This is a genomic window from Aestuariivirga sp. (genome assembly GCF_047600585.1).
In the GTDB taxonomy this organism is placed as follows: domain Bacteria; phylum Pseudomonadota; class Alphaproteobacteria; order Rhizobiales; family Aestuariivirgaceae; genus Aestuariivirga.
In genome coordinates this window covers 1,638,980-2,084,652 of sequence record NZ_JASGKP010000001.1, presented here as the reverse complement: position 1 = coordinate 2,084,652, position 445,673 = coordinate 1,638,980, and the positions used below count along the sequence as shown (strand labels likewise).

433 protein-coding genes, 8 tRNA genes, 7 pseudogenes and 2 riboswitches (1 of these 450 cut by a window edge) are annotated in these 445,673 nt (G+C 63.4%); of the genes and pseudogenes, 276 read left to right on the top strand and 172 right to left on the bottom strand.

The window, feature by feature from the left end:
• Window positions 1-579, top strand: the 3' portion of a protein-coding gene (locus tag QM801_RS10250) for a cytochrome c1 (protein WP_415019108.1). The gene continues 243 nt to the left of window position 1, outside the view; 579 of the gene's 822 nt are visible here — the last part of the coding sequence; its start codon lies beyond the left edge, outside the window; it ends in the stop codon at window positions 577-579.
• A gap of 91 nt (window positions 580-670) precedes the next feature.
• Complete coding sequence (locus QM801_RS10245; RefSeq protein ID WP_415019107.1) at window positions 671-1,543, top strand: S-methyl-5'-thioadenosine phosphorylase; 873 nt, start codon at window positions 671-673, stop codon at window positions 1,541-1,543.
• On the opposite strand, the gene QM801_RS10240 is transcribed toward QM801_RS10245, so the two are convergent.
• The gene (locus QM801_RS10240; protein WP_415019106.1) at window positions 1,540-2,133 is read right to left on the bottom strand and encodes a DUF922 domain-containing protein; all 594 of its coding nucleotides are present in this window, start codon (window positions 2,131-2,133) and stop codon (window positions 1,540-1,542) included. The two genes, QM801_RS10245 and QM801_RS10240, sit on opposite strands and share 4 nt — an antisense overlap.
• Before the next feature lie 117 nt (window positions 2,134-2,250).
• Between QM801_RS10240 and QM801_RS10235 the strand changes: the two genes are divergently transcribed.
• Genes QM801_RS10235 through QM801_RS10225 form a run of 3 tightly spaced genes read left to right on the top strand, consistent with a single transcriptional unit; the run spans window position 2,251 to window position 3,855 of the window.
• Complete coding sequence (locus QM801_RS10235; RefSeq protein ID WP_415019105.1) at window positions 2,251-2,463, top strand: cold-shock protein; 213 nt, start codon at window positions 2,251-2,253, stop codon at window positions 2,461-2,463.
• Between the two features lie 3 nt (window positions 2,464-2,466).
• A complete protein-coding gene (locus tag QM801_RS10230) occupies window positions 2,467-3,117 on the top strand; it encodes a ribonuclease T2 family protein (RefSeq protein ID WP_415019104.1) in 651 nt (216 codons plus the stop codon).
• A 12-nt stretch (window positions 3,118-3,129) separates the two neighbouring features.
• Window positions 3,130-3,855 (top strand): type 1 glutamine amidotransferase, encoded by a 726-nt coding sequence (locus QM801_RS10225; RefSeq protein WP_415019103.1) that lies wholly within the window; start codon window positions 3,130-3,132, stop codon window positions 3,853-3,855.
• Here the strand turns inward: QM801_RS10225 and prmB are convergent, their stop codons facing one another.
• The 3 genes from prmB to QM801_RS10210 are packed head-to-tail and all read right to left on the bottom strand — an operon-like array spanning window position 3,856 to window position 7,072.
• Window positions 3,856-4,755, bottom strand: coding sequence for a 50S ribosomal protein L3 N(5)-glutamine methyltransferase (prmB, locus tag QM801_RS10220; protein ID WP_415019102.1), 900 nt, complete (start codon window positions 4,753-4,755; stop codon window positions 3,856-3,858).
• Between the two features lie 11 nt (window positions 4,756-4,766).
• Window positions 4,767-5,912 carry an MFS transporter gene (locus QM801_RS10215; protein ID WP_415019101.1) on the bottom strand — a complete coding sequence of 382 codons (1,146 nt, stop codon included), beginning with the start codon at window positions 5,910-5,912 and terminating at the stop codon, window positions 4,767-4,769.
• A gap of 5 nt (window positions 5,913-5,917) precedes the next feature.
• Window positions 5,918-7,072: an MFS transporter gene (locus QM801_RS10210; protein ID WP_415019100.1), complete on the bottom strand. Its 1,155-nt coding sequence runs from the start codon at window positions 7,070-7,072 to the stop codon at window positions 5,918-5,920.
• An 89-nt stretch (window positions 7,073-7,161) separates the two neighbouring features.
• Between QM801_RS10210 and QM801_RS10205 the strand changes: the two genes are divergently transcribed.
• On the top strand, window positions 7,162-7,818 hold the full coding sequence (locus QM801_RS10205; protein WP_415019099.1) for an MBL fold metallo-hydrolase: 657 nt from the start codon (window positions 7,162-7,164) through the stop codon (window positions 7,816-7,818).
• A gap of 251 nt (window positions 7,819-8,069) precedes the next feature.
• On the opposite strand, the gene QM801_RS10200 is transcribed toward QM801_RS10205, so the two are convergent.
• The 3 genes from QM801_RS10200 to QM801_RS10190 are packed head-to-tail and all read right to left on the bottom strand — an operon-like array spanning window position 8,070 to window position 10,949.
• Window positions 8,070-9,293 (bottom strand): CaiB/BaiF CoA transferase family protein, encoded by a 1,224-nt coding sequence (locus QM801_RS10200; protein WP_415019098.1) that lies wholly within the window; start codon window positions 9,291-9,293, stop codon window positions 8,070-8,072.
• An 8-nt stretch (window positions 9,294-9,301) separates the two neighbouring features.
• On the bottom strand, window positions 9,302-9,769 hold the full coding sequence (locus QM801_RS10195; protein WP_415019097.1) for a hypothetical protein: 468 nt from the start codon (window positions 9,767-9,769) through the stop codon (window positions 9,302-9,304).
• A gap of 1 nt (window position 9,770) precedes the next feature.
• Window positions 9,771-10,949 carry a 2-aminoethylphosphonate--pyruvate transaminase gene (locus QM801_RS10190; protein ID WP_415019096.1) on the bottom strand — a complete coding sequence of 393 codons (1,179 nt, stop codon included), beginning with the start codon at window positions 10,947-10,949 and terminating at the stop codon, window positions 9,771-9,773.
• A 134-nt stretch (window positions 10,950-11,083) separates the two neighbouring features.
• Here QM801_RS10190 and QM801_RS10185 point away from each other — a divergent pair, with 134 nt between their 5' ends.
• Window positions 11,084-11,647 (top strand): LemA family protein, encoded by a 564-nt coding sequence (locus QM801_RS10185; RefSeq protein WP_415019095.1) that lies wholly within the window; start codon window positions 11,084-11,086, stop codon window positions 11,645-11,647.
• Between the two features lie 3 nt (window positions 11,648-11,650).
• Entirely contained in the window at window positions 11,651-13,552 is a 1,902-nt protein-coding gene (locus QM801_RS10180; protein WP_415019094.1) for a DUF2207 domain-containing protein, read from the top strand.
• Here QM801_RS10180 and QM801_RS10175 read toward each other — a convergent pair whose 3' ends face one another.
• Genes QM801_RS10175 through thiB form a run of 3 tightly spaced genes read right to left on the bottom strand, consistent with a single transcriptional unit; the run spans window position 13,553 to window position 16,754 of the window.
• The gene (locus QM801_RS10175; RefSeq protein ID WP_415019093.1) at window positions 13,553-14,257 is read right to left on the bottom strand and encodes an ATP-binding cassette domain-containing protein; all 705 of its coding nucleotides are present in this window, start codon (window positions 14,255-14,257) and stop codon (window positions 13,553-13,555) included.
• Entirely contained in the window at window positions 14,254-15,783 is a 1,530-nt protein-coding gene (locus tag QM801_RS10170; protein WP_415019092.1) for an ABC transporter permease subunit, read from the bottom strand. Before QM801_RS10170 ends, QM801_RS10175 begins: the two co-directional genes overlap by 4 nt.
• Window positions 15,759-16,754 carry a thiamine ABC transporter substrate binding subunit gene (thiB, locus tag QM801_RS10165; protein ID WP_415019091.1) on the bottom strand — a complete coding sequence of 332 codons (996 nt, stop codon included), beginning with the start codon at window positions 16,752-16,754 and terminating at the stop codon, window positions 15,759-15,761. Before thiB ends, QM801_RS10170 begins: the two co-directional genes overlap by 25 nt.
• A 46-nt stretch (window positions 16,755-16,800) precedes the next feature.
• Window positions 16,801-16,911: riboswitch (TPP riboswitch) on the bottom strand.
• 80 nt (window positions 16,912-16,991) lie between these two features.
• On the opposite strand from thiB, the gene QM801_RS10160 reads away from it, so the two are divergent.
• The gene (locus QM801_RS10160; protein ID WP_415019090.1) at window positions 16,992-17,621 is read left to right on the top strand and encodes a thiamine diphosphokinase; all 630 of its coding nucleotides are present in this window, start codon (window positions 16,992-16,994) and stop codon (window positions 17,619-17,621) included.
• Entirely contained in the window at window positions 17,618-18,823 is a 1,206-nt protein-coding gene (locus QM801_RS10155; RefSeq protein WP_415019089.1) for a class I SAM-dependent RNA methyltransferase, read from the top strand. The genes QM801_RS10160 and QM801_RS10155 overlap by 4 nt, the downstream gene beginning before the upstream one ends.
• On the opposite strand, the gene efp is transcribed toward QM801_RS10155, so the two are convergent.
• Window positions 18,824-19,396 (bottom strand): elongation factor P, encoded by a 573-nt coding sequence (efp, locus tag QM801_RS10150; protein WP_415019088.1) that lies wholly within the window; start codon window positions 19,394-19,396, stop codon window positions 18,824-18,826. It lies immediately after the preceding gene.
• A gap of 103 nt (window positions 19,397-19,499) precedes the next feature.
• Between efp and epmA the strand changes: the two genes are divergently transcribed.
• On the top strand, window positions 19,500-20,543 hold the full coding sequence (epmA, locus tag QM801_RS10145; RefSeq protein WP_415019087.1) for an EF-P lysine aminoacylase EpmA: 1,044 nt from the start codon (window positions 19,500-19,502) through the stop codon (window positions 20,541-20,543).
• 454 nt (window positions 20,544-20,997) lie between these two features.
• Here epmA and QM801_RS10140 read toward each other — a convergent pair whose 3' ends face one another.
• Window positions 20,998-21,849, bottom strand: coding sequence for a M48 family metallopeptidase (locus tag QM801_RS10140; protein ID WP_415019086.1), 852 nt, complete (start codon window positions 21,847-21,849; stop codon window positions 20,998-21,000).
• Window positions 21,850-22,047: 198 nt separating this feature from the next.
• A complete protein-coding gene (locus QM801_RS10135) occupies window positions 22,048-23,394 on the bottom strand; it encodes an aspartate aminotransferase family protein (protein WP_415019085.1) in 1,347 nt (448 codons plus the stop codon).
• A 63-nt stretch (window positions 23,395-23,457) separates the two neighbouring features.
• Here QM801_RS10135 and QM801_RS10130 point away from each other — a divergent pair, with 63 nt between their 5' ends.
• The 13 genes from QM801_RS10130 (at window position 23,458) to gmk (ending at window position 37,063) form a co-directional block, all read left to right on the top strand.
• On the top strand, window positions 23,458-24,489 hold the full coding sequence (locus tag QM801_RS10130; protein WP_415019084.1) for a histone deacetylase family protein: 1,032 nt from the start codon (window positions 23,458-23,460) through the stop codon (window positions 24,487-24,489).
• Window positions 24,486-24,962 carry a GNAT family N-acetyltransferase gene (locus QM801_RS10125; protein WP_415019083.1) on the top strand — a complete coding sequence of 159 codons (477 nt, stop codon included), beginning with the start codon at window positions 24,486-24,488 and terminating at the stop codon, window positions 24,960-24,962. Before QM801_RS10130 ends, QM801_RS10125 begins: the two co-directional genes overlap by 4 nt.
• Window positions 24,959-25,849 (top strand): NAD(P)-dependent oxidoreductase, encoded by an 891-nt coding sequence (locus QM801_RS10120; RefSeq protein ID WP_415019082.1) that lies wholly within the window; start codon window positions 24,959-24,961, stop codon window positions 25,847-25,849. Before QM801_RS10125 ends, QM801_RS10120 begins: the two co-directional genes overlap by 4 nt.
• Before the next feature lie 62 nt (window positions 25,850-25,911).
• A complete protein-coding gene (gene fabD, locus QM801_RS10115; RefSeq protein WP_415019081.1) occupies window positions 25,912-26,859 on the top strand; it encodes an ACP S-malonyltransferase in 948 nt (315 codons plus the stop codon).
• 5 nt (window positions 26,860-26,864) lie between these two features.
• Complete coding sequence (gene fabG, locus QM801_RS10110) at window positions 26,865-27,605, top strand: 3-oxoacyl-[acyl-carrier-protein] reductase (RefSeq protein WP_415019080.1); 741 nt, start codon at window positions 26,865-26,867, stop codon at window positions 27,603-27,605.
• Between the two features lie 127 nt (window positions 27,606-27,732).
• Window positions 27,733-29,049 (top strand): vanadium-dependent haloperoxidase, encoded by a 1,317-nt coding sequence (locus QM801_RS10105; RefSeq protein ID WP_415019079.1) that lies wholly within the window; start codon window positions 27,733-27,735, stop codon window positions 29,047-29,049.
• Window positions 29,004-30,638 carry a CRTAC1 family protein gene (locus QM801_RS10100; RefSeq protein WP_415019078.1) on the top strand — a complete coding sequence of 545 codons (1,635 nt, stop codon included), beginning with the start codon at window positions 29,004-29,006 and terminating at the stop codon, window positions 30,636-30,638. Before QM801_RS10105 ends, QM801_RS10100 begins: the two co-directional genes overlap by 46 nt.
• Window positions 30,639-30,670: 32 nt before the next feature.
• The gene (locus QM801_RS10095) at window positions 30,671-31,843 is read left to right on the top strand and encodes an MFS transporter (protein ID WP_415019077.1); all 1,173 of its coding nucleotides are present in this window, start codon (window positions 30,671-30,673) and stop codon (window positions 31,841-31,843) included.
• A 179-nt stretch (window positions 31,844-32,022) separates the two neighbouring features.
• On the top strand, window positions 32,023-32,259 hold the full coding sequence (locus tag QM801_RS10090) for an acyl carrier protein (protein ID WP_415019076.1): 237 nt from the start codon (window positions 32,023-32,025) through the stop codon (window positions 32,257-32,259).
• A 132-nt stretch (window positions 32,260-32,391) separates the two neighbouring features.
• Window positions 32,392-33,657 carry a beta-ketoacyl-ACP synthase II gene (gene fabF / locus QM801_RS10085; RefSeq protein ID WP_415019075.1) on the top strand — a complete coding sequence of 422 codons (1,266 nt, stop codon included), beginning with the start codon at window positions 32,392-32,394 and terminating at the stop codon, window positions 33,655-33,657.
• A gap of 26 nt (window positions 33,658-33,683) precedes the next feature.
• Window positions 33,684-35,120 (top strand): endolytic transglycosylase MltG, encoded by a 1,437-nt coding sequence (mltG, locus tag QM801_RS10080; protein ID WP_415019074.1) that lies wholly within the window; start codon window positions 33,684-33,686, stop codon window positions 35,118-35,120.
• Between the two features lie 409 nt (window positions 35,121-35,529).
• Window positions 35,530-36,417, top strand: a complete 888-nt coding sequence (locus tag QM801_RS10075; RefSeq protein ID WP_415019073.1) for a YicC/YloC family endoribonuclease — start codon at window positions 35,530-35,532, stop codon at window positions 36,415-36,417.
• Window positions 36,418-36,421: 4 nt separating this feature from the next.
• On the top strand, window positions 36,422-37,063 hold the full coding sequence (gene gmk, locus QM801_RS10070) for a guanylate kinase (protein ID WP_415019072.1): 642 nt from the start codon (window positions 36,422-36,424) through the stop codon (window positions 37,061-37,063).
• Here gmk and rsmA read toward each other — a convergent pair.
• Genes rsmA through QM801_RS10050 form a run of 4 tightly spaced genes read right to left on the bottom strand, consistent with a single transcriptional unit; the run spans window position 37,026 to window position 42,149 of the window.
• The gene (rsmA, locus tag QM801_RS10065) at window positions 37,026-37,889 is read right to left on the bottom strand and encodes a 16S rRNA (adenine(1518)-N(6)/adenine(1519)-N(6))-dimethyltransferase RsmA (protein WP_415019071.1); all 864 of its coding nucleotides are present in this window, start codon (window positions 37,887-37,889) and stop codon (window positions 37,026-37,028) included. The genes gmk and rsmA overlap by 38 nt on opposite strands.
• Window positions 37,886-38,905, bottom strand: a complete 1,020-nt coding sequence (pdxA, locus tag QM801_RS10060) for a 4-hydroxythreonine-4-phosphate dehydrogenase PdxA (RefSeq protein WP_415019070.1) — start codon at window positions 38,903-38,905, stop codon at window positions 37,886-37,888. Before pdxA ends, rsmA begins: the two co-directional genes overlap by 4 nt.
• Window positions 38,895-39,872: a hypothetical protein gene (locus QM801_RS10055; protein WP_415019069.1), complete on the bottom strand. Its 978-nt coding sequence runs from the start codon at window positions 39,870-39,872 to the stop codon at window positions 38,895-38,897. Before QM801_RS10055 ends, pdxA begins: the two co-directional genes overlap by 11 nt.
• A gap of 21 nt (window positions 39,873-39,893) precedes the next feature.
• Complete coding sequence (locus QM801_RS10050; protein ID WP_415019068.1) at window positions 39,894-42,149, bottom strand: LPS-assembly protein LptD; 2,256 nt, start codon at window positions 42,147-42,149, stop codon at window positions 39,894-39,896.
• A 258-nt stretch (window positions 42,150-42,407) separates the two neighbouring features.
• On the opposite strand from QM801_RS10050, the gene QM801_RS10045 reads away from it, so the two are divergent.
• A complete protein-coding gene (locus QM801_RS10045; protein ID WP_415019067.1) occupies window positions 42,408-43,910 on the top strand; it encodes a leucyl aminopeptidase in 1,503 nt (500 codons plus the stop codon).
• Window positions 43,910-44,362: a DNA polymerase III subunit chi gene (locus QM801_RS10040; protein ID WP_415019066.1), complete on the top strand. Its 453-nt coding sequence runs from the start codon at window positions 43,910-43,912 to the stop codon at window positions 44,360-44,362. Before QM801_RS10045 ends, QM801_RS10040 begins: the two co-directional genes overlap by 1 nt.
• Window positions 44,363-44,365: 3 nt before the next feature.
• On the opposite strand, the gene nhaA is transcribed toward QM801_RS10040, so the two are convergent.
• From nhaA to QM801_RS10025, 3 genes are read right to left on the bottom strand one after another with little or no spacing between them, the layout of a single operon-like run.
• Window positions 44,366-45,547, bottom strand: coding sequence for a Na+/H+ antiporter NhaA (gene nhaA / locus QM801_RS10035; RefSeq protein WP_415019065.1), 1,182 nt, complete (start codon window positions 45,545-45,547; stop codon window positions 44,366-44,368).
• Window positions 45,531-46,847 (bottom strand): sodium:proton antiporter NhaD, encoded by a 1,317-nt coding sequence (gene nhaD, locus QM801_RS10030; RefSeq protein ID WP_415019064.1) that lies wholly within the window; start codon window positions 46,845-46,847, stop codon window positions 45,531-45,533. The genes nhaA and nhaD overlap by 17 nt, the downstream gene beginning before the upstream one ends.
• Window positions 46,840-48,705: an ABC-F family ATP-binding cassette domain-containing protein gene (locus tag QM801_RS10025; protein WP_415019063.1), complete on the bottom strand. Its 1,866-nt coding sequence runs from the start codon at window positions 48,703-48,705 to the stop codon at window positions 46,840-46,842. Before QM801_RS10025 ends, nhaD begins: the two co-directional genes overlap by 8 nt.
• A 120-nt stretch (window positions 48,706-48,825) precedes the next feature.
• Here QM801_RS10025 and QM801_RS10020 point away from each other — a divergent pair, with 120 nt between their 5' ends.
• A complete protein-coding gene (locus tag QM801_RS10020; protein ID WP_415019062.1) occupies window positions 48,826-51,549 on the top strand; it encodes a phosphoenolpyruvate carboxylase in 2,724 nt (907 codons plus the stop codon).
• Between the two features lie 3 nt (window positions 51,550-51,552).
• Here QM801_RS10020 and QM801_RS10015 read toward each other — a convergent pair whose 3' ends face one another.
• On the bottom strand, window positions 51,553-51,948 hold the full coding sequence (locus QM801_RS10015) for a VOC family protein (RefSeq protein WP_415020913.1): 396 nt from the start codon (window positions 51,946-51,948) through the stop codon (window positions 51,553-51,555).
• Window positions 51,948-52,862, bottom strand: coding sequence for a rhodanese-related sulfurtransferase (locus QM801_RS10010; protein WP_415019061.1), 915 nt, complete (start codon window positions 52,860-52,862; stop codon window positions 51,948-51,950). Before QM801_RS10010 ends, QM801_RS10015 begins: the two co-directional genes overlap by 1 nt.
• 95 nt (window positions 52,863-52,957) lie before the next feature.
• Here QM801_RS10010 and QM801_RS10005 point away from each other — a divergent pair, with 95 nt between their 5' ends.
• The 6 genes from QM801_RS10005 (at window position 52,958) to QM801_RS09980 (ending at window position 59,140) form a co-directional block, all read left to right on the top strand.
• Window positions 52,958-53,800 carry an ABC transporter substrate-binding protein gene (locus tag QM801_RS10005; protein WP_415019060.1) on the top strand — a complete coding sequence of 281 codons (843 nt, stop codon included), beginning with the start codon at window positions 52,958-52,960 and terminating at the stop codon, window positions 53,798-53,800.
• A gap of 124 nt (window positions 53,801-53,924) precedes the next feature.
• A complete protein-coding gene (locus QM801_RS10000) occupies window positions 53,925-55,076 on the top strand; it encodes an amino acid ABC transporter permease (protein WP_415019059.1) in 1,152 nt (383 codons plus the stop codon).
• A gap of 1 nt (window position 55,077) precedes the next feature.
• Complete coding sequence (locus QM801_RS09995; RefSeq protein WP_415019058.1) at window positions 55,078-55,821, top strand: amino acid ABC transporter ATP-binding protein; 744 nt, start codon at window positions 55,078-55,080, stop codon at window positions 55,819-55,821.
• Window positions 55,822-55,979: 158 nt separating this feature from the next.
• Window positions 55,980-57,887: an OmpA family protein gene (locus tag QM801_RS09990; RefSeq protein WP_415019057.1), complete on the top strand. Its 1,908-nt coding sequence runs from the start codon at window positions 55,980-55,982 to the stop codon at window positions 57,885-57,887.
• 291 nt (window positions 57,888-58,178) lie between these two features.
• Window positions 58,179-58,601, top strand: coding sequence for a nucleoside-diphosphate kinase (ndk, locus tag QM801_RS09985; RefSeq protein WP_415019056.1), 423 nt, complete (start codon window positions 58,179-58,181; stop codon window positions 58,599-58,601).
• Window positions 58,601-59,140 (top strand): VUT family protein, encoded by a 540-nt coding sequence (locus QM801_RS09980; RefSeq protein ID WP_415019055.1) that lies wholly within the window; start codon window positions 58,601-58,603, stop codon window positions 59,138-59,140. The genes ndk and QM801_RS09980 overlap by 1 nt, the downstream gene beginning before the upstream one ends.
• 12 nt (window positions 59,141-59,152) lie before the next feature.
• On the opposite strand, the gene QM801_RS09975 is transcribed toward QM801_RS09980, so the two are convergent.
• The 3 genes from QM801_RS09975 to QM801_RS09965 form a co-directional block, all read right to left on the bottom strand.
• On the bottom strand, window positions 59,153-60,067 hold the full coding sequence (locus tag QM801_RS09975) for a DMT family transporter (protein ID WP_415019054.1): 915 nt from the start codon (window positions 60,065-60,067) through the stop codon (window positions 59,153-59,155).
• Window positions 60,068-60,075: 8 nt separating this feature from the next.
• Window positions 60,076-62,499 carry an FAD-dependent oxidoreductase gene (locus tag QM801_RS09970; protein ID WP_415019053.1) on the bottom strand — a complete coding sequence of 808 codons (2,424 nt, stop codon included), beginning with the start codon at window positions 62,497-62,499 and terminating at the stop codon, window positions 60,076-60,078.
• A gap of 97 nt (window positions 62,500-62,596) precedes the next feature.
• On the bottom strand, window positions 62,597-63,331 hold the full coding sequence (locus QM801_RS09965; RefSeq protein WP_415019052.1) for a TrmH family RNA methyltransferase: 735 nt from the start codon (window positions 63,329-63,331) through the stop codon (window positions 62,597-62,599).
• Window positions 63,332-63,479: 148 nt separating this feature from the next.
• On the opposite strand from QM801_RS09965, the gene QM801_RS09960 reads away from it, so the two are divergent.
• On the top strand, window positions 63,480-65,579 hold the full coding sequence (locus QM801_RS09960) for a molybdopterin oxidoreductase family protein (protein ID WP_415019051.1): 2,100 nt from the start codon (window positions 63,480-63,482) through the stop codon (window positions 65,577-65,579).
• A 270-nt stretch (window positions 65,580-65,849) separates the two neighbouring features.
• The gene (locus QM801_RS09955; protein ID WP_415019050.1) at window positions 65,850-65,981 is read left to right on the top strand and encodes a hypothetical protein; all 132 of its coding nucleotides are present in this window, start codon (window positions 65,850-65,852) and stop codon (window positions 65,979-65,981) included.
• Here the strand turns inward: QM801_RS09955 and QM801_RS09950 are convergent.
• Entirely contained in the window at window positions 65,978-66,919 is a 942-nt protein-coding gene (locus QM801_RS09950) for a nucleoside hydrolase (RefSeq protein WP_415019049.1), read from the bottom strand. The two genes, QM801_RS09955 and QM801_RS09950, sit on opposite strands and share 4 nt — an antisense overlap.
• Window positions 66,920-67,422: 503 nt before the next feature.
• Here QM801_RS09950 and QM801_RS09945 point away from each other — a divergent pair.
• Window positions 67,423-68,136, top strand: a complete 714-nt coding sequence (locus QM801_RS09945; protein WP_415019048.1) for a helix-turn-helix transcriptional regulator — start codon at window positions 67,423-67,425, stop codon at window positions 68,134-68,136.
• A gap of 1 nt (window position 68,137) precedes the next feature.
• Here the strand turns inward: QM801_RS09945 and purN are convergent, their stop codons facing one another.
• Together purN and purM are read right to left on the bottom strand one after the other, a co-directional pair.
• Window positions 68,138-68,713: a phosphoribosylglycinamide formyltransferase gene (purN, locus tag QM801_RS09940; RefSeq protein ID WP_415019047.1), complete on the bottom strand. Its 576-nt coding sequence runs from the start codon at window positions 68,711-68,713 to the stop codon at window positions 68,138-68,140.
• Window positions 68,710-69,804, bottom strand: a complete 1,095-nt coding sequence (purM, locus tag QM801_RS09935; protein ID WP_415019046.1) for a phosphoribosylformylglycinamidine cyclo-ligase — start codon at window positions 69,802-69,804, stop codon at window positions 68,710-68,712. Before purM ends, purN begins: the two co-directional genes overlap by 4 nt.
• Window positions 69,805-69,905: 101 nt before the next feature.
• Here purM and QM801_RS09930 point away from each other — a divergent pair, with 101 nt between their 5' ends.
• The 6 genes from QM801_RS09930 (at window position 69,906) to ppx (ending at window position 77,243) form a co-directional block, all read left to right on the top strand.
• Window positions 69,906-71,000 (top strand): DUF2066 domain-containing protein, encoded by a 1,095-nt coding sequence (locus QM801_RS09930; protein ID WP_415019045.1) that lies wholly within the window; start codon window positions 69,906-69,908, stop codon window positions 70,998-71,000.
• Between the two features lie 10 nt (window positions 71,001-71,010).
• On the top strand, window positions 71,011-71,568 hold the full coding sequence (locus tag QM801_RS09925; protein ID WP_415019044.1) for a CDP-alcohol phosphatidyltransferase family protein: 558 nt from the start codon (window positions 71,011-71,013) through the stop codon (window positions 71,566-71,568).
• Complete coding sequence (locus QM801_RS09920) at window positions 71,565-72,722, top strand: AI-2E family transporter (protein ID WP_415019043.1); 1,158 nt, start codon at window positions 71,565-71,567, stop codon at window positions 72,720-72,722. The genes QM801_RS09925 and QM801_RS09920 overlap by 4 nt, the downstream gene beginning before the upstream one ends.
• A 6-nt stretch (window positions 72,723-72,728) precedes the next feature.
• Window positions 72,729-73,424: an HdaA/DnaA family protein gene (locus tag QM801_RS09915; RefSeq protein WP_415019042.1), complete on the top strand. Its 696-nt coding sequence runs from the start codon at window positions 72,729-72,731 to the stop codon at window positions 73,422-73,424.
• 145 nt (window positions 73,425-73,569) lie between these two features.
• Entirely contained in the window at window positions 73,570-75,738 is a 2,169-nt protein-coding gene (locus QM801_RS09910) for an RNA degradosome polyphosphate kinase (RefSeq protein ID WP_415019041.1), read from the top strand.
• Entirely contained in the window at window positions 75,735-77,243 is a 1,509-nt protein-coding gene (gene ppx / locus QM801_RS09905; RefSeq protein WP_415019040.1) for an exopolyphosphatase, read from the top strand. Before QM801_RS09910 ends, ppx begins: the two co-directional genes overlap by 4 nt.
• Here ppx and rnd read toward each other — a convergent pair.
• From rnd to QM801_RS09875, 6 genes are all read right to left on the bottom strand, one after another.
• The gene (rnd, locus tag QM801_RS09900) at window positions 77,240-78,418 is read right to left on the bottom strand and encodes a ribonuclease D (protein WP_415019039.1); all 1,179 of its coding nucleotides are present in this window, start codon (window positions 78,416-78,418) and stop codon (window positions 77,240-77,242) included. The genes ppx and rnd overlap by 4 nt on opposite strands.
• Window positions 78,411-79,718, bottom strand: coding sequence for an adenylosuccinate lyase (purB, locus tag QM801_RS09895; protein WP_415019038.1), 1,308 nt, complete (start codon window positions 79,716-79,718; stop codon window positions 78,411-78,413). Before purB ends, rnd begins: the two co-directional genes overlap by 8 nt.
• A 205-nt stretch (window positions 79,719-79,923) precedes the next feature.
• Window positions 79,924-80,328: a hypothetical protein gene (locus tag QM801_RS09890; RefSeq protein WP_415019037.1), complete on the bottom strand. Its 405-nt coding sequence runs from the start codon at window positions 80,326-80,328 to the stop codon at window positions 79,924-79,926.
• Between the two features lie 114 nt (window positions 80,329-80,442).
• Window positions 80,443-81,123 carry a L,D-transpeptidase gene (locus tag QM801_RS09885; RefSeq protein ID WP_415019036.1) on the bottom strand — a complete coding sequence of 227 codons (681 nt, stop codon included), beginning with the start codon at window positions 81,121-81,123 and terminating at the stop codon, window positions 80,443-80,445.
• Between the two features lie 109 nt (window positions 81,124-81,232).
• A complete protein-coding gene (locus QM801_RS09880) occupies window positions 81,233-81,661 on the bottom strand; it encodes a DUF995 domain-containing protein (RefSeq protein ID WP_415019035.1) in 429 nt (142 codons plus the stop codon).
• 48 nt (window positions 81,662-81,709) lie between these two features.
• Complete coding sequence (locus QM801_RS09875; protein ID WP_415019034.1) at window positions 81,710-81,955, bottom strand: hypothetical protein; 246 nt, start codon at window positions 81,953-81,955, stop codon at window positions 81,710-81,712.
• A 131-nt stretch (window positions 81,956-82,086) separates the two neighbouring features.
• On the opposite strand from QM801_RS09875, the gene QM801_RS09870 reads away from it, so the two are divergent.
• Together QM801_RS09870 and QM801_RS09865 are read left to right on the top strand one after the other, a co-directional pair.
• Window positions 82,087-82,437: a DMT family protein gene (locus QM801_RS09870; RefSeq protein WP_415019033.1), complete on the top strand. Its 351-nt coding sequence runs from the start codon at window positions 82,087-82,089 to the stop codon at window positions 82,435-82,437.
• Window positions 82,434-83,285, top strand: coding sequence for a 23S rRNA (adenine(2030)-N(6))-methyltransferase RlmJ (locus tag QM801_RS09865; protein ID WP_415019032.1), 852 nt, complete (start codon window positions 82,434-82,436; stop codon window positions 83,283-83,285). The genes QM801_RS09870 and QM801_RS09865 overlap by 4 nt, the downstream gene beginning before the upstream one ends.
• Window positions 83,286-83,297: 12 nt before the next feature.
• Here the strand turns inward: QM801_RS09865 and QM801_RS09860 are convergent, their stop codons facing one another.
• Together QM801_RS09860 and QM801_RS09855 are read right to left on the bottom strand one after the other, a co-directional pair.
• Complete coding sequence (locus tag QM801_RS09860) at window positions 83,298-83,894, bottom strand: tetratricopeptide repeat protein (RefSeq protein ID WP_415019031.1); 597 nt, start codon at window positions 83,892-83,894, stop codon at window positions 83,298-83,300.
• 137 nt (window positions 83,895-84,031) lie between these two features.
• Window positions 84,032-85,162: an FAD-dependent monooxygenase gene (locus QM801_RS09855; RefSeq protein WP_415019030.1), complete on the bottom strand. Its 1,131-nt coding sequence runs from the start codon at window positions 85,160-85,162 to the stop codon at window positions 84,032-84,034.
• A gap of 95 nt (window positions 85,163-85,257) precedes the next feature.
• Between QM801_RS09855 and QM801_RS09850 the strand changes: the two genes are divergently transcribed.
• The 3 genes from QM801_RS09850 to QM801_RS09840 all read left to right on the top strand — a co-directional run bounded on the left by QM801_RS09850 (window position 85,258) and on the right by QM801_RS09840 (window position 87,523).
• Window positions 85,258-86,460 carry a pyridoxal phosphate-dependent aminotransferase gene (locus QM801_RS09850; protein ID WP_415019029.1) on the top strand — a complete coding sequence of 401 codons (1,203 nt, stop codon included), beginning with the start codon at window positions 85,258-85,260 and terminating at the stop codon, window positions 86,458-86,460.
• Window positions 86,461-86,471: 11 nt separating this feature from the next.
• Window positions 86,472-86,972 (top strand): DUF1993 domain-containing protein, encoded by a 501-nt coding sequence (locus QM801_RS09845; RefSeq protein ID WP_415019028.1) that lies wholly within the window; start codon window positions 86,472-86,474, stop codon window positions 86,970-86,972.
• A 77-nt stretch (window positions 86,973-87,049) separates the two neighbouring features.
• Window positions 87,050-87,523 (top strand): DUF992 domain-containing protein, encoded by a 474-nt coding sequence (locus QM801_RS09840; RefSeq protein WP_415019027.1) that lies wholly within the window; start codon window positions 87,050-87,052, stop codon window positions 87,521-87,523.
• A gap of 66 nt (window positions 87,524-87,589) precedes the next feature.
• Here the strand turns inward: QM801_RS09840 and QM801_RS09835 are convergent, their stop codons facing one another.
• The 9 genes from QM801_RS09835 to QM801_RS09795 form a co-directional block, all read right to left on the bottom strand.
• Complete coding sequence (locus tag QM801_RS09835; protein ID WP_415019026.1) at window positions 87,590-88,345, bottom strand: DUF2259 domain-containing protein; 756 nt, start codon at window positions 88,343-88,345, stop codon at window positions 87,590-87,592.
• On the bottom strand, window positions 88,345-88,581 hold the full coding sequence (locus tag QM801_RS09830; RefSeq protein ID WP_415019025.1) for an Lrp/AsnC ligand binding domain-containing protein: 237 nt from the start codon (window positions 88,579-88,581) through the stop codon (window positions 88,345-88,347). Before QM801_RS09830 ends, QM801_RS09835 begins: the two co-directional genes overlap by 1 nt.
• Window positions 88,582-88,590: 9 nt before the next feature.
• Complete coding sequence (locus QM801_RS09825; protein ID WP_415019024.1) at window positions 88,591-89,718, bottom strand: branched-chain amino acid ABC transporter substrate-binding protein; 1,128 nt, start codon at window positions 89,716-89,718, stop codon at window positions 88,591-88,593.
• A 72-nt stretch (window positions 89,719-89,790) separates the two neighbouring features.
• Window positions 89,791-90,912, bottom strand: a complete 1,122-nt coding sequence (locus QM801_RS09820) for a branched-chain amino acid ABC transporter substrate-binding protein (protein ID WP_415019023.1) — start codon at window positions 90,910-90,912, stop codon at window positions 89,791-89,793.
• 180 nt (window positions 90,913-91,092) lie between these two features.
• A complete protein-coding gene (locus QM801_RS09815; RefSeq protein ID WP_415019022.1) occupies window positions 91,093-91,437 on the bottom strand; it encodes a DUF6867 family protein in 345 nt (114 codons plus the stop codon).
• A gap of 11 nt (window positions 91,438-91,448) precedes the next feature.
• Entirely contained in the window at window positions 91,449-92,171 is a 723-nt protein-coding gene (locus QM801_RS09810; protein ID WP_415019021.1) for an ABC transporter ATP-binding protein, read from the bottom strand.
• On the bottom strand, window positions 92,168-93,346 hold the full coding sequence (locus QM801_RS09805; RefSeq protein WP_415019020.1) for an ABC transporter ATP-binding protein: 1,179 nt from the start codon (window positions 93,344-93,346) through the stop codon (window positions 92,168-92,170). Before QM801_RS09805 ends, QM801_RS09810 begins: the two co-directional genes overlap by 4 nt.
• A 2-nt stretch (window positions 93,347-93,348) precedes the next feature.
• Window positions 93,349-94,725, bottom strand: a complete 1,377-nt coding sequence (gene livM / locus QM801_RS09800) for a high-affinity branched-chain amino acid ABC transporter permease LivM (protein ID WP_415019019.1) — start codon at window positions 94,723-94,725, stop codon at window positions 93,349-93,351.
• Window positions 94,726-94,732: 7 nt separating this feature from the next.
• Window positions 94,733-95,638: a branched-chain amino acid ABC transporter permease gene (locus tag QM801_RS09795; RefSeq protein ID WP_415019018.1), complete on the bottom strand. Its 906-nt coding sequence runs from the start codon at window positions 95,636-95,638 to the stop codon at window positions 94,733-94,735.
• 309 nt (window positions 95,639-95,947) lie between these two features.
• On the opposite strand from QM801_RS09795, the gene QM801_RS09790 reads away from it, so the two are divergent.
• The 3 genes and pseudogenes from QM801_RS09790 to QM801_RS09780 form a co-directional block, all read left to right on the top strand.
• Window positions 95,948-96,499, top strand: coding sequence for a PadR family transcriptional regulator (locus QM801_RS09790; protein WP_415019017.1), 552 nt, complete (start codon window positions 95,948-95,950; stop codon window positions 96,497-96,499).
• Window positions 96,500-96,519: 20 nt separating this feature from the next.
• Window positions 96,520-97,662, top strand: coding sequence for an efflux RND transporter periplasmic adaptor subunit (locus QM801_RS09785; RefSeq protein WP_415019016.1), 1,143 nt, complete (start codon window positions 96,520-96,522; stop codon window positions 97,660-97,662).
• An 11-nt stretch (window positions 97,663-97,673) separates the two neighbouring features.
• Window positions 97,674-100,818, top strand: a pseudogene (locus QM801_RS09780) (efflux RND transporter permease subunit); the annotation flags it as partial.
• Between the two features lie 108 nt (window positions 100,819-100,926).
• Here the strand turns inward: QM801_RS09780 and QM801_RS09775 are convergent.
• Complete coding sequence (locus QM801_RS09775) at window positions 100,927-102,150, bottom strand: pyridoxal phosphate-dependent aminotransferase (RefSeq protein ID WP_415019015.1); 1,224 nt, start codon at window positions 102,148-102,150, stop codon at window positions 100,927-100,929.
• A 64-nt stretch (window positions 102,151-102,214) separates the two neighbouring features.
• On the opposite strand from QM801_RS09775, the gene QM801_RS09770 reads away from it, so the two are divergent.
• Both QM801_RS09770 and QM801_RS09765 read left to right on the top strand, forming a co-directional pair.
• Window positions 102,215-102,580, top strand: coding sequence for a hypothetical protein (locus QM801_RS09770; protein WP_415019014.1), 366 nt, complete (start codon window positions 102,215-102,217; stop codon window positions 102,578-102,580).
• 137 nt (window positions 102,581-102,717) lie between these two features.
• Window positions 102,718-103,968, top strand: coding sequence for a class I SAM-dependent methyltransferase (locus QM801_RS09765; RefSeq protein WP_415019013.1), 1,251 nt, complete (start codon window positions 102,718-102,720; stop codon window positions 103,966-103,968).
• On the opposite strand, the gene QM801_RS09760 is transcribed toward QM801_RS09765, so the two are convergent.
• From QM801_RS09760 to QM801_RS09730, 7 genes are read right to left on the bottom strand one after another with little or no spacing between them, the layout of a single operon-like run.
• Window positions 103,961-104,812: a hypothetical protein gene (locus QM801_RS09760; protein ID WP_415019012.1), complete on the bottom strand. Its 852-nt coding sequence runs from the start codon at window positions 104,810-104,812 to the stop codon at window positions 103,961-103,963. The genes QM801_RS09765 and QM801_RS09760 overlap by 8 nt on opposite strands.
• Entirely contained in the window at window positions 104,812-105,765 is a 954-nt protein-coding gene (locus QM801_RS09755) for a diacylglycerol/lipid kinase family protein (protein WP_415019011.1), read from the bottom strand. The genes QM801_RS09760 and QM801_RS09755 overlap by 1 nt, the downstream gene beginning before the upstream one ends.
• The gene (locus QM801_RS09750) at window positions 105,762-106,913 is read right to left on the bottom strand and encodes a CDP-alcohol phosphatidyltransferase family protein (protein ID WP_415019010.1); all 1,152 of its coding nucleotides are present in this window, start codon (window positions 106,911-106,913) and stop codon (window positions 105,762-105,764) included. The genes QM801_RS09755 and QM801_RS09750 overlap by 4 nt, the downstream gene beginning before the upstream one ends.
• Window positions 106,914-106,933: 20 nt before the next feature.
• Window positions 106,934-108,013 (bottom strand): LptF/LptG family permease, encoded by a 1,080-nt coding sequence (locus QM801_RS09745; protein ID WP_415019009.1) that lies wholly within the window; start codon window positions 108,011-108,013, stop codon window positions 106,934-106,936.
• Window positions 108,010-109,206, bottom strand: a complete 1,197-nt coding sequence (locus tag QM801_RS09740; protein WP_415019008.1) for an LptF/LptG family permease — start codon at window positions 109,204-109,206, stop codon at window positions 108,010-108,012. Before QM801_RS09740 ends, QM801_RS09745 begins: the two co-directional genes overlap by 4 nt.
• Window positions 109,207-109,242: 36 nt before the next feature.
• On the bottom strand, window positions 109,243-109,680 hold the full coding sequence (locus QM801_RS09735; RefSeq protein WP_415019007.1) for an HIT family protein: 438 nt from the start codon (window positions 109,678-109,680) through the stop codon (window positions 109,243-109,245).
• The gene (locus tag QM801_RS09730; RefSeq protein WP_415019006.1) at window positions 109,677-110,588 is read right to left on the bottom strand and encodes a metallophosphoesterase family protein; all 912 of its coding nucleotides are present in this window, start codon (window positions 110,586-110,588) and stop codon (window positions 109,677-109,679) included. The genes QM801_RS09735 and QM801_RS09730 overlap by 4 nt, the downstream gene beginning before the upstream one ends.
• 96 nt (window positions 110,589-110,684) lie before the next feature.
• On the opposite strand from QM801_RS09730, the gene QM801_RS09725 reads away from it, so the two are divergent.
• Window positions 110,685-111,416: a sugar phosphate nucleotidyltransferase gene (locus QM801_RS09725; protein WP_415019005.1), complete on the top strand. Its 732-nt coding sequence runs from the start codon at window positions 110,685-110,687 to the stop codon at window positions 111,414-111,416.
• Here the strand turns inward: QM801_RS09725 and QM801_RS09720 are convergent.
• The 3 genes from QM801_RS09720 to QM801_RS09710 are packed head-to-tail and all read right to left on the bottom strand — an operon-like array spanning window position 111,407 to window position 115,082.
• A complete protein-coding gene (locus tag QM801_RS09720; RefSeq protein ID WP_415019004.1) occupies window positions 111,407-112,198 on the bottom strand; it encodes an NTP transferase domain-containing protein in 792 nt (263 codons plus the stop codon). The genes QM801_RS09725 and QM801_RS09720 overlap by 10 nt on opposite strands.
• Window positions 112,195-113,331, bottom strand: a complete 1,137-nt coding sequence (locus QM801_RS09715) for a dATP pyrophosphohydrolase (protein ID WP_415019003.1) — start codon at window positions 113,329-113,331, stop codon at window positions 112,195-112,197. Before QM801_RS09715 ends, QM801_RS09720 begins: the two co-directional genes overlap by 4 nt.
• The gene (locus QM801_RS09710; RefSeq protein ID WP_415019002.1) at window positions 113,328-115,082 is read right to left on the bottom strand and encodes an ABC transporter ATP-binding protein; all 1,755 of its coding nucleotides are present in this window, start codon (window positions 115,080-115,082) and stop codon (window positions 113,328-113,330) included. Before QM801_RS09710 ends, QM801_RS09715 begins: the two co-directional genes overlap by 4 nt.
• A gap of 70 nt (window positions 115,083-115,152) precedes the next feature.
• On the opposite strand from QM801_RS09710, the gene QM801_RS09705 reads away from it, so the two are divergent.
• The gene (locus tag QM801_RS09705) at window positions 115,153-115,626 is read left to right on the top strand and encodes an NUDIX domain-containing protein (RefSeq protein ID WP_415019001.1); all 474 of its coding nucleotides are present in this window, start codon (window positions 115,153-115,155) and stop codon (window positions 115,624-115,626) included.
• Between the two features lie 184 nt (window positions 115,627-115,810).
• Complete coding sequence (locus QM801_RS09700) at window positions 115,811-116,353, top strand: GNAT family N-acetyltransferase (RefSeq protein WP_415019000.1); 543 nt, start codon at window positions 115,811-115,813, stop codon at window positions 116,351-116,353.
• On the opposite strand, the gene QM801_RS09695 is transcribed toward QM801_RS09700, so the two are convergent.
• The 4 genes from QM801_RS09695 to QM801_RS09680 are packed head-to-tail and all read right to left on the bottom strand — an operon-like array spanning window position 116,350 to window position 123,075.
• Entirely contained in the window at window positions 116,350-118,425 is a 2,076-nt protein-coding gene (locus QM801_RS09695) for a hypothetical protein (protein WP_415018999.1), read from the bottom strand. The genes QM801_RS09700 and QM801_RS09695 overlap by 4 nt on opposite strands.
• Complete coding sequence (locus QM801_RS09690) at window positions 118,422-121,175, bottom strand: DUF4159 domain-containing protein (protein WP_415018998.1); 2,754 nt, start codon at window positions 121,173-121,175, stop codon at window positions 118,422-118,424. Before QM801_RS09690 ends, QM801_RS09695 begins: the two co-directional genes overlap by 4 nt.
• Window positions 121,172-122,077, bottom strand: a complete 906-nt coding sequence (locus tag QM801_RS09685) for a DUF58 domain-containing protein (protein ID WP_415018997.1) — start codon at window positions 122,075-122,077, stop codon at window positions 121,172-121,174. The genes QM801_RS09690 and QM801_RS09685 overlap by 4 nt, the downstream gene beginning before the upstream one ends.
• Complete coding sequence (locus QM801_RS09680) at window positions 122,077-123,075, bottom strand: AAA family ATPase (protein WP_415018996.1); 999 nt, start codon at window positions 123,073-123,075, stop codon at window positions 122,077-122,079. The genes QM801_RS09685 and QM801_RS09680 overlap by 1 nt, the downstream gene beginning before the upstream one ends.
• A gap of 122 nt (window positions 123,076-123,197) precedes the next feature.
• Between QM801_RS09680 and QM801_RS09675 the strand changes: the two genes are divergently transcribed.
• Genes QM801_RS09675 through folB form a run of 6 tightly spaced genes read left to right on the top strand, consistent with a single transcriptional unit; the run spans window position 123,198 to window position 127,138 of the window.
• Entirely contained in the window at window positions 123,198-123,776 is a 579-nt protein-coding gene (locus tag QM801_RS09675; protein WP_415020912.1) for a DUF1285 domain-containing protein, read from the top strand.
• Window positions 123,773-124,414: an NUDIX hydrolase gene (locus QM801_RS09670; protein WP_415018995.1), complete on the top strand. Its 642-nt coding sequence runs from the start codon at window positions 123,773-123,775 to the stop codon at window positions 124,412-124,414. The genes QM801_RS09675 and QM801_RS09670 overlap by 4 nt, the downstream gene beginning before the upstream one ends.
• Complete coding sequence (locus QM801_RS09665; protein WP_415018994.1) at window positions 124,389-125,591, top strand: CCA tRNA nucleotidyltransferase; 1,203 nt, start codon at window positions 124,389-124,391, stop codon at window positions 125,589-125,591. The genes QM801_RS09670 and QM801_RS09665 overlap by 26 nt, the downstream gene beginning before the upstream one ends.
• A 17-nt stretch (window positions 125,592-125,608) precedes the next feature.
• Window positions 125,609-125,983, top strand: coding sequence for a cupin domain-containing protein (locus QM801_RS09660; protein WP_415018993.1), 375 nt, complete (start codon window positions 125,609-125,611; stop codon window positions 125,981-125,983).
• Complete coding sequence (locus QM801_RS09655) at window positions 125,980-126,735, top strand: SDR family oxidoreductase (protein WP_415018992.1); 756 nt, start codon at window positions 125,980-125,982, stop codon at window positions 126,733-126,735. The genes QM801_RS09660 and QM801_RS09655 overlap by 4 nt, the downstream gene beginning before the upstream one ends.
• A 7-nt stretch (window positions 126,736-126,742) precedes the next feature.
• Complete coding sequence (folB, locus tag QM801_RS09650; RefSeq protein ID WP_415018991.1) at window positions 126,743-127,138, top strand: dihydroneopterin aldolase; 396 nt, start codon at window positions 126,743-126,745, stop codon at window positions 127,136-127,138.
• A 10-nt stretch (window positions 127,139-127,148) separates the two neighbouring features.
• Here folB and QM801_RS09645 read toward each other — a convergent pair whose 3' ends face one another.
• Together QM801_RS09645 and QM801_RS09640 are read right to left on the bottom strand one after the other, a co-directional pair.
• Complete coding sequence (locus QM801_RS09645; RefSeq protein ID WP_415020911.1) at window positions 127,149-127,424, bottom strand: cupin domain-containing protein; 276 nt, start codon at window positions 127,422-127,424, stop codon at window positions 127,149-127,151.
• Window positions 127,425-127,543: 119 nt separating this feature from the next.
• Window positions 127,544-127,909, bottom strand: a complete 366-nt coding sequence (locus QM801_RS09640; RefSeq protein ID WP_415018990.1) for a cupin domain-containing protein — start codon at window positions 127,907-127,909, stop codon at window positions 127,544-127,546.
• 130 nt (window positions 127,910-128,039) lie between these two features.
• Here QM801_RS09640 and QM801_RS09635 point away from each other — a divergent pair, with 130 nt between their 5' ends.
• Window positions 128,040-128,237: a DUF1127 domain-containing protein gene (locus tag QM801_RS09635; RefSeq protein ID WP_415018989.1), complete on the top strand. Its 198-nt coding sequence runs from the start codon at window positions 128,040-128,042 to the stop codon at window positions 128,235-128,237.
• 16 nt (window positions 128,238-128,253) lie between these two features.
• On the opposite strand, the gene QM801_RS09630 is transcribed toward QM801_RS09635, so the two are convergent.
• Genes QM801_RS09630 through QM801_RS09615 form a run of 4 tightly spaced genes read right to left on the bottom strand, consistent with a single transcriptional unit; the run spans window position 128,254 to window position 132,365 of the window.
• Window positions 128,254-129,645, bottom strand: coding sequence for a glycosyltransferase (locus tag QM801_RS09630; protein WP_415018988.1), 1,392 nt, complete (start codon window positions 129,643-129,645; stop codon window positions 128,254-128,256).
• A gap of 26 nt (window positions 129,646-129,671) precedes the next feature.
• Window positions 129,672-130,445 carry an ABC transporter permease gene (locus QM801_RS09625; protein WP_415018987.1) on the bottom strand — a complete coding sequence of 258 codons (774 nt, stop codon included), beginning with the start codon at window positions 130,443-130,445 and terminating at the stop codon, window positions 129,672-129,674.
• The gene (locus QM801_RS09620) at window positions 130,442-131,287 is read right to left on the bottom strand and encodes an ABC transporter permease (protein WP_415018986.1); all 846 of its coding nucleotides are present in this window, start codon (window positions 131,285-131,287) and stop codon (window positions 130,442-130,444) included. Before QM801_RS09620 ends, QM801_RS09625 begins: the two co-directional genes overlap by 4 nt.
• A 28-nt stretch (window positions 131,288-131,315) precedes the next feature.
• Window positions 131,316-132,365 carry a spermidine/putrescine ABC transporter substrate-binding protein gene (locus tag QM801_RS09615; protein ID WP_415018985.1) on the bottom strand — a complete coding sequence of 350 codons (1,050 nt, stop codon included), beginning with the start codon at window positions 132,363-132,365 and terminating at the stop codon, window positions 131,316-131,318.
• A 126-nt stretch (window positions 132,366-132,491) separates the two neighbouring features.
• Between QM801_RS09615 and uvrC the strand changes: the two genes are divergently transcribed.
• The 5 genes from uvrC to QM801_RS09590 are packed head-to-tail and all read left to right on the top strand — an operon-like array spanning window position 132,492 to window position 136,580.
• Window positions 132,492-134,411 carry an excinuclease ABC subunit UvrC gene (uvrC, locus tag QM801_RS09610; RefSeq protein ID WP_415018984.1) on the top strand — a complete coding sequence of 640 codons (1,920 nt, stop codon included), beginning with the start codon at window positions 132,492-132,494 and terminating at the stop codon, window positions 134,409-134,411.
• A 39-nt stretch (window positions 134,412-134,450) separates the two neighbouring features.
• Window positions 134,451-135,080, top strand: a complete 630-nt coding sequence (pgsA, locus tag QM801_RS09605) for a CDP-diacylglycerol--glycerol-3-phosphate 3-phosphatidyltransferase (RefSeq protein WP_415018983.1) — start codon at window positions 134,451-134,453, stop codon at window positions 135,078-135,080.
• Complete coding sequence (gene moaD, locus QM801_RS09600; protein ID WP_415018982.1) at window positions 135,077-135,328, top strand: molybdopterin converting factor subunit 1; 252 nt, start codon at window positions 135,077-135,079, stop codon at window positions 135,326-135,328. Before pgsA ends, moaD begins: the two co-directional genes overlap by 4 nt.
• A complete protein-coding gene (locus tag QM801_RS09595; RefSeq protein WP_415018981.1) occupies window positions 135,328-136,092 on the top strand; it encodes a pseudouridine synthase in 765 nt (254 codons plus the stop codon). Before moaD ends, QM801_RS09595 begins: the two co-directional genes overlap by 1 nt.
• Window positions 136,089-136,580 carry an HPP family protein gene (locus QM801_RS09590; RefSeq protein ID WP_415018980.1) on the top strand — a complete coding sequence of 164 codons (492 nt, stop codon included), beginning with the start codon at window positions 136,089-136,091 and terminating at the stop codon, window positions 136,578-136,580. The genes QM801_RS09595 and QM801_RS09590 overlap by 4 nt, the downstream gene beginning before the upstream one ends.
• Here the strand turns inward: QM801_RS09590 and QM801_RS09585 are convergent.
• Genes QM801_RS09585 through QM801_RS09575 form a run of 3 tightly spaced genes read right to left on the bottom strand, consistent with a single transcriptional unit; the run spans window position 136,556 to window position 138,776 of the window.
• Window positions 136,556-137,209, bottom strand: a complete 654-nt coding sequence (locus tag QM801_RS09585; protein ID WP_415018979.1) for a DUF2161 domain-containing phosphodiesterase — start codon at window positions 137,207-137,209, stop codon at window positions 136,556-136,558. The two genes, QM801_RS09590 and QM801_RS09585, sit on opposite strands and share 25 nt — an antisense overlap.
• Before the next feature lie 31 nt (window positions 137,210-137,240).
• Window positions 137,241-137,846: a L,D-transpeptidase gene (locus QM801_RS09580; protein WP_415018978.1), complete on the bottom strand. Its 606-nt coding sequence runs from the start codon at window positions 137,844-137,846 to the stop codon at window positions 137,241-137,243.
• A 57-nt stretch (window positions 137,847-137,903) separates the two neighbouring features.
• The gene (locus tag QM801_RS09575; protein ID WP_415018977.1) at window positions 137,904-138,776 is read right to left on the bottom strand and encodes a branched-chain amino acid aminotransferase; all 873 of its coding nucleotides are present in this window, start codon (window positions 138,774-138,776) and stop codon (window positions 137,904-137,906) included.
• Between the two features lie 123 nt (window positions 138,777-138,899).
• Between QM801_RS09575 and QM801_RS09570 the strand changes: the two genes are divergently transcribed.
• The 3 genes from QM801_RS09570 to QM801_RS09560 are packed head-to-tail and all read left to right on the top strand — an operon-like array spanning window position 138,900 to window position 141,462.
• Window positions 138,900-139,400 (top strand): MarR family winged helix-turn-helix transcriptional regulator, encoded by a 501-nt coding sequence (locus tag QM801_RS09570; protein WP_415018976.1) that lies wholly within the window; start codon window positions 138,900-138,902, stop codon window positions 139,398-139,400.
• A gap of 7 nt (window positions 139,401-139,407) precedes the next feature.
• The gene (locus tag QM801_RS09565) at window positions 139,408-140,097 is read left to right on the top strand and encodes a response regulator (RefSeq protein ID WP_415018975.1); all 690 of its coding nucleotides are present in this window, start codon (window positions 139,408-139,410) and stop codon (window positions 140,095-140,097) included.
• Window positions 140,098-141,462 carry an ATP-binding protein gene (locus QM801_RS09560; RefSeq protein WP_415018974.1) on the top strand — a complete coding sequence of 455 codons (1,365 nt, stop codon included), beginning with the start codon at window positions 140,098-140,100 and terminating at the stop codon, window positions 141,460-141,462.
• Between the two features lies 1 nt (window position 141,463).
• Here QM801_RS09560 and QM801_RS09555 read toward each other — a convergent pair whose 3' ends face one another.
• From QM801_RS09555 to QM801_RS09540, 4 genes are all read right to left on the bottom strand, one after another.
• The gene (locus tag QM801_RS09555) at window positions 141,464-141,799 is read right to left on the bottom strand and encodes a tRNA-binding protein (protein ID WP_415018973.1); all 336 of its coding nucleotides are present in this window, start codon (window positions 141,797-141,799) and stop codon (window positions 141,464-141,466) included.
• Entirely contained in the window at window positions 141,799-142,620 is an 822-nt protein-coding gene (proC, locus tag QM801_RS09550) for a pyrroline-5-carboxylate reductase (RefSeq protein ID WP_415018972.1), read from the bottom strand. Before proC ends, QM801_RS09555 begins: the two co-directional genes overlap by 1 nt.
• Window positions 142,617-143,117: a YbjN domain-containing protein gene (locus QM801_RS09545; protein ID WP_415018971.1), complete on the bottom strand. Its 501-nt coding sequence runs from the start codon at window positions 143,115-143,117 to the stop codon at window positions 142,617-142,619. Before QM801_RS09545 ends, proC begins: the two co-directional genes overlap by 4 nt.
• Before the next feature lie 149 nt (window positions 143,118-143,266).
• A complete protein-coding gene (locus tag QM801_RS09540; RefSeq protein WP_415018970.1) occupies window positions 143,267-143,542 on the bottom strand; it encodes an accessory factor UbiK family protein in 276 nt (91 codons plus the stop codon).
• A 113-nt stretch (window positions 143,543-143,655) separates the two neighbouring features.
• Here QM801_RS09540 and lgt point away from each other — a divergent pair, with 113 nt between their 5' ends.
• From lgt to QM801_RS09490, 10 genes are all read left to right on the top strand, one after another.
• A complete protein-coding gene (gene lgt / locus QM801_RS09535; protein ID WP_415018969.1) occupies window positions 143,656-144,465 on the top strand; it encodes a prolipoprotein diacylglyceryl transferase in 810 nt (269 codons plus the stop codon).
• Complete coding sequence (locus QM801_RS09530) at window positions 144,462-145,511, top strand: class I SAM-dependent methyltransferase (protein ID WP_415018968.1); 1,050 nt, start codon at window positions 144,462-144,464, stop codon at window positions 145,509-145,511. The genes lgt and QM801_RS09530 overlap by 4 nt, the downstream gene beginning before the upstream one ends.
• Window positions 145,508-146,269: a peptidoglycan editing factor PgeF gene (pgeF, locus tag QM801_RS09525; protein ID WP_415018967.1), complete on the top strand. Its 762-nt coding sequence runs from the start codon at window positions 145,508-145,510 to the stop codon at window positions 146,267-146,269. Before QM801_RS09530 ends, pgeF begins: the two co-directional genes overlap by 4 nt.
• A 17-nt stretch (window positions 146,270-146,286) precedes the next feature.
• The gene (locus tag QM801_RS09520; protein ID WP_415018966.1) at window positions 146,287-147,438 is read left to right on the top strand and encodes a M24 family metallopeptidase; all 1,152 of its coding nucleotides are present in this window, start codon (window positions 146,287-146,289) and stop codon (window positions 147,436-147,438) included.
• On the top strand, window positions 147,435-148,526 hold the full coding sequence (locus QM801_RS09515; protein WP_415018965.1) for a hypothetical protein: 1,092 nt from the start codon (window positions 147,435-147,437) through the stop codon (window positions 148,524-148,526). The genes QM801_RS09520 and QM801_RS09515 overlap by 4 nt, the downstream gene beginning before the upstream one ends.
• A 135-nt stretch (window positions 148,527-148,661) precedes the next feature.
• A complete protein-coding gene (locus QM801_RS09510) occupies window positions 148,662-149,594 on the top strand; it encodes a ribose-phosphate pyrophosphokinase (protein ID WP_415020910.1) in 933 nt (310 codons plus the stop codon).
• A gap of 42 nt (window positions 149,595-149,636) precedes the next feature.
• Window positions 149,637-150,560 (top strand): ABC transporter ATP-binding protein, encoded by a 924-nt coding sequence (locus QM801_RS09505; protein ID WP_415018964.1) that lies wholly within the window; start codon window positions 149,637-149,639, stop codon window positions 150,558-150,560.
• Window positions 150,557-151,318, top strand: a complete 762-nt coding sequence (locus QM801_RS09500; RefSeq protein WP_415018963.1) for an ABC transporter permease — start codon at window positions 150,557-150,559, stop codon at window positions 151,316-151,318. The genes QM801_RS09505 and QM801_RS09500 overlap by 4 nt, the downstream gene beginning before the upstream one ends.
• Before the next feature lie 13 nt (window positions 151,319-151,331).
• Window positions 151,332-152,327, top strand: a complete 996-nt coding sequence (locus QM801_RS09495) for a DUF4424 domain-containing protein (protein WP_415018962.1) — start codon at window positions 151,332-151,334, stop codon at window positions 152,325-152,327.
• 67 nt (window positions 152,328-152,394) lie between these two features.
• The gene (locus tag QM801_RS09490; RefSeq protein WP_415018961.1) at window positions 152,395-154,209 is read left to right on the top strand and encodes an ABC-F family ATP-binding cassette domain-containing protein; all 1,815 of its coding nucleotides are present in this window, start codon (window positions 152,395-152,397) and stop codon (window positions 154,207-154,209) included.
• Between the two features lie 9 nt (window positions 154,210-154,218).
• Here the strand turns inward: QM801_RS09490 and QM801_RS09485 are convergent, their stop codons facing one another.
• The gene (locus QM801_RS09485) at window positions 154,219-155,160 is read right to left on the bottom strand and encodes a DMT family transporter (RefSeq protein ID WP_415018960.1); all 942 of its coding nucleotides are present in this window, start codon (window positions 155,158-155,160) and stop codon (window positions 154,219-154,221) included.
• Window positions 155,161-155,477: 317 nt separating this feature from the next.
• Between QM801_RS09485 and QM801_RS09480 the strand changes: the two genes are divergently transcribed.
• Window positions 155,478-156,218, top strand: coding sequence for a 50S ribosomal protein L25/general stress protein Ctc (locus QM801_RS09480; RefSeq protein ID WP_415018959.1), 741 nt, complete (start codon window positions 155,478-155,480; stop codon window positions 156,216-156,218).
• Window positions 156,219-156,229: 11 nt separating this feature from the next.
• On the opposite strand, the gene QM801_RS09475 is transcribed toward QM801_RS09480, so the two are convergent.
• Both QM801_RS09475 and QM801_RS09470 read right to left on the bottom strand, forming a co-directional pair.
• Window positions 156,230-156,904 (bottom strand): TetR/AcrR family transcriptional regulator, encoded by a 675-nt coding sequence (locus QM801_RS09475; protein ID WP_415018958.1) that lies wholly within the window; start codon window positions 156,902-156,904, stop codon window positions 156,230-156,232.
• Window positions 156,905-156,963: 59 nt separating this feature from the next.
• Window positions 156,964-157,407: a carboxymuconolactone decarboxylase family protein gene (locus QM801_RS09470; RefSeq protein WP_415018957.1), complete on the bottom strand. Its 444-nt coding sequence runs from the start codon at window positions 157,405-157,407 to the stop codon at window positions 156,964-156,966.
• Window positions 157,408-157,590: 183 nt separating this feature from the next.
• Between QM801_RS09470 and pth the strand changes: the two genes are divergently transcribed.
• Window positions 157,591-158,199 carry an aminoacyl-tRNA hydrolase gene (pth, locus tag QM801_RS09465; protein ID WP_415018956.1) on the top strand — a complete coding sequence of 203 codons (609 nt, stop codon included), beginning with the start codon at window positions 157,591-157,593 and terminating at the stop codon, window positions 158,197-158,199.
• Here pth and QM801_RS09460 read toward each other — a convergent pair whose 3' ends face one another.
• On the bottom strand, window positions 158,200-158,598 hold the full coding sequence (locus QM801_RS09460; protein WP_415018955.1) for an iron chaperone: 399 nt from the start codon (window positions 158,596-158,598) through the stop codon (window positions 158,200-158,202). It abuts the gene before it with no gap.
• A 119-nt stretch (window positions 158,599-158,717) separates the two neighbouring features.
• Between QM801_RS09460 and ychF the strand changes: the two genes are divergently transcribed.
• The 4 genes from ychF (at window position 158,718) to QM801_RS09440 (ending at window position 161,615) form a co-directional block, all read left to right on the top strand.
• Window positions 158,718-159,815, top strand: coding sequence for a redox-regulated ATPase YchF (gene ychF / locus QM801_RS09455; protein ID WP_415018954.1), 1,098 nt, complete (start codon window positions 158,718-158,720; stop codon window positions 159,813-159,815).
• A gap of 13 nt (window positions 159,816-159,828) precedes the next feature.
• Window positions 159,829-160,281 carry a MaoC family dehydratase gene (locus tag QM801_RS09450; RefSeq protein ID WP_415018953.1) on the top strand — a complete coding sequence of 151 codons (453 nt, stop codon included), beginning with the start codon at window positions 159,829-159,831 and terminating at the stop codon, window positions 160,279-160,281.
• On the top strand, window positions 160,278-160,751 hold the full coding sequence (locus QM801_RS09445) for a MaoC family dehydratase N-terminal domain-containing protein (RefSeq protein ID WP_415018952.1): 474 nt from the start codon (window positions 160,278-160,280) through the stop codon (window positions 160,749-160,751). The genes QM801_RS09450 and QM801_RS09445 overlap by 4 nt, the downstream gene beginning before the upstream one ends.
• A gap of 207 nt (window positions 160,752-160,958) precedes the next feature.
• The gene (locus tag QM801_RS09440) at window positions 160,959-161,615 is read left to right on the top strand and encodes a 5'-nucleotidase C-terminal domain-containing protein (RefSeq protein ID WP_415018951.1); all 657 of its coding nucleotides are present in this window, start codon (window positions 160,959-160,961) and stop codon (window positions 161,613-161,615) included.
• Between the two features lie 6 nt (window positions 161,616-161,621).
• On the opposite strand, the gene QM801_RS09435 is transcribed toward QM801_RS09440, so the two are convergent.
• From QM801_RS09435 to QM801_RS09425, 3 genes are read right to left on the bottom strand one after another with little or no spacing between them, the layout of a single operon-like run.
• Window positions 161,622-162,326 carry a cyclic nucleotide-binding domain-containing protein gene (locus QM801_RS09435; RefSeq protein WP_415018950.1) on the bottom strand — a complete coding sequence of 235 codons (705 nt, stop codon included), beginning with the start codon at window positions 162,324-162,326 and terminating at the stop codon, window positions 161,622-161,624.
• A 42-nt stretch (window positions 162,327-162,368) separates the two neighbouring features.
• A complete protein-coding gene (locus QM801_RS09430) occupies window positions 162,369-163,541 on the bottom strand; it encodes an NAD(P)/FAD-dependent oxidoreductase (RefSeq protein WP_415018949.1) in 1,173 nt (390 codons plus the stop codon).
• Window positions 163,492-163,680, bottom strand: coding sequence for an FAD-dependent monooxygenase (locus QM801_RS09425; protein WP_415018948.1), 189 nt, complete (start codon window positions 163,678-163,680; stop codon window positions 163,492-163,494). Before QM801_RS09425 ends, QM801_RS09430 begins: the two co-directional genes overlap by 50 nt.
• 129 nt (window positions 163,681-163,809) lie before the next feature.
• On the opposite strand from QM801_RS09425, the gene QM801_RS09420 reads away from it, so the two are divergent.
• From QM801_RS09420 to QM801_RS09405, 4 genes are all read left to right on the top strand, one after another.
• A complete protein-coding gene (locus tag QM801_RS09420) occupies window positions 163,810-164,478 on the top strand; it encodes a L,D-transpeptidase (protein ID WP_415018947.1) in 669 nt (222 codons plus the stop codon).
• 97 nt (window positions 164,479-164,575) lie between these two features.
• Window positions 164,576-166,357 carry an aspartate--tRNA ligase gene (gene aspS / locus QM801_RS09415; protein ID WP_415018946.1) on the top strand — a complete coding sequence of 594 codons (1,782 nt, stop codon included), beginning with the start codon at window positions 164,576-164,578 and terminating at the stop codon, window positions 166,355-166,357.
• 74 nt (window positions 166,358-166,431) lie between these two features.
• Window positions 166,432-167,292 (top strand): L,D-transpeptidase, encoded by an 861-nt coding sequence (locus QM801_RS09410; protein WP_415018945.1) that lies wholly within the window; start codon window positions 166,432-166,434, stop codon window positions 167,290-167,292.
• 1,093 nt (window positions 167,293-168,385) lie between these two features.
• Window positions 168,386-169,408, top strand: coding sequence for an AraC family transcriptional regulator (locus QM801_RS09405; protein ID WP_415018944.1), 1,023 nt, complete (start codon window positions 168,386-168,388; stop codon window positions 169,406-169,408).
• 381 nt (window positions 169,409-169,789) lie between these two features.
• On the opposite strand, the gene QM801_RS09400 is transcribed toward QM801_RS09405, so the two are convergent.
• Entirely contained in the window at window positions 169,790-173,467 is a 3,678-nt protein-coding gene (locus tag QM801_RS09400; protein WP_415018943.1) for a vitamin B12-dependent ribonucleotide reductase, read from the bottom strand.
• Window positions 173,468-174,181: 714 nt separating this feature from the next.
• Window positions 174,182-175,741 carry a DHA2 family efflux MFS transporter permease subunit gene (locus tag QM801_RS09395; RefSeq protein ID WP_415018942.1) on the bottom strand — a complete coding sequence of 520 codons (1,560 nt, stop codon included), beginning with the start codon at window positions 175,739-175,741 and terminating at the stop codon, window positions 174,182-174,184.
• Between QM801_RS09395 and QM801_RS09390 the strand changes: the two genes are divergently transcribed.
• The 3 genes from QM801_RS09390 to QM801_RS09380 are packed head-to-tail and all read left to right on the top strand — an operon-like array spanning window position 175,706 to window position 180,629.
• The gene (locus QM801_RS09390) at window positions 175,706-176,020 is read left to right on the top strand and encodes a hypothetical protein (RefSeq protein ID WP_415020956.1); all 315 of its coding nucleotides are present in this window, start codon (window positions 175,706-175,708) and stop codon (window positions 176,018-176,020) included. The genes QM801_RS09395 and QM801_RS09390 overlap by 36 nt on opposite strands.
• A gap of 8 nt (window positions 176,021-176,028) precedes the next feature.
• Complete coding sequence (locus QM801_RS09385; RefSeq protein ID WP_415018941.1) at window positions 176,029-178,701, top strand: hypothetical protein; 2,673 nt, start codon at window positions 176,029-176,031, stop codon at window positions 178,699-178,701.
• 56 nt (window positions 178,702-178,757) lie between these two features.
• Window positions 178,758-180,629, top strand: coding sequence for an amylosucrase (locus QM801_RS09380; RefSeq protein WP_415018940.1), 1,872 nt, complete (start codon window positions 178,758-178,760; stop codon window positions 180,627-180,629).
• A gap of 1 nt (window position 180,630) precedes the next feature.
• Here QM801_RS09380 and QM801_RS09375 read toward each other — a convergent pair whose 3' ends face one another.
• Entirely contained in the window at window positions 180,631-181,404 is a 774-nt protein-coding gene (locus QM801_RS09375) for a sulfite exporter TauE/SafE family protein (protein WP_415018939.1), read from the bottom strand.
• A gap of 53 nt (window positions 181,405-181,457) precedes the next feature.
• On the opposite strand from QM801_RS09375, the gene QM801_RS09370 reads away from it, so the two are divergent.
• The 4 genes from QM801_RS09370 (at window position 181,458) to QM801_RS09355 (ending at window position 185,035) form a co-directional block, all read left to right on the top strand.
• Window positions 181,458-183,455 carry a VTT domain-containing protein gene (locus QM801_RS09370; RefSeq protein WP_415018938.1) on the top strand — a complete coding sequence of 666 codons (1,998 nt, stop codon included), beginning with the start codon at window positions 181,458-181,460 and terminating at the stop codon, window positions 183,453-183,455.
• A 132-nt stretch (window positions 183,456-183,587) separates the two neighbouring features.
• Window positions 183,588-183,986: an NADH:ubiquinone oxidoreductase subunit NDUFA12 gene (locus tag QM801_RS09365; RefSeq protein ID WP_415018937.1), complete on the top strand. Its 399-nt coding sequence runs from the start codon at window positions 183,588-183,590 to the stop codon at window positions 183,984-183,986.
• Between the two features lie 45 nt (window positions 183,987-184,031).
• Window positions 184,032-184,574 carry an outer membrane lipid asymmetry maintenance protein MlaD gene (gene mlaD / locus QM801_RS09360; RefSeq protein WP_415018936.1) on the top strand — a complete coding sequence of 181 codons (543 nt, stop codon included), beginning with the start codon at window positions 184,032-184,034 and terminating at the stop codon, window positions 184,572-184,574.
• Window positions 184,575-184,576: 2 nt separating this feature from the next.
• Window positions 184,577-185,035 (top strand): DUF2155 domain-containing protein, encoded by a 459-nt coding sequence (locus QM801_RS09355; RefSeq protein WP_415018935.1) that lies wholly within the window; start codon window positions 184,577-184,579, stop codon window positions 185,033-185,035.
• Here QM801_RS09355 and aat read toward each other — a convergent pair.
• From aat to QM801_RS09325, 6 genes are all read right to left on the bottom strand, one after another.
• Window positions 185,032-185,694: a leucyl/phenylalanyl-tRNA--protein transferase gene (aat, locus tag QM801_RS09350; RefSeq protein ID WP_415018934.1), complete on the bottom strand. Its 663-nt coding sequence runs from the start codon at window positions 185,692-185,694 to the stop codon at window positions 185,032-185,034. The genes QM801_RS09355 and aat overlap by 4 nt on opposite strands.
• A 29-nt stretch (window positions 185,695-185,723) precedes the next feature.
• Entirely contained in the window at window positions 185,724-187,070 is a 1,347-nt protein-coding gene (gene accC, locus QM801_RS09345) for an acetyl-CoA carboxylase biotin carboxylase subunit (RefSeq protein ID WP_415018933.1), read from the bottom strand.
• A 3-nt stretch (window positions 187,071-187,073) separates the two neighbouring features.
• Window positions 187,074-187,583, bottom strand: a complete 510-nt coding sequence (accB, locus tag QM801_RS09340; protein WP_415018932.1) for an acetyl-CoA carboxylase biotin carboxyl carrier protein — start codon at window positions 187,581-187,583, stop codon at window positions 187,074-187,076.
• Between the two features lie 136 nt (window positions 187,584-187,719).
• Window positions 187,720-188,475 (bottom strand): DsbA family protein, encoded by a 756-nt coding sequence (locus tag QM801_RS09335; protein ID WP_415018931.1) that lies wholly within the window; start codon window positions 188,473-188,475, stop codon window positions 187,720-187,722.
• A gap of 71 nt (window positions 188,476-188,546) precedes the next feature.
• Entirely contained in the window at window positions 188,547-189,926 is a 1,380-nt protein-coding gene (locus tag QM801_RS09330; RefSeq protein WP_415018930.1) for a M48 family metalloprotease, read from the bottom strand.
• A gap of 93 nt (window positions 189,927-190,019) precedes the next feature.
• The gene (locus QM801_RS09325) at window positions 190,020-192,935 is read right to left on the bottom strand and encodes an Rne/Rng family ribonuclease (protein WP_415018929.1); all 2,916 of its coding nucleotides are present in this window, start codon (window positions 192,933-192,935) and stop codon (window positions 190,020-190,022) included.
• 655 nt (window positions 192,936-193,590) lie between these two features.
• On the opposite strand from QM801_RS09325, the gene QM801_RS09320 reads away from it, so the two are divergent.
• The 3 genes from QM801_RS09320 to prfB all read left to right on the top strand — a co-directional run bounded on the left by QM801_RS09320 (window position 193,591) and on the right by prfB (window position 198,732).
• Window positions 193,591-194,874 (top strand): N-acetylmuramoyl-L-alanine amidase, encoded by a 1,284-nt coding sequence (locus QM801_RS09320; protein WP_415018928.1) that lies wholly within the window; start codon window positions 193,591-193,593, stop codon window positions 194,872-194,874.
• 143 nt (window positions 194,875-195,017) lie between these two features.
• Window positions 195,018-197,558: a penicillin-binding protein 1A gene (locus QM801_RS09315; protein ID WP_415018927.1), complete on the top strand. Its 2,541-nt coding sequence runs from the start codon at window positions 195,018-195,020 to the stop codon at window positions 197,556-197,558.
• A gap of 42 nt (window positions 197,559-197,600) precedes the next feature.
• Window positions 197,601-198,732, top strand: a protein-coding gene (gene prfB, locus QM801_RS09310; protein ID WP_415018926.1) for a peptide chain release factor 2 whose coding sequence is annotated in 2 segments (ribosomal slippage) — window positions 197,601-197,669 and window positions 197,671-198,732 — 1,131 coding nt in all. Because the reading frame shifts where the segments join, the coding sequence is not laid out codon by codon here.
• Window positions 198,733-198,783: 51 nt separating this feature from the next.
• On the opposite strand, the gene QM801_RS09305 is transcribed toward prfB, so the two are convergent.
• Window positions 198,784-199,311, bottom strand: a complete 528-nt coding sequence (locus QM801_RS09305; RefSeq protein WP_415018925.1) for a bactofilin family protein — start codon at window positions 199,309-199,311, stop codon at window positions 198,784-198,786.
• 454 nt (window positions 199,312-199,765) lie between these two features.
• Between QM801_RS09305 and QM801_RS09300 the strand changes: the two genes are divergently transcribed.
• Window positions 199,766-203,131, top strand: a complete 3,366-nt coding sequence (locus tag QM801_RS09300; protein WP_415018924.1) for a DUF3971 domain-containing protein — start codon at window positions 199,766-199,768, stop codon at window positions 203,129-203,131.
• A gap of 11 nt (window positions 203,132-203,142) precedes the next feature.
• Here QM801_RS09300 and tyrS read toward each other — a convergent pair whose 3' ends face one another.
• Window positions 203,143-204,384, bottom strand: a complete 1,242-nt coding sequence (gene tyrS, locus QM801_RS09295; RefSeq protein ID WP_415018923.1) for a tyrosine--tRNA ligase — start codon at window positions 204,382-204,384, stop codon at window positions 203,143-203,145.
• 76 nt (window positions 204,385-204,460) lie between these two features.
• On the opposite strand from tyrS, the gene QM801_RS09290 reads away from it, so the two are divergent.
• Entirely contained in the window at window positions 204,461-205,543 is a 1,083-nt protein-coding gene (locus QM801_RS09290; protein WP_415020909.1) for an anhydro-N-acetylmuramic acid kinase, read from the top strand.
• Here the strand turns inward: QM801_RS09290 and QM801_RS09285 are convergent.
• Both QM801_RS09285 and QM801_RS09280 read right to left on the bottom strand, forming a co-directional pair.
• Entirely contained in the window at window positions 205,500-206,423 is a 924-nt protein-coding gene (locus QM801_RS09285) for a DMT family transporter (protein WP_415018922.1), read from the bottom strand. The two genes, QM801_RS09290 and QM801_RS09285, sit on opposite strands and share 44 nt — an antisense overlap.
• A gap of 99 nt (window positions 206,424-206,522) precedes the next feature.
• Window positions 206,523-207,170, bottom strand: a complete 648-nt coding sequence (locus QM801_RS09280; RefSeq protein WP_415018921.1) for an alpha/beta hydrolase — start codon at window positions 207,168-207,170, stop codon at window positions 206,523-206,525.
• 193 nt (window positions 207,171-207,363) lie between these two features.
• Between QM801_RS09280 and QM801_RS09275 the strand changes: the two genes are divergently transcribed.
• From QM801_RS09275 to QM801_RS09235, 9 genes are read left to right on the top strand one after another with little or no spacing between them, the layout of a single operon-like run.
• A complete protein-coding gene (locus tag QM801_RS09275) occupies window positions 207,364-207,846 on the top strand; it encodes an Rrf2 family transcriptional regulator (protein ID WP_415018920.1) in 483 nt (160 codons plus the stop codon).
• Window positions 207,843-208,928 carry a cysteine desulfurase family protein gene (locus tag QM801_RS09270; RefSeq protein WP_415018919.1) on the top strand — a complete coding sequence of 362 codons (1,086 nt, stop codon included), beginning with the start codon at window positions 207,843-207,845 and terminating at the stop codon, window positions 208,926-208,928. The genes QM801_RS09275 and QM801_RS09270 overlap by 4 nt, the downstream gene beginning before the upstream one ends.
• A gap of 9 nt (window positions 208,929-208,937) precedes the next feature.
• Window positions 208,938-210,455 carry a Fe-S cluster assembly protein SufB gene (sufB, locus tag QM801_RS09265; protein WP_415018918.1) on the top strand — a complete coding sequence of 506 codons (1,518 nt, stop codon included), beginning with the start codon at window positions 208,938-208,940 and terminating at the stop codon, window positions 210,453-210,455.
• The gene (locus QM801_RS09260) at window positions 210,452-210,640 is read left to right on the top strand and encodes a hypothetical protein (protein ID WP_415018917.1); all 189 of its coding nucleotides are present in this window, start codon (window positions 210,452-210,454) and stop codon (window positions 210,638-210,640) included. Before sufB ends, QM801_RS09260 begins: the two co-directional genes overlap by 4 nt.
• A 14-nt stretch (window positions 210,641-210,654) precedes the next feature.
• On the top strand, window positions 210,655-211,410 hold the full coding sequence (gene sufC, locus QM801_RS09255) for a Fe-S cluster assembly ATPase SufC (protein ID WP_415018916.1): 756 nt from the start codon (window positions 210,655-210,657) through the stop codon (window positions 211,408-211,410).
• The gene (gene sufD, locus QM801_RS09250) at window positions 211,407-212,567 is read left to right on the top strand and encodes a Fe-S cluster assembly protein SufD (RefSeq protein ID WP_415018915.1); all 1,161 of its coding nucleotides are present in this window, start codon (window positions 211,407-211,409) and stop codon (window positions 212,565-212,567) included. Before sufC ends, sufD begins: the two co-directional genes overlap by 4 nt.
• Entirely contained in the window at window positions 212,567-213,784 is a 1,218-nt protein-coding gene (locus tag QM801_RS09245) for a cysteine desulfurase (RefSeq protein WP_415018914.1), read from the top strand. The genes sufD and QM801_RS09245 overlap by 1 nt, the downstream gene beginning before the upstream one ends.
• A complete protein-coding gene (locus QM801_RS09240) occupies window positions 213,781-214,164 on the top strand; it encodes an SUF system Fe-S cluster assembly protein (RefSeq protein WP_415018913.1) in 384 nt (127 codons plus the stop codon). Before QM801_RS09245 ends, QM801_RS09240 begins: the two co-directional genes overlap by 4 nt.
• 34 nt (window positions 214,165-214,198) lie before the next feature.
• Entirely contained in the window at window positions 214,199-214,534 is a 336-nt protein-coding gene (locus QM801_RS09235) for a HesB/IscA family protein (RefSeq protein WP_415018912.1), read from the top strand.
• A 4-nt stretch (window positions 214,535-214,538) separates the two neighbouring features.
• Here QM801_RS09235 and QM801_RS09230 read toward each other — a convergent pair whose 3' ends face one another.
• Window positions 214,539-214,865, bottom strand: a complete 327-nt coding sequence (locus tag QM801_RS09230; RefSeq protein WP_415018911.1) for a PilZ domain-containing protein — start codon at window positions 214,863-214,865, stop codon at window positions 214,539-214,541.
• A gap of 89 nt (window positions 214,866-214,954) precedes the next feature.
• A pseudogene (locus QM801_RS09225) lies at window positions 214,955-216,503 on the bottom strand (DEAD/DEAH box helicase).
• A 544-nt stretch (window positions 216,504-217,047) separates the two neighbouring features.
• Here QM801_RS09225 and QM801_RS09220 point away from each other — a divergent pair.
• From QM801_RS09220 to QM801_RS09210, 3 genes are all read left to right on the top strand, one after another.
• Window positions 217,048-217,608, top strand: a complete 561-nt coding sequence (locus tag QM801_RS09220; protein ID WP_415018910.1) for a GNAT family N-acetyltransferase — start codon at window positions 217,048-217,050, stop codon at window positions 217,606-217,608.
• A 74-nt stretch (window positions 217,609-217,682) separates the two neighbouring features.
• Window positions 217,683-218,330: a BA14K family protein gene (locus QM801_RS09215; RefSeq protein ID WP_415018909.1), complete on the top strand. Its 648-nt coding sequence runs from the start codon at window positions 217,683-217,685 to the stop codon at window positions 218,328-218,330.
• Between the two features lie 39 nt (window positions 218,331-218,369).
• On the top strand, window positions 218,370-219,512 hold the full coding sequence (locus QM801_RS09210; RefSeq protein ID WP_415018908.1) for an NAD(P)/FAD-dependent oxidoreductase: 1,143 nt from the start codon (window positions 218,370-218,372) through the stop codon (window positions 219,510-219,512).
• A gap of 89 nt (window positions 219,513-219,601) precedes the next feature.
• Here QM801_RS09210 and cobM read toward each other — a convergent pair whose 3' ends face one another.
• Genes cobM through QM801_RS09180 form a run of 6 tightly spaced genes read right to left on the bottom strand, consistent with a single transcriptional unit; the run spans window position 219,602 to window position 225,688 of the window.
• Window positions 219,602-220,372 (bottom strand): precorrin-4 C(11)-methyltransferase, encoded by a 771-nt coding sequence (gene cobM, locus QM801_RS09205; protein ID WP_415018907.1) that lies wholly within the window; start codon window positions 220,370-220,372, stop codon window positions 219,602-219,604.
• On the bottom strand, window positions 220,369-222,075 hold the full coding sequence (gene cobJ / locus QM801_RS09200; RefSeq protein WP_415018906.1) for a precorrin-3B C(17)-methyltransferase: 1,707 nt from the start codon (window positions 222,073-222,075) through the stop codon (window positions 220,369-220,371). The genes cobM and cobJ overlap by 4 nt, the downstream gene beginning before the upstream one ends.
• 1 nt (window position 222,076) lies before the next feature.
• Complete coding sequence (gene cobI, locus QM801_RS09195; protein WP_415018905.1) at window positions 222,077-222,769, bottom strand: precorrin-2 C(20)-methyltransferase; 693 nt, start codon at window positions 222,767-222,769, stop codon at window positions 222,077-222,079.
• Entirely contained in the window at window positions 222,766-223,971 is a 1,206-nt protein-coding gene (gene cbiE, locus QM801_RS09190) for a precorrin-6y C5,15-methyltransferase (decarboxylating) subunit CbiE (protein ID WP_415018904.1), read from the bottom strand. Before cbiE ends, cobI begins: the two co-directional genes overlap by 4 nt.
• On the bottom strand, window positions 223,968-224,594 hold the full coding sequence (locus QM801_RS09185; RefSeq protein WP_415018903.1) for a precorrin-8X methylmutase: 627 nt from the start codon (window positions 224,592-224,594) through the stop codon (window positions 223,968-223,970). The genes cbiE and QM801_RS09185 overlap by 4 nt, the downstream gene beginning before the upstream one ends.
• A complete protein-coding gene (locus QM801_RS09180) occupies window positions 224,591-225,688 on the bottom strand; it encodes a sirohydrochlorin chelatase (protein WP_415018902.1) in 1,098 nt (365 codons plus the stop codon). The genes QM801_RS09185 and QM801_RS09180 overlap by 4 nt, the downstream gene beginning before the upstream one ends.
• Window positions 225,689-225,886: 198 nt before the next feature.
• On the opposite strand from QM801_RS09180, the gene QM801_RS09175 reads away from it, so the two are divergent.
• A complete protein-coding gene (locus tag QM801_RS09175) occupies window positions 225,887-226,372 on the top strand; it encodes a hypothetical protein (protein WP_415018901.1) in 486 nt (161 codons plus the stop codon).
• Window positions 226,373-226,481: 109 nt separating this feature from the next.
• On the opposite strand, the gene cobO is transcribed toward QM801_RS09175, so the two are convergent.
• From cobO to QM801_RS09150, 5 genes are read right to left on the bottom strand one after another with little or no spacing between them, the layout of a single operon-like run.
• Window positions 226,482-227,117 carry a cob(I)yrinic acid a,c-diamide adenosyltransferase gene (gene cobO / locus QM801_RS09170; protein WP_415018900.1) on the bottom strand — a complete coding sequence of 212 codons (636 nt, stop codon included), beginning with the start codon at window positions 227,115-227,117 and terminating at the stop codon, window positions 226,482-226,484.
• On the bottom strand, window positions 227,114-230,773 hold the full coding sequence (gene cobN / locus QM801_RS09165) for a cobaltochelatase subunit CobN (RefSeq protein ID WP_415018899.1): 3,660 nt from the start codon (window positions 230,771-230,773) through the stop codon (window positions 227,114-227,116). Before cobN ends, cobO begins: the two co-directional genes overlap by 4 nt.
• Window positions 230,773-231,807, bottom strand: coding sequence for a cobalamin biosynthesis protein CobW (cobW, locus tag QM801_RS09160; RefSeq protein ID WP_415018898.1), 1,035 nt, complete (start codon window positions 231,805-231,807; stop codon window positions 230,773-230,775). Before cobW ends, cobN begins: the two co-directional genes overlap by 1 nt.
• Window positions 231,804-232,550 carry a CbtA family protein gene (locus tag QM801_RS09155; RefSeq protein ID WP_415018897.1) on the bottom strand — a complete coding sequence of 249 codons (747 nt, stop codon included), beginning with the start codon at window positions 232,548-232,550 and terminating at the stop codon, window positions 231,804-231,806. The genes cobW and QM801_RS09155 overlap by 4 nt, the downstream gene beginning before the upstream one ends.
• Window positions 232,551-232,565: 15 nt before the next feature.
• Window positions 232,566-232,739: a CbtB domain-containing protein gene (locus QM801_RS09150; RefSeq protein ID WP_415018896.1), complete on the bottom strand. Its 174-nt coding sequence runs from the start codon at window positions 232,737-232,739 to the stop codon at window positions 232,566-232,568.
• A 38-nt stretch (window positions 232,740-232,777) separates the two neighbouring features.
• A riboswitch (cobalamin riboswitch) is annotated at window positions 232,778-232,988 on the bottom strand.
• Window positions 232,989-233,141: 153 nt separating this feature from the next.
• Between QM801_RS09150 and QM801_RS09145 the strand changes: the two genes are divergently transcribed.
• The 3 genes from QM801_RS09145 (at window position 233,142) to QM801_RS09135 (ending at window position 237,659) form a co-directional block, all read left to right on the top strand.
• Window positions 233,142-234,872: a type I secretion system permease/ATPase gene (locus QM801_RS09145; protein ID WP_415018895.1), complete on the top strand. Its 1,731-nt coding sequence runs from the start codon at window positions 233,142-233,144 to the stop codon at window positions 234,870-234,872.
• Between the two features lie 4 nt (window positions 234,873-234,876).
• Window positions 234,877-236,169, top strand: a complete 1,293-nt coding sequence (locus QM801_RS09140) for an HlyD family type I secretion periplasmic adaptor subunit (RefSeq protein WP_415018894.1) — start codon at window positions 234,877-234,879, stop codon at window positions 236,167-236,169.
• 104 nt (window positions 236,170-236,273) lie between these two features.
• A complete protein-coding gene (locus tag QM801_RS09135; RefSeq protein ID WP_415018893.1) occupies window positions 236,274-237,659 on the top strand; it encodes an SPOR domain-containing protein in 1,386 nt (461 codons plus the stop codon).
• Between the two features lie 57 nt (window positions 237,660-237,716).
• On the opposite strand, the gene QM801_RS09130 is transcribed toward QM801_RS09135, so the two are convergent.
• Window positions 237,717-237,923: a dodecin family protein gene (locus QM801_RS09130; protein ID WP_415018892.1), complete on the bottom strand. Its 207-nt coding sequence runs from the start codon at window positions 237,921-237,923 to the stop codon at window positions 237,717-237,719.
• 91 nt (window positions 237,924-238,014) lie between these two features.
• Here QM801_RS09130 and QM801_RS09125 point away from each other — a divergent pair, with 91 nt between their 5' ends.
• Together QM801_RS09125 and QM801_RS09120 are read left to right on the top strand one after the other, a co-directional pair.
• Window positions 238,015-238,431, top strand: coding sequence for a DUF1489 family protein (locus QM801_RS09125; RefSeq protein WP_415018891.1), 417 nt, complete (start codon window positions 238,015-238,017; stop codon window positions 238,429-238,431).
• Complete coding sequence (locus QM801_RS09120) at window positions 238,428-238,874, top strand: GNAT family N-acetyltransferase (protein WP_415018890.1); 447 nt, start codon at window positions 238,428-238,430, stop codon at window positions 238,872-238,874. Before QM801_RS09125 ends, QM801_RS09120 begins: the two co-directional genes overlap by 4 nt.
• Here QM801_RS09120 and panC read toward each other — a convergent pair.
• Window positions 238,871-239,713: a pantoate--beta-alanine ligase gene (panC, locus tag QM801_RS09115; protein ID WP_415018889.1), complete on the bottom strand. Its 843-nt coding sequence runs from the start codon at window positions 239,711-239,713 to the stop codon at window positions 238,871-238,873. The two genes, QM801_RS09120 and panC, sit on opposite strands and share 4 nt — an antisense overlap.
• On the bottom strand, window positions 239,710-240,195 hold the full coding sequence (locus QM801_RS09110) for an Lrp/AsnC ligand binding domain-containing protein (protein ID WP_415018888.1): 486 nt from the start codon (window positions 240,193-240,195) through the stop codon (window positions 239,710-239,712). Before QM801_RS09110 ends, panC begins: the two co-directional genes overlap by 4 nt.
• A gap of 128 nt (window positions 240,196-240,323) precedes the next feature.
• On the opposite strand from QM801_RS09110, the pseudogene QM801_RS09105 reads away from it, so the two are divergent.
• The 3 genes and pseudogenes from QM801_RS09105 to QM801_RS09095 all read left to right on the top strand — a co-directional run.
• Window positions 240,324-241,355: pseudogene (locus tag QM801_RS09105) on the top strand (proline dehydrogenase family protein); the annotation flags it as partial.
• Window positions 241,356-241,452: 97 nt separating this feature from the next.
• Complete coding sequence (gene putA, locus QM801_RS09100) at window positions 241,453-243,453, top strand: bifunctional proline dehydrogenase/L-glutamate gamma-semialdehyde dehydrogenase PutA (protein ID WP_415018887.1); 2,001 nt, start codon at window positions 241,453-241,455, stop codon at window positions 243,451-243,453.
• Between the two features lie 70 nt (window positions 243,454-243,523).
• Window positions 243,524-243,739, top strand: a complete 216-nt coding sequence (locus QM801_RS09095) for an alkylphosphonate utilization protein (RefSeq protein WP_415018886.1) — start codon at window positions 243,524-243,526, stop codon at window positions 243,737-243,739.
• Here QM801_RS09095 and QM801_RS09090 read toward each other — a convergent pair.
• Genes QM801_RS09090 through QM801_RS09080 form a run of 3 tightly spaced genes read right to left on the bottom strand, consistent with a single transcriptional unit; the run spans window position 243,736 to window position 246,037 of the window.
• The gene (locus tag QM801_RS09090; protein ID WP_415018885.1) at window positions 243,736-245,013 is read right to left on the bottom strand and encodes a DNA polymerase IV; all 1,278 of its coding nucleotides are present in this window, start codon (window positions 245,011-245,013) and stop codon (window positions 243,736-243,738) included. The two genes, QM801_RS09095 and QM801_RS09090, sit on opposite strands and share 4 nt — an antisense overlap.
• A gap of 41 nt (window positions 245,014-245,054) precedes the next feature.
• Window positions 245,055-245,714, bottom strand: a complete 660-nt coding sequence (locus QM801_RS09085; RefSeq protein WP_415018884.1) for a hypothetical protein — start codon at window positions 245,712-245,714, stop codon at window positions 245,055-245,057.
• A complete protein-coding gene (locus tag QM801_RS09080) occupies window positions 245,711-246,037 on the bottom strand; it encodes a DUF3572 domain-containing protein (RefSeq protein ID WP_415020908.1) in 327 nt (108 codons plus the stop codon). The genes QM801_RS09085 and QM801_RS09080 overlap by 4 nt, the downstream gene beginning before the upstream one ends.
• A 179-nt stretch (window positions 246,038-246,216) precedes the next feature.
• On the opposite strand from QM801_RS09080, the gene QM801_RS09075 reads away from it, so the two are divergent.
• The 9 genes from QM801_RS09075 (at window position 246,217) to QM801_RS09035 (ending at window position 253,496) form a co-directional block, all read left to right on the top strand.
• Window positions 246,217-246,591: a response regulator gene (locus QM801_RS09075; protein ID WP_415018883.1), complete on the top strand. Its 375-nt coding sequence runs from the start codon at window positions 246,217-246,219 to the stop codon at window positions 246,589-246,591.
• A complete protein-coding gene (locus QM801_RS09070) occupies window positions 246,588-247,961 on the top strand; it encodes a PleD family two-component system response regulator (protein WP_415018882.1) in 1,374 nt (457 codons plus the stop codon). The genes QM801_RS09075 and QM801_RS09070 overlap by 4 nt, the downstream gene beginning before the upstream one ends.
• Window positions 247,962-248,023: 62 nt before the next feature.
• Window positions 248,024-249,139, top strand: coding sequence for an ABC transporter ATP-binding protein (locus QM801_RS09065; RefSeq protein WP_415018881.1), 1,116 nt, complete (start codon window positions 248,024-248,026; stop codon window positions 249,137-249,139).
• Window positions 249,140-249,266: 127 nt separating this feature from the next.
• Window positions 249,267-249,497, top strand: a complete 231-nt coding sequence (locus QM801_RS09060; RefSeq protein WP_415018880.1) for a twin-arginine translocase TatA/TatE family subunit — start codon at window positions 249,267-249,269, stop codon at window positions 249,495-249,497.
• Between the two features lie 44 nt (window positions 249,498-249,541).
• Window positions 249,542-249,940 carry a Sec-independent protein translocase protein TatB gene (gene tatB, locus QM801_RS09055; protein WP_415018879.1) on the top strand — a complete coding sequence of 133 codons (399 nt, stop codon included), beginning with the start codon at window positions 249,542-249,544 and terminating at the stop codon, window positions 249,938-249,940.
• Window positions 249,937-250,752 (top strand): twin-arginine translocase subunit TatC, encoded by an 816-nt coding sequence (gene tatC, locus QM801_RS09050; RefSeq protein ID WP_415018878.1) that lies wholly within the window; start codon window positions 249,937-249,939, stop codon window positions 250,750-250,752. The genes tatB and tatC overlap by 4 nt, the downstream gene beginning before the upstream one ends.
• Before the next feature lie 63 nt (window positions 250,753-250,815).
• Entirely contained in the window at window positions 250,816-252,093 is a 1,278-nt protein-coding gene (serS, locus tag QM801_RS09045) for a serine--tRNA ligase (protein ID WP_415018877.1), read from the top strand.
• Window positions 252,093-252,848 (top strand): 5'/3'-nucleotidase SurE, encoded by a 756-nt coding sequence (surE, locus tag QM801_RS09040; RefSeq protein ID WP_415018876.1) that lies wholly within the window; start codon window positions 252,093-252,095, stop codon window positions 252,846-252,848. Before serS ends, surE begins: the two co-directional genes overlap by 1 nt.
• A 72-nt stretch (window positions 252,849-252,920) precedes the next feature.
• Window positions 252,921-253,496: a GNAT family N-acetyltransferase gene (locus tag QM801_RS09035; RefSeq protein ID WP_415018875.1), complete on the top strand. Its 576-nt coding sequence runs from the start codon at window positions 252,921-252,923 to the stop codon at window positions 253,494-253,496.
• A gap of 13 nt (window positions 253,497-253,509) precedes the next feature.
• On the opposite strand, the gene QM801_RS09030 is transcribed toward QM801_RS09035, so the two are convergent.
• Window positions 253,510-253,585 (bottom strand) — tRNA-Thr (locus QM801_RS09030).
• Between the two features lie 375 nt (window positions 253,586-253,960).
• Complete coding sequence (gene rlmB / locus QM801_RS09025; protein ID WP_415018874.1) at window positions 253,961-254,827, bottom strand: 23S rRNA (guanosine(2251)-2'-O)-methyltransferase RlmB; 867 nt, start codon at window positions 254,825-254,827, stop codon at window positions 253,961-253,963.
• A gap of 101 nt (window positions 254,828-254,928) precedes the next feature.
• On the opposite strand from rlmB, the pseudogene QM801_RS09020 reads away from it, so the two are divergent.
• The 6 genes and pseudogenes from QM801_RS09020 to QM801_RS08995 form a co-directional block, all read left to right on the top strand.
• Window positions 254,929-255,348, top strand: a pseudogene (locus tag QM801_RS09020) (transporter substrate-binding domain-containing protein); the annotation flags it as partial.
• Between the two features lie 127 nt (window positions 255,349-255,475).
• A complete protein-coding gene (locus tag QM801_RS09015) occupies window positions 255,476-256,078 on the top strand; it encodes a hypothetical protein (RefSeq protein WP_415018873.1) in 603 nt (200 codons plus the stop codon).
• A 130-nt stretch (window positions 256,079-256,208) separates the two neighbouring features.
• Window positions 256,209-256,294: transfer RNA gene (locus QM801_RS09010), tRNA-Tyr, on the top strand.
• Between the two features lie 48 nt (window positions 256,295-256,342).
• A tRNA-Gly gene (locus tag QM801_RS09005) sits at window positions 256,343-256,416 on the top strand.
• Between the two features lie 173 nt (window positions 256,417-256,589).
• Window positions 256,590-257,780, top strand: a complete 1,191-nt coding sequence (gene tuf / locus QM801_RS09000) for an elongation factor Tu (protein ID WP_415018856.1) — start codon at window positions 256,590-256,592, stop codon at window positions 257,778-257,780.
• 308 nt (window positions 257,781-258,088) lie between these two features.
• Window positions 258,089-258,724 (top strand): FMN-binding negative transcriptional regulator, encoded by a 636-nt coding sequence (locus QM801_RS08995; protein ID WP_415018872.1) that lies wholly within the window; start codon window positions 258,089-258,091, stop codon window positions 258,722-258,724.
• 6 nt (window positions 258,725-258,730) lie between these two features.
• On the opposite strand, the gene QM801_RS08990 is transcribed toward QM801_RS08995, so the two are convergent.
• Together QM801_RS08990 and QM801_RS08985 are read right to left on the bottom strand one after the other, a co-directional pair.
• Window positions 258,731-260,536, bottom strand: a complete 1,806-nt coding sequence (locus tag QM801_RS08990) for a methyl-accepting chemotaxis protein (RefSeq protein WP_415018871.1) — start codon at window positions 260,534-260,536, stop codon at window positions 258,731-258,733.
• A gap of 204 nt (window positions 260,537-260,740) precedes the next feature.
• Window positions 260,741-260,846: pseudogene (locus tag QM801_RS08985) on the bottom strand (type II toxin-antitoxin system prevent-host-death family antitoxin); the annotation flags it as partial.
• 169 nt (window positions 260,847-261,015) lie between these two features.
• On the opposite strand from QM801_RS08985, the gene QM801_RS08980 reads away from it, so the two are divergent.
• The 9 genes and pseudogenes from QM801_RS08980 to rpoC all read left to right on the top strand — a co-directional run bounded on the left by QM801_RS08980 (window position 261,016) and on the right by rpoC (window position 272,971).
• A tRNA-Trp gene (locus QM801_RS08980) sits at window positions 261,016-261,091 on the top strand.
• A 76-nt stretch (window positions 261,092-261,167) separates the two neighbouring features.
• A complete protein-coding gene (gene secE, locus QM801_RS08975) occupies window positions 261,168-261,362 on the top strand; it encodes a preprotein translocase subunit SecE (RefSeq protein ID WP_415018870.1) in 195 nt (64 codons plus the stop codon).
• 28 nt (window positions 261,363-261,390) lie between these two features.
• Entirely contained in the window at window positions 261,391-261,924 is a 534-nt protein-coding gene (gene nusG / locus QM801_RS08970; RefSeq protein WP_415018869.1) for a transcription termination/antitermination protein NusG, read from the top strand.
• Window positions 261,925-262,063: 139 nt separating this feature from the next.
• On the top strand, window positions 262,064-262,495 hold the full coding sequence (gene rplK / locus QM801_RS08965) for a 50S ribosomal protein L11 (protein WP_415018868.1): 432 nt from the start codon (window positions 262,064-262,066) through the stop codon (window positions 262,493-262,495).
• A 5-nt stretch (window positions 262,496-262,500) separates the two neighbouring features.
• Complete coding sequence (gene rplA, locus QM801_RS08960; RefSeq protein ID WP_415018867.1) at window positions 262,501-263,199, top strand: 50S ribosomal protein L1; 699 nt, start codon at window positions 262,501-262,503, stop codon at window positions 263,197-263,199.
• A 298-nt stretch (window positions 263,200-263,497) separates the two neighbouring features.
• Window positions 263,498-264,007 carry a 50S ribosomal protein L10 gene (rplJ, locus tag QM801_RS08955; RefSeq protein ID WP_415018866.1) on the top strand — a complete coding sequence of 170 codons (510 nt, stop codon included), beginning with the start codon at window positions 263,498-263,500 and terminating at the stop codon, window positions 264,005-264,007.
• Between the two features lie 54 nt (window positions 264,008-264,061).
• Complete coding sequence (rplL, locus tag QM801_RS08950; protein ID WP_415018865.1) at window positions 264,062-264,439, top strand: 50S ribosomal protein L7/L12; 378 nt, start codon at window positions 264,062-264,064, stop codon at window positions 264,437-264,439.
• Window positions 264,440-264,595: 156 nt separating this feature from the next.
• Window positions 264,596-268,724: pseudogene (rpoB, locus tag QM801_RS08945) on the top strand (DNA-directed RNA polymerase subunit beta).
• A 77-nt stretch (window positions 268,725-268,801) separates the two neighbouring features.
• The gene (gene rpoC, locus QM801_RS08940) at window positions 268,802-272,971 is read left to right on the top strand and encodes a DNA-directed RNA polymerase subunit beta' (protein WP_415018864.1); all 4,170 of its coding nucleotides are present in this window, start codon (window positions 268,802-268,804) and stop codon (window positions 272,969-272,971) included.
• A gap of 55 nt (window positions 272,972-273,026) precedes the next feature.
• Here the strand turns inward: rpoC and QM801_RS08935 are convergent, their stop codons facing one another.
• Window positions 273,027-273,776 (bottom strand): sulfite exporter TauE/SafE family protein, encoded by a 750-nt coding sequence (locus QM801_RS08935; RefSeq protein WP_415018863.1) that lies wholly within the window; start codon window positions 273,774-273,776, stop codon window positions 273,027-273,029.
• Between the two features lie 242 nt (window positions 273,777-274,018).
• Complete coding sequence (locus QM801_RS08930; protein ID WP_415018862.1) at window positions 274,019-274,420, bottom strand: VOC family protein; 402 nt, start codon at window positions 274,418-274,420, stop codon at window positions 274,019-274,021.
• Between the two features lie 195 nt (window positions 274,421-274,615).
• Here QM801_RS08930 and QM801_RS08925 point away from each other — a divergent pair, with 195 nt between their 5' ends.
• The 33 genes from QM801_RS08925 (at window position 274,616) to rplQ (ending at window position 294,700) form a co-directional block, all read left to right on the top strand.
• Window positions 274,616-275,431 carry a hypothetical protein gene (locus tag QM801_RS08925; protein WP_415018861.1) on the top strand — a complete coding sequence of 272 codons (816 nt, stop codon included), beginning with the start codon at window positions 274,616-274,618 and terminating at the stop codon, window positions 275,429-275,431.
• Window position 275,432: 1 nt separating this feature from the next.
• Window positions 275,433-276,047 (top strand): hypothetical protein, encoded by a 615-nt coding sequence (locus tag QM801_RS08920; RefSeq protein WP_415018860.1) that lies wholly within the window; start codon window positions 275,433-275,435, stop codon window positions 276,045-276,047.
• 390 nt (window positions 276,048-276,437) lie between these two features.
• Complete coding sequence (rpsL, locus tag QM801_RS08915; protein ID WP_415018859.1) at window positions 276,438-276,809, top strand: 30S ribosomal protein S12; 372 nt, start codon at window positions 276,438-276,440, stop codon at window positions 276,807-276,809.
• 12 nt (window positions 276,810-276,821) lie between these two features.
• Window positions 276,822-277,292: a 30S ribosomal protein S7 gene (gene rpsG / locus QM801_RS08910; RefSeq protein ID WP_415018858.1), complete on the top strand. Its 471-nt coding sequence runs from the start codon at window positions 276,822-276,824 to the stop codon at window positions 277,290-277,292.
• Window positions 277,293-277,307: 15 nt separating this feature from the next.
• Window positions 277,308-279,380, top strand: a complete 2,073-nt coding sequence (gene fusA, locus QM801_RS08905; RefSeq protein ID WP_415018857.1) for an elongation factor G — start codon at window positions 277,308-277,310, stop codon at window positions 279,378-279,380.
• 26 nt (window positions 279,381-279,406) lie between these two features.
• On the top strand, window positions 279,407-280,597 hold the full coding sequence (gene tuf / locus QM801_RS08900) for an elongation factor Tu (RefSeq protein WP_415018856.1): 1,191 nt from the start codon (window positions 279,407-279,409) through the stop codon (window positions 280,595-280,597).
• Window positions 280,598-280,611: 14 nt separating this feature from the next.
• Window positions 280,612-280,920, top strand: coding sequence for a 30S ribosomal protein S10 (gene rpsJ, locus QM801_RS08895; protein WP_415018855.1), 309 nt, complete (start codon window positions 280,612-280,614; stop codon window positions 280,918-280,920).
• A 25-nt stretch (window positions 280,921-280,945) separates the two neighbouring features.
• Window positions 280,946-281,638, top strand: coding sequence for a 50S ribosomal protein L3 (gene rplC / locus QM801_RS08890; protein WP_415018854.1), 693 nt, complete (start codon window positions 280,946-280,948; stop codon window positions 281,636-281,638).
• A 15-nt stretch (window positions 281,639-281,653) separates the two neighbouring features.
• Window positions 281,654-282,274, top strand: a complete 621-nt coding sequence (gene rplD, locus QM801_RS08885) for a 50S ribosomal protein L4 (RefSeq protein ID WP_415018853.1) — start codon at window positions 281,654-281,656, stop codon at window positions 282,272-282,274.
• Complete coding sequence (locus QM801_RS08880) at window positions 282,271-282,564, top strand: 50S ribosomal protein L23 (RefSeq protein ID WP_415018852.1); 294 nt, start codon at window positions 282,271-282,273, stop codon at window positions 282,562-282,564. The genes rplD and QM801_RS08880 overlap by 4 nt, the downstream gene beginning before the upstream one ends.
• Before the next feature lie 12 nt (window positions 282,565-282,576).
• A complete protein-coding gene (gene rplB, locus QM801_RS08875; protein ID WP_415018851.1) occupies window positions 282,577-283,404 on the top strand; it encodes a 50S ribosomal protein L2 in 828 nt (275 codons plus the stop codon).
• A gap of 13 nt (window positions 283,405-283,417) precedes the next feature.
• Window positions 283,418-283,696, top strand: a complete 279-nt coding sequence (gene rpsS, locus QM801_RS08870) for a 30S ribosomal protein S19 (protein ID WP_415018850.1) — start codon at window positions 283,418-283,420, stop codon at window positions 283,694-283,696.
• A 6-nt stretch (window positions 283,697-283,702) separates the two neighbouring features.
• Window positions 283,703-284,095: a 50S ribosomal protein L22 gene (gene rplV, locus QM801_RS08865; RefSeq protein WP_415018849.1), complete on the top strand. Its 393-nt coding sequence runs from the start codon at window positions 283,703-283,705 to the stop codon at window positions 284,093-284,095.
• The gene (gene rpsC / locus QM801_RS08860) at window positions 284,095-284,808 is read left to right on the top strand and encodes a 30S ribosomal protein S3 (RefSeq protein ID WP_415018848.1); all 714 of its coding nucleotides are present in this window, start codon (window positions 284,095-284,097) and stop codon (window positions 284,806-284,808) included. The genes rplV and rpsC overlap by 1 nt, the downstream gene beginning before the upstream one ends.
• A 16-nt stretch (window positions 284,809-284,824) precedes the next feature.
• Window positions 284,825-285,238, top strand: a complete 414-nt coding sequence (gene rplP, locus QM801_RS08855; RefSeq protein WP_415018847.1) for a 50S ribosomal protein L16 — start codon at window positions 284,825-284,827, stop codon at window positions 285,236-285,238.
• A gap of 15 nt (window positions 285,239-285,253) precedes the next feature.
• Window positions 285,254-285,448 carry a 50S ribosomal protein L29 gene (gene rpmC / locus QM801_RS08850; protein WP_415018846.1) on the top strand — a complete coding sequence of 65 codons (195 nt, stop codon included), beginning with the start codon at window positions 285,254-285,256 and terminating at the stop codon, window positions 285,446-285,448.
• Between the two features lie 15 nt (window positions 285,449-285,463).
• Window positions 285,464-285,712, top strand: a complete 249-nt coding sequence (gene rpsQ, locus QM801_RS08845) for a 30S ribosomal protein S17 (RefSeq protein WP_415018845.1) — start codon at window positions 285,464-285,466, stop codon at window positions 285,710-285,712.
• 17 nt (window positions 285,713-285,729) lie between these two features.
• On the top strand, window positions 285,730-286,098 hold the full coding sequence (gene rplN, locus QM801_RS08840; protein ID WP_415018844.1) for a 50S ribosomal protein L14: 369 nt from the start codon (window positions 285,730-285,732) through the stop codon (window positions 286,096-286,098).
• A gap of 1 nt (window position 286,099) precedes the next feature.
• Window positions 286,100-286,423 (top strand): 50S ribosomal protein L24, encoded by a 324-nt coding sequence (rplX, locus tag QM801_RS08835; RefSeq protein ID WP_415018843.1) that lies wholly within the window; start codon window positions 286,100-286,102, stop codon window positions 286,421-286,423.
• Complete coding sequence (gene rplE / locus QM801_RS08830; RefSeq protein WP_415018842.1) at window positions 286,416-287,105, top strand: 50S ribosomal protein L5; 690 nt, start codon at window positions 286,416-286,418, stop codon at window positions 287,103-287,105. The genes rplX and rplE overlap by 8 nt, the downstream gene beginning before the upstream one ends.
• 18 nt (window positions 287,106-287,123) lie before the next feature.
• On the top strand, window positions 287,124-287,429 hold the full coding sequence (gene rpsN / locus QM801_RS08825) for a 30S ribosomal protein S14 (protein WP_415018841.1): 306 nt from the start codon (window positions 287,124-287,126) through the stop codon (window positions 287,427-287,429).
• A gap of 21 nt (window positions 287,430-287,450) precedes the next feature.
• Window positions 287,451-287,846 (top strand): 30S ribosomal protein S8, encoded by a 396-nt coding sequence (rpsH, locus tag QM801_RS08820; protein ID WP_415020907.1) that lies wholly within the window; start codon window positions 287,451-287,453, stop codon window positions 287,844-287,846.
• A gap of 11 nt (window positions 287,847-287,857) precedes the next feature.
• Window positions 287,858-288,391 carry a 50S ribosomal protein L6 gene (rplF, locus tag QM801_RS08815; protein ID WP_415018840.1) on the top strand — a complete coding sequence of 178 codons (534 nt, stop codon included), beginning with the start codon at window positions 287,858-287,860 and terminating at the stop codon, window positions 288,389-288,391.
• Window positions 288,392-288,403: 12 nt separating this feature from the next.
• Complete coding sequence (gene rplR, locus QM801_RS08810; protein ID WP_415018839.1) at window positions 288,404-288,763, top strand: 50S ribosomal protein L18; 360 nt, start codon at window positions 288,404-288,406, stop codon at window positions 288,761-288,763.
• A 16-nt stretch (window positions 288,764-288,779) separates the two neighbouring features.
• Window positions 288,780-289,352: a 30S ribosomal protein S5 gene (gene rpsE / locus QM801_RS08805; protein WP_415018838.1), complete on the top strand. Its 573-nt coding sequence runs from the start codon at window positions 288,780-288,782 to the stop codon at window positions 289,350-289,352.
• 17 nt (window positions 289,353-289,369) lie between these two features.
• A complete protein-coding gene (gene rpmD, locus QM801_RS08800; RefSeq protein WP_415018837.1) occupies window positions 289,370-289,564 on the top strand; it encodes a 50S ribosomal protein L30 in 195 nt (64 codons plus the stop codon).
• 12 nt (window positions 289,565-289,576) lie between these two features.
• On the top strand, window positions 289,577-290,062 hold the full coding sequence (rplO, locus tag QM801_RS08795) for a 50S ribosomal protein L15 (protein ID WP_415018836.1): 486 nt from the start codon (window positions 289,577-289,579) through the stop codon (window positions 290,060-290,062).
• Window positions 290,063-290,119: 57 nt separating this feature from the next.
• Window positions 290,120-291,451, top strand: coding sequence for a preprotein translocase subunit SecY (secY, locus tag QM801_RS08790; RefSeq protein WP_415018835.1), 1,332 nt, complete (start codon window positions 290,120-290,122; stop codon window positions 291,449-291,451).
• Window positions 291,448-292,104 (top strand): adenylate kinase, encoded by a 657-nt coding sequence (locus QM801_RS08785; RefSeq protein ID WP_415018834.1) that lies wholly within the window; start codon window positions 291,448-291,450, stop codon window positions 292,102-292,104. Before secY ends, QM801_RS08785 begins: the two co-directional genes overlap by 4 nt.
• Before the next feature lie 206 nt (window positions 292,105-292,310).
• On the top strand, window positions 292,311-292,679 hold the full coding sequence (gene rpsM / locus QM801_RS08780) for a 30S ribosomal protein S13 (RefSeq protein ID WP_415018833.1): 369 nt from the start codon (window positions 292,311-292,313) through the stop codon (window positions 292,677-292,679).
• Window positions 292,680-292,691: 12 nt separating this feature from the next.
• On the top strand, window positions 292,692-293,090 hold the full coding sequence (gene rpsK / locus QM801_RS08775; protein WP_415018832.1) for a 30S ribosomal protein S11: 399 nt from the start codon (window positions 292,692-292,694) through the stop codon (window positions 293,088-293,090).
• A 104-nt stretch (window positions 293,091-293,194) separates the two neighbouring features.
• The gene (locus QM801_RS08770) at window positions 293,195-294,217 is read left to right on the top strand and encodes a DNA-directed RNA polymerase subunit alpha (protein WP_415018831.1); all 1,023 of its coding nucleotides are present in this window, start codon (window positions 293,195-293,197) and stop codon (window positions 294,215-294,217) included.
• A 54-nt stretch (window positions 294,218-294,271) separates the two neighbouring features.
• Window positions 294,272-294,700, top strand: a complete 429-nt coding sequence (gene rplQ, locus QM801_RS08765) for a 50S ribosomal protein L17 (RefSeq protein WP_415018830.1) — start codon at window positions 294,272-294,274, stop codon at window positions 294,698-294,700.
• Between the two features lie 82 nt (window positions 294,701-294,782).
• On the opposite strand, the gene QM801_RS08760 is transcribed toward rplQ, so the two are convergent.
• Window positions 294,783-295,973 (bottom strand): type III PLP-dependent enzyme, encoded by a 1,191-nt coding sequence (locus tag QM801_RS08760; protein WP_415018829.1) that lies wholly within the window; start codon window positions 295,971-295,973, stop codon window positions 294,783-294,785.
• A gap of 121 nt (window positions 295,974-296,094) precedes the next feature.
• On the opposite strand from QM801_RS08760, the gene QM801_RS08755 reads away from it, so the two are divergent.
• The 3 genes from QM801_RS08755 to QM801_RS08745 are packed head-to-tail and all read left to right on the top strand — an operon-like array spanning window position 296,095 to window position 299,284.
• Complete coding sequence (locus QM801_RS08755) at window positions 296,095-296,526, top strand: Lrp/AsnC family transcriptional regulator (RefSeq protein WP_415018828.1); 432 nt, start codon at window positions 296,095-296,097, stop codon at window positions 296,524-296,526.
• 53 nt (window positions 296,527-296,579) lie between these two features.
• On the top strand, window positions 296,580-297,977 hold the full coding sequence (locus tag QM801_RS08750) for a DegQ family serine endoprotease (RefSeq protein ID WP_415018827.1): 1,398 nt from the start codon (window positions 296,580-296,582) through the stop codon (window positions 297,975-297,977).
• Window positions 297,977-299,284: a replication-associated recombination protein A gene (locus QM801_RS08745; RefSeq protein ID WP_415018826.1), complete on the top strand. Its 1,308-nt coding sequence runs from the start codon at window positions 297,977-297,979 to the stop codon at window positions 299,282-299,284. Before QM801_RS08750 ends, QM801_RS08745 begins: the two co-directional genes overlap by 1 nt.
• On the opposite strand, the gene QM801_RS08740 is transcribed toward QM801_RS08745, so the two are convergent.
• Together QM801_RS08740 and trmFO are read right to left on the bottom strand one after the other, a co-directional pair.
• The gene (locus tag QM801_RS08740) at window positions 299,285-299,704 is read right to left on the bottom strand and encodes an HIT family protein (protein WP_415018825.1); all 420 of its coding nucleotides are present in this window, start codon (window positions 299,702-299,704) and stop codon (window positions 299,285-299,287) included.
• Entirely contained in the window at window positions 299,701-301,089 is a 1,389-nt protein-coding gene (trmFO, locus tag QM801_RS08735) for a methylenetetrahydrofolate--tRNA-(uracil(54)-C(5))-methyltransferase (FADH(2)-oxidizing) TrmFO (RefSeq protein ID WP_415018824.1), read from the bottom strand. The genes QM801_RS08740 and trmFO overlap by 4 nt, the downstream gene beginning before the upstream one ends.
• Window positions 301,090-301,175: 86 nt before the next feature.
• On the opposite strand from trmFO, the gene QM801_RS08730 reads away from it, so the two are divergent.
• The 10 genes from QM801_RS08730 (at window position 301,176) to QM801_RS08685 (ending at window position 309,066) form a co-directional block, all read left to right on the top strand.
• Entirely contained in the window at window positions 301,176-302,189 is a 1,014-nt protein-coding gene (locus QM801_RS08730) for a magnesium transporter CorA family protein (RefSeq protein ID WP_415018823.1), read from the top strand.
• A gap of 46 nt (window positions 302,190-302,235) precedes the next feature.
• Window positions 302,236-303,219 carry an RluA family pseudouridine synthase gene (locus QM801_RS08725; RefSeq protein ID WP_415018822.1) on the top strand — a complete coding sequence of 328 codons (984 nt, stop codon included), beginning with the start codon at window positions 302,236-302,238 and terminating at the stop codon, window positions 303,217-303,219.
• Complete coding sequence (locus QM801_RS08720; protein ID WP_415018821.1) at window positions 303,209-303,967, top strand: ATP12 family chaperone protein; 759 nt, start codon at window positions 303,209-303,211, stop codon at window positions 303,965-303,967. Before QM801_RS08725 ends, QM801_RS08720 begins: the two co-directional genes overlap by 11 nt.
• Window positions 303,968-304,054: 87 nt before the next feature.
• On the top strand, window positions 304,055-304,375 hold the full coding sequence (locus QM801_RS08715; protein ID WP_415018820.1) for a hypothetical protein: 321 nt from the start codon (window positions 304,055-304,057) through the stop codon (window positions 304,373-304,375).
• Window positions 304,376-304,428: 53 nt separating this feature from the next.
• A complete protein-coding gene (gene nthA, locus QM801_RS08710) occupies window positions 304,429-305,049 on the top strand; it encodes a nitrile hydratase subunit alpha (protein WP_415018819.1) in 621 nt (206 codons plus the stop codon).
• The gene (gene nthB / locus QM801_RS08705; protein ID WP_415018818.1) at window positions 305,046-305,699 is read left to right on the top strand and encodes a nitrile hydratase subunit beta; all 654 of its coding nucleotides are present in this window, start codon (window positions 305,046-305,048) and stop codon (window positions 305,697-305,699) included. The genes nthA and nthB overlap by 4 nt, the downstream gene beginning before the upstream one ends.
• Entirely contained in the window at window positions 305,686-306,033 is a 348-nt protein-coding gene (locus QM801_RS08700) for a nitrile hydratase accessory protein (RefSeq protein ID WP_415018817.1), read from the top strand. Before nthB ends, QM801_RS08700 begins: the two co-directional genes overlap by 14 nt.
• Window positions 306,034-306,087: 54 nt before the next feature.
• Window positions 306,088-307,620, top strand: coding sequence for an acyl-CoA carboxylase subunit beta (locus tag QM801_RS08695; protein ID WP_415020906.1), 1,533 nt, complete (start codon window positions 306,088-306,090; stop codon window positions 307,618-307,620).
• Between the two features lie 126 nt (window positions 307,621-307,746).
• The gene (locus QM801_RS08690; protein ID WP_415018816.1) at window positions 307,747-308,205 is read left to right on the top strand and encodes a hypothetical protein; all 459 of its coding nucleotides are present in this window, start codon (window positions 307,747-307,749) and stop codon (window positions 308,203-308,205) included.
• Between the two features lie 75 nt (window positions 308,206-308,280).
• Entirely contained in the window at window positions 308,281-309,066 is a 786-nt protein-coding gene (locus QM801_RS08685; RefSeq protein ID WP_415018815.1) for a hypothetical protein, read from the top strand.
• Between the two features lie 34 nt (window positions 309,067-309,100).
• On the opposite strand, the gene rimO is transcribed toward QM801_RS08685, so the two are convergent.
• Entirely contained in the window at window positions 309,101-310,426 is a 1,326-nt protein-coding gene (rimO, locus tag QM801_RS08680) for a 30S ribosomal protein S12 methylthiotransferase RimO (RefSeq protein ID WP_415018814.1), read from the bottom strand.
• 101 nt (window positions 310,427-310,527) lie between these two features.
• Between rimO and QM801_RS08675 the strand changes: the two genes are divergently transcribed.
• Together QM801_RS08675 and QM801_RS08670 are read left to right on the top strand one after the other, a co-directional pair.
• Window positions 310,528-311,715 (top strand): hypothetical protein, encoded by a 1,188-nt coding sequence (locus QM801_RS08675; protein ID WP_415018813.1) that lies wholly within the window; start codon window positions 310,528-310,530, stop codon window positions 311,713-311,715.
• Between the two features lie 106 nt (window positions 311,716-311,821).
• Window positions 311,822-313,792, top strand: coding sequence for an acetyl-CoA carboxylase biotin carboxylase subunit (locus QM801_RS08670; RefSeq protein WP_415018812.1), 1,971 nt, complete (start codon window positions 311,822-311,824; stop codon window positions 313,790-313,792).
• A 67-nt stretch (window positions 313,793-313,859) separates the two neighbouring features.
• Here the strand turns inward: QM801_RS08670 and QM801_RS08665 are convergent, their stop codons facing one another.
• Entirely contained in the window at window positions 313,860-314,255 is a 396-nt protein-coding gene (locus QM801_RS08665) for a DoxX family protein (RefSeq protein ID WP_415018811.1), read from the bottom strand.
• Between the two features lie 129 nt (window positions 314,256-314,384).
• On the opposite strand from QM801_RS08665, the gene QM801_RS08660 reads away from it, so the two are divergent.
• The 3 genes from QM801_RS08660 to clpA all read left to right on the top strand — a co-directional run bounded on the left by QM801_RS08660 (window position 314,385) and on the right by clpA (window position 318,310).
• Window positions 314,385-315,197, top strand: coding sequence for a phytanoyl-CoA dioxygenase family protein (locus tag QM801_RS08660; protein WP_415018810.1), 813 nt, complete (start codon window positions 314,385-314,387; stop codon window positions 315,195-315,197).
• Between the two features lie 245 nt (window positions 315,198-315,442).
• Window positions 315,443-315,769 carry an ATP-dependent Clp protease adapter ClpS gene (gene clpS / locus QM801_RS08655; protein ID WP_415018809.1) on the top strand — a complete coding sequence of 109 codons (327 nt, stop codon included), beginning with the start codon at window positions 315,443-315,445 and terminating at the stop codon, window positions 315,767-315,769.
• Window positions 315,770-315,895: 126 nt separating this feature from the next.
• Window positions 315,896-318,310 carry an ATP-dependent Clp protease ATP-binding subunit ClpA gene (gene clpA / locus QM801_RS08650; RefSeq protein WP_415018808.1) on the top strand — a complete coding sequence of 805 codons (2,415 nt, stop codon included), beginning with the start codon at window positions 315,896-315,898 and terminating at the stop codon, window positions 318,308-318,310.
• Window positions 318,311-318,367: 57 nt separating this feature from the next.
• Here the strand turns inward: clpA and gstA are convergent, their stop codons facing one another.
• Window positions 318,368-318,970: a glutathione transferase GstA gene (gene gstA / locus QM801_RS08645; protein ID WP_415018807.1), complete on the bottom strand. Its 603-nt coding sequence runs from the start codon at window positions 318,968-318,970 to the stop codon at window positions 318,368-318,370.
• Window positions 318,971-319,017: 47 nt separating this feature from the next.
• Window positions 319,018-319,701, bottom strand: coding sequence for a lipoyl(octanoyl) transferase LipB (gene lipB, locus QM801_RS08640; RefSeq protein ID WP_415018806.1), 684 nt, complete (start codon window positions 319,699-319,701; stop codon window positions 319,018-319,020).
• 56 nt (window positions 319,702-319,757) lie between these two features.
• On the opposite strand from lipB, the gene QM801_RS08635 reads away from it, so the two are divergent.
• From QM801_RS08635 to tsf, 8 genes are all read left to right on the top strand, one after another.
• Window positions 319,758-322,454 (top strand): DUF2339 domain-containing protein, encoded by a 2,697-nt coding sequence (locus QM801_RS08635; RefSeq protein WP_415018805.1) that lies wholly within the window; start codon window positions 319,758-319,760, stop codon window positions 322,452-322,454.
• Window positions 322,451-323,110, top strand: coding sequence for an O-methyltransferase (locus tag QM801_RS08630; protein WP_415018804.1), 660 nt, complete (start codon window positions 322,451-322,453; stop codon window positions 323,108-323,110). The genes QM801_RS08635 and QM801_RS08630 overlap by 4 nt, the downstream gene beginning before the upstream one ends.
• A gap of 148 nt (window positions 323,111-323,258) precedes the next feature.
• Window positions 323,259-323,570: a DUF2282 domain-containing protein gene (locus tag QM801_RS08625; protein WP_415018803.1), complete on the top strand. Its 312-nt coding sequence runs from the start codon at window positions 323,259-323,261 to the stop codon at window positions 323,568-323,570.
• 35 nt (window positions 323,571-323,605) lie between these two features.
• Window positions 323,606-324,520 (top strand): DUF692 domain-containing protein, encoded by a 915-nt coding sequence (locus QM801_RS08620; RefSeq protein WP_415018802.1) that lies wholly within the window; start codon window positions 323,606-323,608, stop codon window positions 324,518-324,520.
• Window positions 324,510-325,256 carry a putative DNA-binding domain-containing protein gene (locus QM801_RS08615; RefSeq protein ID WP_415018801.1) on the top strand — a complete coding sequence of 249 codons (747 nt, stop codon included), beginning with the start codon at window positions 324,510-324,512 and terminating at the stop codon, window positions 325,254-325,256. The genes QM801_RS08620 and QM801_RS08615 overlap by 11 nt, the downstream gene beginning before the upstream one ends.
• A complete protein-coding gene (locus tag QM801_RS08610) occupies window positions 325,253-325,708 on the top strand; it encodes a DoxX family protein (protein ID WP_415018800.1) in 456 nt (151 codons plus the stop codon). Before QM801_RS08615 ends, QM801_RS08610 begins: the two co-directional genes overlap by 4 nt.
• A gap of 207 nt (window positions 325,709-325,915) precedes the next feature.
• Window positions 325,916-326,674 (top strand): 30S ribosomal protein S2, encoded by a 759-nt coding sequence (gene rpsB, locus QM801_RS08605; protein ID WP_415018799.1) that lies wholly within the window; start codon window positions 325,916-325,918, stop codon window positions 326,672-326,674.
• A 78-nt stretch (window positions 326,675-326,752) separates the two neighbouring features.
• Window positions 326,753-327,676: a translation elongation factor Ts gene (gene tsf, locus QM801_RS08600; protein WP_415018798.1), complete on the top strand. Its 924-nt coding sequence runs from the start codon at window positions 326,753-326,755 to the stop codon at window positions 327,674-327,676.
• Between the two features lie 57 nt (window positions 327,677-327,733).
• Here tsf and QM801_RS08595 read toward each other — a convergent pair whose 3' ends face one another.
• Window positions 327,734-328,312: a DUF805 domain-containing protein gene (locus QM801_RS08595; RefSeq protein WP_415018797.1), complete on the bottom strand. Its 579-nt coding sequence runs from the start codon at window positions 328,310-328,312 to the stop codon at window positions 327,734-327,736.
• A 169-nt stretch (window positions 328,313-328,481) separates the two neighbouring features.
• Here QM801_RS08595 and pyrH point away from each other — a divergent pair, with 169 nt between their 5' ends.
• The 7 genes from pyrH (at window position 328,482) to fabZ (ending at window position 335,719) form a co-directional block, all read left to right on the top strand.
• Window positions 328,482-329,198 (top strand): UMP kinase, encoded by a 717-nt coding sequence (pyrH, locus tag QM801_RS08590; RefSeq protein WP_415018796.1) that lies wholly within the window; start codon window positions 328,482-328,484, stop codon window positions 329,196-329,198.
• A 15-nt stretch (window positions 329,199-329,213) separates the two neighbouring features.
• Window positions 329,214-329,780, top strand: coding sequence for a ribosome recycling factor (gene frr / locus QM801_RS08585; protein WP_415018795.1), 567 nt, complete (start codon window positions 329,214-329,216; stop codon window positions 329,778-329,780).
• Between the two features lie 10 nt (window positions 329,781-329,790).
• Window positions 329,791-330,516, top strand: coding sequence for an isoprenyl transferase (locus QM801_RS08580; protein WP_415018794.1), 726 nt, complete (start codon window positions 329,791-329,793; stop codon window positions 330,514-330,516).
• Window positions 330,513-331,367, top strand: a complete 855-nt coding sequence (locus QM801_RS08575; protein WP_415018793.1) for a phosphatidate cytidylyltransferase — start codon at window positions 330,513-330,515, stop codon at window positions 331,365-331,367. Before QM801_RS08580 ends, QM801_RS08575 begins: the two co-directional genes overlap by 4 nt.
• A 100-nt stretch (window positions 331,368-331,467) precedes the next feature.
• Window positions 331,468-332,604, top strand: a complete 1,137-nt coding sequence (gene rseP / locus QM801_RS08570) for an RIP metalloprotease RseP (RefSeq protein WP_415018792.1) — start codon at window positions 331,468-331,470, stop codon at window positions 332,602-332,604.
• Window positions 332,605-332,828: 224 nt separating this feature from the next.
• A complete protein-coding gene (gene bamA, locus QM801_RS08565; RefSeq protein ID WP_415018791.1) occupies window positions 332,829-335,171 on the top strand; it encodes an outer membrane protein assembly factor BamA in 2,343 nt (780 codons plus the stop codon).
• Between the two features lie 65 nt (window positions 335,172-335,236).
• Window positions 335,237-335,719: a 3-hydroxyacyl-ACP dehydratase FabZ gene (gene fabZ, locus QM801_RS08560; protein WP_415018790.1), complete on the top strand. Its 483-nt coding sequence runs from the start codon at window positions 335,237-335,239 to the stop codon at window positions 335,717-335,719.
• Window positions 335,720-335,756: 37 nt separating this feature from the next.
• On the opposite strand, the gene gltA is transcribed toward fabZ, so the two are convergent.
• Both gltA and gltX read right to left on the bottom strand, forming a co-directional pair.
• A complete protein-coding gene (gene gltA, locus QM801_RS08555; protein WP_415018789.1) occupies window positions 335,757-337,055 on the bottom strand; it encodes a citrate synthase in 1,299 nt (432 codons plus the stop codon).
• Between the two features lie 132 nt (window positions 337,056-337,187).
• Entirely contained in the window at window positions 337,188-338,624 is a 1,437-nt protein-coding gene (gltX, locus tag QM801_RS08550) for a glutamate--tRNA ligase (protein WP_415018788.1), read from the bottom strand.
• 152 nt (window positions 338,625-338,776) lie between these two features.
• Between gltX and QM801_RS08545 the strand changes: the two genes are divergently transcribed.
• Together QM801_RS08545 and QM801_RS08540 are read left to right on the top strand one after the other, a co-directional pair.
• Window positions 338,777-340,846, top strand: coding sequence for a ComEC/Rec2 family competence protein (locus tag QM801_RS08545; RefSeq protein WP_415018787.1), 2,070 nt, complete (start codon window positions 338,777-338,779; stop codon window positions 340,844-340,846).
• 54 nt (window positions 340,847-340,900) lie between these two features.
• Window positions 340,901-341,194: a chorismate mutase gene (locus QM801_RS08540; protein WP_415018786.1), complete on the top strand. Its 294-nt coding sequence runs from the start codon at window positions 340,901-340,903 to the stop codon at window positions 341,192-341,194.
• Here the strand turns inward: QM801_RS08540 and QM801_RS08535 are convergent.
• Complete coding sequence (locus QM801_RS08535; RefSeq protein WP_415018785.1) at window positions 341,189-342,283, bottom strand: M48 family metallopeptidase; 1,095 nt, start codon at window positions 342,281-342,283, stop codon at window positions 341,189-341,191. The two genes, QM801_RS08540 and QM801_RS08535, sit on opposite strands and share 6 nt — an antisense overlap.
• Entirely contained in the window at window positions 342,283-343,398 is a 1,116-nt protein-coding gene (locus QM801_RS08530; RefSeq protein WP_415018784.1) for a YjgN family protein, read from the bottom strand. The genes QM801_RS08535 and QM801_RS08530 overlap by 1 nt, the downstream gene beginning before the upstream one ends.
• Before the next feature lie 396 nt (window positions 343,399-343,794).
• Between QM801_RS08530 and QM801_RS08525 the strand changes: the two genes are divergently transcribed.
• Window positions 343,795-344,625 (top strand): tetratricopeptide repeat protein, encoded by an 831-nt coding sequence (locus QM801_RS08525; protein ID WP_415018783.1) that lies wholly within the window; start codon window positions 343,795-343,797, stop codon window positions 344,623-344,625.
• A gap of 18 nt (window positions 344,626-344,643) precedes the next feature.
• Here QM801_RS08525 and QM801_RS08520 read toward each other — a convergent pair whose 3' ends face one another.
• Window positions 344,644-345,024: a YbaN family protein gene (locus tag QM801_RS08520; protein WP_415018782.1), complete on the bottom strand. Its 381-nt coding sequence runs from the start codon at window positions 345,022-345,024 to the stop codon at window positions 344,644-344,646.
• Between the two features lie 46 nt (window positions 345,025-345,070).
• On the opposite strand from QM801_RS08520, the gene QM801_RS08515 reads away from it, so the two are divergent.
• Complete coding sequence (locus tag QM801_RS08515; protein ID WP_415018781.1) at window positions 345,071-345,862, top strand: DUF502 domain-containing protein; 792 nt, start codon at window positions 345,071-345,073, stop codon at window positions 345,860-345,862.
• Between the two features lies 1 nt (window position 345,863).
• Here QM801_RS08515 and recG read toward each other — a convergent pair whose 3' ends face one another.
• Window positions 345,864-347,966: an ATP-dependent DNA helicase RecG gene (recG, locus tag QM801_RS08510; protein ID WP_415018780.1), complete on the bottom strand. Its 2,103-nt coding sequence runs from the start codon at window positions 347,964-347,966 to the stop codon at window positions 345,864-345,866.
• 62 nt (window positions 347,967-348,028) lie between these two features.
• On the opposite strand from recG, the gene QM801_RS08505 reads away from it, so the two are divergent.
• A complete protein-coding gene (locus QM801_RS08505; RefSeq protein ID WP_415018779.1) occupies window positions 348,029-348,304 on the top strand; it encodes a succinate dehydrogenase assembly factor 2 in 276 nt (91 codons plus the stop codon).
• On the top strand, window positions 348,301-351,783 hold the full coding sequence (mfd, locus tag QM801_RS08500) for a transcription-repair coupling factor (RefSeq protein ID WP_415018778.1): 3,483 nt from the start codon (window positions 348,301-348,303) through the stop codon (window positions 351,781-351,783). Before QM801_RS08505 ends, mfd begins: the two co-directional genes overlap by 4 nt.
• A gap of 5 nt (window positions 351,784-351,788) precedes the next feature.
• Here mfd and QM801_RS08495 read toward each other — a convergent pair whose 3' ends face one another.
• From QM801_RS08495 to QM801_RS08485, 3 genes are all read right to left on the bottom strand, one after another.
• On the bottom strand, window positions 351,789-352,424 hold the full coding sequence (locus QM801_RS08495; RefSeq protein WP_415018777.1) for a DsbA family oxidoreductase: 636 nt from the start codon (window positions 352,422-352,424) through the stop codon (window positions 351,789-351,791).
• A gap of 7 nt (window positions 352,425-352,431) precedes the next feature.
• Window positions 352,432-354,210 carry an extracellular solute-binding protein gene (locus QM801_RS08490; protein WP_415018776.1) on the bottom strand — a complete coding sequence of 593 codons (1,779 nt, stop codon included), beginning with the start codon at window positions 354,208-354,210 and terminating at the stop codon, window positions 352,432-352,434.
• Between the two features lie 134 nt (window positions 354,211-354,344).
• Window positions 354,345-355,775, bottom strand: coding sequence for a homospermidine synthase (locus QM801_RS08485; RefSeq protein WP_415018775.1), 1,431 nt, complete (start codon window positions 355,773-355,775; stop codon window positions 354,345-354,347).
• Window positions 355,776-356,012: 237 nt separating this feature from the next.
• Between QM801_RS08485 and parE the strand changes: the two genes are divergently transcribed.
• On the top strand, window positions 356,013-358,043 hold the full coding sequence (parE, locus tag QM801_RS08480; RefSeq protein ID WP_415018774.1) for a DNA topoisomerase IV subunit B: 2,031 nt from the start codon (window positions 356,013-356,015) through the stop codon (window positions 358,041-358,043).
• Window positions 358,044-358,053: 10 nt separating this feature from the next.
• Here the strand turns inward: parE and QM801_RS08475 are convergent, their stop codons facing one another.
• Window positions 358,054-359,868 (bottom strand): PHA/PHB synthase family protein, encoded by a 1,815-nt coding sequence (locus QM801_RS08475; RefSeq protein WP_415018773.1) that lies wholly within the window; start codon window positions 359,866-359,868, stop codon window positions 358,054-358,056.
• A 127-nt stretch (window positions 359,869-359,995) separates the two neighbouring features.
• On the opposite strand from QM801_RS08475, the gene QM801_RS08470 reads away from it, so the two are divergent.
• The 5 genes from QM801_RS08470 to QM801_RS08450 all read left to right on the top strand — a co-directional run bounded on the left by QM801_RS08470 (window position 359,996) and on the right by QM801_RS08450 (window position 364,429).
• Entirely contained in the window at window positions 359,996-361,300 is a 1,305-nt protein-coding gene (locus QM801_RS08470) for a homoserine dehydrogenase (RefSeq protein WP_415018772.1), read from the top strand.
• Window positions 361,297-363,102, top strand: coding sequence for a single-stranded-DNA-specific exonuclease RecJ (gene recJ, locus QM801_RS08465; protein ID WP_415018771.1), 1,806 nt, complete (start codon window positions 361,297-361,299; stop codon window positions 363,100-363,102). The genes QM801_RS08470 and recJ overlap by 4 nt, the downstream gene beginning before the upstream one ends.
• Window positions 363,103-363,198: 96 nt before the next feature.
• A tRNA-Glu gene (locus QM801_RS08460) sits at window positions 363,199-363,273 on the top strand.
• A 32-nt stretch (window positions 363,274-363,305) separates the two neighbouring features.
• Entirely contained in the window at window positions 363,306-364,052 is a 747-nt protein-coding gene (locus QM801_RS08455; protein WP_415018770.1) for an SDR family NAD(P)-dependent oxidoreductase, read from the top strand.
• Entirely contained in the window at window positions 364,049-364,429 is a 381-nt protein-coding gene (locus QM801_RS08450) for a cupin domain-containing protein (protein ID WP_415018769.1), read from the top strand. The genes QM801_RS08455 and QM801_RS08450 overlap by 4 nt, the downstream gene beginning before the upstream one ends.
• A 3-nt stretch (window positions 364,430-364,432) precedes the next feature.
• Here the strand turns inward: QM801_RS08450 and QM801_RS08445 are convergent, their stop codons facing one another.
• A complete protein-coding gene (locus QM801_RS08445) occupies window positions 364,433-364,852 on the bottom strand; it encodes a VOC family protein (protein WP_415018768.1) in 420 nt (139 codons plus the stop codon).
• A gap of 301 nt (window positions 364,853-365,153) precedes the next feature.
• On the opposite strand from QM801_RS08445, the gene QM801_RS08440 reads away from it, so the two are divergent.
• From QM801_RS08440 to QM801_RS08420, 5 genes are all read left to right on the top strand, one after another.
• A complete protein-coding gene (locus tag QM801_RS08440; RefSeq protein WP_415018767.1) occupies window positions 365,154-365,735 on the top strand; it encodes a cold-shock protein in 582 nt (193 codons plus the stop codon).
• 61 nt (window positions 365,736-365,796) lie between these two features.
• On the top strand, window positions 365,797-366,312 hold the full coding sequence (locus tag QM801_RS08435) for a DUF192 domain-containing protein (protein ID WP_415018766.1): 516 nt from the start codon (window positions 365,797-365,799) through the stop codon (window positions 366,310-366,312).
• Between the two features lie 111 nt (window positions 366,313-366,423).
• Window positions 366,424-366,500: transfer RNA gene (locus QM801_RS08430), tRNA-Pro, on the top strand.
• A gap of 56 nt (window positions 366,501-366,556) precedes the next feature.
• Complete coding sequence (locus QM801_RS08425) at window positions 366,557-366,862, top strand: ETC complex I subunit (protein WP_415018765.1); 306 nt, start codon at window positions 366,557-366,559, stop codon at window positions 366,860-366,862.
• Window positions 366,863-366,891: 29 nt separating this feature from the next.
• Window positions 366,892-366,969, top strand: a tRNA-Arg gene (locus QM801_RS08420).
• Window positions 366,970-367,174: 205 nt separating this feature from the next.
• On the opposite strand, the gene QM801_RS08415 is transcribed toward QM801_RS08420, so the two are convergent.
• The 3 genes from QM801_RS08415 to metC form a co-directional block, all read right to left on the bottom strand.
• A complete protein-coding gene (locus QM801_RS08415) occupies window positions 367,175-367,687 on the bottom strand; it encodes a CreA family protein (RefSeq protein ID WP_415018764.1) in 513 nt (170 codons plus the stop codon).
• Between the two features lie 72 nt (window positions 367,688-367,759).
• Complete coding sequence (locus tag QM801_RS08410) at window positions 367,760-369,247, bottom strand: trimethylamine methyltransferase family protein (RefSeq protein ID WP_415018763.1); 1,488 nt, start codon at window positions 369,245-369,247, stop codon at window positions 367,760-367,762.
• 127 nt (window positions 369,248-369,374) lie between these two features.
• Window positions 369,375-370,550 (bottom strand): cystathionine beta-lyase, encoded by a 1,176-nt coding sequence (metC, locus tag QM801_RS08405; protein ID WP_415018762.1) that lies wholly within the window; start codon window positions 370,548-370,550, stop codon window positions 369,375-369,377.
• Between the two features lie 56 nt (window positions 370,551-370,606).
• Here metC and QM801_RS08400 point away from each other — a divergent pair, with 56 nt between their 5' ends.
• The 5 genes from QM801_RS08400 to QM801_RS08380 all read left to right on the top strand — a co-directional run bounded on the left by QM801_RS08400 (window position 370,607) and on the right by QM801_RS08380 (window position 374,906).
• Entirely contained in the window at window positions 370,607-370,843 is a 237-nt protein-coding gene (locus tag QM801_RS08400; RefSeq protein WP_415018761.1) for a hypothetical protein, read from the top strand.
• Between the two features lie 54 nt (window positions 370,844-370,897).
• Entirely contained in the window at window positions 370,898-372,376 is a 1,479-nt protein-coding gene (gene gatB / locus QM801_RS08395) for an Asp-tRNA(Asn)/Glu-tRNA(Gln) amidotransferase subunit GatB (protein ID WP_415018760.1), read from the top strand.
• 167 nt (window positions 372,377-372,543) lie between these two features.
• Complete coding sequence (locus tag QM801_RS08390) at window positions 372,544-373,290, top strand: glutathione S-transferase family protein (RefSeq protein ID WP_415018759.1); 747 nt, start codon at window positions 372,544-372,546, stop codon at window positions 373,288-373,290.
• 43 nt (window positions 373,291-373,333) lie between these two features.
• On the top strand, window positions 373,334-374,371 hold the full coding sequence (locus QM801_RS08385; protein ID WP_415018758.1) for an endonuclease/exonuclease/phosphatase family protein: 1,038 nt from the start codon (window positions 373,334-373,336) through the stop codon (window positions 374,369-374,371).
• A 268-nt stretch (window positions 374,372-374,639) separates the two neighbouring features.
• Window positions 374,640-374,906 (top strand): hypothetical protein, encoded by a 267-nt coding sequence (locus QM801_RS08380; RefSeq protein WP_415018757.1) that lies wholly within the window; start codon window positions 374,640-374,642, stop codon window positions 374,904-374,906.
• Between the two features lie 85 nt (window positions 374,907-374,991).
• On the opposite strand, the gene QM801_RS08375 is transcribed toward QM801_RS08380, so the two are convergent.
• The gene (locus QM801_RS08375; protein ID WP_415018756.1) at window positions 374,992-375,279 is read right to left on the bottom strand and encodes a hypothetical protein; all 288 of its coding nucleotides are present in this window, start codon (window positions 375,277-375,279) and stop codon (window positions 374,992-374,994) included.
• A gap of 107 nt (window positions 375,280-375,386) precedes the next feature.
• Window positions 375,387-376,409: a Fe(3+) ABC transporter substrate-binding protein gene (locus QM801_RS08370; RefSeq protein ID WP_415018755.1), complete on the bottom strand. Its 1,023-nt coding sequence runs from the start codon at window positions 376,407-376,409 to the stop codon at window positions 375,387-375,389.
• A 217-nt stretch (window positions 376,410-376,626) separates the two neighbouring features.
• Between QM801_RS08370 and QM801_RS08365 the strand changes: the two genes are divergently transcribed.
• The 8 genes from QM801_RS08365 to QM801_RS08330 all read left to right on the top strand — a co-directional run bounded on the left by QM801_RS08365 (window position 376,627) and on the right by QM801_RS08330 (window position 383,259).
• Window positions 376,627-376,719: transfer RNA gene (locus tag QM801_RS08365), tRNA-Ser, on the top strand.
• Window positions 376,720-377,561: 842 nt separating this feature from the next.
• Window positions 377,562-378,593, top strand: a complete 1,032-nt coding sequence (locus tag QM801_RS08360) for a hypothetical protein (protein WP_415018754.1) — start codon at window positions 377,562-377,564, stop codon at window positions 378,591-378,593.
• A gap of 118 nt (window positions 378,594-378,711) precedes the next feature.
• The gene (locus tag QM801_RS08355) at window positions 378,712-378,918 is read left to right on the top strand and encodes a hypothetical protein (RefSeq protein WP_415018753.1); all 207 of its coding nucleotides are present in this window, start codon (window positions 378,712-378,714) and stop codon (window positions 378,916-378,918) included.
• A gap of 346 nt (window positions 378,919-379,264) precedes the next feature.
• The gene (locus QM801_RS08350) at window positions 379,265-379,672 is read left to right on the top strand and encodes a hypothetical protein (protein WP_415018752.1); all 408 of its coding nucleotides are present in this window, start codon (window positions 379,265-379,267) and stop codon (window positions 379,670-379,672) included.
• Window positions 379,673-380,022: 350 nt separating this feature from the next.
• The gene (locus QM801_RS08345; protein ID WP_415018751.1) at window positions 380,023-380,850 is read left to right on the top strand and encodes a FecR domain-containing protein; all 828 of its coding nucleotides are present in this window, start codon (window positions 380,023-380,025) and stop codon (window positions 380,848-380,850) included.
• A 123-nt stretch (window positions 380,851-380,973) separates the two neighbouring features.
• The gene (locus QM801_RS08340) at window positions 380,974-382,095 is read left to right on the top strand and encodes an extensin family protein (RefSeq protein WP_415018750.1); all 1,122 of its coding nucleotides are present in this window, start codon (window positions 380,974-380,976) and stop codon (window positions 382,093-382,095) included.
• Between the two features lie 419 nt (window positions 382,096-382,514).
• Window positions 382,515-383,039 carry a hypothetical protein gene (locus QM801_RS08335; protein WP_415018749.1) on the top strand — a complete coding sequence of 175 codons (525 nt, stop codon included), beginning with the start codon at window positions 382,515-382,517 and terminating at the stop codon, window positions 383,037-383,039.
• A 52-nt stretch (window positions 383,040-383,091) separates the two neighbouring features.
• A complete protein-coding gene (locus QM801_RS08330; protein WP_415018748.1) occupies window positions 383,092-383,259 on the top strand; it encodes a hypothetical protein in 168 nt (55 codons plus the stop codon).
• 5 nt (window positions 383,260-383,264) lie between these two features.
• Here the strand turns inward: QM801_RS08330 and QM801_RS08325 are convergent, their stop codons facing one another.
• A complete protein-coding gene (locus QM801_RS08325; RefSeq protein ID WP_415018747.1) occupies window positions 383,265-384,434 on the bottom strand; it encodes an aminotransferase in 1,170 nt (389 codons plus the stop codon).
• Between the two features lie 51 nt (window positions 384,435-384,485).
• Between QM801_RS08325 and QM801_RS08320 the strand changes: the two genes are divergently transcribed.
• Genes QM801_RS08320 through QM801_RS08310 form a run of 3 tightly spaced genes read left to right on the top strand, consistent with a single transcriptional unit; the run spans window position 384,486 to window position 387,836 of the window.
• Complete coding sequence (locus QM801_RS08320) at window positions 384,486-385,259, top strand: Card1-like endonuclease domain-containing protein (RefSeq protein WP_415018746.1); 774 nt, start codon at window positions 384,486-384,488, stop codon at window positions 385,257-385,259.
• Entirely contained in the window at window positions 385,256-386,230 is a 975-nt protein-coding gene (locus tag QM801_RS08315; protein WP_415018745.1) for a quinone oxidoreductase family protein, read from the top strand. Before QM801_RS08320 ends, QM801_RS08315 begins: the two co-directional genes overlap by 4 nt.
• Window positions 386,231-386,246: 16 nt before the next feature.
• Complete coding sequence (locus QM801_RS08310) at window positions 386,247-387,836, top strand: tetratricopeptide repeat-containing sulfotransferase family protein (RefSeq protein ID WP_415018744.1); 1,590 nt, start codon at window positions 386,247-386,249, stop codon at window positions 387,834-387,836.
• Between the two features lie 9 nt (window positions 387,837-387,845).
• Here the strand turns inward: QM801_RS08310 and QM801_RS08305 are convergent, their stop codons facing one another.
• Complete coding sequence (locus tag QM801_RS08305) at window positions 387,846-388,637, bottom strand: S1 family peptidase (RefSeq protein ID WP_415018743.1); 792 nt, start codon at window positions 388,635-388,637, stop codon at window positions 387,846-387,848.
• Between the two features lie 86 nt (window positions 388,638-388,723).
• On the bottom strand, window positions 388,724-390,310 hold the full coding sequence (locus tag QM801_RS08300) for a tetratricopeptide repeat-containing sulfotransferase family protein (protein ID WP_415018742.1): 1,587 nt from the start codon (window positions 390,308-390,310) through the stop codon (window positions 388,724-388,726).
• Window positions 390,311-390,616: 306 nt separating this feature from the next.
• On the opposite strand from QM801_RS08300, the gene QM801_RS08295 reads away from it, so the two are divergent.
• From QM801_RS08295 to QM801_RS08285, 3 genes are read left to right on the top strand one after another with little or no spacing between them, the layout of a single operon-like run.
• Entirely contained in the window at window positions 390,617-392,458 is a 1,842-nt protein-coding gene (locus tag QM801_RS08295) for an OmpA family protein (RefSeq protein WP_415018741.1), read from the top strand.
• A 10-nt stretch (window positions 392,459-392,468) separates the two neighbouring features.
• Entirely contained in the window at window positions 392,469-392,600 is a 132-nt protein-coding gene (locus QM801_RS08290) for a hypothetical protein (protein ID WP_415018740.1), read from the top strand.
• Between the two features lie 17 nt (window positions 392,601-392,617).
• Entirely contained in the window at window positions 392,618-393,223 is a 606-nt protein-coding gene (locus tag QM801_RS08285) for a hypothetical protein (RefSeq protein WP_415018739.1), read from the top strand.
• On the opposite strand, the gene QM801_RS08280 is transcribed toward QM801_RS08285, so the two are convergent.
• Window positions 393,220-394,101, bottom strand: a complete 882-nt coding sequence (locus tag QM801_RS08280; protein WP_415018738.1) for an alpha/beta fold hydrolase — start codon at window positions 394,099-394,101, stop codon at window positions 393,220-393,222. The two genes, QM801_RS08285 and QM801_RS08280, sit on opposite strands and share 4 nt — an antisense overlap.
• On the bottom strand, window positions 394,101-396,182 hold the full coding sequence (locus QM801_RS08275; protein ID WP_415018737.1) for a transglycosylase SLT domain-containing protein: 2,082 nt from the start codon (window positions 396,180-396,182) through the stop codon (window positions 394,101-394,103). Before QM801_RS08275 ends, QM801_RS08280 begins: the two co-directional genes overlap by 1 nt.
• Window positions 396,183-396,399: 217 nt before the next feature.
• On the opposite strand from QM801_RS08275, the gene dapA reads away from it, so the two are divergent.
• From dapA to QM801_RS08250, 5 genes are all read left to right on the top strand, one after another.
• Window positions 396,400-397,281: a 4-hydroxy-tetrahydrodipicolinate synthase gene (gene dapA / locus QM801_RS08270; protein ID WP_415018736.1), complete on the top strand. Its 882-nt coding sequence runs from the start codon at window positions 396,400-396,402 to the stop codon at window positions 397,279-397,281.
• A 1-nt stretch (window position 397,282) separates the two neighbouring features.
• Entirely contained in the window at window positions 397,283-397,780 is a 498-nt protein-coding gene (smpB, locus tag QM801_RS08265; protein WP_415018735.1) for an SsrA-binding protein SmpB, read from the top strand.
• A 9-nt stretch (window positions 397,781-397,789) separates the two neighbouring features.
• Window positions 397,790-398,281, top strand: coding sequence for a 2-amino-4-hydroxy-6-hydroxymethyldihydropteridine diphosphokinase (gene folK, locus QM801_RS08260; RefSeq protein ID WP_415018734.1), 492 nt, complete (start codon window positions 397,790-397,792; stop codon window positions 398,279-398,281).
• A 153-nt stretch (window positions 398,282-398,434) separates the two neighbouring features.
• Window positions 398,435-398,947, top strand: a complete 513-nt coding sequence (locus QM801_RS08255; RefSeq protein WP_415018733.1) for a L,D-transpeptidase — start codon at window positions 398,435-398,437, stop codon at window positions 398,945-398,947.
• Between the two features lie 108 nt (window positions 398,948-399,055).
• Window positions 399,056-400,567 (top strand): peptidoglycan DD-metalloendopeptidase family protein, encoded by a 1,512-nt coding sequence (locus QM801_RS08250; protein WP_415018732.1) that lies wholly within the window; start codon window positions 399,056-399,058, stop codon window positions 400,565-400,567.
• A gap of 79 nt (window positions 400,568-400,646) precedes the next feature.
• Here QM801_RS08250 and QM801_RS08245 read toward each other — a convergent pair whose 3' ends face one another.
• A complete protein-coding gene (locus QM801_RS08245; protein WP_415018731.1) occupies window positions 400,647-401,525 on the bottom strand; it encodes an ATP-binding protein in 879 nt (292 codons plus the stop codon).
• A gap of 122 nt (window positions 401,526-401,647) precedes the next feature.
• On the opposite strand from QM801_RS08245, the gene yajC reads away from it, so the two are divergent.
• Genes yajC through QM801_RS08220 form a run of 5 tightly spaced genes read left to right on the top strand, consistent with a single transcriptional unit; the run spans window position 401,648 to window position 405,731 of the window.
• Window positions 401,648-401,974, top strand: a complete 327-nt coding sequence (yajC, locus tag QM801_RS08240) for a preprotein translocase subunit YajC (RefSeq protein ID WP_415018730.1) — start codon at window positions 401,648-401,650, stop codon at window positions 401,972-401,974.
• 9 nt (window positions 401,975-401,983) lie between these two features.
• The gene (secD, locus tag QM801_RS08235; protein WP_415018729.1) at window positions 401,984-403,654 is read left to right on the top strand and encodes a protein translocase subunit SecD; all 1,671 of its coding nucleotides are present in this window, start codon (window positions 401,984-401,986) and stop codon (window positions 403,652-403,654) included.
• Between the two features lie 14 nt (window positions 403,655-403,668).
• The gene (secF, locus tag QM801_RS08230) at window positions 403,669-404,598 is read left to right on the top strand and encodes a protein translocase subunit SecF (RefSeq protein WP_415018728.1); all 930 of its coding nucleotides are present in this window, start codon (window positions 403,669-403,671) and stop codon (window positions 404,596-404,598) included.
• 13 nt (window positions 404,599-404,611) lie between these two features.
• On the top strand, window positions 404,612-404,998 hold the full coding sequence (locus QM801_RS08225; protein ID WP_415018727.1) for an Mth938-like domain-containing protein: 387 nt from the start codon (window positions 404,612-404,614) through the stop codon (window positions 404,996-404,998).
• Window positions 404,991-405,731, top strand: coding sequence for a phytoene/squalene synthase family protein (locus QM801_RS08220; protein ID WP_415018726.1), 741 nt, complete (start codon window positions 404,991-404,993; stop codon window positions 405,729-405,731). The genes QM801_RS08225 and QM801_RS08220 overlap by 8 nt, the downstream gene beginning before the upstream one ends.
• 4 nt (window positions 405,732-405,735) lie before the next feature.
• Here QM801_RS08220 and hspQ read toward each other — a convergent pair whose 3' ends face one another.
• The 13 genes and pseudogenes from hspQ to QM801_RS08155 form a co-directional block, all read right to left on the bottom strand.
• A complete protein-coding gene (gene hspQ / locus QM801_RS08215) occupies window positions 405,736-406,071 on the bottom strand; it encodes a heat shock protein HspQ (protein ID WP_415018725.1) in 336 nt (111 codons plus the stop codon).
• Between the two features lie 89 nt (window positions 406,072-406,160).
• On the bottom strand, window positions 406,161-407,345 hold the full coding sequence (locus QM801_RS08210) for an FAD-dependent monooxygenase (protein ID WP_415018724.1): 1,185 nt from the start codon (window positions 407,343-407,345) through the stop codon (window positions 406,161-406,163).
• Between the two features lie 10 nt (window positions 407,346-407,355).
• A complete protein-coding gene (locus tag QM801_RS08205) occupies window positions 407,356-407,967 on the bottom strand; it encodes a glutathione S-transferase family protein (RefSeq protein ID WP_415018723.1) in 612 nt (203 codons plus the stop codon).
• Between the two features lie 122 nt (window positions 407,968-408,089).
• Window positions 408,090-408,806, bottom strand: coding sequence for a transcriptional repressor LexA (gene lexA / locus QM801_RS08200; protein WP_415018722.1), 717 nt, complete (start codon window positions 408,804-408,806; stop codon window positions 408,090-408,092).
• Window positions 408,807-408,907: 101 nt separating this feature from the next.
• On the bottom strand, window positions 408,908-409,168 hold the full coding sequence (locus tag QM801_RS08195) for a hypothetical protein (protein ID WP_415020905.1): 261 nt from the start codon (window positions 409,166-409,168) through the stop codon (window positions 408,908-408,910).
• Window positions 409,169-409,231: 63 nt separating this feature from the next.
• A pseudogene (locus tag QM801_RS08190) lies at window positions 409,232-409,468 on the bottom strand (molybdopterin-binding protein); the annotation flags it as partial.
• The gene (locus QM801_RS08185) at window positions 409,356-410,111 is read right to left on the bottom strand and encodes a molybdopterin molybdotransferase MoeA (RefSeq protein ID WP_415018721.1); all 756 of its coding nucleotides are present in this window, start codon (window positions 410,109-410,111) and stop codon (window positions 409,356-409,358) included. The pseudogene QM801_RS08190 and the gene QM801_RS08185, both read right to left, overlap by 113 nt.
• A gap of 4 nt (window positions 410,112-410,115) precedes the next feature.
• On the bottom strand, window positions 410,116-410,586 hold the full coding sequence (moaC, locus tag QM801_RS08180; RefSeq protein ID WP_415018720.1) for a cyclic pyranopterin monophosphate synthase MoaC: 471 nt from the start codon (window positions 410,584-410,586) through the stop codon (window positions 410,116-410,118).
• 1 nt (window position 410,587) lies between these two features.
• Window positions 410,588-411,391, bottom strand: coding sequence for an indole-3-glycerol phosphate synthase TrpC (gene trpC / locus QM801_RS08175; RefSeq protein WP_415018719.1), 804 nt, complete (start codon window positions 411,389-411,391; stop codon window positions 410,588-410,590).
• Window positions 411,391-412,404, bottom strand: coding sequence for an anthranilate phosphoribosyltransferase (gene trpD / locus QM801_RS08170; RefSeq protein ID WP_415018718.1), 1,014 nt, complete (start codon window positions 412,402-412,404; stop codon window positions 411,391-411,393). The genes trpC and trpD overlap by 1 nt, the downstream gene beginning before the upstream one ends.
• Window positions 412,401-412,976, bottom strand: a complete 576-nt coding sequence (locus tag QM801_RS08165) for an anthranilate synthase component II (protein WP_415018717.1) — start codon at window positions 412,974-412,976, stop codon at window positions 412,401-412,403. Before QM801_RS08165 ends, trpD begins: the two co-directional genes overlap by 4 nt.
• Entirely contained in the window at window positions 412,973-414,490 is a 1,518-nt protein-coding gene (trpE, locus tag QM801_RS08160) for an anthranilate synthase component I (protein ID WP_415018716.1), read from the bottom strand. The genes QM801_RS08165 and trpE overlap by 4 nt, the downstream gene beginning before the upstream one ends.
• A gap of 14 nt (window positions 414,491-414,504) precedes the next feature.
• Window positions 414,505-416,424, bottom strand: a complete 1,920-nt coding sequence (locus QM801_RS08155) for a SurA N-terminal domain-containing protein (RefSeq protein WP_415018715.1) — start codon at window positions 416,422-416,424, stop codon at window positions 414,505-414,507.
• Between the two features lie 137 nt (window positions 416,425-416,561).
• Between QM801_RS08155 and tpiA the strand changes: the two genes are divergently transcribed.
• From tpiA to QM801_RS08125, 6 genes are all read left to right on the top strand, one after another.
• Window positions 416,562-417,326, top strand: coding sequence for a triose-phosphate isomerase (gene tpiA, locus QM801_RS08150; protein ID WP_415018714.1), 765 nt, complete (start codon window positions 416,562-416,564; stop codon window positions 417,324-417,326).
• A gap of 15 nt (window positions 417,327-417,341) precedes the next feature.
• Window positions 417,342-417,812, top strand: coding sequence for an L-2-amino-thiazoline-4-carboxylic acid hydrolase (locus QM801_RS08145; protein ID WP_415018713.1), 471 nt, complete (start codon window positions 417,342-417,344; stop codon window positions 417,810-417,812).
• A gap of 90 nt (window positions 417,813-417,902) precedes the next feature.
• A complete protein-coding gene (gene secG / locus QM801_RS08140) occupies window positions 417,903-418,283 on the top strand; it encodes a preprotein translocase subunit SecG (RefSeq protein WP_415018712.1) in 381 nt (126 codons plus the stop codon).
• A 108-nt stretch (window positions 418,284-418,391) separates the two neighbouring features.
• Window positions 418,392-420,020 (top strand): CTP synthase, encoded by a 1,629-nt coding sequence (locus QM801_RS08135; RefSeq protein WP_415018711.1) that lies wholly within the window; start codon window positions 418,392-418,394, stop codon window positions 420,018-420,020.
• Window positions 420,017-422,392, top strand: a complete 2,376-nt coding sequence (locus QM801_RS08130; protein WP_415018710.1) for a mechanosensitive ion channel domain-containing protein — start codon at window positions 420,017-420,019, stop codon at window positions 422,390-422,392. Before QM801_RS08135 ends, QM801_RS08130 begins: the two co-directional genes overlap by 4 nt.
• Entirely contained in the window at window positions 422,389-422,847 is a 459-nt protein-coding gene (locus QM801_RS08125; protein ID WP_415018709.1) for a PaaI family thioesterase, read from the top strand. Before QM801_RS08130 ends, QM801_RS08125 begins: the two co-directional genes overlap by 4 nt.
• Window positions 422,848-422,856: 9 nt before the next feature.
• Here QM801_RS08125 and QM801_RS08120 read toward each other — a convergent pair whose 3' ends face one another.
• A complete protein-coding gene (locus QM801_RS08120) occupies window positions 422,857-424,269 on the bottom strand; it encodes a cation diffusion facilitator family transporter (protein WP_415018708.1) in 1,413 nt (470 codons plus the stop codon).
• Between the two features lie 107 nt (window positions 424,270-424,376).
• Here QM801_RS08120 and QM801_RS08115 point away from each other — a divergent pair, with 107 nt between their 5' ends.
• Window positions 424,377-424,634 carry a hypothetical protein gene (locus QM801_RS08115; RefSeq protein ID WP_415018707.1) on the top strand — a complete coding sequence of 86 codons (258 nt, stop codon included), beginning with the start codon at window positions 424,377-424,379 and terminating at the stop codon, window positions 424,632-424,634.
• A gap of 3 nt (window positions 424,635-424,637) precedes the next feature.
• Here the strand turns inward: QM801_RS08115 and QM801_RS08110 are convergent, their stop codons facing one another.
• Together QM801_RS08110 and denD are read right to left on the bottom strand one after the other, a co-directional pair.
• The gene (locus tag QM801_RS08110; RefSeq protein ID WP_415018706.1) at window positions 424,638-425,585 is read right to left on the bottom strand and encodes a DMT family transporter; all 948 of its coding nucleotides are present in this window, start codon (window positions 425,583-425,585) and stop codon (window positions 424,638-424,640) included.
• Between the two features lie 83 nt (window positions 425,586-425,668).
• Window positions 425,669-426,649 carry a D-erythronate dehydrogenase gene (gene denD / locus QM801_RS08105; RefSeq protein ID WP_415018705.1) on the bottom strand — a complete coding sequence of 327 codons (981 nt, stop codon included), beginning with the start codon at window positions 426,647-426,649 and terminating at the stop codon, window positions 425,669-425,671.
• Window positions 426,650-426,852: 203 nt separating this feature from the next.
• Here denD and QM801_RS08100 point away from each other — a divergent pair, with 203 nt between their 5' ends.
• From QM801_RS08100 to QM801_RS08075, 6 genes are all read left to right on the top strand, one after another.
• On the top strand, window positions 426,853-427,419 hold the full coding sequence (locus QM801_RS08100) for a hypothetical protein (RefSeq protein WP_415018704.1): 567 nt from the start codon (window positions 426,853-426,855) through the stop codon (window positions 427,417-427,419).
• A 342-nt stretch (window positions 427,420-427,761) separates the two neighbouring features.
• Complete coding sequence (locus tag QM801_RS08095) at window positions 427,762-427,977, top strand: hypothetical protein (RefSeq protein ID WP_415018703.1); 216 nt, start codon at window positions 427,762-427,764, stop codon at window positions 427,975-427,977.
• Window positions 427,978-428,136: 159 nt separating this feature from the next.
• Window positions 428,137-428,838, top strand: a complete 702-nt coding sequence (locus QM801_RS08090) for a hypothetical protein (RefSeq protein ID WP_415018702.1) — start codon at window positions 428,137-428,139, stop codon at window positions 428,836-428,838.
• A 197-nt stretch (window positions 428,839-429,035) separates the two neighbouring features.
• Window positions 429,036-429,497: a ferritin-like domain-containing protein gene (locus tag QM801_RS08085; RefSeq protein WP_415018701.1), complete on the top strand. Its 462-nt coding sequence runs from the start codon at window positions 429,036-429,038 to the stop codon at window positions 429,495-429,497.
• Window positions 429,498-429,549: 52 nt separating this feature from the next.
• Window positions 429,550-429,699, top strand: coding sequence for a hypothetical protein (locus QM801_RS08080; protein ID WP_415018700.1), 150 nt, complete (start codon window positions 429,550-429,552; stop codon window positions 429,697-429,699).
• A 133-nt stretch (window positions 429,700-429,832) separates the two neighbouring features.
• Window positions 429,833-430,651, top strand: coding sequence for an Lpg1974 family pore-forming outer membrane protein (locus QM801_RS08075; protein WP_415018699.1), 819 nt, complete (start codon window positions 429,833-429,835; stop codon window positions 430,649-430,651).
• A 193-nt stretch (window positions 430,652-430,844) separates the two neighbouring features.
• Here QM801_RS08075 and QM801_RS08070 read toward each other — a convergent pair whose 3' ends face one another.
• Together QM801_RS08070 and QM801_RS08065 are read right to left on the bottom strand one after the other, a co-directional pair.
• Window positions 430,845-431,837 (bottom strand): GTP pyrophosphokinase, encoded by a 993-nt coding sequence (locus tag QM801_RS08070; protein ID WP_415018698.1) that lies wholly within the window; start codon window positions 431,835-431,837, stop codon window positions 430,845-430,847.
• Window positions 431,834-433,078, bottom strand: a complete 1,245-nt coding sequence (locus QM801_RS08065; RefSeq protein WP_415018697.1) for a nucleoid-associated protein — start codon at window positions 433,076-433,078, stop codon at window positions 431,834-431,836. Before QM801_RS08065 ends, QM801_RS08070 begins: the two co-directional genes overlap by 4 nt.
• Before the next feature lie 284 nt (window positions 433,079-433,362).
• Here QM801_RS08065 and QM801_RS08060 point away from each other — a divergent pair, with 284 nt between their 5' ends.
• A complete protein-coding gene (locus QM801_RS08060; RefSeq protein ID WP_415018696.1) occupies window positions 433,363-433,758 on the top strand; it encodes a hypothetical protein in 396 nt (131 codons plus the stop codon).
• A gap of 356 nt (window positions 433,759-434,114) precedes the next feature.
• Here QM801_RS08060 and QM801_RS08055 read toward each other — a convergent pair whose 3' ends face one another.
• Complete coding sequence (locus tag QM801_RS08055; RefSeq protein WP_415018695.1) at window positions 434,115-435,329, bottom strand: DUF6161 domain-containing protein; 1,215 nt, start codon at window positions 435,327-435,329, stop codon at window positions 434,115-434,117.
• Between the two features lie 143 nt (window positions 435,330-435,472).
• On the opposite strand from QM801_RS08055, the gene QM801_RS08050 reads away from it, so the two are divergent.
• Both QM801_RS08050 and QM801_RS08045 read left to right on the top strand, forming a co-directional pair.
• The gene (locus tag QM801_RS08050; protein ID WP_415018694.1) at window positions 435,473-438,778 is read left to right on the top strand and encodes a hypothetical protein; all 3,306 of its coding nucleotides are present in this window, start codon (window positions 435,473-435,475) and stop codon (window positions 438,776-438,778) included.
• Between the two features lie 26 nt (window positions 438,779-438,804).
• Window positions 438,805-439,590: a helix-turn-helix transcriptional regulator gene (locus tag QM801_RS08045; RefSeq protein ID WP_415018693.1), complete on the top strand. Its 786-nt coding sequence runs from the start codon at window positions 438,805-438,807 to the stop codon at window positions 439,588-439,590.
• Between the two features lie 2 nt (window positions 439,591-439,592).
• Here QM801_RS08045 and QM801_RS08040 read toward each other — a convergent pair whose 3' ends face one another.
• The 5 genes from QM801_RS08040 to QM801_RS08020 all read right to left on the bottom strand — a co-directional run bounded on the left by QM801_RS08040 (window position 439,593) and on the right by QM801_RS08020 (window position 444,570).
• Window positions 439,593-440,045, bottom strand: a complete 453-nt coding sequence (locus QM801_RS08040; RefSeq protein WP_415018692.1) for a hypothetical protein — start codon at window positions 440,043-440,045, stop codon at window positions 439,593-439,595.
• A 3-nt stretch (window positions 440,046-440,048) separates the two neighbouring features.
• Window positions 440,049-440,438, bottom strand: coding sequence for a hypothetical protein (locus tag QM801_RS08035; RefSeq protein ID WP_415018691.1), 390 nt, complete (start codon window positions 440,436-440,438; stop codon window positions 440,049-440,051).
• A 633-nt stretch (window positions 440,439-441,071) separates the two neighbouring features.
• Window positions 441,072-443,288, bottom strand: a complete 2,217-nt coding sequence (locus QM801_RS08030; protein WP_415018690.1) for a bifunctional DNA primase/polymerase — start codon at window positions 443,286-443,288, stop codon at window positions 441,072-441,074.
• A 1-nt stretch (window position 443,289) separates the two neighbouring features.
• Window positions 443,290-444,204 (bottom strand): hypothetical protein, encoded by a 915-nt coding sequence (locus QM801_RS08025; RefSeq protein WP_415018689.1) that lies wholly within the window; start codon window positions 444,202-444,204, stop codon window positions 443,290-443,292.
• Window positions 444,205-444,297: 93 nt separating this feature from the next.
• On the bottom strand, window positions 444,298-444,570 hold the full coding sequence (locus tag QM801_RS08020; protein WP_415018688.1) for a helix-turn-helix domain-containing protein: 273 nt from the start codon (window positions 444,568-444,570) through the stop codon (window positions 444,298-444,300).
• 295 nt (window positions 444,571-444,865) lie between these two features.
• Here QM801_RS08020 and QM801_RS08015 point away from each other — a divergent pair, with 295 nt between their 5' ends.
• Window positions 444,866-445,591, top strand: coding sequence for an HIRAN domain-containing protein (locus tag QM801_RS08015; protein WP_415018687.1), 726 nt, complete (start codon window positions 444,866-444,868; stop codon window positions 445,589-445,591).
• The last annotated feature ends 82 nt before the right edge of the window (window positions 445,592-445,673 follow it).

The following is a 445,673-nucleotide window of genomic DNA, read 5'->3' as shown; positions in this document are numbered from 1 at the left end:
TTCACGGAAGAACAGGTGAAGGCCCTTGCCGCCACCTACACCATGAAGGACGGCCCCGACTCCAACGGTGAAATGTTCGACCGCCCGGGTCTTCCCTCCGACGCCTTCCCGTCGCCGTTCCCCAACGTGGAAGCGGCGAAGTCGGCGAACGGTGGTGCTGCTCCGCCCGACCTGTCGCTCATCACCAAGTCGCGTCCCGGCTGGTATGGCACCTTCAACCAGCTCTGGAACGGCATCGGTGGCCCGCAGTACGTCTATTCCGTGCTGACCGGCTATGAAGACCCGCCGGCCGACCTCGCAGCCGAACAGCCGGAAGGGAAGTACTACAATCCCTACTTCGGCGCCGGCCACTGGATCGGCATGCCGCCTCCGCTCTCGGATGGCCAGGTGACCTTCGATGACGGCGCGCCCAACACGCTCGACGCCATGGCCCACGACGTGGCCGCCTTCCTCGCCTTCACGGCGGAACCGAAGATGGAAGAACGCAAGCATCTTGGCTTCATGGTCATGATCTACCTCGCGCTCTTCTCCGCACTGCTCTACCTCGTGAAGAAGAAGATCTGGGCCGACGTCCACTAAGCCGGACTTGTCCTGAACCATATGAAAAGGGGTTGCCTCGGCAGCCCCTTTTCCGTTTTATCGGGCAGCATTCTCGCGGGGCACGTTCGGCATGGCACAATCCGTTCTCGGCATCATCGGCGGCTCCGGCGTCTATGACGTTCCCATGGACAAGGCGCGCTGGGAAACGGTGACGAGCCCCTGGGGCGAGCCCTCCGACCAGTTGCGCATGGGCGAGATCAACGGCCTGCAGGTGGCCTTCCTGCCGCGTCACGGGCGCGGCCACGTGCAGTCGCCGAGCAGCATCAACTATCGCGCCAACATCGACATCCTGAAGCGCGTGGGCGTGACCGACGTCGTCTCGCTCTCCGCCGTGGGCTCGCTGCGTGAGGAGCTCACGCCCGGCATGTTCGTGGTGGTGGACCAGTTCATCGACCGCACCTATGCGCGGGCAAAGAGCTTCTTCGGCGCGGGCTGCGTGGCCCACGTGCCCTTTGCCCATCCGGTGTCGCCGGAACTGGCGCGGCTCGCTGCTACCAGCCTCGCGGCAGAGGCCATTCCCCACAGCGTGGGCGGCACCTACGTGGTGATGGAGGGGCCGCAGTTCTCCACGCTGGCGGAATCCAATCTCCACCGCTCTTGGGGCGCATCCGTGATCGGCATGACCAACATGCCCGAAGCCAAGCTCGCCCGCGAGGCGGAGCTTTGCTACGTCACCGTCGCCATGGTCACGGACTTCGATGCCTGGCACCCGACCCACGATGCCGTTGATGTGGCGCAGGTGCTGAAGACCATGAAGGGCAACAGCGACATGGCCCGCCGCTTCGTGCTGCGGTTGGCGGCGGATTTCCCGCGCCAGCATCCGCCGTGCCCCATCGGCTCCGACAGGGCGCTCGACTTCGCCATCATGACGGCACCCGAGAAGCGCGACGCGGCTCTCGTGAGCAAGCTCGATGCCGTGGCGGGCCGCGTGCTGAAAGGCTAGTCTTTCACCGCGTTGGCGGGCTTGCCAAGGGCCTCCCGCATGAAGGGATGGTTCACCACCTCCTTGCGGAAGATCACGTCATAGGCCTCGTCCTGGGCGATGCAGCGGCGCTTGATGGCGGTGAACATGTCCTCGCGCTGCACGTCGAGCAGCTTGCAGTCCGCCGCCTTGAGGGTGAGGGCGGTGCGGTCATAGTCGGCAATGCACTGGCGCCACATGTCGCGGTGGCCTTCCTCATGCTTCACCAGATAGGCAACGAAGGCCTCCCAGTTCTTGGCCGTAGCCCTGGCGAGGGGTGATGCTCCGTCGCGCTTCGGCACGATGAAGTTGTAGATGACCGAGGTGCTGAAACCCTTGTAGCTGCAGCCGCTGCCGTCGACCTTGTGGGACTTCACCGTCTTCGTCGCCATGGCGGTGAAGGCGAAGGTGGCGTTGGGGGCAATGCGGGGGGCGTTCTTCTTGATGTCCTCGTAGAGGGCGCGCGCCGAATTGCCTTTGACCGGGTATGTGACGACTGCGGAGCTCTCGGCCGCAAGGGCGGTGGTGGCGGAAAGCAGCACGGCAACAAGGCAAAGGGGGACGGTTTTCATCCCCTTTCGATTGCGGTGAAGCGCGGCGTTTGTCAACGGCGGCGCGGGGAAGCGGCGGCCACGAGCCCGCTTGCACTGCCCCGCCGCTTTCCCCATAAAGACGGGCGGGGAAGCCTCATGCGACGCGCCGGGATAGTGAAATTCTTCAACAAGGACAAAGGTTTCGGCTTCATCGCGCCGGATGATGGCGGGCGCGACATTTTTGTTCACGTTTCCACCGTGCAGCGCGCTGGCATTCCCTGGCTTGAGGATGGAATGCGCCTCTCCTTCGACACCCAGGACGACACCCGCGGGCGCGGGCCCCAGGCCGTCAGTCTGCAACTGGAATAGCTCATGCGCCTTCTGCTCGCCGTTCTCCTGATGCTCGCAAGCACGCTGCCCGCAACAGCGCGCAGCAACCGCAGCGGCGATTACGACTATCTCGTGCTGGCGCTGTCGTGGTCGCCTACCTATTGCGCTTCACCTGCGGGCGCGAATGACAACAGCCAGTGTGCGCCGGGCCGCCGCTTCGCCTTCGTGGTGCATGGCCTCTGGCCGCAATACGACAAGGGCTGGCCGCAGGACTGCCCGACCGATGAAAGCTGGGTGGAGGAGAACACCATCCGCAGCATGATGGACATCATGCCGTCGAAGAAGCTGATCATCCACGAATGGAAGAAGCACGGCACCTGTGCGGGCGTCTCGCAGCTCTCCTATTTCAGTGCCATCCGCGCCATTTTCGGCAAGGTGCGCATTCCCGCCCGCTATCTCTCGCCCACCGCCGATGTGATCACCACGCCGGACCAGCTTGTCACCGATTTCGTCAAGACCAACAAGGACCTGAACTCGGACATGCTGTCGGTCCAGTGCAGCAATTCCCGCGACCGGGCGCGCCTCTCGGAACTCCGCATCTGCCTCGACAAGAGCGGCAACTTCGCCGCCTGCGGGGCCAATGAAAACCGCTCCTGCCGCGCCACCACGCTGGTGATGCCGCAGGTGCGCTGAAGAAAGCCGGTCATGAAGAAAGCCCTCGTCCTGCAACACATGAACCACGACCATCCCGGCCGTTTTCTCGACTGGTTTGCGGAAGACGGCATCGTGCCGGTGCCTGTCCGCGTCTTCGAGGGGCAGGAAATCCCGTCACTTGCGGAATTCGATTTCATGTTCGTGCTGGGGGGCGCGCAGGACACCTGGCAGGAGGCGGAATACCCCTACCTCAAGGCCGAGAAGCAGGCGATCCGCGAATGGGTGTGGGACCGGGCCAAGCCTTACTTCGGCGTCTGCCTCGGCCACCAGTTGCTGGCAACGGCGCTGGGCGGCGAAGTGGCACTGGCCGACAAGGGCGAGGTCGGCGTGTTTGATGTGACACTGACGGAGGAGGGTACGGCGTCACCCTTCATGGCGGGCGTTCCTGCCACCCAGAAGGTGATGCAGTGGCACCATGCCGAGGTGAAGCGCGTGCCGCAAAGCGGGCGGGTGCTGGCGCAATCGCCGCGTGCGAGCGTGCAGTCGCTGGCCATCGATGGCCATGCGCTCTCGACCCAGTTCCACTGCGAGTTCAGCCCGCAGACCGTTGCGGGCTGGTCGTCCATGCCGAGCTACATCGAGACGCTGGAAAAGCTGCAGGGCGCTGGCGCCTATGACCGGCTGGTGCGGGAGAGCTATCCGCTGATGCCGTCCATGCAGCGCACGACGAAAATCATGTGGGACAACTTCAAGGCCGCCTCAGGCCTCGTGAAGTGATCAGAGAATGTCGCGGGCGCGGAGGGCAAAGACCTCGCCCTCGCTTTCCTCGCTGTCGATCCAGATGAAGGGCAGCTTGGGGAAATCCGCCTCCAGCAGGTCGCGGCCCGTGCCGATCTCGCAGACGATGACGCCATCCTCACTGAGGTATTTGGGTGCTTCCTTGAGGATGCGCCGCACGATGTCGAAACCATCATCGCCGCCCAAATGTGCCATCACCGGCTCATGCTTGTACTCCGGCGGGAATGCCTTCACCTCGGCCTTGGCCACATAGGGCGGATTGGTGATGATGAGGTCGTAGCGCTTGTCCTTCAGCGGCTTGAAGAGGTCGCCCTGATGGAGGCTGATGCGCTCGCCGAGGCTGTGATCCTTGACGTTGATCTTGGCCACGGCAATTGCATCCTTTGACAGGTCAACCGCATCCACCTCGGCATTCTCGAAGGTCATGGCGGCGAGGATGGCGAGGCAACCGGACCCGGTGCAGAGATCGAGCACGCTGCCAATGGTGGCAGGTGTTTCATAGAGGCCGATGCCATCCGGCCCCAGCGTGCCCTGCATCAGCATCTCGCCGATGTAGGAGCGCGGCACGATCACGCGTTCATCCACATAGAATGGAATGCCGTGCATGTAGGTTTTCTTGAGGAGATAGGCGGCGGGCTTCCGCGTCTTCACACGCGCTGCGATGATCTTGGCGACGGCATTGCGCTCAGGCTTGGTCAGCTTCGCATCCAGCCAGGGATTGATGTCATCGACCGGCAGATGAAGCGTCTCGAGGATGATGTAGGCGGCCTCATCGATCACGCTTGATGTGCCGTGGCCATGGACCACGCCGGCGGCCCGGAAGGAACTGACGGCATAACGGAGAAAGTCGCGGATGGTGACGAGATCGGCGGTGCTCATGCCCGGCACCCTTACGCGCCCTTGGGCGGGCTTCGCAAGTTCAGAAGCATGATGCCGAAGAAGGCCGCCAGCACGAGGGCGAGGCTGTAGGGCATGCCGTCCGGGCCGAAGTGGTTGAAGGCAAGCCCGGTGCCGAGCGCCCCCATCAGTGCGCCGACACCCCAGAAGGTGGAGAAGCAGGCGGTGCCGGTGGTGAGTTCATGGCCGGAGAAGCGGTCGCCCAGTTCGCCGAGCGCCACGGTGTACATGCCGGCGGAGGCAGCGCCACCCACCAGCAGCAGGCCCCAGAAGAACACCGTGCCGAAGGCAAGGGGCAGAAGCGCGGTGCAAAGCCCGGTGAAGAGTGCGCAGGCGGCGATCACCACGCGCTTGTTCATGTGGTCGGCGACCCATCCGATGGGGAACTGCAGCACGGTGTTGCCGAGGATGAAGAAGGTGAGGGCCAGCGCCGCCGTTTCCTGGTTCAGGCCCTTCTTCACGCCGAAGACCGGCAGGAAGCTGAGGAAGGCGGCATCGACGATGGCAAAGGCCGTGACGGCGACGATCAGAATGGGGGCCTTGCGCACAAAGCCCAGAACGGTGGTGGCGCGCTCGTCCTCCTCGTCCACTTCCTCGTCCTTGACGAAGAACATGGGGATGGTGGCGGAGGCGAGGATCACCGCGCCGATGAGGAAGGGCAGTGCCCCTTCGATGCCGGTGATGGAAATCAGCGAAGGACCGGCGCCGAAGCTCAGTGCCATGATGCTGGTGTAGAGGGCAAGGATGCGCGACCGCCACGGGCCTTCGGCAAACTTCACGATCCACGCCTCGCTGATCGCGAAGAGTACGGAGACGAAAAAGCCGTGCATGATGCGAAGCCCGAACCACGCCCAGAAGATGGGCGCGAAGGGATACATGCAGATGACGGCGGCTGTCAGGAAGGCAGCCCCGATCACGGTGCGCTTGGTTCCGAAGGTGCGCACCGCAGCCGGAATGAAGAACAGCGAGAGGGAAATGCCCAGCGGCTGCATGGCGGCGTTGTAGCCGATCACGTCCGCCTTGATGCCGCGGGACTCGAGGATGAGCGCCAGCAGCGGGAACATCAGCCCCAGCGTGAAGCCGAAGACCGTGATGGCGGAGATTGCCGCAATGAGATTGACGAGACGCTGGCCGTTCATGGGTGTCAGGTGGCTTTTGCCACACGGCCTCCCTGCAGGAGGAGGCCCAGCAGCAGCAGGCCGTAGAATCCAGCCAGAACCAGCGGGAAGCTGTTGATGCCGAAGCTGTCGATGATGCGGCCGGCAATGGGGGGCCCCACGATGCCGCCCACGCCCCACATGGCGGCGGTGGTGGCCGAGGCGGCAACCATGTCCTTGCCCTTGAAGACATCGCCCATGAGAGCGAGTCCCACCACATAGACCCCGAAGGCGCCGTTGAAGATCAGCATCACCAGCGGCCAGATGAAGAGCGACTGGATGGCGGGCGTCAGCAGCAGGGCGGCCACGATGGTGGCCACGGTGCAGACGATGACGACGCCGTTCTTGCTCCAGCGGTCGGCCCAGAGGCCGATGGGATAGAAGCACACCACGCCCGAGACGATGCCCGCCGACAGCATGCTGCTCGCTTCGCCAAGGGAGAGACCGTTCCGTTGTGCGAAGATCGAGAAGAAGGAGATGATCACGCTGTCGAAGATGGTGGCGGCCCCGATGCAGGCGAAAAGCAGGGGTGCCCGGCCCAGCACGTTGAAGATGTTGCCGTGTTCACCATCCTCGCTGGCCTCGCGCACCTTGACGACGGCAAGCGGGATCAGGCCGCCGCAGACAAAGACGATGCAAATGATCCACGGCAGCAGGCCGTGGATGCCGGTGAAAGGCAGGATCGAGGGGCCGACCGCGAAAGTGACCGAAAGCACCGAGGTGTAGAGCCCCATCAGGCGGCCGCGGGTCTCGTCGGTGGCGATGGTCAGGATCCACGCCTCGCTGACGGTAAACAGCGAACCGATGGCAGCCCCCATGAAGAAGCGGAAGAAGAACCACCACCAGGGTGGCGGCAGCAGCGCCATGGCGGCGAGGCAGACGATGATGGTGAGGATCGAGAAGAAGGCGACGCGGCGCGCACCCGCCCGGGCAATGAGCCGGGGCAGGATGGGGCCCGCCAGCAGCACGCCGAGCGCGCCCGCCGCAGTGTTGATGCCGATCAGCCAGGCGGGAATGCCAAGCGCATCCATCAACAGCGGCTGAAGCTGCAGGGTGAGGCCGAAGGCGACATCGCACACGCCAACGGTTGCAAGGGCTGCAACGAGGGTGCCTGAAATGATCGCTGGTTTCGCCGTGGTCATTTATGGCTCGTAGCCCGCGGGAACCTCGGCTGGCAAGGGCAGGGCGGGTGAGTTGCGCTCACGCCAAGGGGCGGCTATGCGCCAGTGCCATGTCACAGCAAAGCACCCAGACCTTCCGCGTCGCCGTCATCCCGGTCACCGGTTTCCAGCAGAATTGTTCCCTCGTCTATGACACCGTGTCGAAGCGCGGCGCGGTCGTCGATCCGGGCGGCGATGTCGAGATGATCATGGAAGCCATCGGCAAGATGGGCCTCACCATCGAGAAGATCCTGCTCACCCATGGCCACATCGATCATGCCGGGGGTGCAGCGGAACTGCGCGAGAAGCTGGGTGTCACGATCGAAGGCCCGCACGAGGCCGACAAGTATCTGCTCGACAACCTGCCGCAATCGGGGGCGCGCTACGGCATGCTCACCGCTCGCGAGGTGACGCCCGACCGCTGGCTGAAGGACGGCGACGAGGTTGAGGTGGCGGGCTTCCGCTTCGCCATCATCCATGCGCCGGGGCACTCGCCGGGCTCGGTGGTGTTCTTCAATGCTGCGAACCGCTTTGCGCTGATGGGTGACGTGCTGTTCCAGGGCTCCATTGGCCGCACCGATCTGCCGGGCGGCAGCCACGAGACGCTGCTCGACAGCATCGAGGAGAAGGTGCTGCCGCTGGGCGATGATGTGGTGTTCCTGCCGGGGCATGGCAACGCCAGCAGCATCGGCGACGAACGCCAGAGCAATCCGTTCCTGCGGCGGTAGTTCATGCCGTCACCGCTGGCGGAGGGGGGTCCAGCTTCCTTGTGACCCGCCAAAGCTGGATTCCGGCTCGCGCGCGACATCTCGCTGTCGCTCGATCAAGGCGCGCGTCCGGAATGACGGTTTTCTCTCTCCATGCCCGGCCTTGAGCCGGGCATCCAGATCAGCGTGACGGAACGACCGGATGGCCGGGTCAAGCCCGGCCATGGAGAGTTTTTCTACCGCTAGCGAAGGGTGTGAGAGCGAAGTTCCGCTTACCCCACCACGCCCTTCGTCTTCAGGGCGGCAATCTCATCCGCAGCGAGGCCCAGCTGTTCGCGCAGCACCTTTTCCGTGCCGTCGCCCAAACGCGGCGAGGGCTTTTCGTATTGCACCGGCGTTTCCGAGAACACGATCGGGTTGGCGACACCCGGCACCTGCACGCCGTCGTCCCGCGTCAGGCCCACCTGCAGGCCGCGCGCCAGCACCTGCGGATTCTCGAACACCTGGTCGAGCGTGTTGATCGGGCCGCAGGGCACCGCTGCCGCCTCGAACGCCGCCACCCACTCCGCCGTGCTGCGCGCCTTCATGAACGGCTGGAGCAGCGGAATGAGCGTGGTGCGGTTCTCCACACGGCCACGGTTGGTCCTGAAGCGTTCGTCCGCAGCGAGATGGGCCGCACCGATGATGCTGCAGTATTCCGCATACTGACGGTCTGTACCCACCGCCATGATGATGTAGCCATCCGCGGTTTCGAAGGTCTGGTAGGGCACAATGTTGGGGTGCGCGTTGCCGAGACGCGTCGGCGCCTTGCCGCCCACCAGATAGTTCAGCGCCTGGTTGGCGAGCACCGCCACCTGTGAATCGAGCAGCGCCAGATCGAGATACTGGCCCTGTCCGGTGCGTTCGCGGTGGAACAGCGCGGCCTCGATGCCGATCACGGCGTGCAAACCGGTGAAGATGTCGGCGAAGGCCACGCCCACCTTCATGGGCTCGGCGCCGGGCGTGCCATCGGGCTGGCCCGTCACCGACATGATGCCGCCCATGCCCTGGATCATGAAGTCATAGCCGGCACGCTGGGCATAGGGGCCGTTCTGGCCGAAGCCGGTGATGGAGCAATAGATGAGGCGGGGATTGATGGCCTTCAGGCTCTCGTAGTCGAGGCCATATTTCCTGAGCCCGCCCACCTTGAAGTTTTCGATCACCACATCGGCCTTGGCGGCGAGTGCGCGGATGAGCTTCTGGCCTTCGGGCGAGGCCATGTCGATGCAGACCGACCACTTGCCCCGGTTGGCCGACTGGAAATAGGCGGCGTCGCCACGCGAGCCATCCGGGTTGGTGAGGAAGGGCGGGCCCCAGCCGCGGGTGTCGTCGCCTTCGCCGGGCTTCTCGATCTTCACAACTTCCGCGCCGAAATCCGCCAGCATCTGCGTGGCCCAGGGGCCAGCCAGAACGCGCGTGAGGTCAAGTACTCGGATGCCGGAAAGCGGGCCTGCCATGATGGGTCCTATGCGAGGGATTGCCAGAGCGCATCATCGACGATGACACCGTTCCGCGTGCTGGCGTCGAGCTTGTCGACGTAAGGGTTCTTGCTGCGCTCGCCGCCCAGCGGAAAGCCGGGGTCCACCGGGCAGCCGATGCCGTAGTTCTGCGTCACGCTGCCGGGCAGCAGATAAAGCCCGTGCCGCACGTTGCGCAGGAAGAGGCGGCCATGCTCCTTGAGAATACGCTCCACCTCCGCGCCGATGAAGACGCAGGAGACGTGCTGCAGGTCGAGGCCCATCAGGTCCTTCTCGAGCGTGGCCGATGTGGCCGGATCTTCCAGTGCCTCGGCGAGGATCTTCAATCCGGGATAGGCCACGCCTTCGAGAAAGGCGCAGGCCGGGGCGGCAAAGTCCGCGTGCTGCGAAAGCCCCTTCCGCGCCAACGCGGCGCGGGCATGGGCTTCGATCTCGGCGAGGCTGTGCGTCGTCATCTCAGGCCGTGGCCTCGAGCGGGGTGAATTCCTGCACGTCCAGTTCCTTCAGCACCTCCTCGACAGCCGAAGCGAGACCCTTGATCACCTTGTGATCGATGCCGCCCACGGAGGCGATGCGGAAGCTCTTCTGCGACGAGAGCGTGCCGCCCGCGATCAGGAAGCCGCGCTGGCGCAGGCCCTCGCGGAAGGCTTCGAAATCGAAGCGCTTGTCACGGGGCGCGAGGAAGGCCTGAACGATGGGGCCGGCCTCGGTTTCGGGCAGGAAGGGGGTGAAGCCCATGGCCTTCATGCGGGTGATCAGTTCCTCGCTGTTGCGCTGGTAGCGCGCGCGGCGCATGCCGATGCCGCCTTCCGCTTCCAGTTCGCGGAGCGATTGACGCAAGGCGGCAACCGCATGGGCCGGAGGCGGTGCATGCATCGCGCCCACACCTTCCTGTTCCTTCCAGTGGGCATGGAGGTCGAAAGCCACCGAATGGGTCTTGCCCTCGGCGCTGATCAGCAGATCGCGCTTCACCATCACGATGGCGAAGCCCGGCACGCCTTCAAGGCAGGTGTCGGGCGCGGCCACCATCACGTCGATCGAGTCACCCACCACGTCCAGGGGGAGCGCGCCGAAGCCGTTGCTGGCATCGACCATGAAGGTCTTCTGCTTGTCCTTCACCAGCTTGCCGATCTCGCCCACCATGTTGATGAGGCCGGAACCGCTTTCGCAGTGGGAGAGCCAGACGTGGCTGATGTCGTGGTCGGCATCTAGGGCGGCGGTCACGTCTTCCACCGTCACGAGGCCGTTGTCCGGCTTGCTGAGGCGGGTGACAGGGCGTTCGAGCCGGGTGAGGATGGTGGCGGCCTGCTCGCCATCCCGGCCGTTGCAGATCACCAGTGTCTTCTTGCGCTTTTGAGGACCGAGGGCGGTAAGCACCGCTTCCATGGCAAGGCCTGTGGTGCCCGGCAGCAGCAGGCATTCATGGGCTGACCCCGCACCCGCCAGGCGCTTCAGGTCGCGGCGCAGCTCGCTCAGCATGGCGCGGAATTCCACGTCTTCCGGGCTGTAGTCGACCAGCATGGCGATCTTCACCGCCCGCGAGGTGGTGACCGGGGCGAGCGAGAGCAGCCAGGGCATGTCTTCCTGTCCGGGCGGGCCCTTGAACCGCGGCGCCACAAAATAGGTCTTGATCATGAATCACTCCCGTTCCGAGTGTGCCGGAACACACCCCTTTTGCTCAAGTCAAGGCACATTTCATAGCCTCAAACACGCCCCTTGTCTGGATACAGAACACAGCCATAATGCACCTGCTTCGCGGGAGGCCTTTCATGACCCTGGGTTACATCGTTCTGGCCTTGATCGTGGTGATCGCGGCCTATTTCATCTTCGTCTACAACGGACTGGTCCGGAACAAGAACCTTGTGGCGGAAGGCTGGAGCGGCATCGACGTGCAGCTGAAGCGCCGCGCCGACCTGATCCCCAATCTGGTGGAGACGGTGAAGGGCTATGCCACCCACGAGGACAAGATTTTCCGGGACCTTGCCGAACTGCGCGCCAAGTCGATCGCGGGCGGCAGCGTCGCCGACCAGTCGGCGGTCGGGCAGGCCATGTCGGCGGCCATCGGCCGTCTCTTCGCCATCGCCGAGGCCTATCCGGAACTGAAGGCGGATGCCAATTTCCGCGACCTGCAGGACAAGCTCGCCGGCGTCGAGGATGAAATCCAGATGTCGCGCCGCTACTACAATGGCGCGGTGCGCGTGCTGAACACCATGATCGAATCCTTCCCCTCCAACTTCGTCGCCAACATGTTCCACTTCGCCAAGGCGGAGTTCTTCGAAATCGGGGATGCGGCACAGCGAGAGACCCCGAAGGTGGACTTCAAGACGCGCTGAGCCATGCTGCGCTGGCTCGCCGCCGTCCTTTGCCTCGTCGCCGCGTTCGGCCAGCCGGCCCGCGCCGAAGAGGAGATCCGCAATTTCATCTCCGACGTCACGGTGGGTGCCGATGGCACACTGACGGTGCGCGAGACCCTCACCTTCCTGGTGCAGGGCGTGGAGATCAATCACGGCATCAAGCGTGACTTCCCGCTGAGCTACCGCGACCGTTTCGGCCAGCGGGTGAACGTCGGTTTCGACGTCGTTTCGGTGGAGCGCGACGGCCAGAAGGAACCCTACAGCGAAAGCTACGTCAACAACGGCGTCGAACTGAAGATCGGCAGCGCCGATGTCTGGCTCGAGACCGGAGATCACACCTGGCAGATCATCTACCGCACCACACGGCAGATCGGCTTCTTCGAGAATTTCGACGAACTCTACTGGAACGTCACCGGCAATGGCTGGACCTTCCCCATCGAGCGGGCACAGGTGATCGTCCGCCTGCCGGAGGGCGCCAACACCGGCCAATATTCGCTTTACACCGGGCGGCAGGGCGTGGCCGGCAAGGATGCCCGCGTTGTCACCGCGGGCGGCAACCGCTTCGTTGCCGAAACCACGCGCAGGCTCGAGTCCGGCGAAGGCTTCACCATCGCCGTGAGTTGGCAGAAGGGCATCGTTGCCCCGCCAACGGACGCGCAGAAGCGCTGGTGGTGGATCGAGGACAATCTCGGCTACTTCCTGCTCGGTCTCACCTTGCTGCTGGTCGGCATTTACTACATCTGGGCCTGGAACAAGGTCGGCCGCGATCCGCCGGGCGGGCAGATCGTGCCGCTCTTCTATCCGCCCAAGGGGCTGGGCCCCGCGGCGGTGCGCTACATCTGGAAGCAGGGCTTCGACAACGACGGCTTCGCCGCAGCGATCGTCGGGCTTGCGGTGAAGAAGCGCCTGGTGATCGCCGATGACGACGGCGACTACGCCATCACCAAGGGCGGGCAGGGCACCGAACCGCTCACCCGCAGCGAACAGGAACTGCTGCGCTCGTTGCCCAGCGGCACGCTGAAGCTCAAGAAGGGCAGCCATATCGCGGTCAACAACGCCCGCAGCGCCATCCGGAGTGCGCTCGCCGACGAGTTCGATGGCAGCATGTTCCTGAAGAACCTGAAGTGGTTCGTGATCGGTGCGATCCTCTCTGGCGTGGGCTTCATCATCTCGGGCTTCATGGTGCCGGGCGGCGAGGGGGCAATCGTCGCGTTCACCTCCATCTTCTCCGCCATCTGGTGGAGCGTCATCATCGGCATCGGCTGGGCCATGTTCCAGGGCCTGCGCGCCGGCACCTTCTGGATGAAGCTGAAATCCTTCTTCGTGATGATCTTCCTTCTGCCCTTCGTGTTCGGCGGCCTTGCGGTTCCGGCGGCAACCCTGTTCGGCACCGAAGCCTCATGGCCCATGGGCATCTTCATCGCGGGCGCCGTGATACTCGGCCTCTTCAACCTCATATTCTACTGGCTGCTGAAAGCGCCCACCGTGAAAGGCCGCGCCATCCTCGACCAGATCGAGGGCTTCCGCATGTACATGACCACGGCCGAGGAAGAGCGCCTCAAAATCCTCAACCCGCCGGAAAAAACGCCCGAGCTTTTCGAACGCTATCTGCCCTATGCCATGGCGCTCGATTGCGAGAACGAGTGGAACGCGAAGTTTGCTGCGGTGTTGGCGGCTGCCGCGGCGGCAGGCGCCGTCTCGGGCTCGTCGCCCTCCTGGTATCACGGCAGCAACTGGAGCAGCGGCGGCTTCACCAGCGGGCTCGGCTCCGGACTTGCCTCCTCGATCTCGTCGGCATCGGTGGCACCAGGCTCGTCGTCGGGTTCGGGTGGCGGCGGCTTCTCGGGCGGCGGCGGCGGTGGTGGCGGCGGCTCCGGCTGGTGATCAGGTCCACGCGCCAAGATAGGCGCGGATATCCTTGTCGTGCGAGGCAAAGAACTTCTTCGTCTCGATGGGCGCATGCACCGTGCCCTTGTCCACGAAGATCACCCGCTCGGCGACACTCTGGGCATCTTCCGGCTGGTGGGTGACAAGCAGCGTGGTCAGGCCCTCACTCGCGTGCAGGGCCTTCACCAGCCGCAGCATCTCGCGGCGAAGGGCGGGGCCGAGTGCGGCGAAAGCTTCATCGAGCAGCAGGATCGGTCGCTTCCGCACCAGCACACGGGCGATGGCGATGCGCTGGCGCTCGCCGCCGGACATTTCACCGGGCAGGCGTTTTGCGAGTGAGGCAAGGCCCACGAGATCAAGCGCACGGTCCACTGCTTTCTTCTGGGCATCGGTCAGGTTCAGCGCAGGCGAAAGACCGAGCGCCACATTCGACCAGGCATCGAGATGCGCGAAACTGTTGTGATCCTGAAACACCGCCGTGACGGGCCGCTCAGCGGGCGGCGTCTTCGTGGCGTCGGCGTTGTTGAGGATGATGCGGCCACGGGCCAAGGGTTCGAAGCCCGCGATCACGTTGAGCAGTGTCGACTTGCCGGAGCCGCTGGGGCCGAGCACCGCGACGAGCGCGCTGCGCTGCACCTCGAGGTCCATGGAAAGCGTGAAGTCGCCGTGGCGGTAAAGGCCCTTGTCGATGCGGATCATCATGTCTTTCGTCCGATGCGGTTGGCGGCGAGGGTGCCTGCGAGGCAGAGCAGTGCGAGCAGCAGGGCGGTGCCTTGCGCCGCTGCGGAGCGATAGTGCCCCATCTCCGCCGAGATGAGCGAAGGCAGCGTCACCAGCCCCTGCGAGCCGAGCAGCAGGATCGCGGTGAGATCGCCGAAGGAGAGGACGAAGGCAACGAGCAGCGCCTGCAGGATGGGCCGCGTCAGCACCGGCGCGTCGATCAGCTTGAAGCGCTGCCAGCCGGAGAGGCCGAGCTGGGCGCAGAGACGGTCCTGCGGCAACAGTTGCGCGGCCATGGAAGCACCCAGAATGGTTGTCGAAAAAGGCAGCGCCATCAGGGCGTTGAGGCACGAAATCAAGATCACGCTTGAAGCGGGCGTGGTGATGAGTCCACGCAGCAGCACGAACCAGCCGGTGGCGAGTACGGCGGGCGGCAGGATCAATCCGGCGAGACTCACCGCCGTGACGAGCCAGCGTCCACGCGTGAGTCTGACCTGCAGCAGCACCAGCGGCCAGGCGAGGAGCAGGTTGATCGCAGCGCTCAGGGTGGCGATGAGCACGCTTGTGCCCAGCGCCTGGAAAAGCAGGGGACGGAGATCGATCGCTTGCACACCCGAGACCACGAGTGCGGCCAGCGGCGGAAGCACGAGGAGCGTCGCCACGATCACCATCAGCAGTCCGAGCCAGCCCATGGGACGGGGCGCAGGGTTGAGGAGGCGGAGCGCGGCCGTTGTGGGCACCGGGGCCGCCAGTTGCCCGGCGAAGATCACCAGCACGAGGCAGAGCACCGCCTGCAAGAGCGCCAGCGTCACCGCGCGGCTGACATCGAAGTCGAGGCGGAGCGACTGGTAGATCGCCACCTCAAGCGTGGTGGCCGAAGGCCCGCCGAAGGTCAGGACGACAACGAAGCTCGCCGCACAGAGCAGGAAGATGAGGGCCGCAAGGCGAGGCAGCAGCGGCTTCAGCGCCGGCCAATCCACATGCCGCCAGCGGGCGCGGGAATCGAAGCCGAGCTGGTCGGCAAGGCGGATGTTCTCCGGCGTCACATTCTCGAGTGCCTCGAGGCAGAAGCGCAGGGCAAGCGGCAGGTTGAAGAACACATGCGCCAAAAGGATTCCCGCGAGGCCATAGAGATTGACCACATCCGGCAACCAGCCCGATCGCCCGTAAAGCTGTACGAGCGCCAGCACCACCACGATGGCCGGCAGCGCCTGCGGCACGGCGAAGAGGGCGAGCAGCAATCCCCGCCCGGGGAAGCTGCGAAACGCAAGCGCGCGGGCCGCCGGGATGGCGGGCAGGATCGAAAGCACCGTGGAGAGGGCAGCCTGCAACAGCGTGAAGCCGAGGACACGCCAGATGTAAGCGTCAGGCGCAAGCTTGCCGCCCTCGGCAAAGGCAAAGGAGAGAAGCGGCACGAAGCCCGCAGCCGCCGCGGCGATGACAGCCGCGGGTGCGAGAAACGAGATCCGTGCCGCCTGTTGCATCAGCCGCCCAACGCGTTCAGCCACTCGTCAATCCAGGCGCGGCGGTTGGCGTTCACCTCCGCAGGCGTGAAGAGCAGCGTCTTCTCCGGCTTCACCAGCGTTCCGAAGGCCGCAGGCAGCGGCTTTTCCATGGTGCCCGCCGGCATCATCCAGTTGGTGGCCGGGATTTCATCCTGGAAGCCGGGGGTGAGCATGAAGGCGAGGAACTTCTGGGCCAGCGGCAGTTCGGGCGAGGAGGCAATGGCGCCTGCCACCTCGATCTGCAGGTAGTGGCCTTCCTTGAAGGCCGCCGCCTTATAGCGTTCGGTCTTCTCCACCTCGATGTGATAGGCGGGCGAGGTCACGTAGGAGAACACCATCGGCGCTTCGCCCTTGGTGAAGAGGCCATAGGCCTCCGACCAGCCGGGCGTGGTGGTGAGGATGCGCGGCTTCAGCTTCTTCCAGGCGTCGGCAGCCTTGTCGCCATAGACCTGCTTCATCCACAGCAGGAAGCCGAGGCCGGGCGTGGACGAGCGCGGGTCTTCCAGCACGATCTTCTGGCTGGCGTCGCCGTTCACCAGCTCATCGAGCGAGGCGGGCGGCGTCTTCATCTTCTCGCTGTCATAGACAACGGCGAAGTGGCCGTAGTCATAGGGCAGGAACTCCGCATCGTCCCACGCTACCGGCACGTTGAGCTTGGCATCCTTCATGCCATGGGGCGCGAAGAGGCCGAGCGCGCGGGCTTCATCGGTGAGGTTGGTATCGAGGCCCAGCACTACGTCGGCCTTGGTGTCCTTGCCCTCGAGCTTCAGGCGGTTGAGCATGGCGACGCCATCGGCAATCGAGACCCATTCCACCGTGCAGTCGCAGGTCTTTTCGAAGTTCGCCTTGATGGCGGCACCGGGCCCCCATTCGGCAACGAAGCTTTCGTAGGTGTAGACGGTCAGCGTCTCCTTCGCGAGCGCGGGTACGGCAAGGAAAAGGGACGCGGCGAGTGAAAGAATGATCTTCTTCATATGTCCTCCATTCGCCAGACTTCGAGACATGGAGGAGGGGGCAAGCGTGCCACCCGCTCGCAATCCCTACGCTGGCATGATCCAGATCAGGTTCAGCGGGTTGGTGGTTGCCACCTCTCAGCCAGTCCTTGCGGAACCAGCACCCCGTTGAGAGCGGGACGGGATTTAGGGCACGGGCCTCGCGCTGGCAAGCAAGACCTGTTACATGCCTGCCATGTTGTGGAGTTCTCGGAAAAGATGAGCAGGTTCACCATTTTGCTGGGGGGCGAGGTACGGGTGACGGACCGCCTGCGGAAGCAGGTGGCGGGAACCCGCGTCATCGCCGCCGACAGCGGCATCGCCCATGCCCATGCGCTCGGCCTCGCGCCGGAACTCTGGGTGGGGGACTTCGATTCGGCCGGCAGCGAACTGGAAAAGGTCTTCGCCCATGTGCCCCGCCACGTCTTTCCCGCCGCCAAGGATGCCACCGACGGCGAGATCGCCATCACCGAGGCGCTGAAGCGCGGCGCCACCGACCTCGTTCTGGTGGGTGGCTTCGGCGGCCAGTTCGATCATGTGCTGGCCCATGCCTTCATGCTCGTGGAACTGGCGAAGCGCGATGTGACGACGGTGCTGACCAGCGGCAACGAGGAAGCCCACGCGCTGTTGCAGATCCTGCTCTTCACCGATCTTGCGGCGGGCATGCGCCTGTCGATCATCCCGCTCACCGACCTCAAGGGCCTCACCATCACCGGCGTGCGCTGGCCGCTCTCCGAGCGTGACGTGCCGCGCGGCTCGACCCTGACGCTCTCGAACGAATGCGTGGGCGGGCGTGCCGCCGTCGGCGTGGCCAGCGGCGAGGCGCTGGTGCTGCTCTATCCGTCATGACCCGTCACGTGGTGGAACGCCTCGGGCAGCGGGGTGATGGCATAGTCGAAGCGGCAGAGGGTGTGCGCCATGTGCCCAAGGTGCTGCCGGGCGAGGTCGTCGATCTTGCCGGCACGAAGCTGCTGCGGGTGATCGAGGCATCGCCGGAACGTGTTCCGGCCTTCTGCAAACACTACGACGCATGTGGCGGCTGCAAGTTCCAGCACTGGAGCGAAGAGCACTACCGCACTTGGAAGCGCGAGCAGGTGCGCGCCGTGCTGGCGGCGAACGGCCTATCACCCGAGATCGCGCCCCTTGTCGATGCGCATGGGGCAGGGCGGCGGCGTGTCTCCTTCCATGTGCGCAAGCTGGAAGGCGCGTGGCAGGCGGGCTTCATGGAACAGAAGTCCCACGACCTGGTGCCGCTCGACCAATGTCCGGTGCTGGTGCCCGCGTTGCAGAAGAGTCCCGCACTTGCCGCCGCCTTCGGGCCGCTACTGGGCGATTGCGATGTGGCGCTCACCGCCGCGCAGAACGGCATCGATGTGTCCGTGAGGGCCGAGCGCAAGGCCACCGACAAGCGGAGCCCGGCGCTCTCGGCGCTGTTCCACGAACAATCCATCCTGCGGCTTGCGGTGAACGGCGATGTCTTCGCCATGGCGGCACCGCCCGTCGTGCGCATGGGGGCCGCCACCGTGCCTTTGCCCGTGCAGTCCTTCCTGCAGGCGACCGAGGCGGGCGAGAGCGAACTGGCGCGGCTCGTTCTCGCGTCGAAGCCGAAGAAGGCGCGCACGGTCGTTGACCTGTTCTGCGGGCTGGGCACCTTCGCGCTGCGACTTGCCGAAACCATGCCGGTGACGGGCTTCGACTCGGACCGTGCCGCAGTCGATGCGCTGGTGAAGGCGACACGCATCACCCAGGGCCTGCGCCCGGTGACGGCCACGGCGCGCAACCTCTTCAACGCGCCGCTTACCGTGCAGGAACTGAAGAGCTTCGACTGGGCGGTGCTCGATCCGCCGCGGGCGGGTGCCGAAGCCCAGTGCCGGATGCTGGCGCAATCGGCGGTGAAGCACATCACCTATGTCTCGTGCGATCCAACGAGCTTTGCCCGCGACGCAAAAATTTTGGCGGACCGAGGGTTCTCGCTCCGCCATGTGACGCCTGTGGATCAGTTCAAGTGGACGGCCCACACCGAAGTGGTGGGCGTCTTTTCGCGCAAGTAATCAGTCCTTGGCGCGCTCGATGTAGGAACCGTCAGCCGTATCGACGACGATGCGCGTGCCCGAGGTGATGTGCGGCGGCACCATGGTGCGCACGCCGTTCGACAGCACGGCAGGCTTGAACGAGGACGAAGCCGTCTGGTTCTTGATCGCCGGTTCCGTGTCGGTGATTTCGAGGGTCACGCGCTGCGGCAGTTCGATCGAGATCGGCGACTCGTTGAAGATGGCGACCTGGCATTCCATGCCTTCCTGCAGGAAGGGGGCGGATTCGCCCAGCATGTCGGCCGGCACGTTGATCTGCTCGTAGTTGGACGGGTTCATGAACACGTAGTTCTCGCCGTCCTGGTAGAGATAGGTGTGGGTGATCGTTTCGACGAAGGCGCGCTCCAGCGGATCGGTCGTCTTGTAGCGCACCACGGTCTTCACGCCGTCCGAGATGCGGCGCATGTCGATGGTGGTGGTGGGGGTGCCCTTGCCGGGGTGCATGCTTTCGGCCTTCAGCACGACATAGAGCTTGCCGTCCTCATGCTCGATCACGTTACCTTTGCGCACGCCGCTGGCGATGACTTTGACCACGGTTATTCTCTCTTTTTGCGGGATTGTGTATGATGTTGGCGCGGCTCATAGCAGGGGGCACCGGGAATGCCAACCCCCGCCGGCAAACAAGGAAAACGCCACTTTGCCAAAGGAAAAGCCTCAAGGGTCTCCGTGGTATGCGCCCGACCGCCATCAGGACAGGCGGCCCTTCCTGCTGGCCCGGAACCGCATTCTCTCAGGCGTCCGGGAATGGTTCGCGGCGCGTGATTTCCTCGAGGTCGACGTGCCGGCACTTGCCGTGTCGCCCGGCAACGAGGCCCACCTCCACGCCTTCGCGACCGAGCTCATCAACACCGACGGCTCCCGCGAAATGCGCTACCTCCACACCTCGCCGGAGTTTGCCTGCAAGAAGCTGCTGGCGGCGGGCGAGAGCCGCATCTTCTCGCTGGGGCATGTCTTCCGGAACCGCGAGCGCACGCCCACTCACGCGCCGGAATTCACCATGCTGGAATGGTATCGGGCGAAGGAAGAGTACCGCTTCATCATCGAGGACACGCTGGCGCTCGTGCGGCTTGCGGGCGATCTGACCGGGCACAGTGTCTGGCACTGGAAGGACCGCGCTTGTGAAATCCACGCCGAGGCCCAGTGGCTGAGCGTGTCGGAGGCTTTCAAGCGCTACGCGGGGGTTGATCTCCTGTCGACGCTGCGGGCAGGCGGGCCGCCAGACCGTGAGGCGCTGGCGCGCATGTCGCCCGTTCATTTTGCCGAAGGCGAAAGCTGGTCGGATATCTTCAGCCGCATCCTTGTGGAGAAGGTGGAGCCGCATCTCGGCAACGGACGCATCACGGTGCTCTTCGAGTATCCGTCCTGCGAGGCCGCATTGGCCCGCACCTGCGCCCATGACGGTCGGGTTGCCGAACGCTTCGAACTTTATGTGGCGGGGGTCGAACTGGCGAACGGCTTCGGCGAGCTCACCGATCCCGTGGAGCAGCGCCGCCGCTTCGAAGAGGAAATGGACATCAAGGCGCAGGTCTATGGCGAGCGTTATCCGCTCGACGAGGAACTGCTCGCGGCACTTGCGATCATGCCGCCCGCGTCGGGCGTGGCACTTGGTCTCGACCGGGTGATCATGCTCGCCACCGGCGCCACCCGCATCGATCAGGTGCAATGGGTGCCGGTGGGGTAGGTTACACCCTTGGGCCGTCATTCCGGACGCGCGCCTTGATCGAGCGGAGCGAGATGTCGCGCGCGAGCCGGAATCCAACTTTGGCGGATCACGGAGGCAAACGAAGAAGCTGGGCCCCCGCCTTCGCGGGGGTGACGGTTGGAAAAAATCGTACCACTACCAACCCCCGTCATTCCGGACGCGCGCCTTGATCGAGCGGAGCGAGATGTCGCGCGCGAGCCGGAATCCAGCTTAGCGGATCACATGTGACGGAAGCTAGGCCCCCGCCTTCGCGGGGGTGACGGTTGGAAAAAATCGTACCACTCCCAAAAGCCCGTCATTCCGGACGCGCGCCTTGATCGAGCGGAGCGAGATGTCGCGCGCGAGCCGGAATCCAACTTTGGCGGATCACGGAGGCAAACGAAGAAGCTGGGCCCCCGCCTTCGCGGGGGTGACGAACTAGGGTGTTGAAGGCTTACGGCTTGCCGCCAAGCTCCGAAGCCACCTTCTTCATGCGGCGTTCCTGGTAGGCCGCGATCAGCTTCTCGAACCGCGCCGAGGTCACGTCGCCGCCGATGCCGGGGTACTTCTCGCCGATCTTCTTGATCGCGGCTTCCATGCGGTCTTTCGAAAGGGGATGGCTGCCATAGAGCATGTTGGCGAGGCGCGAACCCTGTGGGGCATACTGCATGAAGACGCGCTGCACGTTCACCATCTCGTTCGGGTCGTAGCCCGCCGCCACGAGGATATCGATGGCGATGCTGTCGGCCTCGCGCTCCTGGGCGCGGATCGCCGCATTGATGGTGGCGCCGCCGCTCACGCGCAGCAGGTTGCCGATGCTCTGCTGCATGCTGTCGGGCGTGATGGCATTGGTGATGCTGCGGCCGGCCTTGCGGAAGATGCCGATCTGGCGCTGCTTCACGGGATGGTGGCGCAGCACGTGGGCGATTTCGTGGGCGAGCACGGCGGCCACCTGGCCTTCCGTGTCGCAATACATGAGCAGGCCTTCCTGCACCACGATGATGCCGCCGCCCGGCGTGAAGGCGTTGATCTGCTGTTCCTTCACCAGCACGACCTTGAAGTCGATGCCTTGCGTGTTCAGCGGCTCGATCAGCCGGTCGACGACCGACTGCAATTCCGCCTGCATGGCCTTGTCCTTGGAACGGCCAAGCTTCTTCACCCACATCTGGGTCAGCTCTTCGGCGTGGCGGCGCTCGGCATCCGGGGAGGTTTCAAAGGCGCGCTGCATCTCGCCCGGCGTGGCGCCGATCGATTTCGCCATCGAATTTCGGAAGTGCACCTTCTCCTGCTCGAGAAGATAATTCACGGAATTTCCGGACGAGCACCCGCTGAGCACCGCAGCCATCGCCACGGTAACCGCCGGAATAGTCAGCCTCGGAATCAAGCGCCATCGCCCGTGCATATTCGCCCCATGCATAGGTAGTTCGTCGCCGCGCCCAGAATTTGCCGTGATTTGCCTTGTCGTGCAAGCGCTCATTCCGGGTCGGGCAAGAATTTGCAGCGTCTATGCAAACCCTTGTTGCGTCAAGACTTGCCGGATGCTTTTGGCCATCTTGTCCACCATTTCGCCCAGTTCGCTCTCGCTGGAATTGTAGGGGGGTGCCAGAATCACAACGTCGCCGTTCACGCCGTCGACATTCCCGCCCACGGGATAGCAGATGAGGCCGTTGGCAAGGGCCTGCTGGCGGATCTTCATGTAGAGCTTGTGCTCGGCATCGAAGGGCTTCTTGGTCTTGCGGTCGGCGACAAGTTCGGTGGCGATGAAGTAGCCCCGACCACGAATGTCGCCCACGGCTTCGACGCCCGACAGCGCATCGGCGATCATCGCCTTGAGCTTCGCCTCGTTGGCGGCGACGCGCTCGACCAGCTTCTCGCGCGCCACAATCTTCTGAACCGCGATGCCGGCAGCACAGCAGGCTGTGTGGCCGGTGAAGGTATGGCCGGTCATCGGTGCGCCGTTGGCCGCGATGATGGCGTCCGAGACCTTGTCCGAATAGATCGTCACGCCGAGCGGCAGGTAGCCGGCGGCAAGACCCTTCGCGACCGTCATGATGTCGGGCTCCACGCCATCCCTGGCGAGCGCGCGCCACGTTCCGGTGCGGCCCGCGCCGCACATCACCTCGTCCGCGATCATCAGCACGCCGTGGCGGTCGCAGATCTCGCGCACGCGCTTTGCATAGCCGTCGGGTGCCGGCACACAGCCGCCCGCTGCACCCACCACCGGCTCGAAGATGAAGGCGGCGATGGTGTCGGCCCCTTCGCGCAGGATCGCCTCTTCCAGTTCCTTGGCGCAGGCGTCGCCCGTGGTCTCCGCCGTTGCACCCGCGATGGGGCGATAGATATTGGCGGGCGAGACCCGTACCGCATCGATGAAGCCGCCCTCGAAGGGCGTGCGCCGTTCGAGGAAGCCCGAGACGCCGAGGGCGCCCAGCGTATTGCCATGCCAGCTTCGTTCGCGGGCAATGAACTTGCGGCGGCTCTTGCGGCCCACCGCCGTCTGGTATTGCAGGGCAAGCTTCAGGGCGCTTTCCACCGCCTCGCTGCCACCGGTCACGAACACCATGTGGTTGAGCGTGCCGCCGCAGTTCCTGCGGATGATGTCTGAGAGTTCCTCGAGCGCATCGGTGGTGAAGTTGTAGCGGTAGCCGTGGGCGATGCGGTCAAGCTGCTGGCGGATCGCCTCGTTCACTTCCTCGTTCGCATGGCCGATGCAATAGACGGCAGGCCCACCCGAACCGTCGATATAGACCTTGCCATCCACGTCATGCAGATAGGCGCCCTTGGCCCAAGCGACTTTCGGCAACTGGCCTGTGGCGTGAATGTTCTGTGGCAGTTTTGCAGGCGCATTCATGGTGTCGGGCTGGTCCTTCGCTTCAAACTCCTGCTAGACTGCCACGCCGAAACAGCAAAATCCATGATCACACTCTACGACGACATTCAACGCAGCCACGCCCCCGAGACATTTCTTGTCGCCGGCCGCCCGCAACCCATTCCGGAAAAACCCATCCGCATCGACATGCTGATGCGCGGCGTGGGCTTCGTCGGCAGCCAGGTGGAAGTGCCGCCACCCATTGGCAACGACATTTTGGCACTGGTGCATGACCAGCGTTACCTCACCTTCCTCGAAACCCTGCGCGAGCGCTGGGCGCATGTGCCGGAGTTGAGCGACATTCCGCTCCCCAATGTCTACGCCATCCAGCGGTCGACACTGCCGCCCATCGGCTATCCGGAAGCGGTGGTGGGGCAGGCAGGCTATCATCTCGGCGATGGCGCCTGTCCGGTGACCTCAACAACGCTGGCCGCAGCCAAGGCCAGTGCCGCCTGTGCTGTCGAAGGGGCAAGACGCGTCGGTGGTGGCGAGCGGCTGATCTATGCGCTCTGCCGTCCGCCCGGCCATCATGCCGCATCCGATCTCGCGGCGGGCTTCTGCTTCTTCAACAACGCGGCCATTGCCGCCGAACTGTTGACGCGCGCCGGCCACCGCACGGCGATCCTCGATATCGACGTCCATCACGGCAACGGCACGGAAGCGATCTTTTATGACCGCGCCGACGTGCTCACCGTTTCGATCCATTGCCATCCCAAACGCTTCTATCCGTTCTTCTGGGGCTATGCGGAAGAGCGTGGGCGAGGGGCCGGAGAAGGCTTCAACCTCAACCTGCCGCTCGAACGTGGTGCGGACATCACCGTCTACATGGCAGCGCTCGAAACTGCCTTGCAGCGCGTGACGGACTTCGGTGCGACACGGCTTGTGCTCGCGTCGGGCCTCGACATCGCCATCGACGATCCCTTCAAGGGTTTTGCCATCCGCACCGAGGATTTCGCGAAAATCGGCGCCCGCATTGCCGAACTGCGCCTGCCCACACTGGTGGTGCAGGAGGGCGGCTATCCCTCGGAGTCGCTCGGTGACAATCTTGCTTCGCTGCTTAAGGGCCTCGGAGCATGAGCGTGGGCTTCCGGCCCATGCGCGACGGTCAGGAAGATGCCGTCGCCGCCATGGTCCGGCAATTGCCGAAGGACCTGGGACTTCCGATTGCGCCCAAACTCACGGGTGAGGGCCTGCGCAAGGCCAAGGGACTGGTGCACGTCACCGTGGCGGAGGATTCGGGGCTGTTGCTCGGCGCCTGCCTCTGGCTTTTCACCTTTTCCACCTGGCGCGGCTGCAAGGGGATGTATGTGGTCGATCTCTTCGTCATGGCCCACGCCCGCGGCAAGAAAATCGGCGAGCGTCTCATCCAGGCGGCGGGCCGAGAGGCGGCGGCGCAGGGGGCCGAATTCATCAAGCTCGAAGTGGACCAGTCGAACACCGGTGGTATACGCTTCTACGAGCGCCTCGGCTTCGGCAAGCACCCGGAAGACCAGCTTTTCATTCTCGAAGCAGATCCACTGAAAGCCCTCATCGAAAGGAAATGGACATGACCATCAAGACCGTCGGACTGATCGGCGCCGGACTCATGGGACACGGCATTGGCAAGAACGTGGTCGAGAAGGGCTTCGGCCTCGTCACCATGGCGCACCGCAACCGCGAGCCGGTGGAAGACCTGGTGAAGCGGGGCGCCAAGGAAGCGAAGTCGGTGGCGGAGATCGTCAAGGCGAGCGACCTCGTCATTCTCTGCGTCACGGGCACGCCGCAGGTGGAAGACAACGTCTATGGACCGAACGGCATTCTCGCCAACGGCAAGCCCGGCCTCATCGTCGCCGACTGCTCCACGGCGGTGCCGGACTCCACCAAGAAGATCGCTGCCGATTGCGCAGCGAAGGGCATCATCTTCGTCGACACGCCGATGACGCGCACGCCCAAGGAAGCGGAAGCGGGCAAGCTCGGCCTCATGGTGGGCGGCGACAAGGCGGTGCTCGAAAAGATCCGTCCGGTGCTCTCCACCTTCTCCGATCTCATCATCCACACAGGCGACGTCGGCACCGCGCATCAGGTGAAGCTGATCAACAACTTCCTCTCGCTCGGCAACGCCGCGATTGCGGCCGAGGCGATCACCGTTGCCGCCAAGGCGGGTGTCGACATGGCCGCACTCCGCGACATCGTGATGGGTGGCGGTGCTGCCTCGGTGATGTTCGGCCGCCTGATCAACGTGCCCTTGAGCGATGACGACAGCCACGCCCGCTTCGCCATTCGCAATGCCCGCAAGGACCTGCGCTATTACACCAACATGACCGAGAACATGCCGGTTGCTTCCCCCATCGCCGAGGCCATCCACCAGATCTACGTGCTGGCCGACACCCTGGGCTACGGCGAGCGCTTCGTGCCCCGCCTGATCGACATGATGATCAAGAACATGGGCGGCAAATGACGGGTTGACTTCGCCCCTCGCGGTATGGGACTTGGCCAAAAAACAGGGGTGACCGACCGATCATGAGCATTGCATTCGTCTTTCCGGGGCAGGGCAGCCAGGCCGTTGGCATGGGCAAGGCGCTGGCCGACACTTTCGCATCCGCCAGGGCCGTCTTCGCCGAGGTGGATGAGGCGCTGTCGCAGAACCTTTCGAAGATCATGTGGGAAGGTCCGGAAGCCGACTTGACGCTCACCGAAAATGCCCAGCCCGCCCTGATGGCGGTGAGCATGGCGGTGGTTCGCGTGCTCGAGAAGGAACACGGCATCACGGTGGGTGGAACGGCGGCCTGCGTTGCCGGCCATTCGCTCGGCGAGTACTCGGCCCTTGCCGCGGCCGGCACCTTCTCGATCGCCGACACGGCGCGTCTCCTGAAAATCCGTGGCAAGGCCATGCAGGCGGCAACACCCGTGGGCACCGGCGCCATGGCCGCACTCCTCGGCCTCGACTTCGCGGCGGCAGCAGCGGCTGCGGCGGAAGGGGCGCAGGGCGATGTCTGCCAGGCCGCCAACGACAACAGCGACGGCCAGGTGGTCATCTCCGGCCACAAGGCTGCGGTGGAACGCGCCTCCGACATCGCCAAGGCGAAGGGCGCCAAGCGCGCGGTGATGCTGCCCGTCTCCGCACCATTCCACTGCGCGCTGATGCAGCCTGCCGCCGATGCCATGGCCGAGGCGCTGGCCAAGGTTCAGATGCATGCGCCCGCCGTTCCGGTGATCGCCAACGTCAAGGCGGGCCCGCTTACCGATCCTGCCGCCATCCGTGACTCGCTCGTGGCACAGGTCACGGGCACGGTGCGCTGGCGCGAATGCGTGGCCCACATGGCCGCGCAGGGTGTGACGCTCTTCGTCGAACTCGGCTCCGGCAAGGTGCTCACCGGCCTTGCCAAGAAGAACGCCCCCAATGCGCAGGCCATCGCCATCGGCACGCCCGATGATTTCGCCGCCGCCCTTCCTCTCCTGAAAGGTTGATACAGATGTTCTCTCTTGCTGGCAAAACAGCTCTCGTCACCGGCGCATCGGGCGGCATCGGTGCTGCCGTCGCCAAGGCCCTGCACAGAGCAGGGGCGACTGTCGCCATATCCGGCACGCGCGCGGCGGTTCTGGAAGAGCTGAAGGCTGCACTGGGCGGTGAACGTGTCCACGTCATCACCTGCAATCTCTCGAGCGCTGAAGACGTAGAGAAGCTGATCCCCGCAGCGGAGGCGGCCATGGGCGGCCTCGACATTCTCGTGAACAACGCCGGCATCACCCGCGATGGCCTTGCCATGCGTATGAAGGACGAGGACTGGCAGCAGGTGCTGGACGTGAACCTCACTTCGTCGTTCCGTCTCGCCCGCGCCGCCATCAAGCTGATGATGAAGAAGCGCTGGGGCCGCATCATCTCTGTCACCTCCGTCGTTGGCGTCACCGGCAATCCGGGACAGGCGAACTATGTGGCGAGCAAGGCCGGCCTCATCGGCATGTCGAAGTCGCTCGCCCAGGAAGTGGCGAGCCGCAACGTGACCGTGAACTGCGTTGCCCCCGGCTTCATCGCCACGCCGATGACCGAAGTGCTGAACGACAAGCAGAAGGAAGCGATCCTCGGCCGCATCCCCTCGGGCCGCATGGGCTCGTCGGAGGACATTGCCGCCGCCGTCCTCTACCTTGCCTCGGACGAAGCCGGCTACGTGACGGGCCAGACCCTGCACGTGAACGGCGGAATGGCGATGCTTTAAGCAACCGGGGGCTGCAAGCAGTTTTCCCGCCTTGCACGCTCTTGCTGATCAGCCCCTCTCTGTGCTTATCTCGGATAAATTCGAGAACTGAAGTAATTCGGTCGCCAGCATCCTGGGGAGGATCATCATGCAGTTGTCGCGCCGCCAATTCGGCCGTGGCCTTGCCGCCGTGTCTGCTGCCGCACTGTTCGGGAGCAGGGCGCAGGCTGCCGAACCCACCCACATTCTCCGCACCTGGTACGCGCTGATCCTTGAACTGGTGCGGCAGACCGCAACCTATTCGCCGCCCGTTGCGGCGCGGGCCTTCGCCTATGTCGGCATCACCTGTTTCGAGGCGGTGGCGAGCGGCTCGAAGTCGCTCAAGTCGTTGCAAGGGCAGGCGCGCGATCTCGCCAACGTGCCGCAACGCAAGGCAGGCGCCACCTACGATGAAGCGGTGATCCTGCACGCCGCGCTTGCCGCGAGCGCGCAGACCTTCTTCGGCAACACCGGGCCCTCCGGCCTTCGCGCCATGAAGGCGCTGGAAAAGAAGTTGCACGCCGAAGCCGCGCAAAATCTTCCGCCTGCCGTGTGGGAAGAAAGTGCCGCCTACGGCAGGGCCGTTGCCGAACATATCGACACGTGGTCGCTGGGCGATGGTGGCGGCCATGTCGAGAACCTCGGCTTCCCGATGGAATACACGCTGCAGAAAGGCCCGGCCCATTGGGTGCCCACCAGCACCATCGGCCTGCAGCAGGCACCGCTTCTGCCGCATTGGGGCGAGTGCCTGCCGCTTGCCATGCCGCAGAACGGCGCGTGCCCGCTGCCGCCGCCGCCTGCCTACAGCGAGGACCCGGCATCCGAATTCTACAAGCAGGCGCTGGAAGTGCGCGATGCGGTGAAGAACCTTGATCCCGAGCGCAAGGCGATTGCCCGCTTCTGGTCTGATGACCCGATGCTTTCGCCCACACCGCCCGGCCACTGGATGTGGATCGCCATGCAGATCTTCGAGAAGGAGAACACCGATCTCGAGAAGTCGGTTGAGGTGCTGGCGCGCCTTGGCATGGCGGTTTCCGATGGCTTCATTGCCTGCTGGAAGAGCAAGTTCGAATACGATCTCGTGCGCCCCGTCACCTACATCAAGCGGGTGATCGACAAGACCTGGGAGCCGCTCCTCATCACGCCGCCCTTCCCGGAATATCCGAGCGGCCACTCCACCCAGTCGAGCGCGGCGGCCACCGTGCTGGCGCAGGACTTCGGCGACACCTACGCTTTCACCGATGCCACCCACAAGCGGGATGGCCTCGCGCCGCGGAACTACAAGAGCTTTGAAGCGGCGGCCCAGGAAGCGGCGATCTCGCGCCTCTACGGCGGCATTCACTACCGGGCAGCAATCGAATTCGGTTTGGAGCAGGGCAAATGCGTGGGCAAATTCGTGAACATGTTGAAAACGCGCGTCGCCTGACGGCGGGCGCTCTCTTCGTCGCTGCTCTTGCAGGACCGGCGCTTGCCGAGTCCACGTTGCAGTTCACCGATGAAACCAAAACCTCGGGCATCACCTCGGTCTATGGCGGTGATTACGACTTCACCGTCGGTGGCGGCGTCTCCAGCTTCGATTGCAATGGTGACGGCTTCTCCGAACTCTTCATCGCCGGTGGCGAGAACCGCGCCACGCTGTACCAGAATGAAAGCACCCAGGGCGGCGAACTGAAGTTCAAGCCGGTCCCCAGTGGCCTCGAGATGACCCGCGTGCTGGGCGGCTATCCGCTCGACATCAACGCCGACGGCATCATGGACCTTGTGCTGCTGCGCTCGGGCGAGAACGTGGTGATGAAGGGCCTCGGCAATTGCCGCTTCACCCGCGCCAACGAGGAATGGAACTTCGTCGGCGGCAATGAATGGTCCACGGCCTATGCCGCGACGTTCGAGAAGGGCGCCAACTGGCCCACCATTGCCATCGGCAACTATGTCGACCGCTTCGAGGAAATCTCGCCCTGGGGTTCCTGCACCGACAACTGGCTGCACCGCCCCGATGGCGACAAGACGCAGTTCGCGGCACCCCTGCCGCTGAAGCCGAGCTTTTGCCCGCTCTCCATCATGTTCACCGACTGGGCCCGCCGCGGCACGCCGGACCTCCGCGTCTCCAACGACCGCCAATACTATGAGGGTGGGCAGGAGCAGATGTGGAAAATGGAGCCGGGCCAGCCGCCTGTCCTCTACACCGACAAGGACGGCTGGCGTTACGTGCGTATCTGGGGCATGGGCATGACCAGCTACGATCTCGATTTTGATCAGTACCCGGAGTATTTCCTCACCTCCATGGCCGACAACCGCCTGCAGAAACTGGCGGCGGCGCCGGAGCAGGGGAAGCCCGCCAAGCCCGCCTTCAAGGAAGTGGCCTTCTCGCTGGGGTTGACGGCGCATCGCCCATTTACCGGGGAAGACAAGCGTCCATCGACGGCCTGGCATTCGCAATTCGAAGACGTCAACAACGACGGCCGGGTCGATCTCTTCATCGCCAAGGGCAATGTGGCGGAGATGCCGGACTTTGCGGCGAAGGACCCGAACAACCTTCTTGTCCAGGGCGAGGATGGCAAGTTCGTGGAGATGGCGGACAAGGCCGGCGTTGCCTCCATGAATACCGCGCGCGGCGCCTTGCTCACCGATCTCAACCTTGATGGAAAGCTCGATCTCGTCGTCGTAAACCGTTGGGTGAATGCGGAAATCTGGCGCAACACCTCCACCGGCATCGGCCACTTCATGGCGTTCCGCCTGAACCAGCCCGGCCCGAACCGTGACGGCATCGGTGCCTGGCTCGAGGTGAAGCGCGCCGATGGCAAGGTGATGCGCCGCGAGCTCTATTCCGGCGGCGGCCACGTGAGTGGCGCGCTCGACTGGTGGCATGTGGGGGTAGGCGATCTCGCCAAGACCGAAGTGCGCGTGCTCTGGCCGGATGGCGAGCAGGGGCCCTGGGAGACGCTGGACAGCGATGCCTTCTATGTGCTGGAGCGGGGGAAACCCGCACGACTCTGGACGCCCGCCTCCACCCCTTGAGTGACTCGCAAAGACCGACTGTTGCAACCTGGTTGCTTGGCCTGACGCAGATCGTCGGCTACGGCTCGCTGTACTATTGCTACTCCATCCTCGCGGACGACATCGCCCGCACCTTCGGCTGGACGGAAGCAGGCTTCTTCGGCGTCTTCTCGCTCGCACTTCTCTGTGGTGCCTTCGTTGCACCCTTCGTGGGCCGCGCCATCGACCGCTTCGGTGCGGCGCGCCTGATGAGCCTCGGCACGGTGCTGAGTTCTCTGATGCTCTCGATCACGGCACTCGCCCCCGGTCCCATCACCTTTTCTGCGGCGCTGATGGTGATGCAGGTCGTCTCCTGCTTCGTGCTCTATGACGCGGCCTTTCCCGCCCTCGTGCAGATGGCGCCGGAGAAGGGCCGCCGCCGCATCGTGCATCTCACGCTGATCGCCGGCTTCGCTTCGTCACTGTTTTGGCCGCTCACCAGCTGGATCGATCATTACGTCGGCTGGCGCATGACGCTCGCCATCTACGCCATCGTCAACATGGCGGTCTGCCTGCCCATCCATCTCACCGTGAACCGCTGGACGCGGCTCATCCTGAGCGAGGCGCGCACAAAGCCGCCCGTGGCCGAGCCTGCGCCGCAACACGCCATGGTGCCGCCAGACCAACTCGGCACCGCCATGTGGCTTGTGACGGCGGGCTTTGCCTTCTCCAGTCTCGCGCTGTCGGCGGTGCTCTCGCAGATGGTGCCGCTGCTGCAGGCGCTGGGCTTCGGCGCGGCGTCTCTCGCGGTCTCGACACTCTTCGGCCCGGCCCAGGTGGCGGTGCGCTTCGGCAGCCTCATCTTCTCGGGTCAGCGCCATCCGCTCACGGTCGGCATGTTCGCGCTGACGCTCCTGCCGCTTGGCCTTCTGGTGGCGGCGCTGGGCGCGCCTGCCTTCGCCGCTGCCGTCACCTTCGTATTGCTGGTCGGGCTCTGCTCCGGCCTAAAGAGCATCGTGCAGGGCACCGTTCCCCTCGTTCTTTTCGGAGCCAAGGGCTTCGGCTCGCGCCTCGGCCTGATGGCCGGCTTCCGTTATGCCAGCGGCGCTGTGGCGCCATTTCTGTTCTCGCTGGTGAGCGGCTCCACCAATGCCGCCGCCGCGGCAATCGTTTTCGCCGGTCTCGGGCTTCTGGGGGTGGCGGCGCTGTGGCTGGTGCGGCGCAAATTGCAACCTGTGACAGTTTGACCACTTTGGATGCCCGGGGGATGATCCTTTTCGTTTGTCAAGACGCTGGATTTCCTCCGCATTTTTCTCCCTTTTAACGCCAAGCAGAACTGTGCTAGTTACCGCCGGCGGCTTGAGGGGGACCCCAGCGAGGTGTCCGGACCGCCAGGGCGTGAGAACAGTTATTAGGACAATTGCACATGAGCGATATCGCTGAACGGGTTAAGAAGATCGTTGTCGAGCACTTGAGCGTGGACGGCGACAAGGTGAAGCCGGAAGCCAGCTTCATCGACGATCTTGGTGCCGACAGCTTGGACACCGTTGAACTCGTGATGGCCTTCGAGGAAGAATTCGGCATCGAAATTCCGGATGATGCCGCCGAAACCATCCAGACGGTCGGCGACGCTGTGAAGTTCATCGAAAAGGCCCAGGCCTGATCGGTGCCCCCGGCATGACCGTGCCGGGAAAGTCTATTCGCGGAAACGCGGGGGCAGGGCGTGAAAATCCTGTGGCCCCGCGTTTTCCTGTTGCGTCGTTCGATGTGAGAATTTCGATCAAGAGGAAATGACATGCGGCGAGTGGTCGTCACAGGTATGGGTATTGTGTCTCCCCTGGGAACGGGCGTGGAGACGACGTGGTCCAACATGCTGGCCGGCAAGTCCGGCGCGGGCACCATCACGCGCTTCGATGCGTCCGATCTGCCCTCCCGCATCGCCTTCGAAGTGAAGGAAGGCGACGGAACCAACGGCACGCTGAAGCGTGACGACTGGATCGACCCCAAGGACCAGCGCCGCTACGACGACTTCATCCAGTTCGCCCTCGTTGCCGCCAAGCAGGCGATGAAGGACTCGGGCCTCGAGCTCAAGACCGAGGACGAGCGCTACCGCGCCGGCGTGCTCGTCGGCTCCGGCATCGGCGGTCTCACCGGCATCCAGGACACGACGCTGCTCATGGCCGAGAAGGGCCCGCGCCGCGTCTCGCCGTTCTTCATTCCGGGCTCGCTGATCAATCTTGCAGGCGGCCTCATCTCCATCAACTTCGGCCTCAAGGGCCCGAACCACGCCGTGGTCACGGCCTGCGCCACCGGCACCCATGCCATCGGCGACGCGGCCCGCATCATCGCCGTGGGCGACGCCGACGTGATGGTGGCGGGTGGCGCCGAGTCGGCCATCTGCCGCATCGGCATCGCCGGCTTCATCGCCTGCAAGGCCCTGTCGTCCGCCTTCAACGATACGCCCGAAAAGGCCTCGCGCCCCTATGACAAGGACCGCGACGGTTTCGTCATGGGCGAGGGCGCGGGCATCCTCGTGCTCGAGGAATACGAACACGCCAAGGCCCGCGGCGCCAAGATCTATGCCGAAGTCATCGGCTACGGCATGTCGGGTGACGCCTATCACATCACCGCGCCGTCGGAAGACGGCGACGGCGCCTTCCGCTGCATGCAGGCCGCCATCAAGCGCGCCGGCATTTCGGCTGGCGAGATCGACTACATCAACGCCCATGGCACCTCGACGCCGCTCGGCGACGAGATCGAACTGCGCGCCGTCGAACGCCTGATCGGCAACAATGCCGCGCGCGTCGCCATGTCCTCGACCAAGTCGGCCGTCGGCCATCTGCTGGGTGCGGCAGGCGCGGTCGAAGCGGTCTTCTCCCTCCTCGCCATGCGCGACAACATCTGCCCGCCCACCCTCAACCTCGACAATCCGTCGGTTGAAACGGCGATGGACCTCGTGCCGCACACCGCGAAGAAGAAAGAGATCAACACAGTTCTGTCCAATTCCTTTGGTTTTGGTGGCACCAACGCCTCATTGATTTTCCGCCGCGTCGCGGCGTAGACTGACGGGGCGAGAGGGGCCCCGACTTGAACACATCGCCGATCAAATTGCCCGGCAAAGAGAAGCGCAAGCCGCGGGGATCCGCCGTGGGGCGCGTGCTCGGCTGGCTCTTCGCGCTGTCGATCATCTCGGCGATCGTGGTGGGCGGCCTGGGCGCCTGGCTCTATGCGCGCTACACCGCACCGGGCCCGCTGCAGCAGGCAACCATTGTCGACATTCCCCGCAACATGGACCGCATCCAGGTCGCCAACCTGCTGCATGACAAGGGCGTCGTCAGCGATCCCGTCACCATGGGGATCGGCGTCTATGCGCAGGCGGTGCGTGGCGCCGGAATTCGTGCGGGTGAATATGAATTCCCGGCCAACGCCTCCATGGCCGAGGTCTTCAACATCATGGCCTCGGGCCGTGTCGTCATGTACAAGTTCACCGTTCCCGAAGGCTGGACCAGCGAGATGGCTGTGAACCGGCTGAAGGAGCAGGAGCCGATGACGGGCGATGTCGCCGTCATTCCGCCCGAAGGTGCTGTCATCGCCAACACCTATCTCTATCCCCGCGGCAAGAGCCGGCAGGAACTCCTCGACGAGATGATCAAGGCGCAGACCGCGCTCGTCAACGAGATCTGGGCCAAGCGCCCACCCGACACCATCCTCAAGGACGAGAACCAGATGGTGACGCTCGCCTCCATCGTGGAGAAGGAAACCGGCAAGGCCGATGAGCGCCCGCGCGTGGCCGCCGTCTTCCTCAACCGCCTCAAGGCGGGCATGCGGCTGCAATCCGACCCCACCATCATCTATGGCCTCGTGGCGGGGAAGGGCAAACTCGACCGGCCGATCACGCAGTCGGACCTCGACAGCGACACGCCCTACAACACCTATCGCATCAACGGCCTGCCGCCCGGACCCATCGCCTCGCCGGGCCGTGACGCCATGGAAGCGGTGATCAATCCCGCGCCGGTGAATGACCTCTACTTCGTGGCCGATGGCACGGGCGGCCATGTCTTCGCGGCCACGCTGGAAGAGCACAACGCCAATGTGCGGAAGTGGCGCGCCATCGAGTCGGGTCAGGCCCAGCCGCCTGCCGCCCAGGCTCCTGCGACAGCCCCGGCCACAACTTCGGCCACGCCGGCACCGACGGCACCTGCCGCAGCGGCTGATACGGCAGCCCCGGCCGATGCTCCCGCCCAGCCTGCGCCGCAGCAGGCCGTTCTGCCGGATGTTCCGGAAGACCAGCCTTCCGCACCTGCGCCTGCAGCACCTGCGCCTGCTGCCCCGGCGAATGATGCGGCCGCAGTTCCGGCTGCTCCGGCTGCCGATGCCACCCAGGTGACCGGCAACACCACGCCGCCGGCACCGGCCCAGGAGGCGGAGGCTGATGCCGCCGCCACGACGCTGAAGCCCGGCACCCTCGTCAAGGTGGGCAAGACCCTCGTGCCGATCCCGGCCCTCAAGAAACCCAAGCCCTGATCTTTCAGGTGTCCGTCACCGCGAATGCGGGGGGCCCGGCTTTCCGCTTGCCAGACACCCAAAGCTGGATTCCGGCTCGCGCGCGACATCTCGCTGCCGCTCGATCAGGTGCTGCGTCCGGAATGACGGGTTAGGAGAATATCTGTTTCTGAGCCGTCACCCCCGCGAAGGCGGGGGCCCAGCTTTCCCCTTCCACAACGCCCAAAGCTGGATTCCGGCTCGCGCGCGACATCTCGCTGCCGCTCGATCAAGGCGCGCGTCCGGAATGACGGTTTGGAGGTAAGGCTGGATTCGGAGGGTGGCCCACCCCCGGTTTCCGCCCCTTTCACCACGCCTGACCCACCTCGTTCCCTTGGCGCTGCCGATGCGCTACCAGAGGTGCATCCCTACCTGATTCAAGGCGTTTTTCATGACCATCACCTCCATGACCGGCTTTGCCCGGGACTCCGGCAGTCTCGGTGACTGGTCGTGGCAATGGGAGCTGAAGAGCGTGAACGGCAAGGCGCTGGACGTGCGTCTGCGCCTGCCGCCGGGGCTCGATCATCTCGAAGGCCCGGTGCGCCAGCGCATCCAGAAGGCGATGAAGCGCGGCAATGTCCAGATCGGCCTCACGCTCCTCAACAGCAACACCCGCGAGACCGTGGCCGTGAACCAGACGCTCCTCGCCGAACTCACCGCCATCGCCCAGCGCCTGCAGAACGAGATCGGCTCGCCGCCCTTGCAGGCCGAGGCGCTACTCGGCCTCCGCGGCGTGATCGAGCCGGTCCGGAGCGAGGTGAGCGAAGAGGAATCGGCCGCCCGCGATGCGGCGCTGCTTGCAAGTTTTGACCGCGCACTTGACGCGCTGGCAGCCGCCCGCGCCGAGGAGGGCAAGCGGCTTCATGCGGTACTCACAGAACAGTTGCAGCGGATCGCAAGCCTTGCCGCAGCGGCCCGCGACAATCCCGCCCGCTCTGCAGATGCCATCCGCAAGCGGCTTGGCGAACAGGTGGCGCGCCTCATGGAAGCGGGCAACGGCTTCGACGAACAGCGGCTTCATCAGGAAGCGATCCTCGCCGCCACCCGCAGCGACATTCAGGAAGAGCTAGACCGGCTCTTCTCCCATGTGGAGGCGGCGGGCGAGCTGCTCTCGTCCCGCGAGCCCATTGGCCGCAAGTTCGATTTCCTCGCACAGGAGTTCAACCGCGAGGCCAATACCCTGTGCTCGAAATCCATCGACCGCAGCCTGACGGCGATTGGCCTTGACCTCAAGACCGTGATCGACCAGATGCGCGAGCAGGTCCAGAACATCGAGTGACGGCATGGCGACCCTGACACATATTCACCGGCGCGGACTTCTCTTCGTGATGTCCTCGCCTTCGGGCGCGGGCAAGACCACGCTCTCCCGCAAGCTTCTCGCTGCCGACAGCAACATCACCATGTCCGTGTCGGTGACGACGCGGAAGCCGCGCCCCGGCGAGGTGGATGGCAAGGACTATCACTTCATCACGCCGGACCGCTTCGACGCCATGGTGCAACAGAAGCAGCTTCTCGAATGGGCCACCGTCTTCGGCAATTCCTACGGCACCCCGCGCGCGCCCGTGGAACAGGCGCTGGAGCAGGGCCGCGACGTGCTCTTCGACATCGACTGGCAGGGCACCCAGCAGCTGGCCCAGAACATGAAGGACGATCTGGTGCGGCTCTTCATCCTGCCGCCCACTGCCGACACGCTGCGGGAACGCCTGATCAAGCGGGCGCAGGATTCCTCCGCTGTCATCGCCAAGCGCATGGCGGAGGCCAATCACGAGATCAGCCACTGGCCCGAATATGACTATGTGATCGTCAATGACGATGTGGAGCACAGCCACCGCATGGTGACGGCGATCCTGACGTCCGAGCGCCTGCGGCGCCACCGCCAGCTTGGCCTTACGGATTTCGTCCGTGAGCTGACGAAGAAGCTCTAGCCTCTACGGCCAGACGCGCAAAGTCGTTCACCGCCAGTTCCTCGGCCCGCGCCGTTGGCGGGATTGCAAGCCGCAGCAGAACCTCTTCCGGAGCCGTGAAGACCTCCTTCAGGCTTTGCCGCAGCATCTTGCGGCGCTGTCCGAAGGCCGCTGCCGTGACCCGCTCCAGCACCTTCACGTCACAGGCAATCTCCGGCGTTTTCGGCAGAAGCTGGACAATGGAGGAGGTGACCTTGGGTGGCGGCGTGAAGGCGCTGCGGTGCACGTCGAACAGCTTGTGCACGTGGCAGCGCCACTGGCACAGCACCGACAGCCTGCCGAAGTGATCGCTGCCGGGCTTCGCGGCAATGCGCTCGGCCACTTCCTTCTGGAACATCAGTGTGAGCGAGGCATACCATGGCGGCCAATCCCCCGTGGTGAGCCAGCCCGTGAGGAGCGGCGTTCCGATGTTGTAGGGCAGGTTGGCGACGATTTTTGCGGGGCCCGTCACAAGTGTCGCCCATTCCACCGCCATGGCATCTCCCGCAATCACGGTGAGGCGGCCGGGATAGGCGGCTTCGATCTCGGCCAGTGCGGCCAGCGCCCGGTCATCGCGCTCCACCGCTATGACGCGTGGCGCCCCTTCCATCAGCAGCGCGCGGGTGAGACCGCCCGGACCCGGCCCGATCTCGACGATCGTGCAATTGTCGAAGGGGGCGGCGGCGCGGGCAATGCGGCGCGTGAGGTTGAGATCAAAGAGGAAGTTCTGGCCCAGCGATTTCTTGGCGGCGAGGCCATGGCGTTCGATCACCTCGCGGAGCGGCGGCAGGCCGTCGTCAGCGCTCATGACACCGTCTTGGCGCTGTTCGTCGCCATGTCGCGCGCAAGCCGGATGGCAGCGATCAGGCTCTCCGCATGGGCTTTCCCGGTGCCTGCAAGGCCAAGCGCCGTGCCGTGATCGGGCGAGGTGCGGATGAACGGCAGGCCGAGCGTGACGTTGACGCCGCCGTGGAAATCGAGCGTCTTCACCGGGATCAGTGCCTGATCGTGATACATGCAGAGAATGGCGTCGTAAGTGGCGCGCTCCTGAGGGAAGAAGGCGGTGTCGGCGGGGAGGGGGCCCCGTACATGCAGGCCCTCGGCCTGCAGACGGCGGATCGCCGGGATGATGGTTTCGATTTCCTCCCGGCCCATGCTGCCGTTTTCGCCCGCATGGGGATTGAGGCCCGTGATCGCGATGCGCGGCACGGTGATGCCAAAGAAGGTGCGCAAAGCCTGATCGGTGACCCGCGCCTGGGCCTCGATGGCCTCGCCCGTGAGCGCGCGCGGCACATCCTTGAGCGCGATGTGGACAGTGACGGGAATGGCGCGCAGTCCGCCTCCCACCAGCATCATCACCTCCGAGACAGTGTGGCCCCGGCGTGTGGCGAGGCTGGCGAGATAGTCCGTGTGCCCCTGATGGCTGAAGCCCGCAGCGTAGAGCGCTTCCTTCTGGATTGGGCAGGTGACCATGCCGGAGGCCTGTCCGGCAAAGCAGTGGTCGACCGCCTCGTCGATCGCCGCAATCACCCACGGGGCGGTGGCGCTGTCGAAAGCGCCAGTGCGGGCGGCGGGGGTGAGTGGACGGTGGAGGACGGGGAGCGCCGTTGCGAAAGCCTGTTTCGCCTCCTGTGGCGCGGCGATGGGGCGTGCGGGAACCTCGATTCCTGCCGCCGCACAGCGGGCGGCGAGAAAGCCGGCGTCACCGATCAGATAGAAACAGGAAGAGGGATCGCCGTGCAGCGCGGCCCATGCCTTCGCCGTGATCTCCGGCCCGACACCACCGGGCTCACCGGGGGTCAGGACGAGTGGCTCAGTTGGCATAGGAAGGATCGCGATATTCGATCATCAGGTTCTTGCGCAGCAGGATGCCGTATTTCTTTTCGATCGCATCGAACTTTTCATTGAGCAGCGCCGTCTTCACCTGATCCCTCGTCGGCAAGGTTGCCTTGGGCATCTGCGGCGTCACTTTCCGCGTGCCGCAGTATCCCCACATCTGAAGCCCGTTCGGATTGCGGAAGGGGCCGATGGCCGCACCCACGCCCGCCTGCTTGAAGGCGGCTTGAAGTTGCGGCGGAATGCGGCGGCTGTCGGCTTCGATCTTCTTGCCGATCTTGACGTTGAAGATGCCGGACGCGGCCGATTTGGCAGAGGCGCAACCCTTGAACTTCGAGGCGAACTGCTGCGTGTCGGCGGCGCGCGCCGTGATGAAGTCGGGGCTGTCTACCGGGAAGTTGATTTCCAGAATCTCGTAGACGGTGACGGGCTGCATCCGCGGGTCGGCCTTGATCTTGGCCAGCTGGCTGTTGATGCTGGCCTTCACCTCATCCATCTTGGCGTCGACCTCCGCATCGCTGACTTCGACGCGCTCCTGGTACTTGCCGGACAGCAACCTGTTGAAGGCAATCTGCGCCGCCACATACTGGCGCAACGCGGAGAGGGAAATGCCCTGTGCCTTCAGCTTGGCCTTGAAGCCATTCATGTCGGTCTTCATGCCCTTGGCCAGTCGGTCGACGCGTTCGTCGATGTCCTTCTCCGTGGCCTCGGCCTTGTACTTCTTGGCTTCTTCGATCTTGGCAATGTCGCCGATGATACCGTCCAGCGCCTGCTTGCGGGTGAGCGCGACATTGCCGCCCAGCAATTTCCAAAGGTTGATGCGGGCGTTGACGTCGTAGCTGGTGATGGGCTGGTCATTCACCGTCACCAGAACCTTCAGGTCCTGAGCCTGCGCGGCAACCGGCGCTGCGAGGCAAAAGAGGACAACAGTGAGTGCCGTAAGAATACGCTTCATTTCAGGATTCCTGGGGCTTCCTCAGAAGCCGCTGGAGAAGCTGGTTCCACCCAGCGTGGCAAGGTCGATCGACATCATGATCCGGTGGTCCGTCTTGTTGGTGATGTCGTCGTCGGCGCCGGTATAGGCCAGTTTGAAGTTCATGCATTGGCAATCGAATTCAACGCCGATCGTCCGCCAATCGACATTGGACGTTTCAAGGTCGTAGCGCAGGCCGCCGAACAGGGACCAGCCGTCGGCCAATGCCAAGCTGCCGTCTGCCTGCACCCACTGTTCATCCAGCGGACGGCCGTAGGCCGGTTCCGCGTTGATGAACGCGTAGCCGAGATTGCCCGAAAAACTGTCGAAAGTGAGGCCCAGATTGGCCTGCTGCCGGTTGATGCGGGAGAGATCTTCTTCGGCCCGCACTTCATAGCTCAGGTTGAAGAGGCTGACCGGTTGCACCAGGATGGCGGCCACCAGATCCGACTGGCTGCCTTCCAGGCCCGATCCCGAAACGAAGCTGTTCTTGCCCGCAATGTGGAAGGACTCGCCCATGCTGGCGCGGGCGAAGCCGCCGTTGTCGCCAAGGAAGGTGTAGGTCAGGCCGACGTTCGCCCGGGTCCCGCCCTCGAAGCGGTCCATGCCTGTGAAGCGGTCTTCGAGGAACAGGCTGCTATGATCGAAGTTCAGGGTGATCGCGTCTTCGTTGCCGATGTTCTTTGTGTCTGTCTCGTCGCTCGCGGAAATGATCTGGAACACCGGCGAGATGATGCTCTGGCCGAAGGCGTAGTTGGCCATGAACGGATAGCGCATGTCGAAGCCGGCCGACGGCAGGATGCGGCTCACCGTATCGTTGTCATCAGTAGAGTCAGGCAGATTCTCCGTGACGGTGATGTCGCTGCGTACGCGCGCAAACGGGGTCATCACGAGGCCGGCATCGGAAATGAACTGCGACCGCCAGCGCGCTTCGCCGACGGCGCGGGTCTGCTGCGTGCCGTGATTGAAGTCCGGATCAGCGGAGTCGCGCCACAGCGCGTAGCTCGTCCACTTGAAGCTCAACTCGCCGCCCAGAACCTCTTCGTTGAGATAGGTCTCGCCACTCACATAGGGCAGGGAGGGCATGTATTGCTGGTCGATGCCGCTGGAGAGCGAGCGGAAGTTCAGCGCCTGGGCGTTGACATAGGTGCGGTCCCAGAGGCCCAGCACGTGAACATTGTTCTTGGCGATCTCGCGGCTGTCATAATCGTAGTCGTCGAGGAAGGTGCGGTCGCTTGTCAACGTACCGTCCCAGCCCCAGCTCCAGCGGTCGTTGATGTGGAAATCACCGGTGGTGCGGGCCGCACCGCGGACCTTGGATTGATCGGTCGCCTCGTCCGGGTTCATTTGATATGCGCCATAACCCGTGACGTCATACTCGCCGGAGGCCAGACGGTGGCGCCATTCAGCCTTGCCCACCGGTCCCTGCTTGCTGGTCACTCGCGGCGTGATGGTGAGGTCGCTGTTCGGCGCCGTGACAATGAAATACGGAACGTCCACACCCACGCCATAGGTCTTGCCCCGGACGAAGGACGGCGCGAGGAAGCCGGTCTTGCGCTTCACGCTGGGATCAGGGTGAGACCAGTAAGGCGCTGCCAGCACCGTGTGACCCGCGATCTTGAGGCGCGGATGGGTGTGGTGCAGCATCTTCTCGTTGGCGTCGTGGATGGTCTCATCGGACGTCAGTTCCCACAGCGGTGCGCCGCTCTTGGTGCGGCAGTCGTAGCAGGCGGTGTAACTGGTATGTTCGAAGATCGAGATGCCGTTTTCCTGGCGATGCATGTATTGGGCTGTGATCGTCGCCCGGTTGGTAAGCAGCGCCTTCACGTGGCGTGCAAACACTTCCTTGAACTTGTTGCGGAGTTCAAGGGTTGCGGACTCCATGAGGTTGCCGTTCGGCTCACGCAATTCGACGGAACCGTTTGCTTCGAAAGCCCCGGTCTTCTGGTTGTATTTCACCTTGCTGGCGTTGAGCACGTAGGGACCGTAGGTGATGCGCACGTCGCCTTCGGCGGTGGCCACATCGGTGCGCGGATCGTAGGTGACGCGTGCGGCATCGAAATCCGCGGGTGTACCCTTGTCCGGCTTCGAGGTGACCGGCGGAATGAGCGGCACTTCCTCGATGGCGAAGGCCGGAGTGGGAAGACTGACTGCGGCAAAAGCTGCTGTCGCGGCGGCCAGACACGCTGCGGCAACGCCCCGGAGCAGATACGCCCGGAGGTCCGTCAGGTCATCCTGATGGGCCAAATTCTTCCGCAACACCCACATCCCAGCCATTCACGAACAGTTACAAAACATTAAAGGATTTCCCCCCGTCAGGGAAGCGTCGAAATTAACCGTGGATAGAATTCCGCAATGGCGCCGTCGTGACCTCAATCGGGCGCCAACCTTACACGGTTAAGTTTATGTTAACGTGTGCCGGATCTGGGTCGGCCAGTTGCCGCCGCACATCCGGCACGGTAAGCGGAAATCACCATAGCAGATTCTCCTTTCCCGACCTTACCTGGAAAAACTCTCATGAATTCAAGCCTGAAAATCAGTTTCGACCGTCCGGCCCTGCCCAAGTCCGGGGTCCTCGTCGCCTTTGCCAGCGAAGGGGGCACGGGCGGCGCCGTGCTCGGCGCCCTGGCAAGCCAGCTCGACAAGGCGGCGAAAGGGCATGTGACCCGCGCCATGAAGGCGGCCGGTTTCGAAGGCAAGAAGGAACAGGTGCTGGACATTGTGGCAGCCGGCGGCGGCCTCGACCGTTTGATTCTGATGGGGCTCGGCAAGCCTGAGTCGGTTACGGCCCGCGAGATCGAATTCCTGGGCGGCGCCATTGCCGGCACGCTGCAGGCGGCGAAGGCCAAGACCGCTGCGGTTGCACCGCTCCACGGCTTGAAAGGGCTGAGCGAAGGAGAAGGCGCGGCACTGCTCGCATCCGGCGCGTCGCTCCGCACCTATTCCTTCTCCGCCTACAAGACGAAGAAGAACGGCAAGACCGCGCTCGAGAGTCTCTCGCTCATGACCGCCGAGGCCGCCGCCGCGCGCAAGGCCTTCCAGCCGTTCGAGGCGATTGCCGCCGGCAACCATCTCGCCCGCGATCTGGTGAACGAGCCCGCCAACATTCTCTCGCCCGTCGAGTTCGCGTCCCGCGCCAAGGCGCTGGCCAAGGCCGGACTGCAGGTCGAGGTTCTCACGCCTGCACAGATGAAGAAGCTCGGCATGAACGCGCTGCTTGGCGTGGCGCAGGGCTCCGAACATGAAGCGCGTCTCGTGGTGATGCGCTGGAACGGCGGCAAGAAGAACGAGGCGCCGCTCGCCTTCATCGGCAAGGGCGTCACCTTCGACACGGGCGGCGTGTCGATCAAGCCTGCTGCGGGCATGGAAGACATGAAGGGCGACATGGCAGGCGCCGCCGCCGTCACCGGCGTGATGCTGGCGCTCGCCCGCCGCAAGGCGAAGTGCAACGTGGTGGGCGCCATCGGTCTCGTCGAGAATGCCATCGACGGCAAGGCGCAGCGCCCCGGCGACATCGTGAAGTCGATGTCGGGCCAGACCATCGCCGTGCTCAACACCGATGCCGAAGGCCGCCTCGTGCTGGCGGATGTGCTCTGGTACATCCAGGACCGCTTCAAGCCGAAGTTCATGGTGAACCTCGCCACGCTCACGGGCGCCATGATGGTGGCGCTCGGCAAGGAATACGCCGGCATGTTCTCCAACAACGACGAACTCTCCACCCGCCTTGCAGCAAGCGGTGCTGCGACGGGCGAGAAGGTGTGGCGCATGCCGCTTGCACCCGAATACGACAAGCTCATCGACCACGACGTGGCCGACATGAAGAACATCGGCGGACGCTTCGGCGGCGCCATCACGGCGGCGCAGTTCCTGCAGCGCTTCGTGAACGGCGTGCCGTGGGCGCATCTCGATGTCGCGGGCACTGCGATGGATTCGGTGAAGTCGCCGATCAACCAGAGCTGGGCTTCGGGTTGGGGGGTGCGTCTCCTCAACGATCTCGTCGCGCAGAACTACGAGGGCTGATGGCCGAAGTCTGGTTCTACATGCTGGAACGCGAGCCGGTGGACGCAGTGCTGCCGGGTCTGCTGGCGCGCGGCCTGCAAAGGGGATTGCGGCTCTCGGTTCAGTCGAACGACGTGGAGGCGCTGAAGCTGCTTTCGGACAAGCTCTGGGCTTATGAGGACGTGGCCTTCCTCGCCCATGGCGATGCGTCAACGCCGATGCCGGAGAAGCAGCCCATCTATCTCACCACAGCCGAAGACAATCCGAACGGCGCCACCTTCCGCTTCTACATCGCCGGGGCAGAACCCCTGGCGATGGACGGGCTTTCCCGCGCCAGCATCATGTTCGACGGCAATGATGCGGCGGCACTCGATCACGCCCGCGCCCTGTGGCGGCGCTTCAGGGGCGAGGGCCACGAGATCAGCTACTGGAAACAGGACGAGAGCGGCCGCTGGGTGAACCAGGCGGCCTAAAATTCACCTTTCGTTGTCGACCTTGCCGGGCCACATGATGAGGAAACCGAGCAGGATCGAGAGCAGTGAACCGCCGACCACCCCCACCCGCACCTGCGCGCCGAGTTCGCTTTCGGCGAAAGCGAGCGAGCCGATGAACAGGCTCATGGTGAAGCCGATGCCGGCAAGACACGAGACCCCGAGCATGTAGCGCCAGTTCACACCCTGCGGCAGTTTCGCAAGTCCGGTCGCCACCATCAGCACCACCGCCAGCATGATGCCGCCGGGCTTGCCGAGGGTGAGGCCTGCGATAATGCCGAGCGGCACGTCCGCACCGAGGTTGGCCCAGGAGAATCCATCGAGCGGCAAACCGGCATTGGCAAAGGCGAAGAGTGGCAGAATGGCGAACTTCACGTAAGGATGGAGCGCGTGCTCGAGGTCATGGAGCGGTGAGGAGTCGTTCTTTCGCTTCAACGGAATGAGGAGTCCGAGCGCCACGCCGGCGAGCGTTGCATGCACACCCGACTTCAGCACGAAGAGCCACATCAGAAGCCCGACAAGAATGTAGATGCCGATGCTTTCGCCGCCCATGCGGTTGTAGATGACGAGGGCGGCGAGGCAGGCAAGCCCGCCGATGAGCGCGAAAAGCGAGAGCCCGCTCGTGTAGAACAACGCGATGATGATGATCGCCGCAAGGTCGTCGAACGTGGCGAGAGTCAGGAGGAAGATCTTGAGCGAGAGCGGCGCGCGGTTGCCGAGAAGTGCTAACGCACCCAGCGCGAAGGCGATGTCGGTCGCGGCCGGAATGGCCCAGCCGCCCAGTGTCGCGGCATTGTTCCAGTTCACCCAGGCGTAGATTCCTGACGGCACGATGATGCCGCCCAGCGCTGCAACGGCAGGCAATACGATCTGCGACGGCGTGGAGAGATTGCCCTCCAGCACCTCGCGCTTGATCTCGAGGCCGACGAGGAAGAAGAATACCGCCATCAGGCCGTCGTTGATGAAGTGATGCAGTGACTTGTCGAGCGTCAGGTCGCCGACGCCGATCCGCACCCGCTCTTCGAGGATGTGATGATAGGTGTCCTCCAGCCCGAAGTTGACCAGCAGGATGGCGAAGGCCGCGGCGCAGGCAAGCAGCAAGCCGCCCGTCGCCTCGTGCTCGATGAACTGGGCGATGCGCGAGAGGGACTTAGAATTTTGCCGCATTGAGCACCATGTGGGTGATGATGCTGAGAGCATAGCCAAGGGCGACGGCCCACGTCCACTTGAGATGGCTCATGAAGGTGTACTTGCCGTGGGCATGGCCCATCAGCGCCACGCCCGCTGCCGAGCCGATCGAGAGCAAGCTGCCGCCCACGCCGGCGGTGAGCGTCACCAGCAACCACTGGCCGTGCGACATCTGCGGATCCATGGTGAGGATCGCGAACATGATCGGGATGTTGTCGACGATGGCCGAGAGGATGCCCACCGTCACGTTCGCAGCCGTTGCGCCCCACTGCGTGTAAAGGTACTCGTTGGCGAGCGCGAGATAACCCATGAGGCCAAGGCCGCCCACCGCGAAGATGATGCCGAAGAAGAAGAGCAGCGTGTCCCACTCGATGCGCTCGATCTGCTTGAAGGAGTTCAGCACCATGTCGGTGTTCTCGGCGCGCTTGCCGCGCTGCTGCAGCATGTAGGCCCAGACCTGCAGGTAACCGAGCCCCAGCATCATCCCAAGTGCCGGCTGCAAGCCAAGGAAATTCTTGAAGCAAACGGCCGTCACGATGGTGAGCGCAAAGAGCACGGCAACACCGAAGGCACCGGGCTTGGCATGGATGCGTTCGGCGGGAGCAGAGGGTTTGCCGCCGGGCAGGGCGAAGTGCATGAGGAGGGCCGGCACCAGCCAGTTCACAAGCGAGGGAACGAAGAGCGCGAAGAATTCGAAGAAGGAAACCTTGCCCTTCTGCCAGACCATGAGCGTGGTGATGTCACCGAAGGGCGTGAAGGCGCCGCCTGCATTCGCCGCCACCACGACGCTGATGCAGGAGAGTGCCACGAAGCGTGGCGAAGCGACACCGACCGCCAGCACCACCGAACCCATCACGAGCGCCGTCGTGAGATTGTCGAGCACGCCCGAGAGAAAGAAGGCGAGGATGCCGGTGATCCAGAACAATTGCCGGTAGGAAAGTCCGCGCGCGGTCAACCGTGTACGGATCACTTCGAAGACGCGGCGCTCTTCGAGCGTGTTCACATAGGTGATGGCGACAAGCAAGAAGAGGAAAAGTTCGCCATATTCTCCGATGGTGTGGGCGGCAGCATCATGCGCGACCTGCGGTGCGCCTGCTGCCGTGTAGGCAAGGCCGATGAGGAACCAGATCAGCCCCGCGGCCACCAGCACGGGCTTCGATTTGCGGAGCTGTGTCGTCTCCTCGAGGATCACCAGCAGATAGGAAATCGCGAAGATGGCAAGCGCCGCATAGCCGATCCATGAGCGGGTAAGATCGATGGTGGCGCCCGCCTCAGGCATCCGCGGTATCCTCCTGCAGCATCAGCCATTCCATTTCGGCTGATTCCAGATCGCCCGCAAGCTTGGTGCGGAGCCTTGCGAAATCCGCCGCCTTTTTGGGCTCCTCGCTGTAGATGGTGTGATCGGCGAGCGCCTGGTCGAGCACCGTGATCTTGTTCTTGATGGTTTCCATCCGCTCCTCGATCTCGCGCAACTGCTTCTGCAATTGCTTCTGCGGGCGGGGCGCGGGCTTTGCGGCGGCGGCTGCAGCGGGCGGCGGTGGAGCGGCAGGCGTGGCGGCGGGCGCCACCTTGCGCTGGCTCAGCACCTGTTCGGAATAGGCATCGAGATCGCCGTCGAACACACGCACCGTTCCCTTGTCGACGAGCCAAAGCGTGTCCGCGCAGGTTTCGATGATATGACGGTCGTGGGCGATGAGGATCACCGCACCCGCATAGTCGTTGATCGCCATGATCAGGCTTTCGCGGCTGTCCATGTCGAGGTGGTTGGTGGGCTCGTCGAGGATGAGCACATGGGGCGCATGATAGGTGGCGAGCAGGAAGAGCAGCCTCGCCTTCTCGCCGCCCGAAAGCGTGGAGCACTTGCCGTCGGCCAGCGTGGCGCCGAAGCCGGCGGCACCGAGCCTTGCGCGGCGGTCGGCAACGGAGGCATCCGGCATCAGCTCGGTGATGTAGTCGTACGGCGTGCGGCCATCGGCCAGTTCGTCCATCTGGTGCTGGGCGAAGTAGCCGACACTCATGCGCGGCGCGGTCGCCATGCTGCCGCCGCTCGCCTTCAGCTTGCCGATGAGCAGCTTGGCGAAGGTCGACTTGCCGTTGCCGTTCGAGCCCAGCAGCGCAATGCGGTCATCCGGGTCGATGCGGAGCGTCAGGTTGCGCAAGATGGTCTTGCCGGGTTCGTAACCCACGGCCGCCTTGTCCATGGAGACAAGTGGCGGCGCCAGTTCGCGCTCGGGATTGGGGAAGTGGAATTCGGCGATGCGGTTGTCGATCACCTCGGCGATGGGCTCGAGCTTGGCCAGCGCCTTCAGCCGGCTTTGCGCCTGCCGCGCTTTCGAGGCCTTGTAACGGAAGCGGTCGACATAGGCCTGCATGTGGGCGCGCTGCGCTTCCTGCTTCTTGCGCAGCTTCTGGTTCAGCGCCTGCTTCTCGCGGCGCTGGCGGTCGAAGCTGTCATAGTTGCCCTGATAGAGCGTGAGCTTGCCCTGATCGAGATGCACGATGCCATCCACCACCTGGTTCAGCACGTCGCGGTCGTGGCTGATCATCAGCACGGTCGAGGGGTATGACTTGAGGAAGGTCGTGAGCCACACCGTGCCTTCGAAGTCGAGGTAGTTGGTGGGCTCGTCGAGGAGCAGCACGTCCGGATGGCCGAAGAGGGCTGCGGCCAGCGCCACGCGCATGCGCCAGCCGCCGGAAAGGGCGGAGCAGGGGCCCTGCATCGCGGCATCGGAAAAGCCGAGACCGGAAAGAATGGCCGCCGCCCGCGCCGGGGCGGAGTGGGAGCCGATGTCAGTAAGCCGGGTCTGGATCTCGGCGATGGCGTGGGCATCGGTCTCGTGCTCGGCCCGGGCCAGAAGCTCGGCGCGCTCCACATCGCCCGCCAGCACTACCGAGAGGAGCGAATCCTCGCCGCCCGGCGCTTCCTGCGCCACGGTGCCGATGCGGGCATTGCGGAGCGTGTTCACCGTGCCGGTCTCGGGCGAGAGCTCGCCCAGGATGATGCGGAAGAGGGTGGATTTGCCGGTGCCGTTGCGGCCCACGAGGCCCACACGGTGGCCGGTGGGGATGGCGACACTCGCATCCTCCAACAACACCCGCCCGCCGATCCGATAGGTTATCCCTTGCACGTTCAACATGGCCGCACGCTTTAGCGAGGCGGCACCCGGAGGGCAAATCCGCATATTGCGTTGACACCGTCCATGTTGCGGTGCACACATTCTGAGGTGCGCTCTTCAATTCTTCCCGCAGGATCTCCCGTGAACGACCGAAATTCGCCGCAAAATCTCTCGCAGCAGCCGGAAGAGGGAAGCTACATCGAGGAGATCACCTCGACCCTGCGCGACCTCCTGCGTCAGGTGATCCGGGCCCGCGAACCCGAGGTGCTGACCATCCTGGATGATCCGGCGGCGGCGAAAACCATTCCCGAACATCTGGTGGAACACGCCCTGCAGGCGATCGGTATCTGGCTGCAGCTCATGAACATCGCCGAGGAAAACGCTTCCATCCGCAACCGCCGCGACATCGAAAAGCAGGGCGGGCCGGACGAGGTGATCGGCTCCTTCTCGCACGCCGTGTCGAACGTGGCGCGGGCCGGCGTGCCGCCCGAAACCGTGGCCCGCGTGCTGGGCACGCTCAATGTCGGCCCCACCATCACTGCGCATCCGACCGAAGCGAAGCGCGTCACCGTGCTCGAAATCCACCGCCGCATCTATCTCAAGCTTTATGAACTCGAGAGCCCGCGCTGGACACCGCGCGAGCGCGACAATCTGCTGGCCGCCCTCAAGAACGAGATCGATCTGCTCTGGCTGACCGGCGAAATCCGCATCGAGAAGCCCACGGTGGAAAGCGAGATCGCCTGGGGTCTGCACTTCTTCCGCGAGGCGCTGTACGAGCGCACGCCCGTCATCTGCGAACTCTTGCAGAACGCCATCAACCGCCACTATCCGGAACTGCCGCGCGATGGCGTAAAGCCGCCGCTTCGCTATTCCTCATGGATCGGGGGCGACCGTGACGGCAACCCCTTCGTCACCGTGGCGACGACGCGCGCCGCGCTGCGCGAGAACCGCCTCGCCGCCGTCGACCGTCTCGACACGCGCCTGCAGGATGTCTCGCGTCTTGTCTCGATCAGCGCCTTCGAAATTCATGTACCGTCAGACTTCCAGCAGGTGATCGATGCCGAGCTGGATGCTTCGGGCGACAAGCAAGCCATTCTCGCGCGCAATCCGAGCGAGCCCTTCCGGCAGTTCTTCAGCGCGCTTCGCCGCCGCCTTGCCGCCACGGTTGGCCGCGAAACGAAGGCGAAGCCCTTCGCCCATCTCTCGGAACTGATCGGCCTCATCTGCAAGGCTGAAGATGCGCTCGCCGCCATGAAGGCAAGCGGCCTTGCCCTCGGCCTGCTGCGCCCCTTGCGCTGGGAGGCGGAAATCTTCGGCTTCCGCACCGCAAGCCTCGACCTCCGCCAGAACACCACGGTGATCAACCGTGTGCTCGGTGAAATCTGGCAGAAGCTCAATCCGCTCGAAACGGAAGCGCCATCGCCCGGCACGCCGGAGTGGACGGCGTGGATCGCCAGCGAGCTGGAAAAGCCTTTGGGCTTCATCCCGCAATTCATGAACGTTTCGGAGGAAGCCGCTGAACTGCTTGGTCTTTTGAAGCTCATCCGCGAGACGCTGGACGGCCCGGACCCGGCCTCCATCGGCACCTTCATCCTGTCGATGACGCAAACGGCTAACGACGTGCTCGGGCTTTATCTGCTCGCAAAATACTGTGGTCTCTTCGCCGATCCGACGGCGCGCGAGGTTTGCCGCATCCGCGTGGTGCCCCTCTTCGAAACCATCGACGACCTGCGCGCTGCACCTGCGATCATGTCCGATCTCCTGTCGAAGCCGCTGGTGCGGAGTTCCGTTGCCGCGAATGGCGGCACGCAGGAAATCATGCTCGGCTATTCCGACTCCAACAAGGATGGCGGCTTCTTCGCCGCGAGCTTCGAACTGTTCGAGGCGCAGCGCAGCCTGATCAGCGTCGGCCGCGAAAAGGGCGTGCCGGTGAGCTTCTTCCACGGCCGCGGCGGATCAGTGTCGCGCGGCGGTGCGCCCACGGGCCGCGCCATTGCCGCACAGCCGGCCGGCACCATCGCCGGCCACATGCGCGTGACGGAGCAGGGCGAGGTGGTGTCCTCCAAGTTCGCCAACCGCGGCACGGCGCTCAACAATCTCGAAGTGCTGACCTCGAGCGTTCTCCTGCACACGCTGAAGTCGGCTGATGCGCCGGAATTCCGCGTGATCCCGGAGCAGCAGGCGGCGGTCGAGGAAATCGCGCGCCTCTCCTTCAAGGCCTATCGCAAGCTCGCCGAAGACCCGGCGCTCATCACCTATTTCCAGTCGGCAAGTCCGGTCGAGGAACTGGCGCTGCTCAAGATCGGCTCGCGTCCCTCGCGCCGCTTCGGCGCCAAGGGCATCTCCGATCTGCGCGCCATTCCCTGGGTGTTCGCGTGGAGCCAGAACCGCCATCTGCTCACAGGCTGGTATGGCCTCGGCTATGCGCTTGACGATTTCCTTTCGGCGCAAGGGGACAACGGCCTGAAGCTGCTGCGCCAGATGTTTGCGAAGTCGCCGGGCTTCCGCCTTGCGGTGGAAGAAGTGGAGAAGTCACTCTTCCTCGCCGACATGGGCGTGGCCGAGCACTATGCCGAACTGGTGCCGAGCCGCAACGATGCCGAGCGTCTCTTCGCGCTCATCCGTCACGAGCACCGCCGCACCGCGAAGGTGGTTCTCGAACTCACCGGCGACAAGGTGCTCTGCGCCCGCTTCCAGGGCTTCCGCCGCCGCTTCGAGCGGGTGCGGCCGATGGTCGATCAGGCCAATCTCTGGCAGGTGAAATTGCTGCGCCAGACGCGCGAGGAGAAGGGCAAGGACGCCCTCAACATGCCGCTGCTCATGACCATGAACTGCGTCGCCGCCGGGCTCGGCTGGACGGGCTGACGACTACTCGGGCTTTTCGCACACGGCACTGAGCTTGTTGCCATCCGGATCGCGCACGTAGCAGGAATAGAAGCTGGCGTGATAGGGGCGAAGGCCCGGTGCGCCGTCATCCTGTCCGCCGTTCGCGAGCGCCGCCTCATGGAAGGCATTCACCGCCGCGCGGGACTCGGCCTTGAAGGCGACCAGCGTGCCGTTGCCCCAGGTTGCGGGATAGTTGAGGTAAGGCTTGGTGAGATAGAAACAGCGGGCGCGCTCGCCGGGCTTTGCGTTCGCAGGGCCATAACCGATCTCCGAGTCGCTCTCCGCCGATATCACGAAGCCGATTTCCTTCAGCACCGGATCGTAGAAGCGCTTTGAGCGGGCGAGGTCGTTGCTGCCGAGTGTCAGATAGAAAAACATCATCCCTCCACGGGTCCGAGGTGCTTTGTGCCGCGTGCCTTGGCGAGATCGAACTGGCGCTGGCGTTCGCGGTTCGAGGCTCTCTGTTCGGGCGTGAGCGTATCGGCGCAGGCCGGGCAGCAGACGCCTTCCTCGTATTTGGGCGAGAGGCGCTCTTCCGCCGAAACGGGCATGAGGCAGCCGTGGCATGTCGTGAAGTCGGCCTGCGCCAGGCCATGGCCCACCGCCACGCGCTCGTCGAAGACATAGCAGGCACCGTTCCACAGGCTTTGCTCCGGCGGAATCTCCTCGAGATATTTCAGGATGCCGCCCTTGAGGTGATAGACCTTCTCGAAGCCCGCATGGCGCATGAAGCTTGTCGCCTTCTCGCAGCGGATGCCGCCGGTGCAGAAGGTGGCGATCTTCTTGCCCTTCAGGTTGTGCAGGTGGCTCTCCACCCAGGCGGGGAACTGGCTGAAGACCTCGATCTTCGGATCGATGGCCTTGCGGAAGGTGCCGACGCGGACCTCGTAGTCGTTCCGCGTGTCAACCAGGATGACATCCGGGTCCGAGATGAGCGCGTTCCACTCCTGCGGCGTCACATACTCGCCCACCAGCTCGTTCGGGTTCGCCGGCACGTTGCCGATGGTGACGATCTCTTTCTTCAGCCGCACCTTCATGCGCTTGAAGGGCATTTCCTTGGCTGGCGAAAACTTCGCTTCAAGGCCGCTCACGCCCGTGACGCGGCGGATCGCCTCGACCGCATCCTCAATCCGGTCGTGCGGCGCGGCAATGGTGCCGTTCACGCCTTCGTCTGCCAGCAGCACAGAACCCTTGGCGCCCATCCCCTTCAGCGTTGCAAGGAGCGGCGCCTGCAACTCCCGGAACCGGGGCAGGGGATGAAAACGGTAAAAGCTGGCCGCAGTAAATCTCATTGAGAGGGCCTGATAATCCCGCCCCGGCAGACTTGCAACCGACCCTCGAAATGGGCTGTAGTGGGGCCCCAACAAAACAGGGAGTAAACACCATCATGACCCTCTCCAGACGCATCCTGCTGGCCGCCGCTGCTGTCGTGGCGCTCGCCGCCCCCGCCGCTGCCGCCAACATGATCGGCAATTGCGAGGTCTATGGCGAAAAGGGCTCGATCCCCATCGCCAACCCCGCCAAGCCCGGCCAGTTCACCGTGCTGACGTCGCTGCCCGCGCCGATCTGGTGGAATGGTGACGCGGTGGAGAACACCAAGGACGGCATGGAATACTGCATGGCCGCCGAAATCGCCTGGCGCGCCGGCTACGACAAGATGGAAGTGGTCAACACCTCGTGGGAAGCCTTCATCGGCAACCAGGTGCAGGGCTATGACGTGGGCTTTGCCCAGACCTCGATCACCGACGAGCGCAAGAAGGTGTTCGACTTCACCACCCCCTACTTCAACTCCGACATGGGCGTGATCGCCAAGGCCGATGCGCCGGTGGACGAGAAGTCGATCAAGACCGTGAAGGTCGGCATCCAGCAGGGCACCACCGGTGCTGCGTTCGCGCAGGACACGCTCGGCATCAAGGATGCCCAGATCTTCGCCGACCAGCCTGAAATGTTTGCCGCTCTCCGCGCCGGCCAGATCGACGCGGCGATCACCGACACCTCGATCACGCTCGCTGAGGAAAAGGCCACCGAAGGCAAGTCCAAGGTGATGGGGCAGTACAAGACCGGCGAGGTCTACGGCGGCATCATGCAGAAGGGCAATCCGAACAACGAAACGGTGAGCAAGATCATCCAGTCGATGATCGACGACGGCACGCTCGCCAAGCTCGGCGCCAAGTATCTGGCCGCCGGCTGGGGCAAGGATCCGGCCACGATCCCGTACTTCAACCCCTGATCAACATGGCCGGGGCCGTGCAGCGATGCGCGGCCCCGTCTCCTTGTCTGACGGCCTTTCAGAAAAATCTGTCTAGAAGTTCAGCGCAGGAGGCGTCCGCCTCCGCGCCGGAGTGGCACCAGGAATGACATCCCCACAGCCTCACGTTCCCAAGCCCGCGGATGGCCTCGCCATCGTGGCATTGCTCTTTGCCGCCCTGTGCGTCTTCGTTGCCATTGCCACCACATCTCTTGTCCGGGCATCGATTGCGGGCCTCGGCGCCACCAGCAGCATTCATGAAATCATCTTTGCGGCGGTGATTGCCGCCACTGCGGCGCTGTTCTGGCCCGCGATCCGTGGGCTGATGTTTGCGCGCAAGGCGGCTGCCGCGCTCAAGGCGAATGACATCGTCACCGTGAGGATCGATACCGCCGCCGCGCGTGACACGCTGGCGCTCACCTTCGGCTGGGGTGTCTTCGCGCTTCTGGTGCTGGGCTTTGCCGCCTTCATCTTCATGAACAACTCGGCGGTGGGCCGCACCTTCTTCCTGCTGCCGCTGATCGCCGACAAGTGGCCGCAGGTGTTCGCCAAGTTCGTTCTCGTCAACATCTTCGTCTTCGTGGTGGCGGAGATCATCGTGCTGGTCTGGGGCCTGTTCATGGCGCTCGCCCGAATGATGCCGGGCCCCGCCGGCCGCCCGATCCGGGCGCTGGCGACCCTCTATTGCGACGTTTTCCGCGGACTTCCGGCGATCGTCACGCTCTATCTCATCGGCTTCGGCATTCCGACAAGCGGCCTGCCCGAGATCGTCATTCCCGCCGTGTACGGACTGTTCCACGACACCAGCACCATGAGCGTGCAGGAATTGCGTGACCTCTCGCGCATCCCGGTGGTGTGGTGGTGCATTCTCGCCCTCACGCTCACCTACGGCGCCTATGTAGCCGAAGTCTATCGCGCCGGCATCGAGAGCATCCATTGGAGCCAGGTCTCGGCGGCACGCTCGCTCGGCCTCAGCTACCTGCAGACGATGCGTTACGTGGTCGTGCCGCAGGCGGTGCGCCGCGTGGTGGCGCCGCTTCTCAACGACTTCATCGGCCTCCAGAAGGATACAGCGCTCGTGCAGATCCTCGGCCTTGTCGATGCCTTCAATGCTTCGCGCGGCATCGCTGCCAATGCCTTCAACCTTTCGGCGGTGACCATCGTGGCCATCCTCTTCGTCCTCATCACCATTCCGCAGGCGCGCCTCGTCGACCATCTGGTCGAGCGCGACAACCAGCGCATGAAGGCGGGAGGCTGAGATGGCGTTTCTTGAAATGAAGAACGTCGAGAAGCACTTCGGCCCGGTGCAGGTGCTGCGTGGCATCAACCTCGATGTGAACGAGCATCAGGTCGTCTGCCTGATCGGACCCTCGGGCTGCGGCAAGTCCACGCTGCTCCGCTGCATCAACCAGCTCGAGCCGATACAGGGCGGTGAGATCCGCCTCGAAGGTGACCGCGTCTCGGGCCCCGGCGTGGATGTCAACCTGTTGCGCCAGAAGGTCGGTATCGTCTTCCAGAGCTTCAACCTATTCCCGCACATGACAGTACTGGAGAACGTGACGCTGGCGCCCACGAAGGTACTGAAGCTCGGCAGCCGCGAGGCGGAGGAGAAGGCCATGGCGCTCCTCACCCGCATCGGCATGGACCACAAGGCGAAGGAATATCCCGACCGTCTCTCGGGTGGGCAGCAGCAGCGCGTTGCCATCGTGCGCGCGCTCGCCATGGAGCCCCGCCTGATGCTGCTGGACGAAATCACCTCGGCACTAGACCCTGAACTTGTTTCGGAAGTGCTGAACATCGTCCGCGATCTCGCCACCCAGGGCATGACCATGCTGCTCGCAACCCACGAGATGGGCTTTGCCCGGGAAGTGGCCTCCAAAGTGTGTTTCCTGCACCAGGGCGTGGTGCACGAGGAGGGGCCGCCCGAGCAGATATTCGGCGCGCCGCGCGAGGAGCGGACCCGCAACTTCCTCAAGCGGATCATCGAGGCCGGCCGCCTCTGAGGCCTGGAACCTCTTGGTAAATCCGGCGTTTTTCCGTTCATCTCCGGTTCAGGCTTGTGGCGGCAAAGGCACAATCCCTTCTTAAATATGCCTAATCTCAAAGGCATATGAGTCGCCCGCCGGGGTGGCCATCGTGGTACCGGGAAATGGAGAACGGCATGTTGATCAGGATCGGGGCGGCAAGCCTCTTGGCATTGAGCCTTTATGCAGGCGGCGCGCTCGCCCAGGACGCGGAGCCGGCACCCGGCGAGCAGCCGGCTGAACAGGCGGCCCCCGCCGACCAGCCCGCCGCCGAACAGGCTGCACCCGCTGATCAGGGCCAGGAACAGACCCAGGACCAGGGTATCGTGATCCCGCCCGAGGTGCAGGCGCTCCTCGACGACACCCGTGCGGTTTCCGAAATGGATGCGAATGAATTGCGCACCCGCGCCCGCGCGGCCCGCAACTTCGCCAAGCAGCAGGGCCTGCCCGATGACGTGCGCGCCCGCCTGCAGCAGATCGCCCAGGAAGCCCGCGCCGAACTCGACAACCGCGCGAACCAGCCGCCCGCCGCTGCCGAACAGCCGGCTGAACAACCCGCCGAACAGCCGCCGGCGCAAGCTGAGCAGCCGGCAGAACAGCCGCCTGCGGCTTCCGACCAGCAGCAGACTGATCAGGCTGCTCCGGCCGATGAGCAGCAGCCGGTGCAGAAGAAGAAGCGCAAGAAGACCCAGGATCAGATGCAGACGCAGGAGCAGACTGCTCCTGCCGAGCAGCCGGCCGAACAGCCTGCACAGCAGCCAGCCGAACAGGCAGCTCCCGCCGAGCAGGCGCCGATCGTGAACGAGCCGCCGGTTGAGCAGGCCGCACCGGCCGAACAGCCGCCACCGCCGCCTGCCATCGACAAGAAGCAGGTGCAGGAACTCGACGCCAACCCGGGCAACCCGGAAGCCGAGCAGAAGGCCCGTGCCTATCTCGATGACCAGACGCCTGCCGAGAATCTCTCCGACGAGGACCTCAAGACCCGCCTCGACGGCATGCGCGACCTGATGGCCGACAACGAGCTCTCCAACAAGACTGAGCGTGCCCTGCGCAAGAAGCTGCAAGCCGAACGCGAGATCCTGCGCGCCCGCATCGCCGTGAAGGAAGAGCAGGCCCAGCAGGAGAAGCTGAAGCAGGAAGCGGCCAAGGCCGCCCAGGACGAGCAGCAGGCCGGTGGTCAGGGAACGGGCAAGGCCGACAAGGGCGGCAAGCGTCCGCGCATCATCATCAACCCGCAGATCACCATCAACACGCCCGTGCAGGAGGTCTTGCGTGACCGCCGCCGCTCGGAAGACCTCAGCGACAGCGAACTTCGCCGCCGCGTGCAGGTCTACCGCGATGCCCAGGGCCGCGATGACTGGCAGGACTTCGACGAGCAGGACCGCGAATACTGGCGCGAGTCCATGCAGCGTGACCGCGAGCAGCTCCGCCGCCGCATGGCCGAGGAACGCCGCGCCCGCGAAGAAGAAATGGCGATGAACAACTCCGATGACGAGGAACTCGACATCGAGGACAGCTACGTGCCGGGCCGCCGGGTGCCGCGCAGCGTCTTCGAGGCTGAAGCCGATGACAGCGAACTTGAGGACGTGCTGATCTCGCCGCCCCGCAAGAAGGTGCGCGAGCGCTACACGGTTGACGAGATCGCCAGCAACCGCGAGCTTCGTGACAGCATGCCGCGCATCGACATCGACACGATCCGCTTCGGCTTCAACGAGGCCTTCGTGCGCGAGGAAGAGGTGGGCAACCTCGACCGCATCGCCGGGATCATCGAGAAGGTGCTGCGCAAGCGCCCGCGCGAGGTCTTCCTGATCGAGGGCCACACCGATGCGGTGGGCTCCGATGCCTACAACCTCAAGCTCTCGCGCGCCCGCGCCGAGGCGGTGAAGAAGGCGCTCACGACCTATTACGTAATCTCGCCCCGGAACCTGCAGACGGTGGGCCTTGGTGAACGCTACCTGAAGATCCCGACCGCCGAGCCGGAACAGGAGAACCGCCGCGTCTCGATCAGCCGCGCCACGCCGCTGGTGGGGCAGCTGGAGGAGTAAGCCTCCCGGACATATTCAAGGATTGGACACGGCCCGCGCATTCGGGCCGTGTTGTTTTTCGTGCAGAGAAGCGGAACACCCTCATCCGCCCTCGGGCACCTTCTCTCGCATGCGGGAGAAGGCTGATGATCATCGCCCTCGCCCCTCCGGGGAGAGGGTCCGCGGAACGCGCGGGTGAGGGGCTGGTGCTTGCGCAAATGGCGACGGGTTAATCACCCGAATTCGCCGCACTTGCGGGCCGGGCAGGGCACTGCTAGAGGGCGGCGCATCCCCTTCAACCTGAGGACTATCATGGCTATCGAACGCACCTTCTCCATCATCAAGCCCGACGCGACCCGCCGCAACCTGACCGGCGCCATCAACGCCGTCATCGAAAAGGCCGGCCTCCGCATCGTGGCCCAGAAGCGCGTGCGCTGGGGCAACGCCCAGGCCGAAGCCTTCTACGGCGTGCACAAGGAACGCCCCTTCTTCAAGGACCTCGTGTCGTTCATGACCTCGGGCCCGATCGTCGTGCAGGTGCTGGAAGGCGAGAACGCCGTCGCCAAGTACCGCGAAGTGATGGGTGCCACCAACCCGGCCAACGCCGCCCCCGGCACCATCCGCAAGGAATTCGCTGAATCGATCGAGGCCAACTCGGTCCACGGTTCCGACAGCGTCGACAACGCCAAGATCGAAATCAGCCAGAACTTCGCTGGCTTCGAGATCGTCGGCTGATGTCGCGCGCGGCCCGCGTGACACTCTCGGTGGGGGCGTATGTCGCCTTCATCGTGCTGGTGAACTGGCTCTTCATTCCCGAGAACCTGATCGAGGGCGTGACCCAGTGGTCCACCAACAGCTGGATGGGCACGCTCTATCTGGCCAATGTCATCGTGGGCTTCGTGTTCGTGCTGCGGGACTATGCGCAGCGCGAAATCGGGCACAAGGTTCTGCTGGCAACGGCGCTCGCCGGCCTCCCCGTGTGGTGGCTGGCGGGGCCGGGCCTGGCGATTGCCAGCCTGACCGCCTTCATCCTGTCGGAAACGACCGACTGGGCCGTCTATTCCTTCACCGGCCGCCCGCTGCAGCAGCGCATTCTCGTCTCGAGCCTGCTCTCGGTGCCGGTGGATACGCTGGCCTTCCAGCATCTCGCCGGATACCTGACGCCCGCCGCCTTCGTCACCGAAGTGCTGAGCAAGGCCGTGGGCGTCGCCATCGTCTGGTGGCTGCTCAGGATGCGCGTCGGCAACGGCGAAACGCCGGCTGCGGCGCACTAAGTTTCCGAACCATCAATTGATTGACGGCTCCGTCTCCGGCGGGGCCGTTATCGTTTGGGCAAGGCCACGCTGGCGCTCGCGGAGCGAGATGTAGAGCGCGCAGGCAATCAGGATGGCGACACCGAGGAAGGTCCAGGCATCGGGGAAGTCGCCGAAGAAATACCAGCCCGCCACCACCGCCATGATCATCTCGGTGTAGTTGAAGGGCGAGAGCAGGGAGGCCTCTGCATAGTCATAGGCCCGGGTGATCAGATAGTGCCCGGCGATGGCGATGGCGCCGAGCAGCACCAGCAGCAGCCACTGGTTTGCCGTGACACCCTGCCAGAAGAAGGGCGCTGCCAAGCTCAGGGCAACGGCGCCCATCACACTCGTCTGGAAGGTGGTGACGATGGCAATCGCCTTCCCCGTGAGGAAGCGGGTGATGATGATGTAGAAGGACGAGCACAGCCCCGCCATCAGCGCGAAGACGACACCCAAGTTAAAGGCCTGGAAGCCAGGCCGGATGATGATCAGCACACCGATGAAACCGATCGCCACCGTGATCCAGCGGCGGAGGCCCACGTGCTCACGCAGCAGCAGGGGCGAGAGCGCCGTGATCAGGATGGGCTGGACGAAGTAGATGGCGAGCGTATCCGCGATGGGCAGATACTTGAGCGCGAGGAAGAAGAAGAACGTGCCCGCGATCAGGGCCGTGGCGCGGCCCGCATTGAACAGCGGGTTTACCGGCTTGAATGCGTCCTTGCCCGCCGCCTGCACGGCGAAGGGCAGGGTGAAGGCCGAGCCGAAGAAGAAGCGCGCCCAGACCATCTGCAGGATGGGCACACCCTGCTGGCCGAGGTATTTCGCGCAGACATCGATCAACGGCAGGATGGCCATGGCGCAGAGCACCAGGCCGATGCCGATCAGGGGGTTCGCCGCAGGCTTCACATGGTGTCTCAGGCCCGGATGCGGGCGTTGTCAGGGTCCCAGATGCTTTCGGGGATGATGCGGGCCTTCCGCATCTCGCCCATGACCATGATATCGAATTGGGTGCCCACCTCGGTGGCATCCGGCGGCACATAGGCGAAGGCGAGCGACTTGCCCGTGGCATGGCCAAAACCGCCGGAGGTGGTGACGCCAACGACTTTCCCGTTGTGGTAGACGGGCTCGTTGCCCACGCAGTCGCTGTCGGTGTTGTCGACGCTCATATAGACGAGCTTCATGCGCGCACCCTTCTGCTTGCGCGAGAGGCTGGCCGCCTTGCCGATGAAGTCCGGCTTGTCGGTGCGGATGAAGCGCTCCATGGAGGCTTCGAACATGTCGATCTCGGCCGTGAGTTCCGAACCCCAGCCGCGATAGCCCTTTTCCATGCGGAGCGAATTCATCGCATAGGTGCCGAAGAGCCTGAGGCCATGGGGCGCGCCCGCCTTCATCAGCGCATCGAAAACCTTCTGCATGCCGGCGCGGGGCACGTGAAGTTCCCAGCCCAGTTCGCCCACATAGGTCATGCGCAGCAGGCGGACGTTTTCGACGCCCGCGACGGTGCGCGTCTTGGCGGTGAGCCAGCGGAAGGAAGGCGAGGTGAGGTCGGTATCGGTGCAGGCCTTGAGCACGTCGCGGGACTTTGGCCCTGCGAGAATGAGCACGCCGTAGTCGTCGGTCACGTCGGTGATGGTCACCTGTTCGGTGTCCGCCCTGCGCCAGCAGAGCTGGTCCATGTCGTAGAGTTGTGCTGCGGCCGCCGAGAGGACATAGAAGTGGTCGGCGGCAAGGCGCGTGACGGTGAGTTCACTCTCGATGAAGCCGTTCTCGTTCAGGAGGTGGGTGAGGATGATGCCGCCATCTTTCTCCGGCACCTTGTTGGCGGTGATGCGGTTGAGGAAGGCATAGGCATCCTTGCCCTTCACCTCGAACTTGGCGAAGGTCGACAGGTCCATGAGGCCGACGCGCTCGCGCACCGCCAGCGCCTCGTCGCGCACTGCATTCCACCAGTTGGAGCGGCGGAAGGAGTACTTCTCGCCTTCACCCGAGCGGTCATACCAGCGGGCCCGCTCCCATCCGAAGATCTGTGCGAACTGCGCGCCGTGCTTGGCCAGCGTTTCGTGCAGCGCCGAGGTGCGGAGGTTGCGCCCCACTTGATGCTGCTCGGCGGGTTTGTAGCAGTAGTACATGTGGTGATAGTCGGCGACGGAGACCTCGGTGGTGTAGTCCTTCGTGGCCCAGGGGCCGAAGCGGCGCGGATCGAACTCGCGCATGTTGATCTCGGCCTGGCCGTGCACCATCCACTGCGCCAGATACTTGCCGGCACCGCCGCCCTGGCAGATGCCGATCGAGGCGCCGCAATGCATCCAGTAGTTCCTGGGGCCGTGGGCAGGGCCGGAGAGATAGACACCGTCCGGCGTGTGGGTGATGGCGCCCGAGATGATGGACTTGATGCCGGTCTGCCCGAAGAGCGGCAGGCGCTCTGTGGCCTTCTCCAGCCACGGCATGATGCGGTCCAGCTCGTTGGGTTCGAGTTCGCTCTCATAGTCCCAACGCGGCGGCTGGCCATCCCAGCAGGTGTGGGCGGTGGCGGTTTCATAGGGCCCGACGAGCACGCCGTTCGTCTCCTCGCGAAGATAGGCGTGGGAATAGGGATCGCGCACCACCGGCAGTTCCATCTTCAGGTCGATCAGTTCCTGCAGCGGCTCGGTGATGATGTACTGGTGCAGCATGTTGGCGATGGGGGCGAGGTGGCCGGTCCACGAGGCCACCACGTCGCAATAGGAGCCGGCACTGTTCACCACGTGCTCGCAATCGATGTTGCCCTGGTCGGTGAAGACCCGCCATTCGCCGTTGGGCAGGTGCTTGATGTCGGTGACACGGGTGCGGCGGTAGATGGTGGCGCCGAGGTTGCGCGCGCCCGTCGCCATGGCGTTGGTGACGTCGGCGGGGGCCACATGGCCGTCCGTGACGGTGCGGAAGGCGGCCTTGATGCCGAAGGTCTCGAGGAAGGGATGATACTTCTTGATCTCGGAAGGGCCGATGATCTCGCCCTCGTAGCCTGCGAGCTTCGAGATGCCGTAGACGTACTTCAGCCAGTTCACCTCCTCGTCAGTGGTGGCAAGGCGGAGGCCGCCGCAGGGGTGCCACGACACGGCCTGGCCCGTGAGCTTCTCCAGCTTGGGATAAAGCTCGGTGCCGTACATGTGCACCTTGGTCATGTTGAGCGAGCCGTTGAAGTGCGGGCACTGCCCGGCGGCATGCCAGGTGGAGCCGGAGGTGAGCTCGCCCTTCTCGATGAGCACGATGTCGGTCCAGCCTTCGAGGGCGAGGTGGTAGAGCAGCCCCACGCCCATGATGCCGCCCCCGACAATGACCACCCGCGCATGCGATTTCATGAATGAACTCCTGAATTTGCACGGCAGTTTCGGCGAACGGCCAACGGGCGGCAAGGCTCAAAACTACCGGCGCTGGTGAGCCAGACTGGTGTGGCCCTCAGCGGGCCGCCTGATAGAGCATGAGGGCGGCTGCCGTGGCGACGTTCAGGCTCTCCACGCCGGACCTCATGGGAATTCTCACCGACTGCTTGCAAGCCTTTGAAATGTCAGTGGTAAGGCCGCGTGACTCCGAGCCCAGAACGAGCAGGCAATCGGCCGCGTAGGGTCGCGTGAAATCCTGCTTCGCCTGCATCGCCGTGCCCACCACGTCGCCCGGGAAGGCGGCGGCGTAGCTCACGAAGCCCTCGGGCTTCATGCGTACCAGCGGCACGGCGAAGATCGAGCCCGTGGTGGCGCGCACGCATTCGGGCGCGAAGGGATCGCAGCAGTCGCCGATGAGGATGATTCCGGAAGCACCCGCCGCATCCGCGGTGCGGATGATCGTGCCGAGGTTGCCGGGATCGCGGATCTCTTCCAGCGCCAGCCACAGGCCGCTTTTGCCGGGGTGGGGCTGCACCTTCGACTTGAAGCAGGCCAGCACCTCATGCGGGTTGTTCTGGGCGGAAAGTTCGCCCATGAGTTTCTCCGTCACCATGAGCGGGCGCACCTCGTCCCACAGGTGGGGCGGGCGGGTGGCGATCACGTGCTCCGGCACCCAGCCCTGGTCCATGGCGCGTTCCAGCATGGCCCGGCCCTCGGCGATGAAGAGCCCGGTCTCGCGCCGGCCCTTTTTGTCGGCGAGCGAGCGGACCAGCTTGACGGTGGGATTCTGGAGGGAGGAAATCGGCTGCATGATCTGCTATTAACGCATCGTGCGAGCAAGTGGAATCCACTTGCGAAGCGAAAGATGCTTTAAAACAAATATCTGGCGCAACTGTCCTCTCTCAAATCGTTCCGATTTGATCGTCCGTTGCGCTAGCAGGGCAGGGAACCTGAACGCCATGAACATTCACGCCAAGCCGAACATCAAGACCGGCATTTCCGTCTGCCCGCATGATTGCCCCAGCGCCTGCGCGCTGGAGGTGGAACTGCTCGACGAGAACACCATCGGCCGCGTGCGGGGCGCAAAGGAAAACAGCTACACCCTCGGCGTCATCTGCGAGAAGGTGGCGCGTTATTCAGAGCGCATCCATCATCCGGAGCGACTGCTCTATCCGCTGAAGCGGGTGGGGCCCAAGGGCTCCGGCAGCTTCGCCCGCATCACCTGGGACGAGGCGATGGACGAGATCGCCCGCCGCTTCCTCGCAATCGAGCAGGAGCACGGCAGCGAAGCGGTGTGGCCCTACTGGTATGCGGGCACCATGGGCTTCGTGATGCGCGACGGCATCGACCGCCTGACGCACGTGAAGAACTATTCGCGCATGTACGGCACCTTCTGCATCGCGCTGAGCTGGCCCGGCTTTGCCGCGGGCACGGGCGCCATCCGCGGCGTTGATCCGCGCGAGATGCAGAAGTCCGACCTGATCGTGGTATGGGGTGGGAATCCTGTGAACACCCAGGTCAACGTCATGACCCATGTGGGCATTGCCCGGAAGACGCGCGGTGCCAAGCTGGCGGTGATCGACGTCTACGAGACGGGCACCATGAAGCAGGCCGACCATGGCTACATCGTGCGCCCCGGCACCGATGGCGCGCTTGCCTGCGCCGTCATGCACATCCTGTTCCGCGACGCCCATGCCGACCGGGACTACATGCACCGCTACACCGACGACCCCGCGGGGCTTGAGGCGCACCTTGCGACCAAGACGCCTGAGTGGGCCGCCGCCATCACCGGCCTTTCCGTGGAGAAGATCGAGGAACTGGCCCGCCTGATCGGCACCACCAAGCGCACCTTCTTCCGCATCGGCTACGGCTTCTCGCGCTCGCGCAACGGCTCGGCCAACATGCATGCCGTCACCTGCATTCCCGCCGTGACGGGCGCCTGGCAATACGAAGGTGGCGGTGCGCTTCATTCGAACAGCGGCATGTACAAGTGGAACAAGGCGATGATCACGGGCCGTGATGCCGCCAAGCCCGGCATCCGCACCCTCGACCAGTCGCGGATCGGCGAGGTGCTGTGCGGCAACCCGCATGACCTGCAGGGCGGGCCGCCGGTGAAGGCGCTCTTCATCCAGAACACCAATCCCGTGTCGGTGGCCCCCGACCAGAACCGGGTGAAGCAGGGCTTCGCCCGCGAGGACCTGTTCACGGTGGTGCACGAGCAGTTCCTCACCGAGACGGCGCGCTATGCCGACATCGTGCTGCCCGCCACCATGTTCCTGGAGCACGACGACATCTACCAGGGCGGCGGCCACAGCCACATCATGTTCGGGCGGAAGCTGGTCAATCCGCCGGGCGAATGCCGCAGCAATCATGATGTGCTCTGCGACCTCGCAGGCCGCCTCGGGGCCGAGCACGAGGGCTTCCGCATGAGCCCCCGCGAGTTGATCGACCGCACACTGAAGGATTCGAAGCGCCGTGGCTTCGATGAGCTGGATGCCGAGAACTGGTTCGACGTGCAGCCGGACTTTGAGACCTCGCATTTCCTCAACGGCTTTGCCCACCCTGACGGCAAGTTCCATTTCCGTGCCGACTGGAAGCGGGCGGCGAGCGTCGTCTCCACCATGGGCGCGCTGGGCCCGTGGCAGGACATGCCGGTGCTGCCCGACCACTGGGCTGTCACCGAGCCCGCCAATGCCGAGACGCCCTTCCGCATGACCACGAGTCCGGCGCGCACCTTCCTCAACTCGTCGTTCAACGAAACCCCGGGCTCGCGGAAGCGCGAGGGCGGACCGTCGCTGCTCATTCATCCGGATGATCTCTCCGCACTCGGAGCATCTGCAGGCGACAGGTTGCGCGTGGGCAATGCCCGCGGCGAGGTGATCCTCGAAGCGCGCGCGAACGCGGGCCAGCAGCGCGGCGTGGTGGTGGCGGAAGGAATCTGGAAGAACGACGATCACGAAACGGGCTGTGGAATCAACAGCTTGACCGGAGCTGATCAGCCTGCACCGGCGGGCGGCGGGGCCTTCCATGATACCGCGGTGTGGGTGAAGCGCGCCTGATTGCGGCAAACCTTCAACCTGAATCAAGGCTGAACGACCCGTTCAACCCTCACTCATCCGTAGACGGATAAATCGCGTATGAAGGATCACGATTTCGGCGCATTCCGGCCACTGCCACGGCCCGAATGTTCCGTATACGGTTGATTCGAAGCGGCAGGACACTGCCTGCATTTACGGATTGTTAAGATGTACGACGGCGCACAACCCCTTGAAAAGAATCATTTTCCGCTGCCCCAGAATCGGTCCACATCTCTCGCCATGCTTCACAACATGAAGAGCATGATGGCCGAGAAGGAACGTAGCCGCCGCCGGACGCATCTTTTCCTGCTGCTGATGGCGCTGGCCATTGCCGCCGCCACGCTGGCCCCCGTCGCCGTGCTGGCGGCGCAACTCTCCGGTTAAGCCAGGGTCGCAATTCTTTCCGTCAGAAGGTCGAAGAAGCCTTCCGCATTGATGCCGCGGCAGACCGTGGCATTGGGCTTGCGGTCCGTCACCCGCCACCAGTCCACCACCGTCATGCCCATGGTGAGGTCGCTCTCGCATTCCACCGCCACGTTCACGTCGCGCGAGGTGAAGAGCTCCGGCTTGAGCAGCCAGGCCATGACGCAGGGGTCATGCAGCGGGCCACCGTCGGTGCCGTATTTCTGTTCGTCGAAGCGCTCGAAGAATTCGAGGAGGTCGGCGCAGGCTGGGCCGGACTTGTTGGTCATGGCGCGGAAGCGGGCCACGCGCTTGGCGCTGGTCAGCGCCTGGTGGGTGCAGTCCAGCGGGATCAGCGTGAAGGGAATGTCGGAGGAGAGGCAGAGCCGGGCTGCGTGCGGGTCCACGTAGATGTTGAACTCGGCGGCAGGGGTGATGTTGCCGCCTTCGAAGAAGCCGCCGCCCATGGCGACGATGCGCTTGATGCGGGATGCAATTCGCGGCTCCCTGTCGAGGGCGAGCGCCACGTTGGTGAGGGGGCCGAGGGTGCACAGCGTCACCGTTCCGGCGGGGCGCGTCATCAGAGTCTCGACGATGAAGTCGACGCCGTGTAGCGGCTGCAGCGGCATGGTGGGCTCGGGCAGCACGGGACCGTCGAGGCCGGTGCGGCCGTGCACGTGTTCGGCGGTGACGAGGGGGCGCACCATGGGGCGCACCGCTCCGGCGAAGACCTTCGTGTCAGGCTTACCGGCCAGTTCGCAGATCTTGCGGGCGTTCTTCTCGGTCAGGGCCAGCGGCACGTTGCCCGCGACAGCAGTGATCCCCAGTACCTCGAACTCGGGCGAGGCCAAGGCCAGCAGGATGGCAAGAGCGTCGTCCTGGCCGGGGTCCGTGTCGATGATGATGGGAAGTTTCGCCATGTTCTGTTCTCGGTGTCCTTTGGATTTTTCAAGGTTCTAGCGGCTCGGGGCAGGGCCGGATAGGGCCAGAAGGGGGGAGGGTCGGTGAATGATTTTCGCTGTGGAGTGGGCGTGGAAAGCAGGTTCGAAAGGGTTAACGGGCGTGCCTTACCCCAAGCCTGACGGGGCCGCCGTCATTGGCTGTTCAACAACCGTCATTCCGGACGCGCGCCTTGATCGAGCGGAGCGAGATGTCGCGCGCGAGCCGGAATCCAGCTTTGGCAAAGGAAGCTGGGCCCCCGCCTCCGCGGGGGTGACGACATAAGAAATTGCGCCCGATCCGCGACGATCTCCCCTTTCTCCATGCCCGGCCTTGAGCCGGGCATCCAGAACTCGCGGGATGCACTGGATGGCCGGGTCAAGCCCGGCCATGGAGAAAAGTTGAAGCCGGTGTTTGCAGTATGACCCCCCCTGCTGCCATCTGCTGACAGATGCTGACAGCAGGGCTATCCTAGCCTCCGACCATGAGACGCGCCGACCGACTGCTCCGCATCATCCAGATTCTCCGCCGCCACCGCCGCCCGGTGAAGGGCCAAAGCATGGCCGAGGAGCTGGAGGTTTCGCTCCGCACCCTGTACCGCGACATCTCCGACCTGATCAGCGACGGTGTGCCCATCCGCGGCGAGGCAGGCGTCGGCTACGTGCTGGGGCAGGGCTATGACCTGCCGCCCCTCATGCTGACCACCGACGAGGTGGAGGCGGTGATGCTAGGCCTGCGCTGGGTCATGCGGCGGGGCGACCGCGACCTTGTGCGTGCGGCGCAGGATGCCGTCGCCAAGGTGGGCACGGTGCTGCCGGGCGACCTGAAGAGCGTGCTCACCGATACGGCTCTGCTGGTGCCGCCTGCCTGGAAGGTGGTGGCCGACACGGTTGATGTGGCAGCGCTGCGCCGCGCCATCCGCGAGCAGCGCAAGGTGGCGATCCGCTACCGGAACGAGGCGGGTGACGAGAGCGAGCGGGTGATCTGGCCCATCGCCATCACCTATTTCGATGCCCAGCGCCTGATCGTGGCGTGGTGCGAACTCCGCGTGGCCTTCCGCACCTTCCGCACCGACCGCATGGTGGAGGCGTCGGTGCTTCCTGACAAATACCGCGAACGCCGGGCCGTGCTGTTGAAGCGCTGGGCGGAGGAGCACGAGGCGGAAGAGGTCGTGCCCGGTGCCGGCGACGTGATCTAGGTCAGAACGAGGTGGCGAGCTTTGCCAGCGCCCGCACATAGAGCGGGTGCTCGACCGTGAGCACGCGCGCGGCCAGCGTCTCGGGCGTGTCGTCGGGCAGCACAGGCACGCGGGCCTGTTCCACCACCGGTCCGCCATCCAGCTCCGCCGTCACGATGTGCACACTGGCGCCGTGTTCCGTGGCGCTGTCGGCAAGGGCACGTTCATGCGTGTGCAGGCCCTTGTAGAGCGGCAGCAGCGAGGGATGAATGTTCAGCATCCGGCCCTGCCAGTCGTTGATGATGACCGGTGTGAGGATGCGCATGAAGCCGGCACAGCAGATGATGTCGAGCCCCTGCGCCTTCAGGTGGGCGCTCAGCGCCGCGTCATAGGCCTCGCGCGAGGGATGGTCCTTGTGGCTGAGCACGGCGGTGCTGATGCCCTGCGAGGCCGCATAGGCGAGGCCGCCCGCATCCGCCTTGTTCGAAACAACGTGGACAATCTCGGCGGGGTAGGCCGGATCACGCGCCGCCTCGATGAGGGCACGCATGTTGGAGCCGCGGCCCGAGATCAGAACGCCAACGCGCTTCCGCCTCATGCGCCCAGGGTGCCCGCGTAGGCGACCTGGTCTTCCTTGCCCTTGCGCTTGCGGATCTGGCCGAGCACGGCAACTTTTTCGCCGGCCTTCTTCAGCGCGGCGGCAACCGCCTTGGCATCCTTCGCGGCGACAACGACGATCATGCCCACGCCGCAGTTGAATGTGCGCAGCATCTCGCGTTCTGCCACGCCGCCTGTCTCCGCCAGCCAGCGAAAGACGGGCGGAAAGGGAACGGCGGAGAGATCGATCTCGGCCACGGTGTCCTTCGGCAGCACGCGCGGAATGTTCTCGGTGAAACCGCCGCCGGTGATGTGCGCGAGCGCCTTCACGGCGGTGCCTGCCTTCAGCACCTTGAGAAGCGACTTCACATAGATGCGCGTGGGCGTGAGCAGGGCTTCGGCCAGCGTCTTGCCCTCGGCGAAGGGCGCATCTGCGGTCAGCGCAAGGCCGCTCTTCTCCACGATGCGGCGGATGAGCGAATAGCCGTTCGAATGCGGACCCGTGGAGGCAAGGCCGAGGATCACATCGCCCGCCTTCACCGTTTTTGCGGGCAGGATCTTCTTGCGTTCGACGGCACCCACGGCGAAGCCTGCGAGGTCGTAATCGCCACCGTGATACATGCCAGGCATTTCCGCCGTCTCGCCGCCGATCAGGGCACAGCCCGCCTGCCTGCAGCCATCGGCGATGCCGGCGATCACTTCGCGCGCCGCAGCCACATCGAGTTTGCCCGTGGCATAGTAGTCGAGGAAGAAGAGGGGCTCGGCCCCTTGCACGACGAGATCGTTCACCGACATGGCGACGAGGTCGATGCCCACGCCGCGGTGAATGCCGGAATCGATGGCGAGCTTCAGCTTGGTGCCCACGCCATCATTGGCGGCAACCAGCACGGGATCGCGGAAGCCGCACGCCTTGAGATCAAAGAGGCCGCCGAAACCACCCAGCGCCGCATCGGCGCCCTTGCGCCGCGTGGACTTTGCAAGGGGCTTGATCGCCGTCACCAGATCATTGCCGGCGGTGATATCCACACCCGCATCGGCATAGGTCAATCCATTGGTTTTTGCCTTTGGAAACGCTTGTTTGCTGCCGCTCATGCCGCTAGTTTGCCCCAATTCTTATGCTTGGTGATTTGCCAGGTGAATTGAGTGGCCAAATAGCCCGAAACACAGGGGCGAATAAAGCCCGAATGGACGACATGGGGACAACTCTGAAACGACCGCTTCTGCTGCTGCTGGCGGCCCTGATCTGCCTTTTTGGCGTGACCCTCGCGGAAGCCGCCGGACCCGTGGAAACCAGCATTTTCGCCGTGCAGGGCGTGGACGTGGACGTGACCGACAAGGACGCCGCCACCGCCAAGGACAAGGCCCTCGTCGAAGTGCAGGTGAAGGCCTTCAAGCAGCTGGCCGAGCGACTCGGCACGCCCGAACTGGTATCTGAAATCGAGGGCATGGAGACGAAGGACATCCTGCCCTATCTGCGTTCGCTCTCCATCGAGGAGGAAAGCATCAGCCCCGGCCGCTACCAGGGCAAGCTGACGGTGCGGTTCCTGCCCGACAAGATCAAGAGTTTCTATGGCAGCCGCGGCATCCGCATCACGGCGGTGCAGGGGCCTGCCTTCCTCGTGCTGCCCATCTGGAAATCCGAGAACGGCCCGCAGCTCTGGGAGGACAATCCGTGGCGGCAGGCATGGATCAATCTCCGCGCCGAGCAGTCGCAGGTGCCGATCATCGTGCCGCTGGGCGACCTCGACGACAGCGAGATCATCTCGGCGCAGGACGTGCTTTCGGGCGACAGCGTGAAGCTGGAGGCCATGCGCCGCCGCTATGACGTGAAGTCGGTGGTGATCGCCTATGCCGAGCCGCAGCCCGATGGCGGCATCCGTGCCAGCATGAATGCCAACACGCCGCTCGGAAAGATCACCTTCGACAAGGTCTACCGCGACGACAGCGGCGACGTGCTGGCCTCGTCCACGCTCGCCACCAAGCGCTTCCACCAGGTGATGGTGGACAAGTTCCGTTCCGACTCCGCCCGCATCCTCGCAGGCGACGTGCAGCGCGAAACGCTTCAGGTGGCGGTGCCGTTCTCCGGCCCGTCGGACTGGAACCGGGTGCGCTCGCAGATCCTCTCGACGCCGGGCGTCGTCGGCCTTGATGTTTCGTCGCTGGCGGGTGACGGTGCGGTCGTCAAGCTCACCATCTCGGGCGAGATCTACACCGTGCAGGAAAGCTTCAAGGCGAGCGGATTGCAGCTCTTCCAGGCGGGAGACTCATGGGTCATCCAGCCAATCTGAGGTGCGGCCCATGCCCGTGAGCCTGCCCAACGCCATCACCATCGCCCGCATCCTGCTGGTGCCCTTCACCGTCTGGCTGATCATCAATCACCAGTTCGGCTTCGCGCTCTTCGCCTTCCTCATGGCTGGCATCAGCGATGCGGTGGATGGCCTCATCGCCCGGCGCTACAATCTGCAATCCGAGCTTGGCGCCTATCTCGACCCTATCGCCGACAAGGCGCTGCTGGTCTCGATCTACGTGGCGCTGGCCGCCATGCAGTTCCTGCCCACGTGGCTGGCCATCATCGTCGTCACCCGTGACGTGCTGATCGTGGGCGCCGTGCTGCTCGCCTGGGTGCTGGCGCGGCCGGTGGAGATGCGGCCCCTGCAGGTGAGCAAGGTCAATACCGTGGCGCAGATCCTCTTTGCCGGCGCGCTGCTCTTCACCCTTGCCACGCAGTTGCCGCTCGATGGCATCCTTGATGTGGGTGAACTGTTGGTGGCGATGCTGACGCTGGCCTCGGGCGCCATCTACATGAGGAACTGGGTCCGCCACATGAGCACGCCCGCGGGAGGGAAAACGCCATGACACTGCAACGGCAAATGGGCTTCTGGCTGGCGGCGCTGGCGCTGTTCATCCTCTTCCTGTGGGCCTTCCAGGACATCCTGCTGCCTTTCATCGCGGGCTTCGTGCTGGCCTACTTCCTCGATCCTGTGGCCGACTGGCTGGAGCGGCGCGGCCTCAACCGGGTGCTTGCGACGCTCATCATCATCATCGCCGCCGTGCTCGTTGTCGTGGTGGTGATCCTGCTGGTGGCGCCCATCCTCGCCGACCAGGCGCTGAAGCTGGCGCAGGACCTGCCGGCGCTGCTCCGCACGCTGCTTGCCAAGTTCGATGCCGCCGCTCCGCAATTCATCAAGGACATGGTGGCCAAGAGCGGGACCGACATCCAGGGTTCGGTGGGTGACATCGCCAGCAAGGCAGCAGGCTGGGTCGCCACGCTCATCTCTTCGGTGTGGTCGGGCGGCATGGCCATCGTCAACGTGGTGTCGCTCCTCGTCGTGACGCCGATCGTCGCCTTCTATCTCCTCGCCGACTGGGACCACATCGTCGCCAAGGTGGATGGCTGGCTGCCGCGCGATCACGTGGAGGAGGTGCGCGCCATTGCCCGTGACATCAACACGGCCATGGCGGGCTTCATCCGCGGGCAGGGCACGGTGTGCCTGCTGCTCGGTCTGTTCTATGCGCTCGGCCTCTCGCTCGCGGGTCTCAAGTTCGGTCTCGCCATCGGATTGGGCGCCGGGCTGCTCAGCTTCATTCCCTATATCGGCGCGTTGACGGGCGGCGTCATGGCGATCGGTGTCGGCCTCGTGCAGTTCTGGCCGGAGTGGAGCAGTGTGGCGATCATCATCGCCATTTTTGCTGCGGGCCAGTTCATCGAGGGCAACTTCCTCTCGCCCAAGCTGGTGGGTGGCTCCATCGGCCTCCATCCGGTGTGGCTGATGTTCGCGCTCTTTGCCTTCGGTTATGTCTTCGGCTTTGTCGGCCTGTTGCTCGCCGTGCCCATGGCCGCGGCGGCGGGTGTGCTGGTGCGCTATGGCCTGTCGCGCTACCTATCCTCTCGGCTCTACACCGGCACGGGTCAGGGCGCGGGGCAGGGCGCTCTGCCGCAGCCCGTGCCCACGCCCGTCAAGACGCCGGTGGCCACACCGGTCAAGACACCGGCCCGGCGCCGGACCTGAGGCGCGATGGCCGGCCGCCAGCTCACCCTCGACCTTGCCCTGCGGCCCGCCCTGGCGCGGGAGGACTTTCTTGTCTCGCCCGCCAATGCCGCCGCCGTGGCGCTGGTCGACCAATGGCCGAACTGGCCTACCCACGGTGCGGTGATCGTGGGTCAGCCGGGCAGCGGCAAGAGCCATTTGGCCTCGGTGTGGCAGCAGCGGTCGCACGCCAAGCTCCGGCCCGCGGCGGCCCTCTCGGCGGCCAGCGTGCCGGAAGATTTTGCGAGTGGCAGTCTGGTGGTCGAGGATGCCGGCGAAGCGGGGCTGGACGAGCGGGCGCTCTTCCATCTCCTGAACCTTGCCCGGCAGGAGGGCGGCTATGTGCTGCTTACCTCCTCCCGCCCCGTGGCGGCCTGGCCCATCGCCTTGCCCGACCTCCGCTCCCGCCTGCAGGCGCTGCCGGAGGCGGCCATCCTGCCGCCCGACGATGCCCTGCTGCGGGGCGTGCTGGTGAAGCATTTCGCCGACCGCCAGATCACCGTGTCTGAGGCGATCATTTCCTACATTCTCACCCGCATGCCGCGCTCCATGGCGGCGCTCCGCCAGATCGTGCAGGAGATCGACGCCCGGGCGCTGGCGGAGAAGGTGGAGATCACCCGGCCCTTCGTGGCGCGGGTGCTGGCCGAGGCGGTGTCGCCCGGCCTCTTCCCGCAGGAGGACTAGGGCGGCGGATTGCTGTTGAGGGCGGAGTAACCCCAGCGGGCGATGGCGCCCCGGCGGGCCTTCACGGCAACGTCACATATCTGCAATAATCGGCCCGCAACCGGGGGCCGAAAGCCTGACCGGCATGGCCCGCCTGGACACAGACATGAACCTTCCGCACGCCGCCCAACCGCCGCAAGACGCGCTGACACTGGACAACCCCAAGCGCTTCTTCAACCGCGAGCTTTCCTGGCTCGGGTTCAATTCGCGCGTGCTGGAGGAAGCCCGCAACCCCAATCACCCGCTCTTGGAGCGGCTGCGCTTCCTCTCGATCTCCGGAAACAACCTCGATGAATTCTTCATGGTGCGCGTGGCAGGCCTGGTGGGCCAGGTGCGCGAGCAGGTGCCCGAGATCAGCCAGGACGGCCTCACCCCGCAGGAACAGCTGGTGCTGATCCGTGAGCAGGCGCAGGCGCTGATGATCGAGCAGGACGTGCGCTGGAAGCACCTGCGCCAGGAACTGCGCGAGAACGGCATCGCCATCGTCGACGAGGGCGAGATCACCGCCGAGGATACGGTCTTTCTCAACAACCGCTTCCTCGAGCAGATCCTGCCGGTGGTGACACCCATCGCCATCGATCCGGCTCACCCGTTCCCGTTCATCCTCAACCGCGGTTTCGTGATCGCGGTGGAACTGCGCCGCAAGAGCGACGGCAACACCATGCGCGCGCTGCTGCCCATTCCGCCGCAGCTCGAGCGCTTCATCCGCCTGCCAGGCGAGGGCGTGCGCTTCATCTCGATCGAGACCATGCTCGGCCTGTTCCTGCCCCGGCTCTTCCCCGGCTACGAGGTGACGGGCCGTGGCCTCTTCCGCATCATCCGCGACAGCGACATCGAAATCGAGGAAGAAGCCGAAGACCTGGTGCGCGTGTTCGAAACCGCACTGAAGCGCCGCCGCCGCGGCTCGGTGATCCGCATGGAAGTGGACAGCACGAGTCCAGCCAACCTCACCGCCTTCATCGCCGCCGAACTGGAAGTCTCCGATGACGTGGTGGTGGTGAGCGACGGCCTCGTCGGCTATTCCGACACCTCGCAGCTCATCCTCGACGAGCGGCCCGACCTGAAGTTCAAGCCCTTCGTGGCGCGCTTCCCCGAGCGCGTGCGCGATCATGGCGGCGACATCTTCGCGGCGATCCGCCAGAAGGACTTCGTCGTCCACCATCCCTATGAATCCTTCGACGTGGTGGTGCAGTTCATCCGCCAGGCGGCGGCCGACCCGGATGTGGTGGCGATCAAGCAGACGCTCTACCGCACCTCGCGCAATTCGCCGGTCGTGGCGGCGCTTGCCAAGGCGGCGGAAGCGGGCAAGACGGTGATGGCGCTGATCGAACTCAAGGCCCGCTTCGATGAAGAGGCCAACATCCAGTGGGCCCGCGACCTGGAACGCGCCGGCGTGCAGGTCGTCTTCGGCTTCATCGAGCTCAAGACCCACGCCAAGGTCTCGATGGTGGTGCGGCGCGAGCAGGGGGCGATGCGCACGTATGTGCACTTCGGCACCGGCAACTATCATCCGATCACCGCCAAGATCTACACCGACCTCTCGTTCTTCACCTGCGATCCGGCGCTGGCCCGCGATGCCGCGCGGCTCTTCAACTTCATCTCGGGCTATGCCCAGCCGGAAGACCTTGAGCGCATCTCGCTGTCGCCCATCAACCTGAAGGCACGCCTGCTGCAGCACATCGACGAGGAGATCGCCCACGCCAAGGAAGGCCGCCCCGCGCAGATCTGGGCCAAGATGAATTCGCTTGTCGATCCGGGCATCATCGATGCGCTTTACCGCGCCAGCCAGGCAGGCGTGCAGATCGACCTCGTGGTGCGCGGCATCTCGTGCCTCCGACCCGGCGTGCCCGGCCTCTCGGACAACATCCGGGTGAAGAGCATTATCGGGCGCTTCCTCGAGCACTCGCGCATTGTCTGTTTCGGCGCCGGTCAGGCGCTGCCCCACGAGAATGCCAAGGTCTACATCGGCTCGGCCGACTGGATGCCGCGCAACCTCCACCGCCGGGTGGAGACGCTGATCCCCATCCTCAATCCCACCGTTCATGACCAGGTGCTGGACCAGATCATGGTCGCCAACCTGCAGGACAACGAACAGAGCTGGGAGCTTCAGCCGGACGGCACCTCGCGCCGCCTCGTGCCGCCGTCGCCGGAAGAAGCCTTCAATGCCCACAAGTTTTTCATGCACAATCCATCGCTCTCTGGACGGGGCCGCTCGCTCGCCGCTAGTGTGCCGCAACCCATTCCACGGAAAAAGAAATCGGCGAAGAACAAGTGACCTGGCATACCGGATTCCGCACCGAACCTCCCAGCTACAGGCCCGTGGCCGTGGTCGACATCGGCTCGAACTCGGTCCGCCTTGTCGTCTATGACGGCCTCCGCCGCTCGCCCACCCCGGTGTTCAACGAAAAGATCCTCTGCGGCCTCGGCAAGGGCGTGGCCATCACCGGCAAGCTGAACGAGGCGGCGATCGTGCGCGCTCTTGCAGCGCTCCGCCGCTTCCGCACCCTCGCCAAGCAGATCGGCTGCAAGCAAGTCTTCGCGGTCGCGACCGCAGCGGCGCGCGAAGCGACGAATGGCGAAGACTTTGTCGACAAGGCCGAGAAGGCACTGGGGGCAGGGATCTCCGTTCTCACCGGCAAGGAAGAGGCGCGCTTTGCAGCCCTCGGCGTCATCGCCGGCATTCCCGAGGCCGACGGCGTGGCAGGCGACCTTGGCGGCGGCTCTCTTGAACTCATCGACATCAAGGACGGCAAGCTAAATGAGGGCGTGACGCTGCCGTTGGGGCCGCTCCGCCTCATGGACATGTCGGGCAACGACATGGAACGGGCCCGCGGCATCGTCGATGACTATCTCACCAAGACCGACATTCTCACGCATCTCAACGGCCGCAGCTTCTATGCGGTTGGCGGCGCCTGGCGCAACATCGCCCGCATGCACATGGCCCACGCGCATTATCCGCTGCATGTGCTGCACCAATACACCATGACGCGCTCGCAAGCCGCCGCCATCTCGGAACTGGTGTCGGGACTTTCCGCAGCCGCGCTGAAGGATGTGAAGGACGTCTCCAAGTCGCGTTCGGAAACGCTGCCCTACGGAGCCATGGTGCTTGAGCGACTGCTGCATCATTCGAAGGCGCGTGATGTCGTCTGCTCGGTCTATGGCGTGCGCGAGGGCTATCTCTATGCCCGCCTGCCGCGCAAGAAGATGCGCTCGGATGCGTTGCTCTCGTCATGCTGGGATTTCGCCCGCCGCTATGCGCGCTCGCCCGAACACGAACTCGAACTCTGCGACTGGACCGACCAGATCTTCAGCAGCAAGAGCTTTGCCGAAACCGACGAAGAACAACGCCTGCGCTATGCTGCCTGCCTGCTTGCCGACATCGGCTGGCGGGCGCACCCGGATTACCGTGCGGACCGCTCGCTCAGCATGATCTCGCAGGCGGCCTTCGTGGGCGTAGATCATCCCGGCCGCGTCTTCCTCGCGCTTACGGTGTTCTACCGCTACGAGGGCGAGGTGATGAAGGACGATCTCACCCGCCTTCTGGACGAGCGCGCCATGGAACGCGCCCATCTGCTCAGCTCGATCTTCCGGCTGGCCTACATTCTCTCGGCTGCCATGCCGGGCATGTTGCCCCGCATCGGACTGAAACTCTCAGGCAGCAAGGAACTCGTGCTCACGCTGCCGAAGAAACTTGCCGACCTGATGGGCGAACGGGTGGAGAAGCGTCTCGCCAGCCTTGCCTTCGAGATGGGCCGTACGCCTAGAGTCCAAATTGGCTAGCGCTTGACGATCTGGACCCGGCCCTTTTCCAGCGTGATTGCTGCCCGGCCATACTTGAGATCAAGCGCCACCTCACCGAACACCTGCCGCCGCCAGCCCTGAAGGGCAGGGACGTTGGCGTTGTCATCGACGGCGATGGCGTCGATGTCGGCACTTGAGGCGATGAGCTTGGGAGCAATCCCGTCGCGCTCGCTTACCACCTTGAGGGCGAGCTTGAGGATTTCGGCTGCTGCTTCCTGTGCCGATGACATTTCATCGCCACGGCCCTTGGGGCTTGGAATGTGGGACGGGTCGCGGGCAAGGCCATGGGCCACGGCTTCGAGGATGCCCTTGCCGATCACCGAATCCGCCGAGCCCCGGGGCAGAAGGCGGAGCTGTTGCAGCGCCTCCCGCGTCTGTGGCACCTGGATGGCGATCTCGGCCACGGCATCATCCTTGAGGATGCGGCCGCGCGGCACGTTCTTTTCCTGCGCCTGACGTTCGCGCCAGGCAGCGACCGCGATCAATGCGGCCTGCTGCTTCTTGTTCTGGATGCGGGCCTTGATGCGCCGCCAGCTCTGCTCGGGATCGACGCGGTAGGAGTTCGGATTGGCGAGGTCTTCAAGCTCACCTTCCAGCCAGTCGCTGCGGCTTTCCTTGGCAATCTGCTCCATCAGCTTTTCATAGACGGTGCGGAGATGCGTGACGTCCGAGAGGGCATAGGCCATCTGCTTGTGGGTGAGGGGGCGGCGCGACCAGTCGGTGAACTGCGCCGACTTGTCGATCTGCGCGCCCACCAGCTTGCGCACGATGGCCTCGTAGCCCACCTGGTCGCCGAAGCCGCACACCATGGCGGCGATCTGCGTGTCGAAGATCGGTGTGGGCACGGCATCCGCGAGGTTGATCATGATTTCCACATCCTGCCTGGCGGCGTGGAAGACCTTGAGCACGCGGCTGTCGGCCATCAGCGTGAAGAAGGGCTGAAGGTCGAGGTCCTTCGACAGGGGATCAATGAGGGCGGCATTGCTGCTGCCCGCGACCTGGATGAGGCAGAGCTTCGGGTAGTAGGTCGTTTCCCGCAGGAACTCGGTATCGACCGTGATGAAGCGTTCTTCCACCAGGCTGTCGCAGAAGGCCGCGAGCGCCTCGGTGGTGGTGATGAGGGGGATTTCCTTCTGCAAGCCGCGATCAGACATGGCCGAACACTCGCGCGAAGATCGTGTCGACATGCTTGGTGTGATAGCCCAGGTCGAAGAGGCTCTCGAGTTCCTTGGGTGACAAGTGCGCCGATATCTCCTTGTCCGCTTTCAGGAGGTCAAGGAACTGGCCTTCGCCGCGCCACACCGGCATGGCGTTCCGCTGCACGGCGGCATAGCTGTCCTCGCGGCTCATGCCCTTCTGGGTGAGAGCGAGAAGCACGCGCTGCGAATGCACGAGTCCGCCGAGGCGGTCGAGGTTGCGCTGCATGTTCTCAGGGTACACCAGCAGCTTGTCGATGACACCGGCGAGACGTTTCAATGCAAAGTCGAGATGCACGGTCGCATCAGGCCCGATGCCGCGTTCAACGGAGGAGTGCGAGATATCCCGCTCGTGCCACAGCGCCACGTTCTCCATGGCGGGTGTGACGGCGGAGCGCACGAGGCGGGCGAGGCCCGTCAGGTTTTCGGTGAGCACCGGATTGCGCTTGTGCGGCATGGCCGACGAGCCCTTCTGGCCGGGCGAGAAGTATTCTTCCGCTTCCAGAACCTCGGTGCGCTGCAGGTGACGGATTTCGGTGGCGAGCCGCTCGATCGAACTCGCGATCACGCCCAGCACCGCAAAGAACATGGCGTGACGGTCGCGCGGGATGACCTGGGTGGAGACGGGTTCGACGGCAAGCCCGAGCTTCTCCGCCACGTGCACTTCCACGCTGGGGTCGATGTTGGCGAAGGTGCCGACCGCGCCCGAGATGGCGCAGGTGGCGATTTCCTTCCGCGCGAAGACAAGGCGCTCGCGGGCCCGCTGGAACTCGGCATGGGCAAAGGCAAGCTTGAGGCCGAAGGTGATGGGCTCGGCGTGGATGCCGTGGCTGCGGCCGATGCAGGGCGTAAGCTTGTGCTCGAAGGCGCGGCGCTTGAGCGCGGCCAGCACCTCGTCGATGTCCTTGAGCAGCAGGTCGGCGGCACGGGTGAGCTGGATGTTGAGGCAGGTGTCGAGCACGTCCGAGGAGGTCATGCCCTGATGCACGAAGCGGGCCTCGGGGCCCACGATTTCGGCGAGGTGGGTGAGGAAGGCGATCACGTCATGCTTGGTGACGGCCTCGATCTCGTCGATGCGGGCGGCGCTGAATTCGGCGTCCTTGCCCTTGGCCCAGATGGCCTTGGCCGCCCCCTTGGGAACAATCCCCAGTTCGGCCATGCGGTCAGCGGCATGGGCCTCGATTTCAAACCAGATCTTGTAGCGGGTCTCGGGAGCCCAGATTTGGGCCATTTCCTTGCGGGCGTAACGGGGGATCATAGCAGTCCTTGCAGATGTCCATCGGCCTTAACAAATGTGACCGGGGGCTGTCATCCGACTTGTCTTGGAAAACACCCTCACCCCCGCTTCGCGGACCCTCTCCCCACAGGGGAGAGGGCGAACGCGATCAGCCTTCTCCCGCTGGCGGGAGAAGGTGCCCGAAGGGCGGATGAGGGTGGTTTGCGAGGGGAGAAGGGGGAGAGCCCTAGACCTTCATTTCCACGAGGCGGGAATTGGCGGCAAAATATGCGTCGCCGGTGTTCTTGAAGACCCCGCATTCCATGGGCTTGTTGCCGTAGGATTCGCAGAACTGTTCGCCGTTGGCGCTCCAGCGGCCCTTGCCGCTGCCCTTCGAGTCGTCCTGGTACTCGAAGCTGCCATCGCCATTGTAGGAGATGAAACCGTTACCGTCGGGGCGGGTGTACTGGAAGGTCTTGCCGACGATCGCGGCCTGGATCTCGGGGGCGGTGAAATTGCGGATGACCGCGCCCTGCTGCTGGGGAACGGCGGAGGAACCTTCATTGACGATGCGGATGCCCTTCGGACCCGTTGCACAGGCGCCAAGGGCGAGGCAGGCAATGAGACAAAGACCGACTGACGAACGGTACATTCCGAACACTTCCATGCATGCCCCCGCCCAGCGCCATGTGCCAGATTGGAACCTTGTTCGCAAGGCCAAAGGGCCTGGCTGCTGAAAAGCGTGGCCCGCAGAAAGCGTGCAGACTCAGATGTCGGCCCCCAGCACGATCACCTTGGCGCCCTTGGGCACCCGGTCAAAGAGATCCGCCACGTCTTCGTTCAGCATGCGGATGCAACCTGACGACATGGCCTTGCCGATCGAGTTCGGCTCGTTGGTGCCGTGGATGCGGTAGAGCGTGTCCTGACCGTTCGAGAACAGGTAGAGCGCGCGTGCCCCCAGCGGATTGTTGGGTCCGCCCGGCATGCCGTTGTTCCATTCCGCTGCATGCGCATCGCGGTAGGTCATCTCTTCCGGCGGAATCCAGCGCGGCCAGCGGCGCTTCATCTGAACGACGGCTTCGCCCGACCAGGCGAAGCCCTGGCGGCCCACGCCGACGCCATAGCGAATCGCCATGTTGTTCTCGAGCACGAGGTAGAGGAAGCGCTTCGACGGATCCACGATGATCGTGCCAGGAGACTCCATGCCCTCGTAGTGGACCATCTGGCGGTGGAATTTTTCCGGAATGCTGTCGAGGTCAGCCGGCGTGATCGGAAAATCGACGGGTGATTCGGGCGGCGGAAAGAGCGACGGATCGCGCCCCATGATCTCGCCTTCCTCGCCCCCATAAAGCGGATGCTGCTGCGCCAGTGCAGCCGAGACGGGAAGGGCGGCGGCCGCCATTGCAAGCACGCCGGAAAGGAAGAAACGTCGGGAGAGAGTGGACATGTGTGTGAAAGCCATGATCCGGTTGCAGGGGATCGAATGACTCACATGTAGGTATTGCCCACGGCTTTGCCATGTTTTTTATGCGGCAAGTTTGTGGAACCATTCACACTTATGCGAGTGTGAAGGTCGCCTGTCCCACCTTGTAGGTGTTGCCGGAGCCGCTGAAGGGCTGGCAGGTCATGGGAACGCCCTTGGGCAGGAACGGTGCGGGCGCAAAGCTTTCGCAAAGTTGTCCGTCCTTCACCGACCACTTGCCGGTTGTGGTGCCCTTGCCGGTCACCTCCACAAGCGAGCTGCCGTCGTCGGCATAGAGGGTCACGCCGCTGTTCTTCGGGCTCGCCCACTTCCAGCTCTTGCCGGAGAGGATCTGCTTGATCTGTCCGGCGCTCATCATGCCGGGCGCCATGGGCTGCGGGTTCAGGTCAACCTGCGGCTCGGCGGGCGCCGGCTCGGGATTGTCCTTGAAAATGTTCATGTTGGTGCAACCCGTGAGAGCCACGAGGCTTGCAGCAGCCAGAACAACCATCGACTTCTTCATTTCAATTCCCCCAAAACACCAGCCCGGTACCCATAACCTGTGTCAGGATTAGGGAGAAACCGAACTTTTGCCCCGGATTGGGGCGGCACTCTCGGCAATCGAACAACCTTCGATTGCGCAATCAGGGTGCTTTCCCAGTTCGGCGCGAACGTCTTTCCGGCCCGGCGTTACCACAGCCTTGCCATCGGAGGCCATCTGGAATGGGACCTGATCGGCCGACCCGAACCAGGGAGAAATTTCATCCGCAGCAGCCGGGGTAACCATAGCAAGGAACATCAGGACAAAATAACGCATTACAGGCCTCCGCAACGCTGCTCACACATTACGGCATTGTCGCCCCGACATGGTTACCGGACTGTTAATACCGTATGCAGCGCTTCCAGAATCTCCCCCGAAGCAGTTTCCTGAAGCAGGTTTCACTCCGAATGACATCCATCACGCCGGCCCATGTCTATCCCATCCTGATGCTGATTGCATCCAACGTGTTCATGACCTTCGCCTGGTATGGGCATCTCGCCTACAAGCAGAAGGCGCTGTGGCTCGTCGTGCTGGCAAGCTGGATCATCGCCTTCTTCGAATACTGCCTCGCCGTGCCGGCGAACCGTATCGGCAGTGCCGTCTACAGTGCGGCTGAACTGAAGACGATCCAGGAGGTCATCACCTTCAGCGTCTTCATCGTGTTCTCGGTCTTCTGGCTGAAGGAGGCGATCACCCTGCAGCATGTCATCGGCTTCGCCGTCATCGTGGTGGGCGCAACGATCGTGTTCCGGGCATGAACTACCGTCACGCCTATCACGCCGGAAACCATGCGGACGTGCTGAAGCACGCCGTGCTGGCCCGCGTGCTCGGCTATCTCGTGCAGAAGGACAAGCCGCTCGCCGTGCTCGATGCCCATGCCGGCATTGGCCGCTACGACCTCAAGGGCGCCGAGGCCTACAAGACCGGAGAATGGAAGGATGGCATCGGCAGGCTGCTCGCCGAGCCGCTGCCGGAAGACGCGCGCGGCCTTCTTGCCACCTATCTCAACATGATCCGCGATCTCAATCCGGACGGCACCCTGCGCATCTATCCGGGCTCGCCCGAGATCATTGCCCGGCTGTTGCGACGGAGCGACCGCATCATCCTCAACGAACTTCATCCTGCCGATGCCGATACGCTGGCGGCGCGCTATGCGTCCGACAAGCGCGTGCGCATCACCCGCGTCGATGCGGCCCAGGCGGTGAAGGCGGAACTGCCCTTCACCGAGCGGCGTGGCGTGGTGCTGATCGATCCCGCTTTCGAGGTTGCGGGCGAACTTGAAAAGATGGCACGCATGCTCGGCCACATTCACGCCCGCATGCAGAACACCACCATCATTGCCTGGTATCCGCTGAAGCAAGAGGGCGCCGAGGCTGCCCTGCTGGATGCGGCCACGGCACTGCCCTGTGCGGGCACGATTGCCGCCGAACTGCGGGTGCGGGAAGGCTTTGCGGAAGGGGGCCTTGCGGGCTCGGGCGTCGTCGTCGTCAATCCGCCGCACACGCTGAAGGCGGAACTCGGCATCATCCTGCCGGTGCTGGCGGCGCGCCTTGGTGCCGCGAAGTGGGGCAGGGGCAGCGTGAGAGAACTCACGCCACCCCGGTAGGTTCGATCAGGATCAGTTGGCCGCAGCGGCGATGGCCTTCGACAGGTCGCCGTATTCCTCGCAGGTCGTGCCGCAACGCTTCTCGATTTCGGCGAGTTGCAGCTTGGCGAGATCAAGCTTGCCGGCAGCGGCATAGCCTTCACCCAGATATTCGCGGGCGCGGACGAAATCCGGGTTCATCGCCAGGGCGCGCTGGTAGAAACCGACGGCAACATCCAGGCGGCCCGCCTTGCGGTGGCTGTAGCCCTGCATGTTGAGCACGTCCGGATCCTTCTGGTCGGCCATTTCGAGCAGGTCGAGGGCCCAGTCATATTCGCCTTCCTTGGCGAGCGCATAACCCTGCTGATAGAGTTCCTGCGGCGTGAGCAGCTCAGCCGCCACGTTCACGCACTTGGCCTTCTTCTTGCCGCTGACCATCACCATCTTCACGGCTTGGCCCTTCTTGCACTTGAGCTTCTTGGGCGAAGTCGTCGGTGTGTTGGCGGGGCCGCCGCCTCCACCACCGCCACCGCCACCCCCGCCGCCGCCGGCGGCAATGCTGACTGCAGGCATGATTGCCACGCTGGCGGCAAGAACGCCTGAAAACAGGATGCGTTTGAGATGGGTCATGATCAGTTCCTCCGTATTGTAACCGGAGATGATATTAAACTTCCTGCTGCAGCGCACCGGCGGAATGGGGTGCTGATCGTCACGTTTTCGTGTGCGGAGCGTGAGAGGCGATGGACCGGCAGGCAAAAACCCCGGCCTCAGCCGTTTTTGTAGATCCACGCCAAGCGTGACAGGAACTGCTGGTCCGGCATCATGCGCAGCACGAGATTGCGCGCTGCCGCCATCGGTCCCTTTGCGCTGTAGATCTGACCCTGCCGCACGCTCGCCTGGTGAACCGTAGCGACGCGCGGCATGCGCTTGTTGAGATGGGCGAAGTTCACGGGCAGCGTGCCGGCATCGCGCAGCAAGTCCGCGAGCAGGGCCGCATCCTCGAGCGCCATGGCCGAGCCCTGGGCGAAGTAGGGCACGGTGCCGTGCGCCGAGTCGCCGAGGAGTGCCACGCGCCCCTTCACCCAGCTGGAAAGTGGCGGCACATGGCGCGCTTCCCACGGCAGCCACTTTCCGGCGCCCGCGAGAATGTCCTGCAGGCCCGCGCAGCATTGCTCGATGATCTCGTCGGTGAGTTGCCCGTCGTGGGCGACGAGCACGATGTTGAGCCGGTGCTCCTTGCCCACAGGGTAGTGCACGCAGTGGAACCCGCGGCCCATCCACAGGTTCACGCAGTCACCGTCGGCAAGTGTTGCCGGCATGTCGGTGAGGGCACGGTAGATGATCTGCCCCGCGAACACCGAAGCGCTGCCCGGCCACAGCTTCTGGCGGATGCCGGAACGCATGCCGTCGGCGGCGATCAACACATCGCCCGAATGGCTCGTGCCGTCCTGCAGGGTCAGCGACACGCCATCCACGTCTTCGCTGATGTCCTGGACGGCGCTGCCGCCGCGGATGGTGATCGACGGGTGTTCTGCGGCAGCGGCGAGAAGCGCGCCATGAAGGTGGGCCCGGTGGGCCACGCGATAGGGCGCACCGAACATTGCCTCAAAGGCGCCGGCAAGCTGCACCCGCCTGACCGTGCGGCCAGACATGGCGTCGCGGAGGATGATGGCGGGCGGTGCGGTGGCGATGGCCGCGACCTCGCTCCAGGCCCCGATTCGCTGCAGGGCCTTCACGGCGTTGGGTCCGATCTGGAGGCCGGCACCCACTTCCTCGAAGGCACCGGCGCGTTCGAACACCAGGGCCTCGCGCCCGGAGACGGCGGCTGCGAGAGCTGCTGCGACACCGGCGATTCCGCCGCCGGCAACGAGGATGGGGAGCTGTTTCACAAACGCCATTCTGCCATGCCGGGCGGCGATTTTAATGCGGCGGATTGATGCTTGCGGGGGGCCGCGCAACCCCTTATGCCGCCTCCCAAAGCAAGAGGACTGCCATGGGCTTTATTTCCGACGCACTGAACCGCATCCAGCCATCTGCCACGATTGCCATCTCCAACAAGGCCTCTGCCATGCAGGCGGAAGGCAAGGACGTGATCGGGCTCGCGGCCGGCGAACCGGATTTCGATACGCCCGACAACATCAAGGACGCGGCGATTGCTGCCATCAAGGCAGGCAAGACCAAGTACACCGCGGTGGATGGCATCGCCGAACTGAAGAAGGCGGTGGCCGCCAAGTTCAAGCGCGAGAACGGGCTTGAGTACAAGACCTCGCAGGTGTCGATCGGCACGGGCGGAAAGCAGGTGCTTTTCAACGCCTTGATGGCGACCGTGAACCCGGGAGATGAAGTCATCGTTCCGGCCCCTTACTGGGTGAGCTATCCGGATATCGTGATGCTTGCGGGCGGCACGCCGGTGATCGTCCAGGGGCCGGCCGACAAGGGCTTCAAGCTGCAGGCCGCCGACCTTGCCAAGGCGATCACGCCCAAGACCAAGTGGCTGATCCTGAACTCGCCGTCGAACCCCTCGGGTGCCGCCTACACGCGTGACGAACTGAAGGCCATCGCCGAGGTGCTGCTCAAGCATCCGCAGGTCTGGGTGCTCACCGACGACATGTACGAGCACCTCGTCTATGACACGTTCGAATTCACCACCATCGCCCAAGTGGAGCCTCGGCTCTACGACCGAACGCTCACCATGAACGGCGTCTCCAAGTCCTACTGCATGACAGGCTGGCGCATCGGCTACGGCGCAGGCCCCGAGGTGCTGATCAAGGCCATGGCCAAGCTGCAGTCGCAGTCGACCTCCAACCCGTCCTCCATCGCCCAGTGGGCGGCTGTCGAGGCGCTGAATGGTCCGCAGGATTTCATCGCCGCCAACAACAAGGTGTTCAAGGAGCGCCGTGACCTCGTGGTCTCCATGCTGAACCAGGCGAGGGGCCTCCACTGTTCGACGCCGGAAGGGGCCTTCTATGTTTATCCCTCCTGCGCCGGCCTCATCGGCAAGACCGCGCCGTCGGGCACGGTGATCGCGAACGACGAAGTGTTCGTCACCGAGCTCCTCGCGGCGGAAGGCGTTGCCGCCGTCCACGGTGCGGCCTTCGGCACCTCGCCGTTCTTCCGCATCTCCTATGCGACGGCCACCAAGACTCTCGAAACGGCCTGCGAGCGCATCCAGCGCTTCTGCGCCTCACTGCGCTAAGGACACCCTCGATGTACGACGTTTCCGTTCCGGTCCTCATCCACAGCCTCAAGGCGCTTGCTGCCATCCTGAAGAAGGCGGAGGCCCATTGCGAGGCACGCAAGATCAAGCCCGAGGCGCTGCTGACCTTCCGGCTCTTCCCGGACATGTTTCCGCTGACCTCCCAGGTGCAGCTCGCCTCCGACTTCGCCAAGGGCGCAGGTGCCCGCCTGTCCGGCACCGCCAATCCGAGCTATGCCGACGAAGAGAAGACCTTCGCCGAACTGCAGGCGCGTCTCGCCAAGACGATTGCCTTCCTGGAATCCCTCGACTCAGCTGCCTTCGCCGGAGCCGAAACGCGCATGGTCAAGGTGCGGATTTCGCGGGACATCGAAAAGGAAATGACCGGTCAGGAGTATTTCAACCGGAACGCATTGCCGAATTTTTATTTCCATATTACAACGGCTTACAACATTCTGCGTCATAACGGCCTGGAGCTCGGAAAAGGGGACTTCCTTGGCCGCAACATTTGAGGGAAAATAACCTAGCCGCCTCAATCCTGACGCACTTTGCGCCGAATTGCATCCCACTGACTTTCAAGGAGAATACTATGAAGTTGAAGTTTGCAGCACTTGCCCTTGCCGCCACCACGGTTGCCGCCGCAGCCACCGATCTTCCGGCTGAAGCGGGCTCCTATGGCGTGAAGGTGGGCGTGCTCCGCTGCCACGTCGATGGCGGCGTTGGCTTCATCATCGGCTCGTCGAAGAACGTCGAGTGCGTGTTCCGCCGTTCGGGCGGCGGCCACGAGCGTTATGAAGGCTCGATCGGCAAGCTCGGCGTCGACATCGGCGTCACCCATCAGGCAGAACTCGCCTGGATCGTTTTCGCGCCCGGCAAGATCGGCCATGACGCGCTGAAGGGCAGCTACACCGGCGCCAACGCCGAAGCGACCGTCGGCATCGGCCTCGGCGCCAACGTTCTCGTCGGTGGCTTCAAGAAGGGCATCAACCTTCAGCCGATCAGCCTTCAGGCCCAGGAAGGCCTGAACGTGGCTGCCGGCGTGGCCAGCCTCCACCTGCGCTGATCAGATCGCGCACGAACGAATTGAAAGGCGCTCCGCGAAAGCGGAGCGCCTTTTTCATGTCCGCAGTCAGTTTGAAAGTGGCGGCGGCTTGAAAGGCACGGCGATGAAGCGCCGGTCCGAGCCTTCGAAACCGCGGCTAAAAACGCCGATCAGCGCCACGAAGGTCTCTTCCTGCTGGCCATAACCCGCAGGCGCGAAGACGGCCTCGATGTCATAGGCGTGCGGGCAGAAGCGCGACTTCGGGATCGCCGTGTCGCGCGTGGCGGTGATGCTCTTGCCGGACTTCACGTCCTTCACCGTCACCTCGAGGCCAACGGGCGTTGCGATGTCGAGATCGGTGCAATCGGCAGGGGCGGGCAGGGCCACGTCCTTCACTTCGATCTCCCAGGTGCCGGTCGCGTCGTAGTTCGAGGGATTGCCCGATGAATCATAGTAGCGGGCGAAACGCACCTTGCGGCGATCCGCCTGCCCAACCTGCGTGAACGGCAGATAGGCCAGCGTATCGACGGCGCTCGTGGCCTTCACGCTGTCGATCACCGGCTTCGCCTGCTGGATCGCCTTGGCGCGGGCGGCATCGATGTTGCCGTCCTCGCTTTCGTCCTGCACCCGCACGGGCGAGCCCTTCACCCATGTATCGTTGCCAAGGTCGATGACGAAGATGTCGGAATAGGCGAAGCCCGAGCCATCCTGCACGCCATATTGCTCGAAGGCGAAGTAGCGATTGTCCGGCGAGAAGCCGATGGCGCGGGACTGCGCTCCGTCGGCGGCGTGGGCGGCACCCGCGAGCGGGAGAAGCAGCAGTGCGGCCAGTCGCAACCGCATCAGAAGGCCTTGAAGGTGACGAGCGTGTAGGTGTCGCGGATGCCCGGCACGGTCTGGATGCGGTCGGCGATGAAGCGGCCCACGTCCTGGTCTTCCTCGAGATAGAGCTTCACCAGAAGATCGAAGCCCCCGGCGGTGGAATAGATCTCGGAGGCGATTTCGGAATCGGCGATGGCCGACGCCACCTCGTAGGACTTGCCGAGTTCACATTTGATCTGAACGAAATAGGCGCGCATGGGCAATCCTCAAGGCTGCGGGTCTTCGGCAAACTGCGCCGCGCTCCAGCGATACCAGTCGAAGTGCTGGGTCACGAGATCGCCGCGGGAATCGAACTGCAGGGTGCCGAGAAGGGTGGAGATGGTGTTGCCGCCCTTGATCCAGTCCGCCATAGCGCGGCCGTTGTTGACGCCGGCGGCCTTCGCAGCGGCAGCAAAGACCTCGACTGCGGCGAAGGAGGGCAGGGTGGCGCCTTCGGTTCCTGCATCGCCGGTGAGCACCTGTTCGACCTTGAACTTGTTGGCAAGCGTCAGGGGATCAACACCAAAGGTCACGCGCGTGCCTTCTCCGGCATCTTCCGCCTTCTGCCAGTAGACTTCATTCAGCAGGAGATCGGGACCATAGAACTGCGCCGCCACGTTCTCCTCGCGGAGCGCCTTGGCGAGATTGCCGGCATCGGTGGCAGTGAGGGCGAAATAGACGACCGTGCTGCCGGCGGCCTTCACCGCCGTCACCACGTCCGTGAAATTCGTCGTGCCCGGCTTGATCACCTGCTCGACGCCATTGGAGAGGCGGCCCTTCAGGCGCTCGACGATGCTGCGCATGGAGGGCGTGCCGTCGCTGATGATCGCGACCTTGGCGGCGGCATCGTCCTTCAGGATGCGCGCCGCTGCCACATCGGCCTGGGCGTCGTCGCGCGAGGCAAGTCGTACCACGTTCCAGTTCTGCTGGTCGGTGACGGCAGGGAGCGTGGCGGAGGGCGTGATGGCGAGGATGCCGGCCTCGAGATAGGTCTTGGCGGCGGCGATGGTGGCGCCGGAACAAAAGTGCCCGACGACCACGCGCACGTCCTGGCGGGCGAGATCCTGCGAGACATCGAAGGCGCGGCGCGTATCGCAGGCATCATCGACCACGACCGAGCGCAGCGGCTCGCCGTTGATGCCGCCGCCTGCATTCACCACCGTGATTGCTGCTTCCACACCGGCTGCCATCTGCTTTCCGAAAACGGCATTGGGGCCGCTCATTGGACCCGCGACCCCGACGAGGATGTCGGCGGAGGCGGGAGACGAAACTGCCAAGACCGCAAGCAGAAGAGGAATGAAACGCAAGGCCGCGACTCCGGTGGACCGGCTCAAGCTATTGCGCGGCCAGCACATTCGCAAGTGCGAAAGAAAAAACCGCCCGGACGTGTGTCCGGGCGGCGTTCTCAGCCGAAGCTGATGAGAGAACTATTCGTTCTGGATGTAGGTGAAGGAGCCGTCGGCCTGCTTCTTCCAGGTGTAGAGAACGTAGTCCGGACGGGTGATGTCACCCTTCGCGTCGTAACCGATGTCGCCAATGGCGGTCGGCCACGGGCCGTTCTTCTTGATGGAGTCGGCGACAGCCTGAGCGTCGTCGTTCTTGCCAACCTTGCCAGCAGCGCCGGCAATGACCTGCATCGCAGCGTAGGAGTACAGCGTGTAGGCTTCGGGTTCGAAGCCGGCAGCGCGGAACTTCTCGACGATGTCCTTGGCTTCCGGACGCTTGCGCGGATCGGGAGCGAAGGTCATGAGCGTGCCTTCAACAGCCGGACCGGCGATCGAAGCGAGTTCGTTCGACACGATGCCGTCGCCGGACATGAAGGTGGCGTTCAGGCCGGCGTCAGCCGCCTGGCGCTTCAGGAGGCCGAATTCCGTGTGGAGGCCGCCCCAGTAGACGAAGTTGACGCCTGCGTCCTTCATCTTGGTGATGAGGGCCGAGAAGTCCTTGTCGCCAACGTTGACGCCTTCATAGAGGGCTTCGGTCACGCCGCCGCCGTTCATCGCCTTCTTGGTTTCGTCAGCCAGACCCTGGCCGTACGGCGTCTTGTCGTGGAGGACGGCGATCTTGCCATCCTTGAAGTTCTTCACGATGTAAGCGCCGGCAACCGCGCCCTGCTGGTCGTCACGGCCGCAGGTACGGAAGGTGTTCCACAGACCACGCTCGGTGACCTGCGGGTTGGTGGCCGAGGGAGAGATCACGAGCACGCCGTTTTCAGCGTAGACTTCCGAGGCCGGAATGGTGACGCCCGAGTTGAAGTGGCCGATGACGTACTTGACGCCGTCAGCAACGAACTTCTGCGCAACCGACACGCCCTGCTTCGGGTCCGACACGTCGTCGCCGAAGGTGAGCTTGATCTGTTCGCCGTTGATGCCGCCCTTGGCATTGATGTCGGCGGCAGCCTGTTCGGCACCCTTCTGCAGCTGAGCGCCGAAAGCGGCGTTCGGGCCGGTCAAAGGACCGGCAACGCCGATCAGGATGTCTGCCCAGGCAGCGCTCGATACGGCAACCATGGCCGCAAGCGCAAAGCCCGACATGAGGATTTTCTTCATTTCACAACTCCCTGTGTGTGATTTTGGGTCTTTCGAAGGTCCCTTTCGCGGTGCCCTGTCATCGTGATCGTCCGATGCGCGGGGGCTCCACTTGGGGTCAAGATTTGCCCATTTTCAGGCAAATGTCACGCTGATTCAGACCGGAAATACAGTGCTTTCCGGACTGTCAGGCAAATTGCGTTAACTCTTGTTGCGCCAGCCGAACGGAGAGGTCTTCTCGTAAAGCCAGTGATACTGACGCGTCATCTGGCCCGTGCGGGTGTAGCGCCAGCCCAGCCAGACGAACACGCCCAGCACCACCGCATCAACGAGATAGCGGGTGAGGCTGAGGAACGGCGCTTGGTAAAGTGCGAAGTGCAGGAAGCGCGCACCCGCTGCAAGGAGCAGGGTGACGGCGAGGAGGTTCCACACCGGCTTCCAGTCGTTGGCGATGGACCGGCCCGCCGCCCAGGCCGCACCAAGGCAGAGCGCCACGAAGGCGTATTCGCCGGCGAGTGCCGTACCTGTAAAGATGTCTTCGAGCATGATCTCTCTCCTCAATGCCCGGTTTCAAGATAAGCGGCGCGCACCTCAGGATTGGCCAGGAGTTCGCGGCCCGTGCCGGTGAGCGTGATGTTGCCGTTCACCATCACGTAGGCGCGGCTGGCAAGCTTGAGCGCGCCAAAGGCGTTCTGCTCCACGAGGAAGACGGTGAGGCCCTTCTCGCGGTTGAGCGTGCGGATGGCATCGAAGATCTGCTGCACGATGATGGGCGCAAGGCCGAGCGAGGGCTCGTCCAGCAGCAGGAGCTTCGGGCGTGCCATCAGTGCGCGGCCGATCGCCAGCATCTGCTGTTCGCCGCCCGAGAGCGTACCGGCGCGTTGCGAGATGCGCTCCTTGAGGCGGGGGAAGAGCTTGAAGATCTCCTGGGAGTCTTCGTCGAAATACTTGAGGCCGTTGATGTTGGCGCCCATCTGCAGGTTCTCGAGCACGGTCATGCGCGGGAAGATGCGGCGGCCTTCGGGAGACTGCGCGATGCCAAGACGGGCGATCTCGTGGGTCGGCATGTTGGTGATGTCGCGGCCCTCGAAGGTGATGGTGCCCTTGCGCGCGCGCGGCGTGCCGAAGATGGTCATCATCAGCGTCGACTTGCCGGCACCGTTCGAGCCAATCAGGGTCGCGATCTCGCCCTGGCGGACTTCGAAGTCGATGCCCTTCAGCGCCTGGATGTTGCCGTAGAAGGTTTCAACCCCCTTGCCGGAGAGGAGAATGTCGCTCATGCCCGGCCTCCCTTCTTGCTCTTGCTGGCCGTCTTCGCGGCGGTTTTCTTGGCGGGAGCCTTCTTTGCAGCCGTCTTCTTGGCAGCAGCCTTCTTGGCCGGAGCCTTTTTCGCGGCTGCCTTGACCGGCGCCTTTTCCGTCACGGGGGCAGGGGCGGCCACGGGAGCTGCTTCCGCCTTGGCAGGCGCCGCCTCATCCGGCAGCTTCAGGACTGGCGGCGGCGGAATGTTCACCCGCTCGCTCTTGAACTCGGGCGCAAGCTTGGGCAGCGGAGCGCGGGCCGCGGGAGCAGGCGCATCTGCCGCCTTTGCTGCAGGCTTCGCGGCACTGGCCTTGGCCTCGGCCTTGACGATGGCGTTGATCTCCTCCTCGACGTCCTCGACGCCGAGATAGGCGCGGATCACCGCCGGATCGTTCTTCACCGTGTCGGGCGTGCCGTCGGAAATCTTCTTGCCGTAGTCCAGCACCACCACGTGGTCGGAAATTCCCATCACCACGCTCATGTCGTGTTCGATGAGGAGGATCGCCATGTTGTGGTCATCGCGGATCGAGCGCAGCAGCTTGTTGAGATCGTCGGACTCGCGCGGGTTTAGGCCAGCGGCGGGTTCGTCGAGACAGAGAAGCTCAGGCCCGGTGCACATGGCGCGGGCGATCTCGAGGCGGCGCTGGGCGCCGTAGGGCAGGTCGCCCGCCGGATCGTCGGCACGGGCGAGAAGGCCGATGCGGTCGAGCCAGAAGCGCGCCTTGTCCTTCGCCTCGGCGGCGAAGGTCTTGTAGTGCGAGAGGCCGAGCAGGCCGCCGATCGTATAGTACGACGCCTTGTTGAGGGCGTTGTGCTGGGCCACCAGCAGGTTTTCCAGAAGCGTCAGGCCCGAGAACAGGCGCAGGTTCTGGAAGGTGCGGGCCACCTTCGCCTCGCGGTTCACCAGATAGTCGGGCAGCCGCTCGAGGAGGTAGGTCTCGCCGTTGTTGCGGGTCAGCTTCATCATGCCCTGGGTGGGCTTGTAGAAGCCGGTGATGCAGTTGAACACCGTGGTCTTGCCGGCGCCGTTGGGGCCGATCAGCGCGGTGATCTCGCCGCGGCGGGCCTCGAAGCTCAGATCGTTGACGGCGACGAGGCCGCCGAAGATCATCGACAGGTGTTCGACGGAAAGGATGGTCGTCTTGCTCGTCATGATCAGCCGTGGCCTTCCTTGGTGAATTTTCCGGAGATGGCCTTGCGTTCCGCGTGGAGGAAGTCGGAGGGTTCGCGTGTGCCCACGAAGCCGCGCGGCTTGTAGAGCATCACCAGCACCATGGCCAAGCCGAAGATCAGCATGCGGTAGAGTTCCGGCGTGAAGTCGGGCCCGAAGATGATCTTGAGGAAGTCCATCTGGCGCAGGAGTTCTGTACCGCCCACCATGACGATGGCTGCAACCGCGATGCCGCTGAGCGAACCCATGCCGCCGAGCACGACGATGGCGAGGATCACTGCCAACTCGAGGAAGACGAAGCTTTCCGGCGAGACGAAGCCCTGGCGCACGGCGAAGAAGGCGCCGGCGAAGCCGCCGAACATGGCGCCGATGGCGAAGGCGGTGAGCTTGGTGGTGGTGGTGTTGATGCCGAGCGAGCGGCAGGCGATCTCGTCTTCACGCAGGGCTTCCCAGGCGCGGCCGATGGGCAGGCGGCGCAGGCGGATGGTGACGAAGGCCGTGACCATGCAGAGCGCGAGGATGAGATAGTACAGGAACACCTTGTACCAGACCGACGACATCGGAAGCCCGAAGGTGGCGGCGAAGCCATCCGGCTTGGCGGTGAATTCATAGAAGCCGAAGAGCGTGGCCTTGGCGATGCCGGAGACACCGAAGGTGCCCTTGGTCACCGCCGTCCAGTTGATGAGGACGAGGCGGATGATTTCACCGAAGGCGAGGGTCACGATGGCGAGGTAGTCGCCGCGCAGGCGCAGCACCGGGAAGCCGAGGATCATGCCCCAGAAGGCCGCAAGAATGCCGGCGAGCGGCAGCAGGATCCAGAACGACAATCCGAAGTAGGACGAGAGCAGGGCGTAGGAGTAGGCGCCAACCGCGTAGAAGGCAACGTAGCCCAGGTCGAGCAGGCCCGCGAGGCCGACGACGATGTTGAGGCCCCAGGCCAGCATCACGTAGATCAGGATCTGGATGCCGAAGTTGTCGATCCACTTCAGCGAACCGTTCACACCGAACACGGTGAGCATGAGGAACGGGTAGATGAGGAGGAAGGCGAGCGCCAGCTTGTAGAAGTTCTGGCGGAACCAGCTCACCTCTTCGCTGGGCTTCTGGGCCGCCTTGGAGGCGCGGCGCGCGGCGAGGGCGGGCGAGACGAAGGCCGTCATGGCGAAGCGGATCACCATCGCGGCGGCCACCATGCTGAAGAGCAGGCCCCAGCGCTGGATGAGGATCAGTTCGTTCTTGATGTTCTGGTCGGTGCGGAAGCCGATCAGCAGGATGAAGAGGCCGAAGACGACGAGGCCGGCATATAAGGCATCGCGCGCGGCTTGCTGGAACAGGTTGCCCTGCGCTTTCGATTGATCGCTCATGATTGGCTTAGACCTTTTCCACTTCGGGGCGGCCGAGAATGCCCGACGGCATGAAGATGAGCACGATGGCGAGAATGCTGAAGGCGGCGACGTCCTTGTAGTCGATCGAGAAGTAGGCCGACCACAGGGCTTCGATGAGGCCGATCAGCAGGCCGCCCAGCACGGCGCCCGGCAGCGAGCCGATGCCGCCCAGCACCGCGGCGGTGAAGGCCTTCACGCCCGGCACGAAGCCGTCGGAGAAGACGATGACGCCATAATAGGTGAGGTAGAGCGTGCCGGCGACGGCGGCGAGTGCGGCACCCATGATGAAGGTGACGGAGATGGTCTTGTCCACGTCGATGCCGAGGAGTGCGGCCATCTTGCGGTCCTGCTCGCAGGCGCGCTGGGCGCGGCCGAGCGGCGTGCGGTGCACGAGATACCAGAAGGCGGAGAGCAGCACCACGGTGACAACCACGATCAGGATCTGCTTCCATGACACGGTGACGTTGGGCGTGATGTTGAAGCCGCCGGAGACGAGCGCCGGGATCGGCTTGTTGCGCGGGCCCTGGGCCACCTGGAGGAAGTTCGAGAGCACGATCGACATGCCGATCGCGGTGATCAGGGGCGCAAGGCGGAAGGAGCCGCGCAGCGGCTTGTAGGCCACCCGTTCGATCGTCCAGTTCCACAGGCTGGTCAACACCAGCGCCACCGCCATCATGATGAGAAGGGCGAAGGCGGCGGGGAAGCCGGCGATGAAGGAGGTGAGGATGAGATAGACGATCAGGGCCATGAAGGCCCCCACGGTGAAGATGTCGCCGTGGGCGAAGTTGATCATGCCGACAATGCCGTACACCATGGTGTAACCAATGGCGATCAGGCCGTAGATCGACCCCAGCGTGAGGCCGTTAATGAGCTGCTGGAGGAAATACTCCATGTGCCCCCCTATGAAATTGACGCGTGTCTTGTATGTCCGAAGCTCATGAGCGGCCCGGTATCGGCGCGGTTTTAGAGAAGGCGACCCATAAAGACAAGTGTAGCAACCAGCGGATTCCCGGGGTTTGCACAGCCAAGGTGGCGAAAGAAAACTGAAGAACGGCTCTGGCAAGTGAAATTCACTGATCCCATTCCAGTTCTTAATGATCAGCGTCCGGATTCATGTTCTTGCCGTTATCGGTGTTGACCGGCACGGCGAACTGGTGCAAAGGCCGATATATATCCGTTCGACATATATCGGAGTGATGCATTGAACGTCAAAACGCTGTGCCTGGGCTTTCTCGCAATGCGGGAAGCCACGGGCTATGAAATCAAGAAGGAGTTCGAAGAGGGCTTCTTCAGCCATTTCATCGAAGCGAGTTATGGCTCGATCTACCCGGCGCTGAACCAGCTGGCCGCCCAGGCGCTCGTCACCGTGCGTGAGGAAGAGCAGGCGGGGAAGCCCGACAAGAAGGTTTATGCCATCACGGATGCGGGCCGCGCCGTTTTGTCAAAGTGGATTGCAGTCGTTCCGGCCCGGGACAAATACAAGTCCGAGTTTCTGTTCGAGATGATGCTTCGGCAGTACTTGCAGCCTGAACATGTGGTATTGGCTGTCGAAACACAATTGGCGCATTTGCGCACAGACCTTGAGAATATCAGGCATTGCCGGGAAAAGTGTGTTGACCCGGGGATGCAGGCAGGTGGCCCGGACTTCGTCCTGGGCTACGGCGAAACGGTACTGACAGCGGCTGTCAGCTACCTCGAACGTAAACTGGTGGAACTGGGTGTGCCGCAGGCCCCATCCGTTGCCGCTGAATAACTGATCTGGAGACGAGCGAAATGATCCGCCGCATCATCTATTTTCTTTTGGCCACCATTGTCTTTGGCGGACTCGCCGGGGCCATTGCCTTCTATGCCTTCGACTTCAAGCCGAAGATGATCGCCAACATCATCATGAGCGCGCCCCGGCCGCCGGTGACCATTGCGGCGGAAGATGCCAAGACCGAGACGTGGCAGCCCACGATCGCGGGCATCGGCACGCTGCAGGCCGCGGACGGCATCGACATCACCCCGCAAGTGGGTGGCACGGTGCAGAAGATCTTCTTCGACTCCGGCGTGATGGTGAAGAAGGGCGATACGCTCGTCCAGCTCGACACCGCCACGGACGAGGCCGACCTTCGCAGCCTGCAGGCCCAGCTTGCCAACGCCGAGGTGGACCTGAAGCGGAAGAAGGAAGTGTTCGACAAGGGCTTTGCCGCCAAGGCGGCGGTTGATGCTGCCCAGTCGCTCCGTGACCAGCTTGCCGCCAACGCCGAGCGCGTTGAAGCGCAGATGAAGCTCAAGACCGTTGTCGCCCCCTGGGATGGCATGGTGGGTCTGCGCTCGATCTCGGTCGGCAGCTATCTCGCCGCCGGCCAGAAGATCACCTGGCTGCAGAAGACCGACACCATCTTCGCGGACTTCACCGTGACCGAAGCCGACTTCGGCAAGATCAAGCCCGGCCTCAAGGTCAAGGCACGCTTTGCCGCCTATCCTGACCAGGTGTTCGAGGGCGAAGTCGCAACCTCCGATGCGCGCGTCTCCAACGAGAGCCGCACCATCACGGTCCGCGCCAAGCTGCCGAACCCGGACAACAAGCTGTTGCCGGGCATGTATGCCAATGTCGAAGTGGAAGCGGGCGACCCCGTCGAGGTGGTGACCGTGCCGCAGACGGCGGTGACCTTCTCGCTCTACGGCGATACGATCTTCGCGGTCGTGCCAGCCACCAAGCTTGATCCCAAGGCCAAGGAGGGCGACCTCGCGGCCGAACGGCGCATCGTCAAGACCGGAACGGTCCGCGACGGGCGCATTGCCATCACGAAGGGCATTGAGGTGGGCGAGAAGATCGTCACCGCAGGCCAGAACAAGGTCGAGCAGGGGGCGCACGTTGTCATCAACAATGACATCGCGCTCAAGGAACTCGATCCCACCACAGTGCAATAAGGGCGCGCGCCATGCATTTCACCGACATCTTCGTCAAGCGGCCGGTTCTCGCCACGGTGGTGAGCCTGCTCATCCTTCTGGGTGGGCTTCAGGCCGTTCTGAAGCTGCCGATCCGCCAGTATCCGGAAGTGTCGGATACGAAGATCGAAATCACGACAGCCTATCCGGGCGCCAATGCCGACCAGATCAAGGGCTTCATCACGACGCCCCTGCAGCAGGCGGTGGCTTCGACGGAAGGTGTTGAAACCATCTCGTCGCGCTCCTCGCAGAACATCTCCACCATCACCCTGAAGCTCCGCCTCGACGCCAACGCCGACCGGGCGCTCGCCGACGTGCTCTCCAAGGTGAACGAAGTGAAGGGCGTTCTGCCGGAAGAAGCCAATGACCCGATCGTAAAGCGCACCACCGGTGCGGGCTTCGCGCTCATGTACATCAGCTTCAAGAGCACCGACATGACGCCGCCGCAGGTGAGCGACTACCTCGACCGCGTGGTGCGCCCCAAGCTGCAGGCCATCAACGGTGTTGCCTCGGCTGAAATCCTCGGCGGCTCGACCTTCGCCATGCGCGTCTGGCTCGATCCGGACAAGATGGCCTCCTTCGGCATCACGCCGCTCGATGTCTCGCAGGCCCTGCAGTCCAACAACTTCACCACCGCCGCCGGCGAAGTGAAGGGCCGCTTTACCCAGCAGAACATCAACGCCCAGACCTCGCTCGAGACGCCTGAGCAGTTTGCCCAGCTTGTCGTCGCCACCCGCGACGGCGCGGTCGTTCGCCTCGGCCAGATCGCCCAGATCAACCTCGGCCCGCAGGACTTCGCCTCCACCTCCGCCTTCGACGGCGTGAAGGCGGTGTTCATGGGCATCCAGGCGACGCCCGACGCAAACCCGCTGACGGTGATCGCCAATGTCCGCAAGGAAATCCCGGAGATCGCCCGCCAGCTTCCGACCGGCCTCGAAGTGAACATCGCCTATGACGCGACCGAGTTCATCAACGAGTCGATCTGGGAGGTGGCCAAAACCCTCGGCGAAGCCTCGGTCATCGTCATCGTCGTGATCTTCCTCTTCCTCGGCAACCTGCGCTCCACCCTCATTCCGGTGGTCACCATCCCGCTCTCGCTGATCGGTGTGGCGCTGGTGCTGGTCATGCTCGGCTACTCGATCAACCTGTTGACGCTGCTGGCCCTCGTGCTTGCCATCGGCCTCGTGGTCGACGACGCCATCGTGGTGGTGGAGAACATCCACCGACACATTGAAGAGGGGATGACACCCTTCGTCGCCGCCTTGAAGGGCGCGCGCGAAATCACCGGCCCGGTCATCGCCATGACCATCACGCTCGCTGCAGTGTACGCCCCCATCGGCTTCACCAGCGGACTTACCGGTGCGCTTTTCCGCGAATTCGCCTTCACGCTGGCAGGCGCGGTGATCGTCTCCGGCATCGTCGCCCTGACGCTGTCGCCGATGATGACCTCGAAGCTGCTCAAGTCGAACGAACATCACGGCTGGTTCAGCCGCCTTGTGGAGCGCGTCTTCGGCGCCCTGCAGCGTTTCTATCGCCGCCGTCTCGATGGCACCATCAAGCAGCGCGCCATCTTCGCGTGGATCGCGGTGCTGACCATCGTGCTCTCGGGCGTGCTCTACAACGCCATCAACCGCCAGCTTGCGCCGGCGGAAGACCAGGGCGTGCTCTTCGCCTTCGTCAACGCGCCGGACCACACCAACCTCGATTACCTCTCGAGCTATACCGACCCGCTGACCAACACCATGATGGCGATACCGGAACACAAGAACCTGTTCGCCATCAACGGTTTCCCCAACTCGCAGTCGGCCTTCATGGGCCTCATCCTGAAGCCGTGGAGCGAGCGCACGCGCTCGGATCTTTCGGTCATGGGCGAGTTGCAGCCCAAGTTCGGTGCGGTCTCGGGCGTCAACATCTTCGCCACGGCGCCGTCCGCCATTCCGGTGGGCGCTGGCGAATTGCCGATCGAGTTCGTGATCACCTATCCGGGTGACTACACCGAACTTGCGGACTCGCTCGACAAGCTCCAGGCCGAAGCCAAGAAGAGCGGCCTGTTCATCTTCACCAACGCCGACCTGCGCTTCTCGACACCGCAGGTGGAACTCATCGTCGACAAGGACCGCGCCAACAAGCTGGGCGTGACCATGCGCGACGTGGGCGCCACGCTCGCAACACTGCTGGGCGGCAACAACGTCAACCGCTTCACGGTGCAGGGCCGTTCCTACCAGGTGATCCCGCAGGTGCCCCGCACCGACCGCGAAACCGCCGAACTCGATCCTGAAGTACCGGGTGCGCGCCGCCGATGGCAGCATGGTGCCGCTCTCGTCCTTCGTGACGCTCGGCAAGTCGGTGCAGCCCAACGGCCTGCAGACCTTCCAGCAGCTGAACTCGGCCACGCTCTCGGGCGTGCCGTTCCCCGGCCGCACCATCGGTGAAGGCATCGACTTCCTGAAGGCGAAGGCCGCCGAGATCTTCCCGCGCGGCATGGCCTACGACTTCAAGGGTGAAAGCCGCCAGTTCGTGACGGAAGGCAACACGCTTGCCATCACCTTCGCGATTGCGCTCCTGCTCATCTACCTGGTGCTGGCCGCGCAGTTCGAAAGCTTCCGCGACCCGTTCGTCATCCTGATCGGCCTGCCGGCCACGGTGTTCGGCGCCTTGTTCGTTCTCTTCATCCTCGGCGAAGTGAACGGCGCGATGCAGAACAATCCGCCGATCAACCTGGGGTCAGGCACGATCAACATCTATACCCAGATCGGTCTCGTGACGCTGATCGGCCTCATCGCCAAGCACGGCATCCTGATGGTGGAGTTTGCAAACAAGCTCCAGGAAACCGAAGGGCTCGACAAGCACACGGCCATCAAGGAAGCGGCGGCGATCCGTCTCCGCCCCATCCTGATGACCACTGCCGCCATGGTGATCGGCGTGCTGCCGCTGCTGCTTGCCAATGGCGCAGGTGCCAAGAGCCGCTTTGACATCGGCATCATCATTGCCGCCGGCATGGCCATCGGCACCATGTTCACGCTGTTCATCACGCCTGCCGTCTACTCCTACGTGGCCCGTGACCGCCGCCGCTTCGTGGCGGAAGCGCACGCGCACGACGAGGAACTGGCGCATGATGGCGAGGCTCCGCACCCCGCACAGGTGGTGACGGCCCCCGCCAACGATCAGGTGAAGAGCGATGCGCCGAAGAAGCGCAAGAAGAACCGCGACGACATGGCCGAGGCGGCGGAATAACCGCCGGCCAAATTACTTCAGCAAAGCAAGCCCTGATGCGATCCGCGTCAGGGCTTTTTTGATGTCCTCTTCGCTGGCCGCGAAGGAGAGTCGGATCGAGGTCGGCGCACCGAAGGCGGTGCCGGGAACCGTCGCCACGTTGTGCTCTTCCAGCAGCCAGTCGCAAAGTTCGTCGGGCGTGGTGATGCGGGTGTTGCCCGCCGCCTTGCCGAGGAAGGCCGAGACATCGGGGAAGGCATAGAAGGTACCGGGGATCTCGCCGATGCTGAGGCCGGGAATTGCGCGCAGGCCCGCAATCACCATGTCGCGGCGGCGGCGGTAGGCCTCGCGCATCCGCACAACCTCGTCGCGCGGTCCGGCGAGGGCGGCGAGAGCTGCCCGCTGCACGAAGGTGTTGGCGCCGGCCGAGACGATGCTCTGCATCCGCGCCATGGCCTTGGCGATGGGTTCGGCAGCCGCACTGTAGCCGAGCCGCCAGCCGGTCATGGCAAAGCCCTTGGCGAAGCCGTTGAGGGTGATGGTCCGCTCCAGCATGCCGGGCAGAGCCCCGAAAGAGGTCATCTCGCCGTCGAAGAGGATGTATTCGTAGATCTCGTCCGAGAGCACCATGAGTTGCGGATGGCCCGCCACGATGGCCGCGATCTTTTCGAGTTCAGCCCGCGTCCAGACCGCGCCCGTGGGATTGCACGGCGAGTTGACGATGATCAGCTTGGAGCGCGGCGTCACGGCGGCGGCAATGCGCTCGGCAGGCACCTTGTAGCCCTCGGCGATGGTGGAGGAGAGGACGACCGGCGTGCCGCCCGCCAGCCGCACCGTGGCCTCGTAAGAGACCCAGTAGGGGGCGAGGATGATGACCTCGTCGCCGGGGCTCACCACCGAGAGGATCGCGTTGGCGATCGCCTGCTTGGTGCCGTTGGCGAGCACGATCGCGCTGGCGGGGTAGGGCAGGTGGTTCTCGGTCTTGAGCTTCCGGGCGATGGCCTCGCGCAGTTCGGGAATGCCCGCCACCGGGGAATAGTGGGTGAAGCCCTTGTCGAGGGCCTCCTTGGCTGCATCGCGGATGTTCTCGGGCGTATCGAAATCGGGTTCGCCCACGGTGAGGGCCACCACATCGCGGCCCTTGGCGCGCAGCTCCCGCGATTTCTGCGCCATCCGGATGATGGCGCCTTCGTCGGCTGAATTGGCGCGTGAGGAGAGCTGGCGGGCGGGATCGAAGGCGGTGGCGGGCTTGGTCATGATGGCTGGCGCATATGCCAGCTTCTCCTTGCCCCGTCGAGGGCGGGAGGGTACATCCCGGGGCATGAAATCACTTGCTCCCATCGCCGTGCTTCTGGCCGCCGTCCTGCCCCTTGCCGGGTGCAACAACGAGGCCAATGGGGTGCGCATCAGCACTGAAAAGGCCGCGCCCCCGCCGGTGGCCATCAATGCCCGTTCGGAGCCGGTGTTCTACAATGGCAAAACCTATCAGCTGGACCTTTCGCCTGCCGCGGAAGGGCATTTCGACATGGCGGTTGCCGGCATGACCGCCAAGCAGGAGAAGGACGCCGTGGCGGTTGCCACCTCGTCGCTGCGCTATTTCGCCTGCCCGGACGGCAAGTCCGGCCAGTTGAGCAGCAAGCCTGCCTACACCGCAGGCGCGTGGAAAATGCGGGCCCGCTGCGTTTAAGCCCGCCCCTCCAATGACTTGCACGGATGGAACCGCCGTGCTTAGTTTTGCGTTCAGTTGAAGGGTCGCTGCTTGTGCTCCTTTTGGCCGCAGGCGTCGTACCCATTGACGGGTGAACGGTGTAGCGGGAGGGGTCTATGCTTATTTTGGATACCGTGCTCAAGCGGCTGATCCGCAAGGGCGACTTGAAGATCACGGACTGGTCGGGAACAACCTATTCTTACGGCGATGGCGGCCAGCCGAAAGTTCACATCGAAATTGACTCGGCCGTGACGGCGCGCAAGCTCGCGCTCGATCCCGATCTCAATCTCGGCGAATGCTACATGGATGGCGGGCTGAAGATTCTCGAGGGAACGATCTACGATTTCCTCGCGCTCGCCATGCAGAACACGGAACGCCAGGGCAAGTCGCACTGGATCCACAACGTGGTGCACAAGGGCCGCGTGGTCACGCGCCGCATCTCGCAGCATAATCCGGTGGGCAAGGCCAAGCAGAACGTGGCGCACCACTACGACCTGTCGGGCGCGCTCTACGATCTCTTCCTCGATGTGGACCGGCAGTATTCCTGCGCCTATTTCGAAACCTCCACCTCGACGCTGGAGGAAGCGCAGCTGGCCAAGAAGCGCCATCTCGCCGCCAAGCTCGACATCAAGCCCGGCATGAAGGTGCTGGACATCGGCTCCGGATGGGGCGGTCTTGGCCTCTACCTCGCCGAGATCTGCGGCGCGGAGGTGACGGGCGTCACGCTCTCGGAAGAGCAGCACAAGCTCTCGAACGAGCGCGCCGCCCAGCGCGGCATCAGTGACCGCGTGCAGTTCCTGCTCAAGGACTACCGGCATCTCGAACAGAAGTTCGACCGCATCGTCTCGGTGGGCATGTTCGAGCATGTGGGCATCGGCCACTATCCCGAGTTCTTCTCGAAGGTGGCGACGCTGCTCAAGGATGATGGTGCCGCGGTGCTGCACTCGATCAACCGCAGCGACGGCCCTGGCGCCACCAGCGCCTGGATCAACCGCCACATCTTCCCGGGCGGCTACATTCCGGCGCTCTCGGAAGTCATTCCGCATCTCGAGCAGCAGGGGCTCTATGTCACCGACATCGAGATTCTGCGCCTGCACTATGCCGAGACGCTGCGCCACTGGGCCCGCCGCTTCGCCGACAACCGTGAACGTGCCAAGGCCCTCTACGACGAGCGCTTCTGCCGCATGTGGGAGTTCTATCTGGCGGGGTCGGAGTGCGCCTTCCGCTTTGGCGGCATGAACAACTTCCAGATCCAGTTCGGCCTGAACCAGCATGTGCTGCCGATGACGCGGGACTACATCACCGCGGCGGAAGAGAAGCTGCGCAAGATCGAGAACAAGACGCCGAAGCTGCGCAAGGTCAGCTGAGGCCCCTTCGGCGCAGAAGCTTGGGCAGGAGGATCAACCCGGCCAGAAACGGGTGCCGCCGCTGCCAAGGCGTCACTTCGATTTTCACGCCGGAATGGCGTTCGATCTTCCACGCCGCATAATCGGCCCCGCCCTGGAAGGTGAAGGCCGCCTTGGCGAGGCGGGCGATGGACCAGAGCTTGCCGAGGATGCGTTTCGCGCTCCACGACGAGGCGATGGGTGCGGTGCCCTTCAAGAGACGCGAGAGCTCCTCGTAGTAAGCCTGATCGGCGGCGACGATCTGTGCCGCCCGGCCCGCACTCTCCGGGCGGAGTTCGGTGCGGTAGGTGTTTGCGAACAGTCCCTCCCATGGTGCGCCCGGCGAGAGGAAGCGGCCATGGCCGAAGGCGGTCCGTGCTGCGGTCGAGAGCGCGGACAGCACCCGCTGGCGGGTCACGTCGTCCTTCACCCAGACAAGGCGGCTGGGCTGGGCAAAGCGGGCCCAGAGATAGGGGTTCGATGTTCCGGCACTGCTCCAGCGCATGAAGCTGTCGAGCGTCATGAGCGCGTATTTGCTGCGGAGCGTTGCGCTGGCGATGGCGCGCTCCGCATAATAGACATTGGGCGGCAGCCGTTCGCCGAGCCAGCACAGCAGCGGATTTGCGCTCAGGTGCTGGCGTTCATCCACCAGCAGGTAGAAGTCGATCAAGGTTTCGCGCGGCGAGGAGTCGCGAAGCGCCGAACCATAGGCAAGCACGGCAAGCGTGCCCGGATGGGCCTCGGCCAGTGCCGTGCCGAACCCCGCAACCTCGCCATGGACCGGGCGGGCGGTGGCACTGGCGAAGAAGGTGAGGAGATCATCCATCAGCGGATGATGTAGGAGAATTCGGGGCCTGTCTCAATGCGAAGCGGCTCGCTCACGGGCGCATCGAAGAACTCGCCGTCGATCACGAACTCGACGGTGGATTCTATGCTGGCCGTCGTCACCGCATGGCTGGCGGCGCCGGGTGGCGGGGTGCGGTCCTCGCCGCCCATGATCGCGGGCAGGAACCAGCGGAAGAGATTGGGCACAGGGTAGGGGAATGTGGTGAGGCGGATCGGGCCTGTCTTGCCGCCCCAGAAGGGCTTCGTGCCGAGGATCAGCTTGTCGAGCGTGGTGGCGAGCGCGAGGAGGTGCGTGCCCGTGGCGACGAGTTCGCCATCAGCCCGCACGGTGAGGGGGAAGGGCCGGTCGAAGCGGTCGAAGTCGTGCGGGTTGGGGGCGCTGAAAAGGCTTTTGCTGACGGCGCCTGCGAGCGCGGCGAAGGTGGCGAAGTTGCCCTTCACGCCCTTGTCGTTGAGCGACACCTGGGTGTAGCGGGTCGCTGCGCTGGCAGCGCCCGTGCCAAGGAACATACCGTGACGTACTATTCCGTCACGGGGGTTCACGGCCTTCACGGTGGCCCGGCGGCGCACGTCCTGCGCCATGGGGTTGGCGATGAAAGCGGCCTGTCCGGCGATGCTGCGCGTGGTGTAGCCGATGTCGGCGGCGGTCATGTTGGTGGTGCCGTGCGGCAGCAGGCAGATGCGCGGCAGAGCGGGGAAGATGCCGGTCTCGGCCAGAAGCGTCTGGATCGCCTGCACGGTGCCGTCGCCCGACGAAATGAAGAGATCGGTGACGCCGGCCTTGGCGAAGCCGCGCAGGGCACCCTCGAGCGCGCCGAACTCCGTGAGCAGGTGAACCTGGGTGGTGGCCTGACTCTTCAGCGCTTCGGCAAGGGCGACACCCTTGCCGTTGCCGCGGCCCGACTTCGGATTGATCAGGACCCCGGAGGTCATTTCTGTGCCATCCACGAGGTGAGCGTACCGCCCGCCTGCTTCTTGGCGGCAAGGCCCTGCATCAGTTGCAGCGCATGCAGCACGAGGCAGATCAGCGTCCAGGCGGCCACCGCGAGAAGCCCGAGGTCCGGCCGCCAGATCAGCCAGCCCAGCGTGAGCAGGATGAGGTTTGGATTGCGCCGCGCCGTGATCTGCCGGAAAAACGTGTCGATGCGCCGCCAGATGTGGATCTCGAGGCCGAGCCACTTGATGCTGATGCCTTCGAAGAGGCGCTGCACCACATAGCCGCCGAGGATGATTGCCGTCACCCACCAGAAGGCGGAGGGCGAAAGCTCTTGCCCCCAGGCTGAGAGGCCGAGCGCCCAGGCGATGTACCAGAAGGGCGGATGCACCAGATCGATGCCGTGATCGAAGACGTCGCCCCACTTGCTGGATGTGAGCGTGGTGCGGGCAAGCTTGCCATCCACCGTATCGAGGAAGGTCATCAGCCAGGCTGCGAGCAGGCCCCAGCCATACATGCCATGCAGGAAAAGGAAGAAGGCTGCCACCGTCGCAGCGGCGGCGACCGTCGTCACCATGTTGGGCGTCACGTGGCGCGCGGCAAGATATGAAGTCACATAGAAGGCGGGCCGTGGCCAGACATGCTTGGTCACGAGGTCGGTGGCGCCCTTGTAGGTGCCCATGAACATCCGCCACGCGATGGCGTCGCTGTTCTGCGGCGTGACGAGATGCGCGTAGGGTGTCTCGCGCTTGCGGAGCGCCTTCCAGAAGGCGACGTCGAGATCGGCAGGAGCACGCGCCAGCACGCCGGCGATGACGGGGATGCTGCCGCCTGCGAAGGCGTTTTCGATGGCCGGGAAATGGGACGCATCAACGTGGGCGGCAAGTGGCACGCCCGTGTCGCTGGCGAGCAGGATCAAGTCCTTCTTTGCCAGAAGCCCGGCAACGAGCGGTTGGTCGATCACCGCATCGGCCCGCACGATGATGAGCGGCCCCGCGTGGCTTCGCGCGTCGGCAGGCGTGAGCGCGCGCGTCAGGCCGGCGCGGGCAAACTGCACCGCGAGGCGCTGCGGCAGGGTCTTGCCGAACAGGGTGAGGCTGCTTTCGCCCACGATGCAAAGGGTGGCTTCGGCTTTGGCTGTGTTCATGTCCATGGGGCTGGGCTGGCTCAAACTCGTTCCGTCCGGAGCATCAGATAGGCGGCTACGGAGGCAAAGACCAGCACCGGCGCCCAGGCCGCCAGCCAGGGCGAGACGAAGCCCATTTCCCCCACAGACATGGCGATGCCATCCAGCACGAAGAAGATGAAGCCGAGCCCGATGCCGAGCCCGAAGAGTATGCCAAGCCCGCCGCCGCGGCGGAAGCGCGAAGCGAGCGGCACGCAGAGCGCCACCATCACGAGGGCGATGACGAAGGGCGTGAGGCGCTTGTGCCGCCAGGTTTCGTAGACATAAGTGGGGCGGATGCCGAAGCCCTGGTTCTCGACGAAGTAGTTGAGGTCGCCGAAGGTCATCTCCTCGGGATCGCCGGAGCGTGAACCTGCTGCGGCCGGACGCATCAGGCCGGTATACTGCATGGCCTCTGCCTTCTCCGGGGGCTTGTTGCCGCGGAAGTAGGTGATGGTGCCGGTGAGCGACCAGATGCCGTCTTTCAGGTCGGCCGTCTGCGCGAAGATCTGCTCCAGCAGAAGGCCCTGTTCGTCACGCTTGAAGATCACCACGTCCTGCAGATGGCGGCTGTCGGTGCTCGCGGTGGCGGCGCGCATGATGTCGTTGCCGGAACGGAGCCAGATCGGGTCTTTCTCGCCGACCTTGAGACGTTCCTTTCCGTAGTCGCCGATCCCCCATTCGCGAAGCGCGGGTGCCGCGGCGGGAATGGCCCTGTCCAGAAGGAGGAAGTGCAGCGTGCCAACGATGAGTGCGAGCGGCATGAGCAGCACGGCGAGCCGCATGGGCGAAACGCCGCTCGACCAGATGGCAATGAGTTCGTTGCGGTAGCTGAGTTCGGTGAGGGTGAGCAGGATCGCCATGAGCAGGCTCATGGGCAGGAAGGTGGCGAGCGTCATCGGCAGGCGGTGGAGCAGATAGGTCGTGGCTGATGACAGCGCACTGCCGCCCGGATCAATCGCGAGGATCTCCTTGGAGTAGGCCACCACCTCAAGCGTCAGCACGAAGAGCGACAGGCCGATCAGCACCGCGACGAAACGGGTGAGAACCATGCGGCTGATCATCCAGGCGACGACCCTCATGCTTCACCCCTGCGGATGCCGAAGACGGCGAGGAACCGCGTTGTCGCGCGGGAGCCGAATTCCTGCAGCGGTACGAGCCAGCGGTCGAGGCCTTCGCCGCCGAGACGGAAGCTCACGACATAGAACCGCCAGAAGGAGAAGGCCGCGAGGAGGGCCAGCGGCAGCCACTGCGTCAGCCAGGGCGAGAGACCGCTGGTGCGGGTTGCAAGCGCGCCCTGCTGGATGATCTCGTAATAGGCGACGAGCAGGCCGAGCGCGATGGCAATGCGGTAGGCGCGCGGGCTGCGGGCCCGGCCAATGGCGAAGGGCAGAGCCAGGAAGGGCAGCAGCAGCATGGACAGAATGCTGACGATGCGGCGATGCAGTTCGGAACGGAACTCGTCCGGCTTCACGTTCTTGAAGGCGCTGTGGTCGCTGCTGGCCAGTTCGGTGATGAAGAGTTCCTGTTCGTCGTTGCCACGGGGGCGGAAAAGGTCTTTCGAGACCTTGCCGAGCGGCGTGTCTGTGGTGGTGAACTCGGCCACGCCGGCCGTTTCGGGCTCTGCGCCCTTCAGGTTGTTGGGCCAGTTGTTGACCTTGAGACGGTGGCCGTTGTTGAGGCGCAGCACAGGCCGCGTCTGCCCCGGCACGGGGATGAGCACACCGTCGGACGCAGTCAGCGTCTCGGCACCTTTGTCGCCGTGATAGTCAAACAGGAAGATGCGTTTGAAGGTGTTGTTGCTGCGGTCGAGCTTGTCGAGGATGAAGGTGCGCGAGCCCGTTTCCATGAACACCCCTTCCTCGGCGAGGTAGAAGGCATCGACACTGGTGATATCGAAGATCAGCGAGCGGTAGGCATAGCGCGTCATGGGCTGCAGCCAGCCGAAGATGAAGGTGGAGGCAAGCGTGAAGACGAGCGCCAGCAGGAATACCGGCCAGGCGAGGCGGTGCAGCCCCACGCCGGAGGCCAGCATGGCATCCAGTTCATTGCTTTTGGAGAGCTTGCTGAAGCCGAAGAGGAGCCCGATGAAGAGGGCGGCGGGAACCGCCGTGCCGAGATAGTGCGGCACCAGATAGGCCAGCAGTTCGAACACGGCACCCACCGAATTGTTCTTGCCGAGCGTCTTGTCAAGAAGGCGGACGAGGCGCTCCGCCAGCAGCATGCACAGGCCAATGCCGAGGCTGGCGCCGAGCGGGGTCAGCACCTGTCTCAAGACATATCGGTCAAGAATTGTGAGCACGGGCGGGGTTTAGCCGGATGCCCGGAAGGCGTCCAGCAGGGCGCCATGGAGGGTGGACCGCTGTGGATCAGTGAGTTGGGGCGCCTGTTTCAGGTCGGGAACGCCCGGCCAGCCGGGGTCGGGAAAACTCACGCCGCCAAAGTCCTGGGCGGCGGCATAGCGGGGCAACACGTGGAAATGAACATGCGGATCCACCATCATCAGGCAGATGTAGTTGATCTTGCCATAGGGCCGGAAGCGGCCGAGGGATTGCTCGATCCGCTTCGTCACGGCTGCCAGTTCGGCAAAGGCCGCAGGCGGCAGAAGGGACATGGCGTTGGCCTCGCTCTTCGCCGCCAGAACAAGCGCCCCCAGCGTCACCTGCTGGGGCCGCATCAGCACGCACCAGTGCTCGCTTTCGTGCAACAGGGTTCCGGGATAGCCGAACTTGGCCAGGGTGGCGTTCATGGATCGATGTCCTCGCCCAGGATGCCGGACCGGACGTCGGCAAACCGTCCCGTGGCGCCGTGGAGCCGGCGGATGGTCAGCCGCGTCTGCCATTTCCCGCGGGCGCGATTGATGCTGTAGGCATGCCATTGGGCGCTTTCGTGGCCGTCTCTGTCCACCATGCTGGCGGACGGCACGCCCACCACGAAGGCCTTGCCCGAGACCGTTTCGATGCTGTTGATCTGGGTGATGTGATTGTGCCCGTGGAGGACGAGTTCGACACCATTGTCCTTGAGCACCTCGCGGAGGTCCGAGGCATCGGTGAGCGCCCGGCGCGCCGGTGTGAGGCCGGGCAGGGGCGGGTGGTGGATCATCAGGACGCGATAGAAGCCCCGTGCCCCGAGGTCGGCGAGGCGCTGGCCCAGGGCCGTGCGCTGATCCTTGCCGAGCGTGCCGCTGGCCCGGTTCAGGTTCTGCGGCTGGGCGCTACTCACCCCCACGATGGCGACATTGCGGCGGAGGCGCAGGAAGGGAAACACATGGTCCGAGGTGGAGCCATCACCCTCCATGTAGGGATTGAAAAGACCGAGGCCGGTTTCGTGTGCGGCATGCACATAGGCATCGTGATTGCCCGGCACCATGGTCAGCATGTCGGGCGCGCCGACCGTCTGGAGCCATTGCAGGCCGCGGCGGAATTCTGCCTTGGCGGCAATGTTCACGAGATCGCCCGTGAAGCAGATGTGATCCGGCTTCTGGGCATGGATATCGGCGCGGAGCGCGTCGGCGTGGGCGCGGATGTGCATGGCCCGGCGCTTCAACCCCCAGGAGAGGCCGCCGATCAGCCGCTTCAGGCGGAAATCCGCGAAGACATCCGCCACCGCCACGGGGCCCAGATGGACATCGGAAAAATGAGCCAGAGTGAAGGACATGGGCGGGGAAAGAGCTTCCGTTGACTTCGCGTGAATCGGGTGCGAATGAACCCCCTCCTTATTCCTTTCAACTCAATGGGTTCAAGTCTCGTGCGCGTGATCATTCTAGCCGCCGGCCAGGGCAAGCGGCTCCTGCCGCTGACCGCCGAAGTCCCGAAGGCTCTGCTCGACATAGGGGGCAAGGCCCTCATCGAGCGCCAGATCGAGGCCTTCGCCGCCTGTGGCATCAAGGACTTCGTGGTGGTGACGGGTTATGCCTCCGCGCTGATGGAAGACAAGCTGCACGCCATTGCGGCGCGCTATGGGGTGACGGCGAAATGCGTCTACAACCCGTTCTATCAGGTGGCCGACAACCTCGCGAGCTGCTGGTTGGCGCGGAGCGAAATGAATGGCGACTTCATCCAGGTGAACGGCGACAATGTCTTCCGCAGCGATCTGGTCGAACGGCTCCTCGCCGCCCCCGAAAAGCCGGTGAGCGTCGCCATCAACGTCAAGCAGGCCTATGACGCCGACGACATGAAGGTGATGATGGACCGCGGCCGCCTCACCGAAGTGGGCAAGACCCTGCCGGTCGATGCAGTGAATGCCGAGGCGATCGGCTTCTATGTCTTCCGCGCCGATGGCGTGAAGGCCTATCGCGAAGAGCTTGAACTCGCCTTGCGCGACCCGCAGGGGCTCAAGCGCTGGTTCCCCTCTGCAGTGGGCTCGCTGGCGAAGAAGGTGACGGTCTCGACCATTGAATGCACCGGTCTGCGCTGGGCTGAAGTGGATTTCCCTGCCGACCTCACGCACGCCCGGGCGCTGGTTGCAGGCTGGGATCAGGCCTGAACCTTCCGTGCACGGATGATCTTCTCCGCAAGGGCGTGATCTTCCGGCTTGTCGACATCAATCGCTGCCTCGGCGAAAGGCAGCAGCACCGGGGCGATTTTGATGCCGACGCGGCGCGAGGCTTCGGCGAAGGCCTTGTGCAGTGACAGCCTGCCCGCCATGAACGAGAGCAACGGCCCGATGCCGAAGGCCGCCACCAGCTTCCAAGGCTTCTTGCGGTTCTTCTCGATCTCCGACCACGTATCGAAAAGGGCAATGCCCCTGGGCGAGGAGACGGCGAAAAGATTGCAGCCCGACACCCGGTCGCGGCCAAGCGTGAAGAAGGTCCTCTTGGTATCCGGATAGGCGGCGAGAATGGTCTCGGCGGTGGCAAGGCCTACGCAGAAATCAGCACCGCTCTGCATGGCCTGGGCGCAGAAGTTCGACACCATCTCGCGGGTGAGCAGGGCATGGTCCCCCGTCGTTACCAGCACCGGATAGGAACCGGTCGCGAGAACGGCAGCCTTGGCCGAGGCCGGCGCGGAGCGTTCTGCCGGAATCATCCGCGTCTTTTGCGCATAGGGACCTGCTGCGGCAGTGCCCGCAGAGGCGTCATCGATGGCGATGCAGACGGGAAGCGCCATGCCTGCGCCCTCAAGTGCGGCCAGCACCCGTTGCAGCATGGGCACGCCCGCCACCGGCAGCCCGCACTTGTGGGCGATGCCGAAGGCCTTGGCCATGGGATCGTCCGGACCGCGGCCCGCGGCCAGAACCACCGCGTGCCATTTCGGAAGAAAGCTCACAGGTCTTTCTCGTAGACCCGGTACGTCTTGTAGGGCACGCCGCCCAGTTCCTCGATGATGTGGCGCATGCGCATGTTGTCCTCGAGGATCCACGACATCTCGGCGGACTTGGTACCCCGCGAGATGTGGTAATTGCGGATGGTGTCGATGGCGAGCACTGCCAGCGCGGAGCCGAGGATGCCATCCTGGAACTTCTGGCGCACGCCAAGGAGCGGCATGCGGATGGACTGGGGCCGCTTGGAAATGACTTCCTTGGCGAGCTTGAGCCAGTTGAAGGGCAGGAGCCGGCCGTTGAAGCCGTCGATCCATTCGTTGAGGTTGGGCAGCGTCACTGCCATGGCGGCATTCTCGCCCTTGTAGGTGACGATGGCGACGTATTCGCCATGGACCAGCATCTTCAGGTCATTGGCAAGCTTTTCCAACTCGGCCGAAGTGAAGGGCACGTAATCCCAGTTCGCCGACCAGGCATCGTTGAAGATGTCCATGACGATGTTGATGTCTCGCTTGATGTTCTTCTTGTCGAGTGGCCGGATCATGATGTCGCCGGAGGCCATGGCCCGTTTTGCCACGCGGTTGAGCAGCGGGGGCAGGGGCCCGAGGTCGTCGGTGTAATAGGCGATCAGGTCCTTCGCTTTGCGGAAGCCGCTCCCTTCCACCAGGGCGTTGTAGTAGGGAAGCGCGTGCCCCATCATCATGTTGGGCTTGCGCTCGAAGCCATTTACGAGAAGGCCGATCTCGTCGTTGATCGAGAAGTTGTAGGGGCCGCGCACCCTGCCGAAGCGGCGTGACTTCAGCCAGTTCTCCGCTGCGGTGAACAGCGCCTTTGCGACGGCCGGATCGTTCTCGCTTTCGAAGAAGCCGAACTGCCCGGTGTTGTCCTTGTGGTGTTCGAGGCGCAGGCGGTCATGCTGGGCGGAGATGCGGCCCACCGGCTTGCCGTTGCGGTAGGCTACGAAGAGCTGCACATCGGCATGCTGGAAATAGGGGTTCTTCTTCGGGTTCAGGTGCTCGAGGCGCTCGAAGTAGAGGGGCGCCACCCAGTTGGGGTCTTCGCGGTAGAGCGGGAAGGGAACATTGAGGAAATCCAGCGTGCCCGCCTTGTCCTTCACTTCCCTGACGATCAGGTCGGTCATTTTTTCGAACCTCGCGCTCCGTCCGCCTTTACCTTGGTCTCGTCCCTGGTGACGTTCGGACGGGTGGTCAGGGTGACCCTCCCGCCGAGGAAAGTGTACTGCACATCGGCAATGCGCGTCCATGCCGGCCTGTGCGTGATGGCGATGATGGTGTAGCGTCCGCGAAGTCCGGCGATATTGTCGACAATGGCCGCTTCCGTCTCGGGGTCGAGAGCGCTCGTCACCTCGTCGAGGATGAGGATTTCCGGCCGACGGACAAGGGCGCGGGCGAGCGAGATGCGCTGCCGCTGCCCGCCCGAGAGCTTGCCGCCATATTCGCCCACGTCGGTATCGAGCCCCTGCGGAAGAGATGCGATGAAGTCGCCGGCACCGGCAAGCTGCAGGGCTTCGTGGATCTGTTGGTCGGTGATGCCGGGTTCGGAGAGCGAGATATTCTCGCGGATGGTGTCGTGGAAGAGCGCCAGCTCCTGCGGCACATAGCCGATGGTGTGGCGGAAGGCGGTGATATCGGTTTCCGCAAGCGGCTGCTGGCCGATGCGGATCACACCTTTCTGTGGCGTGTGGAGGCCGATGAGAAGATCGATCAGGGTGGTCTTCCCGGCGCCTGATGGCCCCTGCAGGACCGTGATCCTGCTTTCCGGGATGGTGAGGGAAACGTCAATGAGGATCTGCTTGTCGCCGTGGTTGAAGCTCACGTGATCGAAGGTGAAATCCTGCCGCGAGGGGGGAGACAAGGTACCGGTCCGTATTTCTCGCTGGGCTTCGGCATCGCGTATCATTTCCTGGGTTCGAACGTAGGACGCCTCGACTTGGATGGCGCCCTGCATCTGCTTCAGGAACTTCGAAATGTAGCTGATGACCTGCAGAAAAAGGACTCCGACGACGATCAATTCCTGAATTGCAATGTCCGCTACCTCGACTGCGAACCAAGCTGCACCAGCGATGATAAAGACCATCAGGAGGTCGATACCGTAGTTCAGCCCGAACTTGGTCAGGAACTGGACATACAGCGCCCGGCGCAAGCGCCTGACAAGAGCGCCCAAACTCTCGATCATCTGATCATAGCGATGCATTGCCTTCAACGACTTGATGTTCTGCACCATGTCGATCATGTCGGACGTGAGCAGGGCCGTGCGGTCAGATTGTTTATAGCCCATGCGTTTGGTTATCTTGATAAGTCGCTGAGAGGCGATACCGATGATCAAGCCGCCCGCGATTGACAGTACGGCAACACGCCAGTTGATCGTGAAAGCAACAATCGCATAGACCACGATCTGAATCAGGTTTGTCGCCGCCAAGGCCGCAAGATTGTATGCGTCGCCGGAGCGCGTGGCGTCGTTGCTGATGATACTGGCGATACGGCCGCTGCTTTGTTCGGCATAGTAGCTCCAGCGTGCCTCGAAGACGGCCTTGATGAGGCGACGGCGCAGATTGTTGGCGACCTTTGCTCCGGTGATGCCTGCATAGGTCATAGCTCCGAAGAGCAGGATGGCGCGCAGGGAGAGAAGCGTGACGCTGAGAAGCAGCAGCGTCTGAAAATCGGGCGTGAGGTTAAATGCTTCGAGCACGCTTCTGAGCCCCCGCTCGAACATCGACGGGTTCTGCCCCGTCGAGTTCAGCAGCGTGCTGAGGGCCGGCAGCAAGGTGCCGATGCCCACCGCTTCGAGCGAGCCGCCGATCAGCAGGCAGAGAAGGACAAGGAACGGCTTTGTGTCGTCTGCTTTGAAGAAAATCTGAAAGATTTGCCGCATGAGGCAGGAGAATCCGGTCTGGACGATTTGTTCGGGCTCTCCCATAAGGCCATGGCAAGCGAGACTCAACATGAATGCACGGCACGTCTTTTTCGGGATTTTTCACCGCACGCTCGGGCGAAAATACCTGCGCTGGAAGCGCAGCCTGACGCTTGGCGCGCGCGTCGCCGTGATCGACGGACAGGGCCAGTTCCTGCTGGTGAAGCAGAGCTATGCGCCGGGCTGGCTCTTTCCCGGGGGCGGGGTGGAGTTCGGCGAAACCTGCGAGGAAGCGGCACTGCGTGAGCTGCATGAGGAGGCCGAGGTGACGCCCACCGGGCCGCTCAGCCTGCACGGGGTCTTTTCCAACCACAGCGCCTTTCCGGGGGATCACCTGGTGATCTACACCTTGCGGGAGTTCACCTGGAACGGCTTCCGCCCCACGAGCGAAATCCTCGAGGCCCGCTTCTTCGCCCCCCATGCCCTGCCGGAGGACACCACCGGCTCGACTAGGCGGCGCATCGCGGAAATCCGGGGCGAGGCACCCCTGTCGCTCGAATGGTAAATGTCGCTCGAATGGTAAAATCTTGACGGAGCGGCCATCCGCCGCTATGCGCGCCCCATGACATTGAGCCGGACATACGCCCGAAGCCTGCGACGAGGATCCCCGGTCCTCCCCGCCTTCCGCTGACTCCCGCCCCGTTGTGACCGGGGCAGGGCGTTCCTGCACTCCTGTTTCCGGTAATTCCATGACCACAGCTTTCACGCCTGAAGCGGCCACGCCCGCTGACCAGCTCGCCATCGAAGACCTGCTCGACCTTGCCTTCGGCCTCTCCCGGCGCACCAAGACGAGCTACCGCCTGCGCGAGGGCAACACTGCCGTCGAGGGCCTGTCCATGGTGGTCCGCGATCCGGAGCTCGGCATTGCCGGCACCATCAGTTACTGGCCGCTGCGGATCGGCGAGGCCGGCACCAAGGCGCTGCTCCTCGGCCCCATCGCCATTCATCCCCAGCGGCAGAACCAGGGGATCGGTCTTTCGCTCATGCGCACCACTCTCGCCAAGGCCGCGGCCCAAGGCCATGCGCTGGTCATTCTGGTGGGGGATGCGCCCTATTATGCGCGGGTGGGCTTCATGAAGATTCCGGATGGCCAGATGCTGCTGCCGGGTCCGGTCGATCCCAAGCGCTTCCTTTTCCTCGAACTCAGGGCAGGGGCGCTCTCGGCAGCGCATGGACTTGTCCTGCCGGAGAACCGCTACCACGAGCAGCAGCGCCTCGCGCAGACGGGTTAACGTCCTTCGCGGTACCACATGAAGGAGAGGCCGGCGAGCAGCACGGCAAGGCTCAGCAGTGTCGAGAACAGCGGCGTCTCGCGCACGGCCAGCACGCGGAACTGCTGGTTGTCGGTGAGCGCCATCCAGCCCGAGCCGCTGGCGAGCGCACCCACATTGGCCTTGCTGAGACGGGGCATGCCGTCCTCAAGCCAGGCAATGCTGCCGCCGGTGGACGCGGCCACGGGCTGCATCAACGCGCCGGTGGCGCGCACGTCGGCGAATTCCTTCTGGTCGGCGGTGCCCGTCACGGCGAAGGCGGTGAGTGTTCCGTCCTTGAGGACGTAGAGACCGGTTTCAGCGGCGGGGATGGCGGCGGTGAACACACCCGGCCGGCCCTGCTTCATCGGAACCTGCGACACCTTGCCGGAAGGCGTGGTGACCTCCACCGGGTTTGCCGCATCGGCGAGCGTCTGCCGCTCGATCACGAGATTGCGGCCATCCTGATGGGCCCGCAGCGCCTCTTCCTCGAGGTCGGGCTCTTTCATCAGCCAGTGCGAGATGCGGCGCAGCAGTTCCAGCTGCGGGCCGCCGCCTTCGAAGCCGCGGGCCCAGAGCCAGCCCTGGTCCGAGAGGAATTGCGCCACCCGCCCGTTGTCCACCCGGGCAAGGGCGAGAAGCGGCTTGCTGCCGGGCCCGGACATCAGCTCCTGCGCATTGTTCTGGGTGGAGGTGTCGATGAGGCGGAACCAGCGGCCCCATTTGGGTTCGTCTGGTGCATCGCCGGGAAGGCCGCGGCTCACGGGATGACGCTCGCCCAGCAACGTCACCTGCGGCTTGAACGGCTCCTGCGTCACCTCGCCGGTCGGGATCGCAGCCAGCACATCGGCCAGCGGCGTTGAAGCAAGGCCGTCGCCGCTCGCGAAATCCGGCCCGGATGACACCAGCACCGCGCCACCCTTCCGCACATAGTCGGCGACATTGGCGAGATAGGAGTCAGGCAGGATCGACTGGCGCTGATAGCGGTCGAAGATAACGAGGTCGAACTGGTCGAGCTTCTCGAGGAAGAGTTCGCGCGTCGGGAAGGCGATGAGCGAAAGCTCCTTGGTGGGCGTGCCGTCCTGCTTTTCGGGCGGGCGCAGAATGGTGAAGTGCACGAGATCGACCGAGGCATCGGCCTTCAGCATGTTGCGCCAGGTGCGCTCTCCCGGATGAGGCTCGCCGGAAATGAGCAGCACGCGGAGGCGGTCGCGGATGCCGTCGATCACCGCCATGGCGCGGTTGTTCACGGTGGTGATTTCGCCTGGCCGTTCGGCAGCGGAGATTTCGACGATGTTCTGCCCGGCGCGGTCGATGGGAACGACAATCGCTTGCGTTTCGTTGGGGGCGACGGCGGTGTTCTGCACGTCGCCGTTGGGCAGGCGGATGGCGATGTCGACAGGATCGGTACCCGCCGGCGTCTCGCTCACCCGGAAGCGCACCTCATGGGATTGGCCGGTGATGGCGAAGCGTGGCGCCTGCTCGATCACCACGCGGCGGTCGATCTCGGACTTGCTGCCGGAGAGCAGCGTATGGATGGGTCCCTTCAGCTTGCCGATGTCGGCAGCGCCGGGCACGTCGTGGATCTGCCCATCGCTGATGATGATGGCGCCGGCATAGCGGTCGGGCGGAATGTCGGCGGTGATGCGCGAAAGCGCGGCTAAGACGCGGGTGCCGTCCGTATCGGGCGTGGTGCCGGTGACGGTGCGGCCAACGCGAAGCTCGGTGTTGCCGAGCGCCGCCACCCGCTGGCGCAGCTCCTCGAGGGCCTTGTCGGTCTGGGCCTGGCGCTGGCCGAAGCCCTGGCTGTCGCTGTCATCGACAACGACTGCGGCGATGTCGGAAAGCTTCTCGCGCTCATCCTGCGCAAGCTGCGGATTGGCGAGCGCGCCGAGCAGCAGCACGAGCGTCAGGGCGCGCAGCAACGCACCACGCATCCGGCCATAGAGCATCGCGCCCACGGCAAGCGCACCCACGGCGGCGATGAGCCAGAACAGCGGCCACGGCACGTAGGGCAGGAACGAGAGTGTCCAGCTTCCCACTTGCAGCGTCATTGGCCCAGCCTTTCGAGAAGGGCCGGCACGTGCACCTGATCGGCCTTGTAATTGCCGGTGAGGGCATACATCACGATGTTGATGCCGGTGCGGAAGGCGAATTCACGCTGGCGGTCGGTTCCGGGAACAACGGCATAGAGCGCATCGCCATTGTCATCGAGGGCCCAGGCGGCGGCATAGTCATTGGAGCCGATGATGATCGAGGAGACACCGTCGGCGGTGCCGGGATCCATGTTGGCTTCGCCAAGTGCGGATTCCACCCACAGCGCGCCGCCCTGATAGCGGCCGGGGAATTCATTGAGCAGGTAGAAGCTGCGGGTGAGAACATGCTTGTCGGGCACCGGCTCGAGCGGTGGCACGTCCAGCTTGCTCAGGATGCGCTTCAGCGCATCGCTTGCCGTTCCGGTGTCGATGCCGCCGTTGCGGAGATCGAAGAAGATGGTGCCGCCGTTCTTCATGTAGGCGGCAAGCTTGTCGCGCTCGGCATCGGAGGGTGACTGGGCAGAGTCGAGCACCGGCCAGTAGAGCAGGGGATAGACGTTCAGTTCGTCGCTGGCGATGGAGACGGCCTGCGGCTCGGCAAGCCGCGCCGAGGTGCGGTCCGAGAGGATGAGGGTGAGGCCCTTGAGGCCCTGATCGCTGACGCGGTCGGCCTCTTCATCGCCCGTCTTCACATAGGCAAGGCGCGGCTCCAGTGCGGCCTGGATGGCGGCATCCTGCATGGCATCCTGCGCCAATGCGGGCGGCGGAGCGGGCAGGGCGAGGAGGGCAAAGGCAAGCACAAGCGGAGCGGCACGCAGGCGCGAGAGGCCGCCACCGATCCACACCGTGGCGATGCAATCGAGCAGGAACAGCAGAAGGGCCGCGAGTGCCAGCGGCGCGACGAGGCTCGTCTTCGCCTGCGGCACATAGGCCGAGACTGTGGCGCTGCCCACCTGCTGCGGGAGGGGTGCGAAGTCGGAGACGGCGAGTGTGTGGTTCAACGCCTGCTCGCGGCCACCACGGGCATAGAGGCCTGGCGGATGCTGTTCCGAGACCTTCACCTTGTCGATCTCGGCGGCGGCGATGGGCTGTGCTGTGCCATCGGGCGAAACGAGGTCGCCTTCGCCCGTCATCACCAAGCGGGGCGCGAAGGCAGCAGGCGCATCGGCGCCTGCGGCGGCGACGGCCTGTGTCGGATCGAGGCCGGCCACGCGGCTCATCATCTCGACGAAGAGACCGGAGAGCGGCAGGTTCGACCAGTTGGCGTTGGCGGTGACGTGGAAGAGCACGACGAGGCCCTTGCCCTTCGTCTCGGCCGTCACAAGCGGCGTACCGTCGGCGAGGCTGGCCCAGGTCTTTGCTGCGAGGTCGCTGTCGGGTTCGGCGAGCACCTGGCGCGTCACGGTGATGCGCGGGTCGATGGTGAGGCCGGCAAAGGGCGAGGTGCGCGGGAATTCCTGCAACGTCTGCGGCGTCTCCCAGGAGAGGGCGCTGCCCAGCGTGCGGTCGCCTTCGCGCAGGCGCACGGGGATCAAATCGTCATGGCCCGCGGCCAGGCGGGGGCCAGCGAAGCGGAGGAGAATGCCGCCCTTGTCCACCCAGTCGGTGATCTTGGGGAGGATCTCGTCAGGGATCGTTCCCACGTCGGCGAGCACAAGCATAGAAAGCCCCGCGTCGATCAGGTCGGAGATGTCGCGGGGCGAGGCGGGCGTGAAGAGTTCGGCATAGGGTTCGAGGCCGCGCGAGACATAGTGCAGCGGCGAGAGGAGCGGCTGCGCCTGCTCGCTCGACTCCGCTGCAACGAGCGCGATGGTGCGGCGGCGCCAGCGGTCGTCCAGCAGCTGTCGCGCGGCGGCGTGGGTCTCGCCCGTCAGCATGATCGACTGGATGTCGTTGCGAAGCGCCGTCGGCAGGGTGAAGCGCGCGGTCACAGCCTTGCCGGGTGCAAGCGTCACCGGTACATCAAGCAGCGTGCGGCCGTTGCTGGCCTTCACCGCCAGCGAGGCGGCCCCTGCGGGATGCGTGTCCGGCGTCAGCACGTCGATGGCGATCTCGCTCTTCTCCAGCTTGGCGGGGCCGAGCCCGACAGGAAGTTTGTTCGCTTCAGGAGCGATCACGCGGAGCGGCGCTTGCGGCAGCAGGCTGCCCAGTCCCTCGGCGAAGCTCTTGCCGCTGCCTGCATCCAGCCCGTCCGACAGCCAGAGAATACTTTTCGTGTCGGCAAGCTTGGCAGTCTTCAGCTTCTCCAGCAGCGCCATGCGATCGGTGCCGAGCGGCGAAGGCTGGAGAACGCGGGCCCGGTCCTGAACGGTACGGGCCGCCTGTGCAGCGATGTCGGTGGCCTGCGGGCGTGGCCCCGTTCCGGCGAAGACCACGGCCTCGTCCTTGTTCTGCGCATCCTCAAGCACATCGGCGAGAATGCGCCGCGTCTCGCTCCAGTTCTGCGCGCCTGCCCAGCCGTCATCGACGATGATCAGGCGCTGGCCGGCGGGCAGGCCGCCCGTGCCCGGCGGCTGCAGGAAGGGCTGCGCCACGAGGAAGATCACCAGTGCCGCAAGCAGCATGCGGAGGATCAGAAGCCAGAGCGGCGTCTTGTCCGGCGTTTCCTCCTGGCGCGGCAGATCGAGCAGAATGCGCACCGGCGGAAAGGCTTGCGGCCGCGGTCTGGGCGGCGTGAAGCGAAGGAGCCACCACAGCACCGGCAGCGCCAGCAGCCCGTAGAGGGCGAGCGGTGTCGCAAAGCCAAGGGATTGCAGCAAGGCGCTCATGCCGTGCCCCGCACGCCGTGGCGGTTCTCGGCACCGCTCACGCGGAGATGCAGCGGCAGCAGAACCGAGGCTGGGGTTTCGTCGGTGCGATGAAGCGTGAAGCTCCAGCCGAGGCCGCGCGCCAGTTGCCGCAAGCCATCACGGTGGGCGAGATAGGCGGCACGGTAATCGTCGCGGAGAGACTCGGTCTTCTTGGCGAGATACTTGAGCGGCGCATCAAGCCCGAGGAATTCGATGCGGCCGTCATAGGGCAGCGTTTCTTCTGCCGGGTCGGCGAGCTGCACGATGTGGCCGGTCACGCCCGCAGCGGCGATGGCGGAGAGCTTGCTCCGGATTTCGTCCAGCGGCTCGAGGAAATCCGAGATCAGCACCGCGGTGGCGCGGCGTTGTTGCGCTCCGGCGGAGGGCAGGCCTTCGCCATGCTCACCGCCCACCCATTCGGCAACGCGGAGCAGCGCAAGGCGGCCATAGCCCGGCGCGCGGGGAGAGCCGAGCGCACCGATCCGCTCATGGGCGCGCGACGCAAGACTTGCGAGTGCCAGCGTCAGCAAGCGCGCCCGGTCGATCTTGCTCTCGGGCGCAAGGTGCGAACGGAAGTTCATGCGCGGGCCGGTGTTGCACCAGACCCAGAGGGTGTTGGCGCTTTCCCACTCGTTCTCACGGATGAACACGCGATCCGACTGCGCCGACTTGTGCCAGTCGATGCGCTGGGTGGAGTCGCCCGAGCCATAGGGCCGGTATTGCCAGAAGGTTTCTCCCGGGCCCGCAGCACGGCGGCCATGCACACCGAGGATCACCGTGGCGGCAATCTTCTCGGCCCGCACCAGCATGGGCGGCAGGGCAAGGCTCGCACCTTCGCCCTGCTGGGCAAGGCGGTGCGTCTGGGGGGAGGCTTGCGCCATCAGGCGAGCAGACCCTTCAGGTGGGTGATGACGTCGCCCACGGTCTTGCCGTCGGCGCGGGCGCTGAAGTTGAGGGCCATGCGGTGCTTGAAGACGGGTTCGAGAAGATCGGCCACATCCTCGACCGACGGCGAGAGGCGGCCATCGATGAGGGCCTTGGCGCGGGCGCCAAGCATCAGCGCCTGGCTGGCGCGGGGCGAGGGGCCCCAGGCCATGCAGTCGTTCACCATCTGGCTCGCCTCAGGACCCGGGCGGGCGGCGCGCACCACGCGCAGGATGGCATCGGCCACCTGTTCACCCACGGGAATGGTGCGGGCGAAGCGCTGTGCCTGCATCAGTTCGGCAGCGCTCATCGCATTTGCGGGCGGGGCTTCATCGACGCCAGTGGTCGAGAACAACATGCGGCGCTCGGCTTCGAGCGGAGGATAGGTGATGTCGATCTGCATGATGAAGCGGTCAAGCTGCGCTTCGGGCAGCGGGTAGGTGCCTTCCTGTTCGATCGGGTTCTGTGTGGCGAGCACGTGGAAGGGCTGCGGCAAGTCATGGCGCATGCCGGCCACCGTCACGTGATGCTCCTGCATCGCCTGCAAGAGCGCCGACTGGGTGCGCGGCGAGGCGCGGTTGATTTCGTCCGCCATCAGCAGCTGGCAGAACACGGGACCCGGCACGAAGCGGAAGGACTTCTGGCCGCGCTCGTTCTCCTCCAGCACCTCGGAGCCGAGGATGTCGGCGGGCATCAGGTCGGGTGTGAACTGCACGCGCTTCTCGTCGAGGCCGAGCACGCGGCCGAGTGCGGACGCGAGCTTGGTCTTGGCCAGGCCGGGGGCGCCGACGATCAGGCCATGGCCGCCCGCCACGATGGTGGTGAGGCAGAGGTCGATCACCTGCTCCTGCCCGAAGATCACCTGTTTCAGGGCAGCCCGGGCTTTCCCGAGCTGGGCGCTCGCCACTTCGAGGTTCTGGATTGCTTGCTTTCCGGCGTCGTTGATGCTGGCCATGTCTTCCACTATCTCTGGTGTGAGCTTTTTTCGGCTTATCCGTCCGTCTGGATTTGTCTTTCCTGTCACAGGATGGCGCAAAAGAGGCGGGGCGGAACCGATTCTGATGATCCTGGTGAATGATGGCCGCAAGCCGTGATGCAAGCAACCCCTTGGCGGGGTTAAAAGATATACAGGCTGCGGGTTCCCGCCTGCCGCCCGTGCACCTGTGGAACCCGCCGTTCTGCGGCGATATCGACATGCGGATCGCCCGTGACGGCACGTGGTACTACATGAACTCGCCGATCGGGCGAAAACCCCTCTACACCTTGTTTTCCAGTGTCTTGCGCAAGGATGGCGAGAAGTACTTCCTGGTGACGCCGGTGGAGAAATGCGGGATCAGCGTCGAGGATGCGCCCTTCACCGCAATCCGCATGGAGGTCACGGGTGAGGGCCGATCACAGGAAATCACCTTTGAGACAAATTGCGATGACGTGGTGACGGTGAATGCCGAACACCCCTTGCGCTTTGCCGATGAAGAGGGAACGGGCGGCCTCAAGCCCTATGTGCTGGTGCGCGCCAATCTCGAGGCGCTGGTGGTGCGGTCGCTGTTCTACGATCTCGTCGCCTGCGGTGTCGAAGAGGATGGGTGGTTCGGCGTTTGGTCGTCTGGCACCTTCTTCCCGATGAAGCGCGCCAGTGAAATCGGATTGATGGAATGAGCGCGCCCTACAGCCGCAGCGACGTGCTCGACCGTGCCACGCGCAACCTGCTCACGTCGCCGCCGCCCTCGTGGGATGCAAGCGACGACGACATGAACGTGAAGGCGCGGATGATCCCCGACGGGATCAAGCCGAAGCATGCCGCGGTGCTGGTGGGCCTCATCAGCCACGGCGATGCCTTCAGCGTGCTGCTCACCCAGCGCACCGCGCATCTCTCGAAACATGCGGGACAGATCGCCTTTCCTGGCGGCAGGCTCGATGACGGCGAGACGCCGCTTGCCGCGGCGCTGCGCGAAACCTACGAGGAGACGGGAATCGAACCGTCCTTCGTGGAGCCGCTCGGCTATCTCGATGGCTACCTCACGGTGACGGGTTATCTCGTCAACCCCGTGGTGGCGCTGCTGAAGGACGGCTACACCCTGTCGCCGCACGACAAGGAGGTAGCGGACATCTTCGAGGTGCCGCTCGCCTTCCTGCTCACCGAGAAGAACCGCGAGACCCATACGCGCGAATGGCAGGGCCTGACGCGGCGCTACTATGCCTATCCCTTCGGCGAGCGGTACATCTGGGGCGCGACGGCTGGCATGATCAAGAATTTGGGAGACAGGCTCTATGGCAACGCGCCGCACAGCGCCTGAACTTCCCTCGCTGGCGAACGCCGCGTGGCTCAAGGACGAGCGCCTGCAGAGCGTGCTCGCCGTGCTGAACGCCGATGGCGGCGAAGGGCGCGTCGCAGGCGGCGCCGTGCGCAATGCGCTGCTGGGCTTGCCCGTGGCCGACATCGACATCGCCACCACACTGCCGCCCGATGAGGTGACGGCGCGCTGCAAGGCCAAGGGGCTTGCGGTTCATCCCACCGGCTTCGAGCACGGCACGGTGACGGTGGTCACGCACCGGATGCCGTTCGAGGTGACCACGCTCCGCCGCGATGTGACCACGGATGGCCGCCGCGCCACTGTCGCCTTCACCGGTGACTGGGCGGAGGACGCCTCGCGCCGCGACTTCACCATCAACGCCATGTACTGCGACGCGTCGGGTAAAGTGTATGACTTTACAGACGGTTACAAGGACATCCAGAAGCGGCGCGTGAGGTTCGTCGGACTGCCGTCGCGGCGCATCAAGGAGGACTATCTCCGCATCCTCCGCTTCTTCCGCTTTCATGCCGCCTATGGCGCGGGCGCGGCCGACCGGGACGGACTTGCCGCCTGCGTGCGTCTGCGGAAGGGTCTCACCTCGCTCTCGGCGGAACGCATCCGGCAGGAGCTGATGAAGCTTCTCGTAGCGCCGCGGGCGGTGGACGTGCTGAAGCTGATGGCGAAAGCGAAGATCCTGCCACTGATCCTCGATGCCGCGCCCAATTGGCGGGTGATCGGACGCCTGCCGCCCGATGCCGTGCTGCGGCTGGCAGCACTGGCAAAACATCCGGCCGGGCTGCGCGATCGCCTGCGCCTGTCGAACGAGGAGGCACGCCGCCTTGAGGCCATCGTCGAAGCGCCGTCGCTCTCGCCGGAGCTGCGCGATCCCGAACGTCACCGCATCCTCTATCACCTCGGACCTCAGGCCTGGCGTGATGCTGCACTCTTGTCCTTTGCCCAATCCCGGGCCGCAGCCGATGATCCGGCATGGGCGGACCTTGCCGATCTTCCCGCCCACTGGCCACTGCCCAAATTCCCGGTGACGGGGCGCGATCTCTTGGCGGTTGGCTTCACGCCCGGCCCCGCCATGGGAGAGGCCTTGCGCAAGCTCGAGGATTGGTGGATTGCCTCGGACTTCAAACCCACGCGCGAGGAGCTACTCCTCCGCGCCAAACCCTGACGAGCGGAGAGACGACGATGCCGGCACCATTCCTGATGACGACGAAAGGCAAGGGCGCGCCCAAGGTGGAAAAGGGCAAGCCTGATCCCGCCAAGCTGCTCAAGGGCAAATATCTCACCCAGACGTGGAACCACTGGGAGGGCGAGAACAACCGGCTCTATTGCGGCATCTGGGAGTCGACACCGGGCAAGGTGGAGTGCGAATACACCGAGTGGGAGTTCTGCCACATCATCTCGGGCGAGGTGATCCTCACCGAAGAAGGCAAGAAGAAGGGCCACCGCTTCAAAAAGGGCGACGGTTTCATCATTCCGCCGGGCTTCAAGGGCACCTGGGAAACCGTGAAGAAGGTGAGGAAGCACTACGTGATCCTCCTTGCCGGAAAGAACGCGTGACCGAGACCATCCTCATCACCGGTGCGGCGAAGCGGATCGGGCGGCAACTGGCGCTCGATCTCGCGGCGGCGGGCCACGACATCGTCATCCACTGCAACACCTCGCGCGATGCTGCCGAAGAGGTGGCGGGCGAAATCCGCACGCGCGGCCGCAAGGCCTTCATCGTCACGGGCGATCTCTCGCGGCCGGAAGTGCCGGAGCGTTTGATGGCCGATGCGGTTGCGGGCGCAGGGCCGATCACCGTGCTCATCAACAACGCCTCGGTGTTCGAGCCGGACGACGTGGGCGAGATCACGCTCGAGAGCTGGACCGAACACCTCGACACCAACCTCCGCGCGCCCATCATGCTGTCGCAGGCCTTCGGGCGGCAGTTGCCGAAGGACCGCCACGGCAACATCATCAACGTCATCGACCAGCGGGTGTGGAAGCTCAATCCGCGCTTCTTCTCCTACACCATGTCGAAGACGGGCCTGTGGACTGCAACCCGGACGCTCGCGCAGGCGCTGGCGCCCCGCATCCGCGTGAACGCCATCGGGCCGGGTCCGGCGCTGCCCAGCGTGCGCATGGACCAGGCGGAGTTCGACAAGCAGGCGCGGCTGACGCTTCTGGGCCGCGGCACGTCGCCCCGGGAAATCTCCGAGGCGGCAAAATTCATACTCTCTCAGCCGGCCCTCACGGGCCAGATGATCGCACTCGACGGCGGCCAGCATCTCGTCTGGCAGACGCCCGACGTGGTGGACGTTCAGGAGTAACTGCGTCATGTCCAAGAAGCCGATGATTTCGCACCATGTGGCCAGCGCCTCGGCGCGGCTGCGCCACGTATTCGTGCGCGACCTTCAGCTCGAAGCCCTGATCGGCATCTACGAAAAGGAGAAGCTCGCGCCGCAGAAGATCATCGTCAACATCGACCTCTCGGTGACGGAGGGTTCGGGCGATGACGACATCAGCCACGTCGTCTCCTACGAGATCGTGGTGAAGAAGGTGGAGGCGATCATCGCCGCCGGCCACATCAACCTCGTCGAAACGCTGTGCGAGAAGATTGCTGAAAGCTGCCTGCGCGACCACCGTGTGATGGCCGCACGGGTGCGCGTGGAAAAGCCCGACATCATTCCGAATGCCCGCAGCGTGGGCGTGGAGATCGAGCGGACGCGCTAGATCCTCGTAACTACCGGATCATGTAGACCTTGCGGATCGTCTCGTGCACGCGGCAGGTGCCCTTCCAGTCCTGAGGGAAGAAGGCGACGGTGCCGGGGACGATCTCGATCACTTCGCCGCTCTCATGCGTGTAGGTGCAGCGCCCGAGCAGGAAGTGGCAGAACTCGTCACGCGTCACGTGGCAGTTCCAGAAGCCCGGGGTGCAGATCCAGATGCCGGTTTCGCTTTCGCCATTCGGCCCCTTGTGCAGCACGAGGCCCGAGGTGCGGCTTTCGCCTTCGATCATGGTGGGGATCACGCCCCAATCCTTGAACGGGCCGGGATAGGTCTCGGGGTGGACGAGATGGGGAGCGGAAGACTTGAGCTTGAGCGTCACGGGAAATATCCTCTTGTCAGGTAAAGGTCTCAGCGCAGCATGTAGACGTTGCGCATGGTTTCATGAACGGTGCAGACACCCTTCCAGCCTGCCTTGAAGAGCACGACCGTGCCGGGCACGATCTCGATCACTTCGCCGCTGTCGTGGGTATAGGTGGCGCGGCCGGAGACGAAGTGGCACAGCTCGTCGCGCGGAATTTCCAGCGGCCAGGTGCCGGGCGTGCATTGCCACAGGCCCACTTCCGGCTCGTTGTTCGGACCCTTGAAGAGCAGGACGCCATCGGACTTGGAGTTGCCGGCAATCGGGTTCGGCTGGTGCCCCCAATCCTTCAGCGGCCCGGCATAGGTGGCCGGCCCTTCGAGGTGGGGAGCAGACGAGGTGAGGTTGGTCGGCATGGAATGGTTTCCGCGGCTCGGGTCTGGCGCTTCTATATGATCTCGCAGCCTCTTTCGCCATCGCAAAGATGCTGCCAGCAACTGTCACATTCAGATGCTTTGAAGGGCTCCGGAAACAGGAGTGATTCAGATGACCTTCAACGCCTCCGCCAAGCCCTGCGGCACACCGCGCAATTTCAATACCCTGTTCGGACGCATCGGAGAGTGGATGCGACACCGCCGCGACACCCGCCGGCTCGAGAGCCTGAGCGACGAGCAACTGAAGGACATCGGCGTTTCGCGCGCCCAGATCGAAGCCCTCGTCAGGCGGAGTGTTTCTCCGTTCTGACGGGGGACGCTTTTCCTCACGCGATCTTGCGCTTCAGCAGGCCGTCGATCACCTTGGCGGCCTTGGTGGGACCGTGCTTGGCGCGCATCGCCTTCGACGTCTTCTTCAGCTTGGCCTTCATCTTCTTGTCGGTGAGCATGGCGTTCACCTTCGCGGCCATTTCCTCGTCGGTCCAGTTGTAGCGGTCCAGCTTGAAGCCGTGGCCGGTTTCCTGCACGCGGGTGGCGTTGTCATGGCCATCCCAGACATAGGGCATGATGATCGCGGGCTTGCCGAAATAGAGGCACTCCGTGAAGCTGTTGTTGCCGCCGTGATGGATGACCGCATCCATCTTCGGAATGACCGAGGGCTGGGGGAACCACTTGTCGATGATCACGTTGGGCGGAATGTCGCTGTACTGGTCCATGTAGTCGCCGACATTGACAAGCGCGCGGACCGGCATCTTGCCGAGCACGCCGATCAGGCGCTTCAGCAGATCCGTGTCGCCGGACCCCAGCGAGCCGAAGCTCACATACAGCAGCGGCTTGTCGTTGTTGGCCTGGAAGGTGGGCACAGTGTAGGGCGCTTCCTTGCGCACGCAGCCTTCAAGATACTGGAACTGCTTGGGCGAGAGCTTGTGGCGGCGCTTGAACTTCACCGCACTCGGATAAAGCAGGATGTTCATGTGCGGGCTCGCCTCGAAGAACTGCCCGATAGGGTAGGGCTTCTCGCCCACGGACTTCAGGAAAGCGTTGAAGTTGTCGTGGATGGGCTTGATCACCTCGTTGAAATGCTTGCGATAGGCGGCGTGGCCCTTCTTGTCCTTTTCGCCGCAGCCCGAGAGGTGAGGCGGAATGTCCGGATCCTCGATCTCGTTCTCGGAACACGAGATGACGCGCACCCAGGGCTTCTTGTTCTGCTTGGCGTAGCGCTTGATCGCCGGGAAAAGGATGACGTTGTCGACGCAGACCACATCCGGCTTCACCTGGTCGAGAACGCCGGGCAGATCCTTCTCCGCCCACTTGGCGGTTTCGACGATCATCTCCCAGCAGCCCTTCACGTAGTTGTCGATCTGGTCGTAGGGGCTCTTGCGGAAATTGGGGATGTGGCCGTTTATGAAGTCGACCCAGAACTTGGCCATCTCCTCGGGCGGCAGCGGCTCGGAGAGGTTCACCGGGTGTGCCTCGAAGCCGTAACCCTTGTAGACGTCGAGGAAGCCGGGGTCGGAGAGAAACACCACCTTGTGGCCCAGCTTCTCCAGGGCCTGGCCGATACCCACGGAATTGAGGGCAGGCCCGAAGGCCGCTTCCGGGAAGAGGGCAATCACCTTCTTCTGCTTCGCCTTTGCGGACTTCTTCACGGCCTTCTTCGCCGTCTTCTTGGCGGCGGTCTTCTTGACCGCCTTCTTCTTTGCAGTGGCTTTAGCCATCGTTTGCCTCCTCGAAAATGGTGGATTTACATGCCCGGAACCTGGCCCTTGTTCAAGCGCTGGGCGGTGAACAGGGCGACGAATGCGATGCCCATGACGATCGTCGCCATGGCGTTGATCTCGGGCGTCACGCCGAAGCGGATCATGGAATAGATCTGCATCGGAAGCGTAGTGGATGATTGACCCGCACCCGCGGTGAAATAGGCAATGATGAATTCATCGACCGAAAGCGTGAAGGCGAGAAGGGCTGCGGCCACCACCGACGGCAGGATGAGCGGGAAGGTGATGTGCCAGAAGGTCTGCTGCGCCCCGGCGCCGAGATCGCGCGACACTTCGGTGAGCGACCAGTCGAAGCTCTTGAGTCGCGCCCGCACCACCGCCGTCACGAAGGCGATGTTGAAGACTACATGCGCCATGATGATCGAGTGCAGCCCGAGCGAGAACTTGAGCAGGGTGAAGAACGAGAGCAGCGCAATCGCCAGAACGATGTCGGGGATGATCATGGGCGCGAAGAGCAGGGCCTCGCGGGCGGCCGAGGGTTTGGCCCGCTCCACGCCGAGTGCGAGTGCCGTGCCGATGGCGGTGGCGATGAGGGTGGAGATCAGTGCCACCACGAGGGAGTTGAAGGCCGCCTGCTGGATCTTCGGGTTGGCGAAGAGCTTGCCGTACCATTCCAGCGAGAAGCCGCCCCAGGCCGTGGGCAGCCCCGCCTTGTTGAAGGACAGGATCATCAGCACCAGGATGGGCAGATAGAGGAAGGCATAGGTGAGGCCGAGATGCAGCCTGTGCCAGCGGCTCATGACCGTTCTCCGATGGCGCGGCGCGAGAGCAAGGCCTGCGCGAAAAGCAGCACCAGCATGATGATGATGAGCCCGGCGGAGAGCGTGGCACCGAAGGGCCAGTCGCGGGCGCTCAGGAACTGGTCATAGATGAGGTTGCCCGCCATCTGGAACTTGCCGCCGCCCAGAAGGTCGGGCGTGATGAAGTTGCCGATGGAGAGCACGAAGACGAAGACCGCGCCTGCTGCCACGCCCGGTGCCGTGAGCGGCAGCGTGATCCGCCAGTATGTGGTGGCTGCGGTGGCACCGAGGTCACGCGAGGCTTCGGCATAGCTCGGGTCAAGCCGCTGGAGGGCGGCGAAGATCGCCAGCACCACGAAGGGCGTGTAGTTGTAGACAAGCCCGAGGATCACCGCGAACTCGTTGTAGAGGAGGGGCAAGGGCCCCAGCCCCACGGAGGCGAGTGCGGTGTTCACCAGCCCCGCCGGATTGAGCAGCACGATCCAGGCATAGGTGCGGATGAGATAGTTGGTCCAGAAGGGCAGGATGGCGAGGAAGAGGAGCCCCGTCTGCCAGCGCTCCGGCGCCTTGGAGATGGCATAAGCGGCCGGATATCCTACCAGCAGCGCGATGAGCGTGGACAGCCCCGCAATGCGGAAGGAGTCCCACAGGATCACCGCATAGAGGGGATCGAAGGCGCGCCGGATGTTCTCCAGCGTCATGGCGCTCCAGTCGATGCCGCCATAGATGCCGCGCTCGAAGAAGATGAGCCCGAAGATCAACAGGCAGGGCAGCACCATGAGCGCCAGGAGCCACAGCAGGCCCGGCAGCATCAACAGGAAAGAGGCGCGTGATGGGGTCATCGACGCGCCTCACCGAGAGGTCGAGGGCTCACTTCGCCGCCATGATTTCCGAAACGGTCTTGGAGAAGGCCTTCATGCCGTCACCGAGGTCGCGGAGCTGTTCGAACTTGAGCAGGTCGGCAGGCGCAATCGCCATGTTGGGATACTGCTTCAGCATGGCGGGATCGATCGCGTCCATCGCCGCCTTGTTGGGCGACTTGTACATGATGTTCTCGACCATCCACTTGCCGTTCTCGGCATTCATGATGAAGTCGATGAACTTCGCTGCACCCTCCGGATTGGCGGCGGCCTTGGTGATCACCATGGTGTCGACCCAGAGGTCGGAGCCTTCCTTGGGGATCACGTACTTGATCTCCGGCTTCTCGGCGATGCCGTAGTTGCACCAGCCGTCCCAGGCTTCCACCATCGAGGCCTCGCCCGAAACAAGCTTGGAATAGAAAGTTGTATCATCATAGGCGAGCAGCGTCTTCTTGGTGGCGATCAGCTGGTCGCGGGCCTTGTCCAGCGCGGCCTGGTCGGTGGTGTTGACCGACTGGCCGGCAAGCAGGAAGGCGGGCGCCATCAGCCAGCGGTCGGTGGCCAGCATGGTCGTCTTGCCCTTCAGGTCATCGGCGGGCGTGAGCAGATTGGCCCAGCTGTCCGGTGCGGTCTTCACCAGATCGGAGCGGTAGCAGAGCCCTGTCGTGCCCCAGGTGTAGGGCACCGAGAAGGTGTTGCCCGGATCATGCTTGAGCTGGGTGGCTTCCGGATAGAGGTTCTTGAGATTGGGAATCTTGGCGGGATCGATGGGGGCCAGCAGGCCCATCTTGTTCAGCGCCTCGGCGAAGGGCGACGAGACGAACAGCACGTCATAACCCTGGCCGCCCGAGGCCGTGACCTTGCCCATGATCTCTTCGTTGGTGGCGTGCACCGAGACTTCGAGGTCGATTCCCGTTGCCGCCTTGAACTTCTCGGCGATGTCCTTGGGCATGTAGCCGTCCCAGTTGGACACGACGATCTTCTCGGCCAGGGCTGCAGTGGCCGAAACCGCCAGCATGGCGGCCGCTGCCAGACCCTTGACGAGCGTTGAAATGCGCATGGTTCGTTCTCCCTGAGGTTTTGTTATTGCTTGAAACCTAACAGGGTTTTTGGGCGGGCGTGAAGGGGGCATTTGATGTCGTGTTGCTGCCATTGTCCGGCGCGGGAAAGGCCCTAAATTCAAGCCATGTCCGAATCCGAAGACACCACCGGCCCGATCCTGCCCGCCGAGGGCACGGACGGGAAACTGACCGGCCCTGACCTGATCCGTGATTTCACCACCCGCCTGCCCGGCAGGCCGGGGGTGTACCGCATGTACGATGCCAAGGGGAACGTGCTCTATGTCGGCAAGGCGCGGAACCTGAAGAACCGCGTCTCCAACTATGCGCGCGGGCAGGGGCACAACAACCGCATCGCGCTGATGATCTCGCTCACCGCCCACATGGAGTTCGTGACCACCGCGAGCGAGGCAGAGGCGCTGCTGCTGGAATCGAACCTGATCAAGAAGCTGAAGCCCCGCTTCAACGTCATCCTGCGCGACGACAAGAGCTTCCCCTACATCCTCATCGCCAAGGACCATGCGGTGCCGCAACTCGCCAAGCACCGCGGCGCCCGCAACAGGAAGGGCAGCTACTTCGGCCCCTTCGCCTCGGCCAATGCCGTGAACCAGGCGATTAATACGCTGCAGAAGGCCTTCCTCATCCGCACCTGCTCGGACTCGACCTACGAGAACCGCACGCGGCCCTGCCTGCTGTTCCAGATCAAGCGCTGCTCGGCGCCCTGCGTGAATTACGTGACGCCGGAAGACTACGCGGCGCTGGTCGATCAGGCGGAGACCTTCCTCTCCAAGGGCGGCGGACCGGTGAAGGCCGAACTCGCCCAGAAGATGGAGGAGGCATCCAACATCCTCGATTTCGAAACGGCGGCGCGTTACCGCGACCGCATCCAGGCCATGAGCTTCGTCACGCAAAGCCAGGGCATCAACCCGCAAGGGGTGGACGAGGCGGATGTCTTCGCCCTCGCCCAGGAAGGCGGGCAGACCTGCGTGCAGGTGTTCTTCTTCCGCTCCGGCCAGAACTGGGGCAACCGCGCCTATTTCCCGCGCACCGACAAGTATGCCAGCGAGGGCGAGATCTTCGCCGCCTTCCTCGGCCAGTTCTACGACGACAAGCCGCTGCCGCCGCTCATCCTGCTCTCGCACGACGTGGAAGAGCGCGAGCTTCTGGAAGAGGCCTTCACCAGCCATGCCGGACACAAGGTCGAGATCCTCGTGCCGCAACGGGGTGAAAAGAAATCGCTCGTCGACCACGCCGTCACCAATGCCCGGGAGGCGAACGGCCGCAAGCTCGCCGAAACCTCCACCCAGTCGAAACTGCTGGAAGGTGTGGCCAAGGTCTTCGGGCTGGAGGCACCGCCGCGGCGCATCGAGGTCTACGACAACTCCCACATCCAGGGGGCGGAGGCGGTGGGCGGCATGATCGTGGCCGGGCCCGAGGGCTTCATGAAGTCGCAATACCGCAAGTTCAACATCCGGCAGACGGACGTGGCCGGAGACGATTTCGGAATGATGCGCGAGGTTCTCACCCGGCGGTTCGCCCGCCTGCTGAAGGAAACGGGCGAAGGCGTGGAGGACAGCGCCACCGAGACGCCGCAGTGGCCGGACCTCGTACTGATCGACGGTGGCCAGGGACAGCTTTCGGCGGCCCGAGCGGTGCTGGAGGAACTGGGCATCCACAACGTGCCACTGGCGGGTGTGGCCAAGGGCCCGGACCGGGATGCAGGCCGTGAACATTTCTACCAGAACGGGCGCCAGAGTTTCATGCTGGAAGCCCGCGACCCGGTTCTCTACTACATCCAGCGCCTGCGGGACGAAGCCCACCGCTTCGCCATCGGCACCCACCGGGCGAGACGCTCCCGGGCCATCGGCCAGAACCCCCTGGACGAGATTCCGGGCATCGGCCCCACGCGCAAGAAGGCCTTGCTCCAAAGCTTTGGATCGGCGAAAGCAGTTGGTAAGGCAAATGTGGCTGATTTGGCGGCTGTGGACGGGGTCAGCCGGCAGCTGGCCCAGGCCATCTTTGACCACTTCCACCCCGACTCGAAGTAAGGGTGGGCCGGTCCCGAACCGGCAAAGAGCGGAGAAGCGATGAACGCAAACGCAAAGCAGGGCACCACGGTCTCGAAGGTCTGGAATCTCCCGAACATCCTGACTTACGGGCGGATCGTGGCCGTACCCCTGGTTGCGGCGCTGCTGCTGTGGAACGACCGCGCGGCGGCGATCACCGGCCTCGGCGTGCTGTCGGCCCGCTGGATTGCGCTCGGCATCTTCGTCGTCGCCGCCATCACCGATTTCTTCGACGGCTACCTGGCGCGGCGCTGGCATCAGCAGTCGTCGCTCGGCCGCATGCTCGATCCCATCGCCGACAAGGTGCTCGTCGCCGTCGTGCTGCTCGTGCTCTGCGGCGACCAGATCCTGCGCGGCGGACACGTCTGGGCGGCGATCATCATCCTCGCCCGTGAAGTGCTCGTCTCGGGCCTGCGCGAATATCTGGGGCAACTCTCGGTGTCGGTGCCCGTGACGCAGATCGCCAAGTGGAAAACCACCGTGCAGATGGTGGCGATCGGCCTTCTCATCGCGGGCCCCGCGGGCGACCTCATCATCCCCGGCATCACCAAGCTCGGCGTCGCCGGGCTGTGGATCGCCGCGGCGCTCACGCTTTACACGGGCTATGACTATTTCCGTGCCGGCCTGCGGCACGTCGTGGACAATGAATGAAAGTTCTCTATTTCGCCAAGTTCAGGCAGCTCATCGGACGGAGCGCCGATGATGTTGCGCCGCCGCCCGAGGTGAAGACGGTGGGCGATCTGCTCAACTATCTCATCCGCACCGACAATGGCTGTGCTGCGGCTTTCTCCGACGCGAAGATCATCCGCGCCGCCGTCGACCAGGCGCACGTGAAGATGGACCACTCCATCGCGGGCGCCCGCGAGGTGGCCTTCTTTCCTCCCGTGACGGGCGGCTGATGCGCCTCAACGTCTATCTCCAGCAGGCGGGTGTGGGCTCGCGCCGCGAGGCCGAACGCCTTGTCGAGCAGGGCCGCATCAAGGTGAATGGCGTGGTCGCGACGGCCACCGTTCCGGTCAACGACGGCGACAAGGTTGAGCTGGACGGCAAGCCGCTCTCCCCTGCAACCCGCTCGCAGCCGCGGCTCTTCCTGCTCTACAAGCCGCTCGATGTTCTGGTCACGGCCTTCGACAAGCAGGGCCGCCCGACGATCTATGATCTTCCGAACCTGAAGCCGCCGCGCTGGGACGCCGCCAAGCCGCGCGTCATCTACGTGGGCCGCCTCGACGTGAACAGCGAAGGGTTGCTGGTGCTCTCTTCCGATGGCCCGCTGGCGCAAACCATGATGTCGCCCGCCACGGCACTGCCCCGCGTCTACCGCGTGCGCGTGCATGGCCGCCTGACCGAGCGGCAGGTGGAGCTTCTCCGCCGCGGCATCACCGTTGAGGGTGTGCGCTATCGTGGCGTCGAGGTGACCGAAGAGACCGGGCACACGGGCCGCACCAACACCTGGTACCGGGTGACGCTGACGGAAGGCAAGAACCGCGAAATCCGCCGGCTGTTCGAACACTTCGGCTGCGTGGTGAACCGGTTGATCCGCGTGCAGTACGGGCCGTTCCATTTGGGCAAGCTCGAGCGCGGCGACGTGGTGGAAGTGCCCGCCGCCGATGTGAAGCGGTTCATGAAGGAGCTTGCGGCCGAGCCCGTCAAGATCAAGGCGTGAAGGATTTCTTCTACCGGCACCAGCCGCCGATGCATGTGCGCTCGGCGGTCTTCGCCGGGGCAGGGGCAGCCCTCGCGATCATGGTGCTGGCGCTCATGGGATTGTGGCTGGGCGGTGTGTGGCTGATGGCGCCCTTCGGTGCGTCTGCCGTGCTTCTCTTCGCGGCCCCCACGGCAGTGCTCTCGCAACCAGTCAACCTTGTGGGCGGCAACATCGTCGCGTGTTGTGTCGCGCTGCCGCTCGCCGCCTTCTGGCCGGACCATGTCTGGCTCGCGGCCGTTGCCTGCGGCCTCACCATCAGCCTCACGGTGCTGTTCCGGGTCGTGCATCCGCCAGCGGGCGCAACCGCGCTCGTCATCTATCTCACCAAGGCATCGTGGATGTTCTTCTTCGTGCCGGTGCTGGCGGGAAGCCTGCTCCTCGTCTTCATCGCCTGGGGCTGGCACCGGGTGATGGGCGGCATCTATCCCTTGAAGTCGCCGCCGTAGAGGGTGAGGGCGGAACGGCCTTGCTCGGTGAGGCCATAGACGCCACGCTCCACCTTGGCGAACCAGCCATAGACATTATCGCGGAAAATGCCGGGCGCGCGGTCGACGCGGGTGGCGGCCTTCACATCCCTGATGCGGGCCGGACCTTCGGCGGCGAGATGGCCGGCGCACTTGAGTGCGTCCTGGCGGTAGGCCGTCATCAGCGGCTTCCGCGTGCTGCCGCCCAGATTGGGATCGCCGCTCCGCGCATTGAACTCCTTGAGCAGCAGGCCGCGCTTCTTCGTGTTGGTGCGGGGCGCGTACGGCACAGGGTCTGCCAAAACTTCCAGTGAACCAGCCGAGGTCACCACGATCAGGCCGAGCCCAAGCCTGCGGCAGAGCTTCAGGGCGGAGGCACCCACGCCGCGCTTTGGCCGCGCGATGGCGACGTAGACATGCTCGGCAACGGTGAGGCGTTCCACCGCCTGATAAAGCAGCTTGAGCGTCAGCGCCTCTTTCAGTTCGACGATGACGGGCGTCTCTTTTCCGCGCACCGCCACCACGTCGCAGCCCTTCACCTCGGCCTTCACCACATAGCCTTGCGACTCCAGGTGGCGCTTCACGGGAAGATAGAGATCAGTCTCAGCCATGACGGGGAAATAGCGCGATTCGGCCGCGCGATCAGAAGAAGGCGCCGCTCTTGTAGGGCAGGACCACCACCTTCGTGCCCACTTTCACCCGGTTGTAGAGATCGATCACCGCGGTGTTCAGCATACGGAAGCAGCCGGAGGTGGTGGCCTGGCCGATGGTGTAGGGCGCGGGCGTACCGTGGATGCGGTACTGGTTGTCCTTGCCGCCTTCGTTCAGGAGATAGAGCGCGCGGGCACCCAGCGGGTTGTCGAGGCCGCCTGGCATGCCGTCCTTCCACTGGTCGTAGTGCTCGTGCTTCGACATCATCTCTTCGGTGGGCGTCCACTTCGGCCACTTGGCCATGCGGGCGACCGTCGCGGTGCCGCTCCAGCGCGTGGCACTGCTGCCCACGCCGATGCCATAACGGATCGCCTTGCCGCCGGGCTGGACGAGGAAGAGGAACCGCCGCTTCATGTCGACGACTATGGTGCCCGGCGCCTCGTCTGTCTTGAAATCGACGATGCGCTTGCGGAACTTGTACTCGACCTTGTCTTCCTCATAGGGCGAGATGTGGAAGGGTTCATCGGCACGCGCGACGGCAGGCACAAGGGCAGCGGCAACGGGCGACAGCAACAGGTTACGACGGGACAAACGCATGCGGCGCAGACTATGCGCCTGCGCCGCCGCAATCAATTCACAACATTGCGCGTGAAATCAGAGTCGCACGTAGTTGGTGTAGGCGTCCATCATGGTGCGGCTGATGTTGCCGGGCTTGAAGGTGTAAGGACCGATTTCCGCAACCGGCGTCACCTCTGCGGCGGAGCCCACGATGAAGCATTCGTTGAAGGTCTTCAGCTCCTCCGGCATGATCCGGCGCTCAATCACTTCAAGGCCTTGCTGCTTGGCAAGCGCAATCACCGTCTGGCGGGTGAGGCCGTTCAGGAAGCAGTCGGCAATCGGCGTGTGCAGCGCGCCGTCGCGGGTGAAGAAGATGTTGGCGCCGGTGCATTCGGCCACGCGGCCCTGCCAGTCCAGCATCATCGCGTCGGCATAGCCCTTCTTCTCCGCCTTGTGCTTGGAAATGGTGCAGATCATGTAGAGGCCCGCGGCCTTGGCATGAACCGGTGCGCACTTCGGATCGGGGCGGGCGTAGTCGGCGATGTCGAGGCGGATGCCCTTCATCTTGGTTTCGGGATCGAACATCGAGGGCCAGGCCCAGGTGGCAATCGCCACATGGATCTTGTTGTTCTGGGCCGAGACCGCCATCATTTCCGAACCACGGAAGGCGACGGGCCGCACGTACTGGTCGCCGCCACCCATGCGGGCCACCACTTCGTCCTTGGCCTTGTTGATCTCCTCGTCGGTGAAGGGCAGGTCGAAATCCATGATGTTGGCGGACTTGCGGAAGCGCTCGGTGTGTTCCTTGCTCTTGAAAATCTTGCCATTGTAGGCGCGCTCGCCTTCGAACACGGAGGAGCCATAGTGCAGGCCGTGGGTGAGCACGTGCACCTTCGCGTCGCGCCAGGGAATGATTTTGCCGTTGAACCAGATCACGCCGTCGCGGTCGTCGAATGGGATGATGGCCATGTTCGTCTCCAAAGATTTTGCGTTGCAGCAAGCACATGCCATATTGCGAGGGGTATGACTCGCGATCAGGCATCGCTGCTGTGATTTCGGGCAGAGGGTAACAGAAGTGGAATATATGTCAATATGGCTGACATAATTTCGGGTGCGAATTTATCGGACGAGGATGCGGTGGCGCTGGTGGAGCTCATGTTCTTCGCCTACCGCGATTTTGTCGCCGATCCGGACGGCATTCTGGAGGGGCTGGGGTTCGGCCGCGCCCACCACCGGGTGCTGCACTTCGTGGGCCGCGACCCAGGCATGACCGTGGCGCAGCTTCTCGACATTCTCCGCATCACCAAGCAGTCACTGAGCCGCGTCCTGAAAGACCTGATCGAGAAGGGCTACATCTATCAGAAAGCCGGCGAGGAAGACCGCCGCCAGCGCCTGCTGCACCTCAGCGAAAAGGGCGAGGCCCTGTGGAAGGACCTTGCCGCACCCCAGATGCGCCGCTTCCGCCGGGCCATGACCGAACTGGAGCAGGGCAATGCCCAGCTCTACAGGGCGCTGCTCCTGCAGATGATCAACCCGGAAAACCGCGAGGCGGCGGACGCCTGGATTTCCCGCGCCCGCCGCAAGGCGCCGTGAGGATGGCGTGAGCGAGGCATTCCACATTCTTGTCGTCGACGACGACCGCCGCATCCGGGCTTTGCTCGATACCTATCTCGTCACCAACGGCTATCGCGTCACCACCGCCGCCAATGCGGCGGAAGCCCGCGAACGCATGCGCGGTGTCGTTTTCGACCTGATCGTGCTCGACGTGATGATGCCGGGTGAAAGCGGCGTCAGCTTCGCGGAATCGCTCCGCAGCGCCCGCCACGACGTTCCGATCCTCATGCTCTCCGCCCGCGCCGAAAGCGCCGACCGGATCAAGGGCCTGGCCGCGGGCAGCGATGACTATCTCGTGAAACCCTTCGAGCCGGAGGAACTCCTGCTGCGGGTGCGCAATCTGCTCCGCCGCAATGGCCCCACCGCGCCTGCCATCAAGGAGGCACAGTTCGGCGATTGTATCTTCGACATGCAGAAGGGTGAATTGTGGAGAGGCGGCGAGATCGTGCGCCTCACGGGGCGCGAGAAGGAATTGCTGCGCCACCTCGTGCAGGCGGGTGGCAAGCCTGTCTCGCGGGCCGCCTTGCGCGGGTCTGGGCAGGATGAGGCCGCCCGCGCCGTGGACGTGCAGATCAACCGTCTCCGCCAGAAGATCGAAACGGATCCGGCCAATCCGAGCCTGTTGCAAACCGTGCGCGGCGAAGGCTACGTGCTGTTCCTGGAGAATGCCGAGTAGATGACGCAAGACCGCACCCTCACGAACCGTTTCAACCGCTTCCTCGAGCGCCATTTGCCGGGCGGTCTCTACAAGCGCGCCCTGATCATCCTGATTGCGCCCATCGTGCTGCTTCAGACGATCATGGCCGTCATCATCCTCGACCGCCACTGGGACAACGTCACCAAGGCGCTGGGCCGTTCGCTCTCCATGGAAATCGGCATGCTGGTCGACGACTACCAGCGCTCCGACAGATCGGCTGCGGCCATCGAGGCCGTTCAGGAGCGCGCCCGCAGCAAGCTCCGCCTCGACATGGACGTGATCCGCAATGCGGATCTGCCACCTGTCGTCGATCCGCCGTTCTATGCGCTCTTCGAACGCAAGATGCAGAAGTACCTGACGCGTGACACCGGCCGGGCCTTCTGGGTTTCGAGTTCCGGTCCCGATGGGCAGGTGGAAGTGCAGGTCGAGGTCGACAAGGGCACCATCTTCCGCATCCGTACCGAAAGCGAACGCGCCCAGGCGAGCGGCACGGGCTTCCTGCTCGCCCTGATGCTGGCCGCGTCAGGCGTGCTTCTGGGTGTTGCCATGATCTTCCTGCGCAAGCAGGTGAAGCCCATCCTCGAACTGGCGGAGGCGGCGAAGAACTTCGGACTTGGCCGCGATACCTCCAACTTCCACCCCCGGGGTGCCGACGAAATCCGCGCCGCCGGCAATGCCTTCCTCGACATGCGCCGCCGCATCGCGCGGCACGTCGAACAGCGCACCGACATGCTGGCCGGCGTCTCGCACGACCTTCGCACCATCCTCACGCGCTTCAAGCTCGAACTCGCCGTGCTTGGCGACAACCCCAAGGTTCATCCGCTCAAGGAAGACGTGGATGAAATGCAGCACATGCTGGAAGACTACATGGCCTTCGTGAAGGGTGACGGTGGCGAACAGGCGACAGATGTGAACGTGCCCGATGCGGTGCGGCAGACGGTGGACAATGTGGAGCGCGACCGTCCGGACTCCGATGCCGTCGTCAGGATCGACAGCCTTCCGCAGGTGACCGTGCGACTCAAGGCCAACGCATTCCGCCGCCTCCTCGCCAACCTCATCAGCAATGCCGTGCGCTATGGCCACAAGGTGCAGATCTCGGGCGAGGTGAGGGATCACCGCCTGTGGCTCAACATCGATGACAATGGCCCCGGAATCCCGCCGCATCAGCGCGAGCAGGCCTTCCGGCCCTTCGTGCGCCTCGACAATGCCCGCAACCTTGATGAGACGGGAACGGGCCTCGGCCTCGCCATCGCCCAGGACATTGCCCATGCCCACGGCGGCGAGATCATGCTGGAGGACGGTCCGCTGGGCGGCCTCCGCGCGATCGTGAAGTTGCCCGTCTAGATCAGAAGAGTTTGCCGCCGTTCGGCACGTCCTGGTCGGGGCCGATCAGGACGACGCCGCCCTGCGGGTCAGGGAAGCCGAGGGTCAGCACCTCTGACATGAAGGGGCCGATTTGGCGTGGCGGGAAATTCACGACTGCAGCCACCTGACGGCCCAGCAGGGTCTCGATCGTATAGTGCTTGGTGATCTGGGCGGAAGAGCGCTTCACGCCGATCTCCGGGCCGAAGTCGATCCGCAGCTTGAAGGCGGGCTTGCGCGCCTCCGGGAAGGGCTCAACGCCGATCACCGTGCCGACACGGATGTCGACCTTCTCGAAATCATCAAAGGTAATCGTCATCAGCTTGCCAGCTCCCTGGAGCGGCGGGCTGCGGCCTTCACCGCCTCGATCATCAGCGGCTTCATGCCGGTGTCGGCCATCAGCACCTGCAGTGCCTCGTAGGTGGTGCCCTTGGGCGATGTCACGTTCTGGCGGAGGGTTGCCGCATCGATGCCGGAGGAGCGCATCAGCTCGCCGGAGCCCGCCACCGTGGCCCGCGCCAGCTTGACCGCAACGTCCGGCGGGAGGCCCACCGCTTCCGCTGCGGCGGCCAGGCATTCGGTGAGGTAGAAGACATAGGCCGGGCCAGAACCGGAGACGGCCGTTGCCGCGTCGATCAGGGACTCATTCTCGACGCGGACCACTTCGCCGATCGACTGGAGAAGCTGTTCCGCCAGCGCCATCTGCGCGGCGGAGACGTTCTTGTTGGCGGCCATCGCCGTGATGCCGCGCCCGACCGCAGCCGGGGTATTGGGAATGGTGCGGATCACCGCTGCGTCGCTGCCGAAGTGGCGCTCGAAGGAAGCGATGGTCTTGCCCGCGGCAATGGAGAGGATGAGGGGCTTGCTGGCCCCAAGGCTGCGCAAGGGCGTCAGCACATCCTCCATCACCTGCGGCTTCACGGCGGTAAGAAGCACTTCCGCATCGCGGATCTCGGCCAGCGGCGGGTTGTGACGGATGCCCTTGGCTTTCAGGAGGGCGGCGACTTCGGGGGGAGGTCCGGGATCAAGCGCCACGACCTGGCGCGGATCAACGCCCGCCTTTAGCCAGCCTTCCAGCATGGCTCCGCCCATCTTGCCGGCCCCGATCAGGACCAGCGTTCCTTTCAGTGAGATGCTCATGCCTCACCGTGGGTTTCCAGAAGGGCGCTGTCAAGCGCCTGCTCGGCGGTGTGTCCGGCCCAGATGACGAACTGCACGGCGGGGTAATAGCGCTGGCAGCAGTCCACGGCGATGCGGATCAGGGCCTCGCACTGGGCGTCATTGGCTTCGGCGCCACCCGCCAGGATGAGGCTGTTGCGGAAAAGGATCGAGCCATCCTTCTCCCAGAATTCGAAGTGGCCGTGCAGGAGCTGGGAATTGATGGCGGCAACGAGGCGCGCCATTTCCTCACGGCGCTTGTCCGGCACCTTCAGTTCGAAGGCGCAGGCGACGAGAAGCGACTCCAGGTCGTCGCGCCAGGAGAGCGACATGGAGAGCGCGCACCAGCCGCCTTCCACCGCCATGAGAAGTTCGTCGTTGCTCGGCCGGTTCAGAGTCCAGTCACGGCGCTCGGCAAGGCGCTCAACCCGGTCCAGCGGGTTGGAGTGAATGGGGTCGATTGTCGCCGCAAGGCCCATCAAAATCCTCCGCCAACGGAAGAATCAAGTTCGTTGGCTGAGGCTCAACATGATGATGGGAACGAGTTGGGACAAGAACGCCGCCGATTCCTCCACACAAATTTGTGCAGACCGGCGACAGCGTTGAAGCTGGTGGAAGCCGTCGAGTCTCAGACAGACTCGGCCGGCTTCGTCGTTGCGGCGAGTCGGGCTTCGAGATCGGCGATTTGCTTTGCGAGTTCTTCGTTCTCGCTGCGTGCCTTCGCAGCCATCTCCTTCACCACGTCGAATTCTTCGCGCTTCACCACATTGAGGTTGTTGAGCACACGCTCGACCTGGCCCTGCACCAGCGTATCCACTTCCTTGCGCACGCCCTGGGCCGCGGTCGCTGCGTTGCCCATAAGCTTGGCGAGTTCGTCAAAGAACTTGGAATTGGTGGTGACCATGGTGAACTCCTTTTGCTGGCTCTCAACTAGGCATTCGGCAGGCCCGATTCAAGTGCCGCCGGGCCGCACCCCGCGGGCTTGGCGGCGCGCTGCGAAACACTTAAGAGCAGGGCATGTTCGCCGTCATTAACCATCCCGGGCTGGACCCGGTCGCGCTGCAGATCGGGCCGCTGGCCATCCACTGGTATGCCCTTGCCTATGTGGCGGGGCTGCTCTTCGCGGTCTGGTACATCAAGTACCTCGCCCGCCAGCCGCGCCTGTGGGGGGCCAATCCGCCCACCCTGTCTCCGGCGGAGGCGGATGATTTCTTCATCTACGCGCTGCTCGGCGTGGTCGTGGGCGGCAGGCTCGGTTACGTGCTGTTCTACAAGCCGGGGTTCTATCTCCACAATCCGCTGCAGATCTTCCACACCTGGGATGGCGGCATGTCTTTCCACGGCGGCTTCCTCGGCGTGGTCATCGCCTGCCTGATCTATGGCCGCATGCATGACAAGACGCTGGACCGCATGCTTGATCTGGGCGCCGCCGCGGTGCCGGTCGGCCTCGGTCTCGGGCGGCTTGCCAACTTCATCAACGCGGAACTCTGGGGCCGGCCCAGCGACCTGCCGTGGGCGGTGGTCTTTCCGGGTGAAACCTTTGCCCGCCATCCGAGCCAGCTCTACGAAGCTCTGCTGGAGGGGCTGGTGCTGTTCCTCGCGGTGCGCATCGCCACGCACCGCTATGGTGCGCTGAAGCACCCGGGCCGCGCCTCGGGCATATTCGCGCTAGGATATGCGCTCTCCCGCATCTTCGTGGAGTTCTTCCGCGAGCCCGATTCCTTCCTGGGCTATTTCGGTGGCATCTTCACCATGGGCATGTTCCTGTCGTTGCCTCTTTTGCTCGTCGGCTTCTGGCTTCTCATCCGCTCGCGGCACACGGGATGACGGCGCTTGGCGAGATCATCCGCGGTATGATCCGCGACGATGGCCCGATGCCGCTCGACCGCTACATGGCGCTCTGCCTCGGGCATCCGGAACACGGCTACTACGTCACCCGCGATCCGCTCGGTGCCAAGGGCGATTTCACGACCTCGCCCGAGATATCGCAGATCTTCGGCGAGCTGATCGGTGTCTGGGTGGCGCAGGTGTGGGAAGCCTTGGGCTCGCCCCGCCGTTTCGCGCTCATCGAACTCGGGCCCGGCCGCGGTACGCTGATGGCGGACATGCTCCGCGTGCTCGCCAAGGTCGAGGCCTGCGCCAAGGCGGTCGAGGTCCACTTCGTCGAGACGAGTCCCACCTTGCGGGCAGAGCAGCAGGCGCGCGTGCCCAAGGCGACGTGGCACCACGCGCTGGCGTCACTTCCGGCGCAGCCCAGCATCATCATCGCAAATGAATTCTTCGATGCGCTTCCCATCCGCCAGTTCGAGCGCAAGGACGGCCGCGTCTTCGAACGCGTGATCGGCCTTTCGGGCGAAGCGCTCGAGGTGGGGCTTGTGCCATCCGCCATGGAACTCCGCATGCGGGGCGAGGGGATCTTCGAAGATCAATCACTCCGGGTTGCCGTGGCCCGCGAGATGGCTGATCAGATCGCGACACAGGGCGGCGCAGCGCTGGTGATCGACTACGGCCATGTGCGCACCGCTTTCGGCGACACGCTGCAGGCCATGCACAAGCACCGCTACGTACCCGTGACCGAACAGCCGGGCGAGGCCGACATCACCTCGCATGTGGACTTCGAAGCGCTGGGCCGTGCCTGCGTCGTCGAGGGCGCACAGGTAGCGGGGCTGATGACGCAGGGTGATTTCCTCAATGCCATGGGTCTTGAAGCCCGCACCGAGGTGCTGTCGCGGACGATCGAAGGCGAGGCCCGCACCAATCTGGTCGCGGCATCGGAACGGCTTGCGCATCCTGACCAGATGGGCCACCTTTTCAAAGTGATGGCGGTCACGAGTGCGGGACTGGCCCCGCCATACCCCTTTGGTGCGAGATGATTGACAGTGATGCCCTGAACCACCCCGGCGTTGCGCACGGGTTTTTCACCCGTGGCGGCGGCCATTCCACCGGTATATTCGCCTCGCTCAATTGCGGGCTGGGATCGGGCGATGATCCGGATCTTGTGCGCATGAACCGCGAGATCGTGGCCCGTGGCGTGAGCGTACTGCCGTCGAGCCTCGTGACAGCCCACCAGGTGCACAGCGCCGAGGCGATCGAGGTGACGACGCCCTGGAGCATCGGTGATCGACCCAAGGTCGATGGTCTCGTGACCAAGACAAAGGGCATCGGCATCGGCGTGCTGACGGCCGACTGCGGACCGGTGCTGTTCGCCGATGCGGAAGCGGGTGTCGTCGGTGCCTGTCATGCCGGCTGGAAGGGTGCGCTCACCGGCGTCACCGAAGCCACGCTGCAGGCGATGGAGCGCTTGGGCGCCGTCCGCACCCGCACCGTTGCGGTGCTTGGACCGACGATTTCGAAGGCCGCCTATGAAGTCGGACCGGAGTTTCCGAAGCCGTTCCTCGAACAGGATGCGGCACACGCCCAGTACTTCACCCCGAGTGTGAAGGACGGCCACCACATGTTTGATCTGCCACGCTATTTGACCGACCGCATGAGGCGGGAGGGGGTTGGCAGCGTGCATGACCTCGAGCTCTGCACCTACAGCGATGAAGCCCGCTTCTACAGCTACCGCCGCGCCACGCACCGCGGCGAACAGGATTACGGCCGCCTGATTTCGGTCATAGCTTTGGTATGAGAGCAACGGACTGAGCCATGGCCATCCACTTCACCCGCGACGAGTTCAAGGCCCGCATGGACAGGGCCACTGCAGCCATGGCGGCGCGCGGCCTCGATGGCATGCTGCTCTTCCAGCAGGAGAGCATGTACTGGCTCACCGGCTACGACACCTTTGGCTTCTGCTTCTTCCAGTGTCTCTATGTGGGTGCCGACGGCCGCATGGCCTTGCTCACCCGCTCCGCCGATCTCCGCCAGGCGCAGCACACCTCGATCATCGACGACATCCGCATCTGGACCGACGCGGCAGGGGCACAGCCCGCCGCGCAACTGAAGGACATGCTGGAAAGCCTCGGCTGCCGCGGCCACACGCTGGGCATCGAGACGAAGTCCTATGGCCTTACCCATTTCAACGGCAAGGCGGTGGACGCCGCCCTCGACGGCTTCTGCACGCTGAAGGAAGCGACTGACCTTGTCGATCGGCTTCGCCTCATCAAGTCTCCCGCCGAACTGAAATATGTGCGCAAGGCGGGCGAGCTTGGCGATGCGGCTCTCAAGGCCGCCATTCGCAAAACCAGGGCAGGGGCCGACGAAGGCGACATTCTCGCCGCCCAGCAGAGCGCCATCTTTGCCGGCGGCGGAGATTATCCCGCCAACGAGTTCATCATCGGCTCGGGCCGCGATGCGCTGCTCTGCCGCTACAAGGCGGGACGCCGCAAACTCTCGAAACGCGACCAGCTCACCCTCGAATGGGCCGGCGTCTACCGCCACTATCACGCGGCCTTCATGCGCACGCTGATCATCGGCAAGCCGTCGCGCCATCACGAGGCGATGGACACCGCCTGCCAGGCGGCGCTTGCGGCGGTGGAGGAGAAGCTCCGCCCGGGCAACACGGCGGGCGATGTTTTCGCCGCCCACGCCCGCGTGATGGACGAGCACGGCATGAAGGATCACCGCCTCAATGCCTGCGGCTATTCGCTGGGCGCAAAGTTCACGCCAAGCTGGATGGATATGCCCATGTTCTACGCCGGCAACGAAGCCGAACTGGGGGCGGGCATGGTGTTCTTCGCGCACATGATCCTGATGGATTCGAACTCGGGCAATGCCTATTGCCTTGGCCGCACGTACATCCTCACCAAGGACAAGCCCGAGCCCGTGTCGCGACATTCGCTGGAGATGATCGTCAGGTGAAGTGGCTTGCGGCCATAGCTGTGGCGTTGGCGCTGGCAGGCTGCACGGACGCCAACTCGCCCCTGCAGCAGGATCTGCGACGCCTCGCCGAACTGCCGAAGCGGATGGACACACTCGGCCGCCGGGACGTGTCCGCCACGCCGCCCGCGGTCGCGCAACCCGCCGATCCTGCTGTGACATCGAACAGATCGCTGGCGGCTGGCGCGCCCGCCACCACCGCGACGACGGCACCGGCCGTGCAAAGCCTCGCAACGCCACCTGATCAACAGGTGGCCACTCTGGCACCGCCGCCCGTCGAGCCTGTTCAGGCAGAGCAGCAGGCCGCGGCTGAAGCCCCCGCACCGCCGCCTGCGCAACAGGTTGCCGCGGCCGAAGCGTCCCCCGCGCCGGCCCCGAAGCTGACCTTGCTCGACCGTCTGCGCGCGGCCACGTCAAAGAAACAGGCGGCCCCGGTCACGCCCAATCCGCAGGACCAGATCCCCGACCCCATCCCGGTCGAGAACCCGCTGGCCCGTCCGCCCTGGGAGGTTTTCGTTGAGGCGGGTCCCAATGCCCATAACGAGCTTGATCTTGAGACCCTCTACGGCCCCGGCAACATTCCGCCGGAGCTGATGGCGGAGCAGCAGGCGGCCGAACAGCAGGCCGATGCGGCAACGCCGCCCATGGATACTGCGGCAGCGACCCCGCCTGCCGATGATCCGGCGAAGAAGCCGGCAAAGCCGGGGGCCGTCACCATCAAGGCCGTGGCGGTGCCTTCGGTGAAGGGCGCCACCGGCTCCGGCAACAAGGAACTGACCATCGCCATGCGGGACGCCCTGCAGCAGGCAGGCTGGCCGATCCTGACGGCCGCCCGGGGCGATGCCCTCACCGTGCAGGGCCGCGTCGTCATCGGCGAGGCCCATGGTGCCACCCAGAGCGTTAAGATCGTCTGGGACGTGCTCACTCCCGATGGCAAGAATTTGGGCAACCTGAAGCAGGACAATGCCGTGCCGGCCGGCTCCCTCGACAAGGAATGGGGCGACAATGCCCGCTACGCGGCGGAGGCGGCCGCCGAGGGCATTTTCAGCCTGATCCAGAAATACCGCTGATCAAGGGCGTTTTCCGGAACCCCGGAAGCCAAATTCTAACCAAATATGTGCACTGCGGCATGGAAACCCTTTTATCCGGCGTTTCCGGCGGTTATAGACCCCGCAACAGGGCGAGACGCGGGAACCTCAGGCATGATGAAGATCATTACCGGCAACAGCAACAAACCTCTCGCCGAAGCGATCTGCTCATACCTGCACATGCCCATCACCAAAGCCGTTGTCCGGCGCTTCAACGACATGGAAGTGTTCGTGGAGATCCAGGAGAACGTGCGCGGCCAGGACATGTTCGTGGTGCAGTCCACGAGCTTCCCCGCCAACGACCACCTGATGGAACTGCTGATCATCACCGACGCGCTGCGCCGTGCCTCGGCCAAGCGCATCACCGCCGTGATCCCCTATTTCGGCTATGCCCGCCAGGACCGGAAGCCTTCGGCCCGCACGCCGATCTCGGCCAAGCTGGTCGCGAACCTCATCACCCATGCAGGCGCCGACCGCGTCCTCACCATGGACCTGCACGCCGGGCAAATTCAGGGCTTCTTCGACATTCCCACCGACAACCTTTTCGCCGGTCCGGTCTTCGTGCGTGACATCAAGCAGCACAACGACGTGGCCAACACCGTTGTGGTGTCGCCTGACGTCGGCGGCGTCGTGCGTGCCCGTGCGCTGGCCAAGCGGCTCGATTGTCCGCTCGCCATCGTCGACAAGCGGCGCGAGCGCGCCGGTGAATCGGAAGTGATGAACATCATCGGTGAAGTGAAGGGCAAGTCCTGCATCCTGATCGACGACATTGTCGACTCGGGCGGCACGCTTTGCAACGCCGCCGAGGCACTGCTGGAGCAGGGGGCGAAGGACGTTTCCGCCTACATCACCCACGGCGTGCTCTCGGGGGGTGCGGTGGCCCGCATCACTTCGTCCAAGTTGAAAAACCTCGTCATCACCGACTCGATTCAACCGACGGAGGCAGTGAAGGTCGCCCGCAACATCCGGGTGATCTCGATTGCCTCGCTGATCGGCGAAGCCATCGGCCGCACCTCGCGTGAGGAAAGCGTCTCCAGCTTGTTCGAATAAGGCCTGTTTGAATAAGCGGGCGCGCCGCACTACATTGCGGCGATGCAATCCGCAGCCATTTCCATCCAGAACGTCTCCAAGACCTACGCGACGGGCCTCACCGCCCTGAAGGCGGTCAATCTCGAAATCGCCCCGGGCGAGATTTTTGCGCTCCTCGGGCCGAACGGCGCCGGCAAGACAACCCTCATCAGCATCATCTGCGGCACGGTCACGAAGTCATCGGGCACCGTGCTGGTCTCGGGCCACGACAATGCGAGCGACTTCCGCAATGCCCGCAGCCTGATCGGCCTCGTGCCGCAGGAACTGCACCTGAGCATCTTCGAGACGGTATGGGACACGGTGGCCTTTTCGCGCATGCTCTTCGGCAAGCCGCGCAACGATGCCTATCTCGAAAAGGTGCTGCGCCAGCTCTCGCTCTGGGACAAACGCGACTCCAAGATCATGGCGCTCTCGGGCGGCATGAAGCGGCGCGTGCTGATTGCCAAGGCGCTGGCCCATGAGCCCCGCATCCTCTTCCTCGATGAACCCACGGCGGGTGTGGACGTGGAACTCCGGCAGGACATGTGGCGGATCGTGCGCGACCTGCGGGAAAGCGGCGTCACCATCATCCTCACCACCCACTACATCGAGGAAGCGGAAGACCTTGCCGACCGGGTCGGCGTCATCTCCAAGGGCGAACTGATCCTCGTGGAGGAGAAGAAGGCCCTGATGCGCAAGATGGGGCAGAAGCAGCTGACCCTGGAACTCACCGCACCGCTTGCCAAACTGCCGAAGGCACTGGCGGCCCTTGGCGTCACCCTCGCCAAGGAGGGCAGGGAGCTGGTCTATGCCTATGACATGCAGAAGCCCCGGCACACCATCGCCGAGGTGCTGCAGGCGGTGACCGATGCCAAGGTGAAATTCGGCGACCTCCATACCGAGCAAAGCTCGCTCGAAGACATTTTCATGGGACTGGTGAAGCAATGAACCTGCGCGGTGTCTGGGCAATCTACCACTACGAGATGGCGCGCTTCTTCCGCACCCTGGGGCAGAGCCTGATCTCGCCCGTCATCTCCACGGTTCTTTACTTCGTGGTCTTCGGGGCGGCGATCGGCTCGCGCATCCAGAGCATCGAGGGCGTGAGCTACGGGGCCTTCATCGTGCCGGGGCTGGTGATGCTGTCGCTGCTCACGCAATCGGTGAGCAATGCTTCCTTCGGTATCTATTTTCCGCGCTTCTCCGGCACCATCTACGAATATCTCTCCGCACCCGTGTCGCCCATGGAAATGGTGCTGGGCTTTGTCGGTGCCGCCGCTTCGAAGTCGCTGCTGATCGGCCTCATCATCCTCGCCACCTCGGCCTTCTTCGTGCCGCTCAACATCGCGCATCCCGTGTGGATGATCCTCTTCCTGCTGCTCACCGCGATCACCTTCAGCCTTTTCGGCTTCCTGATCGGCCTGTGGGCGGATGGCTTCGAGAAGCTGCAGATCATCCCGCTCCTCGTGATCACGCCGCTCACCTTCCTGGGCGGGAGCTTCTACCCCATCGGCATCCTGCCGCCCTTCTGGCACGGGCTGTCGCTGTTCAATCCCGTGGTCTATCTCGTCAGCGGCTTCCGCTGGAGCTTCAACGAGGTGTCGGACGTTTCGGTGTGGGTCAGTCTTGCCATGACGGGCGTTTTCCTTGCAGTCTGTCTTGGCGCCGTCTCGTGGATGTTCCGCACGGGGTACCGGCTCAAGAACTGACAGGAGTGCCCTCATGCGGCTCGTCTTTGCACTGCTGCTGCTTGTTGCGGCGAGCAGCTTCGCCCGCGCCAATGACAGCCAGGCGGAAACGGCTCTTGGCGGCCTCGTGCTGGTGAAGTCCGAGGCGGTCAGCCTCGACAGTGAGGACCTTTTCATTTCGAAGGACGAGGTGCGGGTGAAGTATCGTTTCACCAACACGACGGACAAGGACATCGAGACGCTCGTTGCCTTTCCGCTGCCCGAGCAGGTTTATGACGAAAGCAGCCCTTACTATTTCATCGACGCGACTTCGGACATCGGCTTCAAGACCGTGGTCGAAGGCAAGCCCGTCACGTACGAGATCGTGCAGCAGGCCATCGTCAACGGCAGTGATGTCACCGCAAGGCTCAATGCGCTGGGCTGGCCGCTGAGCAGCGCCAAGGATTTCCAGGTCTTCAACAAGAAAGCGACGGAACTGGATGCCGCAACCCGCGACGCGTTGCTGAAGGATGGCGTGATCACCAATGCCGGCACGGACAGCGAACCTGCCTACATTCCGGTGTGGAACGTTCGGACCTCCATCACCCGCACGCAGGTGTTCCCGGCGGGAAAGACCATCTCGGTGGAGCACAGCTACAAGCCGCTGGTGGGTGGGAGTGTCGGCGGTGCCCTCAATGTCGATTACCGCAACGAGGACTGGGGCAAGGAGCGCACCCGCAAATATTGCATCGAGGACGGCTGGTACAAATCCTTCGACAGGGAACTGGCCAAGCGCAAGACAGAGGAGAACCCGGGTCCCTACAGCGAATGGTGGCTGGGCTATGTGCTGAAGTCCGGGGCGAACTGGAAGGGCCCGATCAAGGATTTCCACCTCGTCATCGACAAGGGCAAGCCCGGCAATCTCGTCAGCTTCTGCGCCGACGGTGTGAAGAAGATCGGACCCACGCAATTCGAAGTGCGGAAAACAAACTTCGAGCCGCAGGACGACCTCAATATCCTGATCGTGGAGTGGCTCGACACGCAGCAGTGAGGCGTTGAATGCGCCAAAGCCTTGGGCGTTTCCATTCGGCTGACGATGCGCTAGACCCCGCGCCACCATGGCCCGACTTCTTCTCAACCTGCAGGACATCCACCTGACCTTCGGCGGCAAGCCCGTGCTCGAGGGCGTCTCGCTGATGCTGTCGGAAGGGGAGCGCATTGCCCTTGTGGGCCGCAACGGCACCGGCAAGTCTACGTTGCTGAAGATCGTGGCCGGCATGATCGAGCAGGATTCCGGCGAGCGCTTCTTCCAGCCCGGCACCACGGTGCGATACCTGCCGCAGGAGCCGGATTTTGCGGGCTTCACCACTGTGCTTGCCTATGTGGAGGCCGGCCTCGGTCCCACCGACAATCCCTACCGCGCCCAGCTGCTGCTCAATGAACTGGGCCTCACGGGTGAGGAGGATCCGCAGCGCCTGTCAGGCGGCGAAGCACGGCGGGCGGCACTGGCCCGCACCCTCGCGCCCGACCCGGATGTGCTGCTCCTGGACGAGCCGACCAACCATCTCGACCTGCCCGCCATCGAATGGCTGGAAGAGACGCTGAAATCATCCCGCGCGGCCATGATCCTGATCAGCCATGACCGCCGCTTCCTCGAGAACCTCTCGAATGCCGTGGTCTGGCTTGACCGGGGCGCATCGCGCCGCATGGACCGCAGCTTTGCCCATTTCGAGGAGTGGCGCGACGAAGTGATCGATGCCGAGGAAAAGGAGCAGGCGCGCCTCGCCCAGCGGATCGCCACTGAAGAACACTGGATGCGCTATGGCGTCACCGCACGGCGCAAGCGCAACATGCGCCGCGTTGCGCTGCTTGCGTCACTCCGCACCGAACGGAAGGAACATGTGGGCCGTTTGGGCACGGTGACGCTGCAGGCCGCGGCGGGGGAAACCTCCGGCAAGCTTGTGGTCGAAGCCCAGAAGATATCGAAGAGCTTCGGCGAGCGCCGCATCGTCAGCAATCTCGATCTCCTCATCCTGCGCGGCGACAGGCTTGCCATCGTCGGCCCCAACGGCGCGGGCAAGACGACGCTGATCAAGCTCATCACCGGGCAGCTCGAGCCCGACAGTGGCATCATCAAGCGCGGCACCAACCTGCAGATCGTGGCGCTCGACCAGAGCCGCCAGAGTCTCAATCCAGCAGACACGCTTGCGGACGTGATCACCGGTGGGCGCGGCTCTTCGGTGACGATCAACGGCGAGACCAAGCACGTCATCACCTACATGCAGGATTTCCTCTTCCGCCCCGAACAGGCGCGCACGCCCGTGTCGGTGCTCTCGGGCGGCGAACGGGCACGCCTGATCCTCGCCCGCGAACTGGCCCGTCCGTCGAACTTCCTGATCCTCGACGAACCCACCAACGACCTCGATCTGGAAACCCTCGATCTGCTCCAGGAACTGCTGGCGGACTACACGGGCACGCTGCTGCTGGTCAGCCACGACCGCGATTTCGTCGACCGTATCGCCACCTCCGTGCTGATGCATGAAGGGGAGGGGCGCTGGGTGGAATATGCCGGCGGCTACTCAGACATGGTGGCACAGCGCGGGGCAGGTGTTGCCGCCCGCAAGGTGAAGGAGGCGCCGAAGCCTGCTCCCGCAAAGGAGACCGCTCCGCAGGCGCCGTCATCGGCCAGCAAACGCAAGCTCAGCTTCAAGGAGAAGCACGCGCTGGAAACCCTGCCGGCCCGCATCGAGGCGCTTTCGGCTGAACTTCTTGCGCTGGAACAGAAGCTCGCAGACAGCAACTTGTTCAGTAAGGACCCCAAGGCCTTTGCCGCAGCGACGGCACGCCATGCGGCGGCGAGTGTGGAGAAATCGGCAGCGGAAGAGCAATGGCTCGAACTCGAGATGCTGCGGGAAGAACTGGAAGGGGCCTGAGGCCGCGCCTCAGTCCTCGGCGTAGACCTCGCGCACGGCGGGCCGTACCGGCGCCATGCCGGAACGCAGCCGCCAGGCGCTGTGCACCACCAGCGTCACGATGATGATGATGCCGCCCCAGAGCACGGCGCGGCTCGGCGTTTCGCCGAAGAGCATCCAGATCCAGATCGGCGTCAGAACCGTCTCGAGCAGGAAGAACATGCTGACATCGACGGAGGGCAGGTAGCGCGGGCCGTTGGCAATGAGCGTCGACGACAGCGGAATGATCACGAGGCCGTTGAGCGCCAGCCAGAACCAGGCGGGCATGCCGAATCCGGCGGTATTCGTCAGCGTGCCGAGCTGGGCATCGAAGAAGAGGAGGGCGACCAGCGCCGAGACGAGGCTGCCGAGGCCCAGGCTGGTGGCGACGTTCTTGCCGCTGCCGCGGATGATGGTGAAGGCGGCGGCGGTGCAGCAGGCGCAGAGCAGCGCCAGCATGTCGCCCACGATCTTGCTGCTGTGCAGGCCGTCCCGGATGATGATGAAGACGCCGATGAAGGCCAGGATCGAGGCCGCCCAGGTGAAGGGATGTACCGGTTCGCCGATGAAGATGCGCGAGAAGATGGCGGTGAGGACAGGCACCAGCGCCAGGATGAAGACGAGGTTCGCCACATCGGTTTCGACCGACGCGCCGATGAAGGCGATGTTGGCGATGGTATTGGTGAAGACCACCGCGAGGCCCGCCTTGCCGGCGATGAACGGCGTCTTGCTGCCGCGGTACATGCGCAGGAACAGCCAACTCGCGCTGATCGACACGAAGAGCAGCACCCCGCGCGCCACCACCATGGCCCACTTCTCGGCTCCGGCCAGCCGCAGGAGCGGCAGGTCGAAGGTGAAGAGAAAGCCACCGAGGGTCGCGAGGATGAGTCCGTACTGCAGCAGCGCGTTGGAGGAAGGATTTCTGGACGTCAAAGTAACCGGACCTTTTGAGGGAGCAACCTACGCGAAGCAGCCTGTTTGAAGCTGTCCAAGTTCATGATCCATTGGGCAAGTTCAAGCTATCCAAGGTTTAGTTAAAACAAAGTATAACAACCGGAGGTTAAGTGAGCCGGAGCAGGGTGAAAGCTGGGGTGTATCCTCAACCCCGGATAGCGGAAGCCCCTGACAGAGGGGCAAAGAGGCGGGGTGGCTTGCGCACCGGCCCGCGATCTCCTATAGCCCGGCCCGTTCACCCGGCGTCGTTCACCCCTGGAGGAAGGCCGGGTCTTTTTTGTTGTTTGGAGAATACTATGTCGAAAATCGTGACGATCAAGGCTGCTTCGCGCAGCAAGGCAGGTAAGGGGGCCTCTCGTTCCGTTCGCCGCACCGGAGACATTCCGGGCGTTGTGTATGGTGACAAGAAGGACCCGGAGCTTATCGCGCTGACCTACAAGGCCGTGCATCCGCACGTCGAGACCGGCCGCTTCCTGTCGACCCTCGTTGACCTCGAAATCGATGGCAAGACCATCCGCGCCATTCCGCGCGACGTGCAGTTCGAGCCGGTGAAGGACCGCATCATCCATGTGGACTTCCTGCGCCTCGGCAAGGACGCCCGCATCAACGTTGAAATCCCGGTTCACTTCAAGAACCAGGAAGCCGCTCCGGGCCTCAAGGCCGGTGGCGTGCTCAACATCGTGTCGCACTCCGTCGATCTCTACTGCCCGGCCGACTTCATCCCCGACGAAATCGTGGTTGACCTCACCGGCATGCAGATCGGCCAGAACATCCACTTGTCGGACATCAAGCTTCCCGACCGCGTGACCGCTGTCTCGCGTGAAAACCCGACGCTGGTGACGCTCACCTCGCAGGCCAAGGAAGAAGAAGCTCCGGTGGAAGCCGCTCCGGCGGAAGTTCCGGCCACGGCCCAGAAGGCTCCGGCCGCTGCTGCTGCGGGTGCTGCACCCGCCGCTGGCGCCAAGGGTGCCGCTCCGGCCGCTGGTGCCAAGGGTGCTGCTCCGGCTGCTGCCGCGCCTGCACCGAAGAAGAAGTAACGCCAGCCGTCTCAGGCTTTCGATGGCGGGGCCGCCTCAGGGGCGTGTCCCGCCATTTTCATTTCGGTTGCCAGTGCCGCTTCCATGCCTGCGATCAGCGACTCAAGGCCGACGTCGAAGGTCTTTTCCCGGTGTTCGCTCGCGAACCACTTGCCGATGCTGATGATGGCTGGAAAAAGCTTCATTGCCTCTTCGGGTTCAACTGGAACCGCAGCCGACGGACCTTTTGCATAGCCGATCGCCTCGTCGAGACCCGCCCCCACGATGTAGTAGCCGAAGACGCGGAAATGGCGCGCCTGCGCTTCGAGCGAAAGGCCGCTCGCCGCGAAAATCTCCACGATGTGGTTGAGGGTGGTGAGCCCTTCGCGGAAATTGAGACGGTGCACGGCGACGATCGGAAAGAAGCCGGGATGACGCAAGGCCATGGCGCGCCAATTCCGGGCGGCAACGCGCAGGCGCTCCTGCCACGGCGCTTTCGTGTCGGCGAAGCTGACTTCGGAGAGACAGATCGCCACCATCGCGTCGATCAGATGCGCCTTGCTCGGAAAGTAGTGATAGATGCTCATGGCTTCGCAACCCAGCTTTTGGGCCAGGTTGCGGAAGCTGAGGCTTTCAATTCCGTCCGCATCGGCCAAGGCAAGGGCCGTGACGGCGATGAGGCCGGCACTGAGCGGACGGCGTTTCACGGGTTTGCGGGACATTCCTGAGAATTGGCGAAACGGCGGGATTCGCGCAACGTGTTCCGCTACTTGACGCCCATCTCGGCCTTGAAGGTTGGAAGGTCGACCTGAAGACCATGGAGAACGGTGCTCGAATAGCGGGTGAGGGCGGCCATCGAGACGGCTTCACCAATTTCCGCATCGCTTGCACCAAGGCGCTTGGCCGTGGCCGTATCGGCGGCAATGCAGTACTCGCACGGAATTTGCGCCGCGACCGCAATGGCGATGAGGGCCTTGGTCTTGGGCGGAAGCGCGGTGGTTTCGGACAGCTCGAGATCCTTCTCCAACTGCCAGTAGGAAGCAACGGTCGCATCCGGCAACTGCGTCACGAAGGTGGGCACACCACCGAAGGCGGCCTTGATATCCGCAAGTGCGGCCTGCTTGCGCGTGGCGATGTCGTCAGCCCGCGCGAGAGTACCGGCGGTCAGTGCAAGCGTGAAGACGATGGCAGCCTGTGAAAAACGAAACATGATCTTCTCCTCTGTTGACCTTACGGCGTAAGGCGCGGGAACACTGATAACCTTACAGCGTAAGAAGTCAAGGCCCCTCGGGCATCACATGGGCGTGAGTGGTGAGGAAGGCTGCCGCCATCCAGTGGCGGCGCGAGTTGATCCGGCGTGGCAAATCACCTACAGCCGACAGGCATTCCGTGGATGACGTCGATGTTTCTCTTCGTGGGGCTGGGGAATCCTGGCAGCAAATATGCCGCCAACCGGCACAATATAGGTTTCATGGCGGTGGAGGCGATCGCCGCAGCCAACCGTTTTGGCCCCTGGCGGAAGAAGTTCCAGTCCGAGATGTCGGAAGGCACGCTTGCCGGCGAGAAGGTCCTGGTGCTGAAGCCGCAAACCTACATGAACGAAAGCGGCCGCGCCGTGGGCGAGGCGGTGCGCTTCCACAACATCCCGCTGTCGCAGGTTTACGTCTTCTACGACGAGCTTGATCTTGAACCCGGCAAAGTCCGGGTGAAGACGGGTGGCGGTGCCGCGGGTCACAATGGCATCCGCTCCATTTCCGCCCATATCGGTCCCGACTTCAAGCGGGTGCGTCTGGGAATCGGCCACCCGGGCGTCAAGGAACTGGTGCAGCCTCATGTGCTTGGCGATTTCGCCAAGGCGGACCGGGAATGGCTGAAGCTGCTGCTCGAGTCGGTGGCCGACAACGCCGCGATGCTGGCCGAGGGCCTCGACGAGAAGTACCAGAGCAAGGTGCATCTGGCCGTTTATCCGCCGCGGCCCAACGCGCCGCGCAAGGCCGAGTGATCACTTCGCCATCTTGCCGGTCTTGGCCTTGGTCTTCACCTTGTCGGCGTTTGCCTTCGCCTGCCGCTTCAGCATCTCCCGCAGGATGGCGGTGGGCAGTTTCTGGCCGTACTTGATCTTCACGGTCTTGAGGCCGGTGCCATAGCCTTTCTCTTCCAGCCGCTTGCGATCGTCATCGGTCAGACGGAACGTCAGGCCGAACAGGGCATGGGCCTTGAAGGCGGAGTAACCGGCAAGGAAGCCATCCTGGCGGTAGAAGGGCACACCCCAGCTGATCCCCTCGCTGGCGCGCGGGCAGGTGGAGGTGACGAGGTCGCGCAGGGCCTCCAGCGTCTCGCGGGACTCGGGCGGGGCCGCGGCGATGTAGGCGTCTACCGTGGTGATGTCGTATTTGCGCATGGTCGGCTGCAACGTGCGATGGGACCATTGGTTCCGCAAGACGAAAAAGCACTTGCAGAACCGCGTCCGGAGTTGCAGGAACCGCCCAGATTTAGATCATCATCAAGGATTCCGGAAACATGGGTTTCAAATGTGGCATCGTGGGCCTGCCGAACGTAGGCAAATCCACCTTGTTCAATGCGCTGACGCAGACCTCTGCCGCGCAGGCCGCCAACTATCCCTTCTGCACCATCGAGCCCAATGTGGGTGACGTGGGCGTGCCCGACGAGCGGCTCGAGAAGCTGGCGGCCATTGCAGGCTCGCAGCAGATCATCCCGACTCGCCTCACCTTCGTCGACATCGCAGGGCTCGTGAAGGGCGCCTCCAAGGGTGAAGGCCTCGGCAACCAGTTCCTTGCCAACATCCGCGAGACCGACGCGATCGCCCACGTGGTGCGCTGCTTCGAGGATGGCGACATCACCCACGTCTCGGGCCGCATCGACCCCATCGCCGATATCGAGACCATCGAAACCGAGCTGATGCTCGCCGATCTCGATTCACTGGAAAAGCGCTACATCAACACCGAGAAGAAGGCGAAGCAGGGCGACAAGGAATCGAAGGAACTGGCGGAGCTGATGCACAAGGCGCTGGTGCTGCTGCGCGAGGGCAAGCCTGCCCGCCTCGTTGAGCGCTCGCATGAACAGGAGGTCATGTTCCGCGGCCTCGGTCTCCTCTCGTCGAAACCGGTTCTCTATGTCTGCAACGTCGAGGAGGCGAGCGCCGACAAGGGCAACGCCTTTTCCGACAAGGTGAAGGCCTTTGCCGAGAAGGAAGGCAACAAGGCCGTCGTCGTCTCCGCCAAGATCGAGAGCGAGATCGCCGTGCTGCCGCCCGCCGACCAGAAGGATTATCTCGATGCCGTGGGCCTGCATGAGCCCGGCCTCAATCGGGTGATCCGTGAAGGCTATGCGCTGCTCGGCCTGCTCACCTACTTCACCGTGGGTCCGAAGGAAGCCCGTGCCTGGACCATCACCAAGGGCACCAAGGCCCCGCAGGCAGCGGGCGTCATCCACACGGATTTCGAGAAGGGCTTCATCCGCTCCGAAACCATTGCCTATGACGACTACATCGCCAACGCTGGCGAAGCCGGCGCCAAGACGGCGGGCAAGTTCCGCCTCGAAGGCAAGGAATATGTGGTGGCTGATGGCGACGTGATGCACTTCCGCTTCAACACCTGAGGCCGCCCATCCCGTGAGCAGCCTCTTGCACTTTGAGGATTTTGCCGCAGGCCAGGTTCACGCGCTGGGGCCGCATCAGGTCACGGCAGAGGCAATCATCGCATTCGCCAGCGAGTTCGATCCGCAGCCCTTTCACCTAGACGAGGAGGCGGCACGGCAGTCGATCCTCGGGGGGCTTGCGGCCAGCGGCTGGCATACGACCTCCATGCTCATGCGCCTGATGTGTGACGCCTGCCTCAGCCGCTCGGCCATCCTGGGCTCGAGCGGCATGGACGAGATCAAGTGGCTGGCGCCGGTATTGGCGGGGGATGTGCTGACCGGCACCTTCACGATCACCGGCACGCGCGCATCATCCTCGCGGCCGGGCATCGGTATCGTCACCTTCACCTCGACTCTCGCCAAGGCCTCCGGCACCGCCTGCATCGAAATGACAGGCATGTTCTTCATGCGGGCGAGGGCGGCATGATCGGCCTCTACCTCAGGGAGTTCGAGATCGGCCAGGTGACGGAACTCGGCACCTACACCTTCACGGCGGAGAACATCCGCGCCTACAGCACGGCCTTCGCGCCCGTGGGCTTCCACATGAATGCGGGCGAGGCGGCGAAGGGCCTCTTCGGCAAGACCGCAGCCGCCGGCTTCCATACCTGTTCCGCCTGGATGAGCTGCTACGTCGCCACCAATACATCCCAGCGCGCGCGCCTTGCTGCCGCCGGCAAGACACTGCCGGAGATCGGCCCGTCGCCCGGGATCGCCAAGGTGCGCTGGCCGCGTCCCGTCCACGCCGGAGACGTGATCTCCTATCGCACCACCGTGACTGCCAAGCGCGAACTCGCCTCAAGGCCCGGCTGGGGCATCGTTACCTTCCTCGCCGAGGGGCATAATCCGGCGGGCGAAGAGGTGATGCGGTTCGAGGGCAAGGTGCTGGTCGCCGCCTGAGCCGGGGCTTTTCCGGCGAAAACCCCACATGCCGCCGTCTCAACCCCGCGTGGGTGGTGCGTCCCTTCTGCCCTTTATTGTCGCGCAACTTGCTGGTATGGGCGCAAAAGACAGGAAGGGCGCAACCGAGAGATACAATCCATGGTTGCGTTGGAGGTTCTCAATCAGGGCCTTTGACAGGCAAGCGGCACGAGGCGGAATTCGATCATGACACAGCTGGGACTCATTCGGGCCACCGCCCTTGCAGGCGCGCTCGCCTTATCAACGCTTCCGGCCTTCGCCGTGGCGGATTTCGTGCTGAAGCGTGATCTCGATACGACCGGCAATGTCACTTGTTCTTCGGAAACAGCCTTCGGCAATTTCGTCGCCGATGCGGTGAAGAAGGCGCAAGGCTCGGATCTCGCGGTCGTCTCCTGCGCCATCATCCGCGGCAACCGTCTTTACACGAAGGGCCAGAGCTTCGATGGCACTGCTGCATCGGCGGAAATTGCCGCCGACGCCAACAGCGTGGTGATCGAAGCCACTGGCATGCAGTTGCTGGATGCCATGGAGCAGGCACTCGGCACTGCGCCCGCCGTGTCTCCGACCTTTCCGCAGATCTCCGGCGTGCGTCTCGTGTTCGATGCCGCGAAGCCTGCAGGCCAGCGTGTCATCAAGCTCACGGTCAATGGCGCCGCTCTCGATTTCCAGAAGACCTATCGCATCGCCGCCACGGAAGATCTGGTGAAGGCGCTGGCTCCCTTCGCCGCCACGAAGCGCGTGGAAGGACAGCCCAAGCCGGTTGCCGCTGATGTCGCCGCTCTGTTGCAAGAGGTGGGCGTGCGCGACATCAAGGTTCTGGGCCGCATCAAGGCCGGAAAGTAATCCCGCTCAACCGCCGACGGAGCTGCGCCGCGGCGCTTCCGGTGCCGGCGCAATCGGAATGCTCCGCGCCACCTTGTAGGCGAGGTCGTGGTTGAAGAAGCCGCGCATGGCGATGTCGATCGCCGCATCCTTCTTCATGAGCTGCAGAAGCGCCGCCCGGTTCCAGGCAATGCATTCGGCCCCGTCGTTGAGGACGACGGTGGCGGAGGCCGGAAGCTCGCTCAGGAAGGCAATCTCGCCGAGGAAGGCGCCTGATTGCAGTGTCGCGGTCTGGCGGTTCTTGATGATCTGGGCGTCGCCGCGCAGAAGATAGTAGAGCCGGTCCGGCTTCATGCCATCGGTCAGGATCGCCGCCCCGCCACCCTTGATCCGTACGGTCTTGGCGGTGAGCCTGCGGAACTGGCCGGGTGTCAGAACCGCCATGCGTTCATAAAGGCCGCGCAGGTCTTCCGGAATGCCGAAGTCCAGACGCCCGCCGAAGACGAGCGCAATCATCATCAGGTTCGCGCCGAACGACACCACCTTCCAGAACAGCGGGTCGAACAGGGGGCCTCCGGGAATGGCGTAGTAGTAGAGGCCTTGCAGGAACAGGCTCACGCCCATGAGCAGGCGAAGCTGCAACTGGTCGCGCAGCAGGAAGGCGAGGAAAGCCATCAGGTTCGAGATGTGGAACAGCAGCACGAAGACGCTGGTGTGAAAGGGCCATTCCATCTGTGTCGTACCTCGGTGGCTGCTGCCGCGCTTGCCGGACCGTCAGTTGAATCGGCGGTCCCACCAGTCGCGCGTGCGGAACCATGCACCGACCAGCGGCAAGAACCAAGGGTTCCCGTGGTAGAGCGGGCTTGTGGGAAACTCCGGCTGGTCGAAGGCGATGGTGCGGTTCGACTTGCCCACGATCTTGCGCGCGGTTTCGCGGCCGAGGAAACTCATCATGGCGACACCCGAGCCGTTGCAACCCAGCGCATAGTGCAGGCCCTGGAATTTCCCCATGTGGGGAAGCTCGTCCATGGTGAAGGCGACATTGCCGGTCCAGGCATGGGTGATCTTCGTGCCCTTGAGCTGCGGGAAGCGGTCGAGCATGAACTGGTAGAGCATGGGTGCCGTCTCCACCGGATCGGAGAAGCCGAACTTGGCGCGTCCGCCGAAGATCATGCGCTTGCCGTCGGGCGAGAGGCGGTAATAGGTGAGCACGCGGCGTGTATCGGCAAAGCTGCGGTTGGCGGGGCTCAGCGATTTCGCGAGATCGGGCGAGAGTTCCTCGGTGGCGATGATGTAGGAACCCACCGGAACCACTCGGCGCTTGAACTGCGGGGTGACGTCGCCCGTATAGCCGTTCGTGGCGATCACCACGTGCTGCGCCTTGATCGTGCCGCGCTGCGTCTTGACCAGCCAGCTTCCGTTCGCCTCCTGGGTGAGGCCGTTGACCGAGGTGCGCGAGGCAATGGGCACGCCCGCCTTGACCACGAGGTCGAGAAGGCCCTTGTAGTAGAGGGCAGGGTGGAGATGGGCCGCGCGCCCCACCAGCATGCCGCCATGATAGTAGTCCGAACCGATGTGCGCGCGCTGCTGCTCGCGCGGAACGAGCACCGCATCCGACTGCGCCTCGGCGTTGATGAGATCGACCTTCTTCTTCATGCCGTCGTAGTGCGACTTGCACCACGCGCCGAGGAAATACCCTGTCTTGGTCCAGCCGCAGTCGATCTTGTTATCGGCGATCAGGTTCTCGATGTTGGTGAAGGCGTCAATGGCGTCGTTGAGGAAGGGCTTCGCTTCTTCCGGCGTCAGTGCCCGGTTGATCATGCGCTTGCCGACATTGACGCCGGCCGAGACAAGCCCGCCCGAGCGCGTCGATCCACCGAAGCCGGGCTCGGCCGCATCAAGGACGATCGAACTCGATCCCGTTCCGGGACAGTTCGAGGGCCGCACTCATGCCGGCATAGCCACCCCCGACGATCGCCACCGCTGTTTCCTTCGGCAGTGCCACCTCCGGCAGGGGCTTCGGCTCATAGGCCTCCCACCAAAAGGGCTTCGCCTTGAAATCAGGGTGGAAAATTGCTTGTGACATGAACAGCACTCCGGGAAGAAAAGACAATAGGGGGAGGTCTTCCGCACGTGCAAGTGAACGGTTCCCCCTCGACGGACAACCCCGCTTCGCCTATCGTGCAACCCTCACATTGACAGTTTGGGTAACGTCATGCGCTTGCGCCACTTCATCATCCCGCTTCTTTCCCTTGTTGGCTTTCTTGTCTCCGCCGAGGCGGCACTGGCCAGCAAGATCGACATCATCGTCAGCAAGGTCTCGCAGAAGATGACCGTGAAGGTGGACGGCTCGACCGAATATGTCTGGCCGGTTTCAACCGGCGCGCCGGGCTATGACACGCCGAGCGGCACCTTCCGTCCGTTCCGCATGGAGGCCGACCACTTCTCCAAGGAATGGGACGACGCGCCCATGCCGCATTCGATCTTCTTCACCCCGCAGGGCCACGCCATCCACGGCAGCTTCCATGTGAAGAGCCTGGGCCGCAAGGCCTCCCACGGCTGCGTGCGCTTGGCGCCCGACAATGCCGCCATCCTCTATGACCTCGTGCAGAAGAACGGCATGTCCAACACCACCGTCACGCTCAAGGGCGGCTTCTTCGACTTCGGCTCGGGCATGGCCTCGGCCGGGGACAAGGCCAGCAGCTGGTGGCTGAACGGCAAGCCGAAGCGCAGCTTCGCGGCCATCGGCAACGACATCGAGAAAACCATCAACGGCGACACCAAGAAGAAGCCCGCCAAGAAGGTCGCCGCCAAGTGCACCGTCAAGGACGGCAAGAAGGTCTGCAAGAAGCCCTTCGTGCTGTTTGGCGGCAACGAAGGCTGAGGTTTTCTGGTTAATCCGGGGCAATCCGGGCAAACTTGACAAATCGGGGCCTCCATGCGCTTTAGCGCGTGAATTTGAAGGTTTTCCCGAGGTTTTCATGACTCACCGTTACCGCAGCCACACCTGTGGCGGGCTCCGCGCCGAACATGCAGGCGGCGAAACCCGCCTTTCCGGCTGGGTCCACCGCGTGCGCGATCACGGCGGCGTTCTCTTCATCGACCTGCGCGACCACTACGGCATGACCCAAGTGGTGGCAGACCCCGATTCCGCCGCCTTCAAGACGGCCGAGAAGGTGCGTTCCGAATGGGTGATCCGTGTTGATGGCAAGGTGCGTCCGCGCCCGGCCGGCACCGAGAACAGCGAACTCCCCACCGGCGCCATCGAGGTCTTCGCGACCGAGATCGAAGTCCTCTCGCAGGCGGCCGAACTGCCGCTGCCGGTTTTCGGCGAGCCGGACTATCCGGAAGATACCCGCCTCAAGTACCGCTTCCTCGATCTTCGCCGCGAGACGCTGCACAAGAACATCATGACCCGCACCCGCATCATCGCGGCGCTGCGCAACAAGATGAACGGCATCGGCTTCAACGAATTCTCGACGCCGATCCTCACCGCATCTTCGCCCGAAGGCGCGCGCGACTTCCTCGTGCCGTCGCGCATCCATCCCGGCAAGTTCTTCGCCCTTCCGCAGGCGCCGCAGCAGTACAAGCAGCTCCTGATGGTGGCGGGCTTCGACCGCTACTTCCAGATCGCGCCCTGCTTCCGCGACGAGGATCCGCGCGCCGACCGTCTGCCCGGCGAGTTCTACCAACTCGACCTCGAGATGAGCTTCGTGACCCAGGACGATCTCTTCGCCACCATGGAGCCTGTGATCCTCGAGACCTTCTCGCAGTTCGCCGGCAGCAAGACGGTGCGCAAGGACGTGCCGCGCATTCCCTATGACGTGTCGATGCGCAAGTACGGCACCGACAAGCCCGACCTCCGCAACCCCGTCGAGATGCAGGCCGTGACCGAGCACTTCGCGGGCTCCGGCTTCAAGGTTTTTGCCGGCATGATCGCCAGCGACCCCAAGGTGGAAGTGTGGGCCGTGCCTGCGCCCAAGGGCGGCTCGCGCGCCTTCTGCGACCGCATGAACGGCTGGGCCCAGGGCGAAGGCCAGCCCGGCCTCGGCTATGTCTTCTGGCGCGAGGGCGAGGAGGGCGGTGCAGGCCCCATCGCCAAGAACATCGGACCCGAACGCACCGAAGCGATCCGCAAGCAGCTCGGCCTCGGCGTGGGTGACGCTGTCTTCTTCGTGGCCGGCCGCCCGGAGAAGTTCGTCAAGTTCGCAGGCGACGCCCGCACCCGCGTGGGCAAGGAACTGAACCTCACCAACGAGAACGAATACGCGCTCGCCTGGATCGTCGACTTCCCGTTCTATGAGTGGGACGAGGAAGAGAAGCAGGTCGCCTTCTGCCACAACCCGTTCTCCATGCCGCAGGGCGGCATCGAGGCGCTCACCTCGCAGGACCCGCTCACCATCAAGGCCTTCCAGTACGACATGGTGTGCAACGGCTTCGAGATCGCCTCGGGCTCCATCCGCAACCACTCGCCCGAGACCATGGTCAAGGCCTTCGAGATCGCCGGCATGGGCAAGGACGTGGTGGAAGAGAAATTCGGCGGCATGTACCGCGCCTTCCAGTATGGCGCGCCGCCCCACGGCGGCATGGCCTTCGGGGTGGACCGCATCGTGATGCTTCTGGTGGGGGCCAGCAACCTCCGCGAGATCACGCTCTTCCCGATGAACCAGCAGGCGCAGGATCTCCTCATGGGAGCCCCGTCCTCGGCCACGCCCAAACAGTTGCGCGAACTCCACATCCGGCTGAATTTGCCTGAGTCGTGACTTAACCCGGGATTAACTGCCTTGCCCGAGTCTGACAGACTCGGATAGGAAGCGGGGGCTTTCAGACGAGGTCAATGATGAAGCGCATTTTGATGGCGGCGGCCCTCGGGCTTGCCGTGTCCATGACGGCAGCAGCGCCTGCGGTTTCCGCCACCACCAGCCAGGAAGAAGCCATTCTCCTGAAAAAGAAGAAGGCGCTGGCCGCCAAGCTCGCGGCCGAGAAGGCGCTGCGTGATGCCGATGCCGAAGCGGCTGCCCTGAAGAAGGCCAAGGCCGCAAAAGCGGCCGATGCCAGCGGCAAGCGCAAGCCCTCGGTTCGCATCCAGCCCGTCGTCGATACGAGCGCGGGCTCTCCCCGCGTCTGCACCGGCTTCTTCAAGTGCCTCTTCGGCAAGCGCGACGCCCGCGTGACGCGCAACGGCGTTTTCCAGACGGCTTCATTCTCCGCGTCCGGCGGCAAGGCCGTGAAGCTCTCGAACAAGACCACCCGCGAAGTGGTGGATTGGAACGAGACCAAGTATCCGGTCGGCTCCATCATCGTGAAGACACCGGAACGCGCCCTCTATTACGTTTCGGGTGAAGGCGAGGCCATCCGCTACGCTGTCGGCGTGGGCAAGGAAGGCATGCAGTGGAGCGGCCAGTCCTCGATCGTGCGCAAGGCCGAGTGGCCCTCGTGGACGCCGCCCAAGCAGATGATCGAACGCGAGGCCGCCAAAGGTCATTACATCCCCGACTTCATGGAAGGCGGCCCGGGCAATCCGCTGGGGGCGCGCGCCATGTACATCGGCGGCAGCATCTATCGCGTCCATGGCACCAACAACGAGGCCTCGATCGGCGGCGCGGTGTCGTCGGGCTGCATCCGCATGATGAACGCCGACGTGATGGACCTCTACGAGCGCGTGAAGATCGGCGCCAAGATCTACGTCTACCAGTAATCCTGGCATCCCCGTTCAATGCAAAAGGCCGCTCCATAGGGGCGGCCTTTTTGCTTGGGACTTTGCTTGAGACATGGGGCGATCTGTTTCATTTCGAAACAGGGTCAGACAAACGTGGCTCCAGAAACAAGTCGGCTCCGGTGGCGATGCCGACCGGAGCCGATTGAAGAGAAAGCTCTTGGAAGAAGAAGGATTACTTCTTGGCCTTCTTGGCCTTCTTCGCCTTCTTCGGCGCCTTCTTCACGGCCTTCTTAGCGGCCTTCTTTGCTTTCTTCGCAGCCATAGTCATCTCCTAGAGATTTGGTTGTTAATGCCCCACAACGCAGGCTCTACAGTCGTGAACCAATCGCGATTGCATGGCGGTATGCCCTTCACGCGCTTGTCACTGTGCACTTACTGAACCCGTTTGTGTGATTCGGCAATATGCCGACCACATCTTGTGTGTCTCACGGAACTGCCTAACAACTGGTAAAAATTCAGGTCGCAGGCCGCATCCTCCGTATACGGAGGAAATGACGGAATCGGAGAAATACCCGGAGATGGCTGCTGAAACAAGCTCTCTCCGTACACGGAGAAAAAGCCGTTTTTTGCCGCCCGAAAGCGAAAAAATTTCTGAACGAGGTGTTGCCGTCATTCCGTAATCCACAGAATTTTTGCCGGAGGCTGTGCACAACTCGTCTTCATCACCCCTCCGAAGCTCTCATCGGTGCTCCTCATCAGTCCGGGAGAGGGGACTCTTGCCCTGAGAATCGGTCGCGACGGGATGCTCTTCATCGTCAGACGACGCTTCATCGCGTCTGTCACGCGCCTGTTGAGGGTGTCGTGCGGGCTTCGAGACGAGGTCGAACACCGTCTCACCCGTGAGCAATGTCCACAGCGCAGTCGCCTTCATCGTCTTCTCCTCCAGCAGCGGTGATGGAGAGCGATCGATAGGCCGCGATGCAGTGCGGAATCCTGGAGTCTCACGCCAATCGATGGGCGTTTGGTGCCGGCATGCAGCGTCAGACCCCCTGGCTTGAGCCCGAACGCCCGTTGACCTATGCTCAACGCCGCGTGGGGGGCACATGTTTCGCGTCACCATCGGGAACGTCCCATGCCAGATTTCTCCCGGCTTCTGCCGGTTTCGCCTGAGATGATGTTGTCGTCTTCGCCGCTGGCGCCGCCGCCGGTGCCGGTAAGGCTGTCTCTTGCCCATCACGGCGAGCGGGCAGGGCCATCCGTGCTCAGCGAATGCTTTGCGCGGATCGGATACCGCTACGAGATGGAGCGGCTGCCGGACATGCCCTTCGCCGCCGACCTCGCGCTCAACATCCTTTCCGATGTGCTGGTGGCGGAAGGCGCAATCCATGGCTCGCGCAACCGCCGCACCCGCAAGCTGGTGGAGGACGGAACGGACGACGCCGTGCTCATCATCAACCTCGCGGGCGAGCATCTGATCGAACAGTTCGATGAGGAGCTGGTGCTGGGCAATGGCGATGCGGTGCTGGTGTCGGGTTCCGATCCGTCCTGCTTCACCCACAAGCCGCCGGGCCGCATGCTGGGCCTCCGTCTGCCGAAGCACACGCTTCTGCCCCTGATGAAGAACAGCGATGAAGCGTGGATGCGATTGATCCCGCGGGGCTCGTCAAGCCTCCGCCACCTGATCGACTACATGGAGACGACGTGGACCGCTGATGGTGATGGGGCGCTCAGGCAGGTGATGGCGAACCATATTCGCCAGCTTGTGGCGCTCACGCTGGGTGCCACGTCCGATACGGCAGCCTGTGCTGCGGGCGAGGGGCAGCGGCTTGCCCGCCTGGCCGGGTTGAAGAAGCTGCTGCGCGAGAACCTGACGGCGGAGTTGAGCCTCGAGCAGGTCGCGGCCCTGTGGAACACCTCGCCGCGCGCGCTTCAACGCCTCTTCGCCGGCGAGAACACCAGCTTCACGGCCTGGGTGTTGCAGGAGCGGCTGGAACTGGCGCGCTTCCGGCTTATCAGCCCGGCCCATGCCCATGAGAAGATCGCCACCATCGCGCTCGATTGCGGCTTCGGGGACCTCTCGCACTTCAACCGCAGCTTCCGCCGGGCCTTCGGCCGCACGCCCAGCGATGTCCGCGCCGAGTCGCAGGCCCGCTGACGCCATCGTCTCTCTCAAAGAAAAAAGCCGGAGCGTGAGCCCCGGCGCTTAGCTAGTTTGATGACAATACCTTGTTCAGTTCTGCATCTGACATCAACTCGATCTTTGCCTCAATCTCTTGAGAGGAGATCGCTGCACTCAGTTCGGCCTTAAGTGATGCATTCTCCTGCCTGAGTTGAGCTTCAATTTGGCCGGCTCGATAACCGTCTCCAAACTGACCACTTGCGAATTCAGGGTTCTGAGGCACCAGAACTTGATTCCAAATGAATTGTATTCCTGCGCCAAGCCATCCTAACACGGCAATGATCGTTAGAATGGCCCTAGAGTTTGCCTCTTTCGATAGCCACCTCAATGGTCGCATTGGTACGTCTCCCGAGGCTGTTACGAGCAACCGCTCGTGGAGCCGCAGGTGTCGCACTTCATGCAGGTGCCGTTGCGGACCATGGTGTAGTTGCCGCATTCGGAGCAGCAATCACCTTCATAGCCCTTGAGGCGGGCCTCGGTGCGCCTGTCCATCACCGCCACGGTTGCGGGTTCGGCGAAGGTCACCTTGGCTTCCACCACTTCGGTGGCGAGTGCCAGGGCACCAACCAATTCGCTCGCCCGCATCTGCAGGGCGTGGGCCGGAGAGGTTGCCGTCACCGTGGCCGTGCCTTGCGGCATCACCACCACGTTGGAGAGGTTGGTCTTGCGCACGAAGCCGGTGGAGAGGAAGCGCTGGGCCGGAACCGGTGCCGGAGCACGGGTTTCGGACGCACCGCCTTCGCCCTTGCCCAGGCTGTCGAAGCCGAATTCCGAGGGCTCGACATGGGCGAGGTCATTGCGGCCGAGGTAGGACACGGCCAGCTCACGGAACACGTAGTCGAGGATCGACGTGGCGTTCTTGATCGAGTCGTTGCCCTGCACCATGCCGGCAGGCTCGAACTTCGTGAAGGTGAAGGCATCCACGTATTCCTCGAGCGGCACGCCGTACTGGAGGCCGACCGACACGGCGATGGCGAAGTTGTTCATCATCGCGCGGAGCGCCGCACCTTCCTTGTGCATGTCGATGAAGAGCTCGCCGAGGCGGCCGTCATCATATTCACCGGTGCGGAGGTAGACCTTGTGGCCGCCCACGACCGCCTTCTGGGTGTAACCCTTGCGGCGGGAGGGGAGCTTTTCGCGTTCGCGGATCATGACCCGCTCGACGATGCGTTCCACAACGGTTTCGACGCGGGCCGCGAGCGGCTTGGCGGCGATGGCATCCGCCACCTCGTCAGCCATGTCGTCCTCGTCGGCGATCAGCTGGGCCGAGAGCGGCTGCGACAGCTTTGAGCCGTCGCGGTAGAGCGCGTTGGCCTTGATGCCGAGCTTCCACGACAGCATGTAGGCCGCCGCGCAATCCTCGACCGCCGCATCGTTCGGCATGTTGATGGTCTTGGAGATGGCGCCCGAGATGAAGGGCTGGGACGCCGCCATCATGCGGATGTGGCTTTCCACCGACAGGTAGCGCTTGCCGATGCGGCCGCACGGATTGGCGCAGTCGAAGACCGGCAGGTGTTCGTCCTTGAGGCCGGGAGCGCCTTCCAGCGTCATAGCACCGCAGACATGGATGTTGGCCTTGTCGATGTCGGCCTTGGAGAAGCCGAGGTGGGCCAGCATGTCGAAGGAGAAGTCGTTCAGCTGCGCGTCGGTGAGCTTGAGCGCCGACTTGCAGAAGTCCTCGCCCAGCGTCCACTTGTTGAAGACGAACTTGATGTCGAAGGCCGAGGCGAGGCCCGCCTCGATCTTCTCGATCTGCGCGTCACCGAAGCCCTTGGCGCGAAGCTGGGCGTGGTTGAGGGCAGGGGCGTCGGCCAGCGTGCCGTGACCCACGGCATAGCCGATGATCTTCTCGATCTGCTCCTGGCCATAGCCGAGGGTGCGAAGCGCCTCGGGCACGGCCTGGTTGATGATCTTGAAGTAGCCGCCGCCGGCCAGCTTCTTGAACTTGACGAGTGCGAAGTCGGGTTCGATGCCGGTGGTGTCGCAGTCCATGACGAGGCCGATGGTGCCGGTGGGGGCAACCACGGTGGCCTGGGCATTGCGGTAGCCATGGGCTTCGCCCAGTTCCACGGCGAGATCCCAGGCGCGGCGCGAAGCGGCGGCAAGGGCCTTGTCCGGCAGGTCGTTTTCATCGAGCGGAACGGGCGCAACCGCCACGTCCTCATAGCCCACGGCAGCGCCATAGGCGGCGCGGCGATGGTTGCGCATCACGCGCAGCATGTGCTCGCGGTTCTTCGCAAAGCCCGGGAAGGGGCCGCGCTCCTTGGCCATTTCGGCCGAGGTGGCGTAGGCGATACCCGTCATGATGGCCGAGATGGCAGCGCAGATGGCGCGGCCTTCATGGCTGTCATAGGGAATGCCGCCGGTCATCAGCAGGCCGCCGATGTTGGCGAAGCCGAGGCCGAGGGTGCGGTATTCATAGGAGAGGCGGGCGATTTCCTTGGACGGGAACTGCGCCATCAGCACCGAGATCTCGAGCACGATGGTCCACAGGCGGACAGCGTGTTCATAGGCCGCGATGTCGAAGCTGCCATCGGCCTTGCGGAACTGGATGAGGTTCAGCGAGGCGAGGTTGCAGGCGGTGTCATCAAGGAACATGTATTCCGAGCAGGGGTTCGAGGCGCGGATTTCGCCCGAGGCCTTGCAGGTGTGCCAGTCGTTGATGGTGGTGTGGAACTGGATGCCGGGATCGGCCGACGCCCAGGCGGCATAGCCGATCTTGTCCCACAGCGCGCGCGCCTTCAGCGTCTTCACCGGCTTGCCGGTGATGCGGGCGGTGAGCTGCCAGTCCTTGTCCTGCTCCACGGCCTTGAGGAACTCGTCGGTGACGCGCACCGAGTTGTTGGAGTTCTGGCCGGATACGGTGCGATAGGCCTCGCCATCCCAGTCGGTGTCATAGGTGTCGAACTGGATGTCGGTGTAGCCCTGGCGCGCGAACTGGATCACGCGCTTGATGTAGTTGTCGGGCACCATGTTCTTGCGCGCGTCCTTCACGGCGCGCTTGAGGGCCGGGTTCTTCTCGATCTCGTAGCAGTCGTTGCCCGGGCCTTCGCAGTTCACGCAGGCCTTCATGATGGCGCTGAGGAACTTCTTGACCACCTTGGAACCGGTGACGAGCGAGGCAACCTTCTCCTCTTCCTTCACCTTCCAGTCCACATACTGCTCGATATCGGGATGGTCGACGTCAACGACGACCATCTTGGCGGCGCGGCGGGTGGTGCCGCCCGACTTGATGGCGCCCGCAGCACGGTCGCCGATCTTCAGGAAGCTCATCAGGCCGGAGGACTTGCCGCCGCCCGACAGGCGTTCGCCTTCGCCGCGCAGGTGCGAGAAGTTGGAGCCGGTACCGGAGCCGTACTTGAACAGGCGGGCTTCACGCACCCACAGGTCCATGATGCCGCCCTCGTTCACCAGGTCGTCGGAGATCGACTGGATGAAGCAGGCATGCGGCTGCGGATGCTCATACGCCGTCTTGGACTTGGTGAGCTTTCCGGTTTCGAAATCCACATAATAATGACCCTGCGACGGGCCATCGATGCCATAGGCCCAATGCAGGCCGGTATTGAACCACTGCGGGCTGTTGGGGGCGCAGATCTGGCGGGCAAGCATGGCGCAGTGCTCGTCGTAGAAGGCGCGCGCATCCTCCTCGCTGTCGAAATAGCCGCCCTTCCAGCCCCAGTAGGTCCAGGTGCCGGCCAGGCGGTTGAACACCTGCTTGGCGGAGCGTTCGCCGGTGGTGCGGTCCTTCTCCGGCACGCCCTCGAGAGCGGCCTCGTCGGCGACCGAGCGCCACAGCCACGACGGCACGGTTTCTTCCTCGAAGCGCTTCAGCGCCTTGGGCACACCGGCCTTGCGGAAATACTTCTGGGCCAGAATGTCGGTGGCGACCTGCGACCACGAGGCCGGCACCTCGATGTCCTCAAGACGGAAGACGATGCTGCCGTCCGGATTCTTGATTTCACTGACGGCCTTGCGGAAATCGATCCCGTCGTAAGAGTCCTTGCCTGCCGTTGTGAAGCGCCGCTCAATTTTCATTTTGTTCGCCCTTTTTGCCTGTATTTCTTGACCCGCGGACGCACGAAAACGCCCACGGATATGTCCCAACCCGCGTTCAACACCTGACCTGTTTGGCGATTTGTTACGCCCCCAAGCTCACGTGGCAGGACACCGCGAGTACCCTCGCAGACCCACTCGGCAGCCGCCTTTTGGCCCCGTGATCTTGGATGCTGATAGTATGCCGCCCCCAGTTACGCGTCAATACCTAGTGTGTTAACGACTGGTTAATACCAGATATTGTGTGTCCCGGTCCCAACAACCGTTCGACGAGGTGTAGATCAACCGATTCTGGCGGCAAGCTCAAGCGGCATAAGGATATAAGCCACAGGGTGGAATGCCGCGGTGGATTTGGGCCGGGTTGAGCTTGACTCCCGTCAAGAGCCCGTCACGAAAATAATTCTGGGGTGACCGGGTTGTGGAGAACGCCCCGCAACGCTTTCTGGTGGCGATTCCGGGAACTTATCCGCTGTCCGGAGCGGGGAATCGACCCCTGCGGAAGGGGCGAATCGGCCTTTCCCGCCAGCAATCCCGAAGCCCGTCATTCCGGACGCGCGCCTTGATCGAGCGCAGCGAGATGTCGCGCGCGAGCCGGAATCCAGCTTTGGATGTCGATCAGGCGGAAAGCTGGGCCCCCGCCTTCGCTAGCGGTGACGGAGGAAAAGGAGGGGGTGACGAGCGAGAGGGTGAAGGGACTCACCCCTCGGGCTTGCGCCGCCATACCGGACGCGCGCTGTCGATGGGCCCCAGGAGCCACAACACCGGCAGCGCCACCAAGGCCACCGCCGCCAGCAGCCACCAGCAATCGTTGATCGCCTGGGTCAGGCTCGCGTTCTGGATCAGGTCCATGATGCCCATCATGCTCATGGCGTCGTCGGGCGAGGGCAGGGTGTCCAGAGGAATGCCGAGCTGGGCCGCCGCCACGTCGGGCGCGGTGCTGATCTTTTCCATGATCTCGTCGGCGTGGGTTGGCCCGCGGGTGAACATCACCGTGTCCATGATGGCAATGCCGATGGCCCCGCCGATATTGCGCACCACATTGAAGAGGCCGGAGGCGTCACTCACCACCGCGATGGGCTGCAGCGCCAGCGCCATGCGGATGGGCGGCAGGATGCAGAGCGCCACAGCCCCGCCGCGGATGATCTGCGCCCAGAAGACCTCGGGCTCGCCGCTATTCACCGTGAGGTTGGCATTGAGCAGAAGCCCCGCCGCGAAGACGATGAAGCCCGCAGCGGTCAGCACGCGGGCATCGAAATAGCGATCGAGCAGCACGGTGAAGGGGGCCGCGATGATCTGCATTACGCCCATGGTGATGGTGATGAGGCCGATCTGGAGCGGCGTCATGCCCCGCACGAAGGCGAAGAAGACGGGCAAGATGTACACGGAAGCAAACAGGATGAAGCCGAGCAGGAAACTCAGCACGCAGCCATAGGCCAGCGCCCGGTCGTGCAGCAGGTGGAACATGATCGCCGCATCCTTGCGCATCACCGAATAAACGAGCGCCGCAGCCGATCCCGCGAAAAGCCCAAGCACCAGCGGCGAGAGCCAGCCCTGCGTCGGCGCTTCCTTCAGCCCCACGATGAGCAGCGCCAGTGCAACGCCGAAGGCGAGAAGCGACAGCCAATCGAGGGTGAAGATCAGCTTGCGCTCGAAGCGCCCCGGCGGCAGCGCAAACAGTCCCGTCGCCACGGCAAGAAAGCCCGGGATCACATTGATGAGGAAGAGCCAGTGCCAGGAGAAGTGTTCGGTGAGCCAGCCACCAGTGACCGGCCCCATGGTGGGGGCGAGCACGGCAAGGAAGCCGCCCGCCGTGGTCGCGAGCGTCTGCTCGAAGCTGCGCGGGAACAACAGGAAGATCGCGGAGAAGACGAGCGGGATCAGCACGCCGCCGGCAAAGCCCTGGATCACCCGCCAGACCATCAGGTCCCAGAAACCGATGCTGAGCGCACAGCCGATGGAGGCCAGCGTGAACAGGCCGAGCGCACCCACGAAGAGCCGCTTCATACCAAAGACGCGCATGAGCAGCCCGATGATCGGGATGGCGATCACTTCGGCGATGAGATAGGATGTCTGCACCCAGCTCATCCGGTCGGCGCCGATATTCAGCGCCTCCTCGATGGTCTTGAGGGAAGTGACGACCACCTGGATATCGAGGATCGCCATGAACATGCCCACGCACAAGGCGATATACCCGGCCCAGCGGCGCAGGCGTGGAAGCTCATGATGGGTGGTGATCACAACAGATTCGGTCGTCATATCAGACAGTTTGGGCGTAGCACTCTCATTCTGCCAGTGCTTTTCTCATGGTGTGGACCGGCGCTTGCGCTCAATTGGGAAGGGCATGATGACTGGTTCCACGATACGGCCCCTTTCCGGGAGTTTTATGACGGCATTCCGGCGCCGAAGACAAAACCGATGCCGGACTGCTCGGCCCGCCAGGCGGCTTATGACAAGAATCGATACGAGCAGATCCCGCTGCCGGGCGTGAACTGCCGGCCCGATCCTGTGCCCGATAACACGAAAGTGAAGGGCTGACCCCAGCCGTGGCTCTTCTCGGCGTTCATCTTCATTCCGCACCTGCCGATCTGACATCGGCGGCGCTCATGCTGATCCTGCAGCTGATGGGCGGAACGGCGGCGCGCCTCGACACGAACTGGAGCAACTATCAGTCGGCGCCGGGTGCGCAATCCTTCCGTGCCGATGCGGCAACACTCTCCGCCCCTGACTTCAAGGCCTATCTCCGCGACCGGGGCACGGGTGTCGATGGTGCCGATCTGAAAGTGCCGTTTGATGCCTTGGCCGAAGCACAGGCCAAAGGCGTGAAGCCGGTATTCAACTTCGGCGTTCCGGGCGACTGGGCAAGGCCGCCGCGCGCGGACTTCCGCGCTGGCGAGGAGGGCGACCGGCAATGGCAGAACGCGCTTGCTGATCCCGCCTTGCCCGGCCAGTTCCTCGCTGACTTCATCGCCTACATCGCGCGCCAGCAGAACGGCTTCGCCGTCCTCGGCAATGTCGCGGGCTGGCAGATGTTCAACGAGGTCAACGTCACCCACGGCGATCTCGCCGGGCAATTGCCGCGCGAGGATTATCTCGCCATGGGCGAGAAGACACTGGCGCTTGTCCATAAAGCCTATGCCACCATCGATTGGGAGAAGCGCGCGAAAGCTCCGCCGCCCCCCGTCATCATGCCAGCGCTCGGCGGGGCGCACAGCCCGCTTTTCATCGATGCCATCATCGATCATGTGGTGACCGATCCGGCGGTGGCCGGCAAGAACGGTGGTCTCGCCATCGAAGCCATGGCGATGCACCCCTATGGCAAGCGCGTGGAACCCTGGGTCGATCCGCTCACCCGCGCCAGCCTTGGCGACGCCACCAAGGGCAACTTCGCCTTTCACAAGCTGCTGAGCCCGACCGATGACCGCCTGACCTGGCATGCGCTCGTCTCGCGCGATGAGGCGCGGTCCAAGGCGCTTGGGCTTTTCCTCTTTGCCGACGAGGGCAATCCGGCGGAAGCCAACTTCGACAGCAACAGCGAGCAGGGCATCGAGCAGACCATGGCGCAGCTTGCCGAGAACGGCATGGGGGGTGTGCGCCTGCATTTCACCGAATGGGGCAACCCCACCTATCGCGGCGATGCCACGGCAGGCGCATCGTCCCTGTGGAACACGATCCTCGCCGACCCCTATAAATATGAGGTGGTGAAGCCCGGCGGCATTCTGACTGTTGCTGTCGCCGAAAACCTGCAGGCCGAAAGCGTGGTGCAGACGCTGGGGCTGATCGAAAGCTGGGACTTCGTCGACACGGCCACGGTCTACGAGATGTTCGACCAGAAGGCCGGAGAATACGAGGGCGAGTACGGCCTTGCCCGCGGGCTGCTGCCCGATGGCAAGCCCGACTGGAAGCCGGCGGGCCTTGCCTATCAGGCTTATCTCAAGGGCAGCGAATATCACCTGACCAAACTTGCCGATCCCACCGGAAAAACCGGTGTCGACATTCATATTTCAGCAGCGGGCGCGGCGGGCAGTTTCGATGCGGCGAAGCGCAGTGCCACCGCACACGAACTCGTGCTGCTGCGCGAGGGCAACGACGCCTTCGATGGTGGCGACGGTGACGACATCATCTTCGGCGGCCCGGGCGATGATGCGATCGAAGGCGGCGATGGCTACGACCGTCTCTATGGCGGGCCCGGAAACGACGTGCTGTCGGGCGGCGCGGGCGACGACAAGATCAAGGGCGATGCCGGCGATGACCTTCTGTCGGGCGGTGCTGGTGCCGATCACTTCGTCTTTGCCGCCTATGGTGACACAGGCAGCGGCTTTGCCGGGCATGACATCATCACCGACTTCAACCCGAAGCAGGACCGGCTGCTGCTCACCGGCAGCTACCGCTTCGCCGATCTCTTCAACTCCGCGCAATACCCGCAACTCGCCGTCGATGGTCCGGATGGCCTTCGCCTCACCTATGCCGACAACGGCGCCAGCATCCTGCTCAAGGGCGTGAAACGGGCCGACCTCACGCCCAACAACTTCCACATCCTGCAGAGCGACCGCGGCGTGGCCTTCGGCCTCACGCCCGACAACATCATCACCGGCACGCCCGCTGCCGATGATCTCAAAGGCACGGCGGGCGCCGATCTCATCGATGGCGGCCGCGGCAATGACGCCATGGCGGGCGGCGCGGGCGATGACGTCTATCTTGTCGATTCGGCGGGCGATGTGGTGACGGAAGCGCCCGATGGCGGGCATGACCGCATCGTGGCGCGGGTCAGCATTCCCGTTCTTCCCGCCAATGTGGAGGATGTGCTGCTCGACAGCTGGAAGGCCCTCGACGCCACTGGCAATGACTTTGCCAACGAGATCGCCGGCAACCCCAACAGCAACAGCCTCGAAGGCGGCGGCGGTGACGACGTGCTGAATGGCGGCCCCGGAGATGATGTGCTGGACGGCGGGGCAGGGAACGACATTCTCACGGGTGGCAGCGGCCGTGATGTCTTCCTGTTGGACGTGAACAAGGGTGACGACATCATCCTCGACTTCGGCAAGGGCGACACCCTGCAAGTCTCCATGAACACCGGCTTCGCCTTCGCCAAGGACGTGGTGGCGGCGGCCCGCACCGTGGGAAAGGATACGCTGATCAAATTCCCGGCGGGCGGCAGCGTCCGGCTGGTCGGTGTTTCGCCGGCTCAACTCAGTGACGCTTCAATCACCATCGAATGACGCCCGATGCAACGGGGGCTTGCGCCTGCGGTTCCGATTTGCTTTGAGCGCACTCCATGGCCGATCGGCAGGACCAACGTCTCTTTGACTTGCGCTGGCAACGCAGCGAGCGCGATCTCCTGTCCTCCCTGGGCCGCATCTACGGCGACGTGCCGGGCCTCACGGAACGTCTGAAGACGCTGCTGGCGGCGCGCTGGCAGGAGCGTCCCCGGGCCCTCAAGGACCTCGACATCGCCCGCGACATCGAGCCGGACTGGTTCCTGTCGCAGCGGAACGTGGGCTACGTTTTCTATATCGACCGCTTCTCGCAGAGCTTGCGGAAAGTCCTTGAGCATATTGATTATATTGAGGAAATGGGCGCCACCTACGTCCATTTCATGCCCTGCCTGAAGCCACGGCCCGCCCCCAATGACGGCGGCTATTCGGTGATGGACTATCGTGCCATCAATCCGGACCTCGGCACCATGGACGATCTTGAGGCGGTGGCCGCTGCCATGCGCGCCCGCGGCGTGAGCATCTGCATTGACCTCGTGCTAAATCACACTGCCAAGGAACACGAATGGGCACAAAAGGCAAAGGCCGGTGACCCGAAGTATCAGGCCTACTACTGGATGTTCGACACGGATGCCGAACCCAAGGCCTACGAGAAGACGCTGGTCGAGATTTTCCCCGCCGATGCGCCGGGCAACTTCACCTACTATCCGGACTTCAGGAAGTGGGTCTGGACCACCTTCAACGAACACCAGTGGGACCTGAACTGGTCGAACCCGGATGTCTTCCTCGAGATCGTCGATGTGATGCTCAGTCTCGCCAACCGGGGCGTGGAGGTGTTGCGCCTCGATGCCGTGGCCTTCATGTGGAAGCGGCTCGGCAGCAATTGCCAGAACCAGCCAGAAGTGCATGACCTGCTGCAGGCGCTCCGGGCCGCCACACGCATCGCAGCACCCGCCCTCATCCACAAGGCAGAGGCGATCGTGGCGCCGCGGGACCTCGTGCCGTATCTGGGACAGGGCCGCCACACCGGGCGCGAGGCCAATCTCGCCTATCACAACAATCTGATGGTGCAGTATTGGTCGTCGCTTGCGAGCCGCGACACGACACTGATGACGCACGTGCTTGGCACGCATTTCCCCGAGACCTTCCGCCACGCCTGCTGGGCCACCTACATCCGCTGCCACGACGACATCGGCTGGGCCATCACCGAAGAAGATGGCGCCGCCATTCCCGGCGTCTCCGGGGCAGGGCACCGCAACTTCCTCGCCGACTTCTACATCGGCAAATACCCTGACAGCTTCGCGCGCGGCGCCATCTTCCAGGAGAATGCCGCCACCGGCGACCGCCGCAACAGCGGCAGCTTCGCCAGCCTCGCAGGATTGGAAGCTGCACTCGACGCAAAGGACGATGCGGCCGCAGAGACTGCGGTGCAGCGCATGCTCATGGGCGTGGCGCTCATCTGTTCCTTTGGTGGCCTGCCGCTCCTCTACATGGGCGACGAGATAGGCCTGCTCAATGACTACAGCTTCACCAAGGTCACGGAACACGCCCACGACAATCGTTGGCTGCATCGCCCGAAGATGGATTGGAAGGCGGTCGCCCGCGCCCGCAAGGGCGAGGGACCACAAGGGAAACTCTTCTCCGGCGTGAAGCACATCGTCGCGAGGCGGAAAGCTGTGCCGCACATCGCCGCCGATGTGCCCACCCGCATCATCAATCTCGGCAACCCTGCGCTCTTCTGCTTTGCCCGTCCGTCGGATGACGGCACCATGCTCGGCCTCTTCAACTTCACCGAAAAGTGGACCTCGATCTCGGCCGACCAGTTGCGCGGCCTCGGCATCACGCGCTTCCGCGATCTTCTCGGCCAAGGCGATGTGCCGTCACCCAATGGGGCGGTGGCGGTTGCGCCCTATGGCCGTCTCTGGCTCGTCTGACTCACAGCCAGTAGCGATAGGCGTAGATCAGCGTCATCAGCGCTCCCATGGCGATGACGAAGCGGCGGATCCAGATCACCGGCACGATGCCGAGGAGCTTGCCGCCGAGAAAGCCACCGATCGTGGCGCCCACCAGCATGATGAGCGTCTGCGGCCAGGCGATCACGCCTTGCACGACGAAGATGATGATGGCCGTCCAGTTCACCGCCGCGCCGAGAAGGTTCTTCACCGCATTTGCCGTGCGCACCGCCCACGGACTCGTCATGCTGAAGGCGGCCATGAACATCACGCCCATCCCTGCGCCGAAATAACCGCCATAAATCGCGGTCGGGGCAAGCGCCACCTGGCGCGCCACCGGCGTGTCGTGGTGGGCCTGGTCGGCAGGCCGCAAGGCCGCCTGGATCTGCTTCGAGAAAGCGAAGATCAGCGTCGCCACGCCGATCAGCAGCGGCACCAGCGCGGTGAACACCTTGTCCGGCGTCCACAAGAGCAGGACGGCACCGATGCCGCCCCCCACCGCTGCCACGGCAATGTGCAGCCACATCGTTGCATCGAAGGCGGGCAATTGGCTTTTTTCCGATAGGACGCCCGAGAGATTACCGGGAGTTAATGCGACCGAACTGGACGCATTGGCCGCGATGGGAGAAAGACCTGCTGCCATCATGGCTGGAAATGTGAACAGCGTCGCCCCACCTGCTACGGCGTTGATCACACCACCCAGAATTCCGGCCCCGAACAAGAGCAGGGCAATGTTCCAGGTGATGTCGAAGATCATGTGAAGGCCGGCTTTGATTTGTTTAACGAATTCATGTGATGTAACTCTGAGTCATGGAACATATCCAGCCTTACCTTGATTATTTTTCAGCCCATCCGAGTTGGGCCATCCTCGTCATTTTTCTCATTGCCTTTGGCGAGGCGCTGCTGATCATCGGGCTCTTTGTTCCGTCGACCGTGGTGCTGGTGGGCGCGGGCACGCTCGTGGGCACCGGGCACCTTGATTTCTGGCCGGTCTTCATCGCCACCACCGTGGGCGCCATCGCGGGCGACCAGGTGTCCTACTGGGCCGGGCGCCTGTTCGGCGACCGCCTGAAGCTCTACTGGCCGTTGAGCCGCTATCCCGCCCTCGTCGCCAAGGGCGAGGACTTCGTGCGCAATCACGGCGGCAAGTCCATTGCCGTCGGACGCTTCGTGCCTGGCGTGAAGGCCGTGGTGCCGGGCATCGTCGGCATGCTGGGCATGAGCCAGCCGTTCTTCGTCTTCGTCAACGTCACGAGCGGCATCTTTTGGGCTGCCGCCCACGTCTTCCCCGGCATCCTGATCGGGCAGGGGCTGGCACTGGCCGGTGAATTCAGCGGCCGCCTCACCTTCCTGCTGGTGCTGCTGCTGGTGGCGCTCGGCATCCTCGGCTGGGTGATCCGTCTGCTCTCGGCGGGCGTGTTTTCGCCTGTCATCCGCAACATTCTCTCGGGCCTTTCGAAGCTCGCGAAGGCGCAGAAATCGCGTCCCTTCTACCGGCTCGGCCGCAAGCTCTCGCCTGATCATCCCAAGGCGGCGCGCATCGTCGCCATGGTCTTCTCGCTGCTGATCGCAGCGGCGATTGCCGTCTATCTCCTCGTCCGGGCCGGTACGCTCGACGTGGCCTCGAACCTCGACCAGTCGGTCTTCGGCGTGCTGAACGACCTGCGCAATGCGCCGGGTGACCTGCTGATGACGCGCATCTCGATGATGGGCGAGGCGCCGGTGCTGCTCATCCTCTGCGCTGCGATGGCGGCATGGCTGGTCATTCACCGCGCCTGGCGCACCGCCCTTGCGGTTGCACTGGCCGTGGCCGCAGAACAGGTGCTGGTGGCGGTGCTGAAGCTCGTCTTCGCCCGCCCGCGTCCCATTCCGCTGCCGGCCGATGCCTATGAGATGTCCTACAGCTTCCCCAGCGGTCACGCGGCGCTTTCCATGCTTGCCTTCGGACTTCTGGCGGTGGTGGCGGGCCATGCCATGGGCCGCTGGAGCAAGGCCCTGGTTTACTCGCTCGCCGGCATGGCGATCTTCCTCATCGGTTTCTCGCGCCTCTATCTCGGCGTGCACTGGCTGGGTGACGTGGTGGCGGGGATTGCGCTGTCGGGCGTGATCATCACCGCCTTTGGCGTCACCCTCGAAGCCTGGCCAGCACCGCGCATCCGTCCCCTCGGCATGATCGGTGTGGCGCTCACCGCCTGGCTTCTCGCCGCAGCCATCAACATCGAGGTGAACGGCGATGCGCGCGAAGCCTCCTATGCGCCGCCCCTTGCCACCCGCAGCTACACCCTGCAGCAATGGCAGCAGGCGGCCTGGATGGTCACGCCGCAGCGGCGTGTCGACCTGTCGGGCCAGTCGGGTGATCCGCTGGTCGCCCAGTGGGTGGGTTCACTCGACAACCTCGAAACACAATTGAAGGCCGCGGGCTTCGAGATCATGCCGCCGTGGTCTTGGTCGGCGGCTCTTGCCTATTCCGATCCCCACGCGGCCTTCGCAACCGTGCCGCCACGCCCCTTGCTGCATGAAGGGCTTGGCGCCCGCGTGACGGCCGTGCGCAAGAGCCCGGACAGTCCCGACAAGCGCACCGTGCTGCGCGCCTTCAAGACGGCGAGCACGGTCGAGGTCGACGGACAGAATCGCCCGGTCTTCGTCCTCAGCCTGCTGGACGAGTACAACGCGCCGCGCTTCAAGCTCTTCACCCTGCCACGCTCAACCCCGGCCGCGCCTGACGAGATCAAGGCCTTCCTCGCAGGGCTCACCGGCACGGTGCTGCCGGAAAGCCTTGAAAAACCGGTCATTCTGGCGCCGAATTGAGACTGCGGGGAAGGGCGCCCAAAGCCTGCCCGGACCTCGCGCCGCAGCGGAATCGCCCAATTTCCAACTGGATTTTGGGCAAGCCTTCCGCCATATTCCGCGCGATTTCGAGACCCATTGGAAACGATCAAAATGCAGCTCCTGAAACAGTTCTTCACCTGGTGGAACGGCGCCACCTGGAACACGCGCTTCTACACCTGGCGCAAGGGAGAATTCGTGGGCAAGGACCAGTACGGCAACCGCTACTACCGCGCCAAGTCGGCCATTCCTGATTCCATTCCGGAGCGCCGCTGGGTGATTTATTCGGGCTATTCGGAAGCCTCCCAGGTGCCGCCCGGCTGGCATGGCTGGATCCATCACCGCGTCGACACGCCGCCCCGCGACGGCGACTACCGTCCCCGGGAATGGGAAAAGCCGCATCACGAGAACTTCACCGGCACGGCCATGGCCTATCATCCGCCGGGTTCGATTGCCGTAGGCGGCAAGCCCGCAACGCCGGCGCCTGACTATCAGGCCTGGCGTCCCGAGTAAGCGCAAGCCGTCAGACACGCCGCACAGCAACAGGGGCCGCACACCGTGTCAGCAGGAACCACAACGCTCGAAACCGCCGTCGGCGCCGCCGTCGTGGCGCTGGCCGTGGCCTTCTTCGGCTACGCCTACAAGACCGCCGGCGTGGGCGGCACATCAGCCTCCGATGGCTATGTTCTGGTGGCGGAGTTCGACAATGCCGAGGGCATCAACGTCGGCACAGACGTGCGCCTCGCCGGCATCAAGGTGGGCAGCGTCACGGCGCAGTCGCTCAACACCGAAAGCTATCAGGCCCGTATCGAGATGACCGTCGAGAAGAAGGTCTCCCTCTCGGACGATTCCCAGGCCAAGATCACCAGCGAAGGCCTCCTGGGCGGCAAGTTCATCGCCCTTGAGCCCGGCGGCTCGGACGCCAAGCTCGGCCCCGGCGACCAGTTCAGCTACACACAGGGCTCCGTCGATCTGTGGGCCCTGATCGGTCAGGCCATGTCCGGCAATAAGGGTGGCGGCGCCGCAGCGCCTGCGCCGGAGTCCGCGCCTGCACCCGCACCCGCACCTGATGCCACGGCACCGGCCACGGGAAATCCCTGAGCATGCGTTTCATTGCGCCCGGGGCGTGCGTGATTGCGCTCACCCTTTTTGCCGGACCGGCTCTTGCCGACCGGATCGAGAATCCGCTGGCGCTGTTCAACGGCCTCGACAAGATCACCGGCGTCACCACCAGCTTCGAAGTGCCGATCAACCAGGAATACAAGTTCGGCGGCCTGATCGTGAAACCCTTCGTCTGCTACACGCGGCCCGTCACTGAAGAACCCAAGACCACCAGCTTCGTGCAGGTGGATGAGCTGGAAGCGAACGGCGAGCGCAAGCGCGTGTTCTCCGGCTGGATGTTTGCCGAAAGCCCGGGCCTTAACGCCGTGGAGCACCCGACCTTCGACGTGTGGCTGACCGGCTGCCGCGATCCCAATGCGCCGCCGCCGCCCAAGGAAGAAGCCCCGGCGCCTGCGACCGACGATCCGAACAACGAAGACAACGCAACGCCGGAAGACTAGGGCGACTTCGCGTCTGCGCCTGCAGCCCAGGTCAGCACCAGTTCAGGATCGTGATCGCCCTTGAAGCGCGCGAAATCGGCGTCGGCGGCAATCGCGGGCTGCAACCGCTTCAGGTACTCCGCCTTCTTGATGGAGATGGCCCCAAGGGTGGCAAGATGCGGGTTCATGAATTGGGCATCGAGCAGCTTGAAGCCACCGGCATTGAGCCGTGCCACAAGATGGACCAGCGCCACCTTGCTGGCATCGGTCTCGCGGCTGAACATGCTTTCGCCGAAGAAGGCCGCGCCCATGCGCACGCCATAGAGGCCACCCACCAGCTTGCCGTCCCGCCAGCTTTCCACCGAATGGCAATGGCCCATGCGGAACAGTTCGCCATAGAGCTTGAGGATGCGGGCGTTGATCCAGGTTTCCTTGCGCTCGCTGGTCTTTTCGGCGCAGCGCTTCATCACCTCTTCGAAGGCGGTATCGATGCGGATCTCGAAGCGCTTCTGGCGCACCACCTTGCGCAGCGAGCGCGAGATCACCAGGCCATCGAGCGGAAAGATGCCGCGCTCGTCAGGCTCGACCCAGTAGAGGGCGGAATCGGTGGCGCTTTCCGCCATCGGAAACACGCCCGCCGCATAGGCCTTGAGCAGGACGAGGGGAGTGATGTGACTCACAAAGCCGATCCGCCGAGAGGCCGGGCTGCTCAGGACGCGTTGCGCGCCAGGAACTTTTCCAGCCAGTGGATGTCATAGTTGCCGTCGATGATGTCGGTCTCGGCAAGAAGCCGCTGGAACAGCGGGATCGTTGTCTCGACGCCTTCGACGACGAATTCCGACAGGGCGCGCTTCAGGCGCATCATGCATTCGGTGCGGGTCTTGCCGAACACGATCAGCTTGCCGATCAGGCTGTCGTAGTAGGGCGGAATGCGGTAGCCCGAGTAGAGTGCGCTGTCGATGCGCACGCCGAGGCCGCCGGGGAAATGCACGGAGTCGACCCGGCCCGGAGAGGGCGTGAAGGTCTGGGCATTTTCCGCGTTGATGCGGCATTCGATGGCGTGGCCGGCAAACTGGATGTCGTCCTGCGTCATGGCGAGCGGACTGCCCGAGGCGACGCGGATCTGCTCCTGCACAAGGTCGAGGCCGGTGATCATTTCCGTCACCGGATGCTCCACCTGCAGGCGGGTGTTCATCTCGATGAAATAGAACTCGCCGTTCTCGTAGAGGAACTCGATGGTGCCCACGCCTTCGTAGCCGAGCTTCGACATGGCGCGCGCCACGCGGCCGCCGATCTCGTCGCGCTGCTGCGCGTTGAGGGCAGGGGAATGGGCCTCCTCCCAGATCTTCTGGTGGCGGCGCTGCAGCGAGCAGTCACGCTCGCCCAGATGGACGGCGTTGCCCTTGCCGTCGCCCAGCACCTGGATTTCGATGTGGCGGGGCTTTTCCAGATACTTCTCGATGTAGACATCGCCGTTGCCGAAGGCGGCTTTCGCCTCGGTCTGCGCCGTCGTCACGGCCAGTTCGAGGTCGGATTCGTTGCGCGCCACCTTCATGCCGCGGCCGCCGCCACCGGCGGTCGCCTTGATGATCACGGGATAGCCGATGTCGCGGGCGACCTTGCGGGCTTCATCCACGGTGGCAACGCCGCCTTCCGAACCCGGAACGACGGGAATGCCCAGCGCCTTGGCGGTGCGCTTGGCTTCGATCTTGTCGCCCATGGTGCGGATGTTCTCCGCCGAGGGGCCGATGAACTTGATGTCGTGCTCTGTCAGGATTTCGGCGAAGCGGGCGTTCTCCGAGAGGAAGCCGTAGCCGGGATGCACCGCTTCCGCGCCGGTGATCTCGCAGGCCGAGACAATGGCGGGAATGTTGAGATAGCTGTCCTTCGCCGCGGGCGGGCCGATGCAGACGCTTTCATCCGCCAGCTTCACGTGCATGGCGTCGGCGTCGGCGGTGGAGTGCACCGCGACCGTATGGATGCCGAGTTCGCGGCAGGCGCGGAGAACGCGCAAGGCGATTTCTCCCCGGTTGGCGATGAGGATCTTGTCGAACATGGATTACTCGATGACCAACAGGGCTTCGCCGAATTCGACGGGCTGGCCATTCTCGACGAGGATGCTGGTCACCGTGCCGGACTTGGGCGCGGGGATCTGGTTCATCGTCTTCATGGCCTCGATAATGAGCAACGTCTGGCCCTGCTTCACCTGGGCGCCGACGGTGATGAAGGGCGCAGCTCCGGGAGCGGCGGCGAGATAGGCCGTGCCGACCATGGGAGACTTCACGGCACCGGGCGAATCCGCAGCCGAAGCCGGGGCAGCTGCCGCAGGGGCGGCTACCGGAGCAGCGGCAGGCGCCGCTGCGGGTGCGGCTGCCGGGGCCGCGTAAGGAATGGAATGGGCCATCGCCGCAACGCCCTTGGAGACGCGCACCCGCACGCCCTTCTGCTCAAGCTCGATCTCGTTCAGGCCGGTATTGTTGAGAATGTCGGCAAGGCTCGAGATCAGAGAGAGTTCGGGCGAGACCGGAGCAGAGGAGGCGCTGGTCTTGGACGGCTTCTTGGCGGGCATGTCTGGCTCTTCATTCAAGGTTGTGCCGGGCAGGGTCCATGGCGGACCAGCCTGAGGGTTCCCGCCAGAAATGACGGAATCCGCCGCAATTGTAAACCGTGGCGGCAGCCCGGCGGTGGAAAAGAATCGGTGGTTTTCAGCAGTACTTGCAGCCTGCCGAACGGACCTCTTCGATCGCCTTCAGCAGTTCGGACTTGGGCACGTAGCCCGGGAAGACCTTGTCATCGACGATGAAGGCGGGCGTGCCGTTGATCTGCAACGCGGTCGCCAGCGCCTGGGTGGTGCCGATGGTCTTCACCACGCTTTCATCCTGCATGTCGGCTTCGAGCTTTTTCATGTCCATGCCGAGACCCTCGGCGATTTGCCGCGTCACGTCTTCAGTGACGGGACCATCATGCGCGAACAGCGCCTGGTGCAGCTCCCAGTACTTGCCCTGCTTGGTGGCGGCGATGGCCGCGCGCGCGGCGAATTCGGAGCCAGCACCGAAGATCGGGAATTCCTTGAACACGACGCGCACGTTCTTGTCGTGCTCGATCAGGCTGGCGATCTCGCCCACGCCCTTTTTGCACCAGCCGCAATTGTAATCCATGAACTCGACGACGGTGACGTCGCCCTTGGGATTGCCGGCCACCGGGTCGGCCCCGGTCTTGAAGATATCCTTGGCATTGTCGGTGAGCGCTGAGACTCGCGCTTCCTGTGCCGCCTGCTGTTCCTTGGCCTGCAGATTGTCGCTCATCTCGCGGAGGATTTCCGGATTGGCGAGAAGATACTCGCGCACCAGCGCTTCGATTTCCTTCTTCTGCTGGGCATCGAAGGAGGCGGCGGAGGCGGGCGTGAGCCAGAGCAGGGCGACAGCAGGCAGGAGAGCCAGGAGCGAGATGATCTTGCGCATGTGTATCCTCATGTGGGCCCCGGTTTTGACCGATTTACCGTCCGGATTCAAACGACATTTCCGTGAGGCCATCACTTCTTGGCCGCCGCGAAGGTGACGAGGTCGTTGGCCCGAAGCCATTCCGGTGTGCCCTTGGCAAAACGCTGCTGGGCAAGCTTGGCCTTCTTGAGCGCGAGGTCGCGGTCGCCGGCGGCATAATAGAATTCCGCCGTGGCAAGATCGGCCCGGGCGGCATCGCCCTTGAGGCCATAGGCGCGCGCCATGTCCTTGTAGATCTGCGGCATGTCGGGCTCGGTCTTCTTGGCGAGCCGCAGCAGCGACAGCGCCTCGTCGGCGCGCGAGGCATCCTCGGTCGAGAGCAGGATCGCGGCATGAAGCTGGGTCAACAGGCCGTTGTTGGGCAGCAGCTCCCGCGCCTTCTTGATGGCGGGAATGCCGTTGGCCGCCTGGCCGTTCTCCATGTAGGCCTGGGCCTTCAGCTCCCAGAAATAGGGATTGGCCGGCAGGTCGCGGGTGAGACTGTCGATGATCGGCATCGAATTCTTGATGTCGCCGCGGCGGAACATGGCGATGGCGCGCGCATAGCGCCCGGCGAGCGACATGTCCGTGGTGGGATAGCGCTGGAACACCCGCTGCGGCGGATCCATGAAGCCCGAGAGCTTCGCCTTGGCGAGGCTGAGGCGGAGTACGAGGCCCGGATCGTCCGCCTTGTCGTAGTAGGGCGATTTCTTCGCCTCCGCTTCCAGCGTGCGGATACGGTCGAGCGGCATGGGGTGGGAGAAGAGATAGGGGTCGGCCCGGTCCAGTGAGGCGAGGCTGTCGTTCATCAGCTTCTGGAAGAGCGAGAGCATGCCCGCGGGGCTTTCCTGGATGGCCAACAGGTATTTAAGCGCCGCCTGGTCGGCGGCCGATTCCATCGAGCGCTGGTAGGAGAGCAGGTTGCGTTGGGCGATGCCGCCCGAACCCGCCATGATGCTGGCACCCGCCTGGCCCGCACCCTGCACACCTGCGGCTGCACCACCCACGACAGCGGCGGCACCGATCAGCATGCCGATGATGCGCTCGGCGCTCGCCTGAGCCATTTCGTTGTTGAGGCGCGCCAGATGCCCGCCCGCGATATGGCCGGACTCATGGGCGATGACGCCGATGATCTCGCTTGGGGTCTTCGCCTTGGTGATGAGGCCGGTGTGGATGAAGATGCGCTGGCCACCTGCCACGAAGGCATTGATGCTGTCGTCGGCAATCACATAGACCTTCACCGCACCGGCGTTGATCCCGGCAGCCTTGAAGATGGGGCGCGAGAAATTGCGGAGAAGGCCTTCGATCTCGGCGTCACGGATCAGGTTTGGTCCCTGTCGCTGTTGCTGAGCCTGCGCAGGGGTGAAGACCGCCGTTGTCAGAATGAGATTCACTGCCGCCAGAAGGGCCGCAGCGCGTTGAAGCCATCGCATCAGGAAATCGCCTCCGGAAGCCCGCTTTTTGCGTGCAATTGGGGCGGGTTTGAGGCCCGCCCCGTAAACTTGCAAGGTGTTGTTCCGCAGGCCTTATTCGGGCGTGCGCTTGCTCCACCAGCCAGCCTTGCGCGGGGCCGCTTCGGTGGCCTGGACAGTGGGCTGCGGCGGTTGCCACTTGCGCGGCTCCGGATCGGGAATGTGGTCCGGAATCTCGATTTTCGGAGACGGCGGCGGTGCGACGAGTTCAGGACGCGAGTCGCGGCGCGGACGGTCACCCCGGTCGCCTCTGTCTCCACGATCGCTACGGTCGCGGCCACGGAAGCCGTCGCGGTCCCGGCGCTCGCGGCGTTCGCCCCGATCACCACGCTCACCACGATCGCCTCGCTCACCACGATCACTGCGTTCGCCACGCTCTGCGGCCTCGCTTACGTCCGACGGCTCCTCGGCCCCGGTGTCCGCGCTGGCTGCGATGTCTTCGCCACTGTCGCTTTCCGTGCGTTCGCTGCGTTCGGGACGGTCACCCCGTTCGCCACGGTCGCGGTCACGTCCGCGTCCACGGCCAAAGCGGCCACGGCGTCCGCGACGGCCACGGTCGCCACGCTCATCGCGGCGTTCGTCACCGTCTTCGCGCTCAGCCGTTTCGGCGGCTTCGCCGGCAAACTCGTCAGCCTCGGAGTCGGTCGAGGCCACGGCCTCCACGTCATCGGCTTCGCTGTAAGCGGCTTCATCCTCGTCGTCGGCCGGAGCGTCGCTCGCTTCGCCTTCGGACTCAGGTCCCGATGCGGCGCGGTGTTCGCCATTGCGCTCACCATTGCCATCGCGTTCGCCACGGCGTCCGCCACGGCGGCCACGGCGGCGGCGGCGGCGTCCACCCTCGCGGGGACGGTCGTCGCCATTGCGCTCGCCACGCTCCTCACCGCCCTCGGCGGCTTCGGCTTCGTCGCCGGCCTCGGTCTCTTCGATCTCGTCGGCAGCTTCCGTCTCTTCCGAAACGGGCTCGTCTTCATAAGCCGAATCCATCCGCACGGGTGCGGCAGCCGGCAGGCGGCGCGGCGCGATATCACGGTCGTGCGCCTTCTCGATGATGGCCTGCGTGCCCTTGAGTTCTTCGCCACCCGGCACCACGAAGACGGTGATGCCATGGGCCTGTTCGAGGGCCAGCACGCTGTCGCGCTTTTCGTTGAGGAGATAGAAGGCCACGTCGCGGGCGCAACGGACCGTCAGGTTCTCCGGACGCTTGAGGAGGTAGTCCTCGATCATGCGCAGCACGCCAAGGCCGCAGCTCGGCACGGAGCGCACGATGCCCTTGCCTTCGCAATGCGGGCAGGGGCGGAAGGTGCCTTCCATGATGCCGGGGCGCAGGCGCTGGCGGGACATTTCGAGAAGACCGAAGTGGCTGATGCGGCCCACCTGGATGCGGGCGCGATCATTCTTCAGGGCTTCCTTGAGGCGCCGCTCGACCGCACGGTTGTTGCGGTTCTCCTCCATGTCGATGAAGTCGATGACGATGAGGCCGGCGAGGTCGCGCAGGCGAAGCTGGCGAGCGATTTCATCGGAGGCTTCAAGGTTGGTCTTGAGCGCAGTGTCCTCGATCGAGTGTTCGCGCGTGGCCTTGCCCGAGTTGATGTCGATCGCAACCAGCGCTTCTGCCTGGTTGATGACGAGATAGCCGCCCGAGGGCAGCGTCACCGTGGGCGAGAGCAGGCCGTCGAGATGGGTCTCGACCTGATAGCGCGAGAAGAGGGGGCGCGTGTCGCGGTAGAGCTTCACGTTCTTGGCGTGGGACGGCATGAGCATCTTCATGAAGTCCTTGGCCTCGCGGTAGGCGTCTTCGCCTTCCACGATCACCTCGTCCACGTCCTTGGTGTAGAGGTCGCGGATCGACCGCTTGATCAGGCTGCCTTCCTCGTAGACGAGGCTCGGCGCCTGCGACTGCAAGGTGAGATCTCGGACGCTTTCCCACAGGCGGATGAGATAGTCGAAGTCACGCTTGATCTCCGGGCGGGTGCGCTGGGCGCCCGCGGTGCGGACGATCAGGCCCATGCCCTGCGGCACTTCCACATCGCGCGCCACTTCCTTGAGGCGGCGGCGGTCGCCGGCGTCGGTGATCTTGCGGGAGATGCCGCCGCCACGGGCGGTGTTCGGCATCAGCACGCAGTAGCGGCCGGCAAGCGAGAGATAGGTCGTGAGGGCCGCGCCCTTGTTGCCGCGCTCTTCCTTGACGACCTGCACGAGCAGGATCTGGCGGCGCTTGATCACTTCCTGGATCTTGTACTGGCGGCGGCGCGGCTGGCGGCGCGGACGGCGCTGCGGAACTTCTTCCAGCGCGTCTTCGGCGCCAATCGATTCCACCTTCTGGCTTTCGGCGTCTTCCTCGATGGAGACGACATCGCCTGCCGGGTCGGCAGAGCCTTCGGACGGCGCGGCGGTTTCCACCACGTCGGAGGAAATGCTCTCGGAAGGTTCGGCGTCGAGGGCAACCGTTGTGGGAGCCTCGTCTTCGCTTGCCGTCACGTCTTCGTCATGGGGCGCGGCTTCGTCGGCGTGTTCGTCATGATGTTCGGCGTCGTCAGAGTGCTCGGCGTCGTCACCGGCGCTTTCGACTTCGTGGGCTTCGCCCTCGATGGTTTCACCGGCGTGTTCTTCAGAGCCCTGGGACTCACCCGGCGCATCATGGGAATGGCCGTTGTCGAGATCGTCGTCGCTGTCCTCGGCGTCTTCCTCTTCCTGCTCCTTGAGCAGGGCGAGGCGGTCGGCAACCGGGATCTGGTAATAGTCGGGATGGATTTCGGCGAAGGCGAGGAAGCCATGGCGGTTGCCGCCATACTCCACGAAGGCCGCCTGCAGCGACGGCTCAACGCGCGTCACCTTTGCGAGGTAGATGTTGCCTTTGAGTGGTTTGCGCGATGCGCTTTCGAAATCGAACTCTTCAATGCGATTGCCGCGGGCCACAACGACCCGGGTTTCCTCGGGGTGGCTGGCATCGATGAGCATTTTGCTGCCCATGGTCTATGTTCCTTGCGGCGGCACGGGAACGGAAGGCATCCAGGTCTCTGTCCGGACAAGAGGTGGACGTGACCGCTCGACGCGTGCGCGCGTATGGGGGTGTGATCAAGCGCAACTGTGCCGATGCCCTCAGGCCTGTCGTTTCGGCTGTTGTGTGCGGGACGTTGATCATGACCCTCGTTGACTGTAGCCCCCGGCGTACCGGAGGCGGTTTAAACTCTTTCGGCCCACCGGATGGTTCCGTCCATCCCCGTGGTGTGAGGGCGATAACACCCTGCCAAACGCAGAGGGGAGGCTGCTTGCCAAAGCGGACCGGACGCCTACCCGTTGCGAAACTGTTGCCCGTGCAACCCTGGCGCTCAACCGCGCTGAGTCAGGATGACAGGACGCCGTCTTTCTAGGGATCATCCCTCCGGAGTGCAAGCAGCCTTTGCGGGAACCCGGCAACCGTCGGTTAACCAAGACTTTCTAACCTTGCCGGGTTCACTGCGGCGCTGAAACGAGTTTGTTAGTCGTATCAATGATTTACCTTGCCATCATCGGGGCCGTTTTCGGCCTGTGTTCGGGTCTTTGGGGGCGATTCACGCCATGGGGCAGGGTTCTGGCCACGGCTCTCGTCCTTGGCCTCCCGGTTCAGGCGGCCTTCGCAGGCCCAGTGACAACCGCTTTTGACCTCGATGGTGACAGGTCCGTGACGGAATTCACCGCCACCCTGAGCGATGACGTGGGCTACACCGCCACCATCCTGCCGGGCCCTTACCGGGTCGTCGTCGAAATGGAGGGCGTGACCTTCGACCTGCCGCCCGGCGCCGGCCGCCGCCCCAAGGGGCTGGTGAAGGGCATCCGATATGGCGTGGTGGAAGAAGGCAAGGCCCGTATCGTCATCGACACCCTCGGCCCCGTCCTCATCACCAAATCCGCCCTCGATCCCAAGACCGGCAAGAAGGGGGCCCGCATCCGGCTCGAGCTCACGGCCATCTCCAAGGATGTCTTCGACGCCGCCTTCGCCATCGATCAGGAGAAGCTTGCGGGCACCGATGACACGCAGTCCGCAAGCGCCGAAGACCAGCCCGCCGCCACACAGGATGGCGAGGCAGGCGATGTGGTGGCCTCCACGACTCCGGCCGAACAGCCGGAAGGAGCGCCCGCCACGCCCGTCATCAAGCCCAACCTGAAGCCCGATCCTGCCGCAACCGCGGCCGCTAACCAGAAGCCCGCAGTCCCCAAGCCCCTGCGTGCCGACGGCAAGAAGGTGATCGTCATCGATCCCGGCCACGGCGGAATCGATCCCGGCGCGCTCTCACCCAGCAAGGCGACGAAGGAGAAGGATGTGGTTCTCGCCTTCTCGAAAGAGCTGAAACAGATCATGGATGCGGAAGGCCGCTTCCATGTGGTTCTCACCCGTGACGACGACCGCTTCATCGCGCTCAAGGACCGCGTTGCCTTCGCCCGCAAGCAGGGGGCCGATCTCTTCATCGCCATTCACGCCGACACCCTGCGCGGCCAAACCGCAACGGGCACCACGCTGTACACACTGTCCGACAAGGCATCCGACGCTGAATCGGAAGAACTGGCCCAGCGCGAGAACCGCGCGGACGCGCTCGCCGGACTGGACCTCGGTTCGCAAAGTGAAGATGTGGCAGGCATGCTGATCGATCTCGCCCAGCGCGACAGCCGCAACCAGGCCTCGATGTTCTCGAAGAAGGCGCTCGGACATTTCAGCAAGGTGACGAAGATGACCGGCAAGCCCATCCGCTCCGCCGGCTTCACCGTCCTCAAGGCGCCCGATGTGCCGTCGATTCTCATCGAACTCGGCTTCCTGTCCAACCCTAAGGATGAAGAGAGGCTCAACTCTTCGGCCTGGCGCAAGCGACTCGCGAGCGCTCTGTCCGATGCGATCGAGGCCCAGTTCGGAGCGGCTGTCGCCGCCAGCCAATAGGGCAATGCAACCCTGAGGATTCACGTCGCCGTGAGTGCCTCTGCTGTGCCATAATCGGAGCCTAATCCCAGCATCACTTTCGGCTTGGGCAAGGGCCGAATTATGCTATTTGCAGCGCAAATGGGTTCCGGGTGGCGATTTAAATGTTGAGATTTCTGGGCTGGCTCTTTGCCGCAGGCTTCATGATCGTGATCGGCGTGGCGGCAGCCGCGATCTACATCGTCATGGATGTCTCGAAGGATCTGCCCGACTACAAGCAGCTTGCCGCCTACGAACCTCCGGTCATGACCCGCATGCATGCCGCCGACGGCTCGCTGCTCGCGGAGTATGCCGAACAGCGCCGCCTGTTCGTGCCCATCCAGAACGTGCCGAAAAAGCTGATCGAGGCTTATCTCGCGGCGGAAGACAAGACCTTCTACACCCATTCCGGTCTCGACTACCGCGGCATCTTCGCTGCAGCATTGCGCTATGTGCAGGTGAAACTCACCGGCAGGGGCCAGATCGTCGGCGCCTCCACCATCACGCAGCAGGTTGCCAAGAACTTCCTGCTCTCGAGCGAACAGACGCTGTCGCGCAAACTGAAGGAGGCGCTGATCGTGCAGCGCATCGAGGCCTCCTTCAGCAAGGACCAGATTCTCGAACTCTATCTCAACGAGATATTCCTTGGCCTCAATTCCTATGGCATCGCTGCCGCCGCGCTGAACTATTTCGGCAAGTCGCTCGATGAACTGTCGATCGACGAGATGGCTTATCTGGCTGCACTTCCAAAGGGCCCGAACAACTATCACCCCTTCCGCTACCCGAAGCGCGCCGTCGAACGCCGCAACTGGGTGCTGCTGCAGATGTACGAGAACGGCTACATCACCGAAGCCGAGATGAAGGAAGCCCAGGCAAGGCCCCTCAACGTCAATCCGCGCCCGTTCGGGGCGCAGCTCTTCGCCGCCGAAGGTTTTGCCGAAGAGGTTCGCCGTGAACTGACGACGATGTACGGCAAGGAGGGCGTCAGCAAGGGCGGCTACTCCGTGCGCACAACCATCGATCCCAAGCTGCAGATCATGGCGCGACAGGCAGTGGCCCGCGGCCTGATCGGCTTCGACCGCAAGCGCGGCTATCGCGGCCCGGTAAAGACGGTGCAGCTCACAGGCGGCGACTGGGCCGAAACACTCGCTGACTTCAAGGTGCCCGCCGACGTGGCGCCCTGGCAGATTTCCGTGGTGCTCGAAGTCTCCGACACCGAAGCGAAGATCGGCCTGCAGCCCACCCGCGGGCCCGACGGCAAGTTCACCGACGTACGCGAAACCGGAATCATTCCGCTCAACTATGTCACCTGGGCGCGCGCCTACATCGACGGCAGCAAGCTCGGGCCGGAAGTGAAGAAGGTGAGCAGCGTGCTCAACGTGGGCGATGTTGTTTACGTCGCGCCGGGCAAGGAGCAGGGCCAGTACCATCTTGTCCAGACGCCGGACGTGGAAGCGGCCCTTGTGGCCATGGACCCCCATTCGGGCCGCGTGCTCGCCATGGTGGGCGGCTTCTCCTACGGCAGCAGCCAGTTCAACCGTGCCACCCAGGCGATGCGTCAGCCCGGTTCCTCGTTCAAGCCGATCGTCTATGCCGCCGCGCTCGACAACGGCTACACGCCGGCCTCGGTGGTGCTTGACGCGCCGGTGGAATTCCATCTCTCCAACGGCAAGGTCTGGCGTCCGAAGAACTACACCGACAAGTTCTACGGCCCGTCCACGCTTCGCCGCGGCATCGAGCAGTCGCGCAACGCCATGACGGTGCGCCTCGCCGACGATCTCGGCATGACCAAGATCGCCGACCTCGCACAGCGCCTCGGCGTTTACGACCAGATGCCGCGCCACCTCGCGAATGCGCTCGGCTCCGCGGAAACAACCTTGCTGCGCATGGTCACGGCCTATTCGATCTTCGACAACGGCGGCCGCAAGGTGGAGGCGACCCTCATCGACCGCATCCAGGACCGCCGCGGCCGCACCATCTGGAAGCATGACAATCGCGACTGCACTGCCTGCGTGCAGGCGGAATACACCCCCGGCATGCCCGAGCCCGAACTGCTTGACGTCAGCGAGCAGGTGATGAGCCCCTATACGGCCTACCAGATCACCTCGATGCTGGAAGGCGTGGTGGAGCGCGGCACCGGCCACAAGATGAAGGTTCTGGGCAAGCCGGTGGCCGGCAAGACCGGCACGTCCAACGACGAGCGCGATGCCTGGTTCATCGGCTACACGCCCGACCTCGCGGTCGGCGTCTATGTCGGCTACGACAACCCGAAGCCCATGGGCAAGAAGCGCACCGGTGGCGAACTGGCCGCGCCGTTTGTTGCCGACTTCATGCAGATGGCGCTCCGCAACAAGCCGGCCGCACCCTTCCGCGTGCCGCGCGCCATCGAACTCATTCCGATCAACGCCGCAACCGGCCGCCGTGCCATCTTCGGCGAGGAGGGGACCATCCTCGAGGCCTTCAAGCCGGGTGACGAGCCGCCGGATTCGACCAGCATCATCGGCGAAACCAAGAAGACCGCCAGTGCCGAAGGCTCGGGCGTGGTGCTCGTGCCGCCCTCGCAGGACGGCGCCTATTCGGGAGGCGACGGCAACTATTCCGATGGCTCGGTGGGCACCGTGCCCGATGACACCGGGTTGACGGATGGCGGCGACGGCCTCTATTGACCGCCCACACACAATTACTCCCGGACAGGACACCAAGACTCCATGCGCGCCGAAACCGCGAAGACCGTCGATGAAATCAAGCAGTCGCTCGCACTGCTGAGGAGGCATCTTTGACTGGGACAAGTCCCAGAGAGATCTTGCCGAACTGAACGCCAGGGCCGAAGACCCGAAGCTCTGGGATGACCCCCAGAAGGCGCAAGAAGTCATGCGCCGCCGCCAGGATCTGGAGAACCGGATCAACGGCATCCTGCGCGTCGAACAGGCGATTGCCGACAATTCCGAACTGATCGAGATGGGCGAGGCCGAAGGCGACGCCGGCATCGTGAGCGATGCCGAGAAGGCCATCGCCGCGCTCAAGGCCGAAGTGGCCAAGGTCGAACTCGATACGCTGCTCTCGGGCGAGGCGGACGCGAATGATTCCTACCTGCAGATCAATGCGGGCGCGGGCGGCACCGAAAGCCAGGACTGGGCCTCGATGCTGATGCGCATGTACGTGCGCTGGGCCAACCAGAACAAGTACAAGGTCGAAGTGCTCGACGAGCATCCCGGCGAAGAAGCCGGCATCAAGTCCTGCACGCTGCAGATCAAGGGCCACAATGCCTACGGCAAGCTGAAGACCGAGAGCGGCGTTCACCGCCTCGTGCGCATCTCGCCCTATGATTCGAATGCCCGCCGCCACACCTCGTTCTGTTCGGCCTGGGCCTACCCTGTGATCGACGACAACATCGATATCCAAGTCGTGGAAAGTGACCTCAAGGTCGATACCTACCGCGCCTCGGGTGCGGGTGGACAGCACGTCAACACCACCGATTCGGCGGTGCGCATCACGCACATCCCCACAGGCATCATCGTGGCCTGTCAGGCCGAGCGCTCGCAGCACAAGAACCGCGCCACAGCCATGAAGATGCTGAAGGCCCGCCTCTACGAGCTGGAATTGCAGAAGAAGCAGGAGAAGGTCGACGCGGCCAACGCCAAGAAGACCGACATCGGCTGGGGCCACCAGATCCGCTCCTACGTGCTGCAGCCCTATCAGCTGATCAAGGACCTGCGCACCGGCCACACCAGCACGAACCCTTCGGCGGTGCTGGATGGTGACCTCGACGATTTCATCCAGGCCTCGCTCGCCCACCGAGTCTACGGCGGCGACGTCGCACCCGTGGAAGACATCGAATAAACGGAAAGGGCCGCTGATGCGGCCCTTTTTCATTTCGGATTGCCCGATAAATTAGTCGCGCGAATGCACCATGCGGAGGTTCTGGATGTCCGGCTTGTTGGTCGGTTCCAGCGTGAGCTCAGCCTTGGGCGACTCAGGGACAGGCTCAGTCATCGGCACGGCGTGGGGAGGGAAAGAGGAAGCTGCCGCCGAGGAGCCCGCGTTATGGCGGATGGTGCCGTAGACGTAGGCACCGTTCTCGATGGAGACGCTGTCCTGGAAGATATCGCCTTCCACGTGTGCGCCGGCATGGATGTAGACCTTCGATCCCTGGATCGGGCCGATCACACGCCCGCGGACGTGGATGACCTCGCCCGAAAGCTCGCCATGGATGACGCCGTGGAGATCGACCACGCAGACCCGGGCCCGGATGGTGCCGCGGAAAGAGCCGTCGATATGCAATTCGCCTTCACAGTTGATCTGGCCCTCGAGGGCCGTGTCACGGCCGATATAGGAGGGTTCGTTCGCTTCGACCTGCTGCACCGGCATGCTCGCCGATGCGGATTGCGGTCTCTGCTTCGCCGCCTTCTTGAAAAACATCGCTTACCCCTCGATTTGCGCCACGACCGATGGTGTGCGGCGCTGAGTTTCCCGTCAGTCAGTCCCGGAAACCGGAGAGCCCCCTCCGATGCCTGAAGCCTCTGCTACAAGCCCAAGACCATAGACCGTACGTGGTCTGTAGTCATGGCGGAATTGGGGCATTGGTGAATGCGCGGATAGGTTAATTGAAGATCAAAACCTTTCGAGCGCGAGGCCACGATTTTGCCAAGCTTCGCTTGTGATAACCCTGCTGTTTGAGGCTGATTTCCCTGACGGCTCATACTATTATCCGGCCGCTGTTGCCCGAGACACCAGCGCAGGCAGGGAAGGGACCGGGAAAGGGATAGCGTTGCGCGGTAAAACAGTCCGCAGACTGACGATCATTGCTCTCGTTTTCCTGGCGGTGCTGGTCATTGCCGGGGCGGGTGTCTTTTGGCGTTTGTCGCAGGGCCCCGTGTCGCTCGGATTCCTGCAAAACCGCATCGAATCCGCCATCAACAAGCAGCTTTCCGGTCTCACCATTTCGCTCAGCGACACGGTTCTCGAGCTTGATGCGGAGAGCTTCGTACCGCATGTGCGCGCCCGCAATCTCGTGCTCACCGATACTGACGGCACGGTGCTGGCGAGCGCGCCCAAGGCCGGCGTCACGGTGAAGGAATCATGGCTGCTCCTCGGGCGGGTCAGGGTTGATTCGCTCGAACTCATCGGACCGCGCATCAACGGCCGGCGCAATCTGGATGGCAGCATGCAGCTCGGCATCGTCTCGGATGCGGCCAATGCCGACGAGGTCACCGTGGTGAACGGCAACGACTTCCAGAGCACCGAAGCCGAGGCCGCGGCTGAAACTGCCCAGAAAACCACGCTGCCCGATCCGCAGGCCCAGACCGGAACGGGCGGCGCCCGCATTCTCGACATTCTCGGCGCCCGCGGCAAAGGCGGCGCGCTGGCCAATCTCGACGACATCAAGGTTACCCGCGCCGAAGTGAGCTTCTATGACGAGGGCAACGACGCCACCTGGTTCTCGCCCCGTACCGACATGACCTTCCGCCGCACGCCCTACGGCTTCGTGGTGGTGGCAAAGTCCGAAGTGGCGAGCGGTGGCGATCCCTGGCATGCGGAGGTCTCCGCCAGCTACAAGGCCGAGACGGAGACCTTCTCGATCACGGCAACGGTGGCCGACCTTGTGCCGGCGAATGTCGCCGACGAGGTTTACGCCCTGTCGCAATTCGCCAAGCTGCGCATGCCGTTCTCGGGGCACTTCGAACTGGAGATGTCGGCCAATGGCGGGCTCAACCGTGCCGACGGCGAGCTCTTTGCGGCGGCAGGCGAAATCAACCTGCCGGATTACTTTGCAAAGCCCATCCTGATTGACGAAGGTTCGCTGCGCGTCTCCTACAAGGCGGAAGAGGACGTGGTGAAGATCGTCGACTCATCGATCCTGGTTGGCGGCTCTCGCGCCGAACTGACGGGCGACGTGGTGCCGCGGCGATCGAACGGCAAGCTCACGGCGCTTGGCATCGATCTTCTCGCCCGCAACATCAGCGTCGATGCGCAGGGCACGGTGAAGGACCCGGTCGATGTCGACCGCATCGAATTCAAGGGCGAGGCCTCCATGGAGGACCAGCGGGTCGACATCTCCGACCTCGTGGTCATGGCGGGCAACACGGGCGTGCGCCTGCGCGGCATCATCAGGGGTGGGGACGAATCGCCCGGCATCCAGGTGGCTGGCCGGCTCCGCGATGTCTCGGCCGAACTCCTCAAGAAGCTGTGGCCGCCGATCATGACGCCGCGGACGCGCACCTGGATCACAGAGAACATCGTCGATGGCCGCATCAGCGAGGGAACCTTCCAGGTCAACTTCCCGGTCAACTCCCTCGCCAAGGCGCTGCGCGAGAAGGTGCTGCCGGAAAATGTGGTCGATCTCACCTTCTCCATGCAGAACGTCACCACCCGCTACTTTAAGAACCTGCCCGTGCTCACCGGTGCTGCGGGCAGCGCCACGCTGAAGGACGACCATTTCGAACTGCAGATCGATTCCGGCCAGGCCGCGCTCGATACCGGAGAAACGCTCAGCCTTGCGTCCGGGCACTTCACGGCGACCGACCTGCTGTCGAAGGAAGTGCCGGGTGTCTTCACCTTCGACATCCGCGGGCCGCTCGAGAACATGATTGCCTTCGCCCGTCATCCCGATCTGAACGTGATCACGCCCGACATGGAAATTGCCGACCGCATGCGGGGCGATGCCCAGGCCGTGCTCGATCTGCAGCTTCCGCTGATCAAGGATGTGCCCAAGGAACGCGTCAAGGCCGTCACCTCGATCGCCATTTCGAATGCCTCGCTCCAGAACGCCATGCCGGGGATCGACATCACCGAAGGCGATTTCAAGGTGGCGATGGACTCGCAGCAGATCACCGTCTCCGGCCCGGCAAAGCTGAACGGAATTGCCTCGAACCTCAACTGGCAGAAGCCGCGTGGCAAGGGCTCGCCGACGGTTGAAGTGCAGACCGTTGTCGATGCGAAGATGCGCGACAAGCTGGGGATCCGCGTGGCCGACTACATGTCGGGCAGCGTGCCGGTGAAGATCAAGGTGAAGGGCACGGATGAGACGGGCAAGACCATCGATGTTTCTGCCAATCTTGATGACGTGGCGCTGAAACTCGCCGCCGCGCGCTGGACCAGGCCCAAGACGAGCGGCACCAAGGCAACCTTCACGCTGGTGGATGGCGACAAGGGCAGCCGCGTCGTCAAGGACATCAAGCTGGATGGCCCGGGCCTGCATGTGAGGGGCAGTGTCGAAGTGAGCAAGACCGGCGACCTGCGCGCCGCCAAGCTTTCGGAAATCCGCCTCGACGAGGACGACGTCTTTGCCGTGTCGCTGGTGCCGGACCAGGACGCCATGAACCTGACCGTGAGCGGCACGACCTTCGATGCCCGGCCCTACATCAAGAACCTGATCAGCCCGGCGAAGACCGACGAAGCCGCCGCCGAAGACCAGCCGCAGGGCCAGAACTTCAACGTGACTGCCGATTTCGAAAGCGTGACGGCTCATCGCGGTGAGATCATCCGTGGGGTCAAGGCGAACTTCGTGACCCGCCGCGGCACCATCACCTCTGCCACCATCAACGGTGTCTTCGACAACGGCCTGCCGCTCTCGATCACCGTTGCCCCGGTCGACGGCGGGCGCGAACTGCGCGTCGTCAGCAACGATGGCGGCTCGACTCTGCGGGCCACCAATTTCTATTCGAAGATCGCGGGCGGCACGCTCAACTTCTATGCCCTGATCGCCAATGCGCCGGGTTCTCCCATCCGCAATGGCCAGCTGGTCCTGAAGAAATTCGAAGTTCGGAACGAAGCCACGCTCGCCGAGCTCGACCGGCGTGGCCGGCCCAAGAAATCCGGTCCCCGGGCGGAAGGTGTTGCCTTCAAGAAACTCAGCCTGCCGTTCAGCACGGATGCGCAGTTCGTGCGCATGTGCAACGTCACGCTGGAAGGCCCGGACCTCGGCGGCGTGGCGGAAGGACTGGTGCGCAAGGCAGATGGCGCCATCGACATCACCGGCACCATGGTTCCGGCCCAGGGCCTGAACGGCTTCCTCGATGACGTTCCGCTCTTCGGCCAGATCCTCACCGGCGGCAAGGGCGGTGGCGTGTTCGGCGTCACCTTTGCCATGGGCGGTTCGATTTCAAACCCGCAGACTCAGGTCAACCCCTTGTCGGTGCTGGCACCGGGCATCCTGCGCGAAATGTTTGCCTACAAGGGCACCTGCGCACCCCGCCGCACGAACATGAAGCCTGCGGGCCGCGAGGCCACGAGCAACTAGCGCTCGTCCGGTCAGGCCTGCTTGAGGAGCACGTGCTTCTTCTTGCCGTGGGAGAGCTTGATCGCGCCATCCTTGACGAGGGCAGGGGTGAGCACCAGCTTGTCGTCCTTTACGGCTTCGTCGTTGACGCGGATGCCGCCGCCCTGAATGGCGCGGCGGGCCTCGCCATTCGAAGAGGCAAGTCCTGCCTGCACCACGGCGGCCAGAATGCCGATGCCCGCATTGATGTCGGCGGTCACGGTAGGCAGGCCCTCGGCACTCGCGCCTTCCTCGAAGGTCTTGCGCGCCGTTTCCGCAGCTTCGGCGGCGGCGGCTTCACCGTGGAGGAGGGTGGTGGCGGCGTTGGCCAGCACCTTCTTGGCCTCGTTGATCTCTGATCCTGCGAGCGCTTCCAGCTTCTCCACTTCGGAGAGCGGCAGCGTGGTGAAGAGGCGGAGGAAGCGGCCCACGTCTGCATCCTCGGTGTTGCGCCAGAACTGCCAGTATTCGTAAGGGCTGCGCATGTCGGCATTGAGCCAGACGGCGCCCGAGGCGGTCTTGCCCATCTTGGCGCCGGAGGCGAGGGTGATCAGCGGCGAAGTGAGGGCATAGAGTTGCGGCGTGCCCATGCGGCGGCCGAGGTCGATGCCGTTCACGATGTTGCCCCACTGGTCCGAGCCGCCCATCTGCAGATTGCAGCCATAGCGGCGGTTCAGTTCGGTGAAGTCGTAGGCCTGCAGGATCATGTAGTTGAATTCGATGAAGGAGAGCTCATGCTCGCGCTCGAGGCGGAGTTTCACAGAATCCATGGCCAGCATGCGATTGACGCTGAAGTGCTTGCCGATGTCGCGCAGCATCTCGATGTAGTTGAGCTTGGTCAGCCACTCGGCATTGTCGACCATGCTGGCGTCGGTCTTGCCGCTGCCGAAGTTCAGGAACTTGGCGAAGACGGCCTGGATGCCCTGCTTGTTGTTGTCGATGTCCTCGATCGACAGGATCTTGCGGCTTTCGTCCCGGCCGGAAGGGTCGCCCACGCGGGTGGTGCCGCCGCCCATCAGCACGATGGGCTTGTTTCCGGTCTGCTGCAGCCAATGGAGCAACATGATCTGGACGAGCGAACCCACATGGAGCGAAGGTGCCGTGCAGTCGAATCCGATATAGGCTGTCACATCGCCCTTGGCTGCAAGGGCGTCGAGACCCGCCGCGTCGGAACACTGGTGAACGTAGCCGCGCGATGACAGAATATTGAGGAAATCGGATTTGTATGTGCTCATGATGGCGGGGCTCATAACATAGGAAACAGACGTGTCAAAACAGCCTGATCTAGGGCCTCTGGTGGCCATCGGCCTGATGTCCGGCACATCGCTGGACGGGATCGACGTGGCTCTCCTGCGCACCGATGGCGAGGGGCTGGTGGAGCGCGGCCGCTCCCGCACCTTTCCCTATGACGAGGGGCAGCGGGAGCTTCTGCGCCGGGCCCTGACGGCGGCGATTGCCGTCACCGACCGGCGGGACCGCCGGGGCATCCTTGGTGAGGCCGAGGCGGCGCTGACCCATTGGCACGGCGAAGCGGTCAAATCCTTCTGCCGGGCCATCGACCTCTCGCTGGCCGAAGTGAACATCGTGGGCTTCCACGGCCAGACCATGATCCACAGGCCGGAACGCCGCCTCACCGTGCAACTGGGTGACGGGCAAGAACTGGCCGACATGCTGCGCGTGCCCGTTGCCTACGATCTTCGGGCCGCGGACGTGGCGGCGGGCGGGCAGGGTGCACCGCTCGTTCCGGTCTATCACCGGGCACTGGCGGAAAATCTGCCGAAGCCCATCGCCTTCATCAACATCGGCGGCGTGGCCAATGTCACGTGGGTGGGCCGCAGCGGCGAGCTGGTGGCCTTCGACACCGGCCCGGGCAATGCGCTCATCGACGACTGGATGAAAGCCCACACCGGCAAGGCCCGCGACGAGAACGGCGCCATGGCGCGCCGCGGCCGCGTCGACGAGGCGACGGTGGCGCAATTCCTGGGCGACAGTTTCTTCGAGAAGCCCGGACCAAAGTCCCTCGACCGCAACAGCTTTGCCGGCATCTCGCTGGAAGGCCTGCCGCTGGCCGATGGCGCAGCCACACTCGTGGCCGTGACGGCGCGCAGCATTGCGGCCTCGGTTGTTCACATGCCGGAGCCGCCGGAAAGCTGGATCGTCTGCGGCGGCGGGCGGCACAATGCGGCGATCATGGATGCGCTCACGACCTGGCTGCCCAACGTGATGCCGGCGGAAGCATGCGGCCTCAATGGCGACAGCATGGAGGCTGAGGCCTGGGCCTATCTCGCCGTGCGCTCGCTCCGGGAATTGCCGCTCACCTTCCCGGGCACGACCGGCGTGGAAGAGGCGATCACGGGCGGGGTGATTGCGCCGCCCCGAGCCCCACGTATCTGAGCACGCGCCCGTCGATGATGAGGAGGGCAAGGCCGATCACCAGCGCGCCCACGATCTCGCGCAGCGTCAGCTTTTCGCCGATGACCACATAGCCGAGCAGGATCGCCGACACCGGAATGATCATGGTGACCAGCGAGACGAAGGACGGCCCGGCCCGCTCGATGATACGGAAGAAGAGCAGATAGGCAATCGAGGTTGAAAGGGCAGCGAGCAGGACCAGCGCCACCCAGGTCTCTTGCGAGGCCGCCGCATACAAGTGCACATCCGAGAAGATGAGCACGATCACCGCCATGATGATCGCCGAAAGGGTGAGCTGGCAGGTGGCGATGGTGAGCGGCGGAATGCCCTGCAGCTTGACCTTCGACCATGGCGCCGAGAGACCATAGGTCATGGAGGCGAAGACGACGGCGAGAATGCCGAGCGTCTGGTCTCCGAGATCGCCGAAGCCGCCACCCTTGAGGATAAGCACGCCCACGAACCCGAGTGCCAGCGCCACCGCCTTGCGGAGCGTGATGCCCTCGAGCCCGAACACCGCCATGAAGAGCGCAGCGAACATCGGCGTGGTGGCGTTGATCACCGAGGCGAGGCCGCCGGTGATGTGATGCTGACCCCAGGAAATGGCGGTGAAGGGTAGCACGTTGTTCATGATCGACATGCCGCCACAGGCAATCCACGTCTTCAGGTCGCGCGGCAGCTTGCCGATGAGCAGGAGATGCGCGGGGATGATGATGAGGGCGGCAAGACCAACCCGCGCCAGCACGATGAGAAGCGCCGGCAACTCCTTCACCGCAATCGCGATGAACAGGAACGAGCCGCCCCAGATCAGCGACAGGATCAGCAGCAGGACCCAGGATTGCGTATCGATTTTGCTGTCGCCCATGTCAGACTCTTTGGCTGGCCCCGGTTCAGTGAGGCTGCTCAAATAGCGGGCAGGGGCGGATGCGCCACCCGAAAACCGACGGCGATTACGGCGGGGCTGTTATGCTTCGCGGGTGAGGCGGCGGTCCAGGTAATCGGCGCAGATCTTGGTGAGATCGTCGATCTTGTCCTGGAAGAAGTGGTTGGCGCCGGGAATCACCTTGTGCTCGATGGTGATGCCTTTCTGCGTCTTCAACTTGGAGACGAGGCTGTGCACCGCTTCGGGCGCCGTGACCGTGTCCTTTTCGCCGTTCACGAACAGGCCGGAGGCCGGGCAAGGAGCGAGGAACGAGAAGTCATAGTGCTTGGCGAGTGGCGCGACCGAAATGAAACCGGAGATTTCAGGACGGCGCATCAGGAGCTGCATGGAGATCCAGGCACCGAAGGAGATGCCCGCGATCCAGCAGATCTTGGCTTCACGGTTGAAGGACTGGAGCCAGTCCAGCGCCGAGGCAGCATCCGAAAGCTCGCCCGCGCCGTTGTCGAACAGGCCCTGGCTGCGGCCCACGCCGCGGAAGTTGAAACGCAACACCGAGAAACCCCGGCTCTGAAACAGGCCATAGAGGCTGTGCACGATGGGGTTGTTCATGGTGCCGCCGAAGGTGGGGTGCGGGTGGAGGAGGATGGCGATGGGGGCCCCGGTCGCCTTGGCCTGGTGGTAGCGGCCCTCGATCCTGCCTGCGGGTCCGTTGAAAATCACTTCCGGCATGAAACGTCCTGTCTCCGGTCAACCACATCGCAAGCGGATGGCATGCATCCGAAACTTGACTCCCGTAGTCGGGTTATCTAAATGCTTTAGAACAATTCCAGGATTGGGCCTGTCTGTTCCCGCGAGAGGGCGCTTTAGCACGGGGGCAGGGGCAAAAAGCAAGCATTTCGTGACGGTTGAAGGGAAAACCGCGATGAAGATGAGCACAAAAGGCCGCTACGCCGTGATGGCGATGATCGACATCGGCCAGCATGGCGGGGTGCAGGGCACCAGCCGCCCGGTTTCGCTGGGCGAAATCGCCGAACGGCAGGACATCAGCCAGGAATACCTGGAGCAGTTGTTCGGCAAGTTGCGCCGGGCCGGACTTGTTGTCAGTTCCCGCGGTGCTGCCGGTGGTTACTCCTTGGCCCGCCCCTCGGGCGAGATTGCCATGTCGGACGTGATTTTGGCGGTGGACGAGCCCCTGCGGGTGACCCGCTGCGAGGGCGACGCCGTTGAAGGATGCGTCAAGGGCGAGCGCTGCTGCGCCCACGACCTGTGGTCCTCGCTGGGCCGCCAGATGATGTATTTCCTGGAGAGCGTCACGCTCGAGGATGTGATTGAAAAGCGCAACCTCGCCCTTGCCGCCTCCATCAAACAGGCCAAGGACCGCAGCCCCGCCGGATTGCAGATGTGAGGACCTATCTCGACCATAACGCAACGAGCCCGCTCCGGCCTTCGGCCCGGTCGGCGATGCTTGCGGCGCTGGATGCGGGCGGCAATGCCTCCTCGGTGCATGCCGAGGGGCGTGCGGCGCGAAAGATTCTCGACGACGCCCGCGAGACGCTGGGCTTCGCCTTCGGCTGCCTGCCGGAGATGATGGTCTTCACCAGCGGCGGAACCGAAGCCAACACCATGGCGCTGCGTGGCGTGGAAGCCGAACGCATTCTTGTTTCCGCCGTGGAGCACCCGAGCGCGCTCGCCGCGGCCCGCGCCAGCGGCAAGACGGTCGAGATCATCCCCGTTGACCGCGAAGGCCGTGTCGATCTCGCTGCCCTCGAGAAGATGATCGCCGGACCCAACGTGCTGGTGAGCGTGATGCTGGCCAACAACGAGACCGGCGTGATCCAGCCCATCGCCGATGTGGTGGCGCTGGCCCGCAAGGCGGGTGCGCTGGTGCACGTCGATGCCGTGCAGGGCTTCGGCAAGATGCCGGTGAATTTCGGAGTGCTCGGCTGTGACCTGATGACCGTGGCGGCCCACAAGGTGGGCGGCCCTGTCGGTGTGGGCGCGCTCATCATCCGCGATGGCCTCGTGGTCGAGCCCTTGCTCAACGGTGGTGGTCAGGAACTCCGCCGTCGCGCCGGTACCGAGAACCTGGCAGGCGTCGCCGGATGGGCTGCGGTCGCCAAGGAAAACGCAATCGATACCAAGGCGTTGCGCGACGAACTGGACTCATCGCTGGAAGGCGCTGTGATCCTCGGGATGGGTGCCGAGCGCCTGCCCAACACGACCTGCTTCGCCATGCCGGGCTTCCGGGCCGAGACGCTGCTGATGAACTTCGATCTTGCCGGCATCGCCGTCTCGTCCGGCTCGGCCTGCTCGTCCGGCAAGGTCGGGCGCTCGCATGTGCTGGACGCGATGGGCGTCGCCCCGGAACTCGCCGCAGCGGCGATCCGCGTGAGCCTCGGATGGACTTCAACGGCCGCCGACGTGCGGCACTTCGTGACTGTGTGGAAGCAGCTTGTGGCGCGCCAGCGCGCCCGGCAGGCGGCTTGAGGAAAGAGAATGGCTGATCAGGAAACAATCGAACTCGTCAAGGACATCGACGTCGACAAGTACAAGTACGGCTTCGAGACCGACATCGAATCCGAACTCGCGCCCAAGGGCCTGAGCGAGGACATCGTCCGCTACATCTCGGGCAAGAAGAACGAGCCCGCGTGGATGCTCGAGTGGCGTCTCGAGGCCTATCGCCGCTGGCTCGAGATGGATGAACCCACCTGGGCCAAGGTCTCCTATCCGAAGATCGATTTCCAGGGAATCCACTACTACGCGGCGCCCAACTCGACGCCCGCGCCCAAGTCGCTGGACGAGGTGGACCCCAAGCTTCTCGAAACCTATGCCAAGCTCGGCATTCCGCTGAAGGAGCAGGAAATCCTCGCGGGCGTGCGCAAGCAGGGCGAGAAGAGCGAACTCGACGGCGAGTTGGGTGGCGAATACGCCTCCGGCAAGGTGGCCGTGGATGCGGTGTTCGACTCCGTCTCCGTCGTTACCACCTTCAAGGACGAACTGAAGAAGCACGGCGTCATCTTCTGCTCGATCTCGGAAGCACTCCGCGAACACCCCGAGCTGGTGAAGCAGTATCTGGGCTCGGTCGTGCCGCAGGGTGACAACTACTATGCCGCCCTCAATGCCGCCGTTTTCTCGGATGGTTCCTTCGTTTATGTGCCGCCGGGCGTGCGCTGCCCGATGGAGCTCTCGACCTACTTCCGCATGAACGCCAAGAACACCGGGCAGTTCGAGCGCACGCTCATCATCGCCGACAAGGGCTCCTACGTTTCCTATCTCGAAGGCTGCACCGCGCCCACCCGCGACGAGAGCCAGCTTCATGCTGCCGTGGTCGAACTGATTGCGCTCGATGATGCCGAGATCAAGTATTCGACGGTGCAGAACTGGTATCCGGGCGATGCCGAGGGCAAGGGCGGCGTCTACAACTTCGTGACCAAGCGCGGCGATTGCCGCGGGGAGCATTCCAAGATTTCCTGGACGCAGGTGGAAACCGGTTCCGCCATCACCTGGAAGTATCCAAGCTGCATCCTGCGCGGCGACCATTCCCGCGGCGAGTTCTATTCCATCGCCATCTCCAACGGCCGCCAGCAGGTGGACAGCGGCACCAAGATGATCCACCTCGGCAAGAACACCTCGAGCCGCATCATCTCCAAGGGCATTGCCGCGGGCCGCAGCGACAACACCTATCGCGGTCTCGTCTCGGCACACCGGAAGGCGCTCAATGCCCGTAACTTCACCCAGTGCGACTCCCTGCTGATCGGCGACAAGTGCGGCGCCCACACGGTGCCCTACATCGAGAGCAAGACCTCGACAGCGCAGTTCGAGCACGAGGCGACGACCTCGAAGATCTCCGACGACCAGATGTTCTACTGCATGTCCCGCGGCCTCTCGGAAGAAGAGGCGGTGGCGCTGATCGTCAACGGCTTCGTGCGTGACGTGCTGCAGCAGCTGCCCATGGAGTTCATGGCGGAAACCCAGAAGCTCATCGGCATCTCGCTGGAAGGAAGCGTGGGATGACGCTCACCGCCCTCGATATTGCGCTGCCGATTGGCCTCGCGCTGGTCTTCGGACTCTACCGCTACACCGCCTATGCGCGCGCACAGTTGCCCGATGCAACGCGCCGCGCCGGCCTCGATGCCGTGAAGGGGGCCGCCGGCCTCGCCGTCATCACCCTCGGCTACAAGTATTTCTCGAACACCTGACACCCGGAATGACCATGCTTGAAATCAAAAACCTCCACGTGAAGCTCGAAGACGAGTCCCGCGAAATCCTCAAGGGCCTCACCCTCACGGTGAAGCCAGGCGAAGTGCACGCCATCATGGGGCCGAACGGCTCCGGCAAGTCGACGCTCTCCTATGTGCTCTCGGGCCGCGAAGGCTACGAAGTGACGGAAGGGTCGGTCACCTACAAGGGTGAGGACCTGCTGGCGCTCGAGCCAGACCAGCGCGCCGCCAAGGGCGTGTTTCTCGCCTTCCAGTACCCGATCGAGATTCCGGGTGTTGCCACCATGCAGTTCCTCAAGGTCGCCCTCAACGCCCAGCGCAAGGCGCGCGGCGAGAAGGAAATGTCGGCCCCCGATTTCATGCGTCACGTGAAAGAGCGCGCCGCCAAGCTCAACGTCTCGCAGGACATGCTGAAGCGCCCCGTCAACGTGGGCTTCTCGGGCGGCGAGAAGAAGCGCGCCGAGATCCTGCAGATGGCGGTGCTGGAGCCGTCGCTTTGCGTTCTCGATGAAACCGACTCCGGCCTCGACATCGACGCGCTCCGCGTGGTGGCGGAGGGCGTGAACGCGCTCCGCTCGCCGGACCGCGCCATGGTGGTGATCACCCACTACCAGCGCCTGCTCGACTACATCGTGCCGGACAAGGTGCACGTGCTCTCCGATGGCAAGATCGTCAAGACGGGTGGCAAGGAACTGGCGCTCGAGCTGGAAGAGAAGGGCTATGCCGAATTCGTGGGGAAGGCCGCATGAACGCTGTCGTTCCCAAGACTGCCGCTGAAGAGGCGCTGGGGCTTTCGCTTCCCAACCGCCGCAGCGAAGAATGGAAGTGGACGGATCTCCGCCGCCTGATCGCCGCGCCCTATGGCAAGCAGGCTGTGATCGCCGCCGAGGCCGAGGTGGACCGCCTGATTGCGGCCTCGCCGCTTGCGGCCGTGAAGGCAAAGCGCATCGTCTTCATCAATGGCCGCTATGATGCCAAGCGCTCGCAGCTGCCGCAGGGCACAGTGTCTGCGCCTGCATCGCTCGCCGATGACACCATTGTGGCTATCGGCGGCAAGCTGTCCGCCGAAGGTGCAAACCTCGTGCTCGAGGGCAACATGGACATGCCGGTGGAGATCATCCACGTGGCCACCACGGGTCCGCAGCGGGCCATGGCCCATCGCCATACCGTGACGGTGGCTGCAGGCGGCTCGGCAAGCCTGATCGAAACCTTCGTGGGCGAGGGCGACTATCTCTCCAACGCCGTCATCGAGATCAACGTGGGCGAGGGCGCCCGCCTCGACCGGGTGAAGATCGAGCATGAATCGGGCAAGGCCACCCATCTCGCCCATGCCATCGTGAACCTCGCGAAGAACGCGATCCTGCGTGACTTCACGCTCACCTCGGGCGCGCAGCTCAACCGCCAGAACGGCACCTACACGTTCCTGGGCCAGGGGGCGGATGCGCGCATCTCCGGCGCCTATCTCCTCAACGGCAAGCAGCACGCCGATACGCGCCTCGTGGTCGATCATGCGGTGCCGCACTGCATTTCGCGCGAACTCTTCCAGTGCGTGATGGACGACACCGCCCGCGGCATTTTCCAGGGCAAGGTCATCGTGCGCCCCGATGCACAGAAGACCGACGGCAAGCAGTCCTCGCACGCGCTTCTGCTCTCGGAAGCGGCCGAATTCGACGCCAAGCCGGAACTGGAAATCTACGCCGACGACGTGGTCTGCGGCCATGGTGCCACGGCGGGCGATCTCAATCCCGACCACATGTTCTATCTCAAGTCGCGCGGCATTCCGGAAGCCCAGGCGAAGTCGCTGCTCATCGCCGCCTTCGTGGGCGAGGCCTTCGACACCATCGAGCACGACGGCATCCGCGACGCGCTCACATCCTATGCGGAGGGCTGGCTCGCACGCCGCTGATGTTTGACGTTTCCACCATACGCCGCGATTTCCCCATCCTCTCCCGTGAGGTCTATGGGAAGCCGTTGGTCTATCTCGACAATGCCGCCTCCGCCCAGAAGCCGAAGGCGGTGACCGACGCCATGATGAAGAGCATGACGGAGGAATATGCCAACGTGCACCGTGGGCTTCACTTCCTCTCGAATGCGGCGACACAGGCCTTCGAGGACGCCCGCGAGAGCGTGCGCCGCTTCCTCAATGCCCCGTCGAAGGACCAGATCATCTTTACCCGCAATGCCACCGAGGCCATCAACCTCGTGGCGCAGAGCTATGGCGGACTGGTGATCGGCGAGGGCGACGAAATCGTTCTTTCGATCCTCGAACACCATTCCAATATTGTGCCTTGGCATTTCCACCGCGAGCGCCGCGGGGCCGTGCTGAAGTGGGCGCCCATCGATGACGAGGGCAACTTCCTTCTCGATGAGTTTGCGAAGCTGCTGACGGCGCGCACCAGGATCGTGGCCGTGACCATGATGTCGAATGCACTCGGCACCGTGACGCCGATCAAGGAGATCATCCGGCTCGCCCATGAGAAGGGCATTCCGGTTCTGGTCGATGCCAGCCAGGGCGCCGTGCATGGCCACGTGGACGTGCAGGCGCTCGATGCCGATTTTCTCGTCTGCACCGGCCACAAGACCTATGGGCCCACCGGCATCGGCGTGCTCTATGGCAAGGCAGACCTCCTGAAGAAGATGCCGCCCTATCAGGGTGGCGGCGAGATGATCTCGGAAGTGACGACCGACGGCATCACCTACAACGATCCGCCGCACCGCTTCGAGGCAGGCACGCCGGCGATCGTCGAGGCGATCGGCCTGGGCGCTGCCCTCGACTACATGCAGGGCAAGGGGCTTGATGCCATCGCCGCACACGAGAAGTCCCTCCACGACTATGCCATGGAGCGGCTCACCCGCATCAACAGCTTGCGCATCTACGGCCGCGCCCGGGAGAAGGGGCCTATCATCTCCTTCACGATGGATGGCGCACACGCCCACGATGTGGCGACGGTGATCGACCGCCACGGGGTTGCCGTGCGGGCCGGAACCCATTGCACCCAGCCCTTGCTCCAGCGCTTCGGCGTCACCGCCACCTGCCGTGCCAGCTTCGCCATGTACAACACCATGGACGAGGTTGATAAACTGGCAGATGCTCTTATCTCAGCCCAGAGGATCTTCGGATGATGGACGTTTCACCGACAGCAGACACCGCCCCGGCTGAAAATGCGCCGAATCCGTCGGCCATCCCGCCGGACGAACTGGCGCGGCTCACCGATGACATCATTGCCGCCCTCAAGACGGTCTATGATCCCGAGATCCCGGTAGACATTTATGAACTCGGACTGATCTACAAGGTCGATATCGATGATGACCGCAACGTCGCCATCGACATGACGCTGACGGCGCCGGGCTGCCCGGTGGCCGGCGACATGCCGGGCTGGGTGGAGAACGCCGTGGGCTCCGTCCAGGGCGTGCAGTCGGTGAAGGCGAAGATCGTGTTTGACCCGCCGTGGGACCACAGCCGCATGTCGGAAGAGGCCCGCATGGCACTGAATATGTGGTGAGGATGAAATGGCTCAGGCGATGAAACCACAGGCGATGAAGCTGACCGACGCGGCCGCAACCCGCATCCGCGATCTCATGGCCAAGGGCGAGGGCGTGGGCCTGCGCATCGGCGTCAAGAACGGCGGCTGCGCCGGCATGGAATACACCATGGAATGGGCCAAGGAAGCCAAGCCCTTCGACGAGGTCGTGGAGGACAAGGGTGCGCGCGTGCTGATTGACGGCAAGGCGCTGATGTTCCTGCTTGGCACCGAGATGGACTATCAGTCCGGCATCCTGAAGTCAGGCTTCGTCTTCAACAATCCGAACCAGACCTCAGCCTGCGGCTGCGGCGAAAGCGTGCAGCTCCAGCCGGCGGCAGCGGCCCAGTAAGCACTCACATCGTTGTCGTGAACTTCCGGAGCGGCGCCTTCTCGGCGGGCCCGGTGAAGGCCACGCCCAGTGTGTCATTGTGTTTCCACGCCACGATGACCGGCCGGATGGTGTTCTCGGAAATCATCAGCAGGCGGAACCTGTGCGGCAGCGTGTGAGCGCCGCCCACCAGCAGTTTGGCGCCCGTGTCCGAAATATCCCGCACGGTGCAGTCGATCGCGCGCCAGTCGTCGAAGACAATCTTGGCTGACTTGAGCACGCGGCGGCGCGGCGCCACACGATGCTCCTCGAACGTGTGGTCCGTTGTGGCTTGTGCCCGGTTCTGGACCATTCCTTCAACCATGGCCCGGAAAACTAGATGGTAAATCTTAAAGCCGGGAAAATTACCCTGTTGTAACCTCCTCCCCTTGGGGGAGGCGACTACGAGGCGCGGGTGGTGCGGGTCAGGAAGGCGGGCATGTTGCCCTGATCGAAACCACGGAAATCCGGGCCTTCTTCGCCCTTTTCGCGGCGGTTCTCGCGGCGTCCTTCAGAGCGTGGCTGCTCCTGGCGCGGGCGATTGCCCTGGCCCTGTGCCTGCCGGCCGTTGTCCGGGCGGGATTCGCGCGGCTCACGGCGCTCGGCCTTTACAGGCTGTTCACCCTGCTTCGCGATTTCAGGTGCAGCCTCTGCCGGCGCGGCAGCCTTTTCGGGGCGGCGCTCGTTGCGGTGCTCGCCCCGATGTTCGTTACGTCCTTCGCCACGGTGGCGTCCGCCGTCGCGCTGGTGACGGCCGCCACGGCGGTCACGTCCGCCGCGCTCGCGGTGTTCGCCCTCTTCGGACTCGCCGCTGTCCTCGAAGGTCTGGCCAAGGTCGAACCAGTCGAGCGACTTCTTGATCAGTTCTTCGATGGCCTTGAAGTGCTTCGTGTCATGCGAGGTGACAAGCATGTAGGCATGGCCTTCACGGCCGGCACGGCCGGTACGGCCGATGCGGTGCACGTAGTCTTCCGAATGGATCGGCACGTCGAAATTGAAGACGTGGCTCACCTCCGGAATGTCGAGGCCGCGGGCGGCCACGTCGGAGGCGATGAGGAAGGTGACTTCCTGGGCGCGGAAGGCGGCCAGGGTGCGAAGCCGCGAGGTCTGGTCCATGTCGCCATGCAGAGCGGCGGCATTGAAGCCGTGCTTCTTGAGCGACTTTTCGAGAACGGCAACGGTGGTCTTGCGGTTGGCGAAGACAATGGCGTTCTTGATGTCGCCCTGGCTGCGCATCAGGGCGCGGAGCGCATCGCGCTTGGCCTTGGGATCGGACGGCGCCTTCACTGCAAACTGCGAGATGGTGGCGGCGGTGGACGAGACGCGCGCGGTTTCCACCTGCACCGGATTGTGCAGGAACTGCGCGGTGAGGCGCTGGATTTCCGGCGGCATGGTGGCCGAGAAGAACAGCGTCTGGCGGGTGAAGGGCAGGAGCTTGCAGATGCGCTCGATGTCCGGAATGAAGCCCATGTCGAGCATGCGGTCGGCTTCGTCGATGACGAGAAGTTCGACGCCGGTCAGGAGCAGCTTGCCGCGCTCGAAATGGTCGAGCAGGCGGCCGGGGGTGGCGATCACCACATCTGCGCCGCGATCGATCTTGGCGGCTTGCGGTTCGAAGGCGACGCCGCCGATCAGGGTGGCAACCGAGAGGCTGTGCATGCGGCCGAGGGATTTCGAAGGCTTCCTGAACCTGCATCGCGAGTTCGCGGGTGGGTTCGAGGATCAGCGTGCGCGGCATGCGCGCCCGGGCGCGGCCCTTTTCGAGCAGCGTCAGCATGGGCAGCACGAAGGCGGCGGTCTTGCCGGAGCCGGTCTGGGCGAGGCCGAGAACGTCCCGGCGGGCGAGCGCGTGGGGGATGGCTTCCGCCTGAATGGCAGTGGGGGTGGTGTAGCCGGCGGCTGCGACGGCTTCGATAACCTTGGGGCTCAGTCCGAGCGTGGAGAAACTCATGTGGTGAGAAAATACCTGGGCGAGGAAAAAGGGATAAAAAGGGGCGGTGCGGCTCGCCGGACCAAATCGCCTGTCTGTAGGCCGCAATTAGTGATTTCGCCTGCAAGAGTCAAACAGTGCCGGGAAAGGCGGTGAACCGGTCCATGCCCGGTGAGGTAAACGGAGGCCTGACTGTCAGGCCCCCAACGGCCTCGCGGCCCATAGGTCTGGAATCTTGTCCTGAAAGTTGATTTGCCTGATGGGGAGGGTTTGATACCATCGCCCCAAGAAGCAGAGAGGTCTCGGAAAATGGAACCACCTGCACAAGGCAAGTAGGCCAGCAGACATTCCAAGAGTTTACATGATGCGCAAGCATCGTGTCATTTGGATTTGATTTGTTTCATTCAATTTTGGCCAGACGGCCATGACAGAAGCCCCGTTGGGAACGCCACCCCGGGGCTTCACCATATTGCGGTGAAACATTGGATTTACCGCGCTCTTTGCTTGACACGATTCTTTGCGCAAACGCTTTTCAAAGCAGTCCGGCATTGTCTATTCTCACCTCATGTCCGCGATTGTTGCTGTCCCCGTCATTGAAACGCCTTCCCTTCTGATGCGCGAAATGCGCACGCGTGACGCAGCCCAGCTTGCCGCCTTCCTCACCCAGCCGCGATATCAGCGGCACATCGCCCACCGCCTGCGGGACGAAACGGCGGTGATGGAATTCGTGCGCCGCCAGGTGGCGGCCCAGGGCGACCGGCACCGCCAGATCTTCCATCTCGCGGGCGAGGAGAAGCTGAGCGGCGATGTGGTGGGCGAGGGCTTCATCATCAGTCACGGTGCGGGCGACTATGAGGTGGGCTGGGGCGTTCACCCGGCCATGTGGTCCATGGGGCTGGGCACCGAAATCGGCCGGGCGCTGCTCGCCATCACCTTCGAGCACATGCGGGGCAGTTCCGTCTGGTGCAAGATCATGGCCCCCAACGGGGCCTCGTTAACCGTCGCCCGCCGGATCGGCATGACGGAACAGGGCACACAGGCTGATTACCCTGTTGGGCAAGGGCGCTTTGAGAGGGTGTCGGTCTATCGTATAACCGCCGCCAACTACTTTGACCTGCCTTATTGATTCCCGTTGATTGTCAAGGGAACGCCTTATTCGGGCAGCAAAACCTTGAACCAAGTTTAACTCAGGAGGGAGACATGGCCCGTCTGTTGCCGATCGCCGCTTTTGCTCTTCTCTCGCTCACCCCCGGCCTGTCTTCCGGGGCAGCGCTGGCGGCCCCCAAGGACTACTGTGAAGCCTATGCCCGTGACTTTGCCGACCGCGGCCCCCGGGACCAGGCGGCCTGGAAATCACATCACGATGGCGCCCTGAACGATTGCCTGCTGCAGTTCAGCAACGCCCCCGTGGCGGCCCAGGAGGAGGCACCCCAGGAGGCTGCCACCGCCAAGCCTGCCAAGAAGCCGGTCAAGGCCGCCACCGCCAAGGTGCGGCGCAAGGCGGCCCCGGTGGAGCAGGCCTCGGCCGAGCCGCTGCCTGAGCCCGCCGTGATCGTGGCGCCCGACATCGAGCCGCCGCCGAAGCCGGCCCAGCAGGCCGGAAAGCCCACCGTCGTCTCCAAGTCGAAGTCGCTCCTCGGCAAGATCTTCAAGCCCAAGGATGGCGAGACAGATACCGGTGCCGGCCAGGGCACCCAGACCGCCCAGGCGAGCCTGAAGGGCAAGCTGGTTCCGGGGTCCTCCGCATGGATGGATTACTGCGAACGCAAGTACGCCTCCTTCAACCGCGATACCGGGACCTACAAGTCCTACAAGGGCGTGGAGCGGAAGTGCCTCGTCACGGACTGAGGCTTTCCTTCACCGGCCGAAGTCTCTAAGCCCGCCGGCATGACGGCAGCAGCGAAACATGTGCGCGTGGTGGGAGCAGGGCCCGCCGGACTGATGGCGGCCGACGTGCTGTCGGCGGGCGGAGCCAGCGTCGAGATCATCGATCACCACCGCCAGCCCGCCCGCAAGTTCCTGCTGGCGGGCCGCGGTGGATTGAACCTTACTCATTCCGAAGACATCGATCTGCTGCTGTCGCGCTATGGCGCGGCACGGGCCGCACTTGAGCCTGCCATTCGCGCCTTCCCGCCCGAGGCGCTGCGGCGCTGGTGCGAGGAACTGGGCATCAAGACATTCGTGGGTTCGTCGGGCCGCGTCTTTCCGGTCGGCCTCAAGGCATCGCCACTGTTGCGGGCGTGGCTGCGGCGGCTGGAGCAGCGGGGCGTCACCCGCCGTGCGTCAACGCAATGGCAGGGCTTCGATGAGGTGCCGACGATCCTCGCCATGGGCGGGGCAAGCTGGCCCGAACTCGGCTCCGATGCGGCGTGGGTCGAGACTTTCCGCGTGGCAGGGATTGCCGTGACGCCGCTTGCGGCCTCGAACGGCCGCCAACGGGTGACATGGAGCGAACACTTCGTCAGCCGCTTCACCGGAGCGCCGCTGAAGAACGTGGCGCTCGCTGCGGGTGGCGTGCGGGTGCGGGGCGAATGCATGATCGCAGCACATGGCATCGAGGGTGGCGCCGTCTATGCCCTATCACCGCAACTGCGTGCCGCGGGCACGGTGCTGCACATCGACCTGAAGCCTGATGTGACGGAGGCCCACGTGGCCGAGCGTCTGGCGCGTCCCCGGGGCAAGGACTCACGCAGCACCTTCCTGCGCAAGGCGCTCAATCTCTCGCCGCTGGCCGTGGCCCTGATGCGCGAGGCGGGCAGCGACAACCCCAAGCAGGTGACGCTGACGCTGCAGGGACCTGCCGGCATCGCCCGCGCCATCTCGACGGCGGGTGGCGTTTCCTTCGAAGAGTTGACGGAACACCTCCGGCTCAAGAAGAAACCCAACACCTGGGTGGCGGGAGAAATGCTGGACTGGGATGCGCCGACGGGCGGCTATCTGCTGCAGGCCTGCTTCGCAACGGCGCGCTTCGCGGCAGAAGACTGCCTGCGTCAGCTCAGCGCAACGGACGATCAAATCGGAACGATTTGAGAGAGGAAAGTTGCGCAGATAATTGTTTGACGCATCTTTCGCTTCGCAAGTGGTCTCCACTTGCTCGCCCGATGCGTAGGCTCCGCTGATCAGCCCTTGGCTGTCTTGCGGTTGCGCAGGATGTGCTCATGCTCTGCGTCGTAAAGGGCCGAGTCCTTGAAGGTGCGGTGACCGAGCACGTGACCCACCAGCACCAGTGCCGTGCGCGTGAGTTTTTCGGCGCGAACCTTTTTTGCAATGTCGCCGAGCGTGCCGTGGATGAACTGCTGGTCGGGCCAGCCCACGCGGAAGGCCACCACGACCGGGCACTCCTCGCCATAGTGCGGAATGAGCGAGCGCTGGATGTGGGCGAGGTTGCGTACCGAAAGATGGATCGCCAGCGTCGCCTTCGAGGCACCGAGCTTCTCGAGTTCCTCGCCGGGCGGCATGGCCGAGGACTGCATGGAGGTGCGGGTGAGGATCACCGTCTGTGCCACTTCCGGCAGCGTGAACTCGGTCTTGAGGGCGGCCGCAGCGGCGGCGAAGGCGGGCACCCCCGGCGTCACGTCATAGGGAATGCCAAGCGCATCGAGGCGGCGCATCTGCTCCGCAATGGCGCCATAGAGTGAGGGATCGCCCGAGTGGACGCGCGCCACGTCCTTGCCCTCCTCGTGTGCTGCCTTGATATGGCCGATGATCTCGTCGAGGTGCATGGGCGCCGTATCCAGCACCAGTGCGTTTGCGGGCGCGGCCTTGACGATCTCCTCAGGCACCAGCGAGCCCGCATAGAGGCAGACCGGGCAGGACTGGATGATCTTCAGTCCACGGACGGTGATGAGGTCAGGTGCGCCGGGGCCTGCGCCCACGAAATGAACGGTCATGTCGGTCCCATTTTCTTGGCGTAGCCGCGGGGGGTGTAGGCATAGGTCCTGCCGTCGCCGCGCAGGATGGCGCGAGACTGTGACGCGCCCACCATGACGATGGTGAGCATGTCGACATCCTCGGGCTGGAACTGATCGAAGCGGATGATGCGCACCTGTTCGGTGGGCCGCCCGAGGTTCGAGGCCAGCACCACGGGTGTTTCCGGCTTGCGGTGCGGGCGCAGGATGTCGAAGGCCTTCACGATCTGGTCGGTGCGCTTGAGCGAGCGCGGATTGTAGAAGGAGATGACGAAATCACCCTCTGCCGCGGCGGTGACGCGCTGGATGATGGTCTCCCACGGCGTCAGCAGGTCTGAGAGGGAGATGCAGCAGAAGTCATGGCCGATGAGCGCGCCGGCGCGGGCGCTTGCCATCTGGAAGGCGGAGACGCCGGGGTGCACCGTGACGGCGATGCGGCTGGGCTCGCGGTCGATGAGTTCATAGACGAGGGCGGCCATGGCGAAGATGGCGGGATCGCCCGAACAGACCAGCGCCACCTGCTTGCCCTGCCTGGCAAGATCGATGGCGTGACGGCAGCGCTTCTCCTCGTCACCGAGCGGAAAGTCGTGGCGGGTCTGGCCGTTGCGGCGGTCCTCGGCGAGATCGAGGTAGAGCGAATAGCCGACCCAGTCGGTGGCGTTCCACAATTCGAAATCAGCATCCGGCGTGAGATAGCGCTCGTCGCCGGGGCCGAGGCCGATGAGGGCGACTGAGCCGCGCTGGCGTCCCTGTGGATTGGTGAGATCATCGGCGGAGGCCGCCTGGGCAATCGCAATGGTGGCACGCTTGCTCTTCACCTTCGGCACGATCAGCTTGCCCGCGGGGCCGGCAAGCGCAAGGGCAGCGGCTTCAGCGACACCGGGCACACCCACTTCCAGCTCCACCACGGCAGACGGCGTGACGAGGCGCGGCGCTTCGGCCTTCAGCTGTTCGGCGGTGAAGAAATAGAGGTTGCCGAACTGGGTGATGGCAGGCTCGTCTTCCTTGAGGTCGATGGAGCCATACTGGTGCACCGACTGCGGCGCGAGATTGTGCTTCGCCAGCGTCTCGTCCAGCAACTGCCTCACCTCGGCGGGGTCCGTTCCGCGCTCGCAACCGATCCCTACCGTCAGCACATGGGGGTGATAGACGAGATGTTTCGGCCCACCCGCCACGCGGTGGATGGTGACCTCCTGCACAATGTCTTCGCCGCGAAGGCGTGCAGCAGCTGCCGCCTTGTGGTCCTCGCGGTTGGCGAGGACTGCGCCCGAAGGCTCGTCGAGTGCATCACCGAACACCACATCACTTGCGGTGGTGATGGCGGCATGGGCGCCGGTGGCGGCCGCGATGCGCCGCGCAAGATCGTTCGCGCCAAGGTGCCCGCCCAGCAGTGGCACCACGCTTGAACCATCCTCGGCAACTGCGACGACGGGCGCCTCACGGGACTTGTCGCGAAGCTGCGGGGCGACCGCGCGGATCAGGATGCCCGAGGCACAGACACCCACCACCGCGCGCGAGAAGCGGAAGGCGCGGGCGATGGCGTGGGTTGCCTTGTCGTAAGACTCGTCGACGCCGTCCATTCCCTTCGGCCCGTGAATGACGCCACCCACGGCGGCCTTGATGGCGGCGGCAACGGGCGGGGCAGAAGGGCCGAGCACGAAGATGGACAGGGGACGCTTTGCCATCTCAGACCCTGACGATGATGGTGGTGAAGTAGGGCAGGCTGTCGTCCGCAATCGTCTCAACCGGCTGAATCGCCTGATCATCCTGCGTCGCCTTGGTGATGGCGGTGGCGCGGGTGATGAGATCAAGAGCCGAGAGCACCTGCTTCACCTTGCCGAAGTGGCGGCCCACCTTGATGATGGCCGCCGTCTGGCAGGTGGCAAGTTCATCGCGCAGGCGGTCGGCATCCATGGTGGCGGGCAGGACCTTCAGCACGTCGTCGCGGCGCGACAGGGGCTGACGCAGCTCCGCAGCACAGGCCGTGACCGAGGTGACACCCGGCACGACAACGCACTCGAAGGACTTCGCCAGCCGCTCGAACACGTAGATGAAGCTGCCGTAGAAGAAGGGGTCGCCCTCGCAGAGCATCACCACGTCATCTCCGCGGGCAAGGTGCGTGGCGATTTCCGCTGCACCCTGATCATAGGCGGCTTGCGCAGGCTCGCGCTCGGTGCGCATGGGAACATCGATGATGATCTCCTGCGCATCATCTGGCAGGAAGGGGGCGGCGATGGAGCGGGCGGTGCTGTCGCTGCCGTTGGCGGCGAGATAGGCAATGACCTTCGCCGTGGAGAGAAGGCGCCAGGCCTTCACCGTCATGAGTTCGGGGTCACCGGGGCCGACGCCGACGCCATAGAGTGTGCCGGGGCTGCTCATGGCTTGACGAGCCGCCATTGCGTGACGGCCATGCGGGGCCGCATGGCGCGCAAGTTGCCGACGCGGGTGAGCACCGAGACATCGATGCGCACGAGTTCGCCGCCGAATTTTTCCTGCAGGTCGTAGAGGTGCATTTCGCCCTCGAGCGTGACCACATTGGCGACCATGCGGCCACCGGGGCGAAGGCGCTCCCACGCACCCTCGAAGGTGCCAGGTTCGGAAATGCCGCCGCCGATGAACACCGCATCGGGCGCAGGCAGCGCATCATAAGCCGTGGGCGCGGCGTGGGGTACGATCTTGAGGCGGGGCGTGCCGAGCGCATCGGCATTATGGGCAATCATGGCGCGGCGGTCGGCATCGGGCTCGATGGCGATGGCCTCGCAGCCCCGCACCGCCCGCATCCATTCGATGCCGACGGAGCCGGAGCCCGCGCCCACATCCCAGAGCAATTGATCGGGCGCCGGTGCGAGGGCCGCCAGCGTTGCGGCGCGCACCTCGCGCTTGGTGATCTTGCCGTCGTGGCGGAAGGCGTCGTCGGAAAGGCCGGGCACACGTGACCAGATTTTGGCATCTGCCGCGGCGATGCAGTGCACGGCGAGCGTGTTGAGCGGTGACCAGCTGCGCGCCGGCATGGCGTGGGCGGCGAAGTGTTCCACCTTTTCGCGCGGACCCCCCATGTTCTCGAGAACGGTGACGCCGCTTGCGCCGAAGCCCCGCGCCACAAGACGGCGGCAGACTTCCGCGACCGAAGTTTCATCTTCGGTGAGGATCAGGAGGCGCACGCCGGGCTGGATGAAGCCCTCCACATTGGCGGCGGGACGGCCATGGATGGTGAAGCAGTCGCAATCGGGCAGCGACCAGCCGATCCGCGCCGCCGCAAGCGAGAAGGCAGAGAAATGGGGGATGATCTCGGTCTCGTCCTTGGCCACGAAGGTGAGGATCTTGCGGGCCACACCGAAGTTCATGGGGTCGCCGGTCGCCAGCACCACTGTGGGCTCGCCACGCAGCGCCTTCAGCTGCTCGACCACGGCGGCGAAGGGCTGCGGCCATTCATGACGCTTGGCGGAGGAGGCAGGCAACATGGCGAGCGTACGCTCCGAACCCACCACATGCTTTGCCGTGGCGAGGGCGTGACGGGCGCGGGCGCCGAGGCCCTCGAAGCCGTCTTCGCCGATGCCTGCGATGGTGAGCCAGTGGCTCATTCATTGCCTCCGAGGAGCGCGTTGATCACTGCCGCGGCCATGGCTGAGCCTCCCTGCCGGCCACGCAGGGCGAGGAAGGGCACGCCACGCGGATTGGCGATGAGCTGTTCCTTGCTTTCGGCAGCACCCACGAAGCCCACGGGCAGCGCCACGATGGCGGCAGGGCGCGGTGCGCCTGCATCGATGATGTCCATCAGGTGGAAGAGGGCGGTCGGGGCATTGCCGATCACCACGACGGAACCCTGAAGATGGGGCCGCCAGAGTTCGACGGCAGCAGCAGAACGGGTGTTGCCGATCTCCGCCGCCACTTCCTTGGTGCGCGGATCGTTCAGCGTGCAGATGATCCGCTCACGGTCGGGCATCAGTTTCGCGATGATGCCGTGACGCACCATCTCGGCATCGACAAGCACCTTGCCGCCAGCCAGCAGCGCCACCTCAGCGGAGGGAACGAAATCCGGCGAGATCACGAGGCTCTTGGCGATATCGGTCATGCCGCAGGCATGGATCATGCGGCGGGCCACGGCCCGGGCATTTGCAGGAATCAGGGAAAGGTCGGCTTCCGCGTCGATCATCTGGAAGGATAACGCGTAGATCTCGTCAGGGTTCTTCAAATAGGCGCTCATTTCTTGTCCGGCTTGAGGGTGCGTGGCCCCAGCGGATGATCGGCATGCGGATAGGGTGTGTGGGTGTGGCCATGGTCATGATCGTGCGAATGGCCGTGGCCGTGATCATGGTGATGGTGGTCGTGCCCGTGATGGTGGTGATGGCCGTGATCATGCGCGTGGCTGTGCGCAGCCTCGGGGCGCGAGGCGAGTTCGAACGGGCCGTCCGCCGCCTTGCCGTTGGTGCCGATCCCTTCCACATGATGGTGGTGGCTTTCCTGCACCGCGCCCACTTCCGCCTCGAAGCCCAGAACCTGGGTGCGGTACTTGCAGAGCTGGCAGTTCATGGCGATGTCGCCGGTGATGATCTGCTCGAGACGTTCCACGAAGGTCTCGATCACTGCTGGATGATCATTGAGATAGGGTGCCTTCACAAACTCGATTTCGGGATGGCGGGCCGCGACCGCATCCGTCGCATCATAGATGCGGTCGACGAGAATGCCGGTGAAGAGGAAATAGGGGAACACCACGATCCGCTTGAAGCCGAGGCGCACGCAATGCTCGAGACCGGGCTCGACCAGCGGGAAGGTGACGCCGGAATAGGCGACCTCGCCCCAGCCGAAGCCGAAGCCTTCCCACAACATGCGCATGACCTTCGAGACGTTCGAGTTCGCGTCCGGGTCGGAGGCGCCGCGGCCCACCACCACGAGCAGGGTCTCGTGCCGCGAGATGTGATCGCCCGCCGCCTTCAGCGCCTGCTCGATGCGGTCGCCGGCGGCGCGCAGCATCTTGGGGTCGATGCCCAATTCCTTGCCATAGTTGATGGTGATGCCGTTCTGCGCCGCATAGGTGTTCAGCACTGACGGAATGTCATTCTTGGCGTGGCCGGCAGCGAAGAGCATGCCCGGCACGGCGAGCACGCGGTTCACGCCCTCGGCGCGAAGCTTGTCCAACCCGTCGCGGATGATGGGGGTGGCAAATTCGAGATAGCCGAACTCCACGGGATACTGCGGCAGGCGGTCCTTCAGGTGTCCGGCCAGCACGGCAAATTCACGCACCGCATTCGTGTCGCGGCTGCCGTGACCACACAACATCACACCAAGTTTCTCGCTCATGTCCTGCCTTCCGAATGTCATGCAGTCCGGCGGAAAGGGCCGGTTGGAAGGCAGCTCCGTCTTGGCGCCGCTCAGGGTCCGCCGCACCGGAATGTCTTTCAGCTTCTGGAGAAGCACTGCTGCCCGCCCTTATAGCGCGGTGCGCTTGCCCGGCAAGGCGGATTGCGACATTCTGCAGACCCTGACCGGAGGACAGTCATGCGGCAAATCAGCCTTGTTCTGGCGGTGCTTGCGGGCGCAGGCGCGGCCCATGGGGGCGAGATCTACGGCAACGCCCGCTTCGGCTTCTTCGCGGAACTGCCGCCCGGCTTCACCGTCGCCGACCCCGAGCCGGAAAACGGCGACGGGCGGATCTTCCACACTGCCGACCGCAGCGCCGATCTGGTGCTGTCAGGGGGCTGGACCATGGACGGCGATTTCGTGGGCGAGGTGGCGCAGGACAAGGCCTACGAGACGGATGACGGCTGGACGATCACCTATCAGGGCACGGTCACCAAATCATCGGCCAGCTATTCCGGCACCAAGGGCGACCGCATTTTCTACGCCCGCATCATCATCACCTGCGGCGGCGACGCCCATGCGGCCTACCGCCTCGAATATCCTGCCGCGCGGAAGACGGAGTTCGATGCCGCGATCAAGCTGCTCAACAGCACGCTGAAGCCGGGCGAAGGGAGCTGCGGCTAACGCATCGTGCGAGCAAGTGGAATCCACTTGCGACGCGAAAGATGCGTTAAAACAAATGTCTGGCGCAACTTTCCTCTCTCAAATCGTTCCGATTTGATCGTCCGTTGCGCTAGAATTCCACGCCGGCCTGCGCCTTCACGCCCGAGCGGAAGGGATGCTTCACCTGTTCCATTTCGGTGACGAGGTCCGCGATCTCGATCAGTTCGTCGCGCGCGTTGCGGCCGGTGATGACAATGTGCTTGTCCATCGGGCGGGCTTTCAGCACCTCGAGCACTTCATCCATCGGCAGGTAGTCGTAGCGCAGCACGATGTTCAACTCGTCGAGCATCACCATCTTGTAAGTGGGATCGGCGATCAGCTTCTTCGCTTCCTCCCAGCCTTCACGGGCGTGCGCGATATCTCGCGCGCGGTCTTGCGTTTCCCAGGTGAAGCCTTCGCCGACCGCCTTGATGGTGACGAGATCGGGGAACTTCTCCAGCACGGTGCGCTCGCCCGTGTCCCACGCCCCCTTGATGAACTGGATGACACCCGACTTGAAGCCGTGCCCGATGCAGCGGAAGACCATGCCGAAGGCGGCGGTGGACTTGCCCTTGCCCTTGCCGGTGTGGACGATCAGCAGACCGCGCTCGATGGTCTTGCCCGCCATGATCTTGGCGCGGGCAGCCTTCTTCTTGGCCATCTTCTCGTGATGGCGGGCAAGGTCGTGGCTATTCTCGTCGTTGTCGTGGGAGGTGTCGTCGCTCATCTCTGCAAATCTCTCAGGCGGTCGTAGGTGGAATTGAGGCGCGGCTGCCACAGCCCCCGCGCAATGGCGTCCTCGAGCCGTGCCGCGATTTCCTTCAGCGCCTGCGGATTGTTCTCGGCGATGAAGCGTCGGGTGTCATCGTCCACGAGATAGGCGTCATAGGCAAGGTCGAAGTGGTGGGACTTCACCGCGTCCGCCGTGGCGGCAAAGGCGAACATGTAGTCGACCGTGGCGGCAATCTCGAAGGCGCCCTTGTAACCGTGGCGCTTCACGCCGGCGACCCACTTGGGATTGACGACGCGCGAGCGCACAACCCGCGCGACCTCTTCATCAAGGGTGCGCACCACGGGGCGCTCGGGGCGGGAGTGATCGTTGTGATAGCTGACGGGCTTCCTGCCCGAGACGGTTTCAACGGCGGCACTGAGCCCGCCTTCGAACTGGTAGTAGTCGTCGGAGTCGAGCAGATCGTGCTCGCGGTTGTCCTGATTGTGGATGACGGCTTCGACGGCAGCGAGGCGGCGGCGGAAACTTTCTTCGGAGGGAAGGCCTTCCGCCTTTGCGCCATAGGCATAGGAGCCCCAGGTGACAAAGGCGGCGGCGAGATCGGCACGCGTCTCCCAGATGCCTTCATCGATCATGGCCTGCAAGCCTGCGCCATAGGCACCGGGCTTCGCCCCGAAGATGCGCTGCCCGGCAAGGGTGCGGGCCTCCGCATCGCTCATGCCGGCGGCGGCAAGAGCCTTCGCCTCGCGCCGCATGCGTGCCGAGATGGGGTTGTCGTGTTCACTTTCGTCGAGGCTGCCCACGCTCTGCATTGCCTTGTCGAGCAATTCGATCTGGGCCGGGAAGGCATCACGGAAAAATCCGGAGATGCGCATCGTCACGTCGACCCGCGGACGGCCCAGCACGGCAGGCGGGATCACTTCGAAACCGGTGACGCGCCAGCTTGCCGTGTCCCATTGCGGCTTCACCCCGATCAGCGCGAGGGCCTGCGCGATGTCGTCGCCGCCGGACCGCATGTTGGCCGTGCCCCAGGCCGAGAGGGCAACGGAAATAAGGTGTTGCCCGGTATCCTGGAAGTGGCGGGTGAGCAGGGCATCGGCGGATTTCTTGCCCAAGGTCCACGCCGCAGGTGTGGGCAGCGTGCGGTTGTCGATGGAAAAGAAGTTGCGGCCCGTGGGCAGCACATCGAGACGCCCGCGCGTGGGCGCGCCCGAGGGACCGGGTGCGACGCGCTGGCCCGCAAGCCCGTGCAACAGGTTGGCGATCTCGTTCTGCGCTGAGGCCGCAAGAGCCGGGCGCAGCGTGGCGGTGATGGTCTCGATGACCGCAGCAGATGCGGGACCGGGCGATGACGCTCGTCCTTCGACCACGGCCTGCGCAAGGAGTTCGAGCCGCTCCACCGTATCGCCCGTGCTGCGCCACGGCGCATCGGAGAGAGCCTGCAGTTCCGCGGGCCGCGGACCGCTCCACGGTTCGGCAAAGGCGCAGGCGAGCGGATCGAAGCCGAGGCCGAAGTCCTGTGCCAGCGCGCGCACCAGCGATTGGTCGCCGCCTTCGCCTTGCCCGCGCTGCACGCGGGTGAGTGCCACGAGAAGGTCGGTCTCCTGCTGGCCCTGCGGTGCCGCGCCCAGAATGTGCAGGCCATCGCGGATCTGCGCTTCCTTGAGATCGCAGAGATAGGCGTCCAGCCGTTGCAGATCGGCCTCATCGTCACCGGTAAAGCCCGCATCCTGATCGAGGCGGTGCTGACGGGTGAGGTCGAGGATGTTCTCCTTCAGCGCCGCAACACGGCGGCGATCGAGGCCTGAGGCGAGATAGTATTCGTCCACCAGCGCTTCGAGGTCCTTGAGCGGGCCGTATGACTCGGCACGGGTGAGGGGTGGCGTGAGGTGGTCGATGATGACGGCGGCGGTGCGCCGCTTCGCCTGCGTACCTTCGCCGGGATCGTTGACGATGAAGGGATAGAACTGCGGCAGGGGGCCGAGTGCAATCTCCGGCCAGCACGACGCCGAGAGCGCCGTCGCCTTGCCCGGCAGCCATTCGAGATTGCCGTGCTTGCCGTTGTGGATGATCGCCTGCGCGCCGAAGTGGTGGCGTAGCCAGAGATAGGTGGCGAGATAGCCGTGCGGCGGCACCAGCGCCGGATCGTGATATGTCGCCTTCGGATCGATGTTGTAACCGCGCGCGGGCTGGATGCCGACGACCACATTGCCGAATTGCAGCAGCGGCAGGTGGAAGGCATCGCCCGTCACAAACGGGTCCTTCTCCGGCGCGCCCCAGCGGGCCTCCAGCGCCGCGCGAGCCTCGGGCGGCAAGGCTTTGAAGTGACTCACGTATTCCGCAATCGGCAGCGTGATGGCGGAGGTCTTGCCGCCTGAGGCATTGGTGCGCCCCGCCTGCAACGCTTCGATCAGGGCATTGCCGCTCTCGGGCACATCGCGCACGTCGTGCCCCTCGGCGGCAAGCGCGTTCAGAATGGCGATGGTGCTGGCGGGTGTGTCGTAGCCCACGCCGTTGGCAATGCGGCCATCCTTGTTGGGATAGTTGGCGAGGATGATGGCGGTCCGGCGCTCGCGCGCGGCCGTGTGGCGAAGCCTGGCCCAGTTGGCGGCGAGATCGGCCACGAAGGCGATGCGGTCCGGCACGGGGGCATAGGTGACGATGCGGCAGTGGCTGCGAGCATGCCATTGCGCATCGGCCTTGAAGGAGAGGGCGCGGGTGGCAATGCGGCCATCGAGTTCCGGCAGCACGACAGACATGGCAAGGTCCTTGGCGCCGAGGCCGCGCGCAGACGAGCGCCAGTCAGTCTCGGTGCTTCCAGCGAGCGTCACTTGCAGCACCGGGCAATCGAAGGGGGCGAGCGGGTCCTGCGACTCGTCACCCACCGCAAAGGCGGTGGCGTTGATGATCACGTCCGGTGGCGCGTCGCTCCACGTGCTGCGGATCAGGCCCTGGCTTGCGGGGTCCTTCAGGCTCGCGATGTAGAGGGCCGACACGGCAAGACCACGGGCCGACAGTTCCTCGCACAGAAGGTCGATGGGTTTTGTCTGCCCGCCCTCGGTGAGCGAACGGTAGAACAGGATTCCGACCCGGCCCACCGTGCCTGCATCAGTGCGATAGACAGCTGCAGGCGGGAAGGATTGCGGCAGCGGCACATCGCCTTCGCCCGTGAGCAGCGCGGCGCAGTATTGCAGCAGCGCCATCGCATTCTCCGGACCACCTTGCGCAAAGTACTGGCGCAGGCGCTCGGCCTCGGAAGGAGCGATCGTCGAGAGTGCGGACGTTGCAGGATCAGGCGTACTGCCACCGGGCAGGATCGCGAGCTTCGCACCCGTCTCCGCCGCCAGCGCCCGCAGCGACGCCACGCCATAGGGCCAGTAGCTCTCACCGCCCAGCAATCGCACCACGATCAGCTTCGCGTTCGCCAGCGTGCGTTCGCAGTAGAGATCGACTGAATAGTTGTGCTGCAGGAGCATCAGGTTGGCGAGGCGCACCTGCGGAAAGCTTTCGCCCAACCTGTCGAGCGCGCCCGCGAGATTGGCGAGTTCGCTGTCTGCCGCCGAGAGGATGACGATGTCGCCCGGCGGCTGCTTGAGATCGATTGCCTCCGCAGCGCCGTCGACAACGCCGGATGTGGTGGCAAGGAGGTGCATCAGCCCTGCAGCGCGGCTTCGATCGCCTTGCGGTCCATGTGCTTTTCGCCGATCACCACGAGGCGGGTGGCGCGCTCTTCGCCCTTGGCCCAGGGCCGGTCGAAGTAGCTGTTGAGGCGCGGCCCCACGGCCTGCAGCAGCAGGCGCGAGTCCGAGCCCGCCACATCGGCAAAGCCCTTGATGCGCAGGATGTCGTGGCCGGCGATGGTGCGCTCCACTGTCTTGAGCAGCGCCGCGCGGTCCTGCTTTGCCGGAAGCTCCACGATGAAGGTGACGAAGTCATCGTGGTCGTGCTGCTCCTCGCCTTCCATCTCGTGATGCGAGAGGCGGTTGTGCATGTCGTCCTCGGCCTTGCCCTTGACGCCGAGCAGCACCGAGAGATCGACCGCACCGTTCTGCGCTGCCACAAGCCGCGTGGCCGGGCGAAGCTTGCCCTTGAGCTCATCGGCGGTCGCCTTGCGCTCCGTCTCGCTCAGCAGGTCCGACTTGTTGAGGATCACCATGTCGGCGGCATTGAGCTGGTCCTCGAACAGCTCCTCGATCGGGTTCTCATGATCGAGGTTGGGATCTTCGGCGCGCTGGGCGGCGAGCGCCTCCTCGTCATCGGCGAAGCGGCCTTCTGCCAGCGCCTTGCCATCCACGACCGTGAGCACGCCATCGACCGTTACCTGCGCCTTGATGTCGGGCCAGTTGAAGGCCCGCACCAGCGGCTGCGGCAGGGCAAGCCCCGAGGTTTCGATGATGATGTGGTCCGGTTTCTCGCTGCGGGAGAGCAGCTTCGTCATGGTCGGCACGAAGTCGTCGGCCACGGTGCAGCAGATGCAGCCGTTGGCGAGTTCGATGATGTCGTCCTCGCCGCAGGCGTCATTGCCGCAAGCCTTGAGGATCTCACCATCGACGCCCACGTCGCCGAACTCGTTGATGATGAGGGCGAGCTTGCGGCCCTTGGCATTGGCAAGCACGTGACGGATCAGCGTGGTTTTGCCAGCACCCAGAAAGCCGGTGATGACGGTGGCCGGAATTTTCTCGCTCATGTTTCAAGCTTCTGGGCAAAGGAGGGAAGAATGCGGCCCAGGAGCCAGCCCATCACCAGCCAGAACACGGCGGCACACGCCAGCGCATTGGCCGCAAAGTCTGCCGCCAGGCCGGGTGGAACCGACGTCTCACCTTCGGGAGCGACGGGAGCGCCGATGATGTGGGGCAGGGCCAGCAGCACCACGCCAAGGGCGAGCGCCCAGTATTCCTTGCGGATGGCAAAGCAGTAGATCGCGGCACCGGTTGCGATGATCGTGCCGACCCACCAGATCTGGCGGGCAAGCAGATCAGCCACCGGCATGCCCGGAATTTCAGGGGCAAGACCCGCCCCCGTGGCAACATGCACGGCGAGATAACCGCTCAAGCCCCACACCCACCCGTTGGCCCGGGTGATGGGCACGTTGAGCAGCAGCGAGAGCCCGGCAAGAATGGCTGCAAAGCCGCCGCCCGCGAGAAGCGACGCCACGCCGGTGAGGCCGATGCGCTCAAGGCCGGGTGCGGGCTCCCATTCGGTGCCGCCGTCATCCGGGCACATCTTCATGCCCGGCATGGTTTCCTTGCAGGCTGGCGCGGCGGTCTCTCCGGCGGCCTGGCCGGCCGCTTCCTTCTTGGCGTCATCCGTCTTTTCATAAACCTCGGCAGCTTGGATGAGGGGGGTGAGCCTGAAGTTCTGGAGAACTGTCAACACCCCGCCAGCGAGCAGGCCGGCGACAAGTGCCGCCAGCACATAACGTCCGATCATGTGAGGAGCTCCGGCTTAGTGGCAGGGAAAGCCGATAGCGTGGCGCGTATCGTGCGCCGCGTTATGCACAGCCGAAATGTGGGACAAGCCCACGGCGAACACCATGCTGACACCGATCAGAAGGCTGATCAGGCCGGCCGTAGCGCGCTGGGAAATGGAACGGGAGTTGGAAATCGTGTTGGTGGTCATGTCACCCTCCGTGCGACCAGATGAATTTTGGGCATGGTTAGCCCGGCGTCTTGTCCGGCAGGTCTCCTGACTTGCGGCTCTGGCGGAGGTGGCGTCTTCCCGGTGTTACCCAGTGACATATGCCACATCCTCGCCGCTCACAGTTGCGGGGGCAGTCGCGGATTTGGCCCCGATTGGGTCATCCTCACCGCGTTCCCTGTTCGGCTTCGACCCTCCTGGGTCTTCAGCACCGGACCATGGAGGAATGCCCGATGCCCCCTGCGCCGTCAAGCCGATTGCCGCCTCCTGAATGAGACGAAACGACAAGGCTTCGTTAACCTGGTCTATACGCGCCCGTGGCAACAGGTTATGATTCACGGGTGGATCGCGATGGCTGGGGCAAATTCGAAAACGGCACATGAGGTGACCAATCAGCTTTGGTCGCACCGCCGCGTGATCCTGTCGATCGGGCTTTTCTCCTGTATTTCCAATCTCTTGATGCTGACAGGCTCGATCTTCATGATGCAGGTATACGATCGCGTCCTGACATCTGGGAGCGTCCCCACACTGATTGCCCTCACGCTCATTGTGGCCGTGCTCTACCTCTACTACGGTTTTCTGGAGGTGGTCCGCGCCCGGCTCATGGTGCGGATCGGGCGGAATTTCGAGGAATCACTCCGGGGCAGGGTTTTCGATGCGGTGGCCATGCTGGCTCTGCGCAAGGCGCCTTCCACCGGCGGCCAGCCCGTCCAGGACATGTCAACGATCCGCCAGTTCCTCTCGGGCCAGGGACCCTTCGCCTATCTCGACATGCCGTGGGTGGTGATCTACCTCGGCGTCGTCTTCGGCCTTCACCCCATACTCGGTATTGCAGGTGTTTCGGCCGCTGTTCTCATCTTCGTGCTTGCGCTGCTCACCGAACGCGCCACCCGCAAGCCGGTGGCCGCCGCGACTGCCGCGACTGTCGCTGCCAGCGCCATGAACGAAGAGGCACGCCGCAACACTGAAGCCATGCATGCCCTCGGCATGAAGGCGATGATGCGCGACAGGTGGGCCAGCGAACAGCAGGCCGCCCTCGATGCCAGCACCTTGGCCAGCGACCGCGGCGGCATCTTCGGAACGGGTTCGCGCGTTTTCCGCCTGATGGTGCAGTCCGGCATGCTGGCGCTGGGCGCCTGGCTGGCGCTGAAGCATGAGATCACGCCCGGCACCATCATCGCCTCGTCGATCATCATGTCGCGCGGCCTTGCCCCCATCGAGCAGGCGGTTGCCAACTGGCAGCAGTTCCTTTCCTTCCGCAAGGCGGTGGCACGCCTCGACCAGGTTCTGGCCGCGGTTCAGCCGGTGAGCGATCCCATGCCGCTGCCGCCACCCAAGGGGTTGCTGGAAGTCGAGAACCTCACCGTCGTGATGCAGGGCCAGGAAAAGCCGGTGCTCCAGAATCTCAGCTTCACCGTGAGGCCTGGTACCGGCCTGGGCGTCATCGGCCCCACGGGAGCAGGCAAGTCCACGCTGTCTCGCGTGCTTGTTGGCGTGCTCGAACCGGCGCGCGGCAGCGTTCGGTTGGATGGCGCCACCTTCGATCAGCGCAGCGAGGCCGACCGTTTCCGCTACGTGGGCTACTTGCCACAGGACGTGCAGTTGTTCGATGGCACAGTGGCGCAGAACATCTCGCGCTTCGCAAAAGAGCCGGATGCAGCGGGAATAGTCGCGGCGGCAAAGCTCGCCAACGTTCACTCCCTCATCATGCGCCTGCCGCAGGGTTACGACACCATGCTGGGCGAGCAAGGGGCACGCCTCTCCGCCGGACAGCGCCAGCGCCTGGCGCTTGCCCGCGCCCTCTATGGCGATCCCGCCCTTATCGTCATGGACGAACCCAATTCCAATCTCGATGCCGAAGGCGAAGCCGCCCTCGATGCCGCCATTCGCGCCGCGCTGCAGCGCGGTGCTGCCCTTGTCATCGTCGCCCACCGCCCCAGCGCCCTGCAGGCGGTCGACGATGTGCTCGTGCTCGCCGAAGGCAAGCAGGCCGCCTATGGCCGCCGCGAGGATGTTCTCAAGCAGGTGACGCGTCCGCGAAGCGTTGCAAGCCCGGACGGCCCGTCCCGCGTTTCCGCCACACCCGTGATCGCACTTCCCGAGATGAAGGCCTGACGGCATGGACACCACCCGCTCCACACGGACCCTAATCATCGCCGGATATGTCTCCATCATCGCCATGGTGGGCGTGCTCGGCGGCTGGGCCTATTCCGCCAACATCAACGGTGCGGTGATCGCGCCCGCCACGCTTGTGGTCGAAAGCTATTCCAAGAAAGTGCAGCACTCGGAAGGCGGCATCGTCTCGCGCATCCTCGTCAAGGATGGCGACCGGGTGGTGAGCGGGCAGGACGTGCTGCTGCTCGACACGACCGAGGCCAAGGCTGAACTCGGCATCCTCCAGGGCATGCTGGATGAACTGATGATCAAGAAGGCAAGGCTCGAGGCACAGCGCGACGGCAGCAATGACCTCGCCGTGCCGGCTGAGCTGCAGCCTCGCGCGGGCGAGCCGACAATCGCCTCCATCATCGCAGGGCAGCAGAAGCTGCTCGTCTCCTCCAACGACCTCGACAGCGGCAAGGTGGAACAGCTTGAGCAGCAGGTCCAGCAGCTCAACGAGCAGATCGCCGGCATCGATGCCCAGATCACCGCACAGACCACCCAGTCCGAACTGATCGAGCAAGAACTCGAAGGCCTGCGCAAGCTCCAGGAGCAGGGGCTTGTGCCCAACAGCCGCGTCCTGTCGACCGAACGCGAGGCGGCGCGGCTCAAGGGCGTGCAGGCTGAACTGGTCTCGAACCGGGCCGGGGCTGAATCCAAGATTGGCGAAGTGAAGCTTCGCATCCTCCAGATCAACGAAGACCGCCGCACCCAGGCGCTGGGCGACCTGCGCGACACCGAAGCCCGCATCGCCGAGCTTCAGGAAAAGCGCGTGGCGGCGTCGGCGAGGCTTTCCCGCACCAGCATCAAGGCACCGATCACCGGCACCATCTATCAGCTTGCCGTTCACACCGAGGGCGGGGTCATCGGCCGGGGCGACACGCTGATGCAGATCCTGCCCGAGAACGACGATCTCGTTCTGGAGGCGAAGGTCATGCCCAACGACATCGACCAGGTCACGACCGGTCAGCCGGCGCAGGTGCGCTTCCCGGCCTTCAATGCCCGTCTCACGCCCGAGGTGGGCGCCGAGGTCACGCAGGTTTCTGCCGATGTGACGCGGCCCGACAACAACACCTCACCGTTCTACTCCGTGCGCCTCACCATCCCGGCCAAGGAGCTGCAACGGCTCGGCACCCAGAAGCTGAAGCCCGGCATGATGGCGGAAGCCTTCATCCAGACCGAGGCGCGCTCGCCGCTCACCTATCTGGTGAAACCCCTGTGGGATCAGATCGCCCACGTGTGGCGCGAGACATAACGTCAGGCCTGGCACAGGGTGTTTGCCCTTTCTTAACACCTGAGGCCCAAATTCTCCCGGCGGGGCAACTCTCTTTTAACCCTAACTCACCATTATCGCGGACCATGAAAGTTCGTCGCGTATCGTTTGCGTTTGTCAGTGCTGCGTTTCTTGCCGCGTTTGCCACGAATGGCAGTTCTGCTCTCGCCAGTTCACCGTCCGCCTCGCTCAGCCTGACGCGGGACGCCTACCAGGCATTGCAGGCCGGCAATCCGGATGCGGCGATTGCATCCTACACCGAAGCCATCAACTCCCGTCAGCTCGAGAAGGAAGTGCTCGCCAATGCGCTTCTCAACCGCGCGCTGGCCTATCAGCAGAAGTCAGCCGACGAGCAGGCGATTGCCGATTACACCCAGGCACTCGCGCTTGACTCCATGTCGCCGGCGCTGCGCGCCACGGCCCTCTACAACCGCGGCCTGTCACGCGAGAAGCTGAACAACCTTCCGGGTGCCGTCGAGGATTTCACCTCGGCGCTGCTGCTCAACCCCGATTTCGCCCATGCCTATTACGGACGCGCCACGGCGCTGCGCGAGAGCGGACAGCTTCTCTTCGCGCTGTCCGACTATGAGCGGGCAATCGAACATCATCATCCCGACCTTGCCAAGGTGAACTTCGGCATGGCGCTCACCTATGTGGCACTGCGCCGTCCCATCGATGCCCGCCGCGCGCTGGCTTCCGTGCTCGCCGTGAATCCTGAGCATCAGGGTGCGCTTGCCGAGATGAACAAGCTCAATACCTCCGAGAATGCCGCCGTACAGGACGCCGACGCCGATCCGATGGCGACGGGTTCCGTTGCCGCCATCGGCAATCACGCGGCGCCTGTCGCCTCCACCGGTGTGGTGAAGGCTGTGGATGTGCCGAACGAAATGCAGTCTGCGGCCACGGTGAAGCCGAAGAAGCCGAAGAAGTATTTCGACCGCGTGCCTTCGATCGAGAACGCCAGCTACGTGGCTTCGGGAACGGGCGCGCTTGACCCGTCGAAGGGCATCACCGTCGATGAAGTTCCTGCCGTTCCCCCGCCGGAAAAGAAGGTTGTGGCTGCGGCTAAAACGCCTGCGCCCGCACCGGCACCCGCCGCCGAACCTGCCGCAACCGATACGGCCTCCGCCGAGCCGGTGTCTGATCCGGCTGTCGACGTTGCCTCCGAACCCGCGGCCGCCGAAACCACAGCTTCGACTGATCCGGCTCCTGAGGTGACGCAGCAGCCCTCGGGCTACATGGTGCAGATCGCCTCAGCCTCGAGCGAGGATGCGGCCTGGTCCACCTTCAAGAAGATGCAGAAGAGCAAGAAGGTGCTGCAGGGCCTCGAGCCCATCGTGGTCAAGGCTGACCTCGGCACCAAGGGCGTCTACTACCGCGTGCGCCTGCACTTCGAGGATCAGGCCCCCGCTGCGGCCGCCTGCAAGAAGCTCAAGGCGGGCGGCGTGCAGTGCTTCGTCTCGAAGTCCTGAACCGTCTCGCACTATGACAATTGAAAGGGCCCGCATGCGGGCCCTTTTTGCATGGCGTCAGTCCTTCAGCAGGAAGGTCACCTTCATGTTGACCCGCCACTCCGCCACCTTGCCGTTCTTCACCGTGCACTTGATCTCCTGAACCCAGGCGCCCTCGACATTGTCGAGAGTGGAGTCGGCCCGCGCGATACCCGTCTCGATCGCGTCCTCGATGGACTTGGTGGAAGATGAAGTAAGCTCAATCACTTTTGCGACGGCTGTCATGGCAGTCCTCCGGGTTTTGCACACCCCCGTTGCGGCGGTTTGCCGAGGGGGCAAGGGGAGGCTAAATCCACCGGCAGGATCAAAATGTGACATGCCACTCAACCTGATCAAATTGTGTGTCGGTGCGGAAAGCGTCGAGGAGCTGGAAAGCTGGATTGCCGATTGCAGGGCAGGGCGGGACACGCTCGATCACGTGACCCGCATGTTCCCGCGCCGCAAGGAGGAAATCCTGCCGGGCGGTTCGCTCTACTGGGTGATCCGCGGCATGGTGCTGTGCCGCCAGCCGATCGCCGACCTTGAGGAAGTGACTGGGGCCGACGGCATCAGCCGCTGCCGCATCGTCTTCAAGCCGAAGGTGATCTATGTGCGGCCCACGCCGCGCCGCGCCTTCCAGGGCTGGCGCTATCTCGAAGAAGCAGACGTGCCGCCCGACATGCCGAAGCGTGACGACGTGAAGGGCCTGTCGGAAAAGATGCGGCGCGAGCTCTCCGAGTTGGGCCTGCTGTGAAGCTCAGGCGCCTCACGGCTGACGATGACCTGACCGCCGCCACCTATCTGCTGCAGCGCTTTTTCGCGGAGGAAGGCTTCACCACGCCGCCGGCCGTGATCGCCGAGCGCGTGCAGATGCTCGCCGGACTGGACACCTGCCTGCTGATCACCGCCGAGAGCGACGACACGGTGGTGGGCGTTGCCACCGCATCGATGGAATTCGGAATCGAGTTCGGCTGGTGGGCCGAGATGGGTGACCTCTACGTGCTGCCGGATGCCCGCGGCCTCGGTGTCGCAAAGCTTCTTGTCGATGGGATTGAGGACTGGCTGCGTTCGCGCGGCGTGGCGGGCTATCAGGTGACGGTGACGCCCGACGGCGAAGACCACCACGGCCTGCGCGCCTACTACCGGAAGCTCGGCTTCACGGGTGATGGCCGCCTGCTTCTGTTCAAGGACCTCTAGACCGGGATATTGTCGATGAGACGGGTCTTGCCGATGCGCGCCGCCGCCAGAAGCCGCAGGGGCTCGTCGTTGCGGGTGGGCACTGCGAGTGTCTCGGCATTGCGGGCGGTCACGTAGTCTACCTCGAAGCCCAGCGTCATCAGCGAGCGCGAGGCCGCCTTGGTCGCGACCTGCGGATCGCCGCCGGCACGGATCTTGTCGGCAGCCTGTTCCAGCGTGCGGTAGATGGCAGTGGCCTGATGCCGCTCGTGCTTGGAGAGGTAGCGGTTGCGCGACGACTTGGCGAGGCCATCATCCTCGCGCACCGTGGGAATGCCGATCACCTCGGTGCCAAGATCGAGGTCGCGGGCCATCTGCGTGACCACGAGAAGCTGCTGGTAATCCTTCTCGCCGAAGATCGCAAAGTCTGCTGCTGTATGAATGAAGAGCTTGGCGACAACCGTAGCAACACCATCGAAAAACTGCGGGCGGAACTTGTCTTCCAGGCCGGCCTTGGCGGGGCCGCCCAGCGTGATGGTGGTGACGAAGCTCGGCGGATAGATTTCATCGGCATTGGGGAGATAGGCGAGGTCGCAGCCCGCGTCCTCCAGCTTGGCAAGGTCGCCTTCCTCGTCACGCGGGTAGCGGGAGAGATCTTCGTTCGCTGCGAACTGCTTTGGATTGACGAAGATCGTCGCCATCACCCGCTCGGCCTTTTCCTTCGCCTCGGCAATGAGCCTGATGTGGCCTTCGTGGAGTGCGCCCATGGTGGGCACCACAGCGGTGCTCAGGCTTTCGCCGCGCCACAGGTCCACCACGTCGCGGAGGTCGGAAAGGGAGCGGGCAACGATCATGCTCATGCATCGCGTCCGCGGGCAGGGATCGGCAACATGGATGTCTCCTTCACCTCTTCCATGACGAAGTAGGAGTGCGTGCCTTCAACCATCGGCAACTGCCCGATCACGCCTCCGAGAATCTCACGATACTCCGCCATATCCCGTACACGGATTTTCAGCAGGTAGTCAAAGCCGCCGCCGGTCATGTGGCATTCGAGGATCTGCTTCACCGGCTTCACGGCGGTGTTGAAGGCGGCGAGCGTGGCCTCGTCGGTGGCCTTGAGCTTCACAGTCACGAAGACGAGCAGGGCGGCCTGTAAAGCGGCGGGCGAAATGCGGGCGTGATAACCAAGGATGATGCGGTCCCGCTCCAGCCGCCGCATGCGCAGCGTGCAGGGCGTGGCCGAGAGGTTCACCCGCCTGGACATGTCGGTCACGGAGAGGCGCGCATCCTGCTGAAGCTGGCCGAGAATGTTCAAATCGATGCTGTCGAGTTCCGCCATCATGATGGGCTCCGGTGTGGATTTTCACCACCGGGATAGCAGACTGCCCGGAAAAGGCATAGGATGCGGTATCAACTTGGTGAAAAGCGCTTCGGCGATTCCGCTATGTCTCGCCCGCAGGAGGACACCCCATGACCCAGCCCGCGCGCAGCGCCATTGCCGACCGACTCTTTGCCGATGAGACCCGGCTTGTCCAGACGCTGGCGGCGGAAGTGAACTTGTCCCCCGATGCCCGGGCCGAGGTGGAGCGCATCGCCCGCACGCTGGTCGCCAACGTCCGCGCCAACCGCCGCTCACAGGGCTCGATCGACAGCTTCATGCAGCAGTTCTCGCTCTCCTCCGAGGAAGGCGTGGTGCTGATGTGCCTCGCGGAATCGCTGCTCCGCATTCCGGACGCCGAAACCGCCGACAAGCTGATTGCCGACAAGATCGGCGAGAAGGACTGGGAGGCCCATCTCGGCCAGTCGGACTCGCTTTTCGTCAATGCCTCGGCCTGGGGGCTGATGCTGACGGGCCGCCTCGTTGAACTCGGCAAGTCGCCGGGCGCACGCGGCCTTGCGTCGCTCAAGAAGCTGGTCTCGCGCTCCGGTGAACCGATCATCCGCACGGCGATGAAGCAGGCGATGCGCATCATGGGCAAGCAGTTCGTCCTTGGGCGGACGATCAAGGAGGCCCTTGAAACCGCCGAACCGCTGGCGCGCGAAGGCTGGCGCTTCTCCTTCGACATGCTGGGCGAAAGCGCCATGACGGCGCCCGATGCCGAGCGCTATCAGGCCTCCTATGTGAAGGCCGTAGAGGCCGTGGGCGCCACGTCGAAGGGCAGCGACATTTTCGCAGCACCGTCCGTTTCGGTGAAGCTGTCGGCCCTCCATCCCCGCTACGAGGAGAAGACCCGCGACCGCTGCCTTCCCGAACTCTATGCCCGCATGCTCGACCTCGCAGTGGCGGCGAAGAAGCGTAACATCGGCCTTACCGTCGATGCGGAAGAGGCGGCGCGTCTCGACATCTCGCTCGAACTTTTCGGCCGCCTCGCCGCGGCGCCCGAGCTGAAGGGCTGGAACGGCCTCGGCCTTGCCGTGCAGGCCTATGGCCGCCGGGCCCGGCCCACGCTGGAATGGCTGGCGGCCCTCGCCGAACAGACCGGCCGCATCCTGCCTGTGCGCCTTGTGAAGGGCGCTTATTGGGACACCGAAATCAAGCGCGCCCAGGAAGGCGGGCTCGAAGTCCTTCCCGGTCTTCACCCGCAAGGTCTCGACCGACGTGAGCTATCTCGCTTGTGCGCGCTACATGCTGTCGCGGCGGGATTGCTTCTTCCCGCAGTTCGCCACCCACAATGCGCAGACGGTGGCCTCGATCGCCGTGATGGCGGGGAACGACAAGCGCTACGAGTTCCAACGCCTGCACGGCATGGGCCAGTCGCTTTACGAGCAGGTGGTGGCCGGTGGCCTGATCGGCCAGCCCTGCCGCATCTATGCGCCCGTGGGCAGCCACGAAGACCTTCTCGCCTATCTGGTGCGCCGCCTGTTGGAGAATGGCGCCAACACGTCCTTCGTGAACCGCCTCGCCGATGACGATGCGCCGATTGCAGAGATCATCGCCGATCCGGTGGCGGAGGTGCTGAAGCTGCCACAGATTCCGCACCCTCGCATTCTGCCGCCGGCAGGCCTGTTCGGCGCGCGCGAGAATTCCGCCGGTTTGCCGACCTGGCACACGCCGCTCCGCGAGCCGCTGTTGGCCGACATCCGCCAGTCACTGGCGCAACAGACCGCCGCTGCGCCGATCATCGGCGGCAAGGTGCAATCGGGTGCTGCGCGTCCGATCACGTCTCCGCATGACCGCAGCGTCACCGTGGGGCAGGTGACAGAGACCAACCCGCAGGACGTGGCACGCACGCTGTCCCTGGCCAATGCGGCACAGCAGGCCTGGGACCGTCAGGGAGGCGAGGCCCGTGCCGTCATTCTCGAGAAGGCGGCAGCCCTCTACGAAAAGAACCGCGCAAAGCTGCTCGGTCTCCTCATCCGCGAGGCGGGCAAGTCGCTCGACAATGCCATCGCCGACCTTCGTGAGGCGGTGGATTTCCTTCGCTATTATGCCGCACGCGCCCGCGCCGATTTCGAGAAGCCCGTGGCCATGCCGGGGCCGACGGGTGAGCGCAACGAGCTTTCGCTCCATGGCCGCGGCGTCTTTGCGTGCATTGCGCCGTGGAATTTCCCGCTCGCCATCTTCACGGGGCAGGTGGCGGCGGCGCTCGCCTCGGGCAATGCGGCCATCGCAAAGCCTGCAGAGCAGACGCCGCTCATCGCCTTCGAGGCGGTGAAGCTGCTGCATCTGGCGGGGGTACCTGCTAACGTGCTGCATTTCCTGCCGGGTGACGGCGCGGCAATCGGCAAGGTGCTGCTGGCTGACCGGGCACTCACCGGCGTGGCCTTCACCGGATCGAACGAGACGGCGGCGATCATCGCCGGCGCCCTCGCCATGCGGAAGGGGCCGATCGCCACGCTGGTGGCCGAGACGGGCGGCATGAATGCCATGATCATGGATTCCTCAGCCCTGCCGGAGCAGGCGGTGCGCGATGTGGTGTCCTCCGCCTTCGACAGCGCCGGACAGCGCTGCTCCGCCGCCCGCATCCTCTTCGTGCAGGACGATGTGGCGGGGAAGGTGATCAACATGCTGGCCGGCGCCATGGCCGAACTGGTGGTGGGCGATCCCATGAGCTATGTGACGGACGTGGGCCCGGTGATCGATGACGAGGCGAAGCAGAAGCTCGAAGCCCACAAGGCGCGCATGGCCAGGGAAGGGAAGCGCATCTACGAATGCGCCCTGGACCCCGACACGGCGAAGGGCACCTTCGTGGCGCCCGCGGCCTATGAACTCTCCTCGATTTCTCCGCTCACGGAGGAAGTCTTCGGGCCCGTGCTGCATGTGGTGCGCTATGACGGCACGCGCCTCGACAAGGTGATCGAGGCCATCAACAACACCGGCTACGGTCTTACCCTCGGCCTCCACACCCGTATCGAGGATGTGGTGGACGAGGTGCGCAGCAAGGCCCGCGTCGGCAATCTCTATGTGAACCGTAACCAGATCGGCGCGGTGGTGGGGGCCCAGCCCTTCGGCGGCGAGGGCCTCTCCGGCACCGGACCCAAGGCGGGCGGACCGCATTACCTCCACCGCTTTGCGGTGGAGCGCGTGATGAGCTGGGACACGACCGCCTCCGGCGGCAACGCCGCCCTCATGAGCATGGAAGGCACCTCAGGAGAATAGCGGGTGACGAAAGGCGCAGTTGCTTTCGGAGGAGCGGCCATGCAAGCCGCCTCCACCCAAGGAGAGTTTGATGGACATCGTGCGCGACAGCAACGGCAATGAACTGAAGGATGGCGACAACGTCACCCTGATGAAGGATCTGAAGGTGAAGGGCGCGAATGTCACCCTGAAGCGCGGCACGCTGATCAAGGGCATCCGCCTCACCGGCAATCCGGACGAGGTGGATTGCCGCCACGAGAAGGTGAAGGGCCTCGTGCTCCGCACCGAGTTCCTGAAGAAGGCCTAATCCTTCACCTTGAGGGACAGGCCGCGGTCCACCGCTTCCTTGCCGAACTTCTCGCGGATCAGGTCGATGGCCTTTTCCGCCTTGCTGTTGGCCTCGAGGCGAGGATCGAGCGTGGCTTCATCGCCGTCGCTCATTTCCTCGAGGTGCGAGAGCGCAATGCCGATCAGGCGGAACTCCGTGCCCGTCGCCTCCTTGCGGAGGAGAGGCTTCGCCGCATCGAACATGCGGTGGGCAAGCTGGGTCGGATCTTCCAGCGTGGTTGCGCGAGTGCGCAGCTTGAAGTCCTTGGTCTTGAGCTTCAGCGTCACGGTGTAGCCGCCGTAGCCTTGCTCCTTGGAGCGGCGCGACACCTTCTGCGCCATGGCCCAGAGCAACGCTTCCAGTTCCCCATAGTCGGAGACATCGCTGTCAAGCGTGGTTTCAGCACCGATGCTCTTCGAGGAGTCGTCGGTTGACACGCTGCGCATGTCCTCGCCGCGGGAGAGATGGTAAAGCCTCGCACCCATGCTGCCGTACCGGCGCATGAGATCGTTCTTCTCCATCTTCTGCAACTGGCCAATGCTGGTGATGCCGTCCTTGGCGAGGCTTTCCTGCATCGCCTTGCCCACGCCCCAGATCAGGCTCACCGGCTTTGACGCGAGGAAGGTCAGCGCCTCGCCCTTGCCGATCACCGAGAAGCCGCGCGGCTTCTCGAGGTCGGATGCGACCTTGGCGAGGTACTTGTTAGGGGCGAGGCCCACGGACGCCGTGATGCCGATCTTCTCCTCGATGTCGCGGATGAGGACGGCAAGGGTCTTGGCCGGGCTCCGTCCATGCAGGCGCGCGGTGCCGGTAAGATCGAGAAACGCCTCGTCGATGGAGAGGGGTTCGACCAGTGGTGTCACCGCCAGCATCAGCTCGCGCACCTGGTGGCCGACCTCGGAATACTTCGCCATGTTGGGCTTGATCACTACCGCATCAGGGGCAAGCTTCATGGCCTTGAACATGGGCATGGCCGAGCGCACGCCGCGGATGCGGGCGATGTAGCAGCAGGTGGAGACGACACCGCGGGTGCCGCCGCCCACGATCAGAGGCTTGTCGGCAAGGGACGGGTCATCGCGCTTCTCGACGGCGGCATAGAAGGCATCGCAATCGATGTGGGCGATGGAGAGGGAATGGATCTCGGCATGGCGAACAAGGCGCGGCGAATGGCAAGCCCGGCAGCGGCGTTCGTCTGCTTGCGTTTCGGCAAGACAGTCGCGGCAGAAACCGGGAGCGGCGGAGGGGTCCGTCATGGAACCAATATAGAACGAAATCGCCGCCGTGACGAGCGTGACTAGCGGGTTGTCCCGATCAGGCTCTTGATGTGGGGCAGGGCCTCGTCCCAGCTTCCGGTGCGCAGCGACACGAAATCGAAGGGCTCGATGTGCCGGGCAAAGCGGTCGTCGTGCAGGAAGTGGATGAGGTGAACCTCGGGCGCATGCTCGCGGGCCGAGGAGATGAAGCCCGGGCTGTCATCAACGAAGACCACCGCCTCGCGCGTCTGGTCGGCGAGGTGGCGGATCGCCGGCCCCTTGGGTCCCGAGTTGGTGATGACGGGGAAGTCGAGTCCGTGGCGCTGCAGGTTGTCGATGCGCTTGTCGCGGGCGTGATGGGGCAGATTGGTGAGCATCACCACGGAGGCATCACCCGCCAGCTCGTGCAGTGCGGCAATGGCACCGTCGATGGCATCGAGTTCGGCGGTGTGCTGGGCGAAGAAGTCATCCACCATCTCGGCCACGAGGCCCGCCGCGACAGGTTCGTCGTTGGCCTTCTTCCGGATGTTGCCGTTGAGGGCAAAGCTGCTGGTGTCGAGCCAGAGGTCGCGCGCCGCGAGATAGGATTCGAAGGCGCGGGTGAAATGCACCACCACCTCGTCCACGTCGCAGATCAGGAGGGGGCGGTGCTGGGCCAGGCTGAGTTTCGCCAGTTGCTCGATGGTGAACTCGGAAATCATGCGCTGAACCCCGGCAGCCTGGCCCGGGCCCGCATCACTGCCTCGGGCTTGATCCCGGCATTGGCGGCAAAGGCAAGGAGCAGCGACTCATCTCCGAGGGCGAAATCCAGCACGCCGCCCTGGAAGGCCGGGTCAGCGAGGCTTTGCCGCAGGTCGGCGGGCGCAAGGCCCGTGAGCGCCATTAAGCGCCCGATCAGGTCCGGATCGGCGGCCAGATAAGTGAGCAATTTCAATGCCAAGTCTCCGGCATCTTCATTTTTTCCCTGAACCTCTCTGAGCACGCTAGACTCTCCCCTGCGCCGCGCCGTTAACCAGGCACACATCATCCGGGCCAAGGTTAAGCAGTTGGTTACGCGTCCTAGGCCAAAACGGCTGTGGAAACAAAGGGGATTCCGCCCGGGGTCTGGTGAGCGGACAGGTGGCGGTCGCGTTAGGAGCATGTATGGAACACCCGCAGAGCGCACCTCAGGCCGGGTCTAAACCCGTGGGAGTGACGCCACAGATGCAGAAGACGGTACTCGTTGTCGAAGACAACGAACTCAACATGAAGCTCTTCAACGATTTGCTCGAGGCCCATGGCTACCGGGTCGTGCAGACGCGTGACGGCCTGTCTGCGCTCGACATGGCGCGCAAGCACATGCCCGATCTGATCCTCATGGACATCCAGCTGCCGGAAGTCTCCGGCATCGAAGTCACCAAGTGGCTGAAGGAAGATGACGAGCTGCGCGCCATTCCGGTGATCGCCGTGACCGCCTTTGCCATGAAGGGCGACGAACAGAAGATCCGGGAAGGCGGCTGCGAGGCTTACATCTCGAAGCCCATTTCCGTTGTCAGCTTCCTCCAGACCATCGACGGATTCCTCAAGAAGAAATCATGACGGCCCGCGTCCTCGTTGTAGATGACATCATTGCCAACGTACGGCTTCTCGAAGCGAAGCTGTCGGCGGAGTACTTTGAGGTCATCACGGCGATGAACGGGCTCGACGCCCTCGACGCGGTCCAGAAGTCCAAGCCCGACATCATCCTGCTCGACGTGATGATGCCCGGCATCGACGGCATCGAAGTCTGCAAGCGCATCAAGAGCAACGTCGAGACCCAGCACATTCCCGTTGTCATGGTGACTGCACTCGATCAGCCGGAAGACCGCGTGCGCGGCCTCGAGGCGGGTGCCGACGACTTCCTCACCAAGCCAGTGAACGACATCGCGCTCTTCTGCCGGATCAAGAGCCTCGTCCGCCTGAAGATGCTGACCGACGAACTGCGCGTGCGCTCGCCCGGCAACGATGGCAACGCGCGCTCGTTCCTGGATGACCGTCTGCACCTCAACAAGGGCGATGTACTGCTGGTCGACAGCAATCCGGCGTCGGCAGAGCGCATCATCGCCTCGCTGGTCGACAAGTGCAACGTTACGGTCATTTCCAATCCGGCCGATGCGCTGGAGCGCATTGCCGCCCGCGAGCGGCCCTATGAGTTGGTGATCGTCAGTTTTGCCCAGGACCAGTTCGACGGCCTGCGCTTGTGTTCCCAGCTTCGCTCGGGCGACTCGACCCGCCAGACGCCGCTGATGATCATCGTCAATCCGGACGAGCAGCAGCTTCTTCTCCGCGCTCTCGACATGGGCGTCAACGACTATCTGATGCGGCCTGTGGACCGCCAGGAAATCATGGCGCGCACCGCAACGCAGGTGCGCCGCTGGCGCTACACCGAGCAGCTGCGCAGCAGCGTCAAGGCCTCGATCGAGATGGCGATCACGGATTCGCTGACCGGTCTCTACAACCGGCGCTATCTCGAAACCCATCTCACCCACATGATCGATCACTACGTGAACCGCAGCAAGGTGCTCTCGATCCTCGCGGTGGACGTGGACTTCTTCAAGGCCATCAACGACACGCATGGCCACGACGCCGGCGACAAGGTTCTGCAGGAACTGGCCCAGCGCCTGCGTGAACACACCCGCAGCATCGATCTCTGCTGCCGCATCGGCGGCGAGGAATTCATCGTCGTCCTTCCCAACACGGATGCCATGACCGCCGAGAAGATCGCCGAGCGCCTGCGCCGCGCCGTGGCGGCAAAGTCCTTCGTGATCGGGACGCCGGCCCCAGTGCCAGTGACGATCTCGGCCGGCATTGCCACGCTCGCGGGGCTCGACGACTCGCTCGAGAAGCTTCTGAAGCGCGCCGACAACGCCATGTACCAGGCCAAGCGCGAGGGCAGGAACCGCATCAGCAAGGCTGGCCTCGTCGCCTGAGCCTCGCGCGGCTGAGCCTGGCGTGATTGCCGTTCCCCTTGGCCCGGTGTAAGCGCTGCCCGATGTCCGGCCACGATCCCACCACCGCAGAAGCGCCTCACCAGCCCCGCCGCAGTCTCGGCCGGGCGGGCGCCAGCTTTGCCGGCGAGATCGAGTTCCAGAACGTGGGCTTCCGCAAGGGGCGGAACGACATCCTGCAGGACATCTCGCTCACCTTCGCGGCGGGCCGCATCACCTGCCTGTTGGGCCCCTCGGGCTGCGGCAAGACCACGGTGCTCCGCCTCGCGGCGGGCGTGGCCATGCCCACGGCAGGCCGCATCCTGCTTGAGGGCAGGGTGGTGGCGGGCGAGGACCGCTTCGTGCCGCCCGAGCAGCGCAACGTCGGCCTGATGTTCCAGGACTATGCGCTGTTTCCCCATCTCACCGTGCTGCAGAACGTCGTCTACGGGCTCTATGCCCTGACGGGCGAGGAAGCCCGCAAGGCGGCGCTGACAGCGCTTGAGCGCGTGGGCCTTGCCGATCTCGCCGACCGTTACCCCAACCGCCTCTCGGGCGGCGAGCAGCAGCGCGTGGCGCTTGCCCGGGCGATCGTGCCACGCCCGCAGGTGATCCTCATGGACGAGCCCTTCTCCGGCCTCGACCAGAGGCTGCGCGACCGGGTGCGGTCAGATACCCTGGCGGTTGTGCGGGAAACCCGTTCGACGGCGGTTCTCGTCACCCACGACCCCATGGAGGCAGTGGAATTCGCCGACCACATCTACCTGATGCGGCAGGGCCGGATCGTGCAGCAGGGCAGCCCCCGCGAGCTTTACACGGCCCCGGTGGATGCCGCGGCGGCCCTGTTCTTCACCTCCTACAACGTCTTTGCGGGACGGGTGGCAAAGGGCGGCGTCGGCACACCCCTGGGGCGTGTGGACGCCAGCCGTTTCTCCGACGGGACGGCGGTTGAAGTCCTGGTTAATCCCGCCGCCATCTCGCTCGCGGCCGGGGCGGAGGGAATCGAAGCCTTCGTGCGGGATTCACGCTTCCTCGGCCAGCAGCAGCGCCTGACGCTGGTGTTTCCCGGGCGTGAGGAACCGGTGACCGCCATCCTCGACCGTTCGGCCCTCGTGTCTCCCGGCGGCACACACAGATTTGTCATGGACCGGAGCAGCATTCACATCTTCAAAAAGCCGTGAAACCCACCCATATGGCTTTCGCTTGCAGCGCAGATGCAGAATTGCGATAACCCCGCCCATCTGCGATAAGCATGAATGAACAGGCGGAGCACAGCCTTCGCCAACGGCAGGATTGAGGAGTTACGTTATGGGTTCTTTTTCGTGGTGGCACTGGGTCATTGTGCTGGTCGTCGTGCTCGTCCTCTTCGGGGGCAAGGGCAAGGTGTCCGACCTTATGGGTGACGTGGCCAAGGGCATCAAGAGCTTCAAGAAGGGCCTTGCCGACGATCCGGCTGACGCGACGGCCACTGCCGATCCGAAGGCCATCGGCGAGCAGGCAGGCGATGCCGCCAAGACTCCCGAAAAGGCCAAGAGCTGATAACTCCCTGAGCCCCGCAGGTTTGCGCGGGCAGAGGACAGGGCATGTTTGATTTCGGCGTCGGCTATTCAGAGCTTTTCGTTCTGGCCCTCGTGGCGGTGATCGTCATCGGGCCGAAGGATCTTCCGCGCGTGCTGCGCGTGGTCGGCCAGTTCATGGCCAAGGCGCGCCGCATGGCGGGCGAGTTCCAGACCCATGTCGATGCCGCGATGAAGGAATCCGGCGTCCACGAATTGAAGAAGGACATCGATCAGGCCAGGGGTGCGGTCGCCAAGGTGGTGAACACCCCTGCGGGTGACGTGCCCAACATCATTCCGCCTGTCGTCTCTTCCAGCTACAGCACGGCGGACAAGAGCTTCGAGACGTTCTTCGGCGCGGAAGCGCGCCCCGGTGAAACCCGCGTGGCGGGCGTGCTGGTGGAAGAGGGCACGGCTTCCACATGACCCAGGACGAAATCGACGCCTCCGAAGCGCCTCTGATGGATCATCTGCTGGAGCTCCGCTCCCGCCTGATGAAAAGCGTGCTCGGCTTTGCCGTCGCCTTTGTCGCCAGCTTCTTCTTCTCGACCGAGATCTTCCACTACCTCGTGAAGCCCTTCGAATGGGGCACGGGCCAGAACGTGGGCCTCATCTCCACGAAGCTGCTCGGCTTCTTCCTCGTGAAGCTGAAGATCGCCATGTTCGGCGGCATGTTCATTGCCTTCCCGCTCATCGCCACGCAGATCTACAAGTTCATGGCGCCCGGCCTCTACAAGCACGAGCGGCAGGCGCTGTTTCCCTACCTGATCGCCACGCCGGTCTTCTTCGTGCTCGGCGCCTGCCTCGTCTATTTCTTCCTGCTGCCGGTGGCGATCCACTTCTTCTACAGCCTTGCCGCGGGCGTGGGCACGGTCGAGGGCGGCGATAAGAACCTCGTCACCCTGATGCCCGACGTTGAGGCCTATCTCGACTTCGTGATGATGCTGATCCTCGCCTTCGGGCTTGCCTTCCAGCTTCCGGTGGTGCTCACCCTCATGGGCCAGATCGGGCTCATCACCGCCCAGCAGCTGAAGAGCGGCCGCCGCTTCGCCATCGTGGGCGTCTGCGCCGTTGCCGCCGTCATCACCCCGCCCGACCCCATTTCCATGCTCTCCATGGCCGTGCCGCTCGGCATGCTCTACGAGATGGCAGTCTTTGCCGTGGGCTTCCTGGAGAAGCGCCGGGCCGCCGCCGCTGCGGCAAAAGAGTCCGAAAGCAAGGACATAAAACCCGTTTGAGGTCAGGGGCCGGGCTCACTATAGAGGGCCCCATCCTGTTCCATTTTCCGGGTTCTGATTCCGATGCATGACATCAAGGCCATCCGTGACAATCCCGCCGCCTTTGACGCCGGGCTGAAGCGCCGCGGTCTGGCGCCCCTCTCTGCGGGCGTCCTCGCCATCGACGAAGAGCGTCGCGCCCTGCTGCAATCGCTGCAGGAGGCCCAGAGCCGCCGCAACGACCTTTCCAAGCAGGTGGGCGAGGCCATGAAGGCGGGTGACAAGGCCAAGGCCGAAGCCATCAAGGCCGAGGTCGCCGCCCTCAAGGACAGGATCGCATCGGGTGAGGAAGCCGAGCGGACGTTCACCCAGCGGGTGACGGATGCGCTGGCGGTGATCCCCAACCTGCCGCTCGACGAGGTGCCGGATGGCGCCGATGAGCACGGCAACGTGGAGGTGCGGCGCTGGGGCGAGAAGCCCGCCTTCAACTATGCGCCCAAGCAGCACTTCGAACTGGGTGAAAAGCTTGGGCAGATGGATTTCGAAGTGGCGGCCCGCATGTCCGGCGCGCGCTTCGTGGTGATGAAGAAGCAGCTGGCCCGGCTGGAGCGTGCCATTGCCCAGTTGATGCTCGACATCCAGACCGAGAAGAACGGCTACACCGAGCACTATGTGCCCTTCATGGTGAACGACAATGCGGTGTTCGGCACGGCGCAGTTGCCCAAGTTCGGCGAGGACCTGTTCAAGACCACCGATGGCCGCTGGCTCATCCCCACTGCCGAAGTGTCGCTCACCAACACGGTGCGCGAGAGCATTCTGGAGGAGGCGAACCTGCCCATGCGCCTCACCGCCTATACGCCGTGCTTCCGCGCTGAAGCGGGGGCCGCAGGCCGCGACACGCGCGGCATGATCCGCCAGCACCAGTTCTCCAAGGTGGAGCTTGTGTCCATCACCACGCCCGAGCAATCGCGCGAGGAACTGGAGCGCATGACAACGTGCGCCGAGTCCGTGCTGCAGGCGCTGGGCCTCCACTACCGGGTGATGAAGCTCTGCACCGGCGACATGGGCTTCGGCTCACGCATGACCTATGACCTCGAGGTCTGGCTGCCGGGACAGAACGCCTTCCGCGAAATCTCATCCTGCTCGGTGTGTGGCGACTTCCAGGCCCGCCGCATGGATGCCCGCTACCGCCCGGCCGACGGCAAGGGCACGAGCTTCGTCCACACGCTGAACGGCTCCGGCCTTGCCGTGGGGCGCACGCTTGTTGCGGTGCTGGAGAATTATCAGAACCCCGATTGCAGCATCACCATTCCGGAGGCGCTGCGGCCCTACATGGGCGGCAAGGAAAGGATCACCCCCTGATGCGCATTCTGGTGACCAACGACGACGGCATCCATGGTCCCGGACTGGTGGTGCTCGAGGAGATTGCCCGCACGCTCTCGGACGACGTGTGGATCGTGGCGCCCGATGCGGAACGCTCGGGGGCAGGGCACTCGCTGACGCTGGCCAATCCGCTCCGCTACCGCAAGCTCGACGACAGGCGCTTCGAAGTCGAAGGCACGCCCACCGACTGCGTGATCATGGCGGCCCGCAAGATCCTGCCGGGCCTGCCCGATCTCGTGCTCTCGGGCGTGAACCGCGGCGCCAACATCGCCGACGACGTGACCTATTCCGGCACCATCGCCGCCGCCATGGAAGGTACGGCCCTCGGGCTCAAGTCGATTGCGCTCTCGCAGGTGACGGGCATCTACGACAACGGCGAAAGCTTTGCGGTTGCCCGTGCGCACGGCGCGGCAATCGTCAAGCGGCTGTCCACCATGTCCTTCGGGCCGGGCGTGCTCATCAACGTCAACTTCCCGGATTGCCGCCCGGAAGAAATGCAGGGCATCGAGGTGACACGCCAGGGCAAGCGCGACCAGAGCCATCTTTTCATCGACGAGCGCGTGGATGCGCGCGGGCGCCACTACTACTGGATCGGTTCCAACAAGGAGAAGGGCTCGCCGCCCGCCGGCACCGACCTCGCCGCCGTGTTCAGCAAGCGCATCTCGGTCACGCCGCTGCACATGAACCTGACGCAGGTGGAAGCCATGGACGCGCTTCGCGGCGTCTTCGGCTGAGTCACGACGGCGGGCCTTGACGCCGACCTCAAACGGCCAAAGGTTGGGCTCTCGCCGACGGAGACCTCGAACGTGTTCACCATCCGCCCCGCCACCCGCAATGATGCGCTGCATGTCGCCGCACTGGTTGACCTTGCGGGTCACGGCATCGAGATCGAACACCGGATCAATTCCGTCGATCACGACCACTCGCCGCTCGCTGCCGCGCGGCAGATGATCATCGCCGACGAGACGCTGCCCTATCATCTCTCGAAAGCCCATCTCATGGAGATCGATGGTGAAGTGGCAGCTTGCCTGATCGGCGGACTGGTCACCTCAGGCGCGGTGATCGAGGCGCAGTTCCCCGACTACTACGGGCCGTTGCTCGAACTTGAATCCTTCGTGCCAGGCTACTGGGCGGTGATCTGCGTTGCTGTCTACCCGGAGTTCCAGGGGCAGGGGCTCGCCCGCCGCCTGCTCGATCACGCTGCCGCCGAAGCGCGCCGCCTCAAGGCGCCCGGACTTTCCATCGTGGTCGAGGACACCAACACGAAAGCTCTCACGCTTTATCGCAACTGGGGCTTCAGCGATCGTGAGACACGGGCCTGGCTCCCCTACGGCGGCCGGAGCGGACCAAAGAACTGGTTGCTGCTGACGCGGACGTTCTGACGTGGGTTGGAACTGGTGCCGGCTATAGGACTCGAACCTACGACCCCCTGATTACAAATCAGGTGCTCTACCAACTGAGCTAAGCCGGCCTTTCTGCACCGGGTTGATTCAACCCGGCGGACATTGGCTCATTACCCTGAGCCTCGCTGCGTTGCAAATTCGGCCGGGGCCGCCGGATGCGGCCTTGCCGGGAGAGGGAAATCCATCACGGTTCGATCCTTCGACGAGGGGGAATGTGACGCTGATTGTGCTGCATCTGCGGGTTGAACTGTGGCAGAACTACTACACAGGGCTTCACATCTTAAGAAGCCGGTAGCTTTGTTTGCAGGCAACCATTGTGGCGATCCCGTGGCAGTACTAAAAGAAAATCATTCCCGCGAATCGTGGATTTCGGGACGGCGACAGGAGCCGGGTGGTTTTTCACCCGGCTTTTGTTTTTTTGAAGGCGGGCGTGCCGCGTCTGCCTAGTGCGTCAGGGCGTAGAGCGAAATCGCCGCGGCAATCGACACATTGAGGCTCTTGATCGACCCCGGCATGTCCAGCCGCACGACCTCGTCGCAGGTGGCACGGGTCTTTTCCCGCAGGCCCTTGCCTTCCGATCCCAGCACCAGCGCAAGCGGCAGCTTCCGGCTTGCCTCCGCCAGCGTCACCGGAGCTTCGCTGTCGAGGCCGACGAGACGGAAGCCGTAGCCACGCAGCTCTTCCATCGCCGCCGAGAGGTTGGTGACGCGTGTCACCGGCACGTGCTCATAGGCGCCGGACGCTGCCTTGAAGAACACACCCGTTTCATGCGGCGCATGGCGGGCGGTGGTGACGAGCGCCTTCACGCCGAAGGCCGCGCAGGAGCGGAGGATGGCCCCCACATTGTGCGGATCGGTGACCTGATCGAGCAGCACGACCAGACCGTCGCGCGGCACTTGGTCGAGGCGGGGCTGCTTGAGCGGCAGCGCTTCCAGCACCACGCCCTGATGCACCGCGTCCTGTCCGGTGAGGAGATGATCGAGAATGCGGGGGTGCACGATCTCGGGCGAGAGCGCTGCGGTCACGCCTTCTTCCTTCAGCCGCTGCAAGCCGTTTTCCGTGGCCCAAAGCTTCCGGATCTTGCGAGCCGGATTGGCCAGCACCGCCGCTGCCGAGTGGATGCCGTAGATGAGGTCGTTGCCGGGATCGGGCACGTGAGAAAGCGCCTTCGGACGATCGCCCTTCAGGCTGGCCGGAACAGGCTTCGGTTCGGTCTTGTCGCGGGGCGGGAAGGGGCGGCCCTTGCCGGGCTTGCCGAAGGGCTTGGCGGATTTGGACGAGGCTGATCTGGGCGGGAAGGTTTTGCGCATGGCGGCCAGCTATAGAGTGTGCTTGCCTGTGGTCCAAGCCATGTTTCGCTTGCAGCGTGCGGGCGGGTGTGTTTTTCAATCTCCATGGGGACTGGGGATCAATGAGACAGCGTTTGGCGGTTGTGGTGGTGTTCTTGCTCACACTGTGGGCGGGAACGGTTGCGGCGCAGGAGCAGGCGACACCGACCGCGCCGGCCGACTCTCAGCCAGCGGCAGAAGACACTGCTGCGCCGCGCAAGCTGGTGGTCGTCACCCGCGAGATCCCGCCCTTCATCATCAAGGACGGAGACAATTATACCGGTTTCTCCGCTGACCTCTGGCGCGAACTCGCCGAGCGCACCGGCATCGAATTCACCTGGCTCGAGAAGCGCAATGTCGGTGAAATCCTCGCGGCGGTCGAAAGCTCGGAGGCCGACCTCGGCATCGCCGCCATCTCCATCACCTCGGAACGCGAGCAGCGCTTCGACTTCTCCCAGCCGATGTTCGAATCCGGCCTGCAGGTGATGGTGCGCGAGGAAGCGCAAACCGGCATCACGCCCGCCAAGGTCTTCACCTATTTCACCCAGGGCGCCATGCCGTATCTGCTCGGCATCCTCGCACTGCTGATCTTCATTCCGGGTCATCTGGTCTGGTGGGCCGAGCGCAACCATGCGGAACTCGCCGTTCTCCCGGCACTACTTTCCCGGCATCTTCCATGCCATGGGCTGGGCGCTTTCGGCGGCGGCTGGCCAGCAGAACGACAATCCGCGTTCCCGCATCGGCCGCTTCACCTCGATCGCCGCGATCTTCGTGAGTCTTCTTTTCCTTACCTACTGGCAGGCGGAACTGACCTCGTCCTTCACGGTGCAGCAGCTTCAGGGCGGCATCCAGGGGCCTGACGACCTGCCGGGAAAGAGGGTGGGCACGGTGACCGGCTCCACCTCGGCGCAATGGGCCCAGCAGCACCGCGTGGGCGCGACCGAATTCCAGAACATCTCCCAGGCCTTCGAGGCCCTCGAAGGCGGCTCGCTGGAGGCGGTGGTCTATGATGCGCCGGTGCTGCTTTATCATTCCGCCACCACGGGCCGCGGCAAGGTGAGGGTGGTGGGACCGGTCTTCCGCAAGGAGAACTACGGCATCGTCTTCCCGCCGCGCTCGGGCTCCCCGCGCAAGGTCGACTACCGCAAGCGGGTGAACGAGGCCCTGCTGAAGATGCGCGAGGATGGCGCGTTTGACCGCATCTACAAGCGCTGGTTCACCACCGAGGAATAGCCGGGCGGCGGCCTGCATCTTCCGTCCTTCAAACGCTTGACACATTCGGCCTTGGACGGCATACACCGCGCCGCGAAAGGGCCCGTGAAAAACACGGGCCTGATTGCTGTTTGTAACCGGAAGTCGATTCGGGAGAATGTCCCGAGTGGCAAAGGGGGGGGACTGTAAATCCCCTGCTTTACGGCTTCGTAGGTTCGAGTCCTACTTCTCCCACCATCGTCTGGTGGCGGATCGACGACCGGTCACAGACGGCGGTTCAGTTTCGCGGGTGTAGCTCAATGGTAGAGCAGCAGCCTTCCAAGCTGAATACGAGGGTTCGATTCCCTTCACCCGCTCCAATTTTCCGGTTGCCCGCAGAGGCGGTGGCCCGGGCCTTTTAAAACCTCGATCAGCACCCCATTTACCGCCTTTGGGTTCAGCTCACAAAAAGCGGATTCCGGCCACTGCAACCTCTTGCAGTGCCGCATGAAGTTTTCTATGAGCGCGCCACTTTCGCATTCTGGAGGGTCACATGGCCAAAGAGAAATTCAACCGCGACAAGCCGCACTGCAACATTGGCACGATTGGTCACGTTGACCATGGCAAGACGTCCTTGACGGCAGCGATCACCAAGGTTCTTGCCGAGACGGGTGGCGCCACCTTCATGGCCTACGACCAGATCGACAAGGCTCCGGAAGAGAAGGCGCGCGGCATCACCATCAACACGGCGCACGTGGAATACCAGACGCAGAAGCGTCACTACGCGCACGTTGATTGCCCCGGCCACGCCGACTACGTGAAGAACATGATCACCGGTGCCGCCCAGATGGACGGCGCGATCCTGGTCGTGTCGGCTGCCGACGGCCCGATGCCGCAGACCCGCGAGCACATCCTGCTTGCCCGTCAGGTCGGCGTTCCGGCTCTGGTGGTGTTCATGAACAAGGTCGACATGGTCGACGATCCGGAGCTTCTGGACCTGGTGGAAATGGAAGTGCGCGAGCTTCTCTCGTCGTACCAGTTCCCGGGCGACAAGATCCCGATCATCAAGGGTTCGGCGCTGTGCGCGCTTGAAAACAAGAACCCCGAGCTTGGCCGTGACGCGATCCTGAAGCTGATGGCTGCCGTTGACGAATACATTCCGCAGCCGGAGCGTCCGAAGGACCAGCCGTTCCTGATGCCGATCGAAGACGTGTTCTCGATCTCGGGCCGTGGCACGGTCGTGACCGGCCGCGTCGAGCGTGGCATCGTGAAGGTTGGCGAGGAAGTCGAGATCGTCGGCATCCGCGACACGCAGAAGTCGACGGTGACGGGCGTTGAAATGTTCCGCAAGCTGCTCGACTCGGGTGAAGCGGGCGACAACATCGGCGCGCTTCTCCGCGGCATCGACAAGGACGCGGTTGAGCGCGGCCAGGTGCTGTGCAAGCCCGGCTCCGTGAAGCCGCACAAGAAGTTCAAGGCGGAAGCCTACATCCTGACGAAGGAAGAGGGTGGCCGTCACACGCCGTTCTTTGCCAACTACCGTCCGCAGTTCTACTTCCGCACGACCGACGTGACGGGTGTTGTGACGCTGCCGGCTGGCACGGAAATGGTGATGCCTGGCGACAACATCTCGTTCGACGTCGAACTGATCACGCCGATCGCCATGGAAGAGAAGCTCCGCTTCGCCATCCGTGAAGGCGGCCGCACCGTCGGCGCCGGCGTCGTCGCCAAGATCACCGAGTAATCCGTCAGTCCGCTGACGAAACGAAGGCCGCCGGGAAACCGGCGGCCTTTTTCTTTTGCCGGGATCACTCCAGCATCGTCATGGCCCACGCATGTGGGCCATCAGTCTCTGAACAAGAATTGCCGGCGTGGGGCGTGTGGCAAAGACTGATCCTCAACATGCGTGGAGGATGACGTAGAGTAGTGGTGAACGGACACCAGTTCGTCAGCTCCTGCTCCCGGCGCGAACTGGCCCGCTCCGGTGCGGGAAAGCTGGACTGAACGCCAGCAAACGAATGGACTAAGGGCGGGGCATCGGAGTCTGCTGCCATGTACTTGCCGCCCGCCTTTGCCGAAACGAACCCGGACGTCCAGTGGGAGATTGTCCGAGCCCATCCTCTCGGTCTGCTGGTCTCGCAAGGGCAGGAGGGACTTGTCGCCAATGCCATTCCCTTCGAGGCTGTCACGGCGGGAGATCCCGCGGTCCTCCGTGCCCACATGGCCAAGGGCAACGGACAATGGCAGACACTCGACGGGCAGGATGTGCTCGTCGTCTTCCAGGGCACCAACGCCTACATCACGCCTCAGTGGTATGCCTCCAAGAAGGAGCATGGCAAGGTCGTGCCGACGTGGAACTACGCGATGGTTCAGGTGCGAGGCCGCGCCCGCGTCATCGATGAGAAGGCGTGGCTCCACGCCCAGGTTTCGCGCCTCACCGACCATCACGAAGCGACGGTCGCGAATGGCCATGCCTGGAAGGCAAGCGACGCACCGGAGGATTTCATGCAATCCCAGCTGAAGGGGATTATCGGACTCGAGATCACGGTGCAGTCTGTCGAGGGCAAGCTGAAGGCGAGCCAGAACCGCCAGGCCGCGGACAGGGAAGGCGTTGTCGAGGGCTTGAGCGGGCAGGGCGCCGAACACCAACTCGCCATGGCGAAACTGGTGAACGACGCCGGAAAATGAGGTGGCTTACGCCGCCTTGCTCTGATCCCTTGCGCCGTCCCGTGCAGTCACGGTGAAGTGGGCGACGAGCTTGGCGAGTTCGATCGACTGTTCGGTGAGCGTGCGCGTTGCCGCCGTGGTTTCTTCGACCATCGCCGCATTCTGCTGGGTCACCATGTCCATCTGCTCGACGGCGGTATTCACTTCCTGAAGGCCGGTAGCCTGATACTCCGCACTCTCGGCAATCTCCGCCACGATCTCGTTGATCTCGGCGATGCGCTTGATGATCGAGGTGAGCGATGTGCCGGTTTCGGCCACCAGCCCCACACCCTGTTCCACTGCCGTCTGCGAGGAGGTGAGCAGGCCCTTGATCTCCTTTGCCGCTTCGGCGGAGCGCTGGGCGAGAGCACGCACTTCCGAGGCGACGACGGCGAAGCCGCGGCCAGCGTCTCCGGCGCGTGCTGCCTCGACGCCGGCATTGAGCGCCAGAAGATTGGTCTGGAAGGCGATCTCGTCCATCACGCCGATGATCTGCGAAATCTTGCGGGAGGTTTCTTCGATCTCGCGCATGGCGCCCACGGCGCGGTTCACCACCTCGCCGGAATGATCCGCTTCCTCCTTGGCCCGCGACACGACGGTGCGGGCGTTGATCGCGCCATTGGCGGCCTGCTTCACCTTGGCGGTGATCTCGGCCACGGCAGCAGCGGTTTCCTCGAGGTTCGCGGCCTGGTTTTCGGTACGCCGCGAGAGATCGTCGGACGCAACCGAAATCTCCTCGGTGCCTGACTTGATGCCGTCGGTGCCGCGGCGGACATGGGCGATGATCGCCTGCAGAGCATCAACCGTCTGGTTGAAGCGGAGGCGCAGCGCATCAAGCGCCGGCGGGAAGGGCTTGACGATCTTGTGGGTGAGATCGCCACGGGACAGATCCTCGAGGCCTGCCCCCAGTTCGCGGATCACATATTCGTTCTCGGATTTGGTGGCGTGATTGATCTGCGCCTGCTGTTTGAACACGGTGACGGCGCGGGCCATGCTGCCCACTTCATCCTTGCGGGCTTCAAAGGGCACCGCGATTTCGAGTTCACCCCCTGCAAGCCGCGTCATCACGCTCGACATGCTGGTGATGGCACGCACTACATAGCGCTGGCCTGCGAAGAGGACGAGCGCAAGGAAAGCGCCGAGGAAGGCCGCACTGCCGGTGCTGACCAGAAGCGCAAGGTCGGAATCGGCGAGGCTGACGCGCTCGCGTTCGGCGATGGTGTCGTAGACAAAGTCATCTTGCTTGCCGACGATGGTGACGAACTGGCGGAAATAGGCGGTGAGGGTGACGACGGTGGTCTCGATCTGCACCTTGTCCTTGGTCTGCAGGGCAGGGATCACGCTCTTTTCAAGCGTGTCCCAGAACAGCTTGCCGTACTTGTCGAAGGTGGTGCGGAAGGCCAGCCATTTTTCCTGGTCGAGGAACGGCTCGTTCTTCATCGTCTGGTCCCAGAAGGCCATGCGGTCGTTGAATTCCTTGTGCAAGTCCTTCCAGCGGGCAATCTGCTTGTCGAGGTTGACGCCCTGGGTGGCGGCGGTCTCGTGCGCCATCATCAGGGCCTCGTAGGGCAGGAGGGGCGGGGGCAGGTAGTCGGCCACCAGATCGTGGCCGTTGATGATGGCGCGGAATTTCTCGCTGCCGATCCGGTTCGTGAGGAACGCCTCCCGGTTGAACAGTGAGGAGGCGGTGACGGTAACGATGATAACCGCACCGGCGATCAGCATCATGCGGGCGATGGTCCAGCGGCCGTGACCGGCTGCGGCTGACGAGGCGTCTGCAGATTTCTTGAACACTGTATATCCTAGTATCTTCAGTTGAGCTGGATTTGGGAATACAGGCTCTAGCTGGCATGAAACTTGTCAATTCCCGCCTGCTCGACTGACAAGTTGCCAGCGGATCAGCGGTTTACAAGGTTCGATCCGGTGGAAGGACCGGAGCGGAGGCGGGCTTCTCGGCCGCCTTGCCGCGCAGCCGGTTGTACTCCTCGAGGCTCATCATGATGAGCCGGGGCTTGCCCCGCTGGGTGATGGTGACCGGGGCCTGCAGGGCCCGGGCAATGATGTCGCCCGACTTGCGGGACAGATCGGAGGTTGAGTAGCGCATGGCCCCATATACAGTATTGTTGCAAATTACGCAAATGCTGTATTTGTTGTATGTCAAGGACAAAGATTTCGTCTGTTGACGGACGGTCCTCAAGGCTCTAAAGCCCGCCCATCACACACATAGACACATGGTCCAGCCGCGCCCGACCGGCGCTGCTGGACCTTGTACTAGGGGTATAGCTCAGTTGGTAGAGCGGCGGTCTCCAAAACCGCAGGTCGTGGGTTCGAGCCCTACTGCCCCTGCCACTTTACAGGCCGTTGAATCGGTGGGGGTGCGGTCCCACATAGTGCGGTTCAGCGTATTGTAACCAAAGGAAAAACGATGGCCAAAAGCAATCCGGTGGAATTCCTGCGGGAAGTTCGCGAAGAGGGCAGGAAAATCACCTGGCCGACCCGTCGCGAGCTCGGCATCTCGACTGTCATGGTTCTGGTCATGGTGGTCGCTGCTTCCCTGTTCTTCCTCGGCGTCGACGCGATTCTCAAATGGGTCGTGGACGGCGTGCTCTTTGGATTCTGATCTGGATTAAACGAGGCCCACACCCCACATGGCGAAACGCTGGTACATCGTCCACACCTATTCGAACTTCGAAAAGAAGGTGATGGAAGACATCAAGAAGCAGGTTGTCCAGAAGAAGCTGGACGAGCTCTTCGAGCAGGTGATCGTTCCGACCGAGGAAGTGGTGGAAATCCGCCGCGGCCGCAAGTTCAAGACCGAACGCCGCTTCTTCCCCGGCTATGTGCTGGTCAAGGTCGATCTTACCGACGAGGCCTTCCACCTCATCAAGAACACCCCGAAGGTCACGGGGTTCCTTGGTTCCGGCCTGAAACCCGTTCCGATCAGCGATGCCGAAGCGGCCCGCATTCTCAATCAGGTGGCCGAAGGCGTCGAGAAGCCCAAGACCACGATCCACTTCGAAGTGGGCGAGCAGGTGCGCGTGGCCGATGGTCCGTTCGCCTCGTTCAACGGCCAGGTCGAGGAAGTGGACGAAGAGCGTTCGCGGCTCAAGGTCGCGGTCTCGATCTTCGGCCGCCCGACTCCGGTCGAGCTGGAATACGGCCAGGTCGAAAAGATGAAATGAGTTTTTCCTCCGTACCCGGAGGAAACGAGCGCTGAGGAGTGTCCGCCTTCAGCCACCCGCAAGGGGAGACGAGGACACGACATGAAACCCCGTGGGAGGCGAAAGCCGCACCACTAACCTTTGAAGAAGGGAACATAGAATGGCGAAAAAAGTCGTCGGCTATGTCAAGCTGCAGGTTCCTGCAGGACAGGCCAACCCGTCGCCGCCGATCGGACCGGCCCTCGGTCAGCGCGGCCTCAACATCATGGAATTCTGCAAGGCCTTCAATGCCGCCACGCAGAAGATGGAACCGGGCTCGCCCGTTCCGGTGGTCATCACCGCCTACCAGGACAAGTCCTTCACCTTCGAGATGAAGGCTCCGCCGGCGTCCTACTTCCTCAAGAAGGCCGCCAAGATCAACGCCGGCTCCAAGGAGCCGGGCAAGAACCTGGTCGGCAAGGTGACCATGGCTCAGTGCCGTGAAATCGCCGAGCAGAAGCTGCAGGGCATGAACGCCCGTGACCTCGAGGCAGGCGCCCGCGAAATCGCCGGTTCCGCCCGCTCGATGGGCCTTGAAGTGGTGGGAGACTGAGCATCATGACAAAGCTTCCCAAGCGCATGCAGAAGAGCCACGCCGGCGTTGAAGCCGGCAAGGCCTATGGCCTCGACGAAGCCGTGAAGCTCGTCAAGGAACGTGCCATCGCCAAGTTCGACGAGACCATCGAAGTCTCGATGAACCTCGGCGTCGATCCGCGCCACGCCGACCAGATGGTCCGCGGCGTGTGCAACCTGCCGAACGGTTCGGGCCGCAAGGTCCGCGTCGGCGTGTTCGCCAAGGGTCCGAAGGCCGAAGAGGCCAAGAAGGCCGGTGCTGACGTTGTCGGCGCCGAAGATCTCTTCGAGATCGTCAACAAGGGCACGATCGACTTCGACCGCTGCATCGCCACGCCGGACATGATGGGCCTCGTCGGCCGTCTCGGCAAGGTGCTCGGCCCGCGCAACATGATGCCGAACCCCAAGGTCGGTACCGTGACGATGGACGTGACCGCGGCGGTGAAGGCTGCCAAGGGCGGCGCCGTCGAGTTCCGCGTGGAAAAGGCCGGCATCGTGCAGGCCGGCGTCGGCAAGGCCTCGTTCTCGGCCGAGCAGATCGCCCAGAACGTGCGCGCCTTCGTGGACGCCGTGAACAAGGCCAAGCCCGCAGGTGCCAAGGGCACCTACGTGAAGAAGATTTCGATCTCGTCCACCATGGGCCCCGGCGTCAAGGTTGATGCCGCCAGCACCGGTACGGCGTGATCCTGAAGAATACCGGGCCGCGGTGGAAACACTGCGGCGCGGCTGCCTGAAGCCTCACGGCTGAAGGCACTCCTGTCCGAGATTGCCGGCGCGGCGCCTCACGGTTCCGCTTAATCACGAAAGCCAGCATGAGATGGGTCAAGACGGAATTCGAATTGCCACACACGTGGCCGTTCAGTCGGTTGAGACCTCAGAACCCCTGCGTAACAGGGGGGACAGGCCAAGAGCGTTGCAGGAGCAATCCTGCAACAGGTCCAACCGGTGGGATGGCAACATCCCGCCACAACGGAGAGAGCAAGTGGAAAGAGCTGAAAAGAAAGAGCTCGTCGCGTCGTTCAACACCGTGGCCAAAACCACAGGTGTGCTCGTCGTGGCCCACAACAAAGGCTTGACTGCGAACCAGGTCCTCGACCTGCGGAACAAGATGGCCAAGGCGGGCGCGACCGTAAAGGTCGTGAAGAACCGCCTTGCTGTGCGCGCTCTCGAAGGCACCGACGCTGCCGGAATCGCAAAGCTGTTCACGGGCCCCACCATGGTGGCCTATGGCGCTGACCCGGTTTCGGCCCCGAAGGTGGCTGCCGACTTCGCCAAGGCCCACGAGAAGTTCGTGGTGCTTGGCGGTGCCCTCGGCAAGACCACCCTCGATGCCAATGGCGTCAAGGCACTCGCGGAACTGCCGTCGCTTGACCAACTGCGCGGCAAGATCATCGGGCTCATTCAGGCCCCGGCGACGAAGATCGCCGGCGTCCTGCAGGCGCCCGCTGGCCAGCTGGCCCGCGTGTTCAATGCCTACGCCACGAAGAGCTGATGCACGGCTTGTTGAACTGAACCGATAACCGACTGACAAAAGAGAGTAACTGAAATGGCTGATCTCGCCAAAATCGTTGAAGACCTTTCGAGCCTGACCGTCCTGGAAGCCGCCGAGCTGTCCAAGCTTCTCGAAGAGAAGTGGGGCGTTTCCGCTGCCGCTCCGGTGGCTGTTGCTGCTGCCGGTGGCGCTGCCGCCGGTGCTGCCCCGGCTGAAGAGAAGACCGACTTCACCGTCGTTCTCGCCTCTGCCGGCGACAAGAAGATCGAAGTCATCAAGGAAGTCCGCGCCATCACCGGTCTGGGCCTCAAGGAAGCCAAGGACCTGGTCGAAGGCGCTCCGAAGACCGTGAAGGAAGGCGTGCCGAAGAAGGACGCCGAAGAAATGAAGAAGAAGCTCGAGGCCGCTGGCGCCAAGGTCGAGCTGAAGTAACGCGTTTCGCCGCCGGCATCCGGATCACTCCGGGTGCCGGTGGTGACTTGGTGAACCACAACGGTTTGTTTGAAAGTCCGGAGCGGGTTTTCGAGCAAGCCGTTTGGTGCGTCTCAGGCGCACCGTTGATGAAATTGTTGTGACAGGGAAGACAAGATGGCCGATACCCGTACGACCGCAGCTAGCCGCAAGCGCATCCGCAAAGTGTTTGGCAAGGGCATTGAAGTTGCCGAAATGCCGAACCTCATCGAGGTGCAGCGCGAATCCTACGACCAGTTCCTCCAGGTGAAGGAACCGGCCGGGGGCCGCCTCAACGAGGGCCTGCAGTCGGTGTTCAAGTCGGTGTTTCCGATTTCGGATTTCGCCGGCCAGGCCGTGCTCGAATTCGTCCGCTACGAATTCGAGGCGCCGAAGTTCGACGTCGACGAGTGCCAGCAGCGCGGCATGACCTTCGCGGCACCTCTCAAGGTGACGCTGCGCCTGATCGTGTTCGAAGTCGATCCGGACACCCAGGCCAAGTCGGTCAAGGACATCAAGGAGCAGGACGTCTACATGGGCGACATTCCGCTCATGACCAAGAACGGCACCTTCGTGGTGAACGGCACCGAGCGCGTGATCGTTTCCCAGATGCACCGTTCGCCGGGCGTCTTCTTCGACAACGACAAGGGCAAGAGCCACTCCTCGGGCAAGATCCTGTTCGCCGCCCGCGTCATTCCCTACCGTGGCTCGTGGCTTGACTTCGAGTTCGACGCCAAGGACATCATCCACGCCCGTATCGACCGCCGCCGCAAGCTGCCGGTGACGACGCTGCTCTATGCCCTCGGCATGGCCAGCGAAGAAATCCTGCACACCTTCTACAAGTCGGTGCCCTACACCGCCACGAAGGACGGCTGGAAGACCCCGTTCAACCCCGAGCGCTTCAAGGGCATCAAGCCCGCCGTTGATCTCGTGGACGCCAAGACCGGCCAGGTCGTGGTCGAAGCCGGCAAGAAGATCACGCCGCGCCTTGCCCGCAAGATCGCCGAAGACGGCACCAAGGAACTGCTGCTGCGTGACGAGGACCTTTACGGTCACTATCTCGCCGACGAACTGGTGAACGCCGAAACGGGCGAGATCTACGGCGAAGCCGGCGACGAGCTCACCGAGAAGTCGCTCAATGCGCTGAAGGACCAGGGCTTCAAGACTCTGAACCTGCTCGACATCGACCACATCAACACCGGCGCCTACATCCGCAACACGCTGAAGGCCGACAAGGTGGAAAGCTACGAGCAGGCGCTCGTGGAAATCTACCGCGTCATGCGCCCGGGCGAACCGCCGACCCGCGAAGGTGCGGAAGCCCTGTGGAACGGCCTGTTCTTCGACCAGGAGCGCTATGACCTCTCGGCCGTGGGCCGCGTGAAGATGAACATGCGCCTTGAGCTCGACGTGCCGGACACCATCCGCGTGCTGCGCAAGGAAGACATCCTCGAAGTCATCAAGGTCCTGCACAACCTGCGCGACTCGAAGGGCGACGTGGACGACATCGACCACCTCGGCAACCGCCGTGTGCGCTCGGTGGGCGAGCTCATGGAAAACCAGTACCGCCTCGGCCTCGTCCGCATGGAGCGCGCCATCAAGGAGCGCCTGTCCTCGGTCGATATCGACACGGTGATGCCGCATGACCTGATCAACGCCAAGCCCGCGGCTGCCGCGGTGCGCGAGTTCTTCGGTTCCTCGCAGCTCTCGCAGTTCATGGATCAGACCAACCCGCTCTCGGAAATCACCCACAAGCGCCGTCTCTCGGCCCTTGGCCCGGGCGGTCTGACCCGTGAGCGCGCCGGCTTCGAAGTCCGTGACGTGCACACCACGCACTACGGCCGCATCTGCCCGATCGAAACGCCGGAAGGCCCGAACATCGGCCTGATCAACTCGCTCGCCACCTACGCGCGCGTGAACAAGTACGGCTTCATCGAGACGCCCTACCGCAAGGTGGTGAACGGCAAGGTGACCAACGAGGTGAAGTACCTCTCGGCCATCGAAGAGTTCTAAGTACTACATCGGCCAGGCCAACGTCGCCCTCACCAAGGAAGGCAAGTTCGCCGACGAACTCGTGGTCGTGCGCCATCACGGCGACGTGCTGCAGATGCCGGCTGACCGTGTCGACTTCATCGACGTGTCGCCGAAGCAGATCGTCTCGGTTGCCGCAGCGCTCATCCCGTTCCTCGAGAACGACGACGCCAACCGCGCCCTCATGGGTTCGAACATGCAGCGTCAGGCCGTGCCGCTGGTGCGCTCGTCGGCGCCCTTCGTCGGCACCGGCATGGAAGCCGTCGTGGCGCGTGACTCGGGTGCTGCCATCACTGCGCGCCGCGCCGGTGTGGTGGACCAGGTGGACGCCAAGCGCATCGTCATCCGCGCCACGGAAGAAACCGATCCGTCGAAGCCTGGCGTCGACATCTACACACTGTCGAAGTTCCAGCGCTCGAACCAGTCGACCTGCATCAACCAGCGTCCGCTGGTGCGCGTGGGCGACGTGATCGGGGCAGGGGACATCATCGCCGACGGCCCGTCGACCGAGCTGGGCGATCTCGCCCTCGGCCAGAACGTGCTTGTCGCCTTCATGCCCTGGAACGGCTACAACTTCGAAGATTCGATCCTCCTCTCCGAGCGCATCGTGAAGGACGACGTGTTTACCTCGATCCACATCGAGGAATTCGACGTGATGGCCCGTGACACCAAGCTCGGCCCGGAAGAAATCACCCGCGACATTCCGAACGTCGGTGAAGAATCGCTCCGCAACCTCGACGAAGCGGGCATCGTCTACATCGGCGCCGAAGTGAAGCCGGGCGACATCCTCGTCGGCAAGATCACGCCGAAGGGCGAAAGCCCGATGACGCCGGAAGAAAAGCTGCTCCGCGCCATCTTCGGCGAAAAGGCCTCCGACGTGCGCGACACGTCGCTGCGCCTGCCGCCGGGCGTGTCAGGCACCATCGTCGAAGTGCGCGTCTTCAACCGCCACGGTGTGGACAAGGACGAACGCGCCCTCTCGATCGAGCGCGAAGAGATCGAACGTCTCGCCAAGGACCGCGACGACGAAATGAACATCCTCGACCGCAACTCCTATGGCCGCCTCAAGGACTTCCTGAACGGCAAGGTGGCAACGTCTGGCCCGCGCGGCCACAAGCTCGAGGGCAAGATCTCGACGGCGCAGCTGGACGACATTCCGCGCTCGCAGTGGTGGAACATCGCCCTTGGCAACGACAAGGCCATGGCCGAACTCGAAGCCATGAAGGTGCAGTACGACGAGTCCAAGAAGGCGCTGGAAACGCGCTTCATGGACAAGGTCGAAAAGCTGCAGCGTGGCGACGAACTGCCGCCGGGCGTGATGAAGATGGTCAAGGTCTTCGTCGCCGTGAAGCGCAAGATCCAGCCGGGCGACAAGATGGCCGGCCGCCACGGCAACAAGGGCGTCGTCTCGCGCATCGTTCCGCAGGAAGACATGCCGTACCTGGAAGACGGTACGCCGGTCGACATCGTGCTGAACCCGCTGGGCGTGCCGTCGCGCATGAACGTCGGCCAGATCCTTGAAACCCATCTGGGTTGGGCCTGCGCCGGCATGGGCAAGAAGGTCGGCAAGATGCTGGAAGCCTATCGCGAGAGCGAGAAGGTGAAGCCGCTGCGTGACGGCCTCGTGGAGATCTATGGCAAGAACCAGGAGATCGAAGCGCTCGATGACAGCCAGGTCGTCGAGTACGCCGAGAACGTCAAGAAGGGCGTGCCGATTGCAACGCCGGTGTTCGACGGTGCCCGCGAAGAGGACATCGCCCGGATGCTGACCGATGCAGGTCTCTCCACCTCGGGCCAGATCGACCTCTACGACGGCAAGACCGGCGAGAAGTTCGATCGCAAGGTGACCGTGGGCTACATCTATATGCTGAAGCTCCACCACCTCGTGGACGACAAGATCCACGCCCGCTCGATCGGTCCGTACTCGCTCGTCACCCAGCAGCCGCTGGGCGGCAAGGCGCAGTTCGGCGGACAGCGCTTCGGTGAAATGGAAGTCTGGGCCCTTGAAGCTTACGGTGCAGCCTACACGCTGCAGGAAATGCTCACCGTCAAGTCGGACGACGTGGCAGGCCGCACGAAGGTTTACGAAGCCATCGTGCGCGGCGACGACGCCTTCGAAACGGGCATTCCCGAAAGCTTCAACGTGCTCGTGAAGGAAATGCGGTCGCTCGGCCTCAATGTGGAGCTGCAAAGCTCGCAGGGCGCCAACGCTGCCCCGCCCGCGCAAGCGGCCGAGTAAGCCTTTCAGTCACCCGCGTTCCGAGCAGATTACGTTTTTAAAGGCGGCCCCCGCCGCCAAAGAGGAGAACAGGACACATGAACCAAGAGGTCATGAACGTCTTCAACCCTGCAGTTCCGGTTCAGGTCTTCGACCAGATCCGCATCTCGATTGCGAGCCCGGAAAAGATCCTTTCCTGGTCTTTCGGCGAGATCAAGAAGCCTGAAACGATCAACTACCGCACCTTCAAGCCGGAGCGCGACGGCCTGTTCTGCGCCCGCATCTTCGGCCCGGTGAAGGACTACGAGTGCCTGTGCGGCAAGTACAAGCGCATGAAGTACAAGGGCATCATCTGCGAAAAGTGCGGCGTTGAAGTCACGCTTTCGAAGGTGCGGCGCGAGCGCATGGGCCACATCGAGCTTGCTGCTCCCGTCGCCCACATCTGGTTCCTGAAGTCGGTGCCGAGCCGCATTGCCACGCTGCTCGACATGACGCTCAAGGACGTGGAGCGCATCCTCTACTTCGAAAACTACATCGTGGTTGAGCCCGGTCTCACGCCGCTCAAGCAGAACATGCTGCTGAGCGAGAACGAGTACCTCAAGGCCCAGGAAGACTATGGCGAGGACAGCTTCACTGCCGCGATCGGCGCCGAAGCCATCCGCGACATGCTGATGTCGATCAACCTCGAGCAGCTCAAGGAGCAGCTCCGCGAGGAACTGCGCGTCGCCACCGGCGACCTGAAGCCGAAGAAGATCGCTAAGCGCCTGAAGCTCGTCGAGAACTTCATGGAGTCGGGCAACCGTCCGGAGTGGATGATCCTCACCGTCGTTCCGGTCATTCCGCCGGAACTGCGTCCGCTCGTTCCGCTCGATGGTGGCCGTTTCGCCACCTCGGACCTGAACGACCTCTATCGCCGCGTCATCAACCGCAACAACCGCCTGAAGCGACTGATGGAGCTGAAGGCGCCGGACATCATCGTGCGCAACGAAAAGCGCATGCTGCAGGAAGCCGTTGACGCGCTGTTCGACAACGGCCGCCGCGGCCGTGTCATCACCGGCGCCAACAAGCGTCCGCTGAAGTCGCTCTCCGACATGCTCAAGGGCAAGCAGGGCCGCTTCCGCCAGAACCTGCTCGGCAAGCGCGTCGACTACTCCGGCCGTTCGGTGATCGTCGTCGGTCCCGAAATGAAGCTGCATCAGTGCGGCCTGCCGAAGAAGATGGCGCTCGAGCTGTTCAAGCCCTTCATCTACTCGCGTCTGGAGGCCAAGGGCCTTTCGACCACGGTGAAGCAGGCCAAGAAGCTGGTGGAGAAGGAAAAGCCGGAAGTCTGGGATATCCTCGACGAGGTCATCCGCGAACATCCGGTGCTGCTCAACCGCGCGCCCACGCTGCACCGTCTCGGCATCCAGGCCTTCGAGCCCGTGCTGATCGAAGGCAAGGCGATCCAGCTTCACCCGCTGGTCTGCACCGCCTTCAACGCCGACTTCGACGGCGACCAGATGGCCGTTCACGTGCCGCTGTCGCTTGAAGCCCAGCTTGAAGCCCGCGTGCTGATGATGGCGACCAACAACGTTCTCCATCCGGCGAACGGCCAGCCGATCATCGTGCCGTCGCAGGACATCGTTCTTGGTCTCTACTATCTGTCGATCAGCCACAACAACGAGCCGGGCGAGGGCAAGACCTTCGCGTCGCTCTCGGAAGTGGAACACGCGCTGGCGAACGGCGTGGTGACGCTCCATGCCAAGATCAAGGCCCGCGTCAAGGACACGGCTGCCGATGGCAAGGTGCGCAACCGCATCGTGGAAACCACGCCGGGCCGCCTGCGCATCGGCGAGCTTCTGCCGCTTTCGCAGAACATCACCTATGACCTCTGCAACAAGCTGATGACCAAGCGCGAGATCTCCAAGATGATCGACGCGGTCTATCGCCACTGTGGCCAGAAGGAAGCGGTGATCTTCTGCGACCGCATCATGGCGCTCGGTTTCTACAACGCCTACAAGGCCGGCATTTCCTTCGGCAAGGATGACATGGTCATCCCGAAGAAGAAGGAGCAGCTCGTTGCCCAGACGCGCGAAAGCGCCAAGGAGTTCGAGCAGCAGTACATCGACGGCCTGATCACCCAGGGCGAAAAGTACAACAAGGTCGTGGACGCCTGGGCCAAGTGCTCCGACGCCGTGGCCGAAGCCATGATGGCCGAGATCAGCGCCGTCAAGGTCGACGACGCCACCAAGCGCGAGAAGCCCATCAACTCGATCTACATGATGAGCCACTCGGGTGCCCGTGGTTCGCCCACCCAGATGCGTCAGCTCGCCGCCATGCGCGGCCTGATGACCAAGCCGTCGGGCGAGATCATCGAAACGCCGATCATCTCGAACTTCAAGGAAGGCCTCTCGGTTCTCGAGTACTTCAACTCCACCCACGGCGCCCGCAAGGGTCTGGCCGACACCGCCCTGAAGACGGCGAACTCCGGCTATCTCACCCGCCGTCTGGTGGACGTGGCCCAGGACGCCATCATCTCGGAAGAAGATTGCGGGACGCAGCACTACATCACCACGCGTCCGATCATCGACGCCGGTGAAATCATCGTGTCGCTCGGCACCCGCATCCTCGGCCGTACCGCGGCCCAGGACATCACTGACCCGACCTCCGGCGACGTCCTCGTGGCGGCCGGCATCGAGATCAGCGAAGCCGACGTGGAGAAGATCGAGAAGGCCGGCATTCCGGAAGTGCGCATCCGTTCGGTGCTCACCTGCGAAACCAAGTTCGGCGTCTGCGGCAAGTGCTATGGCCGCGACCTCGCACGTGGCACGCCTGTGAACATGGGCGAAGCCGTGGGCGTCATCGCCGCCCAGTCGATCGGTGAACCCGGCACGCAGCTCACCATGCGTACCTTCCACATCGGTGGCGCTGCCCAGGTGCTCGACGACTCCTACGTCGAAGCCAACGTTGACGGCACGGTTGAAATCCGCAACCGCGCCATCGCCAAGGACTCGAGCGGCAAGCTCGTGGTCATGGGCCGCAACGTCGCCATCATCATCAAGGACGCCAAGGGCAACGAACGCGCCACCCACAAGGTGGGCTACGGTTCGCGCCTCTTCGTCGACCAGGGTGACACGGTGAAGCGCGGCCAGCGCATTGCCGAGTGGGATGCCTATACCCGTCCGATCCTCACCGAGGTGGATGGTATCGTGGCCTTCGAAGACGTCGTTGACGGTGTGTCCGTGAACGAAGTGGTCGACGAAGCGACAGGCATCACCAACCGCGTGATCATCGACTGGCGCTCCAACCAGCGCGGCTCGTCGCTGAAGCCCGCCATCGTCATCAAGGACGAAAAGGGCGAAGTGAAGAAGCTGGCGCGTGGCGGCGAAGCCCGTTACCTGCTCTCGGTCGACGCCATTCTCTCGGTCGATCCGGGCTCCAAGGTGGGTGCCGGCGACGGCCTTGCGCGTAATCCGCTGGAAAGCGCCAAGACCCGCGACATCACCGGCGGTCTGCCGCGTGTGGCCGAACTGTTCGAAGCGCGCCGTCCGAAGGACGCCGCCGTCATCGCCGAAATCTCGGGCAAGATCGAGTTCGGCCGCGACTACAAGAACAAGCGCCGCATCCGCATCGTTCCGCAGGAGGAAGGCCGCGATCCGGTCGAATACCTGATCCCGAAGGGCAAGCACCTTCCGGTCCAGGAAGGCGACTTCATCGAGAAGGGCGAGTACATCATGGACGGCAATCCTGCCCCCCATGACATCTTGGCGATCAAGGGCGTGGAGGAGCTTGCCTCCTACCTCGTCAATGAAATCCAGGAAGTGTACCGCCTGCAGGGCGTGAGCATCAACGACAAGCACATCGAAGTGATTGTCCGCCAGATGCTGCAGAAGGTCGAGATCACCGACGCCGGCGAATCCACCATGCTGGTGGGCGAGCAGGTGGACCGCGAGGAACTCGATCACGAGAACGCCAAGCTGGAAGCCGAAGGCCGCCGTCCGGCCTCGGGCCAGCCGGTGCTGCTCGGCATCACCAAGGCCTCGCTGCAGACGCGTTCCTTCATCTCGGCCGCCTCGTTCCAGGAAACGACCCGCGTTCTCACCGATGCTTCGGTGCAGGGCAAGATCGACACCCTGGACGGCCTCAAGGAAAACGTCATCGTTGGCCGTCTCATCCCGGCCGGTACGGGTGGCATGCTCTCGCGTCTCCGCCAGGTGGCGGACAAGCGCGACAAGCTCATCCTCGAGGAGCAGACCAAGACGCAGCTTCCGCCTGCTGCTGCGGAATAAGCTCCGCACACAGACAAAAGCAGAAAGGCCCGGAGCGATCCGGGCCTTTTTCCTTTCAGAGCGCCGCCACTGCCTTGGCAATGATGAGAAGTGCCAGCACCGCAAGCAGCGCCAGGATGGCGCGGCGGAACTTCGCTTCATCGGTTTTGCGGAAGGCGTGGCCGCCCACCCAGATGCCGGCGATCAGGGCGGGGAGATAGAGCGCGGCGCGCACCAGCGTCTCCCTGCCCACCAGATCAGCCATGCCCGACATGAAGCCAAGCCCGATTACGTCGAGGGCGAGGAAGAACATGACGAGCGAAGCCCGGCCTGCGGCAGCACCCGCAGGCGAGGCGAAATAGAACAGGATCACCGGCGGCCCGCCGATCCCGAAGGCGCCGTTGGCGATCCCTGCGGCAAGCCCGGCGGACACTGTCATGGCCGGACCAGGCATGCCGCGGAAGCTGTATCCCGCCGCCATCAGCGAGACGGAGAGCAGGACGAAGAGACCCAGCGCAATCTGCAGGGGCGGGGCAGGGAGCGTACTCAGGAACCAGACGCCCACTGGGGTGCCGATCAAAGCGCCGGCCAATAGCGGCGCCATGGAGCGCCAGTGGATGTGCCGCCACACCGATGGGAGCAGGTGCAGGCTCGCCACGATCTCCATCAGGAAGATGGGCGGAAAGATCTGCTGCGGCGGATAGAGCAGCGACAGCGCCGAAATGGCGAGCAGCGAGAAACCGAATCCGGAAAAGCCGCGGACGATTGCCGCCAGAAAGACGATGAGAAGCGAGAGCGCCAGGCTCGCGTCGAATGCCGTGTCCATGGCCGGACCATAGGCGGAGGACGGTGCGTGCGCGGTGTTCCACCCAGGCTACAAAGCTGGCTCCAGAAATGAAAAGGCCCGGATCGAAATCCGGGCCCCCCCGCGCAGCAATCCCGCGACCGCAATCGGACGCGCAAAGAAGGTGCACAGTCACTTTGACGATGAAGCAACGTCAGCTACGCAATTCTTGGTGATTGCCCGCCCGTTGCCATTTTCCCTGCTGGTGATCCCCCGCTCGGGAGTTAGTGGACGACGCTCAGGACGTGGGCACTGTCGGGTTCGATCAGGCCGATCATGGCACCCGTCGCGTCGGTGACAACGGCAAGCTTGCCCACACCCGGCACGGCTACGGGAGGACGCATTACCTCACCTCCGGACGTGCTGGTTGCGGCCTCAGCGGCATCGATGTCTTCGACCGAAAGGTAGGTCATCCAATGCGAGGGAATGCCCTCGTATTCTGGTGCAGTGAGTTCGAACACGCCGCCCACGGGCTTTCCGTCCTTGCGGGCAATCCAGTAGCCGGAACCGTCAGGCAGGCTCGTCGGCTCGAACTCCCAACCCAGGGTACGTCCATAGAAGGCGAGTGCAGCTTCCGGTTCCCAGGTGTTCAGCTCGTGCCACCAATGGCGTTGCGGCATGGTCATCTTTGTTATCTCCCTCGCTTAGAAAACGCTGATTCATGTCGCCGTGAGGGTTAAGGTGTCCGGGACGTTTGGCGGGAGAAGGGCTGGATTGTGGCAGAGTGCAGCCGTGGATTGCCACAATTGCAACCGCTAACGGCAGGTTAACCGCGACCCCCTATGATATTTCCTCCAAGAGTCAGTGTGTTGGGGTTGCGTATGTCCCGGAATGAAATCAGGCTGGATCAGATCCAGCAGCGCCTCGCCGGTTCGGGCCGCCCCCGCCAGACCCAGTACGACGAATATGGTTACCCCATCCCGGAACGCCCCCAGCAGGATTTTCCGGACTCTTCCGACAGCGGCACCACTATCAATGCGGCCTTCGTGGCAACGATCATCGCCGCCAGCATCACCGCTGGCATGGGCACCTTCTATTTCATGGATAACGGCCTGCCGTCCTTCAACCTGAGTCTTGGTGGTCTCGGTTCATCGAACGCGGAAGTGGCCTCGGGCTCGGTGCTTGATCCCGTCTGCGGCAAGAACTGGCAGGCAGATGTTCCGAACACGGATCAAATGTACTGCTACCTCACGCGCCAGGTCTACAGGCTCTGCGATAAGGATGAACACACGGCGCTGCTTGCCACCATCAAGCGCTACGACAAGGACTACAAAGTCTGGCACCGCCAGTTCATGGGCGCCACCTTCAAGTCGATCGGCAAGATCCAGACGCAGGGCATGCAGCTTGGCCTTGAAGCGGCAAAGCTGGACCACATGAAGGACGGCGACAAGGGACAGGACGAGCAGTTCAAGAAGGTGCTCGACATCTCCGGTGACATCATGCGTCCGACCAACGACATCCTTGCCCAGCGGGTGAACAAGATTCCGGAATACGAACTCGAGAACGCCGCCTACACCCTCGTCAAGGGCGGCTACATCGAGGCCAGGGACTTCAAGGGCTCCAAGCCCGATTTCATCGCCACGGCTCTGAAGCGGGCAGGGAAGGTGAAGACAGCATGCCCAAACCGGGAGGGCTGACATGACCTTCGGGCAGGGGCGGATCATCTTCAGCGTCATCAGCTTTGCCCTGTTCGGCACCTTCTATTTGCCCAGCGGCTGGACTGTGGCGATGCCCACGTGGGGTGAGCCACCCACCTCGATCCTCTCATCCAAGTGCGAGCGCCTGTGGCTGGACGAGGCCCGGAACGATTCTGCCCTTGAGTGCTATCTGACCTCCCAGCCCTCGCGCCTGTGCCGGGAAGGCGAGAAGGCCCATCTGCTCTGGTTCATGAAGCGCTATCAGGTGGCCCGCACCCAGTTCGACGCCAAGCTCTGGAAGGCGGTGACGGCCGTTGGCCTCGGCATGGCCAATCCGCCCGAGCCCGGTGCGGATGGTAAACGGGATGGCGTAGCCGCCCACTTCAACAAACTCTCCGCCGCCCAAGCGGCCCGCCTGAAGGCGGACGAGGCCTTTGTCCGGGCCATGAAGATGCCGACCCGGACGGACGCCGACCTCTCGGCCATGGTTCGCCGTCTGGCCGAGAAGGGCTATGTCACGGCCGATGACTTCGGCTGGGGCAGCCCGGACTGGGTGAGCGAGGCCTTCGAGGGCACCCTGAAGGTGAACGCCGCCTGTCCGAAACCCGAGGCCTGAGAGGGTCCGGACCGCTCATCCGATTCCGCAATGCAACAGGGCAGAGTTGTGACGCGCCCCGCCGGCCTTGCCATCTTCCCTCTTTCAAGCCATTGAAAGGCGGGTTTTTTCGCTGTCAAGAGAAGGCGGTGGAAAAGTGTTGACGACACCGCAGCCAATCAGTACAAGCGCGCCAACTTCCGAGACTGCAGGCCGTCGGAGCTTCGCGCTCACGAAACGCTGACACGGAAGGAAAGAAAAGACATTCAAGAACAAGCCCTCCAGACCAGGCCGGTTTGCAGGGCCTCTGGTTTTGAGCACTGGAAAGTCCCCGGACCGGACATTCCACGTGCTTTTTGTCGTGTTTGAAACCCGGTTCGAAGAATTTTGCCAAGGTAGAGACAAGGCACGATGCCGACGATCAACCAGTTGCTGCGCAAAGCCCGCACGAAGCCCACCTATCGCAACAAGGTGCCGGCGATGCAGGCATGCCCCCAGAAGCGTGGTGTTTGCACCCGCGTCTACACGACGACCCCCAAGAAGCCGAACTCGGCCCTCCGCAAGGTGGCCAAGGTTCGCCTCACCAACGGCTTCGAAGTGGTGAGCTACATTCCGGGCGAAGGCCACAACCTGCAGGAACACTCTGTCGTCATGATCCGTGGCGGCCGTGTGAAGGACCTGCCGGGCGTTCGCTATCACATCATCCGCGGCGTGCTCGATACCCAGGGCCTGCCGAAGCGTCGTCAGCGCCGTTCCAAGTATGGCGCGAAGCGTCCGAAGTAAGAGAGGTCAGCAATGTCCCGTCGCCATCGCGCAGAAAAGCGTCTGATCAACCCGGATCCGAAGTTCGGTGATCTCGTCGTCTCCAAGTTCATGAACAACCTCATGGAGCAGGGCAAGAAGTCGGTCGCCGAAACCATCGTTTACGGCGCCCTTGAAGCCATCCAGGCCAAGGCCAAGTCCGATCCGGTGCAGATGTTCCACCAAGCCCTCGACAACGTCGCTCCGGCGATCGAAGTGCGCTCGCGCCGTGTGGGTGGTGCCACCTACCAGGTGCCGGTCGAAGTCCGCGCCGAGCGCCGCCAGGCTCTCGCCATCCGCTGGATCATCACCGCTGCCCGCAACCGCAACGAAAAGACCATGGTCGAACGTCTGTCGGGCGAGCTGCTCGATGCCGCCAACAACCGTGGCACCGCTGTGAAGAAGCGCGAAGACACCCACAAGATGGCCGAAGCCAACCGCGCCTTCAGCCACTACCGCTGGTAACCGGAAGAAATCATCATGGCCCGCAACCACGCCCTCGAAGACTATCGCAACTTCGGCATCATGGCCCACATCGATGCCGGCAAGACGACCACGACCGAGCGCATTCTCTACTACACCGGCAAGAGCCACAAGATCGGCGAAGTGCACGACGGCGCTGCCACCATGGACTTCATGGAGCAGGAGCAGGAGCGCGGCATCACCATCACGTCGGCTGCCACCACTGCCATCTGGCAGGGCAAGCGCATGAACATCATCGACACGCCCGGACACGTGGACTTCACCATTGAAGTCGAGCGTTCGCTCCGCGTGCTCGACGGCGCTGTCTGCGTGCTCGACTCGAACCAGGGCGTCGAACCCCAGACCGAAACGGTCTGGCGCCAGGGCGACAAGTACGGCGTGCCGCGCATCGTTTTCTGCAACAAGATGGACAAGACCGGCGCTTCTTTCGAGCAGTGCATCAAGGACATCAAGGAACGCCTCGGCGCCAAGCCGGTTCCGATCCAGCTGCCGATCGGCGCTGAAACCAGCTTCAAGGGCATCATCGACCTGGTTCGCATGAAGGCCGTCGTCTGGGAAGACGAGCAGCTCGGCGCCAAGTATCACGACGAAGAGATCCCGGCCGACCTCAAGGACGCCGCCGAACTCGCCCGCGCCGAAATGGTCGAAGCCTGCGCCGAACTCGACGATCAGGCCATGGACGACTACCTGAACGGCAAGGAACTCACCAACGAGACCATCAAGAAGCTGCTGCGCAAGGCTGTCATCACCGGCGCCTTCTTCCCGGTTCTCTGTGGCTCGGCCTTCAAGAACAAGGGCGTGCAGCCGCTGCTCGACGCCGTCGTCGACTATCTGCCGTCGCCGCTCGACCGTCCGGCCATCAAGGGCATTGATCCCAAGGATGACAGCGAAGTCGTGCGCAAGTCTTCGGACAGCGAGCCGCTCTCTCTGCTCGCCTTCAAGCTCATGGACGACCAGTACGGCGTGCTCACCTTCTGCCGCATCTACTCGGGCGTTCTGACCAAGGGCGTGTCGCTGCTGAACTCGACCCGCAACAAGCAGGAGCGTGTCGGCCGCATGGTTCTCATGCACGCCAACAACCGCGAGGAAATCGCCGAGGCTCACGCCGGCGACATCGTGGCTCTCGTCGGCCTCAAGGACACCCGCACCGGCGACACGCTGTGCGATCCTGCCAAGCCGGTGATCCTGGAAAAGATGGAATTCCCTGATCCGGTCATCGAAATGAAGGTTGAGCCCAAGACCAAGGCCGACCAGGAAAAGATGGCGGTGGCGCTCTACAAGCTCGCTGCCGAGGATCCGTCCTTCCGCGTTTCGACCGACTCTGAATCGGGCGAAACCATCATCAAGGGCATGGGCGAACTTCACCTCGACATCAAGGTCGACATCCTCAAGCGCACCCACAAGGTGGAAGTCGCCGTGGGCGCCCCGCAGGTTGCCTATCGCGAAACCATCACGCGCTCGACCCGCATCGACTACACCCACAAGAAGCAGACCGGTGGTACGGGCCAGTTCGCCCGCGTCATCCTCGAAGTCGAACCGAACGAGAAGGGCAAGGGCAACGCCTTTGAATCCAAGATCGTCGGCGGCTCGGTGCCGAAGGAATACATCCCCGGCGTTGAAAAGGGTCTGAACTCGGTGCTCACCTCGGGCCCGCTCATCGGCTTCCCGGTGGTTGACCTCAAGGTTGCGCTGGTTGACGGCGCCTTCCACGAAGTCAACTCGTCGGCCATCGCCTTCGAAATCGCGACCCGTGCCGCCATGCGCGAAGCCTTCGAAAAGGCCAGCCCGCAGCTGCTCGAGCCGATGATGAAGGTCGAAGTGACCTCGCCGGAAGAGTTCGTCGGTTCCGTGATCGGTGACCTGAACTCCCGCCGTGGCCAGATTGTCGGCACCTCGATGCGCGGCAACGCCAACATCATCAACGCGCTCGTGCCGCTCGCCAACATGTTCGGCTACATCAACAACCTGCGCTCCATGAGCCAGGGCCGCGCGTCCTACACGATGCAGTTCGACCACTACGCACCGGTTCCCGGCGCCGTGGCCGAAGAAGTCAAAAAGAAATACGCCTAATTCAGTTTTGAGAACGGAGAACTCCGATGGCCAAAGAGAAATTCAACCGCGACAAGCCGCACTGCAACATTGGCACGATTGGTCACGTTGACCATGGCAAGACGTCCTTGACGGCAGCGATCACCAAGGTTCTTGCCGAGACGGGTGGCGCCACCTTCATGGCCTACGACCAGATCGACAAGGCTCCGGAAGAGAAGGCGCGCGGCATCACCATCAACACGGCGCACGTGGAATACCAGACGCAGAAGCGTCACTACGCGCACGTTGATTGCCCCGGCCACGCCGACTACGTGAAGAACATGATCACCGGTGCCGCCCAGATGGACGGCGCGATCCTGGTCGTGTCGGCTGCCGACGGCCCGATGCCGCAGACCCGCGAGCACATCCTGCTTGCCCGTCAGGTCGGCGTTCCGGCTCTGGTGGTGTTCATGAACAAGGTCGACATGGTCGACGATCCGGAGCTTCTGGACCTGGTGGAAATGGAAGTGCGCGAGCTTCTCTCGTCGTACCAGTTCCCGGGCGACAAGATCCCGATCATCAAGGGTTCGGCGCTGTGCGCGCTTGAAAACAAGAACCCCGAGCTTGGCCGTGACGCGATCCTGAAGCTGATGGCTGCCGTTGACGAATACATTCCGCAGCCGGAGCGTCCGAAGGACCAGCCGTTCCTGATGCCGATCGAAGACGTGTTCTCGATCTCGGGCCGTGGCACGGTCGTGACCGGCCGCGTCGAGCGTGGCATCGTGAAGGTTGGCGAGGAAGTCGAGATCGTCGGCATCCGCGACACGCAGAAGTCGACGGTGACGGGCGTTGAAATGTTCCGCAAGCTGCTCGACTCGGGTGAAGCGGGCGACAACATCGGCGCGCTTCTCCGCGGCATCGACAAGGACGCGGTTGAGCGCGGCCAGGTGCTGTGCAAGCCCGGCTCCGTGAAGCCGCACAAGAAGTTCAAGGCGGAAGCCTACATCCTGACGAAGGAAGAGGGTGGCCGTCACACGCCGTTCTTTGCCAACTACCGTCCGCAGTTCTACTTCCGCACGACCGACGTGACGGGTGTTGTGACGCTGCCGGCTGGCACGGAAATGGTGATGCCTGGCGACAACATCTCGTTCGACGTCGAACTGATCACGCCGATCGCCATGGAAGAGAAGCTCCGCTTCGCCATCCGTGAAGGCGGCCGCACCGTCGGCGCCGGCGTCGTCGCCAAGATCACTGAGTAAGGGCAGGGCACACCATGCAACGCCAGAATATCCGGATCCGTCTCAAAGCGTTCGATTATCGCATCCTCGATAACTCGACGCGCGAGATCGTGAACACCGCGAAGCGCACCGGCGCACAGGTCCGTGGACCTGTGCCGCTTCCGACGCGCATCGAGAAGTTCACCGTGAACCGTTCACCCCACGTGGACAAGAAGAGCCGCGAGCAGTTCGAGATGCGCACGCATCGCCGTCTGCTCGATATCGTGGATCCGACGCCGCAGACCGTGGACGCGCTGATGAAGCTCGACCTCGCCGCTGGTGTTGATGTTGAAATCAAGCTCTGAGTTTAAAGAGCCTCTGGAGAGAAAAATGCGTTCAGGCCTTATCGCCAGAAAGCTGGGAATGACCCGGGTCTACACGGAAGAGGGTGCTCAGGTGCCCGTCACCGTGCTGAAGGTGGACTCTGTCCACGTGGTCGCCCACAAGACGGCCGAGAAGGATGGCTATTCCGCCATTCAGCTCGGCTCCGGCACCCCCAAGATCAAGCGGCTGTCCAAGGCCGACCGTGGCCACTTCGCCAAGGCGAAGGTGGAACCGAAGCGCAAGCTGCAGGAATTCCGCGTTGCTCCCGACATGACCATGCCGGTCGGTGCGGAAGTGACGGCGGACCACTTCGTCGCCGGCCAGTTCGTCGACGTCACCGGCACCACCAAGGGCAAGGGCTTTGCCGGCGGCATGAAGCGCTGGAACTTCGGCGGCCTTCGCGCCACGCACGGCGTGTCGGTGAGCCACCGTTCCATCGGTTCGACCGGTAACCGCCAGGACCCCGGCAAGGTGTTCAAGAACAAGAAGATGCCGGGCCAGCTCGGCGTTGAAACCGTGACCACGCAGAACGTCCAGGTGGTTCGCACCGACGCCGACCGCGGTCTCATCCTGCTCAAGGGCTCCGTGCCTGGCGTTCGTGGTGGCTGGGTCAGCGTCCGCGACGCAGTGAAGCGCAAGCTGCCGGACGGTGCTCCGAAGCCGGGCGCCTTCAAGGCCGCTCCGGAAGCGCAAGGTTAAGTGAGGCGCTGAATCATGAAACTCGACGTCAAAACACTCGAAGCCAAGGCCGCCGGTTCGGTTGAACTGTCCGACGCCATCTTCGGCCTCGATCCGCGCACCGACATCCTGCACCGTGTGGTGCAGTGGCAGCTCAACAAGCGTCAGCAGGGTACTCACCAGGCCAAGAGCCGCGGCGAGATCTCGCGCACGACCAAGAAGATGTACCGCCAGAAGGGCACCGGTGGCGCCCGTCACGGTTCCCGCAAACCCGGCCTCTTTGTGGGCGGCGGCAAGGCCTTCGGTCCGCGCTTCCGCAGCCACGAGACGGCGCTGAACAAGAAGGTCCGCGCGCTTGGCCTCAAGCACGCGCTCTCGACCAAGCTGAAGGCTTCCGAACTCATCATCGTGGACAAGGCCGAACTCGCTGAAGCCAAGACCAAGTCGGTGAAGGCGGCCTTCGAAAAGCTCGGCCTCGTCAACGCGCTGATCATCGACGGCGCGGCCCTCAACGAAGGCTTCGCCAAGGCTGCCCGCAACATTCCGAACATCGACGTGCTGCCCATCCAGGGCATCAACGTCTACGACATCCTCCGTCGCAAGAACCTGGTTCTGACGAAGGCGGCTGTCGAAGCTCTGGAGGCTCGCTTCAAATGAGCAAGGAACACTTCTACAACATCATCCTGTCCCCCGCGATCACGGAAAAGGGCACGATGGTCTCGGCTTCCAACCAGGTGGTCTTCAACGTCGCCCGCGACGCCACGAAGACCGACATCAAGAAGGCTGTCGAAGGCCTCTTCGGTGTCAAGGTGAAGGCCGTCAACACGCTGGTCCGCAAGGGCAAGCTCAGGACGTTCCGCGGCCGCGCTGCGCTGCTGGGCGACAAGAAGAAGGCTTACGTCACGCTCGCCGAAGGCGAACGTCTCGACGTGACGACCGGTCTGTAAGGGTCAGGAAAAATGGCACTCAAGACATTCAATCCCACCAGCGCCGGACGCCGCCACCTGATCCAGGTTGACCGCGCCGACCTCTTCAAGGGCAAGCCCGTGAAGAGCCTGGTGGAAGGCAAGAAGAACAACGGTGGCCGTGGCAACACGGGCCGCATCACCACGCGCGGTCAGGGCGGCGGCCACAAGCAGGCCTACCGTCTGATCGACTTCAAGCGCACGAAGCATGGCGTCACCGCCACGGTCGAGCGCCTCGAGTACGATCCGAACCGTACGTCGTTCATCGCGCTCATCAAGTATGCCGATGGCACGCTCTCCTACATCCTGGCGCCGCAGCGCCTGGCCGTGGGCGACACCGTCGTCTCGGGCGCGAACGTCGACGTGAAGCCCGGCAACGCCATGCCGATCGGCGCTGTTCCGGTTGGCACGATCGTCCACAACGTGGAAGTGAAGCCCGGTGCAGGCGGCTCGCTCGCCCGCGCTGCAGGCACCTACGTGATGGTCGCCGGCCGCGATGGCGCCAACGTCATCATCAAGCTGAAGTCGGGTGAAACCCGCATGGTGGCCGCCAGCTGCATGGCGACCGTCGGCGCGGTCTCGAACCCCGACCACCTGAACGAAGTAATCGGCAAGGCCGGACGCGCCCGTTGGCGCGGCGTCCGCCCGATCTCGCGCGGTATCGCCCGCAACCCCGTCGACCATCCGAACGGTGGCCGTACCAACGGTGGTAAGCACTGGGCGACGCCGTGGGGCAAGCCCACCAAGGGCAAGAAGACCCGCACCAACAAGCGCACGAGCAAGTTCATCGTGCGCAGCCGCCACGACCGCAAGAAGTCTTAAGGGGTAGCGCGACATGACACGCTCCGTATGGAAAGGCCCGTTCGTTGACGGGTATCTGTTGAAGAAGGCAGACGCCGCCCGTGGCTCGCGCCAGGCGATCAAGACGTGGAGCCGCCGCTCCACGATCCTGCCGAACTTCGTGGGCCTGACCTTCCAGGTCCACAACGGCAACAAGTTCATCCCCGTGCACGTGACCGAGGAAATGGTCGGCCACAAGCTCGGCGAGTTCGCACCGACCCGGACCTTCAAGGCCCACGGCGGTTCGGACAAGAAGGCCGCTGCTGGAAAGTAACCGCACATGAGCAAGCCAAAAACAAAGCGCGCGCTGCCGGCCAACGAGGCCAAGGCAACCACCCGTTCGATCCGCATCAACACGCGCAAGCTGAATGATGTGGCGGCCGAGATTCGCGGCATGAAGGTGCAGAAGGCGCTCGCCCACCTGCAGTTCTCGCCGCGCCGTATCGCCAAGGACGTGAAGAAGACGCTGGAAAGCGCCATCGCCAACGCCGAAAACAACCATGACCTCGACATCAACAAGCTGATCGTCGCGGAAACCTGGACCGGCAAGAACCTGGTGATGAAGCGTTGGTTCCCGGATGCGCGCGGCCGGGTCGGCCACATCCACAAATTCTTCTCTGAACTGACAATCGTTGTGCGGGAAGTGTCCGCCGATGCGAAGGAGGCCGCGTAATGGGTCAGAAAGTCAATCCCATTGGCATGCGCCTGGGCGTGAACCGCACGTGGGATTCCCGCTGGTTCGCCAACAGCCGCGAATACGGCAAGCTCCTCCACGAGGACATGGCGATCCGTGAATACCTGAAGGGCGAGCTGAAGCAGGCTGGCGTTTCCAAGGTGCTCATCGAGCGTCCGCACAAGAAGTGCCGCGTGACGATCTACTCCGCCCGCCCGGGTGTGGTGATCGGCAAGAAGGGCGCCGACATCGAGAAGCTCCGCAAGAAGGTCGCCGAGATGACCGGCTCGGAAGTGCACCTCAACATCGTTGAAGTGCGCAAGCCCGAGATCGACGCCACGCTCGTCGCCGACAACATCGCCCAGCAGCTCGAGCGCCGCGTGGCGTTCCGCCGTGCGATGAAGCGCGCCGTGCAGTCGGCTCAGCGCATGGGCGCCCTCGGCATCAAGATCACCTGCGCCGGCCGCCTGGGTGGCGCTGAAATCGCCCGTACCGAATGGTACCGTGAAGGCCGCGTGCCGCTGCATACGCTGCGCGCAGACGTTGATTACGGTGTTGCCACGGCCCACACGGCCTACGGCACCAACGGCGTCAAGGTCTGGATCTTCAAGGGCGAGATCCTCGAGCACGACCCGATGGCCACTGACAAGCGCTTTGCGGAACTGCAGGAAGGCGGCGGCAGCCGTCCTCCGCGCCGCGAAGAGCGCAACTGAGACAGCGAGCTAGATCATGCTGCAACCAAAGAAGACCAAGTACCGCAAGGCCCACAAGGGCCGCATCCACGGCAACGCCACGAGCTGCAACACGCTTGATTTCGGCAACTTCGGCCTCAAGGCCCTGGAGCCCGAGCGTCTCACGGCCCGCCAGATCGAAGCCGCCCGCCGTGCTCTTGCCCGTGGCATGAAGCGCGCCGGCCGCATCTGGATCCGCGTCTTCCCGGACGTGCCGGTGTCGAAGAAGCCTGCCGAAGTCCGCATGGGCTCCGGCAAGGGTTCGACGGAATACTGGGCCGCCCGCGTCAAGCCGGGCCGCGTGCTGTTCGAAATCGACGGCGTGCCGCGCAATGTCGCTGAGGAATCCCTCGGCCTTGCCGCCGCCAAGCTGCCCATCAAGACGCGCTTCGTTGCGCGTCTGGGCGAATAAGGGGAGGGACGAGAGATGAAGATGTCCGACGTTCGCGCCCTGACTGCCGACCAGATCAAGGACGAAATCCTGAAGCTCCGCAAGGAGCAGCTGAACCTGCGCTTCCAGAGAGCGTCGGGCCAGCTTGAGAAGACCAACCGCATCCGCCAGATCCGCCGCGACATCGCCCGTCTCAAGACCCAGGCGACCGCATCGGCCAAGGCCAAGTAAGAGAGACGCAAGAACATGCCCAAGCGCATCCTGCAAGGTGTGGTCGTCAGCGACAAGAACGACAAGACCATCGTGGTGAAGGTGGAACGCCGCCTCCGCCATCCGGTGTTCAAGAAGACCGTGCGCGTGTCGAAGAAGTACCACGCCCATGACGAGAAGAACGAAGCCAAGGTTGGCGAGATCGTCCGCATCCAGGAGGCCCGGCCTCTGTCCAAGCAGAAGCGCTGGACCCTGGTCGAGAAGGTCGACGCGGCCAAGGCTTGAACTGAACAGGTGAAACCATGATCCAACAAGAGACAAATCTCGACGTTGCCGACAATTCCGGTGCCCGCCGCGTTCAGTGCATCAAGGTGCTCGGCGGCTCCAAGCGCCGTTACGCCGACGTGGGCGACATCATCGTCGTGTCGGTGAAGGACGCCATTCCGCGCGGCCGCGTCAAGAAGGGCGCCGTGATGAAGGCCATCGTCGTGCGCACCGCCAAGGACATCCGCCGCGCTGACGGTTCGGCGATCCGCTTCGACCGCAACGCCGCCGTGCTGATCAACGCCCAGGGCGAGCCGGTCGGCACGCGTATCTTCGGACCGGTTCCCCGCGAACTGCGCTCCAAGAACCAGATGAAGATCATCTCGCTCGCACCGGAGGTGCTCTAACATGGCTGCGAAGCTGAAAATCAAGAAGGGTGACAAGGTTGTTGTCATCGCCGGCAAGGACAAGGGCAAGCAGGGCGAAGTCCTGCGCGTTCTTCCTACCGAAAACCGCGCCGTGGTCTCGGGTGTGAATGTCGCCAAGCGCCACACCAAGCAGACGGCGAGCCAGGAAGGCGGCATCGTTCAGCAGAGCATGCCGATCCACATTTCGAACATCGCGCTGCGCGATCCGAAGGACGGCAAGCCGACCCGCGTGGGCTACAAGACCCTCGCCGACGGCAAGAAGGTCCGCGTCGCCAAGCGTTCAGGAGAGACGATCAATGGCTGAGGAAAAGAAAGCCAAGCCGGCGGCCAAGGCTGAAAAGCCTGCTGCCAAGGCTGAGAAGGCGCCCAAGAAGGCGGCCGAGAAGGCTGGCGTGGAAAACGCCAACGCCGGCCTGCCCGAGAACTATGTTCCGCGCCTGCGCAAGTACTATGATGACGTCGTGAAGCCGGAGCTGATCAAGCAGTTCGGCTACAAGAACGTCATGGAAGTGCCGAAGATCACCAAGATCGTCCTCAACATGGGCATTGGTGAAGCGACACAGGACTCGAAGCTGGTGAACGTCGCCGCTGCCGAACTGGAAAAGATCGCCGGCCAGAAGCCGGTGCTCACCAAGTCGCGCAAGGCCATCGCCCAGTTCAAGATCCGCGAGAACCTCGCGATCGGCACCAAGGTGACGCTCCGCAAGACCCGCATGTACGAGTTCCTCGACCGCCTCATCACCGTGGCCTTGCCGCGCGTGCGTGACTTCCGCGGCCTGACGGACCGTTCCTTCGACGGCCGTGGCAACTACGCCATGGGCATCAAGGAGCACATCATTTTCCCGGAGATCGACTACGACAAGATTGACCGGGTCTGGGGCATGGACGTGATCGTGTGCACCACGGCCAAGACGGACGACGAAGCCCGCGCGCTTCTCACCGCCTTCAACTTCCCCTTCCGCAAGAGCCAGCGCAAAGCGGCTTAAAGGAGAGAGTTTACCCACATGGCAAAGACAAGCTCGATCAACCGCAACGAGAAGCGCCGCAAGATGGCCAAGTCGGCCGAAGCCAAGCGCAAGCGCCTCAAGGCTCTGATCAAGAACAAGAACACGCCGATGGAAGAGCGCTTCGCCGCTGTCCTGAAGCTGGCGGAAACGCCGCGCAACTCGTCCAAGGTCCGCATCCACAACCGGTGCGAAGTGACTGGCCGCAGCCGCGCCTACTACCGCAAACTCAAGATGTCGCGTATCGCGCTGCGTGAGCTGGCCAACCAGGGTCTGATCCCCGGAATGGTCAAGTCGAGCTGGTAAGAGAGGATCACGACCATGTCCATGAACATCAGCGATCCGATCGGCGATATGCTGGCGCGCATCCGCAACGCCCAGGAGCGTGGCAAGAACAAGGTGGCCGTGCCGCCGTCGCGCCTGCGTGAACGCGTGCTCGAAGTGCTCCACCGCGAAGGCTACATCCGCGGCTTCACGACCATCGACAAGGACGGCAAGTCCGAGATCGAAGTCGAGCTGAAGTACTTCGACGGCGCTCCCGTCATCAAGGAAATCCACCGTGTCTCGAAGCCGGGCCGTCGCGTCTATGCTTCAGTGACCACCCTGCCGTCCGTTTACAACGGCCTGGGCATTTCCATCCTCTCCACGCCGAAGGGCGTGATGTCGGATGCCGATGCCCGCGCCCAGAACGTCGGCGGCGAAGTGCTCTGCACGGTCTTCTAAGGAAGAGAACGATGTCACGTATCGGCAAGAAAGCAGTTCAGGTCCCGGCAGGCGTCACTGTCAACGTGTCCGGCCAGACCGTATCGGTGAAGGGCCCCAAGGGCGAGCTCAAGGAAGTCTTGAACGAGCAGGTGCTCGTCAAGATGGAGCAGGGCGGCGTCAAGGTGGACCCGATCAACCAGACCAAGCTCGCACGTTCGGCCTGGGGCATGTCCCGCACGCTCGTCGCCAACATGGTGAAGGGTGTGACGGAAGGCTACTCCAAGTCGCTGGAAATCAACGGCGTGGGTTACCGCGCCGCCGTCGCCGGCAAGAGCCTGCAGCTCAACCTGGGCTACAGCCACGACGTCAACTATCCGATTCCCCCGGGCATCGAGATCAAGACGCCGAAGCCCACGGAAATCGTGATCACCGGCATCAACAAGCAGCAGGTCGGCCAGGTTGCGGCCGAAATCCGCGAATGGCGTGGCCCCGAACCCTACAAGGGCAAGGGCATCAAGTACGCCGGCGAAACGATCTTCCGCAAGGAAGGCAAGAAGAAGTAAGGGACACGCATCATGGCGAAAGTCACTCCTCTCATTCTGCGCAAGGCCCGCGTCCGCAAGGCGCTGGCCGAACGCCTCAACGGCCGTCCGCGCCTCTCGGTGCACCGGTCCTCGAAGAACATCTATGCCCAGATCATCGATGACGCGAAGGGCGTGACCATCGCCTCGGCTTCGACCCTGGAGAAGGATTTCAAGGCGGGCAAGAAGACGGGAGCCGACAAGGCTGCCGCCGAAGCCATCGGCAAGAGCATTGCCGAGCGCGCCATCAAGGCCGGCATCAAGGACGTCGTCTTTGATCGTGGCGGCTACATCTACCATGGGCGCATCAAGGCGCTCGCCGATGCCGCCCGTTCTGGCGGCCTGAATTTCTAAGGATAGCGGAGCACACATGGCAAAGGAACGTGCCGAACGCGGTGAGCGCAAGGACCGCGCCGATCGCGAGGAGAAGGACAGCGAGTTCATCGACAAGCTCGTCCACATCAACCGCGTGGCGAAGGTGGTGAAGGGCGGTAAGCGCTTCGGCTTCGCTGCACTCGTTGTCGTCGGCGACCAGAAGGGCCGCGTCGGCTTCGGTCACGGCAAGGCGCGTGAAGTGCCGGAAGCCGTCCGCAAGGCGACCGAAGGTGCCAAGCGCGCGCTGATCCGCGTGCCGCTGCGCGAAGGCCGCACCCTGCATCATGACGTCAACGGACGTTGGGGCGCAGGCAAGGTCACGCTCCGCACGGCTCCTCCCGGCACCGGCATCATCGCCGGCGGCCCGATGCGCGCCGTCTTCGAAAGCCTGGGCATGGCCGACGTCGTCGCCAAGTCCACCGGCTCCTCGAACCCCTACAACATGGTGCGCGCGACGATCGACGCACTGAAGAAGCAGACCTCTCCGCGCATGGTGGCCAACCGCCGTGGCAAGAAGGTTGCCGAAGTGCTGCGCCGTGGCGGTGACGCCGCTGCCGTAGCCGAATAAGACAGGACGTGAAAGCCATGGCCAAGAAAGACGCAGGCAAGACGATCACCGTTGAGCAGGTGGCAAGCGCCAACCGCAAGCCGTCGATTCAGACGAAGACGCTGATCGGGCTTGGTCTCAACAAGATCCGCCGTACCTCGACGCTGCAGGACACGCCTGCAGTGCGCGGCATGATCGCCAAGGTCGCGCATCTCGTGCGCGTGGTGGAATAAGGAACAACCGCGATGAAGCTGAACCAGATCTCCGACAACAAGGGCGCCCGCAAGACGCGCACCCGCGTGGGCCGTGGCATTGGCTCCGGCCTTGGCAAGACGGCCGGCCGTGGCGGCAAGGGCCAGACCGCTCGTAAGGGCGGCGCAAAGGCCGGTTTCGAAGGCGGCCAGATGCCCATCTACCGCCGTCTGCCGAAGCGCGGCTTCAACAAGCCGAACCCGGTGGAATACAACGAAGTGAACCTTGCCCGCGTGCAGGTTGCCGTCGACTCCAAGAAGCTTGATGGCAAGGCTCCGGTCACGGCGGCTGCGCTTCTCGCCGCCGGCGTCATCTCCAAGCTGGAAGAGGGCGGTGTCCGCCTCATCGGCAAGGAGAAGTTCACGGCCAAGCTTTCCTTCGAGGTCTACTACGCCACGAAGGGCGCCATCGCCGCCGTTGAAAAGGCGGGCGGCAGCGTGAAGATCCTGCGTCCCGCACCGGAAGCCAAGCAGGCTTGATAGACTGCGCTTCAAGGCCCACATAACGGGCTTTGCAGCGGAAGGTGGAGCACGACCATGGCATCAATGGCAGAACAGCTGGCTGCGAACATGAGCTTCAGCGCCCTGGCGAATTCCCAGGAACTGAAGAACCGCATCTGGTTTACCCTTGGCGCCCTGATCGTCTACCGCCTCGGCTCCTACATTCCGATGCCGGGCATCGATTCGATCGCGCTCGAGCAGTTCGCACAGCAGAACTCCGCCGGCATCCTGGGCTGGATGAACAGCCTGGCTGGCGGTGCGCTTGGCCGCATGGCCATCTTCGCGCTGAACGTGATGCCCTACATCTCGGCCTCGATCATCATCCAGCTGATGACCAGCGTCTCGCCGACGCTGGAAGCCCTCAAGAAGGAGGGTGAATCGGGCCGCAAGAAGATCAATCAGTACACCCGCTACTTCACCGTCCTTCTGGCCGCCATGCAGGCCTACGGCATTGCCGTGGGGCTTGAGGGGCAGGGGTCGATCGTCACCGATCCCGGCATGTTCTTCCGCGCCTCCACGGTGATCACGCTCACCGGCGGCACGCTGTTCCTCATGTGGCTCGGCGAACAGATCACCTCGCGCGGCATCGGCAACGGTGTGTCGCTCATCATCTTCGCGGGCATCGTGGCCAACCTGCCGCATGCGCTCGCCGCCATGCTGGAACTCGGGCGCACCGGACAGATGTCCTTCTTCCTCATCCTCGCGATCATGGTCATGGCCTTCGCCGTCATCGCCTTCATCGTGCTCGTGGAGCGCGCCCAGCGCCGCCTTCTGATCCAGTATCCGAAGCGCCAGGTCGGCATGAAGATGACCCAGGCGGAATCCTCGCATCTGCCGATCAAGATCAACACCTCGGGCGTCATCCCGCCGATCTTCGCGTCGTCGTTGCTTCTGCTCCCGATCACGGTGGCCAACTTCTCGGCCGGCAAGGGCCCGGAATGGCTGAACCAGGTGACGGCACTCCTCGGCCACGGCCGCCCGCTCTATCTTGTGCTGTTCGCGGCCCTGATCGTGTTCTTCAGCTTCTTCCAGACCTCGATCATGTTCAATCCGAAGGAAACGGCGGAGAACCTGAAGAAGTCCGGCGGCTTCATCCTCGGCATCCGTCCGGGCGAGAAGACCGCAGAGTATCTCGACTGGATCCTCACCCGCCTCACGGTGATCGGTGCGGCCTATCTGGTCTTCATCTGTCTCATCCCGGAATTCCTCGTGGGCTATTCCGGCATCCCGTTCTACTTCGGCGGTACCTCGCTGCTGATCGTCGTCAGCGTCACGCTTGATACTGTTGCCCAATTGCAGGGACACATGCTGGCCCAGCAATATGGCAAGCTCCTTGAGAAGGCATCTCTGCGGAGCAAGAAGAAATGAACATCATCCTTTTGGGCCCGCCCGGCGCGGGCAAGGGCACCCAGGCCAAGATCCTCGAAGAGATGCATGGCCTGAAGCAGCTCTCGACCGGCGACATGCTGCGCGCGGCCATCGCCGCGGGCACCGAGGTCGGGTTGAAGGCCAAGGCCATCATGGACCGGGGCGACCTGGTTTCGGACGACGTGATCATCGGCATCGTGGCCGACCGCATGGACAAGCCGGACATCAAGGAAGGCGTGACCTTCGACGGCTTCCCGCGCACCCCGGCCCAGGCTGCCGCCCTCGACACCATGCTTGCCGGCCGCAAGCAGAAGCTCAACGCCGTGATCGAGATGAAGGTCAACGACGAAGCCCTGGTCGAGCGCATTGCCGGCCGCTTCACCTGCGCCAAGTGCGGGCAGGGCTATCACGACAAATTCGCCCCGACCAAGAAGGCCGGGACCTGTGACGTGTGCGGGGGAACCGAGTTCACCCGCCGTCCGGACGACAACGAAAAGACGGTCCGTGACCGTCTTCAGGTTTACAACAAACAGACTGCACCTCTGGTTGAGTACTACGCCGGAAAGGGCAATCTGCATGTGATCGACGGCATGGCCGACATCGCCCGGGTGACCGAGGCGATCGGTGCGGTGCTGAAGAAAGTAAAGGGCTGATTTTCGGGCCTTCCATGGGGTTGACGCCTAGGCGATTCACCCCTATGGACACCCAATTCCAGCTTTAATTGGGGCTCGTTTGGGGGATTTCCTCCTCCGGACGCGGCCTCACACGTTTGGGAAATCGTGCGGAACTGACCCGCCGTGCGTTGACCCGAAGACACCAGTTTTGGCTTTAAGCCTTTGAATTGATTGGGAGACTACCAGTGGCCCGTATTGCAGGCGTCAACATTCCGACCAACAAGCGCGTTGAAATCGCGCTGCGTTACATTCACGGCATCGGCCCGGTGAATGCCAAGATCATCTGCAACGAGGTCAAGATTCCGGCCTCCAAGCGCGTCAACGAGTTGTCTGACGCCGAAGTGCTGGCGATCCGCGAAATCATCGACCGCGACTACACGGTGGAGGGTGACCTCCGCCGCGAAGTGGCGATCAACATCAAGCGCCTCACCGACCTCGGCACCTATCGTGGCATGCGCCATCGCAAGGGTCTGCCGGTCCGTGGCCAGCGCACACACACCAACGCCCGCACCCGCAAGGGTCCGGCCAAGCCGATTGCCGGCAAGAAGAAGTGAGGCATTTGATCAATGGCTAAGGAAGCAGCAGCAGCCCGTGGCGGCAAGCGCAAGGAACGCAAGAACGTCTCGTCTGGCGTCGTTCATGTGAACTCCTCGTTCAACAACACCATGATCACCATCACCGACGTGCAGGGCAACACCATTGCCTGGGCCTCGGCCGGCAAGCTTGGTTTCAAGGGCTCGCGCAAGTCGACCCCATACGCGGCCCAGGTGGCTGGCGAACAGGTTGCCCGCGCCGCCATGGAACACGGAATGCGCACGGTTGAAGTGGAAGTCTGCGGTCCGGGTTCGGGTCGTGAATCGGCTCTCCGCGCCCTCCAGGCCGCCGGTCTGCAGGTCACCTCGATCCGCGACGTGACGCCGATTCCGCACAACGGCTGCCGCCCGCCGAAGCGCCGCCGCGTCTAACGGCCTCGTGAACTGAACTTGGACCGGGGAACCTTCTCCGGTCACTGACGGAATTGAAGTGGCAGGCGAATACGCGCCTGCCGGAGGCTCTTGGGAACATGAACATGCAGGTCAATCAGAAGAACTGGCAGGAACTCATCCGCCCCAGCAAGATCGACATCCAGTCCGGCAAGGACAAGCGCCGCGTCGCGACCATCGTCGCCGAACCGCTGGAGCGCGGATTTGGCACGACCCTGGGCAACGCGCTGCGCCGCATCCTGCTGTCTTCGCTTCAGGGCGCTGCCGTGACGTCGGTTCACATCGACGGCGTTCTGCACGAATTCTCGTCCATCGCCGGCGTGCGTGAGGACGTGACGGACATCGTCCTCAACATCAAGGAAATTGCTTTCGCCATGCACGCGGAAGGCCCCAAGCGGATCTCGCTCCGCAAGGAAGGCCCGGGCGTGGTGCGCGCCGGCGACATCCAGCAGACCGCCGACATCCAAATCCTGAACCCCGAGCACGTGATCTGCACCCTCGACCAGGGCGCGGAACTGCGCATGGAGTTCACGGTCAACACCGGCAAGGGCTACGTGCCGGCCGAGAAGAACCGCCCCGAGGATGCGCCGATCGGCCTGATCCCGGTGGACTCGATCTACTCGCCCGTGCGTAAGGTCTCCTACCGCGTGGAAGCCACCCGCGAAGGCCAGGTGCTGGACTACGACAAGCTGATCATGACCGTTGAAACCAATGGCTCGGTGACGCCGGAAGACGCCGTGGCCTATGCCGCGCGCATCCTGCAGGACCAGATCTCGGTGTTCATCAACTTCTCGGAACCCGTCCAGCACGTGGTCGAGGAGCAGCGTTCGGAGCTGCCGTTCAATGCAGCGCTTCTCAAGAAGGTGGACGAGCTCGAACTCTCGGTGCGTTCGGCCAACTGCCTGAAGAACGACAACATCGTCTACATCGGCGATCTCATCCAGAAGACCGAAGCAGAAATGCTGCGCACGCCGAACTTCGGCCGCAAGTCGCTGAACGAGATCAAGGAAGTCCTTGCCCAGATGGGTCTCCATCTCGGCATGGAAGTCTCGAACTGGCCGCCTGAGAACATCGAAGAGCTCGCAAAGAAGCTCGAGACCCATTACTGATTTTGAAGGGCAGGGGCGCTTCGCCGCCCGCCCTCGTGTTGAAGGAGATAGAAAATGCGTCATGGATTTAGCGGCCGCCGCTTCAGCCGTACGACGGAACACCGGAACGCCATGTTCGCCAACATGTCGGCTTCGCTGATCAAGCACGAGCAGATCGTCACCACGCTGCCCAAGGCGAAGGACCTCCGTCCGATCGTCGAGAAGCTCGTGACGCTGGCCAAGAAGGGCGGCCTCCATGCCCGCCGACAGGCCATCTCGCAGATCAAGGACGAAGCGCAGGTCAAGAAGCTCTTCGACGTGCTGGCAGCCCGTTACAAGGACCGCAACGGCGGCTACCTCCGCATCATGAAGGCCGGCTTCCGCTATGGCGACAACGCCCCCGTGGCCGTGATCGAGTTCGTCGACCGCGACGTGAACGAGAAGGGCAAGGATTCGGGCCCGAAGCAGGTCAAGGAAGAAGCACCGGCTGAAGCCGCTGCATAAGCGGCCTTCCATCGAGACATGAAAAAGGCGGGTCCATCGGGCCCGCCTTTTTGCTTGTGGGGTGTGGCTTTCGCCGGCGCCCTTACATTTCCAGCACGTGCTCCACGGCGACGATCTTGTGCTCGCCATAGCCGTTGAAGCGGGTGGCGGTGGCAAGGCCATAGGCACCCACCGTGCCGAACTCGATGTAGTCACCCTCTGCAATCGCTTCGAACAGGTCGAGGCGGTGCGGCAGCACGTCCAGCGGGTCGCAGGTGGGGCCGAAGACCTTCCAGGACTTGGCGTGGCCTTCGATCTCCTTGCCGTCGCGCAGCACGCGGAAGGGCGGGCGGAGATCGGGCGCCTGCATGTATTCCATCAGGCCGCCATAGACGCCGTCGTTGATGAAGATGTCATCGCCATCGGTGCAGACGAGCTTCACACGGGTGAGGAGCGACATGCAGGTGGCGACAAGGCCGCGGCCGGGCTCGCACTCGAGCTTCGGGCGGTTGGCGCCGAAGGTGCGGACGACGGCGTTCTCGATGGCACGGAAGAACACTTCAGGCTCGGGCGCGGTCGAAAGCTCATAGTTGGCGGGGAAGCCGCCGCCCACGTTCAGCGTGCCGATCTCGACGCCGGCCTGCTTGGCAATGCGGGCGGCGGCCTCGATGTGGCGCACATAGACCTGCGGTTCCTTGCTCTGCGAGCCGGGATGGAAGGTGAGAAGCGGGATGTAGCCCAGCGCCACCACTTGCTGCAGCAGCTCGACGCAGGTGTGCTCGGGTGCGCCGAACTTTGTGGAGAAATCGTGGGCCGACGAGCCGCGGTCGCGCGGCAGCACGAGGCGCACGGAAATCTCGACGGTGGCGTCCTTGCCGATCACCTCGTGGATCTTCTGCAGCTCTTCGCGGCAGTCCACGACGAAGCGGCGGCAGCCATAGGTGCCATAGGCGTCGCTGATCTCGCGGCGCGACTTGACCGGGTTGTGATAGTGGAAGCGGGCCTTGGGCTGCACCGCGTGAACGGCAGCCATTTCATGCACGCTCGCCACGTCCCAGGTGGAGATGCCAGCCTCGGCCAGGGTGGCGAGGACCTCACGCGAGGGATTGCACTTCACCGCATAGGTGACGAGGCCCGGGAAGAGGGCGAGGAACTGCTGCGCCCGGGACTTCAGTTCCGTGGCGGAAAAGCAGAACACCGGCTCATCCGGCTGCAGGGCGACGGCGACATCACCGGCGGTTTCATAACCATTGTGCGCGGCGAACTTGGGGGTGATGACGGTGGCTGCAGACATGTGATTCCCTCCGGGGTGATGCCGGAAGATGGCTAGGGAATGCGACGGCTGAAAGACGGCAATGTGTTGCCAAGTGCCGGATGGAGCGTCATAATGACGAAAGTTTCGGCGGAGTGAAGAAATGACCACGGCAAAGGACGATGAACTGCTCGGCCTGCTGCGGCTCAATGCCCGCGAGCCGGTGGCCTCGCTCGCCCGCAAGCTCGGCCTGTCGCGCACCACCGTGCAGGACCGGCTGCGGCGGCTGGAGGAGAACGGCACCATCTCCGGCTACGCGGTGAAGCTCGGCAGCGAATCCCGCGCGGCAGGGCTGGCGGCGATGATTTCGCTCGGCGTCGAGCCCAAGAAGCAGCCGGACGTGGCCCGCGCCGTCTCCCGCATTCCGCAGGTGGAAACGCTTTATGCCGTCAGCGGCAAGTTCGACTATGTAGCGGTGGTCCGTGCCCTCTCGGCGGAGGAGATTGATCGCCTCATAGACCAGATGACGCAGCTTGCGGGCGTGACGGATGTGGAAACATCGGTCATCTTGTCAACAAAACTGGATCGCAGATAACCCCGGCCGGCCCAACGCAGGCGGCACTGACTTTCAAGGACGGACACATTTCAATGCTTCGCATCATCACGGCACTTCTCATCGCGGTTCTCGCCTCAGCTCCCGGCTTCGCCCAGACGGCGAAGCAGGCACCGCATTCGCGGGCCGAGGTCACGCTCTCCTTCGCCCCCGTGGTGAAGCGGGCGGCACCCGCGGTGGTGAACGTATACGCCAAGACGCTTGTGGCCCAGCGCGAAACCGACATGTTCGCCGATCCCTTCTTCCGCCGCTTCTTCGGCGACAATGGCAGCTTCGGGCGCCCGCGCGAGCGGGTGCAGAATTCCCTGGGCTCCGGCGTGATCGTCGACCCTTCGGGCACCATCGTCACCAACAACCACGTTGTCGCGGGCGCCACGGAACTGCGGGTGGTGTTGCCGGACAAGCGTGAATTCGAAGCCAAGGTGCTGCTTGCGGACGAACGCACCGACCTTGCCGTGCTCAAGATCGACATGAAGGGCGAGCGACTTGCCGCACTTCCCTTCGCCAATTCCGATGACCTCGAAGTGGGCGACCTCGTGCTCGCCATCGGCAATCCCTTCGGCGTCGGCCAGACGGTGACGAGCGGCATCGTCTCGGCACTCGCCCGGACGCGCGTCGGCGTAACCGACTACCAGTTCTTCATCCAGACCGATGCCGCCATCAACCCCGGCAACTCGGGTGGCGCGCTTGTGAACATGCAGGGCGAGCTTGTGGGCATCAACACCGCCATCTTCTCGAAGACCGGCGGCTCGGTGGGCATCGGCTTCTCCATTCCCTCGAACATGGTGCAGACCGTGGTGGACAGTGCGGAGTCCGGTGACGGCAAGATCCACCGTCCGTGGCTTGGCGTGCAATTGCAGGACGTGACGCCCGACCTTGCCGACAGCCTGGGTCTCGCCCGGCCGGAAGGCGCACTCATCGCCAAGCTCCATCCGAAGAGCCCGCTCGCCGCCGCTGGCCTGAAGCGCGGCGACGTTCTCATCGGCCTTGAAGGCCGCGCCATCGAGAGCGCCCAGGAATTCGGCTTCCGCATCGGCACAGGCAAGATCGGCGAGCGCCGCATCGTGGATTACCGCCGTGGCGACCAGGAGTTCGAGGCCCGCATCGACCTCGTGGCGGCGCCCGAAACCACGCCGCGCGACCCTTGGGACGTCAAGGCGAATTCGCCCTTCGATGGCATCACGGTCGAGAACCTCTCGCCCGCCGTCGCCGAGGAAGTGGGCATGAGCGCCGAGTCTGAAGGTGTCGTCATCACGGCAGTGGGCAATGGCCCGGCCCAGCGTTTCTTCAAGAAGGGCGACCTTCTGCTCTTCGTGAACCGCAGCGAGATCACCAAGGTGCAGGACCTGCGCGATGCGCTGGCCCAGCAGCCGTCGAGCTGGTCGATCGGCATCGGGCGCGACGGCAAGCAGCTCAACATCCGCCTGCGCTGATGAGCAATCTCTTCGATGCGGGCGGTGTGACGCGCGAGGGCCCGCGCCCTCTCGCCGACCGCCTGCGTCCGCAGAAGCTCTCGGACGTCGTGGGGCAGGACCATCTTGTTGGTCCGGACGGCACGCTCACCCGCATGCTGGCGGCAGGGCGCATTCCCTCGATCATCCTGTGGGGGCCGCCCGGCACGGGCAAGACCACCATGGCGCGGCTGCTGGCGGGTGAAACCGGGCTCGTCTTCGAACAGATGTCGGCCATCTTCTCCGGCGTTGCCGATCTGAAGAAGGCCTTTGACCAGGCCCGCATGCGGCGCGAGCAGGGACGCTCCACGCTGCTCTTCGTCGATGAAATCCACCGCTTCAACAAATCCCAGCAGGACAGCTTCCTGCCCTTCGTCGAGGACGGCACGATCACGCTGGTGGGCGCCACCACGGAGAACCCTTCGTTCGAGTTGAACGGTGCGCTTCTCTCACGCTGTCAGGTGCTGGTGCTCAACCGTTTGAGCGAGGAGGCGCTGGAGGCGCTGATCCGCCGGGCCGAGGTGTTCGAGCGCCGCGCCCTGCCGCTCGATGGCGAGGCGCGCACCGCGCTCATCACCATGGCCGACGGTGACGGCCGCTATTTCCTCAATCTGGTGGAGGAGGTCTTTGCCGGCGTGCCGGAAGGAACGCCCGCCATCGGCGCAGAAGCGCTGGGCAAGATCGTTGCCAAGCGCCTGCCGCTCTACGACAAGGCGGCGGATGGCCACTACAACCTGATCTCGGCGCTCCACAAGTCGGTGCGGGGATCCGATCCCGATGCCGCGCTTTACTATCTCGCCCGCATGCTGACGGCAGGCGAAGACCCGCTGTTCATCGCGCGCCGGCTGGTGCGGATGGCGAACGAGGACGTGGGGCTGGCCGATCCTGAGGCCGTGACACAGGCGCTCGCTGCCAAGGACACCTATGAATTCCTGGGCTCACCCGAGGGCGAACTGGCCCTCGCACAGGCCTGTGTCTACATCGCCAGCGCGCCCAAATCGAATGCGCTCTACACCGCCTTCAAGTCGGCCATGGCGCGGGCCAAGGAGACGGGCTCGCTGATGCCGCCCAAGATCATCCTGAACGCGCCCACCAAGATGATGAAGCAGCAGGACTATGGCGCGGGTTACCGCTACGACCACGATGAACCCGATGCCTTCTCGGGCCAGAACTATTTCCCCGATGCCATGCCGCGCCAGCGCTTCTACGATCCCGTGGAGCGGGGTTTCGAGCGTGAGTTGAAGAAGCGTCTCGACTACTGGGCCAAGCTGCGGAAAGAACGCGGTTGATCAGAAGGCGGCGCGGATCATTTCCGCATGGCGCGCCAGCACCGCCTGTTCGGCCATGCCGCCCACATGGGGCTTCACGCTGTCGCCCGTCTTGAGCGGCAGGATGTGGAAGTGCAGGTGGAAGACGGTCTGCCCCGCAGGCGCCTCGTTATACTGGCGGATCTGGCAGCCCTCGGCGCCCATGCCCTTCACCGCCGCCTTCGCCACCTTCTGCACCGTGGCGATCAGTTTCGCCAGCACCGCCGGATCGGCATCCAGCAGATTGCGCGAGCCGCGCTTGGGGATGACGAGGCAATGGCCATCCACCATCGGCATCACGTCCATGAAGGCGTAGGCGTGCTCGTCCTCGTAGATCTTGTGAGAGGGGATTTCACCCCGGAGGATCTTGCCGAAGATGTTGTTGGGATCGTAGGCGGTCATGAGGTTCTCCCGTTGGCGAGCCAGTCGCTGAAATCCTTGAGGGCCCGAGAGGTATAGGCGCGCTTGCGGGCGACACCCTTCTCTGAATGCTTGAGGCCCTTGGTCGAATAATCCGTGGGCGGAGGAAAAAGCCCGAAGTTCACGTTCATGGGCTGGAAGGACGAGCGCGGACCGTCGGTCGTCACCAGATGCCCGCCGGTGATGTGGGCAATGAGGGCGCCGTGGGCAGTGGTGGGCGGCGGCACGGTGAAGGCCTCGCCCTTGCTCTCGGCAGCGGCCATGCGGCCCGCCATGATGCCCATGGCGGCGCTTTCCACATAGCCTTCGACGCCGGTGATCTGGCCGGCAAAGCGGAGGCGGGGATCGGCCTTGAGGCGCATCAGGCCATCCAGCACCTTGGGCGAGTTCAGGAAGGTGTTGCGGTGGAGGCCACCCAGCCGGGCAAACTCGGCATTCTCGAGCCCGGGGATGGTGCGGAAGACCCGCACCTGCTCGGCATACTTCAGCTTCGTCTGGAAGCCGACCATGTTGTAGAGCGTGCCCAGCGCATTGTCCTGGCGCAGCTGCACGACCGCGTAGGCCTTCACCGTGGGATTATGGGCATTGGTGAGGCCCATGGGCTTCATGGGGCCGTGGCGCAGCGTCTCGGGGCCGCGTTCGGCCATCACCTCGATGGGCAGGCAGCCATCGAAATAGGGGGTGGATTTCTCCCATTCCTTGAAGTCGCCCTTCTCGCCCTCGTTGAGGGCCCGGATGAAGGCGTCGTACTGGGCCTTGTCCATGGGGCAGTTGATGTAGTCCTTGCCGGTGCCGCCGGGCCCCACCTTGTCGTAGCGGGACTGGAACCAGGCCACCTCCATGTTGATGCTCTCGCGGTGAACGATGGGGGCGATGGCATCGAAGAAGGCGAGGTCCTCCTCACCCGTGAGCTTGCGGACGGCCTCGGCGAGGGCAGACGAGGTGAGGGGGCCGGTGGCGATGATCACCTTGTCCCAGTCGGCGGGCGGCAGGCCGGCCACTTCGCCGCGGTCGATGGTGATGAGCGGATGGGCCGAGATGAGCCGCGTAACCTCCTCCGAAAAGCCGTCCCGGTCCACGGCAAGGGCGCCACCGGCCGGTACCTGATGGCGGGCGGCAACCGCCATCACCAGCGATCCGGCGAGGCGCATTTCCTCGTGCAGCAGGCCCACCGCATTCTGGTCCTTGTCGTCGCTGCGGAAGGAGTTGGAGCAGACAAGCTCGGCGAGCCCGTCGCTTTTATGGGCATCGGTCTTAACCATGGGGCGCATTTCGTGCAGCACCACGGGGACGCCGGCATTGGCGATGGCCCAGGCCGCTTCCGAGCCCGCCATACCGCCGCCGATCACATGAACAGGAGTTAACATGAGGACCGGGTATCACACTCGCGGACAATGGAAAACCCGCGTCTTCCGGGGCTTGCCTTTTTATATTGGAGGTGTAGGCAGGCTTCATGCTGTCGGTCTACGGAACAGAGAACGGATGCCTCATCGAACACCCGCGCGAACAGGCGCTGGCGGTGCTGCAGCAGGCTGTCTGGATCGACATGGTGGAGCCTTCCTCGGAAGAGGAAAAGGACGTGGAAGCGGCCATGGGGATCGACATCCCGACCCGTGGCGAACTGGAAGAGATCGAGGCTTCGAGCCGACTCTACCAGGAAGACGGCGCTGCCTTCATGACCGCCAACCTGATCCGCCGCGGCGAGGAAGACCGTCCGGAATCGAGCCCGGTCACCTTCATCATCAAGGGCAACCAGCTCATCACCATCCGCTATCATCACCCGCAGGCCTTCCCGGTCTACATCAAGCAGGCGATGAAACCCCAGGCCACATCCATGACCGGCTGGGGTGTGTTGATCAGCCTGCTCGAAGCCGTGGTTGACCGCGCCGCCGATCATCTCGAGCGCGTCGGCGCCATCGTCGACGATACCTCGAAGCAGGTCTTCGACACCTCCTTCGTGCAGCGCCCGGCCCGCAAGGGTGTGCGCCGCCGCAAGAAGCCGAAGAACCTCGAGGAGCTGCTGGGCAAGGTTGGCGAGGAAGGCGACTTCACCTCGAAGATGCGCGAAAGCCTGGTCTCCATCGGGCGCATGGTGGCCTACATGCAGGCGATCATCGACCAGACCAAGCTCACCAAGGAAATGAAAGAGAACCGCGCCCGCATCAAGATTCTGCAGCGCGATATCGTCTCGCTCACCGATCACTCGAGCTTCCTCTCGGGCAAGATCAGCTTCCTGCTGGATGCGGTGCTGGGCATGATCTCGATCGAGCAGAACGGCATCATCAAGATCTTTACCGTGGCCTCCATGGTGTTCATGCCGCCCACCCTTGTGGCCTCGGTCTACGGCATGAATTTCAAGTTCATGCCCGAGCTGGATTTCGCCTTTGGCTACCCGTGGGCGATCTTCCTCATGGCCTTCTCCGCTATCCTGCCGTGGGTCTATTTCAAGCGGAAGGGCTGGCTCTGATGTCTCGCCCGCATGAGGGCGCGACACATCAGCCGGAGCGCACCTGATGGCTGAAGTGAAGCGCCACGTGGTCTCCGCCGATGAAGACGGCATGCGCCTCGACCGCTGGTTCAAGGTGCATTTCCCGCAGGTGACCTTCGCCTATCTCAACAAGCTCACCCGCACCGGGCAGGTGCGCGTGGGAGCAGGGCGCTGCAAGACCAACACGCGCCTGGTGCAGGGCCAGGAAATCCGCGTGCCGCCGCTTGCCTTCGACACGCGGCCCGCCGATCAGCCCAAGGGCGACGTGAAGCCGCTCTCGAAGGAGGAGCGCCGCTTCTTCGACTCGATGATCATCCACGAGGACAAGGACCTCTATGTCCTCAACAAGCCCTCGGGCTTTGCGGTGCAGGGCGGCACCAAGACCCACCGTCATCTCGACGGCCTGCTGATGGGCCTCGCCGGCGAGAAGGGCGAGCGTCCGCTGCTGGTGCACCGCCTCGACCGCGATACCTCGGGCGTCATCGTGGTGGCGAAGCGCCGGGCCGTGGCCTCGGCGCTGGGCAAGCTTTTTGCCACGCGCAACATCAAGAAGACCTATTGGGCTGTGGTGAAGGGCGTGCCCGTGCCGCACCAGGGGCGGATCGACGTCGCCCTCGTCAAGGCCAAGAGCGAAGACGGGGACCGCATGCGCGCCTCCCGCGATGGCGAGGAGGAGGACGAGCAGCGCGCCGTCACCCACTACAACGTGCTCGATCACGCCAAGGTGGCGGCGTGGATGTCGCTTCGTCCGCAGACCGGACGACAGCATCAGCTCCGCGCCCACATGGACCACCTGGGCACGCCCATTTATGGCGACAACAAATACAATGGCGACAGTGACTTGCCGGACGGTGTGGAGAACCGGCTTCATCTCCACGCCCGGCGCCTCGTCTTCCCGCATCCGCGCGGCGGAACCGTTGACGTGACGGCGCCGTTGCCCGAGCACATGCTCGCCACCTTCAAGATCTTCGGCTTTGATCCCAAGCGATTTGACCGCGATGACGAGTGAGACCGAGAGCGACGACGAGCGCATGCGCCGCCTGATGAAGGACCGCTACGAGCGGCCCTTGCCGAAGCGCTTCTATGCCACCGCAAGTATTGGCCCGGAGAACGAGATCCTGCTCGATGGCCGCGCCGTGAAGACGCCGATGAAGGCGCGGCTTGTGCTGCCCACCCGCAAGCTTGCGGAAGCGATTGCGCAGGAGTGGCAGGCGCAGGAGCAGGTGATCAATCCCGGTCTCATGCCGCTCACCAAATATGCCAACACGGCGATCGACCGGGCGGTATCGGAGCGCGACTCTGTGCTCTCCGATTTCGAAAAATATGCGGGCTCCGATCTCGTCTGCTACCGGGCCGACAAGCCGCCCGCGCTGGTGGACATGCAGGCGCTGCATTGGAACCCGGTCATCGCCGATGCCGCCACGCATCTGGGTGCCACCTTCAGGACGGCAACCGGCATTGTCCACGTGGCGCAGGATGCGCACGCTACCGCCGCGGCCAGGGCCGCCGCTGCCGCCCTCGATCCCTTCCGGCTGACGGTGCTTTACAACCTCACCACGCTCACCGGATCGGCCCTTCTCTCCCTGATGCTGGTGGCGGGCCGCGCCAGCCCGGAGCAGGGCTGGGCCGCCGCCCATGTGGACGAGGACTACCAGATCGCCGAATGGGGGACTGACGACGAGGCCATGGCCCGCCGCGCCGCCCGCCGCATGGACCATGACGCGCTCACCGGCATGCTGGACCTGCTCGCCGGTTAACCACAGGCTTGAATTGGCCCGGGGATGCGCCATATCTCGGTCATGATCGCAGCCCAAGAAGCCCGGCAACAAGGACGGACCCTTTCCATGAACCTGAAGCTCATCGCTGCCCTTTCCGTTGCCACGCTGCTGACCGCAGGCGCGGTTCTGGCCCAGTCGGCCCCGCCCGACCTCGTCTCGGCCTACAAGGCGGGCGTTGCCGCCGCCAAGTGCAACCTGGGGCTGGATCCGGCCAAGGAAAGCGCATTGGGCGATGCCGTGCAGCGCACCGAGCAGAAGAGCGGCCTTGATCAGGGCGCGCTCGATGCCCTGTGGTCCGACACGCAGGCCGCCTTCGATGCCGACAATGCCGGCTTCTGCGGCGCTGCCGCCGGTGAAATCGACAAGACCATCGCGCGCGCCAAGTAACGGGCTGAGGAATAGGCATTCCGCCGCCCATCGGCTTGGGGTAGTTTAATCCCATGCCGCATGACCACCACGATCACGACCATCCCGAACACAGCGAGCTTTCGCCCATAGAACTCCGGGTGAGGGCACTCGAGTCCATTCTCGTTGAGAAGGGCTATGTTGATCCCGCTGCCGTCGATGCCATCATCCAGACCTACGAGACGGAGATCGGCCCGCACCGCGGGGCGCGCGTCGTCGCCATGGCGTGGAGCGATCCGGCCTTCGCCGACTGGCTCAAGCAGGACGCCACGGCAGCCATCGCTTCGCTGGGCTATTCCGGCCGCCAGGGCGAGCACATGGCGGCGCTCTTCAACACCGACACGCTGCACAACATGGTCGTCTGCACCCTGTGCTCCTGCTACCCGTGGACGGTGCTGGGCCTGCCGCCCGTCTGGTACAAGGCGCCGCCCTATCGCGCCCGCGCCATCAAGGAGCCGCGCGCCGTGCTCGCCGAATTCGGCCTGACGCTGCCCGCAACCACCGAAGTGCGGGTGTGGGATTCGACCGCCGAGATGCGCTACCTGGTGGTGCCGCAGCGCCCCAAGGGCACCGAGCGCTGGAGCGAGGAGAAACTCGCCGGTCTCGTCACCCGCGACTCGATGATCGGCACCGGTCTTGCGAGGGCTGCACAATGATCGGCGCACAGGACCTGGGCGGACGGCCCGGCTTCGGCCCCATCAATCCGGAGAAGGATGAACCTGTTTTCCACGCCGGCTGGGAACGCCGCGTGCTGGGCTTCACGGTTGCCATGGGTGCCACCGGCACGTGGACAGGCGACCAGGGCCGCCACAAACGGGAACAGCTGCCACCAAGCTTCTACTGGACGGCAAACTACTACGACATCTGGCTCACGGCGCTCACCGAGCTTCTTGCCGAGCGCGGCATGGTGACGGAGCGCGATCTCGAGGCGGGTCACGCGGTCGATCCGCCGAAGCCGCCGCCCCGCGTTCTGAAGGCCGAGAACGTGAAGGCGACACTGTCCAAGGGCTGGCCCTATGCCCGCGAGGCAAAGGCCCCTGCGGCCTTTGCGGTGGGTGACACCGTGCGCACTATCCGCAACGAGACGCCGGGCCACACGCGCCTTCCGGCCTATGCCATGGAGAAGAACGGCGTGATCGAGGCGGTGCGCGGCTGCCATGTCTTCCCGGATTCGAACGGCATGGGGCAGGGCGAAGACCCGCGCTGGCTCTACACCGTGCGCTTCACAGCGAAGGAACTCTGGGGCACGGAATCGCCCGACAGCATGTGCCTCGACCTCTGGGAGCCCTATCTTGTCCGCCGCTGAGCCCAAGGTGGAAAAGCCTTTCAGCGCACCCTGGGAGGCGCAGGTCTTCGCGCTCGCCGTGAAGCTCAACGAAGCGGGTCTCTTCACTTGGAACGAATGGGCGGCGACCCTTGGCGCAGAACTCGCCCGTGAGCCGGAGCGGCCCTATTACGAGTCCTGGCTCGCGGCGCTGGAGCGAATCTCGGAATGCCATGGCGCCATGACCGGGCCCGAACGCATCGCCCGGATCGCCGCCTGGGACCGGGCCGCCAAGGCCACGCCCCATGGCCAGCCCATCCTGCTGGAAAATGCCGGAAAGACGCCCGGACCCTCCTTTGACTTTTCGCCAGTTTGACCCTGCCGGGCGGGGCTGCTTAAGGTCCGCCCACACACCACCTCGGAGCAGATGATGCAGGAAATCCTTGAGAAGCTGGAACAGCGCCGCGCCAATGCCAGGGCAGGCGGCGGAACCAAGCGCGTCGAGGCCCAGCACGCCCGCGGCAAGCTGACTGCGCGGGAAAGGATCGAACTGCTGCTCGACAGCAATTCCTTCGAGGAGTTCGACATCTACGTCGAACACCGCGCCACCGACTTCGGCATGGCCGACACCCGCATTCCGGGCGACGGCGTGGTGACGGGATGGGGCACGGTCAATGGCCGCGTCGTCTATGTCTTCGCCAAGGACTTCACCGTCTTCGGCGGCTCGCTCTCCGAGACCCATGCGCGCAAGATCACCAAGCTGCAGGACATGGCGCTCCGCAACCGGGCGCCCATCATCGGCCTCTTCGATGCCGGCGGCGCCCGCATCCAGGAAGGTGTCGACGCGCTGGCGGGCTACGGCGAGGTGTTCCAGCGGAACGTGCTCGCCTCCGGCGTCATCCCGCAGATTTCCGTGATCATGGGGCCGTGCGCGGGCGGCGACGTTTACTCCCCCGCCATGACCGATTTCATCTTCATGGTGCGCGACACGAGCTACATGTTCGTGACCGGGCCCGACGTGGTGAAGACCGTCACCAACGAAACCGTGACGGCGGAAGAGCTCGGCGGCGCTTCGGTGCACACCACCAAGTCCTCGATCGCCGACCGCGCCTTCGACAACGACGTGGAGGCGCTTCTGCAGATGCGCCGCCTGATCGACTTTCTGCCGTCGTCGAACACGGCGGAGGTTCCGGTGCTGCCGCAGCTCGACAGTGCGGAAGAGGTGGTGAGCAGCCTCGACACGCTGATCCCGGCGAACCCGAACCAGCCCTATGACATGAAGGAACTGATCCTCAAGACGGTGGACGAGGGCGACTTCTTCGAAATCCAGGAAGCGCATGCCCGCAACATCATCACCGGCTTTGCCCGCATCAAGGGCCGCACGGTGGGGATCGTCGCCAACCAGCCCATGGTGCTGGCGGGCGTGCTCGACTCCGATGCGGGCCGCAAGGGCGCCCGCTTCGTGCGCTTCTGTGACTGCTTCAACATTCCGGTCATTTCGTTCGTGGACGTGCCGGGCTTCCTGCCCGGCACCGCTCAGGAATATGGCGGCCTCATCAAGCACGGCGCCAAGCTGCTCTTCGCCTATGCGGAAGCAACCGTCCCCAAGATCACCATCATCACCCGCAAGGCCTATGGCGGTGCCTATGTCGTGATGGCCTCAAAGCACCTGCGCGGCGACATCAACTATGCCTGGCCCACCGCCGAGATCGCGGTGATGGGTTCGAAGGGGGCAGCCGAAATCATCTACCGCGCCGAACTAGGCGACAAGGAGAAGATCGCGGCCCGCATCAAGGACTACGAGAACCGCTTCGCCAATCCCTTCGTGGCGGCGGAACGTGGTTTCCTCGATGACGTGATCATGCCGCACTCGACCCGCCGGCGCGTGGCGAGAGCGCTCGACATGCTGCGCGCCAAGAAGCTCGATAACCCGTGGAAGAAACACGATAACATCCCGCTCTAAGCGATTGTTCTTCCGAATAAATATCCAGCGGCCTGCAACCTTGGCGGAGCTCCGTAAAATCTTACGGGTTTCCTGAACGGGGCCTTCATCTGCTTCACATACCATACTGCCCATGGGAGATGTGCCATGAAGATTGCAGTATTGGCAGTTGGGGCTGTTTTGGCGCTGGCCGTATCGGGCCCGGCAGCCTTGAAGAACACGACACAGGTGCAGCACGTGAGCGCCGCAAGCGACATCGTTGTGCCGGCATGGCTTGACCTGCCGTCGCGGCCGTTCATCAGCAGCATCGAGTATTCGGGGCAGGCGGGTGAGGAGGCGGCCTTCGGCACGATCCTCTACAACCTTCCCAGCAACGGCACCGCCGAGGTGAACTGGCTCAAGAAGAATCTGGAGTCGAAGGGCTTTGCCGTCGATGACCGCACTGCCGCCATGGACAATTTCGCGGGCGCCGACGTGGTCGTCACCGCCACCGACATGGTGACGGGCCGCCGCATCAATCTTGTCGGTACCAACCGCCCGGACGGCGCCGACCTCCGCATCACCTTCGAAGATCCGACGGTCGAATCCTACGTCTCACTCCTCTGATCGTACCTTCCGCTGAGGCCTTGCACGCAACTCCCTGACGGGTGAAAACGGTCACGGATTCGCAAGGAGACCAGAATGCGGACTTTGCCCGTGACGGCGGCCTTCGGGCATGTCGTGCGCTCGACCATCAACAACGCGGGTTTCGCCTGGAGGCTGAGCTGGCCGTGGATGGTGGCGATCATTCCGCTCAACATCTTTGCGCAGCTCTCCGGCTTCAGCATGGACCCGGCGGCGACCGAGCCTTCCGGCACCGCACTCGCCATCGGCCTCATCGTCGGCTTGCTGACGCTCTTTGCCTTCGCATCGATTGCGGTGAGCTGGCACCGCTACATCCTGCTCGATGAAGTGCCGCAGGGGCTGGCGCGGCTTCGCGCCGACAACACGGTGTGGCGCTACTTCGGCAACACGCTGCTGATCTTCCTGATCCTCATTCTGGGCTTCCTGCCTGTCGGCCTTCTGGTGGGCGTGCTTGTAGCGGCCCTGCAGCATGCGGGCGCGCTCATCTCCATTCCGATCTATGTCGCGGCGATCATCTTCGGCGTGTCGGCTTTCTACCGTCTGAGCGTGAAGCTGCCCGCCATTGCGCTGGAACGGACCGACTTCACCCTCAAGGAGGCCTGGGCCAAGACGCAGGGCAACACCTGGCAGCTCTTCGGCCTCGCGCTGCTTTTCGTGCTGACGCTGATCGGCATGGGGATCGTGCTGCTCGCCATCGGCTATGTGCTGCAGTTGACCGGGCTCTCGGTCGCGCTGTTCCTGACGCTTGCGATCCAGATGATGTTCAACTGGCTTGGCACCATTGCGGGCGTGACGCTGCTCACCAGCCTCTACGGCTTCTTCATCGAGAACCGGGATTTCTAATTTTTCTCTCGGTCCGATTAGTTCGTCCGTTGCGCTAACCCACTTCTCCGACGAGATCGTATTCCTCGGCATCGGTGATCTTCACCTTTACCATGTCGCCCGCCTTCAGGTGGGTGGCGCCGGGAATGAAGACGTTGCCGTCGATCTCGGGTGCATCCCACGGGCTGCGGGCCACGGCCTCATCGTTCTCCGTGTCGATCTCATCCACCAGCACGGTGATTTCGCGGCCGATGCGCGAGCGCAGGATTTCTTCCGAGATCGCCTGCTGGGTTTCCATGAAGCGGGCGAAGCGTTCCGCCTTTACCTCGTCGGGCACCTGCGGCAGGCCGAGGTCGTTGGCGGTGGCACCGGAGACGGGCTCATACTGGAAGCAGCCGGCGCGTTCGATGCGGGCTTCCTTCATCCACTGCAGAAGCTCTTCGAAATCCTGATCGGTCTCTCCGGGGAAGCCGACGATGAAGGTGGAGCGGAGGGCGAGGTCCGGGCAGACCTTCCGCCACGACGCGATGCGATCCAGCACCTTCTCCTGATTGGCGGGGCGGCGCATGGCCTTCAGCACCTTGGGCGATGCGTGCTGGAACGGAATGTCGAGATAAGGAAGGATCTTACCCTCGGCCATCAGCGGAATGACGTTATCCACGTGGGGGTAGGGATAGACGTAGTGCATGCGCACCCAGGCCCCGAGATCGCCCAGTTCCTTGGCAAGGTCGTAGAACTTGGCGCGCACCTCACGGCCGCGGAACTTCGAGGTCGCGTACTTCGTGTCGACGCCATAGGCGCTGGTGTCCTGCGAGATCACCAGCAGTTCCTTGACGCCTGCCTTTACCAGCCGCTCGGCCTCGTAGAGCACGGCGGCGGCGGGGCGCGAGACGAGATCGCCACGGATCGACGGAATGATGCAGAAGGTGCAGCGGTTGTTGCAGCCCTCGGAAATCTTCAGATAGGCGTAGTGCTTGGGCGTGAGGTGCAGGCCCTGGGGCGGCACCAGGTCCATCTTGGGATCGTGAACCGGGGGCAGGGCCTCGTGCACGGCCTTCACCACCTGTTCGTACTGGTGGGGGCCGGTAATGGCGAGCACCGACGGGTGCGCCTTGCGGATCGCCTCGTCCTCGATGCCGTAGCAGCCGGTAACGATGACGCGGCCGTTTTCCTCCAGCGCCTCGCCGATCGCGGACAGGCTTTCGGCCTTGGCGGAATCGAGGAAGCCGCAGGTGTTGACGATCACCACGTCGGCATCGTCATAGCCGGGCGCGATCACATAGCCTTCGGCCCGGAGCTGGGTGAGGATGCGTTCGCTGTCGACAAGGTTCTTGGGGCAGCCCAGCTGGACCAACCCGACTTTCGGCACATGTGCAGTCATGGCGCGGGCTTTAGCCGAGCCGGGGCAAGAGGGCAAACTGCCTGTGGGAAGTGGGTGAAGGGGTCCTTGAGGTTGCCAAAAAGCGCGCCCATGATGACTTCATGTGGAAAAAATCAGTGTTAGCAGGGGCAACTGCCGTTCTGGCGGTTCTGGCTGCGGGACAGGTTTGGGCGGCTTCCCTGGCGCTCTCCGGCAAGGAACGGTGGCTCACGGTCGCCTCGAGCAAGGACCTCGACACAGCCATCGCCATCGCCGGAGTCTATGCCAGCGAGCGGGCCAAGGTGGTGAGCAGCCAGTCCGGCTGGTATGCCATCGTCCTCGGCCCCTACCGCGAGGGCAGCGTGGCGGCGGTGACCAAGGCCCACGCGGGGATCGGTGCGGTTCCTGCCGATGCCCATCTCTCCCGCGGCGACAAGTTCCTGGAGGTCGTCTTCGAGGAAAAGCCGTGGGAGGAGCAGCGCGTACTCGCCACCTACGACAGCAAGAAGCCGGTGCAGTTCGCCGACGGCGACACGACCTACAGCGTTTCCATGGCCGGAACGAATGACGAGCCGGGACCCACCACAGCCTCGGCCAAGCGTGGCGAGACCTTGCTCTTCTCCTTCACCACGCCCAGCGAATACTCGATGTTCGAATCCGATGCCGGGCTCCTCAAGCTCGATCCCGGCGCCAAGGGCCCGCAACTCGTCTTCACCCGCTTCACCGGTGGTGCCCATTGCTGCACCCAGACCTGGATCGCAACATCGCCGGAAGGCGGGGCGGGCTGGAGCCTCGTCGATGCCGGGGTCTTCGACGGCGGCGCCTACAGCTACGAGGACGTGGATGGCGATGGCTTTCTTGAGCTCGAACTCGTCGACAATGATTTCCTCTATGCCTTCGATTCCTATGCCGGGTCCTTCGCGCCCATCCGCATCTTCCAATTGCGCGGCAACAAGCTGATCGATGTTTCCAACACGCCGGCCATGCACGCGCGCCTGAAGCGCGACCTTGCGGCCATGGAGTATCAGGTGAAGCTCGATCCGGGGCTGTGGCGCTCCAACGGCTTCCTCGCGGGCTGGGTCGCCGCCAAGCAGCGCCTGGGCGAGGGCGGCGAGGCCTGGCAGACGGTTCTCGAAAATCTCGACCCCAATACGGATTTTGGGCCGGATACCTGCAAGTCCGGCAAGCCGGTGGAGGACTGCGCCTACGAGGATTTGCAGAAGGTGCCGGTCGCAAAGGCGCTGGCCCAGTTCCTGTCGGAGCGGGATTACGGTGAGCTGCCGCCCATGGCGCAGGCCCAATTGAACTGACGTTCCCGAAGGCTGCCCGGCCTTCACCCCTAGTCGTATTGGCTGGGCTTGACGGTTTGGCTAGAACGCGCTCCGATCAGAAGAATTCAGTTGGAGCAGGGGCTTCGTGTTCAAGAAAATACTCATCGCCAACCGGGGTGAAATCGCCTGCCGCGTCATCAAGACGGCGCGCAAGATGGGCATCAAGACGGTGGCGGTTCATTCCGACGCCGATGCCCGCGCCCTCCACGTCGACATGGCGGATGAACGCGTCAACATCGGTCCCGCCGCCGCCGCCCAATCCTATCTCGTGATCGAAAAGATCATTGCCGCCTGCAAGCAGACCGGGGCCGAGGCGGTGCATCCGGGCTACGGCTTCCTCTCGGAACGCTCGGCCTTCCCGAAGGCGCTGAAGGAGGCGGGGATCGTCTTCATCGGACCGAACCCCCATGCCATCGATGCCATGGGCGACAAGATCGAGTCGAAGAAGGCGGCCGCTGCGGCGGGCGTTTCCACCGTGCCCGGCTACATGGGCATCATCGACACGGAAGACGAGGCGGTGAGGATCGCCAAGGACATCGGCTATCCCGTGATGATCAAGGCTTCGGCCGGCGGCGGTGGCAAGGGCATGCGCATCGCCTTCTCGGATGCCGAGGTGCGCGACGGCTTTGCTCGCGCCAAGTCCGAGGCGAAGTCCTCCTTCGGCGATGACCGCGTCTTCATCGAGAAGTTCATCACCAATCCGCGCCACATCGAAATCCAGGTGCTGGGCGACAAGCACGGCAACGTGATCTATCTGGGCGAACGCGAATGCTCGATCCAGCGCCGCAATCAGAAAGTGATCGAGGAGGCCCCTTCGCCGCTGCTCGACGAGAAGACGCGGAAGGCGATGGGCGAGCAGGCCGTGGCGCTGGCCAAGGCCGTGGGTTACGACAGCGCCGGAACGGTGGAGTTCGTGGCGGGCCAGGACCGCTCGTTCTTCTTCCTCGAAATGAACACCCGCCTGCAGGTGGAGCATCCGGTGACGGAACTCATCACGGGCGTTGACCTCGTGGAGCAGATGATCCGCGTAGCCGCGGGGGAAAAGCTGGCGCTCCAGCAGAAGGACGTGAAGCTGAACGGCTGGGCAGTCGAATCCCGTGTCTATGCCGAAGACCCGTACCGCAACTTCCTGCCGTCCACGGGCCGCCTCGTGCGTTATCAGCCCCCGGCAGAGAAACTCGAGAACGGCATTACCGTGCGCAACGACACGGGCGTGTTCGAAGGCGGCGAGATCTCGATCTGGTACGATCCGATGATCGCCAAGCTCTGCACTCACGCGCCCACCCGCGCCGCCGCCGTTTCGGCCATGAGCACGGCACTCGACGAATTCGTGATCGACGGTATCCAGCACAACATTCCGTTCGTGGCCGCCATCATGGAGCATCCGGTGTGGCAATCCGGCAAACTCTCGACCGGCTTCATCGCCGAACAGTATCCCGAGGGTTTCAAGGGCGCGGAACTCACCGCCGACAAGGCTGCGAAGCTGGTGCAGGTGGCGGTGCTGCTCGATCACATCGAGAATTCGCGAAAGCGCCACATCTCCGGCCAGATGAACGGCCGCGAGGTGAAATTCGATCACAGCCGCCACGTACTGCTCGGCAAGTCCTGGCATACGCTGCAGCTCGATGACGCCTTGGAAGAGCTGGCCACGACGTGTGATTGGGTGCCGGGGCAGACGGTTGCCCGCATCGTGCTCGGCAGCGAGCGCCTCTCCGTTCAGGTGAAGCGCATCCTCAACGGCTACCGCCTGACCTGGCGCGGCATCTCCACCGATGCCTTCGTCTACTCCACCCGTGAGGCGGAACTGGCGCGTCTCATGCCCGAGAAGAAGCTGGCGGACACCTCGAAGAAGCTGCTCTGCCCGATGCCCGGCCTCGTTGTCTCGATCGCGGTGAGCGAAGGGCAGGAAGTGAAGGCGGGCGATCCCCTCGCCATCGTCGAAGCAATGAAGATGGAGAACATCCTGCGCGCCGAGCGGGACGTCACCGTGAAGAAGCTGAACGCCAAGAAGGGCGACAGCCTGCAGGTGGACGCCGTCATCATGGAATTCGCCTGAGGCAAGAGCCGTAATAAAAAAGGCGCAAGTCGAGACTTGCGCCAGTTTGTCTTGCGGGGGAGGAAACTCAGGCCGCGCGGGTGCGGTCGACGCTCCACGAACCAGCACCGGCAGCGGCGAGGTAGAGGAAGACGAAGCAGAACAGGTAGGCCGCTTCACCGCCGTTGTTGGCCGGGAAGAAGTTCTGCGGCGCATGCGCCATGAAATAGGCAACAGCCATCATGCCGGCGAGAATGAAGGCGGTGACGCGGGTGAAGAGGCCGATGATGATCAGCACGCCGCCCACGATTTCGAGGACGCCAGCAAGGCCCATCAGCGAGAACAGCGGCACGCCGTCCTTGAAGTATTCCTGGAAGGGGAAGCCGAGCAGCTTGGCGGTGCCGTGCTGCAGGAAGGTGAGGCCGGTCATGATGCGCAGGACGGCCAGAAGCTTGTCGGACCAAGTGGCGGGGATAATGCTCATTTTCTTTTCAACTCCGTGAGGGGTAAGATGGTGGAGGCGCGTCAGCCGCGACCTGTGGCTGTGATGTAGCGATAATCTGTAACTGTATCAAGTACTATTACAGATCCATTTTGACGCGGGGGAGACGTGATGCAGGTTTCGCAGGAAGACGTTGAATTCTATCAGAAAAACGGTGCGGTGGTGATTCGCAAGCTGTTTTCGCCTGCCCATCTGAGCCTTCTGGAAGCGGGAATCGCCCGCAACATGGCGGAACCCAGCCCGCTTTCCATCGTGGCGTCGCGGCCCGAGGACCCGGGCTATTTCATCGAGGATTTCTGCAACTGGCAGCGCATTCCCGAATACCGGGATTTCGTAACGGCCTCTCCTGCGGCCGAGGCGGCAGGGCGCCTCATGGCCTGCAAGACCGTTCGCCTTTACCATGATCATCTGCTCGTGAAGGAGCCGAAGACCACCGCCAAGACCCCGTGGCACCAGGATCAGCCGTATTACAATATCGACGGTTTTGACAATATTTCCATGTGGTTGCCAGTTGACCCGGTGGCCGCGGAATCCACACTGAAATTCGTCGCGGGCTCGCACCGCGAGGGCTGGATGATGCCGCGCACCTTCATGAACAACGAGGCCAAGTGGTTCCCCGAAGGAACCCTGAAGGACATTCCCGACATCGAAGGCAATCCGGATCGCTTCAAGGTGCTGGGCTGGGCGCTGGAGCCGGGCGATGCCGTCTTTTTCCACATGCTGACGCTGCATGGAGCAGGGGGCGTGGGTGGCGGCAACCGCCGCCGGGTCGTCTCGTTCCGCTTCATGGGCGATGATACCACCTTCGCGCCCCGGCCCTGGCGGACCTCGCCGCCCTTCACGGGGCTGGAGAAGGACCTCGACAAGGGGGCCCCTATGGCGCACCCGCTTTTCCCGGTCCTGTGGGAGCGCCCGGCCGCCTGAGACGGCCACAAGCGGCCCGGAGTTTGCACCGTCTGATCCTGCAACAGTCTTTCTGTTTCAGGATCGGACACCATGACCGCACTTCTCAAGAACCGCTTCGTCCGCAGATTCGGCCTGTGGTACCTGGTCTATGAGGCGGTGTCCTTCGTCCTTTTCGTGGGATTCGGCGTCCAATTCCTCTCTGTTCACTGAAACGGAGCCTCCCCCCTCCACATTCTGCCACAGTGCCCTATATTCTGCTTCCCATGGCACGACTCCCGGCAAAACCGAACGAACGCGAGGAAAGCGGCGTTCTCACCAAGACCAAGGCGAAGACCAAGAAGCCTTCGCTCTACAAGGTCCTGCTGCTCAACGACGATTACACTCCGATGGAATTCGTCGTCCACGTCCTCGAAGTCTTTTTCAGCAAGACCCGGGAAGATGCCTATCGCATCATGCTGCACGTGCACCAGAAGGGTGTGGGCGTGTGCGGCGTGTACACCTTTGAAGTCGCTGAAACAAAGGTGACGCAGGTGATGGACTTCGCGAAGCAGCACGGTCATCCCCTGCAATGCACGATGGAAAAGGAATAGGCGCGGCGCGAGCGGGGTTGTGAAAGCGAGATGTCACACCCCATATGGATTGGATCCGTTGTTGCGTCTTGAACATTGACAGGCAGGGCAATCCGCAGCACCCTGCACCCGAAAGGACACAGACCGTTGCCGACATTCTCACGTTCACTCGAAAAAGCCTTGCACCGCGCCCTTTCTTTCGCCGCAGAACGCCGCCAGGAATTCGCGACGCTGGAACATCTGCTTCTCTCGCTGACCGAAGACAAGGATGCCGTGGCCGTGATGAAGGCGTGCGGCGTGAACGTCGAGGAACTGCGTGACGATCTCACCGACTACATCGACACCGAGCTTGCGAACCTTGTCACTGATGCCGCAGCGGAGGCGAAGCCCACCGCCGGTTTCCAGCGTGTGATCCAGCGCGCAGTGATCCACGTGCAGTCGTCAGGCCGCGAGGAAGTGACCGGCGCGAACGTGCTGGTCGCAATCTTCGCCGAGCGTGAATCCCACGCCGCCTTCTTCCTGCAGGAGCAGGACATGACCCGCTACGACGCGGTGAACTACATTTCGCACGGCATTGCCAAGCGCCCCGGCCTGTCGGAATCGCGTCCCGTGCGTGGCGCCGAACAGGGCGAAGGTGAGGGCGATGACATGGGTGGTGCCGGTCCGGGTGGCAGCAAGAAGAAGGCGGACCAGAGTGCTCTCGAAGCCTATTGCGTCGACCTGAACAAAAAGGCGCATGACGGCAAGATCGATCCGCTGATCGGCCGCACCGCCGAAGTGAACCGCACGATCCAGATCCTCTGCCGCCGCCAGAAGAACAACCCGCTCTTCGTCGGCGATCCCGGCGTGGGCAAGACCGCGATTGCCGAAGGCCTGGCCCGCAAGATCATCAAGGGCGAAGTACCCGACGTGCTGAAGGACTGCACGGTCTATCAGCTGGACATGGGCACGCTGCTCGCGGGCACGCGCTATCGCGGCGACTTCGAGGAGCGCCTCAAGGCCGTGATGAAGGAAATCGAGCAGAAGCCCGGTTCCATCCTCTTCATCGACGAAATCCACACGGTGATCGGTGCAGGCGCCACTTCGGGCGGCGCCATGGATGCTTCGAACCTGCTGAAGCCGGCCTTGGCTGCGGGCACGCTCCGCTGCATCGGCTCGACCACCTACAAGGAATACCGCCAGCACTTCGAGAAGGACCGGGCGCTGGTCCGCCGCTTCCAGAAGATCGACGTCAACGAGCCGTCGATCCCGGATGCGATCGAAATCCTCAAGGGCCTCAAGCCTTATTACGAGGACTTCCACAAGGTGCACTTCACCGATGACGCCATCGAGACGGCGGTGCATCTCTCGGCCCGCTACATGGCCGACCGCAAGCTGCCCGACAAGGCGATCGACGTGATCGACGAAACGGGCGCATCGCTGATGCTGCTGCCGGAAGACAAGCGGAAGAAGACGATCGGCGTGCCGGAAATCGAAGCGACCATCGCGACGATGGCCCGCATTCCCCCCAAGACGGTCACCCGCGACGACGCCACGGTTCTCAAGAACCTCGAGTCCGAACTGAAGCGTCTCGTCTTCGGTCAGGACAAGGCGATCGAACAGGTCTCGGCGGCGATCAAGCTCGCCCGCGCCGGCCTGCGCGAGCCGGAGAAGCCCATCGGCAACTATCTCTTTGCCGGCCCCACGGGCGTGGGCAAGACGGAAGTGGCCAAGCGCCTTGCCGAAGTGCTGGGCGTGAAGTTCCTGCGCTTCGACATGTCGGAGTACATGGAGCGCCATTCGGTCTCGCGCCTGATCGGCGCGCCGCCCGGATATGTGGGCTTCGACCAGGGTGGCCTGCTCACCGATGGCGTGGACCAGAACCCGTACTGTGTGCTGCTGCTCGATGAAATTGAAAAGGCCCATCCGGACCTCTTCAACATCCTGCTGCAGGTGATGGACCACGGCAAGCTGACGGACCACAACGGCAAGTCCGTGGACTTCCGCAACGTCATCCTGATCATGACCACCAACGCTGGTGCCGCCGATCTCGCCCGTCCGGCGATCGGCTTCGGTGCTTCGGTGCGCGTTGCCGAGGACAACGAGGCGATCACCCGGCTGTTCACGCCGGAGTTCCGCAACCGTCTCGATGCCATCGTGAACTTCGGCCATCTGCCGCCCGCCGTGGTGCGCAAGGTGGTGGAGAAGTTCGTGCTGCAACTCGAGGCCCAGCTCTCCGAACGCCAGATCAATATCGAGATCTCGTCGGAAGCCGCGGACTGGCTGGCGACCAAGGGCTACGACCAGCAGATGGGTGCACGTCCTCTGGCGCGCATCATCCAGGAATACGTCAAGAAGCCGCTCGCGGAAGAAGTCCTGTTCGGCAAGCTGTCGAAGGGCGGAACGGTCCGCATCCTGATGAAGGACGGCGCGCTCGACTTCGCCTATCTCAGCCGTGAGGAGGAACGCTCCTCGCTGCCGCGTCCGCCGGAGCGCAAGGCGCTGCCGCGCGCCACCAAGCCCAAGGGCGAAGGTGGCGGGCCGAAGAAGCCGCCCGCGAAGAAGCGCAAGGCGAAAGCCTGATCAAAACAAGAATGGCCGGGTTTCCCCGGCCATTTTCATTTGAGATCGTCGGTTGCGTTACGCGAGTCCTTCTTCCGCCAGCGTCTTCTGCACGGCGGGGCGCTGGGCGACGCGTTCGAGATACGCCGAGATGGCCGGGAACTTGGCAAGATCGATGCCGACCGGCTTGCACCAGCGCAGGACGGTGAAGGCATAGGCATCGGCCACCGAGAAGGCCTGGCCCAGAACATAGGGCGCCTTTTCGAGCTGGGTTTCGAGCCAGCCGAGGCGGGTGTCGACGCGCTGCTTGATCGCATCCTTGCCGGCGTCCGGCATGGCCGGGTTGAACAGACCGCCGATGCCCTTGTGCAGTTCGGCCGCGATGAAGTTCAGCATTTCCATGGCGCGGTAGCGCGAGATGTCGCCGAACTTGGGCAGCAGGCCCTTGGCCGGGTTCGCGTCGGCGAGATACTGCAGGATGACCTGCACCTCGGTGAGGGTGCCGTCCTTGCTTTCGAGGGTGGGGACATAGCCCTTGCTGTTCACGGCATAGAAGTCGCTGCCGGCTTCGGTCTTCTTGGCGCGCAGGTCGACCTTTTCAGCCGTGTGCGCGACACCGAGTTCGTTGAGGGCGATATGGGGCGCGAGCGAACACGCACCGGGTGCAAAATAAAGCTTCATGAAACCTCCTGTTGGAAGGTGTTCACATAGCGCGCTTATGTAACAAATCAAGTGACAATAATGTCAGCTTGGAACACCGCGGCGAACTGCTGCGCCATGACGGCGTCCAGGTCGGCCATGGAGGTGGAAAGTCCGAGGTCGCGGAAGCTGGTGACGCCGTGCTCCGAGATGCCGCAGGGGACGATGCCCTCGAAATGCGAGAGATCGGGATCGAGGTTGATGCTGATGCCGTGGAAGCTGATGCCGTGGCGCACCCGGATGCCGAGCGCGGCGATCTTGTCCTCGCGGCCCGGGCGGGTGACCCAGACGCCCACGCGGTCCTCGCGGCGTTCGCCTGCGATGCCGAAAGCCGTCAGTGTACGGATGATCCATTCCTCGAGCGCGGTCACGAAAGCGCGTACGTCGTTGCCGCGCTTGCGGAGATCGAGCATCACATAAGCCACCCGCTGGCCGGGGCCATGATAGGTGTATTGCCCGCCGCGCCCGGCATCGAAGACGGGGAAACGGTCCGGGGCGACAAGGTCGGCCGGGTTGGCGCTGGTGCCTGCGGTGTAGAGCGGCGGATGCTCGAGAAGCCAGATCAGTTCCGCGGCCTCGCCGTGGCGGATGGCTTCCACTTCGCGCTCCATGCGGGCGAGGGCATCCGGGTAACCCACAAGCCCGGTCGACACCTCCCACCGCACGGGTGAAGTGGTTGACATCGCGGGCTTAAGTTCGTCGCGCAGGACCATGGCCGGGAGCTTTTCCCAAGTTCGACAGGATGCCGCAAGGGGGTTAGTCTCCTGCAATGGATTCGCTCATCGTCCTCGCCATTGCACTCTTTCTGGCCGGTCCCATCCTCGCCATCATCGCACTCGTCCAGATCGGCAATCTCGCCCAACGGGTGAGGGCGCTGACGAAGAAGATCGAGCGGCTTTCGTCCAGCGGCTTCGTGGTTGCGGAGACGGCTTCACCCGCAACACCGGTTGCGCGGCGCGAAGAGGTCTTTGACGACCTCGCCACGGCCAAGGCCGCAGACGCAGCACCGCCCAGCAGCAAGGCCTGGGGCGAAACGACGGCAAGCAGAAGCGCATCAGAGGAGACAGGCGAGGAGGCTGCGGCCCCAGTTGACGCCACGCCGTTTGAAGAGCGTGTTCTCCCTGCCAAGCCGGACGTTGAAGGGGCACTCGCCTCCCGCTGGTTCGTGTGGGTGGGCGGCATCGCCATCGCCCTGGGCGGCCTGCTGCTCGTCAAGTATGCCCATGACCAAGGCCTGATCCCGCCCGCTTTCCGCGTGGTGATCGGCCTCGCCGTCGCTGCCGGATTGGTTGTTGGGGGCGAATGGGTACGGAAACGGGGCGACGCACTGGCGCAGGGCTACGTGCCGGCGGCACTTTCCGCTGCCGGCCTCGTCATCGCCTTCGGTGTCATCTACGCGGCCTATGCCCTCTATGACCTGCTGAGCCCCACGGTGTGCTTCCCGCTTCTTGTGGCGGTAGGCCTCGGCGCCCTGTGGCTGTCGCGGCGGCAGGGGCCGCTCATTGCCGCACTGGGCCTCGTCGGCTCATACGCTGCTCCGGCATTGGTGCCCTCCGAGCATCCGAGCGCCATCGGCTTCTTCGCCTATCTCATCGTTATCGTCGCCACCTCGCTCTACGAACTGCGGAGCCGCCCGTGGTGGTGGCTGGGCTTTGCGGCCCTTGCGGGTGCCTCTGTCTGGTCGCTGCTCTGGCTCAACGGCGGGCTGTTCCAGCCTGATCACGTCCTGCCAGCAGGACTATTCGCACTGGCGATGGGTGCCGCCGCAATACTGCTGCCGCGCGGGAAAGGCATTCTCGCCGCCGAGATGGGCTCGCTCGCCGCACCCGACAAGATGCAGCCACCCATGCAGGTGGCCGTGGCCGGCGCGCTGCTGGCGACACTCATCCTTGCAGGCGTTGTCTGGCAATCGCACTACGCAACGCTCGCCATGGTGCTCTTCGGCGTCGGCATGATCGCGATCTCGGCCTTCGGCTGGCTGCGGGACGGCCTTGTAGGCGCGCCGCTTGCAGCGGGGTTTGCGACACTCATCCTGCTGATGGCTTGGCCCGAGGTGGGCTTCTACGCCTGGGCCATGGACGAGCGCGGATTGTGGTCCACCGTGCCGGGCCTGATCGAACCGCCGCGCTTCCGCAACGCCATGTTTGCGGCCCTCGCTGTCTTCACCTTGATCGGCATCGTCGGAACGTGGCGGCGCACCGAGAAGCTGCCCTGGGCGGCGCTGGCCTCGGGTGCTGCGGTGGCCTTCCTCTTCGGCGCCTGGGCCAAGGCCGACTTCGTCCAGAGCGACACAGCCTGGGCGGCTGCGGCCATTGTCCTGATGATCATTCTCGCCGGCCTCGCCGACCGCATCTGGAGAGGGGCGGAACGGGCCGCCGACGCGCTGCTGCTGGGCGTGGCCTTGCTCGGTCTCGTTGCCATCGACCGTCTGTTCGACGGCGTGTGGCAGACCATCGTGACGGCCGTCTTTGCAACGCTGCTCGCCTTCGCCACGCGGCGCATTGCACAGGCGGGGCTTGCCGCCATTGCAAGCGGCGTTGCCGCCGTTGCGGCGGTGCGTCTCTTCGTCGGCCGTGAGTTCTGGGGCGATCCCATCGGCCTGCCTCTCGGCGCACACTGGGTGATCTACGGTTATGGCATTCCCGCAGTGCTGTTCTGGTTCGCCTCGCGCGTGCTGAAGGACGAGAGAATGGCGCGCTACCGCGCCGGGTTCGAGGGTGGGGCGGTCGGCCTCGCCATCTCGCTCGTCTCGCTGGAGTTGCGCGTTCTGATCGGCGGCGGCATCACTGCCGATCACATGGGGCTGCTCGAATTGTCCGCCCACGGACTGGCCTGGCTCGGCGCCGCCTATGGTCTTGCTTACCGCCAGACCCTGTTCTCCTCCTTCATCTCGCTCTGGGGTTCGCGCGTCCTGCTCGCCGCCTCCACCGTGGTGATCCTCGCCTGCCTCACCATCATGAACCCGACGGTCACCGGCGATGCGGTTGAGGGTGGGCTCATCTTCAACAGCCTGTGGCTCGCCTATCTGGCGCCGGTGCCGCTGCTGGCGCTGATGGCGCGGAAGCTGGATGGCCTTGGCCTCGGCAGGCTCCGCGATGCCATGGGTGTCTTCGCACTCGTGCTCCTCATCACCTTCGTGACACTGCAGGTGAAGCGCTTCTTCCAGGATGCAACCCTGGTGCCGTGGTTCGAGAGCGATCCTGAATCCTACAGTGTCTCGGCAGCCTGGGTTGCAACGGCGATTGCCATCTTCCTCGGCGGCATCGGGCTCGACCGCAAGAACGTCCGGCTCGCCGGCCTCGCCATTCTGGCGCTCGCCGTCGCCAAGGTCTTTGCGCTCGACCTGTTCGAACTGGGCGGGCTGTGGCGGATCGCCAGCATCATCGGTCTGGGCTGCTGCCTGATCGGTGTCGGCTGGGCCTACACCCGCTTCGTGCAAACGCCGAAGACAGAGAAGGCCGCATGAGCACAACATCCGTCATCCTCGAGGGCGCGATCCTCGACTACTACCGCGCCCATGCTTATCGTGAACCGGCGATCCTCGCGGAACTGCGCGCCCGCACCGCCTCCTTCGGCGATGATGCGATCATGCAGATCGCGCCGGAGCAGGGGGCTTTCATGGGAATGGTCGCGCAGCTAATGGGCGCGCGGAAGATCCTCGAGATCGGCACCTTCACCGGTTATTCCTCTCTTGCCGTGGCACTGGCCAGCGAGGCGCACATCACGGCGGTCGACGTCAGCGAGGAGTGGACGGGGATCGCCCGCAGCTTCTGGACGAAGGCCGGCGTGGACAATCGCATCACGCTGCGGCTCGATGGTGGACATGCAGCGATTGCCGATCTTCTGGCGAAGGGCGAGGCGGGGCACTTCGACATGATCTTCCTCGATGCCGACAAGTCGTCCTACGACGCCTACTACGAAGGCGGCCTGAAACTGCTGCGCAAGGGCGGCCTGATGCTGGTCGACAATGTGCTGTGGGGCGGCGACGTCGCCGATCCGAAGAAGACCGATGCCGACACGTCAGCGCTGCGCGCGCTCAACGCCAAGATCGCCAAGGACCCGCGCGTCACGCACTGCATGCTGCCCATTGCCGATGGCCTCACGCTCGCCCGCAAGCTGTAGCGCATCACGCCGCGATCACGGGCGCAGTCACCGCTGCGTGATAGTTTTCGGATGTGAGTTTATTTCCAGTTGATGAGGGATTCAGACACCTTGCGGGCACGGCTTCAGCAACGAAGCTGCACAACGAAAACCGAAGGAGAACCGCCCCATGACCACCACAACCCGCCGCGTCTTCAGCGCCGCCATGCTTGCCACCGCCGTGACGGCTGCCATCTCGGCCACGTCCGTGACATCGTCCACCACCGCTGCCGCCGCCGAAAAGGAAAAGTGCTTCGGCGTCGCCATGGCCGGCAAGAACGATTGCGCCGCCGGTGCAGGCACCACTTGCGCCGGGACCTCCAAGGTCGACTACCAGGGCAACTCCTGGAAATACGTCGACAAGGGCACCTGCACCTCGATGATGATCGACGGCGGCCGCAAGGGCTCGCTCGAGCCGCTGATGCGCGATCTTCCGGCCTAAGCCACACGGGACGGCGACAGAAGGGCAGGTGCATCATGCAAACAAGGCAGCCCCCTCGCAGTGCGCATGACTTGCGCCTGCCCATTTTTCCCACGCCCCGCCGCTCCGGCGCGGGCTTCAAGCCGGAACATCTCGCGGACATCCTTGCCGACACCCGAAAGGTCGGTTTCTTCGAGGTCCACGCCGAAAACTATATGGGCGATGGCGGCCCGCCCCACGCCATGCTCGACCGGCTGCGGAACGACTATCCCATTTTCCTCCACGGCGTAGCGATGTCGATCGGCGGAGAAGCGCCACTCGACAAGGAGCACCTCCGCCGCTTCCGGCGGCTGGTGGACCGCTACGAGCCCCATGTGGTGTCGGAGCATCTCGCCTGGTCCACCCATGATACGGCATACTACAATGATCTCCTGCCCGTGCCCTATACGAAGGCCGTGCTCGGCCGGGTTGTGGACCACATTGACGAGGCGCAGAACGCACTTGGCCGTCCGCTGCTGCTCGAGAACCCGTCGACCTATGTGGCCTTCACCGGGTCCGAAATGAGCGAGACGGACTTCATCCGCGAGATTGCGCGACGCAGCGGCTGTGGCCTGTTGCTCGATGTGAACAACGTCTTGGTGTCGGCCACCAATCATTCCTTTTCTCCGCAACAGTATCTCGCTGATTTCCCGCTCCACCTCGTGCGCGAGATTCATCTCGCCGGTCACGCGACGGAGGAGGATGACGACGGCAATCCTCTGCTGATCGATTCCCATGACCGCCCCGTCACAGCCGATGTCTGGGCGCTCTACGAACGGGTGATCGCGGAGTTGGGGCCGGTGCCCACGCTGATCGAATGGGACAATGATGTGCCCGCCTGGTCTGTGCTCAAGGCGGAAGCCGATGCGGCCGATGCCATCCTCTCCCGCCATGCGGGCGACGCCTATCCGGAACTGCGCCGTGCCGGGTGAAGCTGCCTTTGCCGCCGGGCTGCTCGATCCTGCTGTTCCGGTGCCGGAGCAGGTGAGGGGGCGCACGCCCCGCCGCTATGCGGTTTATCGCAACAACGTGACGGTGGGCCTCATGCGCGCGCTGGAGGCCAACTTTCCGGCTGTGAGGCGGCTTCTGGGCGAGGCTTACTTTGCAGGGCTCGCGCGCGGCTTCGTGCAGGCGCACCCGCCAGCATCACCATTGCTCTTCCACCATGGCGCAGACTTCCCCGCTTTTCTTGCGGCAGAAACAGACCTTGCCGCCTATCCCTATCTTGCGGATGTGGCGCGGCTCGAGCAGCTCTGGCGGCGGGCCTATCACGCCGCCGATGCCAGCGTGCTGGACGGACGCGATCTCGCGCTCGGGCCGGAGGTGCTCATGAGCCTCCGCTTCGCACCCCATCCCGCCACGGCATTGCTGGCCTCGTCCTATGCGGCCGCTTCGATCTTCATCGCCAACCGCGGCGGTGATGGCGCGGTGGAGGATGCGGCACGGCCTGAAGCCGTGCTCGTCACCCGCCCGCAGCTTGATGTGATCGTGACACCGCTTGCCGCCGAGCAGTTCGATTTTCTCTCCGCCCTGACCAGGGGCGCAACGCTCGCCGATGCAGCGGAGCGCGCCTTCGCCGCCACCGACAGCTTCGACCTTGCCGCGACCATCAAACTCATGGTCGAAGCAGGGGCCTTCCACCGCTTGATCATGCAGGACCAGCCATGAGCCTTATCGCTTCCGTCAACTCCGTCGAGCGCAGCGTGGCGCGGCTCTTGCCCTATTCACTGGTGGCCCTCGGGCTCAGGCTGGCGCTCGGCATACCCTTCTGGTTCTCGGGCCTCACCAAGTGGGTGGGCTTCCTCAGGCTTTCGGACACGCCCATTCTCCTGTTCCAGAACGAGTTCAAGCTGCACATCCTCGGCAAGGCCTATGACTACCCTTATCCGGTTGCCGTGGCCTGGGGCTCGTCCATTGCCGAGATCGTCTTCCCCATCCTGCTGGCGCTCGGGCTGGGAACCCGGCTGGCTGCCTTCGGGCTCCTCGTCATGACGGCCCTGATCCAGCTCACCGTTCCCTCGGGCTGGCCCATCCACGCCACCTGGGCGGCCATGGCGGCAGGGGTGATCCTGCTGGGGCCGGGGCGGATTTCCGTGGACGGCATGCTGGACCGGGCCTAGGCCCCCAACGGCGGTCCGGGAACCCCTGGCAGGGGGTGGTTTGACATCCCCGCCGTCCTCGGGTAAGGCCCCGCCCGTTCAACACTCACACGGGGGTTGGATTGTCTCAGGCCTGCGCAAGCGGGCCTCGTAGAGCCAGTCCGTCCGGTGCCGGGATATCCCCGGTGCACACGCCTCCGTGGCGGATCAACCGGAGAAGGAAAAGATATGGGCACGGTACCCTTTACCATGCGCCAGCTCCTCGAAGCAGGCGTTCACTTTGGCCACCAGACACACCGCTGGAATCCCAAGATGCAGTCGTTCATCTACGGCTCGCGCAACGGCATCCACATCGTCGACCTGTCGCAGACGGTTCCGCTGCTGCACCAGGCGCTCAACGCCATCACCGACACCGTCGCCAAGGGCGGCCGCGTGCTCTTCGTGGGCACCAAGCGTTCTGCCCAGGAGCAGATCGCCGAAGCTGCCAAGCGTTCGGCCCAGTACTACGTGAACTCCCGCTGGCTCGGCGGCATGCTCACCAACTGGAAGACGATCTCGAACTCGATCAAGCACCTCCGCTCGCTCGATGAAATCGTCGCCAAGCAGGGCGCCGGCCTCACCAAGCGCGAACTCCTCAACGTCACGCGCGAGCGCGACAAGCTGGAGAAGGCCCTGGGCGGCATCAAGGACATGGGCGGCGTTCCCGACATCCTGTTCGTGATCGACACGAACAAGGAGCAGATCGCCATCAAGGAAGCCAACCGTCTCGGCATCCCGGTCGTGGCCATCATCGACACGAACTCTGATCCCGCCGGCATCACCTATCCGATCCCCGGCAACGACGACGCAGCCCGCGCTGTCGCCCTCTATTGCGACCTCGTGACCAAGGCTGTCATCGAAGGCATCTCGCAGTCGCAGGTGGCTTCGGGCGTTGACCTCGGCGCCGCCGAGGCTCCGGTCGAAGAAGCCGTCGCCGCCGCGCAGTAAGCGCTGCGCCTTTCATACTCCCGTCACCCCGCTCCGGTGGGGTGACGGTCAGAGATATGCATTCTCAGGAGAATTCAGATGGCTGAAATCACAGCTGCACTCGTGCGCGATCTGCGCGAAAAAACCGGCGTCGGCATGATGGACTGCAAGGCAGCCCTGGCCGCCACCAATGGCGACATGGAAGCCGCCGTCGACTGGCTGCGCGCCAAGGGCCTCGCCAAGGCCGCCAAGAAGTCCACCCGCGTTGCCGCTGAAGGCCTCGTCGGCGTCGCCACGCGCGGCACCACCGGCGCCCTCGTCGAAGTGAACTCGGAAACCGACTTCGTTGCCCGCAACGAAAAGTTCCAGGCCATGGTCGCCGAGATCTCGAAGCTCGCCGTCGATGCCGAAGGCTCGAGCGAAAAGCTCAAGACCATGAAGTTCCCCGGCAGCGGCCACGACGTCGCCGCCTACGTGGCCGAGATGGTCGCCACGATCGGCGAGAACATGACGGTGCGCCGCACCGCTTCGCTGAGCGTCAAGGATGGCGTCGTTGCCTCCTACGTGCACAACCAGGCCGCTCCCGGCATGGGCAAGATCGGCGTGCTCGTGGCGCTTGAAGGCGCCGGCAACAAGGACGAACTCTCGACCTTCGGCCGCATGCTCGCCATGCACATTGCCGCCACCAACCCGGTGTCGCTCGACCTCGCCTCGGTTCCGCACGACGTGCTGGAGCGCGAGAAGGCGATCCTCGAAGAGAAGAACGCCGGCAAGCCCGCCAACGTGATGGAAAAGATCATCGCCTCGGGCCTCAAGTCCTACGCCAAGGAAAACTGCCTGCTCGAGCAGGCCTATGTGCACGACGGTTCCAAGACCGTGGCCCAGGCCATCTCCGAAGCGGGCAACCGTTCGGGCGCAGCACTCGCCCTCAAGGGCTTCGTGCGCATGCAGCTCGGTGAAGGCATCGAGAAGGGCGCTGACGACTTCGCCGCCGAAGTGGCGAAGATGTCCGGCCAGGCCTGATCACACGTCTGCTTTAAAATCGAAAGGCCCGGGTTCACCGGGCCTTTTCTTGTTTTGTCAGCGTTTGCCGAAGACGGGCTTGCCGCCGCCGGGTGAAACGGTGGCCGCAGGCCGGGCGTAGGTCTGTTGCACCATGGGCTCGCTCATGCGTGCGCCTTGTGCGGCGGCGTAGTTCTTGAAGTAGTCATCGTCGAGCTTTGCGAGCTTGCTGGCGCTGCCCTTCAGTCCGGAAATCTCGTTGGCAAGCGCCTCCCGCGCCGCAGCCGAGCCTGGCGGCGGGCCATAGGCGTTGTCACCGTCCTCACCGCTGCAGAAACCGCATTCCACCAGCTGCCAGATGCCGCCGATCAGCGGCACGAAGACGATCAGGAACCACCAGCCGCTCTTGCCGCGGTCGTGGAAGCGCTTGATGGTCGAAGCGAGGTTGATCCAGAGCGTCGCGATGACCGCCACGGCGATGATCAGGAAGCCTGCGGCTCCGTTCATGGCGCTGGGCGCGTCGGGGTCAGTGAGGCTGACGGTGCCGGCGAGGCCGCTCATGCCGACGAGAATGATCACGGGGATGGCGATGAACTGGGCCAGCCACCAGCTTCCCCGGCCGATCCGGCCGCGCACTCCGAAGAGCAGGTTCAGCATCGTATCCCTCCGAATGCGGCCTCTGTCTGGCCCACAGGAGTAGCCCCCGAGGTGCTAAGCCACCGTTAAGAGCTTGTCGCGATTGTCCCTGGAAATTTTCCTGTTTCCGGGCGAATCGCCTTGAAAATGCTAAGCCAACCCCGCAAGACGAGCCGCATCAGGATCCCCCATGGCCATCACCCACAAGCGCATCCTCCTCAAGATTTCGGGCGAAGTCCTGATGGGACCGCAGTCCTTCGGCATCGACCTGCCGACCGTGGAACGGGTGGCCGAAGAGGTGATCGCCGCCAAGGCGACGGGCGCCGAGATCGCCCTCGTGATCGGCGGCGGCAACATCTTCCGCGGCATGGCTGGTGCGGCCAAGGGCATGGACCGGGTGAGCGCCGACCACATGGGCATCATGGCCACCATCATGAACGCGCTTGCCATGCAGGGCGTGCTGCTGAACAAGGGTGTGGATACGCGCGTGCTCTCCGCCATCGCCATGCCGACGGTCTGTGAAGTCTATGCGGCCGGGAAGGGCATCCACCATCTCGAACAGGGCAGGGTGGTGATTTGCGCGGGCGGCACGGGGCTTCCCTTCTTCACCACCGATACGGGGGCGGCGTTGCGCGCAGCGGAATTGCGCTGCAGCGCACTCTTCAAGGGCACCAGCGTTGACGGCGTCTATGCCGCGGATCCCAAGAAGGATCCCAACGCCAAGCGTTACAAAACAATCACTTACAAGGACGTTCTGGCACAAGACCTGAAGATCATGGACAATGCCGCCATCGCCCTTGCGCGTGACAACGGCATTCCCGTCGTTGTATTTTCCATCCGCGAAGCCGGAAACGTTGCGCGCGTGCTCAACGGCCAAGGCACTTTCACGACGATTACCAAAGACTGATTTCAAGGACCGACCATGGCTGCACCCGCCCCATACAACGCCCAGGACATCAAGCGCCGCATGCACGGCGCCGTCGATGCATTGAAGCACGACTTCGGCGGCCTTCGCACCGGCCGCGCCTCGGCGTCGTTGCTCGATCCCATCCACGTCGACGCCTATGGTGCCAACATGCCATTGAACCAGGTCGCTTCGGTGAGCGTGCCGGAGCCGCGCCTGCTGCAGATCAGCGTCTGGGACCGTGGCCTCGTGATCGCCGTTGAAAAAGCCATTCACGCCTCCAATCTTGGTCTCAATCCGCAGACCGAGGGACAGGTGATCAGACTGCGCATGCCCGACCTCACCCAGGACCGCCGCAAGGAACTGGTGAAGGTTGCCCACCAGTACGCCGAGAAGGCGCGTGTCGCTGCCCGCAATGTGCGCCGCGACGGCATGGACCAGCTCAAGGCCCTCGAGAAGGCAAGCCTGATGAGCGAGGACGAACACAAGAACAAGGCCGACGAGGTCCAGAAGTTCACCGACGAAACGATGAAGGAAATCGACGCCGCGCTGAAGGCCAAAGAAGCCGAAATCATGCAGGTGTGACCTTCAGTCGATGCACACAGGCCTCAAAATTCCCCGCCACGCCGCCATCATCATGGATGGCAACGGCCGTTGGGCTTCGGCCCGCGGACTGCCGCGTTCGGCGGGGCACAAGGCCGGGATCGATGCCTTGCGGAGCGCGGTCCGTGCCGCCGCCGACTTCGGTATCGAATACCTGACGATCTATTCCTTCAGCACCGAAAACTGGTCGCGCCCGCGCGCCGAGGTGCTGTTTCTCCTCGAACTCCTGCGCCGCTTCATCCGGCAGGACGTGGCGGAACTGCATGCCTCTGGCGTGCGCATCCGCGTGATCGGCGACAGGGAAGGGCTTGAGAAGAGCCTCGTTACCATGCTCGAGGATGCCGAGGCGCTCACCCGTAACAACAGCAAGCTCAATCTGGTGGTGGCCTTCAACTACGGCAGCCGTCAGGAACTGACCCGCGCCGCCCGCCTGATCGCGGAGAAGGTGGCGGCAGGTGAACTCGATCCGGCGCACATCACGCCCGAGCTTCTCGACACCCATCTCGACACCGCCCACATGCCCGCACCCGATCTGCTCATTCGCACCGGTGGCGAGGAGCGCATCTCCAACTTCCTGCTCTGGCAATCGGCCTATGCGGAGTTCGTGTTCATTCCGGAGTTCTGGCCCGACTTCAACGCCGAGATCTTCGCCCGCGCCCTCAAGGAGTATTCCTCGCGCGAACGCCGCTTCGGCGGCCTCAAGGCGCAGTCGGCATGACCTCTGAACAGCAAGTGCCGCCCGGGGGCGGCAGCGCCAAGTGGCAGGACCTGGGCGTGCGCGCGCTCTCGGCCGCCGTGCTCATTCCGGCGGTGCTGCTCGACATCTGGGTGGGTGGCCTCTGGTTCGAACTCTTTGCTGCCTTCCTCGGCATCCTGATGGCGCACGAGTGGACGGTGATCGCCCATGGCCGCTCCACCACGCAGTTTGCCCTGCACACCCTTGCTGCGCTCTGCGCCGCCTTCCTGCCGCGCGAGGTCGGACCGCTGATGACAATGTCGGTGATCCTCGCCATCACCGCCGTCGCCTATGCCGCCGTCGCCTTCGGGCCGCTGGCCAAGTCGGTCTGGTGCTTCGTGGGCGTGCCGTACGTTTCCCTGCCGGTGCTCGCCCTCGTGGTCCTGCGCCACGATCCGGAGTGGGGGCTTCATGCCATTGTCTGGATCATGCTCACCGTCTGGGCAGCCGACAGCCTTGCCTATTTCGCGGGCCGCATCATCGGGGGGCCGAAGCTTGCGCCGAAGATTTCGCCGAAGAAGACCTGGGCCGGCCTCGGCGGTGCCATGGCGGGGGCGGCAATCGCCAGCGGCCTCTATGGCCTGTGGGTGGCGCCCTCGGTCTGGCCGCTCGTCGTGCTGGCAGCATTGCTCGCCATCGTGGAGCAGGCGGGCGACATCCTGGAGAGTGCCTTCAAGCGCTTCCACGGGGTCAAGGATTCCGGCTATCTGATCCCCGGCCACGGCGGCATCATCGACCGGGTGGACGGGCTCATTGCCGTCACGGTTGTGGCTGCAATCATTGGCTTTATCCGGTATTCGCCGTCGGCCGCGCAGGGGATTCTGGTTTGGTAACCATCTTGCCGAAATGTTGACGCAAAACCCCGGCCTTGTGGTTAAAACTTCGTAAATCCCGGCCTTTTTGAGCGGGCCATCAGAACAACGGGAAGTGTCTATGGAACTGTCTTCACTGGTGAATTTGCCCTTCGGCTACATCCTTCCCTTTCTGGTGGCGATCACCGTCATCGTCTTCGTCCACGAGTTCGGCCACTTCCAGGTGGCGCGCTGGTGTGGCGTCAAGGTCGAGGCCTTTTCCATCGGCTTCGGCCGGGAAATCTTCGGCTGGTTCGACAAGCACGGCACCCGCTGGAAGATCTGCTGGCTGCCGCTCGGCGGCTATGTCCGCTTTGAAGGCGATGCCAACGCCGCCAGCATGCCGGGCGAGGTTGCGCCCGACGCGGCGCGCGGTCCGGGCAATTTCCACAGCAAGGCCATCTGGCAGCGGGCGCTGATCGTCGCCGCCGGACCGATTGCCAATTTCATCCTGGCGATCTTCATCTTCACCGCAGCCTATTCTGTGATCGGCGTGCCCTATGCGGAACCGCGCGTCGACGAGGTGCTGCCCGGTTCGGCCGCCGAAGAGGCGGGCCTGATGAAGGGCGACTACATCCGCAAGGTGGAAGGCAGGGAAACCAAGAGCTTCGCCTCCGTCCAGGAAATCGTCTGGCAGAAGGGCGGCGTGCCGCTTGCCATCGTCGTTGACCGCGGCGGCCAGGAAATCGACCTGACGCTGACGCCGCGCCTGCAGGAGGTTCCCGACGGTTTCGGCGGCAATATCCGAATCGGTCTCCTTGGCGTGAAGCATGATCCCGCCACCGACACGCCGCTGTTCGAGCGCTACTCTCTGCCGCAGGCCTTCCTGAAGGGCGTGGAGCGCACCTGGTACATCATCGCGACGACCGGAAACTACGTGGCCAAGCTTTTCACGGGCAATGAAAGCATCAACCAGATCGGCGGCCCCATCGCCATGGCCAAGGGAGCAGGGGACACAGCCTCCTCCGGCGGTCTTGCCTTCATCAGTTTTGTCGCCCTTTTGAGCGTGAGTATCGGACTTATTAACCTCTTTCCTGTTCCTATGCTCGATGGTGGACACCTCGTGTTTTACGCCGTCGAGGCATTGCGGGGCAAACCGTTGGGACCCAACGCGCAGGAGTGGGGATACCGCATCGGATTCTCCTTCGTGGTGATGCTGATGCTGATTGGTATCTGGAATGACGTTGTGCGGACCATCAGTGTGGTTCTGGGCAGTTGAAACAATAACTTAGTTTCAGTTGCATTGGAGCCGAAAGAGGTTAAAAGACGATCGCGGATCGGAATCTGATTTGGGGAGTCGGTTGCGCCATGGTGAGGTCACAATGGGTCGCAATTCAGACAACTTGGCCGGGTTGGGTTTCGGGATTCTTCGGAGTGGGGAGCATGTCGAACCTTGTCCGGTCGCGGGTGGATGGCACGGCACAAGTGAGATTGGCTGTTTTGATGCTTAAGAGACTTTCTGTTATCGGCGTTCTGCTGTTTTTGGCGCTGGCCGTTGCCCCAGTGCTCTCTCCGGCCAATTTCTCGAGCCCCGCCTATTCCGCCACCGTCAGTGGCATCGTGATCCGCGGCAACCAGCGCGTTGAGAACGAGACAATCCTCTCCTACATGCAGATCGGCGTCGGCAACCAGTTCGACAGCGAAGCGATCGACGAATCAATCAAGGTGCTTTTCCAGACCGGCCTGTTCAAGGACGTGGGCATCGAGCGCAGCGGCTCGCAGCTCGTTGTAACGGTGGTCGAGAACCCGCTGATCAGCGTTGTGAACTTCGAAGGCAACAGCGAGATCGATGACGAGACGCTGGCCAAGGAAGTGGAAGTGCGCGAGCGCATGATCTTCACGAAGGCGCGTGTTGCCAGTGACAACCGCCGCATTCTTGCGCTCTACCAGAAGCAGGGCTTCTACAACGTCACCGTTATTCCGAAGATGATCCGGCTTCCGGAAAACCGCATCAATCTCGTTTTCGAGATCAATGAAGGCGGCAAGACCTACGTGAGGCAGATCAATTTCCAGGGTAACAAGAGTTTCTCGGAAGGCGACCTGCGCGACGTCATTGCCACGAAGAAGCGGAATGCGCTGTTCTTCTTCTTGCGCAACACGACCTATGACGCCGACCGCCTGCAGTACGACAAGGAACTTCTGCGCCGCTACTACCTGAAGAACGGCTTTGCCGACGTGCAGATCGTCGATGCCACAGCCCAGTACTCGGGCAGCGAAGAGGGCGGTTTCATTATCAATTTCACCATTGAGGAAGGCCCGCGATACACTGTGGCGGACGTGGCCGTGAACATCGGTGACGCCAATCTTGAGCCCAAGAAGCTTGCGGGCGTCGTCAAGACCGGCGTGGGCGACACCTATGACTCGTCCAAGGTCGACAAGTCGGTCGAGAAGCTGACGCTTGAAGCCTCGAACCAGGGCTTTGTGTTTGCCCAGGTCGAGCCCAAGGTCGATCGCATCCCCGAAAAGGGCCAGCTCAACATCACCTACGATATCAAGGAAGGTCCGCGCACCTATGTGGAACGCATCGACATCGTGGGTAACGACCGCACCCTCGACACGGTAATCCGCCGCGAATTGCAGCTCTTCGAAGGCGATGCCTACAACCGCACGCTGGTTGAGCGCGCCCGCCGCCGCCTGACCGCGCTCGATTACTTCTCAAGTGTGGAATTCAAGGAAGAACCTGGATCGGCGCCAGACAAGGTCGTGCTTGTCGTGGAAGTGGTTGAAAAATCCACCGGCCAGATTTCATTCAGTGTCGGTTATTCGACCGTTGAAACAGTCATCGGCTCCGTGACGTTGTCGGAGCGCAACCTGTTCGGCCGCGGCCTGCAGGCCAAGCTCGATACGTCGCTCAGTTTCAAGAGGCAGTCGGTGAATTTCTCGATCACCGAACCCTATTTCATGGGCAAGCCGATTTCGATGGGCCTCGACATCTTTGCAAACGCATCGGACAATCAGAGTGCCTCGTCGTACAGCAGCAAGCAGATCGGCGGCGCCATCCGCACCGGCTTCCGTTTGGACGAATTCTCGTCGCTCGGCCTCAAGTACCTGATTGCCGGCCGTGATGTGAGTGGAATTGATCCAGACGAATCCTCGCCGATGGTCATCTCTCAGGAAGGCAAGTCCTTGAAGTCTGCCGTCAGCGCAACCTATACCTACGATGATCTCGACAATCCTGTGAAGCCGGCCAGTGGTCTTCGTGCTCAGCTTGAGACAGAACTTGCCGGCCTTGGCGGTGATGCGCAGTACGCTGCAGTCGAAGGCCATGCCTGGTACTTTGTTCCTTTCTGGGATGAGAAGGTCGTCCTGAAGATCGAAGGCAATGCCGGACACATCCAGTCACTCGGCAATGACATTCCCTTGCAGGATCTTTACTTCAAAGGTGCCGACTCATTCCGTGGTTTTGCCCGCTCGGGCATCGGTCCGAAGCAGCTTGGCAACGATGGCAAGTATGACTCGATCGGTGGCCAGACCTACGCAATCGGCACGGTGGAAGTAAACTTCCCGCTCGGTATTCCCGAGGAATGGGGTATCGAGGGCGCTGTGTTCAGTGATTTCGGCACCGTGTTTGGCACAGATGCAAAGAATGATACTTCGGGCAACAACAACTGCCAGATCGCCGTGTGCAAGGTGGCAGACTCCATGAATCTCCGCGCCTCGATCGGTGCGGGCGTGATCTGGAGCTCTCCCTTCGGCCCGCTGCGCCTCTCGGCCTCTTATCCGCTGCTCAAGGAAAAAACCGACGATACCGAGATCTTCCAATTCTCGGTCGGCACACGGTTCTAGACCCGATTGCAATTTCAGCTAAAAGGGGCGGGATTTTCCCGCCCTTTTCCGTTTCAGGACAGCACATGAGCGACGCGCCCACGAACCCCGCCAGCCCCGGCAAGACCATCGACATCACCCGCATCCTCAAGCTGCTGCCGCACCGCTATCCCTTCCTCCTGATCGACAAGCTGGTGGACCTGAACGGTGAAGAGGGCGGCACCGCCATCAAGAACGTGACCATGAACGAGCCCTTCTTCCAGGGACACTTTCCCGGCCGCCCGGTGATGCCGGGCGTGCTTCTGATCGAGGCCATGGCACAGGCGGCAGGCGCCATCGTCTTGCAGCACTTGGGCGATGACCATGCCGGCAAGCTCGTCTTCTTCATGTCGATCGACAAGGCGCGCTTCCGCAAGCCGGTGGTGCCGGGCGATCAGGTCCATTTCCATGTGAAGCTGAACCAGAAGCGTCCGCCGGTGTGGAAGTACTGGGCGGAAGCGCATGTGGACGGCAAGAAGGTGGCCGAGGCCGAAATCGGCGCCATGCTGATGGACGAACGGGGCGTCTGAGCGCCCCGTCTGCTTTCTAGCGAAGCTAAGAGCGGACTTAGCCGCGCTTGCTCATGTCGAGGTATTCGCGGCGGGCAGGGCCTGTGTAGAGCTGCCGCGGACGGCCGATGCGCTGGTTCGGCTCCTCGATCATTTCCTTCCACTGCGAAATCCAGCCCACGGTGCGGGCAATGGCGAACAGCACGGTGAACATGCTCACCGGGAAGCCCATGGCGCGGAGGATGATGCCGGAATAGAAGTCGACGTTCGGATAGAGCTTGCGAGAGATGAAGTAATCATCCGAGAGCGCCACGCGCTCGAGCTCGTGGGCCACCTGCAGCAGCGGATCCTGGTCGATGCCGAGCTGCTCGAACACCTCATGCGCCGTCTTCTGCATGATCTTGGCGCGCGGATCGTAGTTCTTGTAGACGCGGTGGCCGAAGCCCATCAGGCGGACGTTGGAATTCTTGTCCTTCACCTTGGTGATGAAGTCCGGAATGTTTTCGGGGCGGCCGATTTCGGCGAGCATCTTGAGGGCTGCCTCGTTGGCGCCGCCATGGGCCGGGCCCCACAGGCAGGCGATGCCGGCAGAGATGCAGGCGAACGGATTGGCGCCCGAGGAGCCGGCCAAACGCACCGTCGAAGTGGAAGCATTCTGCTCGTGATCGGCATGCAGCACGAAGATGCGGTCCATGGCGCGGGCCAGAACCGGGTTCACCTTGTATTCCTCGCACGGGACCGCGAAGCACATGCGCAAGAAGTTCGCGGCGTAGGAGAGATCGTTCTGCGGATAAACGAAAGGCTGTCCGATGTGATACTTGTAGGCCATGGCCGCAATCGTCGGCAGCTTGGCGATCATGCGGTGGGAGGCGATCTCGCGCTGACGGGGATCACCGATGTCGATGGAGTCGTGATAGAAGGCCGACATGGCGCCAACCACGGCCACCATCACTGCCATGGGATGGGCGTCACGGCGGAAGCCGCGGAACAGAAGCGCCATCTGTTCGTGCACCATGGTGTGATAGGTGATGTTGTTCTCGAACTTCTTGCGCTGCGCCGGCGTGGGGAGTTCGCCGTAGAGCAGGAGGTAGCAGGTCTCGATGAAGTCGCCTTCCTCGGCCAGTTGCTCGATGGGATAACCGCGGTAGAGCAGCACGCCCTCATCGCCGTCGATGTATGTGATCTTGGATTCGCACGATGCGGTGGAGGTGAAACCGGGATCGAAGGTGAAGGCCTTCGTTTCCTTGTAGAGGGCGCCGATGTCGATGACATCAGGTCCGATCGTTCCGGAATGAACCGGCAGCGTGACTGACTTCCCGCCAAAATCCAGCTTTGCGGTTTTCGTGCTCTCGGCCATATCCGATCTCCCACATTTTTCGACAGCTTATTGCGACGCAATAAAAAGGTCAATGTTGCTGCACTAATTGCGACTTTAGACGAACGAAGCGCCGCTCCATGGTGCGATCGGGTGTAGTCGCACGACCCTGTGTCAATCCTTCGTCGCGTCTGCAATCCTGGCGAGAGATTCGTCCCGGCCCAGAACTTCGAGAACATCAAAGATCCCCGGCGACGTAGAAGTTCCGGTGAGGGCCGCACGAAGTGGTTGCGCCAGCTTGCCGAGCTTCAGGCCAGCGGCCTCGGCGTGGGCCTTCACCGCCGCCTCAAGCTCCGCCGCAGTCCAGCCCGCAGCCCCGGCGAGAACGGGGGTCAGGGCCGCAAGGGCGGCATGGCCGCCATCGGCGAGGATCTGCTTCGCCTTGTCGTCCATGGGCAACGGACGGGCAGCATAGAGGAAGGCCGCTCCCTTCAGCAGCTCGACAAGCGTCTTGGCGCGCTCCTTCAGGCCCGGCATGGCCCGCAGCAGCTTCGCCTTCATCGCGTCGTCCGTGCGGGCGAGGAGTTCGGGGCCGCCTTCGGCGAAGGGCATGAAGGCGAGGAGATGCTGAAGCAGTTCCGCGTCGGCCGTGTGCCGGATGTAGTGGCCGTTCAGGTTCTCGAGCTTGGCAAAGTCGAACCGTGACGCCGACTTGCCGAGGGTCTTGAGATCGAACCATTCCACCAACTGCTCGGTCGAGAAGATTTCCTCGTCGCCATGGCTCCAGCCGAGGCGGGCGAGATAGTTGCGGAGTGCCGCCGGCAGATAGCCCATGGCGCGATAGGCTTCGACGCCAAGAGCACCATGACGCTTCGAGAGCTTGGCGCCGTCGGGCCCGTGAATGAGCGGCACGTGCGTCATCGACGGCACGCTCCAGCCCATGGCGAGATAGATCTGCGTCTGGCGGGCGGCATTGGTGAGGTGATCGACGCCGCGGATGATGTGGGTGACGCCCATGTCATGGTCATCGACCACGACGGAGAGATTGTAGGTCGGGTTGCCGTCCGACCTCAGGATGATGAGATCGTCGAGGTCCTTGTTCGGAATGACGACGCGGCCCTGGGCGTTGTCATCGATCACCGTCTCGCCTTCCTGCGGCGCGCGGAAACGGATCACGGGCTTCACGCCGGCAGGCGCCGTGGAGGGATCGCGGTCCCGCCACGTGCCATCGTAGCGGATGGGGCGCTTCTCGGCCTCGGCCTTGGCGCGCATCGCCTCCAGTTCCTGCGGGGTGCAGTAACAGTAGTAGGCCTTGCCGCGCTTCAGAAGCTCGTGGGCGACCTCGCGATGGCGGTCGGCACGGCCATACTGGGAAACGGCCTCGCCATCCCAGCCAAGGCCCAGCCACTTCAGGCCATCGAGAATGGCGACGATGGCGGCATCGGTCGAACGCTCCCGGTCGGTGTCCTCGATGCGGAGCAGCATCTTGCCGTTCCGGCCGCGAGCATAGGCCCAGTTGAACAGGGCGGTGCGCGCCCCGCCGATGTGCAGGAAGCCGGTGGGGGATGGAGCAAATCGGGTGATAACCGAAGACGCGTTGGGCGATGACATTTTACCCAGATTCCTTATAGCCTTGAGACAGGGGGCAGGCAGCTATGGCCTTTGTGCAGGCGGATAGCACAGGGGCCTTGTCCGTCAAAGGGCAGGGCCGGTGGTCCTTGGTCGCGCAAAGGGTCCGCCAGGGTCTGAGGGAGGCGGCCGAGGTGGAAGGCGCGCGCCTCACCGTGTGGGCGCCACTCCTGCTGGCTGCCGGCATTTGGCTGTATTTCAGCCTCACGAAGGAACCGGGCTGGCTGTTGGCGGCGGGCGGAGTTGGGGCTGCCGCGTTCCTCGCCTGGCGCGCCCGCGGCCATCCTGCGGTTCTCGCCCTTTGCCTCGTGATCACCGGATTTTTGAGCGCAGAGTTGCGCAGCCACTGGGTCGCAACACCGCTGGTGCGCGCCTATTCGCCCGGCGTGCATCTGGTGGGCCGGGTGGCGGATATCGACCGGCGCAGCGCCAAGCGCATGACGCTGGTGCTGGAGGTAGAGCAGGCCACCGGCTTGCCGCTCGAAGAAACGCCGCTCCGGGTGAAGATTCTTGCCACAGGTGTTCTCCCGCAGCCCAGGATCGGTGATCGGGTGGAAGGCGAGGCGATCCTGCTTCCCCTGCCGTTGCCGGTGGAGCCAGGCGCGTTCGACTATGGCCGCAGCCTGTTCTTCCAGTCGATCGGCGCCACGGGGCGCTTCACCACGCCATTCATCATCACCGACGAGACTGCACCGGCGGGTTTCCAGCTCTGGCGGACCTTTCATTCCATTCGCGCCGCCATCAGTGCACGGGTGACAGCCGTGATCGAGGGGCCGCTCGGCTCCTTCGCCGATGCCCTGATCACCGGAGAGCGCGCCAGCATCCCCAAGCCCATGATCGAGAGCCTGCAGAAGTCGGGGCTCTTCCACATTCTCTCCATCTCCGGCCTGCACATGGCGATCGTTGCGGGCGCCTCCTTCTGGCTGGTGCGGGCGCTGCTGGCCCTCTCATCGCGCCTCGCGCTCACCCGCCCGATCAAGAAGTGGGCGGCTCTGGCAGCACTTGCTGTCGCGACCTTCTACATGCTTCTCGCCGAAGGTGGTGCCGCCACCGAGCGCTCCTTCATCATGATCGCGGTGATGTTCTTCGCAATGGTGGTGGACCGTCCGGCGATCTCGCTGCACAATCTTGCGGTCGCTGCCATCATCATCCTGATCAGCACGCCCGAGCAGGCGACCGAGGCCAGCTTCCAGATGTCCTTCATGGCGGTGATGGGCCTTGCCGCCTTTTTCGAATGGTGGAACGGGCGGCGTGTCGATGAATACAGGGAGACGCGCAGCCGCATGGTGCGGTGGGCTGTCTCTTTGCGCGATCTCGTGATCAGCTCGCTTGCGACATCTGTGATTGCGGGCGTGCTCTCGGGTATTCCGGCGGCGCACCATTTCGGGCGTCTGGCGCCTTTCAGTATCGTGAGCAATGCTCTGGCACTGCCGCTGGTCAGCATTGCGGTGATGCCGATGGCGCTCCTCAGCGTATTGCTGATGCCTTTTGGTCTTGAGGACATTCCGCTTGAAATCATGGGGCAGGGACTGCGTGGCGTGATGTTCGTTTCGGACTGGGTGGCGGGCTGGCCGCACGCAGGCTTCTCCATTCCGCTCATTCCGGTGGGGGCCTCGGTGACGCTCTCCCTCGCGGCTGCACTGCTTGCGATTCCCCGGAGCGGCGCAAGATGGCTCTGCCTGCCGCTGCTCGTTGCGGGTCTGGTGCAGGGGTTCACGGCGCGGCCGGCAGACATGGTGGTGGAGGAGCGGACGGTGACGATAGCGGCGCTCAATGCTGATGGTCTCCTTGTGCCTCTGCCCGAGAGCGAGGGGCGCTACGCCGTTGGCCGATGGTTGATCGCGCGGGGAGACCGCGAGGGTGCCGCTGCCGCGGCGAAGCGGCCCCTGTGGACATGCACGCCGGCTCTCTGCACGGCGGAGGTCCGGGGCCGGCAGGTGGCCCTCCTGAAGGCGACGGCCGAACCCCTGAAACCGTGCCCGAAGGCGGATGCGTTGGTGGCCCAGTATCCACTGCGGCGCACCTGCCGGGGCGGCCTTGCCACCATCGACCGTTTCGATGTCTGGCGGCACGGGGCCCACGCGGTCACCTTCACCGGTGAAGGCGCCGTCGTAACAACGGCGCGCGGCGGGCAGGGTGACAGGCTGTGGACGGTGGTGCCCCGGCCGCGGGCAAAATCAGGCTTGCGCCGCGAGGCGGATTGACACATTCCGGTCGCCGCCGGGAGCCCATATGCCGGGCCTTCCAAGAGGATGAGAATGTCAGAGAGAGTGCCGCCGGACCTTGCGCAACTGCGGGCCGAAATCGACCGTGTCGACAGCGAACTGGTGCAGGTGCTGGCCCGCCGCCAGAAACTCGTGGAGCGGGTCGTCACCATCAAGGAACGTGACAATCTTCCGGCCTTCATCCCGGGGCGCATCGACGAGGTCTTGAAAAATGTCTCGCGCCAGGCCGAGGACGCCGGACTCTCGCCTGATCTGGCCCGCACCCTGTGGAAGGCGATGATTCACTGGTTCGTGGAACTGGAAGAGAAGCAGCTCAAGAAATCATGAGGCGCAGATCGTCTTGAGCGCCTGCCATTGTTCCGGTGTGAGCACCTGAACCGGCACCTGGCCCGCGGGCAATGGCGTGATGTTCTTGATCCGGTCATTGATGCCGGGATGGGTCGAGAAGATGTTGCCGATCTTGCCGAAGGTGGAGGCCGGGCCGGAAGACGATGAGGAACCACCTTCCTCCTTGCTGATCTTCTCGAAGAAAGTGCGAAGGCCCATGGGATCGATGCTCGCCTTCTGCATCGTCTCAAGGGCGAAGGCATCGGCCTCGCGCTCCGCCTCGCGCGAGTATTGCAGGAGCGTGGCGAGTGCCGCGATGTTGCTGGTGATATCGCCGCCGTTGCTGCCCGACATGACGCTGATCAGCACCTGAAGTCCGGTGAGGCGGACAAGCTGCACTTCCGGGTGGCGGTGCGCCACGTGGCCGATCTCGTGGGCGAGCACGCCGGCGATTTCCTCAGGCTTGTCGGCCTTCTCGAGAATGCCGCGGGTGAAGACGATCTTGCCGCCGGGGGCCGCAAAGGCGTTGACCAGCTGCATGTCGTAGACCTCCATGCTGATCGGCGGCAGGTCCGGATTGCCTTCTGCCAGCACGGCGATCATGGCGGACTTGGCGGCATTTCCGGCTGGCGTCTCGCAGCGGCGCGCCTTGTTCACGAGGCCGTTCACCACCTGATCGCCGACCCGGTTCCGCCAATCGTCGGGCAGGATGTTGGCGACCTTCTGCGGCAGGAACGACACCAGCACATAGCCGATGGCCGCAAGCGCCACGATGCCGCCACCGGTCCACGCCGCGACCTGGCCGAGATGCGCCCAGGAATAGCCGCCGCGCAGATGCCTGTGATTGTCGATGAGGCCGCGGATGAAGGCCTCGTCACGGATCACCAGCCGCGCACCGGGCTTGGAGGAGTGGGTGACACGGAAGGGCTGGCCGCTGGTCGGCGGATCGACAGGATGGAGCCCTGCGATGCTCCAACGGGTCTCCGGCACATCGGGCCCGGAAAAAACGATCTCCGAACCCTGAGCCGCAATCGTGACGGCGCGGTCACGGGCGTATTCGCCGTCGAAGTAAATGGCGTCGATGGCCATCACAGTCCTCCCACGTCGAAGGCATCGGCCAGGCCCTCGCCACGCTTGTCGAGCGGCACCTGCGATTGCCGGATGCGGTCCACATCGACCAGTCCCTCAAGCGACAGGCGGTCGATGACGAACTTCACCGTCCGCTGGTTCACGTAGGGCCAGCCGATACCCAGCGTGAAGATCAGGATCACCAGATTGATGAAGGCCAGCCAGATCACGGAGCCCGCCGTGGCATCGAGCTTGAAGGGCACGCCATCGAAGCGGGTGTAGTCGGCAAAGGTGCGCAACTCCTTGGCGATATAGACCGCCCACAGCATGGGAATGATCAGCGCCGTGAGGAGGAGGAAGATGACAAACGCGGCGACGAGATAGCTCACCGCCTTGTCGATGGTTTCGGGGGTGCCGGAATCGGAGAACAGGTCCTTCCAGAAATCGGCACTGGCCGAGGAGGCGGCGATCAAACTGACAATGATGATGAAGGCCACGAGGCTCAGCACCCAGCAGATGGCATAGGTGGGGTAAAGGGGGCCGGCGCGGCCCTTGAACTTGAAGGCGGCATCACCGAAGCGCATGTCGTTGGTGATCTGCTCCTGCAGCACCGTGTTCATGACCGGGGTGGCCCAGCCCAGGGACATGCCCTTGGCCATCAGGGAGCCGAAATAGAGCAGGCTGTAGGTCATGGCCGAGCCCGCCAGCGTGCCCCGGATGCCCCGCCACTGGGTGCGGGAGAGTTGGTACTTCCTGGCCTTGTAGATGGCGAATCCCCAGAACAGGTAGACCATCAGGATCACGATCATCTGGGGAATGATCATCAGGGGCGATTCGGGGCCATAGATCAGACCGATCAGGGCAATGCAGAGCACAATCGGCAGGACGAGGAACAGGAAGACGAAGAGGGCACCGAGGAAAAGCTCCTTGCCCTTGCCGGTGTACTCCAGCGGCTCGCCGTTGATGTGGACGCAGGACCAGATATGGTGGCGGACGTTCGTCTTGGCCCAGAATCGGTAAATGGAGAAGGTGACCAGGGAGAGCAGGAAGTTCACAATCGTGAGCTTCATCAGGCCTTTTCGGGGAACATAGGTAAAGGTCAGCCGTTCCGGCGGGCGCTGTGGCAGGTCGGTCATGAAGGAGAATCCCCGCGTTGTTGCGGGCCGCATCCTTTCCGCAGGCCTAGCAACCGTCAACCCAAGGTTTGCTAAAACTTAATGTGTCTTTCTAGCAACAGTTATCCATAATGTGGTGTTTCCCGCGCCACACCCTGAATCCGTGCCACGATCTGCCTCAATTGCCCGGTACGCGTCGTCGCAAGCGATACCGTCCTTACCCTATCCAAGTTCCGCCTGAATCCCGCAATTGTTCAGTCTTGATTGCCGGGTACCAGTCAAAGGAACAGCGATTCCCGGGCAAGTCCGGACGTCCAGAACAGGCGTGAAGAAAACGTGATGGGGATGCGTTTCAGTGGGAGAAAGTGGTCAGGCGGGCGCACAGCCGCGCTTGTGACCGCAGCTTGGATGGGGGCCTTGGCCTTCCATGGCCCGGCCTCTGCTCAGGAAGCCCTGAGCGACGAGGATCGCGCGGGCTTTTTCCGCTATCTCCCGGCAGCTCCCGAAATCAAACTCCCGAAGCTGAACATCGTTCCCTTCTGGACCGACGACCTCAAGAAGGCCCGCAAGGCCTACAACAAGGGCGACTACGACCGGGCGATGAAGTTCTTCAGCCGCGAGTCGGAAGGCGGCAACCCCGTTGCCGACTGGTACCTCGGTCACATGTACCGCCTCGGGCAGGGCGTTCCGGCCAGCGATGCCATGGCCTACAGCTATTACCAGCGGGTGGCGGAGAACTTCGATCCCGATGAACCGGATCACCAGCGCCTGCAGATCATGGTCGACAGCCAGATCTGGATTGCCAACTACATCCGCCGCGGCGTTCCGGAAGCCGGCATGAAGCCCGATCCTGCCCGCGCCGCCCGCGTCTATCTCCGCCTCGCCTCGACCTATGGTCATCCCGAAGCCAGCTTCGCGCTGGGCGTGATGAACCTGAAGGGCGAGGGCATGAAGAAGAACCCCGCCCAAGGCCTGAAATGGCTCACGGCTGCGGCCCGCAAGCGCCATCCCGAGGCCCAGGCCTATCTGGGCGACCTCTACTGGAAGGGCAATGCGGTGAAGCGCGATCAGGTGCGCGCGCTGATGTGGTACTCGCTGGCGGCGGAAACGGCCGACCCGCAAGAGGATCCCAACATCATCTCGCGCTACAACGAGATCAGCGGCGAGCTCGCGGAAGACGAGCGACTGGAAGCCCAGGCCCGGGCCCGCGTCTGGGCCGACCAGTATCCGGCTGCCAAGCACAACTGAACCCTTGATGCCGGCGTCTCACGCCGGTTCTGACGGCCGCGTCCAGATATAGATTCCCACCAGAACCATGGCTGCGGCCATGCCCACCGGGAACCAGATCGGCAGCGTCGCCCACACGAACAGCACGATGGCCATGGCCGACATCATGGCGGTGGCCAGCCACTTGGCCCTGAGCGGAATGACGCCGTGGTCCTGCCAGTCCCGGATGTAGGGGCCAGCCTGGGGGTGGTTACGGATCTTTTCGGCAAGCGCGGGCGAGGCCCGGCTGAAGGCCCAGACGGCGACCAGGAGAAATGGGGTGGTGGGCAGGATCGGCATGGCGATCCCGGCCAAACCCAGAAGTACGCAGATCCATCCCAGCAGAAGATAAAGTGGCTTTGCCAGCCTTTCGAAGCTCATGGCGCGGATGCTTGCACCAGCCGGACGAATGATGCAATCACAGGACATGACAGATCAGGACAGCGGAAAAGAAGGTGGCCGGGGCGGCCAGGACGACCAGAAGACGTCCTTCTTCGCGCGTGTACGGACCTATTTCTTCACCGGCGTGGTGATCATTGCGCCCGCCGCCATCACCGTGTGGGCGACGCTGTGGTTCATCTCCCTGTTCGACAGCTTCATCAAGCCGCTCATTCCGCTGCACTACAATCCCGACACCTATCTCCCCTTCAAGGTGCCGGGCACGGGGCTCGTCCTTTCCTTCATCCTCATCACGCTGGTGGGCGCGCTGGCCGCCAATCTCGTGGGCCGCACCCTCATCGGCTGGTGGGACAGCCTCATCCACAAGACGCCGATCGTCCGTTCCGTCTACAAGGGCACGAAGCAGATCTTCGAGACCCTGTTCTCGGAGAAGGGCTCCTCCTTCCGTTATGTCTGCCTCGTCGAGTGGCCGCGCCGAGATGCCTGGTCCATAGCCTTCATCTCGCGTGAGATCGACGGCAGCGAAGTGGGTCTCGAGGCCGGACGCCCGATGTATGCGGTCTATGTCTCGACCACGCCGAACCCCACATCAGGCTATGTGTTCTTTGCCGACCGCAAGGACGTGAAGGTGCTGTCCATGTCGGTGGAGGATGGCTTGAAGCTCGTCATCTCCATGGGCCTCGTCTTCCCGGACAAGCCGATGGCGAAATCGGCCGAGGTGGCTGCCGCGCGTCTGGCTGCGCCCGAGGTCGTGCCGCCCGCGCCGGAAGCGAAGCCCGCCACAAAGCGCCGTCCCGCGCGTAAGACATCACGCAAATAGTTCAGCCGGACGTCACCAGCCGGATCGCTTCATCCCGCTCGAAGAGATAGAGCAGGGTGCGGAGCGCAGCCCCGCGTTCACCTGAAAGCGCCGGGTTCTTCTGCAGGATGAGCGAGGCATCGTCACGCGCCGCGCTGAGAAGGTCACCGTGGCTTGAAATGTCGGCGAGCCGGAACACGGGCAGGCCCGATTGCAGCGTGCCCAGCATCTCGCCCGCGCCGCGCAGGCGCAGGTCTTCCTCGGCAATGCGGAAGCCATCCTCGGTGTCGCGCATGATCTGCAGGCGGGCCTTGGCGGTCTCACCGAGGGGATCGCCATAGAGCAGCAGGCAGGATGATTTCGCCGAGCCGCGCCCCACACGACCCCGCAGCTGATGCAACTGGGCAAGGCCGAAGCGTTCGGCATTCTCGATCACCATGATCGAAGCCTCGGGCACATCGACGCCAACCTCGATCACGGTGGTGGACACGAGGATCGAAAGCGCGCCTTCCTTGAAGGCGGCCATGACGGAATCCTTGTCCTTGCCCTTCATGCGGCCGTGGACGAGGCCGACCTTGCCGGGAAAAGCCTTGGCGAGTGCCTCGAAACGGTCTTCGGCGGCGGCCATGTCCACCACTTCGCTTTCCTCCACCAGCGGGCAGACCCAATAGGCGCGGACACCCTGCGAGATGGAGCGCGCAAGCCCCGTCACCACATCGTCGATGCGGGCCAATGGCATCACCCGCGTATCGATGGGCTGGCGGCCCGCCGGTTTTTCGGTGAGCTTGGAGACATCCATGTCGCCATAGACCGTGAGGGCGAGCGTGCGCGGGATGGGTGTTGCCGTCATCACCAGAAGATCGGGCGTCTGTTCCGCCTTTGCCTGCAAAGCCAGGCGCTGGTGCACGCCGAAGCGGTGCTGTTCGTCGATCACCACAAGGCCGAGATCACGGAACACCACATCATCCTGGAACAGCGCATGGGTGCCGACGAGGATGTCTATGTTGCCCGCCGCCACATCGGCCAGAAGCGTTTCGCGTGCGGCACCTTTCTCGCGGCCCGTGAGCAGCCCGAGGCGAAGGCCCGCAGCGGGTGCAAGCTTCGACAGCGTGGCGAGATGCTGGCGCGCGAGAATTTCCGTGGGCGCCATCAGCGCACCTTGCGCGCCCGCTTCCACGGCCGCTGCAAGGGCGAGCAGTGCGACCACCGTTTTGCCCGCGCCGACGTCGCCCTGCAGCAGGCGGATCATGCGAAGGGGCTGTGCCATGTCCTTGAGGATATCGCTGACGGCGGCGCTCTGTGCGCCCGTCAGTGTGTAGGGCAGGGCGTTGATGATGGCGGCGCGTTTGTCGCCCGTGCCGCGCAGGCTGCGGCCGCTCGCACGCTTCATGTGATGCCGCACCAGCATCAGGGCAAGCTGGTTGGCCAGCAGTTCGTCATAGGCAAGCCGCTGCCGCGCCGGGCTCTGCGCTTCGAGAACGGCGGGCGATGAGGGATGGTGACACTCCTTCAGCGCGGCAGAAAAAGGCGGCCAGGCATTTTTGGAGAGCCACGCCGCATCCTGCCATTCGGGGAGCGCAGGCAAGCGGGCGAGCGACGCCTGCATCGCCTTCGTCACCGCCTTGTGGGACAGCCCCGCCGTCATTGGATAGACGGGCTCGATGAGCGGCAGGTGCGTGAACTCCTCGCGCGTCACGATGTGGTCGGGATGGCTCATCTGCGCCTGCTCACGATACCACTCGATGGCGCCCGAGATCACCCGCACCTCGCCCTCCGGAAGCACACGCTTCAGGTGATCGGGGAAGGCCCGGAAGAAGACGAGACCCATGGTGCCCGTGTCATCCGACACCTCGACGCGGTAGGGAATGGCGGCCCGGCCCCGCGGCGGCGGCTTGTGACGCCCGACTGTGACTTCAACCGTCACGATACCTTTCTCCGGCAACTGGTTGATCCGGCAACGATAACGCCGGTCCACCAGACCCGATGGCAGATGCAGCAGCAGATCGACGAGGCGCACCCCGCCGGCGCGCCCGAAGAGGCGGGCGAAGAGCGCCTCCACCTTGTCGCCGACGCCCTTGAGGCTGGTGACGGAGGCAAAGAGGGGGGTGAGCACGTCCGGACGCATGGCCGTCTTGTCCTTCGGAACGGGTTGCGGCGCAAGCCTTGTCCTCTATAAGCGGGGGCATCATGACATCCCGCGATCCCCTTGAAACCCGGCGCAAGCGCCTGCTGTGGCGCGCCACCAGGCGCGGCATCAAGGAAATGGACATCATCGTGGGCGGCTTTGCGGAAGCCCGTCTTTCCACGCTCGAGGCTGCCGAACTGGATGCCTTCGAGCGCGTTCTCGATATCCCCGACCAGGATCTTCTCTCTTACGCCACACGGCAGAGCGACATTCCGCCCGACCTGCGGAGCGACATGCTCGACGCCGTTCTGGCCTTCAGGCCCGTACCACGTTCATGACTGCCCTTGCCGATCTGACCTCCCGCCTGACCGTGTCAGGCCGCTTCATTGCCGCAGGCCTGCCCGGCGGTCTGGAGGCGGCCGTGCTTCCGGAGATGGTGACGGCGGCGGGCACGCGCGGGCTGATCCATGTGTGCATCGACGATCAGTCGCTCGCACTCTTGGCGGAGCAGCTGGCATTCTTCGCGCCCACGCTCCGCATCCTGCGCTTCCCCGCCTGGGACTGCCTGCCGTACGACCGCGTCTCGCCGTCGCCCGACATCATCGCGCAGCGCCTTGCGACCCTTGCCGAACTGGCGCGGCCGCTGCAGGCGCCGACCCTCGTGCTCACCACCGTCAACGCCATGCTGATGCGGACGGTGGGTTCGGAGGTGGTGCGCGAGGCCTCGTGGTCCGCGGCGCCGGGGCAGCGCGTGGACGGCAACCAGCTGACGGCCTTTCTCGCCGACAACGGTTATTCCCGCACCGGCACTGTGGTTGATCCCGGCGACTTCGCGGTGCGCGGCGGACTGATCGACATCTATCCGCCGGGGCAATCCTCGCCCGTCCGCCTCGACTTCTTCGGCGACACACTGGAGAGCATCCGCACCTTCGATCCCGAGACGCAGCGCACCACAGACCAGCTGAAGCGCCTCACCATCAACCCCGCCAACGAGGTGCTGCTGAACCACGACAGCATTGCCCAGTTCCGCAAGTCCTACGCCGAGGCCTTCGGCGGCATTGATACCTCGGACCCCCTCTATGAAAGCGTGACTTCGGCTCGCCGCTATCAGGGCATGGAGCACTGGCTGCCGCTCTTTCACGCCAGCCTGTCGCGGCTTGTGGACTTCGTGCCCGATGCGGTGATCACGCTCAGCCACACGGCTCTGGAAGCCGCAACCGCCCGGCACGAGCAGATCGCCGAATACTTCGACGCCCGCAAGGAGGCGCTGACCAAGCAGAGCTTCGGTGCTGCGCCCTACAAGCCGCTGCCGCCGTCGCGCCTCTTCGTGATGGCGGAGGAATGGACGCAGTTGCTTGCGGACCGTTCGGTGGTGGAGATCACTCCCTTCGAGCGGCCCGAGGGCAATGCCGTCTCCTTCGGCGGACGCCGGGGCAGGGGCTTTGCGGCGGAGCGCGCGGAAGCGGGCGGCAACGTCTACGAAGCGGTGAAGGCCCACATCGAGACGCTGCGCAAGGCGGGCAAGCGCGTGGTGCTGGCGGCATGGTCGGAGGGCTCGGCGGAACGTCTCGCCACCATCCTGCGCGACCATGAGGTGCAGGCCATCGCCGATGCCAAGACCTGGGCGGATGTGACGGGCCGCGCGGCCTCGCTCGTCAACATCGTGGTGCTGCCACTCGAAGAGGGCTTCGAGACGGACGACATTGCCGTCATCGCCGAACAGGACATTCTGGGCGACCGCATGGTGCGCCGTGCCCGACGGGCCCGCAAGGCTGCGGATGTCATCTCCGAACTCGCCTCGCTCACGCCCGGCGACTACATGGTGCACGTCGATCACGGCATCGGTCGCTTCGAGGGCCTGCGCACCATCGAGGTGCAGGGAGCACCGCACGACTGCCTGCTGCTCATCTATCACAACAACGACCGCCTCTTCATACCTGTTGAGAACATTGATCTCCTCTCGCGCTACGGCTCCGAAACGGAGGGCGTGCAGCTTGACCGTTTGGGCGGCGGCGCCTGGCAGGCGAAGAAGGCGCGCCTCAAGGAGCGCATCCGCGAGATTGCCAACGACCTGATCAAGACGGCGGCGGCGCGCGAATTGAAGCCGGGCGACATCCTCGCCCCGCCGGAAGGCGCCTTCGACGAGTTCTGTGCCCGCTTCCCCTATGAGGAGACCGACGACCAGTTGAGCTCCATCGAGGCCGTGCTGGACGACCTGCAGCGCGGGCGGCCGATGGACCGTCTCGTCTGCGGTGACGTGGGCTTCGGCAAGACAGAGGTCGCACTGCGGGCGGCCTTCGTTGCGGCTTACGCCGGCAAGCAGGTGGCCGTGGTGGTGCCGACGACGCTTCTTGCCCGCCAGCATTTCCGCACCTTCAGCGAGCGCTTCAAGAACTTGCCGCTCAAGCTGGCCCAGGCCTCGCGGCTCGTCGGCCGCAAGGAAGTGGAGGAGGTCAAGAAGGGCCTCGCCGACGGCAGCATCGACATCGTCGTGGGCACCCACGCGCTGCTACAGGGCACGGTCACGTTCCGCGACCTCGGCCTTCTCATCATCGACGAGGAGCAGCACTTCGGCGTGAAGCACAAGGAACGCCTGAAGGAGATGAAGTCGAACGTGCACGTTCTGACGCTGACGGCAACGCCGATCCCGCGCACATTGCAGCTCTCACTCTCCGGCGTGCGCGACATGTCGCTCATCGCCACGCCGCCCATCGACCGCCTTGCGGTGCGCACCTATGTGACGCCCTTCGACCCCGTGGTGATCCGCGAGCATCTGCTGCGTGAGCATTTCCGTGGCGGGCAGAGCTTCTACGTGGTGCCGCGCATCACCGACCTCGACGAAATTGCCGCCTTCCTGCGCGAGAGCGTGCCGGAGGTGAAGTTCCGCACCGCCCACGGGCGCATGGCGCCGACGGAACTTGAGGACATCATGACCGGTTTCTATGACCGGGCCTTCGACGTGCTGCTCTCGACCACCATCGTGGAGTCGGGTCTCGACATCCCGACGGCGAACACGCTGATCGTGCACCGGGCCGACATGTTCGGCCTCGCCCAGCTCTACCAGATCCGTGGCCGCGTCGGGCGCTCCAAGACCCGCGCCTATGCCCTGATGACCACGCCCGCCAACCGGGCCATGTCGGCGCAGGCCGAACGCCGCCTGAAGGTGTTGCAATCGCTCGACTCGCTTGGGGCAGGCTTCACGCTGGCAAGCCATGACCTCGACCTGCGCGGGGCTGGCAACATCCTGGGCGAGGAGCAGTCCGGCAACATCCGCGAGGTGGGCTACGAGCTTTACCAGACCATGCTGGAAGAGGCGGTGGCGCAGATGCGCGCCGGCGACCTTGAAGCCGCGAGCGATGGCCAGTGGTCGCCGCAGATCAACATCGGCACATCGGTGCTGATCCCGGAAGATTATGTGTCCGACCTACAGGTGCGCCTCGGTCTCTACCGCCGCCTTGCCGACTTCAAGGAACAGTCGGACCTCGATGCCTTTGGCGCGGAACTGCATGACCGCTTCGGCAAGTCGCCGGAGGAAGTGCAGCACCTGCTCGACATTGTTTCGATCAAGCTGCTCTGCCGCACCGCCAATGTGCAGGCGGTGGATGCGGGCGCAAAGGGCGCATCGATCACCTTCCGCAACGGCGTGTTCCCCAATCCGCCGGCCCTCGTGAAGTGGATCGCGGGGCAGGGCACGCTGGCAAAGCTCCGGCCCGACATGAAGCTTGTGATCATCCGCGACTGGCCGACGGCTGCCGGCCGCCTCAAGGGCACGCGGCAGCTGCTCCAGAACCTCGTGAAACTGGCAACGAACCCCTGAGCAGCTCAGGCCTGCTCGGCTGCGGCTTTGCGGATGGCGTCGGCAATGAAGGTGGGTGACTGCGCACCCACCACGCCGTAGCGGCTTGCCAGAATGAAGGTGGGCACACCGGTGACGCCGATCGCCTGCGCCTGCTGCACTTCGGCCATGACGGCATCTGTATCGTCGTTGCTGGCGAGCTTCGCTTTCACCCAATTGGCGTCGAGGCCGTTGGCGGCGGCAACGGCGGTGAGCACGGCATGGTCGCCCACATCCTGGCCCTTGTTCCAGTAGGCCATGAAGAGGGCCTCGGCGACGGCGCCCTGTACGTCATGCTGCTGCGCCCAACGGAGTAGGCGGTGGGCATCGAGCGTGTTCGGCGTGCGCGTGATCTTGTCGAATTGGTAGGGAACGCCATCCTCCTTGCCCGCCTGGATCAGCGGATCATGAATGGTCTTGAGGCGCTCTTCGCCAAACTTCGCCACCATGTAGGCGTGCCGGTCCATGCCCTGGCGGGGAATGCTGGGATCGAGGAAGAAGGGCCGGAAAATCACCTGAACCGGCACATCCGGAACCATTGCCAAGGCCTTGTCCAGCCTGCGCTTTCCCAGGAAGCACCAGGGGCAGATCACGTCCGAGACGACATCGATGTTGAGGCTCATGCTGATCTCACGGGTTCCGCCAGAGGGTGGTTGCTTCGAAGCCCGGCAGCGGCTGCTTCTCGGGCCTGCCGATGGTGGACCAGCGCGCCACCCATTGTCCACCCGCGTCGTAGAAGGGCACGAGATAGTGACCGGCGACAAGCAGGCGGTCCTCGGCCCGGACGGCGGATTCGAATTCTTCCTCGGAGTTGGCCTTCAGCATGGCGTCGATGGCTGCATCCACCTTGGGGTCGGCAATGCCGGCATAGTTGCGGGTGCCCTCGGTCTTGCGGCCGTCGCTGCCGAAGTAGAGCTTCTGCTCGTTGCCGGGCGAGAGCGAGTTGAACCACGTCACCGGGATCATGTCGTAGTCGTAGGTCTTCTGGATCGAGGTGAACTGGGCAGGATCAATGAGCCGCACATCGACGCGGATGCCGATCTGCTTGAGGGTGCGCTGATAGTGGAGCGCGATCTTTTCCTGATCGCTGTTGGCAAGTGTCAGCGTGAAGGCGAAGGGTTCGCCCGCAGCATTCACCATGGCGCCGTCCTTGATCGTCCAGCCCGCGTCGGCGAGAAGGGCTACCGCCGCGCGCAGCACCTTGCGGTCGCGCCCCGAGCCGTCGCTCACAGGAAGCCGGTAGGTTCCGTCGAGGTAATCCTTTCGCAGGCCGTCCGCACCGATGATGGCAAGCTCGCGCTCATCCGCCGGCTTGCCGAGCGAGGAGAGGTCCGAGCCGCTGTAGTAGCCGAAGGTCCGCTTGTACGCGGCACCGAAGAGGTTGGTGTTCGCCCATTCGAAGTCGAAGGCCATCACAAGCGCTTCGCGGACGCGCACATCCTCGAAGATCTTGCGGCGCGTGTTGAAGACGAATCCCGAGGTGGGCGCAGGCGAGCGCTGCGTCACCGTCTCCTTGATCAGCTTGCCCTCCGACACGGCAGGAAAATCATAGCCCGAGGTCCAGCGCACCGGGTCGGTCTCGATCCGCACATCCGCGTCGCCCTTCTTCAGCGCCTCGAAGGCGGCATTGGCATCACGGAAATAGTCGTAGCGGAGCGTATCGAAGTTCCACAGACCCTTGTTCAGCGGCAGGTTCTTGCCCCAGTAGTTCGGGTCCTTCTTGTAGGTGATGCTCTCGCCCGCCTTCACCTCGCTGATGACGTAGGGGCCGGAGCCCACGAGCGGCTCGAGCGTTGTCACGTCGAAGTCCTTGCCCTCCCACGCCTTCTTGGGAAGGACCGGCATCAGGCCCACAATGAGCGGCAGTTCCCGGTCGCCGCCCTGTTGCTTGAAGACCACGGTATGGTCATCCGGCGTTTCGACCGAGGTCACCTTGGAATAGGAGTTCTTGAAGTTGGGGCGGCCCTTGTCGCGCAGCGTCTCCATGCTCCACACCACATCGGCGGCGGTGACGGGTGAGCCGTCGGAGAAATGCGCCTCGGGTCTGATCTTGAAGGTGAAGGTTGAGCGGTCGTCGGAGACGTCGATGCTTTCGGCAAGGAGGCCGTAGAGCGAGAAGGGCTCGTCCCAGTTTCGTCCCATCAGGCTTTCGAAGACGAGGGTGCGGACGTTGAAGCCGGCGGTGCCCTTGATGATGAAGGGGTTCAGGCTGTCGAAGCTGCCCGAAAGGGCCTGCCGCAGCGTGCCGCCCTGGGGTGCATCGGGATTGACGTAAGGCAGGTTCTTGAAGTCGGGCGGAAGGGCGGGCTCGCCGTGCATCGCGATACTGGGCGCGGGGGCAGACACTGCGGCCGTGGCAAGACTGGCGAATGTGGCGAGGGCGCAGCCGAGGGTTTTGAGGAAGTGCATGGAATCACCGCTGAATATGACAGTCGGCAGAACGCTGCCCGGATTTCGTGGCGGGAGCAAGGATATGGAGAATTGCTCCTGAAGCGAAAAATGCCCGCATAAGTGGCGGGCATTTTCCGGTGATGGGGCTGGCTTCAGCGCGCGATGATGTTGGCGAACTGCCAGGGATCGCGCTTATCCGGCGCGGTCTCGAACAGGTCCACGCGGGACTTGAGTGGGTTCCAGTCGGTATAGACGCCTTCGACCGAGCCGAGATAGGGACGCTGCACTTCGAGGCAGCGTGCGTAGTCCATCTCGTCCGTCTCGACGATGCCGGCGGTCGGGTTCTCAATCGCCCAGACCATGCCGGCGAGCACGGCCGAGGTCACCTGCATGCCGGTGGCGTTCTGATACGGCGCGAGCTTGCGGGCCTCTTCGATGGTGAGGCGCGAGCCGTACCAATAGGCATTCTTCTTGTGGCCGTAGAGCAGCACACCGAGTTCGTCCTTGCCGTCCACGATCTCGTTTTCCTCGAGGATGTGGTTGTGCGTCTGGCGCTTGCCGCCGGCACCCAGCAGCTCGTGCCACGACAGCACCGCATCGTTCGAGGGGTGATAGGCATAGTGGCAGGTCGGGCGATAGCTCACCGTGCGGCCGCTCTTCACCGTGAAGTAGTCGGAGATCGAGATGGCCTCGTTGTGGGTGACGAGGAAGCCGAAGTGGGCGCCCGCCTCCGGCGTCCAGGTGCGCACGCGCGTATCCGCGCCGGGGCGCTCGAGATAGATCGCCGCACCGCAGCCGCCCTTGTGGCGGCGGCCTTCCGGCGGCAACTTCTTCTCATGCGTGCCCCAGCCGAGTTCGGCGGGCTGCAGGCCTTCCGAGACGAAGCCTTCGATCGACCAGGTGTTGATGAAGGTGTCGAGCGGCTTGGGCTTCTTGGCGCGCTGCGTGTCGCGTTCGGCAACGTGAATGCCCTTCACGCCGACCTTCTTCATGAGTTTGCCCCAGCCCTCACGGGTCTTGGGCACGTCATGGGAGATGTTGAGGTCGGTGGCGATGTTGAGCAGCGCCTGCTTCACCAGCCACGAGACCATGCCGGGATTGGCACCGCAGCAGGAGACGGCCGTCGGACCTTCTCCGAACTTTCGCTTCAGGGCGAGCAGGCCTTCGCGCATCACGTAGTTGGAGCGCGCGGCGGAACCGAGCTTGGGATTGTAGTAGAAGCCGGGCCACGGCTCGATCACCGTGTCGATGTAGAGCGCACCCACCTCGCGCGCGAGGCGCATCAGGTCGAGGCAATCGACGTCCACCGACAGGTTGACGAGAAAGGCGGGCGAGGGGCCGGCGGTGAGGAGCGGCTTCAGCTCCTTCTTGTAGTTCTCGCGTGTGATCGCCTGCTGCACGAAGCGCACGCCAAGCTCGTCGGCGATGTGCTTCGAGGCCGTCGACGGATCGATGACGGTGATCTTGCTCTTGTCGCAGCCGAGATGGCGCAAGATGAGCGGCATCACGCCACGGCCGATGGAGCCGAAGCCCACCATCACGATCGGGCCATTCCAGGTGACGTGCCGGGTCAAGTTGCTCATGATAATCATTCTCCTCGTGTCTTCCGTCGCGGGGGGAAAGGGGCCGCTAGGCGCGGCAGGCTGAATAGGGCTTACGCGCTGTGATGCAAGAAGAATCTTGTCCTTTTTCTGGTGCCAGCAGCCGCCGCGGAATGAGGCAATCGCGCGGTAAACAGCCGCCTTTTCTGGCAGTTTGTGATTTGCGGCTCAAATCGCCATATTGCCCCGAACGATTCGCGTTTTTTCAAGCAGGACCTGATGGCAAAAGCTTCCAAAGCCAGTGACGATCTTTTCGGCGAGGTGCCGCAGTCAAAGAAGCAGGCGCCCAAGACGCCCGCCAAGTCGCGCGGTGAAGAGAGCTACACCGCCGCCGACATCGAGGTGCTGGAAGGCCTCGAGCCTGTCCGCCGCCGCCCCGGCATGTACATCGGTGGCACCGACGAGAAGGCGCTGCATCACCTCTTCGCCGAAGTGATCGACAACTCCATGGACGAAGCAGTGGCAGGCCACGCCACCCGCATCGAGGTGGAGTATGACGCCGACGGCTATCTCGCCGTCACCGACAACGGCCGCGGCATGCCCGTCGACAACCATCCCAAGTTCAAGGACAAGTCGGCGCTTGAAGTCATCATGACGATGCTGCATGCGGGCGGCAAATTCGACTCCGGAGCCTACGACACCTCGGGCGGTCTCCACGGCGTGGGCGTCTCGGTGGTGAACGCGCTGTCGGAACACGTCATTGTTGAAGTGGCGCGCGGCCAGCAGCTCTACCGCCAGGAATTCCGTCGCGGCAAGCCGGTGGGCAAGCTTGCAAACCTCGGCAAGGTCTCGGGCCGCCGGGGCACGACCGTGAAGTTCAAGCCCGACGACCAGATCTTCGGCAAGGGCACTACCTTCAATGCGGCCCGCCTCTACAAGATGGCGCGTTCGAAGTCGTATCTGTTCGGCGGCGTGGAAATCCGCTGGCGTTGTGCGCCCGTGCACCTGAAGGACAAGGAGATCCCGGAAGAGGCGGTGTTTCACTTCCCCGGCGGCCTGAAGGACTTCCTCGCCGAGCGGCTGGAAGGGAAGACCCGCGTCGTCGACGACATCTTCTCCGGCAAGGTGGAGAAGGAAGAGGGCCATGGCAGCGTCGAATGGGCGGTTGCGTGGTTCGGCGGTGATGATGGCTTCATCTCGTCCTACTGCAACACCATTCCGACGCCCGAAGGCGGCACCCACGAAATGGGTTTCCGCACCGCGCTCACGCGCTCGCTCAAGAACTATGCGGAACTGGCGGGCAACAAGCGCGCCGGCGTGATTCAGACCGACGACGTGATGGTGCAATCGGGGGCGTTGCTCTCGGTCTTCATCCGCGAGCCGGAATTCCAGGGCCAGACCAAGGACAAGCTGGCCACGGTGGAAGCCGTCCGCATCGTCGACCGCGCGGTGTCGGACCATTTCGATCATTGGCTCACCGGCCATCCGGCCCAGGCCGACAAGCTGCTCGACTGGATCATCGAGCGCGCCGAGGAGCGCATCCGCCGCCGTGCCGAAAAGGAAGTGGGCCGCAAGACTGCGGTGCGCAAGCTTCGCCTTCCGGGCAAGCTTGCCGATTGTTCTGCAACGCAGGCACAGGGTTCCGAACTTTTCATCGTCGAGGGTGACTCGGCCGGTGGTTCCGCCAAGCAGGCCCGCAACCGCGAGACGCAAGCCGTGCTGCCCTTGCGCGGCAAGATCCTGAACGTCGCCAACGCCGGCAAGGACAAGATGGCGCAGAACCAGCAGCTCTCGGACCTGATCCAGGCGCTTGGTGCCGGCACCGGCTCATCCTACCGCGAGGAAGACCTGCGGTACGACAAGATCATCATCATGACCGACGCCGACGTGGACGGCGCCCACATCGCCTCGCTGCTCATCACCTTTTTCTACCGGCAGATGCCTGCGCTGATCGACGAGGGTCATCTCTATCTCGCCGTGCCGCCGCTCTACCGCATCAGCCAGGGCGGCAAGAATGCTTATGCACGCGACGATGCCCACAAGGAGCATCTGCTCAAGACCGAGTTCTCGAGCCGCGGCAAGGTGGAGGTCGGGCGCTTCAAGGGCCTGGGCGAAATGACCGCGCCGCAGCTCAAGGAAACCACCATGGACCCCTCGAAGCGCACGCTGCTCCGCGTCTCTCTCTCGGAAGCGGCCCGCACCAGCACGGCAAAGGTGGTGGAACAGCTCATGGGCAACAAGGCCGAGGAGCGCTTCAACTTCATCTCCGAGCGCGCCGCCTTCGTGAGCGAAGATGGCCTCGACATCTAAACCTTTTGTTTCAGGTGATGCCGCTCACCCGCACGTATTCGCCGGGGGCGTCGCAGATCACGGAGAGGCCGCCTTCGCCCGGAACGGGCGCGGTGATCTTGTCGCCGGACTTCGCCGTCACCCATTCAAGCCAGTGCGGCCACCAGGAACCCGCATGTTCCGTGGCGGTCTTCAGCCACTCGGAATGCGACGTCGCCGACTTGCCGTCGGTCCAGTACTGATACTTGTTGGCGGCGGGCGGATTGACCACGCCCGCGATATGACCCGAGCCCGAAACGACCAGCGTCGTCTCGCCGCCGAAATACTTTCCGAGACGGAAGACCGAGGGAAGCGGCGCGATGTGATCTTCCTTGGCGGCGAGGTTGTAGATCGGCGCCTTCACCTTCTTCAGGTCGATCCGCACATTGTCGAGCACCAGCTTGCCGTGGGAGAGCTTGTTCTCGAGATAGCATTCGCGGAGATAGAAGGAGTGCACGCCCGCCGGCATGCGCGTTGAATCGCTGTTCCAGTAGAGCAGGTCGAAGGGCGCCGGGTCCTTGCCGAGGAGATAGTTGTTCACGACATAGGACCAGATCAGGTCGTTCGAGCGCAGAAGGTTGAAAGCATCCGCCATGCGGTTGCCGGGCAGATAGCCCTTGTCCTGCATCCGCTCCTCGATCCACTTCACCTGGTCTTCATCGACATAGACCAGCAGATCGCCTGCCTTCTCGAAATCCACTTGGGTGGTGAAGAAGGTGGCGGAGTTAATGCGTTCGTCGCCCTTGGCGGCGAGGTAGCCCATGGTGGAGGCGAGCAGCGAGCCGCCGATGCAGAAGCCGACGGTATTGACTTTGGGCGCAGCCGTGGCCTTCTGCACCGCGTCGATGGCGGTGAGGATGCCTTCGCGCATGTAGTCTGAGAAACTCTTGCGGCCCAGACGCTCGTCGGCGTTCACCCACGAGATGATGAAGACAGTGAGGCCGTTCTCCACGCACCACCTCACGTAGGACTTCTGCGCCGTGAGATCGAGGATGTAGAACTTGTTGATCCACGGCGGCACGATGAGCAGCGGGATCTCGTAGGTGCGCGCCACCTGCGGGCTGTACTGGATGAGTTCGAAGAGGTCGTTGCGGAAGACGACCTTGCCCAGTGTGGTGGCGATGTTCTCGCCCAGCTTGAAGGCGGTGCCATCGACCTGACTGATGCGGAGGCGTCCCTGCACCTGGCTCAGGTCCTTCTGGAACTTCTCCATGCCGCGCAGCAGGTTCTCGCCACTCGTGGCAAGCGTGGTGCGCAGCACCTGCGGATTGAGCAGCACAGAGTTCGAGGGCGAGAGCGCGTTGGCGATGTTTTCGACGTAGAAGCGCGCCTTCTGCTTCGTGTGCTGATCGAGGCCTTCGGCCGTATCCACGAGCTGCAGGGCCCAGCGGGTCGAGATGAGATAGATCTGCTTGATGAAGTCGTAGACGGAGTTCTCCACCCAGTCCTTGTCCTTGAAGCGCTTGTCGGACTTGGACGGCTCGACGACCGGCTCCACCTGCATGCCCATGACCTTGGCCCAGGAGCGGTTCCAGACTTCGGTGTACTGCGCCCAGAGATGGTTCTGCGCCTCCATGAAGCGCTTGGGGTCCGCCATCTGCGCCTGCCACACATCGCCCAGCGTCTTGCTCACCTGGGCAATGGGGATGATCTGGGTTTCGGCTTCTTCCTTGCTGGCCTCGGGGTGCGACGATAGGGTCTGCGCCAGCACGGCCGCCTGCTCGGCGAGCTTGGCCAGGTTCTGGGCAAAGCGGGCCGGGTCCGGGAGGCTGAAATCGGCAAGGGGTGCGGGCTTGGAATCGCTCATGGGGACCTGTCGCAAGAATACTCAATCAATTTAGGCACGTGGGGACTGAGGGCAAGGCCTTTCCTTGCCAAATCGGGGTCCGGGGGCCATAAGTCCCGCTAAATTGCTGAAGGCACAAGACATACAAATGACCAACGCGCTCAGACTGGGGATTGCCGGACTCGGAACCGTGGGAACCGGCGTCCTCGACATCGTGAAGAAACATGGAAGCCTGCTGACCCAGCGGGCGGGCTGCCCGGTTGTGGTCACGGGTGTCTCCGCCCGCAGCAAGGGCAAGGACCGCGGCCATGACCTCTCGAAGCTGGATTGGCATGACGATCCTGTTGCACTTGCGAAGGCGGCCAATGTCGATGTCTTCATCGAACTGATCGGCGGCGACTCCGGCCCGGCCAAGGCCGCGGTGGAGGCGGCCATTGCCGCCGGCAAGCACGTGGTTACCGCCAACAAGGCGCTGCTCGCCCATCACGGCACGGCCCTGGCGCGCGCCGCCGAAGAGAAGGGCGTGATGCTGAACTTCGAAGCGGCGGTCGCAGGCGGTATTCCCGTCATCAAGACCCTGCGCGAGGGGCTTGCCGGAAACGGCGTGCGCCGCATCTTCGGCATCCTCAACGGCACCTGCAACTACATCCTCACCAAGATGGCGGACGAAGCCCGCAGCTTCGCCGACGTCCTGGCCGAGGCGCAGAAGCTCGGTTATGCCGAGGCCGATCCGACCTTCGACGTGGGCGGCTTCGATACGGCCCACAAGCTCGCGGTCCTCACCTCGCTCGCCTTCGGTACGCAGGTGAACGTCGACAAGATTGCGATCGAGGGGATCGAGGCGATCACCCTCGAGGACATCCGCAATGCCGCCCAGCTCGGCTACAAGATCAAGCTGCTGGGCGTTGCCGTGGAGCATGAAGGCGGGGTTGAGCAGCGTGTCCATCCCACGCTCGTTCCCAAGAACTCGCCCGTCTCGGAAACCGATGGCGTCTTCAACGCCGTGGTGATCCGTGGCGACTTCGTGGGCGACCTGATGCTGGAAGGCCGTGGTGCGGGTTCGCATCCCACGGCGTCTGCCGTGATTGGCGACGTCGTGGATATCGCGCGCGGCAACCGCCGCCCGGTCTTCGGCATTCCCGCGAAGGACCTGAAGCCGTTCCGCCAGGCGCCGCAGAAGGCGCATGAGGGCGGTTACTACGTGGCGCTCCGCCTGCACGACAAGCCGGGCGCGGTTGCCGCCGTGGCGCGCATCCTCGCCGACGAGAAGATCTCGATCGAGAGCATTGTCCAGCGCGGCAAATCGTCGGGGAACGAGGCGCGGGATACCGCACCCTTCATCCTCATCACCCACAACACGCTCGAACAATCGATCCGCAACGCCATCGGCAAGATCGAGAACGATGGCCATGTGGCCGGCCGACCGCGCGTGATCCGCATCGAGCGTCTGTGACGCCGGACACGCGTGTGGAGCAGCAGCCTGCCTTTCTGAACGTTTCGAAATCCGCCAAGGGCCTCCGCTGGCAGGCGCGGCTTGCCGACCAGCGCGTGGCCGAAGCCATGGCCCAGCGCCATGAGCTTCCTGAAATTCTCTGCCGCGTGCTGGCGGGGCGCAACGTGCCGCTGGAAGACGCGGAAGGCTTTCTCAATCCCACGCTGCGCACGCTGATGCCGCAACCCGGCGTTTTCCGTGACATGGAGAAGGGCGCGGAGCGTCTGGCCGCCGCCATCCGTGCGGGCGAGAAGATCGGCATCATCTCCGACTATGATGTGGACGGTGTTTCGTCGGCCGCGCTCATGCTGCACTTCCTCCATGCCGCGGGGAGCGATGCCCGCGTGCATATCCCCGACCGCCTCACGGAAGGCTACGGGCCCAGCGAGACGGCAGTGCGCACGCTTGCGAGTGAAGGCACAAAACTTCTGCTCACGCTCGATTGCGGCGTGCTCTCCCATGATCCGCTGGCTCATGCCGCCGAGCTTGGCATGGAGGCCATCATCGTCGATCATCACCAGGCGGGTGCGGAGCTGCCGCAGGCCCATGCGGTGATCAATCCGAACCGGCAGGACGATCTGTCGGGGCAGGGGCATCTCTGTGCCGCAGGCGTGGTGATGATCCTGATTGCCACCACCAACCGCATCCTCCGCCAGCATGGCTACTACGCAACAGGCCGCGCCGAGCCCAACATGCTGCAGTGGCTTGAACTCGTGGCGCTCGCCACCGTCTGCGATGTTGTGCCGCTCAAGGGGCTGAACCGCGCCTACGTCACGCAAGGCCTCAAGATCATGGCGCGCCGTGAGAACCTCGGTCTTGCCGCACTCGCCGATGTGGCGGGCCTCAAGCGCCGCCCGGACGTCTATGCCCTGGGCTTCATGCTGGGCCCGCGCCTCAATGCAGCGGGGCGCGTCGGCCATGCCGACGAGGCGCTGGCGCTGCTCATGGCGAAGGACAAGGGCGAGGCGGCGCAGCTTGCCCGCAATCTCGATGACCTCAATCGCAAACGTCAGGCGATCGAGATGCGCGCTGTAGATGAAGCAGTAGCCATGGCCGAACTCGAACTCGGCAAGGAAGCGAAGCCCGCCGTGATCCTCGCTGCCGCAACCGGATGGCATCCCGGTGTGGTCGGTCTCGTCGCGGCCCGGCTCAAGGAACGCTTCCGCCGCCCGGCCTTCGCGCTTGCCATCAATAGCAAGACCGGCGTGGCCGTGGGCTCCGGCCGCTCGGTGACGGGCGTCGACCTCGGAAGCGCCGTCCGCGCTGCCCTCGAGGCGGGTCTCCTCAGCAAGGGCGGAGGCCACGCCATGGCGGCCGGCCTCACCGTCGAGACCGCGAAGCTCGCGGACCTCCGGCAGTTCTTCGGTGAGCGCCTGAGTGCCGCGGTAGAGGCCGCCCGGGACGAATCCCTGTTGGTCGATGGCGCGCTCACGGCGACTGCCGCCAACCTCGACCTCATCGAACTCCTGGAGCAGGCAGGGCCCTATGGCTCGGCCCATCCGTCGCCGCTCTTCGTCTTTCCGGCCCACCGGGTGATCTATGCCGATGCGGCGGGCAGCGACCACGTCCGCTGCACCGTGGTGGGCAGCGACGGCACCCGGATGAAGGCGATTGCCTTCCGTGCCATGGGCACGCCGCTAGGCGAATTGCTGCTCTCCGAGCGGCAAATGCCGATCCACATTGCGGGCAGGCTCGTAGCGGACGAATGGGGGGCAAAGCGGGTTCCTAGCCTGCAGATCGAGGACGCGGCAGCGTTAACGTGATGTTGGACCGGGTTATTCTTGGCGCTTGCCAAGCCGGATTTGCCCACCTATAGAGCGTCGGCCTTCGGTGATTTGTCACCTGCAAGGCCTTCCAGTGCGCCCTTCGTCTATCGGTTAGGACGGCAGCCTTTCACGTTGCAAAGACGGGTTCGACTCCCGTAGGGCGCGCCACTTTTTCTCTCCCGCTGCAGGTGGAGCTTCCAATGTATGATGATCTGAAGGGCAAGTCCGTTGTGGTGACGGGCGGCGTCACAGGTATTGGCGGTGCCGCATCGCTGGGCTTTGCTGCAAGCGGCGCGCGGGTGCTGGCCCAGTATTACGGTGGCGGCGACGAGTTGAAGGCGATCGAGGCCGCCGGCATCAAGACCGTGAAGATGGATCTCACCGAACGCGGCAACCCGGACAAGCTCATCGCACTTGCGCTCAAGGAATTTGGCCGCATCGACGTGCTGGTGAACAACGCCGGCAGCCTTGTGGCCCGCACTGCATTGGCTGACCTCACCGACGAGTACATCGACAAGGTCTTCGATCTCAATTGCCGCCAGCTCGTGCATTGCTCGCGCCTCGCCGCGAACGAGATGATGAAGCAGAAGTCCGGCACCATCATCAACGTGACCTCGATTGCAGCCCGCCAGGGTTCGAGTGCCGGCGGCAGCGTCTATGCCGGCGCCAAGGGCTTCGTCTCGTCCTTCACCAAGACCATCGCCAAGGAACTGGTGGGCCACGGCATCCGCGTCAACGCAGTGTCGCCCGGCACCATCCACACCGCTTTCCACACGCGCTTCTCCAATGCCGAGAAGCTGGCCGCGACGGCCAAGGCCATTCCGATGCAACGCCTCGGCACGGCTGACGACTGCACCGGCACCTTCCTCTATCTCGCCAGCGAGAAGGCCTCGGGCTATGTCACCGGTCAGGTGATCGAGGTGAACGGCGGACAGTTGATGCCGTGAGCGGCGCGGGCGAGAGACAGCTTCCCCAACTGCCCGACGTCACCGCACCCGATGGTTCGGAAGTGCGCATTCTCGTTTCCGTGCCGCGCGGCTCCATGGCCCACTTCCGGCTTCAGCCGGGGCAGGTGGCGCAGGCCATCGTGCACCGCAGCGTCGATGAACTCTGGTACGTGATATCAGGGCAGGGCCGCATCTGGCGGAAAGAGGGCGGGACGGAGACCGTGACGGACCTCGTTCCCGGCCTTTCGCTCACCATCCCAGTGGGCACGTCCTTCCAGTTTCGCTGCGACGGCGCAGAGCCACTCGACATCGTGGGTGTCACGATGCCGCCGTGGCCTGGTGCGGATGAAGCCGTTTTCGTGAAGGGAAGCTGGTAGGCGTCACCACGTGCCGGTGTTCGGCATGCTGAGCCAGGGCTCGGCAGGGGTAAGCGCACCATCCTTGTTCAGGATTTCAATGGAAATGCCGTCCGGCGTCTTGATGAAGGCCATGCGGCCGTCGCGCGGCGGACGGTTGATGGTGATGCCCTGCTTCATCAGCTTGGCGCAGTAGTCGTGAACGTTATCAACTTCGATGGCGAGGTGGCCGAAGTTGCGCCCTCCGGTATAAACCTCGGGGTCCCAGTTGTAAGTAAGTTCAACCGGTGCATCCGGGCTTTCGGGGGCCGCAACGAAGACCAGGGTAAAACGTCCCTTCTCGTTCTCGTAGCGGCGCTGTTCGACGAAGCCCAACTTGTTGATGAAGAAGTCGAGCGACTGCTCCAGGTTGGAAACGCGGATCATGGTGTGGAGATATTTCATCGAAAGGCTCTTTCTGAAGTGAGTTCGCGCAGAATTGCGGTGAGTTGATTCGCTTTCCCGGTCAAAAGACAGGGTATCGGAATGAGATAGGCACAAGCGGAACAAAGATGAAGCGCCGCGGTGTTGTGATCAAGTATCTCTTTTTGCCGTGCTTTTTCATGTCAGTGCTGCTGGCGTTGCAACACGGCAACGCAACAGCATCAAGTTATCAACGCGATGCAGTCTACCACTGTACAAATCGTTAATTATTTGTTCAAAGTTTGGTGCGGGCCGGGGCTGTGCCCGCAGGGGTTGGTATGTAATGGCGGCAAAAGAAGAAGGCTCGGCGATTGCCGGGCATGTCATGCAAGGCGGGGCAGAGGCGGGTGTCAACATCATCCGCGTCGACGGTCTTGTGAAATGGTTTGATGTGGGCCGAGGCTATGGCTTCATCATTCCGGACAATGGTCTCCCAGATATTCTCCTGCATCTTTCCTGCCTGAAGCGGGATGGGTTCGACGCGCCTCTCGAAGGCACGCGGATCGCATGCGAGGTCGTGGCGCGCCAGAAGGGCTATCAGTGCCTCAAGGTTCTCTCCGTTGATCATTCAACAGCAATCCACCCGGTGGAGCGCAAGGCCCGTACTCATTCCGAGGTCGCTCCGTCGACCGGCTGGGTGCGCGCCAAGGTGAAGTGGTTCAACCGTGCGCGCGGCTTCGGCTTCGCCACCGAAGGCGAAGGCCTGGGCGACATCTTCGTGCACATGGAAGTGATGCGCAAAACCGCAGTTGCCGAATTGATCCCCGACCAGTGGATTTATGTCCGTTACGGCGACAGCCCGAAGGGCAAGATGGCGACGGAAGTGCGGCTCTCTCTGGACTCGGGTCCTCCGCACACCAACTAGAAGCTGAAGGTGATTTCACCTCAGCCGCATTTTTGCTGCAATCCCCGGTGACACGGTTGCCATGAGGCTGCTTCGCGTTTTTCTCTGCCTGCTCACCATTACAGTTCTGTCATCTTTGTCAGGGCTGGCGGATGCGCAGGAAATCGCCCGCATCGAACCCGTGACGGTTGTCACGCAGAAAGAGGCGGCCATTTTCGATGCGGAAGTGGCCGATACCGATGACCTGCGCGCCCGCGGCCTCATGTTCCGCCACAAGCTGCCGGAGGACAGGGCGATGCTCTTCGACTTCGGCGAGCCGCGCCCGGCCGCCATGTGGATGAAGAACACCTACATCTCGCTCGACATGCTGTTCATCCGCGCCGATGGCTCGATTGCCGCGGTGGCCGAGAACACCGAACCCATGTCGCTCCAGACGATCAGCGTACAAGAGCCGGTGAAAGCGGTGCTGGAGGTGGCGGCGGGCACCGTGAAGCGCCTTGGCATCCAGCGCGAGGACAAGGTCTTCCATCCGATCTTCAAGGAAGAGGAAGACCAAGCCGGCACCATGCCGGATGTGGCCGTTCCGGCCAATCCCTGAGGCCCTGAGCTGAGACCTCGGGCTGAGGCCTTGAGCGGGCCTGATATTCACCATTCCGGCGGGCTTGCGGAGCAGGGGGTAACCCGTTATTCCCTCCCGCAGAAGTCACGTCGGGGCGTAGCGCAGTCTGGTAGCGCACCTGCCTTGGGCGCAGGGGGTCGCGAGTTCGAATCCCGCCGCCCCGACCAGCTTCGCTGCCCCGGCCTCAAGCGTCCGGGCGGCCCGGCAAGACAAAGAGGTTCACATGCCTGCTCGCATCTACAAGCCTTCCCGCAACGCCATGCAGTCCGGCAAGGGCAAGACGGATGATTGGGTTCTCGAGCATGAACCGGAAACCAAGCGCACCGCCGATCCGCTGATGGGCTGGACCTCCACCGTCGAGACGGTGACGCAGGTGAAGCTCACCTTCGAGACGCTGGAAGAGGCGGAAGCCTATTGCCGCAAGAACGGCATCGCCTATGTGGTCCAGGAGCCGTCGCCTGTGAGACCGCAGAAGAAGTCCTACTCCGACAATTTCAAGTTTGGCCGCAGCGAAAACTGGACGCACTGAGCGTCCGGCGTTCCGGCGTCCAGCCTAACGACCCCGTAGCTCAGCTGGACTAGAGCAAGTGCCTTCTAAGCACTAGGTCGCAGGTTCGAATCCTGCCGGGGTCGCCATTGCCGATTGTTGTCGTTCCAGCGGCGCGCTCGACCACCCTCATCCGCCCTTCGGGCACCTTCTCCCGCCAGCGAGAGAAGGCGAAGTCCATCATCTTCCACCTCTCTCCCACCTTCATCCCGGACGCGCGCCTTGATCGAGCGGAGCGAGATGTCGCGCGCGAGCCGGAATCCAGCTTTCCAATGGTGAAGCTTAGCAAGGTCGTCAGTTCAAAAAATCACCGCAGTTCGGCGTGGCCGTGGACGTGCCCCACGGCATGATCGGCACGGCCGAGGTCGAGTTCTTCGGGCTCCCTTCGATCAGCTTGTCGGTGTAGGACAGATAGACGAGCACGTTGTTCTTCGGATCACAGCCGCGAACGATCTGCATCTTCTTGAAGAAGAGCGAGCGCCGCTGGCGGTAGATCTCGTGACCCTGTTCGAACTTCTCCTTGATCACGATGGGGCCGGTCTGGCGGCAGGCGATGGAGACATCCGACACTTCCTCGGCAAGGCCGGCCCAGCCCTTCCAGCCGCCGATTTCGGGAACGGTGAAGTAGCAGGCCACACCCTCGACGCCCGGATCGTTGATGGCATAGGTCGCGAGCTTGGCGTCGGGCGAAAGCATGCGCCACACGGTGGTCTTCTTGAAGATGAGTTCCGGATCATCCTGCTCCTGCGCGAAGGCCGGAGCGGCGAAGGCAAGAACGGCAAGCGTTGCGGCAAAAAACTTCTTCATGATGACGACCCCTCGGTTGCCGCCCACACATAGGATGCGGGGCCGATAATTCAAGGCGATACGATGTCCCGCTCAGTAATGCGCCAGAACCGCCGTGAAGGCCTCCTGAACCGCCGGATCAAGCGGCGGCGGGGGAGGGGCCTGCAGCCGTTCACGCAGGTCATCGTCGATGCGGAGTGCGAGATCACGCTCTTCCTTGCCGGAGGTGCTGAGCGGTTCGTTACTGCCGAAGTAGCGGCTGCCCCACATGCTGCTGCGGCAATGGCGGGCGGTGTGCTCGTGGCCGAGGATGGTGCCGAACAGCCCCACGTCGCGCAGGGGCCCGAGCGCCAGCGTGTCCTCGTCAATCACCGTGCCGTTCCACATGCTGCGGAGGAGGCCTGCATAGTCATCGCAGAGCAGGAGCGCATGGAGTGAGAAGGTGATGCCCTGGTCGAGCGAGCCGAGATAGTCGCAGGTTGCAGGGCGCGTGTGAAAGATCTGCGCCATCATGGAGGAGATTTCGAACACGGCGTCCTGGTTGAAGCGGCGCGACTTCGCTTCGCCGCCCAGGCCGGTGAAGGAGGGCAACTCCAGCTCGCGGCGGATCTGGCAGATGATCTGCTCGCCAAGCATGGTCTGCGGCATGTTGCCGATGCCGCCCGTTGCGGGCTCCATGAAATAAGGGTTGGTGCTGCCGATACAGAAGGCACCCGGTGCGGCGGCCTGGCCCAGCACCATGCCGGCGAAATCTGTTGCGAGGCACTGCACGATGCAGCCCGCCGTGGTGATGGGTGCCGATGCGCCGCCGATTGCGAGCGTTCCCACGCTTAAGGGTACGCCCGCCCGCGCGCCCTCGATGATCTGTTCGATATGCGTCTCCGCATAGAACAGCGGCAGCGGCGTGATGATGTGCAGGAAGTAGGGCTTCTCCCGCAACGCCTCGCGCGAGCCGCGGATGGCGGTGGCCATGGCGATGGCGGCGCGGAAGGATTCGGAGAATTCGCAGAGATATTCGAGCGGCTTCGTGGTGTTCGCCGCCATGATGGCGAATTCGCCGATCTCGCCCTTCATGTTGGAATTGAGAACATCCTTGCAGGCGACACACACGGCATCGATGTTGGGGAGCCCGTCGGCCACGCGGGTGATTGCGGCAAGGTCGGCACCGGTGCTGTCGCGGGGCTCGCCCGTTTCAAGGTCGAAGACCTTGATGCAGGTCATGCCCGGCATGAACCAGGTGTGCTCGCTGTCGATGTCGAGGGAGGAGGTGCCGTCGCGGTTCCACAGCTTCGTGCTGCGCGCCACGGTGGAGAGGGCGCGGTCGACGACGGCGCGGGGAATGCGGACGATGCTGTCGCCCGTCACGTTGCAGCCCGCCGCGGCGAGCAGGGCATCAGCCTCGGTGCCGGTCTCGAAGCGCACGCCGATTTCCTCCAGCAGGCGGTAGGCGGCATCGATGATGGCGCGCGCATCCTTCGGGGCGAGGGGGTTGTAAGGCTGGGTGCGGCCCAGGTGGAGGCCATGGGGCAGGGCTGGAGCGGGCGCAGGCTGCTGCAGTTTTCGGGCGGTGGCGCGTCGCATGACCTTCTCCAATTCTGATTGACTGTTCAGTCAATACCATGCCTGAAGCCATGCCTGGAGGCAACAGGCAGCGAGGAGTGGCCGCTACTGCCCTGAAATAACGCGAAAATTAATGGATTAGCCTGCCTTACTGTGCCGCCTTCAGCCGGGCGAAGCCGGCATCGAGGTCGGCGATCAGGTCGTCCGGGTGCTCGAGGCCGATGTGAAGGCGGAGGCAGGGGCCTTCGCCTTTCCACGCGGTGGCGGTGCGGTGCGGCTTGAAGGGCACCACAAGGCTTTCATAGCCGCCCCAGGAATAGCCCATGCTGAAGAGCTCCATGTGATCGAGCATGGCCGCCATGGCCTTTGGGCTCGCCGGCTTGAGTACCAGCGAGAAGAGGCCGCTGGCGCCTGTGAAGTCGCGCTTCCATTGGGAGTGTCCGGGCGCATTGCTGAGGGCGGGATAGAGCACGGTCTCGACCTCGGCGCGGCCCCGCAGCCATTCCGCCACGGTAATCGCCGACTTCATGTGGCGCTCGAGGCGCACATCGAGGGTGCGCATGCCACGGAGCGCGAGGTACATGTCGTCCGGCCCGGCGAAGAGCCCCATTGTCTCGTAGGCATCCTTGAACTGTGGCCATGTGGCGGCGTTGCAGGTGACCGTTCCCATCATCGCATCGGAGTGGCCGACGAGATATTTCGTCGCCGCCTGAATGGAAATGTCGCAGCCCATGTCGAAGGCCTTGAAGTAGTGGCCGCCGCTCCAGGTGTTGTCGAGCATGACGACGGCGCCCTTGGCGCGCGCTGCCTCGGCAATGACCGGCACATCCTGCACTTCCATGGTCTGCGAGCCCGGGCTTTCGCAATACACCACGCGGGTGTTCGCCTTCATGAGCTTGGCGATGCCGCCGCCGATGAGCGGATCGTAATAGGTTGTCTCGACGCCGAGGCGCTTCAGCACCTTGTCGCAGAATTCCCGCGCCGGATGGTAGACCGTATCGACCATCAGAAGGTGGTCGCCCGCATTGAGGAAGGCGAGCAGGGCAGAGGAAATCGCCGCAAGGCCGGACGGACAGGCCTTGCAGTCATGGCCGCCCTCCAGTTCCGCCACCGCCGTCTCGAAGGCCCGCGAGGTGGGCGTGCCGCGCCGCCCGTAGAGATAGTCCTGCCTGCGGTTCACCAAGGTGTCGACATCCGGAAAGGTGATGGTGGAGGCCCGGTAGACGGCGGGATTGACCATGCCGTGTTCGGCATATTGCCGGGAGGCGGTTGCAATCCGCGTTGCGGGCTTCAGGGTGGAGCGGTCCTTGGTGTTCTTTTCCATGGCTGAACGAGAGACTATTCTTGCCTCGAAATCAATATGGTGGGAGGTTCTATTCCATGGTCGAAATGTCACCTCTCGCGCGTATTTTTCTCGTGATCCTGCACCGGGGGTCCTGGGCCTCGGCGGTGCTTCTGGCGCTCTTTGCGGGGATCCTGCTGTGGCAACGCTGGGGAGACGAGGGTTTGGCGCTGCAACGGGGCGACACGGGCTTCCTCGTTATCCTGGGCCTGCTGTTCCTGCTCGCCGTTTATCTGGTCCGTGCCATCCGCCGGGAGCTTGCGGGCGGGGGTTGATCAAACCCTCCCAAAACGATACCACCCCCCAAAATTCCGGATTGGATGAGAGCTATGGATTCCGCAAAGCGCGTTGCCGACAAGAAGGACTGGATCAAGGGAGCTTCGGGTGACTGGGAAGTCATCATCGGTCTCGAAGTCCATGCCCAGGTGCTGTCCAAGGCGAAGCTGTTCTCCGGCGCCTCGGCCGAATTCGGTGGCGAACCGAATGACCACGTCTCAACGGTGGATGCCGCCATGCCTGGCATGCTGCCCGTCATCAACAAGTTCTGCGTGGAGCAGGCGGTGCGGACGGGCCTCGGCCTCAAGGCGAAGATCAACAACTACTCCGTCTTCGACCGCAAGAACTACTTCTATCCGGACCTGCCGCAGGGCTACCAGATCTCGCAGTACAAGCAGCCGGTGGTTGGCGAAGGCCAGGTGATGATCGATCTCGACGACGGCAAGACCGTCACCGTCGGCATCGAGCGCCTGCACCTCGAGCAGGACGCCGGCAAGTCGCTGCACGACCAGCACCCCAACATGAGCTTCGTCGACCTCAACCGCTCCGGCTGTGCGCTGATGGAAATCGTCTCGCGCCCGGACATGCGTTCCGCCGACGAGGCCAAGGCCTATGTCACCAAGCTCCGCCAGATCATGCGCTATCTCGGCACCTGCGACGGCAACATGGAGCAGGGTTCGATGCGCGCCGACGTCAACGTCTCGGTGCGCCGCCCCGGTGGTGATTTCGGCACGCGCTGTGAAATCAAGAACGTGAACTCCATTCGCTTCATGGGCCAGGCGATCGAATACGAGGCACGCCGCCAGATCGGCATTCTGGAAGATGGCGGCTCCATCGATCAGGAAACCCGCCTGTTCGATGCCCGCAAGGGCGAGACGCGCTCGATGCGCTCCAAGGAAGAGGCGCATGACTACCGCTACTTCCCCGATCCGGACCTGCTGCCGCTTGAACTCGAGCAGGGCTGGGTGGACGGCATCGCCAAGGCACTGCCGGAACTGCCGGACGAGAAGCGCGCACGCTTCGTGAAGGACTATGGCCTCTCGGCCTACGACGCCACGGTCCTCGTCTCCGAGCGGGCCTCGGCCGATTACTTCGAGGCCGTGGCCAAGGGCCGGGACGGCAAGCTTGCCGCCAACTGGGTGATCAACGAGCTCTTCGGCCGCCTCAACAAGGAAGGAAAGAGCGTCGAGACCTCGCCCGTGAGCGCTGCCCAGATCGGCGGGATTGTCGACCTGATCGCCGCCGGCACCATCTCCGGCAAGATCGCCAAGGACGTGTTCGAGATCGTCTGGACCGAGGGCGGCAACCCGGCCGAGATCGTCGAAAAGCGGGGCCTGAAGCAGGTCACCGATACCGGCGCCATCGAGAAGGCCGTGGACGAGATCATCGCCTCCAACCCCGACAAGGTGGAGGCCGTCCGGGCCAAGCCCAACATGCTGGGCTGGTTCGTGGGCCAGGTCATGAAGACCACCGGCGGCAAGGCCAACCCCCAAGCCGTTAACGATATTCTCAAGGCAAAACTCGGCATTTGAGCCGTTTTGGCATTGCCCAGCCGGGCCGCGCCGGGAAAATTCACCCAAAAACGGTGAAAATAACCATTTAAATACAAATGGTTGTTAACCATTGGCAGGATGCCGCCCATCCGCTATAGTCCGTATGCTGAATTTCAGCACACGTACAATCAGGGGAGTGGGAGAAGATGGCAAAGCCAGCCAAGAAGGCGGCGAAAGGCAAGGCTGTGTCCAAGCCGGCAAAGACCGTCAAAGGCGCGAAAGTGGCCAAGGCCCCCAAGGAAAAGGGGCCGTCCGCAGCGGAAAAGAACCGGTTTACCCTCTATGGTTTCGCCGGCTCCACCAGCACCTACACCGTGGCCCTGATGCTGTCGCTCTGCCGCCATCCGTTCTCTTACATCCATGTGAGCCTGCGTGACGGCGCCCACAAACTCGCCGACTATCTGGTCAAGAACCGCTATGGCCAGGTGCCGGCCCTCCGCGACGGCCAGGTTTTCCTGGTCCAGTCGGCGGCAATCCTCATCCATCTCTCCGAGACCCTCGGCAAGTTCGACGGCAAGACGCCGCTGGAGCGCGCCCGCATCCGCGAATGGCTGTTCTGGCAGTGGGACAAGCTCGCCGTTCCGGTGTACCGCCTGCGCGCCCGCAACCGTGGCTTCCGCCAGTTCGGCGATGAAGTGCGGGTGATGTACGACACCGAGGCCAAGGCGGCGCTCGCCGTCCTCGAGGGCGAACTCACCAAGTCGGAATGGATTGCCGGCAAGAAGGCAACCGCTGCCGATGTCGGCATCTACAGCGTCGTCCGCTTCTGCGCCGATGCGAACGTCGACCTCGGACATTATCCACATGTTTCCGCGTGGAAGAAGCGGATTGAGGCCCTTCCGGGCTTTGCAACGCCGGAACAGCTTTTGCCCATGGAGAGCCGTTTGGTGTAAGACCGACGCTTGGAATCGGGGGTCGATTTCAGGTGCCTGTCCATTGAATACGAAGCCAGACGATTTTCTTGACGATATCGCAGCACTCGATCCTGACCTGATCCTGGTCAAGCCCGAGCCCGAGAAGCCTGCTCCGAAGAAGCGGAAGCGCAACGTCGAATGGGGCGGGGCGCTCATCGGGCTCATTGTCGGCGTGGGCGGCGTGCTTGCCGGCAGGCTGGGCCAGATCTGGCCGGACTTCGATGTCTTCGCTCAATTCACCGCGCAGTTCTTCTTCGTCACCGGCGCCTTTGCGTTCGCGAGCTTCCTGCCGCGCCGCAAGGCCTTCTATGGCATCGTGTTGTCGATCCTCGCCTGCGTGGGCTACGGCCTGTGGTCACAGAGCACAGTAGGCGCGGTGACCTCCGGACCCTGGACCTTGAACCCCGGTGAGCGCGCCATCCGCGTGGCCCAGTTCAATCTCTATTTCCCCAACACCGACATCGATGCCATCGAGACTGAATTGCGCCGTATCGATGCGGACGTGGTGTCGCTCGTCGAACTGACGGCGGACAAGCAGCCGCTGCTTGGCCGCCTGCAGTCGCTCTATCCCTATCAGGCCGAATGTTCGTCCGAGCCCGCCTGCCATCTCGCTATTCTTTCAAAGCTGCCCATGCGGCGCCTGGAGGCGGACGGCCTGTGGGATGGCCCGCCCTTCATCAGCGCGCAGATGGAAGGGCCTCTGGATGGCCTCACCGTCTACTCCGTGCACACCACGCGCTTTCCCCATGCGCGGGCCCAGCTCCGCCAAGTGGACGCTTTCGTGAAGCATCTTGAATCCGCCTCCGGCAAGATGATCGTGATGGGTGATTTCAACGCAACGCCGTTCTCGCGCGTCACCGCAACGCTTGCGCAGGGGCTCGGCGTCAACCGCCTCACCAGCCTCCCGACCTGGCCATCAACGGTGGAACTGCCGCAATTGGCGATCGACCACATCTTCGCCTCGCAGGGGATCCGCGTGCTGGCCCAGCCGCAGATCGGCAAACCGGCTGGCTCCGACCATTATCCGGTGGTGATGACGCTCGGCGTCGACGTTCAGTAACCCGCTTCCCGCAGGCAAGGTAAACCGGCCGTCAACGCGGGCAGGGTGCAGAATGCCCTGCAAAAGCCGCAAGCTATTGAATCGAATTGCATTCACTTTTGCTTCACCACGCCGCCCGCAATTCCTGTTCAAAACTCCTTAAGGACACCGCTTAAGCCCGCCTTTGATCGGCTGAGTCAGATTGCCCCTCAACAGGGCGCCACGGTGGGTGGTGCCCGGCAGACCAAAAAACAAAACAGGGTCTGTGCGTCAAACAGAGGGACTGAAAATGATTTGGGATACGATCGAGAACACCATGGCCAACTCCTTGCCGCTGTCGGCTTCCGCCGACGACATGCTGGCCATGGGCCTCAAGTACTGCTTCGGCCGCGGCGTTGCGCAGAACTATGTTGAAGCACACAAGTGGTTCAACCTGGCCGCTCTCAAGGGCAGCGACAACGCCAAGAGCTATCGTTGCGAACTGGCACGCGAAATGTCGGCGCAGCAGATTGCCGAAGCGCAACGCCAGGCCCGCGCTTGGATGACCCTGCACTGATCAGCAGGGCGCCTGCCTCAGAAACACAAAACCCGCGAGACATGCGTCGCGCGGGCTTTTCAGTGAGAAAGGGCAGGGCCCGTGATCAGTAGTCGATGAAGTCAGTATCCTGCTTGAATTCGTTGCCGGACTGGAACTGGCGGAACTTGCTGTCATACTCCGCGGCATCGCGGTTCCGGTGCCAGATCTCGGTTTCCAGAACGTCGGTGGTGCTGTTGACCTGCGAACGCTCGCTGCCGAAGCGCGGCACGCTGTCCACATCAGTCGAATAGCCCGTACCCATGGGAATGAAGTTCTCGTAGGCAACAGCCTCCGCCGCGCCAAAACCTGCACAGGCGGCCACGATCAACACGGACAGGACTGACTTCCTCATGGGGGTACTCCTTGAGACTCAAGTTTCGCATGATCTAGCCCCGGACGCCAGAAGATTTGGTTAACGTCCGGTTGAGTGTTTCCCACCGAAAGGCCCGAAAAGCGGGCTCAGTCGTTGAACTGCACTTCGTTCACAAGCTGTGCGGCGGCCTTCTGGTTCCGCGCCACTTCCATGATGTTCACGGAATCAGGCGTGAAACTGCCCCAGCTTGCAACGATCTCCGAAGGCTTGATGGCCGGGTTCACAGGATACTCGAAGTTCTGGCTGGCATAGAGGGCCTGTGATTCGTCGCTGGCCAGGAACTCCATCAGCTTCAGCGCATCGTCGCGGTGCGGCGCATTCTTCGCCATCAGCATGCCGGAAATGTTCACGTGCGTTCCCATTTCTGGCGAGGAGGGGAATATGATGCGGGACGCGGCAGCCCACTGCTTCTGCTCCGGCTCCTTCTCGTTGGTCATCATCAGGCCCATGTAATAGGTGTTGCCGATGGCGAGATCGCATTCGCCGGCGGCGACGCTCTTGGCCTGCGCGCGGTCATTGCCCGACGGCTTCACGGCGAGATTGGCCTTGAGGCCTTCAAGCCAGGTCTTGGTGGCTACTTCGCCGCGCTTGGCGATCATCGCGCCGATGAGGCCGAGATTGTAGGGATGGTCGCCGGGGCGCGTGCAGATCTTGCCCTTCCATTTCGGGTCGGCCAGTTCCTCGTACGAGATCGTGTCCTGCTTCACGCGCTCCTTCGACGCATAGACGACGCGGGCGCGCATGGTGAGGCCGAACCATTGGTTGCCGGGATCGCGGAGGGCGGCAGGCACCTTGCCAGTGATCTTGTCATCAGCAATGGGCTGGCCCAGGCCCTTGTCGGCGGCTTCCACGAGCCGGCCCACATCCGCAGTGAGGAGCACGTCAACCGGGCTCAGCGCGCCTTCCTGTTCCATGCGTTCGATCAAGCCCTTTTCGGCGAACACCATCTTCACCTCGATCCCCGTTTCCTTCTTGAAGGCATCGAAGAGCGGCTGCACCAGTTGCGGCTGGCGGTAGGAATAGACATTGACCACGCCGTCGGCGAATGCGGCGGTGGAGCAGAGAAGGGCGCTGCCGAAGAGCGCGAGGAGACGGGCGGCCTTGAACATGGTCGAAACTCCGGTGTGCTGTGTCGGCGTTGAAATGACCGGATCAATCTGCCTTGTCAAGCATTCCGACTAAAACGCTCGGAAATTAGAAATGATCTAATCTCGGATGCTTTTGCGTGGTTGTTGTGGGCGATGATCGCAGGAGCCGAGTGCGCGAACGGGAGAGATGACGAACTGCTTGCACCCACTCTCAAATCACGGCAAAAGCCCGCCCACCGGAGACGTGGCCGAGTGGCTGAAGGCAACGGTTTGCTAAATCGTCATACGCTGTCAAGGCGTATCGAGGGTTCGAATCCCTCCGTCTCCGCCATACTTCCCCGCTGGCTTCCGAAGATGACCGTCAGAGGCCCGCAATCAGGGCCTCTTTTGTTGCTCACTTTTCACCATCGTTGGTTATCTGGTTGTCACTGCAACGGGCAACGGGCGCCGGATCTATCGCTCCACCTTCGCCGGGAAACTGACAGAGATATTCTTGGCTCAGAAAGGCATCTGACGCGAGCGGAGGCCAAGGGACCGGCCAGAGGGGCCTTTGAACTCGTAAGAGCTGGCAAAGACTCCCGTCATTTCATGAACGCTGAGGCCCGCAGAGCGAAGCAGCGGTAGTCAGCAGGTATCCTCACGTTTGGGGAATGGTCCGACCTTGAGACGCTGGAGGCCACGTTCAAGGACGAGAAGGCCCGGCAGCATGACGACGACACCGCTGACCAAGGTTCGAGACATGGTCCCGGAGGGCGATAATGACGGCACCGCGGACCAAGGCACAGGCGACAGTTAAGAAACTTACGTAGACGTTCGGACCTCGGAGTGGCCCCAATCCCTCCGAGGTTTTCAATTTGGCCTACCGCTTGGATGCGCCTCAATGTCGTACGTGTTGTCATCTGGGATTTTGACACAAGCAGGCTAAGGCGAAGGATGGCAACGTACTTGATTTGTGAGCAGACATGCGCAAATTTTGAGGGGCCGCCTTTGCGGTCCTTTTGTTTGAGTGCGTGATGACTTCTCAGGGTGTTGCTTGCAAATGAATTTGGGGGAGGGAACGGCCATTTCGTTCAACTGCAAGCTTTGGCGAAGGGGCTCAAGAACGAGAACACCAACACACAAATCCGATTGTACCTGCCTCCCGGGCCGAGTACGTGGTCTCCGGACAAAGGCATGGAGTTTGTCCAGCCAGATTGTCTTCAACGCCAGCCAGCTCTTACGGTGGTTCCTTCCTCTTTGGTCCACCACCTGGCGCTTCAATACCTGAAACAAGCAGAGGTCTTAAGGCAACGCCTGGTCTTCTGGAAAAACACCATAGCGGAATACCGCCCGCATGTTGTTGTAGCCGACTACGCGCCATCCCTGACAATGGCAGCCCGCGGTACAGTCGGATCTGTTGCCATTGGTACAGGCTACAGTTTGCCGCCACCTGAAGCAGCGGAATGTGTTCCTTATCGAAAGCCATTTGGAATTGGACCTGCGCCTTCTGAACAATTCCTGCTCAACGAACTCAACAGCATCCTGGCTTCGGTAGGAGCATGGAAACTGGAGCGGTTGCCACAAATGAACCAGGCAACTGCATATGCTTTGATGACCATTCCCATATTTGATCCGTATTGGGAGGTTCGCCAACAGGATTATCTGGGCGTGGAGCACCCCAACGGCTCACCCAGTCCCTCGCCAGAAACAGATGAAGTGGCCGTCGGATATTTTAGCGGCGGGATTGCAAACACGGCGATAATTGATGGCATGAAGCAGTCAGGTGTTCCGATGCTCCTTTATCTTGGAGGAGAGAGTGAGCGTTGGCGCGACAGGATTGCAGGCAGCAAAATCAAGCTCGTGGAAAAGCCGTTCGATCTGAAGAGGCAGCTTCCGGGTCGCAGGCTTGCGATCGGATCGGGCAGTCTAGGCTTCGTCTCTGCTGCTATGTTTGCAGGGCTTCCACAAGTTGTTTTTTGCCGCCATGACGAGGGCTGGACCATCGCGAAGGCAATTCACATGGCACAGATTGGATTCGCGGGCCACGAACACGAAATGACTGCCGATAGAGTTGCTAGCATGATCGAGAGCGCGGCGAATACGTCGTTGATGAGGGAGTTCGCCGTGGCGCTATCTGCGCGGTACAGTGAGTTCCGTGACAAAGCGACCTTGCCGAAACTCGTCCAGCTCGTTTTGATGGTGGCGCAGCAAAAGTATGCTCCCTAATCAACATTGTCACCACCCAACGCGCCCACATGCTGATGCCCGAAGGGGCGAGCTTTCTTGAGAGTCCAGAATCCGCCAATGTGGTGCACCTCGAGAAGGGCAAGCCGGAGCGTTGAAAATGAACTCCCGTATCCATGAAATGGCTTTGACCGCTGAATTGGTGGCGCTCTGCCACCGCACAGTTCCAGAACCACCTTGGGGAACTGACAAGTATGACTATTTCACTGACCAAGATTACAGAAATGCGGCCGAACAGTTGCTGGACCGAAGGCCGCCCGGACCGCTCTGGATTTTCGCTTACGGCTCCCTCAATGGGGTTTCTTGAATGCAGCCCGTAAGTCCAAGGGCCAAAACAGTGTCTTGTTTATCCGGCAGCATGGTCCCAGCGAGTACTTCAACCACCAGCCCCATGCTGTAGCCGGCCTTCACTTCGGGAGGCATTGTTTTCCATTGATCAGCCGTAAAGATCATCATTTGAGCTTGAGCATCTCAAGCAAGCAACAGGCCAACCACAATCGTGAAACCGAAATCGATCCGCCGCAGATCGGTATGTGGCGATTGCCGAAAGGCTACTTCATGAGTGTTGCATCGGTCGAGATGGGACTGATGGAAAAACACGCGGCTGGTTTGCCCACACATCCGATGTCCCATCAGTTCGCCGGAACTGGCCCATGTCGGCACGACATTTCATGTGTTTGTTTGCCGCCGGGTTCTGGGGGAAGGGAAGTCACTGCATGCCGGGGGAAAAGTCGGTTGTGCCGGGCGCGGCGGTGCACAGCCTTGAGGTCGAGAAGGCGCTGCGCGAGGCGCGGGGCAATCTGCAGGACATTCATCGCCGCGCCAGCGATGCGCTCAGCAAGCTTTCCGACGTCTCGATCGCCGGGCTGGGACCGGATGAACTGAAAAAAGTTGTCGAGCGCTACGCGGAGATCAAGGTCATGGCCGCTCTCAGTTCACTCCAGGTGGTGGCGGCCGTCGAAACGGAAATCGCCACACTTGGCCGTGATCTCACACCAGAAGAGAAAAGCGCCATTCTGGCGCGGGTTTCACCAGCATCTCTCAAGGTGTCGCTGCAGTAGCTGCTGACACTTAACATGCTCCGCGCGGCTTGGGCAGCGACGTGGCCAGACTCCTGCTTACATCGGCTTGGATTTAGCGGAGAGGCCCAAAGATTCCTCTGAGTGCTCGATGTGAGTGACAAACACGCCGAAAGCTCTGAATTTACGGACAATTTGGTCCATCACTTTGTGGGTCTTCCCGTGCCGCTGCCTAGAAATTAGGCGGCTCATCCGCATTTTAGGCCGCCATTTCAGAGTCTTAGATCGCAAACTTCACTGGACACACCTTGCAGTTGGGCTAGGCTGATTCGCGGGGTGTACAGGGTATGGGGTTGGCTATGGTACGTGTGTTCGCGCGTGGACTATTGTTCTTGGCTTTGGCGCTGACAGGCGCGTCGCTTCCGGCAACGGCGGATGATATCGCCAAGGCAGTGTCAGTGACGCCGTCAGTTCTGGCAGGCGGCCGGTCCTTGCAAGTTGGATCGGGCATCGCAGAGAACACCCGCCTCACGGCAAATGGCAGCGGCCGCGGTGAACTCGTTTTTGTCGACGGCACGAAGCTCGCGATCGGACCGTCGTCAAGCCTCAACATCACCAGTTCGTTGATGAGCGGAAACACGCGCTTCAAGCGCCTGGGTCTCAGGGCGTCGCGAGGCGCGATCCGTTGGATCAGTGGATCCAGTGGTTCCTCCGCATATTATCTTTCCGCACGCAACGCCACTCTCGGCATTCGCGGCACGGCGCTCGACATCACCATCAGAGGCGGCATCACCTATGTCGCGCTCCTGAACGGACGCGCCAACGTGTGTGGCCAAGGCGGGTGCCAGGAGTTGAAACGTGCGTGCGACTATGTCGAGATCGGCCGCAGGGTTTCCAAGGTCCAGCCGATTGCAGCGGGGTTCAAGTCGAAGCGCGCTGCGGCACAGGTCTTTCCGTATCTGGCCAATCCTGGAAGCCTGTCGTCCCGATTCCGGGTTGCCGGCAGCGGCTGCCTGCAGTCCTCTTCCATCATTCCCCGTGAAAACCGGGAAAGAGCCGGGAGAATGACACCTCAACCTCCACCGCCTCCGCCACCCCCACCTCCGCCACCGTGCCCGCACCCGGAAGAGCATCACCCGCATTGCGAAGGCAATTGTGGAGAAGGCAGGGGCCGTGGGGGCGGCAACGGCACCGGCGACGAGGGCATCGGCAAAAACTGAGTTTGCGCCATGCAAACCTGATGGAGTAGGGAGAGACTACCTCTCCCCACTCTTGCCACATGTTTCGGCTTGACCGGGGGTGCGCCGCGGGAACCGGCGCGTGGCATGGGGCATTTCGCAGTCATGATGAATCAGCTCAGGAATGGCATTGTCTTGATGACATCTGTGCTGCTGTTGATGCTGCCCACGACAGCGCCTGTCCGGGCAGAAACCTCCGGCATCCGCGCCTTTCAGAACGATTTCAAACGCGCCATGCAGCGCCTAGATCGCCAGCTCTGCAGCAAGGTACCGGGCATGAAATGCCGTCAAGCTGCCGCACGCCCGCGAGCGGAGAAGAAAGCAGCTGTCCCTGACACCGGCTCGGACAAGGCGGGAGCAAAAAAGGACAGCACCAAATCTGCCTCCGCAACGCAGGCGCCGCCCGTTCCCAGATTGAAGCCTCAAGCTCCGTCGCAAGTCGGCAACGAAGAGGTGATCCTGCCCAAACTCAAACCGGTGAAGACGGCACCCGCAGACGTGGCCGTTGTTTCGCAGATCCCGCAGAAATCAGACCGCATGCAGCCGCCACCTCCGCCGCCGCCGCGGAAAGAGGTTGTGCTTCGCAAGCAGGTAGCGGCCGCAGATCAGAAGCCGCCATCGCGTCTTGTTCCCCCCACCGCGAACCCCATGCCAGATGGCACGCTTGCAGGCGATGCGTGTTTCGCTGCGCTCCAGAAGTTCCGCGTGGATTACACCCAGGCGGCAACGCCCGTCTCGGCCGGAGCCTGTTCCGTCTACGAACCCGTTCGGGTGAACGGCATGCGGGTCGATGGCACCTTTGTGCGCTTCCCCGACAAGCCGCTGCTCACCTGCGGCTTTGCCGCCCGTCTCGCGGCGTGGGTTTCGGACAAGGGCGCACCCGCCGTGAAGCGCGCGACCGGCGCGCCGCTGCAGGCAATTGGCACCGGTCCAGGCTATCAGTGCCGTGGCCGCAACGGTGACTCCTCCGGCAAGCTCAGTGAACATGCCTTCGGCAATGCGGTGGACATCGAGTACCTGAAGACGGCCGACGGCGGGACCGTCAGCGTCAACGGCGGAGGCTTCGGTCTCACGTCCAATGCCCGTCTCCTGAAGGAACTGCGCTCTGCAGGATGCAGCTATTTCACCACGGTACTCGGTCCCGGGACCAATGCCGCCCACGCCAAACACTTCCATTTCGACCTTGAAAAGCGGGGTCGGAAGGGCAACCATAAATTGTGCGAATAACGGGATGCGCGCCCGAGTGGCCGAGAACCTGCGCAGGGAAATATTCCCCTTCATTTTCCCTTTTTTGCAGGTACTGGCCCGGAACACACGTCCATTCAAGGGATTGCGCCCCGCCGGGGGCAGCGTAAAGGAGCCTGTTTCGGGCTCGAAAACAGGGTAAAATTGCCCATTGTCCAAGTCTTCTAAAATTCCCGGAGAAGCGTCTGGACAGCCGCCCGCGGATACCGCAACATATTGCTGTGGTTATCTTTTTTGCCATCGGGTGGGGTCGTCTTCAACAGCAGTGAGGATGCACATCATCTGTGGTGTGTGAGTCCAATATCAGTTCGTTGAGTACGCGAATGGCAACGTCGACAAGCAAGGGTCAACAGTCACGACTTCCGATGCCGAAGCCTTATCGGCAGGGAGCACTCGATTGTTTGTGCGGGACCTACTCCATCATCAACGCTTTGCGCGCTGCCTGCTACAAGGAAGGGATCAGCGACAAGATCTCCTGGCGCATGCTCTTCCGCATCATTCTGAAGCAGCATGATGCAAAGTGGCGCCTTGCCGAGATGGTGACCGAAGGCACCGACACACCGGACATCATGAAGGGTCTCCTCACGGCCGCGGAGTATCTCAAGCGCTGCCATGGCATCTCCGTGAAGGTGAAGTGGCCGTGGAAGGCCAGGCGTACGCTCGATGCGCCGGCGGCACTCGCCCGCCTCAGCAAGGAGACGAAACTGGGGCACGTGGTGCTGCTCGGCTATGACGGTCACAAGTATGCCCACTGGACGGTCGTGACCGACATCACTGACGAAGACCTGATGCTGATGGACAGCTCGCACGGTCCGTCGCTGCCGCTGGGCGACTTTTCCTTCCATCCCGACGGCCATCTCGCCCGGAACCAGACCTACGTGATCACGCCATGGTCGCTGGCCACCATCAAGGTGACACGGCGCTAAAGCCGGAACCGGCGTCTGCACAGAGAGTTCTCCTCAAAAGGAGAACTCCGCCATGGCCAAGGACACGGGTGCAAAGCTGACCGACAGGGACGCCGAACAGATCCGCCGCCGCCTGAAGGAGAAGCAGGAAGAACCTCCGAAGGGCGCGCGCGAACCGGATGATCCCAGTCCCGATCCCGGTGACGAAACCACACGGCGGCGGCCGAAGGGCCGCGCCTGAGGGCGTCAGACCTGTGTCGCAATAAGCCGGTCGACGAGGGGTTCCATGATGCCGGCATCGACATTGGCAAAGGCGAGCCGGAGATAATCCTCCTGCGCCGGGCCGAACATCGAGCCCGGCAGGCACAGCACGTCGTGTTCCTGGGCCAAGCGCATGGCCACCGACTTCGAGGCCTCCCCGCGGAAGGGATGGCGCACATAGGCAAAATAGGCGCCGCTGCTGATCAGCTTGTACTCAAGGCCCTTGCGCGCGAAGGCGGTGCGGATGGCACCGAGGCGGCCGGCCATCATCTCCAGCTTGCCGCGCTTCCACTGGTCAAGTTCGCGCAGAGCGAAGATCACGCCCTGCTGGGTGATCTGCGGCGGACAGATGGTCATGCAATCGAGCACCTTGGCGGCCTCCGCAAGGATGGAAGGACCTGCCGTCATCGCACCGAGCCGGTAGCCTGCAAGTGCATAGACCTTCGAAAAGCTGTAGAGGTGGATCAGCGTGTCGTTCCAGTCAGGACGCTGGAGAAGCGCGTGAGCAGGGGCCGGATTGGGGCGGAAGTCCTTGTAGGTCTCGTCAAGGATGAGGGCAATGCCGCGTGACTTCGCAAGTTCGAAGAAGGCCTCGATCACCTCGGCCGGATAGACGGCTCCAGTGGGGTTGTTGGGGGTGCAGAGGATGAGCGCCTTGGTGCGTGGCCCGATCGCTTTCGCGGCATCTTCTGCGGACGGATGCGAGCGCCCTTCCGCAAAAGCGGGAATGGTGTTGAGGCCGATGCCCAGCATGGTCAGCCACATTTGATGATTGAAATAATAGGGTACCGGGATCACCACGTCGTCGCCCGCTTTTGCGACCGACATCACCGCAGCGGCAAAGGCCTGATTGCAGCCCGTGGTGATCGCCACATGGTTCGCCGCGACCTTTGCCCCGTAGTCGGCGCCGAGATGGCCAGCATAAGCTTCGCGGAGCGTGGCAAGGCCATAGATGTCGGTATAGCCGCCCGTGCCGGGCTGCAGGGCAATGCGCCCGAATTCCTGCTGCAGTTCGGGGGCGGGCGGATAGCTCGGCACCGCCTGGCAGAGATTGATCAGGTCGCGGTTGCGGGGCCCTTGGCGTACCCAACTCATGGCCTCCGCAATCGGAGGTGCCTCTACGCGGCCAACAAGGTCAGAAACCGGGTATCCCATCTGCGAATCCTGCGCTTTGAAATTGCATCGTTTTGAGGCATTGAGTTTGGCATGACCGGGCCGACGATTGAAAGCATTTTGAAGACACGCCATGCGTGGCTGAAGGGGCAGCCCCACGATCTTGACGATGTCCGCCAGCGGGCCGAGATGACCAGGATCATTTCGGAGAACTACCGGGTCTTCGAAGAAGTGCGGGACCGGGTGCTGCGCAACACCGATTCCTTCCTCCGCCACGTGGAGATCGTGGCGGAAACCCTTTCGGTCGAGGGCCATGCCCTGATCGGCGACCTCTTGCGGCATGATATCATCCTCAAGGAGGAGCATGGGCACGAGATTTGCGAGGCTCAAGGCCGGCGCTATCTTTCTGGCGGCTGGCTCGAGGAACTGGCGTGGCTGGCGGCCATGGATGCCGGTGCCGACGAGGCCGTCTTCGGCCAGGCGCTCGGCTGGTCGGTCCAGGGCTACTCCGGCGAGAACGAGATCGACCTGATCATGCGGGAGGGCGACCGTCTCGGTTTCGTCTCCTGCAAGGCGCTGCGCTCCGAACTCGACATGCATGACAAGAAGCACCGCAATCGCCTGATGGATGCGGTGCATGAGGCGGACAACCTGATCGATCATTTTGGCCGTCCGGGCGACAAGGTGGCGATCCTCGTATCGACCGATCTTTTTGATGAAGCCAAGGGGTCTGCCCGCTACAATGCCCTGATGGGCAAGGCGGCCATTCTCGACGTTCGCGTCATCCCCCTCGAGGAACTGGCGTTCGGCAAGCTGCGCCAGGCCCTCGCAAATCTCATTCAGACCGAAAAGATGGATCAGACATGAAAGCGATCAAGTTCGAAAAGACGGGCGGGCCCGAGGTTCTCAAGTTTGTAGACGTGGATGTTCCATCGCCGGCGGAAGGGCAGGTGCGTCTCCGCCACACGGCAATCGGCCTCAACTACATCGACACCTATCATCGCAACGGCCTCTATTCTGTCCCGCTGCCAAGCGGCATCGGTCTCGAGGCTGCGGGCGTGGTCGAAGCGCTGGGCGCCAAGGTCAAGGGTTTCAAGGTGGGAGACCGGGTGGCCTATGGCGTGGGCGCGCCGCTGGGCGCCTATTCGGAGGTCCGCAACTATCCTGCCAACCGGCTGGTGAAACTGCCGAAGGCGATCAGCGATGAAGCGGCGGCAGGGATGATGCTGAAGGGCATGACGGTCCGTTACCTGCTGCGGGCGACCTACAAGGTAAAGCGCGGTGATACCATCCTGCTGCATGCGGCGGCGGGCGGCGTCGGCCTCATTCTCTCGCAGTGGGCGAAGGCGCTGGGGGTCAAGGTGATCGGCACCGTGGGGAGCGACGAGAAGATGGCGCTCGCCCGTGAGAACGGCTGCCACTACGTGATCAATTCCTCCAAGGACGACGTGGCCAAGACGGTGCGCGAGATCACCAACGGCGTTGGCGTTCCAGTCGTTTATGACGGCGTGGGCCAGGCAACCCTGATGGCCTCGCTCGACAGCCTTCGTCCGCGCGGCATGCTGGTGAGCTTCGGCAATGCCTCAGGGCCGGTGAAGAACCTCGACCTGGGCTGGCTCTCCGCCCGCGGCTCGCTTTTCGTGACGCGTCCGACCCTCATGTCGTACACGGCCGACGACGGTGAATTCCAGGAAACGGCCTCCGACCTCATCGAGATCGTCAAGTCCGGCAAGGTGAAGCTGACCGTGAACCAGCGCTATCCCTTGGCCGAGGCGGCTCAGGCCCATCGTGATCTGGAGGCGCGCAAGACCACCGGTTCGACTGTCCTTCTGCCGTGAGGGGCGAGGTTCTGCGGTGAATATCGAGACCGAGGTTCGCGCGATTTTCAAGCTGTTTGGCGAGGGCCGGTTTGATCTGGCTCTGGCGAAGGCGCAAGCATTGCACAGGCAGGCGCCGCAACTGCCTGTCAGCAACTACTGCATGGGTCACGCGCTCGCCGCCCTGCAGCGCCCGCGTGATGCCGTCCCGTTCCTGCGCAAGGCCGCACAGCTGGAGCCGCGGAACGTGGATTTTCTGGTGCGTTTCGGCCGCGCGCTTCTGGATTCGGGACGCGTACGCGAAGCTGAATCGGTGTTGATGAAGGCACGGGATATCAACCCGTCACTGCCGATTGTGCCCTGGACGCTGGGCGTGTTCTACGCATCGATCGACCGTTTCGACAAAGCCGTCGAGCACTACAGTACCGTCATGTCCCTCAAGCTGCCCCACGGGTTTGACAATAATGCCAAACTCGATTGGGCTTTCGCGCTCATCGAAGTTGGCCGGACCAAGGAAGCAGAAGTTCCGCTGAGGGAACTGCTGAATGACCCGAAGGCGAGGGGAACGGCTCTTGCCCACCTTGCTGCCATTGAGCCATTTCCTCTGGATAGTCCTGAGTTCGCGATGCTGGAACAGGAACTGCTGCGTTCTGATCACAGCGCCATGGACCGTTCTGTTCTGTTACACACAAAGGCCCGTTGCTTGTCTTCCGCCAAGGATATCGAGGGGGAGTACGCACTTCTGCGAGAGAGCAAACTGGTGCGGGCCAAGAAAGACACGTCGGAGGCTTTCGGACGACAGGTCGACAGCCTGATTTCCGTTTTCTCGCAGGAGAACATTGCCGAACTTTCAAAAATTGCGGGTGACAATCCCTTCCAGCCGATCCACGTCCTGGGTCTTCCGCGCTCGGGGACAACTCTCGTGGAACGCATCCTCGCATCCCACAGCACAGTTGCCGGGGCAGGTGAGCTTGAAGTGGTGGCCGAGTTTGTGAGAACAGTCTTGAACGGACATGCTGTCACTGAATTTCTTGCCCTGGCACGCAAGATGGGCGGCGCTGCCCTCCGCCAGCAACTCAATGAAATCGAAGCGACCATGCGCTTCCTCGGCAACGGCAAGGACCGGATCGTCGACAAGATGCCGCATAACTTCCTGTTTGTCGGCCTCTTGGCTGCAGTGTTTCCAAAAGGGTCAATCGTCCATTGTTTCCGGCATCCGGCGGACAATTTCCTGTCCGGCTTCAAGGCCAACTTGCTGGACGCCCATTTCTACTTTGACGATCCGGCAATCTTCATCTCCTACTTCGGACACTACCGCCGCCTCATGGAACACTGGTACCGGGTCCTGCCGGGACGGATTTTTCCTTTGCATTACGAGCGTCTGGTGACTGAACCGAAGCCGATGATCACATCGCTTCTGTCCTTCTGTCAGCTGGGTTGGGAAGAAGACTGTCTGTATCCGGAGCAGGGCGAATCCCGCATCGCGACGGCAAGCGTGCATCAGGCGCGGAGCCCCATCAACGCCAAATCGGTGGGTGGCTGGACGAAGTATCAAAGCCGCCTGCAAATCATCGCCGATACCTGTGGCGAGGGTGATTTCACCCCGCTGGCCAATCCTGGGTCTTGAAGAACAGAACTACTGACTGGCCATCTGATCGCAGGAATCGACGCCGGCCTGGGCAATCGGCACCCATTGGGGATCACACTGCGTCTGCGAGCACAGGAACTTGGCCACTGCGGTCGCCGGCACGGCATGGGCAACGTTGATGAGATTGCCGTTGGCGTCGGTCAGCGTGCTCACCACCATGCCGATGAAGCGGCCGTTGCTGTCGAACAGCGGACCGCCGCTTTCGCCCTTCTGTGTATCCATCTTGAGGACAAGCGCATCCGGGTAGCCGAACTTGCCATAGGCAACGGCCCGGCCGAAATGGCGGCCTTGCAATTCACCGATCCGGGCCGTGTCGCCTTGTGCGTGCGGGCGGCCAAGCGTGAAGACCAGATTGTTGGGGGCAACGCAGCCCGGCATCGCCGGCTTCACGGCAACGCCGCGGAAACCCCGAAGCTTGATGATCGCCATGTCGTTGTTGGGATTGATGGCAATGACCTTGCCTGAGTAGACGCGACCATTGCCGGCACGGGCCTGGATCTCGTTGCCGAGTTCCACCGCGACGTGAGCGGCCGTCATCACAAGGCCGTCTCCCTGGACCACATATCCGCTCCCCGAGGTAATGGCGCGCATTCCGGCCTCTGGTACGCGGCCGGACGGGGCAACTTCCTTGACGTTCAACGTGACATAGCTGGGGCCGACCGCGGGGAGGAGCGGATTGACGGTGCCGACACCGCCTGACACAGGAACGGCGTTTTCCTGGATGGCGATGGAACGCGCTTCGAGATCAACCGGATTGTTGGTGGCGCAGCCGCTGAGCACTCCTCCGACAAGCAATGCTGCGGCAAGAACACGACCACACCGACCTGCACTGATGGAACCGGATTCGCTCATAATTTCTGCTTATCTTAGATCACGCTCTTGGCATAATCATAGTTATGCTGTGAGAGGTTTGCAAACAAGGGACCGAGGTTCTTCTCGTAGCGCCGCCAACGCTCGACCGAGGATGAATAGACAGGTTGACGCACCTGCGCCTGACTGAAGGTACGCACCGTGCTCTTCTGTTCATGGAAATTGAGGCAGGATTCTTCCCACGGCAATCCGCAAAACGCGATGAGTTTGCGTGACATTCCTTCCTGGTCTGCCACCATATCTTCATAGCGCAGCTCGAAAATCTGGTCCGGGAAGCACTGTTTCCAGTATCGCATCAATTCCTCGTGGGCGAGATAGCGCTCGACGTAGGTGTCCTGACGGTAGGAATAGTCGTGGCTTCTGTTCATACTGTGTTGAAAAGCGGACACAAAGTTGTCGGCGGGATGACGGCGGCAATGAATGAACCGGGCCTTGGGAAAGATCAGCCGGATGAAGCCCAGATGTTCGAAGTTGAAGGGAGTCTTCTCCACCACGCGCCGCTTGCTTCCTTCGGCATAGATGTCGAAAAGCCGGTTGTATTCTTGCGCGATGTTGCGGAGCAGCCCACCCTTGGCACCCTGCAGGATTTCGCGATGGCCGGACTCGCGCCAGAAGTCCTTCCGGAACATCTGGTCGTAATTCATGAAGCGGTTGGTTTCGCCGATGTTCACGCAGGTGGAATGCGCCGATATCACCTGCGTGGTCAGGGTCGTTCCCGAGCGGGGCATGCCGACCACGAAAATCGGACTGGAACCGTTGTCCCCGAAGGGGGCCGCCGCATCAAGCAGTTGCTTGGCGTAGAAGCCCCGTGTCTGATGGGTGATGCGTGTCGTGGCGTCACGATTGTATCGCTGCACCCCCAGAATTTCACGCGAGCGCGTCCAGCACGCGAAAGCGTCGTCGTGGCGCCCTTCGACATCATGGCAGCGGCCAAGCGCGAGCCAGGCGGATGACCGGACCTCCGGATCATCTGAACGCGTCAGGGCCGTCAGGGACGTGACCAGCCATTCGGAAACGGGCTTGCCAACCGTTTGCCCCCGCAGGGTGAGGGCAGCGTGATGGGCCGGATCGCTTTCGCCAATGCCGTCGAGCACCGCGTTGGCGTCCTTCGGCCGGCCGATGGCCGCGAGGCATTCAGCGAGCGTGATGCGTGCGTCGGTAACTGATGGCTCACGGACCGTTACAGCGACAGCCTTCTCGAGATGAGGCAAGGCTGCATGGCCCTTTTCCATGAGCATGTAGCAGCGGCCGAGAACGAAGTTGAGCGCGGCATCATCCGGGAGCTGCCGTTCTGCAGTTTTCAGCAGCGGCAAGGCGAACTCGGGAAAGTTCAATTCGACATAGACCTCCGCAAGGAGTGTCGCCGCCTGCACCGATGCCTTGTCGAGGTCGTGAGCCCTCTGGGCGAATTCCAGCGCCTTCCCGTTGTTCTTTTTGAGGAGCCAGATCTTGCCCATCAGGTGATGGGCCGGCGCGAGCGTCGGATGTGCATTCACAAATGTCTGGGCCATTGCCAGGGCCTTGTCGAACTGTCCCTGCGAGATCAGTTCATTGGTCTTGCGGATTTCGTCGGCCCACATCATGGCGTAATCCGCTAGCCGGTAAAACCGGTTGAAACAAGCCGCGATGGCCAGAAGCTGTTGCCGGTCTGCAGTTGCCAAGAAGAGCAAAGGTCATGACGATCCTTGTGTTTTTCCAAACGGCTTGAAAGTGGATATCCCGGATCGATAAAACCCAAGAATTTCAACACATGCGGCGTCTGGGTCGTCAGGGTGGCATAGCCAAACAGTGGCCGGAATGTTAACACGCGGATGGCGGGCGCAACGGCCAGCAGGCGGGCAAATCGGCGGTCTCAGGTCGGTTGCGGGGTTATTCAGGGGTGAATCGGCATGATCAGAATGCGTCCAGCGAAATGGGTTCCGTGGTCGGTTGCAGGCGTGGGCTTGCCTTTGCTCTGCGCCGCCCTGATCACCGATCCTTTCATGAAGGAGGAGATTCTCGAGAACGCGCAAAAAGCATTGTCCCAGAGTGACTTGACCAGGTGGGCGCAGGTCGAACTGGACGGCCGGGACGCCATTCTCAAGGGCAAGACCACCAATCCCGCTGCGCCGGAGGCCGCCGCGAAAATCGTGGCTGGCGTGCCGGGTGTGCGCACAGTGACTGCAGCGGCGTCCGTTGAACCGCTCGTGCTGGTTGCTCCTACCGTCGAATCACTCGAGGCCGCAGCCCCCATCTCGGAGATCAAGGGAACCTGGCCGGAAGGAGTGGCGAAGAAACTCGAGGTGAAGGTCGGCAGCAGTGTTTACAGCCTGCCAGGCAGTTCCGAACTCACGTCAAGCGCCGGGAACTGGTTGCTGAAACTCGCTGCGCCGCTGGACCCCGGCTCCTATGATGTGATGGCAACCGCCAGCGTGGACAGCGACGGCGCCACTGTTTCGCAGGCGGCCCCGGCACCGGGCAAGATCACGGTGCTCGCACCGCCGCCGCCTCCACCACCGCCGCCGCCCCAGCCCGCAGCCGAAGCGGCACCGGCACCCATAGCAAGTGCACCCGCGGACACGCCCGCGCCTCAGCCTGCCACCACCACGACGACCACCACTGTCACCGAGCAGGCCACCACCGCACAGGTGGAGGCCGCGGCCCCGCAGCCCACGCCTCCGGCGGCTGCGACAACAACCGGTTCAGACGCCCAACCCGCTCCGGAACCGGCACCTCAGCCAGCACCCGCACCCGCACCCGCGCCGGCCCCGGCGCAATTGGCGGCCCCGACGGTTGAGCGTCAGCTTGATCTCACCGGGGCACCCTTGGTCAGGGGAACCTGGCCGGAAGGCGAGGGAACAACACTGACAGTTGGCCTCTCCGGAAAGACCTACGAACTCGGTGTGGCCGCCAACCTCATGCGCGACGGCACGGGCCGCTGGAAACTCCTGCCGGCATCCGCACTGAAGGACGGGATCTATGATGTCGTGGTGACCGCGAAGAAGGGCGACACTGAAGTGAAGGACCAGACGCTGGCCGAACTCGAGGTCGACGCCACCTTGCCCGCAGCTCCGACGGTGAAGGTGCATGCCTCTGACACTGCGCCTGATGTGATCACGGGCACCTTCGATCCCAGGCGCACCGCAACCCTCAGTATTTCGATCCCAGAGCTTCCGCTGGCCGCCACCCTTGGTGCCGCGGGCAGCGCGCTCACTGCAGACGGTGAGAACTGGACGCTCGCCATGCCCAAGGGCATGAAGCCCGGGACCTACAATGTCGTGGTGACCGCCACCGACACGCGGGGCCGCAGCGTCGATGACGCCAGCGCCAACGAGATCGTCATCTCGGCACCCCAGGAAGCCGCACCCAAGACCGACGCGCCATTCGATTGCGAGGGCGCCATGGCCCGCATCAGTGCCGTCTTCCCCATGCGCTTCGTCTTCGCCACCACCGATTTCCAGGAGCGCTTCGGACTTTCCGTGAGCCAGTACGCTGCTCTCCTGAAAGACGCCCGCTGCGGCAAGCTCAAGGTGGAGGTAGGCGGCCATGCCGATGAACGCGGCAGCGACGGCTACAATGAAGACCTTGCCGAACACCGGGCGACCCGCGTCCGGGACATGCTCGTTGAGGCAGGCGTTGCGAACGACCGGCTTTCGGTCGCAAGCTATGGCGAATCAATGCCGCTCAATCCCGGCCACGACGAGGCGGCGTGGTCGGTGAACCGGCGTGTTGAAATCAAGATCGTGAAATAGGGGAACTGAGATGTCTGACCTGTACAGCAACGGCTTCTGGACCATCATCGATCATCACTGGATCTGGCTGCTGGTTGCCTTCGCAATCGGCATCTTTGTCGGCTGGAAGACCTCCGAACAGGTCCCGGACACGAACGGTTGAGGAGCGGAGGACATCCCATGCTGCACTATCTGATCGAACTCTTCATCCTCTTCCTCGTCGCCTACTTCATTGGCGCCTTCCTTGGCTGGCTGCTGCGGAAACTCTCAGGCTCCGATGCGCCCTCGGCTTATGCCGCGCGCGAACAATTGGCCATGGCGACGGCTTCACCCGCTCCGGCGCCTGCGCCCGCCGCTGTGGCGCCACCTCCGCCGCCGCCCGCACCCATTGTGGCCGCAGCCGCCGAAGCGGCAAAGCCTGTGGTGGAGGAAGGGCCTCAACACCTCGTGGGCAAGCTGGAACGGCCGAAGGGCATTGCTGCCGCACGCGAAGGCAAGGCCGACAAGCTGCAGCGCATCAGCGGAATCGGCCCGAAGAACGAAAAGATCCTCAATGGTCTCGGCATCTTTCACTTCGACCAGATTGCGTCCTGGAGCCGCGAGCAGGTGGCCTGGGTTGACGATCACCTGAAGTTCAATGGACGCATTGCCCGCGAGGAATGGATCAAGCAGGCCCGCCTTCTTGCCGATGGCAAGGAAGCCGAATTTGCCAAGCTCTATGGTTCAGGTGGAATGAAGAACGCTGAAGGCGAAAAGGTCTCAGGCAGCCGCACGCGCAAGAGCTAGGGCTGCCGCGGCCTCGCGTCGATCCGCGCCAGCCAGCGGTCGAGTGCAGCCGTGCATTCCGGCTCGTCGAGGAACGGCACATGCCCGCGGCCTCGCACTTCAACGCCCTCGGCCTGAGGAAGCTCCGTACACAGACGATTGACGGTCTCGCGGGAGAGAAGATCCGAGGCATCGCCGCGCAGGCAGGTGACGGGCTTCCCCGCAAGCGCCGGGAGCAGGGTCCACAGCTCCGGAGTCTTGCCTGCGATCACGTCTTCGCGTCGCGGCAGCGTGGCGGATAATTTCATGTCATAATAAGGAGTTATGCGGCCATCCTCGCGCCGGATGTAAGCCCGGCGCACGGCCGCCTGCCAGGCCTCTTCGCTGACGCCGGCAAAGCCCGGTGCCGTCGCGCCATAGGCTCGTGCGCCTGAATCCCAATTGGGAAACACCATCTCGAATCCGACATAGCCCATGATGCGGAGCAGTCCCGCCGCCTCGATGCGCGGCCCGATGTCGTTCAGGCAAAGCCCGCTCAGTCTGTCAGGTGCCGCCACCGCCATCAACATGCCGACGAGGCCGCCGCGTGATGTGCCAAGCACCGCTGCCTGTGGGATCGCGAAGGCATCGAGCACGCTGAGCGTATCGGCGAGCTCGACATCGGGGCGATAGGTGAGGGGGTCTGCGGCGTTGTCGGAGCGTCCGCGTCCACGGAAGTCGATGGTCAGCACCGGCCGCGAACCGGCATAGCGCTCGACGACCGGTTCGAAGTCGCGGCCGTTCCGCGTGAGCCCCGGCAGGCACAGCAGCGGCACACGGCCAGCAGCTTGCTCGCCAAAGAGTTCGGCGAAGATCCGGGTTCCGTCAGCGGCAGGGACGAGCCTCTGCAGGCTCCGCATCAATCACAGCCCGTGATCAGGGCCTTGATGGATCCACCCTTGCAGCCGTCGCCTTCAGGCGGGGCGGAGGTCGACGCCACCGTCAGTTCTCCGGGAGTGCCACGCTTCAAATCGGCTGACATCGGCCGCACCGTCTTGGGTGCAAGGCGCGACCGGTAGATGTGCAGGTTCTGCAACACCTTCTGAACGTACTGGCGGGTTTCCTGGAACGGGATCGATTCAACCCAGTCGATCGGATCGACCTGGCCGGACCGCGGATCGCCATATTCTGCAACCCATTCCTTGGCGCGGCGGGGGCCGGCGTTGTAGGCCACGAGGGTCAAGACATAGCTGCCGCCGAAATCATCGATGAGGTCGCCAAGATGCGCGGCACCCAGCTTCACATTGTAGCTCGGGTCACCCTTCAGCTTCTCGGGCGCGTAGGAGATGTTATACTGGCGGGCGATCAGCTTGGCGGTGCCCGGCATCAGCTGCATCAGGCCTTGTGCGCCCACCTTGCTGCCGGCCTGCGGATCGAATTCGCTTTCCTGGCGCGACAGGCCGAAGACCAGCGCCTTTTCCACCGGCTTGCCGATCTGCTTCCAGTCGGGAAGGCCGCGAATGGGATAGGAGTAGGAATCGATATCGATGTTGCGCTGCCCTGCAACCTTGGCGAGGCGGAGCGCCAGCGTGGTGCCGCCATACTGGTGCAACACCGATGCCGCCGCATTCATCTCGGCCAGCGAATTGAAGCGTGTGGAAATCGAATAGACGAAGAGATTGAGCTGCGACTTGTCGGCCGCCTGCGCCATGATGCGGAAGGCACGCATGACCTCGTCGCGGTCAACAGCAGCGCGGGCCGCGGCTGTGGTATCGCCACCTTCGATCTGCTCGGGAACGTCGCCAAGGCCGATCTTCTCGCGCGCCAGCTGTCCATAATAGACCGTCGAGTATTCCGACGCCTGCTTGTAGGTGGCGCGGGCTGAGCCCTTGTCGCCCAGCGCCTCGTAGGTGCGGCCGATCCAGTAGCCGGCGCGAGCCTTCTCGGTGCGGGTCGGCGCGATTTCCTGCAGCCGGGCGAAGTGCTTCATCGCCGTGTCGGGCTTGTTCAGGTAACGGAGCGCAATCCAGCCCGAGAGGAATTCGGCTTCGACTGCCGCATCCCCGGTGGAGAGGCCATGCCGCGCGGCGATCTGATAAGCAGTCACCCAGTTGTCGCGGTGCGCAGGCCCGACGGAACGGCGGGCAATGATGCGGCGCTCTGTCCACCAGGCTTCCGGGTCGCCCATGTCGGCGGCGGTGGTGGGTGCGGCGGCAAGAATGCTGCGCGCCTTCGCGAACTTGTCGGTGCGGCGGTAATAGCGGGCGAGCGCATAACGCAATGCCGGAATGTTGCGGTTCGTGGCTGAGAGGCCGGCATATTGCCGGTCGGCACCCGCTGTGCCGCGGAGCAGGGCCTGCGCCACCTTGGCGATGGCCGCATAACCGGAACCCATGCGGCGGGCATGGCTCACGGCGGCGTTTGATTCCTGCGCGTAGATCAGCATCCACAGGCGGCGGCGGTAATCCGCCTCGCTCAGCGCGCTGCCGAATTCGTTGACGGCCGCGGCTTCCACCGTGTCGTCCATATCGGGGTTCAGCCAGGCGCGCATCAGGGCCTGACGGGCGCCGTCCTTGTCGCCCATCGCCATGGCAGCGCGGGCGAGGGCGATGTTGCCGTGGGAGGTGAAGGGCTTGCGCTCGGCGAAGTGGTTGATCACTTCGGGTCCGCGCGCGCCGCTCTCGAACAATGCCTGCTCGGCACGCTTCAGCAAGGTCTCGGTCAGCGGCCACTTGGGCGCCACGTCGAGGAAGTTCATCAGGCGGGCGTAACCGGCCTTGGCGCCCTTGTCGCGGAGGAAGAGAAGCTCCACCAGCTTCACCGCGGCCGGATCACCCGACTGCTGGGCCAGCGACCCGGCATTTACATAGTCGCCCTTGAGGGCGGCACTCACCGCCTGCACGGCGGGGGAGGCGGCTATGGCAAGATTCGGCATCGCGACTGCAGCCGCACCGGCAAACAGGCCCTTCAGGAAATGGCGGCGGCTGACTTCTGACGACACGCGATCGACTCCTTCTAGAAATGCGTTCGTAGCCTGTGTTGGCTGGCGGCTAAAGGGCAAATACGACGGGTTTGGGGCACTTTCCCAATCCCTAGAGCGCTTTGCTTGCCGCGACAGGTACGAACGACTATGGTGCCGCGCGAACCGGAGCCCGCAAGGCTGCTTTACGAGCCTAGCGATGCGTTGGTTTCCAATTTGTTAACCATAGGGGTGTGCCGTGAAGTTCCAGGGAAGTTTCCCAGCCTTGATTACGCCGATGAAGGATGGTGCCGTTGACGAGGCGGCTTACCGCAAATTCGTGGCGTGGCAGATCAAGGAAGGAAGCCACGGCCTTGTTCCGGTTGGAACAACCGGCGAAAGCCCGACCGTCACGCCCGCGGAACACAAGCGCCTGATCGAAATCTGCGTGGAAGAAGCCAAGGGCAAGGTGCCGGTCATTGCCGGTGCGGGGTCCAATAACACCGCAGAAGCCATCGAATATGCCGCCCACGCCAAGAAGGCAGGGGCTGATGCAGCCCTGATCGTGGTTCCCTACTACAACAAGCCCACCCAGGAGGGCATCTATCAGCACTATCGCGCCATCGCGAAGGCTGTGGATATCCCGATCTTCGTTTACAACGTGCCGGGACGTACGGTGGCGAACTGTTCTGTCGAAACCCTCGACCGTCTCGCCAAGGATTGCCCGAACATCGTTGGCACCAAGGATGCCTCCGCCGATCTCACCCGCCCCTCGCGCCAGCGCCTGATGACGGGCGAGAAGTTCATCCAGCTTTCCGGCGAGGATGGCACGGCGCTTGGCTTCAATGCCCATGGCGGCGTCGGCTGCATCTCGGTCACGGCGAATGTCGCGCCGCGGCTCTGCTCGGAGTTGCAGGAAGCAACCCTCAAGGGCGATTACAAGAAGGCGATTGCGATTCAGGACCGCCTGATGCCGTTGCATCATGCCCTGTTCGTGGAAACCAATCCCGGCCCGATCAAGTATGCCGTGAGTCTGCTCGGCCACTGCACGGCGGAAGCACGCCTGCCGATGGTGCCCGTGACGGACTCCACCAAGGAGATGGTCCGCAGCGCCATGGTGCACGCGGGCATCCTGAACTGAGATGTCATCCAAGAGCGGTGGCGCGAAGAAATCGCGCGCCCACGAAGGCATCACCGTCAAGGGTGACAATCGCCGTGCGCGGTTCGACTACGAACTGATCGAAACCTTCGAGGCGGGAATCGAGCTCAAGGGTTCGGAGGTAAAGTCGCTGCGCACGGGACATGTGAACCTGGGTAAATCCTACGCGGCGATGAAGGGGAATGAACTCTTCCTCATCAACTCCAACATTCCGGAGTACCGCGAGGCGAACCGCTTCAACCACGAGCCCAAGCGCCCGCGCCGGCTGCTGCTCCACCGCAAGCAGATCGACCGGCTGGCGGTGGGCGTGCTGCGCGAAGGGCTGACGATCGTGCCGCTCAAGATCTTCTTCAATCCGCGCGGACGGGTGAAGGTCGACATCGCGCTCGCCCGCGGCAAGAAGCTCACCGACAAGCGCGACACCATCAAGACGCGCGACTGGAACCGCGAGAAGTCGCGCCTGCTGCGCGACCGCGGTTAGACGCCTGCGATGATCGTCATCGCACTCGGCAGCAACATGAACGGCCCCTGGGGGACGCCGCGCCAGGCGGTGGAACGCGCCTTCCGCGCCCTCGACACGTTTCCGCTGAAACTTGTCGCCGCGTCACCGCTTGCCATCACTGAACCGTTTGGCCGCAAGAACCAGCCCCAGTTCGTGAATGCCGCGGCGGTAATCGAGACGCATCTGTCGCCAGACGCCCTGATGCGCAAGCTCCACATGATCGAGCGCGAAGCGGGGCGGCAACGCCGCCTTCGCTGGGGGCCGCGCACGCTCGATCTTGATCTCATCGACTATCACGGCCTCGTGCGCCGCAAGAAGACGCTCTCGATCCGCCCGCTCGTGCTGCCGCATCCCGGCATTTCCGAGCGCCTGTTTGTGCTCGAGCCGCTCGAGCAGGTGGCGCCCGTATGGCGGCACCCCTTAACGAAAGAAAGCGCGGCGTTCACCATTCGCAAACTAAGGCGCTTAAGCGGGACTTAAGTGCGCCCCTTCACCATGCGGGCAAGACTCCGCCCATGTTCGGGACGGGGCTGTTGGTGGATCATGAAGAGACTTGTGTTGCGTACCGTATTCGCCGGCCTGCTGTTGCATGGCACGGCGCATGCGGAAGGAGCCTTCCAGATTCTGGGGGGAATGGGAGACGGTACAGCGGAGATGTCGGGGCAGGTGCTGAACTTCGCGCCCGAAACCCGCGCGGACCTGCAGAAGAAGATCGTGGCCTTCGACCGCGACATGGAACCGGGTTCGATCCTCGTCCAGACGGCAGCGCGCAAACTCTATTATGTGCTGCCGGGCGGGCAGGCGGAGATGTACCCCATCGGCGTGGGCCGCGAAGGTTTCACCTGGAGCGGCAGCAACGTCATCACCCGCAAGGCGGAATGGCCGGACTGGCGACCGCCTGCAAACATGATCGAGCGGGAAGGGGAGCGGGGGCACTACATTCCTGCGCATATGCCGGGCGGTCCCAACAATCCGCTGGGCGCGCGCGCACTCTATATCGGGGACACAGAGTACCGCATTCACGGTACGACACAGCCCTGGAGCATCGGCAAGGCCTCGTCATCGGGCTGCATCCGCATGCTGAACGAGCATGTGGTCGATCTCTACGACCGGGTTCAGGTGGGCGCGAAGGTGGTGGTGGAGTGAAACGCCCGGCCTTGAAAGAAAAAGCGAAATCCGGCGTTCACCATAAACCCTCCCTTAACTTTAAGCCGTCATTTTGAGCGAAGTGAGTTTGTGAGTTGGAGTAAGAATATGCGTATCAGTGTGTCCAAGCACCTGTCTGGCCGGCTTGTGTCCAAGGCCTTGTTGACGGTTGCGGCGGCTGCCCTCCTGGCAGGGTGCTCCAATTCCATCGAGCGTTTCTCGAACGCCTACGACAATCCCTCTGACGCCGATCCCGTCTATACCGCCTCGGTTCCGAAGGCTGTGAGAAAGCCTGCACCGCGCAAGGTCTATGCCGAGCCGCAGGTCTCCGACGACGAAACGATTTCCGAAAGCCCTGTTTCCCGCGCGCCGCTGCCGCGCTCGTCCAGTGGGAACATGCCACAGTACGATTACACGGAAAACTACAAGAAGAGCTACAAGCAGCCCGCACCCGTCGCCAAGCCGCGCTATACTGCTCCGTCTTATGAGGATACCGATTACGCCCAGGGCGAAACCGAAATCACGCCCGTGTCGAAGTCTCGCGCCGCCAATGGCGTCGTGACCGTGAAGCCCGGCATGACCCTCTACTCGATTGCCCGCGCCAACAACGTCGATCCCAAGGACCTCGCGGCCTACAACCGCATGAAGGCGCCGTACCAGGTCTGGACCGGCCAGAAGCTTCGCATTCCCTCCGGGGACACGGCCGATGCCGACATCGCTCCGGCACCGAAGCCACGCAAGCTCGCTGTCGCTGATCAGGGTGAAACCGAAATTACGCCGGTCCGCAGGCAGACGTCGTCCGGCAACCGCCACACCGTTGCCGATGGCGAGACGCTCTATTCGCTCGGCCGCAAGTATGGCGTGTCGCCTTTCGTGATCGCCGATGCCAATGGCCTCGACCGCAATTCCGGTCTCCATGTCGGCCAGACGATCAAGATCCCCGGCGGCTCTGCGCGCCCGGCGCCGATGACCACGGCTAACTCCTCGTCGGACGATCAGGACTCGGCACCCGTCGTGAAGCCTCTGAAGAAGAAGCGCGCCGTCCTCTCGCTCGCTGAAGACGAAAACCAGACCGATGACAGTGCGTCGGCCGATGCCGGCACGTCGTCGAACTCGGTGCCCAGCCAGACGGGCAACCTGAAGCTCAAGCCGAAGGCCCAGACCGAACAGGTTGCGGACACCGAAGCGACCGTCGAGAAGCAGGTTGCCGATGCCGCTCCGGCGGGCAGCCTCAACATGCGCTGGCCGCTCAAGGGCAAGGTCATTTCCGAGTTCGGCCCGAAGGACAACGGCCTGAAGAACGAAGGCATCAACATCGCCGTGCCGGAAGGCACCAGCATCCGTGCGGCTGAAAGCGGCGTCGTTGCCTATGCCGGCAACGAGCTCAAGGGCTACGGCAATCTCGTCCTCATTCGTCACGCCGGCGGTTATGTCACGGCCTATGCCCACGCCAAGGAGCTGCTGGTCAAGCGCGGCGACAATGTGAAGCGTGGCGACGTGATCGCCAAGGCCGGCCAGACCGGTGCGGTCTCGAGCCCGCAGCTGCACTTCGAAGTGCGCAAGGGCGCCACCGCTCTCGACCCGAAGAAGTATCTCTCGTCGGCCACCGCGATGAACTGATTCCCTGGAGACAGGTCACGATCCTCTGCATGGCGAGGCCCGGACAGCGTTCCGGGCCTTGTCATTTGAGGGAAGCGTTTCAGTTCAGTTTTTGGCCAAGCTTGCCGGCGAGGTCTTGGATGAGTTGCCAGGCGACGCGGCCGGAGCGCGCACCGCGGGTCACCGACCATTCGACTGCGGCGGCATGCAGGTCTTCCGTCGAGATCTTCAGGCCATAGTGCTTCGCGTAACCCTCCAGCATGGCAAAGAACTCGTCCTGCGAGCAGTTATGGAAGCCGAGCCACAGGCCGAAGCGGTCCGACAGCGAAACCTTCTCCTGCACCGCCTCTGACGGATTGATGGCAGTCGAGCGCTCGTTCTCGATCATGTCGCGGGGGAGAAGATGCCGGCGGTTGCTGGTGGCATAGAAGAGCACGTTCTCCGGCCGCCCTTCGAGCCCGCCATCAAGTGCGGCCTTCAGTGACTTGTAGGAGGTGTCCTGCGCATCGAAGGAAAGATCGTCACAGAAGACGATGAAGCAGAACGCAGGCTCCTTCCTGAGCAGCGCCATGAGGGCAGGGAGGCTGGAAATGTCCTCGCGGTGGATTTCGATCACCTTCAGGATGCCGTCCACTTCGGCGTTCACCGTCTTGTGCGCCGCCTTGACCAGCGACGACTTGCCCATGCCGCGTGCCCCCCAGAGCAGCGCATTGTTGGCGGGAAGGCCCTTGGCGAAGCGGCGCGTGTTTTCGAGCAACTGGTCACGGGTCAGGTCGATGCCGCGGAGAAGCGAGAGGTCGACCCGGTTGACCTTGCTGACAGGCTCGAGTCCCGGCGGGTTTGCCCTCCACACGAAGGCGTCGTGCCGGGCCACCTCGGCCGCAACCGGGAGGGGTGGGGCCAGGCGCTCCAGCGCCTCTGCGATCCGCACCAGAAGCTGCTGTTTTGCCCCGGACTTTTCCGTCTTCCTGTCAGCCATGACCCACTCCAAAGAAAGCCCCGGACAGCCGTCCGTCAACCTTGCAATGGCCTAGTGCATCGTTATATCTAGCGCAACTTTTTGAAACGGGTCCGAAGCGGCCCAACGTGGAGAACGGCCTGATGTTCATTTCCCAAGCCTTTGCCCAGACCGCGACAGGGGCGCCGGCAGTCGATTTTGTCGGCATGGTCCTGCCGCTCGTTCTGATCATGGGCGTTTTCTACTTCCTCCTCATCCGCCCCCAGCAGAAGAAGATGAAGGAACACCAGGCCATGCTGTCCAAGGTCACCAAGGGCGACACGGTGGTGACCCAGGGCGGACTGATCGGCAAGGTTGTCCGCGTCGTTGACGAGCAGGAACTGCTCGTGGAAGTGGGCGAGAACGTCAAGGTGCGGGTGCTCAAGTCGGGCCTCGCGGACGTGCGCTCCAAGGGCGAACCGGCAAAGTAAGGCGGGACCGTGCTTCATTTCTCACGCTGGAAAGTCACCGCCATCCTCGCAGCCGTGCTGCTCGCGGTGGTTTTCGCCCTTCCGAACATCATGTCGCCGTCGCAGCAGGAGGCGGTTGCCCGCTTCGGCATGCGTCCCATGACGCTGGGCCTCGACCTGCAGGGCGGTTCAAACCTTCTGCTCGAAGTCGACCGCAAGGACATGATGGCGCAGCTGCAGCAGCAGCTTGCCAGCGATATCCGCGCCGGTCTCCGCACGGCCAAGATCGGCTATGGCGGCATCCAGCGCGTGGGCACGGGCGTGAGCGTCACCATCACCAAGCCGGAAGACTATTCGGCAGCGCGGGATGAATTGCAGAAGCTGGTGCAGCCCGTTTCCGGCGGCCTCTTCGGCGGCGGCCAGCAGACATCGCTCTACGTGATGAAGCAGGACAACGGCACCTTCAGCTTCGAGGTGCAGGATACGGGCCTGCAGGCGAAGATCGCCGCGGCCCTCAAGCAGGTGATCGAGATCGTCAAGAAGCGCGTGGACGCCTCCGGCACGACCGAAGCCGTGGTGCAGCAGCAGGGCAGTGACCGCATCGTTCTGCAGCTTCCGGGCATCGGCGATCCGCAAAAGGTTCTGGCCCTCGTCGGCAAGACCGGCGCCCTCAAGTTCCAGCTTGTCTGCGCCGACCAGCCGGGTGCCAGCAACCAGCGCCCGCCGCTCGATTGCCAGTCCTATCCCCGCAAGGAGGACGTGGACGCGCTGATCAAGGCCAAGGCCGCCAAGGGCGACACGACGGAGCCCACCGCGGATGAACTCGCCAAGCTGCCGCAGCTCTGGGTGCAGACCGGCAGCCGCGCCACCGTAGATGGCGCTGACCTCACCGACGCGCAGCCGTCCTTCGACCAGAACAACCGCGCCGTCGTCACCTTCCGCTTCAACCAGAAGGGTGCCGTGCGCTTCGGCAAGCTCACCGCCGAGAATGTGAACAAGCCCTTTGCCATCGTGCTCGACGGCGTCGTGCAGAGCGCCCCCGTGATCAACGAGCCGATCCTCGGCGGCTCCGGCCAGATTTCCGGTCAGTTCACGACCGATGAAACCGCCAACCTCGCCGTGGTGCTGCGTTCCGGCGCGCTTCCTGCGAAGCTCGTGGTGGTGGAGCAGCGCACCGTGGGTCCGAGCCTTGGCTCCGACTCGATCCGCGCCGGCCTCATCGCCTCGGTTGTCGGCCTTGGCCTCGTGGTCGTCTTCATGGTGATCGCCTACGGCCTGTTCGGCATCTTTGCCAACCTGGCGCTCCTCATCAACCTGGTGATGCTGATCGCCATCATGTCCTTCATGGGCTTCACGCTGACGCTGCCCGGCATCGCCGGCATCGTGCTCACCATGGGCATGGCGGTCGACTCGAACGTCATCATCTTCGAACGGCAACGTGAGGAATGGCGGAACGGCAGAAGCGCCATCAGTTCCATCGAGACCGGATTCAAGACCGCCTTCGGCACGATCCTTGACTCCAACTTCACCGCCCTCATCGCGGCGATCGTGCTGTTGGGTGTGGGCTCCGGTCCGGTCCGAGGCTTCGCCATCGCCCATGCCATCGGCATTCTCACCACAATCTTCACGGCTTACACCGTCACCCGTCTCATCGTTGCGACGTGGATGCGGTGGGCCAAGCCGAAAGAGGTTCCGCTCTGAAAGCGGGTTCAGCCATGTACAGACCCATTCGCTTCATTCCTGACGACACCAAGATCGGCTTCATCAAGCTGAGCCGCTTCGGCTTCATGGTGTCGGGCGCCCTCAGCGTGGCCTCGATCCTGCTGTTCTTCTTCGTCGGCCTGAACTTCGGCGTTGACTTCAAGGGCGGCACCAACATCATCGTCCGCCCCGCCGCGGGCACGGAAATCAATACCCTTCGTGATACGGTCGACACGATCGGCTTCAACGGCGCGGAGCTTCAGAACTTCGGCACCAATGGCGACGTGCTCATCCGTCTCCCCATCCTCGAGGGCAGCGATCACGGCCAGCAGGAGACGGTGGACAAGCTGAAGGCCGGGCTCGGCGCCGGGGTTGAAATCCTCTCGGTCGACTCCGTCGGCCCGAAGGTATCTGGCGAACTCACCGACCAGGGCATTCTCGCCGTCGTCGTCGCCATTCTCTGTATTCTGGGATACGTGTGGATGCGCTTCGAATGGCAGTTCGCCGTGGGCGGCGTGATCTCGCTGCTGCACGACGTGCTGCTGACTGTCGGCCTGTTCTGTGCCCTGGGGATCGAGTTCAACCTCTCCACCATCGCAGCCATCCTGACCATCATCGGCTATTCGCTGAACGACACCGTCGTGGTGTTCGACCGTATCCGTGAGTTCCTGCGCAAGTACAAGGCCATGGGCCTTGCCGACCTCATCGACTTCTCGATGAACTCGGTGCTGCCGCGCACCATCCTGACGTCGGTCACCACCATGCTCGCATTGATCGCGCTCTATTCCTTCGGTGGCGAAGTGCTTGCCAACTTCACCTTCACCATGATCTGGGGTGTACTCATCGGTACCTATTCCTCGATCTTCGTGGCTGCACCCGTGCTCATCCTGCTGGGTTCGAAGCGCGACTGGGACGCGGCCAAGCCTGCCAACGCGCGGCCCTGAGCCCCGCCGGAATATGGAACCGGTCAAGTTCCTTCCGCAGCGTGCCCCCATCGAACAGTTCGGGGCCGGCGGCTTCCGCTTTGCCGGCATGTCGCATCAGGGCGGGCTTCTGGTCTTGCCGAGCGGCATGCGGGCCTGGCCCATCCGGTCTCTCGCAGAGATGACGGCGGACCATTTCGCACCGATGATTGCCGAGAAGGACGCGATCGATTTCGTGCTGGTGGGCACGGGCGCCACCATGGCGCGGCTTCCGGCCCCCGTGACGGCATTCCTGCGGGAGCAAGGCCTCTCTTTCGATGCCATGGCGACGAGCCCCGCGATCCACATCTACAACGTGACAGTGGTAGAGGGGCGGCGCGTGGCTGCTGCCTTCCTGCCCGTGGACCGCGCCAATGTCTGACGCGGCGCTCGCCATTCGCGAACTGGCGCGAGCCGGCGACAAGGACCTTTTTCTGGCCGCGCTTTTCGCTCCGGAGGACCGGCAGCCCCATCTCTTCGCACTCCAGGCCTTTGCTGCCGAGCTTCAGCGCATTCCCTCGCTGGTGTCGGAACCGCAGATCGGCGAGATCCGTCTGCAATGGTGGGCCGACACTTTGGAACAGCCGGAAGGCGGGCAGGGTGGCCATCCCGTCGCCATGGCCATTGCAGAGACGATCCGGGCCTGTGGTCTTCCGTTGCAACCCCTGCAGCAGATGATCGAGGGTCGGCGCTTCGATCTCTATGCCGACCGCATGCCGGACATGACCTCGCTCGAGGCACACTTTGGTGAGACGCTGTCGGCGCTCATCCAATTGCAGTGCCTCGTGCTCGATGCGAAGGCGGCCACGTCGGCGACAACGGCTGCGGGGCTTGCGGGGGTCGCACTCGGCATCGCCCGCACCATGCTCACGCGCGCACGCGAGAAGCTGGTGCCGCAGGGCCAGACGGAGGCCGATGTGCTGGCCCTGGCGCGCAAGCGCCTTGCGGAGGCGCGGGATGCAGCTGCAACGCTGCCCCAGTCCCTGTTGCCGGCCTTCCTGCCGCTCGCAACGGCCGACCTTTATCTTGCGGCCGCAGAGGCTGGCCGCCCGCAGGTACCGCAATGGCGCAGGCAGTGGCGCATCTGGCGCGCGGCAAAGTCAGGAAAGATCTAGAGGATCAGTTGGCGCGGTCTTCGCGCAGCCGATAGAGGCCGCGCGACTTGTCGAAGCCCGCGAAGTAGTCGCGCACCTGCGGGTGGCGCACCGGAGTCTGGCTTTCGTCCGGCTGCAGGTTCTGCTCCGAGACATAAGCCACGTATTCCGTTTCGTCGTTCTCGGCCAGCAGATGGTAAAAGGGCTGGTCCTTGCGTGGACGGGCCTCGGCGGGAATGGCGTTGTACCACTCCTCGGTGTTGTTGAAGGTCGGATCGACGTCGAAGATAACCCCGCGGAAATCGAAAAGACGGTGCTTTACAATCTGGCCGATTCCGAATTTTGCCGTCGGGAGTTCCATGTATTCTGATTGCCAAGGACAATCCCCGAAGGCAAGGGGCACAAAAGTGAAACAGTTTGTGGCGGTGCCATTTCCTTGGGCAGCGTAAACTAACCCCTCATCGCAAAAGGAAGATTTTTGCTGGGAGCAAGGCCTTGGCGCATCACCAGCTGGCGCAGCGGTGGAAAAGCCGAGATGGCGGAGAGGGCGCCCACCCGCATCAGGTCGAGGGGCAGGAATTCCGCCAGCATCGAGGTGTTCATGACCGTGATGATGGCCTGCCGTTCGGTGACATCGGCGCTGCGGCGGTCGTGGTAGTCCGCCATGGCGGCGGGGGATCCTGCATCATCGTGGCCCAGCACCACATCGATGGCGTGGCCCACGTCGCGAAGCGACATGTTGAGGCCCTGTGCCCCGACCGGCGGAAAGGCGTGCGCCGTCTCACCCGTGAGGATGGTACGGTTTGCTGCAAACTGCCGGGCGCGCAGGCCGCGCATGGGAAAGGACTTGGGCGGCGTCACGTCGCTGATCAGGCCGAGCGTGCCGCGCGTGATGAGCTGGATCTCCATGGCCAGTTCACGAAGCGAGCGCTGCAACAGGCTCTCGATCACCGGAGGCGCACCCATCCACACGAGGCTGGAGGCATTGCCGGGCATCGGCACGGTGGTGAAGGCGCCGCCCGGCCGGTGACGTTCGGTTGAAACGCCATGATGGGGCCCGGAGTGACGGAAGGTGGTGACAAGTGCGTGCTGGTCGAAGGACCAGCGGTCGACGCCGATGCCCGCTGCCTTGCGCAGGACCGATTCAATGCCATCGGCGGCGATCAGCACCTCGCCATAGTAGCGCTGCCCGCCGGCCGTTTCGACGGCCGCAACGGCGCCGAGATTCTCGGCCGACGTCACGGTGTCGTTGACGATGGTGACACCGGCACGCTCAGCCGCAGCGCGGAGTTCAACGATTAGGGACCCCAGGGGAATGTTCCAGCCGAAGGCATCAAGCCCCACCTCGGCGGCGGAAAAGGTAAGCCGCGGCGCTGTGATCAGGTTCCCCATGTCGTCGATCAGATCGAGATGCAGAAGCGGCGAGGAGATAACGCCCAGAGGTTCGGGCCAGACACCGAGCCGTTCCAGCAACCGGAGCGATGGGTCCATGAGGGCAACGGTGCGGGGATCGGGCCCGGCCTCGGGCGCAATCAGCATCGTCGGAATGTTCTCAAGAGCGGAGAGCGTGGCGGCGGCGAGGCCGGCTGGGCCGCCCCCCACCACGATCACGCGGGCATTCAGGCTGTGCATCATGGCGTGCGCCTCACTTCGCGATGGCCCAGGCCGTCATGCTGTCTCGGGCGGCGAAGTCCTTCTCGAAGGCCGCGAGCTTCGGCGCGCGCGTGCGCCATTCCAGCGCCTCGTGACGGAAATCGAGATACCCCAGCATGCAGGCCGTGCAGATGGAGCCGACATTGACGCCCCCGAGCGCATCGCCCCAGTTGTTCTCGAGGTCGCTCACCACGTCGAGGACGCGCTGCTTCTGGCGCTCGAGGAATTCCGGCCAGCGCTTGTCGGCGGGGCGAGCGGCCTGCTCATAGCGGAGGCTCACCGCGGCGTCCGAACCGCCCTGGGCGAGAGCCTGCAGAGTGAGGATGCGGAAACGCTTCACGCCCTCATGGGGAAGGAGACCGCTGTGGCCACTGGTGTGAACGAGGTACTCGATGATGACGCGGCTGTCGTGCACGCCATGGCCGTGATCGGTCTCCAGCACTGGCACCTTCGCAACCGGCGAAAGACGGTGCAGCACGAGATTGATCTCATCCGGCTTGACGTTGGTTTTGACGAATTCGAACTTGCCCTGAAGGCCAGCCTCATGGGCCGTGACAAGGCACATGCGGACAAAGGGGGAGATGACGTCGCCGTAGATTTTCATAATCGGTCCTGCGGAGTTGGGGCTTTTCAGATTTGGAGCCTAGCCCAATTCCGCAGGCAGTGCGATGCGTCAGGTGGCCCGGCTTTCAAGGGAAAACCGGACCCCGGTGTTGGACGTAGCGATCAGTAGCGGCGGAGCAGGCCGACGAGCTTCCCCTGCACGCGCACCCGGTCAGGCCCGAAAATGCGGGTCTCGTAGGCCGGGTTCGCCGCCTCGAGGGCAACCGAGTCACCCTTCTTGCGCAGGCGCTTCAGGGTCGCTTCCTCATCGTCGATGAGGGCCACGATGATGTCGCCGTTCATGGCCGTGTCGCCCTTGCGGATGAGCACGGTATCGCCGTCGAAGATGCCGGCGTCGATCATGGAGTCACCCTTGACCTCAAGGGCGTAGTGCTCGCCGTTGCCCAGCATGTCGGGCGGGATGGGGATATTGGCGGAGTGGTCCTGGATTGCCGAAATGGGCACACCGGCGGCGATCCGGCCCATCATGGGCACAACCACGTTGTTGTTGGCGGAGGGCGGCGGAGACCGGTCGTTGGCGGAGGGCAGGGTGCGCACCTTGCCCAGGTTGCCGTCGATGACATTGGGCTTGAAGGTGCCCTTCTTGGCCACCGTGGGGTTATAGGCATCGGGCAGCTTCAGCACTTCGAGGGCACGCGCGCGGTTCGGCATGCGGCGGATGAAGCCGCGCTCCTCCAGCGCCACGATCAGGCGGTGCACGCCGGACTTGGACTGAAGGTCGAGCGCCTCCTTCATCTCCTCGAACGAGGGGGGAACGCCTTCCTCTTTCAGGCGCTCGTTGATGAACAAAAGGAGCTCAAGTTGTTTGCGGGTGAGCATTTTACGCCCTCCAGTAGGATCAGAATCGGAACATATACGAAACAGTAGTACCATGTTCCGCTCACGTTCGCAAAGCGTTTTCGTTCTGGACCGCGGAGTCGCTAGAAATCAATCAGCAGAATGGGCACGCTTTGCCCCGGCTGGGCGGCGGGCGCGAGCGGCGGCCGGATGATCAGGCACTGGGCCTGCTGCATGGTGCGCTGCATCGAGGAATCCTGCACCGGAAAGGGGCTGACGCTGCGCCGGCCATGGGAATCGATGGCAAGTGTGGCCCGGATGTAGTCCTGCCGGTCATCGTTGGCGGCCAGAGGAGCGGTGAGGATGCCGTGCGGCGGCACGGTCTCGAGCGGCAGCCCGAGCATGGTGTCGATGAGGGGCTTGAGGAAGAGCCGCGCCGTCACCAGCGCAGAAACCGGGTTCCCCGGCAACCCCATGACGTGGAGCTTGCCCTTCCGGCCATACATGAAGGGCTTGCCCGGCCGCATGGCGATCTTCCAGAAGTCGATGGCGATGCCGCAGGCCTTGAAGGCCTCCTGCACGTAGTCGTGGTCACCCACCGAGGCGCCGCCGGTCGTGAGCAGGATATCGCCTTTCATCCCTTTGCGGACAGCGGCCTTGGTGGCGGCCAGCGTATCCCGCACGATGCCAAGGTTGGTGACGCTCGCCCCCAGCGCCTCCACCATGGCTGCAAGGGCATGGCTGTTCGAGGAGTAGATTCTGGTCTGGCCGCGCCCGTCCGCCCGGCAGCACCAGCTCATCGCCGGTGGTGAAAAGGATCACGCGCGGCTTCATCCGCACACGGAGCTTTGCCGCGTTGGCAGCAGCGGCAAGGCCGATGTCGCGCGGACGCAGGCGGGCGCCTGCTTCGAGCACGGTATCCCCCTTGGCAAAGTCTAGTCCAGCGCGGCGGATGTTGCGGCCCTTCAACGTCGGGTTGACCACGGTGAGCGTATCGCCCTCGCGCCTGGTGTTTTCCTGGATGACCACGGTATCCGCACCCGCAGGCACGGGCGCTCCGGTCAGGATGCGGATGGCGGCACCGGGTTCCACCATCTTGCGGTAGCCGTGACCTGCCGCCGACATGCCGGCAACGCGAAGTGTGGCGGGCAGGGCTTCGACATCGGCGTGGCGCACCGCATAGCCATCCATGGCCGAGGCCGGAAAGGGCGGCTGGTCGCGCCTGGCGACGACGGCCTCCGCCAGCACCCGGTCAGCGGCCCGCTCGAGGGCAATGGCTTCGCTCCCCAGCGGCTTCACGCCATCGAGGATGCGGGTGAGGGCGTCGGCGACCGGGAGCAGCGCCATGGCTTCACTCCGCCTTGTAGGGGCCGGATTTGCCGCCCGTCTTCTCGGCAAGGCGGATATCGGTGATGGTCATGGCGCGGTCGACCGCCTTCAGCATGTCGTAAATGGTGAGGCAGGCGACCGAACAGGCCGTGAGCGCTTCCATCTCGACGCCGGTCTTGCCTTCCACCTTCACCGTGGCTTCGACATCGATATGCCGCTCGGCAAGCGTGAACTCCACGCTCACCTTGTTGATCATCAGAGGGTGGCAGAGGGGAATGAGATCGCTGGTCTTCTTCGCCGCCATGATGCCGGCAATGCGGGCGGTGGCGAGAACGTCGCCCTTCTTGGCGCTGCCGTTGGTGATGAGGGCAAGTGTTGCCGCCTCCGCCGTCACGCGGCCACGCGCTGTGGCGCTGCGGCTCGTCACGTCCTTGCCGGAGACGTCCACCATGTGCGCCTGGCCCCGCTCGTCGAGATGCGAGAGCTTGGCCATCTCAGGCGGCCTTCGGCTGCGAAAGGATGCTGCGGGTTGCCGCGGCGACGTCGGCCTGGCGCATCAGGCTCTCGCCAATGAGGAAAGTCCGTGCCCGGACTTGTTCGAGCCGGGCGAGGTCGGCGGGTGCGAAGAGGCCGCTCTCGGCGACAATGATGCGGTCCGCGGGGATCATCGGCGCCAGCCGCTCGGTGGTGGTGAGCGAGACATCGAAGGTGTGGAGATTGCGGTTGTTGATGCCGATGAGCGGCGAGCGCAGCTTGAGCGCCCGCACCAGTTCCGTCTCGTCATGCACCTCAACAAGTACATCCATGCCGTAGTCGAAGGCGGCTGCTTCCAGTTCGGCGGCAAGGCCATCGTCGATCATCGCCATGATGAGGAGGATGCAGTCGGCGCCCCAGGCGCGGGCTTCCGCCACCTGATAGGTGTCGAGCATGAAATCCTTCCGCAGCGCGGGGAGCGAACATGCCGCGCGTGCCGCCGTCAGGAAGGCGGGTGCACCCTGGAAGCTCGGCGTGTCGGTGAGGACCGAGAGACAGGCAGCGCCACCCGCCTCATAGGCGCGGGCAAGCGACGGCGGATCGAAATCTGCACGGATCAGGCCCTTGGAGGGCGAGGCCTTCTTGATCTCGGCAATGAGGGCCCACTCACTTGCCGCGTGCTTGGCCTTGAGCGCCTTGGCGAAGCCGCGCGGGGCCGGCTGCTTTCGCGCCTCCGCATCCACGTCGGCAGCAGGGCGCTGCGTCTTGGCGGCGGCCACCTCGTCGCGCTTGTAGGCGGCAATCTTGTCCAGGATCGTGGCCATTACGCGTTTGAAACCTCTACAAGGCGGGAGAGTGCGCGAGCAGCGGACCCGGACCGGATCGACTCCTGTGCGGCGGCAACACCGCTCTTCAGGTCAGTGGCCTTGCCTGCAACGATGAGGGCCGCCGCCGTGGTCAGCACCGCCGCATCGGCGAAGGCAGAGGGCGTGCCTTTCAGCACGGCGCGGAGCGCCTCCGCATTGTGAACGGCATCGCCACCCTTGAGATCTTCGAACCTGCTGCGCTTCAACCCGGCGGCTTCCGGCGTCACTTCGAAGGTGGTAACCGTGCCGTCCTTCAATTGCGCAATGGTGGTGGATCCCGAGGGGACGATCTCGTCCATGCCGCCTTCGCCGTGGCAGATCCAGCAGGCCTCGCAGCCGAGATTCTTCAGAACATGGGCGAGGGGCTCCACCCAAACCTTTGAAAAGACTCCGGTCACCTGGCGCTTCACACCGGCCGGATTGGACAGGGGGCCGAGCAGATTGAAGATCGTCCGTGTGCCGAGTTCGACGCGGGTGGGGCCCACATGCTTCATCGAGGAATGGTGCTGCGGCGCGAACATGAAGCCCAGCCCTGCTTCGCGGATGCATTCGGAAATCTTCTCGGGCCCCGTATCGAGCTTCACGCCCAACGCCATCAGCACATCGGCGGAGCCGGACTTGGAGGAGAGGGCGCGGTTGCCGTGCTTGGCAACGGTGAGTCCTGCGCCTGCCGCCACGAAGGCGGCACAGGTCGAGATGTTGTAGGAGCCGGAGGCATCGCCGCCCGTGCCCACGATATCGATGGCGTGGGCGGGTGCATCGACGCGCAGCATCTTTTCGCGCATCACTTCGACCGCACCGGTAATCTCGTCGACGCTTTCGCCGCGCACGCGAAGCGCCATCAGGAGCCCTGCGATCTGGGACGGTGTCGCCTCACCCGACATGAGAACGTTGAAGGCGATGCGCGCTTCCTCGCGGCTGAGGGGCTTGCCGTCGGCGGCCTTGGCGATCAGGGGCTTGAGTTCGCTCACCGCTTCACTCCCGCCATGTCGAGAAAGTTCTTCAGGATATCATGCCCGTGCTCCGAGGCGATGCTTTCCGGGTGGAACTGCACGCCATGCACGTTCTTGGTCTTGTGCTGAAGGCCCATGATGATGCCGTCGGTCTCGGCCGTCACCTCGAGGTCCCTGGGCAGGGTTGCCCGGTCGATGACCAGCGAGTGATAGCGCGTCGCATCGAAGTTCTGCGGCAGGCCCTTGAACACGCCGGTATCGGAATGATGCACCTTGCTGAGCTTGCCGTGCATCTGGCTCGGCGCCCGTACCACGTCACCGCCGAAGGCCTCGCCGATCGCCTGCAGGCCGAGGCAGACACCGAAGATCGGGATATCGCCCGCGGCCTGCTTGATCAGGTCGATGATGATGCCCGCCTGCGAGGGAACGCCGGGGCCTGGTGAAATCACGATGGCTTCGGGGCGCGAGGAGATGACCTGACCGACGCTGATCTTGTCGTTGCGGTGTACGACAGTCTCGGCACCAAGGTCGCCCAGGAAATGGTAGAGGTTCCAGGTGAAGCTGTCGTAGTTGTCGATGAGGATGATCATTGTCCCCTCCCGGCGCGGCCCGCAAACCGCACGGCTTCCTCGGCAGCGCGGAACAGGGCCTTGGCCTTGTTCACGCATTCCTGGTGTTCGTTTTCCGGCACGCTGTCGGCAACAACGCCGGCGCCCGCCTGCACATACATCTTGCCGTCCTTGACGATCGCCGTGCGCAGCACGATGCAGGTGTCCATCTCTCCATCGGCAGAGAAGTAACCCACGCAGCCGGCATAGACGCCGCGCTTGTGCTTCTCCAACTCGTCGATGATCTCCATGGCCCGCACCTTGGGGGCGCCCGAGACGGTGCCCGCCGGGAAGCCTGCGACGAGGGCATCGATCACGTCATGCTTCTTGGCCAGCTTGCCTTCCACGTTCGAGACGATGTGCATCACCTGGCTGTAGTATTCGAGGATGAACTTGTCGGTGACCTTGATCGAGCCGATCTCGGCAACGCGGCCGACGTCATTACGCCCGAGATCGAGCAGCATGAGATGTTCGGCGAGTTCCTTTGGATCGGCGAGAAGTTCGGCCGCAAGCTCGCGGTCACGCGTCGGCGTGGCGCCGCGCGGGCGTGTACCGGCAATGGGCCGGATCGTCACCTTGCCATCGCGCACCCGCACGAGGATTTCGGGCGACGAACAGACGACGGCAAACTTGTCGAAGTTGAGGAAGCTCAGGAAGGGCGACGGGTTGACCCGGCGCAGCGAGCGGTAGAGCGAGAAGGGCGGCAGGGTGAATTCCGTCTCGAAGCGCTGCGACAGCACCACCTGGAAAATGTCGCCCGCCGCGATGTACTCCTTCGCCTTCAGCACCATCGCCTTGTATTCCTCGGGCGTGGTGTTCGACACCTGCGGCTTCATGGGCGGCGTGTCGGTGTCGCGCAATTGCATGTCGAGCGGGCGGTCGAGGGCATCCACCACTTCCGACAGGCGTTCGGTCGCCCGCGCATAGGCGGCGCGGGGCGTCACACCCTTTTCGACGTAGACGGGCGCCGTCACCGTCACCTCGTCCTTCACGCTGTCGAAGATCGCCATCACGGTCGGACGGATCATGATGCCGTCCGGGAGGCCCAGCACGTCGGTAGGCGTGTTGGGCAGGTGCTCCATCAGGCGCACCGAGTCATAACCCAGATAACCGAACACGCCGGCCGCCATGGGCGGGGCATCTTCCGGAAGCTTGATGTAGCTCTCGGCATTGAGCGCGCGGAGCGACGCGAGCGGGTCGGCCGCTTGTTCCTCGAAGGGTCCGTCCGGCTGGTTCAGCGCCTTGCGGTTGACGAAGGCCTTGGGGCCCACCGCTTTCCAGATCACGTCGGGGTTGAGACCGATGATCGAATAGCGGCCGCGCACCGCGCCGCCTTCCACCGATTCCAGAAGGAAGGAGTAGCGCGCATTGCGGCCAAGCTTGAGCATCGCCGACACCGGCGTTTCCAGATCGGCCACCAGCCGGGTGGAGACGATCTGGCTCTCGCCGCGCTCGTAGGCGCGGGCAAAGACATCATACTCGGGGGACACGATCATCGCGGCGCCGACCCTTACTGCTGGGCCGCCATGCCGCGGATTTCACGCCACAACGGTTCGTTGAGACTGACAGCAGCACCGGTACGCGCGTCCTTCATGAAGGCCGCCAGCACGTCCTCGCCGAGGCCCAGCTTGAGATCGTCGGCCAGCGCCTTGGTCTCGTTGCTTGCGGCGTTGAAGGGCGGCGTATTGACCTTGGTCACTTCGATGATGCGGGCCGACTTGCCGCCGGGCTCAAGCGCCCAGGTGAGGCTGTTCGCCGGCGAGGCGAAGAGCGCCATCACCGACAGGCTGTCGAAGGTCTCCTGCGGTTCGGTGCGCTTGACGCCCGTTACCGTCTGGATGGTGGCACCCGTTTCGCCCGCAAGAGTGTCGAGCTTGGTGGTATTGCCAGCCTTGTCGATCATCGCCTTGGCCTTGGCGGTAGCCAGTTCACGAAGCTTCGAGGCGACGTAGTCCTTGGTCACCTGTGCCTTCACGTCTTCAAGCGGACGCAGGGCCGAGGGAATGACCTCGCGCACTTCGTACCAGATGTAACCGTCCTGCAGGGTGAGGGCATCGTTCTCGATGCCGACATCGCTGCCGAAAGCGGCTTTCAGCAATTCGGTCTTGGAGGGCATGTCCACATCCTTGCCGTCCTTGTCCTTTCCGGCGGCGCTCACCGCTGGAACAAGGGTGAAGGGAATGCCGGCCTTGGCGGCGATGTCCTCGAACTTGGTCTGTCCGGCGCGGGCATCTTCCACCGCGTCGTAGATCGACTGGATCTCGTCCTTCGCCTTGTCGAGCTTGAGGCGGCTGGCGACATCGTCGCGCACATCGGCAAGCTGCTTCTGCACCTCGGGCGTCACCTTCACGACCTTGAGAAGAGCGGTGGTGAGATCACCCGAGACCGGCGCGCTCACCTGGCCTTCGGCAAGCGAGAAGGCGGCTTCGGCGATCTTCGGATCAAGAAAATCATCCTTGGTCTTGTGGGCGAAGGTGATGTCGCTTTCCTTCGCGCCCATCTCGGTGGCGATCTTCATGAAGTCCTCGCCGCCATCGATGCGCTTCTTGGCGGCCTCGGCCTTGGCCACATCGGGGAAGCCGAGCTGCAGGATGGTGCGCTTTTCCGGCGTGAAGTAGTCGGCCTTGCGCTGCTCGAAGGAGGCGGCGATTTCCTCGTCCGTCACCTGCACCTTGCTGGCCACATCGGCGGGCTCCACCTTCATCGCGGCAATGGTCCGGTATTCGGGTGCGGTGTAGGCGGCAGGCGTCGCCTCATACTGCTTCTTCAGGTCGGCATCGCTCGCGGCCGGCACGTCGCTCTCATTCACGACGACCGAGAAGTAGCGGGCATCGCGGGTTTCATCGCGATAGCGCGCCATGGCCTCGGTGAGAGTGCGGGGCAGGGTGGTGCCCGAAGCGCCGAGGTCGGTCAGGGCGCGGCGCAGCCGGTTCTTGCGCTCGTTGGCGAGGAAGGTTGCTTCATCGAGGCCGTTCTGTCGGAGAAGCTGGCGGAAGCGGTTCTGGTCGAAGTTGCCCTTGCCGTCCTGGAAGGTCGGGTTCGCGGCAACATCGGCGACGATCGCCTGGTCAGAAACAAAAAGCTTCAGGTCTTCCGCACGGGCATCGAGCACTGCGCCGTCGATGATCCGGTCCAGCACCTGCTGGTCAAGGCCGAGGCGGCGGGCATCGTCGACGGTGAGGGCATTGCCCGTCTGGGCGGCAATCCGCTGCAGGTCGTTGTTGAGGTCCTTGCGGAACTGCTCGCTCGAAACCACCACGTCGCCGATCTTCACAAGGTCCTGCGGGCCGAAGCCGGTCCAGCGGGCAAAGGCATCCCCCATGCCCGAGCCGACGTCACGAATGCCCCAGATGGCGAAGCTCGCCACCAGCAGGCCCATCAGCACTTTGGCAACCCAGCTCTTTGCGGCGTTGCGGAACGTCTCAAGCATTCTTTTCAAACCCTTCGGAAGAGGAAGGGCCCGGTCCAGAACCGGGCCCAAATCATGAGGCTCTAGCATAGGTGCCCATCTTTGCCCTCGCAAGCGCGAGATTGTGGTGCTAGGAACCGCCTAAAGCATTGAAGGGGATGATGATGTCCGAGACTGCGATCCGGCCTTTGGTAGCCGGGAACTGGAAGATGAACGGCACCACGGCGGCCCTCCGGGAGCCGCGTCTTTTGGGGGCCATGCTGAAGGGCGTGAAACTGAAATGCGACGTGCTCGTCTGCCCGCCTGCCACCATCCTCCGCCGGGCCAAGGCAGTGATGAAGGGCGGCAAGATCAAGGTCGGCGGGCAGGATTGCCATGCCGCGGCCTCCGGCGCCCACACCGGCGACATCTCGGCCGAGATGCTGAAGGACGCCGGTGCCTCCATGGTGATCGTCGGACACTCCGAGCGCCGCACCAACCACAAGGAAACCGACGCCATGGTGCAGGCCAAGGCGGCCGCTGCCCATCGCGCCGGCCTCGTCGCCATCATCTGCATCGGCGAGACGCTGGATGAGCGCAAGGGCGGCAAGACGCTCGAGGTGCTCTCCACCCAGCTCAAGGGCTCGATCCCTGCAGGCGCGAATTCCGCCAACACCGTCATCGCCTACGAGCCCGTCTGGGCGATCGGCACCGGCCTCACGCCCACTACGGGCGAAGTGGCGGAAGCCCACACTCACATCCGCGGCGACATCGCCAAGATCATGGGCACCGAGGGCCTGCATACCCGCATCCTCTACGGCGGCTCGGTCAAGCCCTCGAACGCGACCGAACTCATGGGTGCTCCGAACGTCAACGGCGCACTGGTTGGCGGCGCGTCCCTCAAGGCCTCGGATTTCATCGGAATCATAAAGACTTACATGTAACTCCGGAAGTGTTTTATGAGCACCGAACTGCCCACCCTGACGAAGCGGAAACTGCAGGCCGAAGTGATCGGCCCGATCTTCGCCGAGATGGTGGCGGAGTTCGGACAGGAGAAAGCGGCGGAGATTCTCGACCGCGCCATCCGCAAGGCGGCGATCAACGAGGGCAAGGCCTTCGCGGCCCGCGCCCCCGGCGGCAAGCCGTCCATGGAAGACTTCATCAAGCTCTTCGAATTGTGGACGACGGGCGGCGCGCTCGAGATCGATGTGCTGCAGGCGACCGACAAGGCTTTCGACTTCAACGTCACCCGCTGCCGCTATGCCGAGACCTACAAGGAGATGGGCCTCGGCAAGATCGGCCATCTTCTCTCCTGCAACCGCGACGGCAGCTTCTGCGAGGGCTATGACCCGCGCCTCAGGCTGGAGCGCAAGCAGACCATCATGGAAGGCCACAAATGCTGCACCTTCCGCTACTCCCTTGAGGAATAGCGGAGTCCAGGCCGGGGACTTGCCGCCGGGTTGCCTCGCCCCCAATTAGGGGCTAAAGGCCCGCCAACCTCATTTTACCGGACACGATCGATGCAAACCGTTCTCCTCGTCATTCACCTGTTTGTGGCCCTTGCCCTCATTGGCGTCATCCTCCTGCAGCGGTCGGAAGGCGGCGCGCTCGGCATCGGCGGCGGCAACAGCAATGCCGGCAGCATCTTCTCGGCCCGCGGCGTCGGCAATGCGCTGACCCGGGCGACGGCCTTCCTCGCCATCGCCTTCTTCGCCACCTCGATCGGCCTCACGGTTCTGGCGACCCGCGGCAAGGTTGGCGGCTCGGCCTTCGACACGGCGCCCGTGACCCAGCAGCAGAACGGCAACGCCCCGGCGCCCGCAGCGCCGGCAGACGGCAACTCAAATGCCCTGCCGAACCTCGGCGGACAGCAGCAGCCTGCCGTTCCGACCAACAATTAAAATGGGTGTTGTGAAACACTTAATCGTTTCACGGTCATCCACATCCAAAACGGCACAAGGAGATTCCGCGCTTCGAATCGGAAGGGCGGCGGGTTAGGATTGAGTCCCATGGCGCGATATATTTTCATCACCGGCGGCGTGGTCTCATCACTTGGAAAAGGTCTTGCTTCAGCGGCACTTGGTGCGCTTCTGCAAGCGCGTGGATTCAAGGTCAGGCTGCGCAAACTCGATCCCTATCTGAACGTCGATCCGGGGACGATGAGTCCCTACCAGCACGGCGAAGTCTTCGTCACCGACGATGGCGCCGAGACCGACCTCGATCTCGGCCACTATGAGCGCTTCACCGGACGCCACGCCAACAAGGGCGACAACATCACCACCGGCAAGATCTACCAGGACATCATCACCAAGGAACGCCGCGGTGATTACCTCGGCGGAACCGTGCAGGTGATTCCGCACGTCACTGACGCCATCAAGGATTTCGTCCGCACCGACAGCGAAGGCTTCGACTTCGTTCTCGTGGAAGTGGGCGGCACGGTGGGCGATATCGAAGGCCTGCCGTTCTTCGAGGCGATCCGCCAGTTCGGGCAGGAGAACCCACGCGGCAGCTGCATCTATATTCATCTGACTCTGCTGCCGTGGATCCCCACCGCAGGCGAACTCAAGACCAAGCCGACACAGCACTCGGTGAAGGAACTGCGCTCGATCGGCATCCAGCCCGACATTCTGCTCTGCCGCGCCGACCGGGAAATCCCGGTGAACGAGCGCCGCAAGATCGCGCTCTTCTGTAACGTCAGGCCCTCCGCCGTCATCCAGGCGCTCGACGTCTCCAACATCTATGACGTGCCGCGCGCCTATCACGCTGAAGGCCTCGACCAGGAGGTGCTGGACGCCTTCGGCATCACCGATGCGCCGCAGCCCGACCTTGGCCGCTGGAACGACATCATGAACCGCATCACCCACCCGGAAGGGGAGGTGACCATCGCGGTCGTCGGCAAGTACACGGGCCTACTCGACGCCTACAAGTCGCTGAAGGAAGCTCTCGTGCATGGCGGCATCGCCAACCGGGTGAAGGTCAATCTCGAATGGATCGAGAGCGAGGTCTTCGAGAAGGAAGACCCTGCACCCTATCTCGAGGATGTCGACGGCATTCTCGTGCCCGGCGGCTTCGGCGAACGCGGCTCGGAAGGCAAGATCCACGCGGTCACCTGGGCCCGCACGCGCAAGATTCCCTATTTCGGCATCTGCTTTGGAATGCAGATGGCCTGCATCGAGGCCGCCCGCAATCTCTGCGGCATCAAGGATGCGAGCTCGACCGAGTTCGGCGATACCAAGCAGCCCGTGGTCGGCACCATGAAAGAATGGATGAAAGGCAACGAGCTTGAGATCCGCAAGGCGGGCGGTGATCTTGGCGGCACCATGCGGCTTGGCGCCTATGACGCCACGCTGGCCAAGGACAGCCACATCGCCCAGATCTACGACAGCACCACGATCTCCGAACGCCACCGCCACCGCTATGAAGTGAACACCGCCTACCGCAAGCAGCTTGAGGATGCGGGCCTTGTCTTCGCCGGCATGTCGCCCGACGGCCTGCTCCCCGAAACGGTGGAATACAAGGACCACCCCTGGTTCATCGGCGTGCAGTATCACCCCGAACTGAAGTCGAAGCCGTTCGATCCGCATCCGCTGTTCTCGTCGTTCATCGCGGCAGCCGTGGTGCAAAGCCGCCTGGTGTGACGCCGGTGCTGCGGGCGCTGTCAGCACTCCTTGCTGTCCTGCTGCTCGCCCTTGCCGCAGCGCTGCCGGCGCAGGCCTTTGACGACACCGACAGGGCCCGGATCGAGACGGCGATCACCGCGCATCGCAATACCCTTTCCGGAATTGTTCAGGGCATCGACCCCAACAACATCACGGCCGATGCCATCACCCAGAGCCGCAACGCGCTTGTGAAGCTCAAGGGGGATGCGGACACCTCGGCGCGTGAACTGGATCAGCCGCAGGCCGACGTGGCCGCACAGATCACCCAGCTCGGACCGCCGCCGCAGGATGGCACGCCCGAAGCCGCCACCATCGCCGAGCAGCGCAAGACCCTGAACGACAGGGCGGCACAATATCTGGCGCTCCGCAAGCAGCTCGAACTTGTGGGCGTCGAGGCAGACCAGCAGCTTTCGCGGCTGAGTTCTATCGAGCGCGACCAGTTCTTCAACCGGGTCTTCGCCTATGAGCGCTCGGCCCTTGATCCGCGGCTGTGGTGGGCGGGCCTGACGGCAGGCGGGCAGTTCGTGCTGCGCACCGGCAATCTTCTCTCCCAGTGGTGGGGCAGGGTTTCGCCGGAAGCAAATTTTGCGGTGCTCGGCTTCGTTGCGGTGACGCTGGCCTTCGCCTTCTTCCTCATTTCCAAGGTCAGCAGCCTGTTCCGCGGCATTCTCTCGCCCAGCCTTGCGGAGGGAGGCGGTGACCCCAGTGCGGCAAGCCAGGTGCGACGCCTGTGGCACGGCATCTTCAACTATACCCGTTGGGTGATCGGCACGGTGACCGGGCTCGTGGTGCTGATGATCGGCTTTGATTCCGCAGGGCTGCTGACGCCGCAGTTCCGGCTTATCGTCAACGGCTTCATCGAGGTGATCGGCCTCGTCTGCGTCTATGGCGGCGCTGCCTACATGATCTGCCAGCCCACCCGGCCCGAGGCCCGGCTGGTGGCAGTCGATTCCACCGCCGCCCGCAGCCTTGTCGTGATCACGGCGCTCGCGTCCTTCATCTACAGTGCGGGAACGGCGCTGACCAATATCGCGACCGATCTCTCGATCCCCGTCACTTTCGCGGTCTTCCTCTCGGCCCTCAGCGCGCTCACGCTCGTGCTCCTCATTGCCCTTGCGATGATCATCATCCGGACCGAGGCCAAGAAAGGCCTCGGCGAGAGCGACACCACATACTTCCTCATCTGGATCCTGAAGTTCACGCCGCTCATCTGGATCCTGCTTGCGGTCTCGCTCATTGCGCTTGTCTTCGGCTTCATCGCGCTTTCGCTCTTCATCGCCGGCAACATTCTTGAAAGCGCCATGCTGGCGGTGATCCTCGGCGTTCTGCATGCCTTCGCCCATGCGATTGCGGATGCAGCGGGCGATCCCAACACCCGCACCGGCCAGAAGTTCCAGCGCATCACCTCCTGGTCGGAGGAGGGCACGCGCCGCGCCATTCTCGTTTTCCGCACCGTGGTCGACATCGGCGTGTCGCTGGCGGCCATCCTCGGCCTCGGGGCCCTGTGGGCAGTTTCACTGGTGGACTTTGCCACCCTGGTGCGCGGCGCGGCCAGCGGCTTCCAGATCGGCAACATCTCGATCAGCCCCGGGTCACTGCTCGCGGCTCTCGTGATCCTCCTCCTCGGCATCGCCATCACCCGCTATGTCACCTCGTGGCTGCAGGGCCGGGTGCTTTCGGCGACGAAGCTCGACAAGGGCGCGCAGGACTCGATCCGCATGACCGCCGGCTATGCCGGCTATTTCATTGCCGCGGCGATTGCCCTTTCCGCAGCGGGCGTGAACTTCTCGAACCTCGCGCTGATCGCCGGTGCCCTCGGCCTTGGTATCGGTCTCGGCTTCCAACAGATCGTCACCAATTTCGTCTCCGGCCTGATCCTGCTGGCCGAGCGCCCCATCCGCATCGGCGACTGGGTGGTGACCTCGGTGGGCGAAGGGATCGTCAAGCGGATCAATGTCCGCGCCACCGAAGTCGAAACCTTCGACCGCAGCTCGATCATCATTCCCAATTCCAACTTCATCAACAACCCGGTGGTGAACTGGACGCTGCGCGACACCATCGGCCATTTCTCCGTGCCGGTGTCGGTGAGCTACGATGCCGATCCCGACATGGTGGTGAAGACCCTGCTGGAGATTGCTGGCGCCCATCCGAAGCTCATGCGTCATCCCGGACCCGACGTTACACTCGTGAAGCTGACGCCCCAAGGCATGGACTTCGCGCTTGGAGGGCAACTCCGCAATGTTCTGGACAGCGGTACTGTCACCAGTGAATTGCGGATGGAAATCGTGCGCCGCCTCGGCAAGAAGTTCCTTCACATTCCATCAGGGCAGGGCGCCAAGGCAACAAAATGAACGACGACATCTACCAGCGCTACACCGAGATGACGGGGCTCGAATTCCTGCGCGAACTCATTGCCCGCGGCGATGCCTCGCCCATGGGGCAGCTGATGAACCTGCGCGTGGTGGACGTGTCGGAGGGCCGCGCCGTGGTGGAAGGCATTCCGGATGCCCGCTTCTACAACACCATGCGGCGCATGCACGGCGGTTTCGCTGCCACCCTGATCGACACGGGGCTCGGCTGCGCCGTCATGTCAAAGCTCGGCAAGGGCGTGGGTTATGGAACCATCGAGCTCAAGGTCAATTTCGTCCGCAAGATCGACGTGGAGACGGGGCCTGTGATCTGCACGGCCACGGTGCTGCATGCCGGGCGCACCATGCTGACGGCGGAATGCAAGGTGACGGACAAGGCAGGCCAGCTTTGCGCCCACGGCTCCGGCACTTTCCTCGTTTATCCCAAGCAGGGGTAACGACCGCTGTCACAGCTTGTGGCGTTCGTGCCCCACCGGTTCAGCGTGGGCCACCACGCGGGCAACATTGTCCACCGCCTCCATCAGCCTGACCTCGATCCGGTCCACCACGTCGTGCACGGCCTGAACCGGAGTCTCTGGGGCAAAGCGGCAGTGATAGTGCACGAACAGGCCTTCTTCCGTGGCGCGGATGCGGATGTTGTGGAGATCGCTGAGCTGCTTCTCCTTCTTCGCCAGCTTCTCGAGCGCGGCCATGATCTCGGTGCGCACCCGGGCCGGCGCCTCCTGCCCATGCAGCAGCGCCGGGGGCCGCGGTTCGATATGGCTCTCCACCTCGACATTGCCGCCGAGGCCGTCGCGGATCGCTTCTTCCAGCGCCGTGGCCTGGGCGTGAGCCTGCGCGAGGGAGGTGTCGCCGTCGACCTCGAAGTCGAAGCTCACGGCCAGCCGCTCATCAGTAACCTGGATGGTGACATGATGAATGGCGGCATCATGGGCAGTGGCGATGTGCATGATCTTGTCGTGCGCCGTCTCGTCGTCGATCTCCACCGGGTTGGTGGAGACGTTCACGTCTGCCGAAGGGTGCTGCTTCAGGATCTCGCGCACCACCTCCTGCTTGATCTCGACGATGCGCGAGACGTGAAGCGTGCGGGCAACGTCAATGGTGAGTTCGGCGAAGAGCACGGGGCCCGCGGGCCTTGCCCGGACGGCTGAGACAGAAAGCACGCCATCCACCTCCTGCGCGATGTTCGACAGGCTGAGGGCCAGACCTGCGGGTGCTGCGTCAAGCAGTGTGGCCAGCGTGCGTCGGCCCAAGCCGTAGGCCGCATGCGCCACGAACACGGCGACCACGAGGGCCGCAGCAGGGTCCGCCCAGGCGTAGCCAGCATAGCTGAGGCCGAGGCCCGCGAGCACGGCGCAGGAACTCCACATGTCGGCGCGGAAGTGCAGAGCATCGGCCGCAAGCGCATCGCTCTGCGTCTTGTCGGCGGTCTTCTGCAGCGCATTCGAGCGGTTGAAATCGATGATGATGGAGCCCACCACGACGGCGATGATCCACCAGCTGATCTCGACGTCGTGGCCACCCTTCGTCAGGCGAAGCAGGGCCTCGTAGACGATCCAGCCGGTGACACCGAAGAGCATGGCGGTCTCGATCAGCGCCGCGACGCTTTCCATCTTGGCATGGCCGAAGGGATGGTCCTCGTCGGCCGGGCGTTCGGCATAGCGGATCGCGAAGAAGGTGACCGCGGTCGCCACGAAATCCAGCGTGCTGTGGAAGGCTTCCGACAAGAGACCGAGAGATCCGGAGACGAATGCTGCCACGAACTTCGCCGAGGCCAAAAGAAAGCTGGCCAGCAGGGACCACGCCGCAACCGTGGTCTTCTCGCCCGTGTGGCTTTCGTTATGATGGCTACCGCTCACAAAATCCCCTTATATTACCGTGAGTTGAAATGACGTGTGCAACCTCTAGATGCTTTAAAATAGAAGTTGTGCGTATATGTTCCGGCGACGTCCCAATCGGCAGAACAATGGCGTCTCCACACTCTCCATCACAAGCCCAAACCACTCTCCGCAGCAGTCCCCAGGAAGCGGCACAGTACATCGCCGACATGGTGATGGAACTGCGGAATCTCGCGAAGGCCGAGAAGCTTCATGCCCTGCGCGAATATCTCGAGGTTGCCTATTACGAAGCCTTCATGCAGGCGCACAAGACCGAAGTGCCACCGGGTGAACAGGAATATCTCGAACAGCTGGCGCAAGACGTGCGCCGTTCGGAAGCGCCGTGAGTTTCAATCGGCGGTGTCGTCTGCGCTCACCCGCTGCTTCACCTCGCGCTCGCGGAAGAAGATGTAGAGGCCGGCGCAGACGATGAAGCCCGCCCCGATCCAGGTGGGCGTGTCCGGCAACTGCCCCCAGATGAGGAAGCCGAAGAGCGTGGCCCACACCAGTGAGGTATAGGAGAAGGGCGCAACCACGCTGGCGGGCGCATAGCGGAAGGCGCGGATGATGAAGAAATGTCCGAGCGCGCCGGCAAAGCCGCTCCCCACCATCAGGCACCAGCCGAAGAGATCCGGTGTCTGCCAATGGGCCGGCAGCAGGATGCTGGAAACGAGCGCGCCACCCGCCGCAGTGAAGAGCAGGCTTGTCAGCGGATCGTCGAAGCGCACCTGCCGGGTGGCGATCTGGTAGGAGGCATTGGTGAAGGCGGCGGCGAGCAGGAACAACACGCCCGTGGCGAAGCTTGCTTCCAGCGATTCCCACGGCCGCACCACGATCAACGCGCCCATGAAGCCCACCGCGATGCCCAGCCAGCGCCGCAACCCCACCTTCTCGCCCAGCACGGCAATCGACATCATGGTGACGATGATCGGCGTCAGGAACATGATGGTGGTGGCGGTGGCGAGCGGCAGGCGGCTGACGCCCGCATTGAAGAGGCCTGTCGTGGTCATGAGCAGCACGGTGCGGGTGAGCTGCACGCCTGGCACTGAACTGCGCGCCAGCTCCGGCAGGCGCCGCCCGCAGATGAGGGCGGCGAAGACGCTGGCGAAGAAGAACCGCGCCCACGTGACCTGCACCAGCGAATAGTGCTCGAGCGAATACTTCATGATGGTATCGAGCGAGATGAAGCACACCATCGTCGCCATCATGTAGAGGATGCCCCGGACGCGATTGTCCTGCAGCACGGGTGCTGCCGGCTTTACCTGGTCAGGATGGAGGTCGGGGGCTTCGGAGGTCATCGCCAGCGGGCTAGCGGAGGCACAGGCGCAAGGCCAGTGCTGGTTCGCCGGGGCCCCCTGCACAGGCTTGCATGGCAGCGGCTTCAGGGAAGCTTGCCGCCCAGCTCGTCCTCCACGTGCGCCATGATGATCTCGTCAAAGGTGTTCTCGGAGGAGAAGCCCAGGTCGCGGGCACGCTTGGCGTTGAAGTTCTGGGGCCAGCCCGAAACGATGCGGCGGATGGTGTCGTCAGGCTGACGTTTGATCAGCGCCGTCACCTTCTTGCCGGCGATGCGCTCGAGGGCGGCGATCTGCTCGGCCACGGTGCAGGAGAGACCAGGAAGGGTGAGCGCCCGGCGGTTGCCAAGGGCTGCACCTCCCATTTCCGCCGCCTGCACCAGGAAGCCCACCGCGGCCCGTGGCGAGGCGTGCCAGTGGCGCACCGTGTCATCCACGGGCAACACGGCCTCCATGCCGTTCAGGGGTTCACGGATGATGTTGGAAAAGAATCCGGAGGCCGCCTTGTTCGGCTTGCCGGGGCGCACGCAAACGGTCGGCATGCGGAGCGACATGCCATCGACGAAGCCCTTTCGCGAATAGTCGGAGATGAGCAGTTCGCAGATCGCCTTCTGTGTGCCGTAGGAGGTGAGAGGCGCGGTGAGGAATTCGTCACCGATCGCATCCGGAAACGGCGCGCCGAAAACGGCAATCGACGAGGTGAAGACGAGCCGCGGTACCGGGTTCGCCGCTGCCTTGCGAATGGCTTCGAGAAGATTGCGCGTGCCGTCGAGATTGACGCGATAGCCCTTCTCGAAATCCGCTTCGGCCTCGCCAGAGACGATGGCGGCGAGATGGAAAATCAGGTCCGGCTTCCACGCGACGAGCTTCTCGGCCTCGCCCGTGTCGGAGAGATCACCGAGATGGGTTTCGACTGCGAAGCCTGCGGCGGGCGGCGGCGGCGCCAGCACCACGTCGTGGCGGAGCAAGGCGCTGATCTTGGCCTTGCCGATCACGCCGTCACGGGCCAGCCGAAGCGCCAGCTTGTGGCCCAGCATTCCCGCCGCGCCGATGATTGCAACTCTCATGTCTTGATCTCCCATTCTTGCAGGCATCAAACCGCAGCGGCCCAAGCCCGACAAGGCGGTTTAACGTAAGGTGAGCCATTCGGCGAAGGAGTTACGCGAATCAATGACTTGGGTTAGGGAGGTTCACTGAAACTCTGGCGCGACGTTGTTGCACGGTTGCAAAAACCGGACGTCAGGGAGGGGGAACTGCAATGGAACGGCACATGCAGACGGCTTCCGGTGACCAGCAGGCAATCGACGTCCTTGGCACCGCCCTGATGAGGGCGACAGGGGTGATTTCGGCACTCACCGCATGCCAGGACCAGGCGAAAGGAAATTTTGCCTTGAGCGGCCCCTTCGTGCTGCAGGCGATTGCGGCGCTCGAGGGCTTCGTGAACGATGCCCGCAACGCCTTCTTCGATCTCTATGCACGGGGTGAGCAGGCCGCGAGCAAGACAGCCACTCGTGCCGAACCGCAGCCGGCCTTCCAGCCATTGGTTGAGCCCGCGGACCCGTCACTGTTCGTGATGGGTGACCAGGCAGGCTCCGCCGGCGTGCTGCCGGATTTCTACGAGATCCGCCGCCGTGAGTCCGCCCAGCCTGCCGCGGCACATGGAGATTATCCGTCCACGGATGAAATCGCCCACACCTACGAAGCGCTGCTGCGCAAGGTGACGGCGGCAGAGGTGTTTGCCGCGGGGCAGGGGATGGGCGAGGATGAGCGCAACAACCCGCTTCTGCCGCTGCTGAAGAGCCTGCGCAGCGACCTCGAACGGATTCGTGCGGCCTGAGCGCCGAGGAGAGCGGGTGAGTCGGGGCGGCCGAGCGCCTTGACGGTTCTGAATGTCATTCAGATTTCACTAAACCAGCCTGCTGAATGCCTCTATTCTAAAATCGTGCATTTGGGTGATCGAAACAACCGAAACGTGTATTTAACTGCGTTTCTGTCGCGGAAATGGCGTGAACAGAATTCAACTTCACAGAAAACATTGAGTTTCATACAGTTTTGTTCAGGTCTAAGCTGACCGCGGTTTCCGTCAAACGGTTTTCAGAGATGGAAATCACACAAACAACAAGTCACCGGGGGCAAAGGTGGCGAACAGAAAGAATGTAACAATTGGGGAGTTGTTGCTTTGAATAATACCGTCGTCACACTCGACGAGATCGCCGGTGCCCTTCACAAGGGACGCGACGAAGTGGTCTCGATGATGCAGGCGCTGCAAGCGCTCGGGTTTCCGAAACCCGTTCATGGTGAGTCCTTTCCCCTTCCTCAGGTCCTGGACTGGCTGGTCGCCCAGCAGGAAATGAATCTCGCCCTCGTGACCATGCTCTCCCAAAAACTGGAATGACCCTTCGTTCGCGTGCAGCTGCCCGCGTTCAGATGAAGGTGTAACACCCCGGTGCGATGCCGGGGCTTAACCGCTTGTTAACCGTGCGGTCAGCCGGTGTGACGTCATGGCAGGGGACTTGCAGCGTCCCGGACCAGACGAGACATCAGGAGTAGTCCCATGGTCGGCAGAGCGAATGTATTGAACCCGAAGACGGTCCGCGGCAGTTTCCAACCCGGTGCGGTTTCTTCGCGCCGCCGCAGCGACGTCGCACGCCCCGAAGCGATGAGCGGCCCGGGAGATGAAATTCTGCTGCAGCTCCGCAATCTTCTGCTCGGCAGTGCCCAGCAGGAAAGCGAAGCGCAGTATGGCGCGCTCGTTGACAAGCTCGAGAGCCACGCCACGCAGAATGCCGACAGGATGCAGGCCCTTGAGGGCCGCCTGAAGTCTGCCGCCGCCGCAACGGCCGGCCTCCGCAACGATTATGACGCCCTCGACAGCACTTTCAACCGCTTCATCGAGGCGGCCGGCCGCGAGCGCGAGGAACTGCGCACCACCTTCATCCAGGCGATGGAGGATCTCGAGGCGGAAATGGACAGCAAGGTCGAAGCCCTCACCAAGTCGGTATGGACCAAAATGCAACAATCTGCGTCAGTTTCGGACCGCGCCTTCAAGGAACTGGCCGAAGAGGCCGACATGCTGAAGCGCGAAATCGTGGAGCACAGCCGCACGGTTAACGCCTCGACCGACAAGATCTTCGAACAGCGCATCGCCCAGTGGCGCGCAGAGATCGACGATGACCGCGCCGACGACATGCGCAAGGTGGCATCCGCCCTTCTTGATCTCGGCACGATGATCGACCCCACGCACCGCAAGCGCTGATAACCGCTGCACCTCAAGGATCACCACACGGCCCCTGCCAGTCAGAGGCCGTTTTCGTTTGAGGACGCGGGATGCACGGCCGATTGGCCGCAGAACGATCACTGCGGGAAACCGGGAACCCGGAATGCAGTCCTGCGTTGAGGGAGGTGCAAAGGCCCGGACAGCGGGCCGCGATGTAACACGTTCAGGGACACACCATGACCACCAAAGCCACCGGCGGCATCGACCGCGCGCAGCTTGCCGCGCTGCTGAATGAAGATCTCTCCCGCGAGTATCAGGCCATTATTGCCTACGTTATCTACTCCCAAGCCCTGAAGGGCGCGAAGTACATGCCCATTGCGGACCAGCTCCAGACCCATGCAGCAGAAGAACTGAAGCACGCGCTCACCATCGCACGGCAGATCGATTACCTCGGTGGCATGCCGACAGCGACGGTGAAGCCCGTGAAGCTCACCGAGAATTCCGAGGAGATGCTGCGGGCGGACCTGCAGAACGAGGTTGATACGATCAAGGCCTACCGCGAGCGCATCAAGCAATGCGAGGCGCTGGGCGAATTTGCGATTGCCGAACACATCCGCGAAATCCTGCTGGACGAGCAGGACCATCTCATCGATCTGGCGACAGCCCTGGGCGAGAATGCACCGGACCTGACGAAATAAGGCGCGGAACCTGTTGCGCTGCCTGCCGTTCCCATCAGGACAGAGATGGAGAATGGCAATGACCTATGCGCACATGGAACGGAGCGCCGTCGACGGCTTCACGGGCATCAACCTGACCGGGCAGGAGGTCCTGGCTTTCGTCGTGGCAACGATCATGGCCTTGGGGCCCTTGACCGCCTATGCGCTCGGGTTGGGTGCTTAGGGCGCCCCTCGGACAGACCGGGACTCACGCCGGCGGAAGACACGGATTTGCTTGGTAAGCTCGGGCCAAGGCCGGTCTGCAAATCTGAAATCATGAAAATCAATGTTCCGTCTGGCCCGATCCGGTGCGTGCCATGCTGATGCATGTCCGGCTGATGTTTGCGGCAGTGGTTGCTCTCGCAGCAATGGCGGGAAATGCCGCGTCAGGCGATGTACCACGCACGTCGTCGAAGGCCGGCGTGTTCGGCCACATTTCCACAAGCTACCTTCTCAAGGACCCGGCAGAGTCCTGGAAGCTCGATACCGGCTACACGGAAGCCGGGTTGGGCGACGGTTTTATCGGCGATGGCAGACTGGGATATCGCTGGTCGGACTGGGATGTTGCCGTGGGAGGGCAGGTCGCAGATCTTTCACGGGGTGATGCATCGCATGATCTGTTTTCGGACTTTTACCTGAGCGCCAACCATTTTGCGCTCGATGGTGAAATCGGGCACAGGGTGGTGCTTGGAGCTGCTGATGTCCGGACCCATTTCGGGCTGCGCTATGCAGAATGGGCCCATGAGGTGTCTTTCCCGGGCCTGGGAGGGCTCGTTCGACACGACTTCCGTGGTTTGGGTCCGCGGCTGGGCATCAGTACTGTGACGCCCGTATCGGACAATCTCTCCTTGGAATTCGACGTAGCGGCCTCGCTGCTGTTCGGAAAGAACAGGACCCAGTCCATCTCGTTCTGGAATTGCAGCGACTGCACGACCGAACACGTAACGGCCGTCAATCTTGAAGGATCGGCCGGCATCGGTCTCGATCTCGGTCAATCAGTGCATGCCGTGGCCGGTTGGCAAGGACAGTATTGGGGAGACGTCAATGTCGCCATTACAGACGAAAGCGGCCTCGGTGAAAACGTGAGCAGCAGCGGCCATTTCATGACAGGTCCGTCTCTCAGGTTCGCGTTCTAGCAACTTGCCTGAGCGCACGCACGTCAGTGCCATTCCATGAAAGCTTGGCGGAGGGGGAGGGAGCAAAACTAAGGAAATAAGGTATTGCAAGGACTCCATAAATGTGGAGCGCAAGAAGTTATGTCCTAGCTGATGTCCTAGTTGCTGCGGCTATAACCCTATGGGTTTGACGCATCCTCAGTTCTTGACTGCGTCAAGTCACCATATCTGGCATCTGCTCACCGAGGTCGTGGTATATCGCGGTCCAATCGGAGACTGCCACCGGACTTTCATCCGGGGCCTTCAGCGGCGCCATGGCTACGGCCGAATAGAGGAGGAGGATCCCCGAGCTGCGGTTTAGAATTGACCTCGGCCGCCGCTCCTTGATCCTGTCTATGATGTATGGCTTTTCTCGGAGCAGTGCCTCGATACTTTCCACCTTCGAACTCTCCCACTGCTTGTAGTGGTCAATGATCAACTCATTGAGAGCCGAGCCCTCGCTCGCCGTGCCGAAGTGTTTCAGGTAAGCCACGTCAATCTCTCGGAGCAACTCTGCGGCCGGCTTGATCTCCTCCGAGATGAGTTTCCTCACTGCTGAGAAGTAGTCTGATGTTGCCTCAATCAGGGCCATACTTTTGGCCGCGGCGCGCTCGACTTTCGGGCTAGCGGCAACGCTTGGCTTATAGAGGGTGTCGTGGGTCAGTTCGCTATAGGCATGCTGAAGCAACGTCCTAATCTGGACCTCGCAAGCCATGTCGGGCCTTATCTCTTGCCCTTCGGACGTCAAGATTGCTCGGCTCCACACATTGTAGTGGACTGACTGGTAGTCGAAGACAAATGGCTTCGCGAGACGCTCTGCCTCGAAGTCCCTTGACTTCTTGGCCTCCCAAGACGCCTCACTGCTCAGAGCAGCCTCAACAACCGCTATGTCATCGACATGCAGAACCACGAACCTTATGCCGACCTTGTCCTCTACACCTTCGTAAGGGTTTTTATAGTTCTTCCGCTGGAAAGCTTTTGCCAGAAGTGACTTCTCTTCCTTCACCCGGGGTACCGGTTTGATCTTAAGGAAGAGTTCAAAGTCATGTTGATCCATCGATGCACGCAGTTTGGCTTCGATGGTCTCTAGCACATGCGCGCCCCAAGCGGCGTAGGACGGCCTTTCGCGTCTCCACCTGTCTAGGAACTTGTCTTCAGCATCGCTCATGTCTCATCCATCGGACCACCGAATACGAGTATTTGTGTGGCCTCCTCGATCCGATCTGTGTGGCGGTTCGTCGCTTTCACACGGTCTATTGTCACGGACTCTGCAAATACGTCGGGAGCTGCGGAGAACTCAATGTCGTGGCCGATCCTGAACCGTCGGCGCTTCAACTCCGACTTCATCCGCGACGTATCGCGGACAATCGCATTTTGCGACACGCCCTTACGAACGGCATGCCTTGTATAGTCGTCTGCAATCTCTGGAGGAATGTAGCGGGTGGCAAAGTCTCTCACCGAGAACTGCGGGGCTTGCTCGTCCCTGACGAAAGAAAAGAGTGCGTCCATCAAGTTGCGACGCTTCGCGGCGTCCACGTCTGCCGACTTGATGTATTCCTTTGTCACTCTGAAGAACTTCTGGGTTTCCTGGGCGCCATCTTTAGGAATTGAGCACCCCATGAAACTCTCGTAAAAATAGACTGCGGCCTTGTCACGCTGCGTCGCGGAAAGGTTGTTGTCGAAAGCGAAGGCTTGCCATGACTGCACGTCATCCGGATCTTTAGTCTTTATCATCATCGCGACCTTGTAGAAGCGTGATGACTTGGTCAGATAGATGTCGTTCAGGAGTTCCAACATCGACTTCTTGCCGCGATGGAAACCGGTCTGCCGCTCCGCCTTAACGACTATGATATAGGGGAAATTTTGTGGCCCGACTGTGCCCGATATCACCAGCACCATTCCACCAACGATGTTCTGATATTTCTGCGCGTCGGCAAGCAGGTCGGCGAGATCGGTGCTTGCATGAACAAAGAGAGTGGGCGAGTCGACGATGGCCTTGGCGCGCCCAAAGAAGCTCGCAGAGTCAGTCTTCTCAATCGAAAGCTCAAGGCACTGGCTGGCCGTCGTGAGAGCCGATACTATTCGGTCGCAAATCTCTTCCTTCTCCTGTTGGCCTAAGTTCTCAACAGATTGGCTCAGTTTTGGCGGCAACTTCTGTTTCGTGGCATCCCTTTGCAGCACCTCGTGGACGATCACCTGCTGTATCGTCAGATTTTCGAACTTCATATTCGCTCCTCGCTTCTCGTGCGAGCCGGAGAGCAATTTACGGGCCGCCTCTTTAGGCGGTACGAGAGAGTAAAAGTCCTCCCAATCTGTCGCAATCCGGCCTCTCCCAAGGCCCGCATGCTCGCCCAAGGCTGGAAGGTAGGCAAGGGGGCCGGCAGTACCAAAGGTTGTGGTCCCGCTCATTACAAAGCCTCATGCAACTTGCGGGGCAACACGTAACCTTGCCCGCGTTCCTCCTGCATTCGCTTCTTCTGCCGGCCCAGATAGCCTGGGTTCGAGGCCTCACGCAGCGAGTTGTTGAAGAAGAAGTCGACGGCGAAGCAAGCAATCAGAGTCCGCAGACAGGACGAATAAGCAAACCAAAATGTAGAATATGTCGTTCGACAACTTTCTCCTATGCAGACATTAAATTCCTAGACAATCGGAATGGCTGTGTTACTCTCTGAATCAAGAGAGAGGTCATCGCCATGCAAACAGCCGTCACACAAGCCTTCCGCCGGATCCGCCGCACTGACGCGGTGCTCGACATTCACATTGCCGGCGATGACATGGCCAGGGCGGAGCAGGTGGCCGCTGACCTTGACGCCGATTATGAGGTTTTTGCCACGCTGCCGGCCGTCACAGCCCGCGATGTAACTCTGAAGGCAAAAGAGGCCATTTCCAGTTTGCGCGCCTTTGGCTATGACAATGAGGCCGAGATTGCCCGAGCATTCTTCGGCCAGCGCCAGCCGCGCGATGCGGCATGGCTGAATGACCTGCGCACTCTGATAGCTGGCCTTGAGCTCCTGGCGCCCGGTGACACCTATGCGTTGACCTGCCTCCGATCGATCATCGCTGGCCTTGGCAAGCCGCGCCTCGTTTGAGGTGCGGCCATGGCCAAGAGACGGACGAGGCTAGGGCCGTTCGACCATCCCGCCCCCGATGACTTCAATTATGCGAGATTGATCCATGCGCTTCGCCTGGCCCATGAGGAGACCATGCGCTTCTGGCGAGAGTGCGGGCTCCGCAATCCTGCCAGCAATGAGGCCCAGGCGCTTATGCTTCAACTGCGCGCCGTTGCAGCGCTGACCAGAGTGTCCGGTGCCGAGGCCGCCGTCGCTCCGCCTATCCACTCCCACTCCACCGGTGGCCACCCCACCCCCGAGGCGGGGGCTAGATCGTCGGAGGGGGAAAGCCCCTAGTGTGGCTCTCCCAAATTTGCGTTATCCGAAAACCTAGGTCACTTCGACAGGAGCTTGGCCAAGATCGCGCTTATTGTGATATCCGGCCCAGAGTCATCTTTGACAATGCCGTCTGCAGTTGAACTAAAGATACTGGCCAACACGATTTGCCGATCATCCTTTTCGGTTTTGTCTACGCCGGTCAGCGCAAGGTACGTTTGCAGGAGCATGGATTTTTCCTCCGCGTAGTTTCTCAAATGTCGCTCCGACAAAACAATTTTGAGAAGCACACGGAGTATCCAGAGGCATGCTGTAGTGGAGAAAAGAGCTACCGCAACATAGAAAAAGTGATCAAGCTTGATCTCGGTCCCTATGTTTATTGACACCCACGTGAAAATTACAAACAGGAGGATGGCAGAACAGATCGATGCAATCGCCAACCAACCAGTAGCACTCTCTATTCGACGTTCATGCTCAGCCGCGCGATTCTTCCAGTACTCCACAGGTGCTTTGAGAGACATATGTGTTTCGTAGGTCTTCTTTAGAATCTCGAAATCGCTAGCCAAACGCTGAAATGTCTGCGACTCCTCTTCAAAGAACTCTCTGCCATCGTCTTGGATCTCTCCGATGGACGAACCACCTTTTTCAACGAAATCGACAATCGCCTTTTCAGCTTCAGCAATCTTCAATTTGAATTCTTCGACTAAGTTCAAACTCGACTGACTATGCTCTTCAAACAGCTCCTCCATTGCCTTTCGTGCAAGAGCGGACGATTTGGAGTTCACACCGTTCTGGTGGAGCATAGTTTCGACCATGCCAGCAATCAGTAATCTATCCTGCTCAGTCCGTCCTCCATCCCCACCGTCAGGCCATCCCACAAATGTACCCAGCGCGCCAAACGACGTGATTGGTCCCCTCCGAATATGCAGATCGCTTATGAATTTTCCCGTTGGAGAAGTTGACAGAACAGCGCGATCTCCTAGCACTTGGGCTGCGCTCTTTAACTGATTCAGGGATTGCATTCGTTGGTCTTCGGTTAGTGAGACGTTGTTCGCACTGTTTGCCAGATCCCTGAACTTATTGAAGCTGTCGCGCCACCGCGCCAGAAACTGGTTTGCATACTGATGATTGGTCGAAGGCATCCCGTCGACCCATGACCAAAATTCTCTCTCCTGACCAATCCATGTAATGGCGGATTCGAGGTCATAGAATACCTTTCTTGAGCCGTCATTCCGATAAATGATTTCTATGAGTGGCGTTCTTGATTCAGCCATTTGTTGATCCCCAGCTCTTGGACGGCGAATTCGATTTTTGCCCGGTTCTGTGCTAATTTCTAGCACGCAAGTCGTTATCCCCGGAGGTCGCTGCGCCGGATTTCCCCCGCTTTCCACTGCGGGCCAAACCCCGGAGCACTGCCATGGCCTCTATGAACCTCCCCGACGGGCGCGTTATCAAATTTCCAGACGGCCTCACCTATGACCAAGTTTCGGCAATCGCCAATGCCGCGATGGCCGAGAAACAGCCGGAACAACAGCCGGCCGCCAAGCCGGTCCGTTTGCAAATCGGCGAGCGCATTGTCGAGGTTGACCGATCCTTCCTGGGCCTCAGCCCCGAGGAGCAGCAAAAGACCGTCGACGAGATCGATGCTTCGATCCGGTCTGGCAAGACAGAGTCTACTCCGACGCCAAAGCCCGTCTTCACAATCCAGACCCCGTCTGGCCGCAAACTGACGATCGAAGCCGCCGACGAGGCCACAGCCCTCCATGGCGCCCGGGAGTGGGAAGAGCAGAATGCAGGACCGCAACAGGGCCGTCCTGACGAGATCAACGTGGAATTCGGAGGCGGCCAAGGGCGCGTGGCTCCGAAGTCCAATCTCGAAACCAAGATTCCCCCCAACGACATCCAGTCCGGTGACAGCAAGCTCGTTCACCGCGGCAAGCTCATGGGCCAGGCCGTGGGGCAGGGCGTGGTCGGCGATCTTCTCGGCTTGCCTGCGGATTTCAAGAACATGGTCGATTGGGCCACTGGCAAGGCCGTGAACGCGGGGGTTGCCGGATTGAATGCCACAGCCGTTCCCCTGGTCAACAAGGCCATGGAAGCCGCGGGTGTCGATGCGCAGCTGCCAGACGTGCCTTATCTGCCGGACTTTGAGCAGCGCCAAGTTGATAGCCGCAAGCTCGGCGAGGCCGCTGCGAAGGATGTCAGCGACTGGACCGGGATCGACAAAGATGCGCTGGCCAAAGTGGCCAACTTCTCCATGCCCGGCGGCGAGGAGATCGGACAGATGGCGAACGATTCCTCAAAAGCGCTCGGCTATGAGCCGGCAGTCCCTCAGTCGAGCGGCGAGCGCTTGGCTTACGAGGCCACGAGGCTTGGCTCTGGCGCCCTCAGCATGGGCGGCGCACTGCGCTCAGGAGCGAAGACACTGGAAGCGGCCGGCAAGGTCGCTGGCGAAATGCCAGCGCTCGTGAGGCCCTATCTCAAATCGCCCAACCGCGCCTTGGCCGGTGACGTGGCAGGCGGCGTTGGCTCGGCCACTGCCTTGCACGCCTTAGCCGAGAATGCTCCTGATCAGTTGAAGGAAAGCGTGCCTCTCCGCGTGCTTGTGGCGGCTCTCGGCGGACATGCGGGCAACACGGCCCTGAAGACAGCAGCGTCCGCGAAGTCGGTGGCGCAGAAGGCGGGTAACTGGATGCCTGATTCCAATCCCCTCTTGCGGGATCCTGAAACGGGGCGTGCTCCTCGACAGCGAAACGTATCCCATGCAGCCGAATTTCTTCAGAAGCGAGCCACTGATCCTGCAGCTGCTGCAGAGGCAATAGCCAAGAATCAGAACTATTTTGAGGAAGTCGGAGGCGCCATGCCCACGAGCGGGCTGATTTCGGACGACCTCGGGCTCCAGATGGTTGAAAAAGCCTTCCGGAACGCCGATCCGCTGAGCTTCGCCGAACGTGACAAGGCGCTCCGCAGTTCTGCGGCTCAGGATGTCGCCGCCACCCGGCCGGAGGGCGCTAACCCGCTCGAGGCTCGTTCCACAGCCACCTCCATCCGCAATGAGGCTCTGCGCACGGCCAACTATTCAAAACGCACTGCTGAGGCAAATGCGGCGGCCGCAGACGCATCCGAACGGCAATTGGCGCAGGACTATCAGCCGTACGCCGGTGTCGGACCCACCGCGAGCGAGGACCTCGACCGGGTGCTAGTCGACTCCGTGCTCAAGCCGCTTCAAGACCGCAAGAACCAGCTGTTCGAGGGGATCGACCCCTCGGGCACGGTCCAGCGTGATCTCGCGCCGATCTCGGACCTGGCCAAGGTGCTGCTCGACAATGCCAAAGGCCAGCCGGACGCCGTGCGTCAGCAGATGCTGCCCGAAAGCCTCCTCAAGGACTTCATCGCCAAGGCCGAGAAGGGCGACACGATGAGTTTCCGCGATCTCAACGATACGCGGGCAGCGATCTCCGGCATGGAGCGCCAGGCCACGGCCAATTCGCAATTCCCCCTGGCCCGAAACCTCGGGCAGCTGAAGTCCGCGATCTCCGACGACGCCAGGACGCTGGCCTCGGAGGGCAGCGACGCCGGCGACCGGGCCCTTGAGGCCATGCGCTTCTATCAGGAGGAGTTTGCGCCGCTCTTTGCCCGGGGCGAGGGCGGGGAGTTCCGCAAGGACTTCAACCGGGACAACTTCAGAACCAAGACCCCGCCGACGGCCACGGCCGGCCGCTTCCTGCGAGATGGCCCCGGCGGCAAGGAGGCGGCAGCGTCCCTGCAGAAGATCCTCGCAGCCTCACCCAAGGGCGCTGAAGGCGCAGACGCCGCCCGGCGTTACGTGCTCTCCGACATGGCCAAGGCCGTTGGCGCCGACGGCAAGATTTCCGAGACGGCGCTTCGCAGATGGATCAGCAATCGCTCGGGCATGCTGTCTCAGGTCCCGGAGATCGAGAAGGAAGTGAAGGGCGTGCTCGACGAGGTCGTGTCCCGGTCGGCCAAGACCGGCCAAATGCGGATGCAGGTCGAGAACGCGGCTGCCTCGCTTAACCGCACCCAGCGCGACATGGACAAGTCGGCACTTTCTCTGCTGATCGACACGGACCCGAAGCGCGCGGCCGAAGCCGTGCTCAATTCCAAGGATCCAGTTGGTGCCGCGGTGCAGTTGCGCAAGGCGTTCGACGGCAATGTGCCGGCGGAGCGGGGCTGGAAGGCAGCCGTTTCCGACTACCTGGTCGAGCAGCTCGGCAGCAGTGGCAAGGCGGGTATTTCCGACGACCTGGACGCGGTGAGCCTCGAGAAGATTAACACGCTCTTCCGCAAGAACGAGGCGGCGCTGCGGACTATCTTTGGCGACGACGTGCGCTATCTCAATCAGGCGAGGCGGCGGCTCGAAGCGCTCTCAAACAAGAGCGTGCAGGCGGCCAAGGACAGCAAAGTTCCAAACCATAGCTTAATCCGGAAGGCCATCGCACCTCTCGATTTCATTTTCCGTCTTTGGTACGGCGCTCTGACTGGCGGCTCCATGAGCCGAAAGTTTCGCGGCATAGCGGAGAACTTCCCGGACACTACGGAGGCAACGAACCAGCTCGTCCGTCGTGCCTTGCTTGACCCTGAAATTGCGAAGCACTTGCTGACGAAGCCAACTGGCCATGGTGAGATTGTTGCCTGGAACCGCCGACTCAATCAGCTCATGGGATGGGCTGAAGCGGCTCGGGGCCTAGGACAAGAGAACTAGGGGTTGCTTGACGGCACAGCCCCCGAATGGCGAAAATGTCACTAACCAAGGAGAGCGGATTGGGCTTCTTTGAACGATGGTTTGCGAAGCGGCCCAAGCCGTCTGACCCGTCACGGTTAAATCGCGCCAAAGCCGCCAATGATGCAATCGACTACGTATTTAAGGGCGGCGATGGTGACCTGGAGATAGATGGCCTCCGCGTATGGTTGCACTACGTTGACGGCGCCGATCAGCCGAGCGAGCGGTGGGTGCAGCTCCGTCGAATTCATGCCTGGAATAATTGCCAGTACCTTGAGGGCTTCTGCGAGCTGAGGAACGAGCCCCGCACCTTTCGGCTGGACGGCATCGTCGACGTGGCCGACAGTTCGGGCGAAATCTATGAGCCGGTCGAGTTCTTCGCGCCTTACTTCAGGAACCCTGACGGCCGAACCCGTCATGTGATTGCCCGGATCGGGGACGAGCTCCGGCTCCTGGCCTTCATTGCAAGCGCCGATGGCGTTCTAGGCCGCAAGGAAGTCAATCTCATCATGCGTATCGCCGAGATCAGGGCGAATGACATGGGTATCGAACTCACAACCGCTCAACTCGCCGACCTGCGTCGATGGGCCAAGGCGCAAGACCCTGACGCGCAAGCTATGAAAGCGGCAATTGCCCGAATGGCCAAGACCGGCAACTCCGGTGACTACGAGGAAGTCTGGTCGTTGGTAGAGATCATCTGCGAGGCCGATGGCAAGGTGAAGCCTGAGGAGATAGAGGCGCTACGGGAGATCAGGGCGGCGATGGATGAGGAGTTCGCCGCATACAGCGGCTAGTCTCACATCTTCACGCACTTTCCGATAGCGATGTACGGGCTATCCTTGCCGTCATCAGCCCCGCCGACAAAACCATGGCCGTAGACGTGCTGAAATCGCAGCGTCGTGAAGTTCACGATGAATCCTATGCCAAGGCCACCGCATGCCACTTGCCCCATGTAGTTCCCGTTCTTGAATTTCTCCCGCCAACATGGGGCTGAGCTATAATTGTCACCCAAGCGAACGACGTCGTAATCCATACCGTCGGCTGGACTCCGCTGCCGTTGGCTGGGCTTCACCGCGTACTTCTCATCAGACACGTTGAAGTTCACGGACTGCCAGTCCTTGCCATCCCATTTGTAACCCGTGGCAGCATCCGCAACGCAAAGCAGCGTTTCCTGAGCGTCAGCGACCGGCGGGTCAAACACCCATGCGATCAGCAGTAAGGCAAAAGCCCCCACTCTGGCGGTTAGCATCCGTCAATTCTCCAACAATTCTTCGACAGGCGAAGGCGTGACGTCGGTGGCCACTTCGGCTCGCTTGGCCTCCTCCTCTTTCAATTTTTCTTCGAAATCTGAGATGAACTTCTGCAGGCGATCGATCGACCAACTATCCATTACGTCTCCCTCGGGGCCTTGAGTTCGGCCTGCCTCAAGGGCGCCATGGCCTGAGCGATCAAGGATGGCCTTCGCAACGTCGAGTCTAACTTTTGGCGATAGCTTTTCATCCGTGATCATCTGATCAAGGGCGGCCACCGCTTTGGGCGCGAGATCAATCCGAAGCCGGTCATCGAGGGCATTGCGGAGCTCGGCCGCAAATTCGCGACTGCGGCAAAGGTCCGTAACGCGGCGCGGGTCATAGCCAATCAAGCGTGCTGCTTCTGCCTGACTTTTGCCAGAGGCGAGATGCCAAGCGAACTCCCGGCTCGCCGCCGGACTGACTCCGGTTCGGCTCTTGGGCCTTCCGCGTGCGGGTAGAGTGTCCATGGTCATATCACGGCATTTTAACAGAAAAGGTCGCAAAAAGCGACCTGGCGGATCACTCTCGGCGAAAACCTCTCATCTGAAAGCTGCCGGCGCCAAGTCGCCCGCAGATGGCCTCGCGGCTGCGCGACGTTGGCTCAGGAACGACTTCGCACGCTTTGGCTCCTGATCATGCACCCTATCTGACGTGGCGCTGTGTGGCCAAATCTGCGTTGGCCTCAGGTCATGGCTTCGAGTTGCGGGTCGCCAGCTTCGGCCTGGGGCAAGCGCAACGCAGCTCCTGTAAAGCAACAAAGCAGTTCGCAGGCAGTGCGACCACCCATTGCTGTTGCAACAAAATGCAACGTGGCCACAGGGTAGGGGGCCGCAGCAGATGGCGGCCCATCTCCCGTAGGGAGAGACACAATCTGCTCAAAAAACCCATACAAAATGGCCTTTTCTTTCATCGGGCAGAATCTGCTCAAATCTGCTCGTCTGCCCAAATCCACCCATGGCCCAAATAGCCTTGATTTTCGGGCCTCAATTACCCAGGGCAGACGATAACTCTGCCCGTTTCTGCTCGTCTGCTGAGGGGAAAACCGTGCTCGAGTGGATATCGACATCTGCTCGATTTGCTGCGCCACTCTTGCCCGGAAAGTCGACGACGTTGTTGCTTGACAAAAGTTTGACACGGATTTTTCGATCCGCGTGCAATCCGTCATTCTTGCGAAAAACGAGCAGTCGACCGTTGCCCGCCGGCAGAGCCACCTTGTCAGCGACGGCCGCAGTGAAAAATTTCTCGTATCGGCTTTCATTCTCCAAGCCGTTCTTCTTGGCCTCCTCGACAATAGCGCGCTTGTAACGCGCCAGGAAAACCTCCTCACCCGGACGGACACCCGCCGCTTCCAAGACGTTGGCCGTGGTGGCCGCTTTGTCGTCCACAAACTCCTCGCCCGGCAAAGCCTCTTTCTTGACTCGGCTCTCGGTCTTCTCAAGCGATACCGGTGCGAGCACGCCCACCTTGTCGCCATTTGCGATCGTCATGCTCTCCCACTTCATCCAGAGGGGCTTGGCGCCGCGCTCAGTGGGCCCGAGGTTGTTCTTGGCCGTGTCGATGCGCAGGTAGTGTCCTTGGTGCTGCGGCTCGACGTGGTGAGCCTTGGCTTCCTTAGGGCTCATGGGCATGAGGGTCAGGACAACTCGTGCCTTGGCCACCATCGCACTGGCCCCGCGGACCGACTCCGCGTTGCCCGCGTGGCCATCGGAGCTCGCGTTCGGCAGCTTTCGGGTATGGGTGGCGATCACGACCGCGCAATTGCAGTCCTGCGCCAATTGAGTGAATACCCCCATGACCCGCTTGATAGCGTCGTTGTCGGATTCCGGTGCATCGTGGAGGTCTGCAAACGGGTCCAAGATCAACAACCCGATCTGTTGTTTCACGATGTTGGCTTTCAGATTTTCGATTGCCCCGAAGTCGATCCGCAGCCGATGAGCCTGCGGATCCCACTTAGCGATGTTGAGGGGATGCTCGACACCTGAGTTGATGGCCCAATCGTGTTTTCTGGCATCGTGTCGAAGGTTATGATGCTGTGCGGCGGCAGCGATGCGCCTGCGCATTTCGGAAATGTCGTCTTCAGCGTTGAATGACCAGGCAGCCGTGGCCTCTTTTACCGCAAAGCCGGCCAACGGGGCGTCGTAGGCGGCCGAAAGCATGAGCTGCGCCAAAAACTGTGTCTTGCCCGATCCGGGGGGCGCTGACACCAGCGTAACGAAGCCCCGCGCTGCGACGCCCTCGATCAGCCAATGGCGCTTCGGGATCGTAGCCGCGTCCAGGTCGCCATGGGGTTCACAGACCAGAGGAAGAGACTTCCCTGGGCTCGGGGCATCTTCGATGGCCACTGCCTCAAATTCAGAACCTGGCACCCGCGGCGTGTTCTGCGCATAGCGATAGGCGTTACCGATGGCTTGCTCCAATTCATCGACGCTCCACGGGGGTTCGCAGCGGTTGTTCCAATGGTCGCACATGAGCTCGAGCGCCGTGTCTTCGCTCACAGCGAAGTCGCGCACGCGGCAGGCGGTCCTGTAAGCCTGATCGTTTCCGCCATCGCCTTGAATGGACGGCTTGGCGCGCTTCAGGAAGTCGGTGGCTTTGAGCACGGCGTCCGGCGTGTCGTAATCGATGTCGGCCGGCTGGTCGGCTTTTTCCTTCGGCGCGTTGAATCGATCCAGAAACCAGTCCGGTGCTATCGGCAGCTCGCCGATGGCCTCGGGCACGCGATTTTCGTCCGGTATGGATTCCGTCCACCTGTAGGGCGCGTCATCGATCACGGAGCCGTCTGCCAGAACATAGCCGTGCCATGACCGCGTATCGACGCCGGGCCAGAGCCTCCGCACGCTGTTGGCGACGCGGCGCCCTTCAGGAAGCCTGAGATAGACGTGATAGCCGCCGGACGGCGTGTCCGTCATGAAGTGCAACTTGCCGAGCTCTGCCTCGATCTTCTTGATGGTTTCGAGCGGCGGGATGCCTGATTTCGACTGGCCCTCGATGTCGATCACAAGCAAGTCGTTTGTGCTGATGCCGATGTTGTGGTGCGCCAAGGCCTCGTCCCAATCGGTCCACCACTCACGGATCTTGGCCTCGTCGGTCGTCGCCTTGTTGGGGAAATCCACGAGCACGGCCTTCTTGCTGTTGGCCGGGATCGGGAAGACGCGGAAGCCCTTGGCAGCGAGTGCCAAGGCTTTGTGCAGTGTTGTCATCTCAGGGTCTCCGCGCCTTTGTTGAGCGTTGAGCCGCCACCCACTCGGCCCTGTCTCCATCGTCAGTGATCACGGCCAACACGAAATTGCACCTGTCTCCCACCCATTCGGCTGGCCAAAGTCCGGGAAGATGCCACCAGGGCGGATTCTGCTTGCGCTTACGGATGACTACTAACCTTTCAGCGATAAGCAGTAACTGTTGAAAGAGTGCATTCTTTGAAAACACTGCGTATTTGATAGCCGCAAAGGGCTCAGTCGCGAGCGACTTCGAGTGCAAGATGACTCTGGCGGAGCCGCGGTCGGAGCGGCGGAACTGCAGGACGTTTTCGCCATCGCTACGGATGTCACAGGACGTTCCAAATTCTGCGAAAAGCTCCGAGAAAAGGGAAGCGGAGATCGCTGCGAAAACAACTGGAGAACATTCGAGGAAGAGAACCACCTCGCGCCGGTTATCGGGTGGCGAAAAAATTTCGGCAAAAGCGAGAGCTCCTGGCCTCAAAACCGTGAGCACGTCGGCGGATAGAATTGCGTCGTGGAGCAGTCGATCTTTGCGTAGCGCCTCCAGCGACGCAGTGAGCGGCTGGCCTGCATCGAGGCGAAATCCACTGCGGGCTTGATCCTGCAGGTTTGTATGACGGACCAGCGTCTCTATTCCAGGACAATCGGTCCGCACACGCTTGCAACCCCATAACGCTCGCAAATCTCCTGAGTACCGCCCGGTGGGCGGGCCCTCAATCGTCTCAGCCGTGGCATCGAAGGCAAGGCAGCCGTCTGCAAGCATCTTTCTAGCGGAAGTCAGCAAGCGGAGCTTTCTCGCCAACCAGTCTGGCAGCTGGTCGCCGTGCTCAGGCACTTCGGCTGAGCTGCGTTTGGCGTGGGCACGACTTTGTGGTAAGGAATTCACGTCAGTCTCCATGAGAATGGCCGCGGGGTGGTAGCCGCGTCGGGTTGTTTTACAATTTGTGGAAATCGGGCGCCGGTGAAGGGACCTTCGCCGGCGTTCGGCTTTTCAGACCAGAGTGATCGCAGCAAAGCGCTCGACCTCGTCCCGATGAAATAGCGTACGCCGACCCCGCTTGATCGGCTTAAGCGTTCCGCGCGCGATGTGCTCGTAAAGCACCGTCCTAGAGATACGAAGCAAGTGGCAGGCTTCAGGGACTGAGAACACCAGAGGGCGCTCAATGGCGATAAAGGACTGTAAGCGCAGCTCGCTCGCTGTCGGCTCTTTGGGCTTGGGGGTTGATGGCAGTTCCGAGCCACCAACCGCGGGGATTCCAGTCATGCTGGACCTCCATGCAAGAGTTGATGACCGCTGGACGACTTCGGCCGATGTTGACGAAACCGGAAGGGCGCCGCGATGAACGCGAACGCGCAAGCCACCATTTCTGGCAAAAGACCTATAACTCAGATTACGGAAAAAATCAAATAAGGAGGGCCAACGGCGGACATCCAAACTCGCTGTTCCTGACCACGGAGAGCCAGAGACTGAGACCCAGGTCAATCAAGAGGGCACTTGGCACGTCAGGCTGAGTGGTCCAAGACTGTAACCGGATCTGGACTTCCGACATGAGGCGACCATGCGAAGTTATCCCTGCCGGGTAGTAGGCATTCAGCACGAGGGTCGATTGGACTACATCCTCGAAAACATTCGGGAGGGTGACGAGCTTGACCTCTGGGAGGAGCCCGACAATCCCTACGACCACCAGGCGGTCGCGGTGCTTCATGGTGACACCCGTATTGGCTACATTCCGGCCAGCAAGAGATGGGTCTGGGAATCACTGCAGGAGGGTGACGCGCACGAGGTGACGGCCGACGGGCTGATCATGGGCGAAGACGGAACGCCGGCCGCGGTCAAGATCACCATCACCATCGTTGAAGACGGAGAGTTCGAAGCTCCTGTACTGCAGGCCTCGTCACACACCAGACTGCCTGACCCGTCAGGCGAGAGGAAGTTCGGGATCAGGCGAATAGTCGGCCTGGCACTGGCGAGCGGCATTGCGCTGATCGTCATCACCCAGCTCTCGAAGAAGGTCGGCGAGCCGCGGTTAGGGGCCAGCATCAATGCGTCTACTGTGGCGACCTCCACGCCAACGCCCAACCCTGTCCGGGAGGCGGAGAGGGTCATTCACGACAACTTTGGTATCAGCCTTTGCCCCAAGGTAACACGAGCGGCTGCCCTGGCTGACGGTTCGGTTGCTGCTACCTGTTCGAACGACGAGCGCTATCGGGTCATGACGGTCGCCGGGCAGCGTGTGGCAATGCGCTGCAGCGTCGCCCAGTCAATTGGGGTAGAGGGATGCTAAGCATGCCGAGGATGTCCCGCTTGTCACAAGCTGACCTGGAGCGTGCCGTTCGAGCCATCACGAATAAGTTCGGTTCTGCCAT

Excerpts from the sequence above, each read along its gene's own strand:
- QM801_RS08325 (WP_415018747.1), bottom strand. The coding sequence starts at position 384,434 with ATGGGATACCCGGTTTCTGACCTTGTTGGCCGCGTAGAGGCACCTCCG.
- QM801_RS08115 (WP_415018707.1), top strand. The coding sequence starts at position 424,377 with ATGGCGTCTCCACACTCTCCATCACAAGCCCAAACCACTCTCCGCAGC.
- QM801_RS08060 (WP_415018696.1), top strand. The coding sequence starts at position 433,363 with ATGCAAACAGCCGTCACACAAGCCTTCCGCCGGATCCGCCGCACTGAC.
- cobI (WP_415018905.1), bottom strand. The coding sequence starts at position 222,769 with ATGAGCAGCCCCGGCACACTCTATGGCGTCGGCGTCGGCCCCGGTGAC.
- QM801_RS09805 (WP_415019020.1), bottom strand. The coding sequence starts at position 93,346 with ATGACGAGCAAGACGACCATCCTTTCCGTCGAACACCTGTCGATGATC.
- QM801_RS08445 (WP_415018768.1), bottom strand. The coding sequence starts at position 364,852 with ATGAAATATCTCCACACCATGATCCGCGTTTCCAACCTGGAGCAGTCG.
- rplC (WP_415018854.1), top strand. The coding sequence starts at position 280,946 with ATGCGTTCAGGCCTTATCGCCAGAAAGCTGGGAATGACCCGGGTCTAC.
- rplP (WP_415018847.1), top strand. The coding sequence starts at position 284,825 with ATGCTGCAACCAAAGAAGACCAAGTACCGCAAGGCCCACAAGGGCCGC.
- QM801_RS08205 (WP_415018723.1), bottom strand. The coding sequence starts at position 407,967 with ATGAAAATCTACGGCGACGTCATCTCCCCCTTTGTCCGCATGTGCCTT.
- QM801_RS08740 (WP_415018825.1), bottom strand. The coding sequence starts at position 299,704 with ATGACCGCCTACGATCCCAACAACATCTTCGGCAAGATCCTCCGGGGT.
- rseP (WP_415018792.1), top strand. The coding sequence starts at position 331,468 with ATGGAACTGTCTTCACTGGTGAATTTGCCCTTCGGCTACATCCTTCCC.
- rpsH (WP_415020907.1), top strand. The coding sequence starts at position 287,451 with ATGAACATCAGCGATCCGATCGGCGATATGCTGGCGCGCATCCGCAAC.
- QM801_RS09490 (WP_415018961.1), top strand. The coding sequence starts at position 152,395 with ATGGCCCGACTTCTTCTCAACCTGCAGGACATCCACCTGACCTTCGGC.
- QM801_RS09815 (WP_415019022.1), bottom strand. The coding sequence starts at position 91,437 with ATGCTCGAAGACATCTTTACAGGTACGGCACTCGCCGGCGAATACGCC.
- lexA (WP_415018722.1), bottom strand. The coding sequence starts at position 408,806 with ATGCTCACCCGCAAACAACTTGAGCTCCTTTTGTTCATCAACGAGCGC.
- QM801_RS08125 (WP_415018709.1), top strand. The coding sequence starts at position 422,389 with ATGAACGACGACATCTACCAGCGCTACACCGAGATGACGGGGCTCGAA.
- QM801_RS08340 (WP_415018750.1), top strand. The coding sequence starts at position 380,974 with ATGATGAATCAGCTCAGGAATGGCATTGTCTTGATGACATCTGTGCTG.
- QM801_RS09060 (WP_415018880.1), top strand. The coding sequence starts at position 249,267 with ATGGGTTCTTTTTCGTGGTGGCACTGGGTCATTGTGCTGGTCGTCGTG.
- QM801_RS08515 (WP_415018781.1), top strand. The coding sequence starts at position 345,071 with ATGACAGATCAGGACAGCGGAAAAGAAGGTGGCCGGGGCGGCCAGGAC.
- parE (WP_415018774.1), top strand. The coding sequence starts at position 356,013 with ATGGCAAAAGCTTCCAAAGCCAGTGACGATCTTTTCGGCGAGGTGCCG.
- QM801_RS09635 (WP_415018989.1), top strand. The coding sequence starts at position 128,040 with ATGACCTTCAACGCCTCCGCCAAGCCCTGCGGCACACCGCGCAATTTC.
- trpC (WP_415018719.1), bottom strand. The coding sequence starts at position 411,391 with ATGGCCACGATCCTGGACAAGATTGCCGCCTACAAGCGCGACGAGGTG.
- QM801_RS08435 (WP_415018766.1), top strand. The coding sequence starts at position 365,797 with ATGAGGCTGCTTCGCGTTTTTCTCTGCCTGCTCACCATTACAGTTCTG.
- pth (WP_415018956.1), top strand. The coding sequence starts at position 157,591 with ATGACGTCGATGTTTCTCTTCGTGGGGCTGGGGAATCCTGGCAGCAAA.
- folB (WP_415018991.1), top strand. The coding sequence starts at position 126,743 with ATGTCCAAGAAGCCGATGATTTCGCACCATGTGGCCAGCGCCTCGGCG.
- QM801_RS10040 (WP_415019066.1), top strand. The coding sequence starts at position 43,910 with ATGGCCGAAGTCTGGTTCTACATGCTGGAACGCGAGCCGGTGGACGCA.
- QM801_RS09960 (WP_415019051.1), top strand. The coding sequence starts at position 63,480 with ATGAACATTCACGCCAAGCCGAACATCAAGACCGGCATTTCCGTCTGC.
- QM801_RS09760 (WP_415019012.1), bottom strand. The coding sequence starts at position 104,812 with ATGGATGATCTCCTCACCTTCTTCGCCAGTGCCACCGCCCGCCCGGTC.
- QM801_RS09980 (WP_415019055.1), top strand. The coding sequence starts at position 58,601 with ATGTCGCGCGCGGCCCGCGTGACACTCTCGGTGGGGGCGTATGTCGCC.
- purN (WP_415019047.1), bottom strand. The coding sequence starts at position 68,713 with ATGAGGCGGAAGCGCGTTGGCGTTCTGATCTCGGGCCGCGGCTCCAAC.
- QM801_RS08390 (WP_415018759.1), top strand. The coding sequence starts at position 372,544 with ATGGCAAAGCCAGCCAAGAAGGCGGCGAAAGGCAAGGCTGTGTCCAAG.
- nthA (WP_415018819.1), top strand. The coding sequence starts at position 304,429 with ATGCCGCATGACCACCACGATCACGACCATCCCGAACACAGCGAGCTT.
- QM801_RS09395 (WP_415018942.1), bottom strand. The coding sequence starts at position 175,741 with ATGACGACCGAATCTGTTGTGATCACCACCCATCATGAGCTTCCACGC.
- QM801_RS08490 (WP_415018776.1), bottom strand. The coding sequence starts at position 354,210 with ATGCACTTCCTCAAAACCCTCGGCTGCGCCCTCGCCACATTCGCCAGT.
- QM801_RS08135 (WP_415018711.1), top strand. The coding sequence starts at position 418,392 with ATGGCGCGATATATTTTCATCACCGGCGGCGTGGTCTCATCACTTGGA.
- QM801_RS09875 (WP_415019034.1), bottom strand. The coding sequence starts at position 81,955 with ATGCGTTATTTTGTCCTGATGTTCCTTGCTATGGTTACCCCGGCTGCT.
- QM801_RS09285 (WP_415018922.1), bottom strand. The coding sequence starts at position 206,423 with ATGGGCGACAGCAAAATCGATACGCAATCCTGGGTCCTGCTGCTGATC.
- cbiE (WP_415018904.1), bottom strand. The coding sequence starts at position 223,971 with ATGAGCCACTGGCTCACCATCGCAGGCATCGGCGAAGACGGCTTCGAG.
- QM801_RS09755 (WP_415019011.1), bottom strand. The coding sequence starts at position 105,765 with ATGACCTCCGGGGTCCTGATCAATCCGAAGTCGGGCCGCGGCAACGGC.
- QM801_RS09820 (WP_415019023.1), bottom strand. The coding sequence starts at position 90,912 with ATGAAGAAAATCCTCATGTCGGGCTTTGCGCTTGCGGCCATGGTTGCC.
- secY (WP_415018835.1), top strand. The coding sequence starts at position 290,120 with ATGGCATCAATGGCAGAACAGCTGGCTGCGAACATGAGCTTCAGCGCC.
- QM801_RS10215 (WP_415019101.1), bottom strand. The coding sequence starts at position 5,912 with ATGAACGGCCAGCGTCTCGTCAATCTCATTGCGGCAATCTCCGCCATC.
- cobW (WP_415018898.1), bottom strand. The coding sequence starts at position 231,807 with ATGAGCGAGAAAATTCCGGCCACCGTCATCACCGGCTTTCTGGGTGCT.
- QM801_RS10205 (WP_415019099.1), top strand. The coding sequence starts at position 7,162 with ATGTCACAGCAAAGCACCCAGACCTTCCGCGTCGCCGTCATCCCGGTC.
- QM801_RS08575 (WP_415018793.1), top strand. The coding sequence starts at position 330,513 with ATGACCTCTGAACAGCAAGTGCCGCCCGGGGGCGGCAGCGCCAAGTGG.
- QM801_RS09845 (WP_415019028.1), top strand. The coding sequence starts at position 86,472 with ATGTACGACGTTTCCGTTCCGGTCCTCATCCACAGCCTCAAGGCGCTT.
- rplA (WP_415018867.1), top strand. The coding sequence starts at position 262,501 with ATGACAAAGCTTCCCAAGCGCATGCAGAAGAGCCACGCCGGCGTTGAA.
- rlmB (WP_415018874.1), bottom strand. The coding sequence starts at position 254,827 with ATGCGCAAAACCTTCCCGCCCAGATCAGCCTCGTCCAAATCCGCCAAG.
- QM801_RS09595 (WP_415018981.1), top strand. The coding sequence starts at position 135,328 with ATGCGCCTCAACGTCTATCTCCAGCAGGCGGGTGTGGGCTCGCGCCGC.
- QM801_RS09925 (WP_415019044.1), top strand. The coding sequence starts at position 71,011 with ATGCCCGTGAGCCTGCCCAACGCCATCACCATCGCCCGCATCCTGCTG.
- clpS (WP_415018809.1), top strand. The coding sequence starts at position 315,443 with ATGGCACGACTCCCGGCAAAACCGAACGAACGCGAGGAAAGCGGCGTT.
- QM801_RS08495 (WP_415018777.1), bottom strand. The coding sequence starts at position 352,424 with ATGAGCCTCAACATCGATGTCGTCTCGGACGTGATCTGCCCCTGGTGC.
- QM801_RS08050 (WP_415018694.1), top strand. The coding sequence starts at position 435,473 with ATGGCCTCTATGAACCTCCCCGACGGGCGCGTTATCAAATTTCCAGAC.
- QM801_RS08660 (WP_415018810.1), top strand. The coding sequence starts at position 314,385 with ATGCAGGTTTCGCAGGAAGACGTTGAATTCTATCAGAAAAACGGTGCG.
- QM801_RS08505 (WP_415018779.1), top strand. The coding sequence starts at position 348,029 with ATGACATCCCGCGATCCCCTTGAAACCCGGCGCAAGCGCCTGCTGTGG.
- QM801_RS08100 (WP_415018704.1), top strand. The coding sequence starts at position 426,853 with ATGCAGACGGCTTCCGGTGACCAGCAGGCAATCGACGTCCTTGGCACC.
- rplV (WP_415018849.1), top strand. The coding sequence starts at position 283,703 with ATGAGCAAGCCAAAAACAAAGCGCGCGCTGCCGGCCAACGAGGCCAAG.
- QM801_RS08475 (WP_415018773.1), bottom strand. The coding sequence starts at position 359,868 with ATGAGCGATTCCAAGCCCGCACCCCTTGCCGATTTCAGCCTCCCGGAC.
- cobO (WP_415018900.1), bottom strand. The coding sequence starts at position 227,117 with ATGAGCGACGACACCTCCCACGACAACGACGAGAATAGCCACGACCTT.
- rnd (WP_415019039.1), bottom strand. The coding sequence starts at position 78,418 with ATGTCTGATCGCGGCTTGCAGAAGGAAATCCCCCTCATCACCACCACC.
- rplN (WP_415018844.1), top strand. The coding sequence starts at position 285,730 with ATGATCCAACAAGAGACAAATCTCGACGTTGCCGACAATTCCGGTGCC.
- QM801_RS10000 (WP_415019059.1), top strand. The coding sequence starts at position 53,925 with ATGACATCCCCACAGCCTCACGTTCCCAAGCCCGCGGATGGCCTCGCC.
- rplX (WP_415018843.1), top strand. The coding sequence starts at position 286,100 with ATGGCTGCGAAGCTGAAAATCAAGAAGGGTGACAAGGTTGTTGTCATC.
- QM801_RS09370 (WP_415018938.1), top strand. The coding sequence starts at position 181,458 with ATGGAACATATCCAGCCTTACCTTGATTATTTTTCAGCCCATCCGAGT.
- ndk (WP_415019056.1), top strand. The coding sequence starts at position 58,179 with ATGGCTATCGAACGCACCTTCTCCATCATCAAGCCCGACGCGACCCGC.
- secE (WP_415018870.1), top strand. The coding sequence starts at position 261,168 with ATGGCCAAAAGCAATCCGGTGGAATTCCTGCGGGAAGTTCGCGAAGAG.
- QM801_RS09510 (WP_415020910.1), top strand. The coding sequence starts at position 148,662 with ATGAAGATCATTACCGGCAACAGCAACAAACCTCTCGCCGAAGCGATC.
- QM801_RS09015 (WP_415018873.1), top strand. The coding sequence starts at position 255,476 with ATGCGGAACTCGCCGTTCTCCCGGCACTACTTTCCCGGCATCTTCCAT.
- QM801_RS09995 (WP_415019058.1), top strand. The coding sequence starts at position 55,078 with ATGGCGTTTCTTGAAATGAAGAACGTCGAGAAGCACTTCGGCCCGGTG.
- QM801_RS09825 (WP_415019024.1), bottom strand. The coding sequence starts at position 89,718 with ATGTGCTGGCCGCGCAATAGCTTGAGCCGGTCCACCGGAGTCGCGGCC.
- QM801_RS08185 (WP_415018721.1), bottom strand. The coding sequence starts at position 410,111 with ATGGCGCTGCTCCCGGTCGCCGACGCCCTCACCCGCATCCTCGATGGC.
- rpmD (WP_415018837.1), top strand. The coding sequence starts at position 289,370 with ATGGCCAAGAAAGACGCAGGCAAGACGATCACCGTTGAGCAGGTGGCA.
- gltA (WP_415018789.1), bottom strand. The coding sequence starts at position 337,055 with ATGGCCGAGAGCACGAAAACCGCAAAGCTGGATTTTGGCGGGAAGTCA.
- folK (WP_415018734.1), top strand. The coding sequence starts at position 397,790 with ATGATCGTCATCGCACTCGGCAGCAACATGAACGGCCCCTGGGGGACG.
- QM801_RS09715 (WP_415019003.1), bottom strand. The coding sequence starts at position 113,331 with ATGACCGACCTGATCGTCAGGGAAGTGAAGGACAAGGCGGGCACGCTG.
- QM801_RS09425 (WP_415018948.1), bottom strand. The coding sequence starts at position 163,680 with ATGTCACAAGCAATTTTCCACCCTGATTTCAAGGCGAAGCCCTTTTGG.
- QM801_RS08145 (WP_415018713.1), top strand. The coding sequence starts at position 417,342 with ATGAGCACCGAACTGCCCACCCTGACGAAGCGGAAACTGCAGGCCGAA.
- QM801_RS09675 (WP_415020912.1), top strand. The coding sequence starts at position 123,198 with ATGGCCGCAAGCCGTGATGCAAGCAACCCCTTGGCGGGGTTAAAAGAT.
- rplQ (WP_415018830.1), top strand. The coding sequence starts at position 294,272 with ATGCGTCATGGATTTAGCGGCCGCCGCTTCAGCCGTACGACGGAACAC.
- QM801_RS09950 (WP_415019049.1), bottom strand. The coding sequence starts at position 66,919 with ATGGCGAAACTTCCCATCATCATCGACACGGACCCCGGCCAGGACGAC.
- QM801_RS10200 (WP_415019098.1), bottom strand. The coding sequence starts at position 9,293 with ATGGCAGGCCCGCTTTCCGGCATCCGAGTACTTGACCTCACGCGCGTT.
- QM801_RS08760 (WP_415018829.1), bottom strand. The coding sequence starts at position 295,973 with ATGTCTGCAGCCACCGTCATCACCCCCAAGTTCGCCGCGCACAATGGT.
- lgt (WP_415018969.1), top strand. The coding sequence starts at position 143,656 with ATGTTCGCCGTCATTAACCATCCCGGGCTGGACCCGGTCGCGCTGCAG.
- QM801_RS08635 (WP_415018805.1), top strand. The coding sequence starts at position 319,758 with ATGGATTCGCTCATCGTCCTCGCCATTGCACTCTTTCTGGCCGGTCCC.
- gmk (WP_415019072.1), top strand. The coding sequence starts at position 36,422 with ATGGCGACCCTGACACATATTCACCGGCGCGGACTTCTCTTCGTGATG.
- QM801_RS10230 (WP_415019104.1), top strand. The coding sequence starts at position 2,467 with ATGCGCCTTCTGCTCGCCGTTCTCCTGATGCTCGCAAGCACGCTGCCC.
- rplR (WP_415018839.1), top strand. The coding sequence starts at position 288,404 with ATGGCGAAAGTCACTCCTCTCATTCTGCGCAAGGCCCGCGTCCGCAAG.
- fusA (WP_415018857.1), top strand. The coding sequence starts at position 277,308 with ATGGCCCGCAACCACGCCCTCGAAGACTATCGCAACTTCGGCATCATG.
- QM801_RS09870 (WP_415019033.1), top strand. The coding sequence starts at position 82,087 with ATGACATCCATCACGCCGGCCCATGTCTATCCCATCCTGATGCTGATT.
- QM801_RS08920 (WP_415018860.1), top strand. The coding sequence starts at position 275,433 with ATGACCTTCGGGCAGGGGCGGATCATCTTCAGCGTCATCAGCTTTGCC.
- QM801_RS09645 (WP_415020911.1), bottom strand. The coding sequence starts at position 127,424 with ATGATCGAAGGCGAAAGCCGCACCTCGGGCCTCGTGCTGCACAAGGGG.
- QM801_RS10025 (WP_415019063.1), bottom strand. The coding sequence starts at position 48,705 with ATGTTGAACGTGCAAGGGATAACCTATCGGATCGGCGGGCGGGTGTTG.
- fabF (WP_415019075.1), top strand. The coding sequence starts at position 32,392 with ATGCGGCGAGTGGTCGTCACAGGTATGGGTATTGTGTCTCCCCTGGGA.
- QM801_RS08725 (WP_415018822.1), top strand. The coding sequence starts at position 302,236 with ATGGCTGAAGTGAAGCGCCACGTGGTCTCCGCCGATGAAGACGGCATG.
- rsmA (WP_415019071.1), bottom strand. The coding sequence starts at position 37,889 with ATGAGCGCTGACGACGGCCTGCCGCCGCTCCGCGAGGTGATCGAACGC.
- QM801_RS09890 (WP_415019037.1), bottom strand. The coding sequence starts at position 80,328 with ATGTACCGTTCGTCAGTCGGTCTTTGTCTCATTGCCTGCCTCGCCCTT.
- QM801_RS09125 (WP_415018891.1), top strand. The coding sequence starts at position 238,015 with ATGCCACTCAACCTGATCAAATTGTGTGTCGGTGCGGAAAGCGTCGAG.
- rplF (WP_415018840.1), top strand. The coding sequence starts at position 287,858 with ATGTCACGTATCGGCAAGAAAGCAGTTCAGGTCCCGGCAGGCGTCACT.
- QM801_RS08320 (WP_415018746.1), top strand. The coding sequence starts at position 384,486 with ATGACCGGGCCGACGATTGAAAGCATTTTGAAGACACGCCATGCGTGG.
- QM801_RS09505 (WP_415018964.1), top strand. The coding sequence starts at position 149,637 with ATGCAATCCGCAGCCATTTCCATCCAGAACGTCTCCAAGACCTACGCG.
- QM801_RS10190 (WP_415019096.1), bottom strand. The coding sequence starts at position 10,949 with ATGATCAAGACCTATTTTGTGGCGCCGCGGTTCAAGGGCCCGCCCGGA.
- QM801_RS09155 (WP_415018897.1), bottom strand. The coding sequence starts at position 232,550 with ATGATCGGACGTTATGTGCTGGCGGCACTTGTCGCCGGCCTGCTCGCT.
- QM801_RS10055 (WP_415019069.1), bottom strand. The coding sequence starts at position 39,872 with ATGAAGCGTATTCTTACGGCACTCACTGTTGTCCTCTTTTGCCTCGCA.
- QM801_RS08750 (WP_415018827.1), top strand. The coding sequence starts at position 296,580 with ATGCTTCGCATCATCACGGCACTTCTCATCGCGGTTCTCGCCTCAGCT.
- QM801_RS09615 (WP_415018985.1), bottom strand. The coding sequence starts at position 132,365 with ATGCGCATTTCAACGCTCGTCAAGGGTCTGGCAGCGGCCGCCATGCTG.
- QM801_RS08930 (WP_415018862.1), bottom strand. The coding sequence starts at position 274,420 with ATGACCATGCCGCAACGCCATTGGTGGCACGAGCTGAACACCTGGGAA.
- rimO (WP_415018814.1), bottom strand. The coding sequence starts at position 310,426 with ATGACTGCACATGTGCCGAAAGTCGGGTTGGTCCAGCTGGGCTGCCCC.
- QM801_RS08755 (WP_415018828.1), top strand. The coding sequence starts at position 296,095 with ATGACCACGGCAAAGGACGATGAACTGCTCGGCCTGCTGCGGCTCAAT.
- QM801_RS09710 (WP_415019002.1), bottom strand. The coding sequence starts at position 115,082 with ATGCGGCAAATCTTTCAGATTTTCTTCAAAGCAGACGACACAAAGCCG.
- QM801_RS08935 (WP_415018863.1), bottom strand. The coding sequence starts at position 273,776 with ATGGACACGGCATTCGACGCGAGCCTGGCGCTCTCGCTTCTCATCGTC.
- rpmC (WP_415018846.1), top strand. The coding sequence starts at position 285,254 with ATGAAGATGTCCGACGTTCGCGCCCTGACTGCCGACCAGATCAAGGAC.
- QM801_RS08330 (WP_415018748.1), top strand. The coding sequence starts at position 383,092 with ATGGCCAAGGACACGGGTGCAAAGCTGACCGACAGGGACGCCGAACAG.
- QM801_RS08880 (WP_415018852.1), top strand. The coding sequence starts at position 282,271 with ATGAGCAAGGAACACTTCTACAACATCATCCTGTCCCCCGCGATCACG.
- tsf (WP_415018798.1), top strand. The coding sequence starts at position 326,753 with ATGGCTGAAATCACAGCTGCACTCGTGCGCGATCTGCGCGAAAAAACC.
- QM801_RS10155 (WP_415019089.1), top strand. The coding sequence starts at position 17,618 with ATGACCCGTCACGTGGTGGAACGCCTCGGGCAGCGGGGTGATGGCATA.
- QM801_RS10005 (WP_415019060.1), top strand. The coding sequence starts at position 52,958 with ATGACCCTCTCCAGACGCATCCTGCTGGCCGCCGCTGCTGTCGTGGCG.
- QM801_RS09860 (WP_415019031.1), bottom strand. The coding sequence starts at position 83,894 with ATGACCCATCTCAAACGCATCCTGTTTTCAGGCGTTCTTGCCGCCAGC.
- QM801_RS09835 (WP_415019026.1), bottom strand. The coding sequence starts at position 88,345 with ATGCGGTTGCGACTGGCCGCACTGCTGCTTCTCCCGCTCGCGGGTGCC.
- pdxA (WP_415019070.1), bottom strand. The coding sequence starts at position 38,905 with ATGCCAACTGAGCCACTCGTCCTGACCCCCGGTGAGCCCGGTGGTGTC.
- QM801_RS09335 (WP_415018931.1), bottom strand. The coding sequence starts at position 188,475 with ATGCGCAAGATCATCTCGCTCCTGGCTCTCCTGCCTGCTGTCGCCCTG.
- nusG (WP_415018869.1), top strand. The coding sequence starts at position 261,391 with ATGGCGAAACGCTGGTACATCGTCCACACCTATTCGAACTTCGAAAAG.
- purB (WP_415019038.1), bottom strand. The coding sequence starts at position 79,718 with ATGATCCCCCGTTACGCCCGCAAGGAAATGGCCCAAATCTGGGCTCCC.
- QM801_RS08715 (WP_415018820.1), top strand. The coding sequence starts at position 304,055 with ATGAACCTGAAGCTCATCGCTGCCCTTTCCGTTGCCACGCTGCTGACC.
- QM801_RS09375 (WP_415018939.1), bottom strand. The coding sequence starts at position 181,404 with ATGATCTTCGACATCACCTGGAACATTGCCCTGCTCTTGTTCGGGGCC.
- QM801_RS09775 (WP_415019015.1), bottom strand. The coding sequence starts at position 102,150 with ATGACCAAGCCCGCCACCGCCTTCGATCCCGCCCGCCAGCTCTCCTCA.
- QM801_RS08400 (WP_415018761.1), top strand. The coding sequence starts at position 370,607 with ATGGTCGAAATGTCACCTCTCGCGCGTATTTTTCTCGTGATCCTGCAC.
- QM801_RS09175 (WP_415018901.1), top strand. The coding sequence starts at position 225,887 with ATGCGGCAAATCAGCCTTGTTCTGGCGGTGCTTGCGGGCGCAGGCGCG.
- QM801_RS08415 (WP_415018764.1), bottom strand. The coding sequence starts at position 367,687 with ATGAAGAAGTTTTTTGCCGCAACGCTTGCCGTTCTTGCCTTCGCCGCT.
- cobN (WP_415018899.1), bottom strand. The coding sequence starts at position 230,773 with ATGCACCTCCTTGCCACCACATCCGGCGTTGTCGACGGCGCTGCGGAG.
- QM801_RS08030 (WP_415018690.1), bottom strand. The coding sequence starts at position 443,288 with ATGACAACACTGCACAAAGCCTTGGCACTCGCTGCCAAGGGCTTCCGC.
- QM801_RS08210 (WP_415018724.1), bottom strand. The coding sequence starts at position 407,345 with ATGATGCACAGCCTGAATGCCCGCGTGATCGTGGTGGGGGGCGGCCCA.
- QM801_RS08220 (WP_415018726.1), top strand. The coding sequence starts at position 404,991 with ATGTCTGACGCGGCGCTCGCCATTCGCGAACTGGCGCGAGCCGGCGAC.
- QM801_RS08225 (WP_415018727.1), top strand. The coding sequence starts at position 404,612 with ATGGAACCGGTCAAGTTCCTTCCGCAGCGTGCCCCCATCGAACAGTTC.
- QM801_RS09770 (WP_415019014.1), top strand. The coding sequence starts at position 102,215 with ATGAAATCACTTGCTCCCATCGCCGTGCTTCTGGCCGCCGTCCTGCCC.
- QM801_RS10160 (WP_415019090.1), top strand. The coding sequence starts at position 16,992 with ATGAGCAGGTTCACCATTTTGCTGGGGGGCGAGGTACGGGTGACGGAC.
- QM801_RS10125 (WP_415019083.1), top strand. The coding sequence starts at position 24,486 with ATGAGCGTGGGCTTCCGGCCCATGCGCGACGGTCAGGAAGATGCCGTC.
- recG (WP_415018780.1), bottom strand. The coding sequence starts at position 347,966 with ATGCGTCCGGACGTGCTCACCCCCCTCTTTGCCTCCGTCACCAGCCTC.
- QM801_RS09480 (WP_415018959.1), top strand. The coding sequence starts at position 155,478 with ATGTCGAAAATCGTGACGATCAAGGCTGCTTCGCGCAGCAAGGCAGGT.
- cobM (WP_415018907.1), bottom strand. The coding sequence starts at position 220,372 with ATGACCGTTCATTTCGTGGGCGCAGGCCCCGGCGCACCTGACCTCATC.
- QM801_RS09585 (WP_415018979.1), bottom strand. The coding sequence starts at position 137,209 with ATGGCTGAGACTGATCTCTATCTTCCCGTGAAGCGCCACCTGGAGTCG.
- QM801_RS09735 (WP_415019007.1), bottom strand. The coding sequence starts at position 109,680 with ATGAACGCCACCCTGGCCAAGTTCGGCTATCCCGGAACCCTGTTGCAC.
- QM801_RS09965 (WP_415019052.1), bottom strand. The coding sequence starts at position 63,331 with ATGCAGCCGATTTCCTCCCTCCAGAATCCCACCGTCAAGCTGGTCCGC.
- serS (WP_415018877.1), top strand. The coding sequence starts at position 250,816 with ATGCATGACATCAAGGCCATCCGTGACAATCCCGCCGCCTTTGACGCC.
- QM801_RS09730 (WP_415019006.1), bottom strand. The coding sequence starts at position 110,588 with ATGTCCTTCACTCTGGCTCATTTTTCCGATGTCCATCTGGGCCCCGTG.
- QM801_RS09540 (WP_415018970.1), bottom strand. The coding sequence starts at position 143,542 with ATGGTCACCACCAATTCCAAGTTCTTTGACGAACTCGCCAAGCTTATG.
- QM801_RS09150 (WP_415018896.1), bottom strand. The coding sequence starts at position 232,739 with ATGACCACCAACACGATTTCCAACTCCCGTTCCATTTCCCAGCGCGCT.
- accB (WP_415018932.1), bottom strand. The coding sequence starts at position 187,583 with ATGCCCGCCAAGAAGCCGTCCAAGACCAGCGCCTCCTCTGCTCCGGTC.
- rplE (WP_415018842.1), top strand. The coding sequence starts at position 286,416 with ATGGCTGAGGAAAAGAAAGCCAAGCCGGCGGCCAAGGCTGAAAAGCCT.
- QM801_RS09850 (WP_415019029.1), top strand. The coding sequence starts at position 85,258 with ATGGGCTTTATTTCCGACGCACTGAACCGCATCCAGCCATCTGCCACG.
- pgeF (WP_415018967.1), top strand. The coding sequence starts at position 145,508 with ATGATTGACAGTGATGCCCTGAACCACCCCGGCGTTGCGCACGGGTTT.
- QM801_RS08530 (WP_415018784.1), bottom strand. The coding sequence starts at position 343,398 with ATGACCGACCTGCCACAGCGCCCGCCGGAACGGCTGACCTTTACCTAT.
- QM801_RS08770 (WP_415018831.1), top strand. The coding sequence starts at position 293,195 with ATGCAGGTCAATCAGAAGAACTGGCAGGAACTCATCCGCCCCAGCAAG.
- QM801_RS09420 (WP_415018947.1), top strand. The coding sequence starts at position 163,810 with ATGCGCTTGCGCCACTTCATCATCCCGCTTCTTTCCCTTGTTGGCTTT.
- rpsQ (WP_415018845.1), top strand. The coding sequence starts at position 285,464 with ATGCCCAAGCGCATCCTGCAAGGTGTGGTCGTCAGCGACAAGAACGAC.
- QM801_RS09855 (WP_415019030.1), bottom strand. The coding sequence starts at position 85,162 with ATGGCGTTTGTGAAACAGCTCCCCATCCTCGTTGCCGGCGGCGGAATC.
- QM801_RS09580 (WP_415018978.1), bottom strand. The coding sequence starts at position 137,846 with ATGCGTTTGTCCCGTCGTAACCTGTTGCTGTCGCCCGTTGCCGCTGCC.
- QM801_RS10045 (WP_415019067.1), top strand. The coding sequence starts at position 42,408 with ATGAATTCAAGCCTGAAAATCAGTTTCGACCGTCCGGCCCTGCCCAAG.
- aspS (WP_415018946.1), top strand. The coding sequence starts at position 164,576 with ATGACTCACCGTTACCGCAGCCACACCTGTGGCGGGCTCCGCGCCGAA.
- QM801_RS09530 (WP_415018968.1), top strand. The coding sequence starts at position 144,462 with ATGACGGCGCTTGGCGAGATCATCCGCGGTATGATCCGCGACGATGGC.
- accC (WP_415018933.1), bottom strand. The coding sequence starts at position 187,070 with ATGTTCGACAAGATCCTCATCGCCAACCGGGGAGAAATCGCCTTGCGC.
- QM801_RS08925 (WP_415018861.1), top strand. The coding sequence starts at position 274,616 with ATGTCCCGGAATGAAATCAGGCTGGATCAGATCCAGCAGCGCCTCGCC.
- QM801_RS09235 (WP_415018912.1), top strand. The coding sequence starts at position 214,199 with ATGAAGCTGACCGACGCGGCCGCAACCCGCATCCGCGATCTCATGGCC.
- fabZ (WP_415018790.1), top strand. The coding sequence starts at position 335,237 with ATGAGCGACGCGCCCACGAACCCCGCCAGCCCCGGCAAGACCATCGAC.
- QM801_RS10090 (WP_415019076.1), top strand. The coding sequence starts at position 32,023 with ATGAGCGATATCGCTGAACGGGTTAAGAAGATCGTTGTCGAGCACTTG.
- QM801_RS08745 (WP_415018826.1), top strand. The coding sequence starts at position 297,977 with ATGAGCAATCTCTTCGATGCGGGCGGTGTGACGCGCGAGGGCCCGCGC.
- QM801_RS09840 (WP_415019027.1), top strand. The coding sequence starts at position 87,050 with ATGAAGTTGAAGTTTGCAGCACTTGCCCTTGCCGCCACCACGGTTGCC.
- ychF (WP_415018954.1), top strand. The coding sequence starts at position 158,718 with ATGGGTTTCAAATGTGGCATCGTGGGCCTGCCGAACGTAGGCAAATCC.
- QM801_RS08015 (WP_415018687.1), top strand. The coding sequence starts at position 444,866 with ATGCGAAGTTATCCCTGCCGGGTAGTAGGCATTCAGCACGAGGGTCGA.
- rplB (WP_415018851.1), top strand. The coding sequence starts at position 282,577 with ATGGCACTCAAGACATTCAATCCCACCAGCGCCGGACGCCGCCACCTG.
- QM801_RS08085 (WP_415018701.1), top strand. The coding sequence starts at position 429,036 with ATGACCACCAAAGCCACCGGCGGCATCGACCGCGCGCAGCTTGCCGCG.
- QM801_RS08370 (WP_415018755.1), bottom strand. The coding sequence starts at position 376,409 with ATGTTCAAGGCCGCCCGTCTCCTCGCGCTCTTCGGCAGCGCCCTTCTC.
- QM801_RS10010 (WP_415019061.1), bottom strand. The coding sequence starts at position 52,862 with ATGAGATTTACTGCGGCCAGCTTTTACCGTTTTCATCCCCTGCCCCGG.
- QM801_RS09085 (WP_415018884.1), bottom strand. The coding sequence starts at position 245,714 with ATGATTTCCGAGTTCACCATCGAGCAACTGGCGAAACTCAGCCTGGCC.
- purM (WP_415019046.1), bottom strand. The coding sequence starts at position 69,804 with ATGAGCGGCAGCAAACAAGCGTTTCCAAAGGCAAAAACCAATGGATTG.
- QM801_RS09765 (WP_415019013.1), top strand. The coding sequence starts at position 102,718 with ATGCTTATTTTGGATACCGTGCTCAAGCGGCTGATCCGCAAGGGCGAC.
- lipB (WP_415018806.1), bottom strand. The coding sequence starts at position 319,701 with ATGGTCCTGCGCGACGAACTTAAGCCCGCGATGTCAACCACTTCACCC.
- QM801_RS08595 (WP_415018797.1), bottom strand. The coding sequence starts at position 328,312 with ATGCTGAACCTGCTCTTCGGAGTGCGCGGCCGGATCGGCCGGGGAAGC.
- QM801_RS09665 (WP_415018994.1), top strand. The coding sequence starts at position 124,389 with ATGGCAACGCGCCGCACAGCGCCTGAACTTCCCTCGCTGGCGAACGCC.
- panC (WP_415018889.1), bottom strand. The coding sequence starts at position 239,713 with ATGAGCATGATCGTTGCCCGCTCCCTTTCCGACCTCCGCGACGTGGTG.
- QM801_RS10175 (WP_415019093.1), bottom strand. The coding sequence starts at position 14,257 with ATGATGATCCGCATCGACAAGGGCCTTTACCGCCACGGCGACTTCACG.
- QM801_RS08440 (WP_415018767.1), top strand. The coding sequence starts at position 365,154 with ATGGCGGCAAAAGAAGAAGGCTCGGCGATTGCCGGGCATGTCATGCAA.
- QM801_RS09750 (WP_415019010.1), bottom strand. The coding sequence starts at position 106,913 with ATGAACACAGCCAAAGCCGAAGCCACCCTTTGCATCGTGGGCGAAAGC.
- rpsS (WP_415018850.1), top strand. The coding sequence starts at position 283,418 with ATGACACGCTCCGTATGGAAAGGCCCGTTCGTTGACGGGTATCTGTTG.
- bamA (WP_415018791.1), top strand. The coding sequence starts at position 332,829 with ATGCTTAAGAGACTTTCTGTTATCGGCGTTCTGCTGTTTTTGGCGCTG.
- QM801_RS09695 (WP_415018999.1), bottom strand. The coding sequence starts at position 118,425 with ATGACGCTGCAAGTGGGAAGCTGGACACTCTCGTTCCTGCCCTACGTG.
- QM801_RS10180 (WP_415019094.1), top strand. The coding sequence starts at position 11,651 with ATGCTGCGCTGGCTCGCCGCCGTCCTTTGCCTCGTCGCCGCGTTCGGC.
- tpiA (WP_415018714.1), top strand. The coding sequence starts at position 416,562 with ATGATGATGTCCGAGACTGCGATCCGGCCTTTGGTAGCCGGGAACTGG.
- QM801_RS09620 (WP_415018986.1), bottom strand. The coding sequence starts at position 131,287 with ATGACCCCATCACGCGCCTCTTTCCTGTTGATGCTGCCGGGCCTGCTG.
- QM801_RS09685 (WP_415018997.1), bottom strand. The coding sequence starts at position 122,077 with ATGGCGCAAGCCTCCCCCCAGACGCACCGCCTTGCCCAGCAGGGCGAA.
- surE (WP_415018876.1), top strand. The coding sequence starts at position 252,093 with ATGCGCATTCTGGTGACCAACGACGACGGCATCCATGGTCCCGGACTG.
- QM801_RS10225 (WP_415019103.1), top strand. The coding sequence starts at position 3,130 with ATGAAGAAAGCCCTCGTCCTGCAACACATGAACCACGACCATCCCGGC.
- tatC (WP_415018878.1), top strand. The coding sequence starts at position 249,937 with ATGACCCAGGACGAAATCGACGCCTCCGAAGCGCCTCTGATGGATCAT.
- QM801_RS09640 (WP_415018990.1), bottom strand. The coding sequence starts at position 127,909 with ATGCCGACCAACCTCACCTCGTCTGCTCCCCACCTCGAAGGGCCGGCC.
- QM801_RS09785 (WP_415019016.1), top strand. The coding sequence starts at position 96,520 with ATGATCCGCCGCATCATCTATTTTCTTTTGGCCACCATTGTCTTTGGC.
- QM801_RS09245 (WP_415018914.1), top strand. The coding sequence starts at position 212,567 with ATGTTTGACGTTTCCACCATACGCCGCGATTTCCCCATCCTCTCCCGT.
- QM801_RS10130 (WP_415019084.1), top strand. The coding sequence starts at position 23,458 with ATGATCACACTCTACGACGACATTCAACGCAGCCACGCCCCCGAGACA.
- QM801_RS08295 (WP_415018741.1), top strand. The coding sequence starts at position 390,617 with ATGATCAGAATGCGTCCAGCGAAATGGGTTCCGTGGTCGGTTGCAGGC.
- QM801_RS09390 (WP_415020956.1), top strand. The coding sequence starts at position 175,706 with ATGATGGGTGGTGATCACAACAGATTCGGTCGTCATATCAGACAGTTT.
- QM801_RS10185 (WP_415019095.1), top strand. The coding sequence starts at position 11,084 with ATGACCCTGGGTTACATCGTTCTGGCCTTGATCGTGGTGATCGCGGCC.
- rpsK (WP_415018832.1), top strand. The coding sequence starts at position 292,692 with ATGGCTAAGGAAGCAGCAGCAGCCCGTGGCGGCAAGCGCAAGGAACGC.
- QM801_RS08300 (WP_415018742.1), bottom strand. The coding sequence starts at position 390,310 with ATGATGTGGGCCGACGAAATCCGCAAGACCAATGAACTGATCTCGCAG.
- QM801_RS09400 (WP_415018943.1), bottom strand. The coding sequence starts at position 173,467 with ATGAAAATTGAGCGGCGCTTCACAACGGCAGGCAAGGACTCTTACGAC.
- QM801_RS09330 (WP_415018930.1), bottom strand. The coding sequence starts at position 189,926 with ATGCGATGGCTTCAACGCGCTGCGGCCCTTCTGGCGGCAGTGAATCTC.
- QM801_RS08995 (WP_415018872.1), top strand. The coding sequence starts at position 258,089 with ATGTACTTGCCGCCCGCCTTTGCCGAAACGAACCCGGACGTCCAGTGG.
- QM801_RS08315 (WP_415018745.1), top strand. The coding sequence starts at position 385,256 with ATGAAAGCGATCAAGTTCGAAAAGACGGGCGGGCCCGAGGTTCTCAAG.
- smpB (WP_415018735.1), top strand. The coding sequence starts at position 397,283 with ATGTCATCCAAGAGCGGTGGCGCGAAGAAATCGCGCGCCCACGAAGGC.
- tuf (WP_415018856.1), top strand. The coding sequence starts at position 256,590 with ATGGCCAAAGAGAAATTCAACCGCGACAAGCCGCACTGCAACATTGGC.
- sufC (WP_415018916.1), top strand. The coding sequence starts at position 210,655 with ATGCTTGAAATCAAAAACCTCCACGTGAAGCTCGAAGACGAGTCCCGC.
- QM801_RS08040 (WP_415018692.1), bottom strand. The coding sequence starts at position 440,045 with ATGCTAACCGCCAGAGTGGGGGCTTTTGCCTTACTGCTGATCGCATGG.
- QM801_RS08485 (WP_415018775.1), bottom strand. The coding sequence starts at position 355,775 with ATGAGCAACTTGACCCGGCACGTCACCTGGAATGGCCCGATCGTGATG.
- rpoC (WP_415018864.1), top strand. The coding sequence starts at position 268,802 with ATGAACCAAGAGGTCATGAACGTCTTCAACCCTGCAGTTCCGGTTCAG.
- QM801_RS10245 (WP_415019107.1), top strand. The coding sequence starts at position 671 with ATGGCACAATCCGTTCTCGGCATCATCGGCGGCTCCGGCGTCTATGAC.
- QM801_RS08065 (WP_415018697.1), bottom strand. The coding sequence starts at position 433,078 with ATGAGCGGGACCACAACCTTTGGTACTGCCGGCCCCCTTGCCTACCTT.
- QM801_RS09435 (WP_415018950.1), bottom strand. The coding sequence starts at position 162,326 with ATGGAATGGCCCTTTCACACCAGCGTCTTCGTGCTGCTGTTCCACATC.
- QM801_RS08730 (WP_415018823.1), top strand. The coding sequence starts at position 301,176 with ATGCTGTCGGTCTACGGAACAGAGAACGGATGCCTCATCGAACACCCG.
- nhaA (WP_415019065.1), bottom strand. The coding sequence starts at position 45,547 with ATGCGGCAAAATTCTAAGTCCCTCTCGCGCATCGCCCAGTTCATCGAG.
- QM801_RS09210 (WP_415018908.1), top strand. The coding sequence starts at position 218,370 with ATGACGGCAGCAGCGAAACATGTGCGCGTGGTGGGAGCAGGGCCCGCC.
- QM801_RS09325 (WP_415018929.1), bottom strand. The coding sequence starts at position 192,935 with ATGGGCAGCAAAATGCTCATCGATGCCAGCCACCCCGAGGAAACCCGG.
- QM801_RS09445 (WP_415018952.1), top strand. The coding sequence starts at position 160,278 with ATGATCGGCCTCTACCTCAGGGAGTTCGAGATCGGCCAGGTGACGGAA.
- QM801_RS09230 (WP_415018911.1), bottom strand. The coding sequence starts at position 214,865 with ATGGTCCAGAACCGGGCACAAGCCACAACGGACCACACGTTCGAGGAG.
- QM801_RS09305 (WP_415018925.1), bottom strand. The coding sequence starts at position 199,311 with ATGTTTTTCAAGAAGGCGGCGAAGCAGAGACCGCAATCCGCATCGGCG.
- QM801_RS10240 (WP_415019106.1), bottom strand. The coding sequence starts at position 2,133 with ATGAAAACCGTCCCCCTTTGCCTTGTTGCCGTGCTGCTTTCCGCCACC.
- QM801_RS09080 (WP_415020908.1), bottom strand. The coding sequence starts at position 246,037 with ATGTGTGCCTGGTTAACGGCGCGGCGCAGGGGAGAGTCTAGCGTGCTC.
- QM801_RS09660 (WP_415018993.1), top strand. The coding sequence starts at position 125,609 with ATGCCGGCACCATTCCTGATGACGACGAAAGGCAAGGGCGCGCCCAAG.
- gstA (WP_415018807.1), bottom strand. The coding sequence starts at position 318,970 with ATGAAGCTTTATTTTGCACCCGGTGCGTGTTCGCTCGCGCCCCATATC.
- QM801_RS08290 (WP_415018740.1), top strand. The coding sequence starts at position 392,469 with ATGTCTGACCTGTACAGCAACGGCTTCTGGACCATCATCGATCATCAC.
- rpsJ (WP_415018855.1), top strand. The coding sequence starts at position 280,612 with ATGCAACGCCAGAATATCCGGATCCGTCTCAAAGCGTTCGATTATCGC.
- QM801_RS08045 (WP_415018693.1), top strand. The coding sequence starts at position 438,805 with ATGGCGAAAATGTCACTAACCAAGGAGAGCGGATTGGGCTTCTTTGAA.
- QM801_RS08355 (WP_415018753.1), top strand. The coding sequence starts at position 378,712 with ATGAACTCCCGTATCCATGAAATGGCTTTGACCGCTGAATTGGTGGCG.
- QM801_RS10210 (WP_415019100.1), bottom strand. The coding sequence starts at position 7,072 with ATGACCACGGCGAAACCAGCGATCATTTCAGGCACCCTCGTTGCAGCC.
- QM801_RS09365 (WP_415018937.1), top strand. The coding sequence starts at position 183,588 with ATGCAGCTCCTGAAACAGTTCTTCACCTGGTGGAACGGCGCCACCTGG.
- nthB (WP_415018818.1), top strand. The coding sequence starts at position 305,046 with ATGATCGGCGCACAGGACCTGGGCGGACGGCCCGGCTTCGGCCCCATC.
- QM801_RS08695 (WP_415020906.1), top strand. The coding sequence starts at position 306,088 with ATGCAGGAAATCCTTGAGAAGCTGGAACAGCGCCGCGCCAATGCCAGG.
- moaC (WP_415018720.1), bottom strand. The coding sequence starts at position 410,586 with ATGGCCAAGCTCTCGCATCTCGACGAGCGGGGCCAGGCGCACATGGTG.
- QM801_RS09220 (WP_415018910.1), top strand. The coding sequence starts at position 217,048 with ATGTCCGCGATTGTTGCTGTCCCCGTCATTGAAACGCCTTCCCTTCTG.
- QM801_RS08110 (WP_415018706.1), bottom strand. The coding sequence starts at position 425,585 with ATGACCTCCGAAGCCCCCGACCTCCATCCTGACCAGGTAAAGCCGGCA.
- QM801_RS10105 (WP_415019079.1), top strand. The coding sequence starts at position 27,733 with ATGCAGTTGTCGCGCCGCCAATTCGGCCGTGGCCTTGCCGCCGTGTCT.
- QM801_RS08455 (WP_415018770.1), top strand. The coding sequence starts at position 363,306 with ATGTATGATGATCTGAAGGGCAAGTCCGTTGTGGTGACGGGCGGCGTC.
- QM801_RS08685 (WP_415018815.1), top strand. The coding sequence starts at position 308,281 with ATGCGGACTTTGCCCGTGACGGCGGCCTTCGGGCATGTCGTGCGCTCG.
- QM801_RS09810 (WP_415019021.1), bottom strand. The coding sequence starts at position 92,171 with ATGAGCGACATTCTCCTCTCCGGCAAGGGGGTTGAAACCTTCTACGGC.
- QM801_RS09355 (WP_415018935.1), top strand. The coding sequence starts at position 184,577 with ATGCGTTTCATTGCGCCCGGGGCGTGCGTGATTGCGCTCACCCTTTTT.
- QM801_RS09470 (WP_415018957.1), bottom strand. The coding sequence starts at position 157,407 with ATGTTTCGTTTTTCACAGGCTGCCATCGTCTTCACGCTTGCACTGACC.
- QM801_RS09575 (WP_415018977.1), bottom strand. The coding sequence starts at position 138,776 with ATGGCCATCATCCCATTCGACGACCGCGACGGCGTGATCTGGTTCAAC.
- gatB (WP_415018760.1), top strand. The coding sequence starts at position 370,898 with ATGGATTCCGCAAAGCGCGTTGCCGACAAGAAGGACTGGATCAAGGGA.
- QM801_RS09135 (WP_415018893.1), top strand. The coding sequence starts at position 236,274 with ATGAAAGTTCGTCGCGTATCGTTTGCGTTTGTCAGTGCTGCGTTTCTT.
- QM801_RS09500 (WP_415018963.1), top strand. The coding sequence starts at position 150,557 with ATGAACCTGCGCGGTGTCTGGGCAATCTACCACTACGAGATGGCGCGC.
- tatB (WP_415018879.1), top strand. The coding sequence starts at position 249,542 with ATGTTTGATTTCGGCGTCGGCTATTCAGAGCTTTTCGTTCTGGCCCTC.
- QM801_RS08165 (WP_415018717.1), bottom strand. The coding sequence starts at position 412,976 with ATGATCATCCTCATCGACAACTACGACAGCTTCACCTGGAACCTCTAC.
- QM801_RS09110 (WP_415018888.1), bottom strand. The coding sequence starts at position 240,195 with ATGATGGCGGAACTCGACAGCATCGATTTGAACATTCTCGGCCAGCTT.
- QM801_RS09880 (WP_415019035.1), bottom strand. The coding sequence starts at position 81,661 with ATGAAGAAGTCGATGGTTGTTCTGGCTGCTGCAAGCCTCGTGGCTCTC.
- QM801_RS08665 (WP_415018811.1), bottom strand. The coding sequence starts at position 314,255 with ATGAGCATTATCCCCGCCACTTGGTCCGACAAGCTTCTGGCCGTCCTG.
- QM801_RS09955 (WP_415019050.1), top strand. The coding sequence starts at position 65,850 with ATGAAGAGCATGATGGCCGAGAAGGAACGTAGCCGCCGCCGGACGCAT.
- QM801_RS09795 (WP_415019018.1), bottom strand. The coding sequence starts at position 95,638 with ATGGAGTATTTCCTCCAGCAGCTCATTAACGGCCTCACGCTGGGGTCG.
- QM801_RS09075 (WP_415018883.1), top strand. The coding sequence starts at position 246,217 with ATGCAGAAGACGGTACTCGTTGTCGAAGACAACGAACTCAACATGAAG.
- QM801_RS10195 (WP_415019097.1), bottom strand. The coding sequence starts at position 9,769 with ATGACGACGCACAGCCTCGCCGAGATCGAAGCCCATGCCCGCGCCGCG.
- QM801_RS09315 (WP_415018927.1), top strand. The coding sequence starts at position 195,018 with ATGTTGAGATTTCTGGGCTGGCTCTTTGCCGCAGGCTTCATGATCGTG.
- secF (WP_415018728.1), top strand. The coding sequence starts at position 403,669 with ATGTACAGACCCATTCGCTTCATTCCTGACGACACCAAGATCGGCTTC.
- sufD (WP_415018915.1), top strand. The coding sequence starts at position 211,407 with ATGAACGCTGTCGTTCCCAAGACTGCCGCTGAAGAGGCGCTGGGGCTT.
- QM801_RS08195 (WP_415020905.1), bottom strand. The coding sequence starts at position 409,168 with ATGCTCGGGCTGCCGCTCGAGACCGTGCCGCCGCACGGCATCCTCACC.
- QM801_RS09885 (WP_415019036.1), bottom strand. The coding sequence starts at position 81,123 with ATGTCCACTCTCTCCCGACGTTTCTTCCTTTCCGGCGTGCTTGCAATG.
- QM801_RS08520 (WP_415018782.1), bottom strand. The coding sequence starts at position 345,024 with ATGAGCTTCGAAAGGCTGGCAAAGCCACTTTATCTTCTGCTGGGATGG.
- QM801_RS09290 (WP_415020909.1), top strand. The coding sequence starts at position 204,461 with ATGTCCGGCACATCGCTGGACGGGATCGACGTGGCTCTCCTGCGCACC.
- QM801_RS08625 (WP_415018803.1), top strand. The coding sequence starts at position 323,259 with ATGACCACCACAACCCGCCGCGTCTTCAGCGCCGCCATGCTTGCCACC.
- QM801_RS08410 (WP_415018763.1), bottom strand. The coding sequence starts at position 369,247 with ATGCGACGCGCCACCGCCCGAAAACTGCAGCAGCCTGCGCCCGCTCCA.
- QM801_RS09240 (WP_415018913.1), top strand. The coding sequence starts at position 213,781 with ATGATGGACGTTTCACCGACAGCAGACACCGCCCCGGCTGAAAATGCG.
- QM801_RS09460 (WP_415018955.1), bottom strand. The coding sequence starts at position 158,598 with ATGCGCAAATACGACATCACCACGGTAGACGCCTACATCGCCGCGGCC.
- trmFO (WP_415018824.1), bottom strand. The coding sequence starts at position 301,089 with ATGTTAACTCCTGTTCATGTGATCGGCGGCGGTATGGCGGGCTCGGAA.
- QM801_RS10120 (WP_415019082.1), top strand. The coding sequence starts at position 24,959 with ATGACCATCAAGACCGTCGGACTGATCGGCGCCGGACTCATGGGACAC.
- QM801_RS09405 (WP_415018944.1), top strand. The coding sequence starts at position 168,386 with ATGCCAGATTTCTCCCGGCTTCTGCCGGTTTCGCCTGAGATGATGTTG.
- hspQ (WP_415018725.1), bottom strand. The coding sequence starts at position 406,071 with ATGGAACTCCCGACGGCAAAATTCGGAATCGGCCAGATTGTAAAGCAC.
- QM801_RS09440 (WP_415018951.1), top strand. The coding sequence starts at position 160,959 with ATGACACAGCTGGGACTCATTCGGGCCACCGCCCTTGCAGGCGCGCTC.
- tuf (WP_415018856.1), top strand. The coding sequence starts at position 279,407 with ATGGCCAAAGAGAAATTCAACCGCGACAAGCCGCACTGCAACATTGGC.
- prmB (WP_415019102.1), bottom strand. The coding sequence starts at position 4,755 with ATGAGCACCGCCGATCTCGTCACCATCCGCGACTTTCTCCGTTATGCC.
- rplK (WP_415018868.1), top strand. The coding sequence starts at position 262,064 with ATGGCGAAAAAAGTCGTCGGCTATGTCAAGCTGCAGGTTCCTGCAGGA.
- QM801_RS09990 (WP_415019057.1), top strand. The coding sequence starts at position 55,980 with ATGTTGATCAGGATCGGGGCGGCAAGCCTCTTGGCATTGAGCCTTTAT.
- QM801_RS08630 (WP_415018804.1), top strand. The coding sequence starts at position 322,451 with ATGAGCACAACATCCGTCATCCTCGAGGGCGCGATCCTCGACTACTAC.
- pgsA (WP_415018983.1), top strand. The coding sequence starts at position 134,451 with ATGAACGCAAACGCAAAGCAGGGCACCACGGTCTCGAAGGTCTGGAAT.
- QM801_RS08720 (WP_415018821.1), top strand. The coding sequence starts at position 303,209 with ATGACGAGTGAGACCGAGAGCGACGACGAGCGCATGCGCCGCCTGATG.
- rplL (WP_415018865.1), top strand. The coding sequence starts at position 264,062 with ATGGCTGATCTCGCCAAAATCGTTGAAGACCTTTCGAGCCTGACCGTC.
- QM801_RS10135 (WP_415019085.1), bottom strand. The coding sequence starts at position 23,394 with ATGAATGCGCCTGCAAAACTGCCACAGAACATTCACGCCACAGGCCAG.
- QM801_RS09215 (WP_415018909.1), top strand. The coding sequence starts at position 217,683 with ATGGCCCGTCTGTTGCCGATCGCCGCTTTTGCTCTTCTCTCGCTCACC.
- proC (WP_415018972.1), bottom strand. The coding sequence starts at position 142,620 with ATGAGCATCTCACTGAAAGGAACGCTGGTCCTGATCGGGGCCGGCAAG.
- QM801_RS08690 (WP_415018816.1), top strand. The coding sequence starts at position 307,747 with ATGAAGATTGCAGTATTGGCAGTTGGGGCTGTTTTGGCGCTGGCCGTA.
- QM801_RS09865 (WP_415019032.1), top strand. The coding sequence starts at position 82,434 with ATGAACTACCGTCACGCCTATCACGCCGGAAACCATGCGGACGTGCTG.
- QM801_RS08360 (WP_415018754.1), top strand. The coding sequence starts at position 377,562 with ATGGAGTTTGTCCAGCCAGATTGTCTTCAACGCCAGCCAGCTCTTACG.
- livM (WP_415019019.1), bottom strand. The coding sequence starts at position 94,725 with ATGAGCGATCAATCGAAAGCGCAGGGCAACCTGTTCCAGCAAGCCGCG.
- QM801_RS10075 (WP_415019073.1), top strand. The coding sequence starts at position 35,530 with ATGACCATCACCTCCATGACCGGCTTTGCCCGGGACTCCGGCAGTCTC.
- QM801_RS10015 (WP_415020913.1), bottom strand. The coding sequence starts at position 51,948 with ATGTTTTTCTATCTGACACTCGGCAGCAACGACCTCGCCCGCTCAAAG.
- QM801_RS09410 (WP_415018945.1), top strand. The coding sequence starts at position 166,432 with ATGATGAAGCGCATTTTGATGGCGGCGGCCCTCGGGCTTGCCGTGTCC.
- rpsC (WP_415018848.1), top strand. The coding sequence starts at position 284,095 with ATGGGTCAGAAAGTCAATCCCATTGGCATGCGCCTGGGCGTGAACCGC.
- QM801_RS09130 (WP_415018892.1), bottom strand. The coding sequence starts at position 237,923 with ATGACAGCCGTCGCAAAAGTGATTGAGCTTACTTCATCTTCCACCAAG.
- QM801_RS08580 (WP_415018794.1), top strand. The coding sequence starts at position 329,791 with ATGCACACAGGCCTCAAAATTCCCCGCCACGCCGCCATCATCATGGAT.
- QM801_RS09095 (WP_415018886.1), top strand. The coding sequence starts at position 243,524 with ATGGACATCGTGCGCGACAGCAACGGCAATGAACTGAAGGATGGCGAC.
- QM801_RS09915 (WP_415019042.1), top strand. The coding sequence starts at position 72,729 with ATGGCCGGCCGCCAGCTCACCCTCGACCTTGCCCTGCGGCCCGCCCTG.
- QM801_RS09140 (WP_415018894.1), top strand. The coding sequence starts at position 234,877 with ATGGACACCACCCGCTCCACACGGACCCTAATCATCGCCGGATATGTC.
- pyrH (WP_415018796.1), top strand. The coding sequence starts at position 328,482 with ATGGCCATCACCCACAAGCGCATCCTCCTCAAGATTTCGGGCGAAGTC.
- QM801_RS08425 (WP_415018765.1), top strand. The coding sequence starts at position 366,557 with ATGCCTGCTCGCATCTACAAGCCTTCCCGCAACGCCATGCAGTCCGGC.
- QM801_RS09670 (WP_415018995.1), top strand. The coding sequence starts at position 123,773 with ATGAGCGCGCCCTACAGCCGCAGCGACGTGCTCGACCGTGCCACGCGC.
- QM801_RS09570 (WP_415018976.1), top strand. The coding sequence starts at position 138,900 with ATGGCTGACATAATTTCGGGTGCGAATTTATCGGACGAGGATGCGGTG.
- moaD (WP_415018982.1), top strand. The coding sequence starts at position 135,077 with ATGAAAGTTCTCTATTTCGCCAAGTTCAGGCAGCTCATCGGACGGAGC.
- QM801_RS08025 (WP_415018689.1), bottom strand. The coding sequence starts at position 444,204 with ATGGAGACTGACGTGAATTCCTTACCACAAAGTCGTGCCCACGCCAAA.
- QM801_RS09910 (WP_415019041.1), top strand. The coding sequence starts at position 73,570 with ATGAACCTTCCGCACGCCGCCCAACCGCCGCAAGACGCGCTGACACTG.
- fabG (WP_415019080.1), top strand. The coding sequence starts at position 26,865 with ATGTTCTCTCTTGCTGGCAAAACAGCTCTCGTCACCGGCGCATCGGGC.
- QM801_RS08070 (WP_415018698.1), bottom strand. The coding sequence starts at position 431,837 with ATGAGCGATGCTGAAGACAAGTTCCTAGACAGGTGGAGACGCGAAAGG.
- QM801_RS08245 (WP_415018731.1), bottom strand. The coding sequence starts at position 401,525 with ATGGCTGACAGGAAGACGGAAAAGTCCGGGGCAAAACAGCAGCTTCTG.
- QM801_RS09380 (WP_415018940.1), top strand. The coding sequence starts at position 178,758 with ATGGCCGATCGGCAGGACCAACGTCTCTTTGACTTGCGCTGGCAACGC.
- tyrS (WP_415018923.1), bottom strand. The coding sequence starts at position 204,384 with ATGAGCACATACAAATCCGATTTCCTCAATATTCTGTCATCGCGCGGC.
- cobJ (WP_415018906.1), bottom strand. The coding sequence starts at position 222,075 with ATGGCAAAGCGTCCCCTGTCCATCTTCGTGCTCGGCCCTTCTGCCCCG.
- gltX (WP_415018788.1), bottom strand. The coding sequence starts at position 338,624 with ATGTCATCGCCCAACGCGTCTTCGGTTATCACCCGATTTGCTCCATCC.
- trpE (WP_415018716.1), bottom strand. The coding sequence starts at position 414,490 with ATGATCGTGTCCCCCGAGTATGATGTCTTTGCCCGCGCCTACGAGCGC.
- QM801_RS09560 (WP_415018974.1), top strand. The coding sequence starts at position 140,098 with ATGACGCAAGACCGCACCCTCACGAACCGTTTCAACCGCTTCCTCGAG.
- QM801_RS08540 (WP_415018786.1), top strand. The coding sequence starts at position 340,901 with ATGTCAGAGAGAGTGCCGCCGGACCTTGCGCAACTGCGGGCCGAAATC.
- QM801_RS08090 (WP_415018702.1), top strand. The coding sequence starts at position 428,137 with ATGGTCGGCAGAGCGAATGTATTGAACCCGAAGACGGTCCGCGGCAGT.
- QM801_RS08280 (WP_415018738.1), bottom strand. The coding sequence starts at position 394,101 with ATGCGGAGCCTGCAGAGGCTCGTCCCTGCCGCTGACGGAACCCGGATC.
- rplO (WP_415018836.1), top strand. The coding sequence starts at position 289,577 with ATGAAGCTGAACCAGATCTCCGACAACAAGGGCGCCCGCAAGACGCGC.
- QM801_RS09970 (WP_415019053.1), bottom strand. The coding sequence starts at position 62,499 with ATGAAATCGCATGCGCGGGTGGTCATTGTCGGGGGCGGCATCATGGGC.
- QM801_RS08250 (WP_415018732.1), top strand. The coding sequence starts at position 399,056 with ATGCGTATCAGTGTGTCCAAGCACCTGTCTGGCCGGCTTGTGTCCAAG.
- QM801_RS09495 (WP_415018962.1), top strand. The coding sequence starts at position 151,332 with ATGCGGCTCGTCTTTGCACTGCTGCTGCTTGTTGCGGCGAGCAGCTTC.
- QM801_RS10100 (WP_415019078.1), top strand. The coding sequence starts at position 29,004 with ATGCGTGGGCAAATTCGTGAACATGTTGAAAACGCGCGTCGCCTGACG.
- QM801_RS09520 (WP_415018966.1), top strand. The coding sequence starts at position 146,287 with ATGGCCATCCACTTCACCCGCGACGAGTTCAAGGCCCGCATGGACAGG.
- QM801_RS09545 (WP_415018971.1), bottom strand. The coding sequence starts at position 143,117 with ATGGGCCTTGCGGCGACAATCGACCCCATTCACTCCAACCCGCTGGAC.
- QM801_RS08675 (WP_415018813.1), top strand. The coding sequence starts at position 310,528 with ATGTGGAAAAAATCAGTGTTAGCAGGGGCAACTGCCGTTCTGGCGGTT.
- rpsG (WP_415018858.1), top strand. The coding sequence starts at position 276,822 with ATGTCCCGTCGCCATCGCGCAGAAAAGCGTCTGATCAACCCGGATCCG.
- rpsL (WP_415018859.1), top strand. The coding sequence starts at position 276,438 with ATGCCGACGATCAACCAGTTGCTGCGCAAAGCCCGCACGAAGCCCACC.
- QM801_RS08375 (WP_415018756.1), bottom strand. The coding sequence starts at position 375,279 with ATGAGGAAGTCAGTCCTGTCCGTGTTGATCGTGGCCGCCTGTGCAGGT.
- QM801_RS09275 (WP_415018920.1), top strand. The coding sequence starts at position 207,364 with ATGAAGATGAGCACAAAAGGCCGCTACGCCGTGATGGCGATGATCGAC.
- uvrC (WP_415018984.1), top strand. The coding sequence starts at position 132,492 with ATGTCCGAATCCGAAGACACCACCGGCCCGATCCTGCCCGCCGAGGGC.
- QM801_RS08020 (WP_415018688.1), bottom strand. The coding sequence starts at position 444,570 with ATGACTGGAATCCCCGCGGTTGGTGGCTCGGAACTGCCATCAACCCCC.
- QM801_RS09680 (WP_415018996.1), bottom strand. The coding sequence starts at position 123,075 with ATGGCCAGCATCAACGACGCCGGAAAGCAAGCAATCCAGAACCTCGAA.
- fabD (WP_415019081.1), top strand. The coding sequence starts at position 25,912 with ATGAGCATTGCATTCGTCTTTCCGGGGCAGGGCAGCCAGGCCGTTGGC.
- rpsE (WP_415018838.1), top strand. The coding sequence starts at position 288,780 with ATGGCAAAGGAACGTGCCGAACGCGGTGAGCGCAAGGACCGCGCCGAT.
- QM801_RS09260 (WP_415018917.1), top strand. The coding sequence starts at position 210,452 with ATGACGCTCACCGCCCTCGATATTGCGCTGCCGATTGGCCTCGCGCTG.
- QM801_RS08075 (WP_415018699.1), top strand. The coding sequence starts at position 429,833 with ATGCTGATGCATGTCCGGCTGATGTTTGCGGCAGTGGTTGCTCTCGCA.
- QM801_RS09630 (WP_415018988.1), bottom strand. The coding sequence starts at position 129,645 with ATGGCTAAAGCCACTGCAAAGAAGAAGGCGGTCAAGAAGACCGCCGCC.
- frr (WP_415018795.1), top strand. The coding sequence starts at position 329,214 with ATGGCTGCACCCGCCCCATACAACGCCCAGGACATCAAGCGCCGCATG.
- QM801_RS09185 (WP_415018903.1), bottom strand. The coding sequence starts at position 224,594 with ATGAGCGCCTATTTGAAGAACCCTGACGAGATCTACGCGTTATCCTTC.
- QM801_RS09280 (WP_415018921.1), bottom strand. The coding sequence starts at position 207,170 with ATGCCGGAAGTGATTTTCAACGGACCCGCAGGCAGGATCGAGGGCCGC.
- secG (WP_415018712.1), top strand. The coding sequence starts at position 417,903 with ATGCAAACCGTTCTCCTCGTCATTCACCTGTTTGTGGCCCTTGCCCTC.
- QM801_RS09065 (WP_415018881.1), top strand. The coding sequence starts at position 248,024 with ATGTCCGGCCACGATCCCACCACCGCAGAAGCGCCTCACCAGCCCCGC.
- QM801_RS08080 (WP_415018700.1), top strand. The coding sequence starts at position 429,550 with ATGGCAATGACCTATGCGCACATGGAACGGAGCGCCGTCGACGGCTTC.
- QM801_RS09700 (WP_415019000.1), top strand. The coding sequence starts at position 115,811 with ATGACCACAGCTTTCACGCCTGAAGCGGCCACGCCCGCTGACCAGCTC.
- nhaD (WP_415019064.1), bottom strand. The coding sequence starts at position 46,847 with ATGCCTGAGGCGGGCGCCACCATCGATCTTACCCGCTCATGGATCGGC.
- metC (WP_415018762.1), bottom strand. The coding sequence starts at position 370,550 with ATGGAAAAGAACACCAAGGACCGCTCCACCCTGAAGCCCGCAACGCGG.
- rpsB (WP_415018799.1), top strand. The coding sequence starts at position 325,916 with ATGGGCACGGTACCCTTTACCATGCGCCAGCTCCTCGAAGCAGGCGTT.
- QM801_RS08380 (WP_415018757.1), top strand. The coding sequence starts at position 374,640 with ATGATTTGGGATACGATCGAGAACACCATGGCCAACTCCTTGCCGCTG.
- QM801_RS08785 (WP_415018834.1), top strand. The coding sequence starts at position 291,448 with ATGAACATCATCCTTTTGGGCCCGCCCGGCGCGGGCAAGGGCACCCAG.
- QM801_RS09690 (WP_415018998.1), bottom strand. The coding sequence starts at position 121,175 with ATGAGCGCCTTGCTGCAATCCCTTGGCTTTGCGACACCGCTCGCCCTC.
- rpsN (WP_415018841.1), top strand. The coding sequence starts at position 287,124 with ATGGCAAAGACAAGCTCGATCAACCGCAACGAGAAGCGCCGCAAGATG.
- QM801_RS08055 (WP_415018695.1), bottom strand. The coding sequence starts at position 435,329 with ATGGCTGAATCAAGAACGCCACTCATAGAAATCATTTATCGGAATGAC.
- QM801_RS09555 (WP_415018973.1), bottom strand. The coding sequence starts at position 141,799 with ATGACGATTACCTTTGATGATTTCGAGAAGGTCGACATCCGTGTCGGC.
- QM801_RS08610 (WP_415018800.1), top strand. The coding sequence starts at position 325,253 with ATGAGCCTTATCGCTTCCGTCAACTCCGTCGAGCGCAGCGTGGCGCGG.
- QM801_RS08285 (WP_415018739.1), top strand. The coding sequence starts at position 392,618 with ATGCTGCACTATCTGATCGAACTCTTCATCCTCTTCCTCGTCGCCTAC.
- QM801_RS09930 (WP_415019045.1), top strand. The coding sequence starts at position 69,906 with ATGGGGACAACTCTGAAACGACCGCTTCTGCTGCTGCTGGCGGCCCTG.
- QM801_RS09625 (WP_415018987.1), bottom strand. The coding sequence starts at position 130,445 with ATGAGCCGCTGGCACAGGCTGCATCTCGGCCTCACCTATGCCTTCCTC.
- QM801_RS09070 (WP_415018882.1), top strand. The coding sequence starts at position 246,588 with ATGACGGCCCGCGTCCTCGTTGTAGATGACATCATTGCCAACGTACGG.
- rplD (WP_415018853.1), top strand. The coding sequence starts at position 281,654 with ATGAAACTCGACGTCAAAACACTCGAAGCCAAGGCCGCCGGTTCGGTT.
- mfd (WP_415018778.1), top strand. The coding sequence starts at position 348,301 with ATGACTGCCCTTGCCGATCTGACCTCCCGCCTGACCGTGTCAGGCCGC.
- QM801_RS09830 (WP_415019025.1), bottom strand. The coding sequence starts at position 88,581 with ATGCGCGCCTATTTCGTTCAGATCAAATGTGAACTCGGCAAGTCCTAC.
- denD (WP_415018705.1), bottom strand. The coding sequence starts at position 426,649 with ATGAGAGTTGCAATCATCGGCGCGGCGGGAATGCTGGGCCACAAGCTG.
- thiB (WP_415019091.1), bottom strand. The coding sequence starts at position 16,754 with ATGAAGAAGATCATTCTTTCACTCGCCGCGTCCCTTTTCCTTGCCGTA.
- QM801_RS09090 (WP_415018885.1), bottom strand. The coding sequence starts at position 245,013 with ATGACGGACCCCTCCGCCGCTCCCGGTTTCTGCCGCGACTGTCTTGCC.
- QM801_RS09705 (WP_415019001.1), top strand. The coding sequence starts at position 115,153 with ATGAATGCACGGCACGTCTTTTTCGGGATTTTTCACCGCACGCTCGGG.
- QM801_RS08535 (WP_415018785.1), bottom strand. The coding sequence starts at position 342,283 with ATGGCCATCGACGCCATTTACTTCGACGGCGAATACGCCCGTGACCGC.
- QM801_RS10235 (WP_415019105.1), top strand. The coding sequence starts at position 2,251 with ATGCGACGCGCCGGGATAGTGAAATTCTTCAACAAGGACAAAGGTTTC.
- QM801_RS08470 (WP_415018772.1), top strand. The coding sequence starts at position 359,996 with ATGACCAACGCGCTCAGACTGGGGATTGCCGGACTCGGAACCGTGGGA.
- QM801_RS08350 (WP_415018752.1), top strand. The coding sequence starts at position 379,265 with ATGTCGGCACGACATTTCATGTGTTTGTTTGCCGCCGGGTTCTGGGGG.
- sufB (WP_415018918.1), top strand. The coding sequence starts at position 208,938 with ATGGCTGATCAGGAAACAATCGAACTCGTCAAGGACATCGACGTCGAC.
- QM801_RS09920 (WP_415019043.1), top strand. The coding sequence starts at position 71,565 with ATGACACTGCAACGGCAAATGGGCTTCTGGCTGGCGGCGCTGGCGCTG.
- QM801_RS09945 (WP_415019048.1), top strand. The coding sequence starts at position 67,423 with ATGAGACGCGCCGACCGACTGCTCCGCATCATCCAGATTCTCCGCCGC.
- QM801_RS08620 (WP_415018802.1), top strand. The coding sequence starts at position 323,606 with ATGCAAACAAGGCAGCCCCCTCGCAGTGCGCATGACTTGCGCCTGCCC.
- yajC (WP_415018730.1), top strand. The coding sequence starts at position 401,648 with ATGTTCATTTCCCAAGCCTTTGCCCAGACCGCGACAGGGGCGCCGGCA.
- QM801_RS08255 (WP_415018733.1), top strand. The coding sequence starts at position 398,435 with ATGGGAGACGGTACAGCGGAGATGTCGGGGCAGGTGCTGAACTTCGCG.
- QM801_RS08155 (WP_415018715.1), bottom strand. The coding sequence starts at position 416,424 with ATGCTTGAGACGTTCCGCAACGCCGCAAAGAGCTGGGTTGCCAAAGTG.
- QM801_RS09180 (WP_415018902.1), bottom strand. The coding sequence starts at position 225,688 with ATGAGCGAGAAACTTGGTGTGATGTTGTGTGGTCACGGCAGCCGCGAC.
- QM801_RS09745 (WP_415019009.1), bottom strand. The coding sequence starts at position 108,013 with ATGAGGGTCGTCGCCTGGATGATCAGCCGCATGGTTCTCACCCGTTTC.